The 461,373-nt window shown below is 30.0% G+C and carries 370 protein-coding genes, 2 tRNA genes, 1 pseudogene and 1 riboswitch (1 of these 374 cut by a window edge); of the genes and pseudogenes, 228 read left to right on the top strand and 145 right to left on the bottom strand.

The window, feature by feature from the left end:
• Positions 1–171 precede the first annotated feature (171 nt).
• Positions 172–1,602 carry a flotillin family protein gene (locus tag MKD41_RS12335; RefSeq protein ID WP_240242593.1) on the bottom strand — a complete coding sequence of 477 codons (1,431 nt, stop codon included), beginning with the start codon at positions 1,600–1,602 and terminating at the stop codon, positions 172–174.
• 3 nt (positions 1,603–1,605) lie between these two features.
• Complete coding sequence (locus MKD41_RS12340) at positions 1,606–2,190, bottom strand: hypothetical protein (RefSeq protein WP_240242594.1); 585 nt, start codon at positions 2,188–2,190, stop codon at positions 1,606–1,608.
• 151 nt (positions 2,191–2,341) lie between these two features.
• Here MKD41_RS12340 and MKD41_RS12345 point away from each other — a divergent pair, with 151 nt between their 5' ends.
• The gene (locus MKD41_RS12345; protein WP_240242595.1) at positions 2,342–2,761 is read left to right on the top strand and encodes an OsmC family protein; all 420 of its coding nucleotides are present in this window, start codon (positions 2,342–2,344) and stop codon (positions 2,759–2,761) included.
• A gap of 141 nt (positions 2,762–2,902) precedes the next feature.
• Here the strand turns inward: MKD41_RS12345 and lysM are convergent, their stop codons facing one another.
• Complete coding sequence (gene lysM / locus MKD41_RS12350; RefSeq protein WP_240242596.1) at positions 2,903–3,376, bottom strand: peptidoglycan-binding protein LysM; 474 nt, start codon at positions 3,374–3,376, stop codon at positions 2,903–2,905.
• A 127-nt stretch (positions 3,377–3,503) separates the two neighbouring features.
• Here lysM and upp point away from each other — a divergent pair, with 127 nt between their 5' ends.
• Positions 3,504–4,154, top strand: coding sequence for a uracil phosphoribosyltransferase (gene upp / locus MKD41_RS12355; RefSeq protein ID WP_240242597.1), 651 nt, complete (start codon positions 3,504–3,506; stop codon positions 4,152–4,154).
• Here the strand turns inward: upp and MKD41_RS12360 are convergent.
• Positions 4,149–5,072, bottom strand: coding sequence for a DUF6427 family protein (locus tag MKD41_RS12360; protein ID WP_240242598.1), 924 nt, complete (start codon positions 5,070–5,072; stop codon positions 4,149–4,151). The genes upp and MKD41_RS12360 overlap by 6 nt on opposite strands.
• A 40-nt stretch (positions 5,073–5,112) precedes the next feature.
• Between MKD41_RS12360 and MKD41_RS12365 the strand changes: the two genes are divergently transcribed.
• The 11 genes from MKD41_RS12365 to MKD41_RS12415 all read left to right on the top strand — a co-directional run bounded on the left by MKD41_RS12365 (position 5,113) and on the right by MKD41_RS12415 (position 17,041).
• On the top strand, positions 5,113–5,310 hold the full coding sequence (locus tag MKD41_RS12365) for a DUF6341 family protein (protein WP_240242599.1): 198 nt from the start codon (positions 5,113–5,115) through the stop codon (positions 5,308–5,310).
• A gap of 50 nt (positions 5,311–5,360) precedes the next feature.
• Positions 5,361–6,032, top strand: a complete 672-nt coding sequence (gene trmB, locus MKD41_RS12370) for a tRNA (guanosine(46)-N7)-methyltransferase TrmB (protein WP_240242600.1) — start codon at positions 5,361–5,363, stop codon at positions 6,030–6,032.
• Between the two features lie 4 nt (positions 6,033–6,036).
• The gene (locus MKD41_RS12375; RefSeq protein WP_240242601.1) at positions 6,037–6,651 is read left to right on the top strand and encodes a LysE family transporter; all 615 of its coding nucleotides are present in this window, start codon (positions 6,037–6,039) and stop codon (positions 6,649–6,651) included.
• Entirely contained in the window at positions 6,648–6,980 is a 333-nt protein-coding gene (locus MKD41_RS12380) for an MGMT family protein (RefSeq protein WP_240242602.1), read from the top strand. The genes MKD41_RS12375 and MKD41_RS12380 overlap by 4 nt, the downstream gene beginning before the upstream one ends.
• Positions 6,981–7,094: 114 nt before the next feature.
• Complete coding sequence (locus tag MKD41_RS12385; protein WP_240242603.1) at positions 7,095–8,222, top strand: Mrp/NBP35 family ATP-binding protein; 1,128 nt, start codon at positions 7,095–7,097, stop codon at positions 8,220–8,222.
• Between the two features lie 8 nt (positions 8,223–8,230).
• Positions 8,231–8,479, top strand: coding sequence for a NifU family protein (locus tag MKD41_RS12390; protein WP_240245037.1), 249 nt, complete (start codon positions 8,231–8,233; stop codon positions 8,477–8,479).
• A 210-nt stretch (positions 8,480–8,689) separates the two neighbouring features.
• The gene (locus tag MKD41_RS12395; protein WP_371824266.1) at positions 8,690–9,436 is read left to right on the top strand and encodes a DUF3108 domain-containing protein; all 747 of its coding nucleotides are present in this window, start codon (positions 8,690–8,692) and stop codon (positions 9,434–9,436) included.
• Between the two features lie 52 nt (positions 9,437–9,488).
• A complete protein-coding gene (locus tag MKD41_RS12400; RefSeq protein ID WP_240242605.1) occupies positions 9,489–10,760 on the top strand; it encodes a peptidoglycan DD-metalloendopeptidase family protein in 1,272 nt (423 codons plus the stop codon).
• A 10-nt stretch (positions 10,761–10,770) separates the two neighbouring features.
• A complete protein-coding gene (gene pgi / locus MKD41_RS12405; RefSeq protein WP_240242606.1) occupies positions 10,771–12,339 on the top strand; it encodes a glucose-6-phosphate isomerase in 1,569 nt (522 codons plus the stop codon).
• A gap of 478 nt (positions 12,340–12,817) precedes the next feature.
• Positions 12,818–15,364 (top strand): TonB-dependent receptor, encoded by a 2,547-nt coding sequence (locus MKD41_RS12410; protein WP_240242607.1) that lies wholly within the window; start codon positions 12,818–12,820, stop codon positions 15,362–15,364.
• Between the two features lie 18 nt (positions 15,365–15,382).
• Positions 15,383–17,041, top strand: coding sequence for a choice-of-anchor J domain-containing protein (locus MKD41_RS12415; RefSeq protein ID WP_240242608.1), 1,659 nt, complete (start codon positions 15,383–15,385; stop codon positions 17,039–17,041).
• A gap of 451 nt (positions 17,042–17,492) precedes the next feature.
• Here the strand turns inward: MKD41_RS12415 and MKD41_RS12420 are convergent, their stop codons facing one another.
• The 3 genes from MKD41_RS12420 to MKD41_RS12430 form a co-directional block, all read right to left on the bottom strand.
• Positions 17,493–18,413: a DUF3078 domain-containing protein gene (locus MKD41_RS12420; RefSeq protein WP_240242609.1), complete on the bottom strand. Its 921-nt coding sequence runs from the start codon at positions 18,411–18,413 to the stop codon at positions 17,493–17,495.
• 172 nt (positions 18,414–18,585) lie between these two features.
• Positions 18,586–20,712, bottom strand: a complete 2,127-nt coding sequence (locus MKD41_RS12425) for a prolyl oligopeptidase family serine peptidase (protein ID WP_240242610.1) — start codon at positions 20,710–20,712, stop codon at positions 18,586–18,588.
• A gap of 86 nt (positions 20,713–20,798) precedes the next feature.
• Entirely contained in the window at positions 20,799–21,170 is a 372-nt protein-coding gene (locus MKD41_RS12430) for a DoxX family membrane protein (RefSeq protein ID WP_240242611.1), read from the bottom strand.
• 161 nt (positions 21,171–21,331) lie between these two features.
• Between MKD41_RS12430 and trxA the strand changes: the two genes are divergently transcribed.
• On the top strand, positions 21,332–21,691 hold the full coding sequence (trxA, locus tag MKD41_RS12435) for a thioredoxin (protein WP_240242612.1): 360 nt from the start codon (positions 21,332–21,334) through the stop codon (positions 21,689–21,691).
• Positions 21,692–21,802: 111 nt separating this feature from the next.
• On the opposite strand, the gene MKD41_RS12440 is transcribed toward trxA, so the two are convergent.
• From MKD41_RS12440 to MKD41_RS12455, 4 genes are all read right to left on the bottom strand, one after another.
• Positions 21,803–22,765, bottom strand: a complete 963-nt coding sequence (locus tag MKD41_RS12440; RefSeq protein WP_240242613.1) for a PorP/SprF family type IX secretion system membrane protein — start codon at positions 22,763–22,765, stop codon at positions 21,803–21,805.
• 11 nt (positions 22,766–22,776) lie between these two features.
• Complete coding sequence (locus tag MKD41_RS12445) at positions 22,777–31,992, bottom strand: gliding motility-associated C-terminal domain-containing protein (RefSeq protein WP_240242614.1); 9,216 nt, start codon at positions 31,990–31,992, stop codon at positions 22,777–22,779.
• 236 nt (positions 31,993–32,228) lie between these two features.
• A complete protein-coding gene (locus MKD41_RS12450) occupies positions 32,229–32,918 on the bottom strand; it encodes a LytR/AlgR family response regulator transcription factor (protein WP_240242615.1) in 690 nt (229 codons plus the stop codon).
• 180 nt (positions 32,919–33,098) lie between these two features.
• Positions 33,099–34,877: a histidine kinase dimerization/phosphoacceptor domain -containing protein gene (locus tag MKD41_RS12455; protein WP_240242616.1), complete on the bottom strand. Its 1,779-nt coding sequence runs from the start codon at positions 34,875–34,877 to the stop codon at positions 33,099–33,101.
• A gap of 382 nt (positions 34,878–35,259) precedes the next feature.
• Here MKD41_RS12455 and MKD41_RS12460 point away from each other — a divergent pair, with 382 nt between their 5' ends.
• A complete protein-coding gene (locus MKD41_RS12460; RefSeq protein WP_371824267.1) occupies positions 35,260–37,854 on the top strand; it encodes an AsmA-like C-terminal region-containing protein in 2,595 nt (864 codons plus the stop codon).
• Between the two features lie 145 nt (positions 37,855–37,999).
• Here the strand turns inward: MKD41_RS12460 and MKD41_RS12465 are convergent, their stop codons facing one another.
• On the bottom strand, positions 38,000–38,989 hold the full coding sequence (locus MKD41_RS12465; protein WP_240242618.1) for an aspartate-semialdehyde dehydrogenase: 990 nt from the start codon (positions 38,987–38,989) through the stop codon (positions 38,000–38,002).
• A gap of 177 nt (positions 38,990–39,166) precedes the next feature.
• Between MKD41_RS12465 and MKD41_RS12470 the strand changes: the two genes are divergently transcribed.
• The 12 genes from MKD41_RS12470 to MKD41_RS12525 all read left to right on the top strand — a co-directional run bounded on the left by MKD41_RS12470 (position 39,167) and on the right by MKD41_RS12525 (position 53,939).
• Entirely contained in the window at positions 39,167–40,513 is a 1,347-nt protein-coding gene (locus MKD41_RS12470) for a Kelch repeat-containing protein (protein WP_240242619.1), read from the top strand.
• A 124-nt stretch (positions 40,514–40,637) separates the two neighbouring features.
• Positions 40,638–41,669: an oxygen-dependent tRNA uridine(34) hydroxylase TrhO gene (gene trhO, locus MKD41_RS12475; protein ID WP_240242620.1), complete on the top strand. Its 1,032-nt coding sequence runs from the start codon at positions 40,638–40,640 to the stop codon at positions 41,667–41,669.
• A 2-nt stretch (positions 41,670–41,671) separates the two neighbouring features.
• Positions 41,672–42,916 (top strand): peptidase U32 family protein, encoded by a 1,245-nt coding sequence (locus MKD41_RS12480; protein WP_240242621.1) that lies wholly within the window; start codon positions 41,672–41,674, stop codon positions 42,914–42,916.
• A gap of 71 nt (positions 42,917–42,987) precedes the next feature.
• Positions 42,988–43,218: a ferredoxin gene (locus tag MKD41_RS12485; RefSeq protein ID WP_240242622.1), complete on the top strand. Its 231-nt coding sequence runs from the start codon at positions 42,988–42,990 to the stop codon at positions 43,216–43,218.
• A gap of 111 nt (positions 43,219–43,329) precedes the next feature.
• Positions 43,330–44,787 (top strand): regulatory iron-sulfur-containing complex subunit RicT, encoded by a 1,458-nt coding sequence (gene ricT / locus MKD41_RS12490; protein WP_240242623.1) that lies wholly within the window; start codon positions 43,330–43,332, stop codon positions 44,785–44,787.
• Entirely contained in the window at positions 44,762–45,265 is a 504-nt protein-coding gene (locus tag MKD41_RS12495; RefSeq protein ID WP_240242624.1) for a gliding motility lipoprotein GldH, read from the top strand. Before ricT ends, MKD41_RS12495 begins: the two co-directional genes overlap by 26 nt.
• Positions 45,265–47,553 carry a penicillin-binding protein 1A gene (locus tag MKD41_RS12500; RefSeq protein ID WP_240242625.1) on the top strand — a complete coding sequence of 763 codons (2,289 nt, stop codon included), beginning with the start codon at positions 45,265–45,267 and terminating at the stop codon, positions 47,551–47,553. The genes MKD41_RS12495 and MKD41_RS12500 overlap by 1 nt, the downstream gene beginning before the upstream one ends.
• Before the next feature lie 8 nt (positions 47,554–47,561).
• Positions 47,562–49,382: an AMP-binding protein gene (locus MKD41_RS12505; protein ID WP_240242626.1), complete on the top strand. Its 1,821-nt coding sequence runs from the start codon at positions 47,562–47,564 to the stop codon at positions 49,380–49,382.
• Positions 49,383–49,445: 63 nt separating this feature from the next.
• On the top strand, positions 49,446–50,207 hold the full coding sequence (locus tag MKD41_RS12510) for an exodeoxyribonuclease III (RefSeq protein ID WP_240242627.1): 762 nt from the start codon (positions 49,446–49,448) through the stop codon (positions 50,205–50,207).
• A gap of 19 nt (positions 50,208–50,226) precedes the next feature.
• Positions 50,227–51,177, top strand: coding sequence for an OmpA family protein (locus MKD41_RS12515; RefSeq protein ID WP_240242628.1), 951 nt, complete (start codon positions 50,227–50,229; stop codon positions 51,175–51,177).
• Between the two features lie 6 nt (positions 51,178–51,183).
• On the top strand, positions 51,184–52,743 hold the full coding sequence (locus MKD41_RS12520; RefSeq protein ID WP_240242629.1) for a lytic transglycosylase domain-containing protein: 1,560 nt from the start codon (positions 51,184–51,186) through the stop codon (positions 52,741–52,743).
• A gap of 209 nt (positions 52,744–52,952) precedes the next feature.
• Positions 52,953–53,939: a DUF4837 family protein gene (locus MKD41_RS12525; protein ID WP_240242630.1), complete on the top strand. Its 987-nt coding sequence runs from the start codon at positions 52,953–52,955 to the stop codon at positions 53,937–53,939.
• 324 nt (positions 53,940–54,263) lie between these two features.
• Here the strand turns inward: MKD41_RS12525 and MKD41_RS12530 are convergent, their stop codons facing one another.
• On the bottom strand, positions 54,264–54,614 hold the full coding sequence (locus MKD41_RS12530; protein ID WP_240242631.1) for a hypothetical protein: 351 nt from the start codon (positions 54,612–54,614) through the stop codon (positions 54,264–54,266).
• Between the two features lie 206 nt (positions 54,615–54,820).
• On the opposite strand from MKD41_RS12530, the gene MKD41_RS12535 reads away from it, so the two are divergent.
• The 3 genes from MKD41_RS12535 (at position 54,821) to MKD41_RS12545 (ending at position 59,356) form a co-directional block, all read left to right on the top strand.
• Positions 54,821–55,156 carry a single-stranded DNA-binding protein gene (locus MKD41_RS12535; RefSeq protein ID WP_240242632.1) on the top strand — a complete coding sequence of 112 codons (336 nt, stop codon included), beginning with the start codon at positions 54,821–54,823 and terminating at the stop codon, positions 55,154–55,156.
• 434 nt (positions 55,157–55,590) lie between these two features.
• Complete coding sequence (locus MKD41_RS12540) at positions 55,591–58,398, top strand: hypothetical protein (RefSeq protein WP_240242633.1); 2,808 nt, start codon at positions 55,591–55,593, stop codon at positions 58,396–58,398.
• An 88-nt stretch (positions 58,399–58,486) separates the two neighbouring features.
• On the top strand, positions 58,487–59,356 hold the full coding sequence (locus MKD41_RS12545; protein WP_240242634.1) for a BT1926 family outer membrane beta-barrel protein: 870 nt from the start codon (positions 58,487–58,489) through the stop codon (positions 59,354–59,356).
• A 118-nt stretch (positions 59,357–59,474) separates the two neighbouring features.
• Here MKD41_RS12545 and MKD41_RS12550 read toward each other — a convergent pair whose 3' ends face one another.
• A complete protein-coding gene (locus MKD41_RS12550; RefSeq protein WP_240242635.1) occupies positions 59,475–60,416 on the bottom strand; it encodes a 2-hydroxyacid dehydrogenase in 942 nt (313 codons plus the stop codon).
• A 2-nt stretch (positions 60,417–60,418) separates the two neighbouring features.
• A complete protein-coding gene (gene panB / locus MKD41_RS12555; protein ID WP_240242636.1) occupies positions 60,419–61,237 on the bottom strand; it encodes a 3-methyl-2-oxobutanoate hydroxymethyltransferase in 819 nt (272 codons plus the stop codon).
• A gap of 196 nt (positions 61,238–61,433) precedes the next feature.
• Here panB and MKD41_RS12560 point away from each other — a divergent pair, with 196 nt between their 5' ends.
• The 5 genes from MKD41_RS12560 (at position 61,434) to MKD41_RS12580 (ending at position 67,923) form a co-directional block, all read left to right on the top strand.
• Positions 61,434–62,231: a sensor histidine kinase gene (locus tag MKD41_RS12560; protein WP_240242637.1), complete on the top strand. Its 798-nt coding sequence runs from the start codon at positions 61,434–61,436 to the stop codon at positions 62,229–62,231.
• 96 nt (positions 62,232–62,327) lie between these two features.
• Complete coding sequence (locus MKD41_RS12565; protein WP_240242638.1) at positions 62,328–66,374, top strand: PAS domain S-box protein; 4,047 nt, start codon at positions 62,328–62,330, stop codon at positions 66,372–66,374.
• 81 nt (positions 66,375–66,455) lie between these two features.
• Entirely contained in the window at positions 66,456–67,022 is a 567-nt protein-coding gene (locus MKD41_RS12570) for a sigma-70 family RNA polymerase sigma factor (RefSeq protein ID WP_240242639.1), read from the top strand.
• 10 nt (positions 67,023–67,032) lie between these two features.
• Positions 67,033–67,281, top strand: coding sequence for a hypothetical protein (locus tag MKD41_RS12575; protein WP_240242640.1), 249 nt, complete (start codon positions 67,033–67,035; stop codon positions 67,279–67,281).
• Positions 67,282–67,923 (top strand): O-methyltransferase, encoded by a 642-nt coding sequence (locus MKD41_RS12580; protein WP_240242641.1) that lies wholly within the window; start codon positions 67,282–67,284, stop codon positions 67,921–67,923.
• 2 nt (positions 67,924–67,925) lie between these two features.
• On the opposite strand, the gene MKD41_RS12585 is transcribed toward MKD41_RS12580, so the two are convergent.
• The 4 genes from MKD41_RS12585 to mutS form a co-directional block, all read right to left on the bottom strand.
• Entirely contained in the window at positions 67,926–68,486 is a 561-nt protein-coding gene (locus tag MKD41_RS12585) for a phosphatase PAP2 family protein (protein WP_240242642.1), read from the bottom strand.
• A 2-nt stretch (positions 68,487–68,488) separates the two neighbouring features.
• Complete coding sequence (locus MKD41_RS12590) at positions 68,489–68,806, bottom strand: Sec-independent protein translocase subunit TatA/TatB (RefSeq protein WP_240242643.1); 318 nt, start codon at positions 68,804–68,806, stop codon at positions 68,489–68,491.
• An 84-nt stretch (positions 68,807–68,890) separates the two neighbouring features.
• Complete coding sequence (locus MKD41_RS12595; RefSeq protein ID WP_240242644.1) at positions 68,891–69,349, bottom strand: RNA methyltransferase; 459 nt, start codon at positions 69,347–69,349, stop codon at positions 68,891–68,893.
• Between the two features lie 178 nt (positions 69,350–69,527).
• Entirely contained in the window at positions 69,528–72,137 is a 2,610-nt protein-coding gene (gene mutS, locus MKD41_RS12600) for a DNA mismatch repair protein MutS (RefSeq protein WP_240242645.1), read from the bottom strand.
• Positions 72,138–72,339: 202 nt separating this feature from the next.
• Here mutS and MKD41_RS12605 point away from each other — a divergent pair, with 202 nt between their 5' ends.
• Together MKD41_RS12605 and MKD41_RS12610 are read left to right on the top strand one after the other, a co-directional pair.
• Complete coding sequence (locus MKD41_RS12605; RefSeq protein ID WP_240242646.1) at positions 72,340–73,536, top strand: outer membrane beta-barrel protein; 1,197 nt, start codon at positions 72,340–72,342, stop codon at positions 73,534–73,536.
• Between the two features lie 35 nt (positions 73,537–73,571).
• A complete protein-coding gene (locus MKD41_RS12610) occupies positions 73,572–74,102 on the top strand; it encodes an RNA methyltransferase (RefSeq protein ID WP_240242647.1) in 531 nt (176 codons plus the stop codon).
• 24 nt (positions 74,103–74,126) lie between these two features.
• Here MKD41_RS12610 and MKD41_RS12615 read toward each other — a convergent pair whose 3' ends face one another.
• The 5 genes from MKD41_RS12615 to MKD41_RS12635 form a co-directional block, all read right to left on the bottom strand.
• A complete protein-coding gene (locus MKD41_RS12615; RefSeq protein ID WP_240242648.1) occupies positions 74,127–74,621 on the bottom strand; it encodes a MepB family protein in 495 nt (164 codons plus the stop codon).
• Between the two features lie 54 nt (positions 74,622–74,675).
• A complete protein-coding gene (mgtE, locus tag MKD41_RS12620; protein ID WP_240242649.1) occupies positions 74,676–76,028 on the bottom strand; it encodes a magnesium transporter in 1,353 nt (450 codons plus the stop codon).
• The gene (rsmA, locus tag MKD41_RS12625) at positions 76,018–76,794 is read right to left on the bottom strand and encodes a 16S rRNA (adenine(1518)-N(6)/adenine(1519)-N(6))-dimethyltransferase RsmA (protein ID WP_240242650.1); all 777 of its coding nucleotides are present in this window, start codon (positions 76,792–76,794) and stop codon (positions 76,018–76,020) included. The genes mgtE and rsmA overlap by 11 nt, the downstream gene beginning before the upstream one ends.
• A gap of 3 nt (positions 76,795–76,797) precedes the next feature.
• Complete coding sequence (locus tag MKD41_RS12630) at positions 76,798–77,130, bottom strand: DUF4286 family protein (protein WP_240242651.1); 333 nt, start codon at positions 77,128–77,130, stop codon at positions 76,798–76,800.
• A gap of 146 nt (positions 77,131–77,276) precedes the next feature.
• Complete coding sequence (locus MKD41_RS12635; RefSeq protein WP_240242652.1) at positions 77,277–79,052, bottom strand: tetratricopeptide repeat protein; 1,776 nt, start codon at positions 79,050–79,052, stop codon at positions 77,277–77,279.
• Positions 79,053–79,189: 137 nt separating this feature from the next.
• Between MKD41_RS12635 and MKD41_RS12640 the strand changes: the two genes are divergently transcribed.
• Positions 79,190–79,330 carry a hypothetical protein gene (locus MKD41_RS12640; RefSeq protein ID WP_240242653.1) on the top strand — a complete coding sequence of 47 codons (141 nt, stop codon included), beginning with the start codon at positions 79,190–79,192 and terminating at the stop codon, positions 79,328–79,330.
• A gap of 1 nt (position 79,331) precedes the next feature.
• Here the strand turns inward: MKD41_RS12640 and serS are convergent, their stop codons facing one another.
• From serS to MKD41_RS12655, 3 genes are all read right to left on the bottom strand, one after another.
• Positions 79,332–80,606 carry a serine--tRNA ligase gene (gene serS / locus MKD41_RS12645; protein WP_240242654.1) on the bottom strand — a complete coding sequence of 425 codons (1,275 nt, stop codon included), beginning with the start codon at positions 80,604–80,606 and terminating at the stop codon, positions 79,332–79,334.
• Between the two features lie 61 nt (positions 80,607–80,667).
• The gene (locus tag MKD41_RS12650; RefSeq protein WP_240242655.1) at positions 80,668–81,189 is read right to left on the bottom strand and encodes a hypothetical protein; all 522 of its coding nucleotides are present in this window, start codon (positions 81,187–81,189) and stop codon (positions 80,668–80,670) included.
• A 15-nt stretch (positions 81,190–81,204) separates the two neighbouring features.
• Positions 81,205–82,137 (bottom strand): bifunctional riboflavin kinase/FAD synthetase, encoded by a 933-nt coding sequence (locus MKD41_RS12655; RefSeq protein ID WP_240242656.1) that lies wholly within the window; start codon positions 82,135–82,137, stop codon positions 81,205–81,207.
• A gap of 152 nt (positions 82,138–82,289) precedes the next feature.
• Here MKD41_RS12655 and MKD41_RS12660 point away from each other — a divergent pair, with 152 nt between their 5' ends.
• From MKD41_RS12660 to MKD41_RS12710, 10 genes are all read left to right on the top strand, one after another.
• The gene (locus MKD41_RS12660; protein ID WP_240242657.1) at positions 82,290–86,120 is read left to right on the top strand and encodes a reprolysin-like metallopeptidase; all 3,831 of its coding nucleotides are present in this window, start codon (positions 82,290–82,292) and stop codon (positions 86,118–86,120) included.
• A gap of 171 nt (positions 86,121–86,291) precedes the next feature.
• Positions 86,292–88,982, top strand: coding sequence for an endonuclease (locus MKD41_RS12665; RefSeq protein ID WP_305852417.1), 2,691 nt, complete (start codon positions 86,292–86,294; stop codon positions 88,980–88,982).
• A gap of 218 nt (positions 88,983–89,200) precedes the next feature.
• The gene (locus MKD41_RS12675) at positions 89,201–89,416 is read left to right on the top strand and encodes a 4Fe-4S dicluster domain-containing protein (RefSeq protein ID WP_240242658.1); all 216 of its coding nucleotides are present in this window, start codon (positions 89,201–89,203) and stop codon (positions 89,414–89,416) included.
• Between the two features lie 2 nt (positions 89,417–89,418).
• A complete protein-coding gene (locus tag MKD41_RS12680) occupies positions 89,419–90,048 on the top strand; it encodes a ferric reductase-like transmembrane domain-containing protein (protein ID WP_240242659.1) in 630 nt (209 codons plus the stop codon).
• The gene (locus MKD41_RS12685) at positions 90,045–91,817 is read left to right on the top strand and encodes an FAD-dependent oxidoreductase (RefSeq protein ID WP_240242660.1); all 1,773 of its coding nucleotides are present in this window, start codon (positions 90,045–90,047) and stop codon (positions 91,815–91,817) included. Before MKD41_RS12680 ends, MKD41_RS12685 begins: the two co-directional genes overlap by 4 nt.
• A 221-nt stretch (positions 91,818–92,038) precedes the next feature.
• Positions 92,039–93,295, top strand: coding sequence for an Lcl C-terminal domain-containing protein (locus tag MKD41_RS12690; protein WP_240242661.1), 1,257 nt, complete (start codon positions 92,039–92,041; stop codon positions 93,293–93,295).
• A gap of 186 nt (positions 93,296–93,481) precedes the next feature.
• Positions 93,482–93,880, top strand: a complete 399-nt coding sequence (locus MKD41_RS12695) for a hypothetical protein (RefSeq protein WP_240242662.1) — start codon at positions 93,482–93,484, stop codon at positions 93,878–93,880.
• A 195-nt stretch (positions 93,881–94,075) separates the two neighbouring features.
• Positions 94,076–95,533: a CotH kinase family protein gene (locus MKD41_RS12700; RefSeq protein ID WP_240242663.1), complete on the top strand. Its 1,458-nt coding sequence runs from the start codon at positions 94,076–94,078 to the stop codon at positions 95,531–95,533.
• Between the two features lie 214 nt (positions 95,534–95,747).
• Complete coding sequence (locus tag MKD41_RS12705) at positions 95,748–96,857, top strand: sensor histidine kinase (protein WP_240242664.1); 1,110 nt, start codon at positions 95,748–95,750, stop codon at positions 96,855–96,857.
• Positions 96,854–97,567 carry a LytR/AlgR family response regulator transcription factor gene (locus MKD41_RS12710; protein ID WP_240242665.1) on the top strand — a complete coding sequence of 238 codons (714 nt, stop codon included), beginning with the start codon at positions 96,854–96,856 and terminating at the stop codon, positions 97,565–97,567. The genes MKD41_RS12705 and MKD41_RS12710 overlap by 4 nt, the downstream gene beginning before the upstream one ends.
• Positions 97,568–97,607: 40 nt before the next feature.
• Here MKD41_RS12710 and hflX read toward each other — a convergent pair whose 3' ends face one another.
• From hflX to MKD41_RS12725, 3 genes are all read right to left on the bottom strand, one after another.
• The gene (gene hflX / locus MKD41_RS12715) at positions 97,608–98,828 is read right to left on the bottom strand and encodes a GTPase HflX (protein ID WP_240242666.1); all 1,221 of its coding nucleotides are present in this window, start codon (positions 98,826–98,828) and stop codon (positions 97,608–97,610) included.
• Positions 98,829–98,877: 49 nt separating this feature from the next.
• Entirely contained in the window at positions 98,878–99,960 is a 1,083-nt protein-coding gene (locus MKD41_RS12720) for a sensor histidine kinase (RefSeq protein WP_240242667.1), read from the bottom strand.
• A 227-nt stretch (positions 99,961–100,187) separates the two neighbouring features.
• On the bottom strand, positions 100,188–100,745 hold the full coding sequence (locus tag MKD41_RS12725; RefSeq protein WP_240242668.1) for a tetratricopeptide repeat protein: 558 nt from the start codon (positions 100,743–100,745) through the stop codon (positions 100,188–100,190).
• A gap of 84 nt (positions 100,746–100,829) precedes the next feature.
• On the opposite strand from MKD41_RS12725, the gene MKD41_RS12730 reads away from it, so the two are divergent.
• Together MKD41_RS12730 and MKD41_RS12735 are read left to right on the top strand one after the other, a co-directional pair.
• Positions 100,830–102,004 (top strand): IS3 family transposase gene (locus tag MKD41_RS12730; RefSeq protein WP_240241930.1). Its coding sequence is split into 2 segments (ribosomal slippage): positions 100,830–101,079 and positions 101,079–102,004, totalling 1,176 coding nucleotides; the frame shifts between segments, so codons are not numbered across the junction.
• Positions 102,005–102,330: 326 nt separating this feature from the next.
• Entirely contained in the window at positions 102,331–103,302 is a 972-nt protein-coding gene (locus tag MKD41_RS12735; protein ID WP_240242669.1) for an endonuclease/exonuclease/phosphatase family protein, read from the top strand.
• Between the two features lie 53 nt (positions 103,303–103,355).
• Here the strand turns inward: MKD41_RS12735 and MKD41_RS12740 are convergent, their stop codons facing one another.
• From MKD41_RS12740 to MKD41_RS12750, 3 genes are all read right to left on the bottom strand, one after another.
• Positions 103,356–103,682, bottom strand: a complete 327-nt coding sequence (locus tag MKD41_RS12740; protein ID WP_240242670.1) for a hypothetical protein — start codon at positions 103,680–103,682, stop codon at positions 103,356–103,358.
• Between the two features lie 192 nt (positions 103,683–103,874).
• Positions 103,875–105,941: a DUF5689 domain-containing protein gene (locus MKD41_RS12745; RefSeq protein ID WP_240242671.1), complete on the bottom strand. Its 2,067-nt coding sequence runs from the start codon at positions 105,939–105,941 to the stop codon at positions 103,875–103,877.
• A gap of 11 nt (positions 105,942–105,952) precedes the next feature.
• Positions 105,953–108,706: a TonB-dependent receptor gene (locus tag MKD41_RS12750; protein WP_240242672.1), complete on the bottom strand. Its 2,754-nt coding sequence runs from the start codon at positions 108,704–108,706 to the stop codon at positions 105,953–105,955.
• Positions 108,707–109,025: 319 nt separating this feature from the next.
• Between MKD41_RS12750 and MKD41_RS12755 the strand changes: the two genes are divergently transcribed.
• The gene (locus MKD41_RS12755) at positions 109,026–110,090 is read left to right on the top strand and encodes an endonuclease/exonuclease/phosphatase family protein (protein ID WP_240242673.1); all 1,065 of its coding nucleotides are present in this window, start codon (positions 109,026–109,028) and stop codon (positions 110,088–110,090) included.
• Between the two features lie 38 nt (positions 110,091–110,128).
• Positions 110,129–112,036 (top strand): alpha/beta hydrolase family protein, encoded by a 1,908-nt coding sequence (locus MKD41_RS12760; RefSeq protein WP_240242674.1) that lies wholly within the window; start codon positions 110,129–110,131, stop codon positions 112,034–112,036.
• Positions 112,037–112,337: 301 nt separating this feature from the next.
• Here the strand turns inward: MKD41_RS12760 and recJ are convergent, their stop codons facing one another.
• Both recJ and MKD41_RS12770 read right to left on the bottom strand, forming a co-directional pair.
• Positions 112,338–114,035 (bottom strand): single-stranded-DNA-specific exonuclease RecJ, encoded by a 1,698-nt coding sequence (gene recJ, locus MKD41_RS12765; protein WP_240245039.1) that lies wholly within the window; start codon positions 114,033–114,035, stop codon positions 112,338–112,340.
• Between the two features lie 138 nt (positions 114,036–114,173).
• Complete coding sequence (locus MKD41_RS12770) at positions 114,174–115,211, bottom strand: glycosyltransferase family 9 protein (protein ID WP_240242675.1); 1,038 nt, start codon at positions 115,209–115,211, stop codon at positions 114,174–114,176.
• Between the two features lie 118 nt (positions 115,212–115,329).
• Here MKD41_RS12770 and MKD41_RS12775 point away from each other — a divergent pair, with 118 nt between their 5' ends.
• The 5 genes from MKD41_RS12775 (at position 115,330) to MKD41_RS12795 (ending at position 119,804) form a co-directional block, all read left to right on the top strand.
• Positions 115,330–116,187: a YicC/YloC family endoribonuclease gene (locus tag MKD41_RS12775; RefSeq protein WP_240242676.1), complete on the top strand. Its 858-nt coding sequence runs from the start codon at positions 115,330–115,332 to the stop codon at positions 116,185–116,187.
• Between the two features lie 4 nt (positions 116,188–116,191).
• A complete protein-coding gene (gene gmk, locus MKD41_RS12780; protein ID WP_240242677.1) occupies positions 116,192–116,764 on the top strand; it encodes a guanylate kinase in 573 nt (190 codons plus the stop codon).
• Positions 116,765–116,768: 4 nt separating this feature from the next.
• Positions 116,769–117,350 carry a nicotinate (nicotinamide) nucleotide adenylyltransferase gene (nadD, locus tag MKD41_RS12785; RefSeq protein WP_240242678.1) on the top strand — a complete coding sequence of 194 codons (582 nt, stop codon included), beginning with the start codon at positions 116,769–116,771 and terminating at the stop codon, positions 117,348–117,350.
• A gap of 85 nt (positions 117,351–117,435) precedes the next feature.
• Positions 117,436–118,305, top strand: coding sequence for a M23 family metallopeptidase (locus MKD41_RS12790; RefSeq protein WP_240242679.1), 870 nt, complete (start codon positions 117,436–117,438; stop codon positions 118,303–118,305).
• Between the two features lie 2 nt (positions 118,306–118,307).
• Entirely contained in the window at positions 118,308–119,804 is a 1,497-nt protein-coding gene (locus tag MKD41_RS12795; RefSeq protein ID WP_240242680.1) for a GH3 auxin-responsive promoter family protein, read from the top strand.
• A 132-nt stretch (positions 119,805–119,936) separates the two neighbouring features.
• Here the strand turns inward: MKD41_RS12795 and mscL are convergent, their stop codons facing one another.
• The 3 genes from mscL to MKD41_RS12810 all read right to left on the bottom strand — a co-directional run bounded on the left by mscL (position 119,937) and on the right by MKD41_RS12810 (position 122,124).
• Positions 119,937–120,341 carry a large conductance mechanosensitive channel protein MscL gene (mscL, locus tag MKD41_RS12800; RefSeq protein ID WP_240245040.1) on the bottom strand — a complete coding sequence of 135 codons (405 nt, stop codon included), beginning with the start codon at positions 120,339–120,341 and terminating at the stop codon, positions 119,937–119,939.
• 63 nt (positions 120,342–120,404) lie between these two features.
• On the bottom strand, positions 120,405–121,514 hold the full coding sequence (gene alr / locus MKD41_RS12805; protein ID WP_240242681.1) for an alanine racemase: 1,110 nt from the start codon (positions 121,512–121,514) through the stop codon (positions 120,405–120,407).
• On the bottom strand, positions 121,504–122,124 hold the full coding sequence (locus MKD41_RS12810) for a thymidine kinase (protein WP_240242682.1): 621 nt from the start codon (positions 122,122–122,124) through the stop codon (positions 121,504–121,506). Before MKD41_RS12810 ends, alr begins: the two co-directional genes overlap by 11 nt.
• 177 nt (positions 122,125–122,301) lie before the next feature.
• Between MKD41_RS12810 and MKD41_RS12815 the strand changes: the two genes are divergently transcribed.
• The 4 genes from MKD41_RS12815 to MKD41_RS12830 all read left to right on the top strand — a co-directional run bounded on the left by MKD41_RS12815 (position 122,302) and on the right by MKD41_RS12830 (position 125,653).
• Entirely contained in the window at positions 122,302–123,132 is an 831-nt protein-coding gene (locus MKD41_RS12815) for a hypothetical protein (RefSeq protein ID WP_240242683.1), read from the top strand.
• Between the two features lie 186 nt (positions 123,133–123,318).
• Complete coding sequence (locus MKD41_RS12820) at positions 123,319–123,954, top strand: hypothetical protein (RefSeq protein ID WP_240242684.1); 636 nt, start codon at positions 123,319–123,321, stop codon at positions 123,952–123,954.
• Positions 123,955–124,052: 98 nt separating this feature from the next.
• On the top strand, positions 124,053–125,054 hold the full coding sequence (locus tag MKD41_RS12825) for a DNA adenine methylase (RefSeq protein ID WP_240242685.1): 1,002 nt from the start codon (positions 124,053–124,055) through the stop codon (positions 125,052–125,054).
• The gene (locus MKD41_RS12830) at positions 125,051–125,653 is read left to right on the top strand and encodes a DUF4254 domain-containing protein (protein ID WP_240226126.1); all 603 of its coding nucleotides are present in this window, start codon (positions 125,051–125,053) and stop codon (positions 125,651–125,653) included. Before MKD41_RS12825 ends, MKD41_RS12830 begins: the two co-directional genes overlap by 4 nt.
• Positions 125,654–125,731: 78 nt before the next feature.
• Here MKD41_RS12830 and MKD41_RS12835 read toward each other — a convergent pair whose 3' ends face one another.
• Complete coding sequence (locus MKD41_RS12835; protein WP_240242686.1) at positions 125,732–126,640, bottom strand: outer membrane beta-barrel protein; 909 nt, start codon at positions 126,638–126,640, stop codon at positions 125,732–125,734.
• Positions 126,641–126,770: 130 nt separating this feature from the next.
• Positions 126,771–127,106 (bottom strand): arsenate reductase family protein, encoded by a 336-nt coding sequence (locus tag MKD41_RS12840; RefSeq protein WP_240242687.1) that lies wholly within the window; start codon positions 127,104–127,106, stop codon positions 126,771–126,773.
• 76 nt (positions 127,107–127,182) lie between these two features.
• Between MKD41_RS12840 and MKD41_RS12845 the strand changes: the two genes are divergently transcribed.
• Positions 127,183–127,638, top strand: coding sequence for a DinB family protein (locus MKD41_RS12845; protein ID WP_240242688.1), 456 nt, complete (start codon positions 127,183–127,185; stop codon positions 127,636–127,638).
• Between the two features lies 1 nt (position 127,639).
• Positions 127,640–128,875, top strand: a complete 1,236-nt coding sequence (locus MKD41_RS12850; protein ID WP_240242689.1) for a cation:proton antiporter — start codon at positions 127,640–127,642, stop codon at positions 128,873–128,875.
• 6 nt (positions 128,876–128,881) lie between these two features.
• On the opposite strand, the gene MKD41_RS12855 is transcribed toward MKD41_RS12850, so the two are convergent.
• Both MKD41_RS12855 and MKD41_RS12860 read right to left on the bottom strand, forming a co-directional pair.
• Complete coding sequence (locus tag MKD41_RS12855; RefSeq protein WP_240242690.1) at positions 128,882–130,483, bottom strand: Ig-like domain-containing protein; 1,602 nt, start codon at positions 130,481–130,483, stop codon at positions 128,882–128,884.
• 83 nt (positions 130,484–130,566) lie between these two features.
• Positions 130,567–131,253 carry a ComF family protein gene (locus MKD41_RS12860; RefSeq protein WP_240242692.1) on the bottom strand — a complete coding sequence of 229 codons (687 nt, stop codon included), beginning with the start codon at positions 131,251–131,253 and terminating at the stop codon, positions 130,567–130,569.
• 206 nt (positions 131,254–131,459) lie between these two features.
• On the opposite strand from MKD41_RS12860, the gene MKD41_RS12865 reads away from it, so the two are divergent.
• The 3 genes from MKD41_RS12865 to MKD41_RS12875 all read left to right on the top strand — a co-directional run bounded on the left by MKD41_RS12865 (position 131,460) and on the right by MKD41_RS12875 (position 136,723).
• Positions 131,460–132,347 carry a hypothetical protein gene (locus tag MKD41_RS12865; protein WP_240242693.1) on the top strand — a complete coding sequence of 296 codons (888 nt, stop codon included), beginning with the start codon at positions 131,460–131,462 and terminating at the stop codon, positions 132,345–132,347.
• A 107-nt stretch (positions 132,348–132,454) separates the two neighbouring features.
• Positions 132,455–133,996, top strand: a complete 1,542-nt coding sequence (locus tag MKD41_RS12870; RefSeq protein ID WP_240242695.1) for a glycine--tRNA ligase — start codon at positions 132,455–132,457, stop codon at positions 133,994–133,996.
• Positions 133,997–134,203: 207 nt separating this feature from the next.
• Positions 134,204–136,723 (top strand): S9 family peptidase, encoded by a 2,520-nt coding sequence (locus MKD41_RS12875; protein ID WP_240242696.1) that lies wholly within the window; start codon positions 134,204–134,206, stop codon positions 136,721–136,723.
• 70 nt (positions 136,724–136,793) lie between these two features.
• Here MKD41_RS12875 and MKD41_RS12880 read toward each other — a convergent pair whose 3' ends face one another.
• From MKD41_RS12880 to leuS, 4 genes are all read right to left on the bottom strand, one after another.
• Positions 136,794–137,570 carry an enoyl-CoA hydratase/isomerase family protein gene (locus tag MKD41_RS12880; RefSeq protein WP_240242697.1) on the bottom strand — a complete coding sequence of 259 codons (777 nt, stop codon included), beginning with the start codon at positions 137,568–137,570 and terminating at the stop codon, positions 136,794–136,796.
• Between the two features lie 4 nt (positions 137,571–137,574).
• Positions 137,575–139,035, bottom strand: coding sequence for a sensor histidine kinase (locus tag MKD41_RS12885; protein WP_240242698.1), 1,461 nt, complete (start codon positions 139,033–139,035; stop codon positions 137,575–137,577).
• A 191-nt stretch (positions 139,036–139,226) separates the two neighbouring features.
• A complete protein-coding gene (locus MKD41_RS12890) occupies positions 139,227–139,484 on the bottom strand; it encodes a SemiSWEET family sugar transporter (protein WP_371824268.1) in 258 nt (85 codons plus the stop codon).
• A gap of 153 nt (positions 139,485–139,637) precedes the next feature.
• Positions 139,638–142,475 carry a leucine--tRNA ligase gene (gene leuS, locus MKD41_RS12895; protein ID WP_240242699.1) on the bottom strand — a complete coding sequence of 946 codons (2,838 nt, stop codon included), beginning with the start codon at positions 142,473–142,475 and terminating at the stop codon, positions 139,638–139,640.
• A gap of 112 nt (positions 142,476–142,587) precedes the next feature.
• Between leuS and MKD41_RS12900 the strand changes: the two genes are divergently transcribed.
• Complete coding sequence (locus tag MKD41_RS12900) at positions 142,588–143,361, top strand: patatin-like phospholipase family protein (RefSeq protein ID WP_240242700.1); 774 nt, start codon at positions 142,588–142,590, stop codon at positions 143,359–143,361.
• 48 nt (positions 143,362–143,409) lie between these two features.
• Here MKD41_RS12900 and MKD41_RS12905 read toward each other — a convergent pair whose 3' ends face one another.
• A complete protein-coding gene (locus MKD41_RS12905) occupies positions 143,410–143,952 on the bottom strand; it encodes a DUF2911 domain-containing protein (RefSeq protein ID WP_240242702.1) in 543 nt (180 codons plus the stop codon).
• Between the two features lie 165 nt (positions 143,953–144,117).
• Here MKD41_RS12905 and MKD41_RS12910 point away from each other — a divergent pair, with 165 nt between their 5' ends.
• Positions 144,118–145,056 (top strand): DMT family transporter, encoded by a 939-nt coding sequence (locus MKD41_RS12910; RefSeq protein ID WP_240242703.1) that lies wholly within the window; start codon positions 144,118–144,120, stop codon positions 145,054–145,056.
• Position 145,057: 1 nt separating this feature from the next.
• On the opposite strand, the gene MKD41_RS12915 is transcribed toward MKD41_RS12910, so the two are convergent.
• A complete protein-coding gene (locus MKD41_RS12915) occupies positions 145,058–145,984 on the bottom strand; it encodes a ketopantoate reductase family protein (RefSeq protein ID WP_240242704.1) in 927 nt (308 codons plus the stop codon).
• Between the two features lie 140 nt (positions 145,985–146,124).
• Here MKD41_RS12915 and MKD41_RS12920 point away from each other — a divergent pair, with 140 nt between their 5' ends.
• The 3 genes and pseudogenes from MKD41_RS12920 to feoB all read left to right on the top strand — a co-directional run bounded on the left by MKD41_RS12920 (position 146,125) and on the right by feoB (position 150,023).
• Positions 146,125–146,784 (top strand): metal-dependent transcriptional regulator, encoded by a 660-nt coding sequence (locus MKD41_RS12920; RefSeq protein WP_240242705.1) that lies wholly within the window; start codon positions 146,125–146,127, stop codon positions 146,782–146,784.
• Positions 146,785–146,788: 4 nt separating this feature from the next.
• A complete protein-coding gene (locus MKD41_RS12925) occupies positions 146,789–147,829 on the top strand; it encodes a metal-dependent transcriptional regulator (RefSeq protein ID WP_240242706.1) in 1,041 nt (346 codons plus the stop codon).
• Positions 147,810–150,023, top strand: a pseudogene (feoB, locus tag MKD41_RS12930) (ferrous iron transport protein B). Before MKD41_RS12925 ends, feoB begins: the two are co-directional and overlap by 20 nt.
• Before the next feature lie 16 nt (positions 150,024–150,039).
• Here feoB and MKD41_RS12935 read toward each other — a convergent pair.
• The 3 genes from MKD41_RS12935 to MKD41_RS12945 all read right to left on the bottom strand — a co-directional run bounded on the left by MKD41_RS12935 (position 150,040) and on the right by MKD41_RS12945 (position 154,725).
• Positions 150,040–150,690: a response regulator transcription factor gene (locus MKD41_RS12935; RefSeq protein ID WP_240242707.1), complete on the bottom strand. Its 651-nt coding sequence runs from the start codon at positions 150,688–150,690 to the stop codon at positions 150,040–150,042.
• Positions 150,691–150,742: 52 nt separating this feature from the next.
• Positions 150,743–152,689, bottom strand: a complete 1,947-nt coding sequence (locus MKD41_RS12940; protein WP_240242709.1) for a tetratricopeptide repeat-containing sensor histidine kinase — start codon at positions 152,687–152,689, stop codon at positions 150,743–150,745.
• A gap of 119 nt (positions 152,690–152,808) precedes the next feature.
• Positions 152,809–154,725, bottom strand: a complete 1,917-nt coding sequence (locus MKD41_RS12945) for an outer membrane protein assembly factor BamB family protein (RefSeq protein ID WP_240242710.1) — start codon at positions 154,723–154,725, stop codon at positions 152,809–152,811.
• 260 nt (positions 154,726–154,985) lie between these two features.
• On the opposite strand from MKD41_RS12945, the gene MKD41_RS12950 reads away from it, so the two are divergent.
• From MKD41_RS12950 to MKD41_RS12965, 4 genes are read left to right on the top strand one after another with little or no spacing between them, the layout of a single operon-like run.
• Positions 154,986–155,513, top strand: a complete 528-nt coding sequence (locus tag MKD41_RS12950; protein ID WP_240242712.1) for a GbsR/MarR family transcriptional regulator — start codon at positions 154,986–154,988, stop codon at positions 155,511–155,513.
• Positions 155,497–156,573: an efflux RND transporter periplasmic adaptor subunit gene (locus MKD41_RS12955; protein WP_240242713.1), complete on the top strand. Its 1,077-nt coding sequence runs from the start codon at positions 155,497–155,499 to the stop codon at positions 156,571–156,573. Before MKD41_RS12950 ends, MKD41_RS12955 begins: the two co-directional genes overlap by 17 nt.
• Positions 156,574–156,597: 24 nt before the next feature.
• On the top strand, positions 156,598–159,738 hold the full coding sequence (locus MKD41_RS12960) for an efflux RND transporter permease subunit (protein WP_240242714.1): 3,141 nt from the start codon (positions 156,598–156,600) through the stop codon (positions 159,736–159,738).
• Positions 159,739–159,748: 10 nt separating this feature from the next.
• Positions 159,749–161,119, top strand: coding sequence for an efflux transporter outer membrane subunit (locus MKD41_RS12965; RefSeq protein WP_240242715.1), 1,371 nt, complete (start codon positions 159,749–159,751; stop codon positions 161,117–161,119).
• A gap of 75 nt (positions 161,120–161,194) precedes the next feature.
• Here the strand turns inward: MKD41_RS12965 and MKD41_RS12970 are convergent, their stop codons facing one another.
• Together MKD41_RS12970 and alaS are read right to left on the bottom strand one after the other, a co-directional pair.
• Positions 161,195–162,166 carry a GSCFA domain-containing protein gene (locus MKD41_RS12970; protein WP_240242716.1) on the bottom strand — a complete coding sequence of 324 codons (972 nt, stop codon included), beginning with the start codon at positions 162,164–162,166 and terminating at the stop codon, positions 161,195–161,197.
• Positions 162,167–162,253: 87 nt separating this feature from the next.
• Entirely contained in the window at positions 162,254–164,866 is a 2,613-nt protein-coding gene (alaS, locus tag MKD41_RS12975; protein WP_240242718.1) for an alanine--tRNA ligase, read from the bottom strand.
• A 297-nt stretch (positions 164,867–165,163) separates the two neighbouring features.
• Here alaS and MKD41_RS12980 point away from each other — a divergent pair, with 297 nt between their 5' ends.
• The 5 genes from MKD41_RS12980 (at position 165,164) to MKD41_RS13000 (ending at position 168,410) form a co-directional block, all read left to right on the top strand.
• Entirely contained in the window at positions 165,164–166,135 is a 972-nt protein-coding gene (locus MKD41_RS12980; RefSeq protein WP_240242719.1) for a M23 family metallopeptidase, read from the top strand.
• A complete protein-coding gene (locus tag MKD41_RS12985; RefSeq protein ID WP_240242721.1) occupies positions 166,135–166,467 on the top strand; it encodes a MerR family transcriptional regulator in 333 nt (110 codons plus the stop codon). Before MKD41_RS12980 ends, MKD41_RS12985 begins: the two co-directional genes overlap by 1 nt.
• A 72-nt stretch (positions 166,468–166,539) precedes the next feature.
• Positions 166,540–167,148, top strand: coding sequence for a LemA family protein (locus tag MKD41_RS12990; protein WP_240242722.1), 609 nt, complete (start codon positions 166,540–166,542; stop codon positions 167,146–167,148).
• On the top strand, positions 167,148–167,585 hold the full coding sequence (locus MKD41_RS12995; protein ID WP_240242723.1) for a TPM domain-containing protein: 438 nt from the start codon (positions 167,148–167,150) through the stop codon (positions 167,583–167,585). The genes MKD41_RS12990 and MKD41_RS12995 overlap by 1 nt, the downstream gene beginning before the upstream one ends.
• Positions 167,586–168,410: a TPM domain-containing protein gene (locus MKD41_RS13000; RefSeq protein ID WP_240242724.1), complete on the top strand. Its 825-nt coding sequence runs from the start codon at positions 167,586–167,588 to the stop codon at positions 168,408–168,410.
• A gap of 96 nt (positions 168,411–168,506) precedes the next feature.
• Here MKD41_RS13000 and MKD41_RS13005 read toward each other — a convergent pair whose 3' ends face one another.
• On the bottom strand, positions 168,507–171,296 hold the full coding sequence (locus MKD41_RS13005) for an outer membrane beta-barrel protein (RefSeq protein WP_240242725.1): 2,790 nt from the start codon (positions 171,294–171,296) through the stop codon (positions 168,507–168,509).
• Positions 171,297–171,462: 166 nt separating this feature from the next.
• Between MKD41_RS13005 and MKD41_RS13010 the strand changes: the two genes are divergently transcribed.
• The 5 genes from MKD41_RS13010 (at position 171,463) to MKD41_RS13030 (ending at position 174,307) form a co-directional block, all read left to right on the top strand.
• Positions 171,463–171,771 carry a rhodanese-like domain-containing protein gene (locus MKD41_RS13010; RefSeq protein ID WP_240242726.1) on the top strand — a complete coding sequence of 103 codons (309 nt, stop codon included), beginning with the start codon at positions 171,463–171,465 and terminating at the stop codon, positions 171,769–171,771.
• A gap of 95 nt (positions 171,772–171,866) precedes the next feature.
• Complete coding sequence (locus MKD41_RS13015; protein ID WP_240242728.1) at positions 171,867–172,163, top strand: ArsR/SmtB family transcription factor; 297 nt, start codon at positions 171,867–171,869, stop codon at positions 172,161–172,163.
• Between the two features lies 1 nt (position 172,164).
• On the top strand, positions 172,165–172,944 hold the full coding sequence (locus tag MKD41_RS13020) for a sulfite exporter TauE/SafE family protein (protein ID WP_240242729.1): 780 nt from the start codon (positions 172,165–172,167) through the stop codon (positions 172,942–172,944).
• A gap of 174 nt (positions 172,945–173,118) precedes the next feature.
• The gene (locus tag MKD41_RS13025) at positions 173,119–173,631 is read left to right on the top strand and encodes a TlpA family protein disulfide reductase (RefSeq protein WP_240242730.1); all 513 of its coding nucleotides are present in this window, start codon (positions 173,119–173,121) and stop codon (positions 173,629–173,631) included.
• Between the two features lie 4 nt (positions 173,632–173,635).
• Positions 173,636–174,307, top strand: coding sequence for a thioredoxin family protein (locus tag MKD41_RS13030; RefSeq protein WP_240242731.1), 672 nt, complete (start codon positions 173,636–173,638; stop codon positions 174,305–174,307).
• A 186-nt stretch (positions 174,308–174,493) separates the two neighbouring features.
• Here MKD41_RS13030 and MKD41_RS13035 read toward each other — a convergent pair whose 3' ends face one another.
• A complete protein-coding gene (locus MKD41_RS13035) occupies positions 174,494–174,949 on the bottom strand; it encodes a 3-oxoacyl-ACP synthase (RefSeq protein WP_240242732.1) in 456 nt (151 codons plus the stop codon).
• Positions 174,950–174,993: 44 nt separating this feature from the next.
• Here MKD41_RS13035 and MKD41_RS13040 point away from each other — a divergent pair, with 44 nt between their 5' ends.
• The 4 genes from MKD41_RS13040 (at position 174,994) to MKD41_RS13055 (ending at position 178,703) form a co-directional block, all read left to right on the top strand.
• On the top strand, positions 174,994–175,920 hold the full coding sequence (locus tag MKD41_RS13040) for a TIGR01212 family radical SAM protein (protein WP_240242733.1): 927 nt from the start codon (positions 174,994–174,996) through the stop codon (positions 175,918–175,920).
• Positions 175,921–176,113: 193 nt separating this feature from the next.
• Positions 176,114–176,695: a TetR/AcrR family transcriptional regulator gene (locus MKD41_RS13045; protein WP_240242734.1), complete on the top strand. Its 582-nt coding sequence runs from the start codon at positions 176,114–176,116 to the stop codon at positions 176,693–176,695.
• Between the two features lie 50 nt (positions 176,696–176,745).
• Positions 176,746–177,525: an SDR family NAD(P)-dependent oxidoreductase gene (locus MKD41_RS13050; protein WP_240242735.1), complete on the top strand. Its 780-nt coding sequence runs from the start codon at positions 176,746–176,748 to the stop codon at positions 177,523–177,525.
• 56 nt (positions 177,526–177,581) lie between these two features.
• Entirely contained in the window at positions 177,582–178,703 is a 1,122-nt protein-coding gene (locus MKD41_RS13055) for an MBL fold metallo-hydrolase (protein WP_240242736.1), read from the top strand.
• A gap of 123 nt (positions 178,704–178,826) precedes the next feature.
• Here the strand turns inward: MKD41_RS13055 and MKD41_RS13060 are convergent, their stop codons facing one another.
• Genes MKD41_RS13060 through MKD41_RS13070 form a run of 3 tightly spaced genes read right to left on the bottom strand, consistent with a single transcriptional unit; the run spans position 178,827 to position 181,801 of the window.
• The gene (locus tag MKD41_RS13060; protein ID WP_240242737.1) at positions 178,827–180,068 is read right to left on the bottom strand and encodes a murein hydrolase activator EnvC family protein; all 1,242 of its coding nucleotides are present in this window, start codon (positions 180,066–180,068) and stop codon (positions 178,827–178,829) included.
• The gene (locus MKD41_RS13065) at positions 180,068–180,841 is read right to left on the bottom strand and encodes a DUF4292 domain-containing protein (RefSeq protein WP_240242738.1); all 774 of its coding nucleotides are present in this window, start codon (positions 180,839–180,841) and stop codon (positions 180,068–180,070) included. The genes MKD41_RS13060 and MKD41_RS13065 overlap by 1 nt, the downstream gene beginning before the upstream one ends.
• Positions 180,842–181,801 carry a tetratricopeptide repeat protein gene (locus MKD41_RS13070; protein ID WP_240242739.1) on the bottom strand — a complete coding sequence of 320 codons (960 nt, stop codon included), beginning with the start codon at positions 181,799–181,801 and terminating at the stop codon, positions 180,842–180,844.
• Between the two features lie 233 nt (positions 181,802–182,034).
• Between MKD41_RS13070 and MKD41_RS13075 the strand changes: the two genes are divergently transcribed.
• A complete protein-coding gene (locus tag MKD41_RS13075; RefSeq protein ID WP_240242740.1) occupies positions 182,035–183,903 on the top strand; it encodes an ABC-F family ATP-binding cassette domain-containing protein in 1,869 nt (622 codons plus the stop codon).
• A 169-nt stretch (positions 183,904–184,072) separates the two neighbouring features.
• Here MKD41_RS13075 and MKD41_RS13080 read toward each other — a convergent pair whose 3' ends face one another.
• Genes MKD41_RS13080 through MKD41_RS13090 form a run of 3 tightly spaced genes read right to left on the bottom strand, consistent with a single transcriptional unit; the run spans position 184,073 to position 186,454 of the window.
• On the bottom strand, positions 184,073–184,651 hold the full coding sequence (locus MKD41_RS13080) for a PepSY domain-containing protein (protein ID WP_240242741.1): 579 nt from the start codon (positions 184,649–184,651) through the stop codon (positions 184,073–184,075).
• Between the two features lie 26 nt (positions 184,652–184,677).
• A complete protein-coding gene (locus tag MKD41_RS13085; protein ID WP_240242742.1) occupies positions 184,678–185,361 on the bottom strand; it encodes a LysE family translocator in 684 nt (227 codons plus the stop codon).
• 37 nt (positions 185,362–185,398) lie between these two features.
• Positions 185,399–186,454, bottom strand: a complete 1,056-nt coding sequence (locus tag MKD41_RS13090) for a 2Fe-2S iron-sulfur cluster-binding protein (protein WP_240242743.1) — start codon at positions 186,452–186,454, stop codon at positions 185,399–185,401.
• 309 nt (positions 186,455–186,763) lie between these two features.
• Between MKD41_RS13090 and MKD41_RS13095 the strand changes: the two genes are divergently transcribed.
• The 18 genes from MKD41_RS13095 to MKD41_RS13180 all read left to right on the top strand — a co-directional run bounded on the left by MKD41_RS13095 (position 186,764) and on the right by MKD41_RS13180 (position 202,920).
• Positions 186,764–187,102 carry a PadR family transcriptional regulator gene (locus MKD41_RS13095; RefSeq protein WP_240242744.1) on the top strand — a complete coding sequence of 113 codons (339 nt, stop codon included), beginning with the start codon at positions 186,764–186,766 and terminating at the stop codon, positions 187,100–187,102.
• Between the two features lie 11 nt (positions 187,103–187,113).
• On the top strand, positions 187,114–187,794 hold the full coding sequence (locus MKD41_RS13100; protein WP_240242745.1) for a hypothetical protein: 681 nt from the start codon (positions 187,114–187,116) through the stop codon (positions 187,792–187,794).
• Positions 187,791–188,480, top strand: coding sequence for a hypothetical protein (locus MKD41_RS13105; RefSeq protein ID WP_240242746.1), 690 nt, complete (start codon positions 187,791–187,793; stop codon positions 188,478–188,480). The genes MKD41_RS13100 and MKD41_RS13105 overlap by 4 nt, the downstream gene beginning before the upstream one ends.
• Before the next feature lie 65 nt (positions 188,481–188,545).
• Positions 188,546–190,015, top strand: coding sequence for a DUF5687 family protein (locus tag MKD41_RS13110; RefSeq protein ID WP_240242747.1), 1,470 nt, complete (start codon positions 188,546–188,548; stop codon positions 190,013–190,015).
• An 18-nt stretch (positions 190,016–190,033) separates the two neighbouring features.
• Entirely contained in the window at positions 190,034–190,729 is a 696-nt protein-coding gene (locus MKD41_RS13115) for an ABC transporter ATP-binding protein (RefSeq protein WP_240242748.1), read from the top strand.
• 92 nt (positions 190,730–190,821) lie between these two features.
• Complete coding sequence (porW, locus tag MKD41_RS13120; RefSeq protein ID WP_240242750.1) at positions 190,822–193,071, top strand: type IX secretion system periplasmic lipoprotein PorW/SprE; 2,250 nt, start codon at positions 190,822–190,824, stop codon at positions 193,069–193,071.
• Between the two features lie 25 nt (positions 193,072–193,096).
• Positions 193,097–193,495: a bactofilin family protein gene (locus tag MKD41_RS13125; protein ID WP_240242751.1), complete on the top strand. Its 399-nt coding sequence runs from the start codon at positions 193,097–193,099 to the stop codon at positions 193,493–193,495.
• Positions 193,464–193,694 (top strand): AtpZ/AtpI family protein, encoded by a 231-nt coding sequence (locus MKD41_RS13130; RefSeq protein ID WP_240242752.1) that lies wholly within the window; start codon positions 193,464–193,466, stop codon positions 193,692–193,694. Before MKD41_RS13125 ends, MKD41_RS13130 begins: the two co-directional genes overlap by 32 nt.
• A 495-nt stretch (positions 193,695–194,189) precedes the next feature.
• Positions 194,190–195,287: a F0F1 ATP synthase subunit A gene (atpB, locus tag MKD41_RS13135; protein ID WP_240242754.1), complete on the top strand. Its 1,098-nt coding sequence runs from the start codon at positions 194,190–194,192 to the stop codon at positions 195,285–195,287.
• A gap of 33 nt (positions 195,288–195,320) precedes the next feature.
• A complete protein-coding gene (gene atpE / locus MKD41_RS13140) occupies positions 195,321–195,512 on the top strand; it encodes an ATP synthase F0 subunit C (protein WP_240226188.1) in 192 nt (63 codons plus the stop codon).
• 74 nt (positions 195,513–195,586) lie between these two features.
• Entirely contained in the window at positions 195,587–196,087 is a 501-nt protein-coding gene (locus MKD41_RS13145; protein WP_240242755.1) for a F0F1 ATP synthase subunit B, read from the top strand.
• Positions 196,088–196,097: 10 nt separating this feature from the next.
• The gene (atpH, locus tag MKD41_RS13150) at positions 196,098–196,634 is read left to right on the top strand and encodes an ATP synthase F1 subunit delta (RefSeq protein WP_240242756.1); all 537 of its coding nucleotides are present in this window, start codon (positions 196,098–196,100) and stop codon (positions 196,632–196,634) included.
• A gap of 50 nt (positions 196,635–196,684) precedes the next feature.
• Positions 196,685–198,262, top strand: a complete 1,578-nt coding sequence (atpA, locus tag MKD41_RS13155) for a F0F1 ATP synthase subunit alpha (protein WP_240242757.1) — start codon at positions 196,685–196,687, stop codon at positions 198,260–198,262.
• Positions 198,263–198,331: 69 nt separating this feature from the next.
• The gene (gene atpG, locus MKD41_RS13160; protein ID WP_240242758.1) at positions 198,332–199,195 is read left to right on the top strand and encodes an ATP synthase F1 subunit gamma; all 864 of its coding nucleotides are present in this window, start codon (positions 198,332–198,334) and stop codon (positions 199,193–199,195) included.
• 191 nt (positions 199,196–199,386) lie between these two features.
• Positions 199,387–199,857 (top strand): hypothetical protein, encoded by a 471-nt coding sequence (locus MKD41_RS13165; protein WP_240242759.1) that lies wholly within the window; start codon positions 199,387–199,389, stop codon positions 199,855–199,857.
• Positions 199,858–199,975: 118 nt separating this feature from the next.
• Positions 199,976–200,905: a hypothetical protein gene (locus tag MKD41_RS13170; protein WP_240242760.1), complete on the top strand. Its 930-nt coding sequence runs from the start codon at positions 199,976–199,978 to the stop codon at positions 200,903–200,905.
• A 109-nt stretch (positions 200,906–201,014) separates the two neighbouring features.
• Positions 201,015–201,770 carry an SDR family NAD(P)-dependent oxidoreductase gene (locus tag MKD41_RS13175; RefSeq protein ID WP_240242762.1) on the top strand — a complete coding sequence of 252 codons (756 nt, stop codon included), beginning with the start codon at positions 201,015–201,017 and terminating at the stop codon, positions 201,768–201,770.
• Between the two features lie 10 nt (positions 201,771–201,780).
• A complete protein-coding gene (locus MKD41_RS13180; RefSeq protein ID WP_240242763.1) occupies positions 201,781–202,920 on the top strand; it encodes an ATP-binding protein in 1,140 nt (379 codons plus the stop codon).
• Between the two features lie 15 nt (positions 202,921–202,935).
• Here the strand turns inward: MKD41_RS13180 and MKD41_RS13185 are convergent, their stop codons facing one another.
• Positions 202,936–204,267, bottom strand: coding sequence for a deoxyguanosinetriphosphate triphosphohydrolase (locus tag MKD41_RS13185; protein ID WP_240242764.1), 1,332 nt, complete (start codon positions 204,265–204,267; stop codon positions 202,936–202,938).
• A 156-nt stretch (positions 204,268–204,423) separates the two neighbouring features.
• Here MKD41_RS13185 and MKD41_RS13190 point away from each other — a divergent pair, with 156 nt between their 5' ends.
• The 3 genes from MKD41_RS13190 to MKD41_RS13200 all read left to right on the top strand — a co-directional run bounded on the left by MKD41_RS13190 (position 204,424) and on the right by MKD41_RS13200 (position 209,178).
• Complete coding sequence (locus tag MKD41_RS13190) at positions 204,424–204,813, top strand: carboxypeptidase-like regulatory domain-containing protein (protein ID WP_240242766.1); 390 nt, start codon at positions 204,424–204,426, stop codon at positions 204,811–204,813.
• Positions 204,814–204,980: 167 nt separating this feature from the next.
• Positions 204,981–206,276: a hypothetical protein gene (locus MKD41_RS13195; RefSeq protein ID WP_240242767.1), complete on the top strand. Its 1,296-nt coding sequence runs from the start codon at positions 204,981–204,983 to the stop codon at positions 206,274–206,276.
• 73 nt (positions 206,277–206,349) lie between these two features.
• Positions 206,350–209,178 carry a TonB-dependent receptor gene (locus MKD41_RS13200; RefSeq protein WP_240242768.1) on the top strand — a complete coding sequence of 943 codons (2,829 nt, stop codon included), beginning with the start codon at positions 206,350–206,352 and terminating at the stop codon, positions 209,176–209,178.
• 84 nt (positions 209,179–209,262) lie between these two features.
• Here the strand turns inward: MKD41_RS13200 and MKD41_RS13205 are convergent, their stop codons facing one another.
• The gene (locus MKD41_RS13205) at positions 209,263–209,610 is read right to left on the bottom strand and encodes a hypothetical protein (RefSeq protein ID WP_240242769.1); all 348 of its coding nucleotides are present in this window, start codon (positions 209,608–209,610) and stop codon (positions 209,263–209,265) included.
• A gap of 499 nt (positions 209,611–210,109) precedes the next feature.
• On the opposite strand from MKD41_RS13205, the gene MKD41_RS13210 reads away from it, so the two are divergent.
• The 6 genes from MKD41_RS13210 (at position 210,110) to phoU (ending at position 215,504) form a co-directional block, all read left to right on the top strand.
• Positions 210,110–211,117 carry a hypothetical protein gene (locus MKD41_RS13210; RefSeq protein WP_240242770.1) on the top strand — a complete coding sequence of 336 codons (1,008 nt, stop codon included), beginning with the start codon at positions 210,110–210,112 and terminating at the stop codon, positions 211,115–211,117.
• A gap of 86 nt (positions 211,118–211,203) precedes the next feature.
• Complete coding sequence (locus MKD41_RS13215) at positions 211,204–212,154, top strand: PstS family phosphate ABC transporter substrate-binding protein (protein WP_240242771.1); 951 nt, start codon at positions 211,204–211,206, stop codon at positions 212,152–212,154.
• A gap of 125 nt (positions 212,155–212,279) precedes the next feature.
• Positions 212,280–213,158 carry a phosphate ABC transporter permease subunit PstC gene (gene pstC, locus MKD41_RS13220; RefSeq protein WP_240242772.1) on the top strand — a complete coding sequence of 293 codons (879 nt, stop codon included), beginning with the start codon at positions 212,280–212,282 and terminating at the stop codon, positions 213,156–213,158.
• Complete coding sequence (pstA, locus tag MKD41_RS13225; RefSeq protein WP_240242773.1) at positions 213,151–214,005, top strand: phosphate ABC transporter permease PstA; 855 nt, start codon at positions 213,151–213,153, stop codon at positions 214,003–214,005. Before pstC ends, pstA begins: the two co-directional genes overlap by 8 nt.
• A complete protein-coding gene (gene pstB / locus MKD41_RS13230; RefSeq protein WP_256451664.1) occupies positions 213,984–214,826 on the top strand; it encodes a phosphate ABC transporter ATP-binding protein PstB in 843 nt (280 codons plus the stop codon). Before pstA ends, pstB begins: the two co-directional genes overlap by 22 nt.
• 12 nt (positions 214,827–214,838) lie before the next feature.
• A complete protein-coding gene (phoU, locus tag MKD41_RS13235; protein WP_240242774.1) occupies positions 214,839–215,504 on the top strand; it encodes a phosphate signaling complex protein PhoU in 666 nt (221 codons plus the stop codon).
• Between the two features lie 81 nt (positions 215,505–215,585).
• Here the strand turns inward: phoU and MKD41_RS13240 are convergent, their stop codons facing one another.
• The 9 genes from MKD41_RS13240 to MKD41_RS13280 all read right to left on the bottom strand — a co-directional run bounded on the left by MKD41_RS13240 (position 215,586) and on the right by MKD41_RS13280 (position 226,737).
• Positions 215,586–217,349, bottom strand: coding sequence for a Na/Pi cotransporter family protein (locus tag MKD41_RS13240; protein ID WP_240242775.1), 1,764 nt, complete (start codon positions 217,347–217,349; stop codon positions 215,586–215,588).
• 148 nt (positions 217,350–217,497) lie between these two features.
• Positions 217,498–219,750 (bottom strand): inorganic phosphate transporter, encoded by a 2,253-nt coding sequence (locus tag MKD41_RS13245; protein ID WP_240242776.1) that lies wholly within the window; start codon positions 219,748–219,750, stop codon positions 217,498–217,500.
• 195 nt (positions 219,751–219,945) lie between these two features.
• Positions 219,946–220,716: an N-acetyltransferase gene (locus tag MKD41_RS13250; RefSeq protein WP_240242777.1), complete on the bottom strand. Its 771-nt coding sequence runs from the start codon at positions 220,714–220,716 to the stop codon at positions 219,946–219,948.
• A gap of 2 nt (positions 220,717–220,718) precedes the next feature.
• The gene (locus MKD41_RS13255; RefSeq protein WP_240242778.1) at positions 220,719–221,132 is read right to left on the bottom strand and encodes a UPF0158 family protein; all 414 of its coding nucleotides are present in this window, start codon (positions 221,130–221,132) and stop codon (positions 220,719–220,721) included.
• 2 nt (positions 221,133–221,134) lie between these two features.
• Positions 221,135–221,977 carry a CPBP family intramembrane glutamic endopeptidase gene (locus tag MKD41_RS13260; protein ID WP_240242779.1) on the bottom strand — a complete coding sequence of 281 codons (843 nt, stop codon included), beginning with the start codon at positions 221,975–221,977 and terminating at the stop codon, positions 221,135–221,137.
• Positions 221,978–222,162: 185 nt separating this feature from the next.
• Entirely contained in the window at positions 222,163–223,854 is a 1,692-nt protein-coding gene (gene ilvD, locus MKD41_RS13265) for a dihydroxy-acid dehydratase (RefSeq protein WP_240242780.1), read from the bottom strand.
• Positions 223,855–224,129: 275 nt separating this feature from the next.
• The gene (locus tag MKD41_RS13270) at positions 224,130–225,149 is read right to left on the bottom strand and encodes a TQO small subunit DoxD (RefSeq protein ID WP_240242781.1); all 1,020 of its coding nucleotides are present in this window, start codon (positions 225,147–225,149) and stop codon (positions 224,130–224,132) included.
• Between the two features lie 73 nt (positions 225,150–225,222).
• On the bottom strand, positions 225,223–225,600 hold the full coding sequence (locus MKD41_RS13275; protein ID WP_240242782.1) for a hypothetical protein: 378 nt from the start codon (positions 225,598–225,600) through the stop codon (positions 225,223–225,225).
• A gap of 144 nt (positions 225,601–225,744) precedes the next feature.
• Complete coding sequence (locus MKD41_RS13280) at positions 225,745–226,737, bottom strand: beta-galactosidase (RefSeq protein WP_240242783.1); 993 nt, start codon at positions 226,735–226,737, stop codon at positions 225,745–225,747.
• Positions 226,738–227,100: 363 nt separating this feature from the next.
• On the opposite strand from MKD41_RS13280, the gene MKD41_RS13285 reads away from it, so the two are divergent.
• The 7 genes from MKD41_RS13285 (at position 227,101) to MKD41_RS13310 (ending at position 229,948) form a co-directional block, all read left to right on the top strand.
• On the top strand, positions 227,101–227,301 hold the full coding sequence (locus tag MKD41_RS13285) for a hypothetical protein (protein WP_240245043.1): 201 nt from the start codon (positions 227,101–227,103) through the stop codon (positions 227,299–227,301).
• A 7-nt stretch (positions 227,302–227,308) separates the two neighbouring features.
• On the top strand, positions 227,309–227,473 hold the full coding sequence (locus MKD41_RS13290) for a hypothetical protein (protein ID WP_240242784.1): 165 nt from the start codon (positions 227,309–227,311) through the stop codon (positions 227,471–227,473).
• Positions 227,460–227,888, top strand: coding sequence for a hypothetical protein (locus MKD41_RS13295; protein WP_240242785.1), 429 nt, complete (start codon positions 227,460–227,462; stop codon positions 227,886–227,888). Before MKD41_RS13290 ends, MKD41_RS13295 begins: the two co-directional genes overlap by 14 nt.
• A gap of 44 nt (positions 227,889–227,932) precedes the next feature.
• Positions 227,933–228,370 (top strand): hypothetical protein, encoded by a 438-nt coding sequence (locus MKD41_RS13300; RefSeq protein ID WP_240242786.1) that lies wholly within the window; start codon positions 227,933–227,935, stop codon positions 228,368–228,370.
• A gap of 29 nt (positions 228,371–228,399) precedes the next feature.
• Positions 228,400–228,612: a transposase gene (locus tag MKD41_RS16435; protein WP_371824269.1), complete on the top strand. Its 213-nt coding sequence runs from the start codon at positions 228,400–228,402 to the stop codon at positions 228,610–228,612.
• A 91-nt stretch (positions 228,613–228,703) separates the two neighbouring features.
• A complete protein-coding gene (locus MKD41_RS13305) occupies positions 228,704–229,573 on the top strand; it encodes an IS3 family transposase (RefSeq protein ID WP_371824298.1) in 870 nt (289 codons plus the stop codon).
• 219 nt (positions 229,574–229,792) lie between these two features.
• Positions 229,793–229,948, top strand: coding sequence for a helix-turn-helix domain-containing protein (locus MKD41_RS13310; RefSeq protein WP_240245044.1), 156 nt, complete (start codon positions 229,793–229,795; stop codon positions 229,946–229,948).
• Positions 229,949–230,002: 54 nt separating this feature from the next.
• On the opposite strand, the gene MKD41_RS13315 is transcribed toward MKD41_RS13310, so the two are convergent.
• Positions 230,003–231,817: an arylsulfatase gene (locus MKD41_RS13315; RefSeq protein WP_240242787.1), complete on the bottom strand. Its 1,815-nt coding sequence runs from the start codon at positions 231,815–231,817 to the stop codon at positions 230,003–230,005.
• 330 nt (positions 231,818–232,147) lie between these two features.
• Here MKD41_RS13315 and MKD41_RS13320 point away from each other — a divergent pair, with 330 nt between their 5' ends.
• The 24 genes from MKD41_RS13320 to MKD41_RS13435 all read left to right on the top strand — a co-directional run bounded on the left by MKD41_RS13320 (position 232,148) and on the right by MKD41_RS13435 (position 274,035).
• Positions 232,148–234,505 (top strand): family 20 glycosylhydrolase, encoded by a 2,358-nt coding sequence (locus tag MKD41_RS13320; RefSeq protein WP_240242788.1) that lies wholly within the window; start codon positions 232,148–232,150, stop codon positions 234,503–234,505.
• A gap of 23 nt (positions 234,506–234,528) precedes the next feature.
• On the top strand, positions 234,529–236,160 hold the full coding sequence (locus MKD41_RS13325; protein ID WP_240242789.1) for a beta-N-acetylhexosaminidase: 1,632 nt from the start codon (positions 234,529–234,531) through the stop codon (positions 236,158–236,160).
• 630 nt (positions 236,161–236,790) lie between these two features.
• Positions 236,791–238,419 carry a sulfatase family protein gene (locus MKD41_RS13330; RefSeq protein ID WP_240242790.1) on the top strand — a complete coding sequence of 543 codons (1,629 nt, stop codon included), beginning with the start codon at positions 236,791–236,793 and terminating at the stop codon, positions 238,417–238,419.
• Between the two features lie 18 nt (positions 238,420–238,437).
• The gene (locus MKD41_RS13335; RefSeq protein ID WP_240242791.1) at positions 238,438–239,490 is read left to right on the top strand and encodes an alpha-L-fucosidase; all 1,053 of its coding nucleotides are present in this window, start codon (positions 238,438–238,440) and stop codon (positions 239,488–239,490) included.
• 1 nt (position 239,491) lies between these two features.
• Entirely contained in the window at positions 239,492–241,024 is a 1,533-nt protein-coding gene (locus tag MKD41_RS13340; protein ID WP_240242793.1) for a sulfatase-like hydrolase/transferase, read from the top strand.
• 6 nt (positions 241,025–241,030) lie between these two features.
• The gene (locus MKD41_RS13345) at positions 241,031–242,689 is read left to right on the top strand and encodes an alpha-L-fucosidase (protein WP_240242794.1); all 1,659 of its coding nucleotides are present in this window, start codon (positions 241,031–241,033) and stop codon (positions 242,687–242,689) included.
• A gap of 13 nt (positions 242,690–242,702) precedes the next feature.
• Positions 242,703–244,097, top strand: a complete 1,395-nt coding sequence (locus MKD41_RS13350; RefSeq protein WP_240242796.1) for a glycoside hydrolase family 30 protein — start codon at positions 242,703–242,705, stop codon at positions 244,095–244,097.
• Positions 244,098–244,102: 5 nt separating this feature from the next.
• The gene (locus MKD41_RS13355) at positions 244,103–246,727 is read left to right on the top strand and encodes a beta-glucosidase (protein ID WP_240242798.1); all 2,625 of its coding nucleotides are present in this window, start codon (positions 244,103–244,105) and stop codon (positions 246,725–246,727) included.
• A gap of 23 nt (positions 246,728–246,750) precedes the next feature.
• Entirely contained in the window at positions 246,751–248,343 is a 1,593-nt protein-coding gene (locus tag MKD41_RS13360) for a sulfatase family protein (protein WP_240242799.1), read from the top strand.
• Positions 248,336–250,645, top strand: a complete 2,310-nt coding sequence (locus MKD41_RS13365) for a glycoside hydrolase family 95 protein (RefSeq protein ID WP_240242801.1) — start codon at positions 248,336–248,338, stop codon at positions 250,643–250,645. Before MKD41_RS13360 ends, MKD41_RS13365 begins: the two co-directional genes overlap by 8 nt.
• A 3-nt stretch (positions 250,646–250,648) precedes the next feature.
• Entirely contained in the window at positions 250,649–252,019 is a 1,371-nt protein-coding gene (locus tag MKD41_RS13370; protein ID WP_240242802.1) for a sulfatase family protein, read from the top strand.
• Between the two features lie 17 nt (positions 252,020–252,036).
• Positions 252,037–254,709: a glycoside hydrolase family 3 protein gene (locus MKD41_RS13375; RefSeq protein WP_240242804.1), complete on the top strand. Its 2,673-nt coding sequence runs from the start codon at positions 252,037–252,039 to the stop codon at positions 254,707–254,709.
• 9 nt (positions 254,710–254,718) lie between these two features.
• Positions 254,719–256,149 carry a glycoside hydrolase family 30 protein gene (locus MKD41_RS13380; RefSeq protein WP_240242806.1) on the top strand — a complete coding sequence of 477 codons (1,431 nt, stop codon included), beginning with the start codon at positions 254,719–254,721 and terminating at the stop codon, positions 256,147–256,149.
• Positions 256,150–256,162: 13 nt separating this feature from the next.
• Positions 256,163–256,951, top strand: a complete 789-nt coding sequence (locus tag MKD41_RS13385; RefSeq protein WP_240242807.1) for an SGNH/GDSL hydrolase family protein — start codon at positions 256,163–256,165, stop codon at positions 256,949–256,951.
• A 2-nt stretch (positions 256,952–256,953) separates the two neighbouring features.
• Positions 256,954–258,807: a beta-N-acetylhexosaminidase gene (locus tag MKD41_RS13390; RefSeq protein WP_240242810.1), complete on the top strand. Its 1,854-nt coding sequence runs from the start codon at positions 256,954–256,956 to the stop codon at positions 258,805–258,807.
• A 5-nt stretch (positions 258,808–258,812) separates the two neighbouring features.
• Positions 258,813–260,300, top strand: coding sequence for a sulfatase family protein (locus MKD41_RS13395; protein ID WP_240242813.1), 1,488 nt, complete (start codon positions 258,813–258,815; stop codon positions 260,298–260,300).
• Between the two features lie 22 nt (positions 260,301–260,322).
• The gene (locus tag MKD41_RS13400) at positions 260,323–262,674 is read left to right on the top strand and encodes a GH92 family glycosyl hydrolase (RefSeq protein ID WP_240242815.1); all 2,352 of its coding nucleotides are present in this window, start codon (positions 260,323–260,325) and stop codon (positions 262,672–262,674) included.
• Positions 262,675–262,679: 5 nt separating this feature from the next.
• Positions 262,680–263,981: an alpha-L-fucosidase gene (locus tag MKD41_RS13405; RefSeq protein WP_240242816.1), complete on the top strand. Its 1,302-nt coding sequence runs from the start codon at positions 262,680–262,682 to the stop codon at positions 263,979–263,981.
• 20 nt (positions 263,982–264,001) lie between these two features.
• Positions 264,002–264,265, top strand: coding sequence for a hypothetical protein (locus MKD41_RS13410; protein ID WP_240242817.1), 264 nt, complete (start codon positions 264,002–264,004; stop codon positions 264,263–264,265).
• Between the two features lie 8 nt (positions 264,266–264,273).
• Positions 264,274–266,385 (top strand): right-handed parallel beta-helix repeat-containing protein, encoded by a 2,112-nt coding sequence (locus MKD41_RS13415; protein WP_240242819.1) that lies wholly within the window; start codon positions 264,274–264,276, stop codon positions 266,383–266,385.
• Between the two features lie 48 nt (positions 266,386–266,433).
• Positions 266,434–267,771: a sulfatase-like hydrolase/transferase gene (locus MKD41_RS13420; RefSeq protein WP_240242820.1), complete on the top strand. Its 1,338-nt coding sequence runs from the start codon at positions 266,434–266,436 to the stop codon at positions 267,769–267,771.
• Positions 267,772–267,800: 29 nt separating this feature from the next.
• Positions 267,801–270,098 (top strand): family 20 glycosylhydrolase, encoded by a 2,298-nt coding sequence (locus MKD41_RS13425; RefSeq protein ID WP_240242822.1) that lies wholly within the window; start codon positions 267,801–267,803, stop codon positions 270,096–270,098.
• Between the two features lie 105 nt (positions 270,099–270,203).
• Entirely contained in the window at positions 270,204–272,357 is a 2,154-nt protein-coding gene (locus MKD41_RS13430) for an alpha-L-rhamnosidase-related protein (RefSeq protein WP_240242823.1), read from the top strand.
• Between the two features lie 10 nt (positions 272,358–272,367).
• On the top strand, positions 272,368–274,035 hold the full coding sequence (locus tag MKD41_RS13435; protein WP_240242825.1) for a hypothetical protein: 1,668 nt from the start codon (positions 272,368–272,370) through the stop codon (positions 274,033–274,035).
• Between the two features lie 106 nt (positions 274,036–274,141).
• Here MKD41_RS13435 and MKD41_RS13440 read toward each other — a convergent pair whose 3' ends face one another.
• From MKD41_RS13440 to rhaD, 3 genes are all read right to left on the bottom strand, one after another.
• Complete coding sequence (locus MKD41_RS13440) at positions 274,142–275,449, bottom strand: FGGY family carbohydrate kinase (protein ID WP_240242826.1); 1,308 nt, start codon at positions 275,447–275,449, stop codon at positions 274,142–274,144.
• A 149-nt stretch (positions 275,450–275,598) separates the two neighbouring features.
• A complete protein-coding gene (locus MKD41_RS13445) occupies positions 275,599–277,386 on the bottom strand; it encodes an L-fucose isomerase (RefSeq protein WP_240242827.1) in 1,788 nt (595 codons plus the stop codon).
• A gap of 19 nt (positions 277,387–277,405) precedes the next feature.
• Positions 277,406–278,200 (bottom strand): rhamnulose-1-phosphate aldolase, encoded by a 795-nt coding sequence (gene rhaD, locus MKD41_RS13450; RefSeq protein ID WP_240242829.1) that lies wholly within the window; start codon positions 278,198–278,200, stop codon positions 277,406–277,408.
• A 107-nt stretch (positions 278,201–278,307) separates the two neighbouring features.
• Here rhaD and MKD41_RS13455 point away from each other — a divergent pair, with 107 nt between their 5' ends.
• The 12 genes from MKD41_RS13455 (at position 278,308) to MKD41_RS13510 (ending at position 292,560) form a co-directional block, all read left to right on the top strand.
• A complete protein-coding gene (locus MKD41_RS13455) occupies positions 278,308–279,207 on the top strand; it encodes a helix-turn-helix domain-containing protein (protein WP_240242830.1) in 900 nt (299 codons plus the stop codon).
• Between the two features lie 312 nt (positions 279,208–279,519).
• Positions 279,520–280,965, top strand: coding sequence for an aldehyde dehydrogenase (gene aldA / locus MKD41_RS13460; protein WP_240242831.1), 1,446 nt, complete (start codon positions 279,520–279,522; stop codon positions 280,963–280,965).
• A gap of 214 nt (positions 280,966–281,179) precedes the next feature.
• Positions 281,180–282,472 carry an L-fucose:H+ symporter permease gene (gene fucP / locus MKD41_RS13465; protein ID WP_240242834.1) on the top strand — a complete coding sequence of 431 codons (1,293 nt, stop codon included), beginning with the start codon at positions 281,180–281,182 and terminating at the stop codon, positions 282,470–282,472.
• A gap of 33 nt (positions 282,473–282,505) precedes the next feature.
• Positions 282,506–282,835 carry an L-rhamnose mutarotase gene (locus MKD41_RS13470; protein WP_240242838.1) on the top strand — a complete coding sequence of 110 codons (330 nt, stop codon included), beginning with the start codon at positions 282,506–282,508 and terminating at the stop codon, positions 282,833–282,835.
• Positions 282,836–282,846: 11 nt separating this feature from the next.
• A complete protein-coding gene (locus MKD41_RS13475) occupies positions 282,847–283,584 on the top strand; it encodes a (Fe-S)-binding protein (protein ID WP_240245045.1) in 738 nt (245 codons plus the stop codon).
• A gap of 2 nt (positions 283,585–283,586) precedes the next feature.
• Entirely contained in the window at positions 283,587–284,957 is a 1,371-nt protein-coding gene (locus tag MKD41_RS13480) for a lactate utilization protein B (RefSeq protein WP_240242840.1), read from the top strand.
• A complete protein-coding gene (locus MKD41_RS13485) occupies positions 284,957–285,538 on the top strand; it encodes a LutC/YkgG family protein (RefSeq protein ID WP_240242843.1) in 582 nt (193 codons plus the stop codon). The genes MKD41_RS13480 and MKD41_RS13485 overlap by 1 nt, the downstream gene beginning before the upstream one ends.
• Positions 285,539–285,826: 288 nt before the next feature.
• Complete coding sequence (locus MKD41_RS13490) at positions 285,827–286,978, top strand: glycoside hydrolase family 26 protein (protein WP_240242845.1); 1,152 nt, start codon at positions 285,827–285,829, stop codon at positions 286,976–286,978.
• A gap of 9 nt (positions 286,979–286,987) precedes the next feature.
• Positions 286,988–288,826, top strand: coding sequence for a sodium:solute symporter family protein (locus MKD41_RS13495; protein WP_240242847.1), 1,839 nt, complete (start codon positions 286,988–286,990; stop codon positions 288,824–288,826).
• Positions 288,827–288,839: 13 nt separating this feature from the next.
• The gene (locus MKD41_RS13500) at positions 288,840–290,021 is read left to right on the top strand and encodes a glycoside hydrolase family 130 protein (protein ID WP_240242850.1); all 1,182 of its coding nucleotides are present in this window, start codon (positions 288,840–288,842) and stop codon (positions 290,019–290,021) included.
• A complete protein-coding gene (locus tag MKD41_RS13505) occupies positions 290,021–291,208 on the top strand; it encodes an AGE family epimerase/isomerase (RefSeq protein ID WP_240242852.1) in 1,188 nt (395 codons plus the stop codon). Before MKD41_RS13500 ends, MKD41_RS13505 begins: the two co-directional genes overlap by 1 nt.
• Before the next feature lie 14 nt (positions 291,209–291,222).
• Complete coding sequence (locus MKD41_RS13510) at positions 291,223–292,560, top strand: glycoside hydrolase 5 family protein (protein ID WP_240242855.1); 1,338 nt, start codon at positions 291,223–291,225, stop codon at positions 292,558–292,560.
• Positions 292,561–292,565: 5 nt separating this feature from the next.
• Here the strand turns inward: MKD41_RS13510 and MKD41_RS13515 are convergent, their stop codons facing one another.
• From MKD41_RS13515 to MKD41_RS13535, 5 genes are all read right to left on the bottom strand, one after another.
• Positions 292,566–293,438 carry an AraC family transcriptional regulator gene (locus MKD41_RS13515; RefSeq protein ID WP_240242857.1) on the bottom strand — a complete coding sequence of 291 codons (873 nt, stop codon included), beginning with the start codon at positions 293,436–293,438 and terminating at the stop codon, positions 292,566–292,568.
• 171 nt (positions 293,439–293,609) lie between these two features.
• Positions 293,610–295,811: a PepSY domain-containing protein gene (locus MKD41_RS13520; RefSeq protein ID WP_240242859.1), complete on the bottom strand. Its 2,202-nt coding sequence runs from the start codon at positions 295,809–295,811 to the stop codon at positions 293,610–293,612.
• Between the two features lie 7 nt (positions 295,812–295,818).
• On the bottom strand, positions 295,819–296,304 hold the full coding sequence (locus MKD41_RS13525) for a DUF2271 domain-containing protein (RefSeq protein WP_240242860.1): 486 nt from the start codon (positions 296,302–296,304) through the stop codon (positions 295,819–295,821).
• Entirely contained in the window at positions 296,304–297,785 is a 1,482-nt protein-coding gene (locus tag MKD41_RS13530; protein ID WP_240242861.1) for an ankyrin repeat domain-containing protein, read from the bottom strand. Before MKD41_RS13530 ends, MKD41_RS13525 begins: the two co-directional genes overlap by 1 nt.
• A gap of 148 nt (positions 297,786–297,933) precedes the next feature.
• Positions 297,934–298,914, bottom strand: a complete 981-nt coding sequence (locus MKD41_RS13535) for a helix-turn-helix domain-containing protein (protein WP_240242862.1) — start codon at positions 298,912–298,914, stop codon at positions 297,934–297,936.
• Between the two features lie 108 nt (positions 298,915–299,022).
• Between MKD41_RS13535 and MKD41_RS13540 the strand changes: the two genes are divergently transcribed.
• From MKD41_RS13540 to MKD41_RS13565, 6 genes are all read left to right on the top strand, one after another.
• Positions 299,023–301,428 (top strand): TonB-dependent receptor, encoded by a 2,406-nt coding sequence (locus MKD41_RS13540; RefSeq protein WP_240242863.1) that lies wholly within the window; start codon positions 299,023–299,025, stop codon positions 301,426–301,428.
• 34 nt (positions 301,429–301,462) lie between these two features.
• The gene (locus MKD41_RS13545; RefSeq protein ID WP_240242864.1) at positions 301,463–302,827 is read left to right on the top strand and encodes a hypothetical protein; all 1,365 of its coding nucleotides are present in this window, start codon (positions 301,463–301,465) and stop codon (positions 302,825–302,827) included.
• Between the two features lie 200 nt (positions 302,828–303,027).
• On the top strand, positions 303,028–303,375 hold the full coding sequence (locus tag MKD41_RS13550) for an ArsR/SmtB family transcription factor (protein WP_256451665.1): 348 nt from the start codon (positions 303,028–303,030) through the stop codon (positions 303,373–303,375).
• A gap of 119 nt (positions 303,376–303,494) precedes the next feature.
• Positions 303,495–304,523, top strand: a complete 1,029-nt coding sequence (locus MKD41_RS13555) for a permease (RefSeq protein ID WP_240242868.1) — start codon at positions 303,495–303,497, stop codon at positions 304,521–304,523.
• A gap of 187 nt (positions 304,524–304,710) precedes the next feature.
• Positions 304,711–304,782 (top strand) — tRNA-Arg (locus MKD41_RS13560).
• 100 nt (positions 304,783–304,882) lie between these two features.
• On the top strand, positions 304,883–307,306 hold the full coding sequence (locus MKD41_RS13565) for a glycoside hydrolase family 2 TIM barrel-domain containing protein (RefSeq protein ID WP_240242869.1): 2,424 nt from the start codon (positions 304,883–304,885) through the stop codon (positions 307,304–307,306).
• Positions 307,307–307,370: 64 nt separating this feature from the next.
• Here MKD41_RS13565 and MKD41_RS13570 read toward each other — a convergent pair whose 3' ends face one another.
• Positions 307,371–308,693 carry a dipeptidase gene (locus MKD41_RS13570; protein ID WP_240242870.1) on the bottom strand — a complete coding sequence of 441 codons (1,323 nt, stop codon included), beginning with the start codon at positions 308,691–308,693 and terminating at the stop codon, positions 307,371–307,373.
• Positions 308,694–308,868: 175 nt separating this feature from the next.
• Between MKD41_RS13570 and MKD41_RS13575 the strand changes: the two genes are divergently transcribed.
• The 5 genes from MKD41_RS13575 (at position 308,869) to MKD41_RS13595 (ending at position 314,380) form a co-directional block, all read left to right on the top strand.
• Complete coding sequence (locus tag MKD41_RS13575) at positions 308,869–310,689, top strand: cation:proton antiporter (protein WP_240242871.1); 1,821 nt, start codon at positions 308,869–308,871, stop codon at positions 310,687–310,689.
• Between the two features lie 23 nt (positions 310,690–310,712).
• Positions 310,713–311,312 (top strand): alpha-ketoglutarate-dependent dioxygenase AlkB family protein, encoded by a 600-nt coding sequence (locus tag MKD41_RS13580; RefSeq protein ID WP_240242873.1) that lies wholly within the window; start codon positions 310,713–310,715, stop codon positions 311,310–311,312.
• A 91-nt stretch (positions 311,313–311,403) separates the two neighbouring features.
• On the top strand, positions 311,404–312,267 hold the full coding sequence (locus MKD41_RS13585) for a UDP-2,3-diacylglucosamine diphosphatase (RefSeq protein ID WP_240242875.1): 864 nt from the start codon (positions 311,404–311,406) through the stop codon (positions 312,265–312,267).
• 38 nt (positions 312,268–312,305) lie between these two features.
• Entirely contained in the window at positions 312,306–313,316 is a 1,011-nt protein-coding gene (locus MKD41_RS13590) for a glycosyltransferase family protein (RefSeq protein ID WP_240242876.1), read from the top strand.
• 101 nt (positions 313,317–313,417) lie between these two features.
• Positions 313,418–314,380, top strand: coding sequence for a Gfo/Idh/MocA family protein (locus tag MKD41_RS13595; RefSeq protein WP_240242877.1), 963 nt, complete (start codon positions 313,418–313,420; stop codon positions 314,378–314,380).
• A 79-nt stretch (positions 314,381–314,459) separates the two neighbouring features.
• Here the strand turns inward: MKD41_RS13595 and MKD41_RS13600 are convergent, their stop codons facing one another.
• Positions 314,460–315,473, bottom strand: a complete 1,014-nt coding sequence (locus tag MKD41_RS13600; RefSeq protein ID WP_240242878.1) for a 2-oxoacid:ferredoxin oxidoreductase subunit beta — start codon at positions 315,471–315,473, stop codon at positions 314,460–314,462.
• A gap of 2 nt (positions 315,474–315,475) precedes the next feature.
• Complete coding sequence (locus tag MKD41_RS13605) at positions 315,476–317,335, bottom strand: 2-oxoacid:acceptor oxidoreductase subunit alpha (RefSeq protein WP_240242879.1); 1,860 nt, start codon at positions 317,333–317,335, stop codon at positions 315,476–315,478.
• A gap of 164 nt (positions 317,336–317,499) precedes the next feature.
• On the opposite strand from MKD41_RS13605, the gene MKD41_RS13610 reads away from it, so the two are divergent.
• A complete protein-coding gene (locus MKD41_RS13610; RefSeq protein ID WP_240242880.1) occupies positions 317,500–317,850 on the top strand; it encodes a 4Fe-4S binding protein in 351 nt (116 codons plus the stop codon).
• 78 nt (positions 317,851–317,928) lie between these two features.
• On the opposite strand, the gene lepA is transcribed toward MKD41_RS13610, so the two are convergent.
• Positions 317,929–319,725: a translation elongation factor 4 gene (gene lepA, locus MKD41_RS13615; protein WP_240242881.1), complete on the bottom strand. Its 1,797-nt coding sequence runs from the start codon at positions 319,723–319,725 to the stop codon at positions 317,929–317,931.
• 72 nt (positions 319,726–319,797) lie between these two features.
• The gene (locus MKD41_RS13620; RefSeq protein WP_240242883.1) at positions 319,798–320,778 is read right to left on the bottom strand and encodes a Gfo/Idh/MocA family protein; all 981 of its coding nucleotides are present in this window, start codon (positions 320,776–320,778) and stop codon (positions 319,798–319,800) included.
• A 246-nt stretch (positions 320,779–321,024) separates the two neighbouring features.
• On the opposite strand from MKD41_RS13620, the gene dusB reads away from it, so the two are divergent.
• Positions 321,025–322,005 (top strand): tRNA dihydrouridine synthase DusB, encoded by a 981-nt coding sequence (gene dusB, locus MKD41_RS13625; protein ID WP_240242885.1) that lies wholly within the window; start codon positions 321,025–321,027, stop codon positions 322,003–322,005.
• Positions 322,006–322,213: 208 nt separating this feature from the next.
• On the opposite strand, the gene katG is transcribed toward dusB, so the two are convergent.
• The 3 genes from katG to rbfA all read right to left on the bottom strand — a co-directional run bounded on the left by katG (position 322,214) and on the right by rbfA (position 326,227).
• Positions 322,214–324,436, bottom strand: coding sequence for a catalase/peroxidase HPI (gene katG, locus MKD41_RS13630; protein ID WP_256451666.1), 2,223 nt, complete (start codon positions 324,434–324,436; stop codon positions 322,214–322,216).
• Between the two features lie 191 nt (positions 324,437–324,627).
• Positions 324,628–325,830: an ABC transporter permease gene (locus MKD41_RS13635; protein ID WP_240242886.1), complete on the bottom strand. Its 1,203-nt coding sequence runs from the start codon at positions 325,828–325,830 to the stop codon at positions 324,628–324,630.
• A 1-nt stretch (position 325,831) separates the two neighbouring features.
• Positions 325,832–326,227, bottom strand: a complete 396-nt coding sequence (gene rbfA / locus MKD41_RS13640) for a 30S ribosome-binding factor RbfA (RefSeq protein WP_240245047.1) — start codon at positions 326,225–326,227, stop codon at positions 325,832–325,834.
• Positions 326,228–326,495: 268 nt separating this feature from the next.
• On the opposite strand from rbfA, the gene MKD41_RS13645 reads away from it, so the two are divergent.
• The 5 genes from MKD41_RS13645 to MKD41_RS13665 are packed head-to-tail and all read left to right on the top strand — an operon-like array spanning position 326,496 to position 329,658.
• Entirely contained in the window at positions 326,496–327,374 is an 879-nt protein-coding gene (locus tag MKD41_RS13645; RefSeq protein WP_240242888.1) for a cell division protein FtsX, read from the top strand.
• A 4-nt stretch (positions 327,375–327,378) separates the two neighbouring features.
• Positions 327,379–327,624: a DUF3098 domain-containing protein gene (locus tag MKD41_RS13650; RefSeq protein ID WP_240242890.1), complete on the top strand. Its 246-nt coding sequence runs from the start codon at positions 327,379–327,381 to the stop codon at positions 327,622–327,624.
• Between the two features lie 3 nt (positions 327,625–327,627).
• A complete protein-coding gene (locus tag MKD41_RS13655) occupies positions 327,628–328,425 on the top strand; it encodes an undecaprenyl-diphosphate phosphatase (RefSeq protein WP_240242891.1) in 798 nt (265 codons plus the stop codon).
• Entirely contained in the window at positions 328,425–329,114 is a 690-nt protein-coding gene (truB, locus tag MKD41_RS13660; RefSeq protein ID WP_240242892.1) for a tRNA pseudouridine(55) synthase TruB, read from the top strand. Before MKD41_RS13655 ends, truB begins: the two co-directional genes overlap by 1 nt.
• A 7-nt stretch (positions 329,115–329,121) precedes the next feature.
• Positions 329,122–329,658 (top strand): hypothetical protein, encoded by a 537-nt coding sequence (locus tag MKD41_RS13665; protein ID WP_240242893.1) that lies wholly within the window; start codon positions 329,122–329,124, stop codon positions 329,656–329,658.
• Here MKD41_RS13665 and MKD41_RS13670 read toward each other — a convergent pair.
• Both MKD41_RS13670 and MKD41_RS13675 read right to left on the bottom strand, forming a co-directional pair.
• The gene (locus MKD41_RS13670) at positions 329,653–330,135 is read right to left on the bottom strand and encodes an ABC transporter ATPase (protein WP_240242894.1); all 483 of its coding nucleotides are present in this window, start codon (positions 330,133–330,135) and stop codon (positions 329,653–329,655) included. The genes MKD41_RS13665 and MKD41_RS13670 overlap by 6 nt on opposite strands.
• A gap of 32 nt (positions 330,136–330,167) precedes the next feature.
• The gene (locus MKD41_RS13675; RefSeq protein WP_240242895.1) at positions 330,168–330,782 is read right to left on the bottom strand and encodes a thioredoxin family protein; all 615 of its coding nucleotides are present in this window, start codon (positions 330,780–330,782) and stop codon (positions 330,168–330,170) included.
• A gap of 239 nt (positions 330,783–331,021) precedes the next feature.
• On the opposite strand from MKD41_RS13675, the gene meaB reads away from it, so the two are divergent.
• On the top strand, positions 331,022–332,026 hold the full coding sequence (gene meaB / locus MKD41_RS13680; protein ID WP_240242896.1) for a methylmalonyl Co-A mutase-associated GTPase MeaB: 1,005 nt from the start codon (positions 331,022–331,024) through the stop codon (positions 332,024–332,026).
• A 209-nt stretch (positions 332,027–332,235) separates the two neighbouring features.
• On the opposite strand, the gene MKD41_RS13685 is transcribed toward meaB, so the two are convergent.
• Positions 332,236–333,048 (bottom strand): HAD family hydrolase, encoded by an 813-nt coding sequence (locus MKD41_RS13685; RefSeq protein WP_240242897.1) that lies wholly within the window; start codon positions 333,046–333,048, stop codon positions 332,236–332,238.
• 184 nt (positions 333,049–333,232) lie between these two features.
• A riboswitch (cobalamin riboswitch) is annotated at positions 333,233–333,455 on the top strand.
• Positions 333,456–333,558: 103 nt separating this feature from the next.
• Between MKD41_RS13685 and MKD41_RS13690 the strand changes: the two genes are divergently transcribed.
• Genes MKD41_RS13690 through MKD41_RS13700 form a run of 3 tightly spaced genes read left to right on the top strand, consistent with a single transcriptional unit; the run spans position 333,559 to position 338,339 of the window.
• A complete protein-coding gene (locus tag MKD41_RS13690) occupies positions 333,559–335,616 on the top strand; it encodes a TonB-dependent receptor (RefSeq protein WP_240242898.1) in 2,058 nt (685 codons plus the stop codon).
• Positions 335,617–335,628: 12 nt separating this feature from the next.
• On the top strand, positions 335,629–336,786 hold the full coding sequence (locus tag MKD41_RS13695; protein ID WP_240242900.1) for a YncE family protein: 1,158 nt from the start codon (positions 335,629–335,631) through the stop codon (positions 336,784–336,786).
• 2 nt (positions 336,787–336,788) lie between these two features.
• Positions 336,789–338,339, top strand: coding sequence for a PL29 family lyase N-terminal domain-containing protein (locus tag MKD41_RS13700; RefSeq protein WP_240242901.1), 1,551 nt, complete (start codon positions 336,789–336,791; stop codon positions 338,337–338,339).
• 122 nt (positions 338,340–338,461) lie between these two features.
• On the opposite strand, the gene scpA is transcribed toward MKD41_RS13700, so the two are convergent.
• The 8 genes from scpA to mce form a co-directional block, all read right to left on the bottom strand.
• Positions 338,462–340,594 carry a methylmalonyl-CoA mutase gene (gene scpA, locus MKD41_RS13705; protein WP_240242903.1) on the bottom strand — a complete coding sequence of 711 codons (2,133 nt, stop codon included), beginning with the start codon at positions 340,592–340,594 and terminating at the stop codon, positions 338,462–338,464.
• A 4-nt stretch (positions 340,595–340,598) separates the two neighbouring features.
• The gene (locus MKD41_RS13710; protein ID WP_240242904.1) at positions 340,599–342,389 is read right to left on the bottom strand and encodes a methylmalonyl-CoA mutase family protein; all 1,791 of its coding nucleotides are present in this window, start codon (positions 342,387–342,389) and stop codon (positions 340,599–340,601) included.
• Positions 342,390–342,465: 76 nt separating this feature from the next.
• Positions 342,466–343,755, bottom strand: coding sequence for an acetyl-CoA hydrolase/transferase family protein (locus MKD41_RS13715; RefSeq protein ID WP_240242905.1), 1,290 nt, complete (start codon positions 343,753–343,755; stop codon positions 342,466–342,468).
• Between the two features lie 55 nt (positions 343,756–343,810).
• Positions 343,811–345,136, bottom strand: coding sequence for a sodium ion-translocating decarboxylase subunit beta (locus MKD41_RS13720; protein ID WP_240242906.1), 1,326 nt, complete (start codon positions 345,134–345,136; stop codon positions 343,811–343,813).
• Positions 345,137–345,197: 61 nt separating this feature from the next.
• Positions 345,198–345,620: a biotin/lipoyl-containing protein gene (locus MKD41_RS13725; RefSeq protein ID WP_240242907.1), complete on the bottom strand. Its 423-nt coding sequence runs from the start codon at positions 345,618–345,620 to the stop codon at positions 345,198–345,200.
• A gap of 3 nt (positions 345,621–345,623) precedes the next feature.
• Positions 345,624–345,965: an OadG family protein gene (locus MKD41_RS13730; RefSeq protein WP_240242908.1), complete on the bottom strand. Its 342-nt coding sequence runs from the start codon at positions 345,963–345,965 to the stop codon at positions 345,624–345,626.
• Between the two features lie 17 nt (positions 345,966–345,982).
• The gene (locus tag MKD41_RS13735) at positions 345,983–347,542 is read right to left on the bottom strand and encodes an acyl-CoA carboxylase subunit beta (protein ID WP_240242909.1); all 1,560 of its coding nucleotides are present in this window, start codon (positions 347,540–347,542) and stop codon (positions 345,983–345,985) included.
• 40 nt (positions 347,543–347,582) lie between these two features.
• Entirely contained in the window at positions 347,583–347,987 is a 405-nt protein-coding gene (mce, locus tag MKD41_RS13740) for a methylmalonyl-CoA epimerase (RefSeq protein WP_240226360.1), read from the bottom strand.
• Between the two features lie 457 nt (positions 347,988–348,444).
• Between mce and MKD41_RS13745 the strand changes: the two genes are divergently transcribed.
• Both MKD41_RS13745 and MKD41_RS13750 read left to right on the top strand, forming a co-directional pair.
• Positions 348,445–349,050: a hypothetical protein gene (locus MKD41_RS13745; RefSeq protein ID WP_240242910.1), complete on the top strand. Its 606-nt coding sequence runs from the start codon at positions 348,445–348,447 to the stop codon at positions 349,048–349,050.
• Positions 349,051–349,061: 11 nt separating this feature from the next.
• A complete protein-coding gene (locus MKD41_RS13750; RefSeq protein WP_240242911.1) occupies positions 349,062–349,583 on the top strand; it encodes a nuclear transport factor 2 family protein in 522 nt (173 codons plus the stop codon).
• A gap of 1 nt (position 349,584) precedes the next feature.
• Here MKD41_RS13750 and MKD41_RS13755 read toward each other — a convergent pair whose 3' ends face one another.
• From MKD41_RS13755 to MKD41_RS13785, 7 genes are all read right to left on the bottom strand, one after another.
• On the bottom strand, positions 349,585–349,944 hold the full coding sequence (locus MKD41_RS13755; RefSeq protein WP_240242912.1) for a nicotinic acid mononucleotide adenyltransferase: 360 nt from the start codon (positions 349,942–349,944) through the stop codon (positions 349,585–349,587).
• Positions 349,945–350,044: 100 nt separating this feature from the next.
• Positions 350,045–350,518: a regulatory protein RecX gene (locus tag MKD41_RS13760; protein ID WP_371824270.1), complete on the bottom strand. Its 474-nt coding sequence runs from the start codon at positions 350,516–350,518 to the stop codon at positions 350,045–350,047.
• 63 nt (positions 350,519–350,581) lie between these two features.
• Complete coding sequence (locus tag MKD41_RS13765) at positions 350,582–352,258, bottom strand: RluA family pseudouridine synthase (protein WP_240242913.1); 1,677 nt, start codon at positions 352,256–352,258, stop codon at positions 350,582–350,584.
• 177 nt (positions 352,259–352,435) lie between these two features.
• On the bottom strand, positions 352,436–355,861 hold the full coding sequence (locus MKD41_RS13770) for an efflux RND transporter permease subunit (RefSeq protein ID WP_240242914.1): 3,426 nt from the start codon (positions 355,859–355,861) through the stop codon (positions 352,436–352,438).
• A gap of 25 nt (positions 355,862–355,886) precedes the next feature.
• On the bottom strand, positions 355,887–357,020 hold the full coding sequence (locus tag MKD41_RS13775) for an efflux RND transporter periplasmic adaptor subunit (RefSeq protein ID WP_240226366.1): 1,134 nt from the start codon (positions 357,018–357,020) through the stop codon (positions 355,887–355,889).
• 11 nt (positions 357,021–357,031) lie between these two features.
• Entirely contained in the window at positions 357,032–358,372 is a 1,341-nt protein-coding gene (locus tag MKD41_RS13780) for a TolC family protein (RefSeq protein ID WP_240242915.1), read from the bottom strand.
• On the bottom strand, positions 358,372–358,980 hold the full coding sequence (locus MKD41_RS13785) for a TetR/AcrR family transcriptional regulator (protein ID WP_240242916.1): 609 nt from the start codon (positions 358,978–358,980) through the stop codon (positions 358,372–358,374). The genes MKD41_RS13780 and MKD41_RS13785 overlap by 1 nt, the downstream gene beginning before the upstream one ends.
• A gap of 159 nt (positions 358,981–359,139) precedes the next feature.
• Here MKD41_RS13785 and MKD41_RS13790 point away from each other — a divergent pair, with 159 nt between their 5' ends.
• From MKD41_RS13790 to MKD41_RS13825, 8 genes are all read left to right on the top strand, one after another.
• A complete protein-coding gene (locus MKD41_RS13790; protein WP_240242917.1) occupies positions 359,140–360,111 on the top strand; it encodes a polyprenyl synthetase family protein in 972 nt (323 codons plus the stop codon).
• On the top strand, positions 360,111–360,461 hold the full coding sequence (locus MKD41_RS13795; protein WP_240242918.1) for a hypothetical protein: 351 nt from the start codon (positions 360,111–360,113) through the stop codon (positions 360,459–360,461). Before MKD41_RS13790 ends, MKD41_RS13795 begins: the two co-directional genes overlap by 1 nt.
• Positions 360,462–360,610: 149 nt before the next feature.
• Positions 360,611–360,684 (top strand) — tRNA-Ile (locus MKD41_RS13800).
• Positions 360,685–360,883: 199 nt separating this feature from the next.
• Positions 360,884–362,386, top strand: coding sequence for an AraC family transcriptional regulator (locus tag MKD41_RS13805; RefSeq protein ID WP_240242919.1), 1,503 nt, complete (start codon positions 360,884–360,886; stop codon positions 362,384–362,386).
• Between the two features lie 608 nt (positions 362,387–362,994).
• Entirely contained in the window at positions 362,995–378,582 is a 15,588-nt protein-coding gene (locus MKD41_RS13810) for a DUF7507 domain-containing protein (RefSeq protein ID WP_240242920.1), read from the top strand.
• A 69-nt stretch (positions 378,583–378,651) separates the two neighbouring features.
• Positions 378,652–379,554, top strand: coding sequence for a PorP/SprF family type IX secretion system membrane protein (locus MKD41_RS13815; RefSeq protein ID WP_240242362.1), 903 nt, complete (start codon positions 378,652–378,654; stop codon positions 379,552–379,554).
• Between the two features lie 18 nt (positions 379,555–379,572).
• Positions 379,573–381,159, top strand: a complete 1,587-nt coding sequence (locus tag MKD41_RS13820) for an OmpA family protein (protein WP_240242921.1) — start codon at positions 379,573–379,575, stop codon at positions 381,157–381,159.
• Between the two features lie 395 nt (positions 381,160–381,554).
• Positions 381,555–381,977, top strand: coding sequence for a hypothetical protein (locus MKD41_RS13825; RefSeq protein WP_240242922.1), 423 nt, complete (start codon positions 381,555–381,557; stop codon positions 381,975–381,977).
• A gap of 12 nt (positions 381,978–381,989) precedes the next feature.
• Here the strand turns inward: MKD41_RS13825 and MKD41_RS13830 are convergent, their stop codons facing one another.
• On the bottom strand, positions 381,990–382,574 hold the full coding sequence (locus MKD41_RS13830) for a riboflavin synthase (protein WP_240242923.1): 585 nt from the start codon (positions 382,572–382,574) through the stop codon (positions 381,990–381,992).
• A gap of 61 nt (positions 382,575–382,635) precedes the next feature.
• Between MKD41_RS13830 and pdxA the strand changes: the two genes are divergently transcribed.
• From pdxA to MKD41_RS13865, 7 genes are all read left to right on the top strand, one after another.
• Positions 382,636–383,679: a 4-hydroxythreonine-4-phosphate dehydrogenase PdxA gene (gene pdxA, locus MKD41_RS13835; RefSeq protein ID WP_240242924.1), complete on the top strand. Its 1,044-nt coding sequence runs from the start codon at positions 382,636–382,638 to the stop codon at positions 383,677–383,679.
• Positions 383,680–383,759: 80 nt separating this feature from the next.
• Positions 383,760–384,335, top strand: a complete 576-nt coding sequence (locus MKD41_RS13840) for a YceD family protein (protein ID WP_240242925.1) — start codon at positions 383,760–383,762, stop codon at positions 384,333–384,335.
• Entirely contained in the window at positions 384,322–384,516 is a 195-nt protein-coding gene (rpmF, locus tag MKD41_RS13845) for a 50S ribosomal protein L32 (RefSeq protein WP_240242926.1), read from the top strand. Before MKD41_RS13840 ends, rpmF begins: the two co-directional genes overlap by 14 nt.
• A gap of 152 nt (positions 384,517–384,668) precedes the next feature.
• Entirely contained in the window at positions 384,669–385,664 is a 996-nt protein-coding gene (locus MKD41_RS13850; RefSeq protein ID WP_240242927.1) for a beta-ketoacyl-ACP synthase III, read from the top strand.
• Between the two features lie 32 nt (positions 385,665–385,696).
• Entirely contained in the window at positions 385,697–386,179 is a 483-nt protein-coding gene (accB, locus tag MKD41_RS13855) for an acetyl-CoA carboxylase biotin carboxyl carrier protein (protein ID WP_240242928.1), read from the top strand.
• Positions 386,180–386,258: 79 nt separating this feature from the next.
• Positions 386,259–387,614 carry an acetyl-CoA carboxylase biotin carboxylase subunit gene (accC, locus tag MKD41_RS13860; protein WP_240242929.1) on the top strand — a complete coding sequence of 452 codons (1,356 nt, stop codon included), beginning with the start codon at positions 386,259–386,261 and terminating at the stop codon, positions 387,612–387,614.
• A gap of 81 nt (positions 387,615–387,695) precedes the next feature.
• Entirely contained in the window at positions 387,696–388,160 is a 465-nt protein-coding gene (locus MKD41_RS13865; protein WP_240242930.1) for an Lrp/AsnC ligand binding domain-containing protein, read from the top strand.
• Positions 388,161–388,227: 67 nt separating this feature from the next.
• Here MKD41_RS13865 and MKD41_RS13870 read toward each other — a convergent pair whose 3' ends face one another.
• Entirely contained in the window at positions 388,228–388,926 is a 699-nt protein-coding gene (locus tag MKD41_RS13870; protein ID WP_240242931.1) for a zinc metallopeptidase, read from the bottom strand.
• A 78-nt stretch (positions 388,927–389,004) separates the two neighbouring features.
• Here MKD41_RS13870 and MKD41_RS13875 point away from each other — a divergent pair, with 78 nt between their 5' ends.
• From MKD41_RS13875 to MKD41_RS13900, 6 genes are all read left to right on the top strand, one after another.
• The gene (locus MKD41_RS13875; RefSeq protein ID WP_240242932.1) at positions 389,005–390,045 is read left to right on the top strand and encodes an asparaginase; all 1,041 of its coding nucleotides are present in this window, start codon (positions 389,005–389,007) and stop codon (positions 390,043–390,045) included.
• A gap of 292 nt (positions 390,046–390,337) precedes the next feature.
• On the top strand, positions 390,338–391,081 hold the full coding sequence (locus MKD41_RS13880; protein WP_240242933.1) for a MotA/TolQ/ExbB proton channel family protein: 744 nt from the start codon (positions 390,338–390,340) through the stop codon (positions 391,079–391,081).
• Between the two features lie 8 nt (positions 391,082–391,089).
• Positions 391,090–391,551 carry a hypothetical protein gene (locus MKD41_RS13885; protein WP_240242934.1) on the top strand — a complete coding sequence of 154 codons (462 nt, stop codon included), beginning with the start codon at positions 391,090–391,092 and terminating at the stop codon, positions 391,549–391,551.
• 7 nt (positions 391,552–391,558) lie between these two features.
• A complete protein-coding gene (locus MKD41_RS13890) occupies positions 391,559–392,176 on the top strand; it encodes an ExbD/TolR family protein (protein WP_240242935.1) in 618 nt (205 codons plus the stop codon).
• A gap of 9 nt (positions 392,177–392,185) precedes the next feature.
• A complete protein-coding gene (locus MKD41_RS13895) occupies positions 392,186–392,656 on the top strand; it encodes an ExbD/TolR family protein (RefSeq protein WP_240242936.1) in 471 nt (156 codons plus the stop codon).
• Positions 392,657–392,791: 135 nt separating this feature from the next.
• Positions 392,792–393,481, top strand: a complete 690-nt coding sequence (locus MKD41_RS13900) for a porin family protein (RefSeq protein WP_240242937.1) — start codon at positions 392,792–392,794, stop codon at positions 393,479–393,481.
• Here MKD41_RS13900 and MKD41_RS13905 read toward each other — a convergent pair.
• The 7 genes from MKD41_RS13905 to pyrH form a co-directional block, all read right to left on the bottom strand.
• Entirely contained in the window at positions 393,469–394,077 is a 609-nt protein-coding gene (locus MKD41_RS13905) for a hypothetical protein (protein WP_240242938.1), read from the bottom strand. The genes MKD41_RS13900 and MKD41_RS13905 overlap by 13 nt on opposite strands.
• A gap of 16 nt (positions 394,078–394,093) precedes the next feature.
• Positions 394,094–395,548: an RNA polymerase factor sigma-54 gene (gene rpoN, locus MKD41_RS13910; RefSeq protein WP_240242939.1), complete on the bottom strand. Its 1,455-nt coding sequence runs from the start codon at positions 395,546–395,548 to the stop codon at positions 394,094–394,096.
• Between the two features lie 102 nt (positions 395,549–395,650).
• A complete protein-coding gene (asnS, locus tag MKD41_RS13915; protein ID WP_240242940.1) occupies positions 395,651–397,084 on the bottom strand; it encodes an asparagine--tRNA ligase in 1,434 nt (477 codons plus the stop codon).
• A 142-nt stretch (positions 397,085–397,226) separates the two neighbouring features.
• The gene (locus MKD41_RS13920) at positions 397,227–399,602 is read right to left on the bottom strand and encodes an efflux RND transporter permease subunit (RefSeq protein ID WP_240242941.1); all 2,376 of its coding nucleotides are present in this window, start codon (positions 399,600–399,602) and stop codon (positions 397,227–397,229) included.
• Between the two features lie 56 nt (positions 399,603–399,658).
• The gene (locus tag MKD41_RS13925) at positions 399,659–402,175 is read right to left on the bottom strand and encodes a DUF5686 and carboxypeptidase-like regulatory domain-containing protein (protein WP_240242942.1); all 2,517 of its coding nucleotides are present in this window, start codon (positions 402,173–402,175) and stop codon (positions 399,659–399,661) included.
• A 205-nt stretch (positions 402,176–402,380) separates the two neighbouring features.
• Entirely contained in the window at positions 402,381–402,935 is a 555-nt protein-coding gene (frr, locus tag MKD41_RS13930; RefSeq protein WP_240242943.1) for a ribosome recycling factor, read from the bottom strand.
• A gap of 23 nt (positions 402,936–402,958) precedes the next feature.
• Complete coding sequence (gene pyrH / locus MKD41_RS13935; protein ID WP_240242944.1) at positions 402,959–403,666, bottom strand: UMP kinase; 708 nt, start codon at positions 403,664–403,666, stop codon at positions 402,959–402,961.
• 319 nt (positions 403,667–403,985) lie between these two features.
• Between pyrH and MKD41_RS13940 the strand changes: the two genes are divergently transcribed.
• Entirely contained in the window at positions 403,986–405,092 is a 1,107-nt protein-coding gene (locus tag MKD41_RS13940) for an acyltransferase family protein (RefSeq protein ID WP_240242945.1), read from the top strand.
• Positions 405,093–405,170: 78 nt separating this feature from the next.
• On the opposite strand, the gene tsf is transcribed toward MKD41_RS13940, so the two are convergent.
• From tsf to MKD41_RS13970, 6 genes are all read right to left on the bottom strand, one after another.
• Entirely contained in the window at positions 405,171–406,139 is a 969-nt protein-coding gene (gene tsf / locus MKD41_RS13945) for a translation elongation factor Ts (protein ID WP_240242946.1), read from the bottom strand.
• A gap of 49 nt (positions 406,140–406,188) precedes the next feature.
• The gene (gene rpsB, locus MKD41_RS13950; protein ID WP_240242947.1) at positions 406,189–406,935 is read right to left on the bottom strand and encodes a 30S ribosomal protein S2; all 747 of its coding nucleotides are present in this window, start codon (positions 406,933–406,935) and stop codon (positions 406,189–406,191) included.
• Positions 406,936–407,105: 170 nt separating this feature from the next.
• Complete coding sequence (gene rpsI / locus MKD41_RS13955; protein ID WP_240242948.1) at positions 407,106–407,492, bottom strand: 30S ribosomal protein S9; 387 nt, start codon at positions 407,490–407,492, stop codon at positions 407,106–407,108.
• On the bottom strand, positions 407,492–407,947 hold the full coding sequence (gene rplM, locus MKD41_RS13960; protein ID WP_240242949.1) for a 50S ribosomal protein L13: 456 nt from the start codon (positions 407,945–407,947) through the stop codon (positions 407,492–407,494). Before rplM ends, rpsI begins: the two co-directional genes overlap by 1 nt.
• Positions 407,948–408,233: 286 nt before the next feature.
• Complete coding sequence (gene polA, locus MKD41_RS13965) at positions 408,234–411,068, bottom strand: DNA polymerase I (protein ID WP_240242950.1); 2,835 nt, start codon at positions 411,066–411,068, stop codon at positions 408,234–408,236.
• A 118-nt stretch (positions 411,069–411,186) separates the two neighbouring features.
• A complete protein-coding gene (locus MKD41_RS13970; RefSeq protein WP_240242951.1) occupies positions 411,187–411,891 on the bottom strand; it encodes a T9SS type A sorting domain-containing protein in 705 nt (234 codons plus the stop codon).
• 239 nt (positions 411,892–412,130) lie between these two features.
• Between MKD41_RS13970 and MKD41_RS13975 the strand changes: the two genes are divergently transcribed.
• The 4 genes from MKD41_RS13975 to MKD41_RS13990 all read left to right on the top strand — a co-directional run bounded on the left by MKD41_RS13975 (position 412,131) and on the right by MKD41_RS13990 (position 416,338).
• Entirely contained in the window at positions 412,131–413,564 is a 1,434-nt protein-coding gene (locus MKD41_RS13975; protein ID WP_240242952.1) for a cell wall anchor protein, read from the top strand.
• 72 nt (positions 413,565–413,636) lie between these two features.
• Positions 413,637–414,842, top strand: coding sequence for a metallophosphoesterase (locus MKD41_RS13980; protein WP_240242953.1), 1,206 nt, complete (start codon positions 413,637–413,639; stop codon positions 414,840–414,842).
• 88 nt (positions 414,843–414,930) lie between these two features.
• Entirely contained in the window at positions 414,931–415,227 is a 297-nt protein-coding gene (locus MKD41_RS13985) for a thioredoxin family protein (protein ID WP_240242954.1), read from the top strand.
• 262 nt (positions 415,228–415,489) lie between these two features.
• Complete coding sequence (locus MKD41_RS13990; protein ID WP_240242955.1) at positions 415,490–416,338, top strand: AraC family transcriptional regulator; 849 nt, start codon at positions 415,490–415,492, stop codon at positions 416,336–416,338.
• On the opposite strand, the gene MKD41_RS13995 is transcribed toward MKD41_RS13990, so the two are convergent.
• Genes MKD41_RS13995 through hemW form a run of 3 tightly spaced genes read right to left on the bottom strand, consistent with a single transcriptional unit; the run spans position 416,335 to position 418,460 of the window.
• On the bottom strand, positions 416,335–416,691 hold the full coding sequence (locus MKD41_RS13995; protein ID WP_240242956.1) for an MmcQ/YjbR family DNA-binding protein: 357 nt from the start codon (positions 416,689–416,691) through the stop codon (positions 416,335–416,337). The genes MKD41_RS13990 and MKD41_RS13995 overlap by 4 nt on opposite strands.
• 3 nt (positions 416,692–416,694) lie before the next feature.
• Positions 416,695–417,306 (bottom strand): DUF4230 domain-containing protein, encoded by a 612-nt coding sequence (locus MKD41_RS14000; protein WP_240242957.1) that lies wholly within the window; start codon positions 417,304–417,306, stop codon positions 416,695–416,697.
• A 26-nt stretch (positions 417,307–417,332) separates the two neighbouring features.
• A complete protein-coding gene (gene hemW, locus MKD41_RS14005; protein ID WP_240242958.1) occupies positions 417,333–418,460 on the bottom strand; it encodes a radical SAM family heme chaperone HemW in 1,128 nt (375 codons plus the stop codon).
• A gap of 113 nt (positions 418,461–418,573) precedes the next feature.
• Here hemW and MKD41_RS14010 point away from each other — a divergent pair, with 113 nt between their 5' ends.
• Positions 418,574–418,861, top strand: a complete 288-nt coding sequence (locus tag MKD41_RS14010) for a putative quinol monooxygenase (RefSeq protein ID WP_240242959.1) — start codon at positions 418,574–418,576, stop codon at positions 418,859–418,861.
• Between the two features lie 43 nt (positions 418,862–418,904).
• On the opposite strand, the gene ruvC is transcribed toward MKD41_RS14010, so the two are convergent.
• The 4 genes from ruvC to MKD41_RS14030 form a co-directional block, all read right to left on the bottom strand.
• Positions 418,905–419,459 (bottom strand): crossover junction endodeoxyribonuclease RuvC, encoded by a 555-nt coding sequence (gene ruvC, locus MKD41_RS14015; RefSeq protein ID WP_240242960.1) that lies wholly within the window; start codon positions 419,457–419,459, stop codon positions 418,905–418,907.
• Between the two features lie 220 nt (positions 419,460–419,679).
• On the bottom strand, positions 419,680–420,342 hold the full coding sequence (gene mnmD / locus MKD41_RS14020) for a tRNA (5-methylaminomethyl-2-thiouridine)(34)-methyltransferase MnmD (RefSeq protein WP_240242961.1): 663 nt from the start codon (positions 420,340–420,342) through the stop codon (positions 419,680–419,682).
• A 3-nt stretch (positions 420,343–420,345) separates the two neighbouring features.
• The gene (locus MKD41_RS14025; RefSeq protein WP_240242962.1) at positions 420,346–420,777 is read right to left on the bottom strand and encodes a hypothetical protein; all 432 of its coding nucleotides are present in this window, start codon (positions 420,775–420,777) and stop codon (positions 420,346–420,348) included.
• Positions 420,777–421,283: a DUF4920 domain-containing protein gene (locus MKD41_RS14030; RefSeq protein ID WP_240242963.1), complete on the bottom strand. Its 507-nt coding sequence runs from the start codon at positions 421,281–421,283 to the stop codon at positions 420,777–420,779. Before MKD41_RS14030 ends, MKD41_RS14025 begins: the two co-directional genes overlap by 1 nt.
• 125 nt (positions 421,284–421,408) lie before the next feature.
• Between MKD41_RS14030 and MKD41_RS14035 the strand changes: the two genes are divergently transcribed.
• The 3 genes from MKD41_RS14035 (at position 421,409) to nadB (ending at position 425,200) form a co-directional block, all read left to right on the top strand.
• Complete coding sequence (locus MKD41_RS14035) at positions 421,409–422,461, top strand: branched-chain amino acid aminotransferase (RefSeq protein ID WP_240242964.1); 1,053 nt, start codon at positions 421,409–421,411, stop codon at positions 422,459–422,461.
• Between the two features lie 141 nt (positions 422,462–422,602).
• Positions 422,603–423,598 (top strand): quinolinate synthase NadA, encoded by a 996-nt coding sequence (gene nadA / locus MKD41_RS14040; protein WP_240242965.1) that lies wholly within the window; start codon positions 422,603–422,605, stop codon positions 423,596–423,598.
• Positions 423,599–423,604: 6 nt separating this feature from the next.
• Positions 423,605–425,200, top strand: coding sequence for an L-aspartate oxidase (gene nadB, locus MKD41_RS14045; RefSeq protein ID WP_240242966.1), 1,596 nt, complete (start codon positions 423,605–423,607; stop codon positions 425,198–425,200).
• 23 nt (positions 425,201–425,223) lie between these two features.
• On the opposite strand, the gene MKD41_RS14050 is transcribed toward nadB, so the two are convergent.
• Both MKD41_RS14050 and MKD41_RS14055 read right to left on the bottom strand, forming a co-directional pair.
• Positions 425,224–427,320, bottom strand: coding sequence for a M13 family metallopeptidase (locus tag MKD41_RS14050; protein ID WP_240242967.1), 2,097 nt, complete (start codon positions 427,318–427,320; stop codon positions 425,224–425,226).
• Positions 427,321–427,343: 23 nt separating this feature from the next.
• Complete coding sequence (locus tag MKD41_RS14055) at positions 427,344–427,730, bottom strand: nucleoside triphosphate pyrophosphohydrolase family protein (protein WP_240242968.1); 387 nt, start codon at positions 427,728–427,730, stop codon at positions 427,344–427,346.
• Positions 427,731–427,964: 234 nt separating this feature from the next.
• On the opposite strand from MKD41_RS14055, the gene ruvB reads away from it, so the two are divergent.
• From ruvB to MKD41_RS14100, 9 genes are all read left to right on the top strand, one after another.
• Entirely contained in the window at positions 427,965–428,987 is a 1,023-nt protein-coding gene (ruvB, locus tag MKD41_RS14060) for a Holliday junction branch migration DNA helicase RuvB (protein WP_240242970.1), read from the top strand.
• Between the two features lie 78 nt (positions 428,988–429,065).
• Entirely contained in the window at positions 429,066–430,799 is a 1,734-nt protein-coding gene (locus tag MKD41_RS14065) for a SulP family inorganic anion transporter (protein WP_240242972.1), read from the top strand.
• A gap of 2 nt (positions 430,800–430,801) precedes the next feature.
• On the top strand, positions 430,802–432,538 hold the full coding sequence (locus tag MKD41_RS14070; protein ID WP_240242974.1) for a SulP family inorganic anion transporter: 1,737 nt from the start codon (positions 430,802–430,804) through the stop codon (positions 432,536–432,538).
• 110 nt (positions 432,539–432,648) lie between these two features.
• The gene (locus MKD41_RS14075; RefSeq protein WP_240242976.1) at positions 432,649–434,064 is read left to right on the top strand and encodes an MBL fold metallo-hydrolase; all 1,416 of its coding nucleotides are present in this window, start codon (positions 432,649–432,651) and stop codon (positions 434,062–434,064) included.
• 128 nt (positions 434,065–434,192) lie between these two features.
• A complete protein-coding gene (locus MKD41_RS14080) occupies positions 434,193–434,600 on the top strand; it encodes a rhodanese-like domain-containing protein (RefSeq protein ID WP_240242978.1) in 408 nt (135 codons plus the stop codon).
• 5 nt (positions 434,601–434,605) lie between these two features.
• Positions 434,606–435,169, top strand: coding sequence for a Tll0287-like domain-containing protein (locus MKD41_RS14085; RefSeq protein ID WP_240242979.1), 564 nt, complete (start codon positions 434,606–434,608; stop codon positions 435,167–435,169).
• 10 nt (positions 435,170–435,179) lie between these two features.
• Positions 435,180–436,637, top strand: coding sequence for an NAD(P)/FAD-dependent oxidoreductase (locus tag MKD41_RS14090; protein WP_240242980.1), 1,458 nt, complete (start codon positions 435,180–435,182; stop codon positions 436,635–436,637).
• A 311-nt stretch (positions 436,638–436,948) separates the two neighbouring features.
• Positions 436,949–437,224, top strand: coding sequence for a heavy-metal-associated domain-containing protein (locus MKD41_RS14095; RefSeq protein ID WP_240242982.1), 276 nt, complete (start codon positions 436,949–436,951; stop codon positions 437,222–437,224).
• A gap of 82 nt (positions 437,225–437,306) precedes the next feature.
• The gene (locus tag MKD41_RS14100) at positions 437,307–437,516 is read left to right on the top strand and encodes a YgaP family membrane protein (protein WP_240242984.1); all 210 of its coding nucleotides are present in this window, start codon (positions 437,307–437,309) and stop codon (positions 437,514–437,516) included.
• Positions 437,517–437,582: 66 nt separating this feature from the next.
• Here the strand turns inward: MKD41_RS14100 and MKD41_RS14105 are convergent, their stop codons facing one another.
• From MKD41_RS14105 to MKD41_RS14125, 5 genes are all read right to left on the bottom strand, one after another.
• Positions 437,583–439,964, bottom strand: coding sequence for a TonB-dependent receptor (locus MKD41_RS14105; protein WP_240242985.1), 2,382 nt, complete (start codon positions 439,962–439,964; stop codon positions 437,583–437,585).
• A gap of 327 nt (positions 439,965–440,291) precedes the next feature.
• Positions 440,292–440,693, bottom strand: a complete 402-nt coding sequence (arfB, locus tag MKD41_RS14110; protein ID WP_240242987.1) for an alternative ribosome rescue aminoacyl-tRNA hydrolase ArfB — start codon at positions 440,691–440,693, stop codon at positions 440,292–440,294.
• Positions 440,694–440,697: 4 nt separating this feature from the next.
• Positions 440,698–441,291 carry an AAA family ATPase gene (locus MKD41_RS14115; RefSeq protein WP_240242988.1) on the bottom strand — a complete coding sequence of 198 codons (594 nt, stop codon included), beginning with the start codon at positions 441,289–441,291 and terminating at the stop codon, positions 440,698–440,700.
• Positions 441,252–441,884 carry a nicotinamide riboside transporter PnuC gene (gene pnuC / locus MKD41_RS14120; protein ID WP_240242989.1) on the bottom strand — a complete coding sequence of 211 codons (633 nt, stop codon included), beginning with the start codon at positions 441,882–441,884 and terminating at the stop codon, positions 441,252–441,254. The genes MKD41_RS14115 and pnuC overlap by 40 nt, the downstream gene beginning before the upstream one ends.
• A 44-nt stretch (positions 441,885–441,928) precedes the next feature.
• A complete protein-coding gene (locus tag MKD41_RS14125; RefSeq protein WP_240242990.1) occupies positions 441,929–442,564 on the bottom strand; it encodes a 4'-phosphopantetheinyl transferase family protein in 636 nt (211 codons plus the stop codon).
• An 87-nt stretch (positions 442,565–442,651) separates the two neighbouring features.
• On the opposite strand from MKD41_RS14125, the gene ahcY reads away from it, so the two are divergent.
• Positions 442,652–443,968 carry an adenosylhomocysteinase gene (gene ahcY, locus MKD41_RS14130; RefSeq protein WP_240242991.1) on the top strand — a complete coding sequence of 439 codons (1,317 nt, stop codon included), beginning with the start codon at positions 442,652–442,654 and terminating at the stop codon, positions 443,966–443,968.
• 118 nt (positions 443,969–444,086) lie between these two features.
• Here the strand turns inward: ahcY and MKD41_RS14135 are convergent, their stop codons facing one another.
• A complete protein-coding gene (locus tag MKD41_RS14135; protein ID WP_240242992.1) occupies positions 444,087–445,856 on the bottom strand; it encodes a glycerophosphodiester phosphodiesterase family protein in 1,770 nt (589 codons plus the stop codon).
• A gap of 64 nt (positions 445,857–445,920) precedes the next feature.
• Positions 445,921–448,425, bottom strand: a complete 2,505-nt coding sequence (locus MKD41_RS14140) for a TonB-dependent receptor (protein WP_240242993.1) — start codon at positions 448,423–448,425, stop codon at positions 445,921–445,923.
• 311 nt (positions 448,426–448,736) lie between these two features.
• Here MKD41_RS14140 and MKD41_RS14145 point away from each other — a divergent pair, with 311 nt between their 5' ends.
• Together MKD41_RS14145 and MKD41_RS14150 are read left to right on the top strand one after the other, a co-directional pair.
• Positions 448,737–449,930: a serine hydrolase domain-containing protein gene (locus MKD41_RS14145; RefSeq protein ID WP_240242994.1), complete on the top strand. Its 1,194-nt coding sequence runs from the start codon at positions 448,737–448,739 to the stop codon at positions 449,928–449,930.
• 316 nt (positions 449,931–450,246) lie between these two features.
• Positions 450,247–451,089, top strand: coding sequence for a DMT family transporter (locus MKD41_RS14150; RefSeq protein ID WP_240242995.1), 843 nt, complete (start codon positions 450,247–450,249; stop codon positions 451,087–451,089).
• 5 nt (positions 451,090–451,094) lie between these two features.
• On the opposite strand, the gene MKD41_RS14155 is transcribed toward MKD41_RS14150, so the two are convergent.
• Genes MKD41_RS14155 through MKD41_RS14165 form a run of 3 tightly spaced genes read right to left on the bottom strand, consistent with a single transcriptional unit; the run spans position 451,095 to position 456,067 of the window.
• Complete coding sequence (locus MKD41_RS14155) at positions 451,095–452,630, bottom strand: YifB family Mg chelatase-like AAA ATPase (RefSeq protein ID WP_240242996.1); 1,536 nt, start codon at positions 452,628–452,630, stop codon at positions 451,095–451,097.
• Between the two features lie 18 nt (positions 452,631–452,648).
• On the bottom strand, positions 452,649–453,683 hold the full coding sequence (locus tag MKD41_RS14160) for a LacI family DNA-binding transcriptional regulator (protein WP_240242997.1): 1,035 nt from the start codon (positions 453,681–453,683) through the stop codon (positions 452,649–452,651).
• A complete protein-coding gene (locus tag MKD41_RS14165) occupies positions 453,680–456,067 on the bottom strand; it encodes a penicillin acylase family protein (protein WP_240242998.1) in 2,388 nt (795 codons plus the stop codon). The genes MKD41_RS14160 and MKD41_RS14165 overlap by 4 nt, the downstream gene beginning before the upstream one ends.
• 118 nt (positions 456,068–456,185) lie before the next feature.
• Between MKD41_RS14165 and MKD41_RS14170 the strand changes: the two genes are divergently transcribed.
• Together MKD41_RS14170 and MKD41_RS14175 are read left to right on the top strand one after the other, a co-directional pair.
• The gene (locus MKD41_RS14170; RefSeq protein ID WP_240226457.1) at positions 456,186–456,668 is read left to right on the top strand and encodes a hypothetical protein; all 483 of its coding nucleotides are present in this window, start codon (positions 456,186–456,188) and stop codon (positions 456,666–456,668) included.
• The gene (locus MKD41_RS14175; protein ID WP_240242999.1) at positions 456,658–456,858 is read left to right on the top strand and encodes a helix-turn-helix transcriptional regulator; all 201 of its coding nucleotides are present in this window, start codon (positions 456,658–456,660) and stop codon (positions 456,856–456,858) included. Before MKD41_RS14170 ends, MKD41_RS14175 begins: the two co-directional genes overlap by 11 nt.
• Positions 456,859–456,945: 87 nt before the next feature.
• Here MKD41_RS14175 and MKD41_RS14180 read toward each other — a convergent pair whose 3' ends face one another.
• The 4 genes from MKD41_RS14180 to tilS form a co-directional block, all read right to left on the bottom strand.
• Positions 456,946–457,461 (bottom strand): DinB family protein, encoded by a 516-nt coding sequence (locus MKD41_RS14180; RefSeq protein WP_240243000.1) that lies wholly within the window; start codon positions 457,459–457,461, stop codon positions 456,946–456,948.
• Positions 457,462–457,463: 2 nt separating this feature from the next.
• Positions 457,464–460,052, bottom strand: a complete 2,589-nt coding sequence (locus MKD41_RS14185; RefSeq protein WP_240243001.1) for a phosphoenolpyruvate carboxylase — start codon at positions 460,050–460,052, stop codon at positions 457,464–457,466.
• Between the two features lie 96 nt (positions 460,053–460,148).
• Positions 460,149–460,514, bottom strand: a complete 366-nt coding sequence (locus MKD41_RS14190; RefSeq protein WP_240243002.1) for a hypothetical protein — start codon at positions 460,512–460,514, stop codon at positions 460,149–460,151.
• 52 nt (positions 460,515–460,566) lie between these two features.
• Positions 460,567–461,373, bottom strand: partial view of a tRNA lysidine(34) synthetase TilS gene (tilS, locus tag MKD41_RS14195; RefSeq protein ID WP_240243003.1) — the 3' portion only. The gene runs 552 nt beyond the window's last position; 807 of the gene's 1,359 nt are visible here — the last part of the coding sequence; its start codon lies beyond the right edge, outside the window; the stop codon is at positions 460,567–460,569.

Raw genomic sequence — 461,373 nt, forward strand, 5'->3', positions numbered from 1 at the left:
AAATAACAAATTTAATGTTAAAAGCGATAATAATTTATGTTGAGTTTTAATTAAAAATTAGAATGCAAATTAAAATAGCAATTGCACCAAAACTCATAAATTTAATTAAAAAAAAGCTGTTTAGAACTTTAAATCATCTAAACAGCTTTTACAGTTCTATTTTAGAATTAATTATTCTTCTTTATCTGTAGTAGGCTTTGGGGTGTTTTCTTCAGTTGATTTAGTTTCTTCAACGTCTTCACCTTTTAAATAATTTGGTAATTGCATACCTGCCATATTAAACATTTCTTGTAAAGGTGGAACAGATTTATACATTCCAGAAATAAAGTTAGAGGTAGATGTTTTACCATTTTTTCCACCTCCGTTTTCCCAAACAGTAACTTTATCAATTTTAATATTTTTAATAGCTTCGGCTTGTGTTTTAACCAATTCAGGTAATTTATCAGCAACTAATAAAAGTACGGCATCTTTAGAGTTATTGCCGGCAGCTTTTACAATTTGATCTAAACCTTGTGCTTGTTTTGTAAGTATTTCGTACAATCCTTTTGCTTCGGCTTCTTTTTTCATAAAAATTGCATCTGCCTGACCTTTTGCTATACGTCTTATTTGTTCAGCTTCAGCTTCAGCATCTATTTCTATTTTTTGCTTATCAATTTTAGCAGGAACAATAATATCTGCACCTTGTTCAGCTTCTTTGCGTTTTGCTCTGGCTTCTTCAGCAATTTTTTCGGCAGCATAGGCTTCTTCTAATGCTTTTGCAGCTTGTACTTTTTCGGCAGCGTTTGCAATTCTTTCAGCTTCAGCTTCACGCGATCTTCTGTCTGCATTTGAATTAGCAACTTGAACTTTTGCAGTATTTTCACCGTGTACAGCGTTTGCATCTGCAGCGGCAACTTGAATACGTTGATCTTGTAATGCATTAGCTTCACCAATAGATCCATCTCTAACTTTTTGGGCAACAGAAACTTTAGCTTCGTTTATTGCTTTTGCAGCAGCTTCTTTACCTAATGCTTCAATATATCCAGATTCATCGTGGATATCTGTAATGTTTACGTTGATTAATTTTAAACCAACTTTTTTTAATTCGGCTTCTACACTGTGTGTAATGTGTGATAAAAATTGATCTCTATCCGAGTTAATTTCTTCAATATCCATTGAGGCAACCACTAAACGTAACTGACCAAAAATAATTTCTTGAGCTAAATCTTGTACGGCATCTAAACTTAAACCTAATAAACGTTCGGCGGCATTTTGCATAACACTTGGTTCGGTTGAAATACCAATTGTAAATCTTGAAGGTACGTTTACACGAATATTTTGTTTACTTAATGCATTTGTTAAATTTACTTCAATAGACATTGGCGTTAAATCTAAAAACTCGTAATCTTGAATTATTGGCCAAATAAATGCAGCACCACCGTGAACACATTTAGCCGATTGTCCGCCTCCAGTTTTTCCATACACAACTAAAATTCTATCAGAAGGACAACGTTTGTACCTTCTAATCATAGAGAAAAAGAAGACGACTAAAATAAAAATTACAGCTCCAACCAAGTAAACACCAGTTGCTGCCGATTGTAAGGGTAAAAATAATAGATTCATGGTTTAATTTTTTTGTGTTAATTTTTGTACTAATAATATTTCGGCACTTACAATCTCAATTACTTTAACCATTGTGCCTGTTTTTAATTCTTCATCATTATCGGTAATTGCTTCTAATTCTCGTAAGCTACCTTGTACTTTAATTTGTACTTTTCCCATTTTAGAGCGGTTTGCACCAATTGGTAAATATACTTCGCAAATTACGCCAACTGCATTTTTTATTTTTAAAGTTCCAGATTCTGCTAAATTATGCATCCAAAAGAATAATAAGGAGGTTAAAACCATCATTAATAAACCGGCAAAAGATGAAATTATTAAAGTTGGAATTGTAGATAAACCTTCATTAATACAAACAATACCTGTCCAACCAAAAATGGTAAAAAAACCAACTAGACCTTTAAATGTAAAAAATTGAAATCCCACACCGCCATCATCAGCTACAAAATCATCTGCATCTGCTTCCATATCGGAATCTCCTCCGCCAATAAAAGTCAAAATAAAAATTATCAAAAAAATTGTAGAACCTATTAAAGCAACCATCCAATAGGTTTGTTCTAGAGTTGACATTCCTTCAAAAAATTCTTTCATAAAATACAATTTTAAATATGTAACCCAATATACTAATTATTGATTGAATTACAGGTAATTATTTATGCTAAAATATAAGTTGTTGTTTTGTTAAGAATGTTACGCTTCAATACTAAAAATCTTTTAAATTTGTGTTTATAAATTTATAGATATGACAAATAAAATTGAAGTTAGTTGGAAAGGGCAAATGCTTTTTGAGTCTGTTGCTCCAGAAGGTTCTGTAATGATTGATGCTGCCGAAGAGGTTGGCGGACAGGGAAAAGGTTTGCGACCAAAAGCAATGATGTTAACTGCATTAGCAGGTTGTACAGCAATGGATGTTGCTTCTTTGCTTAAAAAAATGCGTGCTGAAGTGGATGATTTTAAAATTGGAGTTGAAGCTAGTTTAACAGATGAACATCCTAAAACTTACAAAGAAGTAAAAGTTACTTATAAATTTTATGGAAGTGATTTTAAAAAAGATAAAATAGAAAAATCTGTAAATCTTTCGGTAGATCGCTATTGTGGTGTGTTTGAAATGTTCCGTCAGTTTTCAGATATCTCTCACGAAATAGTTTATATAGAACAATAATAAAATGGTTTCTACCTATGTGTAGAAGTAATTTTTATGTATTAAAAATAAGAAACCCAAACAGCTTATATAAGCTGTTTGGGTTTTTAATGTTAAATTTTACCATTTATTGTTTATGAATTTTAAATGGTTTTAAAATTTTTAATCTAAAGCAGGTATTCTTAATACTTGACCAGGATAAATTTTATCTGGATCTGTAAGCATTGGTTTATTTGCTTCAAAAATTACAGGATATTTCATTGCATCTCCATAATATTTTTTAGCAATTTTGCTTAAATAATCACCTTTTACTACTGTATGAAATTGCGCTTCAGGTTCTGGAACTTCTACAGTCATTTTGTCATCAACGGTTGCTATACCTTCAGTATTTCCTAATACCAAAATCACTTTTTCGCGAGTTGCCTGAGAATCTGCTTGTCCCCAAACGCTTGCATTGTCTCCATTAACTTCTACATTTAAATCTTTTACTTTTAGCCCTAAAGTTTCAATAGCATTAGAAAGTTTTGTTGCTTTTTCTTTTGCAATAGCTACTGCATCGGCAGCTTCTTCAGCAGTAGTTTTACCAATGCCAAATACTTTAGCACCAGCGTCTTTAATAAATGAAAATAATCCCATGTTCTTTTTCTTTTTTTTAATTAATTATTAATTTACAAAATTCAAGATGAAATATACAAAAATTAAACCAAACCTTTCGTTTAAATTCTCGTTTTAAAGTTTTATTTTTGCATAAAACACCTCATATATGATTGTCAATATATTAGATTCAAAAAAATCAATATTAAATAAATTTATTTCTGAGATAAGAGATGTGTCAGTTCAAAAAGATTCTATGCGCTTTAGACGAAATATAGGTAGAGTTGGTGAAATAATTGCATATAAAATAAGTCAGACATTAACTTTTGAAAAAAATACAGTTACTACACCTTTAGGAACTAAAATAGTAGACACTCCAAAAAATGATATTGTTTTATGTTCTATTTTAAGAGCAGGAATACCTTTACATGATGGATTGTTAAATTATTTTGATGATGCAGAAAATGCTTTTATCTCGGCATATAGAAAGCAACGAAATGATAAAGAATTTGATATTGAAGTAGAATATTTTGCTTCTCCTAATTTAGACAATAAAACTTTAATTTTAGCCGACCCAATTTTAGCAACCGGTCAATCTTTGGTTGCTGTTTTTGAAGGTTTAAAAAAACACGGTACTCCAAAAGAAATTCATTTAGCTTGTGTAATTGGTGCTACAGAAGGTATTGAATATGTTAAAGAACACTTTCCTGCAGATACTAAATTATGGATTGGTACTGTTGACGAAAAATTAAATAGCCATGGATATATTGTTCCTGGTTTAGGTGATGCTGGAGATTTAGCCTTTGGTGTAAAATTATAATAAATACACCACTACTGAAGTTATAAAAAAGGTGTATAAAACTAAGTTTTTAAATACTTTAGAAGTACTTTTTTGTATTAAATTAGCAATTATTATTCCAGCAGGAAATAATAAGAAAAACACTTCTGAGCCATCTTTGGTAGGAGAAAGTAATACTATAGCTGTTGAAATAATAAGATGATTTATAATAACTTGAAATGCAGATTTAAAAGTATTATTAACCAATAATACTTTTGGTGTTAAAAAAGCAAGGCTCCATAATAAAAGAGTTATTAATATAGATATTGGTATTAAATATTTTAAATTGTTATAGATATAATAATTAAAACTGTACTCTAAAATTAACTTATTGTAAAATACATCTAGACTTTCGAAATAAAAATGATAGGTGAAAAAAACAATAATAGGAAACAAAAATCCAATAATAGGTATTGCCAAATTTTTTAAAGTGATTTTATTGTAGAGAAACATAGCTACATATATGAATATTAAAAATAAGATACTCCAAGAATATAAAATAGCAGAAATACCAATCCAAAAACCAGCATCAAATAATTTGCCCTTTGTGTTTAATGAAGATTTTAAACTATAAATTTTTCTAAAAGCAAAAAGCAATAGTAAGTTGGTAAAAAACAAGTTTAGATGAAACATTGTTTGGTAGAAACTAGCCATTAATAAAATAATTATTAGTACTGCGTACGAATTATCTTCTGTAAGGTTATTTTTTTTTAAAATAAAATTAATGGTCAGTAACATAAAAATAAATCCAATTAAAGTGGCTAAAACAGTACCTAAAAAAGAAATTGAGAAACCTGTTGTATTGAATAAAAATGTAGCTGTTAAATAGAATATTGCAAAGAGCAATAGCAGGTTAACAATTATTACGGGTTTAGATTTATTAAAAAAATTTGCTATCATTACTATATTTCATACTTTTGCCTGTAAATATAATTAAGAAATGATTGCAAACAATATTTTTAAGGCGATAGGTGATTTTTTTACAGATGTTTTATTTGCGCCATACCATAGTATTAGAGCCATGGACAATTGGTGGGCTCAAAACACTATAAGTTGGGTTTTTATTATTATTGTCTTTATGGCCTTTTTATATTGGCTTGGAGAAATAAGAAAATACAAAAAAGCTGGAAACGAGTAATTTCTGTTCCTAATTTATTTTAATTTTCCTTTTAAAACACACTACTAACTGTGGGAAGCAAAAACAAACTAAAAAGATTTCGTGAAAACGAAACATTTTCTAATGTAATTCAACCAACGCGAGAAGAAATACTTGAAGGCTTTTCAAAAAAAGGAAACTGGCAAGAATTTTTTAATAACAATAATCCAATAGTTTTAGAATTAGGTTGTGGTAAAGGTGAATATACAATTGCATTAGCACGTAAAAATCCTGAGATAAATTATATTGGTATAGATTTAAAAGGTGCGCGTTTTTGGCGTGGTGCTAAAACTGCTTTAGAAGAAAATTTACCCAATGTTGCCTTTATTAGAACTCAAATTGAGCTAATAGATTTGTTATTTGCTGAAAACGAAGTATCAGAAATTTGGATAACATTTCCAGATCCTCAAATAAAATATACGCGTACAAAACATAGGTTAACCAACGCCGAGTTTTTAAAAAAGTATCATAAAGTTTTAAAACCTAGAGGCTTTGTAAATTTAAAAACCGATAGTGAGTTTATGCATGGGTATACCTTAGGCTTATTACACGGTCAAGGACAAGAAATAGTCTATGCACATCACGATATATATAAAAATGCTCATTCACCTAAAGAAGTTGTTGAAACACAAACTTTTTACGAAAATCAATATTTAGAACAGCAAAAACCTATTACTTATATTCAATTTAGATTAAATTATTAATATTATGGTGCTACAATTTATTTTAGGGTTTTTAACCTCTTTTGTAGCGGCTACACCTCCTGGTTTATTAAATTTAACCTCTTTAAAAATTAGTTTAGAAAAAGGAAGACGAAAAAGTTATCATTTTGCTTTTGGTGTTACTTTTATTATTTTTATTCAAACATATATTTCATTAGTTTTTATAAATTACCTTCATAATACATCTTTTGTTGGAACATCTTTTCAACAAATTGCGGTAATTCTATTTGCGTTCCTTTCTATGTTCTTTTTATACAAAGGAATAAAAGAGAAAAAAACACAAAAAATAAAAAAATCGAAAGTTAAAAACAGTTTTACGCTTGGTATAATTTTATCATCTGTAAATCTATTGGCAATTCCTTATTATTGCAGCGTTGGAAGTGCGTTAAAATCAAACGGATGGATGGATCTTACACAAATAAATATTTTAATTTTTGTGCTAGGTTCTGGAATTGGAACTTTTTCTTTGTTAAGTATTTATAACAATTCAGCTAGATTAATTCAAAAGAAAATGGGTATAATCTCTAGAAATATCAATTTTGTTTTAGCTGGAATTACAGGTCTAATTGCGCTTATAACATTAATTCAATTACTAAATTGAAAGAGACTGATAATTTTTTCGATAAAGTTTATAAAGTAGCTGAACAAATTCCGTTTGGGCGTGTTACAAGTTATGGAGCAATTGCAAAATATTTGGGAGCTGCACGTTCGGCTAGAATGGTTGGTTGGGCTATGAATGCATCTCATAATAATCAACAAGTCCCAGCCCATAGAGTTGTAAACAGAAAAGGTTTATTAACAGGAAAACACCATTTTGATGGCACCAATTTAATGCAGCAATTATTAGAAAGCGAGGGTGTTAAAGTTGTTGATAACCAAATTCAAAATTTTGATACTGTTTTTTGGGATCCATTTGAGGAATTATCCTAAATATTTATCTTAAAACACAGTGTAACATCTGCGGCATTACTTTTTAATACAAGTCTTTTTATATTCACCTGAACTCTGTATCTTTGTTGTTTAGAATGATTTTATATAAAAATTATGGCTTATAATAAAAAAGATATCACAAAAGCACTTGAAACTATAACAGCACCCGGAGAAGGTAAAAGTTTAGTTGAAAGCGGAGCAGTTAAAAATATTGTTACTTTTGATAAAGAAATTATTGTAGATGTAACTATTAGTAACCCTACACTACAAGCAAAAAAGAAAGTTGAAGTTGAAATTATGAAAGCTGTTCACCAATATGTGGATCAAAAAGCCGACGTAAAAGTAAATGTTACTTCAGAAGCACCACCGGTAGCGCCGTTAAAACCAGAAAAACCAAAAGTTCCTGGAATTAAAAATATTATTGCAGTTGCCTCTGGAAAAGGAGGTGTAGGAAAATCTACAATTACTGCAAATATGGCGATTTCATTGCAAAAAATGGGCTTTAAAGTAGGTATTTTAGATGCCGATATTTATGGACCATCAATACATTTAATGTATGATGTAGCAAATGCAAGACCGTTATCTACCGAAATTGAAGGTCGTTCAAAAATGTTACCAATAGAAAGTTACGGCGTAAAAATACTTTCATTAGGTTTCTTTACAGATGCAAATCAAGCCGTAATTTGGCGTGGAGCAATGGCTTCAAAAGCATTAAACCAAATGATTTTTGATGCGTATTGGGGCGAATTAGATTTTCTTTTAATTGATTTACCTCCTGGAACAGGAGATATTCACTTATCAATTGTGCAAGCAGTTCCAATAACAGGTGCTGTAATTGTAAGTACACCTCAAAATATTGCTTTAGCAGATGCTAAAAAAGGAGTGGCAATGTTTAAACAAGAAGCTATTAACGTACCTGTATTAGGTATAGTTGAAAATATGAGTTACTTTACACCAGCAGAATTACCAGATAATAAATATTATATTTTTGGAAAAGATGGTGCAAAAAACTTAGCAGAAGATATTGATACCGAATTTTTAGGTGAAGTGCCATTGGTACAAAGTATTAGAGAAGCAGGTGATGTTGGTCATCCAGTTGCTCTACAAGACAATACACCTTTAGAAAATGCGTTTACCACAATAACTAAAAATGCTTTATCTCAATTGGTAAAAAGAAATAAAAATTTACCTCCTACAGAAGTAGTAAGAATATCGACCATGAGTGGTTGTAGTACAAGTTAATTATGAAAATGAATCCAGAAGAACTAAAAGAAAACGTAGAAAATGCGTTACAAGAAATAAGGCCATATTTAGAAGCTGACGGCGGAAACATCTCTTTGGTAGAAATTACTGAAGATACAGTAAGTGTTCAATTAGAAGGGGCTTGTTTAGGTTGTTCTGTAAATCAAATGACTCTAAAAAATGGAGTTGAAGCCACCATAATTAAACATGCTCCTCAAATAAAAAGAGTGATAGAAATTAATGGTATTAAATTTTAAACAAGAGTACGTGAGCAATCCTATTCTAGTTTATTTACGATACCTTTAAAATAACAAAATTAATAAAAGCTTAACTATTAAACGTTTGGCTTTTATTATTTTTGGAACAGATATTGTATTTCACTAAAGAAACAAATTAGTATTATCCCAATGAAAAAATATATTTTTATACTATTCCTTCTGATTTTTACTATATCGCATAGTCAAACGGTGAAATTTGATACTGAAAAGCCAGAAAAAAAACTCGCATTTCAAGGTGGAGAATGGCTAAAGTTTAGAATGAGTTATAGTAACTTTTTTAATGCGGGCTATTCTACAATTGAAGTTAAAAACACTAAAAACTTAGGTAAAGATGCTTTTCATATTATTGGAAAAGGTAAATCTACCGGGCTTTTAAGTTTACTGTTTAAAGTTAAAGACGATTATCAAACATTTATTTATAAAGAAACATTAAAGCCTTATCGATTTATTAGAAAAATTGACGAAGGAGGTTATACAAAAGATAAAGAAATTACGTTTGATTATGACACAAAACAGGCAATAGTAAAAAATAACAAGAAAAACACAGAAACTAAGCATCCAATAAATGATGAAATTCAAGACATCCTTTCTTCACTTTATTTTTTAAGAAATCAAAAATTAAATAATTTAAAAGTTGGTCAAGAAATAGAATTATTAATGTTTTTTGATCAAGAAATTCATAATTTTAAATTGCTTTTTTTAGGAAAAGAAGTGATAAATACTAAGTTTGGTAAAATTAACTCTTTAGCTTTTAGACCTATGGTACAAGCAGGTAGAGTTTTTAAAGAACAAGAAAGTGTTACTGTTTGGGTAAGTGATGATGATAATAAAATTCCATTGAGAATTAAAGCATCACTTGCGGTTGGATCTCTTAGGGCAGATTTAGATGCTTTTAAAGGATTAGCGCATCCTTTTAACATTATTTTTGACAATTAAATTGTACTTTTGTGTTTTATTTTTTAATTCAAATAAAAATCCAAATAAAACATTGAAAAAACTAATTACATTTATACTATTTGCAGTATTAATTTCTTGTAAAGAAAATAAACCAGAAGTAGTTAATATTCCTAAAAAAGTAGCACCAGTAGTTGTAGAAGAATTTGGGTTTAAATTAAACGATTATAAAGTAATAAATGACACTATTAAATCTGGTGAAAATTTTAGTGAAATTTTAGATAGACACCGTATAGCATACCCAAAAGTATTAGAAATTGTAAATAAAATTAAAGATACTTTTAATGTTAGAAAAATAAAAAGTGGAATTCCTTATACCATTTTAGCAAAAAACGATTCTACCGAGCAAGCACAAGTTTTTATTTATCAGCATTCAAAAGTTAGATATACAGTAATAGATTTTAAAGATTCTATTACAACCGCATATAATGGTCAAAAACCAGTAAGAAAAGAATTAAAGACTGCTTCGGGTATTATTACCAATAACCTTTCACAAACTATGGATGATTTAGGTTATAGTTCTTATTTAACATCAAAAATGGCAGATCAAATCTATGCTTGGACCATAGATTTTTCGAGACTTCAAAAAAACGATAAATTTAAAATTATATACGAACAATTATATATAAATGATACTGTTCCTGTTGGAATAGGAGAGGTTAAAGCTTCCTTTTTTGAACATGGTGGTAAACCATTTTATGCATTTCAATTTGTTGCCGATACAACTTTAAATATTCCAGATTATTTTGATGATGAAGCCAATAATTTACGTCGTCAATTTTTAAAAATGCCGATTCAATTTGGAAGACTTTCATCTCGGTATAATTTAAAACGAAGAATTGCTTTTTACGGAAATAAAATTAGACCACACTTGGGTACTGATTTTGCCGCTCCAATTGGAACGCCAATTATGGCTACGGCAAATGGTGTTGTAACAGAATCTCGTAGAAAAGGAGGAAATGGTAATTATGTAAAAATTCGTCATAATAGTACTTATAGCACGCAATATTTACATATGAGTAAACGAAAAGTTAAAGTTGGTGATGTTGTAAAACAAGGAGATGTTATTGGATTAATTGGTATGACAGGGAATACCTCTGGGCCGCACGTTTGTTATCGTTTTTGGAAAAATGGTAAGCAGGTAGACCCATTAAAACAAGAGTTGCCAGCTGCAGAACCTATGAAAGATGCTATGAAACCTACTTATTTTAATTTTATAGAGCCTCTAAAAAAAGAATTAGATGCTATAGAATACCCAGAAATGAGTAATGTTGTAGTTGAACAAGAAGAAGAATTAAATTCATAAATTAATACTGATGAAAAATATAAACCCTACTGAAACTAATGCTTGGAAAAAACTTACTAACCATTATAATGCAGTAAAAGACCTTCATTTAAAGTCGCTTTTTAACGATGACGCTACTAGAAAAGAAACATTTACACTTAATTTTAACGAGTTTGAATTTGACTTTTCTAAAAACAGGATAACCAAAGAAACTATAGAATACCTTTTAGAATTAGCAAATGAGTCTGATTTAAAAAGTGCTATGGATGCTTATTTTTCTGGAGAAAAAATTAATGAAACCGAAAAAAGAGCTGTATTACATACTGCTTTAAGAAATCAAACAGCAACAGAGATTTTAGTTGATGGTAAAAATGTAATGCCAGAAGTAAAAGAAACACTAAGTAAAATGGAATTTTTTACTAATAAAGTTGTTTCTGGTGAATGGAAAGGGTATACAAATAAATCTATTACAGATGTTGTAAATATTGGTATTGGAGGATCAGATTTAGGACCTGATATGGTTGTAGAATCATTAAAATATTATAAAAATCATTTAAATGTACATTTTGTTTCAAATATAGATGGAGACCATGTTCAAGAAACTATCAAAAATCTAAACCCTGAAACTACCTTGTTTGTAATTGTTTCAAAAACATTTACCACGCAAGAAACCTTAACAAATGCTACCACTATAAAAAAATGGTTTTTACAAACTGCTTCAGAAAAAGATGTTGCTAAACACTTTGTTGCAGTTTCAACAAACTTAAAAACAGTTAGTGAATTTGGAATTGATAGCGATAATATTTTTACAATGTGGGACTGGGTTGGTGGTCGTTTTTCATTGTGGAGCACTGTTGGACTTACTATTAGTTTAGCTGTAGGATTCCAAAATTTTAAAGACCTATTAATTGGTGCTTTTGAAATGGATGAATACTTTAAAAATACACCTTTTGAAAAAAATGCGCCTGTTATTTCAAGTTTAATTGGTATTTGGTACACTAATTTTTTCGAAAGTGAAAGCGAAGTTATTTTACCATACTCTCAATACTTAAGTAAACTTGCACCATACTTGCAACAGGCTATTATGGAAAGTAATGGTAAAAGTGTTGATAGAAACGGAAACCGTGTTAACTATCAAACAGGAAATATTATTTGGGGAAGCCCTGGTACAAACTCTCAACATGCTTTTATGCAATTGTTGCACCAAGGAACTAAATTAATACCTGCAGATTTTATTGGATTTAAAGAGTCGCTTTATGGAAATACTGAACACCATACTAAATTAATGGCTAATTTCTATGGCCAAACACAAGCTTTGGCTGAAGGAAAAACTAAAGAAGAAGCACATTTAGATTTAAAAACACAGGGTAAAATTGATGAAATTGAAACATTGCTTCCATTTAAAGTTTTTGAAGGAAACAAACCAAGTACTAGTATTTTAATAGATAAATTAACACCAAAAACCTTAGGTGGTTTAATTGCGTTTTATGAACATAAAATATTTATTCAAGGTATTATTTGGAATATTTACAGTTTCGATCAATTTGGAGTAGAACTAGGGAAAGAATTAGCACATAAAAATCTTCAAAAAAACAACTAAAATATAAAGGAAAATAATTTTACATCCTTTCTAGGTTTAAAAGCTGTCTAAAAAGCAAATTTTCATCTGTCTGAACTTATTTTCAGAATAATGAATTTTTATATTTTTTAGACAGCTTTCTAATTTTAGAAAAAATCTGTTATTTTAACCTTAAAAATTAGATTTTACGATATACTGAACTAAAAAAAAGGGGAATAAATACATTCTAAAGAAGAATTTATTAGAAAAATAAGAATAAACTTATAAAAATTTCTTTTTTTAAAAAAGTAATCTCATAAAAAAAACACTCCATTTTTAACATATTATTAATTTATATTAACATTTGAATATTTACACCTATCTGATTATCAATAAACTCATCTATTTATTGTATATTTATGGTTCTTAATTAAATGTTAAAGTTTAACAATTAATTAAAGGTAGAATCAACAAAATATTGCATTTTTGCAGGACATTTAATTCAAATTAAAATTTAAAAATGAGAAAATTTAAACATTTATTAATGGTAGTAGTACTTTGTACTTCCGCTACTATTTTTGCTCAAACAAAACTTACTGGAAAAGTAGTTGACGAAACAAGTCAGCCTTTACCTGGAGCTTCTATTGTTGTTAAAGGATCTAGCACAGGAGTTTCTACAGATTTTGATGGAAATTTCACATTAGAAACATCTATTTCTAGTGGTACTATTGTAGTTTCATTTGTTGGATATGAAACTAAAACTTTAACATTTAGCGGTAGTAAAAGTTTAGGAGAGATAGCATTAAAGTTATCTGCCGAATCTTTATCTGAAATTGTAATTACTGCTACTTCTTTTGCAGTAGACAGAAAAACACCAGTTGCTGTGTCAACAGTAAAAGCAGATGTTATTGAACACAAATTAGGATCTCAAGAATTTCCTGAAATCTTAAAATCTACACCTGGTGTATACGCTACTAAATCTGGTGGTGGTTTTGGTGATAGTAGAATAAACTTAAGAGGTTTTGAATCTGCAAACGTTGCAGTTATGATTAATGGTGTACCTGTTAATGATATGGAAAACGGTTGGGTTTATTGGTCTAACTGGGCTGGTTTAGCAGATGTAACAAGTGCTATGCAGGTTCAAAGAGGTTTAGGGGCTTCTAAAGTTGCTGTACCTTCTATTGGTGGTACTATTAATATTTTATCTAAAACTACTGATATTGAAAAAGGTGGTAACGTTTTTGTAGGTGTTGGTAATGATGGTTACCAAAAATACGGAGCAACTGTTTCAACAGGTTTACTTGACAATGGATTTGCAGTAACTGCTTCTGGAGCTAAAACAAAAGGTGATGGTTATGTAGATGGTACCGAATTTGAAGGTTACAACTATTTCATAAATATATCTAAACAATTAGGTGATAATCATAAATTATCATTTACATCATTTGGTGCACCACAAACACACGGACAAAGACAAAATAGAAGTTCTATTGAAACTTATAGAAATGCTGAAAGTGGAATTAAATTTAACCCAGACTGGGGTATTAAAAATGGAGCAGCATTTTCTATAGAAAATAACTTCTACCACAAATCTCAAACATCTTTAAACCACTATTGGACAATTAGTGATAAATCTAATTTATCAACTGCACTTTATGCTTCTTGGGGTACTGGTGGAGGAAGTGGTACTGCTGGTGATGACAGAAGTTTATTTAATGTAAGATTAGGTGGTGATGACCAACCAGTAGATATTGATAATATTGTTGATATAAATAGAGAAAGAGGAACTCAAGGTTTAGGATCTATAGCTTATTTAAGAGCTTCAAGAAATGACCACGAATGGTATGGTGTTTTATCAACATTTAAAACAGATTTAACTGATAATCTTGCTTTTGTTGCAGGTCTTGATTTAAGAACATATACAGGAAAACACTTTTCTGTAGTTGAAGATTTATTAGGAGGTTCTTACGCTGAAGATAATGCAAATGTTAACAATCCAAACGCTGCTTTAAAAGTAGGTGATAAACGTGACTACTGGAATGATGGTGAAGTAGGATGGCAAGGTTTATTTACTCAATTAGAATACAATAAAGATAATTTAGCAACTTTTATATCTGCGTCTGTATCTAACTCTTCTTTTAGAAGAATAGATTATTTCAACTATTTAGATAGCGATCCAAACCAAAAAACTGATAAATACGACTTCGTAGGTTTTGGTGTTAAAGGGGGGGCTAACTATAACTTAGATGATAATAATAATGTTTTTGCAAACATAGGTTATTTTGAAAAAGCAGGTGGATTTGATGCTGTATTCTTAGGATATGACAATGAAGCTGAAAACATTAATGAAGATGCTGAAAATCAAAAAATATTTAGTGCTGAACTTGGTTATGGTTATAGAAATGATAATTTATCATTTAACTTAAACCTTTATAGAACACAATGGGATGATAGAACATTTACAGATAACTTCTCAGTTGACAATGTAGATTACTTTGTGAATTTATTAGGTGTAAATGCACTTCACCAAGGTATTGAATTAGATGCTGTATATAGAGCTTCTGATAAGCTTACTTTAACAGGTATGGTTTCTTTAGGAGACTGGACTTGGACTAACAACATTGAAAATGTTCAAGTTTATAATGATAGTCAAGAAGCTGTTGGAGATCCATACAGTTTATATATAAAAGATTTAAAAGTAGGTGATGCAGCTCAAACAACTGCAGCATTAGGGTTGGATTATGAATTAATGGATAAAACACATTTTACTGTAGATTATAATTATTTTGGTGACTATTATGCAGACTTTGAACCAAATAATAGAACAACTGCTACAGACACCGCTCAAGCTTGGAAAGCTCCTGAATATGGAATCTTTGATGCAAGTTTAAGATATGGATTTAAATTCGGTGAATTTGACACAGTACTTACAGCTAGAATGAATAATGTATTTAATACAGAATATATTTCTGATGCTATAGATGGTGGAGCTCATGATTCTAATACAGCTTCAGTATGGTATGGATACGGAAGAACATTCAACTTTAGCGCTAAAATTAATTTTTAATAAAAAAAATATTAAACAATGAAAAAAATTATTTATTTAATAATGGCAATAGGCTTAGTTTTTACAGCCTGTGACCCAATGGATGATATTTATGCTGATCTTGATGCTCAAGAAAGTGCTGTAGTTGGTAATGCAGAATATACATTAACTGATGAAGATTACGATGATTTAGAATTAGGATATGGAAGCTTTAACTCTCTTGATGATGCTAAATCATTACTTCCTTCATTTTTAGCAGACGCATACCCATACTGGGGAAAAAATTCTTCTGTATTAGTTGGTTTTGATTTATATGTTGGATATGCTCCAGGTGTAAGCGACTATACTAATGCTACTTCTTATAGCTTGGCTAATATGGATTACCCTAGAGGTTCTGAAAATGCAGTAGCTTTCTTCCCTGAAGAAGATCCAGCTGACTATTTAGGTGATATATTAAATGCAAATATAGATGCACCAACTGAAGGAAATATGGTACTTGCAAAGTACAAAGTTTATAAAGGAGAACCAGTTGCTGGAGTTTCTAATTTCTTTGAAGAAACGTTTAATGGTAGTTTAAATTCTTGGGAATCTATTAGTGTAATTGGTGATCAATCTTGGTATGCAACATCTTATAGTAATGATGAATATGCTAAAGCTAGTGGTTACAGTAGTGGAAGTAGATATGAAAATGAGGATTGGTTAATTTCTCCAGAAATTGATTTAACGAATCAAATAAATGCTACTTTAGAAATTAGACAAGCATTAAACTTTGGAGGTGCTGATTTAGTTAAAATATTAATTTCAACTGATTATAGCACAGGGGGAGACATTGCTGCCTCAACTTGGAATGAATTAGAATTGCAAAATATACCTGATGGTACAAGCTATGATTTTTATGTTAGTGATCCATACGCTTTGACAGATTATGAAGGCGAAACAATTCATATTGCTTTTAAATATGTTTCAGATGGTACTAATGAAAACACTTCAACTTGGCAAATCGATAATGTTGTAGTTAAAGTTCCTGGTGTAGAGGGTGATACAGCTATAAACGAAACGTTCTTAACTTACTCTGAAGGAGAATGGGAACCTTCAGAAGGTGTTTATTTTATCCAAGATGCTGATTTTGATTCAATGGGAGAAGGTTATGGTCAACCAGGACAATATAATAATTTTGGAAGTTCTACACCTCCAGATGATTATTTACCAACATTCTTAAACTTAAAATATCCTTACGCTTTAGAGGGTGACGAGTTAATTGTTGTTTACGATTACTATTCTAGTTCAAGTGGAGCTCAATTAAGAGGTAACTTATATACTAAATCAAGTGGAGCTTGGTCTGGTTATGAATCTACAATTAGTACTACTTTACAGTTTGGACATGATGGGGCAAATTGGGTTCCAGACAACACAATTAAATATACATTAACAGGGGCTGATTATGATTATATTGTTGAAACTTACAAAGACATATATTCAGGTGGAGTTGCTAACCTAAGTAGCTATGGAAATATTAGTGCTTATAACTGGGCTCCAGATGAAATTCTTGATGTTCTTAGTGGTGTGTTATTGAATAATTTCCCTGATTCAGAAGAAGGACAAAAGTTTATTGTTACTTATGCAACTTATGACGGTTCAAGTCATGATGTTTCATTAAACGTAATTCTTGAAGGTGGAAAATACGTTTTAAACAACTAAGTTAAATTTACGTTTAACTAATAAAAAACCACGCTATTTAGCGTGGTTTTTGCATTTTAATACAATTAAGTATAATAGAATAATATTTATTCTATTATACTTAAAAGTTCTATATCTATTTTAAGTTAAAAATAAATATGAGATAATAATTTCAGCCATTGTTGGTGTTTTTTATCAACAACTGAGTAAGTAGAATAGACAGTGTAAATTAATAAATTTCAGCCATTATTTACATTTGCCTTCAATAATTAAACAAGTATATGGCCTAAACTTAAGCAGTTGAATGATAGGTGTTTAGATATTGTTGTTGTTGCCAACAATTAAATAAGTATACAATCTAAATTTAAATAGTAAACTAATTGTAAAATAAAAAATATGCAAACGTAAAAAAGGCATACAAATCAAATGATTTGTATGCCTTTTTTAGCTTTTAGAGTGCAGTTTAAACTTCTTAAAAAGAATAGTTTAAACCAAACATCCAATACGTTTGAAGTTTATTGTCAATAGTATCAAATGTAGCTGACTCATCATCATCTAAAGCATAATTCAAAGCCTCTTGCTTGTTCTTTCTTAAACCTAAGTCAAAACCTACACCAATACCTTTCCAAAGCGTGTAACCAAATGAGTTTGTCCAAGTCCAGTTAGAGTAATCAGCACTTTTGTAACTTTGAAAAGCAGAAAGATTCGTTTTAAATTTAATAGCACCTAATTGCTTGGTATAATCAGCAACTATTTTAGCACCTAAAGAAGATTCAAAATTGCTATCTCCATCGCTAAATACAAAATTATAGTTTAAAGGGTGTATTACAACCACTAAATCTGCAATAGGAGTCCAAGTAGCACCAACCCCAAGGTCTAAATAACCAGGATCGTTAAAATTACTTAAAATAGTAGTTTTGTATTCTCCTAAAGTAGAAATTGCAAATTTTTCGCTTAATTTATATCCAAATAAAGAAGTTATACTAAACACATCTGTAGCTTCTTGAAAGTCACTATTATCAGTATCATCATCCTTATCATCAAATTTTACCCAACTTAAGTTTACATTAGCTGAATTTCTCCAGAAATATTTTTCTTGTGTTAGGTTTGCAAAAGCGTTTACTGTAAATCCAATATTACCAGTTGATGAATTTGGTTTTCCTTTAGAGTACCAATTATCAAAACCTGCAAGTGTTCCTCCAATGGTTCCAAAAGCACCTTTTTTCCAACCAGGAAAAGCATCAATTTTACTTTGAATTGCTTTTACTTTTGCTTGTAAAGCTGCAATAGAATCTTTTTTAGGAGCTTGCTCTGCTTTTAACTCCTCTATTGTTTGAGCATTTATGTAGGTTATACCAAACATACACACTAGTACTAAAATTATTTTTTTCATACTTAATATAATTTATTTTTAAAATGCAAATATGCATTAAATAAGACCATTTTTATATAAAAAAGTCACATCACGAACTTAAAAATACCATTATCTACTAATTAACTACTACTAAAAAGACTGTATTTAGTTAAACTTCGAATAATAAAGCATTGTATTTATATCTTAAATTTTATTTATTAGGCAATGTTTTATACCCCATATTGTATAAGGTAAATCCGAAAATATCTGCATATTGTTCAATAATTTTTGAAACTGGAGTTCCTGCTCCATGACCTGCATTTGTTTCAATTCTTATTAAAGTTGGATTATTACCTAATTGCTTTTCTTGTAATTCTGCAGCAAATTTAAACGAATGTGCTGGCACTACTCTATCATCGTGATCTCCAGTTGTTACCAATGTAGCTGGGTATTCAATTCCTGCTTTTACATTATGAACCGGTGAATAACCTTTTAAATAATTAAACATTTCTTTAGAATCTACTGCAGTTCCATAGTCGTAAGCCCAACCTGCTCCTGCTGTAAACGTATGATAACGTAACATGTCTAGCACGCCAACATCTGGCAATGCCACTTTCATTAAATCAGGACGCTGTATCATTGTTGCACCAACTAGTAAGCCTCCGTTAGAGCCACCTCTAATAGCTAAATAATGTGATGATGTATAGTTGTTTTTAATTAAATATTCAGCAGCTGCAATAAAATCGTCAAATACATTTTGTTTTTGAAGTTTTGTACCTGCATTATGCCACGCTTTACCGTACTCGCCACCACCACGTAAATTAGGAACTGCATAAATACCACCTTGCTCCATCCAAACTGCATTTGCAATGTTAAAACTAGGAGTTAAACTAATATTAAATCCTCCATAACCATATAAAATTGTTGGGTTTTTCCCATTTAATTCGATTCCTTTTTTAAAAGAAATTATCATTGGAATTTTTGTTCCATCTTTTGAAGTATAGAATACTTGTTTGGATTCGTAATTTTCGGCATTAAAATCTATTGCAGGTTTTTTATATAATTCTGATATTCCAGATTTTGGTTTAAATGAATAAATTGATCCTGGTGTTGTATAATTTGTAAAAGAATAATAAATAGTCTCTGCATTATTTTTCCCGCTAAATCCACCCGCACTACCTATACCTGGTAATGCTATTGTTCTAATTAATTTTCCATTAAAATCGTATTGCATTACTTTTGAAACAGCATCAACCATATAATTTGCAAAAATATAACCACTTGCCGTAGATATATTCAATACATTTTTAGTTTCAGGAATTACATCAACCCAGTTTTCTTTTGAAGGATTTTTAACAGCAACTTTTACAATTCTTTTATTTGGTGCATTTACATTAGTACTTAAATAAAAATATCCATTTTTATGTTCAACTACACCAGTATCATTATCAAAACCTAATATTATAGGAGTTATTTTACTAGTTGGATCTGTTAAGTCTTTAAAGTATAATTCGTTTCCTGAAGTTGAAATTGAAGCTGAAATAATTAAATATTTCTCATCATCAGTAACACCAGCACCAACATAACGTCTTTTTTCTTTATCACCAAAAATAATTTCATCTTCAGATTGTTTTGTGTCTAATTTATGGTAAAACAAGCGATGTTGATCTGTTTTTGCAGAAAGCTCACTTCCTTTTGGCTTTTCGTAACTTGAATAAAAAAGCCCTTCATTTCCTTTCCAAGCCATGCCACTAAATTTAACATCTATAAGTGTATCTTCTTTAATTTCTTTTGAAAGCGCATCCATAATGATAATTTTGCGCCAATCGCTTCCTCCCTCAGAAATGGCATAAGCAACCAAACTTCCGTCCTTTGAAAACGACATTCCGCCTAAAGAAGTAGTACCATCTTCAGAAAAAGTATTTGGATCTAAAAAAACTTTTGGCTCTTCATTACCTTTAAATCTATATAAAACATACTGATTTTGTAATCCATTATTTTTATAGAAGTAGGTAAAATCACCTTCTTTAAAAGGAGCGCCTATTTTTTCATAATTCCATAATTTTTCTAAACGATTTTTTAATGCTTTACGATATGGAATATTTGTCAAATAATCGAATGTTAATTTGTTTTGTTCCCTAACCCAGGCTGCAGTTTCATTAGACATATCGTCTTCTAACCATCTGTAAGGATCTTTAACTTCTGTACCAAAATAATTAGTTACAGTATCAACTTTTTTTGTTGTAGGATATTTCAATTCAACAGTTTTTTGTGTATCGGATTTTTCACAAGAGAATAAGCAAAACCCAACTAATGTTAATAATAGTATTTTTTTCATAGTAGTTATTTTTAATTGATTATCAAAGTTAACTAAAAAAGGCTTATTCAATTGAATAAGCCTTAAATTTCATCTATAATAACTCTTTAAAAAAGTGTTTTAAATTTATTCCAATTTGCATACATAAGTATACTATTTAGTACGGCAACAACCGCAGATAATCCAATTCCGGCAGGTGCAAGTGCTAAATGGAACATCACAATATTTACAGAAATAATAGCTGCAAATATAAGCGCTAAGCCTTTCCATTTATTTATCAATAGAAGAATGCCTGCAACAACTTCGGTAAAACCAATTAAAGGAAACATATAACCCGATTTTACAAGAGCACCCATAAATTCACCAGGAGCTCCTTCCATTGGGGGCATTGGCATAAAGTTGAAAAATTTGTTAGCTCCAAAAACTACTAATATTAGACCTAGAAGTATACGTACAACAAGTGTTAATTTTGAATTCATAATAAAATGTTTTAGTTATTAATATTTTAGTTGAGTCGTTAAGTTACGTTATATATTACAGTTGTAACTTTTGTTACTTCTGTTTTGTAAGGATTTGCGTCACTTTGTCGTCAAAACTATGGTATAATAGTTGTTATACTAATCATATAAAATTTAAAAAAATGACAGAATTATTAACAAAAGAGACTTTTTTAGAAAAAGTTTTTAATTTCGAAAAAAATAAAGAATGGAAATTTGAAGGAGATATACCTTGTGTAATTGATTTTTATGCAGATTGGTGTGGACCTTGTAAAGCAGTTGCACCGGTTTTAGAAGAATTAGGAGAAGATTATAAAGGAAAAGTAAATATCTATAAAGTTGATACAGAAGCTGAACAAGAGCTAGCTGCTGCTTTTGGAATTAGAAGTATTCCTTCTATTTTATTTGTTCCAAAAAATGCTGAGCCACAAATGGCTCAAGGGGCATTACCAAAACATCAATTTGAACAAATTATTAATGATGTTTTAGAAGTTTCTAAGTAAACTTAAAATTCACCCCAATAAATCCGAAAAAAGCCACAATAGTATGTGGCTTTTTTTTAAAATTCCATTATGGAGATAAATAAACTAAGGTTTATTTAAAGCATTAATTTCTTATTCAATTAATAGAATTTCTTCAGAATTTTTCTTTTTCATCCAATAAAGTGGTGGTTGTCTTTTATGATTATTTTTGTTTTTCCCTAGATTTAAAATGATAGAAAATTCATGCGATCCATTGCTATAATTAGAAAGGTTATTGGTAATCGCATCATAAGTATAACCTACTTTTAAATTATTGGTTAATCTAAGTTGAAAAAGGGTTGAAACAGATTCATCAATCCTATGTGAAATTCCAAATTCTAGTTTGTCTAGCCATAAAATACTTGCAGAGATATCTGTAGATAATGGCGAACTGTTAACGGCTCTCATCATAAATGAAGGTCTTAGTTTAAAAGAATCATTTAAATTAAAAACGTATCCAGAAGATATATAAAAAATCATTTCATCTGAAGCGCTAGAAACTACGGAACTGTTTTTATCGTAATGTTTGTTTTTTAAAATGTTTACGGTTGAAATACTTGCAAAAAACCTGTTGGTATAGTAAAAGATACCAGCACCCATATTTGGATTAAATTCACTGATGTTTTCACTAAAAAGATCATCGTTTTGAACACCTAATTCTAACAAGTTTACATCTAAAAAACTACCTCCTACTTTTAGTCCAAAAGCTAATGTTGAATTTTCATTTGGATAAATAGAGTAAGAAAAATCGGCATAAATGTCAGTTTCTTTTAAAACATATACCTTATCATTAACAATAGACAAACCCAGCCCTACATTTTTACCAGTAGCACCATGTATTGATAAGGTTTGTGTTTCTGGACTTCCAGCTTCTCCAGCCCATTGACTTCTAATATTAGCGGTGGCTGTAAACAATCCATGACTACCAGAGTAGGCAGGATTAATTAAGCTAAAATTATTATAATATTGTGTATATAACGGATCTTGTTGTGCATTACTTTTTACAATTACTAAAAAGGCACTTATAATTACGAATTGTTTTACTATATTTTTCATTTCTATTTTTCTTAATAATTGATATAAACCCATCCTTTAACAACTTTACTTCCGCCATTAATACTAAGTACATAAAAGTACGGAGCAGCAGGGAGTCTTCTTTCCTCTTTATTTCCAATACCATCCCAATAATTTTGATAATTATTAGATTCGTATACAATATTTCCATAGCGGTTGTAGATTTGTATACTATTATTTGGGTAATTATGAAGTCCTTCTATAATAAACTCATCATTTACGCCATCTCCGTTTGGTGAAAATCCTTTTGCAATTTTTAAATCGCTCTGATCACAAACATCTCCAATACCATTTTGGTCTAAATCTGCTTGATCACTATTAGCTGTAGTTGGACAATTATCAATATTATTATCTACACCATCACCGTCTATATCAGTATCACATATATCTGCAATAGTATCATTATCTATATCGCTAGAAGTAAAGGTTACTAGTGCAATTTCTGAAGCTGTATTGCCATAATTATCTGTAACGGTTAGTGTTACAGCATGTTCTATTAGTGTTGGACAACTGAATGTTGTTTGATCTAAACTCATAGCAGCAATTCCACACGCATCAAAACTACCATTATCAATATCAGATGTAGTAATATTTGCATTTCCATTACTATCTAATTCAACCGATATGTTTTTTGTAATTACAATTGGAGGTGTTGTATCTACAATGGTTACTACGGTTGTACAGGTAGCTTTATTACCACTAGCATCTGTAACCGTTAATGTTACGGTGTTTTCTCCAATATTTGAACAATCAAAAGATTCTTTGTCAATATTTATTGAAGTAATACCACAGTTATCCGTGCTTCCATTATTTATTTGACTCGCTATGATTGTTGCATTTCCTGTTTCATCTAAAGCAAGTGTAAAAGGCGCTATGCAATTTGCAACTGGTGCAACTGTTTCGCTTACAGTTACAATTGCAGTTTTAGAATTAGAGTTTCCGTGAATATCAGTTACTGTTAATGTTACCGTATTTTCTCCAGCAGAAGTACAATCAAATTCAGTTTTATTTAATGTTATTGAAGCAATTTCACAATTATCTGAAGAACCATTATTAATATCAGCAACTACAATACTTGAAGTTCCATTTCCATTGAGTTCTACTTCTATATTTTGTGTAATTACAGTTGGTGCTAGGGTATCTTCTACAGTTACAATTGCTGTTGTAGTTGAACTATTTCCACTAGCATCTGTAACCGTTAATGTTACGGTGTTTTCTCCAATATTAGAACAATTAAAAGTTGTTTTGTCTAGGGTTAAGTTTATAGTACCGCAATTAGCAGTTGATCCATTATCTATTTGATTTGCAGTTATGTTTGCAACACCCGATGCATTTAACTGTGCTGTTATATTTTGTGCTATTGCTGTTGGTCCAGTTTTATCAACTACTGTTACAATTGCAGTTTCTGAATTAGAATTTCCGTGAATATCAGTTACAGTTAGTGTTACCGTATTCTCTCCAGCAGAAGTACAATCAAATTCAGTTTTATCTAATGTTATTGAAGCGATTTCACAATTATCTGAAGAACCATTATCAATATCAGCAGCTACTATACTTGACGTTCCATTTTCATCGAGTTCTACTTCAATATTTTGTGTAATTACAGTTGGCGCTAGAGTATCTTCTACAGTTACAATTGCTGTTGCAGTTGAACTATTTCCACTAGTATCTGTAACCGTTAATGTTACGGTGTTTTCTCCAATATTAGAACAATTAAAAGTTGTTGTGTCTACTGTTAAATTCGCAGCACCGCAATTAGCTGTAGAACCATTATCTATTTGATTAGCGGTTATAATTGCAACACCAGATACATCTAACTGCGCTGTTATATTTTGAGCTACTGCTGTTGGTCCAGTTTTATCAACTACTGTTACAATTGCAGTTTCTGAATTAGAATTTCCGTGAATATCAGTTACAGTTAATGTTACCGTATTCTCTCCAGCAGAAGTACAATCAAATTCAGTTTTGTCTAATGTTATTGAGGCAATTTCACAATTATCTGAAGAACCATTATCAATATCAGCAGTTACTATACTTGAAGTTCCATTTCCATTGAGTTCTATTTCAATATTTTGCGTAATTACAGTTGGTGCAATGTTATCTTCCACAGTTATAATTGCAGTTGCAGTAGCACTATTTCCACTAGTGTCCGTTACTGTTAGCGTTACTGTATTTTCTCCAATATTTGAACAATTGAAAGTTGTTTTATCTAGTGTTAAACTTACAGCATTACAACTAAGATTAGATCCATTATCTACTTGGCTTGCTGTTATACTAACAACACCCGAGGCATCTAATTGTATTGTGCTATCTTTAGTTGAAGCAGTTAGTTCAGTATTAACTATAGTTGTAAGATTAATACTAGTTGTAGCTGTTCTTTCACAAGAATCTGTTGCGGTTAATATAATTTCTGTGTCTTTTTCTCCACTTATTATTGTTCCTGCAGCTGGACTTTGAGTTATAGTTGCTGTTCCACAATCTGCTGTTGAAGTTGCTAATGCCGTATAATCTGGAAGTTGATATTGACAATTAGCATCTAATTCTTCGGTGTATGTTCTTAAATCAGTATCAATTGTTGGTTCGTTTATACTTTCAACAGTAAAGGTTTGTATACATTCTTCACTATTACCTCCTTCATCACTAATAGTATAAGTTCTGGTTATTATTAGAGGATCTCCTAAACACCCAGAGTTGTTAGATGAAATTGTTTCTACAGAAATAGTTGCAGCTCCAACAGAATTTGTTACTATTGGTAAACTTTCATCTTCGGAAGGTAGCTCTGCTTTACAAGTTAATTGGGTATTTTCTATGTTTGAGCAATCTACAATAAGTTCTCCACAGTTTTCACTATAACTCGCTGTTGCGTCTTTGTACCAATAGGTTCCAATATTATTTACATTAGCTACTTGTATACAGGTTAAATTAGGATTGCCTATTGCCTCAAACTCATATAGATTTGTATTATTTGATAAATCTAAACTTGTTAAGTTATTTTCACGAATATTTAAATTAAATAGAGCAATATTTTTACTTAAATCTATACTCGTTAAATTATTGTTTTGAATATTTAAATAAAATAAAGCCGTATTTTTAGTTAAATCTATACTTGATAAGTTATTTTCATAAACATATAAAGTAGTTAAAGCCGTATTTTTAGTTAGATCTATACTTGAAAAGCTATTTCTATCAATATTTAAATCAGTTAAAGCCGTATTATTAGTAATATTTAAACTGGCTAAATTGTTTTCACTAACGTCTAGATCAATTAAGTCAATTGCATTGGTAATGTCTATGCTAGTCAAATTATTTTCACTAGCAGCAACTTTAATTAAATTAGTATTCTTGCTAAGGTCTAAACTTGTTAAGTTATTATTATCACATTGCAACTTTGTTAAAGCAATAAAATCTTCAATCCCTGTTAGGTCTGCTATATTTTCACCCCTTACATCTAAATCAGTTAGGCCATTAATATTATTGGTTGGTACATAATCATCTAAAACATCATCGTAGCCTAGGTTTATTAAAGCTTGTTCAAAATTATCATCTGGTACATAAGTAAGTGCAACTGTAGCACTACAATCTTCGCTATACGTTGCTATTGCATCTTTCTCCCAATAAGGTCCAATATTATTTACATTAGCTACTTGTATACAGGTTAAATTAGGATTGTCTGTGGCATCAAACTCATCTAGATTTAGATTGTTTGATATATCTAAACTTGTTAAGTTATTTTCACGAATATTTAATTCAGTTAGAGCAATATTTTTACTTACATCTATACTCGTTAAATTACTGTTATGAATATTTAAAAAATCTAAAGCCGTATTTTTAGTTAAATCTATACTTGATAAGTTATTTTCATAAACATATAAAGTAGTTAAAGCAGTATTTTTAGTTAGATCTATACTTGATAAGCTATTTCTATCAATATTTAAATCAGTTAAAGCAGTATTATTAGTAATATTTAAACTGGCTAAATTGTTTTCACTAACGTCTAGATCAATTAAATCAATTGCATTGGTAATGTCTATGTTAGTCAAATTATTTTCACTAGCAGCAACTTTAATTAAATTAGTATTATTACTAAGGTCTAAATTTGTTAAACTATTTTCACGAATATGTAAATCAGTTAAAGCGGTATTTTTACTAAGATCTATACTTGTTAATTTATTATTAATTATACTTAAATAATTTAAAGCGGTATTTTTACTAAGATCTATACTTGATAATTCATTATTTCTGATAGATAAAAAAGTTAACTCCGTATTTTTACTAAGGTCTATAGATGTTAAGTTATTGTTGTAGATACTCAACTTAATTAAACCCGTATTTTTACTAAAATCGATACTTGTTAAATTACTATCCGTACAAGTCAACTCTGTTAAAGCTGTAAAATCTTCTATTCCTGTTAAATCTGAAATGCCTTTATTAAAGAGTAGTAATTTAGTAACTCCACTAATATTATCAGTAAGTACATAATCATCTAAAACATCATCGTAGCCTTGGTCTATTAATGCTTGTTCAAAATTATTATCTGGTACATAAGTAAGTGCAACAGTAGCACTACAATCTTCGCTATACGTTGCTGTTGCGTCTTTTTCCCAATTGGTTCCAATATTTGCAACGTTATCTACTTGTATACAGGTTAGAGATGGGATGTTTGTGGCATCAAACCCATCTAAATTTGTAATTTTACTAAGATCTATATTTGTTAAACTATTATGATGAATAATCAAAAATTTTAAAGCAGTATTCTCACTAAGATCTAAATTTGTTAAACTATTATGATGAATATTCAACTCTGTTAAAGCAGTATTCTTACTAAGGTCTATATTTGTTAAGCTATTCTCACTAAGATCTAATAAAGTTAAATCTGTATTCTTACTAAGATCTATACTTGTTAAGCTATTCCCGTAACAAGAAAGATAAGTTAAAGCGGTGTTTTTAGTTACATCTAATGTTGATAGACCGCTGTTTTCACCTACATTTAAAGTAGTTAAGGCTGTGTTTTTTGTTACATCTAAACTACTTAATTCATTTAGATAAAGACTTAAAAAAGTCAAGGCTGTATTATTGCTTACATCTAAACTAGTTAAGTTATTTTTATAAACAGCTAAACTAGTCAAAGCTGTGTTATTGCTTACATCTAAACTAGTTAAGTTATTTTCAAAAACAGATAATCTAGTCAAAGCTGTGTTATTGCTTATATCTAAACTAGTTAAGTTATTCCCGTAACAAGAAAGATTAGTTAAAGCGGTATTTTTAGTTACATCTAAACTTGTTAAATCATTAAAACCTATATCTAATACAGTTAAAGCAATAAAATCTTCAATACCTGTTAGGTCTGCAATATTTTTATTACTTACATCTAAATCCGTTATGCCACTAATATTATCAGTAAGTACATAATCATCTAAAACATCATCGTAGCCTTGGTCTATTAATGCTTGTTCAAAATTATCATCTGGTACATAAGTAAGTGCAACAGTAGCACTACAATCTTCGCTATACGTTGCTGTTGCGTCTTTGTACCAAGAAGAACCAATATTTGAAACGTTATCTACTTGTATACAGGTTAAATTAGTATTGTCTGTGACATCAAACTTATCTAAATTTGTATTATTTGATATATCTAAACTTGTTAAGTTATTATTAAATAGATCTAACCTAGTTAAATCTGTATTCATACTCAGGTCTACACTTGTTAAATTATTCCCACTAACATCTAAAAAAGTTAAGGCTGTGTTTTTAGTTACATCTAGAGTTGTTAAGTTATTACTCTCAACTTCTAATTCAATTAAACTTGTATTTGCAGATATATCTATGCTTGTTAAACTATTAACACCTAGATTTAATTCAGTTAAATTTGTATTTGCAGAAATATTTACGCTCGTTAAATTATTAGTACCTAAACTTAATTTAGTTAAAGCTGTATTATTACTTAGATCTAAACTTGTTAAACTATTAGAACTACAATATAATTCAATTAAACTTGTATTTGCAGATACATCTAAGCTGGTTAAGTTATTAGAACTACAGTTTAACTTGGTTAAAGCAACATTGTTACTTAGGCCTAAACTGGTGAGATTATTTTCATAACAAACTAAATAGTTTAAAGCTGTATTATTAGAAACATCTATGTTTGTTAGGTTGTTTCTATCAACATATAAAGTTTCTAAAGCAATAAAGTCTTCTATACCTGTTAAATCTGAGATGTTTTTATCACGAACTAATAAAGAGGTTAACCCGCTTATGTTTGCTGTTAGAACATAATCATCTAAAACATCATCGTATTCTAAATCTATTAAAGCTTGTTCAAAATTATCATCTGGTACATAAGTAAGTGCAACAGTAGCACTACAATCCTCGCTATACGTTGCTGTTGCGTCTTTGTTCCAATTGGTTCCAATATTTGCAACATTATCAACTTGTATACAGGTTAAGTTAGCATTGTCTATGGCATCAAACCAAATTAAATTTGTAATTGTAGATACATCTAAACTAGTTAAGCTAGTTTCAGAAATACTTAAAACAGTTAAAGCTGTGTTATTGCTTACATCTAAACTACTTAATTCATTTTTAGAAACACTTAAAGAAGTCAATGCTGTATTATTGCTTACATCTAAACTAGTTAAGTTATTATCAGAAACAGATAAATTAATCAAAGCTGCGTTATTGCTTACATTTAAACTAGTTAAGTTATTATCAAAAACATTTAAATCAGTCAAAGCTATGTTATTGCTTATGTCTAAACTAGTTAAGTTATTCATGTAACAAGCAAGATCATTTAAAGCCGTATTTTTAGTTACATCTAATGTTGATAGACTGTTTTCAGAACATCGTAATTCAGTTAAAGCCGTATTTTTAGTTACATTTAGAATTGTTAAGTTATTAATCTCAACATTTAAATGAATTAAAGCTGTGTTTTTAGTTACATCTAAGCTTGTTAAAACATTATTACTTATATATAATTCAGTTAAAGCAGTAAAATCTTCTATTCCTGTTAGGTCTGCTATATTTTCACCACTTACATTTAAAGTAGTTAACCCACTTATATTTGCGGTAAGAACAGCTCCATCTATAACATCATCAATCTCTAAATCTATTAAAGCTTGTTCAAAATTAGCATCTGGTATGGCAGTTGTTCCACAATCTTCGCTATACGTTGCTGTTGCATCTTTTAATGTAGACCAATTGTTGTTTGCAAAGGTTGCATTATCTACTTTAATACAACTTAAGTTTGGATTGCTTGTAAAAGAAACATAAAAACCATTAGTATCTTGATTGAAATTTGAATTATTCCCGTTAGCAACATTCAAACTTGTTAAATTATTAGAACTACAATATAATTCAATTAAACTTGTATTTGCAGATACATCTAAGCTAGTTAAGTTATTAGAATTACAGTTTAACTTCGTTAAAGCAACATTGTTACTTAGATCTAAACTGGTGAGACTATTTTCATAACAAACCAAATAATCTAAAGCTGTATTATTAGAAACATCTAAACTTGTTAGGTTATTTCTATCAACATATAAAGTTTCTAGAGCAATAAAGTCTTCTATACCGGTTAAGTCGGAGATATTTTTATTACGAACAAATAAAGAGGTTATTCCACTAATATTTGCGGTAAGAACAGCTCCATCTATAACATCATCAATCTCTAAATCTATTAAAGCTTGTTCAAAATTAGCATCTGGTATGGCGGTTGTAGCATTGCAATCTTCGCTATAACTTACTGTTGTATCAAACATCCAACCATAGGGAATATCATTAACATCATCAACCGAAATACAAGTTAAATTTGGGTTCGACGTTGCAGAAATTAAAGATATATTTGTGTTTCGTAGATCTAAGGTTGTTAAGTTATTTTGGAAGCAACTTAAATTAGTTAAAGCAGTATTATTAGATACATCTAAACTTGTTAAGTTGTTCTTAAAACACTCTAATCTTGTTAGAGCAGTATTTTGAGATACATCTAAACTTGTTAAATTATTTTGAGGGATATATAAAAGCTCTAAAGCAATATTTTTAGTTACATCTAAACTTGCTAAGTTGCTAAAATTAATTGATAACTGAGTTAAAGCAGTATTTTTAGATACATCTAAACCATTTATTAAATTGTTAACGGATATATTTAGAATGTCTAAATTTGTATTTCCCTCAAGATTTAAGGCTGTTAAATCATTATAACTACAATTTAAATCAATTAAAGCACTATTTTGAGTTACATCTAAACTTGTTAAATCATTATAACTACAATCTAATTCAGTTAGAGCTGTATTGTTACTTAGATCTAAGCTAGTTAAGTTATTATTTGAAACTGATAAACTAGTTAAAGATACAAAGTCTTCTATACCCGTTAAGTCTGAGATTTCTTTATCTTCAATACTTAAGGTAGCTATCCCACTGATATTGTCAGTTGGCACAGTTCCATCTGGACTTCCTGAATCAAAGCCTTTAGTTATTAATGCTTGTTCAAAATTAACATCTAGTATTACTGTTGTATCGCAGTTTTCGCTATAACGTGCTGTTGCATCTTTTAAACTAGACCAATTGTTATTTGCAAAGGCTGTATTATCTACTTTAATACAAGTTAAGTCTGTGGTGCCTTTGAAATTTAAAACTGAAGTATCAAAATTTGAATTGTTTCCATTTGCTACATTTAACTGTGTTAAACCTTCATTATTAAGAAGGTATAGTTTTGTTAATACTGTATTGCTAGAAACATCTAAACTTGTTAAATCTTCATTACTACCAGCATATAATGTTTCTAGTTGGGTGTTGTTAGACACATCTAAACTAGTTAATTTGTTATTACCACAACTTAAATAAGTTAAAGCTGTATTTTTAGAAAGATCTATACTTGTTAAATAATTATCACTAAAACTTAAAGAGGTTAAAGCTGTATTTTTAGATATATCTAGTTCTTCTAAATAATTACGGTTAAGAATTAAAGAAGTTATATTTATAAAAGCTTCTATACCTGTTAAATCATCAATATATAGACTATTTACATCTATCTCTCCAGTATAGTTTGAAGCCTCTGTACAAGATATTTCGTTGTTATTATCTAAATCTATAGTGTGATTGTTTAATAATGCGTTTTTAAAGTCTGCATTGGGTATGTTTACATTGCCCGTGCATTGTGCATTTGCTTTAAAAGTAAATAGCGTTAGCGTTAATAAAAATAGTAGTTTTGTTTTCATAAGTAAGTAGATTTTTTTAACTGTTATATTCTAAATGGTAAAACATATAGGTTAATAGCAGCATAAATGTACTTGCTCACATTAGTATTAAAGATTGTTTTTAGTAAATGCAATCATTTTTTTAGTGAATGAATTTTGAGATATACGTTGTAGCAGAATTAACAACATAAATACTTACTAAAAAAGCAGTTAAAGTAACTGACTGAATAGTTTAAAATAAATAGTATGTAGAAATACTAGGTGTTTTTTATTTTATCCATTACTATATTTTTTTGAGAATTACTTAATGGAATAGGTTCTGTTTTTAAAAAAAGTTTATTGTTCTCCACACCATCAATATGACTAATATTTACCCAATAAGAACGATGCGTTTGTATAAATAAGGTCTCGTTTAATTTTTCAGACATATACTTTAATGTGTGTGGAACAAGGTAAGATCTGGTAGTAGTATAAATATAACAATAATTGTCAAAAGCTTTTAAGTATAATATGCTACTTTGGTTAATTTTATAGGTACGCCCTTCTGATTTAATAATTAAAAAGCCTGCATTTTCTACCTCGTAAGTGTGCCAAGCTAATTCAATATTACTACGTAAACTATGCTCAGTAAAAGGTTTTACAACATAGCCTAAAGGTTGGGTATTTTTAACACGTTGTATAGTTTCTGGATCTGTTTGTGAGGTAAGGTATAAATAAGGAATTTGTTGCTTGTCTAGTTCCTGAGCTAAATCAACACCATCTTTACTACCATCTAATTGAATATCTACAAGAATTAAATCTGGTTGTAATATTGCAATATCTTTTAGTGCGGTTATAACATCTTCGGCATCACCTACCACATTGTAACCTTGCTTTAATAAGGCGGCTTTAATAGTAGCAGCAATTAAAGGTTCATCTTCAACAATATATATATTTAAATATCTCAAAAAGTTCTTATTAATTTTTATGAAATGTACTCTAAAAAATTATTTTTAATTTAAAAATTAAGTGAATGTAGTTGTTTTTTTAGTGAAAAAAAAAACAGCTGTTAATCTCTCTTTAGTATAAATCTCATATTTCTTTTTTTGAATAATTTACCTAATTTTTAAACTTATTATTCTAATGCCTTATAAAATATTAAATTTTTTGATATTTAGAGTTGCCTCTGTACCAATACCTACTTTAGAGTTATACTGCAATGTTGCTTTTAGTTTTTTAGACAAGGCTTTCATTAATGTAATACCAAACGACGAGCTTTTAATTTCACCTTCAAATCCTTTTCCGTTATCTTTAACCGTTAACAACAATTTGTTATTATCTTCAGTAAAACTTACAATTATTTTACTTCCCTTTTTTTCTTCTTTAAACGCATGTTTTAAACAGTTTATAATCAGCTCGTTTAATATTAATCCAATAGGAGTAATAGTTTCAATATCTAAAACTAAAGATACTATATTTAATTCGTACTTAATTTTTTCTTCTTTAAAGTGGTGACTGTCAATAATATCTTTTACTAAATCGGTAATATATTCTTTGGTATCAATACCAACTAATTCATCTTTATTATATAATTTTTGATGTACCAAAACCATAGATCTTACTCGGTTTTCGGCTTCTTTAATTGCTATTTTAGCTTCTTTATCTTCACTGTTTTCAGATTGAAGGTAGAGTAATGACGAAACAATTTGAAAACTGTTTTTTACACGATGATGCACTTCTTTTAATAAAGTGTTCTTTTCGTTTAAAGCGGCTTCTAACAATTTCTTTTGTTTGGCTAGAGTAGCGTTTTTCTGAATATTTTTTTTCACTGTAAAACCAAGAATACTTGCAATTAGCAAACCTGAAATTGCCATAATAAAGTATAGTTGCTTTTGCTGTTCTTTTTTTTCAGATTCTACTTTTAATAAATGTAATTGAGCATCTTTTTGTTCGGTTTCGTACTTTGTCTCTAATTCATATACTGTTTCATCTCGTTGTTTTTCTTTAATTTCTTCAAAAGCAGTTATATATTCATCTCTATATTTAATGGCTTCTTTATAATTTTCTGTAGATTTATAATAATCTGCCAAGGTTCTTAATAATAAACTTCTTTCTCTTAAACGTACAGCATTTACAGAAGCAACTTTTGCTCTTCTTAAAATAGGTTTCATACCAGTAGTATCTTTAGTAAGAGCTTTTAATTGAAGTAAAAAATGAAGATTTATTTCCGAATTAAAATTATCTGGATGCTGTTCTGTAGCTTTAAGTAAATAAGGCAAAGCTTTATCATATTTTTCTTGTTTTACATATAAGTTACCTAAATTGCAATAGGTAGAATAATCAAGGTCTTGTCGTATATTTATCTTAAACGCTAAACTTTCCTCCATAAAATCAATAGCAGTATCAAAATTTTCTAATGAAGAATTAACACTTCCAAGATTTATTAAACACATTTTAATAAGAATAGAGTCATTAGATTCTGTTGCTAAATTATGTGCAATGGTAAAATACTTTAATGCTTTTACATAACTATCTGATTGATGAAACATAACACCTAATGTATGATAGATTGAAGATGCATATTCTAAATTATTAGTTTCGCAAACCTCAATACCTTTAAAATATAATTGACTTGCTAAGGTATAATCAGATTTTACAATTTCGTAATACATTCCCTCAGTTTCAAAAGTAATTGCTTCACCAATGGCGTAGTTTTTTTGTTTAGAAAGCGCCATTGCTTTTTCAATAAAAATTAAAGCACTATCATTCCCTTTCATAATATAATCCCAAGCGAAATCAATATATTCTTGTACTTCTACTTTTACGCTTTTAATACTATCGTTTGTTACTTTTAATTCGTCCTTTTCAACAGAATTATTAGAAAACATAAATACAGGTAAAAGAAGTAATAGGTATAATTGCTTCATAAAGGGGAAATATTAAAACGTAATTTTTTACTAAAATAATAAAGTTCACAACTAAAACACCATAAAATTGCGACTTAATTCATTTAAAATTAAATATTATGCAATAAAAAATATATTTAACCGTATTTTTAATAAATAAACATCTTAAGTTTATAAATTAAAACTTCTTATGCTTAATTTCTATTATTAATAATTAAACAAAGTGCAATTTTTATGAATGTTTGTATCTAAAAATAAATTTCATATTAATTGAATCTTAAATTTAACGTATATTTAATAGTATTTTATGGCAATTTTACTATTATTTAAATACTGTACTAAACCTAATTATATAGGCGTTATTACTAAGTTTAAAGCATTTTAAAAATTAAAAAAAATTATGATGAAAAAAATTGTTAAAGGATTGGGAATATTTATTTTGGTTATTATTATAGCCTTAATTGCTACTCCTTTTATATTTAAAGACAAAATAAAAACAATTGTTTTAAAAACAATTAATGAGAATGTTGATGCAACTGTTGCTTTTAATGAAGTTGATTTAAGTTTGCTTAAAAATTTTCCAAAGGCAAGTATTACTATAGATAATTTAAACATTGTAAATAAAGCTCCTTTTGAAAATGACACCTTATTTAATGCCGATAACTTTATTCTTAAAATGAGTATTAAAGAACTTTTTAAAGGAAATGAAGATCCAATTAGCATTGAAAGTTTTAGCAGCGAAAATGCCAAAGTTGCAATTATTTTTAATAAAGATGGTGTTGCTAATTACGATATTGCTTTAAAAAACGATACTGAAAATAACACTTCAGAAAATTCAAGTTTTGAAGTTAATTTTCAAAATTATACAATTAAAAATTTACAGTTTATTTATTTAGATGAAAGTACCAATACAAAAGTAATTTTAGATAGTATTTACCACGAAGGTAGTGGTGATTTTAAAAATCAATTGCTAGATTTAGATACTAAAACAACTGCAAATTTATCTTTTGAAATGGATAATAAATCCTATTTAAAAAATATAGCATTATCTCTTGATGCAGTTTTAGGCTTAGATTTAGAAAATTCCATCTATACGTTTAAAGAAAATAAAGCACTTATAAATCAGCTTCCTTTAGAGTTCGATGGCTTTATTAAACTAATGGATGCAGGGCAACAATACAACTTGTCATTTAAAACGGCTACCTCATCATTTAAAAACTTTTTAGGTTTGGTTCCAGAAACTTATTCTGGAAACTTAAATCAGGTAAAAACCACTGGAGATTTTATGGTAAATGGAACAGTGAATGGAAATTTAACCGAAACTACTATTCCAAAATTTGATGTAGAAATTACGTCAAACAATGCATCATTTCAATATCCAGATTTACCAAAATCTGTTAAAAACATACTTATAAATACACGTATTATTAACCAAACCGGAATTGTAAAAGACACCTATGTAAACTTAGATAAATTATCTTTTACAATAGATGAAGATGTATTTAATGCAAAGGCTACAATTAAAAATATTACCGAAAATGCACTTGTAAATGCCGAACTTAAAGGAGTTGTTAATTTGGCTAATATTACAAAAGCATATCCTGTAAAATTAGAAAAACCATTATCTGGAATTTTAAAAGCGAATGCAATAACAAGTTTTGATATGAATTCTGTAGAAAAAAGTCAATACCAAAATATTAAAAATTCTGGTAGCATTAGTTTAACAGACTTTAATTATGAAGGTCCAGAAATGGCTAAACTATTTAAAATAAATCAGGCAGAAATCGTTTTTAACCCAACTCAAATTAATTTAAAACAATTTAATGCCGAAACAGGAAGTTCAGACCTTAAAGTTACTGGAGTTTTGGATAATTTTTATGGATTTTTATTTAAAGATCAAGTATTAAAAGGAAACTTCAATTTAAATTCTAACAAATTTGTAGTGTCCGATTTTATGACAACTACTGCAGCAGATACCACAACTGTAGCAACTTCAGAAGCATTAAAAATACCTTCTTTTTTAGATTGTAGTTTAACAGCAAAAGCAACAACAGTAGTTTATGATAATTTAAATTTAAAGGGCGTTTCAGGAAATTTAACTATTAAAGATGAAAGCGTATTGTTAAATAATTTAAATATGAGTGCTTTTGGAGGGAAAATTAGTTTAAATGGTAAAGTTTCAACTAAAGAAGCCACTCCTAAATTTGAAATGGACTTAGGTTTAGATGCCGTAAATATTGCCGAATCTTTTACGCAATTAGATATGTTAAAATCTATTGCTCCAATTGCAAATACTATTCTTGGAAAATTAAATTCTACCATAAAATTATCGGGAAATTTAACAAATGAAATGACTCCAGATCTTAAAACGTTATCTGGAGATTTATTAGGTCAATTATTAAATCCAGAACTTAAAACGTCTAATTCTAAATTGCTTTCAGCTTTAAGTTCTAATGTGAATTTTATAGATCTTGAAAAATTAAATTTAGATAATTTAAAAATGGCTTTATCTTTTGAAAATGGTCAGGTTCAACTAAAACCATTTACAATAAAACATCAAGATATTACTGCTGAAATTGGTGGAACCCATGGTTTTGATCAAAGTATGAATTACACATTAAAATTTGATGTTCCAGCAAAATATTTAGGAACTGAAGCAACTAATTTATTAGCTAAATTAACACCTTCAGATGCCTCAAAAATAGAAAGTATTCCAGTAAATGCTAATTTAACAGGAAGTTTTTTAAATCCAAAAGTTTCAACAGATTTAAAGCAAGCAACTACTAATCTTGCTTCGCAATTAATAGAAATGCAAAAAGGTGAATTAATAAATAAAGGTACCGACGCATTAACAAATGTCTTAAATAATGTAAAGTCTAAAGACACAGTAAATAAAACCACAACTGATACAATTAAAACCTCAACAAAAGAAACAGATAAATCAAAAGACAGTATTGTAAAAAATGCCTTGAAAAATTTATTTAAAAGGAAAGAATAAATATTGTAAACCTAATAGGTTTCAAACACTACTGTCATTGTTGTGAAAACAGAAATCACAGGCTTTGTTAGTGCATAATTTATTTAAATAAAAAGGTCGTATAAAATTAATTTATACGACCTTTTTATATGTTTTATACAACTTTTTAAACTAAACCATTTGCAATTAAATATTCAGCAATTTGAATAGTATTAGTAGCAGCACCTTTACGTAAATTGTCTGCAACAACCCACATATTTAAAGTGTTTGGTAAAGATTCATCTCTTCTAATTCTACCAACAAAAACTTCATCTTTATTATGCGCATAAATTGGCATTGGGTAGGTATTTGTATCTAAATTATCTTGTACAATAACCCCTGGTGTTTCAGCTAATAGTTTACGAACATCTGACAAGTCAAAATCGTTTTCAAATTGTATGTTTACAGCTTCAGAATGTCCACCTGCAGTTGGAATACGAACCGCTGTGGCAGTTACAGAAAAAGAATCGTCACCTAAAATTTTCTTAGGTTCTTTAACTAATTTCATTTCCTCTTTAGTGTATCCGTTTTCTAAAAAAACATCGCATTGTGGAATTGCATTTCTGTTAATTGGATAATGGTAAGCCATTTCTCCTTTAATTCCTTTTGTTTCATTTTCTAATTGTTCAACAGCTTTTACACCTGTACCAGAAACCGATTGATAGGTTGAAACAACCAAACGCTTCATTTTATATTTTGAGTGTAAAGGCGCTAAAGCCATTACTAATTGTATAGTTGAACAGTTTGGATTTGCAATAATTTTATCTTCTTTAGTTAAAACATCTCCATTAATTTCAGGAACAACTAATTTTTTTGTTGGATCCATTCTCCAAGCAGAAGAATTATCTACAACTGTAGTACCAACTTCAGCAAATTTTGGCGCCCATAACTCAGAAGTGGTTCCACCTGCAGAAAATAAAGCAATATCTGGCTTTGCATCAACAGCATCTTGTAACCCAATAATTGTATAGTTTTTTCCCTTATACTCTAATTGTTTACCAACAGAACGTTCTGAGGCAACTAATAATAATTCTGTAATTGGAAAATTACGTTCCGCTAAAACTTGTAACATTACGTTTCCTACCATTCCCGTGGCACCTACAACAGCTACTTTCATTTATTTTATATTTTAATTTTTAATACTCCTGCAAATTTTATAAAAAAACGTGACAATCTCTCCTAATTATTTGAAAATTAACAAATAAATATTTTTTTGTTAAAAACCTTTAATTTTATAACTTAAAATTATTGTAATATGGGTACAATTGTTGATACAACTAACAAAATTTTTATAATGAAAAAAATACTACTTACAACCTTCTTTCTATTTTCAACTTTTTTATCCTTTTCACAATATATTGAAGGTAAAGTCGTAGATGCACAAACCAATAAACCTATTGAAGGTGTTAATGTTTTCTTTGATGCAATAAATAGAGGAGCAGTAACAAATGAAAAAGGAGTGTATTACTTAAAATTTCCATATGAAATAGTTAAAAGTGGTACCATACGGTTTTCTCATATTACTTATAAAGAAGTTGAAATTCCTTATACACAAGAAAAAAAAGAGTATTCGGTAAGTCTTTTAATTGATTTGCAAAAGTTAGAAGAAGTTAACTTATCTTATCGTAGAAATTTAAAAAAAACAATTTCTTATAAGACACTTTCTTCAATGAAAAATGCGGTGCATTCTTTTGGTTCTTTGTTAAAAGATGGGAAAATATATGTTGTTGGTGGCGATGCTTCTTTTGAGCACAACCAATTCAAAAAAGTAATGGAATATGATCCAGATAGACTTTTTGAAAAATTAACGAACGGTACCATTAGAAATTATAAAGTAGATAAATATAAAGGCGATTTACAAACTTATGATTTAAAAAAAGATGTTTGGACAAGATCAAAATCTAAATTTAGAAAAAGAGCCTATCATAATTTAAATCTTTATACCAATAAAATAGTTGTATTAGGTGGTAAAAATATTTCTGCCAATGGGAAATTTGAATATTTAGATGACAAAATAGAAATATTTAATATAGAAAAAGATACTATAATTATTGACCATACAAACCCGCATCAAGCAATAAATTTTGCATCCTTTACCTATAAAGATAAAATGATTTTAATGGGAGGATCTATTAAACTAAAAAACAATGGATTAAAAGAGTATTCTAACAAAGTACATTTGTATGATTTTAAAACCGGAAATTGGTACAAAATTGGAAATATGCCAATCCCTAAAGAAGTTAAAGGTGTTTTAGTAGAAAATAAAATTTACTTAATAGGTGGTTCTAATAAGCGTACTTTAACATCTATTGAAGTATTTGATCTTAAAACTCAAAAATGGACAAAAGAAGGAAATTTATTTTACGGCATTAATAAACCAGCATTAACCTATCATAATAATATTATTTACATTTTTAATAATGGAAAAATAAATACTTACAATACTATTACCAAAGAACTTAATGAATATTTAATTGAATTATCTTTAGAAGCTTCAGAGCTATTTTATGCAAATAATAAATTATATATACTTGGTGGTTTTAAAGAAAACAATTTCTCTTTACGCCCTTCAAACGGACTGTATAGTATAGATGTTAATGAGTTTAATACTACAAGAGTTAACAAATCTAAAACACTTTAAATTGTTTTAATTTATTTGAAACAGATATAAATACCAATAGTTATTATAAAAAACGTAATTTTGCAAAAAAATCAAAAAGAATAATTTTTTATTCAAATATATTGTTTAACTAAATAAGTATAGCATGCAACTGTACAATAAGTTAAGCGCTGAAGAACGTGCCCAATTAATTGATAAGGCAGGGAAAGACCGTTTAACCATTTCATTCTATCAATATTACAAGATAGAAAACCCAGAAATATTAAGAAACCATTTATTTATTGAATGGGATAAATTGGAGGTATTAGGTAGAACCTATGTTTCAAATGAAGGAATTAATGCGCAAATTTCTGTTCCATCAGAAAATTTAGAAGCTCTTAAACAACAATTAGATAGTATTTCATTTCTTAAAGATTGCCGTTTAAACATCGCTATTGAGCAAGATAATAAATCGTTTTTAAAACTAAAAGTCAAGGTTAGAACAAAAATTGTAGCCGATGGTTTAAATGATAAAACTTTTGATGTTACCAATAAAGGAATTCATTTAAATGCCGAAGAATTCAATAAAAAATTACAAGATCCCAACACCATTTGTGTTGACATGCGCAATCATTACGAAAGTGAAATTGGTCATTTTGAAGGAGCTGTAACACCTGATGTTGATACGTTTAGAGATTCTTTAGATATTATTGAAGCCGATTTAAAAGAGCATAAAGAAGATAAAAACTTGTTAATGTATTGTACCGGAGGAATTCGATGCGAAAAAGCCAGTGCGTATTACAAACACAAAGGTTTTAAAAATGTTTTTCAACTAGAAGGAGGTATTATAGAATACACACGTCAAGTAAAAGATAAAGGTCTAGAAAATAAATTTATTGGTAAAAATTTCGTTTTCGACCATAGAAGGTCTGAACGAATTACCGAAGATGTTATTGCAAATTGTCACCAATGTGGCGAACCTTGTGATACGCATGTAAACTGTGCAAATGAAGCCTGTCATTTACTATTTATTCAATGCGAAAAATGTGCAGAAAAAATGGATACTTGTTGTTCAACGGAGTGTCAAGAAATTAATAAATTACCAACTGAAGTTCAAAAAGAATTGCGAAAAGGAGTTCCTAATAGCAATAAAATTTTTAAAAAAGGACGTTCAGAAGTATTAAAATATAAAAAATAAAAATGCAGAAAATTGAATTAATGGCTCCGGCCGGAAACTTTGAATCTTTACAAGCTGCTTTAGATAACGGTGCAGATTCTGTATATTTTGGTGTTGAACAACTAAATATGCGAGCAAGAGCTACTATTAACTTTACATTAGACGATTTACAAGAAATTTCAGATAGGTGTAAGACTAAAAATGTTAGAACTTATCTTACACTAAATACCATAATTTACGATCACGATTTAACCATTGTAAAAACCTTAATTCAAAAAGCAAAAGAAGCAGATATTACCGCTGTAATTGCTATGGATCAGGCGGTTATTGCTACTGCTAGAGAACTTGAAATGGAAGTTCATATTTCAACTCAAATAAATATTACAAATTTTGAAACTGCTAAATTTTACGCCATGTTTGCCGATACTATGGTGTTGAGTAGAGAATTGAGTTTACGTCAGGTTAAAAAAATTACCGAACAAATAGAAAAAGAAAATGTTTGCGGACCTTCTGGTAGATTAGTAGAAATAGAAATATTTGGTCACGGTGCTTTATGTATGGCAGTTTCTGGAAAATGTTATATGAGTTTACATAACCACAATTCTTCAGCAAACAGAGGTGCTTGCAAACAAAATTGCAGAAAAAAATATACAGTTATAGATCAGGAAACTGGTGTTGAAATGGAGTTGGATAATGAGTATATTATGTCTCCAAAAGATTTATGTACCATCGATTTTTTAAATGAAATTGTAGATGCTGGCGTAAAAGTGTTAAAAATTGAAGGAAGAGGAAGAGCGCCAGAATATGTAGCAAAAGTAATTAAGTGTTACCGCGATGCTATTGATAGCATTGAAGCTGGAACGTACACTAAAGAAAAAGTAATTTCTTGGATGAAAGAACTAGAAAAAGTGTACAATCGTGGTTTTTGGAGTGGTTATTATTTAGGGCAACAATTAGGAGAGTGGAGTAAAGGTTCTGGAAGTCATGCAACCCAAAAGAAAGTATATTTAGGAAAGGGAATGCATTATTTTCCAAAAGCAAATATTGGTGAGTTTAAAATTGAAGCATATGATATTACCGTTGGTGATACCATTTTAATAACCGGACCAACAACCGGAGCTAAAGAAATGCAAGTGAAAGAAATGTTTGTAAACGATAAAAAAGGTGAAAAAGGAAGTAAAGGAGACTCTGTTACAATGCCTTTAGAGTTTAGAATTCGTCCTTCAGATAAATTGTATAAAATTGTTGAAAATAAAGTAGAAGCGTAAATAATCTAGAGTTGGAAAGTCTAAAGTATAAAGTTCTATGGAAACCAACAACTAAAAACTAACCACCAAAAATGGTCATAATCACCTTACAAAGAGCCAAATGTATTGGTTGTAATTATTGTGTAGAATTAGCTCCTGCTCAGTTTCAAATGTCTAAAAAAGACGGAAAATCTGTGTTGCTTCATTCCAAAGAAAAAAAAGGATTTTTCACCATAAAATCACCAGATGATACTATTTTTAACGATAGTATAAAGGCAAAAGAAGCCTGTCCGGTAAAAATTATTGATGTAAAACAAACTTAAAAACCATTTTTTAACGTTTTACAGTTAGCATTTTTAATTTATCTTTACAAATTAGTGAAGATTGTAGAATTGGAATTCAATTTTACTTAACTTATAAATACAAAAGAATATATGAGCTGTAATAGTTGCTCTTCAGATATAAATAGTGTTCCGAAAGGATGTAAAAGTAATGGAAGTTGTAGTACTGGAGGCTGTGAAAAACTTTCGGTTTTCGACTGGCTATCTAATATGGCACTTCCTTCTGGTCAAGAAGCATTTAATATTGTAGAAGTACGATTTAAAAATGGACGTAAACATTTTTATAGAAATCAAGATAAATTACAAATTTCAATTGGAGATATAATTGCAGTTGAAGGGAATCCTGGACACGATATTGGTACAGTTTCTTTAAGTGGAGAACTTGTAAAAGTTCAAATGAAAAAGAAAGGAGTATCTATAGATAGTGAAGATATTAAAAAAATATACCGTAAAGCTACCCAAAAAGATATTGATATTTGGCAAGCAGCACGTGCAAAAGAATACGATACTCAATACAAAGGTCGTGAAATTCTAGGCAGATTAGGATTAAAAATGAAGCTGTCAGATGTTGAATATCAAGGAGATGGAAACAAAGCCACCTTTTATTATACTGCAGATGAACGTGTAGATTTTAGACAGTTAATTAGAGATTTAGCGAGTGCATTTAACATTCGTATTGAAATGAAACAAGTTGGTTTACGTCAAGAAGCAGCACGTTTAGGTGGTGTAGGATCTTGTGGTAGAGAATTATGTTGTTCTACCTGGTTAACCGATTTGCGTAAAGTAAATACAACCGCTGCACGTTACCAACAACTTTCTTTAAATCCGCAAAAATTAGCAGGTCAATGTGGAAAATTAAAATGTTGTTTAAATTACGAATTAGATACGTATTTAGATGCTTTAAAAGATTTTCCAAAACAAGATACTATTTTAAGAACTGAAAAAGGAAATGCAAGTTTTGTAAAAATGGATATTTTTAAAGGCTTGCTTTGGTATACTTATATTGAAAATAGAAGTAAATGGTTTAAATTAACCTTAGAACAGGTTAATGAAATTATTACTTTAAATAAAAATCAAGAAAAAGCTACGTCTTTAGAAGATTATGAAGATGATTTAATTGAAGAGATAAAAACAGATTTTGAAAATGTTGTTGGGCAAGATAGTTTAACGCGTTTTGATACTCCTAAAAGAACTAAAAAACGTAGAAATAAAGGAAGAAAAAAACAAAACCCTAAAAATAAAGTTCAAAATCAAAAGGGGCAAAGGCAAAATCCAGGTCAAAAACCTAAGGAAGTTGGTACTCAAAACCCAAATCAAAAGCCAAAGCCTAACCAGAAACAAAATCCAAATCAGAAGCCAAAGCCTAGGCCAAACCCAAATCAAAAGCCAAAAGCTGCTAGAGCTCAAAAACCAAAGCCTAATCAGCAAAAGAAAACTGTAAATACAGCTGAAAATAATGCTAATAAAACAAATCAGCAAAGAAATAAACCTAATAGAAATAAAAAAAGAAGACCTCCTAGAAAAAGTGCAAACAATACTAACAAAGAATAACTGCGTAATTACACTATTATGTACACTATTTTTAGTGTCGTGTACTGGTGCAATAGATTATAGCAATTATAAATCTATTGATAAGCATCAATGGTTTTCAGAAAATGAAATAACGTTTATTGTAAATAATACAGATACTATTTCAAAAAAAAATGTGTTTATAAATATTAGAAATAACAAAGATTATGAGTTTAGTTCGTTGTTTTTAATTGCAAAAATTGAATTTCCAAGCGGATTTCAAGTTATAGATACCTTAGAATATGAAATGACAGATATTGAAGGAAATTGGTTGGGTTCTGGATTTACCGAGTTAAAAGAAAATAAACTTTTTTATAAAGAAAATGTATTGTTTTCAGAAAAAGGAGACTATAAATTTAATATTAAACATGCCACTAGAAGCATAAAAGACATTGATGGACAACTTCCATTAAATGGAATTACAGATGTAGGTTTAAGTATAGAAAAAGTAATTGAATAATGACAAAAAAAGAAACTGTTAACACTGATTTTTCAAAATATATTAAATGGTTTTGGATAACCATAATAGGTGGTACTGCTATGGTAGTATTGCTATTTTTATTTGCTTCTTGGGGGTTTTATGGAACGCTTCCAACTTTTGAAGAATTAGAAAACCCAGAGCATAATTTAGCAACCGAAGTTATTTCTATAGATGGAAAAACCTTAGGTAAATATTATAAAGAAAACAGAACTCCTGTTAAATATAAAGACTTGCCACAAAGTTTACTAAAAGCATTAGTTGCTACTGAAGACGAACGTTTTTACGAGCATTCTGGTGTAGATTTTAAAGCAACAGCACGTGCTGTTGCAAAACTTGGTAAAGATGGTGGAGGTAGTACTATAACACAGCAATTTGCAAAAATATTATTGCATGGTGAAGGTTCTAAAAATATAATTCAAAGGGTGCTTCAAAAATTTCAAGAATATGTTATTGCTGTTCGTTTAGAGCGTCAATACACAAAACAAGAAATTTTAACAATGTACTTAAATAAATACGATTTTATAAATCAAGCTGTAGGTATTCGATCTGCATCACGTATTTATTTTGGTAAAGAACCAATAGATTTAACTATATCTGAATCTGCAATGTTAGTTGGAATGCTTAAAAATTCGTCTTATTACAATCCGTTAAGAAGAGAAGAGTTAGTGCTAAATCGTAGAAATGTGGTTTTAAGTCAGATGTATAGAAACAATTTTATTTCAGAAAAATTAAAAGATTCTTTACAACAAAAAGGCCTAGGTTTAAACGTAAATAGAGAAAGCCACAGCGATGGAAATGCTACTTATTTTAGAGAGTATTTACGCGATTTTATGAAAACTTGGATTAAAAACAATCCAAAACCAGATGGCACAGATTACAATTTGCATAGAGATGGTTTAAAAATATATGTAACATTAGATTCTCGAATGCAACAACATGCTGAAGATGCTATGGCAGAACATATGTCTAATTTACAACGCGTGTTTGATAAAGAACAAAAACGAAATAAAACAGCTCCGTTTTACGACATCGATAAAACACAAATTGCATCAACTATAAATGAGGCAATGAAACGTTCTGATCGTTGGAGAAAAATGAAAAACAATGGAGCTTCAGAAAAAGAAATAAAAGCATCTTTTGATAAAAAAACTGAGATGAAAGTATTTTCTTGGAAAGGAGATATTGATACTATTATGTCGCCAAAAGATTCCATTTTATATTACAAACAGTTTTTAAGAGCAGGTTTACTGTCTGTAGAACCGCAGTCTGGACATGTTAAAGCTTGGGTTGGTGGTGTTAATTACAAACACTTTCAATTTGATGCTGTAAAACAACAAAAACGTCAGGTTGGCTCAACATTTAAGCCATTTGTATATGCAACTGCAATCAATCAATTAAACCTATCTCCTTGTACAAAATTTCCAAATACATTGTACACCATTCCAAAAGAAAAATATGGAATGCCTTTAGATTGGACACCTGAAAATGCGGGTGATGAATATGGTGGAGAATTAACTTTAAAAGAGGCCTTAGCAGGTTCTGTAAATGTGGTTACTGCTCAATTAATTGATATGGTACATCCCAAAAATGTAGCAAGTTTAGCACATAGAGCAGGTATTACTTCAGAGATACCAGAAGTGCCTTCAATAGCTTTAGGATCGGTAGATTTATCATTGTACGAAATGGTTGGTGCATATGCTACTTTTGCAAATAAAGGTTTGCGCGTAGAGCCAATGATGATTTTAAAAATTGAAGACAAAAATGGGACTACTTTAGAGCAATTTACACCTAATTCTAAAGAGGTTTTAAGTGAAGAGTCTGCATATGTAATTATCAATTTATTAGAAGGGGTAACACAATCGGGTTCAGGAATTCGTTTACGTAGTAAATGGGGAAAATACCCACAAGATGTTGCCACAGGTTATCCGTACCAATTTACAAATCCAATTGCAGGTAAAACAGGAACAACTCAAAATCAATCAGATGGATGGTTTATGGGAATTGTACCAAATTTAGCAACAGGTGTTTGGGTTGGAGGCGAAGATAGAGCAACCCACTTTGCTGGTATTACATTTGGTCAAGGTGCAACTATGGCATTACCAATTTGGGCATTGTATTATAAAAAATTATATGCAGATCCAAAATTAAATGTAAGCATGGAAGCTTTTGATAAACCTGAAAATTTAAGTATTGAACTTGATTGCTCAAAATCTGAAGATGCAGAGCAAAACGAAGCTGATTCTATAGATGAAGATCCAGAATTTTAAGTTTAATTATGAGTCAGACCATTTGGAAACCTTCAAAAGAATTAATTGAAAGTAGCAACATTTATAAAATAATGCTACTTTATGGTTTTGATAATTATCAAGATTTTTGGAAGTGGTCAGTAACAAATAAAACAGCTTTTTGGGAAGCAACAGTTCAAACGTTAGAAATTAAATTAGCAACAAATTATACTTCAATTTTAGATGTTTCTAAGGGTGTTGAAAATGCACAATGGTTAAAAAATAGTACATTAAATATTGTTGATTCTTGCTTTCAAAATGAAGAAGATGCTACGGCAATAATTTTTCAGAAAGAAGGTGAACCATTACAAAAAGTTACTCAAAAAGAACTCTTAAAGTTAGTAAATAAAATAGCAAACGGACTCATAAGTTTAGGACTTAAAACAGGCGATAAAATTGCTATTAATATGCCAATGACTTTAGAAGCCGTTGCCATTTATTTAGCAGCAATTAAAGCAGGTATGCCCGTAGTTACTATTGCAGATAGTTTTACGCCAAACGAAATTGAAACTCGGTTAAAAATAGCGTCTCCTAAAGTAATTTTTACACAAGATGTTTTAAAAAGAGGTGAAAAGAAATTGCCTATTTTTCAAAAAGTAGTAGCGGCAAATGCGCCAAAAGCTATTGTTGTAAAAACTTCAGAGGAAAATTTAGTTTTAAGAAAAGATGATGTTTTATGGAACGCTTTTTTAAGCGCTAACACAGCGTTTAAAACTGTAGTTCAAAAACCGAAGGATATTATTACAATTTTATTTTCGTCGGGTACTACAGGGGCTCCAAAAGCAATTCCTTGGACACATACAACGCCAATAAAATGCGCAAGTGATGGGTTTTACCATCAAAATATTCATAAAAACGATGTGGTGTGCTGGTCTACAAATTTAGGGTGGATGATGGGCCCTTGGTTGGTATTTTCTTCATTAATAAATAAAGCAACTATTGCATTGTATTATGGAACACCAATTGAATCCAATTTTGGTAAATTTGTGCAAGATGCTAAGGTTACTATGTTGGGGGTAATCCCTAGTTTTGTAAAGTATTGGAAAGCCTCTAAAAATATGGAACAATTTAATTGGAATACAATACAATGTTACAGTTCAACCGGTGAAGTGTCTAATCCAATAGAAATGAATTATTTAATGCAGTTGGCTAATAATAAACCTGTTATAGAGTATTGTGGAGGTACAGAAATTGGTGGTGCTTATGTTACAAGTACTGTAGTTCAACCAAATATTGCTGGCACATTTTCTACCCAGGCGTTGGGTGGTGAGTTTATTTTATTAGATGAAACAAATAATAAAGCTAAAAAAGGAGAGTTATTTTTAATTCCTCCAATAATGGGGCTATCAACTACGTTACTTAATAGTAATCATTATAACGTGTATTATAAAAATACACCAATATATAAAGGTAAATTATTGCGGAGGCATGGCGATCAATTAGAACAATTGGAAAACGGTTATTATAAAATGCAAGGAAGAGTAGATGATGCTATGAATTTAGGAGGAATAAAAGTGAGTTCCATTCAAATTGAAGCCGTATTAAATAAGTTAGAATTTATAAAAGAATCTGCTGCAATTGCTATTACTCCTTCAAATGGAGGTCCGAGTAAGTTAGTTGCTTATTATGTGGAAAACTCTTCAAAAATAAATACTGAAGAACGTTTTAAATTGGCTAAAAAAAGTATTAAAAATCAGTTAAATCCATTATTTAAATTAACCGATTTGATAAAAATTGCTAGTTTGCCTAGAACAGCTTCAAACAAGGTAATGCGAAAAAAATTGAGAGACGGTTTTTTTAATGAAAAATGAATAATTAAACACAAATGATGTATCAAATACAAGATACCAAATACTAGACACAAATAATAAATAATGAAAATAATATCATATAACGTAAATGGCATTAGAGCTGCCTTAAAAAAAGGACTTATTGAATGGTTAGAAGCAGCAAATCCAGATGTGCTTTGTATTCAAGAAACTAAAGCGCATAAAGAACAATTAGATTTAGAATTGTTTGAAAAAGCTGGTTATCCCTATCATTATTGGTTTTCAGCAGAAAAAAAAGGATATAGTAGTGTTGCAATTTTATCGAAACATAAACCAAACCATGTAGAATATGGAACAGGTATTGAATCTATGGATGTAGAAGGTAGAAATTTACGCATAGATTTTGATGATTTTTCTGTAATGAGTTTATACTTGCCTTCTGGAACTAATGATGCTCGTTTAGACTTTAAATTAAATTACATGGCCGAATTTCAAGAATATGTAAATAACTTAAAAAAAGAAATTCCAAACTTAATTATTTGTGGAGATTATAATATTTGTCACGAAGAAATTGATATTCACAATCCAAAAATGAAAGGTGTTTCAGGATTTTTACCTGTTGAACGTGAATGGATAGGTAATTTTATTGATAGTGGATTTATAGATTCTTTCCGTTATTTAAACAAAGAACCGAATCATTATTCGTGGTGGAGTTACAGAGCAAATGCCAGAAATAACAATAAGGGTTGGCGTATAGATTATCATATGGTAAGCGCTCCTTTAAAAGACCGTATTAAAAGGGCATACATTTTACCTGAAGCAAAGCACTCAGATCATTGCCCAATTGTAGTAGAAATAGAATCATAAAAATTAAAAAAATAAGATAATGTTAAAAAAAGTAGCAATTTTATTGGTTATAACATTCACATTAAATGGATGTGTTTCAAAAAAAGTATATCAAGAATTAGAAACAAAATTTAATAAATTAAGAACTTCTAATTCAGAATTAATTAAAGAAAAAGATGCTTTATTAACTGCTAAACAAGATTTGGAAGCAGAATTAGCAACACTTAAAGATGAATATGAAACATTAAAAAATGAAAAAAAATCGTTGGATAATGAATACGCTTCACTTCAAAATAAATATAAAAATTTAGACGAATCATATGCTGCATTAGCAACTCAAAGTTCACAAAAATTAGCAGAACAATCTAAAACAAATCAAGATTTATTAGTGCAATTAGAAGAAAAAGAACGTAAATTATTTTTAGAAAGTGAACGTTTAGAAAACTTGCAAAAAGAGTTGGATAAACGCTCTCAAGAAATTGATGAATTGCAAGCTTTAATAGATGCAAAAGAAGCACAAATGCAACAATTAAAAAATGCAATTTCAAGTGCATTACACGACTTTGAAGGAAATGGTTTAACGGTGGTTCATAAAAACGGAAAAATTTACGTATCTATGGAAAACAAGTTATTATTTAATTCTGGAAGTTGGGCTGTAGGTTCAGAAGGTAAAAACGCCGTAGAACAATTGGCTAGCGTTTTATCTCAAAACCCAGATATAAATGTACTTATTGAAGGGCATACAGATAATGTGCCGTATAAAGGTACAACTCTAATAGATAACTGGGATTTATCTGTAAAAAGAGCAACAGCAATTGTTAGAATTTTAAAAAATAAAGGTGTAGATCCAACGCAAATTACCGCTGCAGGTAGAAGTGAATTTGTGCCAATTAGCGACAATACAACTGCTGAAGGAAAAGCAAAAAACAGAAGAATTGAAATTATTTTAGCACCTAATTTAGATGAAATATCTAAACTTTTAAAGGAATAAAATTTAATGAAGCAGTTATTAAATATTACATTATTACTATGTTTTAGTGTCGGGTTTTCACAAATAAAATCCGACACTATAAAACTAGAACCAGATACTATAAAACTTCAATCTTTTGAAGACTCTAAAATACTGTTTTCTAATAGTGATACATTATTGTTAAAAAATACAGATACTTTAGGGTTTAAAGAACATGTTGAAGCTACTTTAATAGATAGTTTATGGTTAAACGAATTAATAAAATCGCCACTTTATGATACCATACAATATGTATTAAAAGATGACGAAATTTTAATAACTGAATTAGAAGAGTTACCTACAGAATTATTAAAAGAAAGATTAGCTGTTCTAAATAGTAAAACACCATTTAATATAGCATACAATACAGAGTTAGAGCAAATTATAAAAACTTATTTAAAAAGAAGAAAATCATCTTTTTCTACTTTAATGGAACGTGCACGTTTCTATTTTCCTTTGTTTGAAGAGCAATTAGATAAATACGATATTCCTTTAGAAATGAAATATTTGGCAATTGTAGAATCTGCTTTAAGACCAAGAGCACGTTCTAGAGTTGGCGCAACTGGATTGTGGCAGTTTATGTATCAAACCGGAAAACAATTCAATTTAAATGTTAGCTCTTATGTAGATGAGCGTTCAGACCCTTACAGAGCAACAGAAGCTGCGTGTAAATTTTTAGCAAGTTTGTACAAGATTTTTGGTGATTGGGATTTGGCTTTGGCAGCATACAATTCTGGTCCAGGAAATGTAAGTAAAGCTATTAGGCGTTCTGGTGGAAGTACAAATTATTGGAATATAAGGCATAATTTACCAAGAGAAACCGCTAATTATGTACCTGCTTTTTATGCAACGTTATATATTTTTGAATATGCAAATGAGCATAATATAAAAGCCAAAGAAAATACACTTGCTTATTTTGAAACCGATACTGTACAAATAAAAAGACAATTAACTTTTGAACAAATCTACGAAACTTTAAATGTAGATATTGAAGTACTTCAATTTTTAAATCCACAATATAAATTAGACATTGTTCCGTTTATAAAAGGTAAAAATTATACACTTACGTTGCCGGTAAAAGATATTGGTAAATTTTTAAGTAACGAAAAACAAATTTATGCTTTTGCCGATAGTGAAGATGCTAAGAGAGAAAAACCTTTACCTCAATATATTGAAGAAAATTCTAGAACTGTTTACAGAGTTAAAAGTGGAGATTATTTAGGTAAAATTTCAGAAAAATTTGGAGTTTCAGTAAACAGTATTAAACGCTGGAATAATATGCGCTCTACACGTTTAAAAATTGGACAACGTTTAACAATTTATCCTAAAAACGTAAATGCTGTTACCAGTTCAAAACCAAAAAATACGAGCAAAAAACCGTTGCCAACCGGGCCACATGAAATTTATACTGTACAATCTGGAGATTCTTTGTGGTTAATAGCTCAAAAATATTCTAACGTTTCTGTTCAAAATATTAAAGATTGGAACAATATTTGGAGTGTAAAAAGTTTGAAACCGGGAACCAAATTAAAAATTTTTAAAATTTGATATAATTTTTTAAAATTGTCTTTATAAATATAATTTCGATTTTATGTTTTTAAATTAGTATCTGGCGGTTGAGCAGAGTCGAACCAATTATATGTAATAGTAGCTACTCAAGACTGTTATTTACGTATAGATAAGGTTTTAAATGTTATAAAAATAGATTTCTGCTTGTGTAGAAATTACAGAATTGATAAAAATTAAACTTTTATAAAATGAAAAAAATCGGCTTATTACTTGTAATTACTGCTTTATTTATTTCTTGTGGATCAGGTGAATCTAAAAAAACATTAAAAGAAGCAAATGGAAGAATTAATCACTTATTAGTGGTTATAAAAAATAGCGAATGGCAAGGTCAATTAGGTGACGAGCTTCGTAAAATTATTGCAGAACCAGTGTTGGGTTTACCACAACCAGAATCTCAGTTTGAAGTTACGCAAGTACCACCAGACAGTTTTTCTAGTATGTTTAGAGCTACCAGAAATGTGTTAAATGTTGGTATTGGCGAAGAAACTGCTTTTACTGTAAGTAAAGATGTTTATGCAGCTCCTCAACAAATAATTACCATTACCGGAAAAAATGAAGCAGAATTAATTGCTGAAATTCAAAAGAATAGTAAAAAAATTGTTGATATCTATAAAGCTGCGGATATTAAATCGGTTCAAAATAATATCTTAAAAAAGTTTTGGGATCCAACACAATCTCAAACGTTTACAAAACAAGGGTTTTCTCTTAAAATTCCTAGAAAATATAGAAAAGTTGAAGATAACGGAGAATTTGTATGGTACCGCTACCATTTAAACGGAGATAATAGTATGGAATTAATTGCTTATACTGTTCCAATTACTTCTAAAGATGATGAAAATGGAAACAATATTGTTGCCATACGTAATGCCTTCGGAAAAAAGAATATTCCAGGTCAAATTGAAGATTCTTATATGATGACTGAAGAAGCTTATTCTCCTCACATATTTGAAGTAGAAGTAGACGGAAAAAAAGCTTTTGAAACTCGTGGAAAATGGGAAGTTAAAAATGTATATATGGCAGGCCCGTTTTTAAGCTATACCGTTATAGATAAACCAAATAACAGATTGGTTGTTGTTGAAGGACTAACATTTGCTCCTTCTATTAACAAACGCGATTATATGTTCGAATTAGAAGCTATTTTAAAAACCTTAAAAATAGAAACTGTAGCTCCTTAATTTCAAATTTTATTTTTTCTTAGTGTCATGCTGATTTTGTTTCAACATTTCACTTCAATAAATATAATAGCTCTTAGTAAAGGCGGGCCTGAAACAATGCTGCTGGCAAGCTGGATTGTTCTGAGTAATTAATTTTGTATGATATAAAACATAGAATTTAATAAGTAAATTAATTGTGTATCTAAAATTTCATTTTACTATTTAACGTCATACTGAACTTGTTTCAGTATCTCACCCTCAGTAAAAGTGATGCAGAATAAATAAGCTAGCAAGTTTTTTTAGTTTACTAAATTTATAATTTTCATTAAACGTATGCTATTTAAATTATTCCTTTTTAATTAAAAGGTAATAATCATTTTCTAAGGCAAGATATCCTTGGTTGTATATATAATAATAGGTGTTACCTGTTTTTGTAGTATAAATTGAAGTAAAAAAATTAAAATCGAAGTTACCATCTAATAATTTAGTTCTGGTAACTTTTGTTTTTCCAGTAGTATTTAAATCGCAAAGTAGTTTGTAATTTTTTTTAAGCCTATTGTTTACATTTCTAATTAAATTTTTACTTTCTTTATTTACTTTATTATTGAAAGAGTTTCTACAATAATCTGAACAAAACTTTTTATCAATGCGTCCTTTAAGCGGTTCGCCACATTCTAAGCATAATTTTTTTTCCATAGCTTGTATTTTTAATTAGAGTTTCTTTTTTGTCTAAAGTCTAAAGTCAATCACAACGAATATACTAAAAATTATCCGTTTACAAACGACTACAACCATTTACATACGAAAGTAACTACATAACAACCGAATAAAATACCATTCATTTTAAATATTTGCACTGTTGAATTGACCGAATGATATTCAACGTATAAAAACCTTATCTTATGAGTACGTTAAGAAACAAAGTACAGTTAATTGGAAATTTAGGAAACAACCCAGAAATTATTACATTAGAATCTGGTAAAAAATTAGCAAAATTTTCAATTGCTACAAATGAAACTTACAAAAATGCGCAAGGCGAAAAAGTTACAAATACAGAATGGCATAATTTAGTTGCTTGGGGAAAGACAGCTGAAATTGTAGAAAAGTATTTAGAAAAAGGAAAAGAAATTGCTATTGAAGGTAAATTAACTTCTAGAACCTATGATGATAAAGACGGTAATAAAAGGTATATAACTGAAGTAGTGGTTACTGAGTTGTTATTGTTAGGTACAAAATAAAAGTTTAAATTTTACTGAAATAGTTATCACTTTAAATATATATGCTTTTTTAACATTAAAAAAGCATATATTAATTTGGTAAAAAAACCTTCTAAAAAGCAAGAATCTGCCACTAAAAATTGTGAAATCTACTGCGGAATACTAAAAAAAATGCTTAAAAAATATAAATACGGTAATGTAAACGTGTTTTTTGTTTGAAAAAAACCAATCTTTTTGCAAAAAAAAAAGAACAATATAAAATTTAAAATATTGTATATTAACATATTAAATCTAAATAATGCTTGTGTAGCCTATGCTAGGTGAAAAAAATAATAGTTTTAGCAATTCAATTATTGCATAATTAAAAAAATTATGTAGTTTTGTTAACTAATTGTAATAACACAAGTTTATTAACCTATTTAAATTTTAAAGAATATTAATTAAAAAGTTACAAAATGAAAAATTTAAAAAAATTGTCGGTAGTATTATTTGCTACTTTACTAAGTTTAAACTTCACATCATGTATTGATGACGGAGTTTCTGACGCTGTAGACCAAGTATACTTGGCGCAAGCAGAGTATTTAAAAGCACAAGCTGCTTTACAAGAAGCGATGGCTGAAGCGGAATTAGCCGAAGCTACAAAAACTGAAGCTGAAGCTCAGTACCAATTAGCATTGGCAGAAGTTCAATTAGCGATGGCTAGAGAAACTGATGCTAATACTGCACAAATTGAAGCAGGAACTGCTAATATTCTTGCTGCTGCTGAATATTTAGCTGCAACAAATGCTATGACTTTACTTGAAAAACAAGCTGAATTAGATATATATTTAGTTGAGTTAGAAGAAGATCTTGAAATAGCAAAATCTTCATTAGCTGTTAAAATGGTAGAGTTAGCTGAAGCTATTGCTGATACTAAAAATGATTTAGTAAGAGGTTTATACGGAACTTATAGCCAAAAAATGAGCGCTGCTAGTTCTTTATACAACCAAAAAATTACTAAATTAAACCAAATTGCTAAACAAGAATTATTTTTAGTTACTGGAGATGATGTTTCTATGGCATTTGCTAAACAACAACTTGTTGATGCATTAGCAATGTTAAACGCTGATTTAGCTACTGCAAATGCAGAAATTGCTCGTTTACAAGCTTTAACTCCTAGTACTGCACAAATGGATGTTACTGCTCTTGAAGCTGACATTGCTACAGTAGAAGCAAAAAAAGATTCTTTAGGAATTGTTTTAGGTGAAAAAGAAAATGACGTAACTGTTGCTAAAGCTGCTTGGGAAGATGCAACTAGCGATTATGCAGAAATTAATTCTAAACAAGCTGAAATTAAAGCTGTTTCTGATGTAATTGAAGCTCACGAAGCTGATATGAAAGCAGATACATTAGCTATTGCTGCTGCTCAAAATATTATTGATGTTGAAATTCCTGCTCTTGAAGCTGCTATTTTAACTGCAGAAGCTGATGCTGCTGCTGATGTTGCTGCTGCTGAGGCTGCTGTAACTGCTGCTGAAGGTGATGTTGCTACTGCTGAGGCATTAGTAGTTACTACTAAAGCTGACCGTGTTGCTAAATTAGCTATTCTTGACGATGCAAATACAGCTTTAACTACTGCTGATGGTGTGTTGACTGATGCTAATGCTGCTAAACAAGTTGTTGAAGATGATATTGCTGATTTAAACCTTAACTACAGACAAGCTGTAAATGCTTATACTCTTAAATTAGAAGAAGAAGATGGTTTAATTGCTACACAAGCTACTGCTATTGGTGATCAAGCTGATGCACAAGCTGCATATGATGCTGCTAAAGCTCTTTATGATGCAAATCCAACTGGAAAAACTGCAACAGACGGTACTGATCTAGCTGCTAATCCTTGGCCATTTGAAGTTGATGCTATTGGTAACCATGACGATGCTATTTCAACTACATATCTTGAAGTTCTTACTTGGGAAGAAACTTCTGCAGGTTCTGGAAGATTTATTCCTGCAACTTGGAGTGCAGTAGGTATTGCTGAACTACCTACAGTAGTTGCTCCTGAAGAAGCTATTGATTACAATGCTAGAACTTGGAGTGGAGCTGAAGGTATATCTGCAGCTAACAGTGTAAATACAAATTTAACTTATTACTTAGAAGTTGAAGCTGATGATGTTGATGTAATTACAACTGCTCTTAATTTAAATTCAGCTACTGTTGAATTAGATGCTGCAAATGATGATTTAGATGCAGCAAATGATGCTGTAGACTCTTATACTACTGAAGTTGCTGAATTAGAAGCAGATTACCTTTACAAACAATCTTTATTTGAAGATGCTAGTGTTGAATTAGATGCTGCACAAGCTGTAGTTGATGCTGCACAAGATGATGTTGATGCTGCACAAGATGATGTTGATGCTGCACAAGCTGATTTTGACGCTGCTGTTGTTGCTAAAAATGAAGCTATTGCTGCTTTAGGAACTGAAACTACTGCTCCTACTTCAGAAAGTGATTCTGCTATTGATCCAGAAGAATCTGCTTATGATGCTTTATATAACAGACAATTAGAACTTTTAATTGCTGAAGATGAAGCGGAAACTGCTGTTGAAGATGCTGAACAAGCTCTTGAAGATAAAGGATCTGTTGCGTCTTGGGAAGCTTATATTGATACTAAATGGGAAGAAATTGCAGAAGTTGCTGATTTATTACCAAGCCACGAAGCTGCTTTAGCTCATTTAGAAGAAGAATTAGCTGCTTTAACATTATCATTTGATTTAGACGAATTATTATTCGATCCTCAAGACCATACATTTACTTATGAAGTTGATGATGTAAATATTGGTGATGACTTAGGATATATTCCTTTATTAGCTGATTACTTAAATGCTATTACTGCTAGAAATGCTGTAGATGCTTTAATGGATGCTTGTGATAGTGAAAAAGCATTAATTGAAAACACTATTGAACACATTAAATTATACTTAATCCCAACTGGTTCTGATGAAGTTTCAGAAGATAATGTTGCTGATTTCGAAGAGTGGGTTGCTACTGCAATTGAAGCTCAAGAAGATATAATCAATGGTGACGGTTCAAGTGACGGTCTTATCAAAGATATCGAACAAGCAGAAGTAGATATTGATTTAGCTGATTATGACCAAGATGCTGCTGAACTTACTTTAGCAGAATACGAAAGAGAGTTAACTGTAATTGAAGCTAAACTTGACGTTCTTGAAACTTCAGCTGCTGCTATCTTAGTACGTATTGAAGCATTATTAGCTACAGAATAAAGTTTTTTTAAGAATTATTTGAAACTGGAGAGTTCGCTCTCCAGTTTTATAAAACTAAATTAGTCGAATCTTAAAGAACTTTAATAATATGAAAAACAAAATAATTTTAAGCATCTTACTAGCAACGTTTACCGTTGTAGGTATGAGTGCTCAAGATAAAGATTCACACAAAAAAGGAGATAAAAAAGAGTGTAAAGAATGTAACGACACTCCTAGGTTTGCTCCTCAAAAAGGAGATTTTACCGCTCAAATGTTATTTGGACAAGGAAATTTTGCAAATTATACGTTGTATGTTCCTAGCTCATCTGCTTCTAATCCATCATCAAGTAGTGCTTCTACTATATATAGTAGTCCACTTTATGTAGGTGAGGTTAGTGCTAATGATAACAGTATCACCAATATGACTGGTGCTGAATTCAGATATTATGTGAGTAATAAAATAGCATTAAAAGCTAGTGGAGCTCTTATTTTAAGAAACACTCCTTATCAAGTAAACACTCCAGGTGTTTTTGATACTGCTAACAATGTTTGGATTATTCCTGAGTATGGTTCTGTTGATGCAACTGAACAAACTCAAGCGCAATTCTCTATTGGTGCTGAATTTTTATTAAAAACTAAAAATGAGAGATTATTCCCTTATGTAGGGGTAAACTTACCATTTGATTATGCAAGAGGGTCTGTGTTTACACCTGCTCATATTGATGCACTTGGTAATGTTACTATTCCTGATACTGGATCTCGTCATTATGAAGTAGTTGCATATAGTGCACAAGCTATTGCTGGTGTAGATTACTATATTGCTAAAGGTTTATTCCTTGGTTTTGAAATTAAACCAATATCTTATACTTACGCTACAAGCGTTAAGTCTCCTGCTCCTGAACTAAGTAATTTAGAAGTAGAAAATAGTACATTTTCAATGTTTGCCCAATATAACTTTAAAGTTGGGTTTAAATTTTAACTTGTGGGATATTACTATATTACGAAAAAGGCTACCAATTTGGTAGCCTTTTTTTTGCTTAATGTTTTATGAATATTAATACTATGTTTTAACTTAATTAAGTTCTTTCCTAGTTAAATTATTTAATAAATAGTTCTTTTATCTTATTTACTATTGTTTGAGCTAGTTTTACTTTAGATTCAACTGTCCAACCTGCAATATGTGGAGTTAATAATACATTTTCTGAATTTATTAAATAATTAAAAGCCTCTGGTAGGTTTTCATTTTCAAATAAATTTTCAAAAGATAATTTTTCATATTCAAGTACATCTAAACAGGCACCTAATACTTTTTTATGAATTAGTGCTTCAACTAAATCATCTGTTACTACGGCAGATCCTCTAGCGGTATTTATAAGGTAAAAAGGCTTTTTAAATGCGTTTATAAAGTCAGAATTCACCATTTTATGTGATAGGGTGTTAAATGGAGTATGTAAGCTTAAAACGTCAGCTTTTGCTTGTACTTCATCTAAACTTACTTGTTTACAGTTTTCATCTCCAACATTAGCTTTAATATCATAACAAATAACTTCTACATCAAAACCATTTAATTTTTTAGCAAAAGCTTTTCCCATATTACCGTAACCAATAATTCCAACAGTTTTACCTTCTAATTCAATACCTCTGTTGTTTTCTCGCAACCATTTTCCATTTCTAATTTCAAGATCTGCTTTTTTTAAATTATTAAACAATGCTAATAACATGCCTAAAGCTTGTTCTCCAACAGCATTTCTATTACCCTCAGGGGCCGAAATTAAATGAATTCCTTTTTTTTGAGCGTAGTTAACATCTATACTCTCTAATCCCGCACCAACTCTAGCAATAAACTTTAAATTAGTTGCTGCATCTATAAACGTTTTATCAATTTTAAACCTACTTCTAATTACAATGCCATCGTAATTAGAAATAATACCTTCAACTTCAGATTTGGATGCTGTATAATTTTCAATATTATCGAAACCTAAATCGTTTAGTTGATTAATTAATAACGGATGATTAGTATCTAAATGAAGAATTTTCATAATTAATACTGTTCTTTATCGTTTGGAAAGTCTTTACTTTTAACATCTGAAATATAGCTTTGGAAAGCTCCAGTCATTTCATCATAAAGATCTAAATATCTTCGTAAAAATCTTGGATGGAATTCTTGAGTCATTCCTAACATATCGTGTGTAACTAAAACTTGTCCGTCTACACCGTTACCAGCGCCAATTCCAATAACAGGAATTGAAATACTTTCTGCAACTTGTTTTGCTAGTTTAGCAGGTATTTTTTCAAGAACCAAGGCAAAACAACCGAGTTCTTCAAGTAATTTTGCATCAGATAAGAGTTTTTTAGCCTCTTCTTCTTCTTTAGCTCTAACGGTAAAGGTTCCAAATTTATAAATAGATTGCGGCGTTAAACCTAAATGACCCATAACAGGGATACCAGCGGTTAAAATTCTTGAAATTGATTCAGCAATTTCACTACCTCCTTCTAGTTTTACAGAGTGTCCACCAGATTCTTTCATAATTCTAATAGCAGAATCTAAGGCGCTTTTAGAATTTCCTTGGTAACTACCAAAAGGTAAATCTACAACAACAAGAGAACGATTTGTAGCTCTAACAACCGAACTTGCGTGGTAAATCATTTGATCTAAAGTAATAGGCAAGGTTGTTTCATGTCCAGCCATAACATTAGAAGCAGAATCACCAACTAAAATAATATCAATACCCGCACTATCAACAATTTTTGCCATTGTATAATCATATGCGGTTAACATGGCAATTTTCTCGCCATTCTTTTTCATATCAGTTAATGATTTTGTTGTAATCTTTTTGTAACTTTTTTTTGCAGTTGACATTTTATGTTGGTTTTATAACTAAAAGGTAAAAGTAATGAAAATTAAGATTATTATTAATATGATTTGTTAGGAGTATTTATAAAAATTAATTAAAAAAATAGCTTGTAATTGATTAATAATAGGATTTTTAATAAAAATAAACCTAAAAGTTTGAAAGTAATAAGATTAAAATTATTTTTACACAAAATAACTTGATTTGAAGAAGCCCCAAAAAGATTCAAAAGAATATATAAGTGAACTAGAAGATAAAATTATTGACTTAAGCTTACAATTAAAAACGCAAAACAATTTATTAGAATTAATCGAAATTAAAAATAATAAGTTAATTTCTAAGCTTACACATAATTTAAAAAACCCAATTGGTACAGCCTTTTCTTTTTCTGAAATGATGCTAGTAGATAGTGATAAATATACTCCTGAAAAATTAGAAAAACATTTACAAATTGTTAAAGATTCTTCTCAATATGCAATAAGCTTATTAAATAAGTTTGCTAATTTTCAAAGAATTAGTACGTTAAATTGTAATTATAATTTTGAATTAATTAACTATATAGAGCTACTAACAAAAATTATAGAAAATTTTAACAAGCAGGCAGAAAGTAATTGTTCTATTTTAATAAATACCATACCTAAAGAAATTTTTGAATTAAATATTGATGCTGAAAAAATTACGTTAGTACTAAAACAAATTATAGAAAATGCAATGCGATTTTCTTCTGAATATTCTATAATTATAGTTGATATAAAAAACAATAATAATTATATAGAAACTACTATAACCGATACAGGTATTGGTATTTCTGAAAATGATTTAAAAGATGTTTTTAACGATTTTTTTGTTGTTAATACATATGATTCTTATAAGAAAAAATGTATTGGATTAGGACTTTCTATGGCGCAAAAAATAATACAAAAACACAAAGGTATTATTTCAATAAATAGCATTTTAGGTAAAGGTACTACAGTAAAAATTTCATTACCAATCCATAAATAGACTTTATTTAAGTTACAACCTATATTTTAAAATATCTAAAGAATAAAAATTTACGTATCTTTAACTGTTTTCAATAACCCCAATGAAAATTTTAAAATGACTAAAGACAACATACATAATGTAAAAATTAAGGATATTAGCAGTAAAACTACTGACAACTATTTTTCATTTTTTGAATACTCCCCAATTGCTTTGGTTATTGAAGATTTTTCTGAAGCTAAAGAATTTATTAAATCAATTGTATTAGAAAATAATGTTGATATAAAAACATATATAGAAAATAACCCTATGGTTATTTCTAAGATACTTTCTTTAACAAAAGTAAAAGAAGTAAATGCAAAAGCGGTACAGCTTTACAAAGCCAAAAACAAAAGAGATTTAATAGATAATATAAGAAATGTTTATCCTGAAAAATCGGGTAAAGAATATAGAAAATTAATAACAGATATTTTAACAGGTGTAAAAGAAACAGAAATTGAAACTGTTAATAAAACACTTGATGGTAAAGAATTTAATGCGCTTATTAAATTTAATTTGGTAGAAAATGCCAATGAAGAAGCTGATAATTTAATTTTATCAATTGAAAATATTACCAAAAATGTTGCGGATCAAAGAGCACTTGTTAATAGCGAAAATAGATATAAAGAATCCGAAATTATTGCTAAAGTTGGAAGTTGGTTTTATAATTTAGAAACAAAAAAAATTGAGTGTACAAACCAAATTTTTAAAATTTTAGAAGAAACACCCAAAAAAGAGCAGTTTAATATTAATTATTTTCTTGATTTTGTTCATCCAGAAGACAGAAAAATACTTTTAAACTATAACTTTAATAAGTTATTAAAAAATCCGAATATAGAATTAAAATATCGGATTATTACAAAAAAAGGAACACTTAAATATATACTTGAAAAACGAAATCTTATTAAAGAAAATAATAAATTTTCTAGAATTATTGGTATTATACAAGATATAAGTGAAAATGTGTTTTTTGAACAAAAGCTTAATACTACTAAAAATTTACTTTCAAACACACTTTCAGGAATAAAAGATGGATTTGTGATTTTAGATAAAAGTTCTAAATATTTATATGTAAATGAACAGGCTTCTGCTATGTTAGGAAAGAGTTCTGAAGAACTTATTGGAAAACAAATGTGGAAAGAATTTCCAGTAAAAGATGATAATTTATTTTATACAGAATATGTTAAAGCTTTAAGCACAAAAAAACCAATAAGTTTTGAAAGTTATTTTGAACCTTGGGATAGATGGTTCGAAAACAGAATTATACCATCTAAAGATGAGGTTTTAATATTTTTTCATGAAATAACCGATAAAAAACGATCGGAAAACACCATTAAGGAAGCTTATAATATTATAAATAAGAGTCCTACCATCGCAATTTTATGTAAAAATGAATTTAACTTTCCAGTACTTTTTGCATCTGAAAATTCTGAAAAATTATTTGGATATACCCAAAGTGAATTTTTAAATAGAAAATTAAATATTTATGACGTGGTACATCCAGAGGATTTACCAATGATTAGAGAAAAAATTTTTAAGAAAATAAAATATAAAAAAGCAAAAGGATTTGAAGCGAAACCATTTAGAATAATAACAAAAGAATCGAAAATTAAATGGATACATGCGCGGTTTGATTTCACTAAAGATGAAAACAAAAACATTACACATATTCAAGCAATTGTAGAAGATATCACCGATAAAAAAAGAACACAAGATTTATATCATGAGAGCAATCAAAGGTTGCAAAATCAATTTGAAAACACCCCTTTAGCTTCTATTATTTGGAATAAAGATTTTAAAGTAATACAATGGAATAATGCTGCTGAAAGAATTTTTGAATACACAGCAAAAGAAGCCTGTGGAAAACATATAAAAGAGCTTATTATACCAAAGACGGAAACCTCAAAGGTTGAGAAAATTTGGAACGGATTATTACAACAAAAAGGAGGTTATAGAAGTACCAATAAAAATATTACTAAAACTGGTAAAGAAATTATTTGCGACTGGTACAACGTAACTTTAAAAGATGCTGAAGGCAATATTACAGGGGTAGCATCTATGGGAAATGATATTACAGAAAATATAAATTCAAAAAAACTTTTAGAAAAATCAGAAAAGAAATACCGTGATATTTTCGAGAAATCTATGGATGCCGTTATAATTATTAAAAATGGTGTTATAACAAATTGCAATGAAGCTACATTAAAAGTTTTTGGATATTCAGATAAAAAAGAGTTAATAAAGTTACACCCTGCAGATATTTCACCTCAATTACAACCTAATGGTGAAAATTCATTTTATGAAGCTCAAAAATTAATGAAAACTGCCTTAGAAAAAGGAAGTAATAGATTTCAATGGTATCATAAAAAAAAGAACGGACAGGTTTTTCCGGTTGAAGTTTCATTAACAAAAATTGAAGAAAGTGATAATATAATAAGAATACATGCGGTTGTTAAAGATATTTCAGAAAGAGTAAAAAAAGAAGAATTAGAAAGTGTACTGTATAACATATCAAAAGCGGCATTAACCATAGATGATTTTAATGAATTTAATACTTTTATAAAAAATCAACTACATAAAATTATAGATACTACTAATTTTTATATTGCATTATACAATAAAGAAAATAAGACTATTAGCTTGCCTTTTGTAGTAGATGAGAAAGATAAAACCGAAGTGTTTCCTTTAGAAAAATCGTTAACGGGTCTTGTTATAAAAACAGAAAAATCTATGCTTGTAAGTGCTGAGAATCATAAGCATTTAATTGAAAAAGGTATTGTAGATATGATTGGAGAACCTGCAAAAATTTGGGCGGGAGTACCACTTAAAACACAAACTGAAGTATTTGGAGCAATAGGTGTACAAAGCTATAAAGATGGAAATGCATACAATCAAAACGATTTACAATTATTAGAATTTGTAGCAGATCAAATTAGTATAGCCATTCAAAAAAACAATACAGCTAATGAACTTAAAAAAGCACTTGTAAAAGCACAAGAGTCAGACAAATTAAAATCTGCATTTTTAGCAAATATGAGCCATGAAATAAGAACACCTATGAATGGTATTATAGGTTTTTCAGAACTGTTTTTAAATTCTGATTTACCAGAAGATGTACGAAAGAAATATGCTGAAATTGTAATAAATAGTAGTAAACAATTACTTTCAATTGTAAATGATATTTTAGATATTTCAAAAATTGAAGCAGGAGCCATTCAATTAAATTATACAAAAGTAAATATTAATAAACTGTTAGATAATGTTTACACATTCTATGCACCAATTGCTAAAAAACAAGACTTAAAATTTACTTGTGTAAAAGGACTTCCTGATAATGATAGTATTATTAAAATAGACAAAACTAAATTGCATCAAGTGCTAACTAATTTATTATCTAATGCATTTAAATTTACAGATAATGGTAGTGTAGAAATTGGTTATAAACTTAAAAACAACAACTTAAATTTTTATGTAAAAGATACAGGAATAGGAATTGATAAAAAAATACATACCACAATTTTTGAAAGGTTTACTCAAGGAAATTTAGATCTTGATAAACAAACAAAAGGAACTGGTTTAGGTCTTTCCATTTCTAAAAAGTTTATTGAACTTTTTAAAGGAGAAATTAAGATTGAATCTAACAATAAGGGAACAACAGTATTATTTACAATTCCATTTAAAAAAGCAAATGAAAATACAAAAACTATGGAAAGAGAAATAGATATTATTAAAAGCAACGCCCCTAGTAATAAACAAATTACGTTATTGGTAGCTGAAGATGAAGAATATAATATGCTTTATATTAATGAGTTATTTTCTACAACACCTTATAAAATTATTGAAGCCATTAACGGTAAAGAAGCTATTGATCTTGCTTTGGCACATTCAGAAATTGATATGGTGTTTATGGACATAAAAATGCCTATTGTTAATGGAAACGAAGCAATGCTTAAAATTAAACAAGCAAAACCCGACTTGCCTGTAATTGCCCTTTCTGCTTTTGCTATGGAATCGGATAAAGAAAATGCTTTAAATAAAGGCTTTGATGATTACTTAACAAAACCTATTGATAGAAAGAAAATATTTGAATTAATAAACCACTATGCTAGTCTTATAGGTGATTAATAAAGTCACAATATGTATTAATTATTAAATTTAGAGTTTTTCTAAATTTAATAATTAATTTAGCTCTAAGTTTAAACTTAAATGAGTACTAAAAAACATACCTTAAACCCCGAAAAATGGGTTTCACTTCATGCAGATTATCTGTATAACTATACCATTAGTAGAATCAATAACCACGATTTAGCTAAAGATTTAGTGCAAGATACATTTTTTGCAGGACTTAATGCACAAGATAATTTTCAAGGAAAAGCAAGTGAACGTACTTGGTTAATTTCTATCTTAAAAAGAAAAATTATAGATCAATATCGAAAATTAAACTCCGCAAAAGGAAAGGCAGAAGTGAAAATGAATTTTTATTCAGATGGAGAACATGAAGGCGATTGGATAGAAGAACGTGTGCCTTCTGACTGGAATACTGAAATAGAAAAAAATATTGAGAATGAAGAGCTAAGTGATGCTTTAGAAAAATGTATAAACAACTTGCCAGAAAAATATGCTATAGTTTTTAGAATGAAAACAATACAACAATTTGAAACAGAAGAAATATGTAAGGAACTAGAAATAAGTTCGTCAAATCTTTGGGTAATAATACATAGAGCTAGAACACAGCTAAGAAAATGTATGGAAGATAATTGGTTTAAAAATTAAAAAGCTACAGATGAAATTAACTTGCAATGAAGCTACAACAATTTGTGATAAAAGCCAGTATAACGAAGCAACTTTATGGGAAAAACTAAAGTTGAGATTACATCTTCTTTTATGCAAAAAATGTGGTAAATATTCTAAACAAAATAGTTTTATGTCTAAATGTTATGAAACAAAAAGAATAACAGATTGTACTAAAAACAAGTGTTTATGTGATGAAGAAAAAAAAATAATGGAGCAGCAATTAAAAGAAAAGTTATAAATGAATTTTTTACCGGATCTTATTGATAACTACGTTATTAATCATTCACAAAAAGAACCAGAATTACTAAAACAATTAAACAGAGAAACTTGGCAAAAAGTATTAAATCCTCGTATGCTAAGTGGAGCCTATCAAGGTAGGTTATTAAGTATAATTTCAAAATTAACAAACCCTAAAAACATTTTAGAAATAGGTACTTATACCGGTTATTCGGCATTATGCTTAGCTGAAGGCTTACAAAAAGATGGAGAATTAATTACCATAGATAAAAATGAAGAGTTAGAAAGCTTCGCTAAAAATTATTTCAACAAGTCAGATTACAAAAATCAAATTAAGCAATTTATAGGTAATGCAATTGATATAGTTCCAACGCTTAATAAAAAATTTGATTTAGTTTTTATAGATGCTGATAAATCTAATTATATAAATTACTTTAATTTAATAATAGAAAAAATGAACTCTGGAGGCGTTATTTTATCTGATAATGTATTATGGAGCGGTAAAATTGTTGAAGAACTCAACCCAAAAGATATCGATACAAAAATACTTCTTGAATACAATAAATTACTAAATTCAGATACTAGAGTTGAAACTGTTTTACTTCCAATTAGAGATGGATTAACAATAACAAGAGTAAAATAACACTAGTTTTTCAACACAAATAAGTTTGTTATTTTATAAAAAATAACTGCAACACAATAACCTAAAAGCATTCCTGCAAAAATATCAATAGGATAATGTAAGGCCAGATAAATTCTACTATACGCAAATAAAAAAGGGAAAATAAAAATCAATAATGCAGCTTTGTATTGTTTTTTTAATATCCAAAACGAAAAAAAAGCAACAGTAAAAGATACTGCAGAATGCCCAGAAACAAAACTAAAATCGTGAGCTTCTACCAAAACTCGAATTGACTTATTTATAGAAACATCATTTATAGGTCTAATTCTTTGAAAAATATTTTTAATAATATTTACAACTATTAAGGAAGTTCCTGCATTTAAAGTAGTTATTATTGAAATGTAAATGGCTTTTTTAAGTCCAAAAGCTTTATAACCCAAATAAAATAATAGAAAAAATAATGGAATCCAATGTGGAGGATAGGTTATAAATAACCAAAATCCATCCCAAAATTCAACCCCTTTTGAATGTAAAAAAAGTAATAATTGCTTATCGTATTCAATAAGAGAATTAAGAAATTCCAAAATTATTTGTTTCTTTTAATAGGTCCTGTAATTTCATCAGCAATAGTGTCTTTTACTTTTTTTACAGGCTTGCTATAGTCTTGAATGTTATCAGTTACTTTATTAATTTCTTCTTTAATACTTGAAGCAACATCAAGATCTATATTATTTTTTTCGGCACTATTTTTTATTTCGCGTTTAATATCGTTAGTAGCATCTTTAACTTGACGCATACCTTTTCCTAAGCCACGTGCAATTTCTGGTAATTTATCTGCACCAAAAAGCATTACAACAATAACGAGTACTACAAATATTTCAGCTCCGCTAATAAATAGATACATTCTTAAATGTTTAGATTACAAATATAGTATAAAAACGTTATAATTTAAATGATGTTGTTTATACATGTTTAAGTTAAAAAAAAATTACAATTTAAAAGCTTTTGCTTGCCTATCATACATTACAATACTACCAGCAACAGAGACATTTAAACTTAAAACGGATTTAAATTTTACTAAAAAATGCGATTTTTCTATGGCAGCTTTAGATAATCCGTGATCTTCTGCTCCTAATAAATATACACAACGCCTTGGGTGTTTAAATGTTTCAAGTTGAACAGCTTTTTCATCTAATTCAACACCAACTAATTGCGCTCCTTTTGGTAAATTATTGTAAAAATCTTCAAAAGTTGCATAATGAAAATAAGGCATTGCTCCAGTTGCTTTATGTGTATCGCAGGCTTGTTTTGCATACCTATTTCCAATGGTAAAAATAAAACTGGCTCCCATATTTTGAGCAGAACGCCATAAAACACCTAAATTTTCGGGTGTTTTACCATTTTGTATTCCAATACCAAAAAAACCTTGTTCTAAATTATTTATCATTTATAGATTTTAAGACTTTTAAAAAATACGTCAATCTAAACTTGTTTCAGAATCTCATCATACAAAATACCTATCATTATGAGAACCTAAAATCGATGATTCACGAATTCCTTTAAAAAATTGATTAAATGAATGTGAGTAAACAAGTTCAGGTTGACGATGTGACTAATATATTTAATTACTTCTTTTTAGTCAACATTCGTTTAATTTCATTCAATTTCATCAATGCTTCAATTGGTGTAAGTGTATCAATATTTGTTGATAAAATTTCTTCTTTTATGTCTTCTAAAAGAGGATCGTCTAGTTGAAAAAAGCTCAATTGCATTTCTTCTTCCTGCGCATTTTTCAGAGTATCTTTTACATCATCATTTGTATGATTTTTCTCTAATTGTTTCAGCATTTTACTTGCTCTATGAATAACCGAAGTTGGCATACCAGCTAATTTTGCAACATAAATACCAAAACTATGTTCGCTTCCACCAGGTACTAATTTACGTAAGAAAATAACTTTGTCTTTTAATTCTTTTACTGAAACATTAAAGTTTTTAACACGTTCAAACGTATTGGTCATATCATTTAATTCGTGATAATGTGTTGCAAATAATGTTTTTGCTTTTGAAGGATGTTCGTGTAAATATTCGGCAATTGCCCAAGCAATTGAAATTCCGTCGTAAGTGCTTGTTCCACGTCCAATTTCATCTAATAAAACCAAACTACGTTCAGAAATATTATTTAAAATACTAGCGGTTTCATTCATTTCTACCATAAAAGTAGATTCACCCATAGAAATATTATCACTTGCTCCAACACGTGTAAATATTTTGTCAACAATTCCAATTTTTGCATTTTGTGCAGGAACATAACTTCCCATTTGAGCCAATAATACAATAAGAGCTGTTTGACGTAAAATTGCAGATTTACCACTCATATTAGGACCGGTAATCATAATAATTTGTTGCATATTTCTGTTTAAAACAACATCATTTGCAATATATTCTTCACCAATAGGTAATTGCTTTTCAATAACAGGATGACGGCCATTTTTTATTTCTAAATCGGTGCTTTCATCAATTTGTGGACGAATATAATTATTGTACTTAGCAAGTTCAGCAAAAGACAGTAAACAGTCAATTTGAGCTATCAATTGCGCGTTTAATTGTATTGGTTGAATGTAATCTAATAAATAACTAATTAACTCTGCAAATAGCTCGTTTTCTAGTTTTCCTATTTTTTCTTCTGCACCTAATATTTTGGTTTCGTATTCTTTTAATTCTTCTGTAATATAACGTTCGGCATTTACCAACGTTTGCTTGCGAATCCAATCTTCTGGAACTTTATCTTTATGCGAGTTTCTAACTTCAATATAGTAGCCAAAAACATTGTTAAAAGCTATTTTTAACGATGAAATTCCAGTGCGTTCAATTTCACGTGCTAACATTGCATCTAAATAATCTTTTCCTGAAGTTGAAATAGCTCTTAACTCATCTAATTCAGTTGAAACACCTTGTGCAATTGCATTTCCTTTATTAATATTTACAGGTGCATCTTCGTTTAAAGTTTTGCCTATTTTTTCACGAAGCGTATTGCAATTTTGTAATTGTTCTCCAATAATTCTTAACGATTCATTATCGCTTTTTTCAGCGGCTTCTTTAATAGGAATAATAGCATTTAGAGAATTTTTTAATAAAACAACTTCACGCGGGTTCACTTTGCCAGTTGCTACTTTAGAAACCAAGCGTTCTATATCGCTAATTTGTTTTATTTGATAGGTTGAAAGTTCTAAAAAGTCATCGTTATCTATAAAATATTTAACAATATCGTGACGTTTTTTAATACGATTAATGTCTTTTAAAGGTAATGCCAGCCAGCGTTTTAACAAACGTCCACCCATTGGCGAAATAGTTTTATCAATAACATCTAACAGCGTAACAGCATTAACCGAAGTAGAATTGTACAACTCTAAATTGCGAATTGTAAATCGGTCCATCCACACATAATTATCTTCTGAAATTCTATTAATTACAGAAATGTGTTCTAATTTATTATGTTGTGTTTCAGATAAATAATATAAGATTGAACCTGCGGCAATAACCCCTTCTTTTAAATCATCTACACCAAAGCCTTTTAATGTTTTTACTTTAAAATGATTGGTTAAGGTTTCTAAAGCATATTCCAATTGAAATATCCAATCTTCTAAATAAAATGTGTAAAAACGATCTCCAAACAGTTCTAAAAATTTGTTTTTATGTTGTTTTTGAACCAATACTTCACTCGGATTGAAATTTTGAAGTAATTTATCAATATATTCATGAGTTCCTTGTGCCGTTAAAAATTCTCCTGTAGAAACATCTAAAAAAGAGATTCCTAGTTGTTTTTTTCCAAAATGAACTGCTGCTAAAAAGTTGTTTGTTTTAGATTGTAAAACTTCATCATTTAAAGCTACTCCTGGGGTTACCAATTCTGTAACACCGCGTTTTACAATGGTTTTGGTCATTTTTGGATCTTCTAACTGATCGCAAATTGCAACACGCATTCCTGCTTTTACCAGTTTTGGCAAATACGTATTTAAAGAATGATGTGGAAAACCAGCTAAGGCAGTTTCTGTTTCACTACCTGCGCCACGTTTGGTTAAAATAATTCCTAAAACATGAGCTGCTTTTTTTGCATCTTCACCAAAAGTTTCGTAAAAATCGCCCACTCTAAATAATAACATTGCATCAGGATATTTTACCTTTATTGCATTGTATTGTTTCATTAATGGTGTGACTTTTTTTGATTTTGCTGCCAATTTTTTAGGAAATTAAGTTAGATTTGCGAAGTTACATTTTATATTGAAAGATTGAAAAATTTGATGATTTAAAAACGAGTTAATTCAAAACTCATTTCAATTTTAGGACAGAAGTATATTATAAATCAATAATTGTTTTATATCTTTAAAATTTGATTCTACTTATGGGTATTTTAATATCTAAAAACAAATAAAATTGAATATGAAAAAACAATTCCTGCTCATTTTAATTACTCTCTTCTACCTTAGTAGTTATTCACAAATCTCTTTTAAAAAAGGGTATTTTATTAAAAATTCTGGTGAAAAAATAGAATGCTTCATTAAAAATATTGATTGGAAAAATAACCCCAGTCATTTTAATTACAAATTATCAAAAAATGATAACCAAAAAGAAGCAACAATTGAACTTGTCAAAGAATTTGGAATTTACAATATTGCAAAATACAAACGTTATACTGTTGACATAGATATGTCTAATGGAAGTATAAACAGTTTAAATCAAGATAGAAGTCCAATTTATAAGAAAGAAACACTTTTTTTAAAAGTATTAATAGAAGGTAACGCTGATTTATTTTTTTATGAAAAAAAGAATTTAAAAAGATACTTTTATAAAACTGATACAATTAATATTGAACAATTAATTTATAAAAGTTACTTAACTTCTAGTGGTCAAATAGCTAAAAATAACACTTATATATATCAACTTAGGGCAAATTTAAAGTGCCAAAACATTTCAATAAAAGATACTGAACACCTTGATTACAGAACAAATAAATTAGTAGACTTTTTTATAAAATACAATAAATGCTCTAATTCTGAATTTGTTAATTATAATACAAAACAAAAAAAAGATTTATATCATTTAACAATTAGACCTGGTTTAAATATTTCATCTCTTATACTTCGTGGTGATTATACTAAAGTAAAAGATGCTGATTTTGATAATAAAATAGGCTTTAGAATAGGGGTCGAGAATGAATTAATTTTACCTTTTAACAAAAATAAATGGGCTATTATAATTGAACCAACATATCAATATTTCAAATCAGAAACCTCAACAATTAGTTTTGGAACTAAACAATCTGTAAAAATTGATTACAACTCCATAGAATTACCAATTGGCGTTAGGCATTATATGTTTTTAAATAAAAATTCAAAATTATTTATTAATACTTCTTGGGTTGTTGATTTTAATTTTGGCTCTTATTTAGATTATGAATTTAGTAAAGATATAAATACTTCAAGCCCTAATAGCAATTTTGCAATAGGAGCGGGATATAGCACCCAAAAATATAGTGCAGAAATTAGATACTATACAAATAGAAATCTTTTAGAAAAGATGACTAATGATGCATATTATAAAAGTCTCTCTATAATTTTTGGATTTTCAATTTTTTAAACACATTTAAAACCCCACTTAATTAAAACAAGATAATGAGAAAACTAAAAAACAGTGAACTTGGGAGATTAAATGTTGAAGATTTTAAGAAAACTGAAAAAATTCCACTAATTGTAATTCTAGATAATATTAGAAGTTTAAATAATATTGGATCAGTTTTTAGAACAAGTGATGCTTTTTTAATTGAAAAAATATATTTATGCGGTATTACAGCGCAACCTCCTCATAAAGAAATTCATAAAACTGCATTGGGAGCTACGGAATCTGTAGCTTGGGAATATGCTGAAGATACCTTAACTTTAGTTGAGAAATTAAAAAATGAAAAGATTAAAATTTTAGCTATTGAACAAGCTGAAGACAGTACTATGTTGCAAGATTTTACGCTAGAACCCAGCCAAAAATATGCTGTTGTTATGGGAAATGAAGTAAAAGGAGTGCAACAAGCAGTAGTTTCTGCAAGTAATTATTGTATTGAAATTCCACAATTTGGAACCAAACACTCTTTAAATATTTCGGTAAGTTGTGGTGTTGTACTTTGGGATTTGTTTAAAAAGTTTAAATTCTAATATTGGATTATACTTTACACACCGTTATTTATTATTATACAATTTAGAAACCTCATTAAAATTGGTTGATGCATTAATTTTATAGAAATAATTCAATTGCCATTTTTGAGATAATTGAGCTTGTTTATTTTTTGTAACGTCCCAACTCGGATACACTCTAAATGCTCTCTTTCCTTCTTTGTTTACTGTTGATATTATTCCTTTTTTAATCAGTATAGATTTTGGAAAAACAAATTGCCCAAATTCATTTTGTGTACGCACGTTTACAATAAAAAAATCTATTGTGTCGGTTTCATTAAAAGGTTCAATTATTCCGTCTGTATTCCGTTTCCAAAAAGTTACAAATTGACCAACTTTTTTAGGTGTAATTTTAGCATTTCTACTAATAATAATTTTTCCATTGAGTTTAAAACTACAAGCATCATATGCCCTACTTTCTGGATCTAAATTAAGATCAGAAATATTAAAATTACATTTACTGTAAACTGCTTTTTTAATTTGATTTAGGGTATTATCCATATTTTTAAATTAGTAAAATTTAATTTAAAAAAGATTATTAGAAGTCAAAACCACTTAAAATCCTAAAATTAATTTTGCAATTAAAAAGTAAATTAAAATCCCCAAAATATCGTTACTTGTAGTTATAAATGGACCTGTAGCTAAGGCAGGATCTATATTTCTTTTATCTAAAATAATTGGAACAAAGGTACCTATAATTGAAGCAATAATAATAACAGAAACTAACGAAATAGATACTGTTAGTCCTACTTTAAAGTCAAAACCAAGAAAAAACATCCCTGCAGACATTAATAATATGGCAAGTACTAAACCATTTAATAAGCTAAGTGATATTTCTTTAACAAGCCTATTCCAAAGCGAACCTCTTAAACTATCGTTTGCCAAACCTTGCACAACAATTGCAGATGATTGTACACCAACATTACCTGCCATTGCGGCAATTAATGGTGTAAAGAAAAATAGTTCAGGAAATTGTCTCATTGCATCTCCAAAGCCACCCAATACCGAAACACTAATAAAACCACCAAACAATGCTAAAATTAACCAAGGTAAACGCGCTTTAGTAAGTTCCCAAATGGTATCATCTGCTTCAACATCTTGAGAAATACCTGCTGCTAATTGGTAATCTTTTTCAGCTTCTTCTCTAATTACATCTACAATATCATCAATAGTAATTCTACCAACTAAATGTCCAATTTCATCTACTACAGGAATTGCCTCCAAATCGTATTTTTGCATAACTCTAGCTACGTCTTCGGCTTGGTCATTTACATTAACAGAGTCTACTTTTTTTATTAAAACATCTTTAATTGCAGTTTTTGTAGAGGTGGTTAATAAATCTTTTAAAGAAAGTCTTCCTATAAGTTTATTGTCATCATCTACAACATAAATAGAATGTACTCTGGTTACTTCTTCGGCTTGTGCACGCATTTCTTTTACACAAGTAAGTACATTCCAATTTTCGTTAACTTTTACTAATTCTTTTGCCATTAAACCACCAGCTGTATCTTCGTCGTAGCGTAAAAGTTCTACAATTTCTTTGGCGTGTTTAATATCTTCTAAATGAGCAATTACCTCTTCTTTCTGATCTTCAGAAAGTTCTGAAATAATATCTGCGGCATCATCGGTATCTAGTTCGTCAATTTCTTCAGCAATTTCTTTACTAGAAAGTTCGCTAAGTATTTTTTCACGAATATCTTCATCTAATTCTGCAATTACTTCAGAAGTAACATCACTTTCTAAAAGACGAATTAAATAAATAGCTTCTTCTATAGATAAATCTTCAATAACTTCTGCAATATCGGCATAATGGAAATCTTCCAATAAAACCAATAAAGATTCATTGTTTTTTTCAGTAATTAATATTTGAATATCCTCTATGAACTGTTGTGTAATTTCAATTGACATCTTTTTCTATTTTAGAAGTAAGATTAATGAATTCTTGAACCGATAATTGTTCTGGACGTTGCCCAAAGATACTATCTTCTCGTAAACTATCCGATAAATTAAGTGTTTTTAAACTATTACGAAGTGTTTTTCTACGTTGTTGAAAGGCTGTTTTTACTACTTTAAAAAACAATTTTTCATCAACAGGAAGGTTGTAATTTTCTTTTCTAATAAGTCTAATAACTCCAGAATCTACTTTTGGCGGTGGATTAAAAACAGTTGGTGGTACGGTAAATAAATATTCTACATTGTAAAAAGCTTGTGTTAAAACAGAGAGTATTCCGTAAACTTTACTGCCTTCTTTTTCGGCAATTCTCTGGGCTACTTCTTTTTGAAACATGCCAGAAAATTCTGGTATTTGATGACGATTCTCTAGTGTTTTAAATACAATTTGAGTTGAAATATTGTATGGGAAATTGCCAATTATTGCTACTTGTTCTTTTGCAAAATAGTCTTCAATATTAATTTTTAAAAAATCTTTTGAAATAATTCTATCAGCTAAATTTAAATAATGAGCTTGTAAGTATTCTACAGATTCTGTGTCTATTTCTATTACATGGGTTTTAAGTGGTTTTTTAAGCAAATATTTGGTTAAAACACCCATTCCAGGACCGATTTCTAATACATTTTTATATCTTTTTTCGGTTAAACTATCGGCAATTTGTTGTGCAATTAGTTCGTCTTTTAAAAAATGTTGGCCTAGGTGTTTTTTTGCTTTTACACTCATAAATTAGTTTTTTACACTCATACTAAATTGTTCACTAATAACTTTTAACTCGGTTCTAAAAGCAACAATTTTATCTTTAAATAAATGCATTGCTTCAGTTCTTAATTTTTCAGCATCTTCTTGGTAATATTCTTGAAGAGTTTTAAGACTATCTGTTGTATATTGTACAGCATATGTTGTGCCTCCCATTTCTTCATCTACCATAACTTGAATCATTTTTGCATTGGTAAATTTCCCTAGAGAAAGCATATTTGGTATATGTACTTCTTTCATCCATTTTAACCATTGCTCATGAACTGACTCGTCAACATTTGTTGTAACGTTATATATATACATTTTTTTTAGTTTAAAGGTTTAAGGGTTAAAAAGTTTATAGGTTTAAAGTAGCAAAGATACAAAGGTTTTCTTTAGAACTAATTAATTTAGTCATACTCATTAGTAAAGTATTAACCTTCTTTTTTATCTGTATGTTGTCTTTCTATTCAATTAAGTGTATCTCCACGCAATTTTCTGTATTTTTTTCTGGCATCAACTAAGTAAATACTTGAAGGATATTCAAAAATAATTCTTTGATAATATTCTTTAGCATTTTCAGTATTATTTAACTGATTTAAGTACAATTCTGCCAAATAATAAATTGCATCATCTGCTAAAATATCTTCGTTATTAAGTGCTATAATTTGTAAATAATTACTTTTGGCACGTATAAATTCACCTAATTTTTCTAGTAATTTTGCTTGTTTAAACAAGGCTTCATCTTCTAAAGTATGTCCTTTAAAATTGGTTAAAATAACTTGTAATGTATCTATTGCTTGTTGGTTTTTATTTTGAAAAGCCAACAAATCGGCTTTTGCGTATGTTTTTAAAGCAATTTTTAAACTGTCTTTTACAATGTTATCTGTAATTAATAAATTTAAATCTAATGCATCATTGGCTATTAATTGTGATGTTGAATTTTTTAATACTTTTAATTGTGATTGTGCCCATTCAAAATCTCCTTTAAAATAGGAAGTTTGTGCAATTTTAAAGCGTGCTGTTTGTCCAATACTATTATTTTTTAAATCGTTTTGAACTTGTGTGTAATAAATTAAAGCAGAACTAAACTTATTTGTAAAGACTAGAATATCGGCCAATTTAGTTTTTATGTTTCCTTTTTGAAATCTGTTTATAGGAAGTTTTAGGGCTTCTTTTAATAATGAAATTGCATTATTGGGTTCGTTTTTTTTAAACGCTAAAAATTCAGCATAAACTAATTGTACGGCAATAGTATGTTCGTTTTTTCCATATTCTGTAAAAATTTGTTGAAATTGCTGATCTGTAACAGAAATTTCGTTATCTGTTTCAATAGAAATCTGCAACAAATACAATTTTGCTTTTAATTGGTCTTCTAAATTACTTGTATGCTCTATTATATAATTAAAACAATTTTTAGAAACTGTATAATCTTTATTTGCAAAGGCAATTTCACCCAAATCGGTAATTCCTTTTAAGCTACTAGAATCTCTTTTAAATAATGCTTTTTCTTGAATAAAAGCCTTTCCATATTCTTTTTGTTGGGTGTATAGCCAGCTTAATAATTGATTCCAACTGTTTTGTGGATTGTTTTGCAACCTTTTAATTAATAATTTTCTTAGAAAAATATTAGCTTCATTTTCAGAATCATCGGTTATATATTTTCCAATATAGGTTTTTGAAGTGGGTAAGTAACTCTCGTTAGTTTCAACCAAATTTAAATAGGTATCAATCATATTTTCTAAATCGGCTTTTTCACCATAAATGGCCGCAATTTGTAAGTTGTAATTAGAATTGGGGTTTACTTCCATTGCTTTTTTAAAAGCGGTTAGTGCATAATCTAACAAATGATTTTGTTGAAAAGATCTACCAATTAAATACCCTTGATTTCTGGTTTTTTCTATTGAGTTTATTGCTTTTTCATAAAAAAAAGAAGCGCTGTCTTGTTTGTATTGTAATTGGTAATTATACCCTAATTCAACAAATAAATAATGTTGATCTGGGCGTTTTTTTAATTGTTTATTTATTAGAGATTGTACTTCGTTAAATTTTTCTAGTTGCTGGTAACTATCTATTAAATTGGTTAAATAACTACTGTTAAATGGATTTTTTTCGTGTAGTGTTTTATAAATTGCTGCAGCTTTTTCATACTCACCATTTCTAAGATAAAGAAATGCTAATGAAGCTTCTTGCGCATGTATTTGCAAGGAAAAACAACAAATAAGTAGGATTAAAATTTTACGCATTTTTTATTTTAAATTCATTCAAATATAACCAAACAAGTGTTAAAATTTTTATAATTACCTTCTATTTTAGAAATATGGCTGTAACATTTTGGCACAAAAATTGTCTTTAACATATAAAACAACTAAATTTTTTTATTATGAAAGAATTAATAAGACAATACGAAACAGCAAAAAACAAAGCATTAATATTCATGAAAAAGGGACAAATAAACAACTATTTTGATGCCTTAATTGAAATGAATAAATACAAAAAAATGATAACCGTTAGTGTTAACTAATTTAGTTAATAAGTTCAAAACCACAATATGGAACTAGCACCTTAGGGATTTTAATCCCCTCAGGTGTTTGGCAATTTTCTAACAAACCTGCTAACACGCGTGGTAATGCTAAAGAACTACCATTAAGAGTGTGTGCTAATTCGCTTTTTCCTTCGCTATTTTTAAAACGAAGTTTTAAACGATTTGCTTGAAATGTTTCAAAATTAGAAACAGAACTTACTTCTAACCAACGATCTTGAGCTGTTGAAAACACTTCAAAATCGTAAGTTAATGCAGATGTAAATCCAATATCTCCACCACATAAACGTAAAATTCTAAAAGGTAAATTTAATTCGTTTAAAATTCCTTTTACGTGTGCAACCATACTATCTAAAGCTTTATATGAATTAGATGGATGTTCAATTCTAACTATTTCAATTTTATCAAATTGATGCAATCTATTTAAACCACGTACATGCGCTCCGTATGAACCAGCTTCGCGTCTAAAACAAGGTGTATATGCGGTATTTAATATAGGAAAATCACTTTCTTTTAAAATAACATCTCTATAAATATTAGTTACTGGAACTTCAGCCGTAGGAATTAAATATAAATTATCTTGTGCATCGTGGTACATTTGCCCTTCTTTATCTGGCAATTGCCCAGTCCCAAACCCTGAAGCTTCATTTACTAAAAGTGGCACTTGCACTTCATTATATCCAGCTTCGGTATTTTTATCTAAAAAATAATTGATTAAAGCGCGTTGTAATCTTGCTCCTTTACCTTTGTAAACAGGAAAACCAGCTCCAGCAATTTTATTTCCAAGTTCAAAATCTATAATATCGTATTTTTTTGCCAATTCCCAATGTGGTAATGCGCCTTCGTGTAATACAGGAATTTCACCTTCTTGTAATACATTTAAATTGTGTTCTTCTGAAGAACCTGCAGGTACAATTTCGTTTGGAATGTTTGGAATTAAATACAACAATTCTTGTAATTCTGTTGCTTTATTTTGAAGGCTATCGGTTAAGCTTTTAGATTTTTCTTTTAAAAGCACCGTTTTTTGCTTTAAAACTTCAGCTTTTTGTCTTTCACCAGATTTAAATAACTGTCCAATATCTTTCGATAATTTATTAGATTCTGCCAATACAGCATCCAATTCAGTTTGAATTGATCTTCTACTTTCATCAGCAGCAATGGTTTGTGCAACCAATTCAGCAGCGTTTTTTAAATTTCTTTTTTCTAAACCTTTTAAAACAGCTTCTGTGTTTTCTCTAATAAATGCAACTTGTAACATTGTTTTTTCCTTTTATTGAATGGCAAATTTAATAAATTGCTGATAAAAGAAACCAAATAGTTTAATTTGATTTTAAAGAAATAGTTTCTGAAATTTTTGAAATTATTTGAGGGACCTCAGAAATTGTAAAATCAAGATCAATTTTAAATGAGTTTTTATCTACTTTAGTAAGTTTGAATTTTCCGTTTTTTATAGGAAAATAACCAGTTTCACCTTTACAATAACACAGTCTTCCAAAATATAATTTTACGTTTTGTAGTGTTTCATTCGACAATTCCATGGGAGAAATATTTGCATCAAATTCGGCGTATATAATTTCGGTATAACTGCTATCTTGTAGGTTTTTATGACTGTTTTTTTTATACGTGTATTTTAAAATTGTTTTAGATCCTTCAGAAATTACAGGGTACATAATACCTATATTGTCTGTTTTAAAAACTATAGTTTTATTAGGAATTAATTCAATTGAACAAATGCCATTTTTTGGACAAATAGCGGCTTCTTGATTAATTTGTTGGTTCACAGTATAATTAGATTTACAAGAAATCATTAAAAATGCACATACTATAAATAGATTTCTCATAAAACTAATTTTTTTTTAAAAGTTGTTATAAATATATTCTAAACAAGTTTTTTTATCTTTTGCTAATTGACTTTTTAATGTAGTAATTGAGTCAAATTTTTGTTCATCTCTTAAAAATTTCAATACTTCAATCTGAATTTTTTCATCATAAATTTGTTGATTGAAATTAAAAAAATGAGTTTCTATAGTTTGGTTTTTACCACTAACTGTAGGTCTATAACCAATATTCATCATTCCAAAAACTTCTTTACCACCAATTATAGACTTTACAATATATGCACCGGTTTTTGGAACTAGTTTATAAGTTTCTGCAATATGTAAATTAGCTGTTGGAAATCCTATTTTTGCACCTAAACTTTTTCCTTTTACAATCGTACCGGTTAACATAAAATTATATCCTAAGTAGGTATTAGCTTTTGCTATTTCTCCATTTTCAATAGCTTTTCTAATTTTTGTTGAGCTAACAGTAATATCGCTAATTTCTTGTTGCGTTATTTTTTTTACTTGAAAACTATAAGCGTTTCCATACACTTGTAATTGTTCAAAATTACCTTCTCTATTTTTACCAAAATGATGGTCGTAACCAATTACTAATCTAGAAATATTTAAGGTATCTATTAAAATATTTTTCACAAATTCTAATGCCGAAAGATTTGCAAATTCTTTTGAAAATTCGTGAATTACTAAGGTTTCTAAACCTAAGTTTTCTAATAATTTTGTGCGCTCTTCAATTGTATTAATTAATTTAATATCTAAATCTTTTTGTAAAACCATACGCGGATGTGGAAAAAAAGTTAACAATGCAGAAGTTGCGTTGTTATTTTTAGCGCTTTTTACCAATTTTTTTATTACTTTTTGATGCCCAATATGAACCCCATCAAACGAGCCAATGGTAACAAAAGTTTTATTGTTTGATTTAAATTTAGATAAATTAGTGAAAATTTTCAAAATGAGAAAATTAAATTAATTGTTATTAAGAAGCAAAAATACTGTATTTAATTAAATATAGGTTAAATCAAATAATTAAAAAGGTAATATAATTGTGTTCCATATTTTATACTATATATTTGTAAGTTTCTTGTACATAAAAAAATTAAAGCATGAAGTATTTAAATATTAGATTTTTATTAGTATTCATAATTATTACCGCTCAATATTTTTCTGCTTCTGCTCAAAAATCAGGTAATCTTTGGTTTAAAAACGCTAATTCAGAAAAAAGTTCTGCGCCAAAATTAATGCGAAAATCTATTCCTAAAGCTTATACTGTGTACGATTTAGATTTAGAAACTTTAAAAGATAGATTAAAAGATGCTCCAAAAAGAAAAGAAGGTTTAAAAAACTCTAGTGTTATTTTAAATTTTCCAAATGGTAATGGTGAATTAGAAAAATATGAGATTTTTGAAACACCGATTTTAGCTGAAAATCTTCAAAAGAAATATCCAACTATTAAATCTTATATCGGTAAAAGTATTAAAAATCCTGGTGTAACTATACGGTTTAGTGTTACAGCTGCAGGTTTAAATGCAATGACTCTAAAAAAATCTGGAGAATCAACATTTATAGATCCTTATACCAAAAATAAAGCTTCATATTTAGTATATAAAAAAACTGATTCGCCTGAGCCAGAAGAAGCTTTTGTATGTAAGTTTGATGATTATAACACAGAAATTAAACCTAAAACTAAAATAACTTCAAATACTTCAGCAAAAGAAGCAAATGCAAATGATGGTAAATTGAGAACTTATAGGTTAGCAGTTGCAACAACAGGTGAATATTCTCAATTTCATTTAACACAACAAGGGGTTGCTGCTACCGAAACGGATTCTATTAAAAAAGTAGCTGTTTTATCGGCTATAGTAACAACAATGACTCGTGTTAATGGTATTTTTGAAAGAGATGTTGCCCTAACAATGGTTTTAGTTGATAACAATACCAATATTATTTTTTTAGATGCAGCAACAGATGGTTTTACAAATGATGATTCTGAAGAATTAATTGATGAAAGTCAAAAAATAATAAGCAGTACTATTGGAACCGATAATTTTGATATAGGCCATACTTTTAGTACTGGAGGTGGTGGTTTAGCACAATTAAGTTCACCTTGTACTTCTTATGGAAAAGCGAGCGGAATTACGGGTTCTAGTAATCCTATTGGAGATGCTTATGATATTGATTATGTAGCACATGAAATGGGACATCAATATGGTGCACATCATACTTTTAACGCTTCTTCTGGAAATTGTGATGGTAATATTAACTCAGGTACAGCTGTTGAACCAGGAAGTGGGTCAACAATTATGGCTTATGCAGGGCTTTGTTCTCCACATAATATTCAAAATTATGGAGATGCTTATTTTCATTATGTAAGTATTCAAGAAATGTGGGCAAATATTACTGAAGGTAATAGTAGTGCTTGTGCTGAAATTACTGACACCGATAATAATACTCCGGTAATTGAAAGTCTTCAAAATTATACAATTCCAGTTTCTACGCCCTTTGTTTTATCTGCAACTGCTTCAGATGTAGATGGCGATCTTTTAACATATACTTGGGAGCAGATAGATACTGAAACTGCTGCACACCCACTTGTGTCAACTTCAACAGAAGGTCCGGCATTTAGATCTTTAGAGCCAAGTGAAAGTCCTGAAAGAACATTTCCTAATATGTCAACTATTTTAGGCGGTAATACGTACAATCAATGGGAAGTTTTACCTTCAGTTTCAAGGTCAATGACATTTGCTGTTACGGTAAGAGATAATAATAAAAGTGGAGGGCAAACAGCTAGTGATATAACAGAAATAACTTTTTCAGATAAAGCTAAAGCTTTTAAATTAACTTCTCAAACTACTCAAGAAAGTTGGGATGCGGGTACTTCTCAAACAATTAATTGGGATGTTGCTAATACTGATAGTGCACCTGTAAATTGTTCTTATGTAAATATTTTATTTTCTAATGATGGAGGTTTAACATACCCTATTACTTTAGCTTCTAATGTGTTAAATAATGGTACTCATACTATTGTAAGTCCAGATGTTACAACAACAACCGGAAGAATTAAAATTGAGAGTGTTGGTAATATCTTTTTTAATGTAAATGTTGCAAATATTTCGGTTCAATCTTCAGAATTTATTATGGAATTTGATGAATTTAAACTTGAAACTTGTGCGCCAGATGATGTTATTTATAATATGACGTACAATACATTTTTAGATTTTAATGAAGAAACAACTTTTTCTGCAACAGATTTACCAGAAGGAGCCAATGTAACTTTTAACCCGGCAACGGCAACTGCAAATAATACAGCTGTAACAATGAAGATAACAGGAATGGATACTGATAATCTTGGTCTTCATACTATTACTGTAACAGGTACATCGGCCTCAGTAACTAAAAGTACAGTAGTCGAGTTAAATGTTTATTCATCTGAAATAACTGCACCTGTTTTAAATTTCCCAGAAAATGAAAGTACTGGAGTATTAGAACCTTATAATTTAAGTTGGAATGATAATGAAAATATTAAAGATTATACTATTGAAATTGCTTTAGACTCATTATTTACTACTATTGTAGAAACTGATACTTTAAATTCTGCGTATTTTAAACCAGAATTGTTAGAATTTAATACAACCTATTATTGGAGAGTAAAAGGCGCTAATAGTTGTAGCGAGAGTTCGTTTTCAACTTATTATAGTTTTACAACAGCAAATGTTGTTTGCGACTCTAACACATCAACAAATAAACCATTAAATATACCTGATAATAATACCACAGGAGTAAATTCAAATATAAGTATAACAACCAATAAAATTATTACAGATGTAAATGTTACAGTAACAGCTCCTCACGAGTGGGTTGGAGATTTATCGTTGTATTTAATAAGTCCTTTAGGTACAAAGGTTTTATTATCTGCAAATAATGGAAATGAAGGTTTAAATTATACAAATACTTTTTTTGATGATGATGCAGAAGCTTCTATAACTTCAGGAATTCCTCCTTTTTCAGGAACGTTTAAGCCACAAGGTAAATTATCTGATTTTAATGATGAAGAATCTTATGGAGATTGGACATTGCAAGCTATTGATAATGGGCCAGCAGATACAGGTACTATTGATAGTTGGAGCATAGAAATTTGTGGAGTAGCGGTAATTGGTGATGATGATGATAAAGATGGCGTAAAAAATGAGGATGATATTTGTCCTGAAACTCCTTTAGGAAGTGCAGTTGATAGTACAGGCTGTCCTGTATTTAGTTTACCAGTTGATAATTTTACAATAGAAACTATAAGTGAAACGTGTCCAGATAAAAATAATGGTCAAATTTTAATTTCAGCTAATGAAACATATACATATAAAGTAACATTAAATGGTGTTGAAGCGACATTGCAAAATACAGATTTATCTCCTGGAAGTTATACTATTTGTATTGGTGTAGAAGAAGATGAAGATTATGAACAGTGTTATGATGTTGTTATAGATGAGGGAACTACCATTTCTGGTAAAGTAGCTGTAAATTCAGGAAAAGCTTCTATAGAAATTGAAGAAGGTACAGGTCCTTTTATGGTTTTTGTAAACGATAAAATAGTTTTAGAAACAGTAGCGCCAATTTTCACTTTTGATGTAAAACACGGAGATAAAGTTGAAATAAAATCTAGTGTTTCTTGTGAAGGTGTTTTTGCAAAAACAATTAATTTGTTCGATGAAATTATTGCATACCCAAATCCTACAAAGGGAAATTTAGAAATTGCGTTACCAGTTTCTGTAAACACTGTAAAAATTGAAGTGTACAATATACAGTCACAGTTAATTTCGGTACAAAATTATACGGTAACTAATAATAAGGTTCAATTAAATATTGCTAATAATGCTACGGGGCTATACTTTGCAAAAGTATATTTAGAAGAACCTATAGTTCTTAAAATTATTAAAGAATAAGAGTCTTTAAAACGTTATTAATATTAAAATATACACCTTCAACTTGTTTGAAGGTGTTTTTATTTAAATTAACTTAATGTTATAAGAATTAAGATTAACACTAATAATCAAAAATTAATAATAAATTTGTAACACTATTTATTATTGAATAAGTACTAAAAACTACATATCTTGAAAAAAACTACACTCTCAATACTGCTATTTATAACAATTATCCCTTTTTATGGGCAAATTCAAAGTTATTATAACGGTCTTGACTTTACAAAAACAGGTAACGAACTATTTTTAGAACTTTCTGAAAGATTAGAAAGTACGCATTCAGCAATTCCATATACAGGTTCTCCTATAGATGTTTGGGAAGCTTGTAGACGTGCTGATGAAGATCCAGATAATGCAGATAATGTATTGTTAATTTATGGATATAACGATACTGATGGAATTCCTAACACAGATAGATCTAGAGATAAAGATTTAAAAGATACTGGAGGTGGTGATCTTGAGAGATGGAATAGAGAACACGTTTTTGCTAAATCATTAGCAAATCCTGGCTTAGATACAGATGAACCTGGTCCAGGCACTGATGTGCATAATTTAAGGCCTGCGGATTCAGAAAGAAATTCAGATAGGAGTAATAGAAAATTTACAGATGGATCTGGAAATTCTGCTATTGTTTCTAGCAATGGAGGTTGGTATCCTGGTGACGAATGGAAAGGAGATGTAGCTAGAATTGTAATGTATATGTACACGAGATACCACGGTGCAGGAAATCTAGTGTCTCAAACAAATTGTTTGCCTATAAATGTAGGTTTTGGAACTACATTAACGGTTGATGAAAATATGGTTGATTTATTTTTAAAATGGAATAAAGAAGATCCAGTTTCAGAATTTGAAGCAAATAGAAACGAAGTTTTAGCCGGTATACAAGGAAATAGAAATCCGTTTATAGATAATCCATACTTGGCAACCTTAATTTGGGGTGGTTTAGAAGCAGAAGATAAATGGTGGTCTAATAATTCATCTGATGACGAAATGCCAACTACTCCTTCAAATTTAATAGTTTCTGATATTACAAATGAAACTGCGGTTGTTACTTGGGATGCTTCAACAGATAATGTTGCGGTATATGATTATTTAATTTATTTAAATGGAGAATATTTACAATCTGAAATTACAAATTCAACAATAATTTCAGGATTAAAGGCTTCAACTAATTATACAGTAACTATAAAAGCTAGAGATGTAGCGTCTAATTTATCCGGTGAAGGAGAAGTTAGTTTTACAACTTTAGAAGGGCCATATTATTTAATAAATGAAGATTTTGAAAATTGTGCAAATATTCAATTTGTTGCATATAATGAAGAAAGTAACAAAAATTGGGAATGCAGCACTGTTTTTGGAGAAAATAATTCTGGATCTTATGGTATGAATGGGTATAGTGAAAATGTAGCGAGCAAAGATTGGTTAATTACAACTTCTCCAATAAATTTTGACGAAAGTACAGCTGAAAAATTAAGTTTTTACACCGATGCCGCTTATGGAAGTTCAACTTTAGAATTGGTTTATTCTTCAAATTACGATGGATCAAGTAATCCTAGTGATTTTACATGGACTGCAATGCCTAATATTAACATTCCTACACATTCAAATGGAGGTTCAACAGAAGAGGTTTATTCGTTTTCAAATGTAGATATTAGTTCAATTACTGGAACTGTTTATATAGCATTTAAATACTATTCTAATGAAAGTCCAACAAGATGGACTGTTGATAGTTTTGAAATTACTGCTGAAATTAGTGATGATATTGATGAAGATGGTGTTTTAAATGAAGATGATTTATGTCCAAATACGCCTGTTGGTGAAACTGTTGATGAAAATGGTTGCTCAAATGGCCAATTAGATGATGATGAAGATGGTGTAGAAAATAGTATTGATATTTGTCCAAATACTCCTGAAGGTGAAACTGTTGATGCAAATGGTTGTTCAGACAGTCAATTAGATGATGATAATGATGGTATTATGAACAATATAGATACCTGTCCAGATACTCCTGCTGGAGAAACTGTTGATGAAAACGGTTGTTCAGACAGTCAATTAGACGATGACGGAGATGGTGTTATGAATAATATTGATTTATGTGAAAATTCAACACCTGGTTCAAGTGTTAATACTTCTGGTTGTTTTACATTGCCAGCAAATAACTTTAGCATTCAAACTATTAGTGAAACGTGCCCTGATAAAAACAACGGTCAAATTTTAATAACTGCCCAAGAAGATTATACATATAACGTTACATTAAATGGTACTGCCGCTACTTTACAAAATAAAGATTTAGAGCCTGGAAATTATACAATTTGTATTGAAGTAGCAGGTGAAGATTATGAACAATGTTTTGATGTTGTTATAGAAGAAGGAACAACAATATCTGGTAAAGCAAGCGTTAGTTCTGGTAAAGTTTCAATAAATATTTCAGAAGGAACAGCTCCTTTTAATGTATTTGTAAATGACAATTTAATTTTACAAACATTAGACTCCTCATTTACTATAAATGCCAAATATGGAGATAGTATTCAGGTTAAAAGTAGTGTAACCTGTGAAGGTGTGTTTTCTAAAAATATGAATTTAGTTGAAAGTGTAACAGCATATCCAAACCCAACAAAAGGTACTTTTGAAATTGCTGTTCCTGTTTCACAAAGCACTATAAAAATTGAAATTTACAATACACAATCTCAACTAATATCTACAAAAAATTACGAGGTAGTGAATGGTAAAGTTCAATTAAACCTATCCAACAATACTGTTGGTTTATACTTTGCCAAAGTATATTTAGATAGTCCTGTTTTACTTAAAATTATAAAAGAATAATCGTTTTAAAAATCGATTTTTAAAAAGACGCTTTAATTAGCGTCTTTTTTTATGCTATAATATTTAGTTATTTATATTCTAAATTTTTAAAATAATTCATTGAATGATATAACCAATTCATTGATAAATATCTAGGACTAATTGATTCTTATTTACATAGAATACAATAATTTTTACCTTGTCTTTAAATTAGAGTTTAATTTTATAAATAAAGAATTATGCCAATTAAAAGTATTAATGGATGTATTGGTTGCGAAGAGTGTATTAAAAGCTGTCCTACAGATGTAATTAGGTTAAATCCTGATTCAAAAAAAGCCGAGATTTTATATCCAGAAGATTGTCAAATATGCCATTTATGCCGTATGTATTGTCCTGTAGATGCTATTACAATCACACCAGATAAATCTATACCAGTAATTGTATCATGGGGTTAGTTATGAAAAATAAAAATTACATAAATAAAATAGTACTATTGGTTGTTGCTTTTATTGTTACGCCAATTGTTTTATACAACTTAGGTAATTTTCCAAAGAGAGGTTACCTTATGGAGACACTTTCACTAATAACCATTTTAGGGTTTACTTTACTTTTATCTCAGTTTTTTTTAACAAGAATTAATAGAGATTTAGTTAAAAGTATTAGAATGGTTAATGTTTTAAAAATTCATAAATTTATTGGCTATTTATTTATTTCAATTTTATTATTACATCCGTTTTTTATTATTGTTCCAAAGTTATTCGACAATGGAGTTACACCTACAGATGCCTTTTTAAAATTAGTTACAACATATAGTAGTTTAGGAATTATACTTGGTTTAACAGCCTACTCTTGCATGCTTATAATTTTAGTTACTTCATTTTTCAGATTTAAATTGTATTTAAAATATAGAACGTGGAGAAATTTACATGGCTATTTAACCTTGCTATTTGTAATAACTGCAACTTGGCATGTAGTAAATATGGGAAGGCATAGTAATACTTCATTCGCAATTTATTATGTATTAATGGTACTTAGCGGAATATATTATTTGTTAAAAACTTATTTATTTAAAACTTCAAAAAAATGAAAAAGCAAAACAAAAAACAGGAAATGTCTAGACGAAAATTTATAAGCTTAGCGGGTGGAGCTGCTGCAAGTTTAGCTGCAATGTCGGCAATAGGAATGCCAGTAGACTGGGCTTTAAATAATCCTGAAATTGATGTTGATTCTTTAAATACAGATAAAATTAAAACCGATGTATTGGTAATAGGAAGTGGAATGGCAGGTTTATTTGCAGCAGTAAAAGCACACGATGCAGGGGCAAAAGTAGTAATGGTTTCTAAAGGAAGGCTTGGTGCTTCTGGTCAAACACCTTTTGCTAAAGGAATTTTTGCTTTTGATCCAGAAAAAGAAGATTTAAGTTTAGATGAATTTGTTGCAAAAGTATCTCGTTCGGCCTTAGGTACAAATAATAAAGCTTATACAAAACAAATGGCGCAACATTCTTTAGCGCGTGTAAATGAGTTAAAAGAATGGGGCTTTTTTAATTCTTCATTATATAATAAAAGTTTTAGCAAACCTATTGAAGAAAGAAATATACCAGTGCAAGAGCGTATTACTATAACACATTTAATAAAAGAGAATGGGAGTGTTGTTGGTGCTGCTGGTTTTAGTATTGATACACAAAAAGTTCTATTTTATGAAGCAAAAAGCGTCATTTTATGTACTGGAGCAGGAGGTTTTAAACCAAACGGTTTTCCAATTTGCGATCTTACACACGACGGAACTATAATGGCTTACAATATTGGAGCAAAAGTAACAGGTAAAGAGTGGAATGATGGGCATCCTGGGAAATCTGAAAATGCAGCAGCGTGTTATGATGGTTGGGGAGATATGTTTGAACAAAAACCAAGTACAACAGGTGTTGAAATTCGCCATGATTTAGGTGTGGATATGAATTATGTAGCTTATAAAAATGGAAGTCCTTTAAAAATGGGACCTCCTGGATCTGGTCAACAAACAGATGTTAGTGGAGGTCCTTATACACCAGAAGAATTTACACGTCAAAATGCTACGCCACCGGGCGGAAAAGAAGGAGGAAGGCCACCAAGAGAAGGAAAAGGAGGTCCGCCAAAAGGAGGTAAAGGAGATGGAGCTCCTCCTGGAATGGGTGGTAGTATAGTTGGTGGTTCTTCTGCAGGAATGGCAATACATAAATCTGAAGGATTAGTACCAATTAACGATCAATGTGAATCTACAATACCCGGACTCTATGCTGCTGGTGATGCGTTGGGTTCTTATATGGCAGGAGCAATTTATACTCAAATTGGTTCATCTTTGGCAGGTTCTGCTGTTCAAGGGGCTGTGGCAGGTGAAGCAGCTGCTAGTTATAGTAAAAAAATAAATACAGTTACAATTTCAATTTCAAAATTAAAAGAAATTGAAGCAGAAATATTAGCGCCTTTAAAACTAGAGGCAGGTTATAGTCCGGCTTGGGTAACACAAACTTTACAAGGTATTATGATTCCTAATTTTATTATTTATATAAAAAAAGAGAATTTATTAAAAGCAGCCTTAGCTTATGTTGAAGAATTAAGAGACCATCATATACCAATGCTTAGAGCTGCAAATATGCACGAATTACGTTTGGCACACGAAACTAAAAATATGATTGTTAGTGCTGAAATGAAACTAAAAGCGTCTATTATGAGAACTGAAAGTAGATGTAGTCATTATCGTTTAGATTACCCTGAAGTAGATACTGAAAATTGGGAAGTTTGGTTAAATATTTTTAAAGGTGAAGATAATACCATGCAGTTTGAAAAGCAACCTTTTAATACTTGGGCAACAACTTAAAAAATTATTGATTAGTAATTTTACTTTGAAGAATCGGTTACTTCGGTAATCGGTTCTTCTTCATTTAAAATTTCATTAAAATAATCGTTTTATAAAACTAACATTTGGTAGGTATTATACCTCAGTTTATTGATTTTAGTTTCAAAAATTATAAAGCATCACTTTCTTTGATGTAAGGTTTAACAATAAATAATATCCATAAAAAATTAAAATTTATTATTATGAAATTAACAACAAAATTTTTAAGTGTTTTATTTCTTTCATTTTTAATTAGTGCAATTAGCTGTAGTGATGATGAAATTAATGGTACAGACACAAATTCTAATTCAGAATTAATCATAAATAATTACATTCAAATTGCTACAGGACAAACAACATTATACAATAATGATGGTGAAGTATTAAGTAGTTTAAATACTGGAGATCGCTTTTACGGACAAGATGCCAATTACCAAAAAGGGGTAGCTATGTCTTTTAAAGATAATAATGATGGAACTATAACAGATAATAATACGGGTTTAATGTGGGAACAAATACCTACACCTGATGAGTTTACTTGGGAAGAAGCTAAAGAATATTGCGAAAATCTTGAATTAGGAGGCTATGATGATTGGAGATTGCCAAGCTTAAAAGAACTATATTCTGTTGCAGATTTTAGTGTCGGTTGGCCGTATATTGATACTGACTATTTTGCATTAGCAAGTGGAGAAGTTTCTAAAGACGAGCAATTTTGGTCTAGTAATTTATATGTTGGCGTTACCGTTGAAGGTGGATCAAACGCTGCTTTTGGTGTTAATATTGTAACCGGACATATTAAAGCCTACGCAGCTTCAATGCCAGTAGATGGAGATATAGATGCTGGAACTCCTCCTGATTCTGGAACTCCTCCTTCAGCTGACGGAGATGGTATTCCAACTGGTAATCCTTTAGCAAAATATGTACGCGCAGTAAGAGGAGATACTTATGGTACTAATAATTTTGTAGATAATGGAAATAATACTATTTCAGATAATAATACGGGTTTAATGTGGGCTAAAGAAGATGATGGTGTAGTATTAGACTGGGAAGATGCATTAGCGTATGCCGAAAATTCTGAATTAGCAGGTTATACAGACTGGCGTTTACCTAATGTTAAAGAACTACAAGGTATTGTAGATTACTCACGTTCTCCAACAGCAACTGATCCAGCAAATGTTGGACCTGCAATAGATCCAATATTTAATTGTACAGAAATGACAAGTGAAGCTGGATATGATGATTATGGTTATTATTGGACAAGTACGTCAGCTAACTTTACAAGTGGACAACCTTATTATTATGCCTGGTATGTTGCATTTGGTAGAGCTGTAAATGCAGAAGGTGAAGATTTTCATGGTGCTGGAGGAGTTCGATTTGATACTAAAGATGAAGATGGTCCTGCAGGAGAAGATGCCGAGCGTTATTTTAATTATGTAAGATTGGTTAGAAACATAAATTAAGTTTGGTTTAAATTCAGTCTTGTTATTTTACTAAAAATAACGAGACTTTCTTTTTTCAAACAAATGAAACATTGATTTGGTTGATAAAATCAACTAGTTTGTAGATTTTAGTTTATTAACTCTACAAACCTTCGTTTCTTTGATGTAAGATTAAAAAAAAGAATACTAATTTAAAAAATATAAATTATGAAATTAAATAAAATAAAAGGTTTTAAAGTTTTAATTGTTGCATTAATTTTTTCAACTACAGCATTTGCTCAACAAAGAGGTGGGCAACGCGGAGGAGGACAAGGAGGGCAACAAGGTCCGCCAGCAGCACCAACTACAGAAGAAATTGTAAAAATGGTTGACGACCTTTCTAGTGAAATTTTATTGTCAGAAGAACAAAAAACAGAAGTGTTAACATTGTATAAAAAACACTTTGAGGAAATTGAAAGTAAGACAAGTTCTGGAAGACCAGATAGAGATGAAATGCAAGCACTAAAAGAAGATTTTGAAGATAACGTTAAAGCTGTTTTAACAGAAGATCAACAAAAGCTGTACACAGCTTATCTAAAAAAAAATACTAAAAAAAGAAGATCATAAAGTAAGTTTGAATTAATAAATGTTTAGGTTAAGTTTAGGCTCCAATAATTATATTTTAATTATTGGAGTTTTTTTTTTAATGCTTATTTATGTTTTCGTAGATAAAAAACGCCAGTTCATTGATTCTTTTTTAAAAGTATATCTAAAAAATAGAATTTCGCTCAAGATTAATAACAACTAATAAATAGCCATAAAATGAAAACACCATTTTTAATAAAAACAAGTCTTTTGGTATTGTCTACTTACTTTTTAGTGAGTTGTACAGATGATACTAATACAATTGCAGATATAGAAACAGAAATTGGAGAAGGTACTAATACAGAAGTACAAATAACTGATTTAGATTTTGAACCAACAGATTGGACTGAGGAAACACATAGTAAAAATGTAGACCCAAACTTTGATGAGGTATTTAGTAATACAGAAGTAAAAAGATTTGATTTTGTTATTTCAGAAGACAATTGGGAAGCAATGCTAAATAATATGACTGATTTATATGGAAATTTTGGAGGTACATTTAGTGGGCCTGGTGGTTCATTTCCAGGAGGAGGAACTGCTTCTGTTTCTTCAGATGAAGACCCTATTTTTGTTCCAGGTTCTGTGTATTACAACGGTAAAGAATGGTATAAAGTAGGTTTGCGTTTTAAAGGAAACTCTAGTTTACAAAGTTCTTGGCAAGCTGGTATTTTAAAATTGGCTTTTAAAATGGATTTTGATGAGTTTGAAGATGATTATCCACAGATAAAAAATCAACGTTTTTACGGGTTCAAAAAATTTAGTCTAAAAAATAATTATGATGATAGCTCATTTTTAAGAGAGAAAGTAGCTACAGAAGTGTTTCAAAATGCTGGGTTAGCAGCTTCAAATACGTCATTTTATACACTTTATGTAGATTATGGAGATGGACCAAAATATTTTGGATTGTATACTTTGGTTGAAGAGGTTGATGGTACTGTAATTGACACTCAATTTTCTAGCGATGAAGGAAATCTGTACAAGCCAGAAGATTATGGGGCAAGTTTTGAAGAAGGAACATTTAATGAAGAAGGGTTTACCAAAAAAACTAACGAAGATGAAGCTGATTGGACAGATATTGAAAATGTATTTTCTGCTTTACACGCAACAACAAGAACTACAGATGCCGCAACTTGGAGAACTAATTTAGAAGCAGTATTTGATGTAGATACATTTTTAAATTATTTAGCCGTAAATACAGTAATTCAAAATTGGGATACTTATGGTAGAATGGAACATAATTACTACCTATACAACAATCCAGAGAATAACTTAATAACGTGGATTCCTTGGGATAATAATGAAGCCTTACAAGAAGGTAAATTAGGAGGGTCATTAAATTTAAATTTCTCAGACCTTTCAAGTGGAGATTGGCCTTTAATTGAATATTTATATGATGATGAAGTATATAGAGCTAAATACGATAGTTATGTACAAGCAACAATTGATGGGCCTTTTGAAACAAGTTACATTCAAGGAGTTTACGATACATATTCGAGTTTAGTAGAACCGTATGCAACTACAGAATTAAGTGGTTTCTCATTTTTAAGTAATAGCAATTCGTTTTATTCTGCAATTTCAACATTAAAAGCACATGCTGCAAGTAGAGCATCAGCTGTAAATAATTATTTGAATTAGTTTAGTTTTAATATCTTTGTTCGTGTTTTTTAATTAAAACATAGACAAAGATATTATTTTTGATTGTTTACAATATGGCATTTTTAAACTGAACTTATTTTAGCAATTCTTCTCTATTTAAAAAATTAGAACTAAGCTTTAGTTAACCAATACATTTTAGACTTACAAATTAAAATGTTTTATATAAAGAATTTTAGTAAGTATACTATAAAAAATGAAACTTATAAAGAAAAATTACAATTTCGCATCTTTTGAACCTTTTATAATTATTGCCTTTTGGGCATTATTATTTGCTTCTCCTTTATTGTTTGGTCGTTATGAAAAACAAATAGAATGGGATCAAGTTTTTAAGGTTTGGATAAATTATTTACCTTTATTAGCTTTGTTTTTAGTAAATAGGTTTATACTACTTCCCAAGCTTTTTTTTAAGAGTAAAAAACTATTGTATTTTGTTGTTACTTCATTAGTTATTTTAATTATAGCAACAGGAATTTATTCTTTTGATAAAAATAATGATATTCCTAATTTAGAGCCTCCGGTAATGGAGTTACAAAAGGGAAATCCACCTCCAATACGCCAAGGGAGAGATTTACCTCCACCCAAAAACCTTAGGTTAGGCAATAGTCCTAGGCCAATACCATTGTATGCTAATTTTTTGATTTTAGCGGTTTTATTGGTAGGGTTCGATGCTGGTTTGCAAATTTCAATGCGCTGGGCAAATTTAGAGCAAGAAAAATTTAAAATTCAAAAAGAAAGTGTAGAAAATCAATTGGCTTTTTTAAGAAACCAAATCAGTCCACATTTTTTTATGAATACACTTAACAATATTCATGCGCTTGTTGATATTGATACTGAAGAATCTAAAAATGCAATCATTAAATTGTCTAATTTAATGCGTCATTTATTATACGATTCTGAAGGAAAATCAACTTCAATAAAAAAAGAAATTGAATTTATTGAAAGTTATATTGAATTGATGAAACTTCGTTTTTCAAGCAAAGTGAAAATTAATGTTGAAATTCCTTCAGAAATACCTGATAAATCAATTCCGCCATTGTTGTTTACTTCATTATTAGAAAATGCTTTTAAACACGGTGTAAGCTATAATAAAGACTCTTTTATTAATATTTTAATGCGTTTTACTGAAGATAAATTGCAATTTGAAATTGAGAATAGTAACCATCCTAAAAAAGACGATGAAGCTTCAGGAATTGGTGTAGAAAACACCAAAAAAAGATTGGCTTTATTATTTAAAGATAATTTCGATTTTAAAATCTCTGAAACTAAAGAGGTTTACAAAGTTAATTTAAGTATACCGTTATGATAAAATGTATTGCAATAGATGATGAGCCATTAGCTTTAAGGCAAATTACAAGTTATATTGATAAAACACCTTTTTTAGAACTTCAAAATAGTTTTGAAAGCGCCATTGAAGCATTATCTTACCTTCAAGAAAATAGTGTAGAATTAATGTTTGTAGATATTAATATGCCCGATTTAAATGGAATGGACTTTGTAAAATCTTTAGAAAATCCTCCTAAAATTATTTTTACAACCGCATATAGCGAATATGCCTTGGAAGGCTTTAAAGTTGACGCCTTAGATTATTTATTAAAACCTATTGATTATGCAGCATTTTTAAAATCTTCAAACAAAGCAAAATCTTGGTTTAGTTTACAAAATTCTAAACCCGAACAAATTAATAGTAATAACGATTTTTTATTTATAAAATCTGAATATAAAATTTTACGTGTTAAATTAAATGATATAAAGTATATTGAAGGAATGCGTGAATATGTGCGTATTCATTTAATTAATGAAAAGCCAATTATGACCTTGTTAAGTATGAAAGTTGTAGAGCAACAATTACCTAGCGATAGTTTTATGCGTGTGCACCGTTCTTTTATTGTAAATTTAAAAATGATTACAACTATTGAACGCAATAGAATTGTTTTTGACAAAGTTTACATTCCAATAAGCGAACAACATAAGGAAGATTTTCAAAAATTTATAAATAATAATTTTTTATCATAAAAAAACCTAACAGGTTTTTAAAACCTGTTAGGTTTAAGTATTAATTAGCGTCTTCTTCTGTATATTCATCGTATAAAAAATCGTTATACGGAAAACGCGTAATGTGTATTTTTTTTACTTCTTCAAAAACTTTTGCTCTAAACTCTTCCATATTTTCTTTGTTAAGAGCTGAAATAAATAAGCAATTATTTTCATCTAATTTATTCATCCATGTTTTTTTCCAATCTGCTAAAGTATAGTGTGCTTTTGTTTTTTCGGTAACTAAATCATCCTCATCGATAGTTTGATGTTTATACGCATCAATTTTATTAAAAACCATTATAGTAGGTTTGTCTACACTTTCAATTTCATCTAAAATTTTGTTTACAGATGCAATATGATCTTCAAAATTTGGATGCGAAATATCCACAACATGTAGTAATAAATCAGCCTCTCTAACTTCATCTAAAGTAGATTTAAAACTTTCAACTAATTGTGTTGGTAATTTTCTAATAAAACCAACGGTATCGGTTAATAAAAATGGAATGTTTTTAATTACAACTTTTCTTACAGTTGTATCTAATGTAGCAAATAGTTTATTTTCTGCAAACACTTCACTTTTACTTACAACATTCATTAACGTAGATTTACCAACATTTGTATAACCTACAAGAGCAACACGTACCATTTTACCACGGTTTTTACGTTGTACAGCCATTTGCTTATCTATGGTTTTTAATTTCTTTTTAAGCAAGGTTATTTTATCGCGTATAATACGTCTATCTGTTTCAATTTCTGTTTCACCAGGTCCACGCATACCAATTCCCCCTTTTTGACGCTCAAGGTGAGTCCAAAGTCTAGTTAATCGAGGTAGTAAATATTGACATTGAGCTAATTCTACTTGTGTGCGTGCATAACTTGTTTGCGCTCTACCGGCAAAAATATCAAGTATTAAATTGGTTCTATCTAGTACTTTACAGTCGAGCACTTTTTCTATATTACGCAATTGTGAAGATGAAAGCTCATCATCAAAAATGGCAGTTTCTATATTGTTAGCAGTCATATAGGCTTTTACATCTTCCAATTTTCCTGTACCAATATATGTTTTAGGATGTGGGTTTTCTAATTTTTGAGTAAACCTTTTTACAGCCTTACCACCAGCGGTTAATGTTAAAAACTCTAGTTCGTCTAAATATTCGTTAGATTGATCTTCATCTTGATGTTGCGTTACAACTCCAATTAAGACAGCTTCTTCAGATGTTACTTTTTTCTCTTCTATCATATTGCAAATTTACAAATTAGTTTATTTGAAAATAGAAAATGATTTTTTTTTAATAAGGAAGTGTAAAATAAAAGGTTGTGCCTTTGTTTTCTTCGGATTCTAGCCAAATTTCACCATTTAATAAAGTTACCAATCCTTTACAAATACTTAATCCTAGGCCATTTCCTACTTTAAAATCACTTTCATCTGCTTGAAAAAAACGTTTAAAAATTAAGTTAAACTTACTTTTAGATATGCCGTTTCCAAAATCTCTTACATAAAATTCTACGTAAACTTTCTTTTTATAATATTTTAAATAATATCCAATTTCAATAATTTCTTTATTTGGAGAAAATTTTACGGCATTGCTAATTAAGTTATTGACAATTTGAGAAAACCTGTTTTCATCCGAAGTAATAAAGTTATCTTGAATTGTTTGTGATGGAAATAATTTAAGTTCTAAATTTTTTTTAGCGACTAAAGGATTTGTTTTTTTCTGAATTTCAATAATTTCATTTAATGTTTGCTCAAAATTAAATTTTTTAGATACTGTTTTTAATTGGTTAGATTCTAATTTTGAAATATCAATAATATCATTAATTATTGTCATTAAACGTTCTCCAGAAATGTTGATAATATCTATAAAATGATCTCTTTTTTTTGCATCTAAATTTGTGTTTTTTAAAAAATTAGAAAATCCCATAATTGCATTCATTGGAGTTCTAATTTCATGACTCATATTGGATAAAAAAGCAGATTTTAAACGGTCGCTTTCTTCTGCCTTTTCTTTTTCAATTAACAATAAATTAAATGCTTTTTTACGTTCCTTTTTTTGTTTGTATAACACATGTATAAACACTAGAAAAAAAGCACTAAAAATAATAAGTACGTAAATTATAATAGATCTATTCTTTAATTCAAATGCTGCAATTTTTTTATTGTTCTCTAATAAAGAAATTATATGTTCTTTTTCTTCTAGTTCATAAATTACATCTAATTTTGCTAATTGTTCATGTTTTTTAGAGCGTAAAACACTATCTCTATTTTTTTGATAAAGTTTGTGGTTAAATAGGGCCTTTTTATAATCTCCTTTTGCTTCATAAGCATTGCTTAGATAATTAAAATTTTCATATTCGAAAAATAGATATGGCAAACCTTTTGACGCTTCTAAACTTTTATCAACATAGATTATTACAGAGTCGTATTCTTTTAAATTTAGTTTGGTGTGAGCTATGTTTTTAAGTATTAAAGGCTTTAGATTGGTTAGATTTATGCTGTCTGTTAGCTGAAAAGATTTGTTAAGGTAATGTAATGCTTTAGCATGTTCTTTTTTTAATAAATAGCATTCGCCTATATTAGAATAGCAAATAGCAAGACCTTCTAAATCGTTGTTTTTTTTGAAATTTCTATAGATTTAAAATAGTATTCTAGACCTTCGTCAATTCTTCCTTGCTCAGAAATTGCATTTCCCAGATTTATATATGCAGAGATTAGGCCTTCTTCATCTTTGTTGTTTTGGTAAATTCTTTTAGATATTTGGTAGTGTTTTTCGGCTTTTTTATAGCTTTCGTTATCAAAATATAAACTACCAAAACCATTGTTAACATCTGCAATTCCAATACTATCATTCAATTTTTTAAAAATATCAAGTGATTTTAGATAGTATTCAATAGATTTATCTATGGAGTTTAAATAGCTAAAACTGTAACCAATATAGCTATAACATAGTGCAATTCCTTGCTGGTCATTAATAGATTTATAGAGTTCTATAGCTCTGGAATAATAGTTTAGAGCATCTTTATAGCGTTCTTCATCATCTAAAGAATAGCCTAAATTTAATAAACAAAGCGCTTCAAGTTTTTTGTTATTTAATTGTTTAGATAATTCTAATGCTTTGTTGTAATACACTATAGAAGAATCTATAGATGAGTAATACATGGAGTCTCCATAGTCAATTAATAACTGGAATACCTACATTTATAGTTACAGTTAAAACGGCTCATAAATTAATATATTTGAATTATGAGTAAAACAAAAAGGTACGACAAGGAATTTAAGATTATGTTAGTAGAATTAATGCTCTCAGGTCAGAGTGCAGAAGATTTGGGGAAAGAATATGGTGTCCATTCTGCAAGTATACGCAGTTGGAAAAGATCCTATTTATCAAACCGAGAATCTTTTACAGGTTCAGGAACTCCGAGCTTAACACCAGAAGAAAAAGAGATTCGAGAATTGAAAAGGCGTCTTAGAGATGCTGAGATGGAGAGGGATATCTTAAAAAAGGCGGTGAGCATCTTCTCCAAGAACGACAGGTAAAGTACAGGTTTATAAATAAACACAGTACCAACTATCCTGTTGAGAAGATGTGTAAACTTTTAAAAATTAGTAGAAATTCTTATTATCAATGGCTAAGAAATAGTAGTATTATCAGAGTCTCTAAAACAAGAATACTTAAAGCGAAAATTTATCAAATATGGAAAACAAATCGTAAAGTATATGGTAGTTATAAAATCACTAAAACCTTAGCTAGAGCGGGATATCATTATCATCCATCGTATATTTCAAGACTTATGCAGCAAATGGGAATTAGAAGCCAATCTAAAAGAAAATATGTAGTTACAACGAATTCTAATCATAATTATAACATCAGTCCTAATATATTGAATAGGAATTTCAACATAAAAGAACTTGGTAAGGTTTGGGTTTCTGATATTACCTACATTCGATGTAAAGACAAATGGATTTATTTAACTACTATGATAGATTTAGCTGATAGAAAGATTGTTGGATGGTCTTTAAGCAATGATATGACTGTAGAAAATACAGTTTATAAAGCCTGGGCAAGAGCTAGAAAAAACAGACCCATTTCAGATGATTTTATTTTTCATTCTGATAGAGGGGTTCAATATGCGTCAGGTAAAATGACTGCTATTTTTAGGCATAATAAAAAGATAAATCAAAGTATGAGTAGAAAAGGTAATTGTTGGGATAATGCAGTAGCTGAATCATTTTTTAAAACAATTAAATGCGAATTAATTTACAGAAGATCATTCAAAACCTTTATCCAGGCATATAGTCAAATAGATAGTTATATTCATTGGTATAATACTAAAAGAATACATCAGTCTTTAGACTATTTAACTCCTCTAGAAATGGAAATAATATTAAAAAATATCAAAACTAAACGAGCCGCTTAAAAATGTAATCTTTTTTGTAGGAATATCAAACTGTGCCTTAAGAGTGTCGTTTTTAACTGTGGTTAATTTATGTTTTATACTTTCGCGAGAGTTGTGAGCATATAAAGCTTTAATTGTTAAACACAGAAAAAACAATATAAAATAAATTGTTTTATTTGGGTTTAGTAATTTCATTAAACTAAGGTTAGTTGCTTTTATTTTAATTAAAAATTATTGGTAATAAGTAATTTACTATTTTTATTGGCTTTAAAAAGTGATAACTATCATTTTTTTAATAAAGTTAAAAATCTGTATTTTAGCAAATCATATAAATACACCACTTTTTTATGTTTTCATTTTTTAAATCGAAAGGAAAAATTAAACACGCATATACCATTGCATTTTACAATCTCGAAAATTTATTTGATACCAAAAACGATCCGGCTATTTTAGATGATGACTTTACTCCAAAAGGGAGGAAAAAATGGAGTTATAAAAGATATAAAAGAAAAATTAAGAAATTAAGCAGTGTAATACGTCAAATTGGTACCGAGAAATCTTTTTATACACCAGCTATTATTGGTGTTGTTGAAGTTGAGAATAGAGCTGTTTTGGTTGATTTAATCAATACAAATAATTTAAAAAATGAACATTATGGAATTGTGCATTACGATTCTCCAGATGAACGTGGAATTGATGTTGCTTTGCTTTATAAAAAAGAATTGTTTGAATTGTTGCATTCTGAAACTTTTCCACTTTATATAAATGCTGAAAATGGAGAGAGGGATTATACAAGAGATGTTTTATTAGTGAAAGGAAATTTAAATGGTGAATTGATTCATGTGTTAGTAAATCATTGGCCTTCTAGAAGAAGTGGAGAGGATTTTACAGAAATAAATAGAATTAAAGCTGCAGAATTAGTTTCAAGTATTACCAATAAAATTTCAAATGAATTTGAAGACGCTAAAATTATTATAATGGGTGATTTTAATGATGATCCAACCAGTAAGAGTGTTAAAAAATATTTAGTAAATGATACTTTTTATAACCCTATGGAGCGTTTAATTGCTTCAGGAAATGGCAGCTTAAACTATAAAAAGACCTGGCATTTATTTGATCAGGTGATTTTTTCTAAAAATTTCTTAACTGCAAAAGAAAATAAACATTCTTTTAAATACGCTGAAGTTTTTGATAGATACTTTTTAAAGGAATGGAAAGGAAAGTATAAAGGTAATCCGTTTAGAACTTATGTAGGTAAATGGTATCAGGGTGGTTTTAGTGATCATTTTCCGGTTTATGTTTATTTAAAAAAGAATTAGGTATAAAAAAACCCAAGCTTTATGCTTGGGCTTTTAAAATTTTATTAAACCTTTTACTTAATGTTAATGTTCATTGTGTAATGTTTGTTAGGTTTTCCTGGGTTCTCTAATACTTTATTATTTAAGTTTTCACGTATAAAAGATAATACTTTTTTATCTCTAGAATTTACTTTTAAAACAACTATTTCTCCTTCTGTACTAAAAGTAAAAGTTACATTTACTAAAACTTGACTTTCTATTGTATTACTAGAGTTTTCAACTAATTCTACAATTTGTTTTCTAATTTCATCTTTAGAAACATCTGGCGTAATAATTGTACTTGCAAACAAACTTGTTGTACCAAATACTAATGCAATTGCTAATAATCTAAACTTGTTCATTTTATTTAATTTTTAAGGATTATTTCATTTAATTAACTACTCAAAGTTATGACATTTTTAGCTTAATTTTTAGTTTTAAAAAGATTTAATAGAAATTGAATGAATTTTATAATTGTTGAATAATTCTTAATTATAAAATTAAATAATTAATGATATCATATATTTAAGCGTTGAAAAGCTTATTATTTTACATTATCTTAAATTTATAGAAAATCCGTTTGGAGCAATTTTCGGCGTATTTGGGTTAGAAATTAAATTATTATTAGCATCTGAGAAGCAGGTCCATTCGCTACTGGTAAATATTTTATTTGGTTCGTTTATATCTAAATTTCTAACAGCTTGTCCGTCTAAATATTCCCAATTTGTTCCATTGCCATCTTCACCAATAACACCAAAAATATCAATTCTATTTCCAGAGTTGTCAACCAGCTCGTACACGTCGTCTCCATTTCCTGAAATATAGGTAGATGTAATGGTTGGAGTTATAGAAAACAGTTCTGCAAACCCGGTATTTGCAACAATAACAAAACCACCTGCCGGAATTATAATTCCAGAAAAAACAACTGGAGAACTAGAAACGGAAGTCGATCCATTTACATATTTATTCAATTTCCAACCTGTTAAATCTATTTCAGTAGTTCCTGCATTGTACAGTTCAACAAATCTAGATGAAACACTATTTTTTGGATCAGCCACTTCTGTAATCATTATTTTAGGAATAATAACTGGGCATTCTTCATAGGCTGAGTTAAACGCTACATCTTCTAGTTTTCTAATTTCTAAGGTTGAAGTTAAAACACCTGTAATAGCACCGTTACCTTCTGGAAACTTTTCATTTGCAAAAGAAGCCTCTCCACTTGTATAAACACCTAATCTTATAGCTTCGTTACACGATTCTATTGTTCTAATTCCATCGCTATCTCCTGTATAAAAGGCAAAAGCTTTTCCTAATTCATTTAAAGTTAATTGAACATTTGTTATAGTTACTAATGTATTTTTATAAATAGGATTGTTTATTTCAGAAATAGAAATTTCAGTTGGTGTTATGGTGTAGTTTTCTCCGCTATTAAAAATAAAACTGCCAACTTTTGAAGTCTCAATTTTGGAAATTCCAGATCCGTTTGCGAAACCAATTGTTAAAACACCATCTACTTTATTCATATACAATTTGTTTAAGTTAATAAAAACTTTATCTCCACTATTATAATTTTCAAAAATTAAATCTTGATCAACTAATAATTGAATTCCGGCGGTTGGGTTTTCTATAGCATTTTGTATGCTAATGCGGTTTTTAAAATTTCCAGAGGCATCGCTAGATATTACATAACCTTCAATAATATAATTAGAGTCAATTCCAAATTCAACCATTTCATTTTGATACATTTCAGTTATTTCTAAAAGAGAAACAGTTGGCGTTAATACGTTAGAATAATCGCACCTTGGTTCTGTAAACTTTACATCATCTGTATCTCGAATATACAATTGAAAATCGTCGTAATAATTACTGAAAATTGCCACAACACTTCCTTTTCCTTCTGGTAATAATTCGTTTTTAAAATCGGAATAACCACTATTTCTTAGCAGTACTTCTCCTGTTAAATTACAATTGTTATTAAAACTTTCTAGAGTTCTATTTTCTGTAGTAGAATTTTTAATATTTGCATACGCGTTTCCAAGTTCTGTAGTTTTAAATTGTACATTATCTATTCGAATTAACATTTCTAGCATAGCTTCGCTAAGCTCATCAATTGTTACTTTCTTTGGAATAATTTCTGCCACTTCGCAAGAGCGAATAATATGGTTTTTAACTTCTAGTGAAGGTATTCTGCCCAATTCTGTGTCTGTTGCTTTTCCTATTTGAATACTTCCAAAACTATAGCCAATTGCTAACCCTTTTAATTTTACATATACTTTTCGTCCTACATTATAACTTGTGTAAATATCTGATTGATCTATCGATATTTTTATTGCTGCAGTCGGATTTTCTGGTTTGTCTTGTATAGAAAGTGATTTGTAAATATTACCAGATTTATCGTTAGAAACTACATAACCTTCAATAATTACATCGGTTTCTATTTTTGTTGCGCCACCAAAAGTGTACATGTCTTTTACTTGTGTAATGGTGTTTGTTGCTGTAATTTCGGGCTCGTTACAATCTACTTTCGGAGTTGAAAAACCATCATCTTTTACACAACTTAAATATAGACTTATTATAAGGAATAAAAATGTGGTAAATTTTAATCTTTTGAATTTATTCATAGCGTTATATTTTAAAATCTTACATAAAAATTTAAATAGTACGAGGCTTTATTTCCGTACCAATATTTTGGACCAAAAATTGGTTTTTCTAATTGTTTATCTTGTTTTAATTCTGGATAATTAGATTTTCTAGATTGTTCAAAGCCACCTGTTTTAAAAACTTCGCCTAAAACATTATTTATACCAATAAAAAAACCAGCATAGTATTGGTTTATCTTCCAAGATTTTCCTCCAACGGCATTTAATAAAAAAGCTTCTTCAAATTTTTCTTGTTTTAATAAAGCATCAATTTGATCTTGTGCTACTTCAACACCTGTTTCATCATTTATAAAAGGAACTCCATCTGCATCTGTATAAAAATTATCGGTTCTTAATAAAGGTGAAATATCTAAATAATTATTGCGGAGTAAATTTCCATTTAGTTGAAACCACCAATAGTTTGGATCTCTATATTCAAAACCTAAAGAATAAGCTTCTTGTGGTGTTCCAGAAACTCGGTAATCTTTTAAATAAGCTGTTCCAAAATCACTACTTTCATCAATTAAACTTTCGGATTGTAAGTATAAATTGGGGTTGTTATTGTATGTAAATTGACCATAAGAACCTACAGCAATTAATTTTACTGAAGGCACAACTTGATACTCAAAACTGAGCTCCGCTCCAATATTTTTTTTAGATACACCTGTAATAATTTCGTTTACAAAATCTGCTTGGTCACCTAATAAGCCTTCGGCGAAAAAGAAAGATGTTTCTATGGCGTTTGTAAATTGTGTATAAAAACCAGTTATTCTGGCTTGTATTTTGGGATTTCTAAAAATATAATTTATGTCGCTAGTAATAACTTTTTCACTGGTTAAATTGGGTGTAATATTGTTATTTACTCTAGAGTTTGAAAATGTGGTTCTAATTGTTGGCGCATTTGAAACATAAGCGGTATTTAAATTAACCAAATGTCTTCCTGTTATTTTATAGGTAAACCCGCCTTTTAAGCTTATATCTGTAAAAGTTAGTTTTTCACTTTTTCCGAAGGAACTATTTGAATAAGTTCCATTTTTATACAAACCATTTCGTTGATAATTTGTGTTTTTTAAGTTTAAAGCAACAAAATAATCGAGTTTGTTTTTAGAAAACTGTGCTTGTGTAAAGGCATTTGCAACGGAAGCATTTATTGTGTAATTGTATTGAAACTTATCGTTAACGGAAACCAATCTATCTGGGTTGTTTAAATCGTTTTGTCTTGCATCTCCTGTGGCATATTGATCTAAATCTACAAAACCATTACCGCCTAATAAATCTAACATATTTGCATAATTATTAGAGGTTAAATTTTTAAATGAAATACCTGCATGTAAGTTTAAATTACCATTTATATTTTTGGCGAAAACAGAGCTTAATGTGAGTTGATTATCATCAACCCTGTCTTCATATAAATAATATAAAGAGTTACCATTATCGGCATTTTTCTGATACATTTCTTGCCAATTTAATTGTCCGTTTTTTAAAAAATCTTGTTCTGTTAAATAGGCATTTGTATAGTCTAGATTATCTTCAAATTGTATAAAACTACTCGGTAAATATTTCCAATAAGTAGGATCTGGATTTGGGGTATTAAAATAACCCAATCTACTATTTCCAATATGTCCAAATTGATAGGCTAATGTAGTTTTTAAGGTAGTTCTATCTTTTTCATAATAATGACTCAACATTATAATTGGTTCAAAAATTTCTTTAATTCTTGAGTTTCTGTTATCGCCTTCTTGCGCTCCCCAATACGCATTGTATTGCATTCCTTTTAAGTTGTAAACTTCTTGAGTATTTGGTGAAGATTTTCCTCTGCGATTAAATGAAGTTATAGCTGTAATATTTAAACTATGATTGTTATTTAGCTTTTTTTCAGCAGCAATAAATGCAGACCAAGCATTGTATGATGCCCCTTCAAAATATCCTTCTTGTGCATATCTTTTAGAAGCAGAAGCAACAAATGCCCAATTGTTTTTATTAAAACCTGTTGCATACATTGCCATAATACGCCCTGTATAACTTTTATTTGCTGAAGCAAAAGAGACTTTTCCTCCTGGGCGATATTCCGAAGCACGTGTGTTAAAATTTGTTGTTCCTAAAATGCCTCCAAAATTATTTTCTGAAGCTTGTATTCCATTAGAAAATTCTTGATTTCTAAAAACATCATTTAACCCGCCCCAATTACTCCATTGTGGCCTGCCATCGTACAATTTATTCATTTCAATACCATTAATTAAAATAGAACCATAACTAGAATCGTATCCTCGGACTTTAAACCATGCTTGGCTAAAATTAAAAGAAGCAGCTCTTAAAAATGCGTCTTTAGAAGACTGAAATAATCCAGCGGTATAATCTGAACTTCGTTCACCATCATCAAGAAAATCGTCGTCAGTTAAAACTATTAAGCTATTTTCATCTTCATTTATTACTATTTTAGATACATAAATTACGCCTAAATTTAAAGTCTTATTTTCATCAATAATAATTGGAATTTTTTGTGATTGATAATCTTCAGAATTTATGTAAAGTATATAAGATCCTTTAGGTATATTTTCAATACTAAAATCACCATTTAAGTCAGTTTCAACAAAAAATAAATTATTTCCTAAAGTTATAGAAACACCTTTTAGTGGTTTTTTTGAGGTACTTTCAAGAACTTTTCCTTTAGTTGAAGAAGTGGTTTGTGCTTTTAAATTATAGCCATATACGAAGCACAAAAAACCTAAGATTATTAGCTTTTTCATTTGCATTTTTTTTACAAATAACAAAAAAATATTGAATTTAAAAAATATTTTTTTTAAAAACTTAAAATCAATATATTGACTTGTAGTGTTTTATAGATTTAAATGGGATTGTTTTTAGAATTTATGACACCCGTTTTTTAATGAAAAAACAATTAGTAAAATAGTTATTAATTAGTAATTATAGATGTAAAAAGGCAGTTCAACTTATAATTTATTTCATCAATTCTATTCATTTTTTAGAAGCTTCAAGTTTTGGCTTAAAAATTGTTAGTAAATTAGCACAATTAAATTTCAAATTTAACTCGATAAAAACATACAAATGAAATATATTTTACAACTTTTTTTACCTTTTCTTTTTATTTCTAATGCACTTTTTGCACAAGAAAATTATCAAATTAGAACTGTTGCTTTTTATAATTTAGAGAACTTATTTGATACTGAAAATGATACTTTAAAAAATGATGAAGCCAGTCCAATTATGGGAATGAAAGAAGGGCGCGAAGAAGTATATCAACAAAAGCTAGAAAACATGTCTAAGGTACTTGCTGAAATTGGAACTAAAGAAGCAAAAAAATCTGCAGCAATTATTGGTATTGCTGAAGTTGAAAACAGAAAAGTGATAGAAGATTTACTTGAAACTGATAATTTAAAAAATAAACAGTACGATATTATTCATTACGATTCTCCAGATTTAAGAGGAATTGATGTGGCATTATTATACAAACCAGCTTTTTTTAGACCTACACATCACGAAGTTTTTGAGTTAAAATTATGGGATGAAAATGGAATGCGTATTTATACCAGAGATCAGTTGTTAGTTTCGGGTTATTTAGATGATGAGTTAATTCATATAATTGTAAATCACTGGCCTTCTAGAAGAGGAGGAGAAGCAAAAAGTAGCCCTAAAAGAGAAAAAGCAGCGTATTTAGTTACCCAAATTATTGAAAAAATAAAATTAACAGATCCAAACCCTAAAGTTATAATTATGGGCGATTTAAATGATGATCCGCATAACGCAAGTTTAAAAAAAGTACTAAAAACTAAGTCTAAAAAAGCCGATGTTAAAGAAGGCGATATTTACAACCCAATGGAAGATATGTTTAGACGTGGACAAAACACATTGGTTTATAGAGATAAGATTAATTTATTCGATCAAATTATGTTTACTTCTCCGCTTTTAACTACTAAAAAGGATTATTCTACATATAAAATGTATAAAGCAAACGTATTTAATCCTCAATATTTAACCACTCAAACTGGAAAATATAAAGGGTATCCACATAGAAGTTTTGCTGGTAGTAACTTTATTAATGGCTATAGCGATCACTATCCAGTTTATATCTATTTAATTAAAGAAACAAGCGCTAATCAACTAAAAAATTAAATATTAAATTTGCGTAGCAAAACTTAAAAAACGTAATAATGACACAAAGAATAATAATGAGTATACTTCTTTCAATAACTTTTGCAAGTGCTTCTGCACAAGAAGTTATGACACCAAAAATGCTTTTAGAATTAAATAAAGTTTCTGCAAAAGGGATTTCAAAAGATGGAAAAAGTGTAATTTATAGCACTTCAAAATATAATGTTGCTGAAGATAAAAAAGTAACCACAGTATATCAAATTCCTATTGAAGGAGGTGTTCCTGTTGAAATAGCATCCTACAAAGATTTAATACTAAACAAAAATATTTCACCTAATGGAGTTTATGAAATTTTTACGAAAGATGTAAAGCTTAAAAAAGTAACTGGTAAAGATTTTTATCCTGAAATTAAAAATTCAAATGTGCAGATTTATGACGAATTAAATTACCGTCATTGGGATACTTGGGAAGATGGAGCCTACAGTCACGTATTTTATAAAACTACTGCAAACGGAGATGACGCTATTGATATTATGCCAAACGAACCTTTTGATTGTCCACAAAAACCTTTTGGAGGATCGGAAGATTATTTGTGGAGTCCAGATAGCCAAAACATACTTTATGTAACAAAAAAATTAAGTGGAACAGCATATGCTACTAGTACAAATACAAATATTTACAGTTATAATTTAGCATCAAAAACTACAACCAATTTAACTGAAGAAAATAAAGGATACGATACAAATCCGGCTTTTTCATCTAAAAATCAATTAGCTTGGTTGCAAATGAAAAGAGATGGTTACGAAGCTGATAAAAATGATATTATTGTTTTAATTGATGGAGAAAAAGTAAATCTTACAGAAGATTGGGATGAAACCATTCATAGTTTTGCTTGGGACGAAAAAGGCGATAAAATTTACTTTATAGCTCCTAATTTTGGAACCGTTCAACTTTTTGAAATTAAAATACCTACTTCTTCAAAAAAAATATTACAACCAAAACAACTTACAAACGGGCAATTTGATGTAAGTAGTATTGTAGGACAATCTAAAAACTTATTGGTGGTTAACCGTAGAGATATGAACCATGCAAATGAGTTGTATACGTACAATTTAAAAAATGGAGACTTAATACAGCTTAGCCATGCAAATGATGCAACTTATAATTCAATAGCTTTAAGTAAGGTAGAAAAAAGAATGGTGAAAACTTCTGACGGAAAAGATATGTTAACCTGGGTAATTTACCCTCCAAATTTCGATCCTTCAAAAAAATATCCAACAATTTTATATTGTAAAGGTGGCCCACAAGGTCCATTAAGTCAATCGTATTCTTTTAGATGGAATTATCAATTAATGGCTGCAAATGGTTATATAATTGTAGCGCCAAGTAGAAGAGGAATGCCAGGTTTTGGGGTAGAATGGAACGAGCAAATTAGTAAAGATTATGGCGGACAAAATATGAAAGATTATTTAGCTGCAATTGACGATATTTCTAAAGAAAGTTATGTAGATACCGATAGATTAGGTTGTATTGGAGCTAGTTATGGAGGTTTTTCAGCATTTTATTTAGCTGGACATCACGAAGGAAGGTTTAAAAGTTTTATAGCTCATGACGGTATGTTTAATTTACGAAGTATGTACGGAACAACCGAAGAATTATTTTTTGTAAATTGGGATTTAGGTGGTCCTTATTGGGATAAAAATAATGCTGCAGCCCAAAAAACTTTTAATGAATTTAATCCTGCTAATTATGTAGATAAATGGGACACTCCTATTTTAATAATTCAAGGAGCTAAAGATTACAGAGTTCCAGTTGGGCAAGGTTTAGAAGCGTTTCAAGCGGCTCAATTAAGAGGTATAAAAAGTAAATTACTGTACTTTCCAGAAGAAAATCATTGGGTTTTAAATGGGCAAAATAGCTTTATTTGGCATACAGAATTTTATAAATGGCTAGAAGAAACATTGTAATTTATAGTGAATTAAATATAACATAATAGGCTGTATAAAAAAATTAGAATCGTCATTCTGAATTTATTTCAGAATCTAATTGTTGTTATTTTTTATATAAGCTTTTTATGAATCTTGTCATTCCTGTGAAAACAGGAATCCATACAGTGTGAAAATGGATTCCTGCCTACGCAGGAATGACAGACGTATTTAAAATTCGTCATTCTAAATTTATTTCAGAATCTCATCACAGTAGTAAACAATAATGATGAGAACCTAAATTAAGTTCAGGCTGACGGGTTTTCTACATAAAACCCTAAATTTATTCCTCTTGAATATCCTTCAATAGCAATTGTAACGATGTATTTCCATTCCAATGATTTTCGTCTACATTAAACACCGCTTTAAACGGATTGCCATTGGTGGTTAATTCGTATTTATCTCCCATACTAAATCCAATAGCGTTAAATGTTTGTTGATGAACACCATCTAAAATACATAATTTTAAATGCGATTGATCTGCGCCTACTTTTTTACCATAGCCATTATCGCGTAACCCACTAGCCATAAAAACAGGTTTTAAATTTTGAGGTCCAAAAGGAGCTAATTGATTAATAATTCTAAAGAATTTTGGTGTTATTTCTGAAAGTGAAATTTCTGTATCTATCAAAATTTCAGGGGTTCTTAGTTCTTCGGGTAAGGTGTTTTTTACAACTTCTTCAAATTTTGCTTTAAATTTTGGGTAATTTTCAATGGTTAATGTTAAACCGGCAGCATATTTATGTCCGCCAAATTGTTCAATAAATTCTGAGCATTGCTCCAAAGCGTCATATACATCAAAACCTTTAACAGAACGTGCAGAAGCAGCTAATTTATCGCCACTTTTTGTAAAAACTAATGTAGGTCTGTAATAGGTTTCTATCAGTCTAGAAGCAACAATTCCAATAACACCTTTGTGCCAATTTTCGGCATATACAACAGTTGAAAAGTTTTCAGTTTCATTGTTTTCTTCAATTTGTTGCAGGGCTTCAATAGTAATTGCTTTATCTAAATCTTTTCTTTCTGTGTTGTTTTTTTCAATTTCTGAAGCAAATTTTATGGCGGTATCAAAATCAATTTCCGTTAATAATTCAACGGCATAATTTCCGTGTTTAATTCTTCCAGCAGCATTAATTCTAGGTGCAATAATAAAAACAACATCTGTAATTGTGAGTTCTTTTTTATCTATTTGATGAATCATTGCTTTAATTCCGGTTCTTGGATTTGTGTTTATAACTTGCAATCCAAAATAAGCCAACACCCTATTTTCACCTGTTATTGGAACAATATCTGCGGCAATTGCAGTAGCAACTAAATCTAAATATTGAATTAAATCATTTATGGTTTCACCTCTCTTACTTCCTATTGCCTGAATTAATTTAAACCCAACACCACAACCACATAATTCTTTATAAGGATATTCACAATCTGAACGTTTTGGGTCTAAAACCGCAACTGCATCAGGGATTTCATTTCCTGGTCTATGGTGATCACAAATAATAAAATCAATATCTTTTTCTTTGGCATAACTAACTTTTTCTAATGCTTTTATACCACAATCTAAGGCAATTATTAGTGAAAAATTATTGTCTTCAGCAAAATCAATACCCTTAAAAGAAACACCATAACCTTCTGCATATCTATCTGGAATATAAGTTGCAATATTTGGATAAATTGTTTTTAAATATGAGTAAAGTAGCGATACAGAAGTTGTTCCATCTACATCATAATCTCCATAAACTAGTATGTTTTCATTATTGGAAACTGCCAATTCAATACGAGCCACAGCTTTATCCATATCTTTCATTAAGAATGGATTGTGTAAATTATTTAAAGTAGGTCTAAAAAAGGCTTTTGCCTCATTAAAAGAGTGGATTCCACGTTGTACTAATAATTTAGCAATGGTATAATCAACACCTAATTTTTTTGCAAGGTTTGAAGTGATTAATGAATCTGTTTCTGGTTTTATTTTCCATCGCATAGCTATAATTTTCTTCAAAAATAAGTAAAATTAATTCGTTTTTTTGTTGTTAATAGTATTACCTAACTATTAATGTAGTACTAGGTGAGTATTAAAGATGTTAGTAATAGTTAAGCTTTTTTGTTTGAAAACAGCTTTTTAAGCAATAGCTTTTAAAACTTTTTCTATCACTTTTTCTGGTGGAATACTTTGCATTACATCATTATAACCTTCGCATACTTTATTACCATAAATAGAGCAAGGTATGTTTGGGTATTTGTTTAAATCTGGTAAAATAGCGTTTTCAAAAGGTTGATTAAAAGGTGCAAAACCTGTAAACGGATGTGTAATACCCCAAATGGTTAAAGTGTTTATGCCTAACATTGCTGCAAAATGTGCATTTCCAGAATCCATACTTAACATACAGTCTAAATTAGAAATTAATGCTAGTTCTTGTTGAAGTTTAACTTTTCCGGCAATATTTATAGTGTTGTTATATTTAGTAGCAATGGCTTCTAAAATTTCAATTTCTTTTTTACCACCACCAAATAAAAGAGTTTTTATACTATTATTTTTAGACAATTTAGCAATTACTTTTTCCATTAAATCTATTGGGTACATTTTAGAATTGTATTGGGCAAAAGGAGCAATTCCAATCCATTTTTCAGATTTAGATCCTGTAATTTTTAATAACTCTTTAGAAAGTTGTTGTTTTTTTGGAAAAACCGGATTAGAAATATTTAATTTAAATCCTAAACTTCTAAAAACATCGGCATACCGTTGGTGTGTGGTTTTTAATTGTTTAAAAACCTTGTTTTTAGTTTGTGTTAAAGCGCGTTTTTCGCTTCTTCCTTTGTCTATAAAAGCTACTTTTTTAAACGAAATTCTAAAGAAAGATCGTAAAATTATAGAACGTAAAACATTGTGTAAATCTGCAACAGCATCAATATTTAAAAGCTTTAATTCTTTATAAAGTTTATAAATTCCAAAAAAACCTTTGTGCTTATTGTTAACATCTGCTGCAAAAAAATCAACATTTTTTAGATCACCAAATAGCGGTTTTAAAAAAGGTTTTGAAAGCACTGTTATTTTAACATTCGGATGTTGTTCAATAAAAGCTCTTAGTACTGGTACGGTCATGGCTACATCTCCCATTGCAGAAAGTCTAATAACCAATAAATGTTTAGAATTATTCAAAATATAACTACTAATATTAATAATATGCATCAAAAGTACACAATAGTTTTAGTACAAAAAACTTGTTACAATTGTATGTAGTTAAATTTGCTTAAATTTGCCAAAATATTGAATATAGATGATACAATCAATGACTGGTTACGGCAAGACCGTACTGCAACTTCCAACCAAAAAAATTACGATTGAATTAAAATCGTTAAACAGTAAAAATTTAGATTTAAATGTTCGTATCCCTGCTTATTATCGAGAAAAGGAATTGTTTATTCGAAAAAAATTAGCTTCAGCTTTGGTTAGAGGAAAAGTCGATTTTTCTATTTTTATTGAAAATAATGGCGTAGAGCTTTCATCAAAAATAAATGAAAATGTTGTAAAAGAATATATGAGTCAACTAAGAAATATAGTAGATTCTAATGAAATAGAATTGCTAAAAATGGCTGTGAAATTGCCAGATTCTTTAAAAACAGAACGCGAAGAGTTAGATGAACAAGAATGGGAGCAAATAAATAAAGCAATTGAAAATACGGTTGCAGAAATAACAACGTATAGAGTTGACGAAGGTAAGGCTTTATTAGATGATTTTGTATTAAGAATTTCAAGTATTGAAGAGTTACTTAAAAAAGTTGTGGATATTGATCCGCAACGTGTTGAGCAAGTTAAAGAAAGATTAAGAAAATCTATTGCAGAATTAGAAACCAATATAGATCAAAATAGGTTTGAGCAAGAACTTATTTATTATATTGAAAAATTAGATATTACCGAAGAAAAAGTGCGATTAAAAAACCATTTAGAGTATTTTAATAAAGCTTTAAAATCTGACGATTCTAACGGGAAAAAATTGGGATTTATTACGCAAGAAATTGGTAGAGAGATAAATACAATTGGTTCTAAATCTAACTTTGCACCTATGCAAAAACTGGTGGTTCAAATGAAAGATGAACTCGAAAAAATAAAAGAACAAAATTTAAACGTATTATAAAACCATGCAAAAAGAAGGGAAACTTATTGTTTTTTCGGCACCTTCAGGCTCTGGTAAAACAACAATTGTACATCATTTATTAAAACAAACTGAATTAAATTTAGATTTCTCAATTTCTGCAACTTCTCGTCCGCTTAGAGGTAAAGAAGTAGATGGAAAAGATTATTATTTTATTTCTGCTGAAGCTTTTAAAAACCATATAGATAATGATGATTTTATAGAGTGGGAAGAGGTTTATACCGATAATTACTACGGAACTTTAAAAAAAGAAGTAGAGCGTATTTGGAACTTAGGAAAACACGTGATTTTTGATATTGATGTTGTTGGTGGGTTAAACATAAAAAAACAATTTCCAGAACAAACATTATCAGTTTTTGTACAACCACCTTCTATTGAAGAAATGGAACGCAGGTTAAGAAATAGAAAAACAGATACAGAAGAAAAAATTAAAGAACGTGTTGCAAAGGCAGCAAAAGAATTAAATTATGCTAAAGATTTTGATGTGATTTTGGTGAATGACAACTTAGAAGAAGCAAAAAATAAGGCCTGTAAATTAATTGAAAACTTTGTAAAATAAATACATGAAAGTAGGACTATTTTTTGGAACCTTTAATCCAATTCATATTGGACATTTAATAATTGCAAATTATATGGCTGAATTTTCAGATTTAGACCAAGTTTGGTTTGTAATAACACCACTAAGTCCGTTTAAGCAAAAAAAGTCTATGCTAGATAATATTCATAGGCTAGCACTTGCAGATATTGCTGTTGAAGAATATTCAAAATTAGAAACATCAAACATAGAATTTAAATTACCGCAACCAAATTATACCATTAATACATTAATACATATTGAAGAAAAATATCCAAAGCATCAATTTTGTTTAATAATGGGTGAAGACAATTTAAAAGGGTTTCATAAATGGAAAAATTACGAAACCATTTTAAAGAATTACGAGTTATATGTATATCCTAGAATTTCAGATGGAGCAGTAGAAAGTGAGTTTTTAAAACACCCACATGTGCATAGGGTAGATGCTCCAATTGTTCAAGTTTCTTCAACATTTATTAGAAAAAGTATTAAAGCTAAAAAAGATATTAGAATAATGCTAACACCAAATGTTTGGAAATATATTGATGAAATGAACTTCTATAAAAAATAATTTTGGCTTAGATTTAACACTCAAATCTATACACTCTAAAATTAATTAAACAAAATTTCGTTGTATATTTGTTTCAATTCAAACTATGGCAAAAAAACCTAAAAATAAAGGGCGGTTTAGACAAAAACTAATTAATAAGTATCGTTTGGTTATTTTAAATGAAGATACTTTTGAAGAAAAAGTATCCTTTAAATTATCACGATTAAACGTATTTGTTTTTGGAGGTTTATTTTCTGTTTTATTAATTATTGGAACCATATTTTTAATTGCTTTTACGCAATTAAGAGAGTATATTCCTGGGTATTCTTCAACCCAATTAAAGCGAGATGCAACACAATTAATTTATAAAGTAGATTCTTTAGAGCAGGTTTTAAAAGTAAATAATTTGTATATTCAAAAAGTTAGAGATTTATTAACTGGAGAAATAACCGAAGTTCAATTTGATAAAGATTCGGTGCTACAAACCATACAATTTGATAAAGATTCTGTAAATTTAAATCCCTCTGAAGCAGATTTAGAATTTAGATTAGATGTAGAAAGAGCAGATAGATATAGTATTTTTGATGAGGCAACAAAAAAAGCAGATATAGTATTTTTTGCGCCAGTTGTAGGTACTTTAACAGATGGTTACGACCCAAAAACAAAACACTTTGCGGTAGATATTGCAGTTGAAATGGGTACACCTGTTAAATCTGTAGCAGACGGAACTGTAATTTTTTCAGCTTGGACTTCAGAAACCGGACATGTTATTATTGTAAAACATTCTGGTGGATTTATATCTGTTTACAAACACAATACGGCAATACATAAAGAACAAGGCGATTTAGTAAAATCTGGAGAGGTAATTGCTTCTGCTGGAAACGCAGGAGAATATAGTACAGGACCACATTTACATTTCGAACTTTGGAATGAAGGGTATCCCGTTAACCCTGTTAATTATATTGATTTTGAATAACTATGAGTATTAAGTCTATTTTAGCAAAACCATTTGCAAAACTTGTAACTAATAAATTTTATAAAGAAAGTAATAATGCTGTAGAAGTTCAGCAAAAAGTATTTAATAAATTAGTTAAACAAGCTAAAAATACTGCTTTTGGAAAAGATCATAATTTTGATAAAATTAAAAACTATCAAGACTTTAAAAGTCAGGTTCCAATTAGAGATTATGAAGATTTAAAACCTTATATAAATAGAGTAGTTGCTGGAGAATCTGATGTTTTATGGAAAGGAAAACCGCTTTATTTTGCTAAAACATCGGGTACAACATCTGGTACAAAATATATTCCGTTAACAAAAGAGTCTATGCCAATGCATATAAATGCGGCTAGAAATTCACTCTTATTGTATATAAATGAAACTAAAAAAACAGACTTTTTAAATGGTAAAATGATTTTTCTACAAGGAAGTCCAGAATTAAAAGAAAAGAACGGAATTAATGTAGGTAGATTATCAGGTATAACCGCGCACTATATACCTCAATATTTAACAAAAAATAGATTGCCAAGCTGGGAAACCAATTGTATTGAAGATTGGGAACAAAAGATTGAAGCAATTATAGATGAAACTATAAATGAAGATATGACTCTTATTGGAGGAATACCTCCTTGGGTGCAAATGTATTTTGAAAGAATTGTAGCGCGTACAGGTAAAAAGGTAGGTGAGGTTTTTCCAAACTTTAATTTATTTGCTTACGGAGGTGTTAATTTTGAACCATACAGAAATAAATTTGAAGAATTAATTGGTAGAAAAATAGATGCAATAGAAATGTATCCAGCTTCTGAAGGGTTTATTGCGTATCAAGATGCTCAAGATGAAAAAGCAATGATGCTTTTAGTAAATAATGGAATGTTTTATGAATTTATTCCTTCTGAAGAATTTTTTAATGAAAACCCAACTAGAGTTTCATTAGCAGATGTAAAATTAGGTGTAAATTATGTGATTATTTTAAATACTAATGCTGGTCTTTGGGGTTATAATATTGGAGATACTATTGAGTTTTTATCTATTAATCCACCAAGAATTGTAGTTACAGGAAGAATAAAACACTTTATTTCTGCTTTTGGAGAGCACGTAATTGGTAAAGAAATTGAAGATTCTATAAATGCACATACGGTTGGTACAGAGATTAGTGTTAGCGAATTTACAGTAGCGCCACAAATTACACCACAAACTGGCTTACCATACCACCAGTGGTTTATAGAATTTGATAAAAAACCAAGTGATATGGAAGAATTTGCCAAAAAAATTGATGCAACTTTGCAGCAACAAAACAGCTATTATTTCGACTTAATAGATGGTAAAATTTTACAACCATTAAAAATTACAGTAATTGAAAAAGGCGGTTTTAATAAATATATGAAGTCTGTTGGTAAATTAGGTGGGCAAAATAAAGTGCCGCGTCTAGCTAACGATAGAAAAATTGCTGATGCATTAATGGAATTTGAAGAGAAATAAATAAAATTTAATTGCTTGTAAAGTTTATAATATTAAACGCTAGAGAGTAAAAATAGTTATAAAAATGAAAAGGGTTCGCAACTTGCGAACCCTTTTCGAATTAAAGAAAGTTTGGTTAAATTTCTTTAGTTATTATTTTTTAGCTAATAAATCTCTTATTTCAGCTAATAAGTCTTCTTGAGAAGGTCCTTTTGGCTCTTCTGGAGCAGGTTCTTCTTTTTTCTTAGTAGCATTAATTCCTTTTATCATCATAAACATTACAAAAGCAACAATAATAAAATCAATTACATTTGTTAAAAAATCACCATATAAAACGGCAACTTCGCCAACAACTTTACCAGCATCATCTGCAACCCCTTCTTTTATAATATACTTTAAATCTTTTAGGTCTGAATTAAATAATAACCCAATAAGTGGAGAAACAATACCTCCAGTAAATGAAGTTACAACACTTTTAAATGCTGCGCCCATAACAAAACCAACTGCAATATCAACAAGGTTTCCCTTCATTGCAAAGTCTTTAAATTCTTTTAACATTCCCATTTTTATAATTTTTAGATACTAATTAGTGATGCTAAAGTAATAAATTTTTTTATAGCATTAACAAATTTTTAACAAACGTCTTATTCTTTGAGAGATTGCAGTTAGAATTTCATACGGAATAGTGTGTATTGCTGCTGCTAATGTTTCAATATGAAATTGGTCTTTATAAACTAAAACTTCATCACCTTCAAAACAATCTATATTTGTAACATCAACCATAATCATATCCATACAAACATTTCCAAGAATAGGAGCTTTTGTATTGTTAATATAAACAAAACCCTTGCCATTATGTAATTGTCTAGAAATTCCATCAGCGTGGCCAATTGGTATAGTGGCTGTTTTTATAGTTGAATTTGCTTTAAAAGCTCGGTTATAACCAATGGTTTCACCTTTTTCAATAGTATGAATTTGAGAAATTACAGATTTTAAAGTCAATACGTTTTTTAACTGTTTGGTGTATTTGTCTTCATTTCCAAAACCAAACAAACCAATTCCTAATCGTACCATATCAAACTGAGCTTCGTTCGCATAATTTATAATACCCGAAGTATTTAGCATATGCTTAAAAGGTATGTTTGGTAATTTACTGGTAAGTGTTGCTGCTAGTGTGTTAAAAGTAGTAATTTGTTGCAAGGTAAATGCATGCTCATTTAAATCTTCACTAGCTGCTATATGAGAAAATACAGAAGCTATTTTTACAGCAGTTTGGTTGTTTACCAGGTTGCTAATTTCTGCAATTGATGTTTCTGTAAAACCCAATCTGTTTAAACCAGTATTAAATTTAATATGAATAGGGTAATTTTTAAGATTTAAAGTAGAAGCAGTGTCTATAAAAGCTTTTAAAATATTTATGCTATAGATATTTGGCTCTAAATTAAAACGAATTATTTTTTCAATATTTACTTTTTGAGGGTGTAATACTAAAATTGGAGTTTTAATGCCGGCATTGCGTAGTGCAATACCTTCATCTAAATATGCAACTGCAAAGTAAGCTACTTTTGGAGCTAAATGTTTTGCAATTTCTACGGCGCTTGATCCATAACCAAAAGCTTTAACTACTATAAGAATATTAGTAGAAGGTTTAAGTTTAGATTTAAAAAATTCTAGATTAAAATCAATAGCATTAAAATCTATTTCAAGCACAGAAACGTGGTTATTTTCCATCTTTTTTATGTTGTTCTGCTTTTGTTTTTTTTTCTTCTTGTAGTGCTTTGTAGTATGCAGCTCTACTTAAAGGTTCGTATTCTTGTGTTTCACCTAATAAAACCAAATCTTCACTAGCGGTAGTTCTGTGGCTAAAATGTGCTAAATTTCCAGTTCGTGTACAAACAGCATGTACTTTAGTAACATATTCTGCGGTTGCCATAAGTGCAGGCATTGGTCCAAACGGATTTCCTTTAAAATCCATATCTAATCCAGCAACAATTACCCGAATACCTCGGTTTGCTAAATCATTACAAACAGCTACAATTTCATCATCAAAAAATTGTGCTTCATCAATACCTACAACTTCAACATCGGTTGCTAAAAGTCTTATATTTCCAGAAGAAGGTACAGGTGTTGAGCGAATTTCATTAGAATCATGAGAAACTACTTTTTCCTCATCGTACCTTGTATCTATTTCGGGTTTAAAAATTTCTACTTTTTGTTTTGCAAACTGGGCGCGTTTTAACCTGCGGATTAGTTCTTCTGTTTTACCAGAAAACATAGATCCACAAATAACTTCTATCCAGCCAAATTGTTCGGTATGATTTACTGTATTTTCAAGAAACATTTTGTAATTTCACGCTTCAAAGGTTATTGTATTTTTTTTGTTAAAAACGAATGCAATACTTAAAAGTATATTTTTTCGAATTAAATAGTTTAATTTGTAATACAGAAATTACTGTTTTCTGAATTCGTACAAATTTATTAAAAATAACACATCAATAATCAATAAAGATATCAACTTATGCACAAAAAATTAGAAGCTGAATTAGAGCGTCTGGCACATAGTATTTTAGAACTAAAAAATAATGATGTAACTATTTTGCATAAAAAGGCACATGCTATTTACGAAAAATTAACAATTTTAAAATTTGTTGAAGAAAATTTAAATAGTTCAAATAATTTTGAAGAAGTTGATACGCAGTCTGAAAATGTTGTTAAAGAAACTGTTGAAGATGTAAAGGAAATGCCAAAAATAGAAGAATCAGTAGCACCAACTTTAGCTAAAGAACCTGAAATTACCAATACGGTAGCTTCTATTGTTGAAGTAGCAAAAGAGTTAGAAGAAACACCTGCTTTAATTGAAAAAGAACAATTAGAGTTTTCTATTGAAGATACTCCACCAGTTAAAGAAGAGGTAAATACAGCTTCTAAAGAAGTTATTGAAGAGGTTGTTGAAAAAGTAGCTGTTCCAAAAATTACTTTAGAAGAAGAATTTAAAGATGCTATTTCTGCAGATGTTGCAACCAATCTTTTTGAAAAAGCAACTAAAGAAAATCCAGTTGTTAAAGAGACTCCAACTCCGGTTGTTTCAGAAAAGAAACGCTCTATAAATGATACATTATTTAAAAGTAATTTACAAATAGGTTTAAATGATAGAATTGCATTTGTAAAACATTTATTTGAAGGAAGTCAAGAAGATTTTAATAGAGTCTTGTCGCAATTAAACTCATTTAAAACAGAACAGGAAGCTAAAGACTTTTTAAATAATTTTGTAAAACCTGATTATAATTGGGACGATAAACAAGAATATGAACAACGTTTAATAGATCTTATAGAACGTAAGTTTTTGTAGGTTGATATAGTCTCATAATCTATTAATAGTCGTTATGCTGAACTTGTTTCAGCATCTCATTTCTTTTTTTACTAGAGAATGTGAGTTTTTCTTAAAAGGAGGTATGAATTCCTATTTTCACAGGAATGACAGATTAGAGATATTACTTCCTTTGCTTCACAAAATCATTTTTACTAAATTAGTAGAATGAACATTTTACAGCTAGAAAAAGAATTAAAAAAAAGATTGGATTTTCCTTATGTCTGGGGAAGAAAGCAGACCAATAATTTTGACAGTGCTACTAATTTTATTTATAAAACAAACAGTTTTAAGGCGCTTTTAGCTCAAATTGATGCAAATTTTAAGAATCAGGATAATTATGTAGATTTAAAAAATTATGCCTTAAACAGGTGGTTTAATTTTTGGTCAGCAAAAGCAATTGAAGCTTTTTTTTGTGAACATGAGCATGTAACTGCCCATAAAAATTCAAAAGATAAATACACCGATTTTTATATTTCAAACATTCCTTTTGATCATAAAACAACTGTTTTTCCAAAGGGTTTTAATAAATCGTTGCCTTATGCCATAGAGCATACACAAGAACTTATAGAATGGTTCTATAAAAATCAAAGTAAGCAAAAGAGATATCATTTAAAAAACCGGCTTTTTTTAGTTGTATTAGATTTTAACAACCCAAAAGATAGTTGGAAATTAAAGTCCGAAATTTTATGGCTACAAAATATTGTTTCAACTTATTTAAGTACTTTTGACGCTCAAAATTTAGAAAGTTTTTATTTTCAAAATCAGTTGATAAAGTCCGATGTTATTTGGGCGATTAAATAGTTAGCAGTTTGTCGGTTTAGAGAAGTAGAAGCCTTTGTGAAATAAAAATACGACTGAGGTAAACAGAGGCTTGCAGTAACATAAAACAATATTAAATAGTGAATTATATAGGTTCTAAACATAAATTAGCTTCGTTTTTAAAAACTTCAATAAAAGAAGTAGTTGGTGAAGATCTTTCTCAGCTTGTTTTTTGCGATTTGTTTGCAGGTACAGGAATTGTGGGACGCAATTTTAAGCCTTTAGTAAAGCAGGTAATTGCAAATGATGTTGAGTTTTATAGCTATGTGTTAAATAGAAATTATATAGAAAATCACACGCCAATTGCCATAGAAGAAAAATTCGATTTTTTAAATAATTTAGAAGGAGTTGAAGGTTTTATTTTTCAAAATTATTGCGAAAACGGAAGTGAAGGCAGGTTGTATTTCTCTTCAGAAAATGGAAAAAAAATAGATGTTATTCGTCAGCAAATTGAAGTGTGGAAAACTACAGACACAATAGATACTAATACGTATTATTTTTTGTTAGCATCTTTAATTGAAAGTGCAGATAAAGTAGCAAATACAGCATCGGTTTATGGAGCTTATTTAAAAAATATAAAAAAATCTGCACAAAAAAAAATGCTTATTGAGCCAGCTGTTTTTGGAATTACAAAAAATACGCATCAAGTTTTTAATGAAGATGGGAATGAATTGATAAAAAAAATAAAAGGAGATATTTTATATTTAGATCCGCCATATAACGCACGCCAATATGGTTCTAATTACCATTTGTTAACTACTATTGCTAAATACGATTCTTTTAAACCGCAAGGTAAAACAGGTTTAAGAAGCTATTATAAGTCTTTATATTGTAAGAAAAATGAAGTTAAAAAATCCTTCGTAGAATTGATAAAAAATGCTAACTTTAAATACATTTTTTTAAGTTATAACAACGAGGGTTTAATGTCTGAAAATGAGATAAGTAGCGTTATGAGTGCTTTCGGAAAATACAGCTTAAAAACAACCGATTATCAACGCTTTAAAGCCGATAAAACAGAAAACAGAAATCACAAAGCAACTAAGACAGTTGAATATTTACATATTTTAGAGAAACAATTATGAAAGCAGAACAATACAACAAACTTTTTGATGAAGTAATCGAAAAATATCACATTATAGATAGTGTAGATCAACCTTTTGAAAATCCGTATGATAAAAATTCTTTTGAGCATTTATTGTACAGAAAAAATTGGATAGATACTGTGCAATGGCATTATGAAGATATTATTCGTTTACCAGATATTGATCCTGTTGAAGCTATAGTTTTAAAACGTAAAATTGATGCTTCAAACCAAGATAGAACAGATATGGTGGAGTATATTGATAGTTACTTTTTAAATAAATTTAAAGATGTAAAAGTAAAAGAAGGTGCAAAAATTAATTCTGAAACACCTGCTTGGGCAATAGACAGACTTTCTATTTTAGCTTTAAAAATTTATCATATGAACGAAGAGGCTACAAGAGAGTCGGCTTCTGAAGAACATAGAGCTAAATGTCAAGAAAAATTAAATGTGTTGTTAGAGCAACGTGTTGATTTATCTACTGCAATAGACGATTTATTAGCAGATTATGCTTCTGGTGATAAATACGTAAAAGTATACAAACAAATGAAAATGTATAACGATGAGGATACAAACCCAATGTTATATGCTAAAAAATAATATTTTTTTGGTTAAAATAGAAGAGGCTGTTTCAAATATTTGAAACAGCCTCTTTTTGTGTATTAGATTTTAATACACTTATTTTTTACCAAAAGTATATGTAATACCAATGTTAATACCAATTGAGGAATAAGGAACAGTAGATGATAGTGATTTTGAAGGGTCACTATTTAAAGGGTCTAGCGAATCTACATAACTAATTTCGCTAGGCGCAGCGATAGTTCCAAAAACTGGATGAGCTAAAGGGGCATCACCTAAATTCCATACCATTGAAGGTACTGCGGTTGCTCCTACTACACCTGCAGGGATTGCAGGAGTTGTAATAGTCAATTCTGTATATTCAGAGTTGTCTCTGGTTACATTAATTCCTAAATACTCCACTTCCGCAAATAAGTTTAAATTATCTGATAACCTATATTTATAACCAAAAGTGGCTGTAAATCCTAAAGGAATTCTTCCATGATAATCTGCTTTTCCTTCAGATAAAATAGGGTCAATTCCATAAGCACTTAAAGGAGTATAAGTTTCTCTATTGAATTCTGCTTCGGTTTTACCACCAACTTTAGTAATAGCACCAATTTTTCCATACACATGTTGATTAAAATTATAAATTAATGCGGCTGTTAGTCCGTAGGCTCTACCATGTCCAGTTCCGTCGGTATATTCGGAAATAGATTCAGCACCAGCATCTGACTTATTGGTTTTATAGTAGCTAATATTTTGGTCTGAACCGTGTAAATATGCGAATCCTAATTCAGCACCAAACATTTCGTTAAAAAAATATCCTGCTTTAATTTGACCATTAATTCCTTCTCCATAACTACCATAATGGTTTGTTGCCTTAGATTGATCTGCATTTAATGATGTTCCAGTTAAAATACCTGCACTTCCAATTGAAAAACCTCCTGAGGCAGATACATAAAACTCTTGTGCACTTGCACTTGTTGCTATTATTAAAGCAACTAATAATAATAAATGTTTTTTCATAATTAGTTATATTGTTTAGTAAAAGCACAATATAGTTTTTATAAAAAATATTTCAAACGAAAAATGTTATATTTGATATAAATTATGATATTTGCTTTAAAAATGTAATAATCTCGTTTTTTGTTGAGGTTTATTTAATGAAATTTGCTAATTTTTTAGTATTTCCTACAAAAACTTTGTCATTATCGACAATTACTGGTCGTTTTAAAAATGTATACTCATCTAAAATTAACTGTTTGTAGTCTTTTTCGCTTAAATTCTGATTTTTTAAATCCATCTGTTTATACTTTTTAGCCCTTTTACTAAATAAAATTTCATAGTTTTTGGTTAATTCGTATAATTCTTCTAATTGTTTAACAGTTATTGGTTCGGTTTTTATTTCTTGCAAAATGTATTCAGAAGTGTCCATTTCTTTTAAAATTCTTCTACAGGTATCACAAGTTTTTAAGTAATAAATTTTTTTCATTGTATATAAAATTAGTATAAATGTAAATTTACAGCGTTTTTATTTTAAATTTGAATGAATTATAAAAAACAATAATATGAAAAGAAAATTTGACGATTTACTTCAAACAAGAAAACTTCTTTTAAAAATTACAACTAATTTAACCAACGAACAATTAAATAAAATTCCTGAGAGTTTTAATAATAATATTGCTTGGAATATGGCCCATTTAGTTGTTACACAACAATTACTGTGTTATAGAAATTCGGGGTTAAAATGTTTGGTTTCTGAAGAAATGATAGAGAAATATCAAAAAGGTACTGCTCCAAATGGTACAATAACTGCTGAAGAATTTGAAGAAATCAAAGAATTATTATTGAAATTGCCTGTAAAATTAGAAGATGATTATGAAGTTGGAGTTTTTCAAAACTATAAAACATATTTAACAAGTATTGGTGTAACTTTAAATACAATTGATGATGCCGTGCAATTTAATATGTATCACGAAGGAATTCATTTAGGTGTTATTTTACAGTTATTAAAGTTTATATAAAATGAGTTTATTTGCCATTATTTCTACATTAGTAGTTATTGCTGCCCTTTTTGGTTATATAAATGTTCGGTTTTTAAAAATGCCAACTACTATTGGTTTAATGGTAATTACAATTGTTTTTACATTGTTGGTTTTAGCAACAAGTATGTTTAACAATACGTTGTTAGAACAAGAAAAGTTATTTATAGCCCAAATAGATTTTAAAACGGTGCTATTAGATGTAATGTTGAGTTTTTTACTGTTTGCAGGAGCTTTACATACCAATTTTCAACAATTAAAAGTACAGAGAAAACCAATTTTAATATTTGCTACATTTAGTACTTTAATTTCAACTTTTTTAACCGGAATTTTTTCGTTCTTTTTATTAAAACTGGTAAGCTTAGATGTTAATTTTATTTATTGTTTACTTTTTGGTGCTTTAATATCTCCAACCGATCCAATAGCTGTTTTAGGAATTTTAAAACAAGTAGCTGCTCCAAAAATATTGGAAACTAAAATTGTAGGAGAATCTTTATTTAATGATGGAGTTGGGGTTGTAGTTTTTTTAACTATTTATCAGATTGCAAAAGGTAGTGGAACCGTAACTTTTGGAACTATTGCTGAAATGTTTTTAGTTGAAGTTGTGGGTGGAATTGCTCTGGGTTTATTACTTGGTTGGTTTACATACAGACTTTTAAAATCTATAGACGATTATGATGTTGAGGTGATTATTACACTTGCTGCTGTAATGGGAGGAACTGTTTTAGCACAATACTTACATTTATCTGCTCCGTTAGCAATGGTAACTGCTGGTTTAATAGTTGGTACAGATACGGTTAGAAAATCTTCTATGAGTAAAGTTACGGAACAATATGTAGATAAGTTTTGGGAATTGATTGATATTCTTTTAAATACGGTATTGTTTGTTTTAATTGGAATGGAATTATTAATTCTTACATTTAATAGTAAGTTTATTTTAGCTGGTTTGTTATTGGTCCCTACTTTATTGTTTGCACGTTACTTATCGTTAATGTTGCCTATTAAATTATATGCTAAAAAATTAGATTTTGTTCCAAAAACCAATTTAATTATGACTTGGGGTGGTTTGCGTGGAGGAATTTCTATAGCATTAGCATTGAGTTTAACTACAGAAATGCACCGCGATTTATTTTTAGTAATTACTTATATAATAGTTGTCTTTTCAATTATTGTACAAGGATTAACCGTGGGTAAATTAATACAAAAGATTGTTAAATAAAATAATTTAGTCTACGGTAAAAGTTTCATTAAGTTCAAAGTTTGCTTTCAGTTCAATTTCTTTATCAAAAAACTTTATTTTTTCAGGTTGTCGTTTTTCTAAAAAGTTACCTGTATCCCAAATTCCATTATTATTTATATCTGTTGTAACTCTAACAAAATATATTCCAGGTTCTAAAAAATCAAATTTAACGGTGCTTAGGTCGCTTATTTTAGCAACTCTAACTACTTTATCTTTACTATCTATTAATTCAATTATAAAAGAAGATTTAATCTTGCTTTTTATGGTAGCATTTATAATTCCGTAATCTTTAGCTAATTTGGTGGTAGCGTTAAAAGTTAAAGTGTCGTTTACAGTTTTATAGATATCTGTAATAGCATTTGGTAGTATTTCAACATTGTATTTAGAGTCTGGTTTTCTATCAAAATTTAAATACAATTTGGTTTTAGATTTTGCTAAAATTGGTTCAAAATTCACTTTAATAGAGTCTTGAACTTTTACTGAAATAAAAGAAGTGTCAACTTTAATAATTGGTGTATTAGAAATTATAGAAAGTGTATCAATTAAATTTAATGTACCGCCGCCGCCATTCTGAATTCTTAAAGTATCTTTTTTAGAGCTTCTTAATCGCGCACTAAATTCTTCAAAATAATCGCCTTTAGTTACGCTAAAGTTTAAAGAATCTGCTTCAAAAGGAGAGTACCAATAGTTAATAGTATCTTTATTGGCTTCGTAAATAATTTCAGATTTAAAATCGGGTGGTGTTTCAGATAAAAGTTCAATTATTAAATCGTCAGCTTTTCCTTTAAAACCAAAAATTAAATGACCGCTATTTACTTCTTTAGGTTTTATTACTTTTAATTCTGGTATTTCTTTAAAAATTGTAAAGTTGTATACGCTATCGGTTGGTAATGTTACGGTGTCTTTAACAAAACCTATTTTGTCGATATCGGGATCGTAAATTTTATTGTTATTGGCATCTTTTAGTGCTATAAGTAAATACTTTCCTTTTTTAACATTTGTTATTTCAAATAAGGAAGAGTCTAAAGTATTTGAGATATAACGTGGTTTTTGTTTAAAAATAACAGAATCTGTATATGCAGTATCATATTCATACAGCATTATATCTAAATTTTTTACTGTTTCTTTTACTGATGGGTCTGTAACTTCACCTTTTACTTCTAGAGAATCTATATAGGTTCCTGTAGAAAATACATATTTAAAATTTCCTAACTTATTTTCTTCATTGTTATCAACTATGCTGTTTCCAAAGTTGTACGAGTATGTGGTGTTAGCATCTAATGTGTCTAGAATTTTTATTGAAATAAATTTACTTGCAGTTCCGGTAGGTGTTATTACAGGTTCATTTTTTTGAGGAGGCGAAATAATAAGTTGCGTATTAACATCTTTTAATTTAATATACTCATCAAAATATATTCTTATTTTCTTTTCCTTAAAATTTACAGTTTTATTACTAGGTATAGCTTTTTGTAATACAGGAGGAATAGTGTCTTTAGCTCCACCAGTTGGAGTTCCTCTTTTTGCACAACTAGAAAGTACACTTACAAGTATTAAAACACTTAATAATTTTAATAAAGATAGCCTCATATAAATTTATTTTGGATACAAAATAACAATTATTTTATTAAAAAAACGCAGTAATTATTCAGGTATTACATTTTTGATTTTTTTTATTGCGTATAAGCCATAGTTGCAATGCTAATTTTAATGTTTTTATGCTCTTTAAAAGCATTTATACAAGCTTCTAAAGTTGCGCCAGTTGTAATAATATCGTCAATTAAAAGAATGTGTTTACCGTTGAGTGTATTTGTTGTTTGTACGGTAAATTTATGTTCTGAATTTTTCCACCTTTCTAAGCGTAATTTTTTAGTTTGTGTTTTAGTTGCTGTTTTTTTTAATAAAATAGTTTCATAAAAAGGAACATCTAGTTTTTTAGACAAACTTTTACCAAACGTTGAAACCTGGTTGTAACCACGTAATTGTTGTTTTTTCTTATGAAGTGGAACAGGTATAATACAATCAATTGTTTTAAATCTTTTAGAGTTACGCATGAGTTCACCAAGCCAATCTCCAATAAAGGTTCCAACTTTTTGTTGATTTTTATATTTTAAATGATGTATTAATTCTTGTACTTTTCCTTTTTTTAAAAAATAAAATAAGCTTGTTGCTTCTTCAATAGGAACTCTTCCGTAAAATATTTTTTCAATAATATTGTCAGCTTCATCTGTAAAATTTGTAACAGGCAAATCGTGTCGGCAATCAATACAAATTAATGCTTCGTTAGTTGTTAGTTGCTCTTTACAACACAAGCAAATTGTAGGGTAAAAAATATTAAATATGTCTTTAAGTAAGTTCATAGCTTGCTTAATTTACAAAAAATACCCAATTCAAAAAAAATAAATTAAAATAATTGTTTTTATATGAATAAAAACGTTAAATTTATAAGTTGTCAAGAAAAAACTCCTTAAAGATTTTAGTATTAATTTATAATTTAATTTTGCGTTTTACGTTAAAGTAAAATAAACTCCAATTAAATATAAACCCCCAATAAAATTTCAAAACCATGGAAGAGGAAAAAAAATCAAACAGTAAAATAATTGTAATCGTTTTAGCAGTTTTATTAATAGGAGCCTTGGCTTATACTTTTTATAACAAAAGCGAACATAAAAAATTAACAGATGCTATTACTGTTGAAAAAGAAGAAATTGAGCAAAATTTAGACAAAATGATTGTCAAATATGAAGATGCAATTGGTCAAAATACATCTATGTCTAACGAATTAGCCTTTGAAAGAGATAAAATTATTGCATTAAGAGATTCAATAAAAGGATTGAAAGCCTCTAATCTTAATTTAATTTTTAGATATAAAAAACAAATTGCACAGCTTGAAGAAACAAACAGACGTTTGTTTTTTATGAACGACTCTTTAACGGGAGCAAATAGCTTATTGACGAAAGACTTGGATAGTGCTAGAGTTCATATTACCCGACAAATTGCAGTAAATGATACGCTATCTTTACAAAACATAAGTTTAGCTGAAAAAGTAGCAATTGGTTCTGTTTTAAAAGTAAATTCTGCTAAGGTGTTAGCAATGAGAGAAAGAAATAATGGTAAACTAGTTGAAACTTCAAGAGCAAGAAACACAGATGCGTTTAGAATTAGTTTTACAGTTGCTAAAAACGAAATTTCAGAAAAAGGTGAACGCCAGGTCTATATTCAAATTGTAGATGTAACATCAGGAACTACCGTTGCAAGTAAAGGAGAAGTTACAGTAAGTAATGATGAAACTATAAATTACAGTGATACCACAGCTATTAATTATTTAAATGAACCACTAGATGTTGTTAGTTTAGTTGAAGTTGATAGAGATTTAATAGAAAGAGGTGTTTATGCAGTAAATATTTATATAGATAATACTATTGTAGGAGTAACTAAAATAACCTTAAAGTAATAGAAGTAACTCCAATTTTATTTTATTTAATGTTAATTGGTGGAAATAGTTTAGGCTATTTCCACTTTTTTGTTTTTTTGTACTAAAACCTTTACTATTTTTGCATTATGGCAAATCAAGAAGATAAATTTAAAAAAGTTGTTTCACACGCAAAAGAATACGGATATGTATTTCAATCAAGTGAAATATACGATGGTTTGAGCGCAGTGTACGACTATGCTCAAAACGGTGTTGAGTTAAAGAAAAACATTAGAGACTATTGGTGGAAAGCAATGGTGCAAATGCATGAAAATATTGTAGGTTTAGATTCAGCAATATTTATGCATCCAACAATTTGGAAAGCATCTGGCCATGTAGATGCTTTTAATGATCCATTAATTGACAATAAAGATTCTAAAAAAAGATATAGAGCAGATGTTTTAATTGAAGACTATGTTGGTAAATTAGATGCTAAAATTGAAAAAGAAGTTACAAAAGCTGCAAAACGCTTTGGAGATGCTTTTGATAAAGAACAGTTTTTAGCAACCAATCCACGTGTAGTTGGTTATAAAGAAAAAGGAGATGCTATTTTACAACGCATGGGAAAATCTTTAGAAAAAGAAGATTTAGCAGATGTAAAAGCATTAATTGAAGAATTAGGAATTGGATGTCCTTTGTCAGGTTCAAAAAATTGGACAGATGTTAAGCAATTTAACCTAATGTTTGGTACAAAATTAGGCGCTTCTGCAGATACTGCAATGGATCTATATTTACGTCCAGAAACTGCACAAGGTATTTTTGTTAACTTTTTAAATGTTCAAAAAACTGGAAGAATGAAAATTCCTTTTGGAATTGCACAAACCGGTAAAGCATTTAGAAATGAGATAGTTGCACGTCAGTTTATTTTCCGTATGCGTGAATTTGAACAAATGGAAATGCAATTTTTTGTACGTCCTGGAACGCAAAAAGAATGGTACGAGCAATGGAAAGAAACCCGTTTAAAATGGCACCTTTCTTTAGGTATGGGTGAAGATAATTACCGTTTTCACGATCACGAAAAATTAGCACATTATGCAGATGCAGCAGCAGATATTGAATTTAAATTTCCATTCGGATTTAAAGAGTTAGAAGGTATTCATTCTAGAACAGATTTTGATTTATCAAGTCACGAAAAATTCTCAGGAAAAAAATTACAATATTTCGATCCAGAAATTAACGAACGTTACGTACCGTATGTTGTAGAAACATCTATCGGTTTAGACCGTATGTTTTTAGCAGTGTTTTCACACGCTTTGCAAGAAGAAGAGTTAGAAAATGGAACTACGCGTACTGTATTAAAATTACCAGCTGTTTTAGCGCCAACTAAAGCTGCAATTTTACCATTGGTTAAAAAAGATGGATTGCCAGAAGTTGCTAAAAAAATTGTTGAAGATTTAAAATGGGATTTTAATGTTAATTATGATGAAAAAGATGCTGTGGGTAGACGTTATAGAAGACAAGATGCTGCAGGTACACCTTTCTGTATTACTGTAGACCATGATACATTAACAGATGATTCAGTAACAATTCGCCATAGAGATACTATGGAACAACAACGTGTAAAAATTTCAGAATTAAAAGCTATTATTAAGAATGAAGTAGATATGAAAAATTGGCTTATGAAAATGTAAGTTTTAATTTTATAAGAAATTAGAGGCTGTCTAAAAGGTGAAATTTCCGTCAACAGAACTTGAATTAAGTTTAGAATGACGTGTTTCTAGACTTTTTAGATAGCCTTTTTTTGTTAAAAAAATGATAAAATCTAAATACATAATTGCTATGTTAATAGTTTTAAAGAAATTTAGAGCTTAAATTAATCTTAACCTAACTTTAAAAACATGAAAAAAACATTTTTTTTGCTCTTTATTTTAGCTACTTATGTTGGTTTTGCACAAGATAAAACAACATCAGAAGTTCCTGTACCTAATTATAGGTTGGCATCTAAATTTTCGCCAACTAACATTGCTAAACTAGTACATTCTACTTCTGTTAGACCAAATTGGTTAAAAAATGGTAACCGCTTTTGGTATCAATATAAAACTTCAGAAGGTTCTAATTACTATTTAGTTGATGCAGATAGAAAAACTAGAACAAAATTATTTGATAACGATAAAATGGCTAAATGGTTAACCGAAATAACCAAAGATCCTTATGACGGTCAGCATTTACCTAGATTTAACTTTAAATTCGTTAAAAATGAAACAGCAATTCAGTTTAGAATTACTTCAACAGAAGAAGTAGAAGTTAAGGACGATAAGAAAGATGCTAAAAAGGCTACTTCAAAAAAAGATTCTACAGAAACTAAAAAGGCTAGAAAACAAAAGCCTAAAATGGAGAAAAAAGTTTACTTTCTTGAATATAAGTTAGGTGGTAATGGTTTAACAGTTATTGATAATTCTAAAAAAGACGACAAAAGAGTACGTTGGGCAAATATATCTCCAGATAGTACTATTGTTTTGTATTCAAAAAATTTCAATTTGTATTGGATGGATAAAGAGAACTTTTTAAAAGCTCTTAAAGATGAAAAAGATTCAACAATTGTTGAAAACCAATGGACAACAGATGGTGTTGAAAATTATGGTTATGGAAGCTCTAGAGGTGAAAATAACGAAACTAAAGAAGAAAAAAAGGACGATAGAAAGGGTGTTAGAGGTCTTTGGACAAGAGATTCTAAGAAATTTATTTATCAAAAAACAGACGCTAGAGATATTAAAGATTTATGGGTAATTAATTCAGTTTCTAAAAAAAGACCAACTTTAGAAACCTATAAATACCATATGCCAGGTGAGCAAGAATATTATAAAACAGAATTAGAAATTTTTGATATTCCTTCAAAAGAAGTATTGGAAGTAAAATTAGACACTACTAAACAGCAAAGTATTTCTGTTTATAGACATAAATATAAAAAATCTGAATATAGTGATGAATTTAAACCTTCGTTATTACTTTCAAAAAAAGGCAACATATATTTTAGCACCATAAGTAGAGATCGTAAAAAATTAGATATTTGCGTTGCAGATATCAATACTGGAGATGTAGAGGTTTTAATTGAAGAACGCTTTAATACCTATATTGAAGAGAAAGAATTTGTATTGTTTAATAATGAAACTGAAATGTTGTTCTGGGCTGAACGCGATGGTTGGGGACATTATTATTTATATGACTCAAAAGGAAATTTAAAAAATCAAATTACAAATGGTCCTTACCATGTTTCTGGTTTTGAAGGAATTGATGAAAAGTCTCGTGTAATGTATTTTACAGCAAATGGTGTAGATAGAACTATGGATCCTTATTATGAACATTTATACCGTATTAATTTAAACGGAACAGGTTTAAAAACGCTAAATCCTGGAGATTTTACTACAAATGTTAGTGTGTCTGATTCTAATAGATATTTTGTAAGCAATTATTCTAGAGTAGATGCTACTCCAAAATCTGAGCTACGAAATAGTTCAGGAGCTCTTGTAATGAGTTTAGAAGAGGCAGATTTATCGCAATTATTTGCAACGGGATATAAATTTCCAGAAACATTTAAAATGAAAGCTGATGATGGCATTACAGATCTTTACGGAGTTATGTATAAGCCTTTCGATTTTGATTCTACCAAAGTATATCCTTTATTAGAATATGTATATCCAGGACCACAAACTGAAGCTGTAAACAAAGCATTTTCTGTACGTATGGATCGTTTAGACCGTATGGCGCAGGTTGGTTTTATTGTTGTTACTGTTGGAAATAGAGGAGGGCATCCAGATCGTTCTAAATGGTACCATAATTACGGATATGGAAATTTAAGAGATTATGGTTTAGCAGATAAAAAATATATTGCCGAACAATTAGCAGATAAACACGATTTTATTGATATTGATAAAGTTGGAATTTACGGTCATTCTGGTGGTGGTTTTATGTCTACTGCAGCTATGTTAGTGTATCCAGATTTCTTTAAAGCTGCTGTTTCTTCAGCTGGAAATCACGATAATTCTATTTACAATAGCTGGTGGAGTGAAACACACCACGGAGTTAAAGAAGAAATTGAAGCCGATGGAAGTATTAAATACAAATATGATATTGATAAAAACCAATCGTTAGCAGCAAATTTAAAAGGAAATTTAATGTTAATTCATGGAGATGTAGATAATAATGTACACCCTGGAGGAACTATTAGAATGGCAGATGCTTTAATTAAAGCAAATAAGCGTTTTAAATTTATGATTATGCCAGGACAACGCCATAGTTTTGGAAGAATGACTGAATATTCTTTTTGGTTACGCGCCGATCATTTTAGTAAATACTTTTTAGGTGAAGAAGCTACAAGTGTTGATATTTTAGAAATGAATAGAGATAAACCAAAAGGTTAATATTTAATAGTATATTTTAAAAAAGCTGTTTGAAATTTAGTTTTCAAGCAGCTTTTTTTGTTGTATAATTTTATTCAAATTCGGGCTTGCGTTTTTCTAAAAATGCAGAGGTTCCTTCTTTAAAATCATTAGTGCCAAAACTAACGCCAAACTGTTCAATTTCTACACTGTATCCGTTTACGCAATTGGTGTAATTAGCGTTTATGGCTTTAATTGCTGCGCCAATGGCAACTGAAGAGTTTTTAGTGATTTTACTTGCTAATTTTTCGCATAAAGTTAATAGTTCACTTTGTTCTACAACATAATTTACCAAACCGTATTGTTTTGCTTCTTCAGCAGAAATCATAGCAGCGGTCATAATCATTTCCATAGCTTTTCCTTTGCCAACAAGTTGAGGTAAGCGTTGCGTACCACCATAACCTGGAATTACGCCTAAACTTACTTCAGGCAATCCCATTTTAGCATTGGAGCTTGCTACTCTAAAATGTGCTGCCATTGCTAATTCTAATCCGCCACCAAGTGCAAAGCCGTTAATGGCTGCAATTACTGGTGTGCTTAAATTTTGAACAAAATCGAACAGTATTTTTTGACCTTCTCTAGCTAGTTCTGTACCTTTTTCTACATTAAAATCTGCAAATTCAGAAATATCTGCACCAGCAACAAAAGCTTTTTCACCGCTTCCTGTTATAATAATAACTTTTACAGTTGGGTCGTTTTCTAATAATTTAAATGCTTGATGCAATTCTAAAATTGTACTTTTATTTAGTGCATTTAATTTTGTTGGTCGGTTTATTGTAATTATAGCGCTATGTTCTTTTTGTTCAATTAGTATAGTATCGAAATTCATAATATTATTTTTTTGGTACTATTATTTTAAAAACTGTTCCTGTATTTTCTTGTGTTGTATAGGTGATGGTTCCTTTATAGGCTTCAACAATATTTTTTACCATTCCTAAGCCTAAGCCCATTCCACTAGATTTGGTAGTAAATTTAGGTTCAAAAATCTTTTCTTTATCTTCCTCTAAAATTCCTTTACCATTATCGGCTACAATAATAACAACATTTTCATCATCGTCAGATACAGTAACTTCAATCTTTTTATTTTCAACGTCATCTAAAGCTTGTGTTGCATTTTTAACCAAGTTTGTAACAATTCTAATTAGTTGTGTTTTATCTAATTTAGCAATAATTACATCTTTTTTAGGGAAGTAAGATATATAATCTTCGGTAAATATATCTAAGGCATATTTTACAACTTCTACAACATTTAATTCTTCTCTGTTTTGAGTTGGCATTTTCGCAAAGTTAGAGAAAGCTGATGCAATTGAACTCATTGTGTCAATTTGTTGAATTAAGATTTTACTAAATTCATTTATTTTTTCATGAATTTCAGGGTCTTTTGGGTCGAATTTACGTTGAAAACTTTGTACGGTTAAACGCATTGGTGTTAAGGGGTTTTTAATTTCATGTGCAACTTGTTTTGCCATTTCTCGCCAAGCTTGCTCGCGTTCTCCTTTAGCCAATTTAATAGCGCTTTCTTCTAGTTCGTCAACCATTTCATTAAAAGCATTTACAAGTGTAAACACTTCGGCACTGGCATCTTTTAATATAATTTTTTCGTTACGATGATTTAAACGTGTTAAACTCATTTTATCGGTAACGGTTTTTATAGATCTGGTAATATAACTAGAGATAAAATAAGCTAAGCCAATAGCCAATAAAAACATAAGCATATAAACATATGCCATTCTTATTAAAAATTCTTCTAAATCTTTATTATGACTTGTATTGTCTTGTAAGTATTGTAAATTTAAGATACCAATGGGCTTAAACTTATTATCTGTAATATAAGAATAAGACGATTGTAAACTGTATTGATTTAATGTTTTGGTGTTTACATATCTATGTTTTATAGTGTTGTTAACACCATTTAAAATTGTATCGCTAAGTTTAGAAGGTGCATCGCTTTTTACAAATCCGGCATGGGAGCTTTTTGCTATATTCCCATCTAAATCATAGATGTTTATTTCTAATTTTTCGATATCCGAGATTTCATGAATCTTTTCCCTAAAAATAAGTTTTAAATTTTCTTCAACTATAGGGAAAGTGTTTCCTCTACCGCTATTTAACCAATAATTAATGGATGCTTTTACTGCTTCTTCTTTTCTTTCTAAACGACCTTGATTGTATTCGTCGGTTTGTTCTTTGTATTGATAAATTGTAACTGTTGCAATTAAAACCGAGGCTAAAAAAGTTAGCAATAACATTGCTAAAAAAATTCGAATTCTAAGTGAGAGGCGTTTAATTTTCATTTAAATAATCTTTTACCAACTAATGCTAATATTTATTTTAAAGCTGGTATTGATATGTTTTATAAAATATGTTAGTATAATTTCATCCAATAATTAACAGTAAATATACAGATAAATTATTAGCATTTATAGGTGATATTTACAATTAAATTGTTGCTTTAGCCTAACCAACAATAAATGTACCAATAAAGTTATTTATATTTAAGTTTTAAAATTATTAAAACAAATGCTAAAAAAGCTGAAACAATATTTGCAAGTATCATTGCAAAACTACCTATATGAAAAGCATATACTAACCAAAGTATAACGCCTACAAAAAAAGCTAAATACATAGATAAAGATAGACTTCTTGTATCTTTTGTTTTCCAAGCTTTATAAACTTGAGGTACAAAAGCCGCTGTTGTTAGAACAGCGGCAATTAAACCAATTATTTCGTAAGTATCTATCATTATTTTTAGGTGTTTAAAAGTTAAAAGCTATAGAGTTGAGTGTTTTTATAACCTTATTCTAATGTTGAAATTGTAATTATAAAATAATTACGAAACGTAAAAGATGGTTTTAACTCAACTCAGCGGTCAGACGTTCAACTTTCAAACTTTTTATTACCCAACAATATTTACAATTTTACCAGGTACTACAATTACTTTTTTAGGTGCTCTGCCTTGTAATTGTGCTTGTGTTTTTTCGTGAGCCATTACAGCTTTTTCAATGTCATCTTTAGATAAATCTAATGGTAATTCCATTGTAAAACGCATTTTTCCGTTGAATGAAATAGGGTATTCTTTACTACTTTCAACTAAATGTTTGGCTTCAAATACAGGGAAATCGGCTGTTGAAATTGAAGTTGTATGTCCCAATCTACTCCATAATTCTTCTGCAATATGTGGTGCATAAGGTTCAATAATTATAGCTAGCGGTTCTAAAATAGCACGTTTATTACATTTTAAAGCTGTTAATTCGTTTACAGCAATCATAAATGTTGAAACAGAGGTATTGAAAGAGAAGTTCTCGATATCTTCTTCAACTTTTTTTATGGTTTTATGCAATGTTTTTAGTTCTTCTTTAGTTGGGGCTTCATCTGAAACTGAAAACTGGTTATTTACAATGTATAATTTCCATAATTTTTTTAAGAAATTATAGACACCAGAAATTCCTGAAGTTTTCCAAGGTTTAGATTGTTCTAGAGGTCCTAAAAACATTTCGAATAAACGTAAACTATCTGCTCCGTATTCTTCGCAAATTTCATCTGGATTTACAACATTGTATTTAGATTTCGACATTTTTTCAACCTCGCGACCCACAATATATTTACCATCTTCTAAAATAAATTCTGCATCTTTAAATTCTTCTCTCCAATTTTTAAAGGTTTCTACATCTAATTCATCTGAACCATTTACAAAAGAAACATCTGAATGTATTGGTTGAACTTTAAAGTCTTTTTTTAATCCCTTTGAAACAAATTTATTTTCACCTTCAACTCTATAAACAAAAGCTGAAGTTCCAGTTATCATTCCTTGGTTAATTAGTTTTTTAGCAAATTCATCAGTTGGTACAAAACCTCTGTCGAACATAAATTTTTGCCAAAAACGCGCGTATAATAAATGTCCGGTAGCGTGTTCGCTACCACCAATATACAAGTCTACATCTTGCCAATAATTAACGTTTTTTTGAGAAAATAGTTCCTCATTATTTTGAGAATCCATATAACGATTAAAATACTGTGAGCTTCCTGCCCAACCAGGCATTGTATTTAATTCTAAAGGAAAAACAGTTTTATTATCAACTAAATCATTGCTTACTACAGTATTGGTTTTTGTGTCCCAAGACCAAACTGTTGCATTTCCTAAAGGTGGTTTTCCGTCTTCGGTAGGTAAATATTTTTCTACTTCAGGTAGTACAATTGGCAAATGTGCTTTGTCAATCATTTGTGGTAAACCGTTTTTATAATATACAGGGAAAGGTTCTCCCCAATAACGTTGACGGCTAAAAACAGCATCGCGTAAACGGTAATTTATTTTACCATATCCAAAACCTTTTTGTTCAATTTCGTAAATAATACGTTTCATGGCTTTTTTATAAGTTAAGCCATCTAAAAAGTCTGAATTTGCAAGTTTAACACCTTCTTTCACTGAACAAGCTTCTTCAGAAATATCTATACCTTCAAAAATATTAGGTATTTCAATATTAAAATGTTTAGCAAAAGCATAATCGCGTTCATCTCCACAAGGAACCGCCATTACAGCACCAGTTCCGTAGCTTGCTAATACGTAATCTCCAATCCAAATTTGCACTTTTTTACCAGTAAATGGATGTAAAGCATAAGCGCCAGTAAATACACCAGAAATGGTTTTTACGTCTGCCATTCTATCTAATTCGCTACGTTTTGCGGTAGCTTTTATATAGGCATCTACTGCTTCTTTTTGTTCTGGAGTTGTAATTTTAGAAACCAATTCGTGTTCTGGAGCTAATGTCATAAAACTCACTCCAAAAATAGTATCAGGACGTGTAGTAAATACATCAATTTTATTTTCAAATCCATCAACTTTAAAAGATACCATTGCACCTTCAGATCTTCCAATCCAATAAGTTTGTGAATCTTTTAATGGTTGTGGCCAATCAACTTTGTTTAAACCATCTAATAAACGTTGTGCATACGCGGTAATTCGCATACTCCATTGCATCATTTTTTTTCTAACTACAGTATGTCCGCCACGTTCTGAAACACCATTTACAATTTCATCGTTTGCTAAAACGGTTCCTAAATCAGGGCACCAATTTACCTCGGTTTCAGACAAAAATGTTAATCGGTATTTTAATAATATTTGTTGTTTTTCTTCTTCAGAAAAATTGTTCCAATCTTCAGCAGTAAAGGTCGCTATTTCAGCATCGCAAGCTGCTTTTACAGTTGTATTTCCTTCAGCTTCAAAAATTGATATTAAAGTTTCAATAGCTTCGGCTTTATCACTTGTTTTGTTATACCAAGAATTAAATAATTGGGTAAATATCCATTGGGTCCATTTGTAGTAACTTGGATCTGATGTTCTTACTTCTCTAGACCAATCAAAAGAAAATCCAATTTTATCTAGCTGTTTTCTATATGTTTTAATGTTTTCAGCAGTGGTAATAGCTGGGTGTTGTCCAGTTTGAATTGCATATTGCTCTGCAGGTAATCCAAAAGAATCATAGCCTTGCGGATGTAATACATTAAAACCTTTATGGCGTTTGTAACGTGCGTAAATATCAGAAGCTATATATCCGAGAGGATGCCCAACATGTAAACCAGCTCCCGAAGGGTACGGAAACATATCTAGTACGTAAAATTTAGGTTTTTCTAATTTGTTTTCGGTGTTGCTCGAGTCAGGGTTTTCTGCTTTAAAAGTTTCATTTTCTGCCCAATATTGTTGCCAGTTAGCTTCAATTTCTCTAAAATTGTATTCCATCCTAATTATTCCATTTTTAAAAGTGCAAAGTTACGTTTTATAAATAGAATTATAAAGTGTATTTTTATACGATGTAATTTATTAAATAGTATTGATTTAATTTTAAGTTATTATGAATAATGAAATAGGACTAGTATTGTCTGGCGGAGGTGTTAGAGGTATTGCACATGTAGGTTTTTTACAGGTATTACTTGAAAACAATATTAAACCTACAAAAGTTTCTGGAACTAGTGCTGGAGCTTTGGTTTGTGCGTTGTATGCGGCAGGTTATAATACCCAAGAGATGTTGTCTTTTTTTAAAGAAACACCGTTGTTAAAACTATCGTTATACGCTTTAAATAAACCAGGGATAATGGATAGTGAAAAATATATCGAATTTTTTAAAAGATACTTTTCTGAAGATACATTTGAAAGTTTAAATATTCCACTAACTGTTACAGCTACTAATTTACTTAATGGTAGGTTAGATTATTTTAGCAAAGGACAGTTAATAAAACCTTTAATTGCTTCTTGTGCCTTGCCACCTGTGTTTTCTCCTATTGAAGTTAACGGGAATTTATATTCTGATGGAGGTGTTTTAAACAACTTTCCGATTGAACCATTAAAAGAATCTTGTTCTAAAATTTTAGGAAGTTTTGTAAATCCTATTGAAGAAATTGCAAAAACGGAGATAAATTCATCTTTAAAATTAATGTACAGGGTTTATCATATTGGTTTAGATGCAAGTAATATTAAAAAGTTTTCGGAGTGTAATTATGTGTTTTCCCCTAAAAATATTGATGAAGTTGGTGTTTTAGATGCTGATGGAATTGATAAAGCATATAAAATTGGGTATGAAAATGCTCAAAATGAAATAGAGCGTATTTTAAAATCTGTAAAAAATTAAAGGCTTGTAATTAGTAACTACAAGCCTTTAACGTACAAAAAAATAAATTTATTTTTTAATAGGAACTGTTACAATTGTATTTCCAAAACCTAAATACATGTTAACTGTAGTATCCATTCCATCAAAAGTAATTGAAAATGCCTCAATTGATTTTTCAGATTTAGAAACGGTACCTTTTACTCTAACCACATCTTCACTTTCATTATAAAAGTAAGCGCCCCAAACGTTTTTAGCAGTACTTAAAATAACTGTCCATTCGTTATCGTTTGGTATGGTAAATAAAGTATATGTTCCTGCTTTTACAGCTTTTCCACCAAATACAACATCTGAATAAAATGTGATTTCAGTAGCTTCGTTGGCTCCGGTTCTCCATATTTTATTGTTTGGTGCTAATTTTTCAAGAGTTCTTCCTTTTAGTTGTGGTCTACTGTAAGTAACTTTTACTAATTTATTAGATTCTTTATAACTTACAGGGTATGCTGCAGCATCCATTGGGCTTTTATCTAAATCGGCAAATTTTTGAGCAGACATTTCGTTAGTAAATAAGAAAGCGATTGTTAAAACAGCAATAAATAATACGTTTTTTTTCATTTTGATATTTTTAGATTATATAATTTTATTATTTGTCTATAAAAAAGTGAATTTCATACAAAAAAGTTTGTGTTTTTCTTCAATAGATATAAAACAAAATTATAATACCAGTTATTTAGAATAGTTATTTGTAGTTTTGAAGCTTGAAAATTTATAGATTTTAACTTGAAATATAAAAACTACAAAGCGCATTTAGCATTACTTGGAGCTAATATAATTTACGGAGGTAATTTTTTAATAGCAAAAGGGTTAATGCCTAATTATTTGCAACCTTTTGCATTGGTTTTATTAAGAGTAGTAGGTGCTGGTTTGTTATTTTGGATAATAAAACTATTTGTAAAAGAAAAAATAGAAAAAAAAGACTTACCTCTACTTGCTTTTTGTGGGTTATTTGGAGTGTCGGCTAATATGCTTTTCTTTTTTTATGGGTTAAGCTTAACGTCTCCAATTGACGCTTCTATAATTATGACATCTACACCCGTAATTGTTTTAATTTTAAGTGCATTTATTTTAAAAGAAAAGATAACAAGAAACAAATATATAGGTATTTTAATTGGTGGAATAGGTGCTGCAATTTTAATTTTATATGGAAAAACCGCAGCAGGAACCAGTTCTATTATCGGAAATTTATTTGTGTTTTTTAATGCTACTTCTTATGGTTTTTATTTGGTTTTAGTAAAACCTTTAATGAAAAAATACAAAGCATTTACTGTAATTAGTTGGATGTTTATGTTTGGATTTGCTTTTACAATTCCGTTTGGAATAGGTGATTTGGCAATAACAGATTTTAGTGCTTTTACAACAAACGCTTATTTGTCTTTAGCTTATGTAATTGTTGGAACCACTTTTTTAACATATTTACTTAATATTTATGCCTTAAATTATGTTTCACCTTCTGTAAACGGAAGTTATATTTATCTACAACCTGTGGTTAGTTTTATTATGGTTAGTTTATCTACCTATTTGTTTAACGATACAACGTATGCCAAAGATATTAGCATGGTTAAAATATTGAGTTGTATTATGGTAATTGCTGGTGTTTATTTAATCAGTAGAAAAAAAGCCTTGAGTTTTAAATTAAGACTTCGTTCTACTAAAAAGTAACTTATTTGTTTCTTGCTCTTTTTTCCTGTGGAAGTAGCTCGTAATAAATCAATTCATTAATTGGTGTTGGAATTCCTAATGCTTCGCCTAAACGAACAACTGTTCCGTTTTGAGCTTCTAATTCTGAAGGTTTTCCTTCCATAATATCACGTTGTAAAGACGCTGTGGTTTCAAAAGGTAAAGATTCTAAGGTTTCTATTTGTTTTGAAATAATGTCACTTGGTAAATTTACGCCTTTTGCTTTTGCAATTCTAAAAATTTCTTCGGCAGTGTTTACCATCATACTTTTAATATAAGGTGAAGCGAGCATTTCTCCAAGACTAGCTCTTGTTAATGCGCCTAAAGCACTAAAAGTTGTTATAAATAAAAATTTAGTCCATATTTCTTTTTGAATATCTATAGCTAATTCGTTTGTAATATTGGCGGCATTAAATACATTTTCTATTTTTAAAACTCTTTCAGTTTTTTCATTGTTTATTTCGCCAAAAACAATTGTAGGGTTGTAGGCAACATGGTTTATAACGCCATAGTCTTCTACATAACTTACTATTTTACATAACCCACCTAATATGTGTTTTTTATCTATAACAGTAGCTAAAACTTCGTGGTTATTACAACCATTTAATAACGAAATTACTATAGTATTTTTATTTAACACCGGCTTAATTAGTTGAGCTACTTCTTCAAGTTGCCAAGTTTTTACCGAGATTAGAATTAAATCTATGTCTTTTACATCAGAAATGTCTGCAGTCGCATTGGCTGGATTTACTAAATAATTGCCATCTATGCTTTTAAGTTGCAATCCATTTTTTTTAATTGCTTCTAAATGTTTGCCGCGTGCAATAAACGTAACATTATTTCCTGCCTGCTCTAAACGAGCTCCAAAATAACCACCTACACCACCGGTTCCATAAATTACTATATTCATAATATTAAAGTTTAACGTCAAAAGTACAATTTTTATAAATTCATGAAATTATAAAAGGAATATTATATTTTTAGCTAATACTATTTTTATTTTTAGATAAGTCTAAATTATTGATTACTTTTGTCTAAAATATAGATTTAATGTTGTCGCAAACTGAAGAAAATTACTTAAAAGCTATTTATAGTTTAAGTTTTGAAAAAAATAAAAGAGCAAGTACAAACGACGTTGCTAAAAAACTTTTAACAAAAGCTTCATCTGTAACCGATATGATTAAAAAGTTATCGGATAAAAAACTAATAAACTATAAAAAATATCAAGGAGTTAATTTAACTGCTAAAGGACAGGAAATTGCGGTAAAAATTGTGAGAAAACATCGTTTGTGGGAAGTGTTTTTGGTCAACAATTTAAATTATGCTTGGGATGAAGTACATGAGATAGCCGAGCAATTAGAACACGTTAAGTCTGATACGTTGATTGATAAATTAGAGCGCTTTTTAGAATTTCCAAGTCACGATCCGCATGGAGATCCTATTCCAGATAAAGAAGGAAGAATTAATTTAAAAAAGACTGAGTTGTTAAGTGTTGCAAAAAAAAATGTTTTGTATAAAATTGCGAATGTAAAAGATAATTCAAAATCTTTTTTACAATTTTTAGATAAACATTTTTTAACCATAGACACCGAATTAACAATAATAGATAAATTTGATTTTGATGATTCAGTAACTATTAAATTACATTCAGGAGCAACGTTAACACTTTCAAAAAAAATATGCACAAATATATTTGTAATTATAAAATAATATTATGGCAAACCCAGTAATTTCTTTAATTGTATTTTTATTAATAATTGCAATTCTTGTAGTTTTATTTTATCCTAAAACCGGTTTTTATTGGAGACTTCATAGAAGTTTTAAAAGAGATTCTAAGGTGCTAATTGAAGATATTTTAAAAAAAATATACCATGCCGAGGATAATGGAAATACCTTAAATAGTAATGATATTATTAGTGCTTTAGAAGCAAATCCTAAAAAAGTTTTAGATATTATTTCTGAAATGGAAGACAAAGAACTAATAAGTTTTGAAAACGGAGATATAAAACTAAGTGAGTTGGGTATGGACTATGCGCTTAGAATAATAAGAGTGCACAGGCTATGGGAAAAATACCTTTCAGAAAAAACTGGTTTCGCTAAAAAAGATTGGCATAGTATTGCCGAAAAAATGGAACACAAGTTAGATTCTGTGCAAACAAAAGAATTGGCAATAGATTTAGGAAATCCTAGATTTGACCCGCACGGAGATCCAATTCCTACAGAATCGGGTGAGATTGAACCGATTAACGGACAACCACTTCCAAATTTTTCAGAAGGAACAATTGGACGAATTATTCATATAGAAGATGAACCTGAAATTATCTATAAACAAATTTTAGCCGAAGATTTACATATTGGATCACACGTTCTTATTATTGAAAAAAACGAAAAAAGAATTGTTTTTCATTCTGAAGGAGAAGAATTTATTTTAGCACCGATTGTGGCAAATAATATTACAATTTTTGAACTAGAAAAAGAAGAAATTTCTGAAGAGAACACTTCAAGACTTTCTAGTTTAAAAGAGAATGAAAAAGCTAAAATAATTGGAATTTCACATGAATGTAGAGGAGAAATAAGAAGAAGGTTGTTGGACTTAGGCTTTGTTATTAATACCAAAATTGAAGTGGATTTAACTAGTCCAATGAGAAATCCAAGAGCCTACTTAATAAGAGATACTTCTATTGCAATACGAAACGAACAAGCCAAATTTATACTAATTGAAAAAATAAAAGAACATGCAAAAAGTAACAAATAGTGCTTGTGAAGGCTGTGAGTTAAATCAAGCATCGAACCTAAAAAAATTAGGAATAAATGTTGAAAATAATAATTACATAGTTGCACTAGCGGGAAATCCAAATACAGGAAAAAGTACTGTTTTTAATGCCTTAACTGGGTTGAAACAACACACAGGAAATTGGCCAGGAAAAACTGTAACTCGTGCAGAAGGCGGTTATAGTTATAACGACAAAAAATATAAATTAGTCGATCTTCCTGGTACTTACTCGTTACTATCTACCTCTCAAGATGAAGAAGTTGCACGTAATTTTATTCTTTTTGGAAAGCCAGATGTTACAATTATTGTGGTTGATGCAAGCAGGTTAGAACGTAACTTAAATTTAGTATTACAAATTCTTGAAATTACAGATAAAGCTGTTTTGTGTTTAAACTTAATGGATGAGGCAGAACGCTTAGAAATTGAAATTGACGATAGAACTTTAGCACGTGATCTCGGAATTCCAGTGGTGCCAACCAGTGCAAGATCTAAAGAAGGAATTCCTGAATTATTAAAAACGGTACACCAAGTTGCAACCGGAGAAATAAAATGTAAGCCACATCGTATTAAAAATGTTCCTAAAAACATAAACAACGCCATTGAAAAATTACGTATAGAAATTGAAAAAGCATATCCAAACATTCCAAATAGTAGGTGGATAGCACTTCGATTGTTAGATGGAGACCAGCGTATTATTGAAGCGGTAAAAACAGGTGAGTTTATTTCTGAATAATTTAATTATTGAAAGTAGCATAAAAAGATAATGAAAACGAATAAAATATTAAATATAAGTAACGATTTAAGATGGCAAATTGGTGAAGGATTTCATGATAAATTAACGGAAGGAATTTATTCAGATGCTGCAACCATTTCTCAAAATTCGGTGCGTAAAAAAGGAACTGAAAAACGCTTTCGATTCGATAGAAGTTTAGATAAAATTGTAACCAGTAAAATTTGGGGATTTCCAATAATGATACTTATTTTATCTGTAGTGTTATGGCTTACTATAATTGGAGCTAATTATCCTTCCGGTTTATTGGCCGATTTATTAATTGGAGAAATTTATCCTTGGTTAAAAAGCATTGGAGAATCTTTTGGTTTTGCTTGGTGGCTAAGTGGCTTCCTTTTTGATGGTGTTTATCTTGCTTTGGCGTGGGTAATTGCTGTTATGTTGCCTCCAATGGCAATATTTTTTCCGCTTTTTACTTTGTTAGAAGATTTTGGATACCTACCGCGTGTAGCTTTTAATTTAGATAATTTATTTAAAAAATCTGGTGCGCACGGTAAACAAGCCTTAACTATGAGTATGGGTTTTGGATGCAATGCAGCCGGAGTTATTGCTACGCGTATTATTGATAGTCCTAGAGAGCGATTAATTGCTATAATTACTAATAATTTTTCGTTATGTAACGGAAGATGGCCTACTCAAATATTAATTGCATCTATTTTTATTGGAGCCTTAGTTCCAGAAAATTTTGCTGGTGCAGTTTCTACATTAGCGGTTATTAGTATTGCGTTATTAGGTGTGTTTTTCACATTTATGGTTTCTTTATTTTTATCAAAAACAATGTTAAAAGGAGAAGTGTCTTCTTTTACCTTAGAATTACCGCCTTATAGACCACCACATTTTTGGAAAACAATTTATACATCTTTAATAGATAGAACTTTAATTGTTTTATGGAGAGCTTGTGTTTTTGCAGCGCCAGCGGGTGCGGTTATTTGGTTAATTTCTAATGTTGCTATTGGAGATTCTAATATTGCAAATTGGTTGATTTTACATTTAGATGGTTTTGGATTGCTTATAGGGTTAAACGGAGTAATTTTATTAGCTTATATTGTTGCAATACCAGCCAATGAAATTGTAATACCTACAATACTTATGTTAACTGTAATGACTGCTTCAATTGCAGGAGTAGGTAGTGGAAATGGTGTAATGTTTGAGCTGGAATCTGTTTCAGCTACAGGAGAGATTTTAAAAGCTGGTGGTTGGACCTTGTTGACGGCTATAAATTTAATGTTGTTTAGCTTATTGCACAACCCATGTAGTACAACTATTTACACTATTTATAAAGAAACTAAAAGTGTAAAATGGACAACAGTAGCAAGTGTTTTGCCAATAATATTAGGATTTACAGTGTGTTTTATAGTAGCTCAAGTATGGAGAATATTTATGTAAACTAATAGAAAATATTTTATATAAGCTTATGTTTTTGAGCCATTAAAACAGCTTCCATTTTATTATGGACTTGTAGTTTTTTATAAATATTTTCTATGTGTTTTCTAACTGTTGAAGGTGAAATTATTAGGTTTTCTGCAATTTCGTTGTAGTTTAAACCTTTGCTTAAATGTTCTAAAATTTCAGTTTCTCTATTGGTAAGTTTTATTTTTTCAATTTCATTTGAGGTGTCAATAATAATTGGGTTGCGTAATAAGTTAAGCGTTTTTAAAGCAATGCTTGGGGTCATAGGAGCACCACCATTTAGAACTTCTAAAATACATTTATGTAAATTTTCTGCATCAATTTCTTTTAATAAATAGCCATTTGCACCCGCTTTTATGGCTTTAAAAATGTTTTCATCATCATCAAAAACGGTAAGCATAATTATTTTAATGTGTGGGTATTTAGATTTTATTATTTCGGTAGCTGTAATACCATCCATTTCTGGCATTTGAATATCCATTAAAATAACATCTATATTGTGGTTTACTTCTAGTTTTCCAATTAACTCAGCTCCATTAATACCTTTAAATTTGTAATTTAAATCGTTAAAAAAGGATAATTTCTCTATCACAGCTTTTGCTAAAAAGCTATTATCTTCTGCAATGGCTATTTTTAAATTCATAGGTAGCTATTTTGTTGGTTGTGATAAATTTACTTAATTATAAGTTTTTAAACTATACGACATTTGTCTTATTTTTTGAGCAAATAATTAGTATTGAAGTACCACTATTTGGTTGTGAATTAATAGTGATTAATCCGTTAATTTCTTTTATTCTTCGTTCCATATTTTCCAATCCATTGCCAAGTTGGATGTTGTTTATATCGAAACCATTGCCATTGTCGTTTATTTCAAAATTAATATTAGTATCATTTTCTAAAATTTGTAGTTTTATTTCTGAAGCTTCAGCATACTTTATGGAGTTATTTATAGCTTCTTGAATTACTCTAAAAATATTAATTCCTTTTACTGAAGAGAATGACAGTTTACTAGTTACTTTAATATTTATGTTAAAATGTATAGAATTGTTTGTTGCTGATTTTGCTTTTTCTATAAAAGTTAAAATTCTTCCTTGTAAATTATCAAAAGAAATTTCATTAGTATTCATAGCCCAAATAGTATCTCTTAGTTGAGAAATTGTAGTGCTTGCAAAATTATTTATTTCAGAAAGTTTGTTAAGTAGTTTTTTATTGGTTGGGTCTGATAAAAATTTTAAGTTATCTATAGATGAAATTATAAAGGTTAATTGCGACCCAATATTATCGTGTAAATCGCGTGATATACGCAGGCGTTGATCTTGTAATTTGTTATACGTTTGCGCTTCTTTTAAAGCTAATTTGTTTTTATATTCTCTTTTTTTATGTTGTTGACGTTTGTATAAACCAAACGATATAATTGTAAAAACAAGTAGTCCAGAGCCTAATAATATAGCAGTTAGGTTTTTGTTTTTTATTTCTAATTCATTTTTTAAAAGTTCTTCTTTTTGTTTGGCAATTTCTTTTTCCTTTTTTTCGGTTTCATATTTTTCTTGAATTTCTGTAATTTCTTTGGTTACTCTAGAATTAAAAATTGAATCTTGCATTAAGGCATACATTTTTTGATAATAAATAACACTATCTGTATTTTTTTTATGGGCAAATAAGTAGAGTAGAGATTTGTACGAACTCATTTTTAATTCATTAGCGTTTGTTTTGTTAGCTAAAGAAAACCCTTCTCTAAATTTCTTTTCGGCATTATTAATATTGCCTGTTAGTAAGTATAAATCGCCTATGTTTAATGAAACGCTAGAGATGCCATAACTATCATTTAATTTTTTACGTAGTTTTAAAGATTTATTAAACATGGTAATGGCTTGTGAGTACTTGTTTTGAGCCTTTAGAATACCACCATAATTGTTATAAAGGGCCGATAATTCTGGTTCATAATTGTTGTTTTCAGCAACTTCAATTCCTTTTTTATAGTACTCTAAACTTTTAATTGTGTCTGATAAAAATAAATAAGCATTGCCAATATTTGTATAGGAATAGGTTAATCCGAATTGATCTTTAATTTGTGTTCTAATTTTAGCAACCTCTAAATGTTCATTAAGTGCTTTTTGGTATTGTTTTAAGTTGAAGTAAATATTGGCATTATTATTTTTTATAAGTGCTACATAGCGTATATTTTCAGCTTTTTCGTATATGTTTAATGCTTTTGTATTATAATAAATTGCAGAATCCATTTTAAAAATTCTTTGATATGAAATTCCCATTTTATTATATAAACTGGCAAGTCCAAGAGAATCCTTTAATTGCTCTCTTAGCTTTAGTGAGTTTTTATAAAGTGCAATAGATTTATCAAAGTTAGAAAGTTTATAATGTAAAATTCCAAGGTCGTTATAAGCTTGTGCTTCGCCTGTTAAATTGTTGGTTTTTTTTGAAAGTTTAAGTGCTAGTTCTCCATAATAAAATGCAGAATCAATTGATATATTGCCATAATACCAGCTTAAATCGCCATAAGCTTTTACTCTTATTGAATCTGAAATAGGTTCTTTTATTAAAAGAGAAAGACTATCTATAATTTTCTGTTGACTATAAATAGGAATACTTACAATTAACAGTGCTATAAAGATAATTTTTTTCATAAAAAATTTGTTTAGAGCAATATACAAAAAATGAAATAACATTGTCTACTAAACTTTTCTATAGAAAAAAGACTGCTTCAACTTGTGGAGAATTGAAACAGTCTTTAAAGGTATTAGCCTTATTTGTTTAAATTGTATGCGTATAAAGTGCTTTTATCTGCTTTGTAATATAAAATACCGCCAAAATCATCTATTTTGTATTCTGGTTTTTTATCCTTTAATACTATTTCATTAGTAATTTCTCCAGACTCTTTATTTACTTTTACTAAACCAACACCAGTATTTAACTTCGTTAAAATAAATTGTGCATTTTCGGTAGCAGCAGTGGCTTTAAAACGTTTAGACATTAGAGCAAATGAAGCATCTCCAATAGAAGCAAACATATCAGCTGCACGTTTGTTTTCTTTACCATAATCATTATAACTATCTAGATTGTTTGAATTTCCAAAAGCAGATCTATTAGCACCTGCTTTTGCTGCGTGTGCCATAGCAAGTGCTGTTGACGCAACTGCCACTACACCAGATAAAACTTTTACAAAGCCACTTTTTCCAGGTGATTTAAAATATTTATGATATATTTCGTCACCTTTACTATTTAATAACATCATATTTTGTGAAGAACTTAAAAATAAATTGTCATTTTTTATTTCAAGAGTGTTTGCCACTTCTTTTTCATCAAATTTAGTAGCTGCTAATTCTGTAACATCTCCAGAGTTTGCATCTATTGCAAAAACAGTTTGGTTTGCGGCAATTAAAAACCTGTTTTTTGAACTGTCAAAAGTTGAAGCTACAGCAGCTGAATTTTTATATTTTAATGGTTTTTTCCAAACCTGATCACCCGTTTTTAAATCTACTATATTGGCATCTTCACTAGTAATATAAATTAAACCTTGTGGTGTTTCTGCCATTGTAAGTATGTTTTCCCCTGTTTTTAAAGGTTTTTTAAATAGTGGTTTTCCTTCAAAAGAAATTTTATTGATACCACCTTGTTGAATGCCAAATAAAATGCCATCATCTTGTATGTAAAAATGTTGAACCCAACCTTTAGTTTTTGGTGCTTTTTCCCAAACATCTTCACCAGTTGCAGCATCTAAAAAAGCGATTTCAGATTCATTTTTAGTAGCAAAAACACTAGTGTCGCCACCATCATCTTTATCACTTACAACCGCTATGCCTTGTGGTGTTATTTCAAAATTAGATACTTTTCCTTTTACTTTTCTATCATCATTCCAAAGTTCTTCTCCATTTTTTCCAATTTTATGAATTCTAGTGTTTTTTCCATTACTAGTAGTTTCAAAACCATAAATTTCGGTTTCAGTAGCATCAGTTACCATCCAATTAATTCGTTTTATGTTGTTATCCCAAAGATCTTTTCCTGTATGAGATTTTGCAATTAAACCTTGAGCTGTTGGTACAATTATAAAATCTTTTAATAAAAGAGGTGTGCCTGTTATACTGTAATCTTTTGAAATTCCAACTTTACCTGGTGTACTTAAGAAGAAACTAAAGTCTAATTTTCTTGAACTTAAATCGTACACAGCAACTTTAGGAGTTATTTTCTCAAATTTATCACCTTCTTTTTGTATACCGCTAACAATTAATTTGTTTTGTGGAAGTATTACGTTACAAGTGTAAATCTGATTCCAATTATCGTTTTCTGAATTAAAAATAATGGCACCAGTCATATAATCTATAACAGCGCGTTTTGTTTTTGCAATACCTGCAAATTTTGAATTGACACCTTGTGAAACTACAATGTATGGTGAGTTTGGAATAAACTCAGTTTCTTCTGGTTTTAATTGTCCAAAGTTGTTAAAAATAAATAAAGGTGTGTTTTCAGGTGGTTTAATACCTACCAGACCATCATTTGTAGCAACTACTAAAACACCACCAATTGTAAGTGTCATTTCATTTATTGTTGCTCCTAAATCATAGATGTTATCGGGTTTTTCAGCCTTTTGAGCAGAAATTATAGCTGAAATTGTTAAAAAGGTTACTAGAAATAATCTTTTTAGGTTGCTTTTTTTTGTTTTCATTAGTTGAAGTTTTAGTAGTTTGTATTGTTAAATGATATCAATTTTTAAGTTTTCATTTATTTTAAACCTAATTTATTTTAAGTGTTTGATATTAAGGTTGATGTTTCAAAATTAGTTGTTGAATGTGCCGTAATCAATACGGCATTTGTCGTATTTTTTTATATATAGAATAAAAGCTATAACATAATTTTAACATATTATTATTTTTTAGTTCGTTTGTTTCCGAACTAAATGATATATATTTGCTGAAATTTTTTATGATGAAAGAGAAAGAAGATTTATTAAAAGAAAAATTAGCTTTAGTAGAAGAGCTTGGTGTTCATTTTGAGTGTAATGATAATTTACCGCCATTAGCATCTAGAATAATAGTTTATTTAATTCTTACAGGTGCTGAAGGCGCAACTTTTGAAGAACTTGTAGAAAAATTAGAAGCTAGTAAAAGCTCGGTTTCTACAAATTTACAATTGTTACAATCAATAGATAGAATTTCATATTTTACGAGATGTGGAGATAGAAAAAGGCACTTTAAAATTTCTCCAAGCTATATAATTGCTAGAATGGACGAACGTATTTCTATGTGGGAAAAAGAAAGTAAAAACAATAAAAAAATACATGATTATAAAGTAAAAGCACTACAAATTAATAATAAATATGATGAAAATCACCCAAGTATTCAATTTAGTATACAGGTTGAAGAATTTATTAATAAAATGATTAATAACCTAGAAGAATTAAAACAAAACCTATTAACTATAATAAACAAAGAAGAAAATGAAGAATCTATTTAAATATACAATCGCAATAGTAACGGTTGTTTTTTTTATAAGTTGTAAAGACAATAAACCTCAGCAACAACAAGCTATGGGACCAATGCCTTTTGCAGTAAAAGAAGTAGTAAAACAAGATGCTGTATTAGATCAAGAATATTCGGTTAATTTAGAAGGGCAACAAAATGTAGAAATTAGACCAAAAGTAAGTGGTTTTATTCAAAAAATTTATGTAGATGAAGGTCAGCCAGTTAAAAAAGGACAACTTCTTTTTAAATTGGAAACAGCTTCTTTAAGTCAAGATGCTGCAGCTGCAAAATCTAGAATTAATGTAGCGCAAGTAGAGGTAGATCGTTTAATTCCGTTAGTGGAGCGAAACATAATTAGTAAAGTTCAGTTAGAAACAGCTAAAGCTAATTTAGCCCAAGCAAAAAGTAATTATAGCAGTATTGTAGCCAATATTAATTATGCAAACATTACAAGTCCAGTTAATGGTGTAATTGGTAGTATTCCTTATAGAGAGGGTAGTTTGGTTAGCAGTGCTATTACAACTCCTTTAACTACGGTATCAGATACTAAAATGGTAAGAGCTTATTTTTCTATGAATGAAAAAGAACTTTTAAATTTTACTAGAACTTTTGCAGGACAAACTATGCAAGAGAAAATAAATAAAATCCCAGAAGTTTCTCTTGTTTTAATTGATGACTCTGAGTACGAGCATAAAGGTAAAATTGAAACTATAAGTGGTTTAATTAACCAAAGAACAGGAAGTACAGAGTGTAGAGCCGTTTTTCCAAATCCAGAAGGTATTCTTAGAAGCGGTGGTAGTGGTGTAATTAAAATTCCATTTGTTGAAAAAGATATAGTTCTAATACCACAAATTGCAGTGTATGAATTACAAGGAGAATACCATGTATTTGTTGTAGGTGAAGGTAATAAAGTTACTTCAAAAGTACTTCAAGTAAAAGGAACTTCAGAATTAAATTACGTTATTTCTGGTGGTTTAGAAGAAGGTGAGTTAGTGGTAGTTGAAGGTGTTTCTAAATTAGTAGAAGGACAAAAAATTACTCCTCAAAAATAATAAGATTCCAATAAAATTTAGATTATGATAAAAATGTTTATTGAAAGACCTGTTCTTTCAACTGTAATATCTATAATAATAACGATTTTAGGTGTTTTAGGGTTAATGTCATTGCCTGTGGAGCAATATCCTGAAATTGCACCGCCTACAGTTCAGGTTAGTGCAAATTATACTGGGGCAAATGCAGAAACAGTATTAAATAGTGTTATTATTCCTTTAGAAGAAGAAATAAATGGTGTTGAAGGAATGACATATATGTCTTCAACAGCGAGTAATAATGGAGCTGCAAGTATTAGTGTGTTTTTTGAACAAGGTGTAGATCCTGATATTGCTGCAGTAAATGTGCAAAACCGTGTTTCAAGAGCTACAAGTAAATTGCCTTCGGTTGTGGTACAAACGGGTGTTACAACCGTAAAAAGTCAAACAAGTGCATTGTTGTTTTTCTCATTGTTTTCATCTAATGAAGAATATGACGATACTTTTGTTCAAAATTATGCCAAAATTAATATTGTTCCAAAACTACAAAGGATAAATGGTGTAGGGCAGGTGAATATTTTTGGTAGTAAAGATTACTCGATGCGTATTTGGATTGATCCTCATAAAATGGCAATGTTTAAACTTGTACCATCAGATATTCAAGCGGCATTAAGTGAGCAGAATATAGAAGCTGCACCGGGTAAATTTGGTGAAAATGCTGAAGGTATTTATGAGTATACACTTAAATATAAAGGACGATTATCTGAAACATCCGAGTATGAAAATATTATTATAAAATCTCTTGGTAATGGCCAATTTTTAAGATTAAAAGATGTTGCAACCATAGAATTAGGTGCGTTAAGTTATGCTTCTAATAATATGGGTATGGGAAATCCGGGTGTTGCTGGTGGTGTTTTTCAAACGGCTGGATCTAATGCTAGAGTGGTTACAGAAGAGGTAATGGCAATTTTAGAAGAGGCGTCTCAAGATTTTCCAAAAGGTATAGAATATATTGTTCCTTTTAATGTTAAGACCTTTTTAGATGCTTCAATAGAAAAAGTAATTTCAACAATTTTAGAGGCATTTATATTGGTGTTTATTGTAGTTTTTGTATTTCTTCAAGACTTTAGATCTACTTTAATTCCAATGATTGCTGTCCCAGTAGCTCTGATAGGTACATTTTTCTTTATGAACTTGTTTGGGTACTCAATCAACATGTTAACTCTTTTTGCAATTGTACTCTCCATTGGTATTGTGGTAGATGATGCTATTGTTGTTGTTGAAGCTGTACACGCAAAATTAGATGTAGGAGCCAAAACGGCTAAAGAAGCAACCGTTTCTGCAATGAGCGAAATTACAGGGGCAATTGTGTCAATTACTTTGGTAATGTCTGCGGTGTTTGTACCAGTTACTTTTATTAAAGGATCTTCTGGAATTTTTTACCAACAGTTTGCAATTACTTTAGCAATAGCAATTATTATTTCTGCAATAAATGCATTAACCTTGAGTCCTGCTTTATGTGCTTTATTTTTAAAACCTCATAAAGAAAAAGAAGGTAAACTGTCGTTAGTAGATCGTTTTGATGTTGCATTTAATACTAGTTTCGATACAATGCAAGGTAGATACAATAATATCTTAAAGTCTTTATTAAAACGAAAATGGATTACAGGTGTATTATTATTATTAACAGTAGTTGGTACCATTTATTTATTTAAAGCAACACCTACAGGCTTTATTCCTTCAGAAGATAGAGGAGTAATAATGGCAGATATTTCATTGCCTCCTGGTTCTACATTAGCACAAACTCAAAAAATTATAAATAACTATGATTCTATTTTAAATTCAATGGATATTGTTGAAACTAGAATGAATGTAGTTGGGTTTAGTTTATTAAACGGAGTTAGTGGTGGATCTTATGGTTTTTCTATTATTAAACTAAAAGATTGGAGCGAAAGAAAAGATGAAAGTCAATCTGTAGAAGCTACAGTTGGCCAACTATTTGCAAAAACGGCAGGTATAAAAGATGCACGATTGTTGTTTTTTACACCACCAAGTGTTCAAGGTTTTGGTACAGCAGCTGGTTTTGAATTTAAATTGCAAAATAGTGGAGAAGATGATTGGTTAGAAATGAGTGCAGCTTCTAATAAGTTTTTAGGAGCATTAAATGCTAGACCAGAAGTGCAATATGCAATGACAAGTTTTAATCCTACCTTCCCTCAATATGAAGTTGATATAAATCTTGAAAAAATTAAAGATGCTGGTTTATCTGTAAGTGAAATATTTAATACGCTACAAGGGTATTATGGTGGATTGTATACAACAGATTTCAATAAATTTGGAAAGCAATATAGGGTAATGATTCAAGCTTCGCCTGAAGATAGAGCAACGCCTGAAACTCTAAATAACGTTTTTGTTAGAAACAGTAATGATGAATCGGTTGCAATTAGTCAGTTTGTAAGTTTAAAAAGAATTTATGGGCCAGAGTTTGTATCGCGTTACAATCTTTTAAAATCTATAAACATTACAGGTAAATCAAATCCTGGTTATAGTACTGGAGATGCAATTAAAGCTATTGAAGAGGTAGCTGCTGAAAGTTTACCAAGGTCATATTCTTATGAATTTTCTGGGATGACTCGTGAAGAAATTATTGCTGGAGGTCAGTCTACTTGGGTATTTATACTAAGTTTAATATTTGTTTATTTCTTATTGTCGGCACAATACGAAAGTTATGTGTTACCACTTTCTGTTATATTTTCATTACCAGTAGGTGTAGCCGGAGCAATTGGGTTTATTAATTTAGCCGGTTTAGAAAATAACATCTATTTTCAGGTAACATTAATTATGTTAATAGGTTTATTAGCTAAAAATGCCATTTTAATTGTTGAGTTTGCATTGCAGAGAAGGCGTCATGGATTGTCTTTATACGAATCGGCAATTCAAGGTGCAAAAGCACGTTTACGACCAATAATTATGACATCTTTTGCCTTTATTTTTGGTATGCTTCCTCTTGCATTAGCAGGTGGTGTAGGTGCTGTAGGTAATAGATCAATTGGTACAGGGGCTGCCGGAGGTATGTTAATTGGAACATTAGTTGGGGTTTTAGTAATACCAGTTTTATTTGTAATCTTCCAAGGTTTACAAGAAAAAATTGGAAAAAAACCATCATTAGACGATCCTGAAATTTTATAAAAATATAAAAATGAAAAAACAGAATATATCAAAATTAATTATTGTTTTAATTGCGAGTGTACTATTGCAATCGTGTTTTGTAGCGAAAGATTATACAACTCCAGAAGTTGAAACAGCTGATTTATATAGAACAGATCAAGCATTAGATAGCACAACACTTGCTTCAATTTCTTGGGGTAAATTATTTACAGATGCTTATTTAAATGAGTATATTAAAGAAGGTTTAACTAATAATTACGATGTACAGATTGCTTTAGAGAGTTTAAAAGCAGCTGAAGCATCTATGAAACAAAGTAAAACCGGAAATATACCAACCTTAACCGGAAATGCATCTTGGTTACACCAAGAATATAAAGATAGTGATGATTACGATCAATACGAATTGTCTGGAGCCTTATCTTGGGAAGCAGATATTTGGGGTAAAATTAGAAGTAATAAAAGAGCTGCTGTGGCTTCATATTTACAAACAGTATCTGTGCAACAAGCTATTGAAACGCAAATTGTTGCAAGTATTGCTTCAACGTATTATCAATTATTAGCTTTAGATGCACAAGTTAAAATTGCTGAAAAAACATTGATTAATCGTAATGAAAGTATAGAAACTATAAAAGCGCTTAAAGATGCAGGTAGTGTAAATGAAGTGTCTGTTAAGCAAACAGAAGCGCAAAAATATGCTACTGAAATTATACTAAAAGACTTAAAGTATAATGTAAAAATTGTTGAGAACACCTTATGTATTTTATTAGGTAGATCGCCTTCTACCATTGAAAGAAATACGTTTGATGCCCAAGAAATAACTGCAGATATTGTAGTGGGTGTACCAGCTTTATTGTTAAGTAATAGACCAGATGTTATTGCTGCTGAACTTAATTTTAGAAGAAGTTTTGAGTTAACAAATGTTGCTAGAAGTAATTTTTATCCTTCATTAACGGTAAATGCTTCTGGTGGTTTTAAAAATATTGAATTAGAAGATTGGTTTAATACAAAATCGTTGTTTGCATCTGTATTAACAGGCTTAACACAACCTATTTTTAATCAAAGAAAAATTAAAACTAATTACGAAATTGCTCAAGCAAATCAACAAAAAGCCTATTTACAATTTAAGCAAACATTGTTGTTAGCAGGTAAAGAAGTTTCTGATGTTTTAGCTGATTATAAAAATGAAACTGAAAAATTAACCATCAGAAAAAACCAGTTAGATGTGTTAACACAAGCGGCTAATTATTCTGATGAGTTATTGCAATATGGAATGGTAAACTATTTAGAGGTATTAACAGCTAAAGATAATGCGTTAAATACCGAGTTGGCTTATATTACAAATAAATATAACCAAATGGATGCTATAATTACCTTATATAGAGCTTTAGGTGGAGGTAAATAAGTTAATAATAAAATTAATCTTAATTGATTAAATGTGAAGAGAGAGGGAATTATTTCATATAATTTCCTCTTTTTTTTAAAACTTAATAGCTAATCTTTTTTCTAGATTGGCTATTTTTTTATGTAATTTTTTTAGAAATAATTGATGTTGTTCAGAAGTTGGATTAAATGGTTTATGCGCTAATCCTTTTTGAATGGTATCAATTTCTTTTTGAATAGAAGCCGTGTTATTGTCAATCCAAACTTGTTGAAATTGTTCCCAAATATAATTGATAGCAGTTTCGTTTGGGTGTAACATATCGCTATTGTAAAAACGATAATCGCGTAAATCATCCATCATAATTTCATAAGAAGGAAAATAAAATAATTTTGAAGTCTGAACAGAGTCGAAATCTTGTTTTCTTCTATCAATTATCTGATGAATTGCAGAAATTAAATGTGCTTTACTTTGCATATTTTCTACAAAACCATCTTTTAAATGCCGCACAGGACTTACCGTAAAAACGATGTTAATTTTAGAATTTATATTTTTTACTAGTGTACAAATGGCATTTAATGATGTTGTAATTTCTTCAACAGAAAGTAGTTTTTTTAAAAACTGTTTTTGAGGTATTTTATGACAATTTCCAACAAAAGTTTCGGTTTCAATATGTTTGTAAACCCAAGAAGTTCCTAGTGTAATTATTAAATGTGAAGCTTCTTTTAACTGTTTATTAGTGCTATTTATTGCATTGTTTAAATTAGAAAGCAACTCATTTTTGTTTGAATTACTTAAGTCGGAATGCGCATCAAAGCAGTGCCAACGTTCATTTAATTGAAAAATATCTTTTTCGGTATAAGTTTTTAAATTAAGAGCATTGGTAATTAAATTTTCAATTGCTTTTGGATTGAATAAAATGCCAAACGGATTGCTGAAAGTTTTAAATTTATAATACTCTAATTTTTTATTAATATTTTCTGAAAAGCAAGAACCAATTAGCAATATTTCTGAATTATAATCTACTTGATTATACTCAGGTTTAAGTGCTAGGTTGGTTCTAAAATTCATAACTTTATTGTATATGCAGTTTCATGCAGAATTTATTTCAGGTTTTTTATGATACTCAAAATCAAAGTTTAGAGCGATGTTATGTGTTTAAACAATATATTTTTTTACTTCACTTAAAGCTTTTTCAATTCCTTCAGGGTTTCTACCACCAGCGGTTGCAAAAAATGGCTGTCCGCCACCGCCACCTTGAATTAATTTTCCTAATTCACGTACAACTTTACCAGCATTTAAGTCTCTTTCAGCGACTAAATTTTTAGAAATAAAACAAGTTAAAAATGCTTTTCCTTCTTTTTCAGTTCCAAATAACACAAATAAATTGTCAACGCTTTTTTCTAGATCAAAGCATAAATCTTTAATACTATTTTGATCTAGATTTATTTTTTTAGTTAAAAAGTTAATACCATTTATAGCTTTAACTTCGTTAATTAATTCACCTTTTAAGTTTTTAGCTTTGTCTTTTAAAAGGCTTTCAATTTGTTTTTTAAGATTTGTATTTTCTTCTTGTAAATCTATAATTGTTTTTAAAGGATTTTTGGCGCCTTTTAAGTAATCTTTTATTTCGAAAAACGCTCTATTGTTTTCAAAATAAAAATCTTTTGTAGCATCGCTAGTAATGGCTTCAATACGTCTAACTCCAGCAGCAATAGCACTTTCTGAAGTAATTTTAAAATGCCAAATATCGCTGGTATTTTGAACGTGACATCCACCACAAAGTTCTACAGATTGTCCAAATTGAATAGCACGTACTGTATCTCCATATTTTTCGCCAAATAGAGCCATTGCACCTTTTTCAAGAGCGGTTTCCATTGGAATATTTCTAAACTCTTGTAACGGAATTTTATTATCTATACGCGCATTTACAAAATCTTCTACCTCACGCAATTCATCAACAGTTAATTTTGCAAAGTGAGAAAAATCGAAACGTAAATGTTTTGAATGTACAGCAGAGCCTTTTTGTTCTACGTGAGTTCCTAAAACTTCTCTTAATGCTTGGTGTAATAAATGTGTAGCGGTATGGTTACAAGCTGTTCTAAAACGTTGCTTTTCATCAACAGTAACATTAAAAGTTTGGGTTGGATCTTTTGGTAAGTTTTTAGTAAAGTGAATTATTAAATTGTTTTCTTTTTTGGTATTTACAATATAAATTACATTTCCATTATCTACTTCTATATAACCTTTGTCTCCAACTTGTCCACCTCCTTCAGGGTAAAAAGGAGTTAAGTTAAATACTAACTGATATAAATCGCCATCTTTTTTAGAAGAAACCTTACGGTAGCGGGTAATTTTAACTTTAGCTTTTAAAGTGTCATATCCAATAAATTCTACTTCATCATCTTCGTATAAAACCACCCAATCATCCGTTTCAACAGCGGCAGCAGCTCTAGATCTATTTTTTTGTTTTTCTAGTTCACTTTTAAAACCTTCTTCATTCAGGGTCATTCCTTTTTCAGAAAGAATTAAGGCTGTTAAATCTATAGGAAACCCATAAGTATCGTATAATTGAAAAGCTTTTTTACCAGAAACCTCAGTACCATTTGTATTTGCTATTATTCCATCTAACAATACCAATCCTTGATCTAAAGTTTTTAAGAATGAATTTTCTTCTTCTTTAATAACATTGGTAATTAATTGTTTTTGAGCTATTAATTCAGGGAAATAAGAACCCATTTGTTTACTTAGTGTGTTTACTAATTTGTAAATAAAAGGTTCTTTGGTATTTAAAAAGGTAAATCCGTAACGAATGGCTCTTCTTAAAATACGTCTAATTACATATCCAGCACCATTATTAGAAGGTAATTGTCCGTCTGCAATTGCAAAAGCAACAGCTCTTACGTGGTCTGAAATTACACGAATAGCAATATCTATTTCTTCATTTTTACCATAATCGTTATTAGTTATTGTTTCAACTTCTCTAATAAGTGGTGTAAATACATCTGTGTCGTAATTAGATTGTTTGTTTTGTAAAACCATACATAAACGTTCAAAACCCATTCCTGTATCTACATGTTTTGCTGGTAATTTTTCTAATGAACCATCAGCTTTACGGTTGAACTCCATAAAAACAAGATTCCATATTTCTACAACTTGTGGATGATCTTTATTCACTAAGCTTTTACCAGAAATTTTAGCTTTTTCTTCAGCAGAGCGAATATCAACATGAATTTCAGAACAAGGACCACAAGGACCTTGTGCTCCCATTTCCCAAAAATTATCTTTTTTATTTCCGTTAATTATACGGTCTTCACTAATATGTTGTTTCCAAATATCGTAAGCTTCTTGGTCAAAATCTAAACCATCTTCATCAGCACCTTCAAAAACAGAAACATACAAGCAATCTTTATCAATTTTTAAAACATCAACTAAAAATTCCCAAGCCCAATCAATTGCTTCTTTTTTAAAATAATCACCAAAACTCCAGTTTCCAAGCATTTCAAACATGGTGTGGTGGTAAGTATCTTTACCTACTTCTTCCAAATCGTTATGTTTTCCAGAAACACGTAAGCATTTTTGCGAATCGGAAACGCGTTTGTTAGTGGCGTTTTTCTGACCTAAAAAATATTCTTTAAAAGGTACCATTCCAGCATTGGTAAACATTAATGTTGGATCGTTTTTTAAAACCATTGGTGATGAAGGTACAATAGTGTGTTTTTTTGATGCAAAAAAGTCTAAAAATTGTTGACGGATTTCTTGTGATTTCATGAATCTATATTTAATTTTTTTAAGGTCACACGCTGTTTGCTTTTATTTATCTCTGTTACAAGATAGGCGTTTTACATGCACGTTATTTTTATTTTTTTATTTTTATGAAGGTCTTAAATAAAAGAAATTACCAGAATTACTTGTGTTTATTTTAGACTTTTTCAATGTTAATTATATGCTAAATTAAAAGTGTTTTAACCAATTTGTAAAACATTTTGTAATTTTGTTAAATCTGCACTACAATAATACTCAATAATATGACGTTTTGTTTTGCAAAAATAAGATAAATTATAAACAATGGCGAAGGTAAAATATTATTACGATTCTGATACATTATCTTACCAAAAGATAAAACCTAAAAAAGGGCAAAAAATAAAGGGTTTATTGCTTACATTGCTTGGTGGTTTTGTGTTTATGATACTTGGTTTTGTTGTATTTACTCCAATTTTTGAATCTCCTAAAGAAAAAGAATTGAAGCGCGAACTAGAATTTGTTAAGCTTAATGAGGAATTACACGCAAAAAAAATTGCTCAATTAGATAAAATTTTAAAAGAAATTCAAGATAGAGATAACAATATTTATAGATTGTATTTTGAAGTAAATCCAATACCTGAAGAGCAAAGAACTGCTGGTTTTGGAGGTGTAAATAGGTATAAAGCATTAGAAGGTTTTGATAATTCTGAAATGATAATTGATGTTACTAAAAACATGGATATTTTATCTAAACAATTATATGTACAGTCAAAATCACTTGATGAAATTGTGAAACTAGCAGAAAATAAAGAAAAATTATTAGCTGCAATTCCTGCAATTCAACCTGTAAAAAAAGAAGATTTAACACGTATGGCTTCTGGTTATGGTTGGAGAACAGATCCGTTTACAAAAGCGCGTAAAAGACATTGGGGAATGGATTTTACCGCGCCAAGAGGTACTCCGGTTTACGCATCTGGAGATGGTGTTGTTACTAGAGCCGACCAAAACTCATCAGGATATGGAAAACATATTAGAATTGACCATGGTTTTGGCTATCTTTCTTTATACGCACACCTAAGTAAATACAATGTTAGAAAAGGTCAAAAAGTTAAACGTGGCGATTTAATTGGTTTTGTTGGTAATACTGGGCGTTCACAAGCTCCACATTTACATTATGAAATTCATAAAAATGGGAAAAAGATAAATCCTATTAATTTTTATTATGGTGATTTATCTCCTGAAGAATTTGAAGCCATGCAAAAAGAAGCCCAAAAAGAAGGACAATCTCTCGATTAATGCATATAGATTTACCAGAAAAGCGCTATTATAAAATTGGTGAAGTTGCTAAAGCTTTTGGCTTAAATACTTCGCATATACGTTTTTGGGAAAAAGAATTTGATATTTTAAAGCCTAAAAAAAACAATAAAGGCAATCGGTTATTTACACCTGAAGATCTAAAAAACCTGCAATTAATTTATCATTTAGTTAAAGAAAAAGGGTTTACTTTAGAAGGTGCTAAAATTAAAATGAAACAACAACCAAAAATTGTAAAAGGAAATCATGATATTATTTTAAGATTAGAATCTATAAAAGCAGAATTGATTAATATTAAAAAAGAAATTTCTTAAATTTTTTATTAATTTAGTAACATTGTTACAAATAAAACAACTAATTAAGTATAAATTAAAAAACATCAAAACATGAAAAAGTGGTTAATACCGTTAATTATAATAGCATTACTAGTTTTTGGAGGCTATTCTTGGGTTAAAGGATTTTACAATACTGGAATTCAATTAAATGAGAATGTTTCAGAAAGTTGGGGAAATGTAGAAACAGCTTACCAACGTAGAGGAGATTTAATTGGAAATTTAGTGAAAACAGTTCAAGGTGCTGCTGATTTTGAAAAAGAAACCTTAACACAGGTTATTGAAGCAAGAGCAAGCGCTACTTCTGTAAAAATTGACCCATCTAATATTACACCAGAACAATTGGCACAATTTAATCAAGTACAAGGAGGTTTAAGCGGTGCGTTAAAAAGTTTATTGGTTACAGTAGAGCGTTATCCAGATTTAAAAGCAAATCAAAACTTTTTAAAATTACAAGATGAATTGGCAAGTACAGAAAATCAAATTTTAACGGCACGTACGCGTTTTAATGAAGCAATTAAGCCATTTAATAATCATGTTAAAACATTTCCAAATAATATTTTAGCTGGCTTTTTTGACTTTGAAGGAAAACCTTATTTTGAAGCAGAAGCTGGTTTAGAAAAAGCGCCAGATGTTGAATTTGATTTCGGAAAAAAAGAATAATGTCTAAAGTTGAAGATTTTTTATCGGCAAAACAAGAGAAAGTTTTAGTTGAAACTATACAAGTTTCTGAAAAAAATACTTCAGGTGAAATACGTGTACATATAGAAAAATCTACAGAAAAATCTCCAATGGATAGAGCATTGGAGGTTTTTTATTTTTTAGAAATGGATAAAACAGAACTAAGAAATGGAATTCTAATATACGTAGCCGTTGAAAGTAAAAAAATCGCAATTCTTGGAGATGAAGGTATTAATAATTTAGTTCCTAAAGATTTTTGGGATCAAGAATTAGCTTTAATGCTTACACATTTTAAAAAAGGTGATTTTACTAAAGGGTTGCAATTAGCAATTATAGAAATTGGAGAAAAATTAAAGCAATTTTTTCCTTATCAGAAAAATGATATTAACGAATTATCTGACGAAATTTCTAAAGGATAAATGATTTTTACACACAACATGTTAAAAAAATACACAGCATTTTTTATTGCAATTTTGTTTTTTCAGGTTGCATTTGGGCAATTTACAATTCCTAAAAAACCAACCTTACAAACAAGTGTTTACGATTATGCCAATCTACTTTCTGCTTCACAAAAAAGCAGTTTAGAAAAAAAACTTATAAGTTATTCCGATTCAACTTCAACGCAAATTGTAATTGCAACTATTGAAACCCTTGAGGGGGAAGATATTGGTGTTTTAACTCCAAAATGGGCTCATCAATGGGGAATAGGACAAGCTAAAGAAGATAATGGAGTTTTTATTCTGTTAGCAAATAAAGAACGTAAAATATGGATTTCTCCAGGCTATGGTGTAGAGCATAAATTAACCGCTGGTTTAACAGGTACTTTAGTTAGAAATGTAATACTCCCAGAGTTTAGAAAAGGTGATTATTATGACGGTTTAGACAAAGGGACCTATGCCATTTTTGAAATATTAAACGGGACTTATAAAAATAATGCACCTGCCGAAAGTGGTGAAGGTGGGTTTCCTTCAATTGTTATTATCATCATTATTTTTGTTTTCTTATTAATTATTTTTTCTAAGAAAAATAAAGGAGGTGGCGGTAATGGAAGAGGTGGATTTAAAGATAATTCTACAGCTGCAGATATTTTAAATGCAATTATACTAAGTCGTGCTGGAAGAGGTGGTTTTGGCGGCGGAAGCTTTGGCGGAGGATCATCGAGCGGTGGTTTTGGCGGTGGAGGCTTCGGTGGCGGTTTTGGCGGTGGCGGTTTCTCTGGTGGTGGAGCTGGTGGAGGCTGGTAAAAACTAAAATGTGTAAATATTGTTTTACTCGATACTATTTTTAATAATTTAGAGCTTTAATATTTCAAAACATGGAGTTATTTTAATCTGGAATAATTAACGCATCATCATAAAACTACCTCCACGTTGTCTTTGAGGTTTACTTGTATTGTTAAAATTCCATTTTAAACTTAACATAAAATAGCGTTTAAGAATAGAGCTTTCCGAATCTTGAATATAGTTTTCTGTTGCAGTTCTTCTTGCATTAGTATTCTGATTTAGTATATCATAAACTTTTAAAGTAGAAACAAATTTATCACCTGCAAATTTATAAGCCAATGTAGCATTCCAATTCCAAGAGCTTTTTTTAAATCCCTCTGCTATATTTGGGTTGTAGTTATAATTTATATTATTTTGCCATTCAAAGTTTTTTGGAATGGAAGTTCTTGTTCTTACAGAAAATGAATGTCGAGTATATGTTCTATCTTTAAAAAGAGCAATATCATATTTGCTTTCACTTAATGAAATTGAATAATTTGGACTAATTTCCATTATATTATGCCAATTAAAAATTAAACCTAGGGAAGGAGAAAGAGAGTTATTGTTTGAAATATATTTTTCATCATTACTAAAATTTACATTTCTAGATGAATTTAACCCTAATCCAATATTAAAACGAACTGTTTTAACACTATCAACTTTAATTGATTTACTATAATTAGTATTTCCATACAAATTGCGGTTTCCATCTACATTTGTGTAAGATGTTGTACGTAAATAATTTTCATCAATTGCAGATTTTGAAACAATGTTATCATTTATAAATCTAGCGCCTATATTAGCATTAAAATTACTCTTTTTTTGCATGTTAAAATTGTAAAAGGCTAAATTGATTTGATGGTTGTTAGAAGGCTCTAAACTTGGGTTTCCTATTATGGTGTTTAATGGGTTACTTATATTTTTAAAGGGTTGAAGGTAGGATAAACTTGGTGGTGAATTAGTTAAATTATAACCTAAAGAAAATGTAGATGTTCTATTAGAATTAAAACGGATATTAGAATTTAAGGATGCAGAAGTAAATTTTCTCTCTAAATCTAATTCTGGTCTTAAAAAATCACTGTTTTTTAAGGTTCTAAAATTAATGCTAGAACCAATATGGGCACTTATTTTTTCTTTTTGTAAATTTAAAGAAACTCCAGTACTATTATTAATAGACGTATATGTAAAATCTGAACTAAGGTCTTCTGAAAATTCAGTAAAATCTTGTGTATTTTCATCAAATTCATACGAATACTTTTCATTAGTTTGTTTTTGATTGTTAAACGCATATTCAAAATTTATAAAAAATTTATTTGCAATAATGGGTTGGCGATATGTAAAATCTATTTTGGTGTTGTTTGACGAGTTTTTAGAAGAAATTTGTTGGTTTCTTTCTATAACGGATGGAGTATCACCAAAAAGTTCGGTATTTGAATCATAGAAACTTTCTGAATCTTGATTGTTATTATTGCTGTTTATTCCTAATCTAATAAAACGTCCCTTGTTGTTTAATTTTTTTGAAATGGATAAGTTATAATTAAAAGATTTTGAAGTAGTTTCTGAAAAATTATTATTGGTAGATTTATTAATTAATTCTTGATTGTCGTTTAAAGATTCTTCATTTGAACTTGCTTCAGAAAAACTTTTAGTATATTCAATTGTTGGTTTAAAATAAATCATTAATGTTGAATCAATTTTAAATTGAGTACTAAAATTTATTCGATGTTTATTTTTTTCATTGATAGAAGTATTATCAGAGTTTGAAAAGTATCTTGAATCTGGTAAAATATTTTCTCTTTTAGTTTTGGTTGCTCCTTCGGTATTACTTGTTGAATAAAAATAATCTGTGGTGAAATCTACTTTTTTACCAAAATTATCTGAATAATTTATACCTCCATTTTTAGAGGTTGTTATTCCGTTACTAGCGCCAAAAGAAGGCATTCCTTGTACAAGTGATCCTGCACTTACTTGAGAAAAATTTACTGAAGATACCATTCCAATAGTCATGCTAGAAAATCCACCCATGCTAAATCTCGGAGAATTTACATTGTTTCCACCAGCAACAATACTTAATCTTTGATCGTTGTTAAATAAATTAAGCATTCCTGCAACTTCGTAACGATCATCACTTCCTTTTCCTGCAGATAAACTACCAAAAGCACCTTTGTTGTTTTTTTCTTTAATTACTAAATTTATTGATTTGTTTAACTGTTCTCCATCTTGTCCTAAAAATACTTCAGACTTTGATTTTGTATCTGTAACCTGAATTTTTTCAATTATATTTTTCGATAAATTTCTAGTTGCAATTAAAGGATCGTTGCTAAAAAAGGGTTTTCCGTTTACTAATATTTCATTAACCACTTTGCCATTTATTTTAATTTCTCCATCCATCCCAATTTCTACTCCAGGTAATTTCCTTAATAAATCTTCAACATTTGCATCTTTTTTTGTGTTAAACGATTTAACATTAAATTCTAAGGTATCTTTTTTAACAGTAATTGGTGCTCTAGATTTAATTTCAACTTCATTTAATAAGTTTTCATGTTGTTCTAAAAATATTGTTTTTAGATCTATTTCAGAAGTCTTTAAATCTATTGTTTTTGAAAAGGTTTTATAACCAAAGTAGGAAACAAAAAAATTAATTTTTAAATCGTATATTTTATCTTTAATGGTAAACAAACCATTATTGTTTGAAATTGTATAGTTTATAACAGAACTATCTTTAATTCTTTCTAAATAAATAGTTGCAGATTCAAGTGGAATACTATCGTTAATACTAACTATTTTACCAGTTAATTTTATATTTTTAGATTGAGAATAGGAAAGACATGTAAATAAAATTAAGATGATTGATAGCAGTTTTTTCATACTTTTTGAAATGATTTAAAGTAATAAATTTAATAAAATTATGTGTTTTAAAGTGCTAATGATAAGTTAAGTTTCTAAATAATATTTAATTACTTCTTTGTAAATATATTTTCTTATTTATAATAACTATTTGGTAATTTTGCCAAATATAAAATTTGTTAGTAATATGAAAAATTATACTTCCATAGTAATCAGTTTACTTTTTGGTTTAAATGCAATTGGTCAAACAATAGAAAAAATAGTGGCAAAAGATGTTTTAGAAATAGTTGTTAGTAGAGATACAACAAATACTATAATGATTGATGGTAGAAGTGCTGAAATGTTTGCAGATAAGCATATTGAAGGAGTTGTAAATATAGATGCTTTTAGTGAATCGTCTTCAATAGAATTAAAGAATTATATTGATAAACAAGAGCTTATAGTGTATTGCTCTAACAATAAAAGAGGTGGAATTATTATTGAAAAACTTATATAGTTAGAATATAAAGGCAAAATTATATTTATATCTGATGGTATAAACGGATGGAATTTAGCAGAATATAAAACAGTAAGTGATAAAAAACAAGGATAGTGAATCAAGATATAGAAAATCAATTTCTAGAAAAAGCAGCATTATTTAAAGCATTAGCACACCCAACTCGCTTATTTATTATTAATGCTGTAAAAGATAAAAAACTGTCTGTAAAAGAGCTTACAGAACTGGTAGGTGTTGATATTTCTACAATGTCTAAACATTTAAGTATTCTTAAAAATCACAAAATTATTAAAGGGAAAAAGGATAAAAATTATATTTATTATAGTTTAGAAATTCCTTGTGTGTTAGATTTTATGACTTGTGCCGTTAAAGTAATCGAAAAAAATAAATAAAATGAGTGTTTGGATACTTGCAATTGTTATAATGCTTATTGCATTTTTAATGACAATGACCGGTCGTGGTGGTGGAAATTTTTACGTTCTTGTATTGGTTTTTTCTGGTTTTAGTATGAATATTTCTGCTTCCACTGGGCAATTTATTCTTATGTGTTCTTCATTTATTGCGACTATTCTTTTCAGTAAACAAAAAATGAACCACTGGAAATTAACCATACTTTTAGGAGTATTATTATTTATTTCTGCAATGGCTGGTGGATTTTACGGGCAATATTTTAACGAAAAAGCACTTAAGGTAATTTTTGCGATTCTTATGTTTGTCGCTGCTTTGTTAATGTTGAAAAAACCTAAGCAAAAACTTAAAAATGATGGTATTTGGGTTGTTACATTAACATCAAATAATGAAACTTTTAAAGTGAATTTATTGGTAACAATACCAATAGTATTACTTACTGGTTTTCTTTCTGGAATGGTTGGTGTTTCTGGTGGATCCTTTTTAGTTCCTCTAATGCTATTAACTATGAATGTTCCTATGCATGTTGCAGTTGGTACTTCTACAACTTTGGTGTCTGTATCTGCAGTAGCAGGTTTTTTTGGACATATTGGAGCAGGAATTGTAGATCTTAATTTAGCAATACCTTTAGCCTTGGGAGGTGTTATTGGTGGTTTTATGGGTGCTAAAATGGCATTAGAATCAAAACCTAAAAATTTAAAATATCTTTTTGCTGGTACGCAATTGATAGCTTCCATTATTATGATTATTAATGTTATATATTGAGTTTTTCACTTTTAATATTAAATTATTTTTAAAAAATATATTAGTAATATACTCATTTTAAAAATTTTAACATTTTAATAAGAAGGTAATATATTAGATTTGTTGGACGTTTTATTAGAATTAATAAGATTAATAATCTGAATTCTATAAGCTAAAGATTAAATAATACGTACAATGCAAAATACTATTTTACTACTAATTTCTTTATTCTTTATTGGATTTACTTCAGATAATAAAGAAATAGTTACAAAACAACCATTAAATAACGCTACCATACCGGTTTATAACTTTTCTGAATTAGAGCCTTTATTATATACAGATTCAGAAAAAATACATATTGTAAATTTTTGGGCTATGTGGTGTGCTCCTTGCGTAAAAGAGTTACCAATTTTTCAAGCGTATGAAAAAAATAATGAAAATGTAGAAATGATTTTTGTGAGTCTTGATTTTCCTGAAGATATTGAAACAAAACTTAAACCATTTTTAGAAAAAAAAGGAATTACATCAAAAGTTGTGCTTTTAGACGATCCAGATGCAAATACTTGGATAGATAAAATTGACCCTAATTGGTCTGGTGCAATACCATTTACCATAGTATTCAATAAAAATAAGCGATCTTTTCACGAACGTGCTTTTGAAAATATTGAAGACTTAGAAACTGAAATTAATAACACAATAAATAACTAAAAAAATGAAGAAAAGTAATTTAACATTCACAGTAATTTTAATTTTATGTAGTTTTTTAACAACTATAAATACAAATGCGCAAGAAAGAAAGGGACCTCCAAAAGGTGGTCACAGTCCTCAACAAACTAAAACTTTGGATGAAATTGGAGGTTATAAAATAGGTGAAGTTGCTACTGACTTTAATCTTAAAAATGTTGACGGTACTATGTTTTCTTTAGCAGATATTAAAGACGCAAAAGGATATATTGTAGTATTTACTTGTAATGAATGCCCGTTTGCTAAAATGTATGAAGATCGTTTAATAGAGCTTCATAATAAATATGTTTCACAAGGATATGCTGTAGTAGCTATTAACCCAAATGTAAGTGAAAATAACGCGAAAGAAAGTTTTGAATCAATGCAAAAAAGAGCAACAGAAAAGAAATTTCCTTTTGTTTATTTAGCTGATGAAAAACATGATGTTTTTCCAAAATATGGAGCTGTTAGAACACCTCACGTATTTTTATTAGATAGCGATAAAAAAGTACAATACATAGGTACTATAGACGATAATGCTAGGTCTGCGGCTAATGTTAAAGTAAAATACCTTGAAAACGCGATACAGGCGCTTCAAAAAGGAACAACTCCAGAAGTTACTTTTACTAAAGCAATTGGCTGCCCTGTAAAAGCAATTTAATTAAAGTAGTAACTGTATAACTTTATGCTTGTTTATAAATAGTGAACAGCAATATTATTAAAAGTTTATTTTATTAATAATGAAAAAATACTTCTAGTATTATTTGTATCTACAATTTTAACATTTGGAGAAGAAACTCAAATGTTAAAATTGTTTGATGCAATTCTAGACAGAAAAATGTTTTACTTAAAAAATCTCCAAAATTTCGGCATTGTTAAAAGCTAGAGTTCCTCCAATTTTTTGTCCTAATAATTGCTTTCCAATAGGAGATTGCGAAGAGATTGCGAAATAAGTAGCGTCTTCAACCAAAATTTTTCCAACACTAATAGCTAAAAAATAAGTGCCTTTTGAAGTTTTAATAAGACTTCCTAAACAAACAACTTCAGAAGATTTTTCAATTGAAATTTTGTTTAAAACGGCATTCATAGCTTCAATTTCGGCTAATTGTTGACTCGATTTTTCCATTTCTAACTGAATCATTGCTCTACCGGTTTCGTGTTTGTCGCCAGCAGAACTTTTAGTTTCAGAAAATAAATCGTTTTTGTTAGAAGCGATACTTTGGCTAATAACAGCACTTTTTTGTCGAACAAAGTGAAAACACTGTTCAAGTAATTGTTGTTTTATTTTTAAATAATTCATCATATAAAGTGTTGTAAAAATAACAATTCTTAATTTTGCAATTAATTATGCAAATTACAGGAAAACGATATTTAGATTATAGCTCTTTTATTAAATTAAATTTTGGTGAACGTGTACAAAAAATTTCATTAGATATTGGATTTTCTTGTCCAAACAGAGACGGAACAAAAGGTTTTGGTGGTTGCACGTATTGCAATAATAATACTTTTAATCCAGAATATTGCGAACCTCAAAAAAGTGTTAAAACACAATTAGAACATGGTATTGAATTCTTTTCTAGAAAAGGGAAAAACAATAAATATTTAGCATATTTTCAAGCTTATACAAATACCTATTCTGATTTTGAATCGCTAAAACAGCTGTATTTAGAAGCTTTAAGCGTGCCAAAAGTTGTTGGCTTGGTTATTGGAACACGTCCAGATTGTATTTCAAAAGAAATTATAGATTTTTTAGACGAACTTTCTAAAACCTATTTTATATCTTTAGAATTTGGTGTAGAAAGTACAAACGAAGCAACCTTATTAAAAGTAAATCGTTGTCATACCTACGAAGAAACTAAGGAAACATATAATTTGTGTAAAAATAAAGGCTTTCATTTAGGCGCACATATAATTTTAGGACTGCCAGGAGAAACTAAAGCTGCGTTAATGAATCATGCCGTAGAATTATCGAAATTACCAATTTCTACTTTAAAATTACATCATTTACAGATTGTAAAAAACTCGGTAATGGCAGTTCAATACAAACGAAATCCTGAGAATTTTAACTTATTTGCTGCAGAAGATTATATAGATTTTGTGTCTGAATTTATTACCTATTTACGGCCAGATATTATTATTGAGCGTTTTATTAGTGAAGCTCCGAAAGACTTGTTAATTGCACCAAAATGGGGTGGACTTAAAAATTTTGAGATTGTAGCTAAAATTGATAAAAACCTTCAGAAAAATAATTCTTGGCAAGGGATGAATTATTAAGTTTTTCTTAAATAAAGAAGCCATTCTGAATGATATTTAAACATCTTTTATACGTTATTTAACCGTTGTGCCTTTTGATGAAAATTCGTCACTTCAAGTGAATTTAACGATTGAAAGTAAGTGAAATTTGTATCGAGAAGTAGAATTTCATCAATTTATTTGTCAATTAATAATTTTATAGTACTTTTGTTGAGTGATTAGTCAATATAAAAAAGATAAAAGAGAATTATTGTTAGAAGCAGCAACCAAACTTTTTGTAGAAAGAGGTTTGCATGCTACACCAACATCAGCAATTTCAAAAGAAGCTGGAGTTAGTGCTGGAATTTTGTTTCATTACTTTAAAACCAAAGAAGATTTAATTGATGAATTGTATATTTCTATTAAAAAAGAATATTCTTCTGCCATTCTTGAAGCTATAGACAAAATTAAATCTGACCTTGGAAAATTAAGATTAATTTGGTCAAATTCTTGGAGCTGGGCTTTAGATAATGATTTGAAATTTAAGTTTTTATTACAAATAGATAATACCAGTTGTGCAGAGCGCGTAAAAACACACCCAGATATTATTACCAAATATGAAGTGTTTAACAACTTAATACAAGGATATATAGATAAAAAACTAATCAAAAATATGGATACTCATTTTTTAATGGCATCTATGTTTGGTTTAATTACATCAATGGTTAGTTATATTACCCAGTTCCCAGAGAAAAGAAACGATTTAGTTTTTATTGAGCAAGCTTGGGAACAATTTTATAATTATTTAAAGCTTTAAAAAAATTTAACCATTGTATTGATTGAATACTCAATCAAAAAACTCATATTATGAAAAATATAGCATTAATAACAGGAGCATCTACCGGAATAGGAAAAGAATTAGCTACCATACACGCAGAAAATGGAGGCGATTTAATATTGGTAGCCAGAAGTAAAAAGAACTTAGATTTATTAAAAGCAACCTTAGAAAAAAAGCACGGTGTAAATGTGTTGGTAATTGTTAAAGATTTAAGCAATTTAAATGCTGCCAAAGAACTATTCGATGAGGTAAATAATGCTGGAATTGAAATAGATTATTTAATGAATAATGCGGGTTTTGGAGCTTTAGGGAAATTCCACGAATTAGATTTAGAGCGTCAAATTGCAATGATAAACCTTAATGTAACGTCATTAACCGCATTAACGCATTATTTTATGCCTAACTTTATAAAAAGAAATTCTGGAAAAATATTAAACACTTCTTCAACGGCAAGCTTTATGCCTGGTCCGTTGCAAGCTGTTTATTTTGCGACAAAAGCGTATGTTACATTTTTTAGCAATGCACTTGCAGAAGAATTATGCGACACCAATATTACTGTAACTAATTTAATGCCGGGTGCTACAGAAAGCGAATTTGGTGCAACTTCTGGAATGGATAAAACAGAAATGTTTAAAAAAACAGCGACCGCCCGTAGTGTGGCAGAAGATGGTTATAGAGGAATGTTAAAAGGAAAGTTAGATGTTGTTTCGGGTTTAACAACAATGCAAAAAATAATGATGGCTATGATTCCTTTTACTCCTAAAAAAATGTTGTTAAAGCAAATTCGTAGAATGCAAGAAGTAAAATAAAACTGCTGACTTGAGCTGAAAAATACCAATTAAAAAAATTAGATACATCATTGAAAATGATTAAAAAAATATTAAAAAAAATGTTGATAGGATTTATAGCAGTGGTGCTTTTAATAGTAATTGTAGGCGTATTATTTGTTAATTTAAGTCCACAATTTGGAGGGAAACCAACCAAAGAAAGCTTAGTTAAAATTGAAAAATCACCAAATTATAACGGAGATGGGACTTTTAAAAATTTAGAATTAACCTCAGCCAGTACGGGTTTTAAATTGAGCTCTATTCCAAAGTTTTTTACCAATGGAGAGAATAAAGTTCCAGCAAACGAATTGCCTTTAGAAAAAATAACTAAAGCATATTTTGAGAATGAGCCTAAGGAACCTAGAATTACTTGGTTTGGACATTCTGCTATGTTTATTGAAATGGAAGGACTAAATATTTTTATAGATCCAATGTTAGGCGAAGTACCAGCACCACATCCGTTATTAGGAAATGCTAGGTTTAATAAAGAGTTACCTATTGCAATTGATGATTTACCTGAAATTGATTTGGTGTTGATTTCACACGATCATTACGACCATTTAGATTATGGTTCTATTCAACAAATACATTCAAAAGTGAAACAGTTTTATGTTCCATTAGGCATAAAAGCACATATAACTGAATGGGGTGTAGCTGCATCAAAAATTACAGAATTTGATTGGTGGGATAGTCAAACTTTAAACGGAATTGAGTTTATTGCAACTCCTGCACGACATTTTTCGGGAAGAGGTTTTACTAGAAACAATACATTATGGAGTTCTTGGGTATTAAAATCTGAAAGTAATTCAATTTATTTTAGTGGCGATAGTGGTTATGGAAAACATTTTAAAGAAATTGGTGAAAAATATGGTCCTTTTGATTTTGCTATGATGGAATGTGGGCAGTATAACGAACAATGGGCGCATATACATATGACTCCAGAAGAAACAATTTTGGCTTCTATTGATGTAAAAGCAGATTTAATTATGCCAATTCACTGGGGTGCTTTTAAGTTAGCATTACACACCTGGAACGATCCAATTATTAGAGCAACAAAAAAAGCAGCTGAATTAAATGTACAAATAAGTACCCCAAAATTAGGAGAAGGAATTGTTTTAAATGGAGAAGATTTTCCATCTTCGCATTGGTGGTTGAAATAGAAATAATATAAGAAAATACATATTTTAATTTCTTATTTCGAGATTTATAAAATTGGAGATTATTTACTGGCTTTAACTCGGTTTAAACGCGTTTATATTTACTTTGTTAGTTATAAAAGCAAGTTACATTTTGTATATCCAAGGTCTTGGATTTTCTTTATGGGTATTGTTCCAAAATTCAAATCCTAAAATGGTTTTTCCTGTAATTTTATCGGTAAAAATAGTACCAATTTCTTGTTTGGTTTTTACATTATCACCAGATTTTACAAAGGTGTTTTCTAAATTTTTATATACAGTAATATAATTACCGTGTTGAATTAAGACAGCTTTTTTATTTCCAGATGTTACTTGAACCGCTAATACTGTACCATCAAAAACAGCGCGTGCTTTACTGCCTTTTTCTGTTGTAATTCTAACGCCATTACTTTGTATAGTAGTAGTTTTTACAATTGGGTGAGGTTGCTTACCATAGAATGTAGAAACATAGCCTTTTTCAACGGGCCAATCTAATTTACCTTTATTCAATTCAAATTTTGAATTTAATTCTTTTGCAGCTGGTGTTAAAGCAAAAGAAGTTGCGCTTTTAGAAGTAGCTTTTGCAGTGGTGGTACTTCCAGATTTTTTATTAGAAGCGGCAATAGCAGCTCTAATAAGTTTGTCTATTTGACTGGCAACTCTGCTTTCTTCTTTTTGAAACTGTTTAATTTGTTTTTTATAGGTATTTTCTTTTTGTTTTACTTTAGCCAATAAAATTTCTTGTTCTTTTTTTTCTTTTTCAATTACAGAATGCTCCTTCTTTTGTATATCTAAAAGAGCCTTCTTTTGATCTTTTTTAACTTGTAAAGAATCTGTTAGAGCTTGTAATTCTGTAGTTTTTTTATGAATTTCATCACCTTGTTTTTTTCTAAAAGCAGTATATTGTTTCATATATTGAAACCGTTTATAACCTTGGAAAAAATTTTCTGATGACAGAAGAAACATAATTCTGCTATTTTGAGATTTACTTTTATAAGAGTTGTAAATCATTTCTCCGTAGCCTTTTTTTAGTGCTTCTAGATCTCTTTTGTTCTTGTTTATTTCAAGTTGATTTGTGTAAATTTCGTTACTAAGTTCTTTCGATTCGTTTTCTATAGCTTTAATTAACTCTTGTCGCGTATTAATTTTAGCCTTAAGATCGTTTAGTTGATTTAATACATTTTTTTCTGTTCTTATAGTATTAGAAAGTAGTGCATTAATATATATTTGATCTTTTTGAAGCTGCACACGACGTGCCTCTAACACTTGGCGTTTAGATTTTTGAGCAGTACTATTAATACTGATAGATACTACTAAAAGCAGTAAAAGGTACTTTAATTTAAATTGCATTATTTTAAACTAATTTCTTTGTAACCATTTGGTATTGAAAACGGAAAAGCTAAATCTTTATTGAATTCAACAGTGCGATATTCAATATCTATGGTTGTTATTTTTTTATGATCTAAAGCTTTAATATTAATACTTTTTGGAAATTCTTCTCCTTTTATTTTTGTGTAATCTGAATAAGAAACTGTTAATAATTGTTGTTTTTCTTTATTGCTAATTTCTTGTTTATTTATTTTAAAATTATCCGAATTTAAAAAGAATAAAATATCGAATAATGCTACATCTTTTTTAGGTTGTAACTGATATAATTTATTAGTTATTGTTGAGTTGTATTTTCCTTTTTTTAGGTTTAAAACAGCCTGACCTAAAAGAATATTCTGAACTTTTTCGTAATCTAATTCTGTCCCTAACCATTCGCTTAGTAAAGAAAAATCTCCATCAAAAAAGGTTCTTTTCATTTTCTCGTAATAAAGAACCCTATTAGGGGTTATCATTACTTTTGCAACTGGAAATCCAAATTTTGTGGCACTCATCCAAATTGTTTTATCTTTTTCTAAACGCAGTTTAATACTAAAACCTACCGATGTTTTATCATCTTTAAATTTAGCATTTATTTTTGCATCTATTGTTTTTTGGTCAAAATTAGAATTGTAATGGTTATTTATAATTTTTTTTGTTGAAATATTTTTGATGTTAGCATCAACAGCACTTTTATTAGATTTACACGATGTGAAAATTACTAAAAAGATTAATAGTATTTTAGAAAATTGTTTCATTTAATTTACCTGTTTTAACTGGTCTATTTTTTGTTTGTATTTTAAAACTTCTTTATCGTTATTTAAACCTTTGTGGCTTATTATTAACTGATTGTAAAAGTTTACTTCCATTTCGTTGTTGTCAATAACAAAATCAATGCCAATTGTTAAAACGTCAATTGCTTCATTATATTTTTTAAGTTTATTAAGTGCGTAGCCATTTAATTGATATAGCACTGGTTGCGCTGGAAATAATTCTAGTGCCTTTTTGCTATCTGATTGTAACATTTCAAAAAGATTGTTTTCTAATTCGTAACTTAAAATTTGAAGTAATGTTTTAAAATTTTTATCTTTTTTATAAGAAGCTTTTAAAGCTTCAAAATCTTTAATTTTAGGAAAACTTTCAGTTATTTTATCTCTTTGTTTAAGCAGTTTTTTTCTATTGGTTAAATAGGTTTTAAACCTTTTTATTTTTAAGGTAGTTAGTGCTTTGTTTTCTACTTCGGTAATTAAATCTTCGGCTTTTGTAAATTCTTTATTCTGAATATAAAGCAACACTAACTCATCGGCGTAAATTGGTTTTATTTCAACAAGTTTTTTTTGAACTTTAATAGCATCTAAATAATTTCTTTGTGCTTTTAAAATGGCCACTTTATGTCTTAACAGATGGTGGTTGTTAGGTTCTTTTTCTAATGCCTTATCTATAAAAATTTCAGCTTCGTAATATTTTTTTAGCAATAAATAATTCTTAGAGAATTCAAAATCAACAGCTATGTTTTCGGCATCAATTAAGTTGCATTTCTCTAGGTTCTCAACAGCCTTTGAATAATTATTTATGCTAGTTTCTTTTAATGCTTCAAAAAAGTATTCCTGAAATTTTAAATTTTCAACTTCAGGGTTTTGTGTGTTTTGAGCGTGTGAAAAACCGGAAAAGAGCGCAATTCCAACTAAAACTATAGTATGTATTTTCTTTAAAATCATATAAAGGTGCAATATACAATTTATTAAGATGATTTAAAGTTGATTTTTTTCAATTTTAATTACTAATTGTTTGTGTTTAGTTTTAATTATTGCGTTAGGGATGGTAGTGGAAAGCCCACAGCGATAGCGAGGACTTGAAACGAACAGCCAGACCTGCAAGGTAACGCCCAAAATATAATAATTGTAGTTTTCGGTATTTTTTTTGTGTAGTTTTGCGTTAAAATTTACGGTTAATGAATTACTTATCAGTTGAAAATATATCGAAATCGTTTGGCGAATTAACGTTGTTTGAAAACATTTCTTTTGGAATTAATAAAGATCAGAAAATTGCTTTTATAGCAAAAAATGGTACTGGAAAAACATCGATGCTTAATATAATTGCTGGTTTAGATAGTTCAGATACTGGGCAGGTTATTTCTAGAAAGGGCTTAAAAATTGAATATTTATCGCAAGAAGATCATTTAAATGAGGCTTTAACTATTGAACAAACTATTTTTGATTCGGATAATGAAACTTTAAAAGTAATTGAAGAATACGAACATGCATTGCAACACCCAGAAGAAGTAAATGAATACCAAAGGGCTTTTGAAAAAATGGAGCGTTTAAATGCTTGGGATTTTGAAACACAGTTTAAACAAATACTTTCTAAATTAAAATTAGACGATTTAACCAAAAAAGTAAGTGAACTTTCTGGTGGACAACGCAAGCGCTTGTCTTTGGCTTTAATTTTAATTCATAAACCAGATTTGTTAATTTTAGATGAGCCAACAAATCATTTAGATTTAGAAATGATTGAATGGCTTGAAAGTTATTTTGAAAAAGAAAAAATCACTTTATTTATGGTTACACACGACCGCTTTTTTTTAGAACGTGTGTGTAATGAAATTGTAGAGTTAGATAATGGTGGTTTTTATACTTATAAAGGAAATTACTCTAACTACTTACAAAAAAAAGAAGAACGTATAGAAATTGAACAAGCTACCGTAGATAAAGCTAAAAACTTATTTAAAAAAGAGCTAGAATGGATGCGTAGGCAACCAAAAGCACGTACTACTAAAAGTAAAAGTAGAATAGACGATTTTTATGTAATTAAAGAAGCTGCTTCTAAACGTAGAAACGACCATAAAGTTCAGTTAGATATTGATATGGAACGTATGGGAACTAAAATTTTAGAGCTTCATAATGTTTCTAAATCGTTTGGTGATTTAAAAATTCTAGACAAATTTGACTATAATTTTTTACGTGGAGAACGCATTGGTATTATTGGGAAAAATGGTACTGGTAAATCTAGTTTTTTAAATGTTATAACAGGAGAAATTCCTACCGATAGTGGTAAGGTTGTTATTGGTGAAACTATAAAGTTTGGTTATTATACGCAAGATGGAATTGTAATAAAACCAGGTCAAAAAGTAATTGAAGTTATTAAGGAATTTGGGGATTATATTCCGTTAAAAAAAGGTGGAATTATTTCTGCCGGACAGTTATTAGAACGTTTTTTATTTAGTAGAAAGCGTCAGTACGATTTTGTTGAAAAATTAAGTGGTGGAGAGCGTAAACGTTTGTTTCTGTGTACTGTTTTAATTCAAAACCCGAACTTTTTAATTTTAGATGAGCCTACGAACGATCTAGATATTATAACGTTAAATGTGTTGGAGAGTTTTTTATTAGATTTTCCAGGTTGTTTATTGGTAGTATCGCACGACCGTTATTTTATGGATAAAATTGTGGATCACTTATTTGTGTTTAGAGGAAAAGGTGTTGTTGAAGATTTTCCAGGAAATTATTCAGATTTTAGAGCATATGAAGATTCTAAACCTAAAGAAGATGTAGTAGAAGTTAAAAAAGTTGAATCTGTTGCTCCAGTTAAAACTACAACAAAAGCAAAGTTAACCTATAAAGAAAAAAAGGAATTTGATGGTATTGAAGATGAAATAGCAGCCTTAAATTCTGAAAAAACAGCCATTGAAGCTAAATTTTTAGATGGTAATTTGTCTGGTGAAGAAATTAATGAACTATCAATTAAACTTCAAGAAATAGCAACTGAAATTGATGCTAAAGAAGAGCGTTGGTTTGAGCTCTCTTCTAAGTTAGAAGAAGATTAGATTTATTGTCATTTCTGTGAAAACAGGAATCTATTTTTACTGAGTTATGGATATTTGCCGGAAGTATTACAGCATTGGGGCTTACTTTTTACTTGTAAAAGTGTTTAATTGTTGGTGAAAATACTAACAATGACTGTTGAATACTAGGTGTGGAAATTAAAGTTTCGTTTTATTTACGAGGTCTTTTTTTACGATGTTTTTTTAGTTTTTTTGGTCCATACCACAACCAAAATCCAGTTATTGTAAATAATAATAAAGCCAAGCCCATTATTGTGGTGTAAATTACTCTAAAAATTTTTGAAGAAGTGTTAAGCCAGTTGTCTAAAACAGTTCCGTCATGTAAATTTTCAATAAAATCGGAATGTCTTTTGCCAATATTTAAAACAGTGCCAGTTGCACCATCTAATTGAATTTCCCAAGTATGATTTTCAAAAATAAATTTAACCATTCCTTTATTTTTTCGAATATCAATTCTGTCGAGTTCTGAAGATAAATCTGTAGCAATGGAATCTTTTAAAACAACTATAGCTTTTTTATGTAAACTATCAATTGGTAACCATTCACGTAAATCGTTTGAAGTACCTTGGTGAGATTGTGGTATAATTACATTGTTGCTATGGCTTTTCCAACCTAAAAGGATTCCTGTAATTGAAATTATAAAAAAGAATATAAAGAGTAAAGCTCCAGTAGCTCTGTGTACTTTTCTAAAATTTCTTAAAATTTTTGCTTGCGTTTGTCTAGAGTTCAAGTTTTAAAAAGTGTTATTGAGTTAATTTAGGTTGTTTTATCAACTTCGTTAATTACCTTATTAAGGTTTAATTGTTCTTCAGGGATAAAACCTTTTATGATTAAAACAATGCCGAAAATTATTAATAGAATTCCCATAGCGCGTTTTATTTTATATGTAACCGCAGGTGTTAAATATTTTTTAAGTTGTTTTGCAAGTGTTATTTTACCAATATCTGTAATTAAATAACTTAATAATATAACAGAAAAGTAATTGAATATTTTATTAGAGTCCATTTGTAAGTTAGAGCCAACTACAACTATCATTCCTAGCCAAAAAGCTAAAACACCAATATTTATAAAGTTTAATAAAAAACCTTTTAAAAAAAGTTTTAGATAATTTGTTTTTTCAGGAAGTACTAAGGTTTCATCTTGTACAATCTGTTTTTGGCTCTTATTTAAAAAGGTAATAATACCATAAACTACTAAAATTAAACCGCCAATATAAAAAAGTAACGGATCGTCTTTAATACTTTCTAAAAGACTTTTACTACCAAAATAAGCTATTAAGATAAAGGCTATGTCACCCAAAATTACACCTAAGTCAAACGCAATAGCGGCACGTGCACCTTTAATAATGCTAGTTTGAATTAGCATAAAAAAGACAGGGCCAATCATAAAGGCCAAAAAAAAGCCAATAAGCGCTGCTTCTTTAATTTCGTTGAATGTCATAGTGATTGTTTAATAAAAATTCAAGATACTATAATTATTAAACATCATCATAATCTACAGTAATTTTTTGTGAAGTTGGATGTGCTTGACAGGTTAAAATTAAGCCTTCTTCAATTTCACTATCCGATAAAATAGCATTTTTAGTCATTTTTGCGCTTCCTTCTGTTACTTTTCCTAAACAACTACTGCAAATTCCACCTTGACAAGAATACGGAGCGTCTAATCCTTCTTCTAACGCTGCATTTAAAATGGTGGTTTTAGCATCCATTTTAAAAGTAGTTTCTTCATCATCAACAATTATTGTAATTTCTGAAGTTCCTTCAAAATTTTCAGAAGTTTCTTTTTCGGAAGTTACAGGTGTTGAAAATAATTCGAAATGAATATTATTTTTATCAATATTATTTTCAATTAGTGTATCAGTAGCTACTTGAATCATGGCTTCTGGTCCGCATAAAAAAGCATTGTTAAATGTTGTGTTTTTTAATTTATTTTTAACAATATAATTAATGTTTCCTTTGTCAATTCTACCAAATAAAGAATTTTCTTGTTCTTCTTGGCTGTACACATATTGTAAATTTAACCGATCTGGAAAACTGTTATGTAAGTTGTCAATTTCAGTTTTAAAAATAGTTTCAGTAACTGTTTTGTTTCCGTAAATAAGTGTAAAAGTACTATTAGGTTCTTCAGTTAATACTGCTTTTAACATTGCCATAATTGGAGTAATTCCGCTTCCTGCAGCAATAGCTAAATAATTTTTAGTGTTACTTTTACTAGTTTTTAAAATAAACTTGCCTTCTGGTTTTTGAACATCTAAGGTGTCGCCTTCTTTTAAAATGGTATTGGAAAAAACAGAAAATGTACCATTGTCAACGGCTTTTACAGCAACTCTTAATTCGTTACTATTTGGTGCGGAACAGATAGAATATGCACGGCGTAATTCTACGCCAGCCAATTCTTTTTTAATATTAATATACTGTCCAGCAGTAAAGGTAAATTCGTTTTTTAATTCGGTTGGAATATCAAATACAATAGAAACCGTATTTTTGGTTTCTTTTTTTATTTCTTTTATAGTAAGTGTGTGAAATTTCGACATAATCATTTTTATAAGTTTACAAAAGTAACCAAACTAAAATTAAATTTCTTGTTAAAATTAATACATAAGAAAGTTATACATAAGAAAATTATGCATATATTTGTGGCGAATCGCAACAGATAAATTTTATTGGTGGATGTTTTTTTAAGTGTTAGAGTGAATTAAAATGAGCTAAATGCGAAATTTAAAATTGTATAGAGCTTAAATAAAACCTTTATTCAGATTCATTATCAGGATACGTAGTGCTGATAATTTAAAAAACAACTACCTATTACATAAATAAACGATTAAACCTTTAAACCAACATAAATGGCAAATCAAAAATTATACAAGGGCTCTTTACAAACCATTATTTTAAAATTATTGGAAGAAAAAGGCAAAATGTATGGTTACGAAATTACGCAAAAAGTAAAGGAATTAACCAAAGGGGAGCTTTCAATTACTGAGGGAGCCTTATATCCTGCGCTTCATAAATTAGAAGCTGAAGGTTTGTTAGATGTTGAAGTTGCAAAAGTTGACAATCGCTTACGAAAATATTATAAGTTAACTGAAAACGGTACTAAAGAAACCGTAAGTAGGTTGGCCGAAATGGAAGATTTTTTACGAACCATGCAAACTATTGTAAATCCTAAATTTAGTTTAGAATAAGATTGCTTTTTATGAAAAAAGATGTGAAACTTACCCGAGAACAACTTCAAAAAATTGAAGCTTACCTAAACAACAACGATATTAAATATATTGATTTACATTTAGAAGTGTTGGATCATATTTCTACGGATATCGAAAGTGAAATGACTGAAAATAATACTTCTTTTGAAAATGCTTTTGATGAAGTTAAACTGAAATGGCGTAAAACATTCAGTTATAAATGGACTTTTTGGTTGGGAATTTCAAATGGTGGTTCAAAATTATTTATTGACCATTGTTTAAAAATTTATAAACCTTTATGGTTTAAATGTATTCTTGGAATTGTTGCTTTTATTGCTGTTTTTTATGGAGCTGTTACAATATTTAATATAGATTTAGATGCAAATTACCTGCTATTTAAAATCACTTTCCTTTTAATAGCTTTGTTTTTTCCTGTTCTTTTAATCTATTGGAAATATCAGTTAAAAAAAATAAAATTAGCTTCTACATATAGCTATTTATATAATAAACAGGTTTTTCCAAATATTTTTATTGTGATTTTGTTTGTAATACAAATTATTGATAATGAAAAGTTTAGTGATTTTACTTTTGTTTATTTGGTTACATTATTTTCATTAATAATTATGGGATATAGTTTCTATAAAAACCACTTAAAAGTAGTTTCAAACTATAAAAAATATCAATTACAATGAAACTAACCTCAGAACAAATACAAGAACTCTACAAATTTACACGTCAACATTACGTAGAACATTACGATATGCAAACCGAGTTAGTTGACCATTTAGCAAACGATATTGAACAAATTTGGCAAGAAAAACCAAGTCTTTCTTTTGAAGAAGCTAGAACTATTTCATTCAAAAAATTTGGTGTTTTTGGTTTTATGGATGTCTATGGAGCAAGGCAAGGAGCATTGAGTAAAAAGTACATGAAAATATTATGGCTCCATGCTAAAGAGTGGTTTAGATTGCCAAAAATTATAGCAATTATTACCTTTTTTTATTTTTTCTACAGAGGTTTAATTCAATATGGAGATACATTTGCGCTTTCGGTTTTGGGTGTTGTAATTTCATTTGGTTTAATAAAGCATATTATTTTATTAAGAAAAGTAAAAAAAAGACAAAAATTAAGTGGTAAAAAATGGTTGTTAGAAGATATTATTTTTAGAGGCTTATTTTTAGGCGGCGGAATGTTAGGTGTAAATCTGTTTAATATTATTAATATAGCAAGTCCAGATGTTTATAATGTATATTGGGCAATTTTTTATGCTGCTATTTTTACAATAATGGTTGTTTACGTGTATATTAGTGTTGTTGTTTTACCAAAAAAAGCAGAAGAATTATTAATAGAAACGTATCCAGAATATAAAATCGTGTAAATTTACCTGTAACAAATTGTATAAAAAATATACTTATTAACCATAAAGTCACAAAAACTACCCAAATGATTAAACAATTTTTAAATTTTGAATGGAAACAATTTTCCCGTTCATCATACTTCAAAAAAGGTATTGGAATAAAAATTTTACTTGCCTTGGCTGTAATTTATTTTGGAGGAGCTGCCTTACTTTTAGGGGTTGGGCTCTTTTTTATTTTAGAGAAAACAATGCCAGAAATAGATCCAATTATTACGGTAAATAACTTTTTAATTTATTGGTTTATTTTTGATTTGGCACTTCGGTTTTTTATGCAGCAATTACCAGTTATGAATGTAAAACCATTAATGATTATTCCTGTAAAACGAGATGCCGTTATAAATTATTTGTTGAGGAAGACAGCAATTTCATTTTTTAACTTTATACCGCTCTTTATTTTTATTCCTTTTAGTATTGTATTATTAGTAAAAGGTTATCCGGTTTTAAATGTATTATGTTGGTTTTTTGCAGTGGTGTGTTTAGTGTTTTCAAATAATTTTATAAACTTTTTAATTAATAAAAGCAATACGGTTTTTTATGTGTTGCTTACAGTTTTTGCTGCTTTAATTAGTTTGGAGTTTTTTAATATTTTTAAAGTTTCAGAGCCAATAGGTGTAGCTTTTAATGCATTGTATAACAATCCTGTGTTGGCTATTATACCACTTGTTTTAGTATTTGTGCTGTACCGCATTAATTTTAATTTTATACGAAAAGGATTTTATTTAGATGATGCTGTTACAAAAAAAATAGAAGAAGCAAGTGAAGTAGATTTATCGTGGATGGATCGTTTTGGAAGTGTTGCAATTTTTTTAAAAAATGATGTGAAGCTTATTTGGAGAAATGCACGTCCAAAACAAGTATTAATGATGTCTTTTTTGTTCTTATTTTATGGATTAATTTTTTACACAAATAAAATGTATAGCGATTCTCCAGCTTGGATAGCATTTGCATCTATATTTGTAACAGGTGGTTTTTTATTAACATTCGGACAGCTAGTACCGTCTTGGGATAGCGAATATTATAAAATGCTAATGAGTCAAAATATTCCGTATAAAAAATATTTAGAATCTAAATGGTATTTAATGATAGTTGGTGTTGCAATTTCGTTTGTATTAAGTACACCTTATATATATTTTGGTTGGAAAATTTATGCTATGATTGCCGCTGCAACATTATTTAATATTGGACTTAATTCGTTTATAACCTTATTTGGAGGCGCATTAAATAGAGTTCCTGTAGAATTAAATGTAAAAGCAAAAGCCTTTGGAAACACAAACGGATTTAATCCAACACAAATGTTAATTGCATTACCAAAAATGCTGTTACCAATGTTGTTATTTTACATACCTTATAAGTTAGTGAATTACGAAACCGGAATTATAGTGCTTGGTTTAAGTGGTGTTTTAGGAATTGTTTTTAAAAACTTTTTCTTAACTAAAATTGAAAACATTTACCAAACAGGAAAATACAAAACAGTTGCTGCCTTTAGCGAAAAATAAAATTTAAGAAGATTTAAAATGATTATAACAAGCGAACTTTCAAAAAAATACGGAGAAAATACGGTTTTAACTATAGATGCTTTAGAAATTCCAAAAGGGCAATCTTTTGGTTTGGTAGGTAATAATGGGGCAGGTAAAACCACTTATTTTAATTTATTGCTAGATTTAATAAAACCAACAACAGGTCATATAAAAAATAATCAAATTCAAGTAAATGTAAGTGAAGATTGGAAACCTTTTACAGCAGCTTTTATAGATGAAAGTTTTTTAATAGGTTATTTAACACCTGAAGAATACTTCTATTTTATAGGAGAGTTAAGAGGTTTAAACAAAGCTGATATCGATACTTTTTTAAGTCAATTTGAAGAAATTTTTAATGGAGAAATTTTAGGAGGGAAAAAATATTTAAGAGATTTATCGAAAGGAAATCAAAAAAAGGTTGGAATTATAGCTGCTCTAATTGGAAGTCCAGAAGTTGTTATTTTAGATGAACCTTTTGCAAATTTAGATCCAACAACACAAATTAGACTTAAAAAATTATTAAAAGATTTAACCGTAAACAGCAATGCAACGGTATTGATTTCTAGTCACGATTTAGGGCACGTTACCGAAGTTTGTGAACGTATAGTTGTATTAGACAAAGGAGTTGTTGTAAAAGATATTAAAACTTCAGAAGAAACTTTAAAAGAGTTAGAGTCTTATTTTTCGGTGTAATCAAATTAAATTCATTGTTTTTTGTATTTTTACAATCCTATTACAATAATAAACAAGGTATTTAGTTAAAGGAAACGTAAAACAGAACTCTTTTGAATAACATTAATAAAATATTTATTAGCATAATTTTAGTGCTTATTGTTGTTGGTTGCTCAACCAAAAAAGATGCATTTTTAAATAGAAATTTTCATGCTGTTAACACCAAGTACAACATTCTTTTTAATGGGCACGAAGCACTTAGAGCTGGTTTAGAACAGTTAAATGCTAATTACGAAGATAATTTTTGGGAACGTTTACCTGTTGAACCACTAGAGGTAGATGAATTGGTGGTTCCTGGCGTTACACCTGAAGAAGTTGCTCCAAAAGAATTTGAAAGAGCTGAAGAAAAAGCTGTAAAAGCCATTCAAAAACACTCAATGCTTATTGCGCGTCAAGAAAGAAATAAACAAATAGACGATGCATATTTATTATTAGGAAAAGCTAGGTATTACTCTAAAAGGTTTGTACCAGCTTTAGAAGCTTTTAACTACGTAATAAGTAATTACCCAAGAGCAAACCTAATTAACGAAACAAAAATTTGGCATGCAAAAACACTAGTCCGTTTAAGAAACGAAGAGCAAGCTATTGATAATTTAAAAGAGTTATTAGAAGATCCAACAATAAAACAGAAGATTTTTGAAGATGCGCATACAGCTTTAGCAATGGCTTATATGAGTATAGATAGTTTAGACCTTGCTTTGTATCACTTAAATAAAGGCGTTTTAATTACCAATAAAAATATTGTGATAGCAAAGGCAATGATTACTCAAAAGAAAACAAATGTAATTAAGCCACAATTATCTACTAAAAACGCCGAGCAAACAGCACGAAATTTATATATAATAGGACAAATGTATAAAGAGAAGGGGCAAATAGATTCTTCTAATATTGCATTTACAAATATTATTAAATTTAACCGAGCGCCTAGAAAGTACCAAGCAAGAGCGCAGATAGAAAAAGCGAAGAATTTTGTTACAAAAAAAGATGCTGCAGCTGCAATTGAAGCACTTCAAAAAATGACAAAAAACAGTTATAATAAACCTTATTTAGATGAAATTTATTATCAATTAGGTGTTATTGAAAATGCTAATAATTCTGAAGAAGCTATTACATATTTTAAAAAATCTATAGAGGAAAGTGCACAACCAAATCTTCAAAAAGAATTGTCTTATGAAGCTGCCGGTAATTATTATTTCGATAAAGCTGAATTTGCTGTTGCAGGTGCTTATTACGATACCATTTTAGGAATTACAGCTTCAGAAGATTCTAAAAGAATTAGAAGTTTAGCTAGAAAACGCACCAATTTAAATGATGTTATTTTATATGAAAATATAGCAAAAACTAACGACAGTATTTTAAATCTTGCAGCAATGAGTTTAGATGAGCAAACTGCATATTTTAATTCATATATAGAAAGTTTAAAAGCTGAAGATGAAAAAAATCAGAAAGTAATTACTAGTGGAAGTGGCTTTTTTAAAGGCTTAGGTTTAAGTAAAAATGATAAAAGTACAGGGAAATGGTATTTTTATAATACACAAACACTTGGTTTTGGAGAGCAAGAGTTTAAACGTATTTGGGGAAATCGTCCGTTAGAAGAAAATTGGAGGTTGAGTGATAAAACACAGTTGAATTTTCAAGAAAATGATGCAGTTGATATAGAAGGTATTGCTGAAATTGATGTTACTAAAATGTACGATCTTAATTATTACTTAGAGCGTATTCCTTCAGAAAAATCTGAAATTGATAGTTTAAAACAGAAAAGAAACAATGCGTATTACAAATTAGGAGTAATTTATAAAGAGCAATTTAACGAATATGATTTGGCAATTGATAGGCTAGAGAGTTTACTGTTGTTTGAGCCAAATGAGAAAATTGAAGTTCCGGCAAAATACCATTTGTATAAAATGTATGATTCTCAAAACAATTACAAAGCAACATATTTAAAACAAGATATTGTAAGTAATTACCCAGAATCGTTGTATGCTAAAAACATTTTAAATCCAAATTCTGCGCTTATACAAGAAGACGGAAGTTCGGCAGAAAGTGAATATGCATCAGTTTTTTACGATTATAAAGACAATAAGTTCGATCTAGTTCTAGAAAAAACAGCTTTGGCAATATCAAAATACGAAGGTCATGCCATTGTTTCTAAATTTGAATTGTTAAAAGCATATACAATAGGTAAAAAAGAAGGCATAAAGGCTTTTGAAAATGCTTTAAATTTTGTGGCAACAAATTATCCAAATACCGAAGAAGGAAAAAAAGCATTAGAAGTAGTTGAAGCTATAAAATCAAGAATTTAATCATCCCTTAATAAATTTATAAATCATGTTTTCAGAAAAAAAAGAAAAGCAATCAGGAGTTTCAGAACGGAACATAATTGGAAAAAATACATCCATAGTTGGAGATGTAATATCTGAAGGAGATTTTAGAATTGATGGAAGTATTGAAGGAACTATAAAAACAAATGGTAGAGTTATAATTGGAAGTTCTGGAACTGTTAAAGGAAAAGTAGAATGTAGCAATGCAGATATTGAAGGTGTATTTTCTGGAGAGTTGTTAGTTCATAGTATTTTATCTTTAAAAACAACTGCTAAAATTTCTGGCGATGTAATTATTAGTAAGTTATCTGTAGAGCCAGGTGCCGAGTTTAATGCAACTTGCGCAATGAAAGGTACTGTTAAGGAATTAAAAAATGGACAATCCAAAAAAGAAAAGACAGCTTAATAAATACTTACAACTAACTGGTGTAGCCATGCAAATGGGTGTTACCATATATTTGGGTGTTTATTTTGGAAAGTGGTTAGATGCTTATTTTCAAACAACTAATAAAATCTATACAATAATACTAACTCTATTTGCTCTATTTGCCTCAATTTGGAGTGTTTTAGCACAGTTAAAAAATATAAATGATAAATACGATTAATCCAGTTTTTATTTTTTGTTTTAAATTATTTGTACTGTTAGGTATTGTTTTTGGAGTTCATTTAATATTCTTATTTTATTTAAAATTACCACTATTTAATAATTTAATTTTGGCATCTTACGGTGTTAACTATTTATTAGCAATTGTTATTTTTATTGCTTTATACAAGCTTAGAAAAAAATATTTAGACCTACTTGGTTTTATATTTATGGGTGGAAGTTTGTTAAAATTTACAATATTTTTTATTTTTTTCTTTCCAATTTTTAATAAAAATGGAAGCATAGATAAGTTAGAGTCTTTATCGTTTTTAGTGCCATACCTAACGTGCTTAGTGCTGGAGATAATTTATGTATCCAAACTATTGAATAACAAACTTTAAATAGGTTTAAATAGTCTTATTTAGATGGGGGAAAACATCAAAAAATATTTTTTGGTTTCTAATATAAAAACGTACATTTGCAAAATATTTTTAGGGAACACTATTAATAAAGTGATATGCACAGAATTAACTTGATAAAAATACTTACGTTACTGCTTTTAATGGTAACAATTTCAGCAAATGCACAACATGATGCTTCAAAAGAAGTTCATGGAGATTCTTCTAACGAAGATAAAGATATTAGAACTGAAATTAAAGAATATATAGCACATCACTTGCTAGATTCATATGATTTTACATTGTTTTCTTGGACAACAGATGCCGGAGAACATAAATATTTTAGTGCTCCACTACCAGTAATCTTATGGGATGGTGGCTTAAAAGTATTCTCTTCTTCAAAATTTAATCACGGAGAAACATTAGCAGAAGTAGATGGTAATTATTACAAGTTATACCATAGTAAAATATACAAAACAGATGCAGCAGGTACTATAAATTATGATGAAGAACATCATGCTACAAATGTAAAGCCTTTAGATTTTTCTATTACTAAAAACGTTGTTTTTATTATGTTTGTTGCTGTTTTAATGCTGTTTATTTTTATTAGAATGGCTAAATCATACCAGAACAATGCATTGCCAAAAGGAATAGGCCGTTTGTTAGAGCCTCTAATTGTATATATTAGAGATGATGTGGCAATTCCAAATATTGGAGAAAAACATTACAGAAAATACATGAGTTACTTGTTAACTGTATTTTTCTTTGTGTGGATAATAAACTTATTAGGTTTAACACCTCTAGGAGTTAATGTAACTAACAATATTGCAGTTACTTTTGCTTTAGCATTAATAACATATTTACTAACAACTTTTACAGCAAACAAAAATTACTGGAAACACATTTTTTGGATGCCAGGCGTACCAACATTAATGAAAATTATTTTAGCGCCAATAGAATTGTTAGGAACATTTATTAAACCATTTTCATTAATGATTCGTTTGTATGCAAATATTACAGCAGGTCATATTGTATTAATGAGTATTATTGGTTTAATGTTTATTTTTAAAAGTTGGATTGGTAGTCCATTATCATTTGGACTGTCATTTGCTTTAGCATTATTAGAATTATTAGTAGCAGCGCTACAAGCATATATTTTCACTATGTTATCTGCATTGTACTTTGGTATGGCGGTAGAAGAACATGATGAACATTAAAATTGAATGTTTAATTAATTAATATATATAAATATGGAAGGTCTAAATTACATTGGAGCTGGAATAATTGTTATTGGTGCTGCTATTGGTATCGGTAGAATTGGAGGACAAGCAATGGAAGCTATTGCTCGTCAACCAGAAGCTTCTGGAAAAATTCAAACTGCAATGCTTATTGCTGCAGCTTTGATTGAAGGTATTGGATTTGCTGCTTTATTTGCAGCTTAAGAAAAAATAAATAGCTACAACGGTTGGTTGTAGCTATTATTTAAACTATTAATTAAAGAATAACAAAACAAAAAATGGATAAGTTAATAGAACAGTTTTCTATAGGTTTATTTTTCTGGCAATTAGTTTTATTTATTGTCTTAGTACTTGCATTGCATAAATTTGCTTGGAAACCTATTTTAAACTCAGTTAATGAAAGAGAAGACGGTATAAAAGATGCATTAGACGAAGCTGAAAATGCGCGTAAAGAAATGCAAAACCTAACAGCAGATAACGAACGTATTTTAAAAGAAGCGCGTGCGCAACGCGATGCACTTTTAAAAGAAGCGCGTGAAATGAAAGAAGGTATTATATCTGAAGCCAAAAATGAAGCACAAGCACAAGCAACTAAAATTGTAGCACAAGCACAAGCAACTATCCAAGCTGAAAAACAAGCTGCAATTACAGATTTAAAAAATCAAGTTGCTGAATTATCAGTAGATATAGCAGAAAAAGTTGTTAGAGGTGAATTAGCAGATAAAAACAAGCAAATTAAACTTGTTGAAGAGCTATTAAAAGAAGTAACTATTAGCTAATAAAATTCAAATGAGCGGATCTAGAGCAGCAGTAAGATATGCAAAAGCAATATTAAGTTTTGCACTTGAACAATCGAAAGAAGTTGAAGTGAATAACGATATGTTGATGGTTGTAAGTACAATTGAAGAAAGTAAAGATTTACAATTGGTTTTAAATAGTCCAGTTTTAAAAGCGGAGTCTAAAAAAGCCGCTTTAAAAGAAATTTTTTCTTCAAAAGTATCTGGTTTAACTATTGGCTTAATAGATCTTTTAGTTGAAAATAAAAGATTATCAATCTTAACAGACGTAGCTGAAAAATATACTGTTATTTTTGATGAGTTAAAAGGAATAGAAGTTGCTAAAGTAACAACAGCAGTTCCATTAACAGAAGCTTTAAATACCCAAGTGCTTGCTAAAATAAAAGAAGTTACTGGCAAAGAAGCTACTATAGAAAATACTATAGATCCTAGTATTATTGGTGGATTTATATTACGTATTGGAGATATTCAATACGATGCAAGTATTTCAAATAAATTACAAGTATTAAAAAGAGAATTTGAAAATTAATAGTTTTTAAATTTAAATATAAAAGATTTTAGTATTAAAAAATATATAAAATGGCATCAATAAAACCAGCTGAAGTATCAGCGATTTTAAAACAACAATTAGCAGGCTTTGAAGCATCAGCTTCATTAGACGAAGTGGGAACAGTATTACAAGTAGGTGATGGTATAGCACGTGTATATGGTTTAGCAAATGTTCAATATGGTGAGTTAGTTGAGTTTCAAGATGGATTAGAAGGAATTGTACTAAACTTAGAAGAAGACAATGTAGGTGTTGTTTTATTAGGACATTCTTCTGCAATTAAAGAAGGTTCTACTGTAAAACGTACTGAGCGTATTGCCTCATTAAAAGTAGGTGAAGGAATTGTTGGTCGTGTAGTAAATACCTTAGGTTTTCCAATTGATGGTAAAGGTGCTATTCAAGGTGAAACTTTTGAAATGCCATTAGAGCGTAAAGCTCCTGGTGTAATTTATAGAGAGCCAGTAACAGAACCATTACAAACAGGTTTAAAAGCAGTTGATGCTATGATTCCTGTTGGTAGAGGACAACGTGAGCTTATTATTGGTGACCGCCAAACTGGTAAATCAACAGTTGCTATTGATACTATTATCAATCAAAAAGAATTTTACGATGCTGGTGTTCCAGTATATTGTATATATGTTGCAATTGGTCAAAAAGCATCTACAGTTGCTGCCATTGCAAATTTATTAGAAGAAAAAGGAGCTTTAGCTTATACAACAATTGTTGCTGCTAATGCATCTGACCCTGCTGCAATGCAAGTATATGCTCCAATGGGAGGTGCTGCAATTGGAGAATATTTTAGAGATACAGGTCGTCCAGCTTTAATTGTTTATGATGATTTATCTAAACAAGCTGTTGCGTACCGTGAAATTTCTTTATTATTACGTCGTCCACCAGGACGTGAAGCATACCCAGGAGATGTTTTTTACTTACACTCTCGTTTATTAGAACGTGCTGCAAAAGTTATTAATGATGATACAATTGCGGCTCAAATGAATGATGTTCCAAAATCTTTACAAGGAAAAGTAAAAGGAGGAGGTTCTTTAACAGCCTTACCAATTATTGAAACACAAGCAGGAGACGTTTCGGCATATATTCCAACAAATGTAATTTCAATTACAGACGGACAAATTTTCTTAGACGGAGATTTATTTAATTCAGGTGTACGCCCGGCTATTAACGTAGGTATTTCAGTATCTCGTGTAGGTGGTAACGCTCAAATTAAATCAATGAAAAAAGTAGCAGGTACATTAAAATTAGATCAAGCGCAATTTCGTGAACTAGAAGCGTTTGCTAAATTTGGTTCTGATTTAGATGCAGCTACAATGAATGTGATTTCAAAAGGACAACGCAATGTTGAAATTTTAAAACAAGCACAAGCAGATCCATTTAAAGTTGAAGATCAAATTGCAATTATTTATGCAGGTTCTAAAAATTTATTAAGAAATGTTCCTGTTGAAAAAGTTAAAGAATTTGAAAGCGATTATATTCAATTATTAAATGCTAAACATAGAGATACATTAGATACTTTAAAAGCTGGTAAATTAACAGATGAAGTAATTGATGTTTTAACAGTTGCAGCAAAAGAAGTTTCAGAAAAATACGCTTAATTAAGATTTTTTAGTATTTAGTATTGAGTTTTTTCTCAATACTAAATATTCACTAGATACCAGATATAAATGGCAAACTTAAAAGAAATACGTAACAGAATTACATCCATTGGTTCAACAATGCAAATTACCAGTGCCATGAAAATGGTATCGGCTGCAAAGTTGAAAAAAGCACAAGATGCAATTACACAAATGCGTCCGTATGCCGAAAAACTCACAGAACTTTTACAAAGTTTAAGTACAACTTTAGAAGGTGAAGTAGGTGGCGTTTATTCTGAACAAAGAGAAGTTTCAAAAGTATTATTAGTTGTAATTACATCTAATAGAGGTTTATGTGGTGGTTTTAACTCTTCTATAATTAAAGAAACTGCAAAATACATTAAAAATTCTTACAGCGGTAAACAAGTTGAACTTCTAACAATTGGTAAAAAAGGAAATGATATTTTAGCTAAGAAACATACTGTTATTGAAAATAATAACGATATTTTTGATGAATTAACATTTGAAAATGTTGCTGTTATCGCTAACAAAATAATGGATATGTATGCTGAAGGTGATTACGATAAAGTTGAATTAATTTACAATAGATTTAAAAATGCTGCAACACAAATAACTACGGTAGAGCAATTTTTACCTATTGAACCAATGAAAGAAGGTGAAGTTACTTCAAATGCTGATTATATATTTGAGCCATCTAAAGCTGAAATTGTATTAGAATTGATTCCTAAATCATTAAAAACTCAATTATACAAAGCACTTAGAGATTCTTTTGCATCTGAACACGGCGCTCGTATGACTGCAATGCATAAGGCAACTGATAACGCAACAGATTTACGAGACGAGTTATTATTAACTTATAACAAAGCCCGTCAAGCTGCTATTACAAACGAAATATTAGAAATTGTTGGTGGTGCAGAGGCTTTGAATAATTAGACGCAGAGTAGCGAAGTCAAATTATCCAAAAGCGCGGAGGCTTTAAACAATTAGACGCAGAGTAGCGAAGTCCTAAAATTCTCACTCTAGATTAAAAATACATTGAAAAATATAAAAGAGCTTTCCATTGTGGTAAGCTCTTTTTTTTAACTTGGTATATGTTTTGTAATACTATTTTAAATTTTTATAAAATGAAAAAATTACGATATTTAATAAGTTTTGGAATGCTAGCTTTACTATTTTCTTGTGGTAGTACTTCAAATAATAAATTAGAAAAGCACCTTCCATTTAATATACATAATGCATTCTATACTTCTTGGTTTGGCCAACAGCCAGGAGCTAAAGGTTATACAATTTATCTTGAGATTGATAATTCTAATATTACTTTAGATTCTATATATTTTAGAAATATGTCTGCTAAGTTAGAAAAGAAGGACACTTCTATAGGTGAAAACACTTATTTTGGAACGTTTAAAATGCCAAATAGTATAAAAAATTATGTATTGCATAGTGATTCTAAAAAAGAGTTCGGAAATCAACTCCCTGATATTTCAAAAAATATACCTTTTAGTTTAACTAAAAACGAAGCTGTAATCTCTTTTTTTAGTAAAAATAAAATAAACTATTATAAAATTTCAGAGATAAAAGAGGGTAATAAATAAATATTATTTAAGTTTTAATTGACATAATTTCAGTTGGTTAACGTTTATTTATTGAGTTTATTATTTTTTTGGCATAGATTTTGAATTTTCTACAGTATAACAATAAAACCAGATGATTATGAAAACTTTAAAATTACTTTTTGCTAGCCTTATTATTGGAGTGTCATTTTCATCTTGTAGCGTATCTATAGGAGATGAAGATTATTATTACGGACGTTTAGAAGAGGTTATTACAGATTATGATTTATGGTATATAGATTATAATAAAACAACGGGAACGGGAGATGTACCTTTTTTATCTAAAGCGTTTACTATTTCATTTATAAATGGAAGAGTATATGCAAATAATAATATAGTTGGTATTGGAATTAATGGTGATGGATATGGAGTTCAAATAGGATATTACGATACGTATAACGGATTCTTAGAAATAGATCATAATTTAGATGGTTATTATGATTTTGATGTTATTGAAGTATCGAGAGATAGAATACGATTAAAAGACAATTATAATAATGTAACCTATTATTTAGAAGGGTATCAACAATACAATTTTGATTACGATCAAGTGTTTTATGACAATATTGAGTATTTCTTACAAGAATATAATGCTTGGGAAAAAAATTATACTAGTAATGCGGGTTATGTAAATGAATTTGATAATGAAAACTTTTTAGCATTTACACCTGAAAATTTAACAACATTTTATTCTTCACAAGATAAAGTTGGCACGCAAATTGCTAGTATATATTGGGATTATGTAGGTGGCTATTCGGTGTATGATGTACAAGGATATGATGATTTAAAAATTTTAACATTAAATTATGATTTGTACGGTACTGAAGAGTTTGAGTTGAGCGTTGTAAATGATGGAAGGATTAGTTTGTACCACATTGATTCTGGAACAACTTACGAGTTTACCGGAAGAGGTTACATACAATATTTAAAAAATAGTTCAGAAAAAAATGCAGTTGAGAGTGTAAGTAATGAGGGTAGAAAACGAACTAAGGTAATAAGAGAAACAAAAGTTAGAAGAAATTTAAAATAAAGTTTGGTTAGTTGATTTTTAGTTGGCTATTTCGATAGCTAACTAGTAAAACCGCTCCTTTTTGGAGCGGTTTTTTTGTACCTTTATACTTCAAAAAAAATATTTTAAAATGAAATCAAAAACTGCATTTATAACAGGAGCAACTTCTGGTATAGGAAAAGCTACAGCAGAAATTTTTGCTAAAAACAATATAAATTTAATTCTTTGTGGTAGAAGAAGTGAACGTTTAACAGCGCTAAAAGAAACGTTGGGTAAATTAACCAATGTTATTACTTTACAATTTGACGTAAGTGATAAAGATGCCGTGTTTAAAGCTATAGAAACATTGCCTTCAGCTTTTAAAAAAATTGATATCTTAATTAATAATGCCGGAAATGCACATGGCTTAAGCAGTATTCAAGATGGTAGTATTGACGATTGGGACGCTATGTTAGATATTAATGTGAAAGGTTTGTTGTATGTTTCAAAAGCAATTATGCCTCAAATGGTAAATAGAAATGAGGGATTTATTGTAAATATAGGCTCTATTGCTGGGAAAGATGTATATCCTAACGGAAATGTGTATTGCGCATCTAAACACGCTGTAAATGCTTTAAATAAGGCAATGCGTATTGATTTAAATAAGCATAATATTAGAGTTGCTGCAATTCATCCGGGTGCAGTAGAAACAGAGTTTTCTGAAGTTCGTTTTAAAGGTGATGTAGAAAAAGCTAAAAATGTATATGCAGGTTACAAGGCTTTGCAAGCAATAGACATTGCAGAAATTATTTATTTTGTAATTACTCGCCCGGTTCATGTTAATATAGAAGATTTAATTGTTTATCCTACAGCGCAGGCAAGTGCAACAATTTTAAATAAAGAATAATTAGATTAAAATGATAAACAAACGTTTACTAATAAAAAATTTACTAGCACAAAATGATGAAAATAGCTTTTATGATAAAAAGTTAAAAGTGCTATTAGATTCTAATGAGGGGAAAGCTAAATTTTTAAAACACGTTTGCGCATTATCTAATTCTAACCCAGAAAATAATTCATACATAGTAATTGGAGTTGAAGATCAATTAAATTTAATTAAAGGTGTAGATTTTTTTGATGATAGTAAAATTCAAAATTTAGTAAATTCATATTTAGAAAATCCGCCTAAAATTCAATACGAAAACATCCGGTTTCCAAGCTTACCACGTTATAAAGTTATCGGTTTGGTTACTATACATCCTAATAATAAAATTACCCGTTTAAAAAAACAACTATGGAAATATGCAAAAGGACGTATTTTTTATAGAAGAGGAAGTACTTCTATGTCTACTTTAGTAAAATTTGAATTAAAAAGTACCAATAAAGAAATTGTAGAAGCTATTGAAAAAAAAGCGAGTAATAATATAAAACTAACATTAGATGGGGTTTTCGATTTTTTTGAAAGACATAAAGAAGCATATAATCCTATTTATAAAGTCTTTAATGAACAATTTGTGTTGTGTTGGGCTGGAGAGAAAAAAATTGTAGGAGATAAAGTTTTTTATTCTAGAGTTGATATTGAACTTATAGATGAGCAAGTCCGTTTGTTTTATTCTGCATTAGATGAAGTTAAGATAGAAGTGAATGCTCAATCGTTTATTATTACAGAATATGTTTTTTTAAGAATTAAAGACGAATTTGATTTTTATCCTTTAGAAAAAACAGTTATTAATTTTAAGGAAAATGGTAAATATGATATTGTAACAAAGCTTTTATTTAAACCGCCTCGTTTTAATAAAAAAGAACTACGATGTATATTTAATAATTGCAATACTATTTTAGATAAATTAAAAAATAAACAACCTCTAAGTGAGGTTGAGTGTGAAGATGTAAAAGAGTTACCAACAAATTATATGATTTGTGTGTTAAACCAAATACCCAATGCTTTTTCTAAATTAAAAGAATCTAAAAGCTATTTAAAAAACTTAGAAAATAAATCTAGTTATATAAAATATAAAGAAGCTGTGCGGGTTTTAAGAAAGGCAAATTACCCTTAATAAAAACTAAAAAAATTAACCATTTATTTTTTTATATAATTGCAAAGCAAACCCATCTGTTAAACTAGCAACAAAACCACAAATATTTAAAATTCTAAGGTAAAGTGTTTCGTTTGGTGTTTGTAAATGTTCAGGCAATAAGTTAAGCACTAATTTATCGTAATTAGAAAGTTTGTTTTCAAATTTATTGTTAGAAGCTGTTAAAAAGACATCGAGTAATTTAGAAATTATAGAATAGCCCATTAATTCTTTTTCAATTACTTCTCTGCTTTTGTATATTTTTTCAACACTTAATTTAATAATATCATTTATTTGAGCTTCATATTTACATTTTTCTAAAAGAGAATACGGGTAATTTCCATTTAAAATAGCTTCTTCATTTTCTAAAAAAACTTTTGAAGCTTCACCAATAAGTGTTCCAATTGCTAAAGCGCGTAAATAGCTTAAACGATCTTTTTTATGCTTTAATTGATAATATTTTTCTGAATTAATAGTGTCTTTAACCAGTTTTATTAAATATTCTAAAGCAAATTCTTCTTCAATTAAACCTAAATTAATGCCATCTTCAAAATCTATAATAGTATAGCAAATATCATCTGCAGCTTCTACTAAATATGCTAACGGATGTCTTTTAAAAGCAATATTTCCATTAGTTCCAGTTGAAATTAAACCTAATTCTTCTGCTAGTTCATTAAAAAAATCTCTTTCAGATTGAAATATGCCATATTTTTTATCGGCAATATGTTGTGTTGGTTTTTTTGGTAAAGATTCTTTTGGGTATTTTAAAAAAGCACCTAAAGTTGCGTACGATAAACGCAAGCCACCTGCTATACCTTCTTTGGTTTCACTTAAAATTCTAAAACCATTCGCATTTCCTTCAAAGTCAATTAAATCTTGCCATTGTTTATCGGTAAGCTGTTCTTTAAATTTTTTACCTTTTCCATTTGTAAAATATTCTCCAATAGCTTTTTCACCACTATGTCCAAAAGGAGGGTTTCCAATATCATGAGCTAAAGCAGCAGTGGCTACAATGGCTCCAAAATCGTTCATTTTATAACCTAAATTTGTTAATACAGGATATTTTTCTAGTACTTTTTCTCCAACAATTCTACCTAAAGATCTTGCTGCTACACTAACCTCTAAGCTATGTGTTAAACGTGTATGCACAAAATCTGTTTTAGATAATGGTATAACTTGTGTTTTGTCTTGTAAGCTTCTAAATGAATCTGAAAAAATTATACGGTCATAATCTACCTCAAATCCAAGGCGTGTTTCATCTTGTTTACTTCTTAGTCTTATTTGCCTATCTCCATAACGCTTTAAAGATAGTAGTTGATTCCAATTCATTGTTGTTTTTTTAATTTGACGCAATATAGTTATTAATAATAATTTTAAAGAATCAAATAGTTTTAAAACTTAACACTAAAGACACATAACTATAAGTTTAAAATAACCTTTACTTAACATTAAGGTTGGTTATTTGCTGTAAAGAAATTTTAAAGTATGAAAGCATTAATTACAGTTTTATTTTTATTGGTTGGAGTAACTTCTATGGGGCAATCTTTTGAAATGACCTCTCTTATAAAGCAAGAGAGTAATGGTATTGTTGAGGGAATTGTTTTAGATAAAGCAGCTGATAATGAGCCGCTTATTTTTGCAACAGTTACTGTAAAAGAATTAGACAAACAAGTAGAAACTGGCTTTGATGGTTCTTATTCAATTGCCTTAAAACCTGGAACATATACTTTAGAATTCTCTTTTATTGGGTATTCTAAGGTAATAGTTGAAAATGTACTTATAACTTCAGGAGATAAAAGCATTTATAATCAAACGTTAGATGTTTTATCTTTAAGTACTACCAATAACGCTGTGGCTCAAATTGACAAGCAGTAATTTTTAACCTTAAAAAAGACTTAATTCTCTTTAACTTTAAATTAACCTTATAGTTATTTTTTTATAACATCTGATTAACTATTCATTTACCTAGGGGTGGTTTATTTGCACCAACAAAAATGAATAATAGAAAATTAAATTTAAAAATTAATTAAAATCAGATTATAATGAGAAAAGTTTTGTTAACGGCTTTAGTAGCAACGTCATTTATTTTTACAGGATGTTTTGAAGATGATGATACTCCAATAATAATTGAGGAGGTTACAAATAATATCACTAACAACAGCTCAACTGGAGGTGGTGAAGAAGAAAATTATGAAACTATTATCAAAGCAGGTGGTATTGCTTTAGATGAAACTTGGACTTCAGGCAACGTTTATATATTAGATAGAAAAGTTGTTGTACAAGAAGGTGTTACTTTAACAATTGAACCAGGAACTATTATTAAAGGTAGAGCAGGTACAGGATCTTTATCTTCTGCTTTAATTGTAGCAAGAGGAGCTAAAATTAATGCTAAAGGAACAGCTTCAAATCCTATTATATTTACTGCTGAAGCGGATAATATTGAACCAGGTCAAAAATATGGTACTAACTTAGATGAAACCAATAATGGTCTTTGGGGTGGAGTATTAATCTTAGGAAAAGCAACTAGTTCTTTTAAAAATGATGTTACTCAATTACAAATAGAAGGAATTTCGGCAGATGATACATTTGGTTTATACGGTGCCGTAGATGGTGTATTTACAGATGACGATAATTCAGGAGTATTTGAATATATTTCTATCCGTCACGGTGGTACTTTAATTGGAGAAGGAAACGAAATTAATGGTTTAACTTTAGGTGCTGTTGGTTCAGGTACAACAATTAATAATATTGAGATTGTTGGAACTGTAGATGATGGAATTGAATTTTTTGGTGGAACAGTAAATGTTTCTAACGTGTTAATTTGGGCACAAGGAGATGATGGTTTAGATGTTGACCAAGCGTATTCAGGTACAATTGATAATGCTGTAGTTATTTTAGGAGCTGACTCTGACCATGGTTTAGAAATTGATGGTCCAGAAGGAACTATTGAAGGGCGATTTAGTATAAAAAACTTAACCTTAATTGGTAACACTGATACCGATAATGGTGAGTATGCAGATTACAGAAGTTCTGCAATGGGATCTACAACTAACGTTTATGCTTACGGATTTAAAGCTAGTTCTGATGTTGAGTTAGATAATGATGGAGTTGCAACAAATTATAATGATGGTAAATTAACATTTGGTACTTGGGAAATTGTATTGCCTACAGGAGTTACAGATGTTAAATCTATTTTTGCAAATAAAGCTGAAACGGTTACAGTAACTGGTTTTGGTGATACCGCTTCTGCTGTAACTTCAGGAAATCAAACTGTTGGAGCAAGTACTTCTAGTTTAAGTTGGACTTATGCTAATGAAGCAGCAAGTTTAGGCTTCTAATCTATTATAAATCACAATACCTTATAACAATAACTGCTCACAAGGTGAGCAGTTATTAATAGCTTAATTTTATATGAAAAAAATATATAAATTTCTAACACTTATCTTTGTCATTGCTTCATTTTCAATGAATGCTCAAAAGGGTAAAGTTGCAGGATCTGTAATAGATGGTGAATATAATGAGCCTTTAGCTTTTGCAAATATTATTGTAAAAGGAGCCAGTATTGGAACTACTTCAGATTTTGATGGTAAGTATTCGTTAGAATTAGAACCAGGAACCTATACCTTACTTTATTCTTTTATTGGGTATGATACTCAAGAATTAACAGAAGTAGTTGTAAAAGCTAATGAAGTAAATACTATAGACATTACTTTAAATACAAATACATTAGATGAAATTATTATAACAACTTCAGTAAAAAAGAATTCTGAAGCAGCAGTTTTAAATTATCAAAAAAAATCAGCGACTTTGTTAGATGGTTTGTCTTCACAAACAATTAATAAAACTGGAGCCGGAGATTTAGCGGCCGCCGTAAAAAGTGTTCCAGGTGTTTCTGTTCAAGGTGGAAAATATGTATATGTAAGAGGTTTAGGTGATAGATATACAAAATCAATGCTTAATGGTGTAGATATTCCAGGTTTAGATCCTGATAGAAACACAATACAAATGGATATTTTTCCAACCAATATTTTAGAAAATGTAATTGTAATTAAAGCTGCTTCTGCTGAATATCCTGCCGATTTTACAGGTGGTTTGGTTGATATTGTAACTAAAGATTTTCCAAATCAATTTGAAGCTTCAGTAAAAGTTGGAGCTGGTTACAATTCTGAAATGCACTTCAATAAAAATTATCTTTCGTATAGCGGAAGTGATACTGATATTTTAGGGTTTGATAATGGCTTAAGAGATAGACCTATAAATAGATACCAACCAATTCCTGGTACTTTTGAAAACAGATTAACATTAACTTCTTTAACAAATAGATTTAATAAAGAGTTAGCTGCAGAAAAAGAAACTAGTGGTATGGATTATAATTTTGGGTTTACAATAGGAAATCAATACAATGTTGGTGAGAATGATAGATTTGGTTTTATTACCTCATTTTCTTATAAAAACTCAACTGAATTTTATGAGAACAGACTTGATGGAGCTTATGTTTTAAATCAAGATAAAAGTGAGAATGAACAAAGACCCGTTTTAACATCTAATGGTGCTTATGGAGTAAATAGCGTAATAGCTAACGGTTTATTAGGTCTTACTTATAAAACAGATTTGTCTAAATACCGCTTAAATTTATTGCATATCCAAAATGGAGAATCTTCAGCAGGGTTTTTTAATCAATCTATATCACAAGACGGTACAGGTGGAGCTCAAGAACCATTAATTAAGCATGCTTTAACTTATACGGAAAGATCAGTAACTAATATTTTATTTTCTGGTTCTCATCAATTAGGAGACAATGAAGATGCTTGGGATTTTGATTGGAATTTTTCACCTACACTATCTAAAGTTCACGATAAAGACCATAGAATAACACCTTTACAAGCTTCTGGAGAAGGAGATTATAGTATTAGTCCTAGTGCTTCAACTTTTCCAATTCGTTTATGGAGAATGTTGCAAGAAGAAAGCTGGGTTGGTAAAGTAGATTTAAAAAAGAACCACGAGATGTTTAATAGACCTGCTAAATTTAAATTTGGAGGTAACTATGTTATGAAATTTCGTGATTTTGAGGTAGATGATTTTACATTTAAAATTACTGGAGATGGATCTTTTATTGCTGATGGTAATGTAGATAATTTATTGGCCGAAGAAAATTTATGGACTTACCAAACAGGGCAAGGTTCACATTTAATTTTTGGAGATCAATATAATCCAAACGATTCTTATGAAGGTAAACAAAACATTTATGCCGCGTATGTGTCTTCTGAGTTTAGTTTAAGTGATAAATTTAAATCTGTTATAGGTTTACGTACCGAAAAATTTGAATCTTTTTACACAGGTCAAAATAACGATGTAATTTATGATAGTGAACCAATTTTAGATGAATTTGATTTTTTTCCATCAGCAAATTTAATTTATGAATTAAATGATGATGCTAAAATTAGAGGTGCATATTTTAGAACAACAGCAAGACCATCATTTAAAGAGGCTTCAAAATCTCAAATATTTGATCCAATTACAGGTTATTTATTTATTGGTAATATAGATTTACAACCTACATACGTTAATAACTTTGATTTACGTTATGAGATTTTTAGAGAAAGAGGACAAATGGTTTCTGTAAGTGGTTTTTATAAAGATTTTACAGATCCAATTGAAAATGTATTTTTCTTACAAGCACCAACTCAGGTTACAGTAGATAACCTTGGTAGTGCAAAAGTATATGGTCTTGAATTAGAATTTAGACAACGTTTAGGTTTTATTTCCGAAAGTTTTGATAATCTTAAATTAACTGGTAATATTTCAATAATGAAATCTGAACTAGAGATGGAAGATAACGAATATGCTAGTAGATTAAATGCTGCAAGAGATGGACAAAATATAAGTAAAATAAGAGATTTACAAGGACAATCTCCGTATTTAGTAAATGCAGGTTTAGATTATACAAATGAAGCGTTGGCATTTGAAGCGGGACTGTTTTACAATGTGCAAGGTGAAACTTTAGAAATTGTAGGAACTGGTGATGTTCCAGATGTATATACAAGTCCATTTCATAGCTTAAACTTTACTTTAAATAAATCTTTTGGTGAAGAAAAAAGATCTAAAATAGACTTAAAGCTAAACAATCTTTTAAATGAAAATAAAGAAAGTGTATATCAATCTTTTAAAGCTGAAGATCAAATTTATTCTTCTAGAGTTACCGGATTTGAGTTTTCACTTGGGTATTCTTATAAGTTTTAACGAGTTTAAATTTATAAATCATAAAAAAAGGGATGCAATTGCATCCCTTTTTTTGATTTTAAATTTTAAAGAATAATAACTTTGTTAGTTCAAAATTACTTCTTCTGATTTAACATCAATTATTTTATTGTTTTTATAAGTAACTATATCAACTTTGTCTTTTTTAATATACGTCCAAGTTCCTTCCTTTTTACCATTTTTATAATGTGCTATAATAGTTTTAGAACCATTTACATCGTAATTTATCCACGTACCGTGTAATTTTCCATCAGCATTAAAAAAGCCTTCTCGTTCAACTAAATCACTGTTATCAGCAAAGTAGTAAGTTGCTTTTACCATGTCGTTATCTAATTTTTTATAATCTACTTTTTGTTCTTGTGCAAATGATGTTACGCAGAATAATAGAATTGCTACTTTTAAAATTGTTTTCATAATATATATGTTTTTTTAATGAATATTTGTTTTAATGAATATTTGTTTTAATCTGTATCAAATTTAGTTTATTAGCATTAAATTTACTATTTCTTAACATTAAGTTTACATTAAGTTTTTTTTAAAATAGTATATATGGTTGATTGTTAGTTTATTATGTATTTTATTCAATACTTTGTAAAATTTGGATATTAAAATAAAACGTTTTTCAAACATTTTCTATCATAGGTAATGCAACTAATTATTTAATGATTAGATAATATTTTAGTTACATACTTTTTAAAAAGAAACTTCATTTTTGTTGTTGCTATTATAACTTTATAATAAGCACATCATTTCATATAAATTATTAGTTTTTGTCAACAATATTTTTGAAATGTAAGGCCATCAATTTTTTGATGGTCTTTTTCTTACATAAATATTAGTTATTAAATAACCTGAGGTTAACGTTAAATTAACATGTATGTGCTTCATTTGCAGTGACAAAAATTAATAATAAATGAAAAAATTATCGTTTTTAGGGGCTTCCCTAATTTCTTTAGTTTCATTTTCACAGAATTTAGATGAAACTTTTAAACCAGATGGGGATGTGCAATTTAAAGTATTTTGGAATTACCATACTGATGTATCTAAAAATGCCACTCAAACAAGTGCTTTTGAATTAGAACGAGCTTATTTTGGGTATCAATACGCTTTTAATGAAACAATTTCTGCAAGAGTTACTTTAGATGTTGGTAATAACACTGCAGGAAGTAAGTATACAGCTTTTTTAAAATTTGCTCAATTAGACTGGCAAGTTGCACCAAGTGTAAAACTTAGTATGGGTGTAATCGGATTGCAACAATTCAATGACCAAGAAAATTTTTGGGGATATCGTTATGTATTTAAATCTTTTCAAGATGAAAATGGATTTGGAAGTAGTGCCGATTTAGGAATAAATGCAGCATTTAAAATTAGTGAAAACCTAAAGGCAAATTTTTTAATTGTTAATGGAGAAGGTTTTAGAAACTTACAAGACGAAGATGGTAAGCATAAAGTAGGCGCTAGTTTGGTATATACACCAATTAAAGGTTTAATTACCAAAATTTATGGAGACTCACAACCTTCTGCAGATGGTGCAGAAGCAATTACAACATTTTCATTATTTACAGGCTATACCTATAGTAAATGGAAGTTTGGTGTAGAATACAACAAATTAAATAATGGAGAAGAATTTTCCACTCCAGCTGAAGATCACAACTTAAACGGTATGTCGTTCTATACTACTTATAGCATTAATAATAAAATTGAAGTGTTTGGGCGTTTTGATCAGTTAAGTTCAAATACATTAGGTGGTGAAGTAGAAGCATGGAATAGTGCTAAAGATGGAAATCAAATTATTGCCGGTATTCAATATGTACCTGTAAAAGGGCTTAGTTTATCATTAAATTATCAAGGTTATAGCTTTAGTAATAGCGCTATTGATAACAAATCATTACTATTTTTAAGTACAGAATTTAAATTATAGTAAAATTATCTTAAACAATTAATTTTCTGTTAACCAAAACTTAACAACTGAATCATTTCTTTGTAACATAAATAAAAATTAATAAAATGAAAAAAGTAGTATTTATACTTTCACTAGCAATTATAGCAATTTCTTGTGGAGAAAAAAAAGATAAAAAATCCAATTCTGAAGCAAGTGTTATGGAAGGAACTATTAAAATAGATGGTTCAAGTACGGTATTTCCGGTAACAGAAGCCGTAGCAGAAGAATTTAGAGCCGTACAACCTAAAGTAAAAGTAACTATTGGTGTGTCTGGAACAGGTGGAGGTTTTAAAAAATTCTCAAGAGGAGAAACCAACCTTTCAAATGCATCACGTCCAATAAAAGATAAAGAAATAGCTGCTTGTAAAGAAAATAATATTACATATTTAGAATTAGAAGTTGCTTACGATGGTTTAGCAGTTTTAGTAAATCCAGGAAATGATTGGGTTGACAACTTTACAGTAGAAGAATTAAAGAAAATTTGGGAACCAGCTGCACAAGGTGTAATAATGAGATGGAACCAAATTAGACCAGAATGGCCAGATGAAGAAATTCATTTATTTGGACCTGGAGTAGCATCAGGAACTTATGATTATTTTACAGAAGCTATTGTTGGTAAAAGCGGTTCAAGTAGAGGTGATTTTACTGCAAGTGAAGACGACCACGTATTAGTACAAGGAATTGCAGGAGACAAGTATTCTTTAGGTTTCTTTGGTCTAGCGTATTATTCAGAAAATAAAGATAAACTTACTTTAATTGGCGTAAATAATGGTAAAGAAGTTGTAAAACCAACTTTAGAAACCGTAAGTAATGGAACTTATAGCCCGTTATCAAGACCTTTATTTGTGTATGTAAATAGCACTTCAGTAAAACATCCTGAAGTAGTAGAATTTATGAATTTTTATATTGATAATGCAGGTGAATTAGCTGAAGATGTTGGTTATATTTCTTTACCTTCAGAATTATATGTAACACAAAAAGAGCATTTTAAAGCTTTTGTTGAAAGTAACAAATAATTAAAAAAATTGAAATTGTTTAAAATTGAAATAAAACTTCATTATTGGTATGAAGCTAATTGTTTCTATTCATTAAAATGAAATATTTCAGTACTATATAAACAACTTCATTTAAATTATAATTAATGCGTAAAATAAAAGAATTTATAATTGAAAAATCGCTACTGTCAAGTGCCTTAATTACAATCGCTGTAACTTTTGGTATTATTTCGGTATTGACAGTAGAAGCTTTTCAATTTTTTAGTGAAGTTTCAATAATAGAATTTTTTACAGATACACAATGGACACCATTATTTACAGATAAACATTATGGTATTTTACCATTATTGTCTGGAACACTGTTGATTTCTTTTATAGCAATTTCAGTAGCACTTCCTGTAGGACTTTCAATAAGTATTTATTTAAGTGAATATGCTCCAAAAAGTTTTAGAAGAACCGTAAAACCTTTATTAGAATTATTGGCGGCAGTACCAACAGTAGTCTATGGTTTTTTTGCACTAATTGTAGTAACACCATTTTTACAACAATTTATTCCAGGTTTGTCTGGGTTTAACTCGCTTTCAGCAGGTATTGTAATGGGTATTATGATTATTCCATTTGTCTCATCTATTAGTGAAGATGCATTGCATGCGGTACCTAAAGATTTAAGAGAAGCATCTTATGGAATGGGAGCAACAAAATTACAAACAGCTTTTAAAGTTGTTGTTCCAGCGGCTTCTTCAGGTATTATTGTATCTATAATTTTAGCAATTTCAAGAGCAATTGGTGAAACTATGATTGTAGCTATTGCTGCAGGTCAACAACCACGATTAACATTAGATCCTACCGTTCCTGTTGAAACAATTACGGCATATATAGTTCAAGTAAGTTTAGGAGATGTACAGCACGGCTCAATTGAATACAGAACGATTTTTGCTGCTGGTATTACATTATTTGTATTTACATTTTTACTGAATACATTGAGTTATAGAATCAGAAAAAAATACCAAGAGAAATATGAATAGTATTCAAAAAAATAGATTAAAAGATCAGCTTTTTAGAATTTGGGGAATAGCTTGTACACTATTTGGGTTAATTTTATTAACTGTATTTATTGGAGATATTTTAATAGACGGAATAAGAAGAATAGATTGGGCTTTTATTACCGGTTTACCATCTAGAAAAGCTGAAAAATCTGGAATTTATACGGCTTTAATGGGTAGTATCTGGATTTTACTTTTAACAACAATAATTGCTTTTCCTGTTGGTGTAGCTGCAGGTGTGTATTTAGAAGAATACAGTAAAAAAAATAGACTTTCAGCAATATTAGAAATTAATATTTCTAATCTGGCAGGTGTACCTTCTATAATTTATGGTTTATTAGGTTTAGAGGTTTTTGTAAGAATAATGGATTTAGGTGCCAGTGTATTGGCAGGTGCATTAACCTTGTCGTTATTAATATTGCCAATTATTATTGTAGCAACAAGAGAGGCCGTAAAAGCAGTTCCAAATTCTATTAGAGATGCTTCCTATGCTTTAGGAGCTTCAAAATGGCAAACAATATGGAATCAGGTATTACCAGCTTCAGGTGGAGGTATTTTAACAGGAGTAATTTTAGCGCTTTCTAGAGCCGTTGGTGAAACAGCTCCTTTAATAGTAGTAGGTGCCTTAGCGTATGTGCCTTTTGCTCCAACAAATCCAATGGACGAATTTTCGGTTTTACCAATTCAAATTTTTAACTGGATTTCAAGACCACAGCACGGTTTTATAGAAAATGCTGCTGCTGCAATTATTATTTTATTATTAATTACCTTCATAATGAATGGGATAGCGGTTTATTTTAGAAATAAATGGCAAAAGAAATGGAAATAACAATGACAAAAGTAAAAGATAAAACAAGTACAGACCCAGCTAAAATTGAAGATCAATTCTCTAGCGAAGGAGCTAAAATAGCAATAAAAGATGTAAAAGTTTGGTATGGCGATTTTATGGCAATTAAAGGAATTGACATGAATATTAAGCCGAATACCGTAACCGCTTTTATTGGTCCATCTGGCTGTGGAAAATCTACATTCCTTCGTTTATTTAATAGAATGAACGATTATGTAGAAGGCTTTAAAATGGAAGGGAAAATTAAAATAAATGGTAAAAATATTTATAAGAATAAAGTAAATGTTGAAGAAATGCGAAAAGAAGTTGGTATGGTTTTTCAAAAGCCAAACCCTTTTCCAAAATCAATTTTCGAAAACGTTGCGTACGGACTTAAAATACAAGGTATAAAAGATAAGAAGCTAATTAATGCACGTGTTGAAAAAGCTTTAAAACAAGCAGATCTTTGGGATGAAGTTAAAGACAATTTAAAAAAATCTGCGCTGGCATTATCTGGAGGACAACAACAACGATTGTGTATAGCACGTACATTAGCTGTTGAGCCTTCAATTATTTTAATGGATGAACCAACATCTGCTTTAGATCCAATTTCTACAGCAAAAATTGAAGATTTAATATTTGAACTTAAAGAAAAATATACGATTGTTATTGTTACGCACAATATGCAACAAGCAAGTAGAATAAGCGATTATACGGCATTTTTCTATATAGGTGAGCTTATTGAATTCGACAAAACAAAAACAATTTTTACAAACCCAGAAAAACAACAAACCGAAAACTACATTACAGGTAGATTTGGATAAAAACATAGAATTATGATAATAAATGCACAAGAGCAAAGAGCCAGTTTAAACGAAGCTGGTTTTGAAATGCTAATTTTATGTATTTCGCAAATAGAAAAAGCAACCGAAGCATTTTTAACACACGACAGCGATTTAGCTGAAGAGGTTATAAATACTGAAACACGTGTAAATGCGTTGGATTTAAAAATTGAGAACGATTGTGAAAAGTTTTTAGCACTTTACACGCCCGTTGCTATTGATTTACGTTTTATAATGGCAATTTTAAAAATTAATTTTGATTTAGAGCGTATAGCAGACCATGCTTATGGAATTTCAAAATATATTGTTGATCAAGATATAAAAATAGCTCCAGAGTTATTAAAAACCTTAGAGTTTGAAAAAATGCACAAGACTATCTTATCTATGTTTGATGATATTACGGCAGCTTATGAAGAAAAAGAAGCTAAATTTGCTAGAAAGGTGTTTAAAAAAGATAAAATTTTAGACAAAATAAATGCTAATTCATTTGCTATTATTGAAGAAGAAATTAAAAAAGATGCTTCAGTTATAGATCAAACATTATTGGTGTTTAGTGTTATTAAAAAGTTTGAACGTATTGGAGATCTAATAAAAAATGTTGCTGAAGAAATTATTTTTTATATTGATGCTGAAGTAGTAAAACATAAAAAGATAAAATAAGTAGTAAAAGCGCTACTTTAACCTAATTTAACTCCGCTCAATACTAGTGAGCGGAGTTTTTGTTTTTAATACTATAGAGAATTATAATTCTTCATTATCAAAAAGTGAATCTTTATTTCCGTAGAGTAATTCGGCTACTTCAATTAGTTTTTTAATCATATCATTTACGTTGGTATTGTCGTTAAATAATGAAGAAGCCATTTCTGCAGAAATTAAATTTTTTCTAATTAATTTATCAATAGATTTATTGCTTTGTCTAATATTTTCTTTTGCTTTTTTCTTTAAATTATCTAGTTTTTCAGCATATTTTTTAGATTTTTCTTCAGTTCTAAACAAATAGATTACACGTAAAACTTGTGTCAATTTTTTTCTAAAACTGTTATATTCATTTAGTAAATCTTTATTTTCTAATGTAAAAGAGCGGGTTAAGTTTTTATTTAATTCTCTAGCGTCTTTTATTATTTCAACCATTTTACGGTTGGCTATTTTAATATCGGTTATTGAATTATTCTGCTTTTTACTCAATTTAAGGTCGTTTTGTGCGGTTGTTGCATACCTTAATATTTCACCATAGATTAATTTAAATTTTTTGTAATATAAATTGTCAATATCAACATTAAAGTTTTTAGTTGATTTTTTAATAATCTTTTTAATCTTTAGATTTGAAATTATATCTTCTCTATGAATATTTACGGCGTGTGAAACAATTTCAAATACTGCGTTTTTATATAAAAATTTTGTCTCTTTAACCAAAGCTGAAATTGTAGCATCTGGATATTTTAAAACAGCTTCATTTAAATATTTAGGATCGTTAATGTCTTTAGAATTTTTTTCATTAAAGAATTTCAATAAAAAGGATTCTAGTTTTTGTATAAAAGGAATCATAATTAAAACCCCAATAACATTAAAAATAGTGTGAAATAAAGCTAGTTTTAAGGTGTAATCTGTTGGTGCTATATGTACTAAATCAGATAAAAAATTTACAAATGTAGCAAGTGGATATATAAATATTAAAGCTATTAAACCCGTAATAATGTTAAATATTAAATGGGCGCCAGCCAATCTTTTTCCTGCTATATTCGATTTTAAAGAGCCTAAAATGGCTGTAATTGTGGTTCCTATATTAGCTCCAATTGCTAAAGCTAAGGCGTTTTCATACTCAATTTGTCCTGCCGATAATGCAGTTAATACCAGTACCAAAGAAGCAGCACTAGATTGTAAAACAATTGTAATAATTATACCAATAAAAGTATATAATAATACACCTAAAAACCCTGAAACTGCATATTGGGTTAGGTCTATATGTTGGCTAAATACATCAAAGCCTTCTTTCATAAAAAAGATTCCAAGAAAGAAAAAACCTAAACCAGCAAGTATATTTCCAAGACCTTTTAAAGTACCCGATTTTTGAAATGAAAAAATTAAACCAAAAATAATCATTGGCATTGCCAATGCAGAAATTTTAATTTTTAATCCAAATCCAGCTACTAACCAAGCAGTTGTTGTACTTCCAATATTGGCTCCAAAAATTAAACCTATACCACCGGCAAGACTTATTAATCCTGCACTTATAAATGAAATAGTAATTATAGAAACTAATGAGCTAGATTGTATTAATGCAGTTACAAAAGCACCTGCAGTTATACTTTTATAAACTTTATTGGTTGCTTTTTTTAAAAAATTTTGAAGAGGCCCTCTTGTAAAAGCTTGAAAACCTTCTTCTAATAATACCATTCCAAAAAGTAGAATTGCAATACCAGCAGTTATAGTTTCAAAATTTGGATTAAAATAAAGAGCAACTGCAAGTGCAATTAACAAAAGAATAAATACAATTTTTTTAAACATAAATATAAACGTAATTGTTACAAAGGCTTTTTAATACATGTAAACCCTTTTTAAAGTGAAATGGGTTTACATGTAAACATACAGTAAATATTTATAATTAAAAAGCCCTCAAGTTATTGAGGGCTTTTGATATCTAAAAAAATAATGTTTATTTATTTGCTTTTTCTTGAATTTGGAAATCGTGGAATAGTTGTAATAAACTCATTAAGGCATATAATAAATCTTTGGTCTCTAATAAAATTCCAAAGTATAATGATGAGTTTTTAGGACTGCTTTCTTCTGTTCTAATTCTAGAAATTTGTTTATCTATAGATTCGGAAACATTGTCGAATATTTCTTGTTTTGCATCTAAAATTGTAGATAAATTATCAAAATCTTTGGCTGTAAAATCAGTTTCAATTTTACTTAATAATACATTTAAGCTTTTGTTTATAGCTTTTAAATCTTTTACAGATGAAGCTTTTAGTTGTTTGTGATTATTATTTACGTGTTTGTAACTTGTAGTTGAAATGTATTCAATAGATTGTGTAATGTCTTGTAAATAACCTAAAATTAAAATATAAAATCTACTTGCTTTTACAGAGGTGTCATCTAAAGATTTAATAAAGTAAAATACTTCTTCTCTTAATTCATTTACTTCGTTATTTAATTTTTTTACGTGTTTTCCTGTTTTCGATAATTTATTTAAATCGTGTGTAGATAAATCGGAAACAACATTGGTGAATAATTTATTTACACGTTTTACAACTTCAGAAATATGTGCCGAACTTTCGTTAATTACTTCGTTAATAGTAATTTGTTCTGCACGTTCCATATAACGTTTTTCTTTTTTTCTTTGAGCTCTTTTAGCGTGATTTATTTTACTTCTAATTAATAAAAAAGCAACAATAATTAGTAGTATAGCAACTGAAACAATTTCACCTAAATAAATAACATATGCCAGAATTGCGGCTAAAGTAAATGCTGAAAAAGCAGTTAAAAACCAACCTCCAATTACATTAAAAACACCTGCAACTCTATATACGGCACTTTCTCTTCCCCAAGCTCTATCGGCTAAAGAAGTACCCATTGCCACCATAAAGGTTACGTACGTTGTAGATAATGGAAGTTTTAAAGAAGTTCCTATAGAAATTAAAATACCAGCAACAAATAAATTAACTGAAGCTCTAACTAAATCGAAAGCTGGTAGTTCGTATGATTTATCTTTTGGTAATTTTATTACTGGTTTTTGAAATTTTGAATCAACCCAGTTTATAACAGGGTTTGGAATTATTTTGGTGATTCCTTTATTAAATAAAATTGCACCTCTAACTACCACTCTTGAAGCTGGGTTTGGGTGAAATTTTTCATGACCTTCTCCTTGTCTAGAAAGGTTAACACCAGTTTCAATAACATCTTTAGCTTTTTTAGAAAACCAAATGGTTACTACCATTATTAAACCAGCAATAAAAAGTAAAACAGGTTGTGCTTGTACATCGCCTTTTAAAACGCCCATTGAAAATTCTGTAGGTGCAATTCCACTTCCAGACCAAGCTTGGTAAGAGTTTAGTGCAGCCATAGGTACACCAATAAAGTTTACCAAATCATTACCAGCAAAAGCCATTGCTAAAGAGAATGTACCTATTATAACAATAAATTTTAAAATATTTAACTTAAAAATCATTATTAATAGTTGCGATAAGATTGTCCAAAACACAAATCCGTAGAAAATAATTTCATAAGTTCTACCTTCAATTAAATGTTTTACATCTCCATAAAAATCGGTGCCTTTCATCCCTTTTACAAAAATAAAATAGGTAATTGCAGTAATTGCAAAGCCTCCAAAAATAGCATTTACGTAGCTTTTTCTTTTTTGAAAATCGAATGTGTATAATAAACGCGATAAAAACTGAACAATAGCTCCAATGGTAAAGGCAACTAAAACAGAAAGCAGAATACCAAAGATAATTTTTAAAGCGGTTGAAGAGTTTATGTATTTACCTAACTCTGCAATAGACTCACCATTATTTGAAATTTTAATTAATGAAATTGCAACAGCAGCTCCCATTAATTCAAATACAATAGATACGGTGGTTGAGGTTGGCATTCCTAATGAATTGAAGACATCTAATAGTAAAACATCGGCAATCATTACTGCCATAAAAATGAACATTATTTCATTAAAATAAAATTCATTGGGATAAAAAATTCCTTTTCTGGCAACTTCCATCATTCCACTTGAAGTAATTGCACCAAGTGCAACACCAACGCTGGCTATAATTAAAATTGATTTTACTGGAATTGCTTTAGAACCAATAGCTGAGTTTAAAAAGTTAACGGCGTCATTACTAACACCTACAACTAAATCTATTATTGCTAGTACGGTAAGTGCTACTAGCATTAAAATATAAATATTTTCCATTTTTTTATTTTATCAGGGCAAAAATACTTTCTATCTACAAAGTGTATATTAAGTTAATGTTACTAATGTTAATTATATGTTAACTTAATGTTATGCGCAATTTGATTTAAGGATGTTAAAATCAAATTATTCATTCACAAAAAATGTTCTTTAAAATTACTAAATTTTAGGCACATTTTATTTTTTATAGAACTTTTATTTTAGTTTTTTTATTATTTTATCAAATCTACTATCCATACATATACTAATATCGGTTGTTATAAATTTTCCGTTTAAAAATAAGCTAAAAATAGTTGCAGGACTTGGAGCTTTTTGTGCTTGATCCAATGTTTCTAGCTTAATTATTTTTAAGGGCAAATTTCTGTTTTTTGCAGTTTCTATTAATGATGTTGTTGCATGAAATTCTGCAAACGGACATCTATTAGAATAATATACTACAATTCCATTTTTTTGAGGACAAGTTCCACTTTTTACCGATGCGTTGAATTTAGGATTTTCAGCTTTTAAATTTATTTTTTTTGCCAATAAACTAAAACCGCTTGAAATTTTTTCAACTTCTTCAAAACCTTGATTTAACAACCATTTTGTATCACTCATAAAATGAAATTTTTTGGTTCCAACAACCGTAACCAAACCATCTTTTTTTTGTTTTTTGGCATCTTCTAGTGCAGTTTCTATAAGCGCTTTTCCGTAGCCATTTTTTTTGTACTTGCCAGATACCCAAAAACAATTAATATTTAAATAATTATTGGCAGTTATTGGAATCCAAGCATTTTCTGCAGGTCCATATTCTATAAATACTTTTGCTCTTTCATCAATGCGTTTAAAAACATAACCGTTGTTAAATTCTTTTGTCAACCAATCTTTTTTTGCTAGATAGCTATCAGCACATTTTTTGTCTGAAATTGCACAACAAATATGTTCAGTTGCTATGTTTTTTGAATTTAGGTTAATTAACGGTTTCATTTTCACGCTTGATCTATAATTTTTTTGACTATTTTTTCGAGTTCTTGTTGTTTAAATTTAAACCATTGTTCTCTATAATCTGAATTATCGATAAGGTATTTAAAATTTCTGAACGGTTTTTTATTAGTTAGTGCATAGTTTAGTTTTTCTATAAAATTGGTATCAGATAATTCGTGTTTAAAATCTTCTATAATTTTAAAAGTTTCATACCCTTTAAGTAATTCAAACGCTATAAAATCTTCTTTGTATTTAGTAATTTCATCAATATCCTTTTGAATAAATTCTTGAAAATCTTTATCTATTATACCAAAATCATCTATGTTAGGAATGCCTATTAATTTTCTATTTTTTGGATTGTAATAAGAAGTAATTCCACTATCTAAATTATTGGCTATTTCTTTAATGATTTTTTGCATAGTTAAGCTTCATATTTTTTTCTGTAATAAACTTCAATTAGGGCAGTAGTTATAAGCATTGCAATAACAGAGAAAATTGAGCCTTCAAAACCAAAAGCACCACCGTTTAATAGGCTTTTTTCGCTGATATTAAATTCAATTATTGAATAGGTGTCTAAACCGCTTACATTAAAACCTAATAACGATTGAAATAAATTCCAACTTAGGTGCAGTGCAATGGGAAACCATAAGTTTTTAGTATGAATATAAGATAGACCTAAAAGTATACCTGCTAAAAATAAATTAGTTAATGCAAACAAATCTATATTTGGATTAAAACCGTGCATTAAAGAAAATAGGATTGAAGAAATAATTAAGGCACTGTATTTATTAAATGAAATCATTAAATTTCTTAAAATATAGCCTCTTAAAAGAGTTTCTTCAACAATTGCTACAATAGTAAATAGTAGTATGGTTATTAGTGTTTCTTTAGTGTTGAAATTTATTTTTTGAAAGGTAATTTCGTTTAAATATAGCAATAGAAAATAACCGATACTCATTATTAGCAATCCAATTACTATTCCAATAGCAAAATCTTTAAACCTACCTTTTATGTAAAAACCGAGTTTAATAAATTGCTCTTTATCTATAAATTTCATAAAAAGCCATAAAACGAAAAATGTGCCTAAAAAATCGAAGGAACTTATTATTAATTGTTGAATGGATGTTTGCTCTAATTCGCAATCAGTTATATTAACTCCAGAAATTAAGGCTCCTAAAGATTGAAAAAAACCAACTGTAAAAATATAAGGTACAATAAGCAGTAAAACTCTTTGCCAGCCTCTGTGTTTATTTTCTACCTCCATTTTTTACTTAATTAAGCGTAATTTGTTACAAATTATAGAAGTTATAAATTTAAGATTTTTTTATTTTAGAAACGTTCTATATTGCTATGGTTGAAGGTTTTTAATTTTCTAACTAATCTTGTTAGAAGAAGTATTATATTAAAAATGCGCTATAATTTTTTATAGCGCATTTGTATTTATAACTTTTAAAATAAATCTGTTTTTAAAACACCTCCGTTACTAGCATTTGTAACTAAGGCTCTGTATTGTTTTAACCAACTAGATTTTAGTTCTTTTTTTATTGGAGTAAATTCGGCTTTTCTTTTGGCAATTTCTTCGTCACTTAAATTTACAGATAAAATATATTTATCTACATCTATATGAATTTCATCTCCATCTTTTAGTAATCCAATCATACCACCTTCAGCAGCTTCTGGACTTACATGTCCAATACTTGCGCCACGGGTAGCGCCACTAAACCTACCATCGGTAATTAAAGCTACTTTATCGCCTAATCCCATTCCCATAATTAAAGAAGTTGGCGCCAACATTTCTTGCATTCCTGGCCCTCCTTTTGGTCCTTCATATCTAATAACAACTACGTTACCGGCTTTTACTTTACCGCCTATAATTCCATCAATGGCTTCTTGTTGGCCGTCAAAGCACACTGCAGTTCCGGTTAAAGCTCTATCACCAATAATTCCTGCGGTTTTTATTACTGCACCTTCTTCTGCTAGGTTTCCATATAAAATTGCAAGTCCGCCTACTTCAGAGTAAGGGTTTTCAATGGTATGAATAACACTTGTATCTTTTATAGTTGCGTCTTTAATTTTTTCTAAAACTGTTTCTCCAGTAATTGTAAGGTTGTCATTTAATATATTATCTCCTCTTTTGGTCATTTCTTTCATTACTGCATTTACACCACCAGCAGTATTGATATCTTCCATATGTACAGTAGATAAACTTGGCGATATTTTAGCAATGTGTGAAACTTTTTTAGAAATATGATTGATATCTTCAAGGTTAAAGTTAACATTTGCCTCTTTGGCAATAGCCAACATATGCAATACGGTATTAGAACTTCCACCCATAGCCATATCAACTGCAAATGCATTTCTTACAGCGTTTTCATTTAAGATATTTCTAAGTTTGAATTTTTTTGTTTGAGCTTCACTTTTGGCTATTTCACAAATTCTTCTTGCTGCTTTTCTATAAAGTTCTTCACGTTCTTTGGTAAGTGCTAAAATGGTTCCGTTGCCTGGAAGTGCAATTCCCATTGCTTCCATAAGTGTGTTCATAGAGTTTGCAGTAAACATTCCTGAACAACTACCACCACTAGGGCAAGCATTACATTCAATATCGTTTAATTCTTCGTCTGTCATTTCACCAGCTTCGTGTTTTCCTACAGCTTCAAAAGCGGTAGCAAGATCAATAGGAGTACCATCTTTAGTATATCCTTTTTTCATAGGTCCACCACTTACAAAAATGGTTGGTACATCAACCCTTAAAGCTCCCATAATCATACCAGGAACAATTTTATCACAGTTTGGAATGGCAATCATAGCGTCTAACTTATGTGCATTCATTACTGTTTCAATAGAGTTTGCAATTATTTCTCTTGAAGGCAATGAAAAAAGCATTCCATCGTGTCCCATTGCAATACCATCATCAACACCAATGGTATTAAATTCAAAAGGTACACAGCCATTTGCTTTAATTTCTTCTTTAATTACTCTAGATACTCTGTCTAAGAAAAAGTGACCTGGAATTATTTCTATATAGGAGTTTGCAACCCCAATAAATGGTTTGTCAAAATCAGCATCAACTAGTCCAGTTGCTCTAAATAAGGATCTATGTGGTGTTCTTTGATGTCCTTTTTTTACTTCATCACTTCTCATAATATTTTAATTTATTTATTTTAAATCTTTAATTTTTAAGGGTTTGTGAATGTGGAAACAATGTGTTTTTTATAGTGTTTTTATCACGCGTTTTTAAGCTACTAATTTAGTAAATACAAATTGAATAGAGAATTGATGAGAATTTTATTTAGTATGTACTTAACAATTTTTTAAATATTGTTTAAAATTGCTATTAAATATTGATAAAAGAGCCTATTAAAATGTGAAAATTGTTTTAATAGGCTCGAAAAAGGAATGATGGAAAAATAAAGAATCTATTTTTTTAGGACTTCACTTTCCCAATAAGCGCCGCTTATATCTGTTATTTTTAAGGTGTATGTGCCCTTAGGTAAATTTGATATAATTTTATCTTTAAAATTAATTTTTGCTTTTGCTCCTAAAGGCACAATTAAACTATGTTTTCCAGGTTTTATTTTGGCAACATAATAATTTGAGATATTTTCTTTGTTTAAAGAGGCTAAATCTTCTTGATTAAATTCAATAATTGTATTATTCTGATTGTCAAATAATTCAATTTTTATAACCCAAGAACCATAAACATCAACTCCTTCTGTTCTAAAAACATTAAAAGAAAGCGTGTTATTATTTATAAGGCTTTCTGTAATTTCTAATTTCGGTTTTACAGATTTGTTATGAAGTGTTCCCCATAATCCACCATGAAATACTTGGTTAGTCATTAAGGTCATTCCTAAAATAAATAAAGATCCAGCAAGTACAATTTTAGGAAATATAGTTTCTTTAATTGGTAAAATACCTGAACCTAAGCAAGCAAACCATTTCTTTTTTGTGAATTTGAAATCATTTTTCATAAAATAATTATCTAATGAATATTTGCCACTTCCAGTTAAAAATAACACAAAACCGGTTGCTATTCCTAAGATACCAATTTGCCATTCATCTAAACAAGTTGTGCCTATCCAGCCAGAGCCTAGTAATATTCCCATCGCTAAAAAGAATACACCTATACTCATAATTCGAGTAAATAATCCAAGCATTATTAATAAGCCTACAATACCTTCAATTATGGTGAATATTACCATATTTAACCAAAGTACATCTGGGTTTTCTACTAAATATTGAATAATTGGTTTTATGCCCAAAGCATTGGGTAAAAAGTGATTAAATTTTTCGCCAATATAGCCCGCTGCATCTGGGTCGAGTTTATTAGCTAATGCTGTTCTTCTCCAAAAGGCTGAAAAGTAGGTCCAGCCTATTACTAATCTTAACGCCAAAGCTAAAAGCCCAGCGTCGTTTTTGATACTGATATTTTTCATGTTTATTTATCTATAATTTATAAAATTCCAGTTTATTTTAACTGGGTAACTAGTACTTTTAAAGAAAAGTAAATTATAGATAATCTTTAAAATTCTGATACAGAATATAGAGAGGCACTGTAGTAATTGAATTAGTACTTGCCTTTAATAGTTGTATTTTTTTAGTATAAAATAGGTGAAGTTTTAAGGTGAAATCAGTAGTTGTTAGTACTGCGGTTGTTTGTAGGGTGTTAGAATTATGGCTAACCTTATTTTTGGTTGAAATCTCTAAATTGTTACAATTAGTATTATTAATTGTGGTTTTCCCTTTGTTGGTAACTTTTGTTTGTTGAACACCAAGCTCTGCTTGAATAAAGTTTCTAACTTTACAAGGTAAAAGCAATAATAGTAGCGCTAATCCTAAAATTGGAAATGCAGTTTTTATTGTTTTATGGCTCAATTTTTCTTTCACAGTATAAATTTACAAAATAATAGTCGATTTTTATTTTATAAGATTTTACTATAATTAAAATTAACTATATTTTATGAAATAAAGAGAATTAGTAATATTGCTGCCCTATATATTAATTTGAAGGTTTTTTTGAAGATTAAATAATTAATCAAAAGAGAGTTGGGTGTAATTATTAAAGTTTTCGAATGCTGCAGAAAATGTGTTGTTTACAAATTCATATTCCCAAAGTTCAATATACCGAATGCCAATAGTTTGTGCCTGGCTAAATATACTGGTGTAATCATTATCTTTAAATCGTTCAATTTGGTCCGATCTTCCAATGGCTTGTGCATAGATATCTCCAGGAAAATCAGAAAGTACATTTATTAAGTTGGGTTGGTAGGTTGTTTTACCCGAAATCCACCACATAGCAGCTCCAACTCGTTTATTTAAAGAGCTGTCATTCCATAAGTCAGTAATAATTCTGTTTGGTATTGAAGTATCGTTTATGATATCGTGTACTTCAACGGCTATTGCTTTATTTGAAAAAGAATTGGCAAATATTTTTGCTGTTTCTTTTACAGAATTCACCCATTTATCGGCAGTAAATCCTGTATTTATTAGTTCGGTATTAGTAACTCCATTAAAATGACCTTCTATACCATTTGCAGTCATTTGTGGTACATATATTAATACTAAATCTTCATCATTTGCGTATGCTTCTTCTAAGGCTTGTGCTAAATAAGTTAATCTTTCATTTACTTTAGAATCCCAAATTTTTGGAATTCTTTTTATGGTGTTATCAATACCGTTAATTTCAAAATATGTTGCTCCAAAAGAATCAATTAGCCAATCCGGGCTATCTCCACCTGCAATAATTCCTAAGCTCCATTTTAAGTTTCTCGATTTTATTGCAATTAAAAATTGATTTATTTTAGAAAAATCATAAACCCCTTTACTTGGTTCTAGATCACTCCACTTAACACGTATTAATGAACCTTTAACTTGGTTGTTATCTAAAGCAGATTCATTACCAAATGAGCTAGAAAATAGACCTTTTGGTTTAAAAGTACTACTGGTTTCTTCAGGTGTGTTAATGTTATTTGAGGAGCAAGAAAAAAGAATAATTAGTAATAGCGAAAATAAAAATTTGTTCATTGTTATTCTAAGTATGGTTTTTAATAGGACTCTAATTTATTTAAAAGGTTTAATTTGTGATGGTTATATTGTTTAAAAAGCATTCTATCTACTTTATAAATTAATATAGTTTAAGTTTCCATTTTTGCCAACTAATTTAGAAAAGTAGTAGTATTGTTTTAGATGAATAATTTGAATTTTGCGAATATGAATAAAATATTAAACTTTGGAATTTTTACAATACTTTTAGTAAGTAGTTTAACCATAATGGTTGGGGCGGTAATTGCGCCATCACTCTCAGGAATTGTATAACATAAAAATTTAGGTTTTTCACCGAGTTGGTTAATTACCTTACCTTCTTTAGGTGTAGTAATATTTGCTCCTATAGTTGGTAATTTATTAAATCGTTTAGGGACACTTAAATTATTGAGTTTAGGTCTTATTCCGTATGCTTTTTTAGGTGTTGTTGGGGCCTTTATTACAAATGATTATTTGTTGATTTTAGATAGAATTTTACTTGGTACAACTACAGTAATTATTCAAGTGTCTGTTACAGCTTATATTGCAGATTTTTTTTTCAGGTGAAGTAAGAATGAAAATGATTGCATGGCAAGGCATGTCTATTGAGTTAGGCGGGGTTGTTTTTTTAGCTGTTGGTGGTATTTTGGGAGAGCTAAATTGGCAATATCCTTTTTATATTTATCTTATTAGCCTTACTATGTTTGATTTTAGTTCTAAAAACATTGCCAAAATCTGAAAATAAACGACAAGAAAGTAAGTTTGGTTTAGAAAATGCAAACAATAAATCGAAGGTTTTTCTTATATTTTTAGCTTCCTTATTAGCAATGATGCTGTTTTTTATGTTGGGTTATTTTGTTTTAACTACAACACAAAGTATTTCATTTTTAATTTTAACAGCTGTTTTTATAGGGGTCGGATTTGGTTTTACAATTCCATTATTGAATCATATGATGCTTGAAGTAAGTACTTTACAACAACAAGGAGAAAACTTAGGATTGTTTTCAATGGGAGTTTTTGGAGGGCAGTTTTTATCTACATTTATTAATTATATATCTTATAATTACAAGGCTATTTATGGAGTTGCTTCTATTTTGGCTTTTATAATTGGTTGTATTATGTATTTTTTATTTCAGAAATTAATTAAAAAATAAATTTGATTAAATTCTTCTTACTTTTGAAATTCACTTCAAAGTAAATGAGACAAGAAAACTGGAAAAATAAAATTCAAATTATTCGAAATATTGAATGTGATGATCTACGGACTTTAGGAAATTCAATGGGGATTTATTTTGAAAAGAATTTTGAAAAGCATCTGATTGTTTATTTTAAGCCTCTAAATGAAGATTTTGATAAAAGTGTTTTTGGTACAAATAAAGGAACTCTCATAAATTTTGAACGTGACCTTATAGATGAAGATGATATAGAATATGCTTTAGATGTTATGTCACTTTTTAATAAATACCCAAAATTTGTTTTAAGTGAAGAAAGTGAGATTCAACAAATACAGCATTTAATTAAATTACTTAATAATGAATTTTGTAACGATTCGGTTTCTTATATAATGTTAAAAACTTTACTTAAAGTTTTATTGTTACATTTAATCTGGAATACCTACATTTATAGTTACAGTTAAAACGGCTCATAAATTAATATATTTGAATTATGAGTAAAACAAAAAGGTACGACAAGGAATTTAAGATTATGTTAGTAGAATTAATGCTCTCAGGTCAGAGTGCAGAAGATTTGGGGAAAGAATATGGTGTCCATTCTGCAAGTATACGCAGTTGGAAAAGATCCTATTTATCAAACCGAGAATCTTTTACAGGTTCAGGAAATCCGAGCTTAACACCAGAAGAAAAGAGATTAGAGAATTGAAAAGGCGTCTTAGAGATGCTGAGATGGAGAGGGATATCTTAAAAAAGGCGGTGAGCATCTTCTCCAAGAACGACAGGTAAAGTACAGGTTTATAAATAAAAACAGTACCAACTATCCTGTTGAGAAGATGTGTAAACTTTTAAAAATTAGTAGAAATTCTTATTATCAATGGCTAAGAAATAGTAGTATTATCAGAGTCTCTAAAACAAGAGTACTAAAAGCGAAAATTCATCAGATATGGAAAACAAATCGTAAAGTATATGGAAGTTATAAAATCACTAAAACCTTAGCTAGAGCGGGATATCATTATCATCCATCGTATATTTCAAGACTTATGCAGCAAATGGGAATTAGAAGCCAATCTAAAAGAAAATATGTAGTTACAACGAATTCTAATCATAATTATAACATCAGTCCTAATATATTGAATAGGAATTTCAACATAAAAGAACTTGGTAAGGTTTGGGTTTCTGACATTACCTACATTCGATGTAAACACAAATGGATTTATTTAACTACTATGATAGATTTAGCTGATAGAAAGATTGTTGGATGGTCTTTAAGCAATGATATGACTGTAGAAAATACAGTTTATAAAGCCTGGGCAAGAGCTAGAAAAAACAGACCCATTTCAGATGATTTTATTTTTCATTCTGATAGAGGGGTTCAATATGCGGCAGGTAAAATGACTGCTATTTTTAGGCATAATAAAAAGATAAATCAAAGTATGAGTAGAAAAGGTAATTGTTGGGATAATGCAGTAGCTGAATCATTTTTTAAAACAATTAAATGCGAATTAATTTACAGAAGATCATTCAAAACCTTTATCCAGGCATATAGTCAAATAGATAGTTATATTCATTGGTATAATACTAAAAGAATACATCAGTCTTTAGACTATTTAACTCCTCTAGAAATGGAAATAATATTAAAAAATATCAAAACTAAACGAGCCGCTTAAAAATGTAATCTTTTTTGTAGGAATATCAATCCGTTATCAAAATAATGGTTTTTTAGATCAAAACGTTCATCAAAAAAGAGTTTTTTTGTTTTTAGAATTAATGGAAAAAAATTTCTTAAATGAAACAAATGCTCTTTTTTATGCAAATGAAATTGGAATTAGTGTAAAGCGTTTAATCAGATTTTAAAAGAAAAATTAAATTTAACCGCAAAACAAGTTATTCAGCAACGGCAAATTACAGAGGCGAAACGAAGGTTGATTAGAGGTGAAAATTCTACTAAAGAACTAGCTTTTCAATTTGGATTTAATTCTATTAGTAGCTTTTCACGATTTTTTAAAAAAGCGGTAGGAGTAAGTCCTTCAGTTTTTAAGTAACAACATACATATTAATTATTGTGAATATTTTTTATTTTAAGTTGTAAAAGGTTGTTAAATTTCTCTAGTAATTTTTATATAATAAGCACCCCAGTCTATTTCTTCTCGATTGGTAAACCAAGCACTCATAGTTGTTTTTCCTTTTGTAAAATTTCCTTTGAAAGTAACGGATTTATCATTTGGTAATACTTCTTTAGTTTCTTTCCAAGCTCCAATTTTAAGCGTACCTTTTGTAAAGTTTTTAGCAATACCTTTACTTATAGCTCCAGTTGAAATAGTTTTTTCTCGTCCGTCTATACCAGAGTTAATAGCTAAATCAGATTCAAAAGGCCATCTACTAATTTCAATTTTATACGCACCGCTTTGTTCAAAAGCTACAATAAACGTTCCTCCATATGGGTTGTGTTTTCCAGATCTAATAAAGTTTTGGTTCCAAGGTATTTTTGAATCACTAATATGTTCGTCGTGGCATGTTATTGTAATGGGGTTTTGTTTATCCGAGCCCACAATAATAACAGGGTATTGGTTGAATTCTTCAGATACGGAGTCCCACCATTCATTGTAGTAACCTCTCATTTTATTTACAACCTCCGGTTGTTCGTTTGCAAGATTTTTGGTTTGTGCTGGATCTGTGGAGATATCATATAGTTCTTTACCGTTAATTAAGCGCATTTTGTTAGACATTACAGCGCTTTTTCTCCATTTTATAGGTTCTTGAAGGCGTTGAGAGTCTGTTATTACATAATCTCTGTTAAGTGTTGCGTTTTTATTAAAAAATAAAGGAGATATATCCGTTCCATCAAGTTTTAAATCTGGTAAATCTAGTTGACATAAAGAAGCTAGCGTAGGTAAAATATCTATATTAGCAGTAAGTGCATCAATATCTAATCCTCCTTCAATTTTTCCATTTGGATAGCGAATAAAAAATGGGACTCTGTGACCGCCATCATATTCACTGTTTTTTGTTCCTTTCATTCCAGCATTAAAGCCATATAGTTTGCCATTAACAGATCTGTAACCAGAGGCTGTGCCATTATCTGTCATAAATATAACGATGGTATTGTCTAGAATATTTAATGCTTTTAATTTCTTTTGTAACTTGGTTAAATTATCATCTATATTGGTAATCATTCCGTAAAAAATCTTTTGAAATTCTGGAATATCTAAATCTTTATATAAGTTGTAATATGACTCTGGAACATTAAATGGGCCATGAGGAGCATTGGTTGAGATGTAGCAAAAGAAAGGTTTGTCTTTAGTTGTTTCAATATAACTTATAGCTTCATCAAACCAAACATCTGTACAATAACCATTGTATTTAGTAGGAACTCCATTTTTAAAATATGTGTCGTCAAAATAATCATTTCCCCAATAATCAGGAGTTTGTCCCACACCACCACCACCATGGTTTACAGTATATTTAAAACCTTTATCTTGTGGTCGAGAAGGGTAGGTGTCGCCCAAGTGCCATTTACCAAACATTCCAGTTTCATATCCATTATCTTTAAAAACCTGAGCTATGGTAACTTCTTTTTCTCGAAGTATAGAAACGCCTCCAATAGTATGCCATACACCTACGCGGTTTGCGTATCTACCAGTTAAAAGTCCTGATCGAGATGGTGCACACGTTGGACCTACATGAAAATCGGTTAATCGTATAGATTCATCATGTAATTTATCCATAGCAGGTGTCTTAATAAGCTTGTTGCCATGAGCGGCAATATCACCATAACCTTGATCGTCTGTAATTACAATTATAACATTAGGCTGTATTTTTCTTTTGTTAAGAATCCTGTTTTTATTCTGAGAAATAGATGGCAGTGTAAAGTATAAAGAGGTAATTATTGCTATTAAAATTCTTTTATTCATTAGGTGCAGTATTAGGACTTTTGGCAATTTTAATATGAATTTTTAATAAAAAAAACATAAATTGGTTTAACAAAGGTGTTTAAAATTATTAAATAATCATATTTTTTTATCAAAAATTTTTAAGCTGTAACTTGTGTAAATCTTTGGTCTATAATTAGATGTTATTGGTCGAAAAATTAGCTATTAACACTAAAAAAAAATTATTTTTATATCAATGGTAAAACCTATTTAAATTGAAGGAAGTTTTTTTAAAACAAAATATACTTTAATATTATTTTGGGTTTTAACTCAAATAAAAGAACCTAATAGACTAAAAATTAACTTAACAAAATGATTAATAATAAAAGAAGTATAAAAAAAAGAATTTTAGAGAGCTTATTGTTTTCGTTAATACTATTTGTTTCGTGTACAAAAAATGAACTTAAAGTAGGAGAAACGTCAGTAATACCTTTACCAGTAGAGTTAACTACTAGTAGTGAAGGTTATTTTGTAATATCAGAAAAAACCACAGTTTCTGTAACTAATAAAGAACAATTAAATATAGTTACTAATTTTTTTAAGAAATTTGAGAAGGTGGCTGGATTTACCCCAGAAATTGGTATAGAAAAAGCTAAAGCAAATATTGTTTTTAGTGTAGATGCAACTTTAGAGGATGAAGCATACGAACTTGTTGTTGAGGAAAATACTATTGCTGTAAAATCGGGTTCTGGAGCTGGTTTTTTCTATGCTATGCAAAGTCTAGGTCAGTTATTACCTGTATCTTTTTATTCAGAAAAAGTACAACCAAATACAGATTGGGGAATTCCTATTGTTACAATTAAAGATAAACCTGCTTTTAAGTGGAGAGGTTATATGTTAGATGTTTCTAGGCATTTTTTTGATAAAGAGCAGATTAAAGATGTAATAGATTTTATGGCAGAAGTAAAATTAAATCGTTTTCATTGGCATTTGTCAGATGATAATGGGTGGCGTATAGAAATTAAACAATACCCAAAATTAACAGAAGTTGGAGCATGGCGTGTAGATTATAATGCTAAAGATGAAAATACTTCAAATTGGTGGGGAAGACCAAGGCAAAAAGAAGGAGAAAAGGCAACCTATGGAGGCTTTTATACGCAAGAGGATATTAAAGAAATTGTAGCTTATGCTAAAGAAAAATATATAGAAATTATTCCAGAAATAGATATGCCAGGACATTCATTGGCAGCTGTTGCTTCATATCCAGAAATTTCATGTTCTGAGGGACCTTTTTATGTGGGAACAGGTGGAGTAGTTAGAAATAACACATACTGCCCGGGTAAAGAAAGTACTTTTGAATTTATTGAAAATGTATTAGGAGAGGTAATGGATTTGTTTCCTTTTGAGTATATGCATATTGGAGGTGACGAATGTAATAAAGAGGCTTGGGCGGTTGATCTAGATTGTCAGAAACGCATGAAAGAAGAAAACCTTAGTGATTTACACGAATTACAAAGTTATTTTATTAAAAGGGTTGAGAAAATAGTGAATGCCCATAATAAAAATATGATTGGCTGGGATGAAATATTAGAAGGTGGCTTGGCGCCAAATGCAACCGTAATGTCTTGGCGTGGTGAAAAAGGGGGGATTGCAGCTGCAAGACATGGAAATGATGTTATTATGACGCCTTCCAAATATTGTTATTTAGATTTAAAACAAGGAGACGATGATTTAGAGCCGAATTTAGGATATGCTTACTCTTTTTTGAAAGATACTTATAACTACAAAATAATTTCAGATAGTTTAACAACTGAACAAGGAAAACACGTTTTAGGAATACAAGGTAATTTGTGGACTGAGTCTATTACCAATTGGAGTCAGTTAACTTATATGACTTTTCCGCGTTTGTATGCAGTTGCAGAAAATGGGTGGACAGCTCAAGAAGCTAAAGATTGGAATGGTTTTACAGAGAGGTTATTAACTCAAATGAAACGATTAGAAGAAAAAGGTGAGCGTTTTGCAACCAGTGCATATAATGTTAGAATAAACCATCAAGGACATAAAGCGGGCTTTATTGATATTTCGCTTAAAACCGAAGTAGATGGACTTGATATTTATTACACATTAGATGGTAGTGAGCCTTCTTTGAATTCAATAAAATACGAAAAGCCATTTGTAATAAAAAACACAACAACCATTAAAGCAACCTCGTTTAAAAAAGATGAACAAATAGGTAATATTTCAGAAAAAAAATTCCCTATTCATAAAGCAATAGGTGCAGAGGTGGTTTTTCATTCTCCATTAATTAAAGAGAAAAAAGCAACGTATGGTTTGGTCGATTTAAACTATGCTAAATTAAATAGAGGAGATAGAAAGTGGAATGAATTTTTGAGCGATTTAGATGTAGATTTAGTGTTTAAAGAACCTAAAGAAATTTCATCTGTAGAAATAACAAGCCTTAGATTTACCAATTCAAGTGTTTATGTTCCAGAATATATAGAAGTTTATGGATCGGTAGATGGAGTTTCGTTTACCAAATTAGCAGAAGTTAAACAACTAGAAAAAAGTCATATTCAAGGTAGAAATAAAGTTAAAACAATAATTAATTTTGATAAAACAGTATTAAAATCAATAAAAATAAAAGCAAAAAGCGTGAATCCAATACCTACTGGACATCGTAGAGAAGGAGGATCTTCAAGAATTTTAATTGATGAACTAGTTGTTTTTTAAACATTATAATAAAAATAGATAAAATGAAACATTTACTTTTAATAACACTGTGCCTAATAATTAATTCCTGTTCAAATAAATATGAAACTGTAGTTAATTCTGAAGAAGATTATTTAATAATACCTAAACCTACATCATTAGAAATTTCTACAGGTAAATTTTTGATAGATTCAAATACAAAAATTATTGGAGAGGAGATATTAGAAAATGAAGGAAATTACCTTTCAAACTTGTTAAGTGAAGTGGCAGGTGTAACTGTTCCTTTTACCAATGAAACAAAAACAAAAGGAAATATTTTATTAAAGCTAGATTCAAATATAACAAATAGTGAAGGGTATGAATTGTCAATTAATTACAATCAAATTACAATAGCAGGTAAAACTACTAAAGGCGTGTTTTATGGTATACAAACTTTAAATCAGCTTATTCCGTTAACTAAAGAAGCTAATAGTGAAGTTTTAATTCCTGCGGCAACTATTACAGATAGTCCAAGATATGCGTATAGAGGAATGCATTTAGATGTAGCGCGTCATTTTTTTCCTGTACAGTTTGTAAAAAAATATATAGACATACTAGCAATGCATAAAATGAATACGTTTCATTGGCATTTAACCGAAGATCAAGGTTGGCGAATTGAAATTAAAAAATATCCAAAGTTAACAGAGGTTGGGAGTATTAGAAAAGAAACAATTGTAGGACATGGTAACACTTGGAAAAAATCAGATGTAAAATATGATGGAACACCTTATGGAGGTTTTTATACACAAGAAGATGTAAAAGAAATTGTTGCATATGCCGCAGAAAGGTATGTAACTGTTATTCCTGAAATTGAACTTCCAGGGCATGCATTGGCTGCAATTGCAGCTTACCCAGAACTGGGAAATACAGGAGAACAATACGAAGTTGGTACTAGGTGGGGTGTTTTTCCAGAAATTTATGCGCCAAGTGAAGAAACTTTTAAATTTTTAGAAAATGTTTTATCAGAAGTTGTTGAATTATTTCCTAGTAAACTAATTCATATTGGTGGAGATGAAGCGCCAAAAACACAATGGGAAAATAGTAAATTAGCTCAAGAGGTAATTAAAAGAGAGGGTTTGAAAAATGAACATGAGTTACAAAGCTATTTTATTAAAAGAATTGAAAAATTTTTAAACTCAAAAGGTCGAAATATTATTGGATGGGATGAAATTTTAGAAGGTGGTTTAGCACCAAATGCAACAGTAATGTCCTGGAGAGGTGAAAAAGGAGGTATAGAAGCAGCAAAAATGCACCATAATGTAATAATGACGCCAACTAAATACTGTTATTTCGATTTTTATCAAACTAAAAATAGAGAAAATGAACCGCTTGCTATTGGTGGTAAAACAACTGTAGAAGATGTCTATAGTTATGAACCTACTCCTAAAGAGTTAACCGAAGAAGAAAGTAAGTATGTTTTGGGGGCTCAAGGAAATGTTTGGTCAGAATATATAAAAACTCCAGAACATGTAGAATATATGATTTTACCTAGATTAACAGCTTTGTCTGAAGTTGTTTGGTCTTCTAAAGATTCTAGAAATTGGGGTGATTTTCAAAAACGCCTAAAAAAAATAGTATTGAAATATGATGAAATGGATTTAAATTATGCAACACATAGTTTAAGTATAGATGAATAATAGATAGAGTACCTAACTCTATTTAAAAAGTAGCTTAAAATTAACCTATTTAAAGTAGTTTAGGCTAATTATAACTCAATATCACAAAATAAATAGGCTATCTAAAAGTTTTATTATTGTTAATTAGAATTAAATTTGGATTAATATTCCGAGATTTTTTAGATAGCCTTATTTAATAGTTAAAAAATAAAAACAGGTAAATTTAGGTTGGCTTTTTTACATTAACTTAAGCTGTTTTAATTTTAATTGTTTATTTTTAAATGTTTTCAAAGCAACTTTATTATAATCCTTCTCTTAGTTGTTTGCTTCAAAATTAATGGCGTGTAAAAAACAAATATTTAAAGTTGCTATAATAGCCGGCAATTATATTTATTTCTTGTTAAGCAAAACTGCCAATAAAGTGGTATTTTAGATGCTAAAATGTAAAATTTAGCAATATTATAACGTTAAAGAAACACAAAGAGGTTAAAAACTTTGCTTTTTTAACCCAACACCTTTTTAAATTTGTTATTAGTCGAATTAATTTTAGTTGGTGTTTTTTTATTCTTTACTTTATAACACTTGTTATAGAATAAAATATAGAGAATACTATAGTTTCTATGCTTGTTAATTGTTGAAAATTAAGGGAAAATGAGATTCTTAAAATATAAAAATAGAGTTATGGTTAAAAACAGGTTAGTTGTATTGTTTTTTTTAATGAGTGTTTTTCTTATTTATAGTTGTAAAAAAAGTGAAAAGGTTAGTGAATCAAGTAGACCAAATATTGTATTTATTATGAGTGATGACCATGCTTATCAAGCAATTAGTGCTTATGGTGAAGGGTTGAATAATACACCTAATATTGACAGAATTGCAACGGAAGGAGCAATTTTTAATAGAGGTTTTGTAACAAACTCTATTTGTGCGCCTAGTAGAGCTGTAATGCTTACTGGAAAACACAGTTTTGTAAATGGCAAGGTAGACAATGTAAGTCCTTTTAACTGGGACCAAGATAATTTTGCTAAATCATTACAAAAGGCGGGTTACCAAACAGCTATGATTGGTAAAATACATTTAGATGGATTGCCTCAAGGTTTCGATTATTCTAATGTGCTTCCTGGACAAGGGAAGTACTATGCTCCAGAATTTATTGAAAATGGCGTAAAAAAAACATATCCAGGTTATGTTACTAAAGTAACAACAGACATTGCTTTAGATTGGTTAGAAAATAAAAGAGATAAAGAAAAACCTTTTTTAATGTTATATCATCAAAAAGCGCCTCATAGAACATGGATGCCAGAAGAAAAGTATTTAACGTTAATGGATGATAAAACTTTTGATCCACCAACCAATTTTTTTGATGATTACGAAGGAAGACCAGCGGCGGCAGCACACGAAATGGGTATATATAAAGATATGGATTTAGTATATGACCTAAAAATGTTAGATAAAGAAGGCGAAATTAAAACAAAGTATAGAGAAGCTTTTCAGAGAAATTATGATAGGATGGATGCCGAGCAAAAAGCTGCTTGGGATGCTTATTACGATCCTATTATTGATGAGTTTAAAGCAAATAAATTAGAAGGTAAAGAATTGGCTCTTTGGAAATACAATAGATATATGCATGATTATTTAAGAACAATACAGTCTGTAGATGATGGTGTTGGTGAAGTTTTAGATTATTTAAAAGCTAATGGACTTGAGGAAAATACAATTGTTGTATATACATCAGATCAAGGGTTTTATTTAGGAGAACACGGTTGGTTTGATAAACGTTTTATGTATGAAGAATCTTTTAGAACCCCAATTTTGGTTAAATATCCAAAAGAAATTAAACCAGGAACAGTGATAAATGAACTAGTACAGAATTTAGATTTTGCACCAACCTTTTTAGATTATGCCGGTGTAGATATTTCAAAAGAAATTCAAGGTGAATCATTTAGAAAATTAGTAAATGGAGAAGTGAGCGAGTGGAGAGATGCTATTTATTATACTTATTATGAGTTTCCTGGAGAACATCATGTTAAACGTCATTATGGAGTAAGAACTGACCGTTATAAATTAATTCATTTTTATTATGATATTGATCAATGGGAATTATACGATTTAGAAAAAGATCCATCAGAAATGAAAAACGTATATAACGATCCAGCGTATGCAAGTGTAAAAGAAGATATGCACAAGCAACTAGAAAAAATGAGAACTCAATATGGAGATAGTGATGAGCTTAATCAAAATAATTTAGACCATTATCTAAAAGCAAAAAATATAAAACACTAATAAAAAAATAGTAATCATATGAAAAATATTAATATAACTTTTTTACTACTTCTACTATTTATTACTGCTGGTTTTGCTCAAGAAAAAATTAATTATTTGGAGGAATCTAAAGAAGATTTTAGTCAAAGAATGCAATGGTTTAACAATGCTAAATACGGCATGTTTATTCATTTTGGCTTGTATAGCCAATTAGGAGGTATTTATAAAGGGAATGATGAAGGTCGTTATGCCGAATGGATACAAGGAAATCAAAATATACCTTCAGAAGAATATGTAAAATTAATCGATACTTGGAATCCAAAAGATTTTAATGCTAATAAAATCGTTAAAATAGCCAAAAAAGCAGGGATGAAATATTTAGTTGTGACCACAAAACACCATGAAGGTTTTTGTTTATGGGATTCTAAATATACCGATTTTGATATTGCAAATACACCAATGAAAGGTCGTGATTTTGTAAAAGAATTAGCAGACGCATGTAAAAAGCATAATATCGTGTTTGGAACCTATTACAGCATTACAGATTGGCATCAAGGTTCTCAATATGTTGAAGAAGGAAAAGGTTGGGGAATGATGAAAATGCACGAAGGTAGAAAAGAAGAATATGTGCAATATTTAAAAAATCAAATAAAAGAATTAATAGAAAATTACGATTCTAACATTATTTGGTTCGATGGTGATTGGGTAGATTGGTGGACTTTAGAAGATGGAAACGATCTGTACCAATATATTAGAGAGTTAAAGCCAAGTATTATTATTAATAATCGAGTTTCAAAAAGAAAAATATTTAAGAAAGATTTTGGAACTCCAGAACAGTTTCACTTAGAAAATAAAGTAGATTATTATTGGGAAGCATGTTATACTATGAACGATTCTTGGGGCTTTAAAATAAAAGATACAGATTGGAAAAGTCCTCAAGAAGTGTATGAGAAATTAAAAGATATCAACGGAAAAGGAGGAAATTTTTTATTAAATATTGGTCCTGATGGTGATGGAAATGTACCAAAAGAATCTGTTAAGATTTTAAAAAAAGTAGGTAAGATGTTAGCTAAAGAAGAAAAACAAAAATAGGATGGTTGCAAAAAAAATAGTTTTAAGTATTGCACTTTTAACATTAGTGATAATAGGTTGTAAAGATGCTAAAACCCAAGGAACACAAATAAAAGAAGAAGTAAATAAGCCAAATATTCTTTTTTTATTTACTGATGACCAAAGAGGTGGAACTATAGGAGCGATGGATAAATACGATGTGAAAACGCCTAATATGGATCAATTGGTTGAAAATGGAACATCTTTTACAAACTCATATATTTTAGGAGCAACAAGTGCAGCGGTATGTTCGCCAAGTAGAGCTATGCTTATGACCGGGCGCCATTATTTTAATATAGAACCTAATGTATATGCGCAATTTGCATTTAATAAAGAAGATAGAGGTAAAAGCGATAAATTAACCTTTCCAGAATATTTTAAAACAAAAGGTTACGAAACTTTTGCTACAGGAAAACAACATAACGGTGAAATTTGGTTAGAACGAGGTTTCAGTCAAATTAAATCGGCTTTTTTAGGTGGAATGACTACGCATTATGGTACAAAAGTAAAAGATTATACACCAGAAACAGGTTGGTCTGCACCATATAAAAATACCGAAAAATTTAGTAGTGAAGTTTTTGCTGATGCTGCAGTTGGATTTTTAAATAGTTATAAAAAAGAAGACCCATTTTTAATGTATGTTGCATTTACAGCACCACACGATCCGCGTACACCACCAAAGGAAGATAAGGATATGTATCCTGAAGAAGGTATTGTATTGCCAGAGAATTTTATGTCAGAACATCCATTTGAAATTGCTGATGATAGAATAAGAGATGAAATGTTAGCTCCTTTTCCAAGAACAAAAACAAGACTTCAAAAAGAAATTTCAGATTACTATGCTATGATAACAGCTACGGATGTTCAAATTGGTAGAATATTACAAGCTTTAGAAACTTCAGGAAAAGCAGATAATACCATTATTGTTTTTGCTGGAGATAATGGTTTGGCTTTGGGACAACATGGCTTATTAGGTAAACAAAGTGTGTATGAACATAGTGTGAGTGTACCATTAATTTTTGTTGGACCAAATATTCCTAAAAATCAAAAAACAGATGCTTTGGCGTATTTACACGATGTTTTTCCAACCTTATGTGGTTTAACAGGATTTGAAATTCCAAAATCGGTTGAAACAGAAGATTTAACACCGGTACTTAAAGGGAATAAAAAAGAAGTAAGAAATAGTATGATGTATGCCTATAATTCTTGGCCAGGTGATCTTTTAAATAAAAATAGAAAACACAACCCTGGCGGAGGACATAGAGCTGTTAGAAAAGGAGATTTTAAATTAATAGTAAGTGCAAAACACGATGTCTTTACATATCAATTATTTAATTTATCTAAAGATCCGTGGGAACTAAATAATTTAATTGAAGATAAAATTTTTAAATCTGTAAAAGATGATTTAATGAAAGAGTTACAAAAATTAATGGATGAAGCTGGAGACCCAGCAGATTTGTCTAAAAATGAATTCGGACTTTTTGATAATCCGGAAGATTATAACTTTAAAAAATGATAATTAATGGGTTTTAGGTTTTCATTTAAATATAATTTTAAAACGAGTCTTCAAAAAACGGTTGTTACTAATCTGTTTTTTGTTGGCTTATTTTTTCTATTAAATACAAGCACAATTATAGCGCAAGAAAATCAATTTTCTTGGAATGAACTTGCAGAACAATACGAATGTCCAGAGTGGTTTAGAGATGCTAAGTTTGGTATTTGGTTTCATTGGGGACCACAAAGTGTACCTGAACAAGGTGGTGGTTGGTATGCTCGCCACATGTATATGAAAGATGTGGGGCGTCAAAAATTTGGTAAAATGGCAAACGCATACCATCTTCAAACGTATGGACATCCTTCAGAATTTGGTTTTAAAGATGTAATTAACGAGTGGAAAGCTGAAAAGTTTGATGCAGCAGCCTTAATTAAATTTTCAAAGAAAAACGGAGCTAAATATATTGTGGCCTTAGCAAATCATCACGATCATTTCGATTTATTTGATTCGTCTTTTCATTCTTGGAATTCTGTAAATGTAGGTCCCAAAAAAGACATTATAGGTGAGTTTGAAAAAGCAACACGTAATGCAGGTTTAAAATTTGGAGTTACTAGTCATGACGATCGTTTTTTAAATTGGTGGTTACCTGCTTTTGGAGCAGATACTAAAGGTGAAAAAGTAGGTGTGCCATATGATGGACGTTTAACAAAAGAAGATGGTAAAGGTCTTTGGTGGGAAGGTCTAGATCCAGCAGATCTTTACGGTCCAGTACCAGAAAATAGAACACCAGAGGTATTAGAAGCTATAAAGAAAAATTGGCAAGAACGCCATATTGAATTGGTAAATAAATACAATCCAGATTTATTGTATAATGATGGGTTTAGCTTTACTTATGGAAAATATGGTAAAGAAGTAGCTCGTACCTTATACAATAATAATTACAATAAAAATGGATCAATACAAGCAGTAATGCTTTTAAAAAGAACTGAAAAAGGTACAGTTAACGAAGTAGAGTCAGGAGGAAGTAACACACTTAGAGCCGAGCCTTGGCAATCTGAAATAACATTTACCGATTGGTTTTATAAAAAAGACCGCCATTTAACACATAATTCGCGTACCATTTTAGAAATGCTTATTGAAGCCGTTAGTAAAAATGGAAACTTACTTTTAAATATTGAATTAAATCCAGATGGTACAATTCCACCAGAACAAAAAGTAATTATTGATGTTGTTGGAGATTGGTTAGCTATTAATGGAGAAGCCATTTATAAAACGAGACCATGGAAAGTTTATGGAGATGGTAAAAGTATTCGTGGTGAAAATGAAGTTTTACAAAATGGAGAGATTAGAAATGCAGGAGATGATATTGCCGAAAAAACAAAAAAAGGAGAACATTACAATCAAAGAACTACTGCTTCTGCTGAATTTGCTTCGGATGAGGTTAGATTTACAACAAAAGGAGGTGATTTTTATATCATTGTAATGAACCCTAAAAAAGGTGATTTTAAAATTCCAACATTGGGTTTAAATGTTGCTATGAACCCTGGGAAACTTAAAAAATTAACAAGATTAGACACAAATAAAAAAGTGAAATTTAATCAAAAAAAAGAATCTACAACTATAACCATTCCAGCAATAAATGGTAAAAGTTATCCAATAGTTTTAAAAGCAAAATTTGTAAAGTAAATAGATGAAAAATATGAAGAAATTAGTTTTTGTACTTGTCGTTTTTTTTGCAATTACTCAATCTGTAAACGCTCAAAACAATACAAAGGTATATTATGTTAAGCTTGTTGAAGGTGAAATAATTAAACCAAATCCTATAGAAGAAATAGTTGGAGAGTCAACAAAATCTGGTATTTCAGTTCGTATCTATCCAGATATTACGTTTCAAACTATAGAAGGTGTTGGAGGTGCTTTTAACGAAATTGGAGGAGAAGCATTAATGTCGTTAAGTGAAGAACAACGAAATGACATAATGAAAAATTTATTTGATAAAAATGTTTCAAATTTTTCTGTTTGTAGAACAGCTATTGGTTCAAGTGATTTTGGAATAGATGCTTATAGTTATAGCGAAGTACCTAACGATTTTAAAATGAGAAAATTCTCTATAGAAAGAGAAAAAACAAGTGTTATTCCATATATTCAAATGGCTTACAAATACAATCCAGATATGGAAATATTTGCATCACCTTGGAGCCCTCCAGGATGGATGAAAGAGTCAGGGCTTATGGATAGAGGTAAAGAATTTCCAGCTAAAAATGTTTTAAAAAATGATCCTAAAATTTATAAAGCATACGCATTATATTTTTCTAAATATGTAGCCGCTTATGCTAATGAAGGCATAAAAATAGATAGAATAGTGGTGCAAAACGAACAAGATATTAATACAAATTATCCTTCTTGTAATATACCTCCAAAACAAATGGGTGAATTTGTTATTAATTATTTACGTCCTCAGTTTAAAAAAGATAATACACCTTCAGAAATTTGGGCAGGTACTTTTAGAACAGCAAAACAGCTTGATGGTTTAGAATTTGTTCTCAATAAAACTTGGAGAGAGGCAGTTGATGGTATTGGTATACAGTATACAAGTTCTATGCAAATAGAAAATATGCGTGCAGTTTATCCAGAAATTAAATTATTACATACTGAAGGAATTTGTTATGGAGGAAAAAATAGTATTAAAGAAGCATTTTCTAGGTTTAATGAAATAGCTTCTTACATAAACCATGGAGCTCCGAATTTTTGTTATTGGAATATGATTTTAAATGAAACATCTTCTAGTGGTTGGGGTTGGAAACAAAATAGTTTAATAAAAATAGATCGTAAAAATAAAAAAGTAACCTACAATCCAGATTATGCAGTTATGGCGTTGTTTGGACAGTTTATGCGCTCAGGAATGAAAAGAGTTGCTTCGGCTTCTTGGTACGGAGATACAATTACAGTAGCAGATGATAAAAATGTATATCTATTTATTAAAAATGATTCCGATAAATCAAAAACGTTTGATGTATGGTTAAAAGATAATCAAGCTAAAATAGTAGATATTCCTGCTCAAACAGTAGCTGTAGTAGAAGTAAATTATAAGTAAAAACTATGAATCGAAATATAAAAAAAATTAAAAGTTTTAGAATAAAAACACCTACAATATTTGTAATGGTTTTTTTATTATTGATCTCTTTTAAGGCTCTTTCTCAAGAAGTATTACCTTATTTAGATACCTCATTAACTTTTGATGTAAGAGTAAACGATCTTGTAGAAAGAATGACTTTAGAAGAAAAAGTAGGACAGATGATGAATGATGCACCTGCAATTCCAAGGCTTAATATTCCAGCCTATGAATATTGGAACGAGTGTTTACATGGTGTAGCTCGGGCAGGTAAAGCAACTGTTTTTCCACAAGCTATAGGTTTAGCAGCAACTTGGGATACAGATTTAATTTATAAATCTGCACTTGTAATTTCAGATGAAGCACGTGCAAAACATCACGAAGCTTTACGAAATAATTCATTTAAAAGATATGAGGGCTTAACGTATTGGACTCCAAATGTAAATATATTTCGAGACCCGCGTTGGGGACGTGGTCAAGAAACTTATGGGGAAGACCCATATTTAACATCTCGAATGGGTGTTAATTTTGTAAAAGGAATGCAAGGTGATGATCCTAAATACTTGAAATTAGTTGCAACTCCTAAGCATTTTGCAGTACATAGTGGTCCTGAACCAGAAAGACATTTTTTTGACGCTACAACAACTGAGCGCGATTTATATGATACTTATTTACCAGCTTTTGAGGCTACTATTGTTGAAGGTAAAGCCTATTCTATAATGGCTGCTTATAATAGATATATGGGAAAACCTTGCTGTGCAAGTCATCAGTTATTAGATAAAATATTAAGAAAAGATTGGGGTTTTAAAGGATATGTAGTTTCAGATTGTAATGCAATTAGAGATATACACGATTATCATAATTATGTAGATTCTAAAGAAACAGCAGCAGCTGTGGCTGTTAAAGCCGGTTGCGATTTAAACTGCGGTTCTCGTTATAAGTACTTAATAAATGCTGTTGCAATTGGCGATATTACTGAAGATGAAATTGATGTTTCTTTGAAAAGAATTTTAAAAGCACGTTTTAAATTAGGGATGTTCGATCCTGAAGAAATGGTTCCTTATGCAAGTATACCAATGAGTGTGGTAAGTTCTAAAAAGCATAGGGATTTAGCCTTGGAAACAGCTCAAAAATCAATTGTTTTGTTAAAGAATGAGCAAAGTGTTTTACCATTAAAAAAAGATATAAAATCTATTGCAGTTATTGGTCCTAATGCTAATAATTTAGAAGTGCTTTTAGGAAATTATAACGGATTTCCATCACAGTATTATACTCCTTTAGAGGGTATAAAAAATAAAGTTTCTGAAAAAACAAAAATTTATTACGAAGCTGGTTCCGAATTAATTTCCAAAGAAGCTGCAATGTCTTTAATTCCAGCAGAGTTTTTAAGCTTCAAAAATAAAAAAGGGTTGCAAGCTAAGTATTATAACAGTCACAATTTATCTGAAACACCTATACTTACAAGAGTAGAAGAAGGTATTAACTCTAACTGGAATTCTAATCCTATTAAAGGCTTAAATGAAGAAAAATTTGCAGTAGTATATACAGGAGATATTAAAGTAAATACTTCAGGAGATTATACTTTGGGTATGCAAAGTTATAAAGGTTATAAATTATTAATTGATGGAGAATTAATAGTTGATAATACAAAAGATTTAAAAAGAAGAATTGTAAAAAATAAAATATTTTTAGAGCAAGGGAAAAAATATAAAGTTTCAATACAATATTTTCATGAAGGATATCCAGCAAAGTTAAAATTGCTATGGAGTTCGCCTGATAAAACGTCTTATGAAAAAGCTATAGCATTGGCGAACAAATCTGATGTTGTTGTTTTTGTTGGTGGAATTTCACCAGGAGTAGAGGGGGAACAAATGCCTGTAAATTCTAAAGGTTTTGATGGAGGGGATAAAACTAATATTGAGTTACCCGAAATTCAAAAAGAATTATTAAAAGCATTACACGCTACAGGAACACCAGTGGTTTTAGTATTGCTTAATGGTAGTGCATTGGCTGTTAATTGGGAAGATGAAAATTTACCAGCTATAGTAGAAGCTTGGTATCCTGGTGAACTTGGAGGTGCAGCTATTGCCGATGTTTTATTTGGAGATTACAATCCGTCAGGTAGACTTCCAGTTACATTTTATAAAACTGTAAAAGATTTATCACCTTTTGTAAATTATAGTATGAAAGGTAGAACCTATAGATATTTTGAAGGAGAAGCATTGTATCCATTTGGTTACGGATTAAGCTATACGTCATTTAATTATAAAAATATTAGAGTGTCTAAACCTAAAATTAATACTTCTGAGTTTGTTGAGGTAAGTGCAACAATAAGTAATACGGGTAGTTTAAAAGGAGACGAAGTAGTACAATTATATATTACAGATAAAGAAAGTTCTGTGGTGCGTCCGTTAAAAAGTCTTCGTGGTATTAAACGTATTTCTCTTGAACCAGGACAATCAACAGAAGTTAAATTTACAGTTAATACAGAAGATCTTTCATTTTATGATATTACAAAGCAAGAAAAAGTTGTGGAACCTGGAATTTTTGAAATAGGAATTGGAGCATCATCAAAAGAAATGATTAAAACATCATTTGAAGTTGTAGAGTAATTTAAAATATAAATAGATAAGTAATGAGCAAAAAAATTAAATGGATTTTTCCTCTAGCAATTGTTTTTATAAGCTTTATTAGCTGCAAAGAAACTAAAAAAACAGAAGCTGAAACCATAGCAGAACGACCTAATATTTTATACATAATGTCCGATGATCATACCTCGCAAGCTTGGGGTGTTTATGGTGGAATTTTAAAAGATTATGTACATACACCAAATATTTCACGTTTGGCAGATGAAGGAGTTGTTTTAGACAATTGTTTGGTTTCTAATTCTATTTGTTCACCAAGTAGAGCTACTATTCTTACAGGGCAGTATAGTCATATTAATGGAGTTAAAATTTTAGCTGGTGGTTTACCTCCAAAACATCCTACAATTGCAGGAGTTTTACAACGAGGTGGTTACCAAACAGCAATTATTGGAAAATGGCATTTAAAGCAAGAGCCTACAGAAGAGTTTGATTATTATAGCGTTTTACCAGGGCAAGGACGTTACTGGAATCCAATATTAAAAACCAAAGAAAATTGGGAAGATTATATGGGAGGTGGAAAAGAATATGAAGGATTTAGTACAGATGTTATTGCTGATAAAACTATTGACTGGATAGAAAATAGAGATACTTCAAAACCTTTTATGATGATGTGCCATTTTAAAGCAACTCATGAACCTTTTGATTATCCAGAACGCTTTAGTCACTTATACAGAGATGAAGATATTCCTGTGCCGAGTACATTTTACGATCAAGGAGCTGAAACTACAGGGAGGTCTTTTAAAGGACAATCTGTAGATAATTTAAAGAAAAGATATTTAAGAGCTTCAGAAGATCCAGATAATGTGCCAGGATATATGCAATATCCAGAATTGCCATTTTCGGTTGATGGTTTAACAAATGATGAAGCACGTTATAAAACATATCAAAAATATGTGAAAGATTTTATGCGTTGTGGAGCTGCAATAGATGATAATATTGGAAAATTATTAGATTACCTTGAAGCATCTGGTCTAGCAGAAAATACAATAGTAATTTATACTGCAGATCAAGGCTACTTTTTAGGTGAGCACGGTTTTTTTGATAAACGATTAATTTATGAAGAATCTATTCATATGCCGTTTGTTATTAGGTATCCAAAAGAATTACCTGCCGGAACACGTAATACAGATCTTATAGAAAATGTAGATTTTTCAGCTTTATTTGCTGATTATGCCGGACTTGAATATCCAGAAACAATGCAAGGTCATAGTTTTAGAGAAAATTTAAAGGGAAATACTCCAAAAGATTGGCGTAAATATGCTTACTACCGTTATTGGGATCATTCAATAGATCGTCCTGGGCATTTTGGTATTAGAGGTGAGCGGTACAAATTAGCTTTTTATTACGGGAATGGACTTAAAGAAAATGGTTTTACTAAAGAAAATCAGCCTAAAAAGTTTTGGGATTTCTTTGATTTAGAAAAAGATCCTCAAGAAACTCGTAATGCTTATAATGACCCAGAATATCAAGAAATTATAAAAGAAATGAAAGCAGAAATATTAAAGCAAAGAGAAGCTTTAGGTGATACAGATTCTGATAATTCAGAAATACACGAAATTATAAAAGCACACTGGAATGATTAAAATTTTCAACTTTTTTAAATTCGTTATAACGTGTAGTATATGTGTTTTTATAACAAAAGTACAAGCTCAAGACACATTTAAATTATCTTATAACAAACCTGCAGAATTATGGACCGAAGCATTACCAATAGGTAATGGTAGTTTAGGAGCTATGATTTTTGGAGGCGTAACAGAAGAACATATTCAATTTAATGAAGAAACACTGTGGGCGGGTAAACCTCATGATTATTCACATAAAGGAGCGAGTAATTATTTAGCAGAAATAAGACAATTACTAACTGAGGGGAAACAATTAGAGGCTCAAAAACTAGCTCAAAAAGAGTTTATGAGTGAACCTTTAAAGCAAGTTCCTTATCAACCATTTGGAGATTTATACATTGCTTTTAAAAACCATAACAATTACTCTAATTACAAAAGAGAATTAGATATTGAACAAGCAATAAGTAAAGTTTCTTATACTGTAAATGGTGTAACTTATAAAAGAGAAGTTTTTTCAAGTTTTCCAAATCAAGTTATAGCGGTTAATTTAACTTCAAGTAAATCAAAAGCATTAAATTTCGATTTATGGTTAGATGCACTTCACGAAGATAAATTAGTGAAAACTAATGGAGATTCGCAAACTTTAGAAGTTCAAGTTAAAGATGGAGCTTTAAGAGGTGTTGCTACTTTAAAAGTATATACAAACGGTACTATTGAAACTGTAAACGGAAAGCTTCAAATTACAAACGCATCTAAAGCAACTATTTATTTAACAGCTGCTACAAACTATATTAACTTTAATGATGTTTCTGGAAATCCTAATAAAATTTCAGAAGAAATTTTAGCGAATGTTTCATCAAAAATATATAAAAAAGTTAAAAAAGAGCATATAAAAGATTACCAATCGCTATACAATCGGTTTAAATTAGATTTTGGTAACAATGGAAAATCTGCAAATACAACCGATAAAAGAATCTATGATTTTTGGAAAGAACCTAATGATCCACAATTAGTTTCATTGTATGTGCAATATGCACGTTATTTAATGATTTCAAGTAGTCGTCCAGGAACTAAACCACCAACACTTCAAGGACTTTGGAATAATAAAATGAATCCGCCATGGTTTAGTAGTTATACCACCAATATTAATTTAGAAATGAATTATTGGCCAGTAGAGGTTGCAAATTTAAGTGAATGCCATGAACCTTTGTTTAGTTTTATTGAAGATCTTTCAAAAACAGGGAAAAAAGTAGCTAAAGAACATTATAATGCAGCAGGTTGGATAGCACATCATAATATAGATATTTGGAGAGGTGCTGCTCCAGTAAACGCATCACACCACGGTATTTGGCAAGGTGCTGCAGGTTGGCTAAGTTCTCATATTTGGGAACATTACTTGTTTACGCAAAACAAGTCCTTTTTAAAAGAGAATTACCATTTAATGAAAGACGCAGCACTGTTTTACTCTCAAGTTTTATACGAAGATCCAAACACAGGATACTTAATAAGTTCACCTTCAAATTCACCAGAAATAGGAGGTTTAGTTGCTGGGCCAACAATGGATCATCAAATTATTAGAGCTTTGTTTAAGAGTATTATTGAGGCTGCTGAAATTTTAGATACCGATCAAGAATTTTCTAAAGAGTTAACGTTAATGCTTCCTAAAATTGCTCCAAATAAAATTGGTAAACATGGACAATTACAAGAGTGGTTAGAAGATAAAGATGATCCAGAAAATCACCACAGACATGTTTCTCATTTATGGGCAGTATATCCTGGAAATGGAATTAATTATGAAGAAACACCAGATTTAATGGAAGCTGCAAAACAATCTTTAGAATATAGAGGAGATAACGGTACAGGTTGGAGTTTGGCCTGGAAAATTAATTTTTGGTCGCGCTTTAGAGATGGAAATAGAGCTTATAAATTATTGCATAGATTGCTAAGTCCTGCAGAACATGAAGAACGAAATGTAGGAGGGGGTTCATATCCAAACCTTTTTGATGCACACCCACCATTTCAAATAGATGGTAATTTTGGAGGTGCTTCAGGAATTTTAGAAATGATATTACAAAGTCATTTAAATAAGATAGAATTATTGCCAGCCTTACCAGATGCGTTATCAGAAGGAAATGTATCGGGTATTGTTGCCAGAGGTGGTTTTGAGTTAGCATTTAAATGGAAAGATTCTAAGTTGCAAGAAGTGGAAATTATCTCTAAAAAAGGACTTCCATGTACTTTAGAATATAATGGAGAGACGATTAAATTTGATACCAAAATAGGAAAAAAATACACATTTAATGGTTCTTTAAATAAAAAGTAAATTATGAAATTAATAGTAAGTATTATAGCTGTTTTTTTGAGTTGTAGTTTAAATGTATTTGGACAAGTAAATCAATCCAAGCCTAATGTAATTATCATTTTTACAGATGATCAAGGTTATCAAGATGTTGGCGTGTTTGGTTCGCCCTTAATTAAAACTCCAAACTTAGATAAAATGGCATCCGAAGGTATAAAGTTTACCGATTTTTATGCAGCTTCTTCAGTATGCTCGCCTTCACGTGCAGCATTATTAACAGGTTCTTATCCACCCAGAGTTGGTGTGCCAAAAGTGTTGTGGCCAAATTTACCGGGAGGTTTAAATAACCAAGAGCTTACTATTGCCGATATGCTAAAAACAAAAGGCTATAAAACTGCGTGTATTGGAAAATGGCATCTTGGAGATGAAGCTCAATATTTACCAACAGCACAAGGTTTCGATTCTTATTATGGAATTCCATTTAGTAACGATATGTCTGTTAACCCAAGTTCAAAAGTTTCAAAAGATATTGTTTTTAGAGAAGGAATGTCAATCGACAGTCTTCGTGAAAAAAAATGGCGCGGAAAAAGGGTGCCTTTAATGAGGCAGGATGAAGTTATAGAATATCCAGTGGATCAAACAACATTAACACAAAGATATACAAAAGAAGCTGTTAATTTTATTAAAGAAAATAAAGATGAACCGTTTTTTTTATATGTAGCGCAAACAATGCCACATGTACCATTGTACGCTTCTTCAAAATTTAAAGGAAAAAGTGCTAGAGGTTTATATGGAGATGTTATTGAAGAAATTGATTGGAGCGTAGGCGAAATTTTAAAAACATTAGAGTCTTTAGGATTAGGCGAAAACACATTGGTGGTTTTCACCTCAGACAACGGTCCTTGGAATTTAGATAATGGAAATGGTGGTAGTGCTTTGCCTTTAAGAGGGCATAAATTTGAAACCTTAGAAGGAGGAATGCGTGTGCCAATGATTGCTCAGTGGAAAGGTAAAATAAAAGCTGGGAGTGTTATTGAAGAGGTCGCTTCAACTATAGATTTATTGCCAACTATTGCTTATTTAACAGATGCAGAACTTTCTGAAAAACCAATTGATGGTAAAAATATTTGGACATTGCTTTCTGGAGATGAAAAGGCAAAATCACCACATAGTAAAAGCGGATTTTATTATTATAAAGAAAATACGCTAGAGGCTGTAAGACAAGGTGATTGGAAATTACGTATTACTAAAGATTGTGTAGCATTGTATAATCTTAAAGATGATATTTCTGAAAATAATAATGTAGCGGCAGCACATCCTAAAATTGTGAAAAAACTACAAAAAATGATGAAAAAATTTGATGCAGATTTAAAAGAAAACCAGCACAAGTATAACTAGAAGAAATAATAAATAGTATGAGAAGTAGTTTAAAAATTGGAATTTTAGGGCTATTTATAGTAAGTACACTTGCATTTACTACTAAAAAAGACCCACCATATAAAAACCCTAAATTACCAGTAGCTGAACGTGTAAATGATTTGCTTGGTAGAATGACTTTAGAAGAGAAATTCTGGCAAATGTTTATGATTCCGGGTGATTTAAACATAGGAAAAGATAAGTTAAAACATGGTATTTTTGGTTTTCAAATTTCTTCAAAAGGATTAAATGATAATGCAGCTGAGCAAATTATGGACTATGGTTCTACTGGAACAGCTGCTAATATGGCTAGAGAAATTAATGAGCTTCAAAAATATTTTTTAGAAGAAACACGTTTAGGTATTCCTATCATTCCTTTTAATGAGGCTTTGCATGGTTTAGCACGTGATGGAGCAACAATATTTCCTCAAGCAATCGCTTTAGCTTCAACGTGGGATACAGATTTAGTTAGTGAAGTAGCTGGTGCTATAACAAAAGAAACCAGTACAAGAGGTATTCGTCAAATATTATCTCCGGTATTAAATATTGCGCGTGATGTACGTTGGGGTCGTGTTGAAGAAACCTATGGAGAAGATCCTTATTTAACAACTCAAATGGGAATTTCATTTATTAGTCAATTCGAAAAAGCAGGTGTAATTACTACGCCTAAACATTTTGTGGCTAATGTAGGTGCAGGTGGTAGAGATAGTTACCCAATTAGTTTTAACGAACGCTTGTTAGAAGAAATTTATTTTCCTGCATTTAAAGCTGTTTTTCAAAAAGCAGGTGCACGTTCGGTAATGACATCTTATAACTCTTTAGATGGAACCCCTTGTACATCTAACGAATGGTTATTGCGCACTAAACTTAAAGAGGAATGGGGCTTTAATGGCTTTGTAATTTCTGATGCTGGTGCAACAGGTGGTGCAAATGTTTTGCATTTTACAGCAGCCAATTATGCCGAAGCAACAGAAGATGCTGTTGAAGCAGGGTTAGATGTTATGTTTCAAACCAACTACAATCATTACCCTTTATTTTGGGAGGCTTATAAAAATGGAATGGTTGATATTAAAGCTATTGATGAAGCTGTAAGCAGAATTTTAACGGCTAAATTTGAATTAGGATTATTTGAAAATCCATATGTTGACGCAAAAGAAGCAGCAATTTGGAACGGACATAAAACACACCGTGACTTGGCTAAAAAAGCAGCTTCTAAAGCAATGGTTTTATTAAAAAATGAAAATAAAATTTTGCCTATAGATGCATCAGTTAATAAAATTGCGCTTATTGGTTATGATGTGAAAAAGGTGAGATTGGGAGGTTATAGTGGACCAGGTAACAATCTTGTATCTATGTATAAAGGTGTTTCAAATAAAATTGGAGAAGAGCGTATTGTATATGCTCCAGGTGTTCCACTAAAAGAAGAAAAATACAGCCCGGTTGCATCAACTTATTTATCGACAATTGCTGAAGGTAAAAAAGTTGAAGGATTAAAAGCTGATTATTTTGATAATATAAAATTAAGCGGACAACCAAAAGTTGGACGAGTAGATAAGCAAATTAAATTTGGTTGGACACTTTTTTCACCACATGAAGATTTAGCTTATGATTGGTTTTCTGTACGATGGACAGGAAAATTAAAAGCCCCAAAAACAGGAAAATTTAATATTGGTATTGAAGGTAATGACGGTTACCGTATGTATTTAGATGGTAAACTGATTATTGATAATTGGCAAAAACAATCGTACACTACTATTTTAAAAGAATTTTCTTTTGAAGAAGGCAAAGAATACGATATTAAAATTGAGTTTTTTGAGTCCGCAGGAAATGCAAAATTCAAACTAGTTTGGGATGCTTTTATTGAAAATAATTGGGAACAACAAATAGCCGAAGCTGTAGAAAAAGTAAAAAAAAGTGATGTAGCAGTTGTTTTTGCAGGTATTCACGAAGGAGAATTTCAAGATAGAGCTTTGTTAGCATTACCAGGGCACCAAGAGGCGCTTATTAAAGCAGTTGCAAAAACAGGAAAACCAACTGTAGTTGTTTTAATTGGTGGAAGTGCTATTACTATGGCAAACTGGATAAACGATGTTGATGGTATAATTATGGCGTGGTATGCTGGTGAAAATGGAGGAAATGGTTTTGCTGATATTCTTTTTGGAGATGAAAATCCAGCAGGTCGTTTACCAATAACTTTTCCTGTAGATGAAGCACAATGTCCATTGTATTATAACAATAAACCAACAGGTAGAGGTGATAATTATCACAACTTAACTGGGCAACCATTATTTCCGTTTGGTTATGGATTAAGTTATACTTCTTTTGAATATTCTAATTTAGAATTTAGTAAAAATACTATTGCAGCAAATGAAACAGTACAGATAACGTGTACCATTAAAAATAAAGGGGATGTTGCTGGTGACGAGGTGGTACAATTATATATCCGTGATGAGTTAGCGTCTGTTTCACGTCCAATAAAAGAACTAAAAGGTTTTAAACGTATAAATTTAAAAGTTGGGGAATCTAAAAAAGTAACTTTTGAATTAGGCCCTGAAGAATTATCGATGTTAGATAAAGATTTAAAAAGATTGGTTGAGGCTGGTGATTTTAGAATTATGATCGGAGCTTCATCAAAAGATATCCGTTTAAGAAAAATTTTAACTGTAAAATAAAGAGGAGATATGAAAATTTTTAAGAGCTGTATGTTATTTACAATTATTGTTGCTCTTTCAGCTTGTGAAAGTCAACCAAAAGTTACTTGGGTAAGTAGTACAGATACCGATGTTTGGGTAAATAAAACATACAATCAACAAGAAAATACATCTAATGCTGTTATTAATATTAACGTAGATGTTACAAAACAAGAGCAAGAAATAACTGGTTTTGGAGGTTGTTTTAACGAGTTAGGTTGGGAAGCTTTAAATGTGGTTTCTCCTGAAGAAAAACAACAAATTTTAAACGATTTATTCAGTCAAGAAGATGGGTGTAAATTCAGTCTTTTTAGAATGCCAATTGGAGCTAATGATTATGCGGTAGATTGGTATAGCCATAATGAAACTCCAGAAGATTTTGAGATGGTTAATTTTTCTATAGATCGTGATAAAAAAAGACTAATTCCATATATTAAAGAAGCACAAAAAATAAATCCAGATATAGCAATTTGGGCTTCACCTTGGTGTCCGCCTTCTTGGATGAAGCATAGCAAACACTACGCCTGTAAGTCAAATCCAAAATTTAACGATTTACCTATAGAATTTAGTTCTACAGAAGAATTGGTTTCACGTTTTATTATGGAATCAAAATACTTAGAATCGTATGCGTTGTATTTTTCAAAATTTGTACAAGCGTATAAAGCAGAAGGTATAGATATTAGTGCAGTTCATGTTCAAAATGAGTATAATTCAGCGCAAAACTTTCCGTCTTGTGTTTGGAAACCACAAGATTTAGGAATTTTTATTGCCGATTATTTAGGTCCTAAGTTTAAATCAGAAAATATTGATAGTGAAATTTGGTTAGGTACTGTTGAGCGCCCACAAATAGAAAGAGTTTCTGATATATTAGAGTATAAAAACACAAAGGATTATGTAAAAGGTGTTGGTTTTCAATGGGCAGGAAAAGGAGCAATTGAAGCCGTACATGCAAAATATCCAGAAATGGAATTAATGCAAACAGAAACAGAATGTGGCGATGGTTCTAACGATTGGAAAGCTGCAGAGTACACATTTAATTTAATGAAACATTATTTCGAAAACGGAGCAAACTCATATATGTACTGGAATATGGTTTTAGATGAAACAGGAAAAAGTCAATGGGGTTGGAAACAAAACTCAATGATTTCTATAGACCGAACTAGTAAAGCCATTACTTATAATCCAGAGTTTTATTTAATGAAACATTTAAGTGCTTTTGTAAAACCAGGAGCTGTAAAATTAGCAACAACAGGAGATACTGATAATGCAATTGTTTTTTACAACGAAGCAGAAAATGAAGTTGTAGTTCTTGCTTATAACAATGCTGAAGAAAATAACGAGTTAAAATTAAATGTAAATAATCAAGAAATAAATGCCTTGTTAGATGCTAAATCTTTTAATTCAATAGCAATTAGTTTATAAGATTGAAATACCTATGGAAAGAAGAGAGTTTGTAAAATATTTAGGGGCAATGTCTATTTATATTGGAGCAACTTCTTGTGGGGTAATAAATATTTTTGGTGAGCAATATAATGAAGAAGTTTGCCAGAGAGCCTGGGATAATTTACGTAAATTAAAAAGCCCAGCTTTTAAATATGTAAACCCTAAAAAAGAGCTTCTAAATGTTTTAATTTATGGAGATTCTATTTCTATTGGATATACACCAATTGTAAGAGTAACATTATCAGAAAAAGCGAATGTATTTCGGATATATGCAAACGGAGAATCAAGTGATAAGTTTATTTCTTATGTTGAAAAAATGAAGAAAACCATGTTTCAACCATCTTTAAAAGGTGGTTGGAATTTTGAATGGGATGTAATTCATTTTAATGTTGGTTTACATGATTTAAAATATTTATCAGCAGGAAAACTTGATAAGAAAAATGGCGAAGTAGTTAACAATATAGAAGAGTATAAAACGAATTTAGATAAGATTTGTACCTATTTAACTGAAGAATATCCGAAAGCTAAATTAATTTTTGCAACTACAACAGCTGTTCCTAGAGGCGCTAATGGTAGGTTTGTTGGAGATAGTGTAAAATATAATAAAGCAGCAAAAGAAGTTGTTGCTAGGTACCCTTCAATATTAATTAATGATTTATATGGCTTTACCAAACCAAATTCATCTAAATGGTATGTAAAACCAGGAAATGTTCATTATAATAATTTAGGGAAAACGGAACAGGGAAAACACGTAGCAAAAGTTATAGCTGAAAATTTATAATTATGAAGAAACTATTATTATTTATCGCAATTTTTATTTTTTCTATAGAAGGAAAAGCTCAAGAAAGAGAGAGCACATTTATTCCTCAACCAGAATCTGTAGTATTTACTTCTGGAGGATTTAAATTAAATGAGGATACGCAGGTTTTTATTCCTAAAAAATATAGTAAAGATTTAAAAGCTGTTATAGTTTCAGAAATAGTAAAAGATACTCAGTTAAACCTAACTGTAAATACAGGTCGTGTAAAAGTAAGTTCAAACTATATTGTTTTTCAAATAGTAAAAAATGCTTCCATAAAAGCAGAAGGTTATGTTTTAGAAATTACACCATCAAAAATTACAGTTAAAGCAACTGATTATGCTGGTTTGTTTAATGGTTTTCAAACCTTAAGACAAGCAATTCCTGTGAGTTCAGATTTAGAAACTGCAATACCGAGTATGATTGTAGTTGACAACCCAAGGTTTAATTGGAGAGGTGTTATGTTTGATGTGTCACGTCATTTTCAACCTAAAGCTTTTGTTTTAAAGCAAATAGATGTACTGTCTTCATATAAAATAAATAAACTGCATTTACATTTAACAGATGATCAAGGTTGGAGGATTGAAATAAAAAAATACCCTAAACTTACAAAAATAGGCGCTTGGAGAGCCGATAGAACAGGGATACCTTGGTGGAGTAGAGAAGCGGCAACAGCTAAAGAGCCTAAAACTGTTGGAGGTTTCTATACACAAGAAGATTTAAAAGAAATTATAGCGTATGCTAAAATTAGAAATGTAGAAATTATACCAGAAATAGATGTTCCAGCGCATAGTAAAGCGCTTATAGCTGCATATCCACATTTATTTTGTTATGATAATCCAACTGCAAATTTTGAAGTTGCTGTTGGAGGTAAAGCATCTGATAATGCATTGTGTGCAGGTAAAGAAACAACGTATAATTTTTTAGAAGATGTTATAAAAGAAGTGGCAGATTTATTTCCATCTAAATATTTACATATTGGTGGAGACGAATGTAATAAGAGTAATTGGAAAAAATGTCCGTATTGTCAAAAAGTGAAAGGAGAGCATCATTTAGCGGATGAAGAAGAGTTACAAAGTTATTTTATTCAAAGAATGCATAAAATTGTAACTGCCCAAAATAAAATAATGATTGGTTGGGACGAAGTTTTAAGTGGTAATGGAGTAAAAGGAGCAACAATTATGGCTTGGCGTAGAGGAAAGCATACTCCAGAATTACAAGCGCCAAGAGAAGGGTATCCAACAATTATGACTTCTTATTTACATTCTTATATTAGTCAAGTACAGGGGCCAATATTTATGGAGCCTGAGGGGCCAAATGTAGTGTTGCCTTTATCTAAAGTTTATAATCATGAGCCTATTCCCAAAGAGCTAACAACTGAAGAAGCTTCAAGAGTTATGGGGAATGAAACTTGTTTATGGGGAGAGTTTACTCCTACAGAAGAACATTTTGAATATATGTTATATCCAAGAACATTGGCAAGTGCAGAAGTATCTTGGAGTGCGCCAAAAGTAAAAAGTTGGAAACGTTTTCAGAAAGCATTAGAAACTTCACATTTTAAAAGGTTAGAACGTAATAAAGTTAATGTGTCTAAAAGTATGTTTACGGTGTATCCTGCATTTGCAATAGACCAATTGCATAATCAAGCAATAGTATATTTAGAAACAGAAACTGAAGGTTATTCTATTTATTATACAACTAATGGAGATGATCCAACAATAAATGCTACTAAATACGAAGGTAATTTTAAAGTAAAACTAAAATCACTTTTAAAAGCAGGTTTGTTTAATAAAGAAGGACATTTATTAGGAGAAATAACTGAAATAAGATTAAAATAATGATTATGAAAATTTCAAAGTTAATAGTTTTGTTAATGCTAGTTGTTAACTATGCATGGGCACAAGAAAAACCAAATATTGTATATATTATTTGCGATGATTTAGGTTATGGAGATGTGCAAGTTCTAAACCCTGAAAAAGGGAAAATTAAAACACCAAAAATAGATGCATTAGCTAAACAATCTATGATGTTTACCGATGCGCATTCAGCAGCAGCTGTTTGTACACCTTCAAGATATTCAATTTTAACAGGGCGTTATTCTTGGCGTTCAAGGCTACAAAAAGGTGTATTAGGAACGGGTGATGAGTTAGAACCGTTAATTGCAGAAGATATAGTAACAGTTCCAAAAATGCTTAAAGAAGCAGGTTATAAAACTGCTGCTATTGGTAAATGGCACCTTGGATTTAAGTTTGTTGATGATGAAGGAAATCCAGTGAAGGTTTATGAAGGTAAAAAAGTAGTAGGTCCAGCAATTGGATCAACTGTGCCAAACGGACCAATTTCACGTGGTTTTGATTCTTATATAGGTTTTCATCACTCAAGAGTTATGCAAACAGTTATAAAAGACGATAAGGTTATTGATAAGATGCCTCCTATAAAAATGTTGCAATTTTTAAGTGATCAGGCTATAGAATATATTTCAAAAGAATCTAAAAATGAAACGCCGTTTTTTATGTATTTGGCATTAAATTCTCCTCACAGTCCAGTTGTGCCTTCAGAAGCTTGGCAGGGGAAAAGTGGTATGGGTGCTTATGCCGATTTTGTAATGGAAACTGATGATGTTGTAGGTCGTGTGTTAACAGCTCTTGAAGAAAATGGTATTGCAGATAATACGCTTGTTTTTTTTACAAGTGATAATGGATGTTCTGCTCCTGTAGCAAAAGCAGGTAAATTAGAAAAAGAATTTGGTCATTATCCGAGTGCTAATTTTAGAGGGTATAAATCTGATATATGGGAAGGAGGACATAGAATACCTTTTATAGTTAGATGGCCAGGGAAAATTGAAGCAAACTCTGTAAATGATAAATTAATTTGTCAAACCAATTTAATGGCAACTTGTGCCGAAATTGCAGGTTTAGATCTTGCAGAAAGTGCTGGGGTAGATTCTTACAGTATTCTACCAATGCTAAAAAATAAAAAGTCTAAAACAGACTATAATTTTGTTATACATCACTCTATAAATGGTAAATTTTCTATTAGAAATAAAAAATGGAAATTAGAGTTAACACCGGGTTCTGGAGGATGGACAGGACCTACAGATGTCAAAGCTATAAAAGAAAACTTGCCTAAAATACAGTTGTACAATATGAAAAAAGATGAAGAAGAGACAACAAATGTATATGATAAGCATCCAAGAATTGTTAAAAAATTGACAGAAAAATTAAAACAGATTGTTGAAAATGGAAGAACAACATCTGGTAAGTTACAACAAAATGATGTTTTTGTAGATATTTATAAAACAATAGATTCTAAGAAAACAACAACACAATAACAATTAAACAACTACGGCAAATATGGAAATTGATAAAAGAAAAATAGTAGTTTATTGTAGTTTAATACTGGGTATGTTAGTTGTAGGTTCGTGTTCATCTACAATAAATAACGAAGAGGTTGTACCAAATAAAAAGGAGTCTGTAGATTTTATAGATCCAATAATTGGGGCAATAACTTATGGGAAAAAATCTAAAGATGCTCACGGTTTTGGAAAAACATTTCCAGGGACTGCTACACCTTTTGGTTTGGTGCAATTAAGTCCTGATACGTTTACAGGAGGTGATAATGGTTCAGGATATTCTTATGAGCATCCTACATTAGAAGGTTTTAGCTTTACACATATGAGTGGTGTAGGTTGGTTTGGAGATTTAGGGAACTTTTTAGTTACACCAACAACGGGTAAGTTGCAGACTAATAGAGGGGTTCCAGACAATCCAGAAAGTGGATATCGTTCCCGTTTTACGCATGATTCAGAAATTACAAAAGCAGGATATTATGCCGTAACTTTAGATGATTATAAGGTGAAAGCAGAACTTACTTCAGCACCAAGGGCAGGAATAATTAAGTTTACCTATCCAGAGAATAATAGTTCTCGTATTCAAATAGATTTATCCCGTCGAGTAGGAGGTACTTCAACAGAACAGTATATAAAAGTTGTGAACGAAAATACCATTGAAGGTTGGATGAAATGTCCGCCTGAAGGTGGCGGTTGGGGAGCTGGAGATGGAAATGCCGATTATGTGGTGTATTTCTATTGTCAGTTTAGTAAACCTTTAAAAAATTATGGTATTTGGAGTGCCGATATTCCGGATGTTCCAAGAAAAATGCGTTTTATTAGAAAAGAGACTTATCAAGATGCCGTTAAAAATGCTCAAATTTTTGAAGGTAAAAATGAAATGCAAGGCAAACATTTAGGTTTTTATACCAATTTTGAAACAAAAGAAGGCGAAGAGGTTTTACTAAAAAGTGGTATTTCATTTGTTAGTATTGCGGGTGCTAAAGAAAATTTAGAACACGATATTAATCATTGGGATTTTAATAAAACAAAACAAGAAGCTCGTGATAGTTGGAGCAAAGCACTAGCAAACATTTCGGTTTCTGGAGCCACAGACAAAGAAAAAACAATTTTTTATACTGCTTTGTATCATACTATGATTGATCCTAGAACATTTTCTGATGTTAATGGAAATTATATTGGAGCAGATAAAAAAATACATAAAACACAAGATTTCACATATCGTACTATTTTTAGTGGTTGGGATGTTTTTAGATCACAGTTTCCACTACAAACCATTATCAATCCTACATTGGTAAATGATGAGATTAATTCATTATTACAAATGGCAGAATTTAGTGGGAATGAGTATTTACCTCGTTGGGAAATGTTAAACTCTTATTCTGGTTGTATGTTAGGAAACCCTGCAGTATCAGTTATTGTTGATGCATATGAAAAAGGAATTAGAAATTACGATATAGAAAAAGCCTTTAAATATTCTAAAAACACAGTAGATAATACAGGAAATGGAGCTTTAGGTTATTCAAATAACCATATATCTAAAACATTAGAATATGCTTATTCTGATTGGGCTTTGGCAACGTTTGCTAAGTCTTTAGGAAAAGAAACAATTGCAGCTGATTATTTTAAAAAGAGTAAAAATTATAAAAATATATGGAATAAAGAAGTTAATTGGTTTAGAGCCAAAGATAGTTCTGGAACTTGGTTAGATTGGAAAGGTAAAACAGTTCATGGGCAAGGTTGTATTGAAAGTAATCCATACCAACAAGGTTGGTTTGTTTCACATGACATTGAAGGTTTAAAGGAGTTAATGGGAGGCGAAGAAGCTTTTAAGAATGAATTGATTTCTTTCTTTGAAAACACACCAGAAGATTTTCTTTGGAACAACTATTACAACCATCCTAACGAACCTGTACACCATGTGCCTTTTATGTTAAATGAAGCAGGTGTACCGCATTTAACTCAGAAAATAACTCGTAAAATATGTAATAGTGCATATGGTACTGATGCTTATGGGTTATGTGGAAATGAAGATGTTGGGCAAATGTCTGCGTGGTATGTTCTGGCTTCAATAGGAATTCATCCAATAAATCCTGGAGATAATAAATATCAAATAACAAGTCCTGTTTTTAATGAAATTGAAATTAAGTTAGATGAAACGTATTACACTGGAAAAACATTTAAAATTATAGCCAATAATAATTCAGAAGAAAATATTTATATACAATCTATTAAATTAAATGATAAAACATTAGATCGGTATTGGATATCACATGAAGAAATTACTAAAGGTGGAGTTTTAGAACTAGAAATGGGATTGGAACCAAGAATTAATAAAAGACTAAATCAAAAATAGAGATTATGAAAAAAATAGGACTAATATGTTTACTTAGCTTACTAATGTTTAGTGTAAACGCACAAAAGCAGTATGAATATTCAATGCCAGATTATACGCCAACGGAAGCTAATTTAGAGGCTCGTGCAGCATTTCAAGATATGAAGTTTGGTATGTTTGTTCACTGGGGAGTCTACAGTATTCTAGCAGATGGTGAATGGGTGATGTTAATAAAAAAAATTAAAGCAGATAATTACGAGCGCTTGGCAGACTTTTTTAATCCTCAAGAATTTAATGCAGATGAATGGGTAAAGCTTGCAAAAGATGCAGGAATGAAATATATTACAATAACTTCACGTCATCATGATAGTTTTAGTATGTTTGATACAGCTGCTAGTGATTTTAATATTGTTGATGCTACACCTTACGGAAAAGATCCTTTAAAAGAATTAGCTGAAGCGTGTAAAAAAGAAGGTATTAAATTAAATTTTTATTATTCTTTACTCGATTGGAAACGGGATGATTATAAAAATGGTAAAAAAGGAGATAAAGAAGCCTGGAGAAACTATATAGATTTTATGAAATTACAGCTTACCGAGTTACTTACCAATTATGGTGAAATTGGATGTATCTGGTTTGATGGCCATTGGGATCAAAAAGAAGCAAACTGGCATTATGATGAAATTTATCCATTAATTCATAAATTAAGTCCAAGTACGTTAATTGCAAATAACCATCATATACAACCAATTTTAGGAGAAGATATTCAAACTTTTGAGCGTGATTTACCAGGAGAAAATAAAGGTGGTTATAGTCACGGAGTAGAAGTAAGTCAATTACCTTTAGAATCTTGCGCTACTATGGCAGGCAAATGGGGTTACAGTATTTATGATAAAAAGTTTAAGTCAACAAAACAATTAATTCACTTTTTGGTGAAAGCAGCTGGTAAAAACGGAAATTTATTATTGAATGTAGGACCTATGTCAAATGGAAAAATTCAACCAGAATTTGTAAATACTTTAGGTGAAATTGGAGATTGGACAAGTAAATATGGTGAAAGTATTTATGGTACACGTGGAAATGTTGTTAGTTCTCAAGATTGGGGTACCATCACTAAAAAAGATAAAACGCTTTATGTTCATATTTTAGAAGCTCCAAAAGAACCTTATATTTTTATTACCGAATTTAATCAGAAAATTACTTCAGCAACATCATTCGATGGAAAAACTAAAATTAAATTTAAACAAATGAAAGAAGGTACTTTTCTGTATGTAGATACAAAATCTATTAATAATATTGATGAAATTATAAAGCTTAAAATAAAATAGAAAATTAAATAAGTTTCTTTATGAGGTGTTGTTTTATCATATTATTTATTGTTTTATTTTCAATTAATAATGGGTTTTCTCAAGATACAATTCCTTTAACAAAAGATATAGTTGTTGTAGCTACAGGTGAAGGAATCCGTACTATTATTTATACAGATTCAACCTTTTATAAATTTATTCTAGAAGATAATTATTATTTAAAAGAACAGGATAATGTAGGTGTAAATAGAATAGACAATGTTGTAAAATGGAGATATTCAATTCTAAATAAGATAAAAAACTAATAATATTTATGAAATTTATTTACTCTATACTTCTGTTTTTTATTTGCGGATTATCTTTAAAAGCGCAAATTAATATTTATGTTTCTCCTACAGGGAATAACACAAATAATGGAACTAAAGAACAGCCTCTAGCTAGTTTAATAGAGGCAAGAAACACCATTAGAAATTATAAAAGAACTTCACATAAAAATCAATCTTATACAGTTATTGTTGAAAATGGATATTATATAATGAAGGAACCTTTTGTATTAACTTCAGAAGATAGCGGTACACCTAAGAATCCAATTGTATATAAAGCAGCAAAAGCAGCCAAACCAGTTTTTAGTGGAGGAAAAGAACTAAAGGGTTTTAAGGTAAATAAAAATGGTGTTTGGGAATTAAAAATTCCTGAATGTGTTTATTATAAATGGCAATTCGATCAATTATATGTTAATGGTAAAAGAGCAACTTTAGCTAGAACTCCAAATCAAGGTTTTTTAAAACTAGATAAAGTTGAACAAGATATTTGGAAATTAGGAAGCTCTCGAACACCAGAAAAGGCAGAGCAACAATTGTTTTTTGGGAAAGAAGCTTTAAAGCATCTAACAGGTATTCGAAAGGACGAAATAAACCAGGTAAGGTTTAAAGCATTTCATAAGTGGGATTATACATTACGTCATATCGATGCTATAAATATAGATAGTTTATCAATTATAACTTCAGGGGAAGGAATGAAGCCTTGGAATGAATTAAAAAAAGGAGGTAGAATTATTTTGGAAAATTATAAAGAAGCTTTAGATATAGCAGGTGAATGGTTTTTAAGTGAAAAAGGAGTTTTGTATTATATACCAAGACCTGGAGAAACACCTGAAAATTCAACTGTAATAGCTCCTGTTTTAGAGCAATTAGTAACGATAAAAGGAAATGCTTCTAAATATAATTATGTGGAAAATATTAGTTTTGAAGGTTTGAGTTTTGAGTATTGCCATTATAAAATACCAAAATCTGGATCTGAACCTAACCAAGCAGCTGCCTTATTAAATGCTGCAATTTATTTAGAAGGAGCAAAAAATATAACTTTTTCTGAGTGTGAAATTTCCAAAACTGGTCAACATGCCTTGTGGTTTGAAAAAGGTTGTAGTACTTCTCTTGTAGAGAATACATACTTGCACAATCTTGGTGGTGGCGGAGTTTATTTAGGTGCTTCAAAAGCTTTAAAAGGTAGAGAACATACACGTCATATTCAGATCAATAATAATATTATTCAATCTGGAGGTCAAGAATTTCCTGCAGCTGTAGGTGTTTGGGTTGGACATAGTTCTGATAATAAAATAACGCATAATGATATTGGAAACTTTTATTATACAGGTGTTTCTGTAGGCTGGGTTTGGGGATATAAGCCTAGTTTAGCTAAGAATAATATTATTGCTTATAATAAAATTCATCATATTGGATGGGATTTATTAAGTGATATGGCAGGTGTTTATACTCTTGGATCTTCTGAAGGAACAGTGGTAAAAAATAATGTAATTCATCATATTCATGCCTATTCTTATGGAGGTTGGGGAATGTATGCAGATGAAGGTTCAACAGGAATTGTTTTTGAAAATAATTTAGTTTATAATACTAAAACGGGTGGTTTTCAACAAAATTACGGAAAAGAAAATATTGTGAAAAATAACATATTGGCATATGCAAAAAAATATCAATTACAATGTACTATTGCCGAGGCGCATAAATCGTTTACTTTTACAAATAATATAGTATTGTTTAATAAAGGTATGGTGTTGAAAGGAGCTTGGAATCAGGTTATTGCAAATATTAATAATAATATTTATTGGAATTCAAAAGAAAATAAATACAATTTTAATGAGCTTACTTTTAAGGATTGGCAAAACAAAGGTTTTGATAAACAGAGTTTTTTAATTGACCCAAATTTTAAAGATCCTATAAATGCAGATTTTAGATTTAAAGACAAAAAAAGTTATAAAAAAATAAATTTTATACCGTTTGATATTTTTAAACCTGGAGTATATGGCGATAAAGAATGGCTTGAAAAAGCTGAATTATCAGAATTTATTACAAAATCTTTTGATGAGATAGTACAGAGAAATTTAAAACTTAACCCTGAGAGAGGTTAACGTGATATTAAATTTAAAAAACAAATATTTAATAAGAAAAATAGGATTATGAGAAGTGTGTTTTTATTTTTATTTTCAACTTTGTTGTTGTCTTGTTTGGGGCAAAAAAAACAAATTACCAAACAACCTAATATTGTTATTATTGTAGCGGATGATTTAGGTTATGGAGATATTTCTAGTTTTGGAAACACTAAAATACAAACTCCAAATATTGATGCGTTGGCAACTACAGGTATTAAGTTTACAGATTTTCACTCTAATGGAGCAGTTTGTAGTCCCACAAGAGCAGCATTAATGACCGGTAAATACCAACAACGTACAGGAATTGAAGGAGTAGTAACGGCTAAAAGCCATAGAGATGTTGGTTTAAGTTTAGCACAAGTTACTATTGCCGAAGAACTAAGTAGCTATGGTTATAATAGCGCTATGTTTGGTAAATGGCATCTTGGTTATGCAAAAGATTACAATCCATCTTTACAAGGATTTCACCAGTTTGAAGGATTTGTAAGTGGAAATATAGATTACCATGCACATATAGATCAAGAAGGTTATTTAGATTGGTGGAAGAATGTAGAAATTAAAAATAGGGAAGGGTATTCAACAGATTTAATTACAGAAAATGGAGTTAAATTTATAAAAGATAATAGTTTACAAAAAACAGCCAAACCTTTTTTCCTCTACTTACCTCATGAAGCACCACATGGTCCTTACCAAAGAAGAATAGATAAAGTATTAAGAGAAGTTGGTAGTTCTATTACAAAACCAGTGGTTAAGGATAGTATTGCTTCTATTTATAAAGAAATGGTAGAAGTTATGGATGAGGGTGTTGGTAAAATTATTAAAACGCTTAAAGAAACAGGACAGTTCGAAAATACAATTGTTATTTTCTTTTCAGATAATGGCGCTAATCATTTTGGAAATAATGGAGTTTTAAGAGGAGGAAAAGGAAGTGCTTATGAAGGGGGAAGTAGAGTGCCTGCAATGATTAGTTATCCTGCTATTATTAAAGATGCAATTGTAAGTGATCAAACTGTTTTAACTATGGATATTTTGCCTACATTATTAGATTTTATAGCGCAAAAGCCAAGTGCTAAAGATGTAGATGGAATAAGTATAAAAAACCATTTATTAAATCAAACAAAACTTCCTGAAAGAGATGTGTATTTTGGTTACGGAAGAAAAAGCTTTATTAGAAGTGGAGATTGGAAGTTGATTAAAACCCAATTAAAAGAAGGTTCTAAAATGGAACTTTATAACTTGTCGAACGATCTTAAAGAAAGAAATAATTTAAGTGAAGAAAAACCAGAATTGGTAGAAAAACTTCTAAAAAAATTAAGATTATGGGAAAATGAAGTTACAGAAGGAGTTGAAAAAATTTCAAAATAGAAAACATTATAAAATATAAACTTAGAAGGATGAGAAAACATATACTATTAATCTTGTTAACTGTACTTTTGGTGTCTTGTAAACAAACAAACCCATCGTTTAACAAAGAAGAAATATCAATACTTCCAAGACCTTTAAATTTTCAATTAAATGAAGGTTCCTTTCAAATTGATGCAACTACAAAAATCATCCTTCAAAATGAAAGTCAACAAAAAGCTGTAAATTACTTAAAAGGTTTATTTAATAAAGCGGCGGGTTATAATTTAGAAGTGTTAAATATTACTACAAAATCAGCAATTGTTTTTGAAACAGTTGAAGGTTTAAAAATAGGAGCATATCAGCTAGTGGTAAATCCAACATCAATTTTAATAAAAGCTTCAGAAGAAAGCGGTTTTTTTAATGCTGTTCAAACCATTCGTCAATTATTGCCTGTTGTAATAGAAAATAAAGAAAAAACAACTGCAAATTGGTTTGTGCCAAGTGTAGTTATTGAAGATGAACCTCGATTTGAATGGAGAGGAATGCACATGGATTTTAGCCGTCACTTTTTCAATATAGACGAAGTAAAATTTTTTTTAGACTATATGGCTTTGTATAAGTTAAATACCTATCATATGCATTTAACAGACGATCAGGGTTGGAGAATTGAAATAAAAAAATATCCTTTATTAACAGAAAAAGGAGCTTGGAGAACACCAAATAATCAAGATACTCTTTGTATGAATAGAGCTGTTGAAAATAAACTCTATACTATTGATGAGTCTAACTTTAAAGAAATTGATGGAGAACGTAAATACGGTGGTTTTTTCACACAAGAACAAATTAAAGAGATTGTTGCTTATGCAGATGAAAGATGTATTACTGTAATTCCAGAAATAGATATGCCTGGTCACTTTAAATCGGCTATAGATAATTATCCGTTTTTATCTTGTAACGAAGAATCTGGATGGGATACCGTTTTTACATACCCTACTTGTTTAGGAAAAGAAACTACTTATGAGTTTATGAAAAATGTGTTGAGCGAAGTTGTTGAATTGTTTCCGGCATCTTATGTTCATATAGGAGGTGATGAGGTAAATATTGCTTCTTGGGAAGTGTGCTCTCATTGTCAAAAAGCCATCAAAGAGAATAACTTAAAAGATGAGCACGAATTGCAATCATTTTTTAATAGAGATATAGAGCAGTTTTTACAATCTAAAGGAAAACAATTTATGGGTTGGGATGAGATTGTAAGAGGTGGATTAACAAAAGACGCAAGTGTAATGTGGTGGAGAAATTGGGCTCCAGATGCTCCAAAAATTGCTGCAAAAAATGGAAATAATATTGTAGTTACTACTACAGCAGCTTATTATTTCGATTATTTGAATGAAGGGAATCCTTTAGAAAGGGTATATAATTACGAGCCAATTCCAGCAGATTTTACCGAAGAAGAAGCAAGTAATATATTGGGAATACAAGCAAATTTATGGTCAGAAAGAATTCCTAGTTTTAAGCGCTTACAATATCAAGCATTTCCTCGATTTTTCGCTATATCAGAAAACGGTTGGGTTACGCAAGAAAAAGACTTTGAAAACTTCAATAAAAGAGTAACAACACAATACGATAGGTTAGATGCTTTAGGGGTGTATTATTATATACCAACCGTAAAAGGATTGGATAGAGAAATTGCATTTGTAGATAGCGCTACTGTAAAGTTAAATTTAGCGTATGCGTTAGAGGGAACAGAAATATATTATACCTTAGATGGAAGTGTACCAACAAAAGCATCTTTAAAATACGAAACGCCATTTGTTGTAAAAGATACTATTGAAATAAAAGCACGTGCTTATAGAGGAAATATTTATAACGACTTAATCTCTACAAAAGTAATTCGTAAAAATTATATCGAATCTGTACAAACTACCACTAATGAAAAAGGATTAAAGCAATGGATACTTAAAGGAAAATTTAAAAATGTAGATGATGTTAAAACACCTACAACAACTAATTATACAAAAGTAGATGGTATTGCCTTAGGAAATTTAAAAAATGAGAAAAGATTTTCTGTAGTTTATAAAGGATATTTTAATGCTGAAAAAGATGGGATTTATGAGTTTGAAACAAGATCTGATGGCGGTGATTTATTATTTATTGGAGATGAAACAATAGTTGATAATAGTGGTTGGCACGGACCTAGAAAACGTTATGGTAAAGTAGCTTTAAAACAAGGCTTGCATCCAATAACTATTAAATACAGACCAAGTGACAATCCAAGAGTTATTGAAGTTAAGTATGGTTTGCAAGGAGAAACGTTGAAGTCAATTAATAGTTCAGTTACCAGTTTTTAAACCTTTTTTAAGTATACGTAAATCAACTGTATTAAATTAATTATAATGGTTAGGTCTTATAAAATGAAATATTATAATCAGATTATTCTGCTTTTATTTAGTTGTATGTTTTTACTTTTTAGTTGTAAATCTAATTATGGAATAGAAGATGAAGAAAATAGGCCTACTGGTTTATCAGTAGAATTTATAAGACAACCAGAAACTGTTTTAATAATAGATCAAAAACCTGAATTTTCTTGGGAATTACCAAAAACTGCAGTTAAGCAGTTGTCGTATCAAATTTTAATAGCTTCTTCTTTAGAATTGATTGAAAATAACAAAGGAGATGTTTGGGATTCAAGAAAAATAGTGAGCGGTCAATCTATAAATATAGAGTTTGAAGGAGCTCCATTAGAGGTTGGTAAAACCTATTTTTGGAAGGTGAAAATATGGGATGCAGCAAATAAAGAGAGCCTTTACTCAAAATTTCAAAGCTTTAGAATAGGAGCAAAAGAAAATATAATAACTAGTGCAAATAGTTTTCAAATAGAAAGTTTAAAACCTGTAAAATTTCAAAAGTTAAATGCTGATTCATATTTTATAGATTTTGGTAAAGCTGCGTTTGCAACACTAGAATTTAACTATAAAACAACAAAAAAAGATACACTTGTTTTTCATATTGGAGAGCAACTTGTAGAAAATAGAATAAACAGAAAACCTAAAGGAACTATTCGGTATCAAAAAATTAAAGTTCCTGTAAATCCAGAACAAAAGAAATATACTTTATCTATAAAGCCAGATAAAAGAAATACAAAACCTGTAGCTATAAAATTACCAGATTCGTTTCCTGTTTTAATGCCTTTTAGATATGTTGAGATAGAAAATTCAAAAGGAGATTTACAATTAAAAGATTTTACTCAAATTGCATATTTTAGCTATTGGGAAGATAATACAAGTCATTTTGAAAGTTCTAATCCAATTTTAAATCAAGTTTGGGATTTATGTAAATACTCTATTAAAGCAACCACATTTGCGGGTTTATATGTTGATGGCGACAGAGAACGTATTCCTTATGAAGCCGACGCTTATTTAAATCAATTAAGTCATTATACTACCGATAGAGAATATGCAATGGCAAGACAAACATTAGAATATTTTATGGAACATCCAACATGGCCAACAGAATGGCAACTTCATGTGGCATTAATGTTCCAAGCCGATTATATGTATACCGGAAACACGGAACTTATTGAGAAATATTATGAAGACTTAAAGCATAAAACCTTAGTAGAATTAAAGCGAGAAGATGGATTGATAAGTTCTGATAAAGCTACTCCGGAATTCATGAGAAAATTAGGATTTAAAAATCCGAAAGATAAGTTGAAAGACATTGTAGATTGGCCACCAGCACAAAAAGATACCGGTTGGAAACTAGCAACAAAAGAAGGGGAGCGAGATGGTTTTGTTTTTAAACCAATTAATACTGTTATTAATAGTTTGTACTATAGAAATCTAGAAATTATGGCAGAATTTGCTGAAATTTTAGGTAAGACAGACGAAGCTAAAATGTACGAACAATTAGCAATACAAGTAAAGGAATCTATTAATAATAAGTTGTTTAATGCTAGTATAGGAGCTTATATAGATGGTGAAGGTACAAACCATGCCTCTCTTCATTCAAATATGATGGCATTGGCTTTTAATATAGTTCCAGAAAAAAATATTGAATCGGTTGTAACTTTTATTAAAAGTAGGGGAATGGCTTGCAGTGTTTACGGTGCGCAGTATTTGTTAGAAGCATTATACAATGCAAATGAAAGCGACTATGCTTTAGAATTAATGACTGCTACCCACGATAGAAGTTGGTACAATATGATTAAAATTGGATCTACAATTACACTGGAAGCTTGGGATATGAAATATAAACCAAATGCCGATTGGAACCATGCTTGGGGAGCGGCACCAGCTAATATTATTCCAAGGTATTTATGGGGAATTCAACCTAAAACACCAGGGTATGCAGTTGCAAAAATAAAACCGCAATTAAAAAACTTAAAATCAAGTTCTATTGTTGTTCCAACTTTAAGAGGACAAATTAAAGCTACTTATATTTTACAAGATAAAATTGAAAGATACATTATAGATATTCCTGCTAATATGAATGTTGAATTTGTGGTAAAACCAACTTCAAAAGTAAAAGTGAATAATGAAATTAAATCGAGTAAACTTGGAGTTATTTACTTAGAAGCGGGTAATAATATTGTAGAAATAATTAATTAAAAAAAGAGTAATGAGCAAATTAAATTTACTTAAAAATTCAGCATTAATAGTTTTTGTATTTATAAGTGTTTTAGCAACTAAGGTTATTGGTCAAAATATTATTTCTAATCCTTTAATTTTAGATATGGTGCATCATAACCCTGGTGAAACACCGTATGATTCTAAATATAATGATCCAGCAGTAATTAAAGAAATGGGATATAATGGTAAGGTATATTTCCTTTTTGAATCTCCTGCGTTAGCCATTAATTGGGAATCTGTAGATGCAGCTATTTTACCAAAAGGTACAGAAGATAGAAAATGGGTTGATGCAAAAGCAGCACAAATAAAAAAAATGCATGCAGCTTGTAAAGCCGAAGATATAGCTATTTATGCAATGTCTGATCTTGTTTTGTTTCCTAAACGATTAATTGAAAAATATAACATTGAAAAAACTTTTGGAAACCCGAATGATGCATTAACAGAAAAGCTGATTCGTGCTCAAATTAATGAGATGTTTGATCAGTTTCCAGATCTTGATGGATTGGTAGTGCGTATTGGAGAAACGTATCTGCACGATGCGCCATATCATAAAGGAGCAATTAATGATAAAACAAGTCCACAAAAAACAATAATCCCGTTAATAAATATCTTAAAGGAAGAAATTTGTGAAAAAAGAGACAAGCAACTTATTTTTCGTACTTGGGGTGCATTTGATAGAAATATGGACGATTATATGGCTGTAAGTAATGCTATAGAGCCACATAAAAATTTAATAATTAGTATAAAACATGTTGAAGGTGATTTTCATAGATCAAATGAATTTAGTAAAGTTATTGGTCAAGGGCGTCATCGTCAAATTATTGAAATTCAATCTGCTCGCGAGTATGAAGGAAAAGGAGCATATCCAAATTATATTGCCAATGGTGTAATTGATGGTTTTGAAGAGCATGCTAATATGCCAGAAGCACAAATTAATAGTTTAAGTGAGTTTGTAGAAAAAAAACCAGAATTATATGCCGGCGTATGGACTTGGTCTCGTGGTGGAGGATGGGATGGTCCATATATAAAAGATGAAATGTGGTGCGATTTAAATTCTTGGGTAATGGCACAATGGGGACAAAATACCGATAAAAGTGAAGCATTTATTTTTAACAGATATGCCACAGAGCGTTTAGGTTTAAAAGGTGATGATGTTGCTAAATTTAGAAAGTTATGTTTGCTTTCGGCTGAAGCAGTAGTTAGAGGTAGAAATAGTACGTATAGAGATATGAATCCGTGGTGGACAAGAGATCAAGGTATTGCATGGCCAATGGTAGTTAAAGGTACTAATGAACAAAAGAGAAACCTAGTGCAAAAGGATGAAGCAATTGCAAAATGGAAAGAAATTGTTAAGTTGGCAAAATCAATTCATTGGCAAAATAAAGCAACTAAAAACCATGTAGTTGGGTCTTCAAAATATGGTTTAAGACTGTATGAAATATATAGAACACTTATTTATATGAAATATGCAGACGATAATGGAAATGGTAAAGACGTTCAAAAATGGATTAAAGCATACGATAAAGCTTGGAAGAATTATAACAAGCTTGCAAAAAAATATAGTAGTATAGCAACTCTATATACGCAAGATTATGAGCGTCATATAGCAAATAATGCAAATCGTAAAGTAAATAAATTAAGAGCGCAGGATAAGTAGTTTTTATTGTTATAACTTTCTATTTTAGAATAAAAACCAGGGTTTAATTTTTTAAAATTGAACCCTGGTTTTTAATTTGTACTTTTTTTTAGAGAGGTATTTGTTTTCAGTTTAAATACTTCTTCATTAATAAAGCTGCACCTAAAGCACTTTCATTTTTACAGTTTGAAATTTTAATTTCAAGATTGTTTTTTAGTAGTTTTAGAAGCTTGATAAATATTTTATTTTTATTGAATCCTCCCGAAATAAATACTTTTGAAATGTCTGCGTTTTTATCTGAAATTAGTTGAATACCGTTAATTACTTTTTTTGATATTTCGTATACTAATTGGTAATAAGCTGCTTCATACGAAGTAAAATTCTTCAAATATTCTGGGTGAGCTTCAAAATCTGTATCTATACCTTCTGATAAAAATACGCGAGCATTTTTTTGCACTAATTCTTCACAGAGAGTTGTGTTTAAAACAAGATCTAAATGTGTGTCGATACTTACCTTAAAATAGTCGCTTAAAGCTTTTAAATACACTTCGTGTATTCTTCCTAAAAATTGCATAGAAGACTTTATTTGTTGCTTTTCAGGAGTCATAAAACACAAGCAATTATTTTTAAGTTGGTGTTGTGTTAGTACTTCTTTACTAAATGGATTCATAGCAATAATCCACGTGCCAGTTGATAATAATATAAAATCTTTTTCTTTTTCCAATAAAGGAATTATAGATGAAGAGCTGTCGTGCATACCAGAACCTACAGCTATTTTTTCTTCATTTATTTCAGTAATAATAGCTTCATTTCCTTTGCAAGGTGTTGGTAAGTTTATGTTTTCATCTTTTAACCAACTATGATATTGCATTGTGTCAAAATCCCAAGTTGCAGTATGTGCACCAACAGATGTATAATCTGCTGTAATTTTTTTTGTAAATAAATAGCTTAAATACTGTGGATAGTGTAAAATGGCATCAACTTGTTTCCAAATTTCTGGTTTGTGTTTTTTAATCCAAAGCATTTGTAAACCAGTATTTAGCATACCATAAACAGGTGAAGCTGTTTTTCTTGAAAATTCATCAGTTCCTCCGTTGTTTTGATAAAGGGTTTCGTAATCTTTTAAATCTAAATTTTTTAGATAATTGTATAAAGGTGTTATACGTCTTCCTTCTTTATCTAGGTAAATTAAAGAAGCACCATGCGTTGTAAAATTGATAGCTTTTATTTTAAAATCCCCTTTTTTTTGAATATTAGAAATCTGATTTTTAATCCAGTTTTCAATTGCTACAATATCATCACAAGGAAAACCATCATCGTCAATTATTTCATCAAATTGAGTTGAATTTTGAAATACTACTTCAAAACTTTCATCAAACAAAAATATTTTTTTATTTGTTTTTCCTATATCAATAATTGCTATAACTTTTTTCATCTGTATTGAAAATTTAGATATGAAAAGCCTTCCTAATAATTTTTAAACTAAAAATTATTAGGAAAAGCTTTAACAATATTATAAAAAGAATATGGTGATTAAATCAGACAATTATAATTAAACCAGTTCTTCTTAATATATTTAATTATTTATTCTTTAAATCCGTATAGAGGTCCGTAGTTGTTGCAGGCTCTATAATCTGCACCTTCAAGGTTTTCGCCAAAAGCAGACCATGCACTAGGTCTAAATATATCATTTTCATCAACATTATGCATATTTACTGGAATGCGTAACATAGCGGCTAATGAAATTAAATCTGCTCCAATATGTCCGTGAGAAATTGCTCCGTGGTTAGCTCCCCATTTAGCCATTACAGTGTACACATCTTTAAAGAAACCTTTACCAGTTGTTCTAGGTACAAACCAAGTTGTTGGCCAAGTTGGGTCAGTTCTATCATTTAAGACATTATGAATATCTTCAAGTAGTTCTACACTCCAACCTTCTACAATTTGTAAAACAGGGCCGATTCCTTTAATTAAATTAACTCTACACATGGTTAATGGCATTTGACCTTTAGTTAAGAAATTAGAAGAGAATCCTCCACCTCTAAAATATTCGGTTGTAGCTGGTGGCCATTTTGTATTATCTAAACATCTTTTAACATCATCTTCTGTAATATCCCAAAAAGGTTTCATAGTTGGGTTTCCTTCAGCATCTAATTGTTGTGCGGTAGCATCTAAAGTTGTTGAACCAGAATTTATTAAGTGAATAATTCCGTTTTCTGCAAGACCTGTTAATTTTTTACCCGTAACTCGTTCTACAGATTCTGGGCTCCAATAGGTTCTTACATCAGAGAATAATTGCGCTTTATTAGTCAATAAATGACCAAATAGCATTGAAATTGCATTTAAACAATCATTTTCTGTAGCAAATACATAAGCTTGGCGAATTCCGTTCCAATCGAAAGACGAGTTTAAAATAGACTCTGTAAAATCTGCATTTGGTTGGTAATCTGTCCATTGACGTTGTCCTTGAAAACCACCCATAATGGCATTTCTACCTTTAGATTCTTCACCGAATCCCATTTCTTTTAATTTTGGGTTTCCGTTCATTAAATCTTTACAGATTAAAGTCATTTTTACAACTTTTTCCCATTCTTCGTCTTTTTGTTCACGAGATTTTTGTGATTCAGGGTTGTTTCTGTCTTCGCCTTCTTCACAATTTGCTTTGGTCCAAGCTAAAGCTTTTTCATATTCATCTTGATCAAAAATATTGTTTTCAATACGTCTTAAAAGTTCAACAGATTCTACAAATTCTGCTCTTACACCTAAATAGTCTTGTAAAAAGTTTATATCTACCATAGAACCAGCAATTCCCATAGAGCTATATCCTATTGATAAATAAGATTTTCCTTTCATTTGAGCTACTGCTAAAGCACCTTTAACAAAACGTATAATTTTTTCTGAAACATCTTGAGGGATGGTTTTATCACCACCATCTTGAACTTCTTTACCATAAATACCAAAAGCTGGTAATCCTTTTTGTGCATAACCAGCTAGGGCTGCAGCTAAATATACTGCTCCCGGTCTTTCAGTACCATTAAATCCCCAAACTGCTTTTGGTGTTAACGGATCGGTATCCATAACTTCAGTTCCATAACACCAACATGGAGTTACTGTTAAAGAAACTTCAACACCTTCTCTTTTAAATTTATCTGCACAAGCAGCTGCATCAGCAACGCCACCTATTGTAGTATCTGCAATAACACATTCCACTTTTTCTCCGCTAGGAAAACGCAATGTATCTTCTATTAATTTGGCAGCAGCTTTTGCCATATCCATTGTTTGAACCTCTAAAGATTCTCTTACGCCTAATTCGCGCCCATCAATTACAGGACGAATCCCTACTTTTGGTAATCTACCTATTAGTCTATTCATTATGTTTAGTTTTAGTATTCTATGTAAATTGTTCTAATTCTGTCAATTGTTTATTTGAAAGTCCTGCGGGTTTAAACCCAGCAGCCCAACACATCATTAATAATTTAGCACCTTTGTTTGCTACATCTAAAAAATCCCAGGCTTTTTCTACATCTGGTGCGGTTGCAGTTGCACCATGTTTTTCCCATAAAGAGATATTTCTTGTTTTAAAAGCTTCTATAGTTACTTTTGCCAATGGCTCTGTACTAGACAATGCATATGGTGTACAGTGAATTCCTTTAGGTACAAATACTTTAATTTCAGGACACATCATCCATAATTGTCTATTCAATTCTTCCTCATCATTAAATAATTCATGATGACTCATACAAATTAATTCTAACGGATGTGTATGTACAACTGCTAAATTTTCTGGATGATTAATTGAATTAAACAAATGTATACTTGCATGTGAAATTAATTCACAAGTAGGACCAAAACCTTCTCTTTTACCTCCCCAAATAATTGAATAAGCAGTTGCATCTTCATTGATATAAAGTATACAAGAAGCTTCTTCAATTTTATCTATTAAATCTCTTAGATAACAGCCTGTACCAGTAATATAAATTACAAAGCCAGCAGCTCCTTTAGGAAAATCAAATGGCACTTCTGTACCAATACCTTTCACTTCTTCTTTAGAAAAAAAAGATGTTAAATTAATTGAAATATTTCCTGCATTTCTTTCAGCCCATTCTCTTTGCCATAAATAACCGGCTACTTTAGAGACATTATTTAATTCTTTTTGTACTTCATTAGGAAGTTTAATTGTACCCATATCTATTATTTTATAACATAATTAATACTACAAATTTACTGATTAACAAGTGTTAAATAAATATTTAAAATTTGTATTTTTGTATCTAATTCAAACATTTTGAGTTTATGAAGTTCGTAAAAGATATTGAATTAGGAGATCCTTCGTCAAATAATCAAAATTTTATCGACCTTAAATTAAGGTTGTTATGTTGCAGATATTGGTTGTTAGATTTGTGGGATTGCCATGATATGGTGTTTCCTTTTTGGAGGCTGTATTGGAATAAAAATGAAGGAGGCGAATTAATTCATCAAGAAAACATTTATAAAATGGACCCTAAATTTCTTTATATTATTCCACCTTTTACATCATTTTCTACACAGTTTACAAAAAATCATAAATTTAATAATGGTATTCATGTAAATGGAAAACAATTGACAAGTTTTTATGATGAAAATGAGTATTACGATAAACATTTAATTCATTTTTTTGTGCATTTTAACTTAGGAATTCCTTTTGATAACGTGTATCCAGGGATTTTTAAAATTGAATTAACCGATTACCTTAAAGATAAATTACACTATTTAACAAATAGATTAAAAATTGAAAACAGCGATTTTAAATTAACGTTTAACTTAAAATTACAAGCTTTTATAAAAGAGGCTCTTACTAATATTGGTCCAGAATTGTGGAAAGCTATCGATATTGATGATCGTGTTTTAAAAGTAATTCGATTTATTGAAATTAATATTGGTAAAAAATTAAGCAATTCAGATTTAGCTGAAATTGTAAATATGGCTCCAAATTCTTTTTCAAGATTGTTTAAAGAAGAAATAAATGTTACGCTACATAATTTTATTCAAAATAGAAAAATAGCTAAAGCTTGCGATTTGTTTGAGTATACGAATAAAACCATTGAAGAAGTTGCTTATAGTTTAGGGTTTTCAGATCGTTACCATTTTTCAAGGGTATTTAAATCTGTTACGCGGTTAACACCTGCAAGTTATAAATCTGGAAAATATACCTAGATTTTTTTGAATTACGAATGACAAATGTGACAATTCGTAATTCGTAATTTTTAAAGGTTGCATTATGCATAAACTAAGATTTTGAAGTTTTATAGAGTATTCACTTTCAACCCATCAAGATCTTATTTTTTAGGTAACATGTTTAAATTCTTCATACTATTGATTATTATAGATAATTAATTTTAATAAAGTATGTTTTATATTTGTTGAATACACACGCTTTTTAATATTAAAACAATGTGTTTTATAATAGAATTTATTGCTTTTTCTATTTTTCTGTATAAACCAAATACTAATTAAAATATATAAATAATGAAACAGTTTAAACAATTTATCAACGGTAAATTTATTAACTCAACATCAACTAAAATAATAGAAATATTAAATCCTTGTACTGAAGAAGTAATATCAACAATTCCTGCAGGATCTGTTGAAGATGCTAATTTAGCATTAAATTCTGCTAAAGAAGCGCAACCAGTTTGGGAAGCATTGCCTGCAATTCAAAGAGCAGCCTTTTTGCATAAAATGGCAGATGTTATTAGAGAAAATAGGGTGTTTTTAGCAGAGACTTTAGCTAAAGAACAAGCAAAAGTAATTGGATTAGCACAAGTAGAAATTGATGTTACCGCAGATTATTTTGACTATAATGCAGGATGGGCAAGAAGAATTGAAGGAGAAATAATTCAAAGTGATAGAGCAAATGAACATATTTATTTACATAAAGTTCCAATTGGAGTTGCTGTTGGTATTTGTCCTTGGAATTTCCCGTTTTTTGTAATGGCTCGTAAAGTAGCGGCATCATTAATTACAGGAAACACCTGTGTTATAAAACCTAGTTCTGAAGCACCTAATACTATTATGGAATGGGCTGAACTTATTGAGAATATTGGATTGCCTGCAGGTGTATTAAACATTGTTTGTGGATCTGGAGCTTTAGTTGGTAATACACTTTCTAAAAGCCCAATTACCGGAATTATTAGTTTAACTGGAAGTGTTTATGCTGGTCAAAAAGTTTTTGAAGCTGCTTCAGAAAACATTACAAAAGTATCATTAGAATTAGGCGGTAAAGCGCCTGCAATTGTTTGTAATGATGCAAATTTAGAGTTGGCAGTAAATTCAATTGTTACATCAAGAGTTATATTCAGCGGACAAGTATGTAACTGTGCAGAACGAGTGTATGTGCAAGATGATATCTATGATAAATTTATGGAAATGATCACCAAAAAAATGAGCGAAGTTAAAGTTGAAGATGCTTTAACTGGAGTAAATGCAGATATGAGTGCTTTGGTGTCTAAATCTCAATTAGATAAGGTTTCTGAAATGGTTGAATTTGCCAAAAAAGAAGGAGCTGAAGTTGTTGTTGGAGGTAAACGTTCAGAAAAATTTGATAAAGGTTATTACTACCAACCTACCTTGTTAACAAACTGTAGACAGGATATGGAAATTATTCAAGAAGAAGTTTTTGGACCTGTATTGCCAGTTATGAAGTTTGGAACCTTAGAAGAGGCTGTAGCTTTGTCAAATGATAGTAAGTTTGGATTAACTTCCTCTATTTTCTCTGAAAATTTCAACAATATAATGTATGCTACCAACAAACTTCAATATGGAGAAACATATGTAAATAGAGAACATTTTGAAGCAATTCAAGGTTTTCACGCAGGATGGAAAAAATCTGGTGTTGGTGGAGCAGATGGAAAACACGGAATGGAAGAATACTTACAAACCAAAGTTGTTTACGCACAATACTATAATAAATAATAAATTCTAAAAAAAAACTGTCTAAAAACCTGTAAATCCGTCATGCTGAACTTGTTTCAGCATCTCATTATGCTGATAACCAATCAATATAAGAACCTGAAATGATTCTTCAAGAATTCCATAAATAAAATACAAAATGGATGAATAATCAAGTTCAGGTAGACGAGCGTTTTAATTAATTTTTAGACAGTTTTTTAATACTTAAATTTCATAAATGAAAAATAATAACATCCCTGTAGTACCTAAAGAATATTTATTCCCTTTTATTCTAATAACGTCGATATTTGCGTTGTGGGGATTTGCCAATGATATTACAAACCCAATGGTAGCAGCTTTTGGAACGGTTCTAGAAATTTCAACAGCAAAAGCCGCATTAGTTCAGTTTGCTTTTTATGGAGGCTACACTACCATGGCAATTCCAGCCGCATTATTTGTGCAAAAATACAGTTATAAAAAAGGAATTATATTTGGTCTTATTTTATACGCCATTGGCGCATTATTGTTTTATCCTGCAGCGCAATTTGAAGTATTTGGATTCTTTTTAGTGTCTTTATATATTTTAACATTTGGATTGGCATTTTTAGAAACAACCGCAAACCCATTTATTTTATCAATGGGAGATGAAAGAACTGCTACCAGACGTTTAAATTTAGCACAATCGTTTAATCCAATAGGTTCTTTGCTAGGTATGTTTGTTGCTTCAAAATTTATTCTTGCAGCGTTAGATTCAGACAAAAGAACTGCAACGGGCGAGTTAATTTTTACAACCTTAGACGAGGTTCAAAAAGCAGCCATACGTACCCACGATTTATTAATAATTAGAAATCCGTATATAATTTTAGGCTTTGTTGTAATTGTAATGCTAATAATTATTAGTGTTTATAAAATGCCTCCGCAAGAAAAAAAAGATGAAAATTTTAACGCGTTGGAATCTTTTAAAAGATTGTTGAAAAATGGAAAATATAGAGAAGGAGTTATTGCTCAAATGTTTTATGTAGCAGCACAAATTATGTGTTGGACTTTTATAATTCAATATGCCGATAATTTAGGTATTGCAAAATCTACTGCCCAAAATTATAATATAGTTGCTATGGGTATTTTTCTTTCAAGCAGGTTTGCTAGTACTATGTTAATGAAATATATAAATGCTAAAAAATTATTGCTATTTTTTGCAATAGGTGCAATGTGTAGCGTAACTGGTGTTATACTTATTGAAGGACAATTAGGATTGTATTTATTAGTTGCAACTTCTGCATTTATGTCGCTTATGTTTCCAACAATTTATGGAATTTCATTGTATAAATTAGGTGAAGATACTACGTTAGGAGCAGCAGGATTAGTAATGGCAATTGTTGGTGGTGCGTTAATGCCTCCATTGCAAGGTGCTATTATAGATTTAGGAACTGTTGGTTGGTTACCAGCTGTAAATGCTTCTTTTATATTGCCTTTAATTAGCTTTTTTGTGATTGCAATATTCAGTTATAGAACTTTAAAAGTACACGAATAGTTTTTGCTAGTTAATTTTAAAGGAAACAATTAGATGAAAAAATACTGCTTAACGCTCGATTTAAAAAACGATAAAACCTTAATTGCTGAATATAAAAAATACCATAAAAAGATTTGGCCTGAAATTACAGAAAGTCTTATTAATTCTGGAATTGAAAATGCTGAAATTTACTGTGTAGAAAATCGGCTTTTTATGATTTTAGAAGTTAATGATGATTTTTCTTTTGAAAAAAAGGATAAAATGGATTTAGAAAACCCTAAAGTACAAGAATGGGAGAATTTAATGTGGAACTATCAAAAAAAATTACCTTTTGCTAAAAAAGGTGAAAAATGGATATTAATGGAAAAAATTTACCAATTATAAATCTAAAAAACATGAGAGTAGGTTTATTTATACCTTGCTATATCAATCAATTATATCCAGAAGTTGCTATTGCAACATTAGAATTGTTAGAGAAATTAAAGGTAGATGTTTATTATCCGTCTACACAAACTTGTTGTGGGCAACCTCTGGGAAACTCTGGATATGAAGAAGATTCAAAAGGAGCTTGTCAATTATTTGTTGAAAATTTTAAAGAATATGATTGTATAGTTGGGCCATCTGGAAGTTGCATTTATCACGTTAAAAAACATTTCGATATTTTAGAACAAACACCCGATGTTGTTAAAGTTAGAAACAATGCTTACGAATTATGTGAATTCATAGTAAAAGTATTAGGTAAAACAGATTTAGGAGCTTCATTTCCTCACAAAGTAGGTTTACATAAAAGTTGTCACGGTTTACGCGGATTGCATTTAGGATCTTGTTCCGAAAGAATGGATCCACATTTTTCTACCGAAGAAGATTTGTTGAATAATGTAAAAGGTTTAGAACTAATGAAACTGAATAGAGAAGATGAATGTTGTGGTTTTGGTGGAACATTTTCTGTATTTGAAGAAGCTATTTCAGTAAAAATGGGAAAAGATAAAATTCAAGATCATTTAAATAGCGGTGTTGAAGTTATTACGGGTGCAGATCATTCTTGTTTAATGCACTTAGAAGGTTTAATAAATAGAGATAATAAACCGTTAAAAGTGATGCATATTGCAGAAATTTTAAATAGTACTATTTAATTATGAGCCATTCAGAAAAAGCAGCAATTTTTAATAAAAATGAAGCCAAAGTAAACTGGCACGATAAAGCTTTATGGTATGTTCGAGAAAAAAGAGATAATGCTGCACACGGAGTAAAAGGTTGGGAATATTTAAGAGATACTGCTTCAAAAATAAAAGGAAATGTACTTTCTAATTTAGATAATTATTTAATAGAATTTGAAGCCAATGCTCTAAAAAACGGCATTAAAGTACATTGGGCATCCGATGCAAAAGAACACAATTCAATTGTTTACAAAATAGTAAAAGAACATAATGCTAAAAAAGTGGTAAAAAGTAAGTCTATGCTTACCGAAGAATGCCATTTAAATCCATATTTAGAATCTAAAAACATAGAAGTTGTTGATACCGATTTGGGAGAATATATTGTTCAAATAGCAAAGGAAACTCCAAGTCATATTGTATTGCCAGCTATTCATAAAACAAAAGAAGAAGTTGATGAATTGTTTCAAGAGCATTTAGGTACAAAACCCAGCAATGGAAACCCGGAATATTTGACGAATGAAGCAAGAAAACACCTTAGAAATAAGTTTTTACAAGCAGATGTTGCTATTACAGGTGTAAATTTTGCAATTGCTGAAACAGGTGGTTTTGTTGTTTGTACTAACGAGGGGAACGCCGATATGGGAGCGCATTTAGTACCAGTACATATTGCGTGTATGGGAATTGAAAAAATTATTCCGAAGGAAGAACATTTAGGTGTTTTTTTAAGATTGTTAGCAAGAAGTGCAACAGGACAACCAATAACAACCTATTCATCGCATTTTAATAAACCTGCTGAGGGAAAAGAATTACACATTGTAATTGTTGATAATGGAAGAACAGAACAATTAAGTCGTGAAGATTTTAGATCTTCATTGCATTGTATTCGTTGTGGCGCTTGTATGAATACATGTCCAATTTATAGAAGAAGTGGTGGTCATAGTTACGATGCTACAATTCCAGGTCCAATTGGTTCTATTTTATCACCAGGAAAAGATTTAACAAAACACAGTTCACTACCATTTGCATCTACGCTTTGTGGTTCGTGTTCTAATGTTTGTCCGGTAAAAATTAATATTCACGAGCAATTGTATAAATGGCGTCAAATAATTGTAAAAGAGGAACCGCAACCATTTGTGAAAAAATCTATTTTAAAAATTGCGGGTAAAGTTTTAGAAAATAGAACACTATATAATTTCGCAGGAAAATCAGCTAGATTTATGCTAAAATATGCGCCAAAATTTATGATTTACTCCAAATTAAACGCTTGGGGAAATGCAAGAGATCTTCCTGAAGTTAAGAATACAAATTTTGATGATTGGTATAAAGCAAAAAGAAAAAACAAAAAATAATGGGTAGAGAAGCAATATTAAAATCGGTTCAAAAAAACAAACCAACGTTGTTGCCATTGCCTGAAATAGATTTTAGTTTATTTGAGGAAGAACTTAATTTATTAGAAACTTTTAAAGAAAAAGTTACTTTGGTTGGTGCTAGTATTGTTGAATTAAATGCTACAACAGAAATTGATGCTAAAATTAAAAAAAGGTATCCAAATGCTAAAGACATTATTACTTGTACTCAAAAATCGTCTTTAGAAACGGTTTCAGTTTCAGAAAAAACAAATCCCCATACTATGGCATCAATTGATTTGGCTGTTATAGAAGGGGAGTTTGGAGTTGTAGAGAATGGTGCTATTTGGATTACGGAGAACGAGTTTCCAATTAGAGTTTTACCATTTATTACAAACGATTTAGTAATTGTTTTAGACAAACAAAAATTGTGTGCTAATCTGCACGAAGCTTATAAGTTAATTGCAAATAGAGATCGTAATTTTGGTCTTTTTATTGCTGGGCCTTCAAAAACAGCAGATATAGAACAATGTTTGGTTATTGGAGCTCAAGGCGCAATGAGCTTAACTGTACTGCTAGTATAATTGTATTGCAACAATTTATAGAATTACCTTCTTTTCACTTTAAATAAAGGGAATGCCCTTTGTTTAGAGTGTGTTTTTATATATAATATAGTATTTTCTGTTTTTTGTAATAAGGTTGAAGTCTTTTACGTGAGTTTATTCATAATTAGTAATTTTTTGAAATTTTCTTATAGGTAAATGACAAGATATTATTGGAAAATAATCTAACATATACTTAATTTTGAATAGCAAAATCTCAGAATGCAAAAGTATTATTAGTGAAAAATAATTTTTATACAAAAAATAATTATGATAAAAAGACAGGAATTTTATACGAATAACAATTTTCAGAATATACTCACACTGTTAATACTTTCATTGTTTTTATATTCTTGTGATAGTAATAAAAAAGAAGCAGTTGTAAAGCCAATATTGGTTGATAAAAATGCTTCAAACAAAACCATAGAGTTGCATACCAAATTGGAAACTATTTCAAAAAATGGTTTTGCTGTTGGGCATCAAGATGATACGTCTTATGGTTTAGGTTGGAATTATAAAGATGACCCAACAACTATAAAAAGTGACGTAGAAAAAGTAACTGGTGATTTTCCTGCAGTGTTTGGTTTTGATTTGGGTTGGATTGAAATGGATAAATCATACAATCTAGATACAGTTCCTTTTAATGCTATGAGAGATTTAATTATTGATGCCCATAAAAAAGGCGGAATTATAACAATTAGTTGGCATGCTAATAATCCAGTTTCTGAAGGTAGTTCTTGGGACCAAACCATTGCAGTGCCAAATATTATTAAAGGTGGAGATCAACGAGAAAAATATGAATTATGGATTTCTAGAGTAGCAAATTTTATAGCATCTTTAAAATATGAGGGTGAAGCTATACCAATAATTTTTAGACCTTTTCACGAAATGAATGGTTCTTGGTTTTGGTGGGGTGGTAAAAATTGTGATGCCAAAGATTATATTACTTTATGGAGAGAAACTGTTCATTTACTTAGAGATACTCATAACTTACATAATCTTCTGTATGTTTATTCTCCAAATAAATTAAATCCTTCCGACACCTATTTAGAGTACTATCCAGGTGATGAATATGTCGATATTTTAGGTATGGATATCTATGATTTTAACAATGCAGAAGATTATCAAAAATCCGTTATTCACGATTTGGCAATTGTTAGAGAGATAGCCACCGAAAAAAATAAAGTATACGCTTTTTCTGAAACAGGTTTAGAATCTATAAAAACAGAAAATTGGTTTACTGAAGTATTGTACCCAGTTATAGAAAACTTAGGAATTAGTTGGGTTTTAACTTGGAGAAATTATGATAAAAAGCATCATTATATGCCTTATAACGGACATATAAATGAAGCCGATTTTATCAAATTTAAAAAATTGCCTAAAACAATATTTTTAAAAGATCTAAATAACTTAAATAATTAAGATAAACTTATGGAATTATTACATTCAGTAGATATTTTAATTATAGCATTGTATTTAGTTACAATTGTTGTTATAGGTTTGGTGCTTAGAAAACGCGCCCAAAGAAGTAAAGATGATTATTTATTAGGCGGAAAATCAATTCCTTGGTATATGCTCGGGCTTTCAAATGCTTCTGGAATGTTTGATATTTCTGGAACTATTTGGCTTGTAACTTTAATGTTTGTTTATGGTGTTAAAAGCGCTTGGATTCCTTGGTTATGGCCAGTTTTTAATCAAATATTTTTAATGGTTTACCTATCTAAATGGTTAAGGCGTTCTAATGCAACAACTGGTGCCGAATGGATTGGTACCAGATTTGGTTTTGGAAAAGGAGCTAAAATGTCTCATATTATTGTTGTAGTTTTTGCTTTAGTAGTATGTCTCGGATATTTAGCTTATGGCTTTATCGGTTTGGGAAAATTTGTTGAGATATTTGTTCCTTGGGAAGTAGTTAGTAATTATATTCCCTTTGCTATTGCACCAGAATATGTACCGCATTTCTACGGAACATTATTTACAATTTTTGCAGTTTTTTATTCGTTACTTGGAGGTATGTCTGGTATTGTATGGGCAGATGTTGTGCAATTTGCAATTATGACAGTTGCTGCATTGGTAATAGGTTATTTAGGTTTTCAAGCAATTGGAACTGGCGGACTTCATGTTCCTGAAGGTTGGATGAGTCCTTTTAAAGGAGGTTTAAATATGGATTGGAGTACTATTATTCCAGAAGTAACTGATAAAATAGAAAGTGACGGATACGGTTTATTTACCTATCTAATTTTAATGATGCTTTTTAAAGGAATTCTTGTCAGTGTAGCGGGTCCTGCACCAACCTACGATATGCAGAAAATTCTATCGACAAAATCACCTGCGGAAGCCGCTAAAATGAGTGGGTTTGTATCTGTTATTTTAATGCCAATTCGGTATTTAATGATTGCAGGTTTTGCTGCTTTAGCATTGGTTTATTATGATAGATTAGATTTATTAAATTCAACCGGAAATATAGATTTTGAATTAATTCTACCTACTGCAATTAAAGAATTTGTTCCCGTAGGTTTATTAGGCTTGTTATTAGCCGGGTTAATTGCTGCTTTTATGTCAACTTTTGCAGGTACTTTAAATGCAGCCCAAGCGTATTTAGTAAACGATATCTATTTAAAATATACAAAACCAGAAGCTACAGCTAGTCAAATTAAGAATATGAACTATTTAACAGGTATTGTTGTAGTTATTGTAAGTATTATTTTAGGGTTTTATGCAGAAAATGTAAATGCTATTTTAAACATTATTGTTTCTGTATTGTATGGAAGTTATGTAGGTGCCAATATTTTAAAATGGCATTGGTGGCGATTTAATGGTGAAGGTTTTTTCTGGGGAATGGTTGCTGGTTTAGGAGCTGCTTATATAGTGCCAACGCATATGTTTCCAGATGTAAATGAATTGTATTTATTTCCAATTTTATTAATAGTATCTCTTATTGGAAGTATTATTGGTACTTATTCAGCACCTCCAACTAATGAAACTGTTTTAAAAGAATTTTATAAAAATGTAAGACCTTGGGGATTTTGGAAGCCCGTTTACGAAAAACTTGTTGCTGAAGATCCAAACTTTAAGAAAAATAAAGATTTTGGTATGGATATGTTTAACGTAGTTGTAGGTATTGTTGCTCAAACGGCATTAGTAATTTTACCAATGTATATTATTTTCAGACAAAATACACCTGTATATATTGCAATTGCAATATTAGTAGTGTGTATTTATTTACTGAAAAAATTCTGGTGGAATAATTTAGAAAAAGAATTAGATTAATTAACAAAATATTATGGAACTGACTACGGGATTAAAAACCTTAGATAAAGAAAAACAACATTATATTAAATTAATAAATAAAAAAAATAAGCCTATTTCAAAAACAAATGGAATTTATAGAAGGTATAAAAATCCCGTATTAACTAAGGATCACACACCAATTCATTGGAGGTATGATTTAAACCCTAAAACAAATCCTTTTGGATTGGAAAGAATTGGAATAAATGCAACTTTTAATGCAGGAGCAATAAAATGGAATAATAAATATTTGTTGTGTGTTAGAGTTGAAGGAAATGATAGAAAATCATTTTTTGCTATAGCCGAAAGTCCAAATGGAATTGATAATTTTGAATTTTGGGATACTCCTTGTGTCATTCCTGAAATTGAAGGAAATCCAGATACAAACGTATATGATATGCGTTTAACTTTACACGAAGATGGTTGGGTTTATGGTGTTTTTTGTACGGAAAGAAAAGATCCTAATGCTTCGGCTGGAGATACAAGTTCTGCCATAGCAAATGCAGGAATTGTACGTACAAAAGATTTTACAAATTGGGAAAGATTACCCGATTTAATTTCAAATACTGGGCAGCAGCGTAATGTGGTTTTACACCCAGAGTTTATTAATGGCAAATATGGACTTTACACAAGGCCTCAAGATGGGTTTATTGATATTGGAAATGGTGGTGGGATAGGTTTTGGTTATGTGAAGGATATGTCAAATCCTATTGTAACAGACGAAAAAATATTTTCAAATAAGGTTTACCATACTGTTTACGAATTAAAAAATGGTCAAGGTCCCGCTCCAATAAAAACTTCAAAAGGATGGTTACATTTAGCACATGGTGTTCGTAATACAGCAGCAGGTTTGCGTTATACTTTGTATATGTTTATGACAGCCTTAGATGATGTTACTAAGGTAATTTATCATCCGGCGGGTTATTTTATGGCTCCAAATTACAAAGAAACCTTAGGCGATGTTTCAAATGTGTTATTTACAAATGGCTGGATTAAAGATGAAGATGGAACCGTTTATATTTACTATGCTTCATCAGATACAAGAATGCATGTTGCCGTTTCTACAGTAGATATTTTAGTAGATTATGTAACTAACAGTCCAGAAGATAAATTTACTTCAGCAGGCTCTGTTGAAATAATTTTAGAGTTAATTAAAAACAATAAAGGCTTGTATTAATGCATAAATTAGCAGAATTAGTTTCGGTTTCATTAGCTAAAGAACTTCAAAATATTCTTAATTATTGGAGTGCAAATACTATTGATGAAATTAATGGAGGTTTTGTAGGTGAAAGAGATCATTACAATAATTTAGTTCCAAATGCTTCAAAAGGAATTATTTTAAATTCTCGTATTTTATGGTCTTTTTCAGCAGCATCAAATCATTTAAAAACTACTAAATATACATCTATTTGCAAACGAGCATTTAACTATTTAAAAGCTCATTTTAATGATGAAAATAGTGGAGGTGTTTATTGGGAATTAGACGCTAAAGGAAAGCCTATAAATACAAGAAAACAGGTGTACGCACAGGCTTTTATGATCTATGCTTTGTCTGAATATTATTTGTTTTCAAAAAGTAAAGAAGCTTTGAATTGGGCTGTTGAACTTTACAATCTTATTGAAAAATATGCAAAAGACACTGATTTTGGTGGTTATATTGAAGCTTTTAATAAAGATTGGAGTCCGATTGCAGATATGAGATTAAGTGATAAAGATAAGAATGAAGCTAAAACTATGAATACGCATTTACACGTTTTAGAGGCTTATACAAATCTTTATAAAGTTTATGAAAACGAAGATTTAAAACAAAATTTAACAGACCTTATAAACTTGTTTTTAACTAAGTTTTTGAATGCTAACAATAATTTAAATTTATTTTTTGATGAGCAATGGAACCTTAAAAGTAGTGTAGTCTCTTTTGGTCATGATATTGAAACAGCTTGGCTTTTAATTGAAGCCGCAAAAGTTATAAAGGACAAAAAAATAATTTCTGAAACAGAAAGAGTGGCTGTACTAATTGCCGATGTTTTTATAGCAAAAGGAGTAGATGTTGATGGTGGTGTAATGAATGAATATGAACCAGAAACCGGAACACTAGATGGCGATAAACATTGGTGGCCTCAAGCAGAAGCCCTTGTTGGATTACGCTATGCTTATAATATTACAAAGAATGAAAGATATCTTGAGGTAGCATCTAAAATTTTAAACTTTATTCAAACAAAAATAATTGATAAAACAAATGGTGAGTGGTTTTGGAGAGTTAATAAAAATGGCGAATTATACACTTCTGAATATAAAATAGGAATGTGGAAAGCTCCTTACCATACATCTAGAGCTTGTATTGTTTTAAATGAAAAAATGTAAATAATATATATTTTATGAAAACTATTAAATACTTTTTACCTGTATTATTGTTGTTATGTTTTTCTTGTAAAGATAAAAGCACTGTAATTGTTAAAAAAACTGCTGAAAATCCAATAGAAGACGTAGCACTTATTTCTGTAAAAGGAACTCAATTTTTTAAAGGTGATAAGCCTTACTATTTTGTTGGTGCAAATTATTGGTATGGTCCATTAATCGGTGCAAAAAATAGTGGAGATAGAGCGAGGTTAATTAAAGAACTAGATTTAATGAAATCCGTTGGAATTGACAACCTACGTATTTTAGTTGGAGCAGAAGGAGCGGGAGAAGATTCTAGGGTACATCCAGCTTTACAGCCTAAACAAGGAGTTTATAATGAAGATTTATTAGATGGTTTAGATTTTTTAATGGCTGAAATGCGCAAGCGTAATATGTATGCGGTATTGTATTTAAATAATAATTGGATTTGGTCAGGTGGAATGTCTCAATATCTTGAATGGAATGGTTATGGAGAAGTTCCTAACCCTTTTTTTACTGAGAAATTTACTTGGAATGATTATATGAATTACACAAAACAATTTCATTCTTGCGAACCTTGTAAAGAGGCGTTTTACAAGCATGTTAAATTTATTATGGGTAGAACAAATACCTATTCAAACCTAAAATATACTGATGATAATACGGTTATGTCTTGGCAAGTAGCAAATGAACCTAGGGTTTTAATGACTCCTGAACACGAAATTGCATTTGCAAGTTGGTTGAAAGAAACTGTTGATTTAATTGAAAGTTTAGATACAACGCATTTAATTTCTACGGGTGCCGAAGGAAAAGCTAGTTATTTACAAGATATTAAGATGTATGAAAGATTACATACAAACAAAAATATTGATTATTTAACAATACATATGTGGCCAAAAAATTGGGGTTGGTATGATATTGATAATGAAAAAGAATCTACACAGTTTTCTATTGAAAAAGCTAATGAATATATGAATGAGCATATTGTAATTGCTAATAAAATTCAAAAGCCAATTGTAATGTCTGAGTTTGGTTTTCCACGTGAAAAAGAAAGTCTAGACCCTAATGCTTCAATAGAAAATAGAAATGTTTTTTATAAGGCTATTTTTGATAGAATAAATGAAAGTGAAATTAATAATGGAGCCTTGTCAGGTTTAAATTTCTGGGGTTTTGCTGGTTTTGCAAAAACGAATCCTGAAAATGGAAAATGGATGCACGGAGACGATTTTAGTGCAGACCCACCGCAAGAACCTCAAGGATTAAATTCTGTATTTGCTACAGATATAGCTACACTTAATCTTATTAAAAAAGCAAATGATAAATTGATTATAAAATAAGGATATTATAACACGCGTTTTATACCCTCAAACTTCTCTCGGTATTCGCTAGGAGTTGTGTTTTTAGATTTTTTAAAGGCTCTGTTAAAGTTGGCTATATTGTTAAAACCACATTTAAAGCATATTTCACTTATACTTAAATCTGTTTCAATTAACCATCGTGTAGCGTAGCTAATTCGTGTATCGTTAATATAATCTACAAAAGTTTTTCCTGTACGTTTTTTTATAAATCTATTAAAAGAAACAGCACTCATATTTACAACAGCAGATATTTCTGAAAGTAGAATTTTACGATGAAAATTTTCTTGAATAAAAAGATAAACCTTTTTAATTTTATCACTGTTTTCAAAATTTTTATTTTGAGTGCTATATGTTGAAAGAATTCTTTGATTTCTAGAAGTAGCTAAATCCTGAAGAATTGAAATAAGCTCCATAAAATAATCGATGCTATCAATTTTAGCCAGTGCTTTAATTCTATCCATCATTTCAAAAGCAGTTTTTTCTGAAAAAAGAATGCCATAATTAGATCTTTCAAACATATCTTTTATAGGTTTGAATATTCTGCGAGAAAGCATTTTTTCATCAAATAAATCATTGTGAAATTGAATAGTAATTTCATTAATGTTTGAATTTTTACAATTATGAAGCTCCCAACAGTGTGTTATATTTGGACCTAATAAAACAAGTTCATATTCAGAAATTTCTTCTATGCTATTACCTACTATTCGGCGGACTCCTTTTCCATTTGAAATAAAATTTAATTCATATTCAGGATGAAAATGAATTGGAAAATCAAAATCATCTTTAACACGATCAAAAACTTGAAAACTATCATCAGGAGCAAGTGGTGTAATTTCTCTATGAGAATCTTTAATCATAATTTAATATTATATATTTGGAAAAATGAAAATGACATTTTATCTCTATAAATATAATGTAAAATATGTTTATTTTATGAAAAAACTTGTAAAATGATAATTTTTACAACTAAAAATGTTTTTAAACCAAATACTTTAAAATAAAAATATATGCGATTTAATGCTAATTTTTTAATAACAATCCATTAAAATGGCATCCTTATTTTGGTAATAACTTAACGATTTTTTGAGATGTTTTTGGCAAATACTATCTAAGGTTTGAGTTACATCTTTTTGCATAACTACAGAGCCACAAATCATAATTACACCTTTGTTTTTTAGAATTTCAGCAACTTTTTCAGCATCTGATTTTAATAAATGTTGAACATAGGTTTTTGTATCTTGTTCTTGAGAATAAGCCACATATATAGCTTGTAAATTTCCTTTTTTTTGTTGTGCTTTTAATTCTTTTTTATAGAGATTGAATGAAGTTTCTGTACGTCCGCCCCAATAAAGTTGTAGTTTCGTTTTTTTATTGTTTTCATCAATCATTCCTAAATAAGGACCAATACCTGTTCCGGTAGCAATTAATAATGCATTTTTTGCTTTTTTAGGAAGATGAAATCCTTTGTTTTTTACAATGCTACAAGTTATTTTATCTCCCATTTTAAGATTGTTTAAACGATTAGAAATTACACCTTTATTATGTAATTTTACACTTAAAATAAGTTTGTTTGTACCTAATTTTCCAATGGAGTAGAGGCGTTCTCTTCCATCTTCTTCACTAATTATTGATAGTAAATCACCCGATTTAAATTTAACTTTATTTAAAGCTTTCATTTTAATTAAAAATGTTGCTTCTGGTTGATTTTCAGCTTTGGTATTAGCTATTATTTCAAAAGTAGATGCGTTCTGTTTTTTCTTAGAAATTAACGATTTTGGCAATCTAATAGCTAAATTCTCTGTTTTACTCCATTGTAATAACCACTTGTTATAAGCTTCTAAAGATTGATTATTTACGGTAAAAACATCATTTAGTCTTTTGCTTGTTGGAAGTTTTTGTAGCAATTCATCAACTTCATAAGCATATTTACAAAAATCTGGGTATGCTAATGATCCAAAGCCTACAACAGAATAATTAAAAGAATTTTCTTGTGGTTGAAGTTGAGTTAATGTTTCAAATTTTTTAGCATTTGTTGGTGCTTCTCCTGCGCCATAAGTAGAGGTCATTATTACTAAATGCTGTGTTTTTATATAACTTGTATAGCTGTTAAGTTCTGTTAAAAACGATTTTTTACCAAGTCTAATTAACTCTGAATGTAAGTAATTTGCAAAATAAAATGTAGATCCATTTTCTGAACCGATAAGAATTATATATTCGCAATCGTCTTTTTTATAGCGATTTTTTATTCTAGATTTTCGTCGTTGTAGTGCAATATGAAATCCAGAATACATAAAAAATAAGATTCCAATACAAGCAATTAACAAAACAAGACTCCAAATAATACTTGCTTGACCAGTATGAAAAATAAGACTATAATAAGAAATTACTGTTGTAAACGGATAGTTGATTTTACTTATAATAGCTCCGTTAAACTGATTTATGAGTAGCTCTTTATCTTTTAATTGTAATAAAAAATATGATTCTGGAAATTCAGAAAAAGGAAATTCTAGTTTTTTAACTTCAGAAAGTTTTGTGTTTTTAAAGGTGTTAAATTCGGCTAGTTTTAGTACGGGTTCTTCTTCAAATTTAGTATCTTCCTGATGCATAATTTTTGCCTTTGGAATAATATTAAATTGTTCTAAAGAAAGATAAACTCCACTTAAAGTAATTATTAATATTGGAATTAAAAGCCATCTTCCAAAGATAGTATGGAAATACGGATTAAATTTTTCTTTAATTATTGGACTAAAAAAGTTTTGGATTCCTCCTTGTTTTTTAACGATTAGAAAAATTCCGGTAATGCTAATTAAAAAAAGTAAAAAGGAAGTTAACCCCACAAAAAAACGTCCAATACTTTTTAAAAATAAAGATCTATGCAGGCTTGTAGCAAACTTAAATAGTGCATTAGTTTCTTTGGGTTTGCCTAAATTTTCTCCGGTTTTAGGGTTTATGTAAAAGATTTCATTTGTACCTTCTTCATTTATTATAGATGCTGTTACCCAATCATTTTTATCAATTTCTAGTGAAATTATTTCAGCATATTTTTTTTGAAGTGTAGTAGCTATTTCAGCAACTGTAATTTCGTTTAAATTATTGGTTGTGTAAGGTTGTACACGATTTGAAATGGGTTCAAATGCTAAAATAATTCCTGTTAAGGAAGCAAGTAATATAAAAATAGAAGAAGATACAGCCAATGCTAGATGGCTGTATCTCCAAATAGATAACGTCATAATAAAATTACTTTTGCGGTAACATTCTTATATATCTTATGTAACCGGTTCCATCAACTTTACTTTTTACACTTTCTGAAGTAAGTTCAAAAGTTACATCATCTGCAACATATTTTTGATCTTCAACAGCAGTTTCAAAACGTATTTTGTAGCCTTTATTTAAAAATTCATCATCAATTTTAATCACTTTTATACTACGTTCACCACCGCTTATAGTTGCACCAGTAATAGCATCTATATTATTTGATTTTTTTTCAAAAAAGTTCCACCATTCTGTTAAATCATGGTACCATTCTTGGTCATCGCCAAGTACGTTTAAGGTTTCTACATAGTTGCCTTGTGGGTCTAATAATGAAACAACAATATAGGCGCCTTCACCTTCGTAATTTATAAGTTGAATCATGCATTTGTATGAAGTGCTTTTAGTAGCTGGACTAAATGCTGTAAATGTTAATAGACTTATTATACCTAAAATAAAAATTTTTACTTTCATTATTTTAAAAATTCAATAGCGTTCTTATTTAAAAATTCATTCTCTAATGCTAAATCATAGGCAGACTCTTCAAAGTCGGTTGCAATAGTTGTTTTTGCGCCTAATTTAATAAGGTGTTTTATTAGATCTGTTGTATTGGCTGTCATTGCTGCAATGTGTAATGGTGTTAGTCCGTTACTGTTTTTAGCATTAATGTCAACTTTTTGCTTAACTATTTTATCTAATAAGTCAGTGTCGTTTTTAGTTACTGCAAGGTGTAAAAGGTTGTTGTTTTCACTTTGAATATGTGACATGTTTACACCGTTTTTTAGCAATAAATTCCATTTTGCTTCAAATTGTTTCTTATTTCTTTTTGAATAAGAATCGACAAGATAATACGCTAGGTTGTTATTGTCTTTATCAATAATAGTTACATCAGCTCTTTTAGTAATTAATAAGTCTACAACTTCTGAAGAATTAGTTGCTACAGCTTTTGATAAGGCAGATTCTCCTTCGCTATTTGTTGCGTTTATAGCTATTTTTTTGTTAAGAAAATAAGTGATAATTTCTAAATCATTACTTCCCGCGGCATTTATTAAAGCAGTGTTTCCATTGCTATCGGCTTTAGTTACATCAACCCCTTTTTCAATAAAATAATTGAATATGGTTATGTCTTTATTTCGAGCAGCTAATTTAATAATTGGATTTACCCCTTTTTTATTTGTTATGTTTGGGTTTATTCCTAAACCTTCTAAATATTTAAAGAAGGCTAAGTTATTTCCACCATTACGACCTATGGTTGCAGCTTCTAAAAAAGCGTTTCCACCATCTGTATTTGTGTCTTTATATGCAATTCCTTTTTTTATTAATTGTTCAATAATTTCTTTGTTACCAGAACGAGCGGCGTAGTCTATTGTGTTTAAACCAGATTTATCGGTATCTGAAAAGTTTAAACCTCTCATTACAAAATAAGTAAGTTCATTTAAATTTTTTACTTTACCTATTAATTGGTGTATAGCATTGGTGCCTTTTGGGTTTGTTTCGTTTATAGAAGCACCATTAGCTAATAATAAGTTGTACAGAGCTGGGTTTGTTTGTCCACCTCCAGCGGCAAAAAGTAAAACTGAACTTCCTTTGTCATCAACAATATCTGTTTTAGCGCCTTTGTCTAACAGAAGTTCCATAATTTCTAAATTACCTCTAGAAGAAGCCCAAAATAAATATGTACGTCCGTCGTGTGTAATTTTATTAATAGGGTTTCCTTCTATATTTAAAAGGAATTCAACAACTTTAATAGGCGCATTTGCTAAAATTGCGTAGGTTGTTGCATCAAAATTATTTTGAGTTAATGCGGTTGCACTATTGCCTTCTTTTATTTTTTGTTGTACTTCGGCTACTGTTGTAGTTGGTTTCCAAAAATCTCGACTCAAAAAAATATTGGATTCTTGAGCGGAGATTGATCCAATAAAAAGTAAAAGGCTAAGGGTTATTAAGTTTTTCATATTTAAAATATTTAAAATCAAAACATTACTATTTTAAAAGCAACGTTTTTAATTATTAATTGACTGCTATTAAATGCAAATATATAATTTATTTTTATTTAGAATAAATAAAAATAAGAGATAATTTTAAAATATTTGAAATGAATATTTAGTTGTTTTTAATTATTTGACTTGGTAGATACCCCAGCTTTTTTTTAAATGCAACTGTAAAATGTTGTGGGTTTTTATAGCCAACTTCATACGAAGCTTGTGAAATTGTATAGTCTTGTTTTGCAATTAATTTTATAGCTTTTTCTATTCTTAATGTGGTAATGTATTTAAAAACAGTCATACCATAAAATTGTTTAAATATGCTTTTAAATTTAAAAGTATTAATGCCTGCTAACAAGGATAATTGGTCTATTGTTAATTCCTTTTTTAAATTGGTTTTTATATAATTTCCTATACCAATTAAGGTTTCTTTTTCTTTTTTACTGAGTTTATCTGTTGTTATTTTTGATGTTTCAGGAATTAAAGCCAACACTAATAATTCTGTTAATTTAGATTCTAAATAAGATTCGCGTATTACTCCTTTAAAAGAGCATTTTGTAAAATCATTTACTATATTACTTAGATTTCTATTATGAACTAGGTCTTTTTTTTGAAGCTTACAAAGTTGGTTTACTTTAGTTACTTGTATTTTGTTTTTTAAATCTTTTGTGAATTCTTCTCCCATTTTTTTCTTTAAAAAAGATTCAGTAAAATAAATAGTTAAACTATTGTTTTTTTGATTAAGGTATTCAAAAGAATATTTTGAAGGAGGGATGTGAAATAAATAACAAGTATTATTTTTTAAATGATATATGTTTTGCGAATTATTATTTAAATAGAAAGACATTTTACCTTTAATTATAAATAGAAGCAAAAAACCAGGATAATCTTGTTCAACTTCAACCATACATTTTTTTGTAGTATGTTCTTGATGTAAGGCATATACATTGTTTATATGTATTTCTTTTAGTACACCAGAAATTTTATCATTAAAATCTGAATGTGTTTTTTCAAAAAAGCTAGAAGTTTCAACATTTTTATTAAAATGTTTTTCATACTCCTCTCCATTACATTGCGAACTTTTAAATCGAATTTTCATTTATACCTTTTGCGTTATTATTATTTCCTTTTACGTTATCAAGAATCAATCTAAATAAGATATTTTTGCGAAGTTAATTATTTTTATTCAATCTAAATAAACATAAGTTTGAGATTATTTATAATATTGTTACTATTCGCATCGTTAGGTTATTCCCAAAATTCAATTTCAGGAAAAGTAGTAGATGGTTCTGGGCAACCATTATTTGGTGCTACAGTAGTTGTTAGTAATACTTCACGTGCAACGGTAACCGATGAAAACGGAATGTATATATTAAACAATATACCTAAAGGAAAGTTTGGGGTTAAAGCTTCGTATGTTGGATTTATTTCTAAAACTTTAGAGGTGATTTTTAACGGTTTTAACCAAAAAAGTGTGATAGATTTTACTTTAAGTGAAGATGTAGAATCTTTAAATCAGGTAACTGTTAATGGAAAAACCGGAAAAACGAAAGTGGAAACCCAGGGTTTTGCTGTAAATATAGTAGAAACTAAGGTAGCGAGTCTTAGAAATGTTCAAATTAATGAATTGTTAAATACTACAGTTGGTGTAAAAATTCGTCAAAATGGTGGTTTAGGGTCAAATGTTCAATATTCATTAAATGGTTTGTCTGGAGGTTCTGTTCGTATTTTTATCGATGGAATTCCTATTGCTATGTATGGATCTTCATTTAGTTTAAACAGTATTCCTGCTTCAATGATTAAAAACATTGAAGTTTATAAAGGCGTAATACCAGGGCATTTGGCAGATGACGCTTTAGGAGGTGCTATTAATGTTGTACTACACAAAGGAACAAAAACCAATTTTAATGCCTCAGTTTCGTATGGTTCTTTTAATACTTTACAAACAAGTTTAAATGGTTTATATAGATTTGAAGAATCTGGTTTTACCGTAAAAACTTCTCTTTTTCATAATAATTCTGATAATGATTATAAAGTTTGGGGTGGTCAAGTTAAAGACATTGCTCAAGATGGAAGTCAAACCCCAATTACAGCCAGAAGATTTTATGACGCCTATGAATCTAAAGGGGGAATGGCACAAGTTGGTTTTACTGATGTAAAATGGGCAGATCAATTTTTAATTGGTTTTACAGGTTCTGAAGATTATAAAGAAATTCAACATGGTGCTTTTATGACACTTCATCCTTACAAAGGAAGATTTAGTGAAACCAATGCCAAATTAGCCAACTTAACATATCAAAAAAAGAATCTTTTAACTGAAGGTTTGGATGTGAATGTAACTGGATTATATGGAGAAAGAAATACCATAGTTAATGATACCGTTGCTACTGCTTATACTTGGAGCGGAGAACGATTAGTTGGTTTTGATGGTAATTATCTTGATTATACTTGGGGCTCTCAACAAGAAGGTGGGCCAACTTTATCTAATACCAATAGAAATGTAGCTTCTATAAGAACAGGTGTATCTTATGCTATAAATAAAAATCATAAAATTTTAGTCAATCATATATATAGCGGTTTAGATAGAGAAGATAATGATGAAATGAAATCTCTTTTAGAAAACACGTTTAAGCAAACAAGCGATTTGTATAAAAATATTTACTCTTTAAGTTATGATTTAAATGTTTTTGAAGAGAAATTAAAGGTTAATGTTTTTGGAAAACACTATCATCAAAAAGTATTAAATACAAGTCCAATATTTAATGACGATAAAACAGAAGTTATAGATGAAGTTTTTAAAAGCGATCAAGATTTTAACGGATTTGGTTTTGCAGCTTCGTATGCAATTCTTCCTAATGTGATTTTATTAACTTCTGCAGAAAAAGCCATACGATTGCCAAATGAAACTGAAGTGTTTGGAGATGTTGCTGGTAATGTTGAATCCAACTTAAATATTAAACCAGAAATTAGTAAAAATTACAACCTAGGCTTTAGATTTGGAAAATTTAATATTCAAAAACACGACTTCACTATTGCTACCAATCTTTTTTCAAGAAATATTGAAGATTTAATCGGATTTGCTTCTAATGCTGATAGAATTGTAGAAAGCAGTGATGAACTTGTACATTATGATAATTTTGATGAAAGCACAACATCTAAAGGGATAGAAGCTGAAATAAATTATAGTTACAATAACAATTTTGGATTTAATTTTAATTTTTCTCGTTTAAGTTTAGAATCTAAAAACAGAGCTGGAGATATAGTTGATATTCCTAACACACCATTATTTACTATTAATTCTGGAATACGCTATTCAATTAAAAACGTTCTTCAAAAAGAATCTCGTTTAAACTTATTTTATAACATTTATTTCACAGATGAATTTTCATACATAATGAATCAAGGCACCAATGTTGCTGGTCTTGACGCATTTATAGTGCCTACGCAAGTTATTCAAGATTTAGGGCTTAGCTATACATTTCCAAAAGAAAATTTTGTGGTGAGTTTCGATGCTAAAAATATTTTTAATGAAGCTGCTTATGATAATCGATCTGTACAAAAACCAGGTAGAGCATTTTATTTAAAACTAAATTATACAATAAACAAATTTTAATCATTTAACATAAATCTAATAAACACAATTTAATATGATACGCAATTTTATAAATTTTAAAACAATAATTCTACTCTTAACTATTGGTTTAATATCTGCTTGTAGTGACGACGATAATGATGTTGAAATACCAACTGAATCAGAAGAACAATCTGAAAGATGGATAACGGTTACTGGTGCTAGAATGGGTACTAATCCAGCTGATGGAAATGGTGGAACTTTAATATACGCCATTAGTAATGTAGATGCAAAAAACACCGAAACTGTAGTAGATGTTTTTAACAATGGTTTTGTTGCACCTTCAAATAGAACTGCTAGATTGCAAGCTTCTGAAGATGGTACTACTATTTTTAATATTAGTTACGCAGGTGATACTGGTGGTAATTATACAAAATATACGGTTGAAGGTGGACAAGATTTTATACAAACAGGATCTGAAGTTAGTATAGCACCTTATGTTGGTACCGCTCCAAGATGGATAAAACTATTTGATGGAGATCAAACAGGAGCAGCTGTTTATGTGTCTACAGAACATGAAATTGACGATAATGGTACGCCAGATGATGTTACAGATGATACGTATATCCGTACAGAAGCTAAAGTTGGTGTGGTTACTTTAGACTTAGTAAATTCTTCAATTAAAAATTTTCAAGAAATTAGTGTTGCTTTAAGCGCAGAGGAAGAAGCAGCAGGTTATTATTTTTCAAGAGTTGATATGCCAACTTTAAATGCTGCTGGAAATAAATTATATATTGGAGGTCGTTTAAGTAAAGTTGATCCTGCTACTGTAGAAAGCGAAAGTGGTTATGAAATTTTAGGATCTAAAACCATTGTTTTAGATTACCCTTCTTTATTAAATCCAAAAGTAATAACTTCTTCTGTTGGATATGGAAATACTAATGGTTACCGTAGTATTAATTCTTTTGAATACAATGGAAGCGTTTATCAAGCAAATCAAAATGATCCAAATGGTTCTCATATCTTAAAAATTGGCGCAGATAATGAATATGATAATTCTTATGTGTTTAGCTTAGATGAAGCTTTAGGTTTAAGCGACACTTATATAGTTGCTTGGAGATCAGTTGGAAATGGTAAAGCAGTTGTAGCATACGAACACGCTGGGTCTGCTACAGGGTCAGCAGATAAAACACAAGGTTTCTTTGCCTTGGTTGATTTAGATGCTAAAACTGCAGTAAAACTTGATGAAATTCCTGCTAGTGAGGATTTATATTTATACCAATACCAAGGTTTTGCTATTTATGAAAACGAAGTGTATTTAACAGTAGCTCCAGTTGGTCAAGACGGAAATATTTATGTTGTTGATACTGAAACTGGAAGCGTAACTAAAGGTGCTCAATTAAAAAATGCAACAGGAAGTCATTTTATTGGTACTTTCTAGAAATAAATTAATAAAATAAAAGTGTGGAAACCCTTACCGTTAATTCGGTAGGGTTTTTTTATTTGTAATGATTTTGTTCAGCTAGATTACCAATGTGTTTTTTTAAGTAAAAAATTTGCTGGTTTAAAAGAAAAAATTACTTTTGCACATCATATGTAAAAAAACGCATATGTTTATTTAGAATTTTGATTGTTGAATATATGAAACCTAATTTACAAAACAGTATAACTATATTTAAAGCTTTGTCTGAAATAACCCGTCTTAAAATTATTTGGTTATTAATAAATATGGATTCAAAAATTTGTGTTTCTGAGATTATTGAAGTTCTTAATGAACCTCAATACAATGTCTCTCGCCATTTAAGAATTCTTAGCAAAGCTGGTTTGCTTGAAGAAAATAAAGAGGGTAAATGGGTATATTATTTTATTAAAAAATCCGATGGTGAATTTATGCAATACATTAAAAAAGCAGTAAGTGTAATTTCAGAAAACGATATGACTTTTGAAATGCAGCGCTGCAAACAACTACTTTTAATTAGAGAAAAATAGCACATAAAAATTAATTAAAATCAACTTAGAAAAGATTTCTATGTCTTTTTATATGCGTTTTAATGCATATGTTAAAAAATAAAGTATTAGAATTATTAATTATATAAATATTTAAAACAATGACAGAAAATTTAAAATTAGCCTTAGACGAGTTTATACATGTTGGTGTAGCCTTATTCTTTATTATTGCGTTTGTATCAATTCTTACAGGTTTTGTAAGAGCGTATATTCCGCAAGATAAATTGCAAAGAAAATTAAGTAAAACAGGTAAGTATAGTGGTGTTATGGGTGCTTTATTAGGAATTCCAACTCCATTTTGTAGTGCTTCAATGGTTCCAGTATCAATGGGAATGCTTGAAATGGGAGCGCCGCTAGCAATGGTTTTTTCATTTTTATTATCTGCTCCATTAGCAAATTTTGTTGTAGTAGCCTTTATTTTTGCGGTATTTGGATTTAAAGTAGCAATAGTTTATTTTTTAATTGTATTTATTGGTGCCATACTTTTTGGAACTATTGTAGGAAAAACATCTCTTGTAAATCAAGTTAAAACAATTGGTAAAAAACCAGTAGGAGCTTCTAATAATACTTGTGGCATTCCTTCAGTTAAACAAGATAAAGCTGTAAATGTATCGAATGTTTCAGAATGTTCAATTGAAAATCAGCCACAAGTAACTTGTAGCCAACCTCAAGTTTCGAGCTGTACTGCTACAGTAGATAGTAAATTTTTGAATATTAAAAATGATAAAGTTAGAGAAGCTTTTGAATTTGCTTGGTCACTTTTTAAGCGTATTATGCCATATGTATTTATTGGAGCAGTAATTAGTGCAGTATCTGCAGCTTTTGTTCCAGATGCATTTGTGGAAAAATATTTAGGAAACGACAACCCTTTAGCAATACTTTTAGGGGCTGTTATTGGTGTGCCTTTATATCTTAGAATTGAAATGGCTATCCCTTTATTAAGTGTTTTAATAGGAAAAGGTATGAGTATGGGAGCTGCAATGGCATTGCTAATTGGTGGAACTGGAGCAAGTTTACCTGAAATAGCGATTGTTTCTTCTATGTTAAAACCTAAAGCGGTTGCTGCTTTTGTTGGTTCTATAATTGCAATAGCAATTATTGGAGGTTTTATCTTCTATTTTTTCTTTTAATGCTTAGTAACAATCGGATTTTGTTTTTATCAAAATCCGATTGTTTTTTTGATTAATACATCAACTATCTATAAGATTCATTAATCAACTTTTAAAATTAAAAACACCATTTCAAACTATAATTAATTAAATTTTTTTTATAGGGTTTAAAAGATAAAATAGTAACTTTATGCCTTCCAAAATTTGAGGCTCCATAGTTCAAGGGATAGAATAGAAGTTTCCTAAACTTTAGATCCAGGTTCGAGTCCTGGTGGAGTCACATACCAACATATTATTGATTTAATTTCTTTTTTTATTAGATTGTACTATATATAATTTTGGTATTCATTTTGCAAGCACTTTAAAAAATATAGTTTTTAATGAAGAAACTCAATATATATTTACTTTTTTTAATAAGTACACAATTCATTTTTTCACAGGTAAGAACGGTTAAAGAATTAGCCACTAATTGGAAATTTCAAAAGGGGGAAAATATAACGGCTTATCAAACAAATTTTGACGATTCAAAATGGGAAACTGTTACAGTTCCACATGATTGGGCAATTTATGGTCCTTTTGATAAAGAAATTGATAAACAACATGTGGCAATTGTTCAAAATGGAGAACAAGTTGCTTCTGAAAAAACAGGAAGAACTGGTGCTTTACCACATATAGGTACTGCTTGGTACCGCAATACATTTACCCTTCCTCAATATGAAAAAGGTAAAAAAGTAATGTTACTTTTTGAAGGAGCCATGAGCGAGCCAAAAGTATATTTAAATGGTAAAAAAGTAGGAGAGTGGGCGTATGGTTACAGTTATTTTTATTTTGATATTTCAGAAGATATAAAAGAAGGAGAGAATACATTGGCAGTTCAACTTTCTAATAAAGAATTTGCTTCTAGATGGTATCCTGGAGCTGGTTTGTATAGAAAAGTGAGTGTTATTGTAAAAAATAAAACGAGTATTAATCAATGGGGAACTACAATTACAACGCCTATTATTAACAAAGAAATGGCTAAAGTGAATATTAAAACCAACGTTTCTGGAGAAAATATACATTTGTTAACTACCATTTTAAATGCTGAAGGAGAGGAAGTTGCTTCACAAAAAACAAACACCAAATTTGGTGATGAATTTGTCCAAAATATAAAAGTAAACACTCCTAATAGATGGAGCCCAAAAAATCCTTATTTGTACACTGCTAAAACTCAATTGTATGAAGATGATATACTTAAAGATGAGGTTTTAACTCGTTTTGGAATTCGAGAAATTAAGTATGAAGCGGATAAAGGCTTTAGTTTAAATGGTGAAATTACAAAGTTTAAAGGTGTTTGTTTGCACCACGATTTAGGTCCGTTAGGAACTGCAGTTAATAAAGCAGCATTGCGGAGACAATTAACTATTCTAAAAGATATGGGTTGTAACGCAATTCGTAGTTCGCACAATATGCCTTCTTTAGAGCAATTGGAATTATGTGATGAGATGGGTTTTTTATTTTTAGCAGAAAGTTTTGATGAATGGGCAGTGCCAAAAGTTAAAAATGGGTATAACCGTTTTTTTAATGAATATGCTGAAAAAGACATAATTAATTTAGTAAAAGCGACTAAAAATCACCCTAGTATTGTAATGTGGAGTTCGGGAAATGAAGTGCCAGATCAATGGGGAACAGCAGGTGTAAAAAGGGCAAAATGGCTGCAAGATATTTTTCATAGAGAAGATCCAACAAGGCCAGTAACTGTTGGTATGGATCAGGTAAAAGCAACCATAGAATCTGGTTTTGGAGCATTGTTAGATGTGCCTGGTTTAAATTATAGAGTGCATTTATATGAAGAAGCTTATGAGAAATTTCCACAAGGTTTTATTTTAGGCTCTGAAACAGCTTCAACAGTTAGCTCTAGAGGAATTTATAAATTTCCTGTAGTACAAGAAAATATGAAACAATATGATGATTTTCAAAGTTCTTCGTACGATCTGGAAGCTTGTAGCTGGTCAAATGTTCCAGATGAAGATTTTGTATTGCAAGATGATAAACCTTGGGTAATTGGCGAATTTGTTTGGACCGGTTTTGATTATTTAGGAGAACCTACTCCATACGATAAAAGTTGGCCTTCTAGAAGTTCTTATTTTGGAATTAATGATTTGGCTGGTTTGCCAAAAGACCGCTATTATTTGTACAGAAGTCGTTGGAATACTACAGATGAAACACTTCATATCTTGCCACATTGGAACTGGGAAGGTAGAGAGGGAGAAACTACCCCTGTTTTTGTTTATACAAACTATAATAAGGCAGAGCTTTTTGTTAATGGAAAAAGTATGGGAATTCAAGAAAAGAATACAGCTACTCCACAAAACAGGTATCGTTTAATGTGGATGGATGTTAAATACGAACCAGGAACTTTAAAAGTAGTAGCTTTAAATAATGAAGGAAAACCAGTTGCTGAAAAAGAAGTGAAAACAGCTGGAAAACCTTATAAAATTGTATTAAGCCCCGATAGAAAAACAATAAAAGCAGATGGAAAAGATTTGTCGTATGTTACAGTTTCTGTAGTAGATAAAAATGGAATTGAATGTCCTACAGCTATCAATCAATTAAAATTTAAAGTTTCTGGTAGTGGAATTTATCGAGCAGCCTGTAATGGAGATGCTACTTCATTAGAATTATTTCACTTACCAACAATGAAATTGTTTAGCGGAAAATTGGTTGTTACTGTGCAATCAAAAACCGAACTAGGCGACATTCATTTAAAAGTCACTGGAAAAGGTTTAAAAAGTGCAACTGTAGAATTAAATACTGTTAATTAAAGTAAGGTTCTAAAATAATTTTAAAGTATTATTTGTAAGAAACTAAATCAACAAATTAGTATAATTATATCCCTTGAATTTTTTTAGCAACTTCTTGAACTTCATCTAAAACGCGGAATAAATTTCCACCCCAAAGTAGTTCAATTTGTTCTTCGGTATAACCTCTTTTAACTAATTCTATAGTAACATTTAAGGTTTCAGAAGCATCTTTCCAGCCATCTATACCTCCACCGCCATCAAAATCAGAGCTAATACCAACATGTTCTATTCCAATTTTTTCAACTAAATAGTCAATATGATCTACAAAGTCGGCAATATTTACAGGGTCTAGTGTTTTAGATAATGCTTCTATTTTAGGTGCTGCAAGTTTTGTAATTTTTAAGTATTTAGAATAATAGCTAGATTTTGCTTCTTTTTCTAATTTTCTATAAGCGCTCCACGGTATAATTTCAAAATCTTGACTTGCGGCTACTTCATTTAAAATAGCATTGGTCGCCTTTTTATATTTATTATTTTTTTCAGTATCTAAATAGGCTCCAAATGCAACAGTTTGTATAACACCACCGTTTTCTTTTAACCATTGTAGTTGTTCATCATCTAAATTTCTGCTGTGGTTACATAAACCTCTAGCCGATGAGTGTGAGGCAATTATAGGTGCTTTAGAAAGTTCTATCATATCTCTCATTGCTTCTTTTGAAGGATGAGAAATATCAATCATCATTCCCCATTTATTCATTTCGGCAATTACTTCTTTTCCTAATTCGCTAACACCATTATGTAGCCAAATGTTATTTTCTTCACCAGTATTTGAGTCGCATAATTGGCTATGACCGTTATGGCTAAGCGACATATAACGAGCTCCTAAATCGTAAAACTCTTTTACGCGGCTAACGTCGGCACCAATAGGATAGCCATTTTCAACACCAATCATAGCAACTTTTTTACCTTTTTTATTAATAGTTCTAGCTTTTTCTGAAGTGATGGCTAATTCAATTTCATTTGGAGCAAATTCTTCTGTTAATTTGTGAATGGCATTAAATTTTGCAATTGCTTGTTTGTAGGCATTTGCATATCCTTCAGGGGTTAATTCCCCTTGTCCTGTATATACAATAAACCAGGCAACATCCAATCCACCATTTTTCATTTTAGGTAAATTCACCTGATTGTCAAGTTCTTGAGTGTAATTTACATTGTTTGTAAAGTTTTTTGTGTTAATATCTATATGTGTATCAACAGTTAAAACTTTTTTATGAATTTCTGTAGCCATAGTTAATGTATCTATTGTAGGTTTAGGTTCTGGATTAGTAGTTTCAACTTTTTTTTCAGAAATATTTTTACATGAAATTATAGCAAAAATTAAAAGAAAAAGAATTTGTGATGTTTTCATGGGGTTGTTGATTTTTAAAAGATTTTTAAATTTACAAAACTTTAGAAAATAAATTAAGGTAATTTTAAAGAGTCTTATTTAAATTGAATTTTTTTATAAAAAAAACAATTAAGTAAAGAGTAAATTGTATTAATCTTCTATATTTACAAATAAAAAAAGAATTCTATAATTAAATATGTTAGAACTTGCAGGAATAATTATTTTAGGAATTTTAGCACAATGGGTAGCGTGGAGATTTAAAATCCCAGCAATTTTACCGTTAATTTTAATTGGACTATTAGTAGGTCCAATTGCTGCTGAATTTTTGTCGGAAGATGGATCAAAATGGATTGAGCCAATTTGGAATGGTGAAAAAGGATTGTTTCCAGGAGAAGGGCTTTATTACTTTGTTTCTTTAGCAATTAGTATTATTTTATTTGAAGGTGGTTTAACCTTAAAACGAAATGAAATTAAAACGGTAGGACCCGTAATTACAAAGCTTATTACTTTAGGCTCTACAATTACGTTTTTTGGTGCTGGTATTGCGGCACATTATGTATTTGATTTAAATTGGGAAATGTCCTTTTTATTTGCAGCATTAATTATTGTAACCGGACCAACAGTAATAACACCAATTTTAAGAAATATTCCATTAAAAAAAGATGTTTCGGCAGTTTTAAAATGGGAAGGTATTTTAATAGATCCAATAGGAGCCTTAGTTGCGGTATTGGTTTTTGAATTTATTAGCGTTGGTGGAGGTAGTGGTTTTACCAAAACAGCACTGATAGAATTTGGTAAAATTCTTCTTTTTGGTACTACTTTCGGATTTACATTTGCACATGCATTGGCTTTTGCTATCAATAAAAATATGATTCCTCATTATTTATTAAATGTAGTTTCATTATCTACAGTATTATTGGTTTTTGTAGAATCTGAAGTTTTTGCCCACGAATCTGGTCTTTTAGCGGTAGTAGTTATGGGAATGGTTTTAGGAAATAACAAATTAGAGAACATAAAAGAACTACTTTATTTTAAAGAATCTATAAGCGTATTACTTATTTCAATTTTATTTATTTTACTCTCGGCAAACATTAATATAGAAGATATGATGTTGCTGTATAACTGGAAAACTGTTATTTTATTTAGCATAATTATATTTGTAATTAGACCATTGGCAGTATTTTTAAGTACCACAGGATCTAAACTTAAAACAAATGAAAAACTATTTATAAGCTGGGTTGGCCCAAGAGGTATTGTAGCAGCAGGTATTGCTTCTTTATTTGGAAGTAAGTTATTAAAAGCTGGAGTAGAAGGTGCAGAGTACATTACTCCGTTGGTGTTTATGATTGTACTTGGAACCGTTCTCTTAAATGCAACTACAGCGCGTTTATTTGCAAAAATAGTTGGTGTATTTTTAAAGAAATCGGATGGAATTCTAATAGTCGGAGCTTCAAATTTTGCGCGATTAATAGCAACATACCTCAAAAAAAATAATAGAAGAGTTGTATTAATTGATAGTAACTTAGATAATATTAATAAGGCAAAAACCTTAGGTTTAGAAGCTATTGAAGGCAATGTGTATTCAGATGATTTATTGGAAGATGTTGAGTTAAACGATGTTGGTTATCTATTAGCATTAACTGGGGGAGCAGCAGTAAATGAATATGCAATAGAAAAGTTTTCATCAATTTTTGGAGAAAATGGTGCTTTTAGAATTATTTCGACCGATGAAATGCAAAAGGGAGATTTAAAGCCTAAAGACCACTTATTTACGCATAAAGACGACTTTTTAAATCTTAGTGAAGTAGTACGTGATTTTCCGTTAGTAAATGAAGTTGATGTAAATTCTAACGAAGATTATAAAAACATATTAAATGAAATAAATAAAGAGCCAAATGCAATTCCAATGTTTATAAAAGATAAGCATGAAGGAATTCATATTATTTCTTCTTTGGCGAAAGATTTCGTTATTGAAAAAGGAACAACTTTAATGTACCTTGGTAAAACCGTTATTTAAGGTGTTTATTTAATATTGTTTTAATGGATTTATTTTCTTCAAATCAACTTGAAAACAATCTTCCTTTTGATGGAAAATTACTTAATTACGGATTGGTTTTAAACAATACAGCATGCCAATATTATTTTAAAAAATTATTAAATGCTGATTTCTGGAAATATGATGAATTAATTCTATTTGGAAAACAGATTACAACAAAACGAAAAGTTGCCTGGTTTGGAGATAAAAATATACACTATTCGTATTCTAAAATTACAAAAACAGTTTTACCTTGGACTCCTGAAATTCTAGAATTAAAAAAACTGGTAGAATTAAGAACTGGTAAAAAATTTAATTCTTGTTTGTTAAATCTCTACCATAATGGGGCTGAAGGTATGGCTTGGCATTCAGATAATGAAAAAGAATTAGGTGTAAACCCAATAATTGCCTCGCTTAGTTTAGGGGCAACTCGTAAGTTTTCTTTAAAACACAAGGTAACAAAGCAAAAAATTGACCTGCTTCTACCAGCTGGTAATTTAATAGTAATGGAAGGTGAAATGCAACATAAGTGGCTACATAGTTTGCCAAAAACAAAAAAAATACACACTTCAAGAATTAATTTAACTTTTAGAACTATAGTTTAAAAGTTGGTTTAACATAGATATAATATTCACAAAACCTTCTAATAACAATTATTTTTTTTATTGCAAACAATTATTATTTAATTGTTTATGAGTGGATTCTAATAAAAAGAAGCGAAAAGTAAGTCTTGTTGTTATCTCAGATATACATTTAGGAACTTATGGTTGTCATGCAAAAGAGTTATTATCATATTTAAAAAGTATTAACCCAGATACTGTTATTTTAAATGGAGATATTATTGATGTTTGGCAATTTAGCAAGCGGTATTGGCCAAAATCTCATATGAAAATTATCAAATATATTTTTGGGTGGATTTCCCAAGGGAAAGAGATATATTATATAACCGGAAATCACGACGAGATAATGAGAAAATTTGTCGATTTTGAAATTGGTTCATTCTCAATTAAAAATAAGGTAGTACTGGAATTAGGTGCTAAAAAAGCTTGGTTTTTTCATGGAGATGTTTTTGATGTTACCATGCAGCATTCTAAATGGTTAGCTAAATTAGGAGCTATTGGTTATGATACTTTAATTTTAATTAATAGAGGTGTTAATTTTATTAGTAAGTTTTTAGGAAAGGGGAAAATATCTTTATCAAAAAAAATAAAAGATAGTGTTAAATCTGCCATAAAATTTATTAATGATTTTGAAGAAACAGCAATTGATATAGCAATAGATAATAAATACGATTATGTGGTTTGTGGACATATACATAAGCCAGCTATTAAAAAAGTTGAAAATGATAAAGGTTCTGTAACGTATTTAAATTCTGGAGATTGGGTAGAGAATTTAACAGCTTTAGAATATCATAAAAATAAATGGAGTATCTATAAGTATAACGATGATGATTTTAAGAAAAACACTTTAAAATTACAAGAAGACGAAGAAGATGTTGTTGATAAAACGGCTAAACAATTGTTTGGAGAATTAGTTGCCGATTTTTACCTAAAAAAATAAACTTATAAATTAATAAATACAAAAAACAAACTGTATACATGAAAATATTATATGCTATTCAAGGAACTGGAAATGGACATTTAAGTAGAGCAAAAGAAATTATACCTGCTTTATTAAAAAGAGCACAGGTAGATATTTTAGTTAGTGGAACCCAGTCTGAAATAGTTTTACCCTATAAAGTTAACTATGTAAATAACGGTTTAAGTTTTTACTTTGGAAAAAATGGAGGAATAGATTTTGTAAAAACGTTTAAAAATAACTCACTTTTAAAAGTATTTAAAGAAATTAGAAATTGTCCAGTTAAAGAGTATGATTTAATAATTAACGATTTTGAGCCAATAACTGCTTGGGCAAGTATGTTAAGAGGGGTAAAATGTATTTCTTTAAGTCATCAAGCTGCTTTGTATTTTAAAAATGTTCCAAAACCATCTCGCACAGATTTATTAGGTAAATTTATAATAAAAAATTACGCAAAGTGTTCAAATAAGTATGGATTTCATTTTAAAAAATACAACGACAATGTTTATACTCCAATAATTAGAAATGATATTCGTTTGTTGAAAAAAACTGAAAAAGATCATTATACAGTTTATTTACCAGCTTATTCCGATGAGAAAATTATAGACGTTTTATCTAAAATTAAAGGGATAAAGTGGAAGGTTTTTTCAAAAAACACTAAAAAATATTATCAGAAAAAGAATGTGTATATAAAACCTGTAAATAGCAAAAAATTTGAAAAAAGCTTAGCTTCTTGTCAAGGAATTATATGTGGAGCCGGGTTTGAAACACCTGCCGAAGCAATTTTTTTAAATAAGAAACTGTTGGTAATCCCTATGAAAAATCAATATGAGCAGCATTTTAATGCAAAAGCATTAGAAGAATTAGGTGTTCCAGTTTTAAAATCATTAAAAAAGAAGCATATTCCTAAAATTCAAAATTGGATAGATAGCAATTATGATATAAAGTTAGACTTTCCGAATGAAACCCAACAAATAGTAGATGATATATTGTACGATTTTATTTTTGAAGAAGAAATCTTATTCATTTAAATAAAAAAACACCGCATCTTTATTGTGTATGTAATAAAAAAAGTCAAATTTAGTAGTTCTAAATTTATGACATTATCAATTATCTAAAACAATTAAAAACAATGCGTTGGGGAATTATTGGGTGCGGAGCTGTAACTGAACTAAAAAGTGGACCGCCATATTATAAAACTGAAGGTTTTGAATTAGCCGCAGTAATGAGGCGTAATGAAGAAAAAGCAGCAGATTATGCAAAAAGGCATCACGTAAATAAGTACTACACGAATGCAGATGTTTTAATAAATGATCCGGAAATTGATGCAGTTTATATTGCAACACCACCTGATACACACAAATTGTATGGTTTAAAAGTTGCCAAAGCAAAAAAAACTTGTTGTATTGAAAAGCCTTTAGCACCAAGTTATGTCGATAGTTTAGCTATTTATAACGCTTTTGAAGCTGCTAAAACACCTTTGTTTGTTGCATATTATCGTCGTAGTTTACCTAGGTTTATTAAATTAAAAGACTGGATTGATACTGGATTAATAGGAGGAATAAGACATATTAATTGGCATTTAAGCAAACCAGCTAATCAGTTAGATTTATTAAAAAAAAAGAATTGGAGAACTGATAAAAATATAGCTCCAGGTGGTTATTTTGATGATTTGGCAAGCCACGGATTGGACTTATTTACATTTTTATTAGGTGATATAGAAGAAGCAAAAGGAATAAGTTTAAATCAACAAAATTTGTATACAGCAAAAGATGCTATTACTGGTTGTTGGGTTCATAAAAATGGCATTACAGGTTCTGGAAGCTGGAATTTTGGTTGTAATTTAAGGCAAGATAATGTAGAAATTTATGGAAGCAAGGGTAAAATTGTATTTTCAGTTTTTGATGAGCATCCAATTCAATTAATTTCAGAAAAAGAAAATAATTCTTTAATAATTGAAAATCCAGAGCATATTCAACAGTATCATGTACAAAATATGAAAGCTAATTTATTTGATGGTATTGAGCACCCTTCAACAGGTAAATCTGGATTGCATACTAGTTGGGTAATGGATAAAATATTAGGGAATATTTAAAATTAAATAAAAACGAGGCAATTTAAATTTTGTTTAAATTGCCTCGTTTGGTTTTTTACTAGTTTTTATAAAGTGCTTTTTATTTTACTTCATAAGTGTCACCAGAAAAGAATAAACTTTCTGTTTTTTTAAATTTTGAGTTTGCTTTTACTTGTGCTGTTAAAGCATTTTCTCGTTCTTCTAAAGTAACATCTTCATAGCTTCTAATAATACCAGTAGCTAATGGGTATTCTAACCGAACTAACATTTGGTGTAATGTTGGATCTTGTTCTTTTGCATTATGCACTAATATATCCTCTTGAGTTATTCCGTTTTCACCAATAGTTACAACTTCTAGTTTTAATCCATTTAAAATTAAACCTTTGTTTTTTTCTTTACCAAAAATCATAGGCTTCCCGTGTTCTAAATAAATCTGTTTATCTTCTTTTACGGCTTTATCTGTAACGTTTTTAAAGCAGCCATCATTAAAAATAACACAGTTTTGTAATACTTCAATTAAAGAAGTTCCTTTAAATTTTTCAGCTTCAATAAAAAGCTGTGTCATGTCTTTTGGAGTATTTCCACCAATACGAGCAAAAAAACGTGCCTGTGCTCCTAAAGCTAATTCACCAGGAGAAAAAGGTGGTTGTGTATTTCCGTAAGGAGATGACTTTGTTTTTTGTCCAACTAATGAAGTAGGAGAAAACTGCCCTTTTGTTAAACCATAAATTTCGTTATTGAATAAAATTATATTTAAATCTATGTTTCTTCTTAAAACATGAATAAAATGATTTCCACCAATAGCCATAGCATCACCATCACCAGTTATTATCCAAACACTTAAATCTGGATTGGCAAGTTTTACTCCAGAAGCAATTCCTGGTGCTCTACCGTGAATACTATGCATTCCATAGGTATTCATATAATAAGGAAAACGAGATGAACAACCAATTCCAGAAATAAATACAACGTCTTCTTTTTTTACACCCATTTCTGGTAGTGCTTTTTGCATAGCACGTAAAATAACATAGTCATCACAACCAGGACACCATCTTACTTCTTGGTCACTTGCAAAATCTTTAAATGTATATTTTTTTACAGCTGTTGTTTCCATAATTATTTTACTAATTGTTTAAATTTTTCAATTAATTCTTGATTTCCAAATGGTAAACCTTGAATTTTATTGAATTGATTAAATTCGAATCTGCTAAAGTTTATCTTTAATACTTTCGAAAACTGCCCGTTATTTAATTCACACACAATAAACTTTTTAAATTTAGATAAAATTTCTTCTGTGTTTTTTGGAAGCGGGTTTATATAATTAAAATGTGCAAAGCCTATATTTTTATAGCCTTCTTCGTTTAACTGTTTAACAGCAGAATATAGCGAGCCATAAGTACCACCCCAACCAATAACTAAAAGATCGCCAGTTTCGGCAAATTCAGTTTCTAAATATGGAATGTAGTTTTGTACACGTTTTACTTTTTCTGCTCTAATTTTGGTCATGTACTCATGATTTTCAGGTACATAAGAAACATTACCGGAAATTTTATCTTTTTCTAAACCTCCAACTCTATGTTCTAAGCCAGGAGTTCCAGGTATTGCCCAATTTCTAGCTAAAGTACCTTCATCTCTATTATATGGATGCCAGTTTTCTGTTGGTTTATTGATAATATTATTTTTAATAGCAGGCATATCGTCTACCGTTTTAATTTTCCAAGGTGCAGAACCATTTGCTATATAGCCATCTGTAAGTAAAACTACAGGAGTCATGTGTTCTAAAGCTAATTTTGCTGCTTGGTATGCGTAATTAAAACAGTTTGCAGGTGTACTAGCTGCAATTACAATAACAGGACTTTCACCATTTCTACCATAAAGAGCTTGCAATAAATCTGATTGCTCTGTTTTTGTTGGTAATCCGGTTGAAGGTCCTCCACGTTGTACGTTTACAATAACCAGTGGTAATTCAATCATCATTGCTAAACCTAAGGCTTCACCTTTTAAAGCTAAACCAGGCCCTGAAGTTGTTGTTATTGCTAAGTCTCCAGCAAAGGAAGCGCCTATAGCAGAAGAAATACCTGCAATTTCATCTTCAGCTTGAAAAGCTTTTACACCAAAGTGCTTATGTTTAACTAATTCGTGTAAAATATCTGTAGCAGGTGTAATTGGGTAAGATCCTAAAAATAATTCTAAACCAGATTTTTCTGCAGCGGCTAAAAAACCCCAAGCTGTAGCTGTGTTTCCCATAATAATTCTATAGGTTCCAGGAGCCATTTTTGCCGGAGAAATAGTATATGAATTAGGAATTAATTCTAATGTTTCTGCAAAATAATAACCTGCATTTAAAACTTTTGTATTTGCCTCTATAATTTGAGGTTTCGATTTAAATTTTTTATTAAAAAAATCTGTAGTATGTGATACCGAACGGTGATACATCCAATATACCATACCTAAAGCAAACATATTTTTGCTTCGAGTAATACTTTTATTATCGAGACCTTTAATGTCTTTTAAAGCTTCTTTAGTTAAACTAGACATAGCAACTTGAATAACTCTATAGTTTTCAAGAGAGCCATCTTCTAATGGATTTTTATCGTATAATGCTTTTTCTAAATTTTTTTTAGTGAAAGCATCTGTGTCTACAATAATTGTGTGTCCTGGTTTTACTGCATGTAAATTTGTTTTTAAACCAGCAGGGTTCATAGCGACTAATAAATCAACTTTATCACCAGGTGTGCTAATTTCTACACTACCAATGTGAACTTGGAACCCAGAAACACCATATAAACTTCCTTGTGGAGCTCTAATTTCTGCAGGATAATTAGGAAACGTTGCAATATCATTACCAAACATAGCTGACGTGTCAGAGAACTGTGTTCCAGTAAGTTGCATTCCGTCTCCAGAATCACCAACAAACCTAATTATTACCGCTTCCAGTACTTCAGGTTTTGGCTTTGTTGTTGTTGTTTTAATCATGATTTATGATAGTTAAATAAATTTTTTAAATTTATAAATTATTTTTGTACCAAAGGTTAATATGAACTTAAAGTTGAGATTTTAAAATACTAAATGACTTTTGTCACATACTTTTGTATAAAAATGTATAATTTTGTGTATATTAAATTTTAAATTAAAGTAATATGGCTATTAAAATAACAGATGAATGTATAAATTGTGATGCTTGTATTTCAGAGTGTCCAAATAATGCAATTTACGAACCAGATACTGAATGGGCTTATGCTGATGAAACTTCTTTAAGCGGTACAATAACTCTACCTGGTGGAGGTGAAGCTGATGCAGATGAAATGCACGAACCAAAATCTGATGAATTTTATTTTATCGTAACTGATAAATGTACAGAATGTAAAGGTTTCCACGATGAACCACAATGTGCTTCTGTTTGTCCAGTTGATTGCTGTGTTCCAGATGAGGATCACGAAGAAACTGAAGAACAGTTATTAGCTAAAAAAGTATGGATGCACGGAGAATAATTCTCTTTAGTATCTTATAAAAAAGCCCTTAGATTTTTAAATTTAAGGGCTTTTTTAGGTTTTTATATTAGGTAAAAATTAATCATTCAATTTTAAAACTGCCATAAACGCTTCTTGTGGTATTTCTACATTACCAACTTGTCGCATACGTTTTTTTCCTTTCTTTTGTTTTTCTAATAATTTTCTTTTTCTTGAAATATCACCACCATAACATTTTGCGGTAACATCTTTTCTTAATGCTTTTACGGTTTCTCTTGAAATTATTTTAGCTCCAATTGCGGCCTGAATTGGAATGTCAAATTGTTGACGAGGTATTAACTGACGTAACTTTTCGCACATTTTTTTACCAATACTATAGGCGTTGTCTGCGTGGATTAATGCTGAAAGCGCATCTACCGATTGTCCGTTTAATAAAATATCTACTTTTACTAATTTTGAAGCTTTTAATCCTGTTGGATGGTAATCAAAAGAAGCGTATCCTTTAGAAACTGTTTTTAAACGATCGTAAAAATCGAATACAATTTCAGCTAAAGGCATGTCAAAAGTTAATTCAACACGTTCTGGCGTTAAATAGGTTTGATTTACAATTTGACCACGTTTTTCTATACACAAACTCATTACTGGCCCAACAAAATCGGACTTGGTAATAATAGTTGCTTTAATAAAAGGCTCTTCAACTCTATTTAATTTTGAAGGTTCAGGTAAATCAGATGGATTATTTACTAATAATATTGTATCAGGATTTTTATTTGTAAATGCGTGGTAAGATACGTTTGGTACAGTTGTAATAACTGTCATTTCAAATTCTCGTTCTAAGCGTTCTTGTATAATTTCTAAATGCAGCATTCCTAAAAATCCACATCTAAACCCAAAACCTAAAGCAGCAGAGCTTTCAGGTATAAATACCAAAGAAGCATCATTTAATTGCAGTTTTTCCATAGAATTACGCAATTCTTCATAATCTTCAGTATCTACAGGGTAAATTCCAGCAAAAACCATTGGTTTTACATCTTCAAAACCTTCAATTCTATTTTCTGTAGGGTGTTCAACAGTTGTAATTGTATCTCCAACTTTAATTTCGCTGGCAGTTTTAACACCAGTAATTAAATAGCCAACATCTCCTGCTTTAATACTTTGCTTTGGAAGTTGTTTTAATTTTAAGGTACCAACTTCATCTGCAAAATATTCGTTGTTGGTTGCCATAAATTTAATGCGTTGCCCTTTTTTTATTTCGCCGTTAAAAACTCTAAAATAGGTTTCAACTCCTCTATAAGAATTATAAACAGAGTCAAATATTAAGGCTTGTAAAGGGGCGTTTTCATCTCCTTTAGGTGCAGGAACTTTTTCTACAATAGCTTTTAAAATATTTTCAACTCCAAAACCTGTTTTTCCACTTGCATGGATAACTTCTTCTGCGTCACAACCTAATAAATCTACAATATCGTCTGTAACTTCTTCTGGATTTGCACCTGGTAAATCTACTTTGTTAAGTACCGGAATTATTTCTAAATCGTTCTCTAGTGCTAAATATAAGTTTGAAATTGTTTGTGCTTGAATGCTTTGTGCCGCATCTACAATTAACAATGCGCCTTCACAAGCAGCAATAGAACGAGATACTTCGTAAGAAAAGTCTACGTGACCTGGAGTATCAATTAAATTTAACACATATTTTTCACCTTCGTGTATATAATCCATTTGTATAGCGTGACTTTTAATAGTGATACCACGTTCACGCTCTAAATCCATATTGTCTAATAGTTGCGCTTGTTCTTCACGTACTGTTGTTGTACCTGTAAAACTTAATAATCTGTCGGCTAATGTACTTTTACCGTGATCAATATGGGCGATAATGCAAAAATTTCTAATTTTTTTCATACTTCGTATTCCTTTCTACTTTATTTTATCGCAAAGATAACTAATTATTTGTTCCAAAAATGAAAATAAAATCTAGTCGTGATTTGGAAAAACAATGCCTGCATCTTTTCTAATAGCGTCTAAAATATTCATTAATTTTAAACTTAGAGAAAATGGTATTATCGGACTTTCTTTTAAATTTTTATCCAAACATTCCATTACGTGTTTAGCTTCAAATTGATAGCCTAAATTTGGACCATTTTCAAATTCAATTTCAGTAGTTTTTCCGTCTTTTATTAATAATATTGGGTCTGGTGAAAAACGATCATATTTTAGTATTCCGTGCTCAAAACAGAGTTCCGATTCATTTTTGTATTCCGAATCAAAACTTGATGTTAATACAGCAGTTGCTCCGTTTTTATAACCAAATAACATAGAAATGCTTTCTTCGGAACCTGTTGGACTAAAATGTGGAATTGTTTTAATTTGATCTGGTTCTCCTAAAAATAGTAATGTCGCAAAAATTGGATAAATTCCAATATCTAATAAAGAACCACCACCTAAATCTACATTGTACAATCTTTTTTGAGGATTAAATTCTGCATTAAACATAAAATCTGACTTTACAAATTTTAGTTTTCCTAAATTTTCTGAAGCTATAATTTCTTTTACTTTTAAATATTTTGGTCTAAAAATTACCCAGAAAGCTTCCATTAAAAAGGTGTTATTTTCTTTAGAAGTGGTAATCATTTCTCGCACTTCTTTAGAATTTATGGCAAAAGCTTTTTCGCATAACACAGCTTTTTTATGGTTTAAACATAATAGAGTATGTTCTAAATGAAAATTATGCGGTGTTGCAATATATACCACATCTACTTTTGGATCTTTCACCATTTCAAGATAAGAGCCATAGGCTTTTTTAAATCCAAATTGATTGGAGAAATCTTTAGCATTTTCTAAATTTCTTGAAGCTGCTGCGTATAAATTTGCATTAGGAAGTAATTTTAATTCTGTGGCAAACTTATTAGCAATATTTCCACATCCTAAAATTGCCCAGTTATATGTTTTTGACATTGTAATTGTTTTGAATGTAAAAATACAGTTATTTTTTAAACCTAATAGGTTTTTAAAAACTGTTAGCTTAGGTTTGATCTGTTTTGAGTTAGGGATTGCAGTGGTATCCTTTTTAAAATAATATAGAATTTTGATTTTCTTCTGTAATTTGCTTTTTTTTAAAAAGATTTAGCGGAAAGCCCGACCTGAAAGGGAACGCCCAAAGTATAAAATATTTATGTATTTTTGCAAACCTAAAAATATGTTTTGGTAAAAATTGGAGATATAGAATTGAATGACTTTCCGTTGTTGTTAGCACCAATGGAAGATGTGAGCGATCCGCCGTTTAGAGCTTTGTGCAAAGAACAAGGCGCAGATGTGGTGTATACCGAATTTATTTCGAGCGAAGGCTTGATACGCGATGCTGCAAAAAGCAAGAAAAAACTAGATATTTACGAAAAAGAACGTCCGGTTGGTATTCAAATTTTTGGTGCTAATTTAGAGTCGATGTTGCGTACTGTTGAAATTGTTGAACAATCGAAACCAGATATTATTGATATAAATTTTGGATGTCCTGTTAAAAAAGTAGTAAGCAAAGGTGCTGGAGCTGGAATTTTAAAGGATATTGATTTAATGGTAAGTTTAACTGAAGCGATGGCAAAACATACCAATTTACCAATTACTGTAAAAACACGTTTGGGTTGGGACGATAGTACTATAAAAATTGTGGAGGTTGCAGAACGTTTGCAAGATGTTGGCTGTAAGGCAATATCAATTCATGGTAGAACGCGTGCTCAAATGTATAAAGGAAGTGCAGATTGGGCGCCAATTGCTGAAGTTAAAAACAACTCTAGAATGCACATTCCTGTATTTGGAAATGGCGACGTTAATACGCCAGAACGCGCTGTAGAAATGCGCGACAAATATGGCTTAGATGGAGCTATGATTGGCCGTGCAAGTATTGGAAATCCTTGGTTTTTTAAGCAAGTAAAACACTTTATTGAAACCGGAGAGCATTTACCTGAAATTACAATTGCAGACAGAGTTGAAATGGCAAAACGCCACTTACAAATGGAGATTGATTGGAAAGAAAGTGAAATTGTAGGTGTTATGGAAACTCGTAGACATTATACAAACTATTTTAAAGGAATTCCTCATTTTAAAGAATACCGTTTAAAAATGGTAACTTCAGATGCTGCGCAAGATGTTTTTAATGTTTTTGATGAGGTTTTACAGAAGTTTTCTTAGTTATTAGATAATCTAAAAATCTTATTATCTGTCATGCTTAACTTGATCTAGGTTATTAAAGTAGCTAGAAATGAGTATGGTGAGATTCTGAAACAAGTTCAGAATGACGGGTTTCTATACTTTTTTGGGAGTGTCGACAGACATTAAAGTTTATAAAAAAGCAGTTTTAAAATTTTAAAACTGCTTTTTTATTAAAAAATGTTGGTTTTTACTTTAAATCGAATCTATCAGCATTCATCACTTTTACCCAAGCTTTTACAAAATCAGTTATAAACTGATCTTTATTATCGTCTTGTGCATAAAATTCTGCATACGAACGAAGAATTGAGTTTGACCCAAATACCAAATCAATTCGTGTAGCCGTAAATTTAACTTCTCCTGTTTTTTTAGAGCGGATATTATACAGGCCATTTTCTGTAGGCTCCCATGCATAACCCATGTCTGTAAGGTTTACAAAAAAGTCGTTAGATAAAGTTCCAACATCATCTGTAAATACACCGTGTTTAGTTGCTCCATGGTTTGTGCCTAAAACACGCATTCCACCTATTAAAACAGTCATTTCTGGAGCTGTTAATCCCATTAGTTGTGTACGATCCAATAGTAATTCTTCAGAGCTAACAATATAATCTTTTTTCTGCCAGTTTCTAAAACCGTCTGCTAATGGTTCTAGTGGTTCAAAAGATTCTATATCGGTCATTTCAGCAGTTGCATCACCACGTCCAGGGGCGAAAGGAACTGTAAGCTCTGTTGCTGTATTTTTAGCAGCTAGTTCAATACCCACATTACCTGCTAAAACTATTGTATCTGCAATGCTTATTCCAAATTCAGCTGCAATTGGTTCTAAAATAGCTAGTACTTTAGCTAGTTTTTCTGGTTCGTTACCTTCCCAATCTTTTTGAGGGCTCAATCTAATTCTAGCACCATTTGCGCCACCGCGTTTGTCTGAGCCTCTAAATGTTCTAGCACTATCCCAGGCTGTTGTAACCATTTCAGAAATACTTAAAACAGATTGTTTAATTTTATTCTTTACGGCCTCAACATCGTATGTTTTTTTCCCTTCGTTAATTGGATCTTGCCAAATTAAATCTTCTTCCGGAACATCTGGTCCAAAATAGCACGATTTAGGTCCCATATCTCTATGCGTTAGTTTAAACCAAGCACGTGCAAATGCATCAGAAAAAGCATTAAAATCGTTCATGAATTTTAATGAAATCTCTTTGTAAATTGGATCAACTTTCATTGCCATATCTGCATCGGTCATCATTGGGTTATGGCGAATAGAAGCATCTTCAACATCAACTGGTTTATCTTCTTCTTTTATATTTTTAGGTTCCCATTGCCAAGCACCTGCAGGACTTTTTCTTAATTCCCATTCGTGGTTGAATAACATTTCAAAAAATCCATTATCCCATTTTGTTGGGTGTGTAGTCCAAGCGCCTTCTAGACCACTTGTTACGGTATAACGACCTTTGCCAGATTTATTTGGGTTTGCCCAGCCTAAACCTTGTGCTTCTACATCTGCAGATTCTGGATCAGGTCCTAGAATACTTGCATCTCCATTTCCGTGAGTTTTACCAACGGTATGTCCACCAGCGGTTAAGGCAACTGTTTCTTCGTCGTTCATGGCCATTCGTTTAAAAGTTTCACGAATTTGTTCACCCGTTTTTAATGGATCTGGTTTACCGTTTACACCTTCAGGATTTACATAAATTAAGCCCATTTGTACAGCTGCCAAAGGATTTTCCATTGTGGCTGGATTTTCTAAATTTCCATAACGGCAATCACTAGGCGCTAACCATTCTTTTTCAGCACCCCAATAAATATCTTTTTCTGGATGCCAAATATCTTCACGTCCAAAAGCAAAACCAAAGGTTTTTAATCCCATATTTTCATACGCAATAGTACCAGCTAAAATAATTAAATCGGCCCAGCTTATTTTGTTTCCATATTTTTTCTTGATAGGCCAAAGTAAGCGTCTGGCTTTATCTAAACTTACGTTGTCTGGCCAAGAATTAAGAGGGGCAAAGCGTTGGTTTCCTGTTCCACCACCACCGCGTCCATCGGCTGTTCTATAAGTCCCAGCTGAATGCCAAGCCATACGAATCATTAATCCACCATAATGTCCCCAGTCTGCTGGCCACCATTCTTGGCTATCTTCCATTAGGTTGTGTACATCTTTTTTTAATGCTTCAACATCTAGTTTTTTTAATTCTTCACGATAATTAAAATTTGGTTTTAAAGGATTTGTTTTGGTGTCGTGTTGGTGTAAGATGTCTAAATTTAATGCATTAGGCCACCAATCCATTACAGATTTATCTGTAGAAGTGTTTCCTCCGTGCATTACAGGGCATTTATTTAAATCACTTACCTCCTCTTTTTTTGTAAACTGACTGTGATCAATAGGACATTTACCTTCTTTTGAATCGCTCATAGTTCTAGATTTTAAGTTTACCTCAAATTAAGTATAAATTATAGTAATAATTAAAAGGTAATGATAGATATTTCTTATACCTAAATAAGGTGTTAGATTACAATTTTAAAAAGAGTGAATTTAAGGTTTTACCTTTAAAATACCAAATAAAATTGAAACAATATTAGAGAAGAATGAGGGTTAAGTTATTGTTAATCAATAAGTTTTTTGGAAATTCTACTACTTGCAATTAGGGCTGCTAAGTAGCCTAAAATTAAGATGGTGATAATTACAGAAAACACATTGTACCAGGTTAATTCTACTGGGTAAGCAAGGTGTTGGGTAATCATAAATAGTGCATATTTTTTTTGAAGTATTACCAAAATAATACCAATTGAAAGTCCTACAATTAATCCGAAAAGTGATAATAAGAAGCCTTGTAGAATAAAAACACGTTTAATATCTTTTACTGTTGCCCCTAAATTGTAAAGTGTTTTTAGATTGTCTTTTTTATCTAAAATCATCATAATAATTGCGCCAATAACATTAAATAATGCAATTATTAGAATTAGAGTAAAAATTAAATAGGAAGCTAAATTTTCGGTATTTAGCATTTTATAAAAAACGGCATTTAGCTGTTCTCTGGTTTCTACATTAAAATCCGTTCCTAAGTTGTTTTTTAAAGTTTCAATAGTATTAGGACGGTTTTTAATATTTTTAACTTTTAATTCAATTGCTGAAATTTGTTCTGGAGCATAATTCAATAAAACTTGTGCTAGCTCTAAAGATATGAATGTAAATTTTCTATCGATGTCTTCGGTAAGAGAAAAAATACCAATAGGTTGTGTTTCTATTTGGCTAAAAGCGTCTTTTGGATTTGTTGCATATCCTTTTCCGGGTTTTGGAACATATATTTTTAGAGGTTCTAAAAAATCGTAAACACCTAGAGATAATACATTAGAAATACCATTTCCAACAACAGATCCAATTGGAATTTTCGGATTTAACCACGTGCCAGAATATACGGTAGAATCTAATTTATTAACATTTGTATAATTAGTGTCAACTCCTTTTATGTATGCAATATGAGTTTTTTTATTGAATTCAAAAAAAGCGCGTTCTTCAATTACTTTTGAGTATGAAGCAATATTAGTTTCAGATTCAATATTAGTTTTAATTTGAGGAGTTAATAGAAAAGATTTTCCTTTTACTGAGGTAATTTTTATATCAGGATCTGATGTGTTTAAAAAACCAACACTAAATGTTCTTAATCCAGAAAATCCAGATAAAACTATAAACAACGCCAATGTGCCAATAATTACACCAATAGTTGCAATTATGGTAATTATATTTATAGTGTTATTGCTGCTTTTAGAAAATAAATAACGTTTAGCTATGTATAAAGGAAAATTCAAGTTATCGTTTTTGGCGTTTATCTAGAATATCAGGATTTTTAATTGGGTTTTCTTTTTTACCTTGTAAAGCATTGTCAATATCTTCAATATAATCTAACGTGTCATCAATATAAAATAATAACTCAGGCATACGTCTTAATTGATCTTTGGTACGTCTTGCCATTTCGTAACGAATAGAAGTTGTATTTTCTTGAACCCCTTTTAAAATTATTTCACGTTTTAATTGAGGGAATACACTTATAAATACTTTTGCTTGTCCTAAATCTGATGTAACTTGTACTTTAGTAACAGAAATAATAACGCCCTTCATTCCATCACGTGCTGCATTTTGTAACACTTCTGCCAAGTCTTTTTGTAAAACTCCTGCTATTTTTTTTTGTCTGTTTGTTTCCATAATGCAAAAATATGATTTTAAAAGTATATAATTTAAGTTTTAAGGAAGCATTGTTTTAAATTAATTAAGAAAATACTTCTTTTAAAGCACAAAATATACGGAAAACTAAGTAGTTGCGTTTTAAAATATATTAAGCGGTAACTATTAGAATATAGTATACAACATGTTTAAACGAAATTAGCGTAAATTTGTTTTATAAAAAAGCAAAGAGTATCAATTAAAAACTAATAACTAAATTTGTATATTGCAAACTTTATAACCCATATAACTTTTGAATAATTCTTTCGATAAATACCAAAAAAGGAGATTGCGATCTTCCTACCTTTCAGTAATAATAAGTATTGCTTTAGTGCTTTTTTTAGTAGGTTTTTTAGGTGTTATTTTGTTAAAAACCAATACTATATCTAAGCATTTTAAGGAAAAGGTAGCTATTACCATTTTTTTAAACGACAATGCAAAATCTAATGATGTTGAAATTCTTAAAGGAGAATTAAAACAAGCCGAATACTCAAAAGAGGTGCTTTATATCTCAAAAAAAGAAGCTGCAGAAAAATATGCAGAAGAAATTGGCGAAGATTTTGTAAATTTTTTAGGAGACAATCCATTAAAAAATGCCATTGATGTAACCTTAAAATCGGATTTTGTTACACCAGAAAAAATGGAGGCAATTGAAAAGCAATTACTTATTAGAAGTATTGTAGCTGAAGTAGTGTACGACAAACCATTAATTGAACTATTAACAAAGAACATCAATCGTATTAGTTTTTGGATGTTGCTTTTAAGTGCTTTATTTACGTTAATAGCAGTTGTGTTAATTAATAGTTCTATTCGAATTTCAATATATTCTAAACGATTTACAATTAAAACAATGCAAATGGTTGGAGCTACAAAAGGATTTATTAGAAGACCATTTATTTGGAATAGTATAAAACTTGGAATTATAGGTGCTTTGGTTTCTATTGCAGCTTTAGTTGGGTTTATTATGTACATTAATAAAATGGTTCCAGAAATTGAATTACTTGCAGATTATAAAGAGTTTGGTATTTTATTTTTACTCATTATTATTATGGGAATATTAATAACTTGGCTTAGTACTTTTTTTGCAACTCAACGATTTTTGAATTTAAGAACAGACGAACTTTATTACTAAAAAAATGAATAAGAAGAAACAAGAAAATACAAGCAAATTTTTGTTCGGAAAAAAGAATTATATACTAATGCTAATTGGTGTTGCTTTTATTGCTTTAGGTTTTATTTTAATGGCCGGGGGAGGTAGTGATGACCCAGCTGTTTTTAACACAGAAATATATAATTTTAGAAGAATTAGATTGGCTCCAACATTAGTACTTGTTGGTTTGGGTATTGAAATTTACGCTATTATGGCGAAATCTTCAAAATAGAATATGAGTTACTTTGAAGCAATAATTTTAGGTATTATTCAAGGATTAACAGAATTTTTACCTGTATCATCGAGCGGACATTTAGAATTGGCAAAAGCAATTTTTGGAGATCAACTTTTACCAAACGAAAGTTTAACTTTTACAGTTGTACTGCATTTTGCAACAGCATTAAGTACATTGGTTATTTTTAGAGCTGAGGTTTTAGAAATTTTTAAGGGTTTGTTCCAGTTTAAATGGAATGAAGAGTTACAGTTTTCTCTTAAAATAATACTTTCAATGGTGCCTGCTGTAATTGCTGGGCTTTTTTTTGAAGATCAATTCGAATCTTTTTTTGGCGGACAAATATTATTAGTAGGTTTTATGCTTATAATAACTTCATTGTTGTTATTATTTGCCGATAAAGCTAAAAATACTACTAAAAATGTATCTTTTTTTAATGCTTTGGTTATTGGAGTTTCACAGGCACTAGCAATTTTACCTGGAATATCAAGATCTGGGGCAACAATTTCTTCATCAGTTTTATTAGGAATCGATAGAACAAAAGCTGCTCGCTTTTCTTTTTTAATGGTAGTGCCTTTAATTTTTGGTAAAATTTCTAAAGATGTTTTATCTAATTCCATAGATTTTCAAAGTAACCAAATTGGAACTTTAGGAGTTGGTTTTATCGCTTCATTTATTGCTGGCTTATTTGCTTGTAAATGGATGCTTGCAATTGTTAAAAAAAGTAAACTTTCTTACTTTTCGCTCTATTGTTTTATTGTTGGAATAATCGCAATTACTGTAACTTTGTTAAACGAATAATGACTTTAGAAGACTATAAAAACGGACAAATTTTATTGATTGATAAACCACTAAATTGGACTTCTTTTCAAGTGGTGAATAAATTGCGTTGGGAAATTAAACAGCGTTTTAAAATTAAAAAAATTAAAGTAGGCCATGCTGGTACTTTAGATCCGTTAGCTACGGGTTTATTAATACTTTGTACAGGTAAGTTCACTAAAAAAATTGAAGAATTTCAAGGGCAAATTAAAGAGTATACTGGTGAGATTACTTTAGGAGCAAGTACCCCAAGTTTCGATTTAGAAACAGCGATAAATGAAACCTTTTCAATTGAACATATTACCGAAGATTTAATTTATAATGCTACTCAACAATTTATAGGAGAAATAAATCAGGTGCCTCCCATATTTTCAGCCCTAAAAAAAGATGGAAAACGCCTATATGAATTGGCTAGAGCTGGTGAAACTACAGAAATTAAATCTAGAAAAATTACTATTTCAGAATTTGAAATTACAGCTATTAATTTACCAAAAGTAGAGTTTAGAGTAGTTTGTAGTAAAGGTACTTATATACGCTCGTTAGCAAATGATTTTGGAGAGGCATTAAATTCTGGAGCGCATTTATCAAAATTACGAAGAACAAAGATTGGAGATTTTCATGTAGATAATGGTATAAATATTGAGGAGTTTATAGCAAATCTAAAGTTATAACTTTTTTATGAAGAAAATGGTATCATTTTTAGCATTGCTATTTACTATTTACAGCTTTTCTCAGCGTGCAGTAAATTATAATTTTACACTTAATGTTACTTTTTCTGGAAATGAAAACTTTGGAGAATATGATGAGTATCAAGAAAAAACAGATTGGTCTCCAATAGCGCCAAATGCTATATTTTTACGAAATGGTTTAGATGTAAAACTTAATAAATTTATTACTACAGGTATTAATTTAGGTTTAGATGTGCATCCTGATGTTGATATTTTAGCGATTCCTTATTATATAGACGTAAAATTAGCCCTTGCACAGTCTGATGATGATAAATTCTATGTTGGTGGTGGAATAGGGAAGTTATTGAAACTTGGAAAGCCTTTTGAACGTGGAAAGTATTATAAAGTAGGAATTGGATATTATATTTCTTCAGAAAGGAATAATAGTCTTATTTTGAATATGGATTTTCATAATAAGCAAATTGCAAATTTTGAAAATGGTAGACTTAATAGTTTATCGTTTGGTATTGGAATGATTTTTTTATAAAAAGCGTCCTAACCAACTATTCATAATATTAATTTCCCAGTCGTTTTTTAATTCAGCTTTGGTAGTAATCATATTGTCAAAAACAACTGTTTTAGCAGAAACTCCTCTGTTTTTCATCATTTTTTTAAATTCTTTTAAATCTTTGTATTGTACAAACTCACCTTGTTTGTAACAAACATTAATTTTATCTAATAAAACAATGTCGTAAAATCTTTCTAACTCAAGAATAAAAGCGGTTAAAGCATCGTGTGCTTGTAAACTTAGACTTATTTCAGAATTATCAACAGACATAATAATAAAACGATCATATTTTAATTTATAAGAACAAGCTAAAGATTGCTCTTCATTTGTCCAATTTGTTAAAAAATCTTCAATACGTTGTTTTAATCCTTCAATTTCTTGAGGATAAAATTTTCTATTTGAAGGAAATACCCAAAGTTTACACCAATTAGGAATTTTATTAAAGTCTACAATCATTTTTAAAAATTAAAAAACAAAGGTACGCTAAATTAATTTGCGGCAACTTCTGATGCTAACAAGATTTCTAAAAGGTCTTTTTGAGTGTTATTTCCCTTATCTTTATTGTACCACATTTGTAAATCTTTTTTAAATTCTGCATCTAAACCACCGTGTTGTGCTTTGTAATCATTTACCATTTTAGTAGCAATAGAAGGTCTAGGTCCCCAAGAGTTTACAACTTCATTTTTATTATTTACAATAATAACTTTTGGAATGGCTTTGCCTCCATTTGTTAAAAATTGTTGCATTAAAGTTTCGTTTTCATCTCTACAAACAATTTTTAAATCAATTTTAGAAGAAGCTGTAGCAATTTTATTAATAACAGGTAATATTTGAGCAGCATCGCCACACCAACCTTCAGCTAAAATTAATAATGTATAATTGTTAGTTAATTGCTCTAAAGCAGTAGTTGTTTCTTCAGAAATTTTTAACGTTTTATCTAATCGATCCATACGTTTATCATTCAAAATACTATATTCTAAAAGAGCTTTAGATTGTTCGCTTCCAGTAGATTTACCTTCAACTAAAAGACCTTTTATTACTGTTCGGTAAGTGGAGTAAGATACTCCTTTTTTTATGCTATTTTTTATTAAAAGATTGTCCATTTGTTTAGTTAATTTAGTTTTAATGGTTTGACGTAGTATAATTTTAAACTTACATTTTAAGTTTTGTAAATTAAGGGTGCAAAAGTAATGTTTGAATATGGTTAAAAAAATGATTTATGTTACATAAATGAATTTTAAAAGAATAAATGCACCAATTCTGAGCATATAATTTTCTTAATATGCTTATATTTGTTCTTCTAAATTAATACCATTTTACATTGAAATAGCATACCAAATTTATGAAAAATTACAAGCCAAAAGGCAGGTTAGCTGCTGAAGCATATATTAACGGAATTTTAAAAGGAGATAGGGTATTGCTTTCTAGAGCTATTACTATTATTGAAAGTAATTTAGAGAGTGATAAAACACTTGCCAAAGAAATTATTCAGGCTATTTTACCATATTCTGGAAATTCTATTCGTATTGGTATTACTGGTGTTCCTGGTGTTGGTAAAAGTACTTTTATTGAAGCTTTTGGAAAGCATTTAGTAAGTAAAGGACATAAAGTTGCTATTTTATCCATAGATCCAAGCAGTCAACGTTCAAAAGGAAGTATTTTAGGTGACAAAACCAGAATGGAAGAATTGGCAAATATGGAAGAAGCTTATATTCGTCCGTCTGCATCTGGAGATACTTTAGGAGGTGTTGCTAATAAAACTGGTGAAACTATGTTGCTTTGTGAAGCAAATGGTTATGATGTTTTATTAATTGAAACTGTTGGAGTAGGGCAGAGTGAAACTGCTGTGCACGGTATGACAGATTTCTTTTTATTGTTAATGTTAGCTGGAGCCGGTGATGAATTGCAAGGTATTAAAAAAGGAATTATGGAAATGGCAGACATGGTTGTAATTAATAAAGCCGATGGTGATAATATTACTATGAGTAAAATGGCTAAACGTCAATATCAAAATGCATTACATATTTTCCCGTTAGCCGAATCTGGTTGGAGTCCTGTGGTAAGTACTGCTTCGGCAATAAAAGGTATTGGTATTGATAAAGTATGGGATGAGGTTAAAAACTTTAAAAAGTTAGTAGATGAAAATGGTTATTTTATAAAAAATAGAAATCACCAACAAATTCAATGGATGTATAATAATATTAATGAAGAATTAAAACATCTATTTTATGGTTCAAAAGACATTTCTAGCAAATTAAAAGTACTTGAAAAAGATATTATTTCATCAAAAATATCACCGGTAAAAGCCGCTCAAAATATACTTGATGATTTTAAAAAATCTTTTTAATAAATAATCCAGCGTCATACTGAACTTGGTTTGTAATGTTTTATAGTCAATTATTGTCATACCTGTATAGGCAGGTATCTAAAAGTGGTTTTTTAGCGATACTATTTTTTAGAAATATTTTTATAGGCAATAATTCTAGTGTATAACTTTCAGGTTAAAGAATTCATAATTAATCAGTATAGATTTTTGATTTTATAGGAATAACAAACTTAAATAGTTCTGGAATTTATTACTTGTTCAAGAATACATTCAACACCGCTTTCATCGTTGGTTTTTGTTAGAAAATTTGCGATATTTTTTACATTTTGGTGTGCATTTTCCATGGCATAACTAAAATCTGCTAACTCTAACATTTTTAAATCGTTGTTATAGTCTCCAAAAACCATGGTTTCTTCTTTAGCAATATTTAATTCTTTTTGAAAAATATTTAAAGCATACCCTTTATTTGCATTATTATGAGAAATATCTAGCCAATTTTTACCAGAAACAATTACTTGTAATTCATTTTCTAATTGTTTTACTGAAGGGTAAATGTAAGTTTCAGAACATTCAAAATGAAAAGCTGCAATTTTAAAAAAGGTATCATCTGTAACTTTGGTAAGATCATCAACCAATGTGTATTCAGAATAATAGTTTTTAAACATTGAAATAAAAGCTTCGTTTTCGGTTTCTATATAAGCAGCTTTTTTTCCGCAAAGTACTATTTGGGCATTTTTTACTTTTCTAAGAATCTCAATGCTTTTTGAAATGTATGCTGTTGGTAATTCTAACGTAAATAATTCTTTATTTCCGCGCATAGCAAATGCACCGTTTTCAGCAATAATAGTTATTTCATCTTGAATACTTTTATCAAATCTATCTACAATACTAAAATATTGCCTTCCGCTTGCAGCAATAAATTTTATATTATTTTTTTTAAGCTGCTTGTATAGTCCTAAAAAATGATCACTTATTTTACTTTCTGAATTTAGTAGCGTTCCATCCATATCTGTAACTACTAATTTTACCTTTGAAAAATCCATATTCTAAATTTGAAAAGCAAAAATAAGATTATTGTAACGATTTAGGATTAACTTAATGTTGTTAAAAAAAATAATTATAAAATAATAAAACCAAAGCGCTCAGATTGTTAAGAGATAATGTTGAAAAAACACTTTTTTACGCTATTAATAAAATAAAAATAAGGCGTTAAATATAAAGAGTTTTTTATCTTTGTAGCGCATTGGTTTAACTATGCTTTTCGGTATAGTTAATTAAGAGGGAATCAGGTGAAAATCCTGAACAAACCCGTTACTGTAAGTTCCATGCAACATTTTGACAGGTCTATAATTTTAGGCCAATCTTTTGCCACTGTCTCTATGATTTTGAGATGGGAAGGCGGTTCAAAATGGGAATAAGTCAGGATACCTGCCACTGTGTATAATTTTAGAGCTTTCGTGGAATAAAGCTTTGAAGCCAGATGCAGATCATCAAATTTTCATTTGATTTCATTTTTTCCATTAAAGTTATTTGATAACGATCAAATAGTTTTTATGTTTTTATGTAACAAAAGGCTTTTATGCCTTATCAGTGTTGGTGTTTTATTACAAACATTAGGTTTGTTGTTGAACCCAATTTATGCGCAAAATAAATCTTCAGAAGAGAAGGTTAATCTAAAACTTGATTCTATTAAAAGAATTGCGTTAGATGAGGTTGTTTTAACTGCAACTAAACGTAAATTTAAAATAGCTTCACCTATGCCAGCTCAAGTTTTATCTGGGCAGCAATTAGAGAAAATGAATAGCTTATCTGTTGCAGATGCTATACGTTATTTTTCTGGAGTGCAGTTAAAAGACTATGGAGGTGTTGGCGGAATAAAAACAATTAATGTAAGAAGTCTTGGTAGTGCTCATACTGCGGTTTTTTATGATGGAATGACTGTTGGGAATGCTCAAAATGGTCAAGTAGATTTAGGGAAATATTCGCTAGATAATATAGAATCTATTTCACTTTATAATGGTCAAAAATCATCTATTTTTCAACCTGCTCGTGGGTTTTTCTCTTCTAATACATTGTTTTTACAAACCAAAGTTCCAGATTTTTCAGAAACAGAAAAAACACATTTAAGAACAACGTTTAAAACGGGTTCATTTGGACTTTTTAATCCCGCGGTATTTTTTCAACATAAATTATCGGATAAAATATCTTTATCCGCAAGTGCTGAATGGGTAAAAGCTGACGGGGAATATAAATATAGGTATAGTAAAGATAATGGATATGATACTATTGCTGTTCGTCAGAATGGAGATATAACCGCATTACGTAGCGAAGTGTCTTTACACGCAAAATTAAAGAAAGGTGGACGAGCAATGTTAAAGGCATATATATATGATTCTGAACGAGGCTTGCCAGGAGCCATTGTTGCTAACAGATATGAACATGTGCAACGGCAATGGGATACGAATTTTTTTGTACATGGCTCGTTACAAAATTCATACTTCAATAAACACGAATTACTTTTCAACGTAAAATTTAGTAGAGATTATAGCAGGTATATAGATCCAGATTATAAAACGCTTAAAGGTGCTTTGGATAATAAATATTATCAAAATGAATTTTATACTTCTTTGGTAAATCAATATGAGATTAAAAATTGGTGGGATGTATCTATCGCAACCGATTTTTCAATAAATACGCTCGATGCAAACTTATATCGTTTCCCATATCCTACACGGTATTCATATTTAGGAGCCTTGTCTAGCCAAATGAATTGGGAACGGATTGATATTCAAGCAAACCTATTAGGTGCTTATATTGATGAGCAGGTAAAATACTACCAACAAGGCGATAGCCAAAGTGTTTTTTGCCCTGTATTATCAGTTTCTTATGAACCGTTTGACACAAATAAATTCAGAATAAGAGCATTTTATAAAGAGTCTTTTCGGATGCCTACATTTAATGATTTGTACTACACTTTTGTTGGTAACAGTTCTTTACGGCCAGAATTTACCACGCAGTATGATTTTGGTATAACTTATATACTTGAACCAAATGAACTTGTACAGTCAATTTCTTTTCAAGCCGATGTGTATTACAATCGTGTTAAAGATAAAATTGTAGCAATGCCTTCTTCTAATCTTTTCCGTTGGACAATGATGAATCTTGGAGAGGTTGAAATAAAAGGTTTGGAAGTAAATGCAAACTTAGGGCTTCAATTACCTGAAAATATACTGTTTGATTTAGGTGTTAATTATACTTTTCAACAAGCAATAGACATTACACCAGGTGGTACAACTTATGGAGACCAAATACCATACACCCCAAAACATAGCGGAACGTTAACTTCAACTATAAATTGGGAAAACTGGCAAATGAATTACAGTTTTATATATACAGGTGAACGTTATAGTCAAAAAGCGAATATTCCAGTAAACTATGTAAAGCCTTGGTATACGAGCGATTTAGCGCTTAACTGGGAAGGCGATTTTTTGAAGTTACCAATAAAAGTGGGATTGGAAGTAAATAATGTATTCAATCAATATTATGATGTAGTACTTAATTTTCCAATGCCTGGAAGAAATTACCGTTTTAATCTATCATTAAATTTTTAATAAATAACTACAATGAAAAAAAATTACAATTTTTGGTTAGTACTAGCTTTGTCTACTATTGCTTTAACTGCTTGTCGAGAAGATGATTTAATAATTTCTGAAGAGGAAGAAATATTGCCACCAGAAATAGTTACATCTGTTGAGGGATTTTATTTACTAAATGAAGGGAATATGAATATGAATAAAGCTTCACTCGATTATTACGATTATGAATCAGGAATTTATAGGCGTAATGTTTATGGAGAGGCAAATCCAGAATCTACTTTAGGTTTGGGAGATGTTGGTAACGACATTGCAATTTATGGCTCAAAACTATATGCTGTAATTAACAATTCTAATAAGGTAGAGGTTATGGATGTTAAAACTGCTGAACGCATTAAAGTAATTGACGTTAAAAATTGTAGATACCTTACCTTTTCTAATGGAAAAGCTTATGTTAGTGCTTATGATGGTGAAGTTGCTTTAGGAAATACTGCTGCCAATGGATTTGTTGCAGAAATTGATACTACATCGTTAGCTATAACTAGAACAGTAGAAGTAGGAAGACAGCCCGAAGAAATAGCTGTTGTTGGCGAAAAACTTTATGTTGCTAATTCTGGAGGTTACAGCCCACCAAATTACGAACGAACCGTTTCTGTAATTGAGCTTAATTCATTTACAAAAATTAATGATATAGATGTTGCAATAAATCTTCACCGTCTTAAAGCAGATGAAGATGGTGATTTGTATGTAAGCTCTCGTGGAGATTATTTTGAAAACCCTTCAAAATTATTTGTAATTGATACAGAAACAGATACTGTTAAAAACAGTTTCGATATTGCCTGCGCTAATTTAACAATTGCCGGAGATACGGCTTATATAATAGGATCAGAATTTAGCTACACTACATTCGATTGGACAATCAACTATTCTATGTTAGATGTAAAAACCGAAACGCTGCTTAGTGAAAGTTTTTTACCAGCAGAAGTTAGTGATGCCATAAAAACGCCATACGGTATTGCAGTAGATCCAATCTCTTCAAATATTTATATAACAGATGCTGGAGACTATGTTTCTCCAGGAACGCTTTATTGTATTGATAATAATGGTAATACCAAATTTACCGTAGCAACTGGAGATATTCCTGCACATTTTGCTTTTGAATTTAAAACAACAATAATAAACCAATAAACATGAAAAAAACAGTATTTTTATTAAGTACAATCTTATTACTATCAGGTTGTTACAAAGATGATATTAACGATTTAAAAGATGACGTTAATGAACTACAAGAACAAATGATTCAATATGAAACCTTGCTTAATGCATTAAGTGAAAGATTATATGTTGAAAGTTATGAAGCACAAGACGGAAGTTATGTAATTAATATGAGCGATGGCTCTCAACTTTTAGTTCGTAATACTTCTTCTTTTATAGAAATTGGAGATAATGGTAACTGGTGGATCGACGGTGTAGACTCTGGAGAGGTTGCAAAAGGAGAGACAGGAGAAGCTCCTGAAATAAAAATAGGTGATAATGGTAATTGGTTTATAGATAATGTAGATACGGGTGCTTCTGCTTCTGGACAAGACGGAAAAGATGCTTCAGATATAATATCTATTTCTTTAGCCAATGGTATTATGAGTTTTACCTTTGCTGATGGACGTACAATTAGTATAGAAGCAAGTGTTCCAGAAATAAAACTTATTGAACCAGTAGGAGGTATTGTTGTAGATCAGATGCAATGGTTACGTATTGCTCCAGAAGTAAGCTCTTCAAGTGAAGTAACTTACCAATGGTTGATTGATGATGAAGAAATTGCTACTACTAACGATTTATTACATGTATTTGCTAAAGAAGGAACTTTTTATTTAGAGTTTATAGCTAAAAATATGGTAGGTGAAAGTTCTAAAATAATTGCAGTAACTGTTGCAGCTAAAACCTATGAAAATAAAATAACTCAAGTTTTTGATTTTTTACCTGCTCCAGGACAGTTCACAAACTCTTTACCAGCAGCTACAGCCGAAGATACAGATGAAACAATGAGAGTTTTAGCAGAAAGTAAACTAACATCTGGAAGTATGATTAGCCTTGGTGGATTTGGTGGTTATGTAGAAATGGGATTTGACCATACAATTGTTAATAAAGAAGGTAATGATTTTGTAGTGCTAGGAAATGCTTTTTCTACTTGGGCAGAGCCAGGAATTATAATGGTATCATACGATGCTAATGCAAATGGAATAGCAGATGATGAATGGTACGAAATTGCGGGTTCTGAACACAATAAGGCGACTACAATTAAAAATTATGAGATCACTTATTACAAACCAGAAGCTGAGCCTGAAAATGCAACTGAACCAAATTATATTAGATGGACAGATAACCAAGGAGAAGAGGGTTATATTGCTAAAAATGCTTTTCATCAACAATCATATTATCCAATGTGGAAAGGAGAAACTATTACTTTTAAAGGGACATACCTAAAATCTAATATTTATGATCAGTCTGGAAAAGGAACTTATTGGGTAAACCCAGCTTACGATTGGGGTTACGCAGATAATTGGAGTAATAATGATGAAAAAGGTCAAATAGATATTAGTTGGGCAGTTAATAATGAAGGTGAATTAGTAGATCTTAAAGGTATAGATTTTGTAAAAGTATACAGTGCAAACCAAGCTGCTGGTGGTTGGTTAGGAGAGGTTTCAACTGAAGTAACTGGATTTAAAGATTTAAATTTAGAATAAACAAGGAATTTGAAAATCTAATTTTGATGTTAATAAACTTGTAAAGTGTAAAATTAGAGCTACAAAAAATCCCGAACAATTTAATTTGTTCGGGATTTTTAAAATTAAAAAAAATTAAAAACTTATTCTTGTTCTAAATATTTCTCCATTATTGTAATCGCTGATTCTGAAATAACAGTACCAGGACCAAATACAGCAGCTACTTTTCTTTCGAATAAGTAATCGTAGTCTTGAGCTGGAATAACTCCACCTGCAAATACCATAATATCAGGTCTGCCTAGTTTTTCTAATTCTTCAATTAATTGAGGAATTAATGTTTTATGACCCGCAGCTAAACTGGATGCGCCAACAAAGTGAACATCGTTTTCAATAGCTTGTTTTGCAACTTCTTCAGGAGTTTGGAATAAAGATCCCATATCCACATCAAAACCTAAATCAGCGAAACTAGATGCAACTACTTTTGCACCTCTATCGTGACCGTCTTGACCCATTTTTGCAATCATAACTCTTGGTCTTCTACCTTCTATTTCTGCAAATTTATCAGCTAATTTTTGAGCTTTTGCAAACGTACTATCGTTATCTACTTCTTTACCGTACACACCACTTATTAATTTAGTATCCGCTTTATGTCTTCCAAAGTGAACTTCTAAAGCATCAGAAATTTCACCTAAAGTAGCAAAATTTTCTGCAGCTTCAACTGCTAATTCTAATAAATTACCTTTAGCACCTCCAGCACAGTCTTCTAATGCTTTTAGTTTTGCAGCAACAACTTCTGAATTACGTTCAGCTTTTAATTTATTTAAACGAGCAATTTGAGAATCTCTTACAACTGTATTGTCAACCTCTAAAATTTCTATGTTAGATTTTTCAGCTGTTTGAAATTTGTTTACCCCAACTAAAATATCTTGACCAGAATCTAAACGCGCTTGTTTACGTGCAGAAGCTTCTTCAATACGTAGTTTTGGAACTCCAGTTTCAATAGCTTTCGCCATTCCACCAAGTTCTTCAACTTCTTCAATTAATTTCCAAGCTTTTTTAGCAATCTCTTGTGTTAAGTACTCAACATAGTAAGAACCAGCCCAAGGATCAACGGATTTAGTCATTTGCGTTTCATCTTGAATAAAGATTTGCGTGTTACGTGCAATTCTTGCAGAGAAATCTGTTGGTAAAGCAATAGCTTCATCCAATGCATTTGTGTGTAAACTTTGTGTTCCACCTAAACCAGCAGCCATTGCTTCAATACAAGTTCTAGCTACGTTATTGAAAGGATCTTGCTCACTTAAACTCCATCCAGATGTTTGACTATGCGTACGCAATGCCATTGACTTTGGATTTTTTGGGTTGAATGACTTAATAATTTTTGCCCAAAGCATACGTGCAGCACGCATTTTTGCAATTTCCATAAAGTGATTCATTCCTACTGCCCAGAAGAATGATAAACGTGGCGCAAATTCATCAATTTTTAAACCAGATTTTAATCCAGTTCTAATGTATTCCATACCATCTGCTAAAGTATAAGCCAATTCAATATCTGCAGTTGCTCCAGCTTCTTGCATATGGTAACCACTAATTGAAATTGAGTTAAACTTTGGCATATTTTGCGTTGTATAATCAAAAATATCTCCAATAATTCTCATTGAAGGAGCAGGTGGGTAAATGTATGTATTACGCACCATAAATTCTTTTAAAATATCATTCTGAATTGTTCCAGAAAGTTTGTCTAAAGAAACACCTTGTTTTCTTGCAGCAGCAATATAAAAGGCCATAATTGGTAATACAGCACCATTCATTGTCATAGAAACAGACATTTTATCTAATGGAATTTGATCGAACAAAATTTCCATATCTAAAATAGAATCTATAGCAACCCCAGCTTTACCAACATCACCAGTTACACGTGGGTGATCTGAATCGTATCCACGGTGCGTAGCTAAATCAAAAGCAACTGAAAGTCCTTTTTGACCTGCAGCTAAATTTCTTCTGTAAAAAGCATTGGATTCTTCTGCAGTTGAGAAACCTGCGTATTGACGAACCGTCCAAGGACGCATAGCATACATTGCACTATAAGGTCCTCTTAAAAATGGAGGTACACCAGCAGCATAACCTAAATGTTCGGCTTCTGAAATATCTTCTTTTGAAAATTGTTTTTTTACAGGGATTCCTTCAGGAGTATTCCAAACGTCTTGATTCTCTGAAGTTGCAGCTGTTTGTTTTACAGCTGAATTTAATTTAATATCTGAAAAATCTGGTTTCATATCCTTAGGCTTTTAATGTTTTTTGAACTTTTTCCTGAATCGCTGAAAGTGTTACAAGAACATCAGTTCTCATATTAACAACACCATCTAAACCAAATTCAGTTAATTCATCCATGTTTTTTGGAGCACCAGCTAATAACAATACTTTGTTTTTAGCAATAGCTCTAAATGCTTTTATAAATGCAACAGCACTTTCATCGTAATCTTGATCTGAACTACAGATTACCACTACGTGAGCGTCTGATTTTGCACTTTCTGTAGCAGCTTCTTCAGCGCTATTAAAACTTTCTTCTTGGTGAACGTCAAAACCACTAACACCAATAAAGTCGTAAGCAAAAGCAGCTCTAGCTTTACGCATATTTAAGTTACCGTAACTTGCTAACTGCACAATTGGACGTACATTGGTATCTGTAACTAATTGTTCTGTAACTCTTCGCATTGCTTCAATTTCTAATGAAGCTCTTCTTGGAGTTAATACTTTAGAATTTTCGGTTGGACCAGTAGAAAGTAAGTCTATAGCAACTTTTTCCATTAAGTTAGGGTATTTATTAATCCCTACCATTGGAGTTCTACGTTGGCTAATTAATTTTAATTTTTTAAGACGAATTTCAGCAACTTGTTGTTGAATTGTTTCATTTTCAAAAGCTGTGTAAAAACCACCATCGGCTTCAATAGATTTAAATAATTCTAAAGCTTTTTCAGCTATTTTTGAAGAAACTTCTTCAATATAATAGGAACCATCAACTGGGTTTGAAACTTTTCCGAAGTAAGATTCTTCTTTTAAAATAGTAGTTATATTACCAGCTATTCTACTTGAAAATTCAGAAGGTGCTTTAAATTCTTTATCGTAAGGATCAATTAAAATACCATCTACATTTCCTAAAATTGCAGACATAGCTTCAGTTGTACAACGCAATAAGTTAGTTTCAGCATCTGTTACAGATTTACTCCAAATTGAAGTTTTAGCTGTAATGGTGTTTGTAAGTTCAGAAACTCCGTATTTGGTAGCAACTTCAGCTAATAAACTGTTAAATGCTCTAAATTTACCAATTTCAATAAAGTACTCTAAACCAATAGCTAGTTTAAAGTTTAAATTGTTAAATATAGTTTGAGCTTCAACACCTTTTTCTGAAAGTTTTTCAATTAAGAAAACTAAAGAATTTAATGTGTAAGCAATTTCTTGAACTTGGTTTGCACCTGAATCTAAATATTCAGTTCCAGAAACTGTGATAGCTTTAAAGTTAGGAAAATCAGCAGTTAATTTTACAAGTTCTGCAATTACTTCAATTTGAGAAGCATTAAAAGAACCAGTAGTTACATAATTTGAAATAACTCCTGTATTAATATAACCTTTTAAATTGCTGTCTTTTGCAAAAGCAACTAAATCAGTTGTAAAAGCAATAGCATCATCTGTTATTTCAAAAGAAACAGTTGTTGCATTTAAATCTATTCCATTAAGAAGGTTTGCTATAGATACATTTTCTTTTAATTGAAAAATAATTCCATTCATTCCTTCCTCAACAGCTTTTATAGCTAATTTATTTCCATTTTCAGCTGTTGTAACTGTAATGCTACGATAGTTGACTAAAGATTGAGAGTTTTCTCCAGTATTTTGAAGCTGCTCAATTTTATTTTCTATGCTGTAACAAGGTTGAATATTGATACCAGTAAGGTTTTTCCAAACCAGTTTTTTATCAAAATCAGCTCCTTTTAAATCTGCGGTCACTCTTTCCATCCACTGTTCTGTTGAAACAGGAGGGAATTCAGAAAAAAGTGCTTTATTTTTATCGCTCATTATGTTTGAATTTAATATGAATTTAAAATTTAGAGTCTTTAAAATTAAAAAAATAAAGACTCTAATTTTAATAAATTTATTTAATCATTAAACTACTTCCAAAACGTTCGAAAATAGCTTTGTCTAATTCTTCTCTATGATCTGGGTGTGCGATGTCTCTAAGCGCATGAGCACGTTGTTTTAGGTTTTTACCAAACAGCTCTGCAACACCATATTCAGTTGCTATATAGCGTGCATGGGCACGAGTTGTTACTACACCAGCACCTACTTTTAAAGTTGGTGTAATCTTAGAAACACCTTTTAAAGTTGTAGATGTAATGGCACAAATTGGTTTTCCGCCTGGTGATAATGCTGCACCACGCATAAAGTCCATTTGACCACCTACACCAGAAAACATTCTTGTACCAATTGAATCTGCACAAATTTGTCCAGTTAAATCTACTTCAATAGCAGAGTTTATAGCTGTTGCTTTTGGGTTTTGACGAATAATTGACGTATCGTTTACATAAGCAATATCATTCATTTCAATTTCTGGATTGTCATCCATAAAATCGTATAAACGGCGTGTACCCATTGCAAACCCTGAAACTATTTTATAAGGATTTGTTTTCTTTTTAGATCCATTTACAATTCCTTTTTCAACTAAATCTACAATACCTTCAGAAAACATTTCTGTATGTACACCTAAGTTTTTATGGTTGTGTAAAAATGTTAATACAGCATTAGGAATACCTCCAATTCCCATTTGAAGTGTTGCTCCATCTTCAATAATTTCTGCTACATTTTTACCGATTGCTTTTTCTATATCAGAAGGGGCTACAAATTTCATTTCATAGATTTCTTCTTCAATTTCAACACATGCATCAAATCTGTTAATATGAACTTGCGCATCTCCGAAAGTACGAGGCATTAGTGGATTTATTTGTGCAATTATTTTTTTACCTCGTTCAATACCTGAGTGTACAATATCTACAGAAACTCCTAAAGAGCAAAATCCGTGTTTATCTGGAGGTGATACATTTATTAAAACAACATCTAAGTCCATATAACCTTCTCTAAATAAAGTTGGAATATCGCTTAAGAACATTGGAATGTAATCGGCAGTGTCTCCTATACTTTTTCTAATATTTCCTCCAATAAAGAAGGCGTTTGTATGGAAACTTTCTCTTAATTCTGGAGCTACATATCCACATTCACCTTCGGTATGTAGGTGGCAAATTTCTACACCTTTTAATTCAGGTGCTCTAGCTACCATTGCTTTAATTAAAGCTTGTGGTGTAGCAGATCCTCCTTGAATTAAAACTCTATCTCCTGATTTTATTAATTTAACAGCATTTTCGGCTGTCATTTTATTTGGTATATTCATTTTATAACGTTTATTATAAGTTGTTTCATCAACTTTTTTAATATTATTTATTTCACTATCCTAAGAAACTTAATATAATACCTGCTGCAATTGCAGAACCAATTACACCTGAAACATTAGGAGCCATTGCATGCATTAATAAGTAGTTACTTGGGTCAGATTTTAATCCTTCGTGGTGAACAACACGCGCACTATCTGGAACAGCAGAGACACCTGCAGCACCAATTAATGGGTTTATTTTATTATCTCCTTTAAGGAATAAATTCATAAACTTAGCGAATAATAATCCTCCACAAGTAGCAATAACAAATGAGATTGCTCCTAATCCAAAGATTAACATGGAATCTTCAGTAATAAAGATATCTGCTTGTGTAGAAGCACCTACTGTTACACCTAAAAGAATGGTTACAATATCAATTAATTTTGTTCTTGCAGTGTCAGCTAAACGTTCAGTTCTTCCAGATTCTTTTAATAAATTTCCAAAGAATAACATACCTAATAGTGGTAATGCACTAGGAGAGATGAATAATGTTAAAATTAAACCAACCACAGGGAAAATCATTTTTTCTTTTTGAGTTACAGCTCTTGGTGGTTTCATTTTAATTTTTCTATCCTTTTTTGAAATTAATAAACGCATTAAAGGAGGTTGAATTACCGGTACTAATGCCATATATGAATAGGCAGCAATTGCAATTGGCCCAATTAAGTTTTTAACCGTTGTACCATCTGCGAGTATATTTATACCGTTTGCTAATTTAGATGAAAGGAAAATAGCAGTTGGTCCATCAGCACCACCAATAATTCCAATAGCTCCAGCTTCAGGAAGACTAAAACCAAGGTAAAGTGCTCCCATAAATGTAGCAAATACACCAATTTGTGCTGCTGCACCTAAAAGCATTAGTTTAGGGTTTGCAATTAGTGATGAGAAATCTGTCATTGCTCCAATACCTAAGAAAATTAGAGGAGGATATACTCCTTTTACTACTCCAAAATATAAGTAGTTTAAAACAGAACCTGTTTCGTAAATTCCAGTTTGGTTACCTGCAACAAAGGGAATATTTCCCAGAATTACACCTGTTCCAATAGGTATTAAAAGCAGTGGCTCATAATCGTATTTTATTCCTAAAAATATAAATACAATCCCTATAATAATCATAATTACATGACCAGATGTTGCGTTTGCAAAACCGGTATAGTTATAAAATTGTTTTATTCCATTAAGAGCCCCAATCTTTGAGTCTGAATTTGCTGTGCTTTCAACTTGTTCAGTTTTAACAGCATCTTCTAAATTAGTTGCGTTTGTATTTGTACCTAACCCAAGTGCTGGTCTTATAAAGATCAACAGTGATAAAGCACAAAATATTATTATTACTTTCTTCATTTTTTTTCTTTTAGGGAATTATTTGAATTATTTAATTTAAAAACAGATAATTCAGAAATTTTTATTCTAGTTCAATCATTGCTTGGTCTTGAAGTACTTGTTGTCCAACCGTTACGTTAACGGCAGTAACAGTACCTGCTTTTTCACAAACAATATTGTTTTCCATTTTCATTGCTTCTAATACTAACATTCTGTCACCCACTTTAAGCGTATCACCTACTTTTACATCAAGAGATAACACAACTCCTGGAATTGGAGCAACAACTTTAGTTGTTTGAGATGCTGTTGGATTAACTTTTAAAGGTTCAGCAGGTCTTTTAGAAGCAGAGCGTACAAGTGTAGGAGTTTTAGTTTTTTTAATTTCCTTACTCATTTTTACAGCATAATTAGTACCGTTTACTTCTAAGTTAATAATATTATCTTCGTGTGACTTTACGTTTACTGTATAGCCATTTTCGTTTACTTTAAATTTATAAGTTTTCATGTTTTATAATCTGTTTTGCATTCCGTAAATTTTGGAACTCCAAGGTGAATATGTTTTTTTAACTTGCTTGATTGTTAAAATTGCGCTTTCGTGGTCGTGCTGTTCGCTTAAATACATATGTATAGATGCTCCAATAGCAGCAGCAATTTCTCCGGTAAAATCGTGATCGGCTTCTACTGGAATTTCACTTATTTTTTTATCTTTTCCTTTGGTAATTATTTTATAGATATAAAGTAATAATGGTAGTCCAAATTTAAAGAACATAGCTAGTATTACTAAAGCACTAAAAACAATTAACAATCCTGTTATCAATATAACGTATCCTTCGCTAATTTGATCTGACATTAAAGGTATAAACATAGTTATAGTGGTATATTTGAGTGTTTTTTTGGAGGGTTTACCTCTTTTTTATTTCTAAGTAATTCTAAGGCTCTAATAATTCTGAAACGCGTATTTCTAGGTTCTATTACATCATCAATAAATCCGTATTTTGCAGCTTCGTAAGGGTTTGCAAATTTCTTAGTGTATTCTTCTTCTTTTTTATCGATATACTCTTGTTTTTCTGCGGCGTTTTCTATTTTTCTAATATTAGAACCTTCTAAAACTTCTACGGCTCCTTTAGCTCCCATTACAGCAATTTCTGCAGTTGGCCAAGCATAATTTAAATCACCACGCAATTGTTTACAGCTCATTACATCGTGTGCTCCACCGTAAGATTTACGTAAGGTAATAGTTACTTTTGGTACTGTCGCTTCACCATAAGCAAATAATAATTTAGCTCCGTGTAAAATAATACCGCCATATTCTTGACCTGTTCCAGGTAAGAAACCTGGTACATCAACTAGTGTTACTAATGGAATGTTAAATGCATCACAGAAACGTACAAATCTAGCAGCTTTTCTAGAAGCTTCAATATCTAATACACCTGCATAATATTTTGGTTGGTTGGCAACAATACCTACTGGTTGTCCATTAAATCTTGCAAAACCTACACAAATATTGCGTGCATAACTTCTGTGTACTTCTGTAAATTCACCATTATCTGCAAGAATTGAAATTACATCAACAATATCATAAGGTTGATTTGGGTTTTCTGGAATAATTTCGTTTAAGGCATCTTCTAACCTGTCAATAGGATCTTCACAATTAATAATTGGAGCCTCTTCTAAATTGTTAGAAGGTAAATAGCTTAATATTTTACGAACCAATAATAAATTTTCTTCGTCGTTTTCAGCTAAGAAGTGTGATACACCAGATTTTGTTGAGTGTATTTTTGCACCACCTAATTGCTCTGTAGTTACAACTTCACCAGTTACTGTTTGTACTACTTTAGGACCAGTAACAAACATATAACTTGTTTCTTCGGTCATAATAGTAAAGTCTGTTAATGCAGGAGAATATACTGCACCACCAGCACAAGGACCTAAAATTGAAGAAATTTGAGGAATTACACCAGAAGCCATAATATTACGTTGGAAAATTTCTGCATAACCAGCTAAAGATCTAACACCTTCTTGAATACGTGCTCCACCAGAATCGTTTAATCCAATAACTGGAACTCCAATTTTCATAGCCATATCCATTACTTTACATATTTTTAATGCATAAGTTTCGGATAAAGAACCACCAAATACAGTAAAATCTTGTGCGAAAACATAGACAACTCTACCATCAATTGTTCCATGACCTGTAACAACACCATCAGAAAGATAGACTTGTTTATCCAATCCAAAAGATTTTGTTCTATGTGTTACAAACATATCAAATTCTTCAAAACTATCATCGTCTAAAAGTATGTCTATACGTTCACGTGCTGTTAATTTTCCTTTCGCGTGTTGTGATTCGATACGCTTTTCACCACCACCTAATTTTGCTTTAGCTCTTTTTTCAATGAGCTCGTTAATTTTATCTTGATTTGCCATTTTTATATGCTTATCTATTAAATTTATTTAAAATAGTATATTATTCTTTAGAACAAAGTTCGGTAAGTACACCTTGTGTAGATTTAGGGTGTAAAAATCCAATATTTAAACTTTCAGCACCTTTTCTAGAAACTTTATCTATAAGTCTTACACCGCGTTCTTCTGCAGTTTTTAGTGCTTCAGTTGCATTTGGTACAGCAAAAGCAATATGGTGTATTCCTTGCCCTCTTTTTTCTATAAATTTACCTATTGGACCATCTGGAGATGTGCTTTCTAATAATTCAATTTTAGTATCTCCAACTAAAAAAAAGGCTGTTTTCACTTTTTGATCAACAACCTCTTCAATACTATAACATTTAAGTCCTAAAACCTTTTCGTAGTATTCGATTGATTCTTCTAGATTATTTACTGCTATACCTAAATGTTCGATATGTGAAATATTCATAATTATTTAATGTTTTGTTTAATTTGTAAATTAATACTACAAATTTAGATGAACCTTAAATTTAAAGATATGATAGATGTCATATAATGGGTTATATCTACTAAAACGTTTTAGTAAAAAAGGAGCTAATTTTCAATAGGTTAAGAACGGGAAAAATTGTTTTTACAAACTAATTGTATGTTTTTTTAAAAAATGCAAGAAAAAAGAGGAAAAAATTTAACCTTATATTTTAGAGTTATTTTTTTAGATTTTTAATATTTTAAATTCATTTTGTTTAACGGAAACCCTATTTTTTTAACGCTGTCTAAAGTTGTTTTTTTAATTTGTTAAAATAACTTTTAAGGAATCTCATTGTTGATAATGAAATGTTATTAAATTATTATAGTTTTATCAAAACAATATTTTTTGGATATAACAGTTATTTTATTACTATTTTTGACAATAATTTAGTTTTGTAATGAGGTATTTATATAGTTTTTTAATAATAATTTTATTTTTTAATTTTTCTTGTATTAAAACAAAAAAAGTTGAAGAGGTGGCATCTGAAGCAGGTACTTTGGTAGTAGATACTACAGATAGAATTATAAATAATACCAGTGAAACTCTTATTCCAGAAGCAAAGCAAACCATAAAAGATTGGAAAGAATATCAGAAATTAGATCAATTTATGTTGAAATATTACAATGTTACTAATTTTGAAGCATTAAATAATGCAAAAGAATTGTCAGAATTAGTTCAACAGTTAAAAGATTCTATTCGCATAGATAAGTTAAAAACCCCAAATGTTGTTGCTAGATTTAATGTATTGCATAATGAAACTTTAAGGTTGGCAGATATGGCTACAATTTCTTCAATTACTAAAGAAGAAGTTAAAGAAGAAGTAAAAAAAATAATTGATTTATTTTCTGCAGTAAATTCTAAAATAAATACTATTTATACAGCTGAAACCTTACAAGAAAAATTAGAAATTGATACCGAAGAGCCTCTAGATAACTTTAATGCTGTTAAAAATAAGATTGAAGCAAATAGAAAAAAACCAATTAATAAAATTACACGCCAATAACACTCTTATAGATGAAATATAATACAATTTTGATTTTAATAGTAGTATTAATTTCATGTACAAAAAAAGAACAAAAAGAAGCACCTGTAGTTGATTTAAACACAGAAGAGGAGGTTATACAGTTGGTGCTTAATAATTGGCATAAAGATGCTTCTGAAGCTAATTTTGAAGCTTATTTTAAAGCAATGTCCAGTACAAGTGTTTTTATAGGAACAGATGCTTATGAAAATTGGAAGTTTAAAGCTTTTAAAAGTTTTAGTAAACCATATTTTGATAAAGGAAATGCATGGGATTTTACAAGCATAAGTAGAACTATTTATGTAGATGAAAAAGGTGAGATTGCCTGGTTTGATGAGCTTTTAGATACTTGGATGGGCGTTTGTAGGGGTTCTGGAGTATTAAAAAAGAGCAATAATTCTTGGAAAATAGAGCAATACGTACTTTCTTTAACAATACCAAACGATAATATTGAAGCTGTTATAAACTTAAACAGCAAACATGATTCTATTTTTTTAAAGAAGTTTAATAACTAATTTAATAACTGTCTTTCAGTTTATCTTGAATTTCTGATTCTTCAATTTTTACTATTTTATTGTTATTGTACACCACTTTTGTAATTTTATCTTTGTTCCAATATGTCCATACGCCAACTTTTAAACCATAATGGTAAGTGGCAAAACATTTAGGTGTTCCATCTTCATTATAGCTTTCCCAAGAGGAGTGTAGCTTGCCTTCTTTGGTATAATACCCATGTTGCATTATAGTGCCACTTTTATAAAATATGGTAATTTCTTGTAAATCACCTTCTGTTTTAATTTCAGGTAATTTAGTTTCTTGAGCATAAGAAGTTGTACATAAAAATACAAGAGTCAATAGCAATATTAATTTTTTCATAATTGTATTTTTATAAGTTGATTCTCAAATTTACAAAAATGAAACCTTAAATAAAATGATTAAAATCAGTATTTTATAGTTGATTTCAAATAAATACAAACTATTGGATTAACATTTTTACAGTTTTAAAAACCAATTCAGATTCAAAACCTTTTGAAATTAAAAATGAAGCTAATTTTGAGCTTTTTTTATATGAATTAGTTTCTTTTATAAGCGGTAATTTTTTTTCAGCAATAGATTGAAGTGTTGTTAGGTAAAGGTTTTCATCTATTTCTTTTAAACCAGATTTTATGTTATAATCGGAAATTCCTTTAAATTTTAACTGATTTATAATTTTAATTCTTCCCCATTTTTTTATTGAAAATTTGCCTCTAACAAAAGATTTAGCATAGCGTTCTTCATTTAAATAATTGTGTTGCAATAAATGTAAAATTATATGGTCTTTTGCTTCAGAAATCATATTTAAATCGTACAATTTTTGTTCAACTTCTTTATGGCAACGTTCTTGGTAAGCACAATAGTTTTCTAAAACTTTTGTAGCCTCATCAACGGTATATGATTTTTTTTTATTCACAATTAAGTACTCTTCTAAATATTTTTTAAAAATACTATTTTCTTATATAAAAAGATAATGCTTTTAAAAATCGGCTTTTTTATAAAATTTAAGCTGTTGTTTTGTTGTTGGGTGTACAAACTCTAGCGTGTCGGCATGTAAATATAAGCGATCTGCTTTTTTACCATACAAATCGTCACCTATAATAGGAATATTTAATCCTAGTTTATGCGCAGCATGTACTCGTAGTTGATGTGTTCTTCCTGAAATTGGATAAAAGTGTATTTTTGTTTTTCCGTTTTTCCGTTCAATTACTTCCCAATTTGTTTCAGCGGGTTTTCCATGTTCAAAACAAACTAATTGTCGTGGTCTATCGTCTAAATCTACACGAAGTGGTAAGTTTATTTTTCCTTTATCTTCAGTTACAATTCCATCTAATAAAGCAGTATACCTTTTTTGTACGGTTTTATTAATAAACTGACTTTGCAGGTTTTTATGTGCTTTTTTATTCTTTGCTAACACTAATAAACCAGAAGTAGACATGTCTAATCTATGCACTATAATTGGACCCGAAATGTTACTAATTTGTTGCTTAATTCTTGTATAAACTGAATCTTGAATATGAATTCCAGGAACGGACAAAAACTCAGCTGGTTTGTAAATAACAATTAATTGTTCGTCTTCAAAAATAGTTTCTAGTTCTTTACCAATTGCCGGATTTTGTAATAAGGGATCCGTGTCTAATTCCATTCCAGCTAACATATGTGTTAAAATAGGTTTGCATTTTCTTTGACAAGCAGGATAGAATTGTTTGTGTTTTCGTATTTCTTTATTGGGCGACTGACCCCACCAAAACTCAGCCATTGCAATTGGTTTTAAATTGTGTAAAAAAGCATATTGCATTAATTTTGGAGCTGCACATTCTCCGGAGCCAGCAGGTGGATTTTGTTCTGCAGTTTCTGCAAATAATTGCGATAAATTTTTGACTTCTTTTTTTGAATTTAAAAACTGATATTGTTCAAATAAATAGTTTTGTAATGCAGCAGATTTATTTTTTCGTTGCGCTTTTAAATCTGTTATTTTAGTTGTAAAAACATTTAATTTTTCTTTGTGAGCATTTAAAGTATGTTCCCAATAACGATTTACATTATTAAAAAAATATTTGGCTTCTAAACTCTCTTTACTTAGTGTTTTTGAAAATGCAGTATAAGCTTCTGTTGATAATTCAGGTTTAGCTTTTTCTCGTCTGAAATTACGATCTTTTTTAGCAGTTTTTAAAGCTTCTTTTTTTTCTTGAATATCAATAGTCGCTTTTTTCTTTTTCTGATTAAATTGATTTAAAAGCAATCGATATTCGGTATTGTTTTCTAAATGTTCTATCGCTAAGTTTATATCGTTTAAAACAGCTTCTTCTTTTAAGAAATACGAATCTTTTGAAAGCATATCATAAACTGGAGGTACAAATAATTTATGCTGATTTTTATCTGCTAATTTTCCTGAAACCGCTGTAATATATCCAATTTCGTTTTGTTCATTTTTAACTATTAATACACCAAACATTTTACCAATTACCAATCCTTTTTTAGAAGGATCTATTCCAAAATTATGTTCAAAATCGGTTTGTGTTTCTAAATAATACTGAACTTCTTGTGCTGCAATTTTGCATAAAGGATGTGGTTCATAATAAAAAGGAAACGTAAACTTGTTAGGAAGTTTAATGTGGTTGATAGGAGTAGAGAAGTGTTGAAAATACGTGTGCACAATTAGTATAATTTAGTTTTTGCAAATATACTTTTTTACATTTCAATTAAACTGTTTTGTGTGTTTTTGAATTGAGAGTTTACAAATTCATAAATAGATTTTTTTCATAAAAAAAACCTGAAATATACACATTTGAAATGTTCATATTTCAGGTTTATATTATTTTTTAATATAAAATTATTGTTTTCTTTTAAGTCTAAATTTTAGATTGTTTAACATAGAATACATTATTGGAACAATAACCAATGTTAAAAATGTAGCAAAGGTTAAACCAAAAATAATAGTCCAAGACATTGGTCCCCAGAACACCACATTTTCTCCGCCAATATAAAATTGAGGGTCGAATTCAGTAAACAAGGTCATAAAATTAATATTAATACCAATAGCTAAAGGAAGTAACCCTAAAATGGTTGTAATGGCTGTTAATAAAACAGGTCTTAAACGTGTTTTTCCACCTTCAACAATACTTTCGTAAATAAGTTCTTTTGTTAAAGCTCCAGGTTCTAAACCTTGTTCAGATCTTTTGCGTACCATTATTAAATTGGTGTAGTCAATTAAAACAATTGCGTTATTTACCACAATTCCTGCTAAGGAAATAACACCAATCATTGTCATCATAATAACAAATTCCATATTAAAAATAATTAAGCCAAGTAATACACCAATTAAACTTAATAGTACAGAAATTGAAATAATTACAGGTGTAGAAGTTGAATTAAATTGTCCTACAAGAATTAAAAATATTAAGAAAACTGCAATAAGAAGCGCTTTACTTAAAAAGGCCATTTCTTCGGCTTGAGATTCTTGTTCACCGGTAAACGAAATGGTAATACCTTTTGGCAAGGTATAGCTTTTTAAAGCATCTTTAATTTGATTATTTACATCGGTTGGATTGTAGTTTTCAATTACATTAGATGAGATTGTAATAACCCTATTTAAGTCTTTTCGTTTTACAGCACTAAATGTAGAAGAGGTTTCTGCATGTGCTACAGAAGATATAGGGACCTGTACAATTTGTCCATTACTTGCGTTTCTAAAAGTAATTTTCTGATTGATAAGTAAATCCTTATTGTAACGGTATTTGTCCATTAAACGAATGTTAATCGGATAATCATCTTCACCATCTTTAAACGTAGAAACTTCTTTTCCAAATATTGAAGTTCTTAAAGCATCTCCAATTTGACCGGTAGAAATATTTAGCCTTCTAGCCTTTTGACGGTCTATAATAATTGGCATTTCAGGTTTTCCTTGTTCTACATCTAATTTTAAATCTTCAATTCCTAAAATTGTTGTTTTGTTTATAAATTGACGAATATCATCAGCGGTTTCTAGTAATTCTTCATAATTATCTCCAGCAACTTCAATATTAATTGGAGCACCAGCTGGCGGTCCATCTGCAGGTCTATCAACAGTAATATTAACACCAGGAATTTCTTTTAATAAGTTTCTAATGTCAATTAAAACGTCGTCGGTTTCCACGCCACCTCTTTCTATAAATTTTACAAAATCTACAGTAATACGAGCTTTATTTGGAGTAGTTCCACCTTGCTGACCTTGATTTGGGTCGCTTGTACCTTCACCAACCTGACCAATAAGAGAAGTTATAAGGTTATTTTCACCATTAACTTCATATTTTTTTAAATATTCTTGAATTCTATTTTCTACTTCAATAGAAAGTTCGTTTGTTTTTTCAATGTCTGTTCCAATTGGATATTCTAAATAAACGTATACTTGTTTTGGAGGTGTTTCTGGAAAAAATAGCACTTTTGGTGGAAATGCTGCAAATAACATAAAAGCAAAAATTAATAAACCAAATGTTGCTACAAAGAAATAACCAGGTCTTTTTTTGTATAGTACAAATTTGAGAGTTTTCTCATACATGTATTCTAAACGAGGCAGAAATTTATTTTGAAACCAAGTAGTGGCAGGGGTAAGTAGCTTAGTGTTTATAATTCTTAGCAAACCTGCTAAAACTAATAGTAATCCAAAAGCATTTAATCCTCCAGATTTAATAGTAAGCCCTGCAATTATGAACAATACTCCAAATGCAAAAATTACGGAACTAAAAATTAATATTTTTTTAAAATTAACTTCATCTTCTTTAATTTTCATATATACTGAAGTTAACATTGGGTTGATAACCAAAGCAACAAATAAAGAAGAAGATAGCACTATAATTAGTGTAATTGGTAAATAGCGCATAAATTCTCCCATCATACCTGGCCAAAATGCAATTGGCAAAAATGCAGCAAGCGTAGTAGCCGTTGAAGCTATAATTGGCATAGCAACTTCACCAACACCATATTTTGCAGCATCTATGTTTGAATAGCCTTCATCTAGCAATCTATAAACATTTTCTACAACTACAATTCCATTATCTACCAACATTCCCAATGCTATTACTAACGAAAATAATACCATGGTATTTAAGGTTACACCTAATGCATTTAAAATTATAAACGAAATAAACATAGACAAAGGAATGGCAATACCTACAAACAAGGCATTTCTAATTCCAAGGAAAAATAATAAAACTAAAACTACTAATATTATTCCTAGAATAATGCTGTTTTCCAAATCGGCAACCATTGTTTTGGTGTCGTTAGTTTGATCGTTGGTTTTAGAAATATATAAGTTCGATGGAAAGTAATTTTCTTGTGCTTTAGCTATTATTTCATCTATTTGAGTAGAGGCATTAATTAAATTTTCACCACCTCTTTTAGTTACATCAAGCATAACTACTGGTTGTGAAAATTCACGTGCATAACTTTCTTTTTCTTGTTCTTTAAAGTTAACTTGTGCTATATCTCTAAGGTAAACAATGTTATTGTTTTCTTGTTTTACAATAATATCTTCAATTTCTTCAGCAGACTTAAATTCACCAACAATTCGTACATTTCTTCTAATTCCATTTTCTAGTAAATCTCCACCTGAAATGGTCATATTCTCGTTTTGAATAGCCATTGCAATATCATTAAAGCTGATTTTAGAAATTTCCATTTTGTATAAATCAACACTAATTTCCATCTCTTTATCTTGAATACCACGGATATCAACTTTAGAAATTTCTGGAACTTTCTCTATTTCATCTTCTAAATATTCTCCATATTCTTTAAGCTGATCCATAGAAAAATCTCCTGATAAATTAATATTCATTATCGGAATTAATTCTGCAAAGTTCAATTCTTGAACTGTTGGATCTGCAGGTAAATCGGTAGGGAAATCTTTATCAGACTTAGCAGCATCAACTTTATCTTTTACTTTTCTAAGGGCTTCAGTAGGCGTAACGCTAAAATCAAATTCTACTTGAATAGATGAAAATCCTTCAATAGATGTAGAGATTATTTCTTCAACTCCAGAAATACCATTTATTTCCTTTTCTAACGGACGAGTAATTAGTTTTTCAATATCTAAAGCAGAGTTTCCAGGATATGGAGTTGCAATATAAATTTGAGGTACAACAATTTCGGGAAAAGATTCTCTAGGCATGCTTTGGTACGAAAATATACCAGCCAAAAAAATCATTACTATAATTACAAACACAGTCATTTTGTTGTGAATTGACCATGTAGAGAGTTTAAATTCTTTTAATACTTTGCTCATTATAATGTCTGTTAGTTAAATGATTTTAATTTGTACGTATTTCTACAATATCTCCTTCTTTTATTAGACGAGCTCCAGCGTTTGCCAATACATCATTTTCGCTTATTCCTTCAGTTACAAATACATTGTGTTGGTATTCGTTAGTTATTGTAATTAAAGATTTTACAATTTTGTTTTGACCGTTTTCATTTTTAATTATAAAAACATAATCTGCTCCTGTTTGGTCTTGTTGCACTAAATTTGAAGGTATTTTAATTCCAGTAGCTTCAAAATCTAATATTTTTAAATCGGCCAATAAATTTGGTTTAATACTTTGGTCTTTGTTAGAAATATTTATACGAGTTTTAAAACTTCTGTTATCAGGATTAATATAATGTCCAATTTGAGCAATTTCTGAAGTTATTTCTTTATTAATTGATGGGAAGTTTAAAACAGTTTCTGTGCCAATTTTAATTACTGGTAAATAAGACTCTGTAATTTCGGCTTCAACATATACTTTGTCTAAGTTTATTAGGCGAATAACAGGCATTTGAGGATTTGTAAGTTCTCCATTTTTAGGGAAAATTTCGTCTACAATACCACTAAAAGGTGCAATAACTTTCATTTTATTGGCTTGTGTTTTTAGTGATGCTAAATTGTTTTCTAAACTTTCTTTTTGGGCTTTTGCTTGTAAATATTGCATTTCTGAACCAATTTTTTGATTCCAAAGACGTTCTTGACGTTCAAAAGTAGTTTTAGCTAAATTTAATTGTGTAGTAAGCTCATCTATACTGTTTTTAATAGATACATCATCTAATTGAATTAACAGTTGTCCTGCCTTAACTTTTTGACCTTCTTTTACTAATATTGAGCGTACTGTACCTCCTAATTCTGGACGAATTTCAATGTTTTTATCGGCTTGTACCACACCTTGAATTTCAATATAATGTTTAAAAACTTCATTTTTAACGGTAAAAGCAGTTACCACTGGGTGTTTTTTATTAGGGTCTATTTTTGTAATTTCATTTTCTAATGCTCTTAATTCATTTGTTAAACTGTCTATTTTTTTAGTTATTACTAAATGCTGTGCGTTCAAATCTTCTAATGTAGATTTATTGGTTTCTTCACCACAAGAAATTGTTACAATTGATGCTATAATTAATGCTATGTATTTTTTCATTTTGATTTATTTTAGTTGATTGAGATGTTTAATGCGTTGTCTAATGCGGCTTTAGTTGCAATAACATTTAGCATTGCTTGTAAATAATTTTGTTGCATGGTATATAATTGTCTTTGGGCTTCAGTTAATTCAAAACTTGTTGAAATACCTTCAAAAAATTTAATTTGTTGTTTATTTTCTATACGTTCTGCCAATGCTAAATTTTGTTTAGAAGTTTCTAGTTCTTCTAAACTATAGTTGTACTCTGTTTTTGCAGATTCTAATTGAAGTAATAATTTTTGTTCTGTTTCTGTTAAGTTTGTACGGGCTTTTTCTAATTCAATTTTTGCTTGTTGTGTTCTAGAACTTCTAGCTAAACTACTAAAAATAGGTATTTTTAAACTTACACCTAGCAATGAAGAATCGAACCATTGTTGATCTTTTTCTAAGAAATCGAAACTTTCACCATAACCAGCATATCCAAAGTTAATAAAACTACTTAATGTTGGTAGTGCTTTGCTTTGTTCTAGTTTTACTAATAATTCGTTTGATTTTTCGGTGTTTTTAGCAATTTTAAAATCAATATGATTTTCTATGGTTAATTCGGTTGAAAGTAAGCCTAAATTTGTATTTTTTTTAGAAAGACTACTTAAAGAATCTGTTAATACAACTGTTTTATTGATATCTAGTCCTAAAGTAATATTCAACATTTTATAAGCAATGTCTTTTAATTTTTTAGTTTTAGAAAGTTGACTTTTAATGGTAGCAAGAGTTATTTGTAGCTGTTCTACATTTTCTTCTTCAGTAAAACCATTTGCATATATTTGTGTTGTTTCTTCTAAGTTTTTTTCTAGCGTAATTATGTTTTTTTCTATAATTTTTATGCTTTCTTCACTTAAAAGTACATTTCCATAGGCGTTAATAACAGCTTCTCTAATACCTAAATCTGTTTTTTCTTTAGCATTTTCAGAAATTTGTAGGTATACTTTTGCAGACTGTAGTCCAACTAAATAAGAACCATCAAAAATTAATTGGTTTAAGGTTGCAGAAGCATTCATATTATGTTTTGTTCCAAATGCAATTTCAGCAAATTCACCTTCATTACCACCAAAAAATTCAGCTGGAATTAACGAAACTTGTTGTTTAATCCAATTTTGATAGTCTAGAGTAGCACTTATTTGTGGTAATCCAATGGTTGTTGTTTCCCATTTTTTCTTTTTTGCAGCTTCAATATCTCTAGAAGCATTTATTGCTGAATAACTATTTTCCATTGCATAACTTATTGCTTCATCTAAAGAAAGTGTAATGTTTTCTTGGGCAGTTAAATTAATACTTAACAGTAATGCAAAAATTAGTAATATACTTTTCTTCATTATGTAATTGAGTTTTTATCTAATTGTTCTTCTAAAATTTTTAATCCTTTTAATGTTGCAATTGCTCTAATATGATATTCCAGTGCTTTTAATTCTAACTTATTGATTGTGTTTTTGTTATAAGTGTGTAGATTAGTGTCGTGCACACTCATCATTAGTGAGAAATAAAATTTTGTTGTTAATTCTTTATCAATATTTTTTCTGTAAATTTCTTCTTCAATACCTTTTTCAATATTTTTTAGAATACAATCTTTAAACATTGAAAATTCATTTTTAATAATTTTTAAATGTATTTTAGGGTAATATTTTTGAAGCTGATACATTGGCGAATTATCTGCATGCTCAAATACTTTTGAAAAAATTTTTTTAATTTCAAAGTTTTCTTGAATAGCATTATATTTTTTATCACAAACACACATTACCGTGTTGTGTACCATTTCATGAAAATAACTAATAGTGTTTTCTACAAGTTCTACTTTATTTTTAAAATGCTTGTAAATTGTCTTTTTTGAAATAGCTAAATCATTGGCAATATCATCCATAGTAACACTTTTAAAGCCATACTTTAAAAATGATTCTCCTGCTTTTTTTATAATTTCTTCTTTCATTAGGAACGATTCCTTTTTTAAATTGCGTGCAAATATAGAAAAGGAAACTTTAGAAACAAAAAAAGTTTTCTAAGTATTAACAATTTTATAACATTCAAAAAAATATATGGATTATTAAATGTTAATTCAAAGCTGTATTTTTACAAAAAAATAGATTAAATGGATGTAGTTGCTACTTATAAAGAAGATTTTATTAGTTATTTAAATAAAAAAATTAAGGTAAAAGAGCCTGTAAATTTATACGAACCAATACATTATATTTTGCAGATAGGAGGTAAGCGTTTACGTCCAATTTTAACAATTATGATCTGCGATTTATTTGAAGGTAATACTGAACAAGCCTACGATGCGGCTTTAGCAATTGAGGTTTTTCATAATTTTACGTTAATACACGACGATATTATGGATAGTGCTCCAATTAGAAGAGGTAAAGAAACTGTTCATACAAAATGGGATGTGAATACCGGAATTTTATCTGGAGATGCTATGATGATTTTAGCATCGCAATGTTTTAATAAGTATGAACCTGAAATTTTTAAAAAATTACTGCTTTTATTCAATAAAACTGCTTTAGAAGTTTGTGAAGGACAACAGCTAGATATTGATTTTGAAACCAGAAACGATGTAAGTATTACGGAATATATTAAAATGATTACTTATAAAACATCTGTTTTAGTTGCAGCTGCAATGAAAATGGGTGCTATTATTGCTGATGTTTCTGATAGTGAAGCCGAAAAAATATATAATTTTGGTTTAAATCTAGGTATAGCATTTCAATTGCAAGACGACTTTTTAGATACCTTTGGTGATGCAGCAACTTTTGGAAAACAAATTGGAGGTGATATTCTTGAGAATAAAAAAACATTTTTATATCTAAAAGCTTTAGAAGTTTGTAATAAAGAAGATTTAGAGAAATTATTACACCTATATAATATAGAGAGTAAGTCCGAAACTAAAATAAAAGAAGTAACAGCTCTTTTTAATAAGTATAATATTGTTGATATTACAAAAAGTGAAATAGAAAATTATACTGAAGGTGCATTTGTAACTTTAGAAACGTTAGCTATTTCTGATGCTAAAAAACAACTATTAAAAAACTTTGGATTAAGTTTAATGAAGCGAAGTATTTAATGTTAAAATTAAAAAACTTAATAGTATTACAAGAAGCTGTTGAAACTAAAAATTTAGAGCTAAAATTAATAGAACAGCTTAATAAAGATTTTCATTTAAGTGGAATTTCAAAATTTTTTGATGTAACTAGTTCTTTTGAAAATTTAAAAGATGAATTGTCAGTAACACTTTTAAATCTTATACAATTTAAATACGATGATTATTTAAATTTAATATACCGAATTGATCTTTCAGAAAAAGAATTGGCAATTATTACCAATAGTAATTTAACAGATGTAGTAAATCAGCTTGTATTTCTTATCTTGAAAAGAGAGTTTCAAAAAATTTGGTTTAAGCAATACTATAAATAGCTGTTTTTTACAATGCATATAATTTAACTGAATATTTGGTAATCAAAACATTATAAGAGCAGTTAAAAGTTAAATAATTATTATTTATTAAAAAATGTAAAAAAGTGTTGTACATAAAATAAAAAGTAGTAATTTTGCACCCAGTTTTAGGTCCCATAGCTCAGCTGGTTAGAGCACCTGACTCATAATCAGGGGGTCCTTGGTTCGAGCCCAAGTGGGACCACTTTTATAAAACTCTAAACCTTACATTTCTTTAGATTTGTAAGGTTTTATTTTTTTAAAAAATTTAGTTTATCCGTAGCCAATAATTTAAAGAATTAATTATCTTTGCTATGCTAACTCATACATTATTATAGGTCTTTATTTGTAAAACATACTTTTACAAGTAATTTATTGTTTTAATAATTTTATTTAGCTAATTAATGCGTTTTTTTTTACTCTTATTATTAATTCCTTATTTGGTTTTTTCGCAAACCAATACCGACATTCAATCTAAAAAATTTGATTCTATATTCTACCAAGTTGCAGTAAATATATCTTCTGCAAATCCTACAAAAGCATTATACTTAGCAGATTCTCTTTCTATATATGCTGATAATGAACAACAAAAAATAAAATCGCAAATACTTTTTGCTGATATTTTAGCAAAGCAAGAAAAAAAGGGGGAAGCGATTAATAAACTATTAGAAGTTTTAGAAATTGCTAAACAAGAAAAAGAATATGCATATCAAGCCAGAATTTATGGTTTTTTATCTACCCTATACAGAGATATAGGTTTTATAGATAAAGGTAGAAATTTTATAAATAAAGGTATGAAGGTTAGCGATTTTATTTCTGATAATGATAGAAGGTTAAAATATATTGCATTGTGTAATCAAGAATTAGCTGAATATGCATTTGACGAAAAAAATTACAATAGAACTATAGAATATTTACATTTAGCTAATCTTACGTTTGAAAAAGAAGAAAATTTAGATCACAGAAACTTTGTATTGGCTACTACGCACGAAATGTTAGGCCATTCGTATGATGCTTTAGAAGTACGAGATAGTGCATTAGCGTATTTTTCAAAGGCTAATATTTTTATAAATAAAGCTGGAGCGGGTAGTTCAATTTGGGCTTCTTCTATTTACCATGGTTATGGAAAAGCTTTTCTAAAATTCAAAAATATTGATAGTGCTGGTGTATATTTAAAAAAAGCACTTGCAATTTCAGAAAAAAGTGAAAATCCAAATTTAAAAGAGCAAGTTTTTAAAAGTATTTCCGAATATTATAATCAAATTAAACAATTAGATAGTTTTACAAAGTACAATATCAAATATATTACTCAATTAAATGAGAATACAAAAAATAAAAAATTAATAGTAAACAGTGCATATAATGCACTTAACATAAATTCAAATAAAAGTGATGTTGTACCCAAAAGTGATAATTATATAGTTATATTTTCGGTTTTAGCTATAGCACTATTAATTTTTATGTATTTAAAAACAAAAAAAATATTCTCTAATACAAATAATAAAACTCTTATAATTGATAATAGTAAAACAACAGATATTGTGCTTCCTAAAAAAACAGAGGAAGATCTTGTTGAAAAATTAAAAGAGTTTGAAGCTTCCAATGGCTTTTTAGATAAAAACATGTCTTTGCCAACTCTAATAGGTTTGTTAAATACAAATACTAAATATTTTAGGAATTTTCTTAAAAATTATAAAAATACAGATTATACCCACTACATTAATAATTTAAGAATAAATTATATTAAAAATAAGCTAACTACAGATAAAGCTTATTTAAATTATAAAATAAGTTATTTGGCAGATGAATGTGGTTTTTCTTCTCATAGTAAATTTTCTGCATGTTTCAAAGATATAACTGGATATAGTCCTTCAGAATTTATTGAAGATATTAAAAACTCCAATTAATTTTATTCTCTACTTTCAGCTTTTAATTAATGTCTCTTTATTAAGTAAGTTTAAGCAACCTTCTGTGTTTTAATTTTTATTCTAAAGCCTTATATTCAATTCATAATATTTTATACTAGTATTAGTATATATCTTTTCTGTTATTCATTAAAATTTCAACAAGTGTAATAGTTGTTTTTCCGTTAATAAATACTCAATTTTTAAAAATTTATAGAAGTACGTGTGTTAAATCGTAAGTATAAGTTAATCAATAGTTTGTATTCTGTCTATTTAGCGGAAAACGGATATTATAACCATTTGTAACAAGAAACTCTTAACGTAATTTTGCCCGATAATATTTTTTAAAATAATTATAATGTTTACTTATAATAACCCCTAAAAAGTTAAACTACCAATTTTTGATTAGTTTAAATTTTAGGGTTTTTTATTGTGATTTTTTAAAATTTCTTGTGTTTATAAAGTATAGATATGTTTCTCATATTCAGAAAAAAAATAAAAGAATTTGAAGTACGTATACCTATAAATACAACTAATAAGTAATAAAAAATATAGATACTGCAATTTAGGTTGCGTTCTAAATTATAACAATGAATTAAAGAATAAATTTTATGAAAAAATTTTACGTATTACTTTATTTTACATTTTTAATAGCAATTACTTCTTCACAAACAGCCTACGCGCAGTGTACTGGTTGTGATGGTACTAATAATAGTACTAGCCCGATTTTTGCAGCAAATGAAACTAGGTGTTTTACTACAGGTACTACATCAATTTCTTCAGATATTACATTTGGTGATGGTGGTTCTATATGTGTCGCTTCAGATGCTGTATTAAATTTAGGGGCTAATAATTATTCTACATCTGGTTCAGGTACTTTTACAATATACGTAGAAGGTACATTAAATGTTCAGCAAAACACAACTTGGGCAGGTGATATGGATATTACCATTGCTCCTGGAGGTTTAATGACAACCAAAACATTAACCTTAAATGGTGATGTTATGAATATTACCAATAATGGAACTTTTAAACCAGAGACATTGCAGTTTTCTAACTCCAATGCCGTAATTACTATTGAGAATAACTCAAATATGACTGTTAGTAATAACCTTAATATTAGTAGTGGTAAAGCTCAATTTATAAATTCTGGAAATCTTACGGTGTCTGGTAATTATAACTCCAACAGTATTTCCTCATATATTAACTGTGGGATATATTCTGGTAAATTTAATTTAAATGGTGGAGGTCAAGTAATTAATACAGGAACCTTTAATACTGGTCAAATTGATTATGGAGGTGATACTTCTAAAGTTAGTAATTACGGTACTTTTAATATTACAGGAAATGTTAATTTAGGTAATGGAGGTACATTTTATAATCAAGGAGTGGTTATAACATCTGGTAGTGGAGTATTTTCATCTACAGGTAATTTTGTAGGGCCTTCAGACTCCAGTCTACAAGGGTATTTTGAATTTGAAAGTCTATCTTCTGTTAACGAAGGTAATATTGGGCCAAACTTAAATTTTACAAGTACGTCTTTAGGTTCAGGTACTGACGAGATTGGTGATCTGTTTCAAAATTACGGTAATCTTAATGTAGATTCAAGCGTTGTCTTTGGAGGTGTAGCGCCAACCATAGAACCAACCAATTGTCCAACGGCAGATGGTGGTGTTATCTATTCTGGTACTGTTTATAACGATACAAATGATAATGGTACCGTAGACGGAACAGGTATTGGTTCTCCAGGAAGTACTCAATTATATGTAAATGTTGTAGATTCAACAGGTAATGTAGTAGCTACAGCTGCTGTAGCAAGTGATGGTACTTATACTGTAACTTTAGACGATGCTTTAGTAGATTATACATTTGAATTAAGTACAAGCCAAGGAACGGAAGATAGTCCTGCGCCAACTAATGAATTACCATCAAATTGGGAATATACAAATGAAGGCGGAGTTGTTGATGGAAGTTTAAATGTGCCTAGTTTAACGGCTGGTTCTATAGATTTTGGTATTAAAGAAACTGTAGACCCTTGTACTGATCCGGCAGGAATAGACACTGATGGAGATGGAATAAATGATATTTGTGATTTAGATGATGATAATGATGGTATACCAGATATATTAGAGGATTCTTGTGATGATTCGTCTAAAGTAGATTATAATGTGGTGTATTCTGAAGATTTTGGAACAGGTGCAGGAAGATTTGAAGATTCAGCTGTTTTAAATCATACTTTTAAAAGTTCTGGACCCATTGGTGATGGGTCTTATGCTGTTGTAACATCTAATACAGAAGGATTGTCACAATACAATAGAACAGATAAAAATGGAAATGTTGATGCAAACATAGATGATGTCGATGGTCCTGCGGATGGTTCAACCGATGGAAGGTACTTAGCTATTAATATGAACGGTAATGGAAATTCATCGTATACAGGACCATCTACTTTTGAGTTCTATAGAAAGGAAGGTTTAACAACAGAGGCAGGACTTAATTACAGGTTTAGAGTAGATTTAGCAGGCTTGTGTAACGGTTGTGACGATATTCCTAAATTTACTTTACAAATTCAAGATTCAAACGGAACCGTTTTAGCATCTGCTACTTCAGAGGATATTGGTGTCGTTAACGATGACCTTTGGAGACGTACCACTCTTGATTTTAAGGCAACTACAGCTAGTGTTGATATAGTGCTTATAAATTCCCAACCAAATGGTGGTGCTGGAAATGATGTGGGTGTTGATAATATTGTTTTAGCTTCAATAGTTTGTGATACTGATCGTGATGGTATTCCGGATCATTTAGATTTAGATAGTGATAATGATGGATGTCCAGATGCAATTGAGGCTGATGGAAGTATAACAAATGATGATTTAAATTCAAATGGAAGTATTAATGGTACTGTTGATGCAAATGGAGTGCCAACAGCTGTAAGTGGAGGTCAAGATACTACTACAGCAGTGCTTACAAGTGATGTAATCAACTCAATAGTAATAGCACCAAGTACACCAGAAGTTTGTGTAGATTCAAACATTACTTTAGAAGCTACAATTGAAGGGAAAAGAGTTACAGATTTTGGAGCCTCAGGTTTAGAGGATGATGATACAACTATTGATATACCAGAAGCAGATTATACGTACCAATGGTATTTAGGAACTACAGAGTTAACAGATACAGCACCATATAGTGGAACAAGTACAGCAAGTTTAACCATAACAGAAACTCCGGAAGGCTTCGATGAAAATGAATATAGAGTAGAAGTTACAACAAGCAATAATAGTTGTGGTGCTGAAGAAAGTATTACCTTATCTGTTAATGACTTACCAACAGCAGCAACTATAAGTGCAAGTAGTTCAGTATGTTCAGGAGAAGATGCTGTGTTTACTATAGAAGGAGCAGCAGGAGATATAGTTACATATACTGGAGCAAAAGGTTTACCATCAAGTCCAGTAACTATAGGAGAAGATGGTACTGTACAAGTAACAGTCTCTGAAATAACTGCAGATACCACCTTAAATTTAACCAATGTAAATAATGGTACTTGTTATTTAGCATTAACAGATGTAAGTGCTACGGTAACAGTAAATACATTACCAATTGCAAATGCAGGAGAGGATGCTACTTTAGACTGTACAACAACAAGTGTAATGTTAGGAACTGCATCACAAGCAGGTTATAGCTACGAATGGTCACCAGCTACAGGATTAGATGATACAGCAGCTGCACAACCAGAAGCAACACCAAGCGAAACAACAACTTATACTTTAGTGGTTACGAATACAACAACAGGTTGTGTAAGTACTTCAGATTCTGTGACTATAACTGTAGAATGTTCACAGATTTCATTAGAGAAAGACGGTGTTTATGAAGATACTGATGGAGATTCTATGGTAAGTGTAGGAGATATAATAAAATATACATTTAGTGTAGAAAACACAGGAAATGTAACGGTGTCAGCTTTAACTATAGATGATACTACAATAGGAATTACAGGATTAGCAGTAACACCAAGTACATTAGCAGCTGGTGAAACAGGAACAGCAAGTTTAGATTATGCGATTACCGCAGCCGATATTGCAGCAGGATCCGTATCAAATACAGCGACAGCAAAAGGAACAGATCCAGATGGAGATCCCGTAACGGATGATTCAGAAGATCCAACACCATTAGATCCAAATGACCCAGCTTACGATTCATCTTGTCCAGATTGTACAGTAACACCATTAGAACAAACACCAATGATTTCATTAGAGAAAGACGGTGTTTATGAAGATACTGATGGAGATTCTATGGTAAGTGTAGGAGATATAATAAAATATACATTTAGTGTAGAAAACACAGGAAATGTAACGGTGTCAGCTTTAACTATAGATGATACTACAATAGGAATTACAGGATTAGCAGTAACACCAAGTACATTAGCAGCTGGTGAAACAGGAACAGCAAGTTTAGATTATGCGATTACCGCAGCCGATATTGCAGCAGGATCCGTATCAAATACAGCGACAGCAAAAGGAACAGATCCAGATGGAGATCCCGTAACGGATGATTCAGAAGATCCAACACCATTAGATCCAAATGACCCAGCTTACGATTCATCTTGTCCAGATTGTACAGTAACACCATTAGAACAAACACCAATGATTTCATTAGAGAAAGACGGTGTTTATGAAGATACTGATGGAGATTCTATGGTAAGTGTAGGAGATATAATAAAATATACATTTAGTGTAGAAAACACAGGAAATGTAACGGTGTCAGCTTTAACTATAGATGATACTACAATAGGAATTACAGGATTAGCAGTAACACCAAGTACATTAGCAGCTGGTGAAACAGGAACAGCAAGTTTAGATTATGCGATTACCGCAGCCGATATTGCAGCAGGATCCGTATCAAATACAGCGACAGCAAAAGGAACAGATCCAGATGGAGATCCCGTAACGGATGATTCAGAAGATCCAACACCATTAGATCCAAATGACCCAGCTTACGATTCATCTTGTCCAGATTGTACAGTAACACCATTAGAACAAACACCAATGATTTCATTAGAGAAAGACGGTGTTTATGAAGATACTGATGGAGATTCTATGGTAAGTGTAGGAGATATAATAAAATATACATTTAGTGTAGAAAACACAGGAAATGTAACGGTGTCAGCTTTAACTATAGATGATACTACAATAGGAATTACAGGATTAGCAGTAACACCAAGTACATTAGCAGCTGGTGAAACAGGAACAGCAAGTTTAGATTATGCGATTACCGCAGCCGATATTGCAGCAGGATCCGTATCAAATACAGCGACAGCAAAAGGAACAGATCCAGATGGAGATCCCGTAACGGATGATTCAGAAGATCCAACACCATTAGATCCAAATGACCCAGCTTACGATTCATCTTGTCCAGATTGTACAGTAACACCATTAGAACAAACACCAATGATTTCATTAGAGAAAGACGGTGTTTATGAAGATACTGATGGAGATTCTATGGTAAGTGTAGGAGATATAATAAAATATACATTTAGTGTAGAAAACACAGGAAATGTAACGGTGTCAGCTTTAACTATAGATGATACTACAATAGGAATTACAGGATTAGCAGTAACACCAAGTACATTAGCAGCTGGTGAAACAGGAACAGCAAGTTTAGATTATGCGATTACCGCAGCCGATATTGCAGCAGGATCCGTATCAAATACAGCGACAGCAAAAGGAACAGATCCAGATGGAGATCCCGTAACGGATGATTCAGAAGATCCAACACCATTAGATCCAAATGACCCAGCTTACGATTCATCTTGTCCAGATTGTACAGTAACACCATTAGAACAAACACCAATGATTTCATTAGAGAAAGACGGTGTTTATGAAGATACTGATGGAGATTCTATGGTAAGTGTAGGAGATATAATAAAATATACATTTAGTGTAGAAAACACAGGAAATGTAACGGTGTCAGCTTTAACTATAGATGATACTACAATAGGAATTACAGGATTAGCAGTAACACCAAGTACATTAGCAGCTGGTGAAACAGGAACAGCAAGTTTAGATTATGCGATTACCGCAGCCGATATTGCAGCAGGATCCGTATCAAATACAGCGACAGCAAAAGGAACAGATCCAGATGGAGATCCCGTAACGGATGATTCAGAAGATCCAACACCATTAGATCCAAATGACCCAGCTTACGATTCATCTTGTCCAGATTGTACAGTAACACCATTAGAACAAACACCAATGATTTCATTAGAGAAAGACGGTGTTTATGAAGATACTGATGGAGATTCTATGGTAAGTGTAGGAGATATAATAAAATATACATTTAGTGTAGAAAACACAGGAAATGTAACGGTGTCAGCTTTAACTATAGATGATACTACAATAGGAATTACAGGATTAGCAGTAACACCAAGTACATTAGCAGCTGGTGAAACAGGAACAGCAAGTTTAGATTATGCGATTACCGCAGCCGATATTGCAGCAGGATCCGTATCAAATACAGCGACAGCAAAAGGAACAGATCCAGATGGAGATCCCGTAACGGATGATTCAGAAGATCCAACACCATTAGATCCAAATGACCCAGCTTACGATTCATCTTGTCCAGATTGTACAGTAACACCATTAGAACAAACACCAATGATTTCATTAGAGAAAGACGGTGTTTATGAAGATACTGATGGAGATTCTATGGTAAGTGTAGGAGATATAATAAAATATACATTTAGTGTAGAAAACACAGGAAATGTAACGGTGTCAGCTTTAACTATAGATGATACTACAATAGGAATTACAGGATTAGCAGTAACACCAAGTACATTAGCAGCTGGTGAAACAGGAACAGCAAGTTTAGATTATGCGATTACCGCAGCCGATATTGCAGCAGGATCCGTATCAAATACAGCGACAGCAAAAGGAACAGATCCAGATGGAGATCCCGTAACGGATGATTCAGAAGATCCAACACCATTAGATCCAAATGACCCAGCTTACGATTCATCTTGTCCAGATTGTACAGTAACACCATTAGAACAAACACCAATGATTTCATTAGAGAAAGACGGTGTTTATGAAGATACTGATGGAGATTCTATGGTAAGTGTAGGAGATATAATAAAATATACATTTAGTGTAGAAAACACAGGAAATGTAACGGTGTCAGCTTTAACTATAGATGATACTACAATAGGAATTACAGGATTAGCAGTAACACCAAGTACATTAGCAGCTGGTGAAACAGGAACAGCAAGTTTAGATTATGCGATTACCGCAGCCGATATTGCAGCAGGATCCGTATCAAATACAGCGACAGCAAAAGGAACAGATCCAGATGGAGATCCCGTAACGGATGATTCAGAAGATCCAACACCATTAGATCCAAATGACCCAGCTTACGATTCATCTTGTCCAGATTGTACAGTAACACCATTAGAACAAACACCAATGATTTCATTAGAGAAAGACGGTGTTTATGAAGATACTGATGGAGATTCTATGGTAAGTGTAGGAGATATAATAAAATATACATTTAGTGTAGAAAACACAGGAAATGTAACGGTGTCAGCTTTAACTATAGATGATACTACAATAGGAATTACAGGATTAGCAGTAACACCAAGTACATTAGCAGCTGGTGAAACAGGAACAGCAAGTTTAGATTATGCGATTACCGCAGCCGATATTGCAGCAGGATCCGTATCAAATACAGCGACAGCAAAAGGAACAGATCCAGATGGAGATCCCGTAACGGATGATTCAGAAGATCCAACACCATTAGATCCAAATGACCCAGCTTACGATTCATCTTGTCCAGATTGTACAGTAACACCATTAGAACAAACACCAATGATTTCATTAGAGAAAGACGGTGTTTATGAAGATACTGATGGAGATTCTATGGTAAGTGTAGGAGATATAATAAAATATACATTTAGTGTAGAAAACACAGGAAATGTAACGGTGTCAGCTTTAACTATAGATGATACTACAATAGGAATTACAGGATTAGCAGTAACACCAAGTACATTAGCAGCTGGTGAAACAGGAACAGCAAGTTTAGATTATGCGATTACCGCAGCCGATATTGCAGCAGGATCCGTATCAAATACAGCGACAGCAAAAGGAACAGATCCAGATGGAGATCCCGTAACGGATGATTCAGAAGATCCAACACCATTAGATCCAAATGACCCAGCTTACGATTCATCTTGTCCAGATTGTACAGTAACACCATTAGAACAAACACCAATGATTTCATTAGAGAAAGACGGTGTTTATGAAGATACTGATGGAGATTCTATGGTAAGTGTAGGAGATATAATAAAATATACATTTAGTGTAGAAAACACAGGAAATGTAACGGTGTCAGCTTTAACTATAGATGATACTACAATAGGAATTACAGGATTAGCAGTAACACCAAGTACATTAGCAGCTGGTGAAACAGGAACAGCAAGTTTAGATTATGCGATTACCGCAGCCGATATTGCAGCAGGATCCGTATCAAATACAGCGACAGCAAAAGGAACAGATCCAGATGGAGATCCCGTAACGGATGATTCAGAAGATCCAACACCATTAGATCCAAATGACCCAGCTTACGATTCATCTTGTCCAGATTGTACAGTAACACCATTAGAACAAACACCAATGATTTCATTAGAGAAAGACGGTGTTTATGAAGATACTGATGGAGATTCTATGGTAAGTGTAGGAGATATAATAAAATATACATTTAGTGTAGAAAACACAGGAAATGTAACGGTGTCAGCTTTAACTATAGATGATACTACAATAGGAATTACAGGATTAGCAGTAACACCAAGTACATTAGCAGCTGGTGAAACAGGAACAGCAAGTTTAGATTATGCGATTACCGCAGCCGATATTGCAGCAGGATCCGTATCAAATACAGCGACAGCAAAAGGAACAGATCCAGATGGAGATCCCGTAACGGATGATTCAGAAGATCCAACACCATTAGATCCAAATGACCCAGCTTACGATTCATCTTGTCCAGATTGTACAGTAACACCATTAGAACAAACACCAATGATTTCATTAGAGAAAGACGGTGTTTATGAAGATACTGATGGAGATTCTATGGTAAGTGTAGGAGATATAATAAAATATACATTTAGTGTAGAAAACACAGGAAATGTAACGGTGTCAGCTTTAACTATAGATGATACTACAATAGGAATTACAGGATTAGCAGTAACACCAAGTACATTAGCAGCTGGTGAAACAGGAACAGCAAGTTTAGATTATGCGATTACCGCAGCCGATATTGCAGCAGGATCCGTATCAAATACAGCGACAGCAAAAGGAACAGATCCAGATGGAGATCCCGTAACGGATGATTCAGAAGATCCAACACCATTAGATCCAAATGACCCAGCTTACGATTCATCTTGTCCAGATTGTACAGTAACACCATTAGAACAAACACCAATGATTTCATTAGAGAAAGACGGTGTTTATGAAGATACTGATGGAGATTCTATGGTAAGTGTAGGAGATATAATAAAATATACATTTAGTGTAGAAAACACAGGAAATGTAACGGTGTCAGCTTTAACTATAGATGATACTACAATAGGAATTACAGGATTAGCAGTAACACCAAGTACATTAGCAGCTGGTGAAACAGGAACAGCAAGTTTAGATTACGCGATTACAGCAGCCGATATTGCAGCAGGATCCGTATCAAATACAGCGACAGCAAAAGGAACAGATCCAGATGGAGATCCCGTAACGGATGATTCAGAAGATCCAACACCATTAGATCCAAATGACCCAGCTTACGATTCATCTTGTCCAGATTGTACAGTAACACCATTAGAACAAACACCAATGATTTCATTAGAGAAAGACGGTGTTTATGTAGATACTAATAATGATGGAATAACAAATGTAGGCGATGAAGTACATTATGTATTTACAGTAGTTAACACAGGAAATGTAACGGTTACAGGAATAACAGTAACAGATGACAATGCAACCGTAACAGGAGGATCAATAGATTTAGTACCAGGCGCAACAGACAGTACTACTTTTACAGCTGTACATACCTTAACACAAACTGATATAAATACAGGTTATGTATATAATATAGCTACGGCAACAGGAAAAGATCCAAGTGGCGATCCAGTAACGGATGAATCAGAAGATCCAACACCAGCAGATCCAAGTGATCCAGGTTATGATGCTGGTTGTCCTAACTGTACGGTAGTAGAGATACCTAATACTACTAATGCAATTAATGACATTAACAATACGTTTGTAGATGTTCCAGTAGATGGAAATGTGTTAACAAATGACTTTGATTTAGAAGGTAATGCACAAGAGGTAACATTAAATACAGAACCTACAAGTGGAAGAGTTGTTGTAAGCACGGACGGAAGTTATACATACACCCCAGATCCAGGATTTATAGGAACAGATACCTTTAGCTATACAATATGTGATGATGGAATACCAGAGGCGTGTGATTCAGCAACTGTAACAGTAGAAGTATTAGAAGATCCGTATGCTGATATTAATGAAGTTGTAGCAAATAATGATACCGCAACAACAGAAGAAGATCAACCAGTAGAAGGAAATTTACTATCAAATGATTTTGATCCAGAAGGAGATGAGCTTATAGTAAATGAAACACCAGTAACAGGTCCAACCAATGGTTCAGTAACAATAGATCCAAACGGAACGTTTGTTTACACACCAAATCCAGGATTCGAAGGAGAAGATACATTTGTATATGAAGTATGTGATGATGGAACACCATCTGTATGTGATGAAGCAACAGTAACTATTATAGTAAATCCAGATAATGGTGTAAATGACACGTATGCAAATGATGATGCTTATAATGGAAATCCAAACAAGGATATCACAGGAAGTTTATTAGATAATGATACTGATCCAGAAGGATATGTTTTAGAAGTTGTAACATTAATTTCAGGAGTTGACCCTTCAGAAGGAGCCTTAACATTGAGATCAGATGGTACTTTTACTTTTATACCAGCAAGAGGCTTTAAAGGAGCAACAAGTTTTGTATATGAAGTTTGCGATGGAGATACACCACAAGCCTGTGATAAAGCAACAGTTTATTTGACAGTAAATCCAATCAATAATACATACGCTATCAACGATATCAACAATACATTTGTAGATACATCGGTAGCAGGAAATGTATTAACAAATGATTTTGATCCAGAAGGAGATTCAGTAAGTGTAAACCCTTATGATGGAGTAACAACAGAAGGCGGAACAGTTATAATGAACACAGATGGAAGTTACATTTATACACCAGGATTAGGATTTATAGGAGAAGATACCTTTAGTTATACAATTTGTGATGATGGAATTCCAGAGGCGTGCGATACAGCCACGGTAACAATTACTGTAATCGACACGATTTTAGGATTAGAAAACAATCCACCGGTAGCGAATGATGATACAGCAATAACCGAGGTTGGTGTAGAAGTTGAAATACATGTTATATCAAATGATTTTGATCCAGATAGTGAGGATACTATTACGGTAACACCAGGAAGCGTAACAACTCCAGTAAATGGAAGTGTAATAGACAATGGAGATGGAACGTTTACTTATACACCAAATGCGGATTTTGAAGGAAAAGATTCTTTTACATATCAGATATGTGATGATGGAACACCATCATTATGTGACACCGCTACGGTAACGGTAACAGTTTTACCTGACGATGGTGGCGATAATGATACATATGCAAATGATGATACTTATAATGGAGATCCAGAAACAATTATTTCAGGAAATGTAGTAGATAATGATACTGATCCAGAAGGCGATGAGCAAACGGTAACTACTGTACCAGTAGTTGATGTTTCAAATGGAACATTAGTGTTAAATGGTGATGGAACTTTTGAGTACACACCAGATGAAGATTTTGTAGGCACAGACAGTTTTGTATATGAAGTTTGTGATACAGGGTCTCCACAGGTTTGTGATCAGGCAACAGTTTATTTAACTGTGAATATTCCAAACTCTTATGCAGAATTAGCGATAGAAAAAGAAATTAGTGTACCAGCAAATGGAGTAAACCATATAGTTGGAGAAGAGATAACGTTTACTATAACATTAGTAAATAATGGACCAGGAAATGCTACAGGAATAGATGTAGTAGATCAACTACCTAGTGGCTATAGTTTATCAACAGTTACTGCGCCAGTTGCAAGTATAGGTACAACGTATGATTCAGATTCAGGCTTATGGGCTGTAGGAGATTTAACAGTTTATGATAATACAGATGCTGCAAGTATAGCAGCTACAACAGCAACATTAACAGTTACAGCAATTATAAATGAATCAGGAAATTATACAAATATTGCAGAAGTAACAGATGCAGATCAAAAAGATCCAAATGGAGTTGTTCATGGGAACAATACTCCAGGAGAGATTGATCAAGATGAAGTGACTATAGTTCCAACTGCTATTACAGATTTAGTTACAACAAAAGTTGTAGATAATGCAACTCCAAATACAGGAGATACGATTACTTATACGCTAACGGTTGTAAATAATGGACCAAGTGTAGCTACAGAAGTAAGTTTAATTGATAATCTACCAGCAGGTCTTGAGTATGTTACTCATATAGCTACAGGAGGTTCAGTGAATACTTACGCTGATGTTGCTGGAGATATGACTTGGTCAATAGGTAAAATTGATATTGGAGAATCTGCAACTTTAACTATAGATGCGTTGGTTACTGCACAAGGGACATTGGCTCAAACACCAATAACTAATATTACAACTCCAGCTTCAGGAGATCAATTAGATCCAACAACAGATGGGGATGATTTAGAAGAGAACATTATAGTAACAAGTTCAGACTTAGTAACAGTAAAAACGGTAAGTGATCCTACACCAAATGAAGGAGATACAATTACTTATAGTATAGCAGTTACTAATAATGGACCAAGTGATGCAACAGATGTAAGTTTAACAGACTTATTACCAGCAGGAGTTACTTACGTAAGTGATGATCAATCTGGAGCATATAATAGAGGTTCAGGAATATGGACAGTTGGTGCCATTGCAAATGGAGCAACAGTAACCTTAAATATTACAGCTACAGTTGATATTGATACTGCAGGAGAAACAATAACGAATATAACTACAGCAGCAACAGGAGATCAATCTGACCCAACAACAGAAGGAGATGATTTAGAAGCTACTATTGAAGTTGAGAATTATGCAGACATTGTTTTAACTAAAGTAGTAGACAATGCTACACCAAATGTTGGAGATACCGTAACTTATACGGTAACAGTTACTAATAACGGACCTGCAAAAGTTACAGGTTTAGTTGTAACAGATGCTTTACCTACAGGATTAACTTATGGTATTGTTTCACCGAGTGATGGAACTTGGACAGCACCAAACTGGAGCATTGATTTATTAGAATCAGGAGAAGAAGAAACAATAGTAATTGAAGCTGTTGTAGGAATGGATCAAGGAGGAATGACATTAACAAATGTAGTGTCAAACACACAAGATCAAGTAGATTCAGACTTAACAGAAGATGATGATAGAGAAACAATTGTAGTAACAAGTTCAGATCTTGTAACCGTAAAAACAGTAAGTGATCCTACACCAAATGAAGGAGATACAATTACTTATAGTATAGCAGTTACAAATAATGGACCAAGTGATGCAACGGGTGTAAGTTTAACAGACTTATTGCCAGCAGGAGTTACTTACGTAAGTGATGATCAATCTGGAGCATATAATAGTGGTTCAGGAATATGGACAGTTGGTGCCATTGCAAATGGGGCAACAGCAACCTTAAATATTACAGCAACTGTTAATGTAGATACCACAGGAGAAACAATAACGAATATAACTACTGCAGCAACAGGAGATCAATCTGACCCAACAACAGAAGGAGATGATTTAGAAGCTATTATTAAAGTTGAAAATTATTCAGATATTGTATTAACTAAGGTTGTAGACAATGAAACACCAAATGCTGGAGATATAGTAACCTATACCGTAACCGTTAGAAATAATGGACCAGCAAAAGTTACCAACTTAGTAGTAACGGATGTTTTACCAGCAGGCTTGACTTATACAGCGAATGTTATGCCAAGTGATGGAGTTTGGACAGCACCAACTTGGAATATAGATTTACTAGAGTCAGGAGAAGAAGAAAGCATTGTGTTAGAAGTACTTGTAGGAATGGATCAAGGAGGTGTGACATTGACAAATGTAGTTTCAAATACCCAAGACCAAGTAGATGCAAACTTAACAGAAGATGATGATAACGCAACAATTGTAGTAACAAGTTCAGATTTAGCAACTGTAAAAACAGTAAGTAATGCAACACCAAATGAGGGAGATATCATTACTTATACAATAACAGTTACTAATAACGGACCAAGTGCTGCAACCGGAGTAAGTTTAGTAGATAAATTGCCAGTAGGAGTAACTTTTGTAAGTAGTTCAACAGAAGCATACAATTATGGATCAGGATTATGGAATATTGGAACTATAGCAAATGGAGCAACTGTAACATTAAACATTACTGCAACAGTTAATGATGGAACATTAGGACAAACAATTACAAACACAACAAGTGAATTAATTGCAGATCAAACAGATTCTGATACTACTAATAACGTAGGTAGTGCTTCAATTGTACCAACAGCATATATCGATTTAAGTTTAACTAAATGGGTTGTTAATGATGTTGTTAATCCTGAAGTTGGAGATATGATTACATTTGAAATTAGAGTTGAGAATGATGGACCAACAATGGCAACAGGCGTTCAAGTAACAGATTTAATTCCTTCAGGATATGACTTTGTCAACTATAGTCCATCGATAGGAACTTATGATGATGAATCTGGTATTTGGGATATAGGCTTTATTGAAGTTGGAAATACAGCAGTATTACTTATTGATGTAATAGTAAATGATAGTGGAGACTATATTAATATTGCTGAAATTACTGCAGCCAATGAAATTGATATAGATTCTACGCCTAATAATGGTGATGTAAATGAAGATGATTATGATAGTGCTTCTGCACCACCATATCAAGAACTTGATTTACGAGTTGAAAAAACTGTTATGGCAAATAATTTAGAACCATTGGTTGGAGATGAAGTTTCTTTTGAAATTAGATTGATTAATGATGGTAATATAGATGGTACAGAAGTAGTTGTTGCAGATCTATTACCTACTGGTTATACCTATGTTACCCATGGATTATCTAAAGGTGTATATGATTATGAAACTGGAAATTGGATAGTTGGAACTATCTTAAATGGAGAAACAGAAACACTGTTTATTGATGCAATTGTTAATGCAACAGGTGATTATTTAAACTGTGCAACAATTACAGCAATGCACCAAACAGATCCAGACTTAAGTAATAATACAAGTTGTATTGCTACAGATCCAATTAAGGTTGTTGATTTAGAGTTAACAAAAGAAGTTGCTTTATCTCTTGGAAACCAAGGTCCAGTTAGTACAACAGGTGTTTTACAACCATATGCAGAAACTAACGTTGATTTTACCATTACGGTAACAAACAACGGACTTAGTGATGCTACTGGAGTACAAGTACAAGATCAATTACCAAGTGGTTATAATTTTGTGAATGTAACTGTATCTACGGGATCTTATGATGATGGTTCTGGAATTTGGAATGTAGGCACTATAGCAAATGGTGCATCAGAAACTATGGTAATTACAGCTTATGTTAATCCATTAGGAGATTGGTTAAATGTTGCCGAAGTAATTTCAGTAAATGAATTAGACCTAGATTCTACTCCAGGTAATGGAGATATATTTGAAGATGATATGGATGAAATAGCTACAGACCCAATTATTCAATTAACAATTCCAGAAGGATTTACACCAAATGGAGATGGAATAAATGATGTGTTTGAAATAGAACATTTAGAAGTATTGTATCCTAATTTCTCAATGGAAATTGTAAATAGATATGGTAACAAAGTTTATGACTATAAACATAACGGAGACCCATATCAAACACCAACATGGTGGGATGGATATTCAACAGGAAGATGGAACTTCTCAAGTGATATGCTTCCAACAGGAACTTATTTCTACACTATTTATTTCAATAATGATGAAAGAAAACCACAAACAGGTTGGATTTATTTAAGAAAGTAAAAACACTAATTTTAGGAAAGAGAGGGTTAATAAAACTCTCTTTCCTTTCATATTTTATAAAGCATGTTTATGAAAAAATTCAGATTAATTTTAGGGGTTTTCGCCTTAATGTCACTAACAACGGTTTTTGGACAGCAAGATCCACAATATACTCAGTATATGTATAATATGAATATACTAAACCCGGCCTATGCAGGCTCAAAAGGAGTAACAAGTATAGGATTATTAGGAAGAACACAGTGGGTTGGAGTAGAAGGAGCACCACAAACCTTTACTTTAGCTATGCATTCTCCAGTAGGTCGCGCTGTAGGATTAGGATTATCCGTAATTCACGATGAAATAGGACCAGTAAAGGAAGATAATGTTTATGCAGATTTTTCATATACAATTTTCACCTCAAGCACAGGAAGGTTGGCGTTTGGATTAAAAGCCGGAGTTACTTTTATGGATGTACGTGAATTGTTAATGATAGATCCAGACCCATTAAATATACCAGTTCATGAAACCTCACCGAATTTTGGAGCCGGTGTGTATTATTATACAGATAGGTTTTATGCAGGATTATCAGTACCAAATTTTTTAGAGACACGTCACTTAGAAAAAGATGGAGGAATTGTAAGTACAGCCTCAGAAAAGATGCACTATTTCTTGACTTCAGGTTATGTGTTTGATATTGCAGACAATTTAAAATTAAAGCCATCTACTATGCTAAAAGCCACAGCAGGAGCACCATTATCTGTAGATTTATCACTAAATCTATTAATAGATGAACGTGTCGAATTAGGATTGTCTCATAGGTTTGATGATTCTATAAGTGGAATGATTGGCTTTCAGGTAAATAACGATTTTAGAGTTGGTTATGCCTACGATTATACAACTTCAAAATTCGGAGATTTCAATTCAGGCTCACATGAAATACTTTTATTATTTGATTTTAATAGAAAAAAACTGAAGAGTCCAAGATTCTTTTAAAAATAAAAAAACAGAAATATGAAAAAAATTACACTACTTATACTATTATTTTGTGCAGGGTTTATCAATGCACAAGAAGTAAGTTATAGCATAAAAAACATTTCTGAGAACACAAAATTGGCAGATTTTGGAGTAACCTATTATGGAGAAAATGAAGCCGTATTTGCATCATCACGAAAAGATAAATCAATAAGAAAAAGAAACTGGTATTACAACCATCAACCTTATTTAGAATTATTTAAAGGAACCATAGGCGAAGAAGGAGAATTAATAGATGTAGAGCGTTTTTCAGAAGTAATCAATACAAAATATCACGAATCTAACGTAGCCTTTACCAAAGATTTAAAAACGGTTTATTTCTCAAGAAATAACTATATAAATAAATCGATAACAAAAGACGAAGAAGGTTGGGTTTTAATCCAATTATACAAAGCAACTGTAGGTGAAGATGGCGAATGGACTGATATTACCCCTATGCCATTTAATAGTGATAATTACCAAACAGGACATCCATCGTTAAATGCAGAAGAAGACAAGTTGTATTTTACATCAGATATGCCAGGCACATTAGGTTCTACAGATATATTTGTAGTGGCAATAAATGAAGATGGAAGTTATGGAACACCACAAAATTTAGGGCCAAATGTAAATACCTCAGGAAAAGAGATGTTTCCATTTATAGACGAGCATAATGTGCTTTATTACTCATCAGATGGTTATTTTGAAGGCAATGGAGGATTAGATGTATATGCAGTTCAAATAGAAGAAGAAGGAGCCTTAACAGCATCAAAAAACTTAGGATATCCAATAAATAGTGTAGGCGATGATTTTTCATTTGTAAAGAAGCCAGGCCAAAATTGGGGACATTTTTCATCAAATAGAGACGGAGGAAACGGAGATGATGATATTTATTATTTTGAAGCAACAGAAAGCGTTTTACCTTGTGAGCAGTTAGTAGCAGGTCAAGTACGTGAAAAACAATCAGGAGCATTATTACCAGGAGCTTTAGTAACATTATATGATGCAGAAGGAGAAAAACTAGAAAGTGTAATAGCCGATAAGTTTGCCACTTTTAGTTTTAAAGTAGATTGTGAAACAGCATATAAAGTTGTTGGAACAAAAGAAAGTTACAGTGAAGATAGTGAGGTGTTTACAACCACAGATGAACGCGATTTAGAATTGGAATTAGGCTTAAGTTTAGATTCTAATGAGTTTGTAAATGTAGATGGTAGATTATTAGTAAAAATAGATCCAATATACTTTGATTTAGACAAGTCATTTATACGTCCAGATGCTGCAATAGAATTAGCAAAAGTGGTACAAATAATGAAAAAATACCCGAATATAAAAATAGCTTCAGGATCTCATACAGACAGTCGAGCATCAGACCAATACAACTGGGCATTATCAAACAGAAGAGCAAAATCATCTGTAGAATGGATAATCTCACAAGGTATAGATCCTTCAAGAATAACAGGACAAGGTTATGGAGAAACACAATTGGTAAACAGATGTTCTGATGGCGTTAAATGTTCAGAAGCAGAACACCAATTAAACAGAAGAACAGAATTTGTGATTGTAAACCCTGAGGTAATCAATCAGTAAATCATATTGTTTGTTAAAACGATAGAAGATTCCATCTATTTGTAACTTTTATTGTTTAATAGGGACAATAAATTTGAAACATGAAAGTGTCTTAAAAACATGAAAATGATTTCAAATTAGCTTTTAAAGCAAACAACAATTAATTGGGGATAAAAATAAGGTCCAATAATAAAAGATTTATACTTGATTAGTATAGGTTTATTTATTGGACTTTATTTGGTATTTAAATATTAAATTATCCTTATATATAAAATTTAATTTACAAACTAATTTTCACTTATTTCATAAGTTTTCATTTGTTTTATATATGCTGTTTATTAAAAGAATTTATACTTAAAATATCATAAGGTTATTGTTGTAACTGAATATAATATCATTAAACTTATATAGATATAATGAAAAAAAATGAGTTTTTGTTTACTATTGATAGTGTACAAAATTTTAGGTCTTTACTCGAAATTATTTTACCTATAGAGTATAAGCCTATTCGTATCGAAAAAAAAGATTTTTATTTTTTAGCTAAAATAAAAAATAGTTTTAGAAGTAAAACTTCCTATTATTTAGCTTTAAGCGCTAAAAAAAAGCCTATAAATCAGTTAGCAAAAAAAATAGACACTTTTATTGAAAATAATTATAATGAAAAGCCTAAAGAAAGCAAATTTCACTACCATAAACGTTCAAAATATAAAATTGAAAAAACAACTATATATACTATTTCTAGGTTTAAACTAATTCAGTACCGTATTTCAAATATAAAGCTTGATGAAGAAAAATTAGACTGCGCTATATTTAATTTTAATAGTAATCTAGATAAGTAGCATACTAAAAATTTATTTGTTTAATAATTTTGCTACATATTTTCCAATAACATCAAATTCCAAATTTACAACAGTTCCTTTTTTAAATGTATGGAAATTTGTAAAATCATACGTATACGGTATAATTGCAACAGAAAAAGTATTGCCTTTAGAATTAACAACTGTTAAACTGGTTCCGTTTACTGTAATTGATCCTTTTTCAATAGTAATATTATTTAGAGAATTATCGTACTCAAAAGTAAAAACCCAGCTACCATCTTCTTTGGTAACATTTGTACAAACAGCGGTTTGATCTACATGACCTTGTACAATGTGTCCATCTAGTCTAGCGCCAAGAATCATTGCGCGTTCTAAATTTACTTTGTCACCAATTTTTAAATGTTTAAAATTAGATTTATCTAAGGTTTCTTTAATTGCTGTTACAGTATACTCTTTTCCGTCTATAGCCACAGTTGTTAAACAAACACCATTATGTGCAACACTTTGGTCTATTTTTAGTTCAGAAGTAAAATCACTTTCTATGGTAATATGTATATTATCACCTTCTTTAATAATATTTTTAACAACTCCTAAGCTTTCTATTATACCTGTAAACATACTTTTATTAATTTATTTGATTACTTTTGAAGTCTCAAAATTAAGCATTATAACCTTATTTATGGATAAATTTGAAAAAATAAAATTAGGAATTTCTATTGGAGATTTTAATGGTATTGGAATAGAAATAATCTTGAAAACCTTTTCAGACAAACGCATGTTAGATTTTTGTACACCAATAATATTTGGAAGTACAAAATTAATTAACAATTATAAAAAAAGCATGAACCTTAATGTGCCATTTAATGGTATTAGACAAATAGATAAAGCTGTTCCTGGTAAAGTAAATATTTTAAACATATGGAAAGAAGATATTGAATTAAAATTAGGAGAACCAACAGAATTGTCGGGTAAATTAGCTTTCGAATCTCTTGAAGCTGCAACTGCTGAACTAGCTAACGAAACAATAGATGTTTTAGTAACTGCTCCAATTAATAAAGATAATATACAATCTGAAAATTTTAAATTTCCTGGCCATACAGAATTTTTAGAATCTAAATTAGAAGGAGAGAGTTTAATGATTTTAATGACAGATTCAATTAGAATAGGTCTAATTACCGGGCATATACCAATTGCAAAGGTTTCAGAAAATATTACACCAGATTTAATTAAGAAAAAAGTAGCAATACTTTATAAAACTCTTGTAGAAGATTTTGCTATTTCTAAGCCAAAAATTGCAATTTTAGGACTTAATCCGCATTGTGGAGACCACGGAGTAATAGGTAATGAAGATGATGATGTTATTAGACCAACTATTTCAGAAATTCAAGATGAAGGTAAATTAGTATATGGCCCTTATGCTGCCGATAGTTTTTTTGGTTCAAGTAATTATAAAAATTTTGATGGTATTTTAGCCATGTATCACGATCAAGGTTTAGCGCCTTTTAAAACACTATCTTTTGGAGAAGGAGTTAATTTTACAGCGGGTTTAAGCCGTTTAAGAACATCTCCAGACCATGGTACAGCTTATGAAATAGCAGGGAAAGGTATTGCAAATAACAATTCTTTTAAAGAAGCAGTATTTACTGCAATAAAAGTTTTTAAAACCCGTGAAGAGTATAAAAGTTTGACTGAAAACATTTTAAAATCCAATCAAAGAAAATAATTTTATAAAATTATTGATTTAAATTAAAAAATGTATGTTTAATTTTTATATCTTTGCACGCTCAAATTGAAGTTTCTATTATGAAAGATTTAAAAAATTTCGATATTTCTTTTATAGGTTTAAAAGATGGAATGCATCAGTTTGATTATAATATAGATAAAGAGTTCTTTGATTTTTTTAATTATGAAGAGTTTTACAATTCAAATGTAAATGTAAGTTTGTCTTTTTTAAAGAAACCTACATTGTTTGAATTAAGTTTTTCGTTTTCTGGTAGTGTAGAAGTTGCTTGTGATATTACAAACGAGTTATTTCAACAACCAATAGAAACGGAAATGTTTTTAATTGTAAAATTTGGGGATGAATTTAATAATGAAAATGATGAATTATTAATTATTCCACATTCAGATTATAAACTAAATATAGCACAGTATATATATGAAGCAATTGTTTTAGCAGTACCAATAAAAAAAGTACATCCAGGTGTAGAAGACGGTACATTAAAATCTGAAATATTAGATAAATTAAATGAATTTGAAATAAAAGATAATAAAACAGAAAAAAATCATTTAGATGTCGATTCAGATGATATTGACCCTAGATGGAATAAATTAAAGAGCATACTAATAGAAAAAAATAAGAGTAATGGCACATCCTAAAAGAAAAATTTCAAAAACAAGAAGAGATAAAAGAAGAACTCATTATAAAGCTGTAGCTCCTCAAGTAGCTGTTGATCCTACAACAGGAGAGGCTCATTTATACCACAGAGCTCATTGGCACGAAGGAAAGCTATATTATAGAGGTCAAATAGTAATAGATTCAGTTGAAAGTCAAGCTTAATTTATTATAATATAACATGGTAAAAAACTCTCATTTTGAGGGTTTTTTTTGTTTTTTATAATCATTTTTTTAAAAAATGATGAAATTGGCAAATAATTAAAAATAAATTTCATTACTTTGAAACTCTTTCTTTATTAAAAAGAAACCGTATTATGACAAAAATAACCGCAGCAATTACAGCCGTAGGGAAATATGTTCCAGAAGATGTTTTAACTAACCAAATGTTAGAAAAAATGGTCGATACTAATGATGAATGGATAACATCAAGAACTGGAATTAAAGAACGAAGAATTTTAAAGGGAGAAGGATTAGGAACTTCATTTATGGCTATTAAAGCTGCTCAAGAACTTATTGATAAAAAAAAATTAGACCCAAAAGAAATTGAACTTGTTATTGTTGCAACGGCAACTCCAGATATGCAAGCAGCTGCAACAGCAGCTTTTGTAGCAACTGAAATTGGTGCAATAAACGCTTTTGGATTTGATTTAGAAGCAGCTTGTTCAGGTTTTTTATATGGAATGTCAGTAGCATCTAGATATATAGAATCTGGAAGGTATAAAAAAGTATTGCTTATAGGGGCAGACAAATGTTCTTCTATGATTGATTATACCGATAGAGCAACCTGTATTATTTTTGGAGATGGAGCAGGCGCTGCATTGTTTGAACCAAATGAAGAAGGACTTGGCTTGCAAGACGAGTATTTAAGAAGTGATGGATCTGGAAGAGATTTTTTAAGAGCAAAAGCAGGAGGTTCTTGTTATCCTATAACAAAAGAAGTATTAGATAAAAGAGAAAATTTTGTTTTTCAAGAAGGAAAAACAGTATTTAAAAATGCAGTTTTTAATATGGCAGATGTTGCGGTAAAAATAATAGAACGCAACAATTTAACTAAAGAAACTGTAGATTGGCTTGCAGCACATCAAGCTAATAAAAGAATAATAGAAGCAACTGCTAATAGAATTGAATTAGATAAATCTAAGGTTATGATGAATATTCAAAACTATGGAAATACTACTTCAGCTACATTGCCATTGCTTTTAGCAGATTACGAAAAACAACTTAAAAAAGGAGATAAAATAATTTTTGCTGCATTTGGTGGTGGTTTCACATGGGGATCTATTTACTTTAAATGGGCATATAACTCTTAAATTAATTAACTTTTAAAAACTAAGTGAATATTATGGAATTAAAAGATATTCAAAATCTAATTAAATTTGTAGCTAAATCTGGTGCAAGTGAAGTTAAATTAGAAATGGAAGACATTAAAATTACCATTAAAACTGGGTCTGAAAAAACAGAGACTACAATTGTACAACAAGCACCTTTAGGTATGCCTCAAATGGCAATGCCTAATCAAATTGTTACTCCAACCCAACCACAAGAAACACAACAAGCAGCTAATGCTACTACAGAAGAGTCTAAATTTATTGAAATTACTTCGCCAATAATTGGAACTTTTTATAGAAAACCATCTCCAGATAAACCTGTTTTTGTTGAAGTTGGAGATAATGTATCTACAAATACTGTAGTTTGTATGGTTGAAGCAATGAAACTTTTTAATGAAATTGAAGCTGAAGTTACTGGTAAAATTGTTAAAATTCTTGTAGAAGATGGTACGCCAGTTGAATTTGGTCAACCTCTATTTTTAGTAGATCCATCATAATTAAAACCACAATTTTTAATTTTCAATTTCCAAAGAATTTTGGATATTGTTTTTTAAATTTTGACAAACAGAAGTAAGTATGTTTAAAAAAATATTAATAGCCAATAGAGGTGAGATTGCACTGCGAGTTATTAGAACTTGTAGAGAAATTGGAGTTAAAACAGTAGCTGTATATTCAACTGCAGATGCAGAAAGTTTACATGTGCGTTTTGCTGATGAAGCAGTTTGTATTGGACCACCATCTAGTGGTGAATCATATTTAAAAATGTCAGCAATTTTAGCTGCAGCCGAAATAACAAATGCCGATGCAATTCATCCGGGTTATGGTTTTTTAGCTGAAAATGCTAAATTTTCTAAATTATGTGAAGAACACGGAATAAAATTTATTGGTGCTACAGCTGAGATGATTAGTCAAATGGGTGATAAAGCTTCTGCAAGAGCAACAATGAAAGCCGCAGGTGTACCAACTATTCCTGGTTCAGAAGGTATTTTAGAAACATTTGAAGAAGCTGAAGCCTTAGCAGATGAAATGGGATACCCTGTAATGTTAAAAGCAACAGCAGGTGGTGGTGGAAAAGGAATGCGTGCTGTATGGGAAAAAGAAAAGTTAAGAATACATTGGGATGCAGCTCGCCAAGAAGCGGGTGCAGCATTTGGTAATGAAGATATGTATCTAGAGAAATTGATTGAAGAACCTAGACATATCGAAATTCAAATAATTGGTGACTCTTTTGGAAAAGCTTGTCATTTATCTGAAAGAGACTGTTCAATACAACGTCGCCATCAAAAACTTACAGAAGAAGCGCCATCTCCATTTATGACTGCTCAATTAAGAAAAAAAATGGGAGAAGCTGCTGTAAAAGCCGCAGAACATATTTCTTATGAAGGAGCTGGAACAATAGAATTTTTAGTTGATAAACATAAGAATTTCTATTTTATGGAAATGAATACGCGTATTCAAGTAGAACACCCAATTACTGAACAAGTTATTGACTACGATTTAATTTACGAACAAATTAAAGTAGCGGCAGGTATTCCAATTTCAGGTAAAAATTATTTTCCAAAATTACATTCAATTGAATGTAGAATTAATGCGGAAGATCCTTTTAACGACTTTAGACCTTCACCGGGAAGAATAACAACATTACATGTTCCAGGTGGACATGGAATTAGAGTAGATTCTCACGTATATGCTGGGTATTCAATACCTCCAAATTACGATTCTATGATAGCAAAATTAATTACTACTGCTCAAACTAGAGAAGAAGCAATTAATAAAATGCGTAGAGCTCTTAATGAATTTGTAATTGAAGGTGTAAAAACCACAATACCATTCCATAGACAATTAATGGAGAACCCAGATTATATTTCTGGAAACTATACCACAAAATTTATGGAAGATTTTAAAATCCAACCAGTTGAGGAGGATGAATAAATTTTTAAATTAAAATTAAAAAAGGTTGTTTTAAATATTTAAAACAACCTTTTTTTTAGACTTTTTTTAAATAATAGAATTATGAAGCATCAAAACGTAGTAATTGACGGTATAGATAAAATTATTTTAAAACATTTAATGCACGATGCTAGAACTTCAATTTTAGGGATTGCTAGGGAAATTGGAATTTCTGGTGCGGCAATTCATCAAAGATTGCGAAAATTAGAATCTAGTGGATTAATAGCAGGATCAAAGCTTATAATAAACCCAAAAATCCTTGGATATACTACTATGGCTTATGTTGGTGTGCATTTAGATAATGCCAGTAAATATACTTCGGTAATAAAAAGGTTAAAAGAAATTCCAGAAGTAGTTGAGAGTCATTATACCACAGGAAATTGGTCTGTTTTTATAAAAATATTGTGTAAAAACAATACACATTTAATGAAGGTTTTAAATGAAGAAATTCAATTTATTAAAGGAGTTGCTCGTACAGAAACGTTTATTTCATTAGATCAACCAATAGATAGGCAAATAACTTTATAAAAAAACCTAGCAATTATTAAAACTGTTAGGTCTTTTTAAATATGTAATTTATAACTCGTAATTATTTTTAATCTCTAGATCCAAAAATTCTTAAACCCCAATAAAATAACATTGCTAACGATCCTAATGCAGCAACTAAATAAGTTCTAGCCGCCCATTTTAAGGCATCTTTAGCGCCATCTTGTTCTGTGTTGGTAAGCATATTATTTGTTTTTAACCAAGCCAATGCTCTATTACTTGCATCATATTCAACAGGTAAGGTAATAAAACTAAAAATAGTTGCTAAGGCCATCATAGCCAAACCAATTACAGCAATTGTGAATCCAATTGGAGAATTACCAGACGCAGCACCTAAAACTACGCCACCAATAACTAACCACATAGAAAATTTAGAGGTAATGCTAACAGCAGGAACTAATTTAGAACGCATTTGCAACCATTGATAAGCTTGTGCGTGTTGTACAGCGTGCCCAACCTCGTGAGAAGCAACAGCAGCAGCAGATGCATTACGTTCATTGTAAACGGCCTCACTTAAATTAACGGTTTTATTAGTAGGGTTGTAGTGGTCTGTTAACCTTCCTGGAGTAGAAATTACTTTAACATCGTAAATTCCATTATCACGAAGCATTTTTTCAGCAATTTCTCTTCCGCTTAAACCATTTTGTAATCTAACTTTAGAGTAGTAGTTAAATTTTCTTTTTAATTGTTGGCTTACCAACCAACTTACTAATGAAATACCACCAATTATTATATAATATCCTATCATAATTTCTTTTTTAGTTAATGTATTTTAATTTGGTAAATTTACAGCATAAATTATTCCAAATATAAGCATTAAGACAAAATGACAAAAATTCCTAAAATACTTTTAATATATACAGGCGGAACCATTGGTATGGTTAAAGATTTTAATACAGGAGCATTAAAAACATTTAATTTTGATAAACTTTTAACGCATATACCAGAAATAAACCTATTGCATTGTAATATTGAAAGTGTTTCTTTTGAAGAGCCTATAGATTCTTCAAATATGAATATTTCAAACTGGGTGATTTTAGCTGAAATAATTGAGGAAAATTATTACAATTTTGATGGTTTTGTTATTTTACATGGTTCCGACACCATGTCTTATACTGCATCTGCAATTAGTTTTATGTTTGAAAACTTATCAAAACCAATAATTTTCACAGGTTCTCAATTACCTATAGGAGATTTAAGAACCGATGCTAAAGAAAATTTGATTACAGCTATTCAAATAGCATCTTCACAAGAACAAGAATTGCCTGTTATTTCTGAAGTTTGCCTGTATTTCGAATACAAATTATATAGAGCAAATAGAACAACAAAAGTTAATGCAGAACATTTTCAAGCATTTTATTCCCCAAATTTTCCACCCTTAGGAGAAAGCGGTGTTTATTTAAAGTTCTCTAAAGAGCTATTGTTTAAATCAAATGTAGATGATAAGCCTTTAAAAGTTAGAAAAAACTTAGATAATAATATAGCTATTTTGAAAATATTTCCAGGAATAACAGAAGTAGTAATACATGCTATTTTATCTATAGAAAATTTAAAAGGCGTTATTATTGAAACCTATGGTTCTGGTAATGCTCCAACACAAAGTTGGTTTATTAATTTGTTGAAAAAGGCAATAAGTAAAGGAATATACATTGTAAATGTTACACAATGTATTAGTGGAAGTGTAATTTTAGGGCATTATGAAACGAGTGAACACTTAAAAAATATAGGAATTATTAATGGAAAAGACATCACTACAGAGTCTGCATTGGCAAAATTAATGTATTTATTGGGCGAAAATCTTCCTAAAAATGAGTTTAAAGCAGTATTTGAGAAATCTTTGCGAGGTGAAATGCGTGAAGATTTATAGGCTTTTTTAAATAAAAAACAACAATTTATTTTTTTTAATAATGAATTATTAAAATAAACAGTGTTTTTTGTATAAATAGAAAAATAATATATTATTGTAAATAAAAAATTTAAAGTGCGTCTAAAATTTTCAAAATTCAACAATTTTTTGTTACTTGCCTTCGCAAAAGTTTGATACGAAAAGAGACTTTTGATAGTCATTAAGACTTTTAAACTTACTCTTTATACTATTACTATTTGTTTAAAAAATTATATATTTAACCGTAAAATTAATAAATTAACTATTACACACGATGAAAAGAGTATTTACTATCCTTGCAATTACAGGGTTATTGTTATTTGGAGCAGCACCTAAAGCTATTGCACAAGATGCAGCAAACACAGAACAAGTTGCAAACGACGAAACAAAAACATTTCACCAAGAATTAAAACAACGTTTTATTGAGGGTGGACCATTTTTTATGGGAATTGTATTAGTAGCCTTAATTTTAGGGTTAGCAATTGCTATTGAAAGAATTATTTATTTAAACATGGCTACTACAAATACTAAGAAATTAGTTAATAAAGTTGATGATGCACTAGCATCTGGTGGTGTAGAGGCAGCCAAAGAGGTTTGTAGAAATACAAAAGGGCCTGTTGCTTCTATATTTTACCAAGGTTTAGATAGAATGGATGAAGGTGTAGATGCAGCTGAAAAAGCAGTTGTTGGTTATGGTGGAGTTCAAATGGGTCTATTAGAGAAAAACATTTCTTGGCTTTCTTTATTTATCGCATTAGCACCAATGCTTGGTTTCATGGGAACAGTAATTGGTATGATTAGCGCGTTCGATTCAATTCAACAAGCTGGTGATATTTCTCCAACAGTTGTTGCCGGTGGTATTAAAGTAGCATTATTAACAACAGTATTTGGTTTAATTGTTGCAATTATTCTTCAAATTTTTTATAACTACATTATCTCTAAAGTAGATAGTATCGTAAACAATATGGAAGACGCTTCAATTTCACTTGTTGACCTTTTGGTTAAACACAAAAAATAAGAGAAATTATGAATAAGAAATTTTCAAAAATATTAACCTTAATAGCAGGTCTTATTGGATTAATAGCATTCTATTTTTTCGTTAGAATTGTTATGGTAGGTGATGAAACAATTGAAACCGATGCCGAAGTTCAGGCAAGTATCGTTTCTCCATTTATTAGTTTTGCTAATATTGTACTAATAGCAACGGCAGTAATTGCAGTGGTATTTTCAATGTTGAATTTAGTAAAACATCCACAAGTATTAAAAAGAACATTAATTGGTATTGTAGCTTTAGCGGTAATATTAATTATTGCATATTCTGTTTCTTCAGATGCAGCTGTTTTAGATGTTAGTGGAAGAGTTTTAGAAGATGGTGAAGCAGGAGCTGTTTCAAAATGGGTAAGTACAGGGATTAACTTTAGCGCTATTTTAGGTGTTGTAGGTTTAGGATTCTTTGTAGTTGATTTTGTAAGATCATTAGCAAAATAATAACACTATGGCAAGAAGAGAAAATTCAGAAATAAATGCTGGTTCAATGGCAGACATTGCGTTCTTGCTTTTAATATTTTTCTTAGTTACAACAACTATGGATGTTGACTCTGGTATTTCTAGAAAATTACCTGAAAAATCAGAAGATACTCCTGAAGTAACTATTAAAGAAAAGAATGTATTAGACATTACTGTAAATAGAAACAATCAAATTCTTATTGAAGGAACTGATTTTGTAGAGGTTACAGATATTCGCAAAATTGCGATGGATTTTATTGATAATGGTGGTGGTTTATCTGTTGCTAAAGATGGTAAACCAGCAGAACCTTGTGATTACTGTCAAGGAGCAAAAGATCCAGCATCGTCAGATCATCCAACAAAAGCAATTATATCTTTACAAAGCGATAGAGGAACAACTTACGGAATGTATGTTTCTATTCAAAATGAAATAGAAGCTGCATACAATGAGTTGAGAAACAGAATGGCTTTAGAGAAATATAATAGAACTTATAGTGATTTGTTAAAAGAGTATAACGATAACGGTGGAGATAGTTTGAAGGAAAAAATAGACTTTTTAAAGGATAGTTATCCTCAAATTATTACCGAACCAGAACCAATTAAATAATATCAGAATATGAGTAAGTTTAAAAAGAAGAAAAAAGGATTACCGGCTATTTCTACGGCATCTTTACCTGATATTGTATTTATGTTGTTATTCTTTTTTATGGTGTCAACTACTATGAGAGAAACAGATTTACTAATTAAAAAACCAATACTTCCTGCTGCTAGTGAAGTAAAAAAACTAGAGATGAAAAGTTTGGTTAGTACTATTTATGTTGGTAAATCTAAAGATGCAAGAATTGGTGGGGATAAAATTCAAGTAAATGATAAAATTATAGACGTTAACGATGTTCCTAGTTTTATTTTTGCTGAAAGAGCTTTAAGAAAAGAAGAAGAGGTTAAATTTATGACTACTTCTATTAAAGCTGATAAAGAAGCCAATGTAGGTACAATCTTAGATATTAAAGAGCAATTAAGAGACATTAATGCATTAAAAGTTAGTTTTTCAACTACTAAAAGTAACGACATAAAAGGTAACTTTTAAAAAGCATATAACTTTAATTTTAAAGAGGCAATCAATTTTGATTGCCTCTTTTGTTTTTAAAAAGTATATTTGTTTATACACAATGTTTTAATTTAACTTACAAGTTAATTATAGATTTAAAACAATTAATGCCTAATGAAACATATATTCTTAGTAGTAGTTTTAATACTTTTTAGTAGTGTATTTGTTCGAGCTCAAATACAGAATGATTCCATAAGTTATAATGCGGCTTATTTAGAAGATCAATTGTATCTGGCTTTAACATATAACGCTTTAACAGAAAAGCCTAATGACGTATCTCAAAATGGATTTTCAGGTGGTGTTGCAGTAGGTTTTATTAAAGATATACCATTAAACACTAGAAGATCTTTTGGTGTTGCATTAGGTTTAGGATATCAATACAACGCATATATTCAAAATTTAAAGATTTCAAAAGCTTTAAATAACAATGTGTTCTCTATTGCTAAAGATTACGAATCTAATTGGCTTAGATTGCATGCTATTGATATTCCTTTTGAACTTAGATGGAGAACTTCAACTGCTACCAAATATAAATTTTGGCGAATTTATACTGGCATAAAAGCTTCTTATATTTTTGCTTCAAAATCCAAATTTACAGATGTTAATGAAACACTATATGTTAAAAATATTGATGAAATTAATAAATTGCAACTTGGAGTAACACTTTCAGCTGGTTTTAGCACTTGGAATTTATATGTTTATTATGGTTTAAACCCAATTTTTGAAAATGCATTTATTAATGATACTACAAGTCCGGTTAATTTTAGAGATTTTAGTGTAGGACTAAAATTTTATATAATGTAATAGATGCCGTAAATAAAAAATTGACTAATTATACTTATAAAAAAACCTAAAAAAACTTCTAAAAGTGTATTTGCTTTTAATCGAATTCTTGTGGAAGCAATAACACCACTTAAAACAAAAAAGAAGGCTATAATTAATATTAAATTTATTTCGTAATAATAGCTAAAGTAAATTAAGAAGCCTATTAAACCACCTATAGCACCCGTATGTAAGCTTATCTTTTGATTAAAATAAAGAAGCACATAAGAAATTAAAAAAGCTATGGTATAGCCAAAAAATAACAATGCTAGTAAATTTACTATATTAGATTTAAAAAGTAAATTACCAACTAAAAGTGAAATTGTTGTAAATAAAATAGTAGGAAATTTTCGTTCTTCAATTGATACTATTTTATAACTATGTATCATCTTATAGTGTTTTAATATAACCAAAAATACAATTGGAAAAATATAAGTACCTACTAATATTATAGATAAAATGGTATATTCTTGAGGTTTAAAAATATATTTTGGTCTAAATAGAAAATATATAAAAGCCCCAATAATTGGAAAATTTATTGGATTAAAAAAAGTTGAAATAAATTTAGAAAACTTCATAAGTTTATAGGTTTTCTTAAATCTCTTTTCTTAATCGAGCTACAGGAATATCTAATTGTTCTCTATATTTTGCAACAGTTCTTCTTGCAATTGGATATCCTTTTTCTTTTAATAGAATAGATAATTTATCGTCTGTTAAAGGTTTCTTTTTATTCTCATTTGAAATAACAGTAGCTAATATATTTTTAATTTCACGTGTTGAAACATCTTCACCTTGATCGTTTTTCATCGATTCTGAGAAGAATTCTTTAATTAATTTTGTTCCGTAAGGTGTATTTACATATTTGCTATTTGCTACTCTAGAAACTGTTGAAACGTCCATATTAATAACATCTGCAATATCTTTTAAAATCATAGGTTTTAACTTTCGTTCGTCACCTGTTAAAAAATATTCTTTTTGATGAAGCATAATTGCATTCATATTTAAAAGTAATGTTTGTTGACGTTGTTTAATGGCATCTATAAACCATTTAGCTGAGTCTAATTTTTGTTTTATAAATTGTATCGCTTCTTTTTGAGATTTGGATTTTTCTTTAGAATCTTTATAGCCTAATAACAAATCATTATATTCTCTTGAAATATGGAGTTCTGGAGCATTTCTAGAGTTAAGCGTAAGTTCTAGTTCACCTTCAACAATTCTAATTGTAAAATCTGGAACAATTTGCTCTGCTATTTTATTATTTCCTACGTAAGATCCTCCAGGTTTTGGATTCAACTTTTCAATTTGTTGAATAGCCTCTTTAAGTTGCTCTTCAGAAATATGGTGTTTTTGTAATAATTTTTTATAGTGTTTTTTAGCAAAATGTTCAAAAGAATTTTCTAGAATATCAATAGCTAAAAGTCTGCTAGGTTTTTCTGTTTTTCTTTTTAATTGAAGAATTAGACATTCTTTTAAATTTCTAGCACCTACACCTGCAGGGTCTAATTGTTGAACTAAATTTAATAGTCTTTCTAATTCTTCTATAGTTGTAAATATGTTTTGGGTAAAAGCTAAATCATCTAATATATCTATTAAATCGCGTCTTATATAGCCACTATCATCTATACTTCCAATAAGAAAATCTGTAATAATTTCTTCATTTTCACTTAAACGATAGGTATTCATTTGTGTAGTTAAATGCTGTGTAAATGAAGTTCCTGATGCATACGGAATACTTTTTTCATCATCATCTGATGAATAGTTGTTTGCATGGGTTTTATAACTTGGTACCTCATCATCACTTAAATACTCATCAATATTTATGTCTTCTGTACTTATATTTTCGTTACCAGAGTCATCGTATTCATCATTTTGATGATCTTCAAACTCGTCAGTATTTTCCTTACCGCTATCTAAAGCAGGATTTTCCTCTAGTTCTTGTTTTAACTTTTGTTCAAATGCTTGTGTAGGCAATTGAATCAATTTCATTAATTGAATTTGCTGAGGGGATAATTTCTGTAATAACTTAAAATTTAAGCTTTGTTTTAGCATATATTAATTGTGACTTTTTATAAAAATACAAAAAAACATAGAACTTCTCAAGTTCTGTTTTTAATTTCTAAATATGTGTATTTAGTTTTAAGTTTCCGCAAATTAAAACTCTGCGTTTTGAGGAGTTCTAGGGTAAGGTATTACATCTCTAATATTACCCATACCGGTTGTAAATTGCACCAAGCGTTCAAAACCTAATCCAAAACCACTATGCACTGCTGTTCCAAATTTTCTAGTATCTAAATACCACCATAATTCTTTTTCATCAATTTTTAGTGCTTCCATTTTTTGTTTTAATACATCTAAGCGCTCTTCACGTTGGCTGCCTCCAACAATTTCACCAATTCCTGGAAACAATACATCCATTGCTCTTACAGTTTTACCATCGTCATTTAAACGCATGTAAAAGGCTTTAATATTGGCAGGGTAATCAAATAAAATTACAGGACATTTAAAATGTTTTTCTACTAAAAAGCGTTCGTGTTCACTTTGTAAATCTGCACCCCATTCATTAATAAGGTATTGAAATTTTTTCTTTTTATTAGGTTTGCAATTTCTTAAAATTTCAAAAGCTTCTGTATACGAAACTCTTTTAAAGTTATTTTCAACCACAAAGTTTAATTTCTCAAGCAAAGTCATTTCACTGCGTTGTAATGCAGGTTTTGTTTTTTCTTCTTGGTTGAATCTATTATCTAAAAATGTAATATCATCTTTACAAGTATCTAACACGTAATTTATAACAGATTTAATAAAATCTTCTGCTAAATCCATATTGTCATCTAAATTATTAAATGCAACCTCTGGTTCAATCATCCAAAATTCTGATAGGTGACGTGTAGTGTTTGAGTTTTCTGCTCTAAAAGTTGGTCCAAAAGTATAAACTTTACCCAATGCCATTGCATAGGTTTCTGCTTCTAATTGACCAGAAACGGTAAGGTTTGTTGTTTTTCCAAAAAAGTCTTTAGAAGTATCTACTTTACCAGCTTCGGTTTTAGGTGGGTTTTCAACATCTAATGTGGTTACTTTAAACATTTCACCAGCTCCTTCAGCATCAGACCCTGTAATTATAGGTGCGTGAAAATTATAAAAACCATTTTCAGTAAAATATTTATGAACTGCAAAAGATAAAGCAGATCGTACTCGCATTACTGCACTAAATGTATTTGTTCTTACTCTTAAATGTGCATGTTCACGTAAAAATTCGAAGCTATGTTTTTTTGGTTGAATAGGGTATTCTTCTGGATTAGAGTCTCCTAATATTTCAATTTCATTAACTTGAATCTCTATAGATTGTCCTTTTCCTTGACTTTCAGTTAAAGTACCTTTTACAGAAACTGCAGCGCCTGTAGTTATACGTTTTAAAACGGATTCGTCAGTCTTTTCAAAGTCAACAACACATTGTATATTGTTAATTGTTGAACCATCGTTTAAAGCTATAAATCTATTAGCTCTAAAGGTTCTAACCCAACCCTTAAGGGTTACATCTTGTAAAAAATTATTTGAACTTAAAAGTTCAGCTACAGTACTTTTATTCATGTTTAAAATTTTAAGAGTTACAAAGATACATTAACTAATGAAAGTTGGAAAATCTAATTGTGTAAAAGTGATTTTATAAAAATGTTTTATAAAATCACTAATTATTTATTTTAAAAATAGGTGTATTTAAAAGCTAAATAGCTTATTTATCTATGTTTTGATCTTCTGGTGTAAGAATATCTAAAGTTGGTTCTTTAAAGGTTTTTTTATTGGCAATTTTTTTCTCTAAAGAAAGTAGTAACGAAGGAAGTAATAATAAATTAGAGACCATTGCAAATAAAAGTGTTATTGAAACCAAACCTCCTAAGGCAATAGTACCTCCAAAACTTGAAACTGTAAAGACTAAGAAACCGAAAAATAAGACTATTGATGTATAAAACATGCTTACCCCAGTTTCTCTTAAAGCTGCGTAAACAGATTGTTTAATTTTCCAATTATTAGTCATTAATTCTTGTCTATATTTTGCTAAAAAGTGTATAGTATCATCTACAGATATACCAAAAGCAATACTAAAAACTAAAATTGTTGATGGTTTTATAGGAACACCTAAATAGCCCATTAAACCAGCAGTAATAAGTAGTGGAAATATATTAGGAATTAATGAAATTACAATCATTCTAAAAGAACGAAATAAGAACGCCATAAAAATAGCGATTAATATAATGGCTAATGAAAGTGAAATAACCAGGTTATTTATTAAAAAGGTGGTTCCTTTTAAAAATACTAAAGCACCTCCTGTCATGCTAACATTATAATCTTCTTTTGGAAACTCCTTATCAATTTTTTGAATTAGGCGGTCTTCAATTATTTCCATTTTATCAGTTCCAATATCTTTCATAAAGGTTGTTATTCTTGCATAACGTCCAGTTGAATCAACAAAGTTGTTCAATAAATTGCTATCTGTTGTTGCTTTTTTAGAATAAGATAGTATCCAATTTTTTTCTTGATTGTTTGGTAATTCGTAAAATTGTGGTTTTCCGTTGTAAAATGCTTGTTTAGAATATTTAACTAAATTTAAAACTGAAATAGATTTTGAAAGTTGAGGAATTTCATCAATAGTTTCATCTAATTTATTCATGCGTTGTAATGTACTAAGTTTCATTACACCATTTTCAGTCTTAGTATCAATTACAATTTCAAGCGGCATTATACCTCCAAATTCTTCTTCAAAAAATACAATATCTTTAAAAAATGGTTTGCCTTTAGGCATGTCTTCAATTAAACTTCCAGATATTTTAATCATATAAATACCTATCATACTTACAATAATTAAAATAACAGTTGTTGCATATACTGTTAATCTATGGTGTCTAACTATAGATTCCATCCAAGTAACAATGGTGTCAATCCATTTGCGTTCTAAATGTTTTAGGTGTTTTTCTTTTGGTAACGGTAAAAAACTGTATATAATAGGTATAATTAATAATGCTAAAACAAAAATTGCTAAAATATTAATAGAAGCAATAGTACCAAATTCTCGTAATAACTGACTTTTTGTGAAAATAAATGTTGCAAAACCAGAGGCTGTTGTAACATTAGTCATTAAAGTTGCGTTTCCAACTTTAGAAATTACACGTTGTAAAGATTTAGCTTGATTTCCGTGTTTTTTTACTTCTTGTTGGTATTTATTTATTAAAAATATGGCGTTTGGCACTCCAATTACAATAATTAATGGTGGAATTAATGCCATTAGAACGCTAATTTCATACCTAAATAATCCAATAAAACCAAAAGCCCAAATAACACCAATACTAACTACTATTAAAGTAATAAAAGTTGCTCTAAAAGATCTAAAGAAGAAAAAGAAAATAAGTGCGGTTACACCTAAGGCAAGTGCAACAAAAATACCTATTTCATCTATAATATTTTGAGCGTTCATGGTACGAATGTACGGCATACCAGATACTCTGATATCTATATTATAATCTTTTTCAAATGTTTCTATTGCGGGATTTAGAGCATCAAAAATAAAATCTTTACGAACAGCAGTATTTACAATGTCTTTTTTTAGGTAGACAATTGTTCTAATAGTTTCAGACTTTTTATTAAATAAAAAATTATCGTAAAAAGGAAGGTTTTCAAAGAGTTCAGTTTTTATTTTTAAAACATCTTCTACTGTTTCAGGTGCTTCAGTGTATAAAGGTACTAGGTCAAACTTTTGTTCTGTTTTGTTCTTTGTTAATTTTTGAATATCACCTATTGCAACAGTAAAATCTACTTCTGCAAAACTATCTAGTTGTTTAGATAAATTATTCCAAGCTTTAAATTTTTCGGGAGTAAATATTGAAGGGTCTTCAGTTGCTAAAATTATTAGATTTCCTTCTTCTCCAAAAAGATCTAAAAATTTATTATATTCTATGTTTACTTGATGGTTGTCAGGTAAAAGGTTGGCTTCTGTATATGAAAAACGCATATACTGCATTTGTGTAGCCAAAAGGAAGGTGCAAATTGCAATTAAAAGAATTATAATATACCGACCTTTTAAAATCAGTCTAGAAATATGAGCCCAGAAATTCATTAAAAAAAATTTCTTGCAAAGTTAATAAAATAGTTGAGCTTTTAATTACCTAATAGTTAAAAACCAATCCTTAATTTATAGGTTAATTTTATAGCTAAATTATCGCTCCAAAGGGTATTTTTATATACTCCGTATCTATAAAAACCGCTTAAGCCAAAGCCTTTAAATAAGTTATTAAATTCTAAACCGCTTTCTAAATAAGCTTTGTTTAAACCTTTAAAAATTAGTCCATTATGGTATTCTGGGTTGCTAATTTTTCCAATAGCAACTCTGGTTACTGCTGTTAATTGAGGTTTGAATTTTTTACTAACAATAAAAGGTCTTAATTGATGTTTAACATGCAATGCAGCAAATTTATCTGATATAAACTCATTATATCCCATAGTTTCAAAACTATTTTTACCCGCAAAAGTAATACGCTTGCTCCAAGGGCTTTTAAATGTATAGTTAGGTGTTGCATTAAATAAGTGCGAAATTGGTGTGTCTCCAAATACAATACCTCCTTCAGCTAAAATAGTTGTTGTTGCTTTTTTTAGAGGTTTTATTTCATGTGAAATTCTTAAATTTATTTGTGTAAAATCGAAATCACTCTGAAATATATCTTCAAAACTTTTTGTAAATTGAAATGTAAATTGAGGAAAAACATTTTTTATTTTAAGCTTTCCAACAGGAGAATTCATGTATTCGTTTTTAGGATTGTATTGAAATCCTAAAGTTGCTAAACTTAATTTATATGCTGTTAAGTTTTTATCTAAAGAGTTAAATTGATATTCAAAAACAGGTAAATAATCTCCACTACTAACTTGAAGTTTTGCTTCCAAATTTGGTTGAATATCGTGCGATATAAAAGCTTTTGCCACTTTATAATTGTAAAACTTATCGATATTTAAGTTTCTAGGATTTACAGGAGAAAACGAGTTGTTTTCTTTTATAAAATCTAACGCAGCAGCTTCTTTTAAATCATTTGTATAGCTACCACCTATCCAAGTATTATTGTTTTTATTAACTCTAGTTGATGCTCCAATACTGTATTTAAAGTCTTTATCTTTTGTACCATACGCTATGTACGCTTCTATTTTAAAAATAGATGAAAAATCTGTATTTGTTTCTCCTCCAAAGCCTAAACGAACACCTTCATAATTATTTAAATTTAATATTTTGCCTAGGTTAAGATTAATGTATTTAGTAGGGAAGTAGCCTTTTAAAATATTACGAGCAAAATTTATTTTTTTTTCAACACCTTCAGTTTTAGCTACACTATCTAAATAAATGTATGTATTTTTTCCTCGTTGTGTAAGTGAATCGGTTCTGTATAAATTCCAAAAGTCAGCTCGTTTTTTATGGGCATCATCGTTAAATTGTATTGTAGTGGAAGATTTTTTTATAGACACAGGCGTGTTAATATAAATATTTGAATTTGATGATTTGGAAATAAAATAAGTAACATCACTTTCTTCCTTTGTGTTTGTTTTAATTAGAGAGTCGTTTTTCTTGCTTTCTGAAACTTTAATGGCACCTCCAAACAATGCGATACTTTCTTTATTTTTACCTTTTCTTAGTACTACATTCATAGTTTTAGGAAACCAAATTTGATGTTTTTCTTGGTAGCTAAAATTTTGAGTTGCTTTAATATTTACCAAACCCTTTAATTCTGCAATAGCTTTGGTAATTGCAAATTGTTTGGTGTCTATAAATAAAACACCTTCTATACCTAAATTTCCTGTTTCTTTTTTAGGTTTATAATAAATTAAAATTGAACTTCCGTGTCCGTTATCTATGGTGTCTAAAATTTTGTAGTTGTATTTTTTTAAGGCATTATTGGCAATGGGGTTTGTATATTTTGTACCGGCTAATGTGTAAAACTCATGATAAAAAGAAAGGTCTTGAAATGTAACAGCTAACAATTCGTATATAGGTTGTTTTAATCCGGCCATTCTAAAGGCTAGAACAACTTCTTTTTGTTTTTTACCTTTTTCAAATTTAAATTCAGAGATTTTTTCAGAAATAAATAAATGTTGTTTTATTAGATCTTTTTTAAATTTATAGTTTGAAGAATCTATAGATATAAATTGCTTTTCTCCATCTTTTTTTAGTTTATAAATAGAATCAATTTTTCCATTAATAGAATCTGGGTTAGCAGTTACCAAAATTTTATTATAAGTATTAAACTTAAAGGTGTTTAATGCTTTTTCTATATTGTTTTTAGGTTTGTTTTTAATGGTGTTTTTAATAATTTCTAAAGCAGGATTTTCTTTAGCGGTAATTAAAATTTCGTTTAAGCTTTCAACAGAACTTGTTAATTTTATGGAAAGAAAAGGAGTGTTGTTTTTTATAGGAATTTCTATAGTTGAATAACCTATGTATGAAATTTTAATAAAATTAAAGCTGTTTTTTGTTTCTATAGAAAAAGTTCCATCAACATCTGTTAAAACGCCAAAGCCAGTATTTGTTATTATAGATGCAAAAGGTAAGGGCTTATCCGTTTTACTATCTGTTATAATTCCACTAATTTGGTTTTGAGAAACCACTAAAAGAGGAAGGATGCATGCTAATAAAGTTAGTACCTTTTTCATTAAAATATTTTTAGTGCTTAGAAAATAAAAATATATGAATAAAAAAGGCTATCTATTATGTTATAGAATTCACTAAATACGAATTATAAGAAATAATCTTTTTTTAAATATGATAAATATAGATTATTTCAAGTTTCGCAATTAGGATATATACATTTTAGATAGCCTTTTTGCTTTTAGAATGAATTAATTAGAAAGGGTGAAATTACACCTTCATAATTTCAGCATCTTTTATTTTATAAAGATTGTCAACTTCTTCACTAAATTTATCAGTTAAAGCTTGAATGTTTTCTTCAACAATAGATTTCATATCTTCAGAAGCATCAATTTTTTTAATTTCTTGCATTGCTTCTCTTCGGTCGTTTCTAATGCTTACTTTAGCGTTTTCGGCTGTTGCTTTTGCATGTTTAGATAAGTTTCTACGTCGTTCTTCGGTTAAAACAGGCACGTTAATAATAACAACTTCACCATTATTCATAGGGTTAAAACCTAAATTAGAATTCATAATGGCTTTTTCAATTTCGTGTAGCATGTTTTTCTCCCAAGGTTGTACAGTAATTGTATGTGCATCCATTGTACCAACATTAGCAACTTGTGCTAAAGGTGTTTGAGAACCATAATAATCTACGGTTACGCTGGCTAACATTGTAGGGCTAGCTTTACCTGCTCTAATGTTTCTGAATTCTTTTTCTAAATGCACAATTGCTTCTTGCATTGCTTCTTTTGTACTATCTATAATAAAGTCTAATTCTTCATTCATAATTAAAAAATTTTAATTTCTAACTAATTATCAACTTTTGTTCCAATACTTTCTCCTGAAATTACTTTTTCTAGGTTTCCTTTTGTATTCATATCAAAAACAATAATTGGTAAATTATTTTCTTGACTTAAAGCAAAGGCAGTCATATCCATAACTTTTAAACCTTTATTCATCACCTCTTTATAAGAAATGGAATCGAACTTAATGGCGTTATCATTTTTTTCAGGATCCTTATTGTAAATACCATCTACACGAGTTCCTTTTAAAATAACTTCTGCACCTATTTCTATTGCTCTTAAAACAGCGGCAGTATCAGTTGTAAAATACGGATTTCCAGTTCCACAACCAAAAATAACTACTCTTCCTTTTTCTAAATGACGTACTGCTCTTCTTTTAATAAAAGGTTCTGCAACTTGCTCCATTTTTATAGCGGTAAGCAACCTAGTTTTTATACCAGCAGTTTCAATAGCACTTTGTAATGCTAACCCATTTATGGCAGTGGCTAACATACCCATATAATCTCCTTGAACTCTATCTATACCATTACTTGCTCCGGCAACACCTCTAAAAATATTTCCACCACCAATAACTATGGCAACTTCAATACCTTTATCTACAATATTTTTTATTTCTTGAGCATATTCTGCTAATCTTTTTGGGTCTATTCCGTGTTGTTGGTCGCCCATAAGCGCTTCACCACTTAATTTTAATAGAATTCTTTTATAAGTCATAATTTCTTTGAAAGTTATGCAAATATAATAAATACTTTAGAAGTATAAATGGAATGTTTGGCATGAATTGATGGAATATTTAATACAGTTTTGCATTTTTAGGTTAATTTAAAATTTTAATTAAAGGTTTGGTTTGTGTTTTTTTATAATTTTTTTGTTTAATCACTTTTAAGTTTTCTAAAAAAATGAAACTTAAAAACAGGCTTTTCTAGAACAATTTTATTAAATTTATGATGGTAATTATATTTGAAAATTAAGGATGTATTTCTTGGTTTTTAATTTTAGTTATTTTAATAATTATAAATTTTAAAAAAAGAGTATGGCTGTATCCCAAAGATTAATTGCTTTAGATGTTTTAAGAGGTTTAACTATTGCTTTAATGATTATGGTAAATACTCCCGGTAGTTGGAGTTACGTTTATCCACCATTATTACATGCCAAATGGCATGGGTGTACGCCTACAGATTTAGTGTTTCCTTTTTTTCTTTTTATTGTAGGGGTTTCTATGTTTTATTCTTTTAAAAAGTTTGAAAAAGGCATTACTAAGGCTAGTTTTAAAAAAGTAATAAAGCGGACTTTAATTATTTTTTTATTAGGCCTATTTTTAAATTTATTTCCAAAGTTTAATTTTGAAAATGTACGTTTTTTAGGAGTCTTACAAAGGATTGCAATAGCATATGGATTAACGGCTTTGTTGTGTTTACAGTTTAATGTAAAAGTTTTAAAATATATTTTTGTGTCTATTTTATTGGGTTATTGGGCTCTTTTATACTTTGGAAATCCAATAGATCCTTACGCTCCAACAGAAAATTTAGTGCAATTAGTTGACTTAGCAATTTTGGGAGAAAATCATATGTATAAAGGATTAGGTTTTACTTTTGATCCCGAAGGTTTATTGTCTTCATTGCCATCAATAGCAACAGTTTTATTAGGTTATTTTTCCGGAAATATTATTGAAATTTCTAGTAGTACAATGGAAACTATTAAAAAGTTTGTAATATACGGACTTATTTTAGTAGTTGTAGGTTTAGCTTGGGGTACTATTTTTCCAATAAATAAATCGTTATGGACTAGTACTTATGTACTTTATGCTGGTGGTTTGGCTTTATTGTTTTTAGGTTTATTGTTATGGATAATTGATGTGAAAGGCTTTAATAAATGGTCTACACCATTTATTCATTTTGGAACAAATCCATTATTTATTTTTATGTTCTCAGGTGTTTATGTAAAAACAATAATTTATTTAGTAAAAATAACAGGGCCAAATGGAGAAGGACTTACAGGTTATAGTTATTTATATAAGCATGTGTTTGTGCCAATTGCTGGAGCTATGAATGGATCATTATTATTTGCTATAGCACATATAGTGTTCTTTTGGTTTTTAACTTATGTATTGTATAGAAGGAAGGTATTTATAAAAATTTAATAATAGCATCATTTTTAAAAAGGCATAAAAAAAACCTCGTATTTAGCGAGGTTTTTTTTATTGAAATTTAATAGTATATTATACTAAAGAAACTCTTTTAAAATCAGTTACTGTAATATCTCCAATAGATTTTACATATTCAGCAACAGTAATTTTTTCATCTTTAATAAAATTTTGATCAAGAAGACATTGTTCGTGATCTAATGTAGTATTATCAGAAATAAAACGTTCTAATTTTCCAGGAAGAATTCTATCCCAAATAGCTTCTGGTTTACCTTCAGCTTTTAATTCTTCTTTTAATTTTAATTTAGTTTGTTCAATAACTTCATCAGTTAATTGAGATCTAGAAATAAAAGTAGGAACATTTTTAAGTGTTTTACCTAATCTAGCAAGTTCAATATTATCTTTTTCAATTGCTGCAATTCTAGCTTCAGTTTCAGAAGCAACATAAGCAGGATCGAAATCTTTGTAAGATAATGTAGTAGCTCCCATTGCAGCTACTTGCATAGATACATCTTTAGCAACAACATCTGAACCTTCAATATTAGCAGATAAAACCGTTAAACTAGCAATTTTATTACCAACGTGAATATAAGAACCAACATAAGGACCTGATACTTTTTCAAATCCACCAATTTCTAATTTTTCACCAATTACTCCAGTTTGCTCAATTAATTTTTCAGCAACAGTCATTCCTCCAAAATCAGCAGCTAAAAAAGCTTCTTTAGAGTCACAATTTACTGCAACTTTAGCTAATTCTGTAGCTAAAGCAACAAAAGCATCGTTTTTAGCAACAAAATCAGTTTCACAATTAAGAGAAATAATAGCACCTTGTGTATTGTCATCATTTACGTATGCAATAGCAGCACCTTCAGAAGAATCTCTGTCTGCTCTTTTTGCTGCAACTTTTTGACCTTTTTTACGTAAAATATCAACTGCTTTGTCAAAATCTCCTTCTGCTTCAACAAGTGCATTTTTACAATCCATCATACCTGCGCCTGTAGATTGTCTTAATTTATTTACTTCTTGGGCTGTAATTTTCGCCATTTTATTATTGTTTTTTGTTGAATTTAGGCATTCAACTATTTTACTTTAATTATTTTTTTACTTCTTTTTTAGTTTCAGCTTTTGCTTCAGCAACCTTTTCTTTACCAGCTTTTCTTTCTGATAATCCTTCAGCAACTGCATCAACAACATGTCCTAAAACTTTTTCAATAGATTTTGAAGCATCATCATTAGCAGGTACAACATAATCAATTCCTCTTGGGTCAGAGTTTGTATCAATCATTGCAAAGATTGGAATGTTTAATTTTTTAGCTTCAGCAACTGCAATGTGTTCTTTTTTTACATCAACTACAAAAATTGCACCTGGTAAACGTGTCATATCTGTAATAGAACCTAAGTTTTTTTCTAGTTTTTCACGTTGACGGTTAATTTGTAATTGTTCTCTTTTAGAAAGTGCTGCAAAAGATCCATCTTGTTTCATTCTATCAATAGTCGCCATTTTTTTAACAGCTTTTCTAATAGTAACAAAGTTAGTTAGCATTCCACCTGGCCATCTTTCTGTGATGTAAGGCATGTTAACACTTTTAGATTTGTCTGCAATAATTTCTTTTGCTTGTTTTTTTGTAGCTACAAAAAGGATTTTTCTACCTGAAGATGCAATTTTCTTTAAAGCTTCAGAAGCTTCTTCGATTTTTGCTGCGGTTTTGTAAAGGTCAATAATATGTACACCGTTACGTTCTCCGTAAATGTAAGGAGCCATGTTTGGATCCCATTTTCTTGTTAGGTGACCGAAATGTACACCTGCGTCTAATAAATCTTTAATTTCAATATTTGCCATTTGTATTTAGTTTACGTTCCGTTGAGTTAGCAATAGGGAAGTAGCGAATACTCGATCTTCCCTATTTGGATGCTAAACTTTTTACAGTCATTGACTGATCAACGACAACTTTGTTTTTAATTTCAATGAACCACCAAAAAAATTGGTGTACCAATACTTGTATAAAACGATTAACGTTTTGAGAATTGGAATTTTTTTCTTGCTTTCTTTTGACCGAATTTTTTACGTTCAACCATTCTTGGGTCTCTTGTAAGTAATCCTTCTGGTTTAAGAATTGCTCTGTTTTCTGGGTCTAACTCAACTAAAACTCTAGAAATTGCTAAACGAATAGCTTCTGCTTGTCCAGTAATTCCACCTCCAAAAACATTAACTTTAATATCAAATGCTTCTGCATTATCTGTTAAGTTTAAAGCTTGTAAGATTTTGTATTGTAAGTGAGGAGTAGTAAAATACTCTTTATAATCTTTTTTGTTAACCGTAATATTTCCTTTTCCTTCAGAAACATATACACGTGCAACAGCTGTTTTTCTTCTACCTATTTTGTGAATTGTATCCATTATTTAAGATCGTTAAGGTTAATAGTTTTAGGTGTTTGTGCAGTTTGATCGTGATCAGTTCCAGCATAAACATATAAATTACTGTACAATGTACTACCTAATTTGTTTTTAGGTAACATACCTTTTACTGCTTTTTCTACAAGACGACAAGGGTCTTTTTCAAACATTTCTGTTGCAGTTAATGATCTTTGTCCACCTGGATAACCTGTGTGACGAATGTAAGATTTGTCACTCCACTTTTTACCAGTTAAATTAATTTTTTCCGCGTTGATTACCACTACATTGTCTCCACAATCTACGTGAGGAGTGTAATTTGGTTTGTATTTACCTCTAATTAGCATTGCTATTTTAGAAGCTAGACGACCCAACGTTTGCCCGTCTGCATCAACTAATACCCACTCTTTAGTAGCTGTATTTTTGTTAGCTGATACTGTTTTGTAACTTAATTTACTCACAATTAAATTCTTTGTTATTGTTAAACATTTATTTTTTGTCCCTAAAAAGGGAGTGCAAATGTACAAACTATTATTTATATAACAAGCGGTAAAAAGTCTAAAGTTTAAAACTTTAAAGATTTCTTAGTTGAATGGTGTAATTCATTCACATTTAAAAGCTTAGATGTAGAATGTTTTACTATGTAAAAGTTGAAAGTTAGAAATTGTAAATTAATAGCTATTTAGTTATATATTATTAAATAGCTATATACATTTCTAATGAAATAATTATTAATTTTTAAAAATATTAATGCGCCTCCAACCAATTTTGTCCTTCACCTAAATCTACAATCAATGGTACAGAAAGTTTAAATGCACTTTCCATTTTTTGTTTAATTATTGGTTTTAAAAGTTCGGCTTCATCATTATGCATATCAAAAACCAATTCATCATGCACTTGTAGTAACATTTTAGTTTTGTAATTTCCTTCTGTTAAAAATGTATGGATTTGAATCATAGCAATTTTAATAATGTCAGCAGCACTTCCTTGAATTGGAGCATTTACAGCATTTCTTTCGTCACCAGAACGCACAATGGCATTTTGTGAGTTGATGTTTTTTAAATACCTACGGCGTGCTAATATAGTTTCTACATAACCATTATCACGGGCAAAATCTACTTGATGTGCTATGTATTGCTTTAGTTTTGGGAAATTTTTATAATAATTATCTATTAATTCTTTTGCTTCGGTTCTAGATTTATTTAATTGTTGCGCTAGTGTAAATGCACCTTGACCGTAAATAATACCAAAGTTTACGGCTTTTGCATCTCCACGTTGTGAGCGGGTAACTTCAGCCAATGGTACATTAAAAACTTTTGCAGCTGTGGCAGCGTGAATATCTTCTCCTTTATTAAAAGATGCAATCATACTTTCATCTTTACTTAATGCTGCAATTATGCGTAATTCAATTTGAGAATAATCGGCGGCAACCAATGTGTAATTTTTATCTCTGGGTATAAATGCTTTTCTAACTTCTCTACCTCTTTCTGTTCTAATTGGAATATTTTGAAGATTTGGATTGTTAGAGCTTAACCTTCCAGTTGCTGCAACAGCTTGACTGTAAGTTGTGTGGATTCTATTTGTTACTGGATTTACTTCTTTTGGTAAAGCATCTATATAGGTGTTTTTTAGTTTTACCAAACCTCTCCATTCTAATATTTCTTGAACAATTTGATGTTTAGGTGCTAATTTTGATAAAATCTCTTCACCAGTAGCATATTGACCGGTTTTTGTTTTTTTAGGTTTATCTAGTAATTTTAAATGGTCAAATAGTACATCGCCTAACTGTTTTGGTGAAGCTAAATTAAAACTTACGCCAGCTTCTTTGTAAATAGCATCTTCAAGTTTTTGAATGTCGTTTGTTAATTTTTCTGCTAATGAATTTAAAAACACGTCATCTAATTTAATGCCTTCTAACTCCATTGAAGCTAAAACTCTTAGTACAGGCATTTCAATTTTATTGTAGAGTTTTGTTAACTTAAATTTTTCTAAATCTTTTTGAAAGATCTCTTTAAGTTGAAAAATAATAGCCGCCTTTTCAACCGTATATTCGGTTAATTTAGCAATGTCTATAGCTTTAATTGAAAGTTGGTTCTTACCTTTTCTCCCAATTAAATCAGTATTATTTATAGGTTGGTAATTTAAATAAGTTTCAGAAAGCACATTCATATCATGACGCATATCTGGGTGTAATAAATAATGGGCTAATTGAGTGTCGAATAAATTTCCTTTAAGTTGAATGTTAAAGGTATTAAGTACTTTTATGGTGAATTTTAATTCGTGGCCAATTTTTTCAATAGTTTCATTTTCGAAAAAAGGAATAAATTCTTCTAAAATTGTTTTTGTATTTTCTTTATTTTCAACTGTAACAAAATATCCTTTTCCGTTTTCATAAGAGAAAGATATTCCAACTATTTCAGCTTCAAAAGCATTAAATCCAATGGTTTCAATATGAAAACTTACAGATTTTTGTTGCAATAATTTTTGAAGTAATAATTTTCTAGAAAGCGGTGTGTTTATATGTTGATAAAGGTGATCTGTATTTTCGTAATTTTTATAACCTGTAATTCCTGTTTCTTCTGTATTATTAGCTGCTGCAGTAGCAAATAAATCGAATTGTTGGTTAGCTTCTTCTGGTGATTTATTAGCTTGTTTTGTATTAGAATTGTTTATTCCACTTGTTGTTTCTGTAGCTGGAACTTTAAATATTTTATTTAGACTTTCTGCAATTCTTCTAAATTCTAATTCTTTAAAAATCTCATTTGTTTTTTCAAAATCAGGATGGTTTAATTCAAAATCTTTTTCGTTAAAAGTAACAGGGCAATCTAGAATAATAGTTGCTAATTCTTTTGAAAGTAAGCCAAGTTCTTTATTAGCTTCAACTTTTTCTTTCATTTTACCTTTTAGCTCGTGTGTATTTGCCAAAAGATTTTCCATACTTCCGTATTGTTTTAAGAATTTTTTAGCTGTTTTGTCTCCAACACCTGGAAGTCCCGGAATATTATCAACAGCATCTCCCATCATTCCTAAATAATCAATTACTTGTTCTGGGCGTTCAACTTCAAACTTTTTTTGAACTTCTGGAATACCCCAAATTTCTATACCATTTCCCATTCGGGCAGGTTTGTACATAAAAATGTTTTCAGAAACCAACTGTGCAAAATCTTTATCGGGTGTTACCATAAAGGTTTGAAATCCTGCTTTTTCTGCTTGTTTTGAAAGTGTTCCAATTAAATCATCTGCTTCAAATCCCTCTTTTTCAATAATAGGAATGTGCATTGCTTTTAAAATTTCATGAATATAAGGAATAGCAATTTTTATAGCTTCAGGTGTTTCACTTCTGTTAGATTTATATTCAGGAAACGCTTCATTTCTAGAATTAGATCCTCCTTTATCAAATGCTACAGCTAAATGATCTGGATTTTCTCGTTTAATTACATCTAATAAAGAGTTTGTAAATCCTAAAATGGCGGAAGTATCCATACCTTTTGAATTAATTCTAGGATTTTTTATAAGTGCATAATAACCACGAAATATTAATGCAAAAGCATCTAAAAGGAAAAGGCGTTTTTGTGCAGACATCTATTTTTTATTGAAATTTTTAATTGCAGTAAAAGTACTAAAATCAATTTTAACAATTTATTAATTCAGATGTTTTACAAATTTGAATGTAGATTTTATTTAATAATAGTGTTAGTAATTAAATTTTTACAATTTGGTAAGAATTAAAAGCATTTGTTGAAATATCTTTTATTACAAAAAAATAGGAGCCTCTTGCTAATCTCGAGATATCTATTAATTTTTCTTGAGTTTTTAAAACCATCTGACCAATAGCATTATAAACATTTATTTCAATATCTAGTGTTGTGTTTATATAAACATTGTTTATTACTGGGTTAGGATATATTTGTAAGTTTAGTTTTGCAAAATCTTTTATAGCCAATGTAGCTCCAGTTGAACTCGCCGTTATAGATGAAAAATCGGTAGCAGATCCAAATGTAAAAGTTAAAGTGTTTAAAGAAGTGTTTAAAGTGCCTGTATAAGAGTTCCAAATATTTAAACCGTTTTTAACCTGTAGTACTAAATCTGCTTCAGTTAGGCTATTTAATTCAGTATCTTCATAAAATAAAATAAGTTCTCCTTGAAATCCTGAAGCAAAAGAATCAAAGGTAAAAACCCTCTCAATACTTTCTTCAGATAAGGCTGTACTTGTTTTTGTTATGGCATTTTCTCCGTTAATTGTAAAATCTGAACTAGGTGTTAAGGCTAGACCATTTACATATAAAGTAGCACCATTTTTTATTGTAATTGACTCTGTACCAGCAATAGTTAAATCTTGTCCATAAAACAAAGAAGTAATTAAAAAAAAGGTAAAGAAGCACACTTTTTTTATTAGGGGTTTCATATTTATTGGGGTTGAAATTAAATAATAATTAATTCTAAGATTTCAAATATATGAAAACAATTTTAATAAGCAATATTGTAATTGATTATAGGTCAAATTGTTAAGAGTGTTAATTTTTAAAATTAAAAAATAAATATGGCTTAAGTTAAATTATATTTCATATGTTTAGAGGCTTAAAAAATTGAAAATAGAATCAACCCTATAAAAACCCTAAACTAAAACTAACTAAATAAAGACTTATGAAATTGAAAAAAGATTTATTAATAGTTATGCTATTGATATTTGTTAATTTGAGTATTTTTTCTCAAATAGGAATAGGAACTACAAACCCTCATGTATCTTCTGTTTTAGATATGACATCAACAACACAAGGTGTTTTAACACCTAGAATGACATCAGCTCAACGGCTTGCAATTTTATCACCAATAGAAGGATTATTGGTTTTTGATAATGAAGAGGATGCTTTTTATTATTACAATGGTAGTGTTTGGGTAAAACTAGAAGGTGCTATACAAAGAGATAATTATAAACTTGTAAAGGATATTTCGGATCTAGCAGATGAATTAAGCGGTTCTAAATATGTATTATCCGACAGTTATACTTATGAAATTAACGGTAAAATAACGTTTGATTATCCTGTTGAATTAAATGGTGCTAATATTATAGGAAGAGATACTGGAGAAGATATCCTTGAAAATGCATCAGGATCAACTTTTTTTACGGGTACAAAAGGTGGGAGATTTAAAGACCTTGTAATTGAAGGTGGTGATAATCCAGTTTTTAATATTTCAGGTGGGGCTGGAACTGGTAGTGTAGCAGGGTATAGTGTTCTTATAAAAAATGCTTCTTCTTTAGGAACTATTAGTGATTTATTCTCTGTGTTTTTTGAAGTTTTACAAGTAACAGATACAGATAACGGGTTTGATATTTCTGATATTACTTCTTTTTTTATGGATAAAATATTTTGGACAGGTGGTAATAAAGGAACCTTTTTAAAACTTTCAGGAACGTTTGGTAATTTGCAAATAGCTAATGGAAGAGTGGTTGCAGACTCTGGAGAAATAGGGGTAGATGTAAGTGCTAACCCTTCAATTTCTGTTTCAGCATCCTTGTCTGAAGTCAGTTTTACTGGGTCAGGAGATCTTATTAAGTCGTATACTTCAGGAAGCTATTCTGGGTATAATTTTACAAATGATTGGGATGTAGATTGTCCTGGTATTCCTGTTGAAACTGATGGTAATGCTACAGGAAATATTAATTTGGATTATGCTGTTGGGTCTGGGGCAAATACAACATTTTCTGGTACAGGAACATCTAGTAGAATAAAAATAGCAGGCAATACAACGTCAACTAATTTATTTAGATTTAGTTCACCAATAAATAATAGAATAACTTATAAAGGAAGTAAAACAAGATATTTTAGTCTTTCAGCAAGTCTGTCTTTTCAAGGAGATAATAATAATACCATATTTATATTTTATATGAGCAAAAATAATACTATTATTGAAGAGACTAAGGTATATAGAGAGGTTGGTGAAAATAATGATGTTGGAGCTTTACCGATAGTTGGTACAGTTGAATTAGCACCTAATGATTATATAGAGGTTTGGGCCGAACGTTACAGTGGTAGCGGAGATTTACTAGCGGTATCTTTAAACTTAATAATAAGGTAAATAAATGTTAATTGCATCTTAATTTTAAAATTGAACGCTGTAAAAATCATAAAATAAAGTAGATTTGTTTTTATGGTTAGATGGCTTTTTTTTATAGTAATTGTATTTTTTATAGATCTTTATGCGTTTCAAAGCGTTAAAACAATAACTAAACATAAAATTGTATTTGTATTATATTGGTTAATATCAATTGCTGTAATTGTAAATGTTATTTATAGTGTTAATTCTATTGAAGCATCTAAAGGATTAAATCAGCAGGTAATGCTTTCATTTGGATTGCTAATTCTTACAATAGCACCAAAAATTATAGCACTTATTGTATTGTTTAGTGAAGATATTTTTAGAATTTTTAAATCTGTTTTTAATTATTTTTCAACTACAGCAGGTTATTTTCCAGACAGAAGAGTTTTTGTTAGTAAAGTAGCTTTGGGTTTGGCTGCAATTCCTTTTTCGTCGATTTTGTACGGAATGGTAAAGGGAAAATACAATTTTAAAGTTATAAAGCACACCTTGTTTTTTGATGATTTACCAAGTGCTTTTGATGGTTTTAAGTTAACGCACCTTTCAGATATACATAGTGGAAGTTTTGATAATGAAGAGAAAATTGCCTATGCAATAGATTTAATTAATGAACAAGAATCGGATGTTATTTTATTTACAGGAGATATTGTAAATAATATTGCTGATGAAATGAATCCTTGGATTCCATATTTCAAAAAAATAAAAGCTAAAGATGGCAAATATTCTGTTTTAGGAAATCACGATTATGGTGAGTATGTTCGTTGGAATTCTGCTGAAGAAAAAGAACAAAATTTTCAGGCCATAAAAGATATTCACCCTAAAATTGGATTTAATTTATTGTTGAATGATAGTGTTTATTTAGAGAAAGAAAACGATAAAATTGCGTTAATTGGTGTTGAAAATTGGGGAACACGCTTTAAAAAAGCCGGTGATTTAAATTTGGCATCATCAAAAATCAATAAAGAAGATTTTAAAATATTAATGAGTCATGATCCTTCGCATTGGGAACATGAGGTAAAAACACATGAAAAAAATTACCATTTAACGTTAAGTGGACATACTCACGGAATGCAATTTGGAATTGAAATCCCAGGTGTAAAATGGAGCCCAATTAAATATGTTTATAAACATTGGGCTGGTATGTATAAAGAGCTTGGAAAATATATAAATGTAAATAGAGGATTTGGATTTTTAGCATTTCCTGGTAGAATAGGTATTTGGCCAGAAATTACAGTAATTACACTGAAAAAGAAGTAACTATCTATTTTTTTAATTTAAAATAGTACATTTGTATATGTACAGCCTGTTTTTTTTGCAGCTATAGTCTATAAAAATATAATAAATTATGACAAAATTTGGAGAATTAATAAGTTCTGAGATTCCTGTTTTAATCGATTTTTATGCGGAATGGGAAGACGACTCTGATAATTTGCATTCTGTATTAAGAGATGTTGCCGCTGCGCTTGGAGATAAAGCTAAGGTGATAAAAATTGATATTGAAAAAAATGAAATATTAGCAAATGCATTAAGAATCAAAGGAAATCCAACCTTTATTATTTATAAAGATGGAGAAATGAAATGGAGACAATCCGGTGATCAAGATGCAAATTCATTAATTACTTTAGTGCAGCAATATGTTTAGGCTGCTGTTGCTCTTATTTATTGTAATTAGTATGATAGTAATTACGTATACAATCTAGTGTTTTCTTAAAATTACTATAGTAAAAACCTCTTTCTAGTAGTTAATAATATTATTTTACCCTAAGATTGTTATTTATTAAAAAAAATAGATTAATATTGGTGTGTATTTTTGTTTAGTAAAACAGACATATGAAAAATTATAAATCAATAATAATGATTAATAGCAAACAACTTCTTCTTGTTAAAGCAAAATAATATAACACATGAAAGTTTTACCTTTTACTATTCCAAAACCTAAAAATGTTACAATGTATGCGGAGCATTACAAAGGTGAAAACTTTTACGAAAAATTACACCAACATAAAGAAATTCAAATTAGTTTAGTTCTTGCAGGAGAAGGCACTTTTGTAATTGGTGACTGTGTAGGTAGTTTTAAGAAAAATGATATTTTTGTTTTAGGTGAAAATTTACCTCATGTTTTTAAACGTGATGTTGCTTTTGAAGAAGAAACTGAAATGGTAACCCTATTTTTTGCCAAAAATTGTTTTGGAGAAGTTTTTTTTGATTTACCAGAGTTTGAGAGTTTTACAGGTTTTTTTGATAGTGCGGTTTTAGGATATTCGGTTCTGTCAAATAAAAAAGAGATTACATCAATTTTTTCCAAGATTAAGTCGTATTCAAAATACCAACAATTTATAAATTTTTTAGAAGTTTTACGTTTAATTTCTGGTGCAAAAAAACGCAAATTATCTTCGTTAATAAATTTAAAAAAATATGCGGGAAATGAAGGAAAACGAATGAGCGATATTTTTCAATATACAATGGATAATTTTCATAAGGAAATAAGCTTGCACGATGTTGCAAATATTGCAAATATGACTCCTAATGCATTTTGTAGGTATTTTAAACAACGAACAACAAAAACATTTGTAAATTTTTTAATTGATATTAGAATAGGAAATGCTTGTAAATTATTAGCTAAGAAAAACGATTTAAGTATTACTGAGATTTCTTACAAATCTGGTTTTAATAATTTGGCAAATTTTAATAGAAAGTTTAAATTTATAAAAGGTGTAACACCTTCAGAATACAGAAAAAAACATAATTATTAAAGAAAACCTAATTCTTTTTGAAGCTTTTTTGTAAGCCCGTTTACAACTAAGTTGTATGAGTGGTCTATTAATTCTTCAATTAATTTGTTGGATAAATTACTAGTTATAGTTACAGTGTTCCAATGTTTTTTGCTCATATGATAGCCTGCAATAATTTCTGAATATTCTTCGCGTAGCTGTATAGCTCTTTCAGGGTTGCATTTTAAATTTACTGTTGTAGGTTGTTTGTTTAAATTGGTTAGTGCAAATAATTTATTAGCTACTTTAAAAACCAAGGTTGCATCATCAAAAGGAAAACTTTCGGTAACATGTTTTTTAGATAAGCAGTAAGTTCTAAATTGCTCTATATTCATAAATTACTTACTTAGTTCTTTAAGTTCTCCGTTTGGTAATATTAATTGAGAATAATTTAATTTCCAACCAGAAGTTTCTAGCATTTTTTCAATCATTAAAATGGTATCTAAAGCTTCTTTTTTTGCTGAATTTAACAATCCTGTTTCAGGAATTTTAGCTACAATAAATTGTTTTGCTTCTTTTTGAAGATCGGTTAAATCTGAAGCTTCAAATTTGTTAAAAATACCATCTTTTTTATCGTAATATTTTACATCGGTTTCAACAGAAAGGATTTTTGGTTCAGGAAAATGAGTTAAAACAATTTCTTTAGTGTCGTTATTGGCGTTTAATTTAATTTGAGATAAATCGAAACCAATATGTGCTTTTGCATTTATTAATAAAACTGCTTTTTTTCTGCTTGTAAATAAATTTAAAAAACGATTTTTTGTGTCTTCAAAATGATAAATTTCAGCAAAATCTCCTTCAACAGAAATTAATTTACAAACACTTTTAATTTTTTCAATTAATACAACCGATTGTTTCTCTATTTGATCGACTCCTTTTTTTCGGTTAAAGAAAGAAAAACCCCAATAAGATGCTATTGCACCTAATAAAATTCCAGTTAATAATTCCATAGTTATTTATTCTTATTCAAATATAGTTAAACTTTAAATAAATCGCTTGCAATTCCGTCTGCTAAAAATTTTCCTTTTTTTGTAGTTATTAATTTATTTTCTGAAGTAATTTTCAACAAATCTTTTTCTATAAATTGCTCAGAGTTTTTAATTAATTCATTTAAATAAAGTGTTCCAAAGTCGTTATTTATTTTATTTAAATCAACACCCCAAATTGTTCGTAATCCTGTCATAATATACTCGTTAAATCTATTTTCAATTGAAAGTTTTTCAAACTCTAACGGAAGTATATTATTCTTAATTGCCTTTATGTATTTTGCATTATTTGCAATATTCCAAGAGCGTTGTGCACCGTTAAAAGAATGCGCCGAAGGACCAAAACCAATATATTTTTTTCCTAACCAATAAGAAGTATTGTGTTTTGAAAAGTAGTCGGGTTTTCCAAAATTAGAAATTTCATAATGTACAAACCCTTGTTTTTCGGTTTCAGCAACTAAAATATTAAAATGTTCTAAAGCTTGTTGTTCATCAACTGCGGGTACTTTTCCTTTTTTAATAAAATTGTCTAAAGCTGTGTTTTTTTCAACGGTAAGTGCATAACTAGATATATGCGATACTCCAAAATTAAAAGCCGTTTCTAAATTTTCTTTCCATTTTTTGTTGCTCATATTTGGTACGCCGTAAATTAAATCTATGGTAATATTATCAAAATACTGCATTGCTACAGTTAGCGATTTTTTAGATTCTTGGGCTGTATGTGCACGATTCATAAATTTTAAATCGTCTTCAAAAAAAGATTGAATTCCTATACTTAATCTATTTATAGGTGATTTTGCTAAGGCTTTAATATTGTTTTCAGATAAATCGTCTGGATTTGCTTCTAAGGTAATTTCTGGACTTGTAATTACCTTATAATTGCTGTAGATTACTTTAAAAATAGCATCAATTTCTTTTGTAGTTAAAAGTGATGGTGTGCCTCCTCCAAAATAAATGGTTTCAACTATTTCATTTTCTAATTCTTTTTTTCGCATTTGTAATTCGCCTAAAATTGCTTGTAACATTTCTTCTTTTCTTTTTACTGAAGTTGAAAAATGAAAATCGCAATAATAACATGCTTGTTTACAAAATGGAATGTGAATGTATATTCCAGCCAATTTAATTTATTTTTAGATTTTTCAAAAGTACAACTAAATAGAATACCACAAAAGGTGATTTAAGTTACTGTTGGTGTTAAATCAGTTACGTAAATTTGATAAAAGCCTTTGTTATGTATACCTATATAGTTTCATTTAAAGTTAAAGACGGTGAGGGAATTACTTTTGTTGAATTGCAGAAATTTGAAGAATTAACAGAAGCTAAACCTGCCGGATTGGATCATTTTCATATTTTTAAAGATAGAAATGAAGAAAATCGTTATTTTTTAGTTGAATATTGGACTTCTATTGAAGATCGTATTAAAATGGAAAAGTCTAAAGAACATTATTTATTTAAAGAGCATAGAAAACTTATAATCGATAAAAAATACGAAACCTACGAATGCGATGTGATTGTATAAAATAGTTTAAAAGTTGAGAGTTTATTAAACTTAGAAAGTTACTTTACTTTTTTACTCTTTTTTCGTTTTGTTTTACAAAAGCAGCCCAGCCAGTATAATTTTTACCTGCAGTAACTTTACCACTGTTGTAATAATGGCAAACTGCTGCTGCTAATCCATCTGTTGCGTCTAAATTTTTAGGCAATGTTTTAATTTTTAATAGACTCTGTAGCATTTTTGCAACTTGTTCTTTACTTGCATTTCCGTTACCAGTAATTGCCATTTTTATTTTTTTTGGAGAATACTCTGTTATTGGAACTTCGCGAGATAAACCGGCTGCCATTGCAACACCTTGCGCTCTTCCTAGTTTTAGCATAGATTGTACATTTTTACCAAAAAAAGGCGCTTCTATAGCAATTTCATCGGGATGATATGTTTCTATTAAGTGAATTGTGCGTTCAAAAATTAATTTTAGTTTTACATAATGGTCGTTGTATTTTTTTAATATCAGTTCATCTAACTGCATTAACTCCATTTTTTTATTTACTACCTTAATCAATCCAAAGCCCATAATAGTTGTTCCTGGATCAATACCTAATATTATTTTTTCTGAACTCAATGTGTAGTATTTATTGCTGCTTTTTTTAAAAATTATTAATGAAAACTATAATTTTTAAGGAAGCATATTATTATGGGTTTAAAACTTTTGTAATAATAGCTTCAATATTAAACCATAAGAAAATAATTAATAGTAGTAGAAGCACTAATATAATGCCTCTTTTATAGTTTGGTTTTTTTCGCTTTTTAAATCGTTGACTGTCCATGTTTGTTTAGAATAATTATTTTTTTAAAGCTCTTAACATTTCTCTTTTTCCAGGAGGACCAGGCAATCTTTCTACAATAAATCCAACAGATTGCATAGCTCTTCTAACACTACCTTTTGCGCTGTAAGTTACTAAAATTCCACCATTTTTTAAAGCATTAAACATTGTTTTAAAAATAGTTTCGGTCCATAATTCTGGTTGAACTCTAGCGCCAAAAGCATCAAAATAAATTAAATCAAAGGTATTAATGTCTTTAATTTCATTAAAAAATTGCTTTCTTTTTGTAAGCGAAAAATTATGCGTTAACTCATTTTTAAATTCCCACTCTTGTTTGTGCATTTGATTAAAAATGTGTTTAGAATCAATAGCGATTAACTCTGAAACGTAATTTAACTTCTCAATTTCTTCAGCAGCCACAGGATAGGCTTCAACACCAACATAATTTATATTTAAATTAAATTTTGGAGCTTCTAAAAAAGTTATAAAACTGTTTAAACCAGTACCAAAACCAATTTCTAAGATGGAAATTTTTTTATCTGTAAATAAAGATAAACCACTTTTAATAAATACGTGTTTTGCCTCTTGTATTGCACCGTGTTTAGAATGGTATTGTTCGTTCCATTCAGGTAAATGAATGGTTGAAGAACCATCTGAGGTAATAATTATTTCTCTTTTCAAAGTTTATTTTATAAGTAATTTTTCAATTCTTGGAATTGGGCCAGTACAGGTGGTTTTATGGCAAGCTATACAAGAGTTTACCATAAGATTGAATTGATCTTTAACTTCATCTGGAGATGCAGAATAGATCGCTTTTTGATTTTCAACAAATGCTTTCGAAAAAATTTCGAAACTAGCATCTCTATCTTTTGGATTAGTTAAAACTGCAGAATGTATGTTTAAAAATTTATCAGAAAAATCTCCAATAGCTTCTTTGTTTATAATCTTGTTTTTTAAATCCTCATTGGCTTCGTACATTTCTTCCATAAGCAAAGCCATTTCAGAAAATTCATACATTACCAATTCTTCTTCGTTATTTTTAGGTGCTTCTCTTTTAGTAGAGTTACACGATAAAAATAAAATACTACCTAAAAGTAAGATGGTTAATGTTCTCATTATTTTTTCATTAGAACACCATCAGCTTCAAAAGATAAAGTGTATTTAGGTTCGGTTATAGCAGCAATTTCTTCTTCTGATTTTCCTGCATCTTCTGCAAAATGACGTAATTCTTCAATAGGAGTAGTTTTAACAAATGCTTTACCATTAACAATAACTTCTCTTCCGTCTGCATTTAAAGGCATAAAAAAACCATAATCTTTAAATTTTACAAACGATTTTGTATCGTTACCTAAATCTAAATTCATCCAACAACCTTTCTTTTTACAAACCTCATCAATCTCTGAAGTAAATTTTACTTGAATTGTATCGCCTTCTTTTAAGTCTTTATATTTTTCTAACATTTGTTCTTTAGATAGAACATTGTCATCGGTTATTTTATCTCCAAATGAAAGGTATGCAACATCTTCTTTTTCAACAACTTTTTCATTATTTTTAGCTTTTTCATTTTTACAAGAAATTACTAAAAATAAACCTACAATTACTAACATTACGTTTTTTACCATTTTCAACTTATTTAAATTCATCATTTTTAACAAATATATTAAAAATAAAAAACAAACCTAAAAAGCATTTAAAACTTTTTAATGAAAAAAAATAAGTAATTTTGCTTAAACAAAATTTAAGTACGATGGCTTTACATATAGAAAAAATAAAAAAATCTAAAATTTCTGATGTTGATTTTAGTAATTTAAAATTTGGTCAAATATTTACAGATCATATGTTTGAGTGTGATTATGAAAATGGTGCATGGCAAACTCCTAAAATTAGACCTTATCAAGCTATTTCATTAGATCCTTCTGCAAAAGTCTTTCATTATGGTCAGGCTGTTTTTGAAGGAATGAAAGCTTATAAAGATGATAATAATGATATTTGGTTATTTAGACCAGATCAAAATCAGCAGCGTATTAACAAATCTGCAGAGCGTTTAGATATGCCTGCTTTTCCAAAGGAATATTTTTTTGAAGGTTTAACAGAATTGTTAAAATTAGATAGCGAGTGGGTTCAAAAAGGTGAAGGAAATTCTTTATACATAAGACCATTTGTAATAGCTACAGAAAACTGTGTATCTGCTTCAGCTTCTACAAATTACAAATTTATGATTATTTGTTCTCCGGTACAAGCGTATTATGCTGGTGAAGTTAGAGTTCAAATAGCTGATAAATTCAGTAGATCAGCTAATGGAGGTGTTGGTTTTGCAAAAGCTGCAGGTAACTATGCTGCATCGTTCTATCCAGCAAAATTAGCTGAAAAACAAGGATATCAACAAGTGTTATGGACAGATGCTTCTAATCACGAATTTTTAGAAGAAGCTGGTACAATGAATGTGTTTTTTAGAGTAAATGATACCTTATTAACAGCACCTACAAGTGAAAGAATATTAGATGGTGTTACACGTAAAAGTATAATTCAGTTTGCAGAAGATAAAGGAATAAAAGTTGAGGTAAGACCTATTAGAGTTACAGAAATACTTGAAGCAGCTAGAAATGGAGAGCTTTTAGAAATGTTTGGCGCTGGAACAGCAGCAGTGGTAAGTCCTATTTCAGGTTTTGCACATAAAGATGAAAAATTTGAATTACCAAAAGTAGAAAATGGCTACGCTTCATTTATAAAAAAGAATTTAACAGATATTCAAAGAAATCTTGCTGAAGATAAATTCGGATGGAGATTTAAAGTTCAGTAAGCAAACTTAGTAAGGCTTGCTTAAAAAAATAACTTTTTATAAATTGCAATGCTAAATTAATTTGAAAGTAAACCGATTTCAAATTCGATTTTCTTACTTTTTTTGGCATATTTATTGGTTTAAACCAAGTAAAAAACACATATGGCTACATTAGAAAAAGCAAAACAAAACATAGAAGAAATAGGTTTTTTAGATGTTGATATTCCAAAAAGCATCGATTTTGTAAAAGAAATAAAAAAACTAAGAAAAAAGAAAAATGCAATAATTTTAGCACATTATTACCAAGAAGATGCAATACAAGATATTGCTGATTTTGTTGGAGATAGTCTAGCATTAGCTCAAGAAGCAGCAAAAACAGAAGCTGATATTATTGTTTTTGCAGGAGTGCATTTTATGGCAGAAACTGCAAAAATTTTAAATCCTACTAAAAAGGTTTTATTACCCGATTTAAAAGCAGGTTGCTCTTTAGCAGACTCTTGCCCTCCAGCTGATTTTGCAGCATTTAAAAAACAACATCCAGATCATATAGTTGTCTCTTATGTAAATACTTCAGCAGAAATAAAAGCATTAACAGACATTGTTTGTACTTCTTCTAATGCTGAAAAAATTATAAACTCTATTCCAAAAGATCAACCTATTATTTTTGCTCCTGATAGAAATCTAGGAGCTTGGTTAATTAAAAAAACAGGTAGAGATATGTTGCTTTGGGATGGTGCTTGTATGGTTCATGAAGCATTTTCAATAGATAAAATTTTAAATTTATATGCTGAAAATCCTGGAGCCGAAATTATTGCTCATCCAGAATCTGAAGCGCATCTACTAAAAGTTGCTAAGTATGTTGGATCAACTTCTGGCTTATTAAATTATGTGAAAAACAGCAAGGCTAAAACATTTATTGTTGCAACCGAAGTTGGTATTTTACATAAAATGCGACAAGAATCACCAGATAAAATTTTAATTCCTGCACCAGTTGAAGATGATAGTTGTAACTGTAGCGAGTGTTTTTATATGAAAATGAATACTATGAAAAAATTGTATTTATGCTTAAAACACGAATTACCACATGTAGAAGTTGATGCGGAATTAAGTAAAAAAGCATTGGTTTCAATTGAACGTATGCTAGAACTTTCTAAATAAAATTTAATGAACGCCGAGAAAAAAATAAATAAAACCGATTTTTTAGTAATCGGTTCAGGTATTGCCGGCTTGTCTTTTGCTTTAAAAATAGCAGAGCATTTTAAAGATGCTACAATTACAATAATTACTAAGTACGAAAAAAATGAGTGTAATACAAAATACGCTCAAGGTGGTATTTCAACTGTTTGGGATAAAACAGTAGATTCTTTTGAACAACATATTCAAGATACCTTAATTGCAGGTGATGGAATTTGTGATGAAGAAATAGTTAAAATGGTTGTTGAAGATGCTCCCGATAGATTAAAAGAATTGATTAATTGGGGAACTAAATTCGATAAAACTAAAGATGGAAAATATTCTTTAGGTAGAGAAGGAGGACACTCGCAAGATAGAATTTTACACCATAAAGATATTACCGGAGCCGAAATAGAACGTGCACTTTTAGCGCAAGTTGAAAAAGCCGAGAATATTAATTTTTTAAAATACCATTACGCAATTGATTTAATTACAGAGCATCAGGTAAAGAAAAAACATATTAAAAGAAAAGAGAAAATAACATGTTTTGGAGCCTATGTTTTAGATGAAAAAAAGAAAATTGTAAAAACATATTCTGCAAAAGTTACTATGTTGGCTACTGGTGGAAATGGCCAGGTTTATAGCACAACAACAAATCCGGTTGTTGCAACTGGAGATGGAATTGCAATGGCATATAGAGCTAAAGCAGAAGTTTCTGACGTAGAGTTTATACAATTTCATCCAACAGCATTATACAATCCAGGAGAATATCCTGCGTTTTTGATTTCTGAAGCGGTAAGAGGTGAAGGTGCTATTTTAAGAGATTATTATGGCGAACGATTTATGAAAAAATACGACGATCGAGAAGAGTTAGCTTCGCGTGATATTGTTGCAAGAGCCATAGATAACGAACTTAAAAAAAGTGGAGCTCCGCATGTGTATTTAGACTGTACACATATAGATTATGACGCTTTTGAAAAACATTTTCCTAATATTACCGAAAAATGTTTGAGTTTAGGCATTGATATTAGAAAAGACTACATTCCTGTTTCGCCCGCACAACATTATATTTGTGGAGGTGTAAATGTTAATAAAAAAGCTAAAACCTCTCTTAAAAATTTATATGCTTCTGGTGAAGTTACTCGCACTGGATTACACGGGGCAAACAGATTGGCTTCAAATTCTTTATTAGAAGGACTTGTCTTTTCTCATAATGCTTGTGAAAATTTAAAAAAACGTTTCCATAAAATTAAAGAACCTGTAAATGTTCCTATTTGGAATGATAGTGGAATTGCTAAAAACATGGAAAAAATATTAATTACGCATGATAGAAATGAAGTAAAAACTATTATGAGTAATTATGTTGGTATTGTTCGTTCAAATGAACGTTTATTAAGAGCCGAAAAAAGGTTAAGAGTATTGTATGAAGATAATAAACGCTTGTATGATCAATCTGAGCTTTCAACAGACCTATGTGAACTTAGAAATTTAATAACAACAGCATATTTAATTACACAATTTTCTAAAAATAGAAAAGAAAACCGAGGAGGTTTTTATAGTGCAGATTTAATAAAAAAGGAGCTTTAAAAGCTCCTTTTTTTGATATAGATTTACCAGATTTTAACTCTATCTTCTGGTTTTAAATACATTTTATCTCCTTCAACAATATTAAATGCTTCGTAAAATGCATCTACATTTTGCAGTGGCATATAAGCTCTATACATTCCTGGTGAATGTGGATCTGTTTTAATTAAATTTTTCATAGCCTCATCTCTCATAATAGTTCTCCAAATAGTAGCCCAAGACATATAAAAACGTTGTTCAGGTGTAAATCCATCAATAGCTGCAGGTTTTCCATTTTTCTCGTAGAAGATTTGTAAACCATCAAAAGCAGCATTAATACCACCTAAATCGCCAATATTTTCACCTAATGTAAACTCTCCATTTAAATTTACATCATCTATAGCTACTACAGCACTGAATTGGTCTATTAATTTTTTACCTAATGCTGTAAATTGTTCTAAATCTTGTTCAGTCCACCAATTGTTTAAGTTACCGTCTGCATCGAATCTTGCACCAGAATCGTCAAAACAATGTGATATTTCGTGACCAATAACAGCTCCAATTCCTCCATAATTAACAGCTTCATCTGCTTGATAATTGTAGAAAGGTGGTTGTAGAATTGCTGCAGGAAAAACAATTTCATTATTTACAGGATTAAAATATGCATTTACAATTTGTGGTGCCATTCCCCATTCGGTTCTGTCAACTTCTTTTCCAAGTTTATTCATGTTTTTTGTGAAGTTCCATTTTGCAATATTTATAGAGTTTTCAAAGTAAGAACCTCCGTCTTCAATAGCTTTTACATCCAATTCAGAATAATCTTTCCATTTATCTGGATATGCTATTTTAACAGTCATTTTATCTAATTTTTCTATAGCTTTTATTTTGGTTTCAGGGCTCATCCATTCTAAAGCATTAATTCTTTTTTCGAAACCTAGCATAACATTTTTAATCATTTCCTCAGCTTTAGCTTTTGCTTCAGGTGGAAATTTTGCATCAACATATAATTTACCCAATGCTTCACCAATAGAACCGTTTAGTGTTGATAAAGCTCTTTCGTTTCTTGGTCTTTGTTGTTTTGCACCGGTTAATTCTTTGCTGTAAAATTCCCAGTTTGCATTTTCTAATTCTTCATTTAATAAACTAGCAGCTCTATCTATGGTTGTCCAGCGTAAATACAATTTAATGTTTTCAATAGAGCTTGAAGAGATTATATTTTCAACAGCTTTCATATATTTTGGTTGCATTACAATTACACGTTCAAGAGAGTTAATTCCTAAATTTTTAAAGTAAGAGTTCCAATTTATTGAGGGAGTTAAAGCAGTAAGTTCTTCAATAGTTTTTGGGTTGTAAAGTTTTCGAGTATCTCTAGATTCTTCTTTCGTAAACCTTGGTTCTGCTAAATTATACTCATAGTCAAATATTTTTTGAGCATTTGTTTTAGCCATTTCTTCAGTATCGCCAAAATATTGTAGCATTTTTGCAATATGTGCTATGTATTTTATTCGTTTTTCTTTGGTGTCTTCATCTTGATCTACGTAATAGTCACGAGATAGCCCTAAGCCTGCAGGAGAAACATATCCAGCATTCATTTTACTATCTTTTAAATCGTTAAATACAGAAAATCCAAAAAATCCACCATAACCATAAGGAGCTAATTCGGTAAGTAAATTTTGTAAATCGTTTATGTTATTTAAAGCCTCAATTTTATTTAAAAAGGGTAATACTGGAGCAATACCTTGTTTATCTCTAGTTACAGTATCCATAATAGATTCGTAAAAGTTTACGGCCTTTTTTTGATCAGATTCTAAAGTTAAATTTCCTTGAGCATCTTTTAATTTTGGAAATTTGTTTTCAGCAATTGCTTCATTTAAAATTGTTAGAACATCTTCATCGGTTTTTTTTCTTAATTCGTTAAAGCTACCCCAAGAGGTTCTGTCTGCTGGAATTTCAGCTTTATCTAACCAGCTTCCATTAACATATCTAAAAAAATCGTCGTTTGGTTTTACTGAAGTGTCCATGTTTTCAACAATAATACCAGGTATTTTTTCTACTTTGGTTTGTGGTTCTTCTTTACAAGAAAAAACGAGTGATAATGCTATTATTGAAAAATATAACATTATGTTTTTGAGTTTGTTTTTCATATTGAATAATTGTTAGTTTAAAGTTATTTTTTTAACACTTTACTTATGTTTGGCTTAAAATAATTTGGGCCTTTTAATACTTTTCCATCTTCACGATAAATTGGTTTTCCATTTGCACCTATTTTACTCATATTGCTAAGTTGAATTTCATTAAAAACTTCTTCAATTTTATGCTGCATTCCGTGTTCTAAAATTGTACCACACAAAATGTACAACATATCGCCTAATGCATCAGCAACTTCTACAAGGTCGTTTTTTTTTGCAGCTTCTAAATATTCTTCATTTTCTTCGGCCATTAAATCGAACCGTAATTTTAATTTACTTTCTGGTAATTTTGCTGTTGGTTTTTGGTTAATGCCTAAGCCAAATGCTTCGTGAAACTCTTGTACTGCTTTTAATTTGTTTTTCATTTAGTTGCTATTTGCTAGATTTATGTTTTAGTGTAATTTCATTTTCATTAAAAAATGATTCATTACAAATATAGGTTTTTTATCAATGTTTACTTTTTAAGTGTTATGATGTTTAAAGTATATACCAATTTAAACGGATTTTTTTAAATTAAAATATGCACCCTCATTATTTTTGAATAGAGTATCGTCATTAATTTTTTTATATCTTCGTGCTATCAAAGTAACGCTATAAATATGAACGAAAACTTAAATCCTGAGAACACAGATTATTCGCGAGAGGAATTAGATGTTGAAAAAAAATTAAGACCGCTAAGTTTTAATGATTTTACAGGGCAGGAGCAAGTTTTAGAAAATCTTAAAATATTTGTTGAAGCTGCCAATTTAAGAGGTGAAGCTTTAGATCATACCTTGTTTCACGGACCTCCAGGGTTAGGTAAAACTACGTTGGCTCATATTTTAGCAAATGAACTTAATGCAGGGTTAAAGATAACTTCAGGTCCAGTGTTAGATAAACCTGGAGATTTAGCGGGTTTGCTAACAAATTTAAGTGAAAGAGATGTATTATTTATAGATGAGATACATAGATTAAGTCCAATTGTAGAAGAATATTTATATTCGGCAATGGAAGATTATCGTATCGATATTATGATAGAATCTGGACCTAATGCAAGAACAGTTCAAATAGATTTAGAACCTTTTACCTTAATTGGAGCAACAACACGCTCTGGGTTACTAACAGCTCCAATGCGTGCTCGTTTTGGTATTAGTAGCAGGTTACAATATTATAATAAAGAATTATTGACCACAATAATTCAAAGAAGTGCTAAAATTTTAAAAATGCCTATAGCTATGGAGGCTGCTATTGAAATTGCAGGTAGAAGTAGAGGTACACCTAGAATTGCAAATGCATTGTTAAGAAGGGTGCGCGATTTTGCACAAATTAAAGGGAACGGTACCATTACTATTGAAATTGCTAAATTTGCTTTAAATGCATTAAATGTAGATGCATACGGACTAGATGAAATGGATAATAAAATTTTAATAACTATTATTGATAAATTTAAAGGTGGCCCCGTAGGAATTAGTACGTTAGCAACTGCTGTAGGTGAAAATTCAGAAACAATTGAAGAAGTTTATGAACCGTTTTTAATACAAGAAGGTTTTATTATGAGAACTCCAAGAGGTAGAGAAGTAACCCATTTAGCTTATAAGCATTTAGGAAGAACTAAAGGAGATTCGCAAGCAGAACTATTTTAAATATATGTAATTCTTATTACAATATTAAAAATATAGCATCTTACTTTTGTTAATGTATAAAACTCGAAACTTATTATTATGAGTTTACATAAAATATTTCCTTTTTTAACCTGGATTCCTCTAGCTAAAAAAACATGGAAAGATGATTTAATTGCTGGAATTACAGGTACTATTATTGTGGTTCCACAAGCAGTTGCGTTTGCCATGATTGCTGGTTTACCACCAATTTATGGTTTTTATACAGCTATGATAGCACCAATAATAGCTGCTTTATTTGGGTCATCATATCATTTAATTTCTGGACCAACAACTACAGGTTCCATTGTAGTTTTTGCAATTATAAGTAAGTTTGTAACACCTGAAACAGATTTACAAGCATTTATTTCTTTAACAATATTATTGTCATTTATGGCAGGTGTTATTAAGTTATTAATGGGCTTGGTTAATATGGGCAAATTAGTAAATTTTGTTTCTTATACTGTTGTTATTGGGTTTTCTGCTGGTGCAGGAATATTAATTGCATTTAAACAATTAAAACATGTATTTGGTATAAATGTACCACAAGGAAGTTCTTTTTATGAAATTATTTCTCATATATTTTTACATATTAAAGAAACAAACGTCTATGTTTTAGGAGTTGCTTTAACAACGCTTTTATTGGCACTTTTAATAAGACGATTAAAATATATTTCTAAATTAAATATGCTAATTGCAATGGTTTTAGGAAGTGTTTTAGCGGTTTTATTAGGTGGAGATGCTTTTGGTATAGAAACAATAGGAAATGTTCCTTCTAATTTACCACCTTTTAAAATTCCCGATTTTAATTTTGAAGATATGAGAATGCTAACTTCAGGAGCAATTACATTGGCTTTAATTGGTTTGGTAGAAGCAGTTTCAATATCTCGGGTAATTGCAATGAGCTCTCATCAAAAATTAAATAATAATCAAGAGTTTGTTAGTCAGGGATTAACAAATATTATTTCTAGTTTCTTTTCATCTTATGTAAGTTCTGGTTCTTTTTCGCGTTCTGGAGTAAATTATCAAGCGGGAGCAAAAACACCATTAGCAGCAATTTTTTCGGCAGTTGGACTATTATTGGTTGTCTTGTTTTTTGCAAGCTATGCTTCGTATTTAGCAAAACCTGCAATGGGTGGTATTATTTTATTAGTGGGTTATAATTTAATAGATTTTAAAAGAATTAAACAAATTGTAAAAAGTAGTAAACGAGAGTTTATTGTGTTGGCAGTAACGTTGTTAGGTACTCTGTTTTTAGAGTTAGAAACAGCATTGTTTTTAGGAATACTTATTTCTTTGTTCTTTTATTTAGAAAAAACTTCAAAACCAAATATAGCAGTTGTTGGAAAAAATAAAGACAATAAATTTATCAATATAATTAGAGATAAAACAACAAAGGAAAGCCCACAAATAAAAATGATTAGAATTGACGGTTCAATTTATTTTGGAGCTGTAGATGGTATTTCTAAATATTTTACAGACTTGTATGATAAAAATGAACAGAAACACTTGTTAATTATGGCCAATGGTATTAACTTTATAGATATTGCTGGAGCAGAATGGTTATCTCAAGAGGCTTTAAAATGGCAAAATAGAGGTGGAGGTATCTATTTTGTAGGGTTAAAATTAATTAGTCAAGATGTACTTAGAAAAGGAGGCTTTAAAAAATTAATTAATGAAGAAAACTTTTTTAAAGATAAAAATACAGCAATTGCTACCATATATAAAAAATTAGATAAACAAATTTGTGCTAATTGTAATGTTAAAATATTTGAAGAGTGTAGGTTAAAAGTTTAAAAATGAATTTAAAAAAAAACATACCAATTTTAGACTGGTTTCCTAACTATAAAAAAGAATGGTTAAAAGGTGATCTAGGTGCAGGTTTAACCGTAGGAATTATGTTAATTCCACAAGGAATTGCGTATGCTATGATTGCTGGTTTACCACCAATTTATGGATTATACACAGCTATGATTCCGCAAATTGTATACGCTATTTTCGGAACCTCACGTCAATTAGCAGTTGGTCCTGCTGCAATGGATTCTTTAATAGTTGCTTCTGGAGTTGCTACATTGGCTCAAATAGGAACAGAAAATTTTATTGAGTTTGCAATATTATTAGCGTTCATGGTAGGTTTTTTACAAGTCGTTTTTGGGTTTTTTAAATTAGGTTTTTTAGTTAATTTTTTATCAAGACCTGTAATTAGCGGGTTTACATCTGCAGCGGCATTAATTATTGGTTTAAATCAATTAAAGCATTTATTTGGAGTTCAAATAATGCGAGATAATAAAATACAGACACTTGTTATAGAGGTTTTTAAGCATGTAAAAGAAATCAATTGGATCACTTTAGTTATTGGAATAAGCTCCATATTTATTTTGATTCTTTTAAAACGGTTGAAGTCTAAAGTCCCGGCCGCATTGGTAGTTGTAGTTTTAGGTATTTTATTGGTTCGTGTATTTCATTTAGAACAGTACGGAGTTCAAATATTGGGAGAAATACCAAAAGGCTTGCCTGATTTTATAGTCCCTAAATTTGAAAAAAATACACTGATTGATTTGTTTCCAATAGCCTTAACACTTTCTTTTATCGCTTTTTTAGAAGCAATATCTGTAGCTAAGGCAATTGAAATTAAACATACAGGTAATAAGGTAAAGCCAAATCAAGAATTGGTAGCAATCGGTTTAGGAAATATTGTAGGATCTTTTTTTCAAGCATATCCGTCTACAGGTGGCTTGGCAAGAACAGCTGTTAATAACCAAGCGGGAGCAAAAACACCTTTAGCTGCTATTATTTCAAGTTTAATTGTTGGTATAACATTGTTATTTTTAACACCCGTTTTTTTCTATTTACCTAAAGCAGTATTAGCTGGAATTATAATAGTTGCAGTATATAGTTTGTTAGATTTTTCAACACCAAAAGAATTGTTGAAATATTCTAAAATTGAATTGATAATTTTAATTACTACACTAATTATTACAGCAACAATTGGTATAAAAGAAGGTATATTTATAGGTGTTATGTTATCTTTAATAATGTTAATTTATAGAAGTACAAAACCACACTTTGCAGTATTAGGACAAGTGAAAGATACTACTTTTTATAGAAATGTAGATAGATTTGAAGGACTTTTAAATACTACAGAGGATGTGTTAATTGTAAGGTTTGATGCACAGTTGTATTTTGCAAACATTTCATTTTTTAAAGATAAATTAGAAGAATTTGTATTCGAAAAAGGGTCTAAACTAAAACTGATAATTATTGATGGAGAAAGTATAAATAGCATTGATAGTTCTGGTGTTTTTATGTTGAAAGAACTCATAAATAAATATAAAAACAGAGGAATAGATATCGATTTTAGTGGTATGAAAGGTCCTGTTAGAGATGTTTTAGATAAAAGTGGTGTTATAGAAAAGATTGACTATTCAAACTGTTTTATGAGTATTCAACAAGCAGTAGATGCTTTTGAAGATCGAAAAATTAATAAACAAATAGAGCGTAAATATTTTGAATACATTAAACAAACAAATCGTTAAAGTATTCTTAATTATTGAAACAATGTAACCTCGATTACAAATAAACAGTTGCATTCTTGTAGCTTTGGAAAAAAGAAAATATATTTAAAAAAAATAAAAATCAGATAATTATGAAAGTAGAACAATTATTTACGGGCTGCTTAGCTGAGATGGCTTATTATATTCATTCAAATGGTGAAGTAGCAATTATTGATCCTTTAAGAGAAACTGAGCCTTATATAGAAATGGCAAAAGCCGATGGAGCTAAAATTAAATATGTGTTTTTAACGCACTTTCATGCCGATTTTGTTTCTGGTCAAGTTGATTTAGCAAAAAAAACTGGAGCTAATATAGTCTTTGGCCCAAATGCAAATCCTAATTACGACATTCATCAAGGTAAAGATGGTGAGCAATTTAAAATTGGGGATTTAAAATTGCAATTATTACATACCCCTGGACATACTATGGAGTCTTCATCTTATTTGTTAATTGATGAAAAAGGAGAAAAACCATATGTTTTTACAGGTGATTGTTTATTTATAGGTGATGTTGGTCGTCCAGATTTAGCCGTAAAATCAGATTTAACACAAGAAGATTTAGCAGGGCATTTATTTGATTCACTTCGTAATAAAATAATGACCTTACCAGATGATATTATAGTATATCCAAATCACGGTGCAGGTTCTGCCTGTGGAAAAAATATGAGTTCAGAAACTTTTGATACTCTTGGAAATCAAAAGAAAACTAATTATGCTTTGCGTGCAGATATGACCAAAGAAGAATTTATAAAAGAAGTTACTACAGGTTTAGCGCCACCGCCACAATATTTTGGGAATAATGTAAGAATGAATAAAGGTGTGAATACAAGTATTGATACAATTCTTCATAAAGGAACAACACCAATAGATGCAGATTCATTTAAAGAATTGAGCGAACAAAAGGATATTTTGGTAATTGATACTAGAAATATTACAGTTTTTACTGAAGAAGGTACAGTGCCTGGAGCTTGGTTTATTGGAGTTGATGGTAGTTTTGCACCATGGGTAGGGGCTTTGGTAACAGACATTAATCAAAAAATAATTTTTATTGCTGAAGAAGGTAGAGAACAAGAAGTTGTTACACGTTTTTCACGTGTAGGTTATGATAATACTTTAGGGTTTTTACGTGGAGGTATGCATTCTTGGAAAGCCGCAGGACATAAGGTTGATAAAGTAGCGTCTATTTCAGCAATTCAATTTGCAAATATGTTGAAGGATGGTGCTATGGAAATGCCTTTAGATGTTAGAAAAAAATCCGAATATTTATCGGAACACGTTGTTGGAATTGAGAACTTTCCGTTAGATACAATTCATTCTAACTTTGCAGAATTAAATCCAAATAAAAAATACTATTTACACTGTGCAGGTGGTTATCGCTCTTTAATAGCAGCTTCCATTCTAAAAGCAAATGGTATAAGTAATGTTACCGATGTAAGAGGTGGATTTAAAGATATTAAGGAAACGGGTGTTGAATTAACAGATTATGTGTGTCCAACAACCTTATTATAATTAAATTTTTTTAAGTTAAAAATTTAAAAGGGAGTTTGTTAAACTCCCTTTTTTTTCAAGAAATAGTAACATAAGTTACAAGCAATGTTTAATAGTAGATTTATATTTACAAAGAAGTTTAAAAACAAATGAAGTTATTTAAAATATCACTTACAGTTTTAGTTACAATTTTTTTAATAAGCTGTAATAATAAACAACCTTCAAAAACAGAGACAAAGGCAGGTAAAATAGAAGTTGTTACTCCTGCTGATTTTAAAGAAAAATCAGAAAATCAAATAATAATTGATGTAAGAACACCAGGTGAATTTGCTCAAGGACATATTAAAGGAGCAAGAAATATAAATTTATTCGATAAAAATTTTATAGAACAATTTGCTGATTTAGATAAAAGTACACCGCTATATATTTACTGTAGATCGGGTTCTAGAACCTCAAAAGCGAGTAAGAAATTAGCTGAAATTGGTTTTGAAAATATTTATGATTTACATGGAGGAATTATCAACTGGCATAAAAATAATTTTCCAATTATAAAATAATCAAGATGAAAAAAATTCTAATTTTTACAATGCTAATCAGTCTTTTTTCTTGTAATTCTGAACTTTCAGAAAAAGAAAAATTAGAATATACTGCTAAAGGAAAAGAAATAGCAAAAGCTACTTTTGATGCTTTAAGCACTCAGTTAATGGCTAAAATGAAAGCAGGTGGTCCAGCAGAAGCTGTTCCTTTTTGTAATCTTAAAGCAGCTCCAATAACAAAGCAATTGTCTGAAAAATATGATGTAGTAGTTAAAAGAGCTTCAGATAAATTAAGAAGCTGTGATAACGAACCTTCTGAACGAGAGTTAGAAATTATAAATAATTATAAAAATTTATTGGAACAAGGAAAAGAGTTACAACCAATAGTTGAGTTAGATTCAACAAATGCAAAACACTTTTATGCGCCAATAATTGTAAAAGCTAACTGTTTGGTTTGCCATGGTAAAGTAAACGAAACAATGACCGCCAAAACAGATTCAATTATAAAATTAACCTACCCTTTTGATATTGCAACTGGTTATAATGAAGGAGATGTAAGAGGGGTTTGGAGTATAGCATTTAATAAATAATATATATATTATGGCAAAAGTAGTTGTTTTAGGCGCTGGAATTTCTGGTCATACAGCGGTTTCTTATTTAAGTAGACACTTAAAAAAAGATCACGAAGTTGTAATGGTTTCACCTAACAGTAATTATCAATGGGTTCCATCAAATATTTGGGTTGGAGTTGGTTTAATGACACCAGATCAAGTAAAGTTTAAGTTAGCACCTGTTTATAAAAAAATGGGAGTAAATTATAAACAAGCATTGGCTGTTTCTATTCATCCTGAAGGAGATACAGAGCAAAAGCAAGGTTTTGTCACTATTAAATATGTTTCTGAAGATAAAAAAGATACTATAGAAAAAGTTTCATATGATTATTTAATTAATGCTACAGGTCCAAAACTTAATTTTGAAGGAACTGAAGGTTTAGGTCCAAAATATTTTACAGAATCTGTATGTACTTATGACCATGCTTCTCACGCTTGGACAAAGCTTCAAAGTGCTTTAGAAAAGATGGAAAATGGAGAAAAACAAACCTTTTTAATAGGTACTGGACATCCATTGGCAACTTGTCAAGGAGCTGCTTTTGAGTATGTATTAAATATAGCCTTCGAAATTAAAAAAAGAAAGCTATTGCATTTGGCTGAGATGATTTGGATTACTAATGAATATGAATTAGGTGATTTTGGAATGGGAGGAGCCTATATTAAAAGAAATGGTTATGTAACTCCAACAAAAATATTTGCTGAATCAATTTTAAAAGAATACGGTATTCGTTGGATTAAAAGAGCAGGTGTTCAAAAAATAGAAAAAGGAGTTGCACATTACGAGAATTTAGAAGGAGAACATAAAACAGTTAATTTTGATTTTGCAATGTTAATTCCTGGTTTTTCAGGTGCAGGAATGAAAGCTTTTAATAAAAATAATGAAGATATTAGCGCGGAAGTTTTTGCAGCAAATGGAATGATGAAAGTAGATGCAGATTATACACCAAAACCATACGAAGAATGGAAAGCCGAAGATTGGCCTTTAACGTATCAAAGTGTAAAATACGATAATGTGTATGCAGCTGGTATTGCATTTGCTCCACCACACGGTATGTCTAAACCAATGCAAAGCCCTAATGGAACAAAAATATTTCCAACGCCACCAAGAACAGGAATGCCATCGGGTGTAATTGGTAAAATTGTTGCCCAAAATATAATACATGCTATAAAAACAGGTAAAATAGAACACAAACATAAAGCATCTATGGCTAGTATGGGAGCTGCTTGTATAGTTTCTGCAGGATATGGAATTTCAAAAGGACAAGCTGCAGTTATGACAGTAAATCCAATAGTGCCAGATTGGGAAAAATACCCAAAATGGGGACGAAATATTAACGATACTGTTGGAGTTGTTGGTACCGCAGGACATTGGATGAAGTTATTTATGCATTATATGTTTATTTATAAAGCAAAAGCGAAACCATTTTGGTGGTTAATACCTGAATAAATAATAAAAAATTAATAATAAAGTGTAATTTTATAGTAATACTGTATTATATATTAAACAGAATAGCAGTGATATTCAACCGTTTTTACCTTTAAAAAACCAGAAGTATTATGAAAAATAGTATAAAAAAAACAACTCCATATAGCGATATGTCATTTGCAACCGAACCAACAAGAATGGTACGATTTATGAGATCTTTCTTTATATTTCAAATTTATAATTTTTTTAAACTAAATTTGAAAGTTATGAGAATTGTGGTAGGAGGGCACTCTTAAAACCTCAAAATTAAATGATATAAACAAAATTAAATTATGACAACATTAGAAATATTAAATTTAAAATGTGGCGGTTGTGCCAATACTATAAAAAAGGGATTATTAACTATTGAAGGAGTTACTGAAGTAGATATTGATTTAGAAACTTCTAAAGTAGGCGTTAATTCTTCAGAAGAAACCGTTTTAAAAAGCGTTAAAAGCAAGTTAGCTTCTATGGGATATCCAGAAGTTGGTGATGCTAATACAATAATTCATAAAGCAAAATCTTTTGTAAGTTGCGCCACTGGTAGAATGACTTCAGAAAGCGAATAAGTGTAATGAAAATTTGTTAAAAGAATAGCTTCTAAATTAAAAATTTCGTATATTATTGTATTAATAAAAACAATATATAATTATGAAACTTAATATTGGAAGTACCGACAGAATTATTAGAATAATGTTAGGAATTGCAATAGGTTATTTTGCGTATTCCACGGTAATTGAAGCAAGCTGGGTACAAGTATTGTTATATGCTATTGCAGCAATATTAGTAGTTACAGCACTTATAGGCAATTGCCCCTTATATTCAATTTTCAAGATAAATACTTGTGAAATTGAAAAGTAAGAGTAAAGAGTTTAATACAAAAGAAAACCGAGGCATTTGCCTCGGTTTTCTTTTGTATAATGTTTATTAAAATTTAAATGTAGCTCCAACTAAAAAATTTCTAGTTGCTTGTGGAAAATAGCCCTGAACTTCAAATGAATTATTAGGAGTTGACCAATAATCTAAATACGTATATCCTCGGTCTACATATTCTTTATTGAATATGTTGTTAACTACTCCAGAAATTACAATAGATTTAAATATAGATTTTGGATTTATGGTATATGTTAAGTTTAAATCACTTGTAAAATAACTATCTATTTTAGACGCTTCAGTATCTGTATTACTTAAATATTGTTCGCCTACAAATTTTGATAAAAAGGTGATTGTTAAATTTTCAGTTGGCTGGTAATTAATTGAATTTCCGGCTATTGTATTTGGTGAAAAAGCAATATTAGTTGTCCCAATATTTTTGCTATTTCCATCTCTTTCTAAAATAAAGTTTTTAATTTTATTAGAGCTTAATGTAAAGTTTGGACTAATAGATAAATTATCTGTAATTTTAAAATTAGCATCAATCTCTAAACCTAATCTATAACTGTCTTCAACATTTTCTCTTAAATATTCACCAACATCATTTAATCCTCCAGTTTGAATTAATTGATTTTTGTATTGCATATAATAAAAATTGGTGTTTAAGCTAATGGCTTTATTATTTAATCTCCAACCCAATTCAATATCATTTAATATTTCATTTTTAACATTTGAGCCATTTTTAAAATCATCTCTATTAGGTTCTCTATTTGCTCTAGCAAAAGATGTGTAAATACTATTACTATTGTTAACTTTATATGTTAAACCAAATTTTGGATTAAAGAAATTATATGATTTATCAATATTTAAAGGGTCTCTGTCTGAAGTTAAGCCATCAGTTTCATAGTTTACAAATCTACCTTGTAAATCAACCAAACCACTTAAATTTTCATTTATTTTAAAAGAAGCTTTAGAGTAAATGCTAAATTCATTTTTTGTAGCATCGCTAAAATAATAGTGATCTCTTATGTTTGCATCTGCAGCAAATTGTCTAGCCCAAATTACTTCACCAAAATGGTCTCCTTTATAGTTACTTGCAGAAATTCCGGAAATAACTTCATAAGCTTCATTTTTGTAATTAGCATTAAAGTTTAAAACGTAAAAATCGTTATCTAACCATCTTCTTACAATTAGATCTGTTGCAGGGCTACCATACCAGTCTGTTCCAGTAGCTTCAACAATATTGTTGTATTTAGATATTGCGCTTCCTTCTTTATACTGTTCAAAGTATCCTTTACCTTTTGTGTAATTCAATCCAAGATTTGTAGACCATTTATCATTTAATTTTTCATTCCAATGAAGTTGATAGTGGTCTTGCCAATAATTATCGGTTTCGTTATCATAGGTGTAAGGATTTTGTTTTCTATTTTCTTTTAATTCTTCAGCAGTAAGACCATACCAAGCCTGATATGTTTTTTCTTCATTTCCAAAGGTAATAGCTTTAATTAAAGTATTTTTATCTACATATGAAGCTTGTAAAAAATACGATTTTAAATCAGAAAAAGCTCTATCTACATACCCATCTGAATCTATTTTAGAAAAACGACCTGCAATTTCAATATGGTCATTAATTTTTCCAGTGCTAAATTTAACGGTGTTTTTATATGTATTGTAAGATCCTATCGCACTACTTATTTCTCCGTAAGCATTTTCAGAAATAGCATCTGTTAATAAGTTTAAACTAGCACCAAAAGCACCTGCACCATTGGTAGAGGTACCCACACCACGCTGTAATTGAATACTTTGTGTTGAGGATGTGAAATCTCCTAAATTTACCCAAAATGTACCTTGACTCTCGGTATCATTATACGGAATCCCATTTAATGTTACATTTATTCTAGAAGCATCAGAACCTCTAACTCTTATATATGTATATCCAACACCAGCACCAGCATCAGAGGAGCTTGTAACTGAAGGTAAATAGTTAAGTAAAACAGGAATATCTTGACCTAAATTACGTTTTTCTAGTTCTTCTTTAGTAACGTTACTGTGGGTTACTGGAGAACTCGATTTTACCCGAACAGCAGAAACCAATACTTCATCTAGATTTACAAAACTATCTTCCATATTTATGGTGATAAAAGTGTTTTTAGTTAAATTAATAGTTATTTCTTTTGGTTTGCTAATAGCACTTACAATTAAGGTGTAATTTCCTTTTTTTAATGAGATTGAAAAATTTCCATCAAAATCTGAGGCTACTCCTTGTTTGGTTCCTTTTACTAAAATGCTAGCTCCTGGAACTGGATTGTTTCCGTCGGTTACTTTTCCTGAGAGTGTAAATAGTTCTTGCGCATTTGCATTTATTGAAAATGCAATAATTAAAAAAGCTACTAAGTGCTTCACTTTTTTAAACTTTGGTTTTAAATATTGTTTCATTTTTTTGAAAATAAAACGATATAAAAAGAGGTAATTAATCGATGTTTTGAATAATTATACTTAGTTATTTTCCACGACAGATTGCTCTGTTTTGAACGTCCCTTAACAGCATTACCTGTTCAGGTTCAATGGGTTTGATCTCAGCCGTTATCGGCACCCCTTTTGAGATGCGACAAAGCTACAAATAAAATATGACAGAACATGTATTCTTTTTAAAAGAAAATTTTATTTTTTAAAAATTAATTAAAATAAAATTGGCTGTAGCTATTGATTTTATTAGGAGTGCAGTACTGTTTAATTGTATGATAATTTTGAAAACTGTATAAATTATACTTCAGGTTTTTTTCGAAAGGATTTTTTATAGGCGTGTTTTTTCTTTGTGTCTAAACGTTTTTGAATGCTAGATTTACTGGGTTTTGTTGGTTTTCTTTTTTTTGGAACTTTTAAACCATTTTTAATGAGTTTTAAAAAACGATTGATACTAATTTCTTTATTTTTATGCTGACTTCGACTTTCATCACAAGAAAGTAACAATATATTTTCTTTTGTGAGTTTGCTTCTTAAATTTTTACTGAGTAGTTGTTTTTCTTCTTCAGAAAATTCAAAAGAATTTTGAAGATCAAAAAATAACTCTACTTTAGAAGACACTTTATTTACATGTTGCCCGCCAGTACCGCTACTTCTAACAGCTTTAAATTTAAGTTCTTTTATAAGTGCTTCTTTGTTCATTTAGTTAAGTTACTGAATATCTCTGTAAATTAGGTTTTGAAGCTAAGATTTTATCAATTGCTGTAACTGCTAAATTAAGTCTGTTTTTTTTGCTTCCTGTTAATAAAATGTAAGGTCTGTTATATTTTATTAAAGCGTTTTCAAAAACTTCAAACATTTCTTGTCTTTTTTCAGGGTTTTCTCTAATGTCATCTGCTTCCCAAGGAGTGTCAATATAAGTTAAAAGGTACAAATCGTAAGTGTTTTCTAAGGCAGCCTTTTTTAAATTAGCGTCAATATTTTTGTCGTAATAATTTTCAAAATAAACTACTGTTTCTAATAAATCGGTATCACAAATTTGAAGTCTATCTGCTTTTTTGGCTAATTTATTTTCTAATTTTATTTGTTCGTAAGCTATTGGAAGTTGATCATCACTATCGCAATACTCACGTTTATTATTCCATTTATTTTGTAAATAAGTGCGTGCGTATTCTGGCACCCAAACAGTATTATAATGTCGGGCTAATTGTTTAGAAAGTGTTGTTTTACCAGTGCTTTCAGGTCCAAATAGCACAATTTTTACAATATTTCTATTGGTTTGTTTAAGAGTTTTTTCCATTCAATATATCCATAAATTGCGATTACTGTAAATATAAGGTATTGAAAACTTGTGAACGTAAAGCCTTTATAAAAATATAAAGGAACTGAAATTACATCTCCAATAATCCAAAAAATCCAATTTTCAATTTTTTTGCGAGCCATTAACCACATTCCAACAAAAAATATGGCAGTTGTAACAGTATCAACGTATGCTACCCAACTGGTCCACTTATCAAAGCTTTTGTATATTATATAAACAAATATTAGGGTTGTAATAAATAGTAGCACAGAAATTAGTTGTTCTTTTTTTGTTATAGAAGTAATAGGTGTATTGTGCGATGCATCTACTTTTCTGGTCCATATATACCATCCATAAATACTCATTATAAAATAATAAGCATTAATCATCATATCACCTAGCAAACTCCATTTTAATAGTAAATACACAAAAATACTGGTGCTAATCATTCCGGTTGGGTAAACCCAAATTTTATTGTTTTTTGAATACCAAACAGATAAAAAACCAAAGATTACTGCTATAATTTCTAGGGCTATGTCTAAATTTTCATATCCTTGGTATTGTCCAAAAAGGTAGTTGAAGATTTCGTTCATTTTATTGAAAAGTATAATTTAGGTTGTTTTAAAAATTGTAATTATTATTTTTTTGAATTAGCAAGAGCATAAACCAAAGTGAAACCTTCAATTTGATGGAATTTAATGGTGTAATTTTTATTCCAATCTTTAGCTTTTATATATCCAGTAGTTTTTTTATCGGCAATTTGAAATGAGTTAATATCAATATCGTTTTTAAAAGTTAAACCTCCGTGAGGGTAAATTTTATACAAACTTTCTTTAGCTCCCCAAATAACGGTAAGTTGTTGAATGTAATCATCATCTTTATGAATAAATCCTCTTTCAAAATTGACAAATTTATGTTGAATTACTTTTATTTTTTCTCTGTTTTTTTCAATGTCAATTCCAACTTCAAAATCACTAACAATAATGGCTGAAAAATTAAAAGAATGCGTAATGGAAATATGCTTTCCGTCGGTTAAATGTGGTTTTCCATTACCATTATAAAACAAATCAAGATCTGTATAACCAGCCATTTTTAATAAATGTCTCACACTTAAAAAACCTCGACGATGTATTTCAGATTTCATAGAAAGCAATCTGTTTTTACTTCTCTCGGTTAAAACAATACCTTTAGATAAGGTTTTAATGGGTTCATCAATTTTCCACACAAAAACTGTGGTATGTTTATTAGGTTTAATTGTTTTAAATAAAGGCATTTATATTCTCAAATGTATTTTGTACTTTTGCAAAACTTTAAAACAAAAAATGTGAATTGTTTTAAATAAAAAACAAATTTAATAAATATGAGTACAGAAACATCATCTTACGTAAAATATAAAGTAAAAGATATCAATCTTGCAGATTGGGGACGTAAAGAAATTCAATTAGCAGAGGCTGAAATGCCAGGTTTAATGAGTTTAAGAGAAGAATATAAAGGACAAAAGCCTTTAGCTGGAGCAAGAATAGCAGGTTGTTTACATATGACTATTCAAACGGCAGTTTTAATTGAAACGTTGGTAGACCTAGGAGCTGAGGTTACTTGGAGTTCTTGTAATATTTTTTCAACACAAGACCAAGCTGCTGCTGCAATTGCTGCTGCAGGAGTTTCAGTTTACGCTTGGAAAGGTTTAAGTGAAGAAGAATTTGACTGGTGTATTGAACAAACTTTATTTTTTGGAGAAGAAAGAAAACCATTAAACTTAATTTTAGATGATGGAGGAGATTTAACCAATATGGTATTGGATAAATATCCAGAATTAGCTGCTGGAATTAATGGCCTTTCTGAAGAAACAACTACAGGAGTTCACCGTTTATATGACAGAATGAAAGCTGGTACATTACCAATTCCTGCAATTAATGTAAACGATTCAGTAACAAAATCTAAATTCGATAATAAATATGGATGTAGAGAAAGTGCTGTAGATGCAATTAGAAGAGCAACAGATATTATGCTAGCTGGTAAAAGAGTTGTTGTTTGTGGTTATGGAGATGTTGGAAAAGGAACAGCGGCTTCATTTAAAGGAACTGGAGCTATTGTAACAGTAACAGAAATTGATCCAATTTGTGCTTTACAAGCTGCAATGGATGGTTTTGAAGTTAAAAAATTAGAAACTGTTGTTGGAAATGCAGATATTGTTATTACAACTACAGGTAATAAAGATATTGTTCAAGGTCACCATTTTGAGGCAATGAAAGATAAAACCATAGTTTGTAATATTGGACATTTTGATAATGAAATTGATATGGCTTGGTTAAATGGTAAATACGGTTCAACAAAAGTGGAAATTAAACCACAAGTTGATAAATATACTGTTGGCGAAAATGAAATTATTGTTTTAGCAGAAGGACGTTTAGTAAACCTAGGTTGTGCAACTGGGCATCCTAGTTTTGTAATGAGTAATTCATTTACAAACCAAACATTGGCTCAATTAGAATTGTGGAATAACAGAGATGCTTACGAGAATAAAGTATATATGTTACCAAAACATTTAGATGAAAAAGTAGCAAAACTACATTTAGCTAAAATTGGTGTTGAATTAACAGAACTTAGAGAAGATCAAGCTAAATATATTGGTGTAAAGGTTGAAGGACCATTTAAACCAGAATATTATAGATATTAAAAGTTTTATACCTATAAAAAAGCTGTTTAAAAGGAGCAAAACACGTCATTCCGAATTAAGTTCAGGTTGACGTTAATGTTCTTTTTAAACAGCTTTTTTGTTTTATATAACAAGCAATCTATTTTCTTAATGGAATTGCAATATTTGGATAATCGGTAATAATTCCATCTACACCCATATTTAGTAGATTAATCATAGCTTCTTTGTCATTTACTGTCCACGGAATTACTTGCATATGGTTATTTTGAATTTTAGCAACTTCATCTTTGGTTAATAAAATATAATAAGGACTATAGATTTCTGGAATAAAACTTAGCATCTTCATATTTGTTTCAAAATTATTTTGATAGGTTAAAAATGATAATTTATACTCAGGGTGTGTTTTATGGAGATATTCCAAAACTCTAGGGTCAAAACTTTGTATTACTACTCTTTTTAAAGGTAAATTGGCTTTTTTTAATTGTTCTACTACTAAATCAGAAAATTTAGCAACACTTGGCTGGTAACCTTTAGCCTCTTCTGTAGGTGTACTTTTAATTTCAATATTATAAAGAATTTCAGGATTTGTAGCTTCAGCATAAGTTATAACTTCGGCTAATAATGGTTTATAGGCGGTAACTATTCTTTGTTCTGGAAATTTTGGATCGCCAATTGAACCGATATCATATTTTTTAATGTCACTGTAATTATTTTTGTAAATGTTATATGCTAAAGCAGTTTCTTCTGTTAATTTATTTCCTTTTGAATCTAATGTGGTTTCAAAATTTAACCAAGGTTCATGAGAAACTAAAACTTTATGATCTTTACTAATAACTACGTCTAGTTCTAGGGTGTTTACACCTAATTCTAATGCTTTTTTAAAGGCTTGCATACTATTTTCTGGTTCTAAACCTCTTGCTCCTCTGTGTCCTTGTAATTCAAAATTATACGTATTCATAGTATTTAAAATTAAACTGTCTATAAAGGTAACTGTTTTGTTGTATACATTTTCCCAATCATTAGATCTTAAATCGCACGCAATTACATGGTTTCCTGTATTTGGAAAAGCAACTTTCATTTTTTTAGATGCTGGTGTTCCTAAAACATCAAACATATTTAAAATAGCAGGTACTGAAACTACTTTATCTTGTTCTTTTTCATTCTTATAGTAATATCCAATAAAAACTGGAGTTTTTACTTTTGAAAAAGTTTCAGTAATCATAGTGCTTGTTAACATTTTAATCAGAGCTTCATAACCATTAATATGGTATGTAGTTGACCAATATTTAGCTTCTTCTTCAGGTCTGTTTTGTTTTAAAATTTCACTTCCATTCATTTTAATAAATCCTGCTTTTCCTTCAGGAGAAGCAATAGCTTTAAACGAAGGATTTATAAGATCAATAAAAGGAGAATATAGTACCAAGCCAGCAATAGAATTATCTTCTGAAGCCAATTTTAAACTTAAAGTTCCACCGGTAGATGTGCTTACTAAAATCACCTGTTTTCCTAATTGCTTCCCTATTGCTAAGGCTTTTTGAGCCGATGCTATATAGTTTTCAGGTGTTAAATTTTTAAAATTATCATCTCTATTTAATCCGTGTTCTTTTAAACGCGTCATATAAACATTGGCGTTGTATTTTTTTGAAAGCATAGACATTATTGGTTCGCCTTCTCTATTGCTAGCGCCAAAACCATGTAAGTACACAAATGCAATTTGGGTTTGTTGTTGCTTGTAATCTTTTGCCCAAATAATTTTAGCTTGGTTGTTAGGTTTTATTCCTTCGGTAGCGGCTTCAGAAATATTTATAGTATTTTCTATAGCTGCTAATTTATTAAGTTGAGCTACTTCTTGTGCTTTTACTAAAAAGCTTGTTGCTAAAAAAAGGAATAGTACTATTGTTTTTTTCATTGGAATTTAATTTTAAATAGCAACTTACTGTAAAAATTGTAAGTTGCTATTGGGTTGTAAGGTACTAAAAATTAATTTTTGCTTGTACACTATAAAATCTTGGTGCACCTGCTATATATGTCGGTATACCTAAAGCTCCACCTGTGTTTCCAGCATCAATAATATATTCTTCATCAAGAACATTGCTCATTATAAAGCTTAATTCATATTTTTTATCTATTGTAATTCCTGTTCTAAAATTTAATAAACCATACGAATCTTGTGAAATGTTAGGTAAATTAGTTTCTTCAAAAAAGACTTTAGATTTGTAAGTATATGTAGGTCTGATAAACAAAGTTAATTTGTCATTTAATTTTGGGTTGATGTTTAATCCGAAAGCAAATGAATTTTTAGGAGTTAATCTAAATGTGTTTCCTGCCAATTCTTGTGGATTTCCATCAGAATCTTCATTATCAAAAGTTGCATCTATATAACCATAATTAGCAAAAAAGCTTGAAGTTTCTGAAAAAGCATATTGCATTGCAGCTTCAAAACCAAAAGAACTTGCATTACCACTATCTTCTGTTGTATTTGTTAAGGTTCCGTCTTCGTATTTAGTAACAGAAGTTTGGAAGTTAGAATAATCATAGATATAAGCGTTTATGTCGAATTGTAATCTGTTATTTAAAAATAATGATTTAGCTCCTATTTCATAAGAGTTTACAATTTCATCTGATAAAATATTGGTTTCTGTTGCTGTTATATTAATTACGTTCGGTCTTCTTCCTCTAGAAACGGTACTAAATAATGTAATATTATCATTTACAGTGTAGTTTGCTGCTACACGTCCAACTGCTGATAAAAAGTTATCACTAGCTTTAATTTTTTCTCCATTTGTAGATACGTTTAATACATTTGGAAAGTTACCAGAAACATAACCTAAAAAAGAAGGATTTTCTGAATCGATTACTTGATAAGCAGCATTTATATTTTCTAAAGTAGCTCTTAAACCTATTGTGAAAGATAATTTTTCTGTTGCATCATAAGAAGCATCAATAAAAATATCTCCAGAATAATTTTCTCCAAAATTGGTGTAAGTTTCAGTATTAAAATCGTTTAATGGAGCACCTGCAATTGGTCCAAAAGTAGCTGGATCATTTGGAATTGCTGGCAATAGCATAGGGGTTCCTTCAACTATAAAAGTAGCAGGGTTTAAAAGTAGCATTGCTAAACTTTGTTCGTTATACTCCCAAGGAACACTTTGCGAACCATCTTCATAAAAGAAATTAGCACCAAAGAAACCCCTAAATTTTTTATCGTTATCAAAATTAAATCTAAATTCCTGACTGAATTGTTTACCTTCAGAAATTTCATTAAAAAATAGGGCAGGAGCAGCAGTTCCATCGGCATCAAAAGCTTCGTTAGAGTCAAACTCTCTATAAGCTGTTGTTGAAGTTAAGTCCCACATAGTATTAAAACGATGGTTTAAAATAGCTGTAATACCATAAACGGTTCTGTCTAAACCTAAATCTTCACCTCTTTCTAAATCTGCAAAGGTATTTGGATTTAAATTGCCGTTAATTGGAGCAAATGAGCCACTTTTAAACGAAGTTCCAGGAGGTGTGTCTTTTTGCCAGTTAGCAATTACATCTAATGAAGTAGCATCACTCATTAAATATTTAAATGAAGCTCTAAAAGCAGTTGTTTCTTTACCGTTTAAATCGCCACCAGAAACATTTTCTATATATCCATCTCTAGAATTATAAATTGCAGCAGCTCTAAAAAAAAGTTTATCTTTTGCTAAAGGAGCATTAAAATATCCAGTAATTAAATTTTGGTTAAAGTTACCATATCCTAATTTTATAGCACCAGAGGTTTCGTTCTTAGCTTTGTTTTGTATAATGTGCATTGCGCCAATTTGAGCGCCTCTTCCAAATAAAGTCCCTTGTGGACCTTTTAAAACTTCTACACGTTCTATGTCAAATAATTCAACAACAGAACCTCTAGATTTACTAATTGAAACGCCGTCTTGAAAAATGGAAACTCTTGGTTCTACTCTAGAATCTCCACTATCACTTGTAATCCCTCTAACTACAATTCCTGGATTGTTTACACTTTGTATTTGAACCTGAAAACCAGGTACATATTCCGATAAAGCATCGTATTCAAAAGTCCCTTGATTTTCAATAAATTCTGTGCCATAAGAGGTTATTGCAATTGGTACTTCTTTGTTTTTTTGTTCTCTTTTTTGTGATGTAACTACAATTCCTTCCAAAAGAAAAGAGCTTTCTTTTAAAACAAAGTTTTGAATAGTTTCAGTGTTTGTTATTTGAATGTTTTTAGTAATAGTATTGTATCCTAAATAAGAAATTTCAATAGTATAGTTATTTGTTGGAATTTGTTTTATCAAGTAATTTCCAGATTCGTTTGAAGTTGTTCCTAATGAGATACTTTTAATTAAAATATTTGCTCCATAAACAAGCTCTCCTTGTTCTGTAGTAATTGTGCCTTTTAAAGTTCCTGTATTTTGGGCATTTGCAATAAGTGTACAAAATAAGGTGAAAAATGTAAGTAATTTTTTAATTTGCATGTGTTTAAGTTTGAATTAAAATTTTAGAGAATAAAAGTATCTCAGTTATGTTACTTTTCTATTAATTCAAAATTATATGACAGTTACATTTTAGGAAGTAATAATAAAATATTTACATAAAGTTTACATAAAAAGTAGTATGCTTTTAATTGTTGCTGTTGGTTTTTAAAAATTGATGTTTTTGTGTGGTAAAATTGTATTTAAATAGGTTAATTCTTATTCCATTTTTTAAAAAAAATGTTAAAACGGAATTTCTATTTTGAAAATTATAGAATAGATTGTTAATTAGCTAGCTTTAAAATTAGCCCCGTTTGAAAAAATATTTTAAGTACATCGTTTTCCCTTTAATAATTATATTAATTATTTTATCTTTTAATACTAAAACCGAAATATCACCAAGTTCGGAATTAGTGAAAAACACTTCCAAAACCATTAAAATTGAGGTTAAAAAACCAATTTCACTTGAATATTACCCTTTAGAAAAGACAAAAAAAGTAAATCATAAATTAGATTCTTTATTACAACGTATTAATAAAAGACAGGATTTTAACGGATCAGTTTTAGTAGCTAAGAATGGAAAAATAGTATATAACAACCAAGTTGGTTATGCAGATTTTAGAAAGAAACAACCAATTAATAAAACATCATTATTTCAATTGGCATCAGTAAGTAAACAATTTACTGCCACAGCTATAATGTTACTATATCAAGAAAATAAAATTAAACTTACCGACACTGTAACTAATTATTTCCCAGATTTTCCTTACGAGCAGGTGACCATTAAAAATTTATTAAACCATACTGCAGGTTTGCCAAAATATTTTTGGATTGCAGAGCATAAGTGGAAAAAACAAGCTGCTCCAACCAATAGTGAAATGATGGATTTAATTGCATCTAGCAAGGTGCAGAGATTTTATAAACCAGGACAAAAATTTGACTATTCAAATACAGGTTATTTGGTTTTAGCTTCTATTGTAGAAAAGGTATCTGGTTTAAGTTTTAGCACTTTTGTAAAACAAAATATTTTTGATCCATTAGATATGAAAAACACTTTTGTGTATAGTTTTGAAAATGATAGTGTTCGAAAAAATCAGTTAGATGGTTATCGACTTTATAAAGGTTGGAGGCATTTAAAAATAAATAGTACTGTTAACGATGCTATAGTTGGTGATAAAAATGTTTATACCACTAGTGAAGATTTGTATAGATGGATTTTAGGATTGAATAGTGGTAGCCTAATATCAAAAGAATTATTAAAATTAATGTATACCAAAGGAGAAACAATTTATAAAAGAGAAATTCCGTATGGTTTTGGATTTAGAATAGACCCAAAAGATAATAATATTGTTTATCACCACGGTAAATGGAATGGGTTTAGTACCGGACTAACACAGTATTTAGAAGAGGATTTGGTAGTAATTGTTTTAGAGCATTCTAGTTATAAAGGAATTACTTCTTTAACAGAAAATGTAAAGTCAATTGTTGCTGAAAATTTAAGTATATAATAGTGTTAACAAATAAAACCACTCAATATTTGAGTGGTTTTGATGCAATCTCCTCTAATTATACTACTTGATTAATCTTTTTCCTAATGTAAAAGTATCTTGTTTTCAGGTTTAAGTATAGGAGGTATTTCACTTTTTTAGGTAGGGGAAAAAGCCCCTTTTTTAATTATAAAGTGTGCTTTATTTTATTTTTATATAAAATTACGAGTTAACTTATTAAATAAATTTCATCTTTAAACATTAAATAACAAATTCAATTATAGAAATTGTTACTTTCGCAAAAGTATTTAGCTATTAAAAAAGAAACCCAGACACTATGAAAAATACAACAGCAATTTTTTATATGATTTTTAGTGTAATTGCATTTTCACTAATGAATGCAGTTGTAAAATATTTAAATGATTTTAGCGCGTATCAAATTGTTTTTTTTAGATCTATAGGAACCCTATTTTTTACAGTGCCATTAATTATAAGACAAAAAGTTTCTTTTTTAGGAAATAATAAAAAGTTGTTAATTATTAGAGGTGCAGCCGGGGTAATATCTTTAACTTGTTTTTTTCATTCTCTAAATTATTTAGCGGTAGGTACTGCAGTTTCAATAAGATATACTTCTCCTATTTTTGCTGCAATTTTTGCATTTATTTTTTTAAAAGAAAAAGTAAAACCAATGCAATGGTTTTTATTTTTATTAGCTTTTATAGGTGTTTTAATAATTAAGGGTTTTGGTGTAGAAGTGAATTCAATAGGGTTATTTTTTGTAATCTTATCTGCAATTTCTTTAGGTGTAATATTTGTGGTAATTCGTAAAATAAAAGATACAGAAAACCCATTGGTAATTATCAATTATTTTATGGTAATGGCTTTTGTTTTTGGTGGTATTATGTCTATAAATAATTGGAAAACACCTAGTAATGTAGAATGGCTCCTTTTATTAAGTTTAGGAATTTTTGGATATGTTGGTCAATTATATATGACAAAAGCTTTCCAATCTCATGAAACAAATGTAATTGCTCCATTAAAATATTTAGAAGTTGTTTTTATGATTATAATAGGAGCTTCTTGGTTTGGAGAAGTATATAATTTATGGACTTTATTAGGAATAGCTTTAATCTTAATTGGGTTGGTGTATAATATTTATTTAAAGAGAAAACAAAGTTAAATTAATTAACCTAACCAACCTTCTCTATCTAAGCTTCTGTATTGAATAGCTTCTGAAATATGGTTAGATGAAATGTCTTTAACACCTTCTAAGTCGGCAATTGTACGTGCAACTTTTAAAATTCTATCGTAAGCTCTGGCAGAAAGGTTTAAACGCTCCATAGCGTTTTTTAAGAGATTTTTACTTTCTTCACTTAGTTTACAGAATTTACGAATTTGTTTTACACTCATTTGTGCATTGTAATGTACGTTTTCGATTTCTAAAAAGCGTTCAGATTGTTTTTCCCGTGCTTTAGTAACACGTTCTCTTATAAATTTGCTTGGTTCTCCTAATTGTTCTTCGGAAAGTTTTTCAAAGGGTACTGGGTTGACTTCAATATGAATATCTATTCTATCTAAAAGTGGTCCAGAAATTTTACTTAAATAACGTTGCATTTCAGCAGGTGAAGAGGTTACTGGTGCATCTGGATCGTTAAAATAACCACTTGGACTCGGATTCATACTAGCAACTAACATAAAACTACTTGGGTAAGTAACGGTAAATCTAGCTCTAGAAATTGTAACTTCTCTGTCTTCTAAAGGTTGACGCATTACTTCTAAAACGGTGCGTTTAAATTCTGGTAATTCATCTAAAAACAACACGCCATTATGTGATAAAGAAATTTCACCTGGTTGTGGATATTGGCCTCCACCAACTAAGGCAACATCTGAAATTGTGTGATGCGGAGAGCGAAATGGGCGTTGACACATTAAACCACTATCTTTTATTTTGCCAACTACAGAATGTATTTTTGTTGTTTCTAGAGCTTCTTGTAACGTCATTGGTGGTAAAATGGAAGGTAAGCGTTTGCTTAGCATTGTTTTTCCACTTCCTGGTGGTCCAACAAGTATAATATTATGTCCACCTGCAGCTGCTATTTCCATAGAACGTTTTACAGATTCTTGACCTTTTACATCAGCAAAATCAAATTCTGGATTGTCTAGGCTTTTATAAAATTCGGCACGTGTATCGATTATGGTTTGTTCGAGTTCTTTTTTTTCATCAAAAAAATTAATGACTTCAGTAATGTTTTCAACACCATATACTTGTAAATCACCAACTATTGCAGCTTCTTTAGCGTTTTGTTTTGGTAAAATAAATCCTTTAAAGCCTTCTTCTCGCGCTTTAATTGCTATTGGTAGAGCTCCTTTTATAGGTTGTAAACTTCCGTCTAAAGAAAGTTCTCCCATAATAATATAATCCCCAATTTTTTCGGATTTAATTTGGTTTGAAGCTGCTAAAATACCAATTGCCAAAGTTAGATCGTATGCAGATCCTTCTTTGCGTAAATCGGCAGGAGCCATATTTATGGTTATTTTTTTACCTGGTAATTTGTATTTGTTATTGTTTAAGGCAGCAGAAATTCTATAGCTACTTTCTTTAATAGCATTGTCTGGCAAACCAACTAAATGGTAACCAATTCCTTTATCTATATTTACTTCAACCGTTATAGTTGTTGCTTCTACGCCGAAAACGGCACTACCAAAAATTTTAACAAGCATAGCAATTTCACTTTTTAGTTAAAACTTTATAAAAAGTTTTTTTGTTGAATCTCTTTCAACCAATTTAGTTTTTATAACTTCAGTTTTAATATCGTTAAACTTAATTTTACCTTCTAATTTATCTATAAGTCGTGTTGCAGCAATTTCACCAGTTGTATGGGCAAAACGATTTACACTGGTTAATGGAGGAGATCCATATCTAGATAAAATACCATTAGTAAACCCAATAATTGATACTTCTTCAGGAATTTTAATATTTCTATTGTTTAGTACTTGTGTTGCAATAGCTCCAGAAACTTCATCTACAGAAAAGATTCCATCTACTTCGTTATTGTCTAACATATTATTAATTCGCTCAAGCAGGTTGGTTTCGTCTTCTTGTTTAAGAATTAGGTTTTCGTTTGGAGTTATACCATATTTTGTAAGAGCTTTTAAATACCCTTTTATTCTAGATTTGTTTATGTTTAAGCCTTCAGAAGTTGAAATTATTGCAATATTTTTACAGCCAGATTTCATTAGAAAACGAGTTGCTTTATACGCACTTTTAGTATTGTCTGTTACAACTTTGTCACAATTAATATCTTTGTGTATACGGTTGTATAAAACAATAGGGGTTTCTTCGTCTAAAATATCATGAAAGTGATCGAATTTTTTTAATTTTAGAGTTTCAACTGAAATACAAGCAATAAAGCCATCAATAGTACCATTGGAAAGCATTTCCATAGTTTCTACTTCTTTCTTATAAGATTCATTAGTAATACAAGTAATAATACTATACCCTTTTTCTGTAGTTACTTTTTCTATTCCACGTAATGCTCTTGCAAAGTAATAATTTAAAATATTTGGAATAATAATACCAATTGTTTTGGTTTTTTTGTTTTGTAAACTCAGTGCAAGCGTATTGGGTTTGTACTTATGAAGTTTGGCATACTCTTGTATTTTACTTTTTGTTTCGTCACTTATTTCATAACTATCATTTAAAGCTTTTGAAACTGTTGAAATTGAAACACCTAATGCTTTTGCAATTTGTTTTATGGTTATTCGTTTATTCATTTTTTTGGCTGAATAGTTAATTTAGTTGAACTATTAATAATTTCTTCTTTATTTAGTTTCATTTTTCTGAATTCTCCGTTGTTGTACATTTCGGCTTGATCTTTATAATGTTTGCTAAATGGGTTTCCAGATTGACCTGTTGGCAAGATACTAATACTATTTTCAATATCCGAAAAATCTATAATTCTTCTTGTAGAAGGACCCGAATTTACCGTATATAATCCAGTTTCGTTATAATCGTAACCTCTATTGTCAATAACTTCTCTAGCTCCTTTTATAGGAAATGGGCCTACATTAAAATATTTTTTTAATGCAGCTATTGTTCCTAACGGATGGCCGTGTTCTAAAGTATGTACTTTTCCCCATTTCCAACCTTTTATTTCTACTCCAAGTTGTTTTTCTAATGAGGTAACAGTTTCAACTAAAGATTTTGATAAAATATCTTTTCGGGTTTCGGTGATGTTTTTAGTTGTAATATTATCCCACCAAACGGATGAATCTTTTTTAATTAAATCTGCAATAGTTCTCTTAATTAAATGAGTGCTCATTAATTGCGTAAATAATTTATCGCCCAATTCATCTTTAAGCGTATTTTTTAAATATAGATAAATCCATTTATTATAAATAGTTGGGGCAATTTTATCTGGTGTGTTTGATCCGTCCCAGTATTTTAAAATTGAAATTGCGTCTTGTTCTTTTTCTGAAAACGAAGTATGGTCAATTATTTTTGTAAATTCTTTAATTAAATCTGGAGCCACTGCAGAGGTAACATCGTTAATCATACTTGCCATATCTTCTTTGCTCCAATTGTCTTTTGGAGCTAAAAGTTGCACTATTCTTTTGGCTCTGTCTTCTGGTAAATAATATCCTGGATACAGGCTGTTTGCAATAGTGTCTGGTTGGTTATTGGCTGAATATACGTAATTCCAAGATGGGTTTTCTGCCATTGGATTTTCACTAAAATTTAAGTATTGTGTAATTTCGTCTTCACCAGAAGCACCATTTAAAATAAATTTACTATTTACATGAGGTTTGTGCTTGTACAATTTTCCGGTTGCCCACCAAGCAATATTACCATTAGTATCTCCATACATAATATTTAAGCCTGGAGCGTGAATCATAGAAGCACCTTTTTTAACATTTTCCATTTTAGTGGCTCTAGAAATAGTATGTAATGCATCTAAAACTACGCCATCTAATTGTGTGTAAACCCAAGACATTGCAATTGGATCTGTTTCAGAAACTGTTTCTAAAACATCGTTTATTATTGGACCATGATGAGAATTTCTAACTGTAATTGTAATAGGTGATGCATCTTTAATTTTTATGGTTTTAGTAGCAGATGTGTACTCTAAATAATCATTTTTAAATTTGTATTTATTTTTTTCTGAAGGATGATTTTCTTCTTTGTAAAAGTCAATATCATCGTTTTCAAACATGGTTAAACCGTAGGCGTAATTGTGATTATGTCCTAATAACGGAAATGGAACTCCTGCAATATAATAGCCATACATTTCGAAATTTGGAGCTGTAATATGCGCTTCGTACCAAGTTCCTGGCTGTGAATATGTAATATGTGGATCGTTAGCAAAAAGTACATTTCCAGTATTTGTTTTGTTGGCAGAAACTACCCAACTATTGCTTCCAATAAAAGGTGGAACTGGTGATTTTTTTATAATTTCACTTACACTGGCAACTATATTAGTGTAGTTTTCAACTGTTTGTTTGGCGTTTTTTATAAGCGTAGTTTTAGAATCAATAGTTATATTTAAGTCTTTTAAATAATTTGTTCCTAGTTTTTCTTTTATTGCTGAAAGCAGTGGGTCTGTTTTATGAGCCATTGCAAAACTAAAAGACATATACCCTAAAATATTGTAAATATCTTTTAGTTGATAATGCTCTTTTTCTATTCCTATTAAAGTAAATTCAATGGGAGTAGGGCCATTGTCCATAAACTGATTTATACCATCTAAATATGCAGTGGCTAATTTATAGGTTTCGTTATTCGTATTTATTTTATCAATTGATTTAATAGCTGCTTCTTCAATTCCTAAACTTGCAAAAAACTTGTCGTTTTGAAGCATATCTTCACCAAAAATCTCCGATAATCTTCCTGGAGCAATTCTTCGCATTAATTCCATTTGCCAAAGTCTATCTTGCGCATGAGTATAGCCTAAAGCAACCATAGCATCTAATTGATTTTCTGCATAAATATGTGGAATTCCAAAATCATCAAAATAGATTTCGGATTTGTTTTCAATTCCAGTTAATTTTAAATCTCCAGAATAATTTGGTTTTAAACTGTTGAAGTACAGTATGCCACTAATTATTGCAAATACTACTATAATAATTATTAATAGAAGTATTTTTTTTAAAATTTTCATGTAGCGTATCAGTTTTACAAATTCAAAGATACGTAATTTTACGAAACCGCAATAGTAAAAATTACTTGTCTATATGTAAAATAAACCTTACATTTGAGAATATTTTAAACGATATAATATGAAATCACGATTTTTATTTTCGCATAAATACAAACCATTAGGTTGGATTTTATTTTTGGTTGGAATTATTTTAGGAGTAATTTTAACTTTAAATGAATTTGAATTTCCAAAATGGGAAATGTCTGTTTTTCCATTATTTAGTGAAGAAAAAGGGTTTTTAACATCTAATCCCATTTTTCAATGGTCTAATAATAATATTGCAGACGAACTGGCTTCAATTTTATTAATAATTGGAGGGATTTTAGTCTCATTTTCAAAAACAAAAGATGAGGATGAGTATATTTCTAAAATTAGAATGGAAAGTTTAATTTGGGCAACTTATGTAAATTATATAGTGTTGATTTTGACTATACTTTTTGTGTTTGATTTAAGTTTTCTTAACGTAATGATTTATAATATGTTTACTATTTTGTTATTTTTTATAATGCGTTTTCATTATGTTTTGTATAAAACTAAAAAGTCTACTAGTTATGAAGAATAATATAAAAGTAGAACGTGCTATACATAATATAACTCAAGCCAAGCTTGCTGAAATTATAGGAGTAAGTAGGCAAACTATAAATGCTATGGAGTTAAATAAATATGTACCTTCAACGGTTTTGGCTTTAAAAATATCCGAAATTTTTAAAAAACCTGTGAACGAAATTTTCTTTTTGGAGGATGGAGATTAGATACTATATAAGCTTTAAAACATAAAAAGTCTAAAAGGAAATAGGTAGCTAAAATTTAAATTTTAGCTACCTATTTTTTTTAAATAGTTATAGATACTTTTCTTTAATAATATTTAAATGATGTATTTGATGTCCTGCAATAATAAAGCCTAGTGCTCTAACAGTTATATCACTATTATTTGCAGAGCCAATCATTAAAAACATTTCTGGTGTAAAACTTTTAAATAATGAAATTGTGGCATTTCTAACTTGAGTAAATTCTAAGAGTATGTCCTTAAAATTACGTTCACTTCCATTAGAATAAGTTACATACCAATCTTCATCAAAACCAGGTAAATTAGTAGCATCATTTCTTGAAAAACGCAAAGCTCTATAGCTTAAAACTCGTTCTGCATCAATAATATGCTGTACTAATTCTTTTATGTTCCATTTTCCATCAGCATAACGATAGGTTAGCTTTTCTTCAGAAAGCTGACTAAGAGTTGCAATTAAATCATTTAATGAAGATTTTAAAATTGTTTGTAAATCAACTTGACCTAAAGCTTTTATATAATCGCTATAAAATGGTGCATATTCGCTGTTATTTAAATGTACAGAATTCATTTTTAAGCAGAATTTCTACTGGCATTTATATTTCCAAATAATGAACGTGTAACCATTTTTTCAAATATTTTCAATAATTCAGGATCAGTATTTTCGCTTTTTTGCAATTTTTGAATATTGATTAAAGCAAATTGTTGAATAGTTATTAGTGGTAATACAATATCTTCACGTATGTCAATTGATGCTTTACCAACTTCGTTTCCTTGCATTAAAGCAGAATAACCAGTTAGTTTTAAAATTAAGCGATGCGTAGTTTCATACTCTTTAAAAATTACTTTCCAAAACTCGCCAAATTCTTCATCTTTTTCCATGTATTGTGTTAGCCCAAAAAATGATTTTGAAAGCGACATCATACTATTTCCTATTAATGTTTTAAAGAAATCTGAACTGTTGTAGAAATCAATTAGTTTATCAAATTCTCCATTATTTTCATACTTTTTTAAAGCAGTTCCAACTCCATAAAAACCAGGTACATTTTGTTTTAACTGACTCCAAGAACCTACAAAAGGTATGGCTCTTAAATCTGCAAAGTTTAATTCATCACCACTAGAACGTTTAGATGGTCTACTACCAATATTAGTTTTTGCATAATATTTTAAAGTACTCATGCGCTCTAAATATGGTAAAAATTTAGGGTGATTTTTAAATTCTGAATATGCTTGGTAACTTAACGAAGCTAAGTCATCCATAATTTCAATATTGCTTTCGGTCATAACATTGTTAGCATTGCTAAATAATTCGTTAGCAATACCGGCACTTAATAATTGTTCTATATTATATTGTGCAGCATCTTGTGTTCCAAAATTAGAGCTAATTGTTTGTCCTTGAACGGTTAATTGAATTTCTTCATTTTCTATAGTTGGACCTAAAGATGCGTAAAATTGGTGTGTTTTTCCACCACCACGAGCTGGAGGTCCACCACGACCATCAAAAAATATTACTTTAATGCCGTATGCTCTAGAGATTCTTGTAAGACTTTCTTTAGCTTTAAATATAGCCCAGTTTGCCATTAAATAACCGCCATCTTTTGTCCCGTCAGAGAAACCAAGCATAATGGTTTGTTTATGCCCTCTTTCTGCTAAATGTGCCATATATGCTTTGTTTGCATATAATTTATCCATAACACTTTCAGCATTTTCTAAATCTGTGATAGTTTCAAAAAGTGGGATAATATCTGCAGTAATATTATGATTAAATCCGCATAAATTAAACATAGCAAATGTTTCCATTACATTTACTGCTTTTTGATTATTGCTAATTATATAGCGATTTGCACCACGTTCTCCATTGTTTTTTTGAATGGATTTTACGGCAAAAATAGAACCTAAAGTTTTAGAAACCATTTCATTTTCAAAAATAGAAGGGTCTATAGAACCTTTAACTTTAGAAAGTATTTCTATTTGTTCATCTTCAGAAAGATCTAAATAATTTTCTGGAAATTCTGTATTTCCATGTTCTTGTAAGGTAGTTACAATTTCTGAGAAAACATTGTGGTGTACACGACTGTCTTGTCTAATATCTAATGTTGCAAAATGGTAACCAAATAAATGTACTTTATTTATAAAGTTATTAATTTCTTCTAGATATAACGATTGATGTTTTTCAACAATAATAGTTTTAATTTCTTCTAATTTAGCAATAAAATCTGTTAAAGATAGCATAGTTCCTAACTCTGGGTCTACACTATTGTCGAACAACAATTTTTCTAATTCGTTAATAGAATTTTCAACACCGGTAAATGTTAAACGTTTCTTTAAAATTCTAATATCTCTGTAGTAATTTTTTAAAATTGTTTGTTTTAAACGTTTGGCAACATTTAATGTAATTTCTGTTGTTACAAACGGATTTCCATCGCGGTCACCACCTGGCCAAAAACCTAAATCAATAATTTGGTTAGGAATTTTATTACCATCAAAAATATTACTTTGTATGTAGTTGTAAGTGTCTGAAACAGAGTGGTAAAAAACGTTTTCTAAATACCAAATTAAACTAACTGCCTCGTCGTAAGGAGTTGGTTTTTCGTGTTTAAAAAATGGTGTTTTTCCTAATTGAGCTAATAATTTATTAATTAAAAGCAAATCGTTTTTTTCAATTGCATCAGCCAAGTCTGTAATAATTCCTAATACTGGACCTGGATAAAATTGTGTTGGGTGTGCAGTTAAAACAATACGAACTTTAAAATCTTCTAAATATTTTTTTAAAGCTTCTTTTTTGTTTTCTTGCGCAGCTATTTCTTTAGAGTTTCGCATGGTTCCAACACCATCCATATTGTTTACCGTTGGAAATGCAGCATCTTCAATAGCATCAAATAAAACAACTTGACGTTCTATATATTGAATAAATCTGAAAAGCAGATTTATTTTTTCTTCTTCTGAAGGGTTTTGTTGGTAGGTTTTAAAGAAATTTTCTACAATTTCTGTAGGGTTTAATTTCTTAGAAAATCCATCTTTACATATTTCGTGAAACAGTGGTAATAGTACACCTGTTTTAGTAATTGTATCAAATGGAAGTGTCATAAATATACTATTATATATCTGGTATTTAGACAGTACGTTTTCTTGAAACCGTGTTAATTTTGGTTGCTTATGCATCTTTTTTAGTTATTTAGCCGAAAATTACAAAACGTTAATTAAAAAAACTGTTTTTAAAACATTAATTTAACGAAATCGTTTTTTTTGTGAATGATTTTATTTTTTTGGATTACGTGGAAGGTAAAGTTTAGAAACATCAAAAAAACTTTGTTCTAAATCGCGTTTGTTTTGAAGGTCTTTAAAAGTTTCAAAAACAAAATCGCTTGCTTTGTTTATGTTTTTAAGTGGAATTGAAAAATAACCGTTTTCAATATTGTTAATATCAACAAAAAGAAGCTTATACTGTTTTAAATTTAGCTTATTGTTGGTAATAAAAGTACTATACTTATCATTTAAAATATCTTTAGAATAAATGCTTTTAGGTAGTAAGCTATCTTTAAATACTACTTTTGTTTCTTGTGAAAAACAAATGTTGTAAGTAATAAAAAAAAGTATTAGTAAATAAAATTTATTTGAAAACATAGTATTAGATATAAGTGAAAATAAGAGTATTAAGTTACATGTTTTTTTGAATTTAAACTAATTTATATTTTATTTTTAATAATTTAGAAGTGGTCTTTGTTACTTTAAAGCGCTCGTCTAGTCGTTTGCCAATTACCCAAATTATTGTATTGTCTAAGGTACATAAAATCCATGTATTTTCTTTTTCTAGCAACGACATTTTTTCATCTTTAAAAAATTTGCTAAGTTTCTTTTTACCATTTAAACCAATAGGGTAAAAGTAATCTCCTTTTTGCCATTTTCTTATAATTAATGGAAATTGAATTTTATCACAATCAATAGAGATAGTATTGGGTTTGTTAAAAATTAATTCTTCTAAAACTTTATTTTGATGATTTTTTGTATCAAAAGGAATGTCTATATTTTTAAATTTAAGCTTTATCGGAACTGTTATTTTTGAAGTGTTTTTAGTAATTTTATAGGTAATTGGTTTTTTAATAGTTGCAATTTCAGATAAAATTAAAACATCTCTATCTTTAAGTAATCTATGTGTTTCGCTAAAAATTTGTTTACCACTTTGCGCATCTAATAACGCAGTTACATCATTCCATTCTGTAAAATTATATGCTTTTAGCAGTTCGTATAAATATATTTTAGGATTGCTTAATTGTTTCAGTTTTTCGATATTAAAATGAGTTTCGTTTTTAGTTGTAATACTTACATCATTTTTAATATTTTCTATACAATTTTGTACAATTTCTTGGCTTGCTCTTAAATTTTCTAGAGTGTTATTTAAAGAATCTAATAAGTTTGGATTTATTTCTTTTAAAAAGGGAACTACTTTGTGTCTAATTTTATTTCGAACATATTTAATTGAAGA

This window comes from Lutibacter sp. A64, from assembly GCF_022429565.1.
Classification (GTDB): Bacteria; Bacteroidota; Bacteroidia; order Flavobacteriales; family Flavobacteriaceae; genus Lutibacter.

Excerpts from the sequence above, each read along its gene's own strand:
- MKD41_RS12335 (WP_240242593.1), bottom strand. The coding sequence starts at position 1,602 with ATGAATCTATTATTTTTACCCTTACAATCGGCAGCAACTGGTGTTTAC.
- MKD41_RS12340 (WP_240242594.1), bottom strand. The coding sequence starts at position 2,190 with ATGAAAGAATTTTTTGAAGGAATGTCAACTCTAGAACAAACCTATTGG.
- MKD41_RS12345 (WP_240242595.1), top strand. The coding sequence starts at position 2,342 with ATGACAAATAAAATTGAAGTTAGTTGGAAAGGGCAAATGCTTTTTGAG.
- lysM (WP_240242596.1), bottom strand. The coding sequence starts at position 3,376 with ATGGGATTATTTTCATTTATTAAAGACGCTGGTGCTAAAGTATTTGGC.
- upp (WP_240242597.1), top strand. The coding sequence starts at position 3,504 with ATGATTGTCAATATATTAGATTCAAAAAAATCAATATTAAATAAATTT.
- MKD41_RS12360 (WP_240242598.1), bottom strand. The coding sequence starts at position 5,072 with ATGATAGCAAATTTTTTTAATAAATCTAAACCCGTAATAATTGTTAAC.
- MKD41_RS12365 (WP_240242599.1), top strand. The coding sequence starts at position 5,113 with ATGATTGCAAACAATATTTTTAAGGCGATAGGTGATTTTTTTACAGAT.
- MKD41_RS12375 (WP_240242601.1), top strand. The coding sequence starts at position 6,037 with ATGGTGCTACAATTTATTTTAGGGTTTTTAACCTCTTTTGTAGCGGCT.
- MKD41_RS12385 (WP_240242603.1), top strand. The coding sequence starts at position 7,095 with ATGGCTTATAATAAAAAAGATATCACAAAAGCACTTGAAACTATAACA.
- MKD41_RS12390 (WP_240245037.1), top strand. The coding sequence starts at position 8,231 with ATGAATCCAGAAGAACTAAAAGAAAACGTAGAAAATGCGTTACAAGAA.
- pgi (WP_240242606.1), top strand. The coding sequence starts at position 10,771 with ATGAAAAATATAAACCCTACTGAAACTAATGCTTGGAAAAAACTTACT.
- MKD41_RS12410 (WP_240242607.1), top strand. The coding sequence starts at position 12,818 with ATGAGAAAATTTAAACATTTATTAATGGTAGTAGTACTTTGTACTTCC.
- MKD41_RS12415 (WP_240242608.1), top strand. The coding sequence starts at position 15,383 with ATGAAAAAAATTATTTATTTAATAATGGCAATAGGCTTAGTTTTTACA.
- MKD41_RS12420 (WP_240242609.1), bottom strand. The coding sequence starts at position 18,413 with ATGAAAAAAATAATTTTAGTACTAGTGTGTATGTTTGGTATAACCTAC.
- MKD41_RS12425 (WP_240242610.1), bottom strand. The coding sequence starts at position 20,712 with ATGAAAAAAATACTATTATTAACATTAGTTGGGTTTTGCTTATTCTCT.
- MKD41_RS12430 (WP_240242611.1), bottom strand. The coding sequence starts at position 21,170 with ATGAATTCAAAATTAACACTTGTTGTACGTATACTTCTAGGTCTAATA.
- trxA (WP_240242612.1), top strand. The coding sequence starts at position 21,332 with ATGACAGAATTATTAACAAAAGAGACTTTTTTAGAAAAAGTTTTTAAT.
- MKD41_RS12440 (WP_240242613.1), bottom strand. The coding sequence starts at position 22,765 with ATGAAAAATATAGTAAAACAATTCGTAATTATAAGTGCCTTTTTAGTA.
- MKD41_RS12445 (WP_240242614.1), bottom strand. The coding sequence starts at position 31,992 with ATGAAAACAAAACTACTATTTTTATTAACGCTAACGCTATTTACTTTT.
- MKD41_RS12455 (WP_240242616.1), bottom strand. The coding sequence starts at position 34,877 with ATGAAGCAATTATACCTATTACTTCTTTTACCTGTATTTATGTTTTCT.
- MKD41_RS12460 (WP_371824267.1), top strand. The coding sequence starts at position 35,260 with ATGAAAAAAATTGTTAAAGGATTGGGAATATTTATTTTGGTTATTATT.
- MKD41_RS12465 (WP_240242618.1), bottom strand. The coding sequence starts at position 38,989 with ATGAAAGTAGCTGTTGTAGGTGCCACGGGAATGGTAGGAAACGTAATG.
- MKD41_RS12470 (WP_240242619.1), top strand. The coding sequence starts at position 39,167 with ATGAAAAAAATACTACTTACAACCTTCTTTCTATTTTCAACTTTTTTA.
- trhO (WP_240242620.1), top strand. The coding sequence starts at position 40,638 with ATGCAACTGTACAATAAGTTAAGCGCTGAAGAACGTGCCCAATTAATT.
- MKD41_RS12480 (WP_240242621.1), top strand. The coding sequence starts at position 41,672 with ATGCAGAAAATTGAATTAATGGCTCCGGCCGGAAACTTTGAATCTTTA.
- MKD41_RS12485 (WP_240242622.1), top strand. The coding sequence starts at position 42,988 with ATGGTCATAATCACCTTACAAAGAGCCAAATGTATTGGTTGTAATTAT.
- ricT (WP_240242623.1), top strand. The coding sequence starts at position 43,330 with ATGAGCTGTAATAGTTGCTCTTCAGATATAAATAGTGTTCCGAAAGGA.
- MKD41_RS12500 (WP_240242625.1), top strand. The coding sequence starts at position 45,265 with ATGACAAAAAAAGAAACTGTTAACACTGATTTTTCAAAATATATTAAA.
- MKD41_RS12505 (WP_240242626.1), top strand. The coding sequence starts at position 47,562 with ATGAGTCAGACCATTTGGAAACCTTCAAAAGAATTAATTGAAAGTAGC.
- MKD41_RS12510 (WP_240242627.1), top strand. The coding sequence starts at position 49,446 with ATGAAAATAATATCATATAACGTAAATGGCATTAGAGCTGCCTTAAAA.
- MKD41_RS12515 (WP_240242628.1), top strand. The coding sequence starts at position 50,227 with ATGTTAAAAAAAGTAGCAATTTTATTGGTTATAACATTCACATTAAAT.
- MKD41_RS12520 (WP_240242629.1), top strand. The coding sequence starts at position 51,184 with ATGAAGCAGTTATTAAATATTACATTATTACTATGTTTTAGTGTCGGG.
- MKD41_RS12525 (WP_240242630.1), top strand. The coding sequence starts at position 52,953 with ATGAAAAAAATCGGCTTATTACTTGTAATTACTGCTTTATTTATTTCT.
- MKD41_RS12530 (WP_240242631.1), bottom strand. The coding sequence starts at position 54,614 with ATGGAAAAAAAATTATGCTTAGAATGTGGCGAACCGCTTAAAGGACGC.
- MKD41_RS12535 (WP_240242632.1), top strand. The coding sequence starts at position 54,821 with ATGAGTACGTTAAGAAACAAAGTACAGTTAATTGGAAATTTAGGAAAC.
- MKD41_RS12540 (WP_240242633.1), top strand. The coding sequence starts at position 55,591 with ATGAAAAATTTAAAAAAATTGTCGGTAGTATTATTTGCTACTTTACTA.
- MKD41_RS12545 (WP_240242634.1), top strand. The coding sequence starts at position 58,487 with ATGAAAAACAAAATAATTTTAAGCATCTTACTAGCAACGTTTACCGTT.
- MKD41_RS12550 (WP_240242635.1), bottom strand. The coding sequence starts at position 60,416 with ATGAAAATTCTTCATTTAGATACTAATCATCCGTTATTAATTAATCAA.
- panB (WP_240242636.1), bottom strand. The coding sequence starts at position 61,237 with ATGTCAACTGCAAAAAAAAGTTACAAAAAGATTACAACAAAATCATTA.
- MKD41_RS12565 (WP_240242638.1), top strand. The coding sequence starts at position 62,328 with ATGACTAAAGACAACATACATAATGTAAAAATTAAGGATATTAGCAGT.
- MKD41_RS12570 (WP_240242639.1), top strand. The coding sequence starts at position 66,456 with ATGAGTACTAAAAAACATACCTTAAACCCCGAAAAATGGGTTTCACTT.
- MKD41_RS12575 (WP_240242640.1), top strand. The coding sequence starts at position 67,033 with ATGAAATTAACTTGCAATGAAGCTACAACAATTTGTGATAAAAGCCAG.
- MKD41_RS12580 (WP_240242641.1), top strand. The coding sequence starts at position 67,282 with ATGAATTTTTTACCGGATCTTATTGATAACTACGTTATTAATCATTCA.
- MKD41_RS12590 (WP_240242643.1), bottom strand. The coding sequence starts at position 68,806 with ATGTATCTATTTATTAGCGGAGCTGAAATATTTGTAGTACTCGTTATT.
- MKD41_RS12595 (WP_240242644.1), bottom strand. The coding sequence starts at position 69,349 with ATGATAAATAATTTAGAACAAGGTTTTTTTGGTATTGGAATACAAAAT.
- MKD41_RS12605 (WP_240242646.1), top strand. The coding sequence starts at position 72,340 with ATGAAAAAACAATTCCTGCTCATTTTAATTACTCTCTTCTACCTTAGT.
- MKD41_RS12610 (WP_240242647.1), top strand. The coding sequence starts at position 73,572 with ATGAGAAAACTAAAAAACAGTGAACTTGGGAGATTAAATGTTGAAGAT.
- MKD41_RS12615 (WP_240242648.1), bottom strand. The coding sequence starts at position 74,621 with ATGGATAATACCCTAAATCAAATTAAAAAAGCAGTTTACAGTAAATGT.
- mgtE (WP_240242649.1), bottom strand. The coding sequence starts at position 76,028 with ATGTCAATTGAAATTACACAACAGTTCATAGAGGATATTCAAATATTA.
- rsmA (WP_240242650.1), bottom strand. The coding sequence starts at position 76,794 with ATGAGTGTAAAAGCAAAAAAACACCTAGGCCAACATTTTTTAAAAGAC.
- MKD41_RS12630 (WP_240242651.1), bottom strand. The coding sequence starts at position 77,130 with ATGTATATATATAACGTTACAACAAATGTTGACGAGTCAGTTCATGAG.
- MKD41_RS12635 (WP_240242652.1), bottom strand. The coding sequence starts at position 79,052 with ATGCGTAAAATTTTAATCCTACTTATTTGTTGTTTTTCCTTGCAAATA.
- MKD41_RS12640 (WP_240242653.1), top strand. The coding sequence starts at position 79,190 with ATGAAAGAATTAATAAGACAATACGAAACAGCAAAAAACAAAGCATTA.
- serS (WP_240242654.1), bottom strand. The coding sequence starts at position 80,606 with ATGTTACAAGTTGCATTTATTAGAGAAAACACAGAAGCTGTTTTAAAA.
- MKD41_RS12650 (WP_240242655.1), bottom strand. The coding sequence starts at position 81,189 with ATGAGAAATCTATTTATAGTATGTGCATTTTTAATGATTTCTTGTAAA.
- MKD41_RS12660 (WP_240242657.1), top strand. The coding sequence starts at position 82,290 with ATGAAGTATTTAAATATTAGATTTTTATTAGTATTCATAATTATTACC.
- MKD41_RS12675 (WP_240242658.1), top strand. The coding sequence starts at position 89,201 with ATGCCAATTAAAAGTATTAATGGATGTATTGGTTGCGAAGAGTGTATT.
- MKD41_RS12680 (WP_240242659.1), top strand. The coding sequence starts at position 89,419 with ATGAAAAATAAAAATTACATAAATAAAATAGTACTATTGGTTGTTGCT.
- MKD41_RS12685 (WP_240242660.1), top strand. The coding sequence starts at position 90,045 with ATGAAAAAGCAAAACAAAAAACAGGAAATGTCTAGACGAAAATTTATA.
- MKD41_RS12690 (WP_240242661.1), top strand. The coding sequence starts at position 92,039 with ATGAAATTAACAACAAAATTTTTAAGTGTTTTATTTCTTTCATTTTTA.
- MKD41_RS12695 (WP_240242662.1), top strand. The coding sequence starts at position 93,482 with ATGAAATTAAATAAAATAAAAGGTTTTAAAGTTTTAATTGTTGCATTA.
- MKD41_RS12700 (WP_240242663.1), top strand. The coding sequence starts at position 94,076 with ATGAAAACACCATTTTTAATAAAAACAAGTCTTTTGGTATTGTCTACT.
- MKD41_RS12705 (WP_240242664.1), top strand. The coding sequence starts at position 95,748 with ATGAAACTTATAAAGAAAAATTACAATTTCGCATCTTTTGAACCTTTT.
- MKD41_RS12710 (WP_240242665.1), top strand. The coding sequence starts at position 96,854 with ATGATAAAATGTATTGCAATAGATGATGAGCCATTAGCTTTAAGGCAA.
- hflX (WP_240242666.1), bottom strand. The coding sequence starts at position 98,828 with ATGATAGAAGAGAAAAAAGTAACATCTGAAGAAGCTGTCTTAATTGGA.
- MKD41_RS12725 (WP_240242668.1), bottom strand. The coding sequence starts at position 100,745 with ATGTATTACTCATCTATAGATTCTTCTATAGTGTATTACAACAAAGCA.
- MKD41_RS12735 (WP_240242669.1), top strand. The coding sequence starts at position 102,331 with ATGTTTTCATTTTTTAAATCGAAAGGAAAAATTAAACACGCATATACC.
- MKD41_RS12740 (WP_240242670.1), bottom strand. The coding sequence starts at position 103,682 with ATGAACAAGTTTAGATTATTAGCAATTGCATTAGTATTTGGTACAACA.
- MKD41_RS12745 (WP_240242671.1), bottom strand. The coding sequence starts at position 105,941 with ATGAATAAATTCAAAAGATTAAAATTTACCACATTTTTATTCCTTATA.
- MKD41_RS12750 (WP_240242672.1), bottom strand. The coding sequence starts at position 108,706 with ATGAAAAAGCTAATAATCTTAGGTTTTTTGTGCTTCGTATATGGCTAT.
- MKD41_RS12755 (WP_240242673.1), top strand. The coding sequence starts at position 109,026 with ATGAAATATATTTTACAACTTTTTTTACCTTTTCTTTTTATTTCTAAT.
- MKD41_RS12760 (WP_240242674.1), top strand. The coding sequence starts at position 110,129 with ATGACACAAAGAATAATAATGAGTATACTTCTTTCAATAACTTTTGCA.
- recJ (WP_240245039.1), bottom strand. The coding sequence starts at position 114,035 with ATGCGATGGAAAATAAAACCAGAAACAGATTCATTAATCACTTCAAAC.
- MKD41_RS12775 (WP_240242676.1), top strand. The coding sequence starts at position 115,330 with ATGATACAATCAATGACTGGTTACGGCAAGACCGTACTGCAACTTCCA.
- gmk (WP_240242677.1), top strand. The coding sequence starts at position 116,192 with ATGCAAAAAGAAGGGAAACTTATTGTTTTTTCGGCACCTTCAGGCTCT.
- nadD (WP_240242678.1), top strand. The coding sequence starts at position 116,769 with ATGAAAGTAGGACTATTTTTTGGAACCTTTAATCCAATTCATATTGGA.
- MKD41_RS12790 (WP_240242679.1), top strand. The coding sequence starts at position 117,436 with ATGGCAAAAAAACCTAAAAATAAAGGGCGGTTTAGACAAAAACTAATT.
- MKD41_RS12795 (WP_240242680.1), top strand. The coding sequence starts at position 118,308 with ATGAGTATTAAGTCTATTTTAGCAAAACCATTTGCAAAACTTGTAACT.
- mscL (WP_240245040.1), bottom strand. The coding sequence starts at position 120,341 with ATGTTAAAAGAATTTAAAGACTTTGCAATGAAGGGAAACCTTGTTGAT.
- alr (WP_240242681.1), bottom strand. The coding sequence starts at position 121,514 with ATGGAAAATAACCACGTTTCTGTGCTTGAAATAGATTTTAATGCTATT.
- MKD41_RS12810 (WP_240242682.1), bottom strand. The coding sequence starts at position 122,124 with ATGTTTCTTGAAAATACAGTAAATCATACCGAACAATTTGGCTGGATA.
- MKD41_RS12815 (WP_240242683.1), top strand. The coding sequence starts at position 122,302 with ATGCACAAAAAATTAGAAGCTGAATTAGAGCGTCTGGCACATAGTATT.
- MKD41_RS12820 (WP_240242684.1), top strand. The coding sequence starts at position 123,319 with ATGAACATTTTACAGCTAGAAAAAGAATTAAAAAAAAGATTGGATTTT.
- MKD41_RS12830 (WP_240226126.1), top strand. The coding sequence starts at position 125,051 with ATGAAAGCAGAACAATACAACAAACTTTTTGATGAAGTAATCGAAAAA.
- MKD41_RS12835 (WP_240242686.1), bottom strand. The coding sequence starts at position 126,640 with ATGAAAAAACATTTATTATTATTAGTTGCTTTAATAATAGCAACAAGT.
- MKD41_RS12840 (WP_240242687.1), bottom strand. The coding sequence starts at position 127,106 with ATGAAAAAAATTTATTACTTAAAAACTTGTGATACCTGTAGAAGAATT.
- MKD41_RS12845 (WP_240242688.1), top strand. The coding sequence starts at position 127,183 with ATGAAAAGAAAATTTGACGATTTACTTCAAACAAGAAAACTTCTTTTA.
- MKD41_RS12850 (WP_240242689.1), top strand. The coding sequence starts at position 127,640 with ATGAGTTTATTTGCCATTATTTCTACATTAGTAGTTATTGCTGCCCTT.
- MKD41_RS12855 (WP_240242690.1), bottom strand. The coding sequence starts at position 130,483 with ATGAGGCTATCTTTATTAAAATTATTAAGTGTTTTAATACTTGTAAGT.
- MKD41_RS12860 (WP_240242692.1), bottom strand. The coding sequence starts at position 131,253 with ATGAACTTACTTAAAGACATATTTAATATTTTTTACCCTACAATTTGC.
- MKD41_RS12865 (WP_240242693.1), top strand. The coding sequence starts at position 131,460 with ATGGAAGAGGAAAAAAAATCAAACAGTAAAATAATTGTAATCGTTTTA.
- MKD41_RS12870 (WP_240242695.1), top strand. The coding sequence starts at position 132,455 with ATGGCAAATCAAGAAGATAAATTTAAAAAAGTTGTTTCACACGCAAAA.
- MKD41_RS12875 (WP_240242696.1), top strand. The coding sequence starts at position 134,204 with ATGAAAAAAACATTTTTTTTGCTCTTTATTTTAGCTACTTATGTTGGT.
- MKD41_RS12880 (WP_240242697.1), bottom strand. The coding sequence starts at position 137,570 with ATGAATTTCGATACTATACTAATTGAACAAAAAGAACATAGCGCTATA.
- MKD41_RS12885 (WP_240242698.1), bottom strand. The coding sequence starts at position 139,035 with ATGAAAATTAAACGCCTCTCACTTAGAATTCGAATTTTTTTAGCAATG.
- MKD41_RS12890 (WP_371824268.1), bottom strand. The coding sequence starts at position 139,484 with ATGATAGATACTTACGAAATAATTGGTTTAATTGCCGCTGTTCTAACA.
- leuS (WP_240242699.1), bottom strand. The coding sequence starts at position 142,475 with ATGGAATACAATTTTAGAGAAATTGAAGCTAACTGGCAACAATATTGG.
- MKD41_RS12900 (WP_240242700.1), top strand. The coding sequence starts at position 142,588 with ATGAATAATGAAATAGGACTAGTATTGTCTGGCGGAGGTGTTAGAGGT.
- MKD41_RS12905 (WP_240242702.1), bottom strand. The coding sequence starts at position 143,952 with ATGAAAAAAAACGTATTATTTATTGCTGTTTTAACAATCGCTTTCTTA.
- MKD41_RS12915 (WP_240242704.1), bottom strand. The coding sequence starts at position 145,984 with ATGAATATAGTAATTTATGGAACCGGTGGTGTAGGTGGTTATTTTGGA.
- MKD41_RS12920 (WP_240242705.1), top strand. The coding sequence starts at position 146,125 with ATGTTGTCGCAAACTGAAGAAAATTACTTAAAAGCTATTTATAGTTTA.
- MKD41_RS12925 (WP_240242706.1), top strand. The coding sequence starts at position 146,789 with ATGGCAAACCCAGTAATTTCTTTAATTGTATTTTTATTAATAATTGCA.
- MKD41_RS12935 (WP_240242707.1), bottom strand. The coding sequence starts at position 150,690 with ATGAATTTAAAAATAGCCATTGCAGAAGATAATAGCTTTTTAGCAAAA.
- MKD41_RS12940 (WP_240242709.1), bottom strand. The coding sequence starts at position 152,689 with ATGAAAAAAATTATCTTTATAGCACTGTTAATTGTAAGTATTCCTATT.
- MKD41_RS12945 (WP_240242710.1), bottom strand. The coding sequence starts at position 154,725 with ATGAAAACAAAAAAAAGCAACCTAAAAAGATTATTTCTAGTAACCTTT.
- MKD41_RS12950 (WP_240242712.1), top strand. The coding sequence starts at position 154,986 with ATGAAAGAGAAAGAAGATTTATTAAAAGAAAAATTAGCTTTAGTAGAA.
- MKD41_RS12955 (WP_240242713.1), top strand. The coding sequence starts at position 155,497 with ATGAAGAATCTATTTAAATATACAATCGCAATAGTAACGGTTGTTTTT.
- MKD41_RS12960 (WP_240242714.1), top strand. The coding sequence starts at position 156,598 with ATGATAAAAATGTTTATTGAAAGACCTGTTCTTTCAACTGTAATATCT.
- MKD41_RS12965 (WP_240242715.1), top strand. The coding sequence starts at position 159,749 with ATGAAAAAACAGAATATATCAAAATTAATTATTGTTTTAATTGCGAGT.
- MKD41_RS12970 (WP_240242716.1), bottom strand. The coding sequence starts at position 162,166 with ATGAATTTTAGAACCAACCTAGCACTTAAACCTGAGTATAATCAAGTA.
- alaS (WP_240242718.1), bottom strand. The coding sequence starts at position 164,866 with ATGAAATCACAAGAAATCCGTCAACAATTTTTAGACTTTTTTGCATCA.
- MKD41_RS12980 (WP_240242719.1), top strand. The coding sequence starts at position 165,164 with ATGGCGAAGGTAAAATATTATTACGATTCTGATACATTATCTTACCAA.
- MKD41_RS12985 (WP_240242721.1), top strand. The coding sequence starts at position 166,135 with ATGCATATAGATTTACCAGAAAAGCGCTATTATAAAATTGGTGAAGTT.
- MKD41_RS12990 (WP_240242722.1), top strand. The coding sequence starts at position 166,540 with ATGAAAAAGTGGTTAATACCGTTAATTATAATAGCATTACTAGTTTTT.
- MKD41_RS12995 (WP_240242723.1), top strand. The coding sequence starts at position 167,148 with ATGTCTAAAGTTGAAGATTTTTTATCGGCAAAACAAGAGAAAGTTTTA.
- MKD41_RS13000 (WP_240242724.1), top strand. The coding sequence starts at position 167,586 with ATGATTTTTACACACAACATGTTAAAAAAATACACAGCATTTTTTATT.
- MKD41_RS13005 (WP_240242725.1), bottom strand. The coding sequence starts at position 171,296 with ATGAAAAAACTGCTATCAATCATCTTAATTTTATTTACATGTCTTTCC.
- MKD41_RS13010 (WP_240242726.1), top strand. The coding sequence starts at position 171,463 with ATGAAAAATTATACTTCCATAGTAATCAGTTTACTTTTTGGTTTAAAT.
- MKD41_RS13020 (WP_240242729.1), top strand. The coding sequence starts at position 172,165 with ATGAGTGTTTGGATACTTGCAATTGTTATAATGCTTATTGCATTTTTA.
- MKD41_RS13025 (WP_240242730.1), top strand. The coding sequence starts at position 173,119 with ATGCAAAATACTATTTTACTACTAATTTCTTTATTCTTTATTGGATTT.
- MKD41_RS13030 (WP_240242731.1), top strand. The coding sequence starts at position 173,636 with ATGAAGAAAAGTAATTTAACATTCACAGTAATTTTAATTTTATGTAGT.
- MKD41_RS13035 (WP_240242732.1), bottom strand. The coding sequence starts at position 174,949 with ATGATGAATTATTTAAAAATAAAACAACAATTACTTGAACAGTGTTTT.
- MKD41_RS13040 (WP_240242733.1), top strand. The coding sequence starts at position 174,994 with ATGCAAATTACAGGAAAACGATATTTAGATTATAGCTCTTTTATTAAA.
- MKD41_RS13050 (WP_240242735.1), top strand. The coding sequence starts at position 176,746 with ATGAAAAATATAGCATTAATAACAGGAGCATCTACCGGAATAGGAAAA.
- MKD41_RS13055 (WP_240242736.1), top strand. The coding sequence starts at position 177,582 with ATGATTAAAAAAATATTAAAAAAAATGTTGATAGGATTTATAGCAGTG.
- MKD41_RS13060 (WP_240242737.1), bottom strand. The coding sequence starts at position 180,068 with ATGCAATTTAAATTAAAGTACCTTTTACTGCTTTTAGTAGTATCTATC.
- MKD41_RS13065 (WP_240242738.1), bottom strand. The coding sequence starts at position 180,841 with ATGAAACAATTTTCTAAAATACTATTAATCTTTTTAGTAATTTTCACA.
- MKD41_RS13070 (WP_240242739.1), bottom strand. The coding sequence starts at position 181,801 with ATGATTTTAAAGAAAATACATACTATAGTTTTAGTTGGAATTGCGCTC.
- MKD41_RS13075 (WP_240242740.1), top strand. The coding sequence starts at position 182,035 with ATGAATTACTTATCAGTTGAAAATATATCGAAATCGTTTGGCGAATTA.
- MKD41_RS13085 (WP_240242742.1), bottom strand. The coding sequence starts at position 185,361 with ATGACATTCAACGAAATTAAAGAAGCAGCGCTTATTGGCTTTTTTTTG.
- MKD41_RS13090 (WP_240242743.1), bottom strand. The coding sequence starts at position 186,454 with ATGTCGAAATTTCACACACTTACTATAAAAGAAATAAAAAAAGAAACC.
- MKD41_RS13095 (WP_240242744.1), top strand. The coding sequence starts at position 186,764 with ATGGCAAATCAAAAATTATACAAGGGCTCTTTACAAACCATTATTTTA.
- MKD41_RS13100 (WP_240242745.1), top strand. The coding sequence starts at position 187,114 with ATGAAAAAAGATGTGAAACTTACCCGAGAACAACTTCAAAAAATTGAA.
- MKD41_RS13105 (WP_240242746.1), top strand. The coding sequence starts at position 187,791 with ATGAAACTAACCTCAGAACAAATACAAGAACTCTACAAATTTACACGT.
- MKD41_RS13110 (WP_240242747.1), top strand. The coding sequence starts at position 188,546 with ATGATTAAACAATTTTTAAATTTTGAATGGAAACAATTTTCCCGTTCA.
- MKD41_RS13115 (WP_240242748.1), top strand. The coding sequence starts at position 190,034 with ATGATTATAACAAGCGAACTTTCAAAAAAATACGGAGAAAATACGGTT.
- MKD41_RS13125 (WP_240242751.1), top strand. The coding sequence starts at position 193,097 with ATGTTTTCAGAAAAAAAAGAAAAGCAATCAGGAGTTTCAGAACGGAAC.
- MKD41_RS13130 (WP_240242752.1), top strand. The coding sequence starts at position 193,464 with ATGGACAATCCAAAAAAGAAAAGACAGCTTAATAAATACTTACAACTA.
- atpB (WP_240242754.1), top strand. The coding sequence starts at position 194,190 with ATGCACAGAATTAACTTGATAAAAATACTTACGTTACTGCTTTTAATG.
- atpE (WP_240226188.1), top strand. The coding sequence starts at position 195,321 with ATGGAAGGTCTAAATTACATTGGAGCTGGAATAATTGTTATTGGTGCT.
- MKD41_RS13145 (WP_240242755.1), top strand. The coding sequence starts at position 195,587 with ATGGATAAGTTAATAGAACAGTTTTCTATAGGTTTATTTTTCTGGCAA.
- atpH (WP_240242756.1), top strand. The coding sequence starts at position 196,098 with ATGAGCGGATCTAGAGCAGCAGTAAGATATGCAAAAGCAATATTAAGT.
- atpA (WP_240242757.1), top strand. The coding sequence starts at position 196,685 with ATGGCATCAATAAAACCAGCTGAAGTATCAGCGATTTTAAAACAACAA.
- atpG (WP_240242758.1), top strand. The coding sequence starts at position 198,332 with ATGGCAAACTTAAAAGAAATACGTAACAGAATTACATCCATTGGTTCA.
- MKD41_RS13165 (WP_240242759.1), top strand. The coding sequence starts at position 199,387 with ATGAAAAAATTACGATATTTAATAAGTTTTGGAATGCTAGCTTTACTA.
- MKD41_RS13170 (WP_240242760.1), top strand. The coding sequence starts at position 199,976 with ATGAAAACTTTAAAATTACTTTTTGCTAGCCTTATTATTGGAGTGTCA.
- MKD41_RS13175 (WP_240242762.1), top strand. The coding sequence starts at position 201,015 with ATGAAATCAAAAACTGCATTTATAACAGGAGCAACTTCTGGTATAGGA.
- MKD41_RS13180 (WP_240242763.1), top strand. The coding sequence starts at position 201,781 with ATGATAAACAAACGTTTACTAATAAAAAATTTACTAGCACAAAATGAT.
- MKD41_RS13185 (WP_240242764.1), bottom strand. The coding sequence starts at position 204,267 with ATGAATTGGAATCAACTACTATCTTTAAAGCGTTATGGAGATAGGCAA.
- MKD41_RS13190 (WP_240242766.1), top strand. The coding sequence starts at position 204,424 with ATGAAAGCATTAATTACAGTTTTATTTTTATTGGTTGGAGTAACTTCT.
- MKD41_RS13195 (WP_240242767.1), top strand. The coding sequence starts at position 204,981 with ATGAGAAAAGTTTTGTTAACGGCTTTAGTAGCAACGTCATTTATTTTT.
- MKD41_RS13200 (WP_240242768.1), top strand. The coding sequence starts at position 206,350 with ATGAAAAAAATATATAAATTTCTAACACTTATCTTTGTCATTGCTTCA.
- MKD41_RS13205 (WP_240242769.1), bottom strand. The coding sequence starts at position 209,610 with ATGAAAACAATTTTAAAAGTAGCAATTCTATTATTCTGCGTAACATCA.
- MKD41_RS13210 (WP_240242770.1), top strand. The coding sequence starts at position 210,110 with ATGAAAAAATTATCGTTTTTAGGGGCTTCCCTAATTTCTTTAGTTTCA.
- MKD41_RS13215 (WP_240242771.1), top strand. The coding sequence starts at position 211,204 with ATGAAAAAAGTAGTATTTATACTTTCACTAGCAATTATAGCAATTTCT.
- pstC (WP_240242772.1), top strand. The coding sequence starts at position 212,280 with ATGCGTAAAATAAAAGAATTTATAATTGAAAAATCGCTACTGTCAAGT.
- pstA (WP_240242773.1), top strand. The coding sequence starts at position 213,151 with ATGAATAGTATTCAAAAAAATAGATTAAAAGATCAGCTTTTTAGAATT.
- pstB (WP_256451664.1), top strand. The coding sequence starts at position 213,984 with ATGGCAAAAGAAATGGAAATAACAATGACAAAAGTAAAAGATAAAACA.
- phoU (WP_240242774.1), top strand. The coding sequence starts at position 214,839 with ATGATAATAAATGCACAAGAGCAAAGAGCCAGTTTAAACGAAGCTGGT.
- MKD41_RS13240 (WP_240242775.1), bottom strand. The coding sequence starts at position 217,349 with ATGTTTAAAAAAATTGTATTTATTCTTTTGTTAATTGCACTTGCAGTT.
- MKD41_RS13245 (WP_240242776.1), bottom strand. The coding sequence starts at position 219,750 with ATGGAAAATATTTATATTTTAATGCTAGTAGCACTTACCGTACTAGCA.
- MKD41_RS13250 (WP_240242777.1), bottom strand. The coding sequence starts at position 220,716 with ATGAAACCGTTAATTAACCTAAATTCAAAAAACATAGCAACTGAACAT.
- MKD41_RS13255 (WP_240242778.1), bottom strand. The coding sequence starts at position 221,132 with ATGCAAAAAATCATTAAAGAAATAGCCAATAATTTAGATAGTGGAATT.
- MKD41_RS13260 (WP_240242779.1), bottom strand. The coding sequence starts at position 221,977 with ATGGAGGTAGAAAATAAACACAGAGGCTGGCAAAGAGTTTTACTGCTT.
- ilvD (WP_240242780.1), bottom strand. The coding sequence starts at position 223,854 with ATGAGAAGTGATGAAGTAAAAAAAGGACATCAAAGAACACCACATAGA.
- MKD41_RS13270 (WP_240242781.1), bottom strand. The coding sequence starts at position 225,149 with ATGAAAAATATCAGTATCAAAAACGACGCTGGGCTTTTAGCTTTGGCG.
- MKD41_RS13280 (WP_240242783.1), bottom strand. The coding sequence starts at position 226,737 with ATGAACAAATTTTTATTTTCGCTATTACTAATTATTCTTTTTTCTTGC.
- MKD41_RS13290 (WP_240242784.1), top strand. The coding sequence starts at position 227,309 with ATGAAAATGATTGCATGGCAAGGCATGTCTATTGAGTTAGGCGGGGTT.
- MKD41_RS13300 (WP_240242786.1), top strand. The coding sequence starts at position 227,933 with ATGAGACAAGAAAACTGGAAAAATAAAATTCAAATTATTCGAAATATT.
- MKD41_RS16435 (WP_371824269.1), top strand. The coding sequence starts at position 228,400 with ATGAGTAAAACAAAAAGGTACGACAAGGAATTTAAGATTATGTTAGTA.
- MKD41_RS13315 (WP_240242787.1), bottom strand. The coding sequence starts at position 231,817 with ATGAATAAAAGAATTTTAATAGCAATAATTACCTCTTTATACTTTACA.
- MKD41_RS13320 (WP_240242788.1), top strand. The coding sequence starts at position 232,148 with ATGATTAATAATAAAAGAAGTATAAAAAAAAGAATTTTAGAGAGCTTA.
- MKD41_RS13325 (WP_240242789.1), top strand. The coding sequence starts at position 234,529 with ATGAAACATTTACTTTTAATAACACTGTGCCTAATAATTAATTCCTGT.
- MKD41_RS13330 (WP_240242790.1), top strand. The coding sequence starts at position 236,791 with ATGAGATTCTTAAAATATAAAAATAGAGTTATGGTTAAAAACAGGTTA.
- MKD41_RS13335 (WP_240242791.1), top strand. The coding sequence starts at position 238,438 with ATGAAAAATATTAATATAACTTTTTTACTACTTCTACTATTTATTACT.
- MKD41_RS13340 (WP_240242793.1), top strand. The coding sequence starts at position 239,492 with ATGGTTGCAAAAAAAATAGTTTTAAGTATTGCACTTTTAACATTAGTG.
- MKD41_RS13345 (WP_240242794.1), top strand. The coding sequence starts at position 241,031 with ATGGGTTTTAGGTTTTCATTTAAATATAATTTTAAAACGAGTCTTCAA.
- MKD41_RS13350 (WP_240242796.1), top strand. The coding sequence starts at position 242,703 with ATGAAGAAATTAGTTTTTGTACTTGTCGTTTTTTTTGCAATTACTCAA.
- MKD41_RS13355 (WP_240242798.1), top strand. The coding sequence starts at position 244,103 with ATGAATCGAAATATAAAAAAAATTAAAAGTTTTAGAATAAAAACACCT.
- MKD41_RS13360 (WP_240242799.1), top strand. The coding sequence starts at position 246,751 with ATGAGCAAAAAAATTAAATGGATTTTTCCTCTAGCAATTGTTTTTATA.
- MKD41_RS13365 (WP_240242801.1), top strand. The coding sequence starts at position 248,336 with ATGATTAAAATTTTCAACTTTTTTAAATTCGTTATAACGTGTAGTATA.
- MKD41_RS13370 (WP_240242802.1), top strand. The coding sequence starts at position 250,649 with ATGAAATTAATAGTAAGTATTATAGCTGTTTTTTTGAGTTGTAGTTTA.
- MKD41_RS13375 (WP_240242804.1), top strand. The coding sequence starts at position 252,037 with ATGAGAAGTAGTTTAAAAATTGGAATTTTAGGGCTATTTATAGTAAGT.
- MKD41_RS13380 (WP_240242806.1), top strand. The coding sequence starts at position 254,719 with ATGAAAATTTTTAAGAGCTGTATGTTATTTACAATTATTGTTGCTCTT.
- MKD41_RS13385 (WP_240242807.1), top strand. The coding sequence starts at position 256,163 with ATGGAAAGAAGAGAGTTTGTAAAATATTTAGGGGCAATGTCTATTTAT.
- MKD41_RS13390 (WP_240242810.1), top strand. The coding sequence starts at position 256,954 with ATGAAGAAACTATTATTATTTATCGCAATTTTTATTTTTTCTATAGAA.
- MKD41_RS13395 (WP_240242813.1), top strand. The coding sequence starts at position 258,813 with ATGAAAATTTCAAAGTTAATAGTTTTGTTAATGCTAGTTGTTAACTAT.
- MKD41_RS13400 (WP_240242815.1), top strand. The coding sequence starts at position 260,323 with ATGGAAATTGATAAAAGAAAAATAGTAGTTTATTGTAGTTTAATACTG.
- MKD41_RS13405 (WP_240242816.1), top strand. The coding sequence starts at position 262,680 with ATGAAAAAAATAGGACTAATATGTTTACTTAGCTTACTAATGTTTAGT.
- MKD41_RS13410 (WP_240242817.1), top strand. The coding sequence starts at position 264,002 with ATGAGGTGTTGTTTTATCATATTATTTATTGTTTTATTTTCAATTAAT.
- MKD41_RS13415 (WP_240242819.1), top strand. The coding sequence starts at position 264,274 with ATGAAATTTATTTACTCTATACTTCTGTTTTTTATTTGCGGATTATCT.
- MKD41_RS13420 (WP_240242820.1), top strand. The coding sequence starts at position 266,434 with ATGAGAAGTGTGTTTTTATTTTTATTTTCAACTTTGTTGTTGTCTTGT.
- MKD41_RS13425 (WP_240242822.1), top strand. The coding sequence starts at position 267,801 with ATGAGAAAACATATACTATTAATCTTGTTAACTGTACTTTTGGTGTCT.
- MKD41_RS13430 (WP_240242823.1), top strand. The coding sequence starts at position 270,204 with ATGTTTTTACTTTTTAGTTGTAAATCTAATTATGGAATAGAAGATGAA.
- MKD41_RS13435 (WP_240242825.1), top strand. The coding sequence starts at position 272,368 with ATGAGCAAATTAAATTTACTTAAAAATTCAGCATTAATAGTTTTTGTA.
- MKD41_RS13440 (WP_240242826.1), bottom strand. The coding sequence starts at position 275,449 with ATGAAAAAAGTTATAGCAATTATTGATATAGGAAAAACAAATAAAAAA.
- MKD41_RS13445 (WP_240242827.1), bottom strand. The coding sequence starts at position 277,386 with ATGAATAGACTAATAGGTAGATTACCAAAAGTAGGGATTCGTCCTGTA.
- rhaD (WP_240242829.1), bottom strand. The coding sequence starts at position 278,200 with ATGGGTACAATTAAACTTCCTAATGAAGTACAAAAAGAATTAAATAAT.
- MKD41_RS13455 (WP_240242830.1), top strand. The coding sequence starts at position 278,308 with ATGAAGTTCGTAAAAGATATTGAATTAGGAGATCCTTCGTCAAATAAT.
- aldA (WP_240242831.1), top strand. The coding sequence starts at position 279,520 with ATGAAACAGTTTAAACAATTTATCAACGGTAAATTTATTAACTCAACA.
- fucP (WP_240242834.1), top strand. The coding sequence starts at position 281,180 with ATGAAAAATAATAACATCCCTGTAGTACCTAAAGAATATTTATTCCCT.
- MKD41_RS13470 (WP_240242838.1), top strand. The coding sequence starts at position 282,506 with ATGAAAAAATACTGCTTAACGCTCGATTTAAAAAACGATAAAACCTTA.
- MKD41_RS13475 (WP_240245045.1), top strand. The coding sequence starts at position 282,847 with ATGAGAGTAGGTTTATTTATACCTTGCTATATCAATCAATTATATCCA.
- MKD41_RS13480 (WP_240242840.1), top strand. The coding sequence starts at position 283,587 with ATGAGCCATTCAGAAAAAGCAGCAATTTTTAATAAAAATGAAGCCAAA.
- MKD41_RS13485 (WP_240242843.1), top strand. The coding sequence starts at position 284,957 with ATGGGTAGAGAAGCAATATTAAAATCGGTTCAAAAAAACAAACCAACG.
- MKD41_RS13490 (WP_240242845.1), top strand. The coding sequence starts at position 285,827 with ATGATAAAAAGACAGGAATTTTATACGAATAACAATTTTCAGAATATA.
- MKD41_RS13495 (WP_240242847.1), top strand. The coding sequence starts at position 286,988 with ATGGAATTATTACATTCAGTAGATATTTTAATTATAGCATTGTATTTA.
- MKD41_RS13500 (WP_240242850.1), top strand. The coding sequence starts at position 288,840 with ATGGAACTGACTACGGGATTAAAAACCTTAGATAAAGAAAAACAACAT.
- MKD41_RS13505 (WP_240242852.1), top strand. The coding sequence starts at position 290,021 with ATGCATAAATTAGCAGAATTAGTTTCGGTTTCATTAGCTAAAGAACTT.
- MKD41_RS13510 (WP_240242855.1), top strand. The coding sequence starts at position 291,223 with ATGAAAACTATTAAATACTTTTTACCTGTATTATTGTTGTTATGTTTT.
- MKD41_RS13515 (WP_240242857.1), bottom strand. The coding sequence starts at position 293,438 with ATGATTAAAGATTCTCATAGAGAAATTACACCACTTGCTCCTGATGAT.
- MKD41_RS13520 (WP_240242859.1), bottom strand. The coding sequence starts at position 295,811 with ATGACGTTATCTATTTGGAGATACAGCCATCTAGCATTGGCTGTATCT.
- MKD41_RS13525 (WP_240242860.1), bottom strand. The coding sequence starts at position 296,304 with ATGAAAGTAAAAATTTTTATTTTAGGTATAATAAGTCTATTAACATTT.
- MKD41_RS13530 (WP_240242861.1), bottom strand. The coding sequence starts at position 297,785 with ATGAAAAACTTAATAACCCTTAGCCTTTTACTTTTTATTGGATCAATC.
- MKD41_RS13535 (WP_240242862.1), bottom strand. The coding sequence starts at position 298,914 with ATGAAAATTCGATTTAAAAGTTCGCAATGTAATGGAGAGGAGTATGAA.
- MKD41_RS13545 (WP_240242864.1), top strand. The coding sequence starts at position 301,463 with ATGATACGCAATTTTATAAATTTTAAAACAATAATTCTACTCTTAACT.
- MKD41_RS13550 (WP_256451665.1), top strand. The coding sequence starts at position 303,028 with ATGAAACCTAATTTACAAAACAGTATAACTATATTTAAAGCTTTGTCT.
- MKD41_RS13555 (WP_240242868.1), top strand. The coding sequence starts at position 303,495 with ATGACAGAAAATTTAAAATTAGCCTTAGACGAGTTTATACATGTTGGT.
- MKD41_RS13565 (WP_240242869.1), top strand. The coding sequence starts at position 304,883 with ATGAAGAAACTCAATATATATTTACTTTTTTTAATAAGTACACAATTC.
- MKD41_RS13570 (WP_240242870.1), bottom strand. The coding sequence starts at position 308,693 with ATGAAAACATCACAAATTCTTTTTCTTTTAATTTTTGCTATAATTTCA.
- MKD41_RS13575 (WP_240242871.1), top strand. The coding sequence starts at position 308,869 with ATGTTAGAACTTGCAGGAATAATTATTTTAGGAATTTTAGCACAATGG.
- MKD41_RS13580 (WP_240242873.1), top strand. The coding sequence starts at position 310,713 with ATGGATTTATTTTCTTCAAATCAACTTGAAAACAATCTTCCTTTTGAT.
- MKD41_RS13590 (WP_240242876.1), top strand. The coding sequence starts at position 312,306 with ATGAAAATATTATATGCTATTCAAGGAACTGGAAATGGACATTTAAGT.
- MKD41_RS13595 (WP_240242877.1), top strand. The coding sequence starts at position 313,418 with ATGCGTTGGGGAATTATTGGGTGCGGAGCTGTAACTGAACTAAAAAGT.
- MKD41_RS13600 (WP_240242878.1), bottom strand. The coding sequence starts at position 315,473 with ATGGAAACAACAGCTGTAAAAAAATATACATTTAAAGATTTTGCAAGT.
- MKD41_RS13605 (WP_240242879.1), bottom strand. The coding sequence starts at position 317,335 with ATGATTAAAACAACAACAACAAAGCCAAAACCTGAAGTACTGGAAGCG.
- MKD41_RS13610 (WP_240242880.1), top strand. The coding sequence starts at position 317,500 with ATGGCTATTAAAATAACAGATGAATGTATAAATTGTGATGCTTGTATT.
- lepA (WP_240242881.1), bottom strand. The coding sequence starts at position 319,725 with ATGAAAAAAATTAGAAATTTTTGCATTATCGCCCATATTGATCACGGT.
- MKD41_RS13620 (WP_240242883.1), bottom strand. The coding sequence starts at position 320,778 with ATGTCAAAAACATATAACTGGGCAATTTTAGGATGTGGAAATATTGCT.
- katG (WP_256451666.1), bottom strand. The coding sequence starts at position 324,436 with ATGAGCGATTCAAAAGAAGGTAAATGTCCTATTGATCACAGTCAGTTT.
- MKD41_RS13650 (WP_240242890.1), top strand. The coding sequence starts at position 327,379 with ATGAATAAGAAGAAACAAGAAAATACAAGCAAATTTTTGTTCGGAAAA.
- MKD41_RS13655 (WP_240242891.1), top strand. The coding sequence starts at position 327,628 with ATGAGTTACTTTGAAGCAATAATTTTAGGTATTATTCAAGGATTAACA.
- truB (WP_240242892.1), top strand. The coding sequence starts at position 328,425 with ATGACTTTAGAAGACTATAAAAACGGACAAATTTTATTGATTGATAAA.
- MKD41_RS13665 (WP_240242893.1), top strand. The coding sequence starts at position 329,122 with ATGAAGAAAATGGTATCATTTTTAGCATTGCTATTTACTATTTACAGC.
- MKD41_RS13670 (WP_240242894.1), bottom strand. The coding sequence starts at position 330,135 with ATGATTGTAGACTTTAATAAAATTCCTAATTGGTGTAAACTTTGGGTA.
- MKD41_RS13675 (WP_240242895.1), bottom strand. The coding sequence starts at position 330,782 with ATGGACAATCTTTTAATAAAAAATAGCATAAAAAAAGGAGTATCTTAC.
- meaB (WP_240242896.1), top strand. The coding sequence starts at position 331,022 with ATGAAAAATTACAAGCCAAAAGGCAGGTTAGCTGCTGAAGCATATATT.
- MKD41_RS13685 (WP_240242897.1), bottom strand. The coding sequence starts at position 333,048 with ATGGATTTTTCAAAGGTAAAATTAGTAGTTACAGATATGGATGGAACG.
- MKD41_RS13690 (WP_240242898.1), top strand. The coding sequence starts at position 333,559 with ATGTTTTTATGTAACAAAAGGCTTTTATGCCTTATCAGTGTTGGTGTT.
- MKD41_RS13695 (WP_240242900.1), top strand. The coding sequence starts at position 335,629 with ATGAAAAAAAATTACAATTTTTGGTTAGTACTAGCTTTGTCTACTATT.
- MKD41_RS13700 (WP_240242901.1), top strand. The coding sequence starts at position 336,789 with ATGAAAAAAACAGTATTTTTATTAAGTACAATCTTATTACTATCAGGT.
- scpA (WP_240242903.1), bottom strand. The coding sequence starts at position 340,594 with ATGAAACCAGATTTTTCAGATATTAAATTAAATTCAGCTGTAAAACAA.
- MKD41_RS13710 (WP_240242904.1), bottom strand. The coding sequence starts at position 342,389 with ATGAGCGATAAAAATAAAGCACTTTTTTCTGAATTCCCTCCTGTTTCA.
- MKD41_RS13715 (WP_240242905.1), bottom strand. The coding sequence starts at position 343,755 with ATGAATATACCAAATAAAATGACAGCCGAAAATGCTGTTAAATTAATA.
- MKD41_RS13720 (WP_240242906.1), bottom strand. The coding sequence starts at position 345,136 with ATGAAGAAAGTAATAATAATATTTTGTGCTTTATCACTGTTGATCTTT.
- MKD41_RS13725 (WP_240242907.1), bottom strand. The coding sequence starts at position 345,620 with ATGAAAACTTATAAATTTAAAGTAAACGAAAATGGCTATACAGTAAAC.
- MKD41_RS13730 (WP_240242908.1), bottom strand. The coding sequence starts at position 345,965 with ATGTCAGATCAAATTAGCGAAGGATACGTTATATTGATAACAGGATTG.
- MKD41_RS13735 (WP_240242909.1), bottom strand. The coding sequence starts at position 347,542 with ATGGCAAATCAAGATAAAATTAACGAGCTCATTGAAAAAAGAGCTAAA.
- mce (WP_240226360.1), bottom strand. The coding sequence starts at position 347,987 with ATGAATATTTCACATATCGAACATTTAGGTATAGCAGTAAATAATCTA.
- MKD41_RS13745 (WP_240242910.1), top strand. The coding sequence starts at position 348,445 with ATGAGGTATTTATATAGTTTTTTAATAATAATTTTATTTTTTAATTTT.
- MKD41_RS13750 (WP_240242911.1), top strand. The coding sequence starts at position 349,062 with ATGAAATATAATACAATTTTGATTTTAATAGTAGTATTAATTTCATGT.
- MKD41_RS13755 (WP_240242912.1), bottom strand. The coding sequence starts at position 349,944 with ATGAAAAAATTAATATTGCTATTGACTCTTGTATTTTTATGTACAACT.
- MKD41_RS13770 (WP_240242914.1), bottom strand. The coding sequence starts at position 355,861 with ATGAGCAAAGTATTAAAAGAATTTAAACTCTCTACATGGTCAATTCAC.
- MKD41_RS13775 (WP_240226366.1), bottom strand. The coding sequence starts at position 357,020 with ATGAAAAAATACATAGCATTAATTATAGCATCAATTGTAACAATTTCT.
- MKD41_RS13780 (WP_240242915.1), bottom strand. The coding sequence starts at position 358,372 with ATGAAGAAAAGTATATTACTAATTTTTGCATTACTGTTAAGTATTAAT.
- MKD41_RS13785 (WP_240242916.1), bottom strand. The coding sequence starts at position 358,980 with ATGAAAGAAGAAATTATAAAAAAAGCAGGAGAATCATTTTTAAAGTAT.
- MKD41_RS13790 (WP_240242917.1), top strand. The coding sequence starts at position 359,140 with ATGGATGTAGTTGCTACTTATAAAGAAGATTTTATTAGTTATTTAAAT.
- MKD41_RS13795 (WP_240242918.1), top strand. The coding sequence starts at position 360,111 with ATGTTAAAATTAAAAAACTTAATAGTATTACAAGAAGCTGTTGAAACT.
- MKD41_RS13805 (WP_240242919.1), top strand. The coding sequence starts at position 360,884 with ATGCGTTTTTTTTTACTCTTATTATTAATTCCTTATTTGGTTTTTTCG.
- MKD41_RS13810 (WP_240242920.1), top strand. The coding sequence starts at position 362,995 with ATGAAAAAATTTTACGTATTACTTTATTTTACATTTTTAATAGCAATT.
- MKD41_RS13815 (WP_240242362.1), top strand. The coding sequence starts at position 378,652 with ATGAAAAAATTCAGATTAATTTTAGGGGTTTTCGCCTTAATGTCACTA.
- MKD41_RS13820 (WP_240242921.1), top strand. The coding sequence starts at position 379,573 with ATGAAAAAAATTACACTACTTATACTATTATTTTGTGCAGGGTTTATC.
- MKD41_RS13825 (WP_240242922.1), top strand. The coding sequence starts at position 381,555 with ATGAAAAAAAATGAGTTTTTGTTTACTATTGATAGTGTACAAAATTTT.
- MKD41_RS13830 (WP_240242923.1), bottom strand. The coding sequence starts at position 382,574 with ATGTTTACAGGTATAATAGAAAGCTTAGGAGTTGTTAAAAATATTATT.
- pdxA (WP_240242924.1), top strand. The coding sequence starts at position 382,636 with ATGGATAAATTTGAAAAAATAAAATTAGGAATTTCTATTGGAGATTTT.
- MKD41_RS13840 (WP_240242925.1), top strand. The coding sequence starts at position 383,760 with ATGAAAGATTTAAAAAATTTCGATATTTCTTTTATAGGTTTAAAAGAT.
- rpmF (WP_240242926.1), top strand. The coding sequence starts at position 384,322 with ATGGCACATCCTAAAAGAAAAATTTCAAAAACAAGAAGAGATAAAAGA.
- MKD41_RS13850 (WP_240242927.1), top strand. The coding sequence starts at position 384,669 with ATGACAAAAATAACCGCAGCAATTACAGCCGTAGGGAAATATGTTCCA.
- accB (WP_240242928.1), top strand. The coding sequence starts at position 385,697 with ATGGAATTAAAAGATATTCAAAATCTAATTAAATTTGTAGCTAAATCT.
- accC (WP_240242929.1), top strand. The coding sequence starts at position 386,259 with ATGTTTAAAAAAATATTAATAGCCAATAGAGGTGAGATTGCACTGCGA.
- MKD41_RS13865 (WP_240242930.1), top strand. The coding sequence starts at position 387,696 with ATGAAGCATCAAAACGTAGTAATTGACGGTATAGATAAAATTATTTTA.
- MKD41_RS13870 (WP_240242931.1), bottom strand. The coding sequence starts at position 388,926 with ATGATAGGATATTATATAATAATTGGTGGTATTTCATTAGTAAGTTGG.
- MKD41_RS13875 (WP_240242932.1), top strand. The coding sequence starts at position 389,005 with ATGACAAAAATTCCTAAAATACTTTTAATATATACAGGCGGAACCATT.
- MKD41_RS13880 (WP_240242933.1), top strand. The coding sequence starts at position 390,338 with ATGAAAAGAGTATTTACTATCCTTGCAATTACAGGGTTATTGTTATTT.
- MKD41_RS13885 (WP_240242934.1), top strand. The coding sequence starts at position 391,090 with ATGAATAAGAAATTTTCAAAAATATTAACCTTAATAGCAGGTCTTATT.
- MKD41_RS13890 (WP_240242935.1), top strand. The coding sequence starts at position 391,559 with ATGGCAAGAAGAGAAAATTCAGAAATAAATGCTGGTTCAATGGCAGAC.
- MKD41_RS13895 (WP_240242936.1), top strand. The coding sequence starts at position 392,186 with ATGAGTAAGTTTAAAAAGAAGAAAAAAGGATTACCGGCTATTTCTACG.
- MKD41_RS13900 (WP_240242937.1), top strand. The coding sequence starts at position 392,792 with ATGAAACATATATTCTTAGTAGTAGTTTTAATACTTTTTAGTAGTGTA.
- MKD41_RS13905 (WP_240242938.1), bottom strand. The coding sequence starts at position 394,077 with ATGAAGTTTTCTAAATTTATTTCAACTTTTTTTAATCCAATAAATTTT.
- rpoN (WP_240242939.1), bottom strand. The coding sequence starts at position 395,548 with ATGCTAAAACAAAGCTTAAATTTTAAGTTATTACAGAAATTATCCCCT.
- asnS (WP_240242940.1), bottom strand. The coding sequence starts at position 397,084 with ATGAATAAAAGTACTGTAGCTGAACTTTTAAGTTCAAATAATTTTTTA.
- MKD41_RS13920 (WP_240242941.1), bottom strand. The coding sequence starts at position 399,602 with ATGAATTTCTGGGCTCATATTTCTAGACTGATTTTAAAAGGTCGGTAT.
- MKD41_RS13925 (WP_240242942.1), bottom strand. The coding sequence starts at position 402,175 with ATGAAAAAGGTACTAACTTTATTAGCATGCATCCTTCCTCTTTTAGTG.
- frr (WP_240242943.1), bottom strand. The coding sequence starts at position 402,935 with ATGAATGAAGAATTAGACTTTATTATAGATAGTACAAAAGAAGCAATG.
- pyrH (WP_240242944.1), bottom strand. The coding sequence starts at position 403,666 with ATGACTTATAAAAGAATTCTATTAAAATTAAGTGGTGAAGCGCTTATG.
- MKD41_RS13940 (WP_240242945.1), top strand. The coding sequence starts at position 403,986 with ATGGCTGTATCCCAAAGATTAATTGCTTTAGATGTTTTAAGAGGTTTA.
- tsf (WP_240242946.1), bottom strand. The coding sequence starts at position 406,139 with ATGGCGAAAATTACAGCCCAAGAAGTAAATAAATTAAGACAATCTACA.
- rpsB (WP_240242947.1), bottom strand. The coding sequence starts at position 406,935 with ATGGCAAATATTGAAATTAAAGATTTATTAGACGCAGGTGTACATTTC.
- rpsI (WP_240242948.1), bottom strand. The coding sequence starts at position 407,492 with ATGGATACAATTCACAAAATAGGTAGAAGAAAAACAGCTGTTGCACGT.
- polA (WP_240242950.1), bottom strand. The coding sequence starts at position 411,068 with ATGTCTGCACAAAAACGCCTTTTCCTTTTAGATGCTTTTGCATTAATA.
- MKD41_RS13970 (WP_240242951.1), bottom strand. The coding sequence starts at position 411,891 with ATGAAACCCCTAATAAAAAAAGTGTGCTTCTTTACCTTTTTTTTAATT.
- MKD41_RS13975 (WP_240242952.1), top strand. The coding sequence starts at position 412,131 with ATGAAATTGAAAAAAGATTTATTAATAGTTATGCTATTGATATTTGTT.
- MKD41_RS13980 (WP_240242953.1), top strand. The coding sequence starts at position 413,637 with ATGGTTAGATGGCTTTTTTTTATAGTAATTGTATTTTTTATAGATCTT.
- MKD41_RS13985 (WP_240242954.1), top strand. The coding sequence starts at position 414,931 with ATGACAAAATTTGGAGAATTAATAAGTTCTGAGATTCCTGTTTTAATC.
- MKD41_RS13990 (WP_240242955.1), top strand. The coding sequence starts at position 415,490 with ATGAAAGTTTTACCTTTTACTATTCCAAAACCTAAAAATGTTACAATG.
- MKD41_RS13995 (WP_240242956.1), bottom strand. The coding sequence starts at position 416,691 with ATGAATATAGAGCAATTTAGAACTTACTGCTTATCTAAAAAACATGTT.
- MKD41_RS14000 (WP_240242957.1), bottom strand. The coding sequence starts at position 417,306 with ATGGAATTATTAACTGGAATTTTATTAGGTGCAATAGCATCTTATTGG.
- MKD41_RS14010 (WP_240242959.1), top strand. The coding sequence starts at position 418,574 with ATGTATACCTATATAGTTTCATTTAAAGTTAAAGACGGTGAGGGAATT.
- MKD41_RS14025 (WP_240242962.1), bottom strand. The coding sequence starts at position 420,777 with ATGAGAACATTAACCATCTTACTTTTAGGTAGTATTTTATTTTTATCG.
- MKD41_RS14030 (WP_240242963.1), bottom strand. The coding sequence starts at position 421,283 with ATGGTAAAAAACGTAATGTTAGTAATTGTAGGTTTATTTTTAGTAATT.
- MKD41_RS14035 (WP_240242964.1), top strand. The coding sequence starts at position 421,409 with ATGGCTTTACATATAGAAAAAATAAAAAAATCTAAAATTTCTGATGTT.
- nadA (WP_240242965.1), top strand. The coding sequence starts at position 422,603 with ATGGCTACATTAGAAAAAGCAAAACAAAACATAGAAGAAATAGGTTTT.
- nadB (WP_240242966.1), top strand. The coding sequence starts at position 423,605 with ATGAACGCCGAGAAAAAAATAAATAAAACCGATTTTTTAGTAATCGGT.
- MKD41_RS14050 (WP_240242967.1), bottom strand. The coding sequence starts at position 427,320 with ATGAAAAACAAACTCAAAAACATAATGTTATATTTTTCAATAATAGCA.
- MKD41_RS14055 (WP_240242968.1), bottom strand. The coding sequence starts at position 427,730 with ATGAAAAACAAATTAAAAGCAGTACAAGAGTTTCACGAAGCATTTGGC.
- ruvB (WP_240242970.1), top strand. The coding sequence starts at position 427,965 with ATGAACGAAAACTTAAATCCTGAGAACACAGATTATTCGCGAGAGGAA.
- MKD41_RS14065 (WP_240242972.1), top strand. The coding sequence starts at position 429,066 with ATGAGTTTACATAAAATATTTCCTTTTTTAACCTGGATTCCTCTAGCT.
- MKD41_RS14070 (WP_240242974.1), top strand. The coding sequence starts at position 430,802 with ATGAATTTAAAAAAAAACATACCAATTTTAGACTGGTTTCCTAACTAT.
- MKD41_RS14075 (WP_240242976.1), top strand. The coding sequence starts at position 432,649 with ATGAAAGTAGAACAATTATTTACGGGCTGCTTAGCTGAGATGGCTTAT.
- MKD41_RS14080 (WP_240242978.1), top strand. The coding sequence starts at position 434,193 with ATGAAGTTATTTAAAATATCACTTACAGTTTTAGTTACAATTTTTTTA.
- MKD41_RS14085 (WP_240242979.1), top strand. The coding sequence starts at position 434,606 with ATGAAAAAAATTCTAATTTTTACAATGCTAATCAGTCTTTTTTCTTGT.
- MKD41_RS14090 (WP_240242980.1), top strand. The coding sequence starts at position 435,180 with ATGGCAAAAGTAGTTGTTTTAGGCGCTGGAATTTCTGGTCATACAGCG.
- MKD41_RS14095 (WP_240242982.1), top strand. The coding sequence starts at position 436,949 with ATGACAACATTAGAAATATTAAATTTAAAATGTGGCGGTTGTGCCAAT.
- MKD41_RS14100 (WP_240242984.1), top strand. The coding sequence starts at position 437,307 with ATGAAACTTAATATTGGAAGTACCGACAGAATTATTAGAATAATGTTA.
- MKD41_RS14105 (WP_240242985.1), bottom strand. The coding sequence starts at position 439,964 with ATGAAACAATATTTAAAACCAAAGTTTAAAAAAGTGAAGCACTTAGTA.
- arfB (WP_240242987.1), bottom strand. The coding sequence starts at position 440,693 with ATGAACAAAGAAGCACTTATAAAAGAACTTAAATTTAAAGCTGTTAGA.
- MKD41_RS14115 (WP_240242988.1), bottom strand. The coding sequence starts at position 441,291 with ATGGAAAAAACTCTTAAACAAACCAATAGAAATATTGTAAAAATTGTG.
- pnuC (WP_240242989.1), bottom strand. The coding sequence starts at position 441,884 with ATGAACGAAATCTTCAACTACCTTTTTGGACAATACCAAGGATATGAA.
- MKD41_RS14125 (WP_240242990.1), bottom strand. The coding sequence starts at position 442,564 with ATGCCTTTATTTAAAACAATTAAACCTAATAAACATACCACAGTTTTT.
- ahcY (WP_240242991.1), top strand. The coding sequence starts at position 442,652 with ATGAGTACAGAAACATCATCTTACGTAAAATATAAAGTAAAAGATATC.
- MKD41_RS14135 (WP_240242992.1), bottom strand. The coding sequence starts at position 445,856 with ATGAAAAAAACAATAGTACTATTCCTTTTTTTAGCAACAAGCTTTTTA.
- MKD41_RS14140 (WP_240242993.1), bottom strand. The coding sequence starts at position 448,425 with ATGCAAATTAAAAAATTACTTACATTTTTCACCTTATTTTGTACACTT.
- MKD41_RS14150 (WP_240242995.1), top strand. The coding sequence starts at position 450,247 with ATGAAAAATACAACAGCAATTTTTTATATGATTTTTAGTGTAATTGCA.
- MKD41_RS14155 (WP_240242996.1), bottom strand. The coding sequence starts at position 452,630 with ATGCTTGTTAAAATTTTTGGTAGTGCCGTTTTCGGCGTAGAAGCAACA.
- MKD41_RS14160 (WP_240242997.1), bottom strand. The coding sequence starts at position 453,683 with ATGAATAAACGAATAACCATAAAACAAATTGCAAAAGCATTAGGTGTT.
- MKD41_RS14165 (WP_240242998.1), bottom strand. The coding sequence starts at position 456,067 with ATGAAAATTTTAAAAAAAATACTTCTATTAATAATTATTATAGTAGTA.
- MKD41_RS14170 (WP_240226457.1), top strand. The coding sequence starts at position 456,186 with ATGAAATCACGATTTTTATTTTCGCATAAATACAAACCATTAGGTTGG.
- MKD41_RS14175 (WP_240242999.1), top strand. The coding sequence starts at position 456,658 with ATGAAGAATAATATAAAAGTAGAACGTGCTATACATAATATAACTCAA.
- MKD41_RS14180 (WP_240243000.1), bottom strand. The coding sequence starts at position 457,461 with ATGAATTCTGTACATTTAAATAACAGCGAATATGCACCATTTTATAGC.
- MKD41_RS14185 (WP_240243001.1), bottom strand. The coding sequence starts at position 460,052 with ATGCATAAGCAACCAAAATTAACACGGTTTCAAGAAAACGTACTGTCT.
- MKD41_RS14190 (WP_240243002.1), bottom strand. The coding sequence starts at position 460,514 with ATGTTTTCAAATAAATTTTATTTACTAATACTTTTTTTTATTACTTAC.